Here is a 440,002-nt window from a genome sequence, read left to right as displayed (position 1 = left end):
CGCGGGCTCGGGGTCGACTACCGGGCCCTCTACGCCTCGCGCGGCCCCGCCGCGGCGGCGAACTTCGCGGCCGGCATGGCCCGCCTGATCGCCGAGATCGGCCGTGAGCCCGAAGAGGACGAGCTGGAGCCGCTCACCTGGGCCTCCCTCAAGGCCGGCCGGCGCCAGACCGGCGCGGACGTCATGTGGTCCCTGCAGGAAACCCGCATCCTGAACCGCGCCACCCTCGGCGCCTTCGAGGATATCGACGTTTATCTCTGCCCGGTGATGGGCGAGCCGCCGCCGAAGATCGGCTTCATCGACCCCGTGGGCCTCGAGCCCAAGGAGGTGAACCGCCGCCAGGGCCGCGTCTTCCCGTTCACGCCGCCCTTCAACTTCTCCGGCCAGCCTTCCATGTCGCTGCCGCTGGCCATGTCGGCGTCCGGCCTGCCGATCGGGATGATGTTCACGGCCAAGTATGCGGACGAGGCCACCCTCTTCCGCCTCGCGGGCCAGCTCGAGAAGGAAGCACCCTGGAAATCCCGGCGGCCGCAGGTCTGGGGCTGATCGACGTGTGGACCCGCCGCAACTGGATGACGCTCGCCGCGCTCGCCGGCTTCCTCTCCGTGGCCGTCGGCGCCTTCGCCGCGCATGGCGTCAGCAATCCGGCCGCCCGGGAGCTGCTCAAGACCGGCTCGCAGTACGCCTTCATGCACGCCATGGCCACCATCGCCTGCGCCGTCTTCATGCAGCTGGGCGCCCGGCGCGCCCGCCTCGCACCGGCGTTCTTCCTCGTCGGAATCGTGCTGTTCGCCGGCTCGCTCTACGCCCTGGCCGCCGGCGCGCCGCGCTGGGTCGGCGCGATCACGCCCTTCGGCGGCCTGAGCTTCCTCGCCGGCTGGGCGGTGCTGGCCTGGGCCGCCCGCGCCGTCGATCCGGCTGAGCAGCGAAGCTAGACGCCGCGGCTCACCACGCCGGCCGCAGGGACGAGATCGACTCGCTCATGCCGAACATCCGCGTGTCCGGCGTGCTGCGGTCGATGGTGACGCACCGGCCGCCGTAGTTGGCCTCCGTGCAGACCAGCCAGGGGCCGGAGCGCCGCTCGATGCGGATGGAGCGCACCCGGTCGTTCAGCCCGCTGCGATGCAGGTCCTGGATCGGGCCATAGAGCCGAAGAGGGCGGCCGCGGTAACCGGTCCCCTCATAGACCGTCGCCATCGCCCGGCCATTGGGGCGCTCGCCATAGCCGTAACGGCCATCGTTACCGTAGCGCCCGTCATAGCCCCGGTCGTACGGAGCCTCGCGCGGATAGTCGCGCGGCGCGCCATTCGGCATGGCGGGCGGCGCGCCGCCGCCCGGGCCGGTGCAGATCAGGCCGCCGGACGGATCGACCATGATCGGCGTGCTGCAGCTCTCAATGTTGATGCTGGACTCGCCCGAGCCCCGGGTCCCGCGGCACCAGGCCTTCAGGAACTGGCCCTCGACGCGGATGTTCGAGCACTGGCTCTGGTAGGGCCCCGGCGGCAGGGGGAAGGACCGGTCGTATCGCGGCTGCGACGCCGCCGGCACGGCGAGCGAGAGCGCCAGGGCAGAAAGGGCAGAAAGGCCAAGGATCATGCGCATGGTCTGCTCCTCGTGGGACGGTAAGCCTGACCTCAAACGCCTGAGCTGCGCGGCAGGGCTCAGCCGCCCTTAATCCTGCGGCGAAGCGCGCGGTTTGATGTGGCGCAAGCCGCCGGCTCCGGGAACAGGGCAAACAGGCGGCCATGTCCTCTGAATCCCATTTCCAGCAGCTCATCCGCGCCGCCGCCACCCAGGCCGAGCCGCACCAATTGCTGTTCGTCTTCGCCGCCGCCGAGCTTCCGGGTGAGGCCTCGGCCGCCCAGGCCCGTCGATATGCGGAAGGCCGTGGCGGCGCCCTCTCGCCCCTGATGTGCGTCGACAAAGCTCCGGCCGACCTCGACGGCTTCGAGACCCTGGCCGAGGAATCCAGCCGGGCGGGCCCGCCCTGGCAGGTGGTGTTCGCCGCCGCGCTCTCAGGCGAGGGCGGCCGGCCACCGGCCCACGACCGCATCCAGGCGGCGCTGCAGTCGATGGTCGAGGCGGTGCGCGCCGGCGGAGTCGGCCGGTTCGCCGCCTACGACGCCGAGGGCGAGCCGCTCCTGTTCCGCTAGGCGCTCGCCGATGGCGCAGGGCCGGGTCGCGTCCTAGATGCGTTCAAGGGGTGGTAAGAGGAGCCGGCCATGCGCGTCCTGATCGTCTACGGCACCACCGAAGGGCACACCCGCGATCTGGCCCACTTCGCCGCCGAGCGCCTGCGCGCGACTGGTCACCAGGCGACAGTGGAGGAAGCCGGCCCCGACGAGCGCCATCCCGATCCTGCGGCCTATGACGTCGCCATCCTCATGGCCTCGCTGCACGTCGGCCGCTACCAGGCGGCCCTCACCCATTTCGCCCATGCCCGGCATGAGGCGCTGAACGCCATGCCGAGCGCCTTCGTCTCGGTCTCGCTGTCGGCGGCCGGGGTCGATCCCCACGACTGGGAGGGCGTGGGCCAGTGCGACGCCCGCTTCCAGCAGGAGACCGCCTGGACGCCGAAGGCGATCCACCATGCGGCGGGGGCGATCCGCTACAGCCAGTACGACTTCTTCAAGCGGCTGGCCCTGAAGTTCATCGCCGCCCAGCGCGGCCAGAAGACCGTCACCTCGCGGGATTACGACCTCACCGACTACGAGGCGCTCGCCCGCTTCGTGCTGGAGTTCGCGCCGCCCGCGAAAGGATGACCGTCAAGCTGTCCGCCGGCAGCCGGATCTCGCCCCCGGCCGCCTCCCAATGGGCCGGCGGCAGATCCAGGCTCGGCCTGCCGTTCACCCCGTCGGGCCGCCAGCGGTACTGGTCCGGACCGTACTGCCACACGTCCAAACGGCCCGCTGCCCACGGCTTGACCGTGAAGGCCTGGGTGGCGCTTCGGTTCAACACCATGGTCGCCAGGCGCCCATCGGGGCGCGCCACCGCATAGGCCACCACCGCGCCGGCCGGCGCCTCGCCGTCCAGGTGCGTGGCATAGAGCCTGTGCAGGCCGTGGCCCGGCTGCAGCCAGGTCTGCGAGATCAGGCGCGAGGCGAAGAACTGCGGCAGGCGCTCGGCCGCCTGACCGTTCGCATCCGCCAGGAAGGGGGTCATGTTGCCGTAGCCGGCGCAGGCCAGGTGCTGGTTGATCGGCGTGTTGGGGCCGTAACCGAACATGTAGGCCGCATCGCCGCCCTCGCTCAGGAAGTGACCCAGGAGGTCGGCCTGCAACAGGGCGCTCGGCAGTTCGACCATGGCCTGACCGGAAAAGGCCGAGAAGCCGTACTCAGCGATCACCTTGGGCGTGGTGCGCGGCACGCCCTCGGCCTCGAGGCGCTTCAACATGCCATCGAGCAGCGCGTCTTCAGCGATCAGCTTGGCGTGGATGTCGCCGCAGATATCGTCGAACGGATAGTGCTCGAAGGAGAAGAACTGCAGGTCCGACAGGCGGCCGCGGCTCTTCAGATAGGCGATGAAGCCGCGGTTCCAGGAGCGCGCCGGCCCATGCACCAGGGGCAGATCCGTCGCCGCGCTCTGCATGGACGGGCCGCCATACTCCAGGCGAGGGGCGATCGCGCGCAGGCGGTCGAGGGTGGCCAGGTAGAGGGCGCCGTAGTCGGCCGGCTCGCCGTACTGTCCGTCCGGCTCCTCGCCCAGTTCGATGCGCCTCAGCGGATAGCCCCGGCGGGTCAGATAGCGGATCAGCGCCTCGGCGTTCTCCGGCGTGTCGAAGAGCACGCCCACCGGCATCATGATCGGCAGGCCGTTGCCGAGCCCGCTCTGGAAGATGCGATCCACCCCTACCTGTTCGAGGTTCGGGTCACGGTCGGCGGCGCGATGCCACGGGTCGGTGGACGAGACGTGCGTGAAGGTCTGGTCGTCGTGCGAGGCGGCGTGGCGCACCGCGTCGTGGAAGACGCCATCGGCGCCGGTGACGCCGAACGAAACCTCCCGCACAGCGTAACCCAAGCGGTCTCGCACGTCGGCCGAACCGGGCGGGGCCGTGCCGGAGGGCGTCTTCAGGAGGATCCGCAGGAACCGCGCCGTCACCGGCCGCTGGGCGATGCGCCGGGTCTCTGCGCCGCCGCGCGCCTGGGCGACCCGCCCCATGGGAAAGGTCACCCAGTCGCGCTCGGAATCGTAGTCGTCGGGGCCGTCCCAGTACTGGACCTCGTAGGCGCTGGCGTAGGGGTCGGCCCAGTCGATGCGCACCGTATCGATGGGGGTCGGGGCGTCGAGGCGAACCTGGATCCACTGCGGCCGGCCCGCCGCCTCGTGGGTGTAGCGAACGTCCAGATAGGGGTTCGACTTCCAGAAGGTGGCGAGGTCCCCGTCGGTCAGCCGCGAGAAGTCGAGGTTGTTGGCGTTGTCCTGGGTGTCGCCGCGCCGCGGCAGACGGTAGCCCCACGACAGGGTCACGGGCTGCTTTGGCCGGTCGCTGGAGGTCCAGTAGCCCTGGGCATGGGCCGGATCGCTCCAGCGCCCCTCCTCCGTCCAGTGCCAGGCCTCGATGCCGAGCTCGGTGCGGAGGCGATAGGTCAGGGAGCGCAGGCCGAGGCTGCGCATGGCCGCGATGTTGTGGGGCGTGAACAGCCGATCGATCTCGCCGCGCGTGGAGCCGTCCACGCCGCCGCCGAGTGCGGTGTCCGGCCGGAAAGCAGCCTTCAGGCCGGCCGGTGACCGGTCGACCCGCAGGTTGAGCGGCGCCGCATTCGAGGCTCCCGCGACGAGCGCCAGACCCAGCGGGAGCCAGCGCACGCCGGCTCTCATCAGACCAGGGCCGGGCGCCGGGGCAGAGCCAGGCGATGGAGGGCCAGGGCAGAGCCCGCGAGCGCCGCCAGCATGATCAGGGCCATCGGCCGCGGCGTGCCGTCGTGCAGGGTCCCGGCGAAGGTCGAGGCGAGCGCGCCCGTGCCGAACGACAGTCCGCCGAGCAGGGCCGAGATCGACCCGGCGCGCCTGGGATCGACGTTCAGGGCCCCGGCCATGGTGTTGCCCTGCATGAAGCCGTAGCTCGCCAGGACGCAGAACAGCAGCGGCAGGACGCTCCAGCGCCCGCCGATCCCGCTGACGGCCGCGAGCGCCAGCAGCAGGGTGAAGCCGAGCGAGGCGATGCTCGCGCGGGCCAGCACCTCGTCGGGCGTGGCGCGGCGCAGGATGATGCGGTTCACCTGGTTGGCCGCGATGAGCCCCGCGGCGTTGGCGCCGAACACCCAGCCGAACGCCTGCGGGCTGATGCCATAGGTCTGGATGAGCAGCTCGGGCGAGGCAGAGATGTAGGTGAAGAGCGTGGCCCCGTTGAGGGCGCCGGCCAGGGCGTAGCCCATCAGCCGCGGCTCTCGGGCCAGGGCCAGATAGGTCTGGAAGGGATGCTCGGCGCGCGCATGGGCGGCGGTCTCCTCCGAGCGGCTCTCGCGCATGCGCAGGAGGGCCGCGAGCCCGATCGCCACGCCGAAGGCGGTCATGAACCAGAAGTTCAGCCGCCAGCCGCCGAACGCCAGCAGCGCGCCGCCCAGCAGGGGCGCGAGGATCGGCGCGAGCCCCATGATCAGCATCATCAGCGACAGCATGCGCGCCGTCTCGACGTGGCTGAACCGGTCGCGCACCACGGCCCGCGAGACCACGCCGCCCGCGCAGGCGCCCAGCGCCTGGACGAAGCGTCCGACGATCAGCTGCGGCGCGGTCTGGGCGAAGCCGCAGCCGATGGACGCCAGGATGAAGATGCCGACCCCGATCAGGATCGGCGGCTTGCGGCCGATGCGGTCGGAGGCGGGGCCGTAGACGAACTGGCCGATCGCCATCCCGGCCAGGAAGGCGGCCACCGTGCCCTGCGTCTCGCCGGAGGAGGCCTTCAGCGCCGCGCCGATCGCCGGCAGGCTCGGCAGGTACATGTCGATGGCGATCGGCCCCATGGCGGTCAGGGACCCGAGTAGGATCACGAGCCCCCAGGGCGTACCCTCGCCCGCGGAATGGCGGCTGCTGTCGATCTCGCTCATCGGGCCTTCATAGCCGTTTCGCCGTTCCTGCCGAGCCGCTTTTACGGCAAAGCTTGATCATAAAGAGGGGGAGTCCAGAAGATGTCCGACGCCATGATGCCGCCCGTCCAGAAGGCCAAGGTCAACGGGATCGAGCTGGCCTATTACGAGGCAGGTCCTAAGACCGGCGTGCCGATCGTCCTCTGCCATGGCTTTCCGGAGCTCGCCTTCTCCTGGCGTCACCAGATCAAGGCGCTCGCCGACGCGGGCCGCTGGGTGATCGCGCCGGACCAGCGCGGCTACGGCCTCTCCTCGCGGCCCGAGGCGATCACCGACTACGACATCGAGCACCTGACCGGCGACCTTGTCGGCCTGCTGGACCATCTGGGCGTCGAGAAGGCGATCTTCGTCGGCCACGACTGGGGCGGGATCGTGGTCTGGCAGATGCCGCTGCTGCACCCCACTCGCGTCGCGGGGGTGATCGGACTGAACACACCCTTCATGCCGCGGGCGCCGGCCGACCCGATCCTCATCATGCGCAACCGCTTCGGACCGGACATGTACATCGTCTGGTTCCAGACGCCCGGCGAGCCCGAAAAGGTGCTCGGCGAGGACGCGGGGAAGACCATGCGCTTCTTCATGCGCAAGCCGCGCATGATGCAGGAGGCGGCCCAGCCGCCGGAGGGCGGCTCCACCTTCGCCTTCAAGGACCTCCTGCGCCAGTGGGACGGCAACTATGCCCCCGACGCCTTCCTGACGGAGGAGGAGCTCGCCTTCTTCGTCGACACCTTCAAGCGCACCGGCTTCACGGGCGGCATCAACTGGTACCGCAACTTCACCCGGAACTGGGAGCGGGCCGAGCGCCTTCCCACCAGGATCGACGGCATCCCCTGCCTGATGATCACCGCCGAGAAGGACGCCGTGCTCTCGCCCGAGATGGCCGAGCCCATGCCGGCCTTCATCGGCGACCTCGAGACGCACATGGTCAAGGACAGCGGCCACTGGACGCAGCAGGAGAAGCCGGAGGATGTGAACCGGCTGATGCTGGACTGGCTGAACAGGCGCTTCCCGACTTAGACTGGAGCCCATGGAACGCACCACGCCCGCGCCCGTCGTCTCCGCCCAAGGCGCGAGGCGCGGCCTCTTCCCCGAGAACGAGCCCTTCGCCTCCGGCTGGCTGGCCACCGAGGGCGCTCACGAGATCTACTACGAGGAGTGCGGGCGGGCGGACGGCAAGCCGTGCGTCATCCTGCACGGCGGTCCGGGCGGGGCGATCAACCCGACCATGCGGCGCTTCTTCGACCCGTCGCGCTGGCGGATGGCGCTGTTCGACCAGCGCGGCTGCGGCAAGAGCCGGCCCAACGCCTCGCTGCAGGACAACACCACCTGGGCGCTGATCGAGGACATCGAGCGCCTGCGCGAGCACCTGGGCGTCGAGAAGTGGACCGTATTCGGCGGCTCCTGGGGCTCCACCCTCGCCCTCGCCTACGCGATCACCCACCCCGAGCGGGTCGAGGGCCTCATCCTGCGCGGCGTCTTCCTGCTCACCGAGCGCGAGCTGAAGTGGTTCTACCAGGACGGCGCCTCGATGCTGTTCCCGGACGCCTGGGCCCGCTTCTGCGCGCCGATCCCCGAGGCCGAGCGCGGCGACATGATGGCCGCCTACCACAAGCGCCTGACCCACCCCGACCGTCGCGTCCAGGCCGAGGCGGCGGCCGCCTGGAGCCAGTGGGAGGGCGACACCATTTCGATCCGCGGGCCGGAGGCCCGGCCCTCGAAGTTCAACGAGATCGACTTCGCCATCGCCTTCGCCCGGATCGAGTGCCACTTCTTCGTCAACCGCGGCTTCTTCCCCGAGGGGTGGATCGTCGACAATGCGGACAAGATCCGGAACATCCCCGGCTGGATCGTCCAGGGCCGCTTCGACGTGGTGACGCCGATGGACGCCGCCTGGCGGCTGAAGTCCGCCTGGCCCAAGGCCCGCTTCGAGGTGGTCTGGGACGCCGGTCACGCCTCCACCGAACCCGGCATCGTCGACGCCCTGGTGCGCGCGACCGATCAGGCCCTGATGCTCTGATCTCTCCCGCCGAGGCGGGGGGCGCGATCACATCAGCGCGCCCTTGCCGCTGGTGACTTCCGAATAGCGGTGCACGCGCACGGCCTGCACGAGGCCGAAGCCGACCATCACCGTCAGCATCACTGTGCCGCCGTAGGAGAGCAGGGGCATCGGCACCCCGACCACCGGCGCCAGCCCCATCACCATCGAGCCGTTGATCAGCACGTAGAGGGCGAAGGTGACGGTCACGCCGGCCGCGGCCAGGCGGCCGAAGTGGCTATGGCTGATGTAGGCGGTGCGCAGGGCCATGAAGATCACCGCCGCATAGAGCAGCAGCACCGAGACGCAGCCCACGAAGCCGAACTCCTCGGCCAAGGTCGCGAAGATGAAGTCGGTCTGCTTCTCGGGCAGGAAGTTGAGCTGGCTCTGCGAGCCCAGGCCGTAGCCCTTGCCCAGCAGACCGCCCGACCCCAGCGCGATCTTGGACTGCAGGATGTGGTAGCCGGAACCGGACGGGTCGCCTTCCGGGTCGAGGAAGGTGAGGATCCGCTTCCGCTGGTAGTCGTGCAGGCCGAACATGATCGCCGGCGGCACCAGCAACACCGCGCCGAGGACGCCGGACGCGATCAGCCGCCAGGACAGGCCGGCGAGGATCATCACCACCCCGCCGGTCATCAGGATCAGCATGGCCGTGCCGAGGTCCGGCTGTTTGGCCACCAGGCCCACGGGAGCGAGGATCAGGCCGCCGGGGATCAACAGCCACCAGGAGAGCTGGGCGTTCTTGCCCGAGAGCCCGTGGTAGAAGCGGGCCAACGCCAGGACGAGGCCGATCTTCATGATCTCCGACGGCTGGATGCCCACCGGTCCCAGCTGCAGCCAGCGCTGGGCGCCCAGCGAGGTGCGCCCGACGAGGTCCACGGCGATCAGCAGCAGGAAGGCGATGCCGTAGATCGGATAGGCGAGCGCGAACCAGACCCGCAGGTCGACCAGCGACAGCACGATCATGATGCCGAAGAAGACGAAGTAGCGGGCCAGGTGCGGCGCCGCCCAAGGCATCCAGGACGAGCCGGCGATCGAGAACAGCATGGTTCCGCCGGCGCCGGCGATCAGCGTCAGGGTCAGGCAGAAGATCCAGTCGATTTCGCCGAGCTTGACGATCAGGCGGTCCCGCTCGCCGGGACGGGTCAGGGCGGAGACGGTCATGCGGTCGGGGTTCCTGCCGGCAGGCCCGGTTGCGAATTGGGATCGAGCGGCTGATCCGGCAGATCGGGCACGATGTCGCCGCTCTCCGGACCCGTCGGGGCGGCCGGCAGCGGCAGCGGCTTCTCGATGCGGGCGCGCAGCTCGGGGTCCTTCAGCAGCGCGACCCGCATGATCTCACGCGCCCGCGGCGCCGCGGCCTGGGCGCCGAAGCCGCCATGCTCCACGAGCACGCTGATGGCGTAGCGTGGCTCCTCGATGGGTGCGTAGGCGATGAACCAGGCGTGGTCGCGCAGCTTCCACTGGCCGACGGCGCCGTGAGCGCCGCGACCGCCGCCATAGCTGTAGGCCTGGGCGGTGCCGGTCTTGCCGGCCATCTTGATGTTCGGCCCAAGGCCGAGGTCGGCCACCGCGGCGGCCGTGCCCACCGTCGTCACCGCGGCCATCGCCTCGCGGACGAAGGCCAGGTGCTGCTTGTCGACGGGCAGGTCGCCCCAGGCCGCGCCGGACTTCTGCTCCACCCCGCCGATCGAGCGGATCAGACGTGGGTGCAGCGCCTTCTGGCCGTTGGCGATCCGCGCCGCCTGCACGCAGAGCTGCAGCGGATTGAGGTGGGTGTAGCCCTGGCCGATGGCCATAGAGGGCGTTTCGCCCGGATGCCAGACGGGGTCCTTCTTGAAGGTTCGGCGCTTATAGGCCGTGTCCGGCACGAGGCCCGACTTCTGGCCCGGAATGCCGATGTCGAAGATCTCGCCCAGGCCGAACTTGCGCGCCGTCTCGGCGATCTTGTCCGGCCCCAGGAACAGGCCGACCTGGTAGAAATAGATGTCGCAGGAGGTGGCGATCGCGCCCTTCAGGTCCTGCGCGCCATGCGCCTCGTCGCAGTGCCAGACCCGGCCGCCCCAGGGCCACGCCTTGTTGCAGACATGCACCGTATGCGGGTCGTAGCCGTGTTCGAGCGCAGAAAGGGCCACCAGCGTCTTGAAGGTCGAGCCCGGCGGATAGGTGGCGGTCAGGGCCTTGTTGAACAGCGGCTTGCGCTCATACTCCGCGAGCGCCCGGTACTCGGGGCCCGTCAGCCCGCGCACGAACCGGTTCGCATCGAAGCTCGGCCCGGAGAACATGCACAGGATGTCGCCGGTGCGGCAGTCCATCATCACCGCCGCGCCGCTCTCCTCCCCGAACACCTGCTCGGCCCGCAGCTGGACGTCGGCGTCGATGGTGAGCTTGATCTCCTTGCCGGGGACGGCGGGGATGTCGCCTTCCGGATCGGCCCGGACCTCGCGGCCGTTGGCGTCGACCTCCACCTTTCGGGCGCCGGGCTTGCCGCGCAGATCGAGGTCGAAGGCCTTCTCCACCCCCTGCTTGCCGATCCGGAAGCCGGGGTTGAGCATGATCGGCTCGGAGTTGGGGCCGGTTTCGGTGATGTCCGTCTTGTTGACCTTGGCCACGTAGCCGACCACGTGGGCGAAGGCGCCGCCGTGCGGATAGACCCGCACCTCGCCCATGTCCGCCGTGACGCCCGGCAGCTCCGGATTGCGCAGGTTGATCGCGCTGAACTGCTCCCAGGTCATGTCTTCCATGACCTCGACCGGGGCCCGCTTGGGCGCCGAGTTGATGTCCCGGGTCAGCCGCGCCTGGCGCGCGTCGTCCAGGGGCACGAAGTTGGCCAGCGTCTTCAACGTGCCGGGCACGTCGATGCCCTTGTCGCGCGCCACCAGGAGCCGGAAGTTCGGCCGGTTCGAGGCCAGCACCACGCCGTTGCGGTCGACAATCAGGCCGCGTGGCGGCGGCATCAGCTTGAAATTGAACTGGTTCGAGGCGGACAGCTTCTCGTAGCGCTGGGTCTCCACGAGCTGCAGCTGGGCGAGCCGCCCGCCGAGCGCGACGAGGCCCAGGCCGGCGAAGCCGCCCAGCACGAAGGCCCGGCGGTGGAACACGCCCTGCCGCTCGTTGACCTCCTCGAAGAAGATTGAGGGTTCGGCCATAGCCCCTACCGGAACCTCACGTCGGCGTCCTCGAACATGTCGATCAGCCGGTGGGCGAAGGGATAGAGGACGATTGTGGCGAGGTATTGCCAACCCGTGGCGATGAGGCTCGGCATGGCGTGGTCGCGCACGCTCACCACCAGGAATCCGACGCCCATCGAGACCGCAGTGACCACGCCGTACCACACCCAAAGGGCGCCGCGGCTCTGGCCCGCCGTCATGCTGCGCCCGCCCAGCACCAGGCCGTAGGCGATCAGCAGGATCAGCGCCCAAAGTCCGAACGCGCCGCCCCAGACGATATCCAGGAACAGCCCCATCAGCACTGTGGCGAATGGCGCGAGCACGGAGGGCCGGATCACCGCCCAGGCGAAGACGACCGCCATCGGGAACACCGGCTCAGGAAGCTGAAGCCCCCACAGTCGCAGGGGTATGGCGAAGAGGATGGTCACCGCCAGCGCCTGGACCATCGGGATGCCCAGCCAGCGCCACGGCTCCAGCGAGCGGACCGCGCTCAATGGGGCGGCTCCGCGTCCGCGCCACTCACGGCGGCTGGCTTGGAGGCGGCTGGCTTGGAGGCGGGCGGCTTGGGCGCTGCCGACCTGGTCGCCGCGGGCTTCGCAGCGGCAGGCTTCGGAGCGGTCGGCTTGGTCGAGGTCGACTTCGTGGTCGTGGCGGCGGCTTCACCCTTCGTGGGCTGGGCGCCCGACGCCTTCGCTGTGGGCTTCGCGGGCGAACTCGCCGCAGCTTTCGGTGCGGCTGCGCCCGGCGCCGGCTTGGCCGAGACGGTCGTCTTGGCGTCGGCCGGCTTCTTGACCTCCGCGGGCTTCGGTCCGGCCGCGGCGGGCGCGATCGCCGGCGACGCAGCCGGCTTGGGCGAAGCGGGCGCGGTCGTCGAAGGAGCAGGCGTCGCGCTCGCCGGCGCGACGCCCACGGTCTGGGCGCCGGCGGTCGGCGGCGGCACATGCTTTTCGGCCAGTTGCTTCTGGTTCACCAGCTGGGTGAAGTCCTCGAAGAACAGGATCCGCACGAAATCGATGGGCGCCTTGTCGGACGCCAGCACCACGCGCCAGCGGCCGTCGAGCCCCTTCACCGCCGTGCCCACCGGCAGGCCGCGCGGCATGACCCCACCGTCGCCGGAGGTCATCACGCGGTCGCCTTCCTTCACAGGATCCTGGCCGCGCAGGTACTCGAGCTTGGGATTGGGCCCGCCGTCGCCGGTCAGGATGGCGCGGGCGTTGGTGCGGTCGATCATCACCGGCACCTTCGAGGCGGTGTCGGTGAGCAGCAGCACGCGGCTGGCGCCGGTGGTCACGCCCATGATCCGGCCGACGAGGCCGTTCTCGCTCATCACCGGGTTGCCGACCTTCACCCCCTTCTCGATGCCGGCGTTGGCCAGCCGCGTGTTGGCGAAGGGCCCACGGCTGTCCAGCACCACGCGCGCGGCGACCATCGGGATCGGGGGATCGGTCTTCAGACCCAGGAGGGTCCGGTAGCGGGCGTTCTCGTTGCGCAGCGCCAGGGCCACGTCACGCCACTGGCGCATCTCCTTGAGCTCGGCCTTGAGCCGGTGGTTTTCGGAGACGGCGAAGAAATAGCCCTTCACGGCGTCCACCCCGGCGCCGGTCCAGCGGCCAGGAGCCGAGAGGGCGTCTCCAACCGGCGTCATCACCCGGTCGGCGACGCCGCGCGTCGCGCCGTAGGCCTCGGCCCGGAAGGTCTCCCGGCGATCGGAGACGAGCACCGCGATCACGGCGACGGCCGCCACGACCACGGCGATCCCCGCCGTCCAGGTCAGCGGGACCTTGAGTTCACCGAGCGGAGACTCCCTTAGGGACACCTTGTGGCCTCGTCGTCAGCAGTCGCGGCAGCCCCCCGCCGCTCCACCACCGGAGCGTGAGTCGCGAGGTCCCTAGGCTAGCGTGGATTCGAGCACGCCCTTCATCCATTTCGGATGTTCGAGCACCTTGCCGCACCCCAGCGCGACGCAGGACAGCGGATCGTCGGCGACCGTCACGGGCAGGCCGGTGTGGTCGCGGATCTCGGCGTCCAGGCCGCGCAGCAGGGCGCCGCCGCCGGTGAGCATGATGCCCTTGTCAGCGATGTCGGAGGCGAGCTCCGGCGGGGTCGCTTCCAGCGCCATCTTCACCGCGTCGACGATCTGGCCGACCGGCTCGGAAAGCGCGTCCGAGGCCTGCTTCTCCGAGATGCGCACCTCGCGCGGCACGCCCTGCATCAGGTCGCGGCCCTTGACCTCGATGGACAGCCCCTCGCCGTCGGCCGGCGCCCGGGCCGTGCCGATCTCCTTCTTGATCCGCTCGGCGGTGGTTTCGCCGATCAGGAGGTTATGGTTGCGGCGCATGTAGCTGATGATCGCCTCGTCCATCTTGTCGCCGCCGACGCGGACCGAACGCGAATAGACGATGCCGGAGAGCGACAGCACGGCCACCTCGGTGGTGCCGCCGCCGATGTCGACGACCATCGAGCCGGTCGGCTCGTGGATCGGCAGGCCGGCGCCGATCGCCGCGGCCATGGGCTCGTCGATCAGGCCCACGCGGCGGCCGCCGGCGTTGAGGCAGCTGTCGTTGATGGCCCGGCGCTCCACGGCAGTGGCGCCGGACGGCACGCAGACGATCACCTTCGGGTTCACGAAGCCCTTCCGGTTGTGAACCTTGCGGATGAAGTACTTGATCATCTCCTCGGCGACTTCGAAGTCGGCGATGACGCCGTCGCGCATGGGGCGGATAGCCTCCATGTGCCCGGGCGTGCGGCCGAGCATCTGCTTGGCTTCGATACCCACCGCGTGGACCACCTTGCGGCCCCCCACGTTGCGCAGAGCCACCACGGAGGGCTCGTTGAGCACGATGCCCTTGCCCTTCATGTAGATGAGGGTGTTGGCGGTGCCGAGGTCGATGGCGATATCGTTGGAGATCGCGCCGAAGAGGGAAGAGATCATGCAGGGCCCTGACGACTAGGGGCTGGGGTCCGATTCCGCCGGGTTTTCGCAACGAGCCCGACGACGCCAATCACTGTGCGTCGAGTCGCTGTTTTGTCCGGCAGGCTTGTCGTCCCTGTGCCCTGCCCCATGGTCGAATTCAAGGCTTAAAGAGCGGTGTGCGCCCTCCCGTCGCGCGCGAGTTTTTTGACAGAGGTTCGCCTCTTAATCGCCATGATCCGGCGTTTCGGCAATTTCGCCGAGCAAAAGCTCCCGCGCCAGAGGCTGGGAGAGCAGTTCCGAGGCGCGCCCCGTCAACTTGAGCGATCCCTGGTCCAGTAAGGCGATGCGGTCGGCGAGCCGGGTCACCTCGTCGATGTCGTGACTGACCAGCAGCATGGGAATCGACAGGCCGTTGCGAAGCTCGGCGATCTCGGCGTGCAGGCGGGTCCGGGTGCGGCGATCCACCGCCGAGAACGGCTCGTCGAGCAGCAGGACCTTGGGATCGCGCGCCAGGGCGCGGGCGATCGCCACCCGCTGGCGCTGGCCGCCGGACAGTTCGGCCGGACGCCGATTCTCCAGGCCGTCGAGGTGCATGCGGCGAAGAAGCTCGGCGGCGCGCGGCTGCCGCTCCGTCGCGGGACAATGGCCGAGCGCCACCGCCACGTTGCCGAGCGCGGTCAGGTGCGGGAACAGGGCGTGTTCCTGGAAGACCAGCCCCACCGCCCGGCGGTGCGCCGGCAGGTCGATCCCCCCCGCGCTGTCGAACCAGGTCTCGCCGTCGACTGCGATGCGGCCGCCCCTCACCTTGGTCACGCCGGCGATGGCGCGCAGCAGGGTCGTCTTGCCGGCGCCGGACGGCCCCACGACCCCCAGGACCTCGCCGGGCGCGCAGGCCAGTTCGACCTCCAGCGGGATCGGCTGGGCCTGAGACAAATGGACGTGAAGACCCGGCTCAGCCACGGCGTGCGCCCACCCGGCTGGAGACGCCATGCACCACGGCGATGGCCAGGATCGAGAAGGCCAGCAGGGCGGCGCTCATCGCGCCCGCCGCGCCGAAGTCGAAGGCCTGCACACGATCGTAGATCGACAACGCCAGGGTCCGCGTCTGGCCCGGGATCGAGCCGCCGACCATCAGCACCACGCCGAACTCGCCCATAGTGTGGGCGAAGGTCAGGGCCAGGGCCGAGAGCACGCCCGGCCAGGCGAGCGGCAGTTCGATCCGCCAGAAGGTGGCCCAGGGCGAAAGTCCGCTGACCCAGGCGGCCTCCCGCACGTCGCTCGGCAGGGCTTCGAAGGCCCTCTGCATGGGCTGCACCGCAAAGGGCAGGTTGAAGATCAGGCTGGCGGCCAGCAGGCCGGCGAAACTGAAGGCCAGCGGGTGGCCGAAGGCCGCGCTCCAGGCGTTTCCGAGCCAGGAGCCGCCGCCGAACGCGGCCAGCAGATAGAAGCCGAGCACGGTGGGCGGCAGGACCAGCGGCGCGGCCACCGCCGCCTCGACCACGGGCCGGCCGGGAACGCGGCGGAAGGCCAGGGCGCGCGCCAGCACCAGCCCCAGCGGCACGAGCAGGACCACCGTCCAGGCGGCGAGCCTGAGAGAGACCCCGAAGGCGTCCCAGTCCATGCCCCCTGCCCCCATGCCAGCCGCAGTCACTTGGGGACGCTGAAGCCGTAGCGGGCGAGGATCGCCCGACCCTGCGGCCCCTGCAGGTATGCGTAGAAGGCCCTGGCCGTCGGCCCGGCGCCCTTGATCAGCGCCGCCCGCTGGCGAAGCGGGGCGTGCCACTCGGCCGGCAACAGCACGAAGCGGCCCTTGGCCTTCACCGCCGGCGTCAGCGCCAGCGACAGCGGAATGACGCCGCCCTCGGCCGCGCCGGAGGCGGCGAATTGCGTCGCCTGGGCCACGTTCTCGCCGAGGACGAGCTTGCCCTCGACGGCGCTCCACGCGCCGGCGTGCTGCAGCGCCTGGACCGCGGCGCGCCCATAGGGCGCGTGCTCCGGATTGGCGATGGCGAACTTCCGAAGTCGCCCGTCTGCGCTCGCCGCGATCAGGTCCTTCAGGGACCCGTCCGCCTTCAGCCGAGAGCCATAGGGGACAAAGAGCCCGATCCGCCCCACCGCATAGAGGGCGCCCGGGTCCTCGGTCCGGCCGGCCTGGGCGAGCCTCGCCACATAGGCCTCGTCGGCTGACAGGAACAACTGGAAGGGCGCCCCCGCCAGGATCTGCTGGGTGAAGGCGCCGGAGGAGCCGAACACCAGCTTCACGGGGCGATGGCTCTGGCGCTCGAACGCCGCCGCGACCTGCGGCAAGGCGCCGGAGAGGTCCGCCGCGGCGGCCACCACTGGCGCCGGCTCGGCGGCTCTGGCCGGAGCGCGGCCCGCGAGCTCGAGCGCCAGCGCCGCCAGCAGCATGGCGAAGGTCTTCATGGCCGCGAAGCTAGGGTCAGCGCCTTGGCGGCGCAATCGCGCTCAGCGCCTCGAAGTCCTCGTCCGAGAGGCGGATCGCGGCGGCGGCGACATTGTCCGTCAGGTGCGCCGGGTCGCGGGTGCCGGGAATGGGCAGCATCACGGGGCTGCGCCGCAGCAGCCAGGCGAGCGCCAACTGGGCCGGGGTCGCACCGTAGTTCGGCGCGATCCGGTGCAGGGTCTCGTTGGTCATCACGCTGCCCTGCCCCAGCGGATACCAGGGCATGAAGCCCACCCCATGCGCCTCGCACCAGTCGAGCACCGCTTCGGAGTGGCGGTTGGCCAGGTTGTAGAGGTTCTGCACGGTGGCCACCGGGAAATAGGCCTGGGCGGCCTCGATCTCCTCGATGCCCACTTCCGACAGCCCCACGTGACGGATCACCCCCTCGGCGCGGAGCCGGGCGATGGCGTCGAACTGGTCATGGATCGGCGTCTTCGGGTCGATCCGGTGAAGTTGCCACAGGTCGATGGTCTCGACGCCGAGGCGGCTGGCCGATTGCTTGGCGGAGGCGATCAGGTATTCCGGCCGACCGAGCGGGATCCAGGCATTGGGCCGCGGCCGGGCGTAGCCGCCCTTGGTGGCGATCACCAGGTCCTTCGGATAGGGCCGAAGGGCCTCGCGGATGGTCAGTTCGGAGACGTGCGGGCCGTAGGAGTCGGCGGTGTCGATGAGGTTCACGCCGAGGTCGGGCAGGCGCCGCAGGAGCTCGACCGCGCCGCGAGGCGCTTCGCCCCAGCCCTCGTCGCCGCACATCCAGTAGGCCCCAAATCCCAGCCGGTTGACGGTGAGATCGCCGCCGATGGTGAAATGGCCGCCCGCCGCCGCGTGAGGTTGCGCCATGGGATGAGCCTCCTTGTCGCCAGGGTTAGCAGCGTTCCCGACGCTGCTGCTACCCCAGAGCGGTGAGCGCCACCCCGCCCGCCGCCAGGGCGCCGCCGAGGAGCTGGCGAAGGCTGAGCTTCTCCTTGAAGAGCCGCCGCCCGGCCGCCGCGGCGATCGGCGCCTCGATGACGCCGACGGCGCGCACCGGCCCTGCCGGCGCCATGGCGAGCGCGCCGAACCAGCAGGCCGAGGCCGCCGCGCCGAAGAAGCCCGCTCCGAGCGACTGACGCCACGACTGGACCACGGCCCGCAGCGCGCCGGGCCGCCAGACGGCGAGCGCAGCCACCAGGATCAGCGACTGGATCGTCTGGGCCACGCACACCGCGGCGGTCGCCGAATAGAGCGGATGCGCCGGTTCCAGCGCCCGGCCAGCCTCACGGTATGCGTTGAGCGCCACGGCGAAGGCGGCGCCGGAGGCCAGGCCCATCAGCACGCCGAACCCTGCTCCCTCCATCTGCTCGCGGCGCGGCCAGGAGAGGATGGTCAGGCCCGCGCTGGTGACGGCGATGCCGATCCACGCGTGGGCGTCGAGCGCGTCGCCCAGCAGCAGCCAGCCGCCGATCGCCGCGAGCGGCAACGACGCCTGCTGCATCACAGTGGCGACGGCGAAGCCGGAGCGGCGCATGGCCACCAGCAGGGCGGCCGTGGCGCTCATCTGCGCCACCGCGCCGAGGGAGACGCTCAGCAGGAAGCGCGGCGAGATGCTCGGGGCCACGCGCCCCGCGAGCGTCGCGGCGATGGCGAAGATCGCCAACGAGAACGGCAGGCCGAACAGGAAGCGCACCAGCGTCGCGCCCCAGGGGCCGGCGTCGCCGACGAGGCCGCGCTGCAGCGCGTTGCGCGCCACCTGCAGCGGCGCGGCCGCTGCGGTCATGAAGATCCAGAGCATGTCCGTAAGCTCCGCCCCGCTTGCGCGGAGCGAGGGCTCAGAACCCGCTGGCGACCTTGCCGGGCGCGCTCTTCTCCTTGCGCGCCTGGAGGTTGTTGAGCGCGTTGACGTAGGCCTTGGCCGAGGCGGTTAGCGTATCGGTGTCGGCCGCTTGGCCCGTGGCGATGCGGCCGTCCTCCTCGAGACGGACGGAGACCTGCGCCTGGGCGTCGGTGCCCTCGGTCACCGCGTGCACCTGGAAGAGGCGCAGGATGGCCTCGTGCGGAACGGCGGCGCCGATGGCGTTGAACACCGCGTCGACCGGACCGTCGCCGGTCGCGTTGGCCGACTTCTCCTCGCCATCGATGGTCACCGTCAGGAAGGCCTCCTGCGGGCCCTCGGTGCCGGCGATCACGCGCAGGTGTTTCACCTGGATGCGGTCGGCGCCGGACGCCAGCGCGTCGTCCACCAGGGCGACGATGTCGTCGTCGAAGACGTGCTTCTTCTTGTCCGCCAGGTCCTTGAAGCGCTGGAAGGCCTCGTTCAGGGCGTTCTGACCCAGCTCGTAGCCCAGCTCCTTCAGCTTCTCGCGGAAGGCGTGGCGGCCGGAGTGCTTGCCCATCACGAGATTGCTCTCGATCTGGCCGACGTCCTCCGGCTTCATGATCTCGTAGGTCTCGGCGTTCTTCAGCATCCCGTCCTGGTGGATGCCGCTCTCGTGGGCGAAGGCGTTCTTGCCGACGATCGCCTTGTTGAACTGCACCGGGAAGCCGGTGATGGCCGAGACGTAGCGGCTGGCGCGGGTGATGTGCTGAGTGTCGACGCCGGTCTCGAAGGGCAGCTTGTCGCCGCGTACCTTGAGCGCCATGACGATCTCTTCCAGCGCCGCATTGCCCGCGCGCTCGCCGATGCCGTTGACCGCGCACTCGATCTGACGCGCCCCGCCCTGGACGCCGGCGATGGAGTTGGCGACCGCCAGGCCGAGGTCGTTGTGGCAGTGGGTGGAGAAGATCACCCCGTCGGCGCCCGGCACGTTGGCGATCACGTCGCGGAACAGGTCCGCGTATTCGCTGGGATAGCTGTAGCCGACGGTGTCGGGCAGGTTGATGGTCGTGGCGCCGGCCTTGATGGCGGCCTCCACGCAGCGCAGCAGGAAGTCGCGCTCGGTGCGGGTGGCGTCCTCGGCCGACCACTCCACGTCGTCGGTCCAGTTGCGCGCGTGGCTCACCGACCGGGTGACCATCTCCAGCACCTGCTCCGGCTCCATCTGCAGCTTCCACTTCATGTGGACGGGGCTGGTCGAGATGAAGGTGTGGATGCGGCCGCGCTTGGCCTTCTTGATGGCCTCGCCGCAGCGCTCGATGTCCGCCTGGCCGGCGCGCGCCAAGCCGCAGACGACGCTCTCGGTGACGATCTCGGAGATCTGCCGCACGGCCTCGAAGTCGCCGTTCGAGGCGATCGGGAAGCCGGCCTCGATGACGTCGACCTTCATCTCCTCGAGGATCTTCGCCAGCTCCAGCTTCTCTTCCAGCGACATGGAGGCGCCGGGCGACTGCTCGCCGTCGCGCATGGTGGTGTCGAAGATGATGACGCGGTCGCGCTTTTCAGCGGCGGAATCGGTGACGGACATGGATTTCAAATCTCTTCGCGGGGTTCAGGACAGTCGGGCGGGGGTGAAATCCCCTGAGCGCCCGGCCGCGAAGACGCGCAGCCTGTTAAGGCGCCCAGGGGCTGCTAAGCCCCAGCTCGAGAAGAAGCAGGCTGTCCAAGCGCGTGCGCATAGTTGTCCGTGTAACCAAATGGGCCCTGCCCCGCAAGCTTATTGCGCGGCGCGCGGCAAATCGCGCGTTCCGCGCAACAATCAACCACCGATAGCGACTTCGCCGAAGGGCGCGGCGGCCTCTTCGGCCAGCACCTTGGCGACGGCGGGACGGGCGCGGACCCGCTCGCGGTGGTCGAAGACCTTGGGGAATCGGCGGGGATCCACCCCGTCGTCCTCCAGCCAGTCGGCGATCGTGAAGAGATAGGCGTCGCAGATCGAATAGGCCTCGCCGAGCACCCACGGCCCGCGCAGGAACTCGTCCTCGATGAGCTGGAAGCAGGCGCCGACCGTCTCCGGGACCTTGCGGCGCATGTCGGCGAAGGAGCTCTCCTCGTCGGCCCAGCGGTAGCCGCGGTGGCGGTGAGCGTGGGCCACGTGGACGGTGGAGCAGAGATAGCTGTTGAACGACTGCGCCTGGGCGAAGGCCCAGGGGTCGGTCGGGGCGAGCGCCGCCTGCGGGAAGGCCTGGGCGATCCAGGCGAGGATGGCCGGCGTCTCAGTCAGCACGCCGCGCTCGGTCACCAGGGCCGGCACCCGGGCCTTCGGGTTGATCGCGAGGTATTCCGGCCGCCCCTGCACCCCGCTGCGGGTGTCGATGCGGATCGCCTCGTAGTCGGCGCCGGCCTCTTCGAGGGCGATGTGCGAGGCCAGGCTGCAGGCGCCGAGGTTGTAGAACAGCTTGATCATGGTTCGACCCCCTCGCGCCGCTTCAGCCAGATCCGCGCGAACCAGCCGATGCCCAGCCAGATGGCCACCACCGCGCCCAGCGCCAAGAGGTGGCCGGCGTCACCCTCGCCGCGCATCACCCGCGCCAGCGAGTTTCCGGCGAAGCAGGTCAGGGCGATCTTCGGCACGATGCCGATGCCGGTCCCGAAGGTGAAATCCAGCACTCGCATGGGCGTCACGCCCGCCGCCATATTGACGACGATGAACGGCGCGGAGGGCACCAGGCGGACGATCAGGCTGGCGAAGAAGCCGTTGCGTCCGACCAGCTCCATGAACTGCTTCAGTCCCTCGCCCGAGAAGGTGGACAGCGTCCGGGCGCCGGCGAGGCGGCCGAGGTAGAAGCCGACCAGCGAGGAGACCATGGTGCCGATCCAGCTGTAGGCGAAGCCGGTCAGCGGCCCGAAGGCCACCACCGCCGCGGCGATCAGCATGAACTGCGGCACACCGACGAAGGCGAGGATGGCGAAGGCCGCCACGGCCACCGGCAGCGCCCAGGGGCCACTCGCCGCGCCCAGCCAATGCTCGACGGTCGCCTCGCCGTTGAAGCCCAGCACCTGGGCCCCGAACAGGAAGACCAGTCCAACCCCGCCGAACAGCACGAAGGAGACGAGCAGCGCCCGCCACGCCTTGGCGTCCATGTTCGAGAGGAAGGCGAAGAGCCGGCGCATGGGCGCTGAGGTCGCCTGTTCGGGGGGACGGGTCAAGCTGAGCCCGGATATTGCGTCTTTTTAAGTTGCGTAATTATGAAACGTCCCCATATCGCCGGTCTCAGAGGGACGTTCAGGACCGCGGGGGACTCAAGAGTGACCGCCTACAGCTTCGAGACCATCACCGCCGACGAGGCGCTCAATATCCAGACGGGGGACTATCTGACCCTCCACAGCGGGCCGGCGGCCCGGGCCGTGGTCAGGTATCTGGCCGCGACGCCCGACCTGCCCGCCCGTATCGAGCTCAGCGTCGGAGAGCGGACGGTCGTGTTCGGGCAGAACCTGGCGGGCCTTTCCCTGCGCGGAGCCCTGGACGTGACAGACGGCTCGCGGCTCGTCATCGGCGATGCGGATCGCCAGTCGACCGGCGGCACCTTGGGGCACGACGCCCTCTATGGCGGCGAGGGCCACGACATCGTCCACGGCCTTGCCGGCGACGACCGGGTGCAGGGCAACGCCGGCAACGACACCCTCTACGGCGACGGCGGGGCCGACACGATCTCCGGCGGCCAGGGCGACGACCGCATCGAGCTCGGCGCCACGGGCGACCTCCACGGCGGCTGGGCCCACGGCAACAAGGGCGATGACCAGCTCTACGGCGGCGCGGGGAACGACACCCTGCTCGGCGGCCAGGGCGATGACGCCATCACCGGCCGCGAGGGCGACGACTACATCAGCGGCGACCTCGGCAACGACGTGCTGTTCGGGGGCGCCGGGAACGACACGATCCACGGCGGCGACGGCGACGACGAGATCAAGACCAGCGGTGGCGACGACGTGGTCGACGCCGGCCGCGGCGACGACATCGTCACCATCACCGGCTCGGGGACCACCTATGTCGACGGCGGCGACGGCGTCGACCGCATCGTCATCGCCGGCGACGGCAAGGACGTCGTCCTCGGCGGCGCCTGGGCCGACATCTTCGAGATTCACGCCAGCGTCCCGCCGCCCAGCGATCCCACCCACTGGGACGAGATCCGCGACTGGAGCGCCGACGAGCACCTGCTCTTCGCCCAGGTCCACGCCGTCGCCGACATCCTGCCGCGCAGCTACTCCGAGTTCGTCGCGGCCGACTTCCCCGAGGCCTATCGCATCGCCAACGAGCACATCGCCGCGACGGGCGCGATCTATGTGGCGGCCCAGGTCGGCGGGAACGTCTTTGTGTTCGCCGACACCGACGGCAATGCCGCCAACGGCGCCGACGCCGGGGTGATGCTGGCGGGCCGCACCCTGTTCGACATCGCCCTCTCCAACTTCCTCTGAGGCGACGAGGGTTTGCCCGGGGGGAGCCTTAGGGCTAAATCCCCGGCCATCCGAAAACCCAGCAGGGAGTTCTCCCCGTCATGTCGCTGCAGTCCGCCGCTCTTTCGCGCGTCAAGCCGTCCGCCACCCTGGCGGCGGATCAGAAAGCGCGCGAGCTGAAAGCGCAGGGCCGCGACGTGATTTCGCTGGCCGCGGGCGAGCCCGACTTCGACACGCCGGACAACATCAAGGAAGCCGCCATCAAGGCGATCCGCGACGGCAAGACGAAGTACACCAACGTCGACGGCATTCCGGAGCTGAAGGAAGCCATCTGCGCCAAGTTCCAGCGCGAGAACGGCCTCAGCTACAAGCCGAGCCAGGTGAACGTCTCGCCGGGCGGCAAGCCGGTGATCTGGAACGCCATGCTGGCGACCCTGAACCCCGGCGACGAGGTCATCGTGCCCACCCCCTACTGGGTGAGCTACTGGGACATCGTGCTGCTAGCCGGCGGCGAGCCGAAGGCCGTGGTGACCTCGGCCGAGACCGGCTTCAAGGTCGGCCCGGCCGAGCTCGAGGCGGCGATCACGCCCAAGACCCGCTGGATCATCCTGAACTCGCCGTCGAACCCGTCGGGCGCGGCCTACACCAAGGCCGAGATGCGGGCGTTGGCCGACGTGCTGCTGCGCCACCCGCACGTGTGGATCCTCACCGACGACATGTACGAGCACCTGGTGTTCGACGACTTCGAATACTGGACCATCGCCCAGGTGGAGCCGGCGCTCTACGACCGCACCCTGACCATGAACGGGGTCTCCAAGGCCTACGCCATGACCGGCTGGCGGATCGGCTATGCGGCTGGGCCCGAGCCGCTGATCAAGCTGATGGCCAAGGTCATGAGCCAGACGACGTCCAACCCCTCCTCCATCTCGCAGTGGGCGGCGGTCGAGGCCCTGAACGGGCCGCAGGACTTCATCAAGCCGAACCAGAAGCTGTTCCAGGAGCGCCGCGACCTGGTGGTCTCGATGCTCAACCAAGCGAGCGGCATCCAGTGCCCGACGCCGGAAGGCGCCTTCTACGTCTACCCGTCCGTTAAGGGGCTGCTCGGCAAGACCGCCCCGTCGGGCAAGGTCATCCAGTCGGACGAGGACTTCGCCGTCGAGCTGCTGGAGACCGAGGGCGTCTCGGTGGTGTTCGGCGCGGCCTTCGGCCTCTCGCCACACTTCCGGATCAGCTACGCCACGGCGAACTCGGTCCTCGAGGACGCCTGCACGCGCATCCAGCGCTTCTGCGGCCAGTTGAAGTAGGTCCTTGCAATGTCCCTCCCCCTTCCCGGGGGAGGGAAACTAGCCTCAGTGCTTTTCGCGCCAGGCGTCCTTGGCGGCGTCCTTGGTCATGTTCAGGCAGACCTTGTCGCCGTCGATACGGTCGATCCAGCTCATCGGGATCATGTGGTGCTTGAAGCCGGCGGCGAGGTCCATCTTGGACAGCTCGATCTCGTCGCCCATGACATGGTCGACGCGGCCCACGTGGCCACCGTCCGAGCCAACCACTTCCATGTGCTCGCGGATTTGCGAAGATTGAATCATGCTTCGTCTCCTTGGATGCTGAGCCCGAACAACCCGCCGCGCTGGGCCCAGGTTTCGCCCGCGAAGAGGTCGCCATGGTCGAACTGATCAACCTGAACAAGGCGCGCAAGGCGAAGGCGGCAGCCGAGGCCAGGACCAAGGCCGCCGAGAACCGGGTGAAGTTCGGCCGCAGCAAGCTAGAGAAGCAGGTGTCAAAGCTCGAGGCCGAGCGCGCGCGCCGGGCGCATGACCAGGCGAAGCGGGACGACTGACCTTTGCCGGGCCTTCGCAAACGATCGGTCCTGCTCTCGGGCCACGCGACCTCCATCGCCCTCGAGCCGGAGTTCTGGGCGGTGCTCGACGAGATGGCCGCCGCCGAGGGCGCGAGCCTGGCGGGGCTGATCGGGCGCATCGACGACGCCCGCGGGGACAGCGGCCTGGCCTCGGCCTGCCGGCTGGCGGCCCTCGCCTTCCTGCGCAGCCGCTGACCCTCGCAAGCTGAAGCTTGCGCCCCCATCTTGGTCGGCAGAGGGCTTCTTGGGGGGAGCACGCCGATGGACGTCGTCAGCCTGCCGCAGACCGGCGGATGCTACTGCGGAGCGATCCGCTATTCGCTGAACGCGGCCCCGCTGCTGGCCTACGCCTGCCACTGCCATGACTGCCAGACCCGCTCGGGCTCGGCGTTCGGGCTGACGGTGGTGGTGCGCTCCGCCGACGTGACGGTGAGCGGCGAGCCCGAGGTGGTGCGACTGGCCAATCCGTCCGGCCTGGCGATCGACCACAACATGTGCCCGCACTGCCGGCTGCGGGTGTTCGCGGTCAATCCCAAGACGGCCGACTACATGAGCCTGCGCGCCGGCACGCTGGACGACGCGAGCTGGGTGCGGCCCGTCGCCCAGACCTGGGTCGAGAGCGCCATCCCCTGGGCGGTGATCCCCGGCGTGCGCGCGGTCGCGCCCGAGGATTTCGACTTCGTCCGCCTGGGCCGCGAATGGGCCGCGACCGCCCCGCGGTTCGAGCCGGCCTAGGCGAGCGCCCGCTTCAGCATCTCCATGGCCGCGGCCGCGAAGGCGCGCATGTTGCCGGCCCGGTCGGTCTCGCCGGTCTCGATGGTGATCGCCGCCTCGACGGGACCCGAGATGGCGACGCAGGTGTGCCCGGCCGCGTCGCCGTAGGGGTTGCCGGTCGGTCCGGCCGCGCCGGTCTCGCTGATCCCCCAAGTGGCGCCGAACCGCTCGCGCGCCGTGCGCGCCAGGAGCAGGGCGTAGGGCTCGCTGGCCGAGCGCATGCCCTCCACCGCCTCGCGCGGCAGGTCCATCAGCAGCACACGGGCCTTGGCCGTGTACACCACCGCACCGCCCAGGAAATATTTCGATGCGCCCGGCACGCTGAGCAGCGCCGCCGAGATCAGGCCGCCGGACGAGCTCTCCGCCACGGAAATCGTCTCGCCGCGATCCTTCAGGCGCTCACCGATCTCCGCCGCCAGCGCTTCCAGTTCCTCCACGCGTCCCCTCCGTTCGGTATTGGCTTCAGCGCCCTTCGGCGCCCATGATGACGGCCAATTACAGCGAATGTCATTTTCAGGGAGGATATTTCATGGACGCCCAGTCGCAGTGGACGGGCCTGGACGCGAAGCGCCTGGAGCGCATCGGCGACCATCTCGAGCGGAACTACATCCAGAAGGGCAAGATCGCCGGCTGTCAGGTGAGCGTCGCCCGCCACGGCCATCTCGCCTATTTCAAGAACTTCGGGATGATGGACCTGGAGCGGGCCAAGCCCACCCAGGACGACACCATCTACCGCATCTATTCGATGACCAAGCCGATCACCTCGGTCGCGCTGATGACCCTCTACGAGCAGGGCTATTTCCAGCTGAACGACCCGGTGAGCCGCTTCGTGCCCTCGTGGAAGGAGCATCGGGTCTGGAGCTCCGGCGAAGGCGACATGATGCAGACCGAGCCGGCGCACCGGCCCGTGAGCTTCCGCGACGTGCTCTCGCACATGGCTGGCCTGACCTACGGCGGCGGGCTGCCGGGCGTGGGCATCCAGCACCCCATCGACCGTATCTACCGCGAGCTGAAGGTCCGCTCGGTGGGCGGGGCCGACACCATGCAGCAGTTCATGGACAAGCTCGGCCAGGTGCCGCTGCGCTACCAGCCGGGTACGGCCTGGATGTACTCGCTGGCGACCGACGTCTGCGGCGCCCTCGTCGAGATCATCTCGGGCAAGCCGTTCGCCCAGTACCTGCAGGAGACCATCTTCGAGCCGCTCGGCATGACCGACACCGCCTTCCAGGTCGCACCGGAGAAGGTCGAGCGCTTCGCCGCCAACTATCAGCGCGGCCCGGACAAGAAGCTCAAGCTGATCGACGATCCGCAGACCAGCGACTTCACCAAGGAGCCCGGCTTCAAGTCCGGCGGCGGCGGCCTCACCGGCACGAGCGCCGACTACATGCGCTTCTGCGAGATGCTGCGCCGGGGCGGCGAGCTCGACGGCCACCGGGTGCTGGGCCCGCGGACCATCGAGCTGATGCACATGAACCACCTGCCGGACGACAAGGACCTGACGCAGACCGCGCTCGGCTCCTTCTCCGAGACGGCCAACGAGGGCGTCGGTTTCGGCCTGGGCTTCGCCTCGACCAAGGGCCAGGTGCAGACCGGGACCCTCGGCGCCGGCGACTACTACTGGGGCGGCGCCGCCTCGACCATCTTCTGGGTCGATCCCAAGGAAGACCTGTCGGTGGTGTTCATGACCCAGCTGATGCCGTCGGGGACCTTCAACTTCCGCGGCCAGCTGAAGAGCATCGTCTACTCCAGCATCATCGACTGACAGCGTGTGGCCCTGCTGACACGCGCTGTCAGCAGGGCTCCGCTACATAGGGCGCATGAACGCCCACCTCCTCTCCCTGGCCACCCTGTTCCTGGTCACCGTCGCCACCTGCGCGATCCCCGGACCGAACAACTTCATGCTGATGCGGCTCGGCATGCGGCGCGGCCGCGCCGTGGCCATGGCGGCCGGCCTGGGGACCACCCTCTCCTGCATCGTCTGGTGCGCCGCCGCGGCGCTTGGCCTGGCGGCCCTGCTCGCGGCCGCGCCCTGGCTCTACAAGTTCCTGCGCATCGGCGGCGGGCTCTACCTGCTCTGGTTCGCGATCGCCATCTGGCGCGCCCGGCCGGAAGGGCCAGGCGTCGAGAGCGAGGCGGTGGGCGGCACGCGCTTCGGGCCGGCCTTCTGGCAGGGCTTCGCGATCAACATGACCAACCCGAAGTCGGTGCTCTACTTCGCCTCGATCTTCTCGGCCTATGTGGGGCCGAACACCCCGCTCTGGGTCCACGCCGCGGCGGTGGTCATCGTGGTCGTCACCTGCCAGCTCTGGCAGGTGGCCATGGCCTTCCTGTTCTCGGCGCGCCGCGCGGCGGCCGCCTACGCCCGCGCCCAGCGCCCGCTCGACCGCGCCGCGGCGGTGCTGATGGGCGGCTTTGGCCTCGGCCTCTTGTTCGCCGGGGAATGACGGGCGTATAGCGCCCCCATGCCCATGCCCATCGAAGCCCTGGAAGCCGCCCTCCGCGAAGGCTTCCCCGACGCCCAGATCGAGGTCCAGGACCTCGCCGGCGACGGCGACCACTACAAGGCCCGCATCGTCTCGCCCGCGTTCAAGGGCCTGCCGCGGGTGAAACAGCACCAGCTTGTCTATGCCGCCCTCAAGGGACGCGTCGGCGGAGAGCTGCACGCCCTCGCGCTGGAGACCTCCGCCCCCGCCTGAGCCCACACGCCCGTCCACGCGCGTCCAGATGGCGCGCTTGACCCAGGGGGCGCCGCTCCCTAGCTCTTGGCCTGAAAGTTCCCGCCGAAAGGGCGACCCATGACCGACGCTGCGACCGCCAACCCCGTCCACGACTTCATCCGCCAGGCCGTGACCGAGAACCCCGTCGTCCTGTTCATGAAGGGCGAGCCGGACCAGCCGCGCTGCGGCTTTTCGGGCGTGGTGGTGCAGATCCTCGACCATCTCGGCGTCGAGTACGTCGGCGTCGACGTGCTGCAGTCCGAGGCGATCCGCGAGGGGATCAAGAGCTATTCCGACTGGCCGACCATCCCGCAGCTCTATGTGAAGGGCGAGTTCGTCGGCGGCGCCGACATCGTCCGCGAGATGTTCTCGACCGGCGAACTCAAGCCGTTCCTGGAAGAGCAAGGCGTGCTGGCGGCTTGAGCCGTCTTCTAGAGCCGCCGGAGGGGCGTCAGGTCTTCGAGACGACCTTCACGCCCAAGCCTGCCGACATCGACGAGAATGGTCATGTGAACAACGTGGTCTATCTCGACTGGGCCCAGCAGCTGGCAATCGCCCACTGGCGCTCGCGCGCGCTGGCGCAAGACCAGGCGGACTTCGCGTGGGTGGCGCTGCGCCACGAGGTCGATTACCGCCGCCCGCTGCTGCCGGCCGAGACCGCCCAGGCGCGGACCTGGGTCTCCGACAACACCGAGGGCCCGCGCTTCGACCGCTTCGTGCGCATCGACGGGCCGGACGGCGCCATGTGCGCCCAGGTGCGCACAGTCTGGTGCCTGGTCGAGAAGGCCACGGGGCGTCCCAAGCGCGTGCCGCGCCACATGGTCGAGATGTTCATCTGACCTCCGAGGCGTGAACCAAGAGGGCAGGCGGGTGGTTTGAGCTGCAGCTTCCACCAAAACTGCTGATTGTGACCCTCCAAGACCTCATCAACGGCCTCCAGGCGCACCTTGCCTGGGCGCCGCCCTGGACTCTCAGCGTCGCCGTCGCGGCCGTCGCGCTGGGCCTGGTCCAGCTCGTCTATGGCGGCATCGTGCGCGCAGTGCGCCGCACCGTCGGCGAGAAGAACATCTTCTGGCGCTCGCTCCTGGTGCGCACCCGGGGCCCGGGACGCCTCGCGCTGATCATCTTCGCCCTGAGCTGGTCGGTGCACGCCGCGCCCTTCCCGCCCAGCCAGGGCGCCACCATCCAGCACGGCCTGCTGATCGCTTTCATCGTGCTGGTGGGCTGGGTGGTGCTGACCGCCCTTGACATCGGCGCGGCGATCTACATGCGGCGCTACCGCGTCGACGAGACCGACAACCTCTTGGCCCGCAAGCACCTGACGCAGATCCGCATCCTGCGCCGGGCGCTCGCGACCCTGGTGGTGGTGCTGACCGCCGCCATGGCCCTGATGACCATCCCGGCCGTGCGCCAGGTGGGCGTCAGCCTGCTGGCGGCCGGCGGGGCGGCCGGCATCATCGTCGGTCTCGCCCTGCAGCCGGTGCTGTCCAACCTCATCGCCGGGGTGCAGATCGCCCTCACCCAGCCGATCCGCATCGACGACGGCGTCTTCATCCAGAACGAGTACGGCCGGGTCGAGGAGATCAACGCCACCTATGTGGTGATCCGCCTCTGGGACGACCGGCGGATGATCGTGCCGCTGAAGTACTTCCTCGATCAACCGTTCCAGAACTGGACGCGGGAGTCGGCGGACCGGCAGGGCGGCGTGACCTTCCTGCTCGACTACCGTCTGCCGATCGGGCCGGTGCGCGAACGGTTCGAGGAGGTGGTGAAGGCCTCCCCCCTCTGGGACGGCAATGTGGCCAGGCTGCAGGTCACCGACGCCCGCGAGAACGTCGTCGAGGTCCGTGGCCTTGTCAGCGCCGCCACGCCCGACCAGCTGTTCGACCTGCGCTGCGAGGTGCGCGAGAAGGTGCTCGACTGGATCCGTCTGGAGTTTCCCGAGGCCGTCCACCGCGTCGGCGTGGAGTTCAGCCCCGAGCAGGCCGAGGCGATCCGCTCACGCTCCGGGCCCGGTCCAGGGGACCAGCGGGTTCAATAGGAAGACCGGCGTCCGCGGCTTCAGGCCAAGCTCGGCCCAGCTGAAGGTGAGCTCCTGCCGGCCCATGGCGAACGACTTGCAGGTGTCGATCCGCTTGCGGCCGAAGGCGAGGGTCACGGCCTCACCCCTCGGCTCCACGTAGAAGGCGAAGTCCTCCTTGGCCGTGCAGCCGTTGGAGGAGACCTGGATGGTCAGGGCGTCGCGGCCGGCGAGGGCGAGGTAGAGCGGCTCGAGTTCCTGCAGCGCCGAACCGGGCGGAGCCTGGATCTTCGGCGGCGGCAGGGAGGCGCAGCCGGCCAGGGCGAGCGCCGCGATCAGGAAGACACGCCGGTTCATCGTCCCACTCCGCCACAGGGCGCGGGCCGGGGAAAGGCCCCGGCGCGGGCCGGGGCGATTTTTCACCGCCCGCACGCCATGCGCGAGGCGCGCGGCCGGCGCGCCCACAATGAGTAGGCGGACGGGCGATCTGGCCGAACTGAGGGATGGCGCGGTTGCGCGAGATCAAACCCGACGCCGGCGATCGCCCGAGCCTGTGGCGCGTGAGGCCGACTTCATGGGGGGCAGGCGGTCTCCGCCAACCTTGACAGGAGACCATTCAATGGCCCGCCCGATACCCACGATCAACGGCACCATCGACGACGACCTCATCTACGGCGACGACGCCAAGGGGCGCCCCGGCGCCCAGATCATCAACGGCCTGGCCGGCAACGACACGATCTATGGCGACACCGACATCCTCGCCAGGAAGAGCGCCGGGGGCGCGGATCAGATCTATGGCGGTGACGGCGACGACACCATCTTCGGCGACGCGAACACCCTGTCGGGCAGCGCGCACGGCGGCGCCGACCTGATCCACGGCGACGCCGGCACGGACGTCCTCTACGGCGACGCCAACCAGCTGCACGACAGCGCCGTCGGGGGCGGCGACACCCTCTCGGGCGGGGCCGGCCAGGAAAGCGATCTCTACGGCGATGCCGACTGGATGGACGGCGTCAGCCGCGGCGGCGCCGACCTGCTCCTCAGCGATGACGGCGGTTCGGAGCAGGCGTGCTTCCTCGTGGGCGACGCCTACGATCTCTGGGACACCGCGCAGGGCGGCAGCGACACCCTCACCGCCACCACCACCGGCACATACAGCTACGTCTATCTCGTGGGGGACGCCGAGTACCTCTACGGGCGCGGGGGCGACGACGTCCTGACCGCCCAGCTCACCGACCCGACATCGCACGCCGAAATGGTCGGTGACGGCGACTACATGCTGAGCGGCGGCGACGACACCCTGCCAGGGACCGGCGGCAACGATACGCTCACGGCCACCGGAAGCGGATCGACCAACATGTATGGCGACGCCTTCCAGATGGATGGACATGGGGGAAATGACATCCTCAACGGCGGCGACGGCCAGGACAACCTCTATGGCGACGGCTGGCTCATGTATGGCGACGTCACCGGCGGCTCCGACACGCTGAACGGCGGAGGCGGCGCGGACGATCTCTATGGCGGACCCGGCGACGACCGGTTCGTCTACGGGACGGGCGGCGGCGTCGACTCGATCTGGGACTTCAACATGGGCAACTCGGGGGTCGGGAGCAGCACGGCCGAACACGACGTCATCGACCTCACCGCCTTTGCGACCAGCTGGAGCGGCCTCGCCGGCAAGGTCTTCGCCTACGACGCCGACTCCAACGGCTCGCAGGAGAGCACCGTCGTCCTGTTGGGCGACACAGACTACATCGTCGTCCACAACGTCACGAGCCTGACCGCCAGCGACTTCGTCTTCTAGGCGGGCACAAGAAAAAGGCCCCGGATCGCTCCGGGGCCTTTGATCTTCTGGAGTTCGGCGCCGGTTAGGACGCGTAGAACTCGACCACCAGGTTCGGCTCCATCTTCACCGGATACGGCACTTCGGCCAGTTCCGGCGCGCGGACGAAGGTGGCCGCCATGCTCTTGGCGTCGACGGTGATGTAGTCGGGGTGGTCACGCTCCACCGACTGCAGGGCCTCGAGCACCAGGGCCATGTTGCGCGAACGCTCGCGCACCTGGACCACGTCACCCGGCTTCACACGGTAGGACGGGATGTTGACGCGCTTGCCGTTCACCAGCACGTGGCCGTGGTTGACGAACTGGCGGGCGGCGAAGGGGGTCGGCACGAACTTGGCGCGGTAGACCACCGCGTCCAGGCGGCTCTCGAGCAGGGCGATCAGGTTCTCGGAGGTGTTGCCCTTGCGGCGCGCGGCCTCTTCGTAGATCCGGCTGAACTGCTTCTCGGTCAGGTTGCCGTAGTAGCCCTTCAGCTTCTGCTTGGCGCGCAGCTGCAGGCCGAAGTCGGAGACCTTGGACTTGCGGCGCTGGCCATGCTGGCCGGGGCCGTAGGCGCGCTTGTTGATCGGGGACTTCGGGCGACCCCAGATGTTTTCGCCCATCCGGCGGTCGAGCTTGTACTTGGCGCTATGGCGCTTGGACATCAGTCACTCTCTATCCGACACGAGCCGGCGCTTCCGAGATGGAGGCGCGATTTCAACGGCGGCTTCGCATCACCCGTCATAGCTTCCTGACCGCACGGGCAGGCCCGGCGGCTGGAAGGCGGGGTGTATGCCCACCGCGATCCGAGGAGTCAAGTTCAGGGCAGGCTTCAGGCGGTCGGCAGCGAGCCGTGGAACAGCCGCCACAACCACTTGCCGCCGTGCAGTTCGAGCACGCCGGTCAGGCAGTAGGGCTGGCGGGTGTCGCCGTCCGCGCCGTGCAGCACGGCCTCGCCCTCGGCGTGGAGCCAGGCCACCGGTCCATGGACCGAGACCTCGACCTCGCGCCAGGCGAAGCTGAGCGTGTCGGGGCGGGCGAAGAACTCGCGGAAATGGACCTCCAGCTGGGCCCGGCCGCGGGCGCGGTCCTTGGCCACCGGCGCCACGAGCACCGTGTCCTCGTTGCCTGTGAACTCGTCGAGGATCGCCATGTCGCGCTTCGACAAGAGCTCGTTCAGCCGGATCAGCGCCCGGCGCACGCCGCGCTCGGCGGTGCGCTGCGGCGGCGCGGCCAGCATCGGCGCCAGGCTTCCCACCAGGAGCAGGGCCGCACCGGCGGCGAGGGATCGGTTCGAAACGCCCATCAGTCCTCCAAACTAGGCCACCTGAAATTAGGCGACCCCGGTGCGATCCGCCAGCAACCGCGCGGCTTCCCTGGCTTCGCGCCACCAGCGGCGGACCATCTCTTCCGCGCCGCCCGGACGCGCAAGCTTCACGCCCTGGCCGGCCCACAGCGCCATCGCCTCCGCATCGCCCGCCTTGGCGGCGGCGGCGCGCAGCGGCTGGGTCAGCCGGTTCTGCACCGGATAGGCCGGCACATCCCGCTCCATCGAACGCATATCGCGCATGAATCGGTTCTCGATGCCGCGTGCGTAGCGGCCCGAGAAGGCGCGAGTGAGGCGGGTCGGATCGTCGGGCGCCGCCTCGATGGCGGCGCGCCAGAGCGGATGGCTGGTGGCCTCCTCGCTGAGCAGGAAGGCCGTGCCCATCTGTGCGGCCTTGGCGCCGAGCGCGAGGACGGCCGCCAGGCCCCGCCCGTCCATGATCCCGCCCGCGGCGATCACCGGCAGCTCTACGGCGGCGATGATGGCGGCGGTCAGCGGCAGGGCGCCCACCAGGCTCTCCTCGATGTCGGCGAGGAAGTTGCCCCGGTGCCCGCCGGCATCCATGCCCTGGGCGACGATCCCGTCGGCCCCGACCTGCGCCCACGCCCGCGCCTCCGCGACGGTGTTGGCGGTCCCGAGCACGTAGGTCCCGCCGTCATGCAGGGCCTCGACCTGGGCCCGGCTCAGGGCTCCGAAGGTGAAGGAGGCGATGGGCGGCGCGGCGCGGGTGAGGGCTGCGAGCTGGCCCTCGAAATCGGGCGCGAAGCTGTTGGGATGCTCCGGCAGGGGCGCGCCCACCTTGTCATACCAGGGCCGGAGCCGCGCCAGGGCGGCGTCGAGCGTCTCCGCCGATGCGCTCGCACGCTCGGGCAGGACGAACAGATTGACGGCGAAGGGCGCATCCCCGGCCTGGGCGCGGAGAGCCTCGATCGCCGGCTCGATGTCCTCCGGCGCGTGGGAGGAGACCGGGAAGGAGCCGAGCGCCCCGGCGCGGCAGGCGGCCAGGGCCAGGCGCTCGTCGTGCGCCCCAAGCATCGGGGCCTGGATGATCGGAATCGGCAGATCGTCGAGCAGCTTGGCGAGGCTCATTCGCCCTCCTTGCCGGCTTTGCGGGCGAGCTTTTCCAGGACCTTGCCGCGGCCCCGCGACAGGGCGGTGACCACGCCGCGCAGGGTGCGCACCTCCTGATCGGTGAAATGGGCCCGCGACAGGGCCGAGCGGAGGTTGTGGATCATGGCCGGGGTCTTCTCCGGCGGATGGAAGAAGCCGGCCGTCTCCAGCTCGCGCTCCAGGTGTTCGAAGAGGCCCATCATCGCCGCGCGGTCGGCCGGTGGATCGCCCTCCCGGAAGTTCGCCGGCGGCGCGTCGAGCACCGTCAGCCGCCACTCGTAGGCGTTGATGGCGACCGCCTGGGCGAGGTTCAGCGAGCGGAACAGCGGATCGATCGGCACCGTCACCACCGCCTGGCAGAGCGCGATGTCGGAGGTCTCCAGCCCCGCCCGCTCGCCGCCGAACACGAGGCCGACGCCCTGCCCTTCCCGCGACGCCTGCGAGAGGTGCGCGGCCGCCTCGCGGGGCGTGTGCACCGGCAGCCGCAGCTCCCGCGGCCGGGCCGTGGTGGCGTAGACCAGCTTCAGGTCGGCGATGGCGTCCGCCACGCTGTCGAACACCCGCGCCGCGTTCAGCGGCCAGTCGGCGCCGGACGCCGAGGCCCAGGCCCGCTCCTGCGGCCAGCCTCTCTGCGGGTTCACCAGGCGCAGGTCGGAGAGCCCGAAGTTGGCCATCACGCGGGCCGCCGCGCCGATGTTCTCCGGCATCTGCGACGCCACGAGGATGATGGCCGGAGCCTTTGGGGAAGCTTGGGGCGAAACCTTGGAAGACGCGTCTGACATGCCCGCTTTTGACCGTTCTGGACCCCCGAAGGCAACGACTTGCTTCCGCCGCGGCGCCTGAGATGCGTTCAATTCCAGAAACCCCGCGCGTTAGCCTTTGCGCGCGCGTCACTGACCGCTATACGGCCCGCAACCCACAAGTTCGCGCTAGGAGCGTTGCGCCTCTCATGGCCAAGATCAAAGTCGCCAACCCCGTCGTGGATCTCGACGGGGACGAGATGACCCGGATCATCTGGAAGCTCATCAAGGACAAGCTGATCTTCCCGTTCCTTGATCTCCAGACGGAATACTACGATCTGGGCATGGAGCACCGCGACGCCACCGACGACAAGGTGACGGTCGAGGCCGCCGAGGCGATCAAGAAGTACGGCGTCGGCATCAAGTGCGCCACCATCACCCCCGACGAGGCGCGGGTGAAGGAGTTCGATCTGAAGGAGATGTGGAAGTCCCCGAACGGGACGATCCGCAACATCCTCGGCGGCGTGGTCTTCCGCGAGCCGATCATCTGCAAGAACGTGCCGCGCCTGATCCCCGGCTGGACCCAGCCGATCATCATCGGCCGCCATGCCTTCGGCGACCAGTACCGCGCCACCGACTTCAAGGTCCCCGGCCCCGGCAAGCTGACCATCAAGTGGGAAGGCGCCGACGGCCAGACGATCGAGCGCGATGTGTTCGACTACAAGGGCTCTGGCGTCGCCATGGCCATGTACAACGTCGACGAGTCGATCCGCGACTTCGCCCGCGCCAGCTTCGCCTACGCGCTGAACCGCGGCTATCCGCTGTACCTGTCGACCAAGAACACCATCCTCAAGGCCTATGACGGCCGCTTCAAGGACATCTTCGCCGAGATCTACGAGGCCGAGTACGCCGAGAAGTACAAGGAAGCCGGCATCGTCTACGAGCACCGCCTGATCGACGACATGGTCGCCTCGGCCCTGAAGTGGTCCGGCGGCTTCGTCTGGGCGTGTAAGAACTACGACGGCGACGTGCAGTCCGACCAGGTGGCTCAGGGCTTCGGCTCGCTCGGCCTGATGACCTCGGTGCTGATGACGCCGGACGGCAAGGTCATGGAGGCGGAGGCCGCCCACGGCACCGTCACCCGCCACTTCCGCCAGCACCAGCGCGGCGAGTCGACCTCGACCAACTCGATCGCCTCGATCTTCGCCTGGACCCGGGGCCTGGAGCACCGCGCCAAGCTCGACGGCAACGCCGAGCTCGACCGCTTCGCCAAAACCCTGGAGCAGGTCTGCGTCTCCACCGTCGAGAGCGGCTCGATGACCAAGGACCTGGCGCTGCTCGTCGGCGACACCCAGGGCTGGCTGACCACCGAGGGCTTCATCGACAAGGTCGCGGTGAACCTCGAGAAGGCCCTGGCCTCGGCCTAAAGCCTCGAAATGTCGGAATTGACGCCCGCCGCGGGAGACCGCGGCGGGCGTTTTCCTTAGGCGCCCAGCGCCGCCTTCACGGCCGCCAGGCCCTCGACCGCCTTGGCCCCGTCCGGAGCGCCGCCCTGGGCGAAATCGGGCCGCCCGCCCGCACCCTGGCCGCCCATGGCCTGCACCGCCGCCTTGGCGAGCTCGACCGCGTTGAAGCGGCCCTGCGCCGCGCCGGTGACGGCGACGGTCACCGCCGCCTTGCCCTCGGCCGAGCCGACCAGGGCGATGACGCCGTCGGGCAGCTGCTTCTTGAACTCCTCGGCGATCGGCCGCAGGTCCTTGCCGCCGACGCCCTCCATGACGCGGGCGAGCACCTGGACACCGCCGATCTCCTCCGGCCCGGCCGCGGCCCCGCCGCCGCCGCCCATGGCGAGCTGGCGCTTGGCTTCGGCGAGGTCCTTCTCGAGCTTGCGGGCCTGGACCTGGAGGGCCTCGACCCGGGCCGGGACCTCGGCCACGGGAACCTTGAACTGCTCGGCCAGGCCCTTGGCGACGCCGGCCTGCTCCAGCAGCCAGCGCCGCGCGCTCTCGCCGGTGAGCGCCTCGATCCGGCGCACGCCGGCCGCGACGCCCTGCTCGGAGACGATCTTGAAGAGGGCGATGTCGCCGGTGCGGGCCACATGGGTGCCACCGCAGAGTTCGACGGAATAGGCGCCCTCGCCCTCCAGCGCCTTGCCGAGGGTGAGCACGCGGACCACTTCGCCGTACTTCTCGCCGAACAGGGCCATGGCGCCGGCTTCGATCGCCTGCTGCGGGGCCATCAGCTCGGTGGCGGCGGGCAGGTTCTGGCGAACCACCGCGTTCACCTCGGCCTCGATGCGGTCGATCTCGTCGAGGCTCAGCGGCTGGCCGTGGCTGAAGTCGAAGCGGATGCGCTCACCGTCGACCATCTGGCCCTTCTGGGCGACGTGCGGCCCGAGCACATGGCGCAGGGCGGCGTGCAGCAGGTGGGTCGCCGAGTGGTTGGCGCGCGTCGCGGCGCGGCGCGCGGCGTCGACCGCCAGGCGCACCCGGGCGCCGGGCGAAAGCTCGCCTTCGAGGACGTCGATGTCGTGGACGTGGAGGTCGCCGGCCTGCTTTTGCACGTCGGTGACGCGGCCGCGGCCGCCCTGCCACTCCACCTCGCCCTGGTCGCCGGCCTGGCCGCCGCTCTCGGCGTAGAAGGGAGTGCGGTCGAACAGCGCCTGGACCTTGTCGCCGGCCTTGGCCTTGTCGATCTCCTGGCCGTCGCGGACGAGGACCAGGAGCTCGGCCGTGGCCTCGACGTTGTCGTAGCCGGCGAACTCGGTCGGGCCGAGCCGGTCGCGCACGGAGAACCATTCGGCCGCCGCGGCGACCTGGCCGGAGCCCGACCAGTTTTCCCGCGCCATCTCACGCTGCTTGGCCATGGCCGCGTCGAAGCCCTCGAGGTCGACGGTCAGGCCCTTGGCGCGCACCGCGTCCTGGGTGAGGTCGAGCGGAAAGCCGTAGGTGTCGTAGAGCTTGAAGGCGGTCTCGCCGGAGAGGACGCCGCCGGTGGCAAGCCCGCCGGTCGCTTCCTCCAGAAGCGCCATGCCGCGGCCGAGGGTGCGCCGGAACCGCTCCTCCTCCTCGCGCAGGGTGTGCTCGATGGACGCCTGGGCCCGCTTCAGCTCCGGATAGGCCTCGCCCATCTCGGCGATCAGGGTCGGCGCCAGGCGGTGCAGCAGCGGCTCCGAGGCCCCCAGGATGTGGGCGTGGCGCATGGCGCGGCGCATGATCCGGCGCAGCACGTAGCCGCGGCCCTCGTTCGACGGGCTGACGCCGTCGGCGATCAGGAAACTCGACGAGCGCAGGTGGTCGGCGATCACCCGGTGCGACGGCGCAGCCTCGCCCTCCGCCTTCACGCCGGTCGCCTCGACGCTGGCCGCGATCAGGGTCCTGAAGAGGTCGGTGTCGTAGTTGGAGCGGACGCCCTGCAGGATGGCGGTGATCCGCTCCAGCCCCATGCCCGTGTCGATGGACGGCTTGGGCAGGCGTTCGCGGCGGCCGTCGGCGAACTGCTCGTACTGCATGAAGACGAGGTTCCAGAACTCCAGGAACCGGTCGCCGTCCTCGTCGGGGCTGCCGGGCGGGCCGCCGGCGAGTTCGGGGCCCTGGTCGATGAAGATCTCCGAGCAGGGGCCGCAGGGACCGGTGTCGCCCATCGACCAGAAATTGTCCGAGGTGCCGATGCGGATGATCTTGTCGTCGGAGAAGCCGGCGATCTTCTTCCACAGGCCCGCGGCCTCGTCGTCGTCGGCATAGACGGTGACGAGCAGCTTGTCGGTCGGCAGGCCGAATTCTTTGGTGATCAGGGTCCAGGCCGCCTCGATCGCCTGGTCCTTGAAATAGTCGCCGAAGGAGAAGTTCCCCAGCATCTCGAAGAAGGTGTGGTGGCGGGCGGTGTAGCCGACGTTGTCGAGATCGTTGTGCTTGCCGCCGGCGCGCACGCACTTCTGCGACGATGCCGCGCGCGGGAACGGCGGGGTCTCGGCGCCGGTGAAGTAATTCTTGAACGGCACCATGCCGGCGTTGACGAACAGCAGGGTCGGGTCGTTCTGCGGCACCAGCGGAGCCGAGGCGACGACGGCGTGATCCTTCTTCCGGAAGTAGTCGAGGAAGTGGCTGCGGATCTGGTTCAGGCTCGTCATCGGACTGGCTTCAACGCTGCTTTGCTCAAGGCTGACAGGGAGGACTCCCGGCCAGCAAATGTAGGGTCGGGCGCCCCTTTACGAAACTTGGCCGCCGACCGGAAGGAATTTGGCCCTCAAAGGAAAAGGACGCCCGGGATCGCTCCCGAGCGTCCTGTCCGGACGGAGGCTTGCGCCCCGCGGGCTCTAAGGCCCTTTGGGGAGGTTGGCGGCGGGGTCCCCGCGGGCGGCGCGGCGCCAGCCCCGTCGGGATCCTTACAGGCTGCCGTCGCCCCCGGCGTCGTCTTCGCCCTCGGAGGGGCCGACCAGCAACTCCTCCTCGATGGCGGCCTTGGCGCCCCGGACCGCCTTCTCGATGTCGGCGGCCACGTCGGGATTGGTCTTCAGGAACTCGCGCACGTTCTCGCGGCCCTGGCCGATGCGGGTGGAGTTGTAGGAGAACCAGGAGCCCGACTTCTCGATGATCCCGGCCTTGACGCCGAGGTCGATGATCTCGCCGAGCTTGGAGATCCCCTCGCCGTACATGATGTCGAACTCGACCTCGCGGAACGGCGGGGCGACCTTGTTCTTGACCACCTTCACCCGGACGTTGTTGCCGACGATCTCGTCGCGCATCTTCACCGAGCCGGTGCGGCGGATGTCGAGGCGCACCGAGGCATAGAACTTCAGGGCGTTGCCGCCGGTCGTGGTCTCCGGGCTGCCGTACATCACCCCGATCTTCATGCGGATCTGGTTGATGAAGATGACCAGGGTCTTGGCCTTGGAGATCGAGGCGGTGAGCTTGCGCAGCGCCTGGCTCATCAGGCGGGCCTGAAGGCCGGGCAGGCTGTCGCCCATCTCGCCCTCGATCTCGGCCCGCGGCGTCAGGGCCGCCACCGAGTCGACGACGATCACATCCACCGCGCCGGAGCGCACCAGGGTGTCGGTGATCTCCAGCGCCTGCTCGCCGGTGTCCGGCTGCGAGACCAGGAGGTCGTCGAGGTTGACGCCCAGCTTGTGGGCGTAGGACGGATCGAGCGCGTGCTCGGCGTCGACGAAGGCGGCGGTCCCGCCGCTCTTCTGGACCTCGGCCACCACGTGCAGCGCCAGCGTCGTCTTGCCCGACGATTCCGGCCCGTAGATCTCGACGATCCGCCCCTTGGGCAGGCCGCCGATGCCGAGCGCCAGGTCGAGGCCGAGCGACCCCGTGGAGAAGGACTCGATCTCGACGATCTTGCCCTTCTCGCCCAGCTTCATCACCGAGCCCTTGCCGAAGGCCCGATCGATTTGCGCCAGCGCCGCTTCCAGAGCGCGCTGCTTATCCCCGTCTTCGCGTCCCACGAGCCTCAGTGCCGATTGAGTCATTTCCGATAGCCCCTTCTACCGTAGATTCCCGCCAACCCGGCCCCGGAAACGCCCGTTTCGGCCGAGGACTCAGGCGTACCGCGTTTGTTCTCTGTTCGCAAGATGTTCCTGATCTCGCGGTTTGCAGAGAGCGTCCGCCGCCCGTCGTCCCGAGAAGAGGTATCGAGGCTCTACGACAAAATCGGTCGCAGGTCTCCGGCGGCCGGATTGGGGCGGAACTCCACGTCGCGCGCCCCCAGCGGCGCGTGACATTCGGAGCAGGTCGTCACCGGGGCGAAGTCGCAGCCGCAGGCCTTGTGGCGGTGGATCAGCGGCGGCCCTTCCGGCCCGGCGTAATAGCTGTCGCCCCAGTGGACGATGGCCAGGACCACCGGATGCAGGGCCAGCCCCTTGTCGGTGAGGCGGTACTCGTGGCGGACCGGCCGCTGCTGATAGGGCTCGCGCTGTAGGACGCCCTCGTCGACCAGGCGCTTGAGCCGGTCGGCCACGATGCTGCGCGAGATGCCGAGCCGGCGCTCGAAGTCCTCGAACCGGCGGACGCCCAGGAAGCAGTCGCGCAGGATCATCAGGGTCCAGCGGTCGCCGATCACGGCGACGGTGCGGGCCACCGAGCAGGGCTCGTTGGGAAGCTCGTTCCACTTCATGGCGCGATGCTCCCATTGACTGCGTTCGAATTCAATACGAACCTAAGTTCGGAAACAGAACGGAGTGGTGGCGATGGCTGAGCGGAAGGGCGCCTGCCTGGTGGTGGGCGTCGGCGACGGACTGGGCTCGGCCCTGGCGCGCGCCTTCGCGGAGGAAGGCCTCGCCGTCTGCATGACCCGGCGGGCGCGCCACCTGGACGACCTCGAGGCCCTCGCTCGGGAGATCCGCGCGGACGGCGGCGCGGCGCACGCCTTCGGCGTCGACGCCCGCTCAGAGGAGGAGATGGTCGAGCTCTTCGCGCGCATCGAGCGCGACGTCGGTCCGCTGGAAGTGGTGATCTTCAACATCGGCGCGAACGTGCGCTTCCCGATCGCCGAGACCACCACGCGGGTCTTCCACAAGGTCTGGGAGATGGCCTGTTTCGCCGGCTTCCTGACCGGACGCGAAGCGGCCCGGGCGATGGCGCCGCGCGGCCGCGGGACGATCCTCTTCACCGGCGCGACCGCCAGCGTCCGCGGCCGCGACGGCTTCGCCGCCTTCGCCGCCGCCAAGCACGGCCTGCGCGCCATCGCCCAGAGCATGGCCCGCGAGCTCGGCCCACAGGGCGTCCATGTGGCCCATGTGGTGATCGACGGGGCGGTGGACGGCGTCTTCATCCGCTCCAACCGCGAGGACGTCGACGATCTCCTCGCCCGCGACGAGGTGCTGAAGCCCGCGGACATCGCCCAGGCCTATGTCGCCCTGCATCGCCAGCCGCGCTCGGCCTGGACCCACGAACTCGACCTCCGCCCCTGGCGCGAGACCTGGTGAGAGACGCCCCATGACCAAGCCCGTGACCATAGACTTCATCTTCGATTTCGGGAGCCCGAACGCCTACCTCGCCTGGCAGGTGCTACCGGCCATCGCCGCCCGCACCGGCGCGGCGGTGAACCTGATCCCCTGCCTGCTCGGCGGCATCTTCAAGGCGGCCAACAACCGATCGCCCGTGGAGGCCTTCGGCGAGGTCAAGGGCAAGCTCGCCTACGAGCAGCTGGAGACCCGCCGCTTCGTGAAGAAGCACGGCCTCGACCGCTTCAGGATGAACCCGAACTTCCCCGTGAACACCCTGATGATCATGCGCGGCCTGATCGCGGCGCGGCGGCTGGGCGTCGGCGACCGCTATCTGGGGGCCGTGCTGGCCGCCATGTGGGAGGCGGGCGAGAAGATGGACGATCCGGCCGTCATCGCCCGGGTGCTGAGCGCCGCCGGCCTCGACGCCAAGGCGATCCTCGAGGCCACCCAGGACCCCGGCGTGAAGGCCGAACTGGTGGCCAACACCGAAGCCGCGGTTGCGCGGGGCGTCTTCGGTATTCCGACCTTCTTCGTCGGCGAGGAGATGTTCTTCGGCAAGGACCGTCTGGGCCAGGTCGAGGAGGCGGTCGGCGAGGCCCAGGCCGTCTAGGCCGTCTAGGCCGTCACGCGAGCTTGGCGAGCACCTCGGTTGCGGCGCGCTCGCCCGACTGCAGGGCGCCGTCCATATAGCCCATCCACTCGGTGGCCGTTTCCGTGCCGGCCCAGTGGATGCGGCCGCACGGCTCGCGCAGGGCCGGGCCGAAGCGGGTGAGCACGCCGGGGCCCATGGTCCCGACGTAGCAGCCGCGGCTCCACTCCTCCGCCGTCCAGTCCTGGTCGTCGTAGCCGATCGGCTGGGCCGCGTCCGGCCCGAAGTAGTCGACCAGCGAGGCGATCACCGCCTGGCGGCGGCTGTTGTGACCGGCGCTGGACAGGGCCACCGCGTGGTCGCCGTCGATGAAGCCCACCAGCATGCCGCAGCGCTCGTCCTCCGGCGTTTGGTCGAAGACGATGTTGAAGGCGTGGGCGTCGCTGGCCACCTGGCCGGAGAGTCCGGCCTTGCGCCAGAACGGCGTCTCGTAGGCGACGTGCACCTTGATCACCGAGCCCATGGGCATGCGCTGGGTGAGGCCATCGCGGCTGGACGGCAGCGGGGCGTTGTAGGCGATCCGCTGGGCGAGCGCCGGCGGCACGGCGACGATGGCCTGGCGGGCGGCGATCTCGCCGCGGTCGGTGGCCACCCTGACGCCGTCTTCGTCCTGAGCGATGGCGCGGACCGGCGCGTTCAGCTCCACAGTCTCCGCCAGCGGCGCGGCCATGCGGCGGGCGATCTGGAAAGCGCCGCCGCGGAACTTGGCCGCCTGGGCGCCGCCCTCGACGCCGATCAGGGTCTCCAGGCTGACCCCGGAGCGCAGGTATTCGAGGAAGAACAGGTAGGAGAGCTGCGCCGGCTCGACGCAGAGGACCGCCCGGGTCACCAGTTCGGCGAAGAGGCGCGCGCCGCCGGTCTTCACATGCCGGCGGATCCAGCTCTCCAGCGTCTGGCCGTCCCATTCGACGGCCTTGGCGGCGGTCCATGGCGCCTCGGCCGGCAGGGTCTGGGCTTCGCGGTTCCAGCGCTTCACCACCCCGTCGAGCTCTAGGAGGGCGTGGAGCGGCAGGCTCGGCGTGTCGCCGGCGTAGGTAGAGCGGCGGCCCTTGCGCATCAGCACCTGGCGGCCCTGGTCATACTGGTCGTAGGTCTCGACGCCGAGCGCCGCCGCCTCGGCCAGCAGCCGCTTCTGCTGCGGCCCGACCCACTGGCCGCCGCGATCGATGGCCACACCGGCCAGTTCCCCGCCCAGGGTGCGGCCGCCGACCCGATCGCGCGCCTCCAGCACCGCCACGCTGCGGCCAGCGGCCTTCAGCACCGCCGCCGCTTTGAGCCCGGCAATACCTGCGCCGACCACGACCACGTCCACGCTGCGCTGCATGGTCCCCTCCCCCACTTTCCGCTTCCCGTGAATTCTGATCTGCTATTTACGTGAACGCGTTCAATTTATTCAAGGGCGAAGTCTGATGAGCGAGACGACCCCACGACGGCGGGGGCGGCCGGCCCGTGGTGCGGCCGCGGCCGAGGACGCCAGGGCCCGCATCGTCCGCGCCGCGCGGGAGCTGTTCGTGCAGCTCGGCTACCAGGGCGTCTCCATGCGCGCGGTGGCCGAGCGGGCCGGCTGCTCGGCGGGGGCGCTGTACACCGCCTTCCCGAACAAGCGCGCCCTCCTGCGGCACATCTGGGAGCTGGCCTTCGCCGAGCTGCTGGAGCGTCTGAAGGCGGAGGCCGGCCACGCCGCCGACCCGCTGGACCGGCTTCGGGCCCTGCTGCTCGCCCAGGTGTCGTTCTGGCGGGCCAATCCGGACCACTTCCGGGCGATCTTCCTGATCGAGGACGAGGTGAGCGCGCCGGAGGAGACCTACTTCGTCGAAAGCTCGGCGGCGGCGGACCAGATCATGGCCCTGATCCTGGAAGCCATCGGATCTGCCCAGTCGGCAGGCGCCTTGCGGCCCGGCCCGCCGGCCGAGCTGCTGGAGGTGTTCTTCGCCGGCCTCCATGGGGTGGCCTCGCTGCTGATCACCGTGCCGGAATTCCCGTGGAGCGACGGCGAATCCCTGCCCGCGCGGACCATCGACATCCTGCTGCGCGGCGCGGCGGCCTAGCGGCTCTGCAGGAAGGCCAGGAAGTCGCTCCACGGATCGGAGCGGGCGGCAGGCGTGCGCCAGAAGTCGGGGGCCTGGGCCGCGGCTTCGGCGGCGTCAAACAGGCGGCGCATGGCGGCGGTGTCGAAATTGAGCATCGCGCCGTTGTCGGTCGCGCCGGGCGCCTCGGCGATCGAGGCGACGCTGAGCGAAAGATTGTGGGCCACGCAGAAGGTGACCGCCACGTTCAGCGCCTGGCGGTAGGACACCCGCAGCATGGTGTCGAAACTGCGCACCAGCACCGACGGCAGGCTGATGGCGGTGGTGCGCGGCGCCGGATCGAGCACGGTGTTGATCAGGACGTGCACGCGGCCACGGCGCATGCGCCGGCCGAGCTGGCGCCAGTGGAGCAGGGCCTCGGGCATGATGAACAGCGGCGCGGCCACCCCGCCGTCGGCGTGCAGCTCCTCGAACTCGGCGCCGTCCTGTTCGACCGTGAATCGCCGAGGCGGGAACAGGCCCGGCAGGCTGGCCGAGGCGATCAGCACGTCGCGGAACATCCGCACCGCCTCTGGACCGCCGCGGGCGGCGATCTCGCCCATGTCCCAGATGCAGGGCTTCTGGCGGTCGAGGTCGGTGGTCGCGACGAGCAGCCGCCGGCCCAGCCGGTGCTGGGCGGCGACGGCCTCGATCAGGCGCTCGTCCACGAAGGGGCCGACCAGGCCTTCCAGGGCGTCCGGCTTGAAGAGGCCGCCGTCCAGCAGGGGCGAGACGCCCATCAGCCCGAACGCCTGGGCCGCATGGCCGCCGCAGTAGGCGTCGCGCAGCCTGTCGTCCCACTCTGGCCCGAGGAAGGCGAAGGGCGCGATCAGCGCGCCTGTGGAGACGCCGGTGACGATGGCGAAGGTCGGCCGGCGACCAGCGCGGGTCAGCCCCGCCAGCGCCCCTGCCGAGAAGGCGCCGCCTGCCGCCCCCCCGGAGATCGCCAGGATGTCGAAGTCGGCCCCGCCCCAGCTCGAGGCCGGCAGGGCCAGGCGGTCGGCCGCCGCGGCCAGTGAGGCGTCAGCCTGTTCGAACGAGAGCCGCACCCCGGCGAAGCCCTTCGGCTGGGCGCCGTCGGCCGGCGCCGGCAGCCGCGCCCGGCGCGGCTTGGGGAACCCCGGCCAACCTGTCTCCGACGACGCCACGCCGACCACCCTGCTCCGCTTCGCTCCCAGTTTAGCCAACCGCCGCCTTGCGCCGCTAGCGTCGCCCGGCCGAACGCCGTTAGGGTCGCGCCCAAACCGGCCGGGGGACAGCCATGGGATGGAAGGACGCGGCCGCACGCGCGGCCCTGATCGCCGCATTCGTCGGCGGAGCGAGCTATATGGCGGCCTGGCCGCTGCACCTGGATCACCCGGTGATGACCGCCTGGAAGGGCTCGGGGGTCGCGTTGCTGGCGGTCTACGCCGCCTTGCGGGCGAGGAGCCTCGACGGCTGGCTGATCGCCCTGGTGATGGCGCTCGGCGCAGCGGGCGACGTGCTGCTGGAGGTGATTGGCCTGACCCGCGGCGCCCTCGCCTTCCTGGCCGGACACCTGGTGGCGATCGGGCTCTACGTGAAGAACCGCCGGCCCGGGCTCGGCCCCACGGACTGGCTGGTGGCGGCGGCGCTGGTCGTGGCGACCGTGGCCACCGCCTGGGCCCTGCCGGCCGACCGCGCCATGGCCCCGGGCATCGCGCTCTACGCCACGGGCCTGTCGTGCATGGCCGCTAGCGCCTGGCTGTCGCGCTTTCCGCGGGGGTGGGTCGCCCTCGGCGCGGTGATGTTCCTCGTCTCCGACCTGCTGATCTTCGCCCGCAGCGGCCCGCTTGCCGGCCAGGCGTGGGTCGGGATCGGGGTCTGGACCCTCTACTTCGGCGGCCAGGCGATGATCGCCCTCGGCGTCACCCGCGCCCTCAGCGAGCCCCGACCGGCGTAGCGGCAGGGGCCGGGACGGCCGGCGGCGGCAGCGCGTTCGGATCGATGGGCGGCGGCGGAGGCGGCGGCGGCGGACCGACCGGGATCTGCAGCCGCGGCACCCGCTTCAGCGCCTTGACCATGTAGGTCTTCCACGCCTCGGCCGGCGCGAGGCCCCCGGTGACCTTGCGCATGGAGCTGTTGTCGTCGCGGCCCATCCAGACCACCGTCGCAAAGCCGCCCGTGAACCCGCAGAACCAGGCGTCCTTGTAGTCCGATGTGGTGCCGGTCTTGCCGGCCAGGTCGTAGCCCGGGACGGCGGCGCGCACGCCGGTGCCCTCGGTGAGCACCGTGCGCATCATGCCGGTGAGCTCGGAGAACGCCGGGTTGGCCGCGACGAGCTGCAGCGGCGGGTTGCGGTGCTGGTAGAGCACCTGGCCGCCGGCGCGGATCCGCTCGACGCCATAGGCCTGCACCCGGTAACCGCCGTTGGCCAGCACGGCATAGGCCTGGGCCATTTCCAGCGGCGTCACCAGGCTGGTGCCGAGCGCCATGGCCGGGTCGGTGTTGATCGTCGAGACGATGCCGAGCCGCCGGGCTGTGGCGGCGACGTTCTGGCGGCCGACCTCGTCCGCGACGCGGGCCGCGACGGTGTTGACCGATTCCGCCAGCGCCTTCTGCATCGTGATCGGGCCGAGGAAGCCCTCCTCGTAGTTCTTGGGCGACCAGCCGGCGATGGTCACCGGCTCGTCGACCACCGGCGTCTCCGGCGTGCGGCCCTGCTCCAGGGCGGTCAGGTAGACGAAGGGCTTCCAGGCCGATCCGGCCTGGCGGTGCGCTTCGACGGCGCGGTTGTAGGGGGCGGTGGCGAAGTCCGTTCCACCCACCATCGTCCACACCCGACCGAAGCCGTCGACGCTGACCACGGCGGCCTGCTCGACGCCCTGGGCCTTGTAGCGGGCGGTGGTGGCGCGGATGGAGTCCGCCGCGGCGTCCTCCAGCGTCAGGTCGAGGGTGGTCTCGACCACGAGGTCCTGTTTCGGACGGCCGACGATCTTCAGGGTCTGGTCGTCGATCCAGTCGAGGAAATACTGAGCCGGCGCCTGGGCGGCGCTCTTCCAGACCTTGGGCGTCGCGGCGAGCGCCTGGGCGCGCTGGGCCGAGGTGATGGCGCCGGTCTGGACCATGGCGTCGAGGACGAGCCGGGCGCGCTGGGCGTTGGCCTCGGGCTGGGTCACCGGGTCGTAGTTGGTCGGCGACTTCATCAGCGAGGCCAGCATGGCCGCCTCGCGGATCGTCAGGCGCGCGGCCGGCTTGTTGAAATAGCGCTGGGCAGCGGCCTCGAGGCCGTAGGCGCCCTCGCCGAAATAGGCCCGCGACAGGTATAGGCCGAGGATCTGCTTCTTCGAATAGGACTGCTCGAGCTGGATTGCGTAGACGAGCTCGGTCGCTTTGCGCTCCACCGACTTCTCCGAGGAGAGGAAGAGCAGCTTGGCCGTCTGCTGGGTGATGGTCGAGGCGCCCTGGGCCGCCCGGCCCTTCAGGGCGTCAACGGCCAGCGCCTTGGCCATGCGCAGCGGATCGAACCCCGAGTGCTCCCAGAAGTGCTGGTCCTCGATCGAGACAAAGGCCGCGGGCACATAGGCCGGCAGGCGGTCGACGTTGACCGGCGGGGCGTAGCGGCCGCCGCGCACGCCCAGCACCTGGCCGTTGCGGTCGACATAGGTAATCTGGGGATCGCGCCGGATGGGCGGCAGGGCGGGCAGTTCGGGCGTTTGGCCCAGGATGGACACCGCGGCGACTAGGCCGATCACGGTCAGCTCCTCTCGACGCCCCCCGGCGTCCCTTCGGGCCTCCTTCTGGCGACTCGAACGGTTAAGAGAAAGCTAATTTCCTGTAATGCGGCGATCGGCGCGGCGGCTGGAGGGAATCGATGCCGGGAAGAGACGACGACCTCCTCTCCAAGGTCCCGCGGGTCACCCTCGCCTTCTGGGCCATCAAGATTCTCGCCACGACCCTCGGCGAGACGGGTGGCGATGCGCTCTCCATGCAGCTCGGCCTCGGCTACGCGGTGAGCACCCTCATCTTCCTGGCCTTCTTCGCGGTGACCGCGACCGCGCAGGTGGCGGGCCGCCGGTTCCACCCGCTCGCCTACTGGGCCTGCGTGGTGGCCACGACCACGGTCGGCACCACCGCATCGGACTATTTCGACCGCACGCTCGGCCTCGGCTACGTCGCCTCCTCGGCGATCCTCCTTTGCGGGGTGATCGCCGTGCTGTTCGCCTGGCGGCGGACGACGGGGTCCATCGCGGTGGACAGGATCACGAGCCGCACGAACGAGACCTTCTACTGGCTGACCATCCTGGTCTCGAACACGCTCGGCACTGCGCTCGGCGACTTCACCGCCGACGACCTCGGCGCAGGCTTCGAGGGGGGAGCCTTGATCTTCGCCGGCCTGATCGCCCTCGTGGCCGCGCTCAACGCCTTCACCCGGATTCCCAAGCCGCTGCTGTTCTGGGCGGCCTATGTGCTCACCCGCCCGCTGGGCGCGACGCTCGGCGACACCCTGACGAAGCCGCTCGACCATGGCGGCCTCGCCCTCGACCGGATCGCCGCCTCCCTGGCCATCCTGGCGGCGATGGCGGCGGGGGTCTGGCTCAGCGAACGCCGCCAGGCCCGAGAAGCTCTGGCTAGAAGCTGACCCTCAGGCCGATCTCGTAGGTGCGCGGCGGGGCCGGCGTCAGGCTGCGGGGGTTCGCCGCGCCGGGGGCTTCACTCAAGGCCACGGACGAGGTCTGGGCGAAGGTCCCGAAGGTGGCGTAGCGGCGGTCCGCCAGGTTCTCGACCGAGCCGAACAGCTCGACCTTTTGGCCCAGGCGGATCGCGCCCGAGAGGTTGGCGACCACGTAGCCCGGAACCTGGGGCGTCAGGTTGGCCTCGTCCCCCGCCAGCGGCCGTCCCGAGGAAGCGACGGCGTCGACGCCGACCCGCCAGCCCGGCGCCTGGTAGGTGACGCTCGCCTTCAGGCGCTGGCGCGCGACGCCGGGCATGCGGTCGCCGGGCCGGACATGGATCAGGCCAGCGGCGTCGGCGGCGGGGTTGTCGGGGCTGGTCAGGGTCAGGGGTGTCTGGAAGGTCGCGTCGGTGAAGGCGTAGGTGACGAAGGCGCCCCAGCGGCCGGCAGCGAGCTGGCCCTGCGCCTCCATGCCCTGGCGCCGCGTGCGGCCGACGTTCTCGAAGTAGCCGCGGCCCCGGACGTCGCTGGCGACACGGGCGATGTCGTCCGCAGTGTCGGCGCGGAACAGGCCGAGGCTCCAGGTGAGAGTGTAGCCGTCGGTCCGGCGACGGCCGCGCAGCCCCGCCTCCCAGGTGCGCGCGGTAACCAGCTTCAGTGGCGGATCGGCGAGGAAGAAGTCGGTCAGGCTGCAGGGCGCCGCGGGGCTGGCGCAGGAGAGTTCCGCCGGGGTCGGGGTCCGGCTCGCCTCGGCGTAGCCAGCATAGGCGGTGACCCCGCCGCCGAACGCATAGGTGAGGCCCGCCGACGGATTGAACCGATCGAAGGGGTGATCGCCGTCGAGCGCCGTGCCGATGCGGTCCCGCAGCTTCACATGCGCCCGGTCGAAGCGGCCCGACAGCGTCAGCGCCAGAGCCGGCGTCGCATGCCAGGTGTCGGTGGCGTAGAGGCCCGCGTAGCTGGTCCGCGCCGTCAGGGCGACCGGCGCAATCGGGCCGCCCGCCTGGTCGACCAGGACACCCGGGCCCGCGAAGCCGCGATCGGCGGTGAGGGTCCCGATGAGGGTCGAGGCGGCGAAGCGGGTGCGGCCGAGATCCAGGCTGGCCCCGGCGGTGAAGGTGTTGGGCCGCCCGGCGAGCGGCGCGGTGGAGACGAGCTGGACGGCGCCGCCAGCCCGGTCGGTGCGCGTCCGGCCCTGGTTGAGCACAGCGTAGGGGCCTTCCCCGTCGAACGCGGGGATCGCCACGCCCGAGCCGTCGGTCAGCACTGGACCGTCGTCCTCCAAGCACAGGATCGCGTCGTCGGCCGCGCAGGGCGCCGCGTCGGTGGCGTCGCCGTTGACCGTGCGCTGGCTGAGGCGGCCGGCATAGGCCTGGGCCTGCAGCGACATGGCGTCGGAGGCGCGGTAGTTCGCGGCCAGCCGCGCCTGGCCGAAGCGGTCGCCGGTGCGGTCCGGATGGGTGAACACGGCGCGGCGGTCGGCCGCCGTCAGCTCGACGGGCGCTGGGCCGTTTCCCGTGAGCCGGTTGTCGGCCGCGGTCAGGCCGAGGTCGAGGCTCCACGGACCCTCCCTCCAGCCCAGGCCCGCGTAGGCCTGGCGCAGGGTCGTGGGCGAGAAGCGCCGCCAGCCGTCGTCGTGCAGGGCCGAGGCGGCGACGAAGACGCCCAGGCGGTCGGAGGCGGCGCCGTATTGCAGCTCGCCGTGGCGGCGGCCGAAGGAGCCGGCAGAGACCTCGGCCTCGCCGCCGGAGTCGGAGAAGCCGGTCTTGAGCCGGACCGACAGGGAGCCGCCCAGCGCATTGAGCCCGAACGTGGGGTCGGAGCCCTGCAAGGTGACGCCGGCGATCGCCGCCTCGGGCACGAGGTCCCAGTTCACTGTCTCGCCGAACGGGGAATTGAGCCGCACCCCGTCCACATAGACCGCCAAGCCCTGAGGCACGCCCTGCAGGGGGGAGGCTTCGAAGCCGCGATAGACGAGGCTCGACTGATAGGCCTCGCCCTGGGCGTTGGTCAGGCTGACGCCGGGCGCCTGACGCTCCAGAGCCTGGAGGAGGATCGAGCCGGCCCCCGGGCGAAGATCGTCGGAGCCGAGAGTGGTGACCGCGCCGATGGCGTCTTCCGCCGCCGTCTCGGCGCCCGACAGCGGGGCGCGGCCGACCACCGTCACCCCACCCACCTCGGCGGGCTTGGACGCAGCGAGCGCGCAGGACGGCAGGGCCGCGGCGGCGGCGAGGATCAGGAGGCGGCGACGCATGGGGGCGGGACCCTAGTGGCGCCCGCCGCACGTCGCAAACCCGCGGAATCTCCCCGCGACTTCTCAGGGGAGGCGTCAGGCCTGGGCGTAGAAGCCCTGCTCGCCGTGGATGCGCACCTGACAGGGCCGGCCGCCGTCCTGGGCGACGCGGGCGCGGCGGTGGGCGGCCGCCTTGGCGACCTCCTTCTCCGGCGAATGTCCGAAGTATTCGCCTTCGTGTTCGACGGCCCACTGACCGTCGTGGCGCATGATGGTGAAGACCGCCCGGTCGGGAATGTCGCGCATGGAAGGCTCCTTGACCTGGAGAACCAGGGCCGAGGCGACTGGATCCGATTTCGTGCAGCGTCTAGCACGAAAAGCGGGCTCTCCGGTGAGAATTATCCGAATAAAACTTGCAACTTCGGAAGCTTGACTCCATTATAGCGCCCATCGAATATCGTTCAGGATCGGCGACTTCCGGACTGGATCCAGAATCCAAGCTCCACTTCCGCCTCAGACCCTCTCCGAAAATTTGATCTCCACGCCCAGGTTGGGCTTGCGAGCAACGATGTCCGGAAAGGGACAGGCACTATGACGACCGGTACTGTGAAGTGGTTCAACGGAACCAAGGGCTTCGGCTTCATTCAACCCGACGAGGGTGGCGCGGACGTGTTCGTGCACATCTCGGCGGTGGAGCGCGCGGGCATGGCCTCGCTGCACGAAGGCCAGAAGGTGAGCTTCGAGCTGCAGCGCGACGCCCGCAGCGGCAAGATGGCCGCCGCCGACCTGCGCGCCGCCTGAGGCGAGACGCCACGGGATTTCGGAAGGGGTCGGCGTCCGCGCCGGCCCCTTCTTCGCACCTGCGACATCCAAGAGACAGCCCGCGGCCGAATGGTCGCCGCGACTTGACTTCACCGTGCCGAGCCACGATGTGAGCCCCGCGTCCGGGCTCATCCGGCACGCTTTCGGCGCTCCAGCCGCGTGGGACCGCATCCGGTCCAGCCTGTCGAGCGCCGTCGGAAGACCATCCGATCGCCCATCACGCGGGGCGCTCTCCATAGACCCCGCGCTTTCCGCGACCCCGGCCCTTTGGCTGGCGGCCGCGCATCGCGCATACGCGAAAGATCCAACAGTTTTGACCCAATTCACCGACCTCGGCCTCGCGAAGCCGCTCCTCAAGGCTTTGGCGGACGAGGGCTACACCCAGCCGACGCCGATCCAGGCGCAGGCCATTCCCGGCGTCATGGCCGGCCGCGACCTGCTGGGCATCGCCCAGACCGGGACCGGCAAGACCGCCGCCTTCGCCCTTCCGATCCTGCACCGGCTGGCGGAAGACCGCCGCCCGGCCCCGCGCCGCTCGGCCCGGGTGCTGGTGCTGTCCCCGACCCGTGAACTCGCGACCCAGATCGGCGAGAGCTTCAAGGCCTACGGCCGCCACCTCGGCATCAGCGTCGCGGTGGTGTTCGGCGGCGTGAAGTACGGCGGACAGATGCGCGCCCTGGCGGGCGGCGTCGACGTGCTGGTGGCCACCCCCGGCCGCCTGCTCGACCACCTGCAGGAGAAGTCGATGACCCTCGAGGGCGTCGAGACCTTCGTCCTCGACGAGGCCGACCAGATGCTCGACATGGGCTTCATCGTGCCGATCCGCCGGATCGTGAAGTTCCTGCCCAAGCGCCGCCAGAACCTGTTCTTCTCGGCGACCATGCCGGCGGAGATCGAGGCCCTGACCGGCGAGATCCTCAATCCCAACCCGCTGAAGGTGTCGGTGACGCCGCAGGCGACCACCGTCGAGCGGATCAACCAGAAGGTCCTGTTCGTCGAGCAGCAGCGCAAGCGCGCCCTGCTCGCCGAGCTGTTCGACGATGCGAGCTTCAAGCGCGTGATCGTGTTCACCCGCACCAAGCGCGGCGCCGACCGCGTGGCCCGCGGGCTGGAGCAGGTGGGCATCGACGCCGCCGCCATCCACGGCGACAAGAGCCAGGGCCAGCGCGAGCGCGCCCTGGCCGCCTTCAAGGCCGGCGACGTGCGCGCCCTGGTGGCCACAGACATCGCCGCTCGCGGCATCGACATCGACGCGGTCAGCCATGTGGTCCAGTTCGAGCTGCCGAACGTGCCGGAAGCCTATGTGCACCGCATCGGCCGGACGGCCCGGGCCGGCGCCGACGGCTCGGCCGTCGCGTTCTGCGCCGACGACGAGCGCGGCCTGCTGAAGGACATCGAGAAGGTCACCCGCCAGCGGATCCCCTCCTTCGACCGGCGCAATGATCGCCACCTCGGCGCGGCGACCGCCGCCATGCCGGAGCCGACGCGGGCCGAGCGTCCCGAGCGGACCCAAGGCGGTCGACCTCAGGGCGGTCGTGCGCAGGGGAGCCGCGGCCAGGGCCAGGCCCAGCCGCACCGCGGCGAGCACAAGCCCAAGCCCAACCGCAACCACAGCGCCCCCAAGCCCGGCCATCGCCACGAGGGCGGCCCGGCGCGGGCGGCCGAAGGCCAGAAGGCCGACGGCTACCGCGGTCCCCGGCGCCGCCGGCGTCGCGGCGCGGGCGGCGGCCAGGGCGCCAGCGCCTAGGCCGAAGCCGGCCGGATCCTGGCCGCCTCCTCGCGGATCATCCGCGGGAGCGCGGCCGCGATCTGGCGCAGGTCACCCTGCAGGGCGGCGAGCGACGGGGGAGCCTCGCCCTCCAGCACCGGCTCGAGCGCGTACATCGTGTCTGGATTGTCGTACTCGGAGTGGGTGACGAACACCCGCCATGGGCGCGACAGCCTCCCCTCGATCGCTAGCGCCGAGAGGCCGCCGGCGAGCAGCCGCAGGTGCGCCTGCGAGCGGGCGTAGAACCACAGGGACGGTGTCTTCCAGAGACGCCCGTCCGGGGCGTCATGGCCCTCGCACGACCAGCAGGTTTCGAACACGCCGAGCCGCTTCATCTCGAACACCAGCGGCGTCATGGCCGGCTCGATCGGATAGAGCTCCGGATCGACCGACAGCGCCGCCGACGCCTGCGGGCACTCGGGGGTGCAGGCGCATTCGCACATCGTCGAGCCGCAGATCGCGCAGCGGACCGCGCACCCCGGATCGCACACCCGGCCCGAGACGCGCGCGCCGCGCGCGGCCTCGCCGAGTTCGGCGTCCAGCCGGCGCAGCTCTTCCGATGACCAGGACCGACGTCTGGTTCGCATGCCGCCCTCCGGCGAGGCGGCGCCCTCCCCCGAACGCCGCTTCCGCCCCGAGCCCGCCGCAGAACAGCGGTCTCCCGACTCAAGCAGGCTAACGAGTCGGTCCGTGCAGCGCCACGACCGCGCGTTGCATCCGGCCGGCCGTCGCTGCGAGCCCATAAGAAAACCTATCGGCTGACTGGGAATAACTCGCGCGCCAAAATTCGTGTAAGGTGGCACCTAGGCTCGGCCATCTTCTCGGAGGGAAGCCATGTTCCTGCGTGCGCCCGAAGCCCACTCCCGGTCCTTTGTGAAGGCCGTCAGCTGGCGCGTGCTCGGCAGCATCGACACCTTCGTCATCAGCTATTTCATCACGGGCAAGCTGGTGTTCGCGGCCTCCATCGCCTCGGTTGAGACCTTCACCAAGATCATGCTGTTCTATTTCCACGAGCAGGCCTGGGCGCGGGTGCGCTGGGGCCGCAGCGATCAGGTGCTGGCCGCGGAAGACGCCAAGAGCGAAACCGCGCATGCGCCGGCGGCCACCCCCGCCGCATCCGCCGAGCAAGCCGGCGCCCTGGTCGTCGAGCCCGCCTGAGCGGCCACGCCCTCTCCCAGCGGAAGCTTCGCTACGCGGATTGCGCGGCGGACATCGATCTGCCCGCCGAGGCCCGCTAGGCTGGCGCCCGACCAATCAGCGAGGGCGCGATGACCCAGGTTTCCATTCAGGCCGAACCGATCCTCGATCCGGACCTGCCGATCGTCGATCCGCACCACCACCTCTGGGTCCGGCCGGCGCCGGCCGTCGCCGAGGCCCCGCCTCCGTCGCACGCCTTCGAGCGCGTGGTCCGCGGGGTGCCGCGCTACCTGCTGGACGAGCTGATCGCCGACACTCGCGGCGCCGGCCACAACGTGATCGCCACGGTCTTCGTCGAATGCGGCGCCATGTACCGCAGCTACGGCCCCGAGGAGTTCCGCGGCGTCGGCGAGACCGAGTTCGTCAACGGCGTGGCGGCCATGTCGGCCAGCGGACTGTTCGGCCCGATCCGCGCCTGCGCCGGCATCGTCAGTCGCGCCGACCTCACCCTCGGCGATCGGGTCGCGGAGGTGCTGGAGGCCCACATCGCCGCCGGCAACGGCCGCTTCCGCGGCATCCGCAACTCCGCCTCCTTCGACGAAGACGCCAAGGTGCTGGGGCCGCTGGCGCGCTATCCGGCCGGACTCTATCGCGACAGCCGCTTCCGCGAGGGCTTCAGGCATCTCGCGCGCCTGGGTCTTTCGTTCGACGCCTGGCTGCTGGAGCCGCAGCTGCCGGAAGTGATCGATCTCGCCCGGGCCTTCCCCGACACCACCATCGTCCTCGACCACGTGGGCACGCCGCTCGGCATCGCCAGCTACGAGGGCCGGCGCGAGGAGCGCTTCGACATCTGGCGCGACAACATCCGCGCGCTCGCCAAGTCGGAGAACGTGAACGTCAAGCTGGGCGGCCTGGCGATGCCGTTCTGCAACTTCCCCTCCTTCCTTAGCGACCCGCCGGCCTCCTCCGAGCAGCTGGCAGGCGAATGGCGGCCCTACATCGAGACCTGCATCGAGGCCTTCGGGCCGCAGCGCTGCATGTTCGAGAGCAACTTCCCGGTCGACATCGGCAGCTGCGACTACGCCACCCTGTGGAACGCCATGAAGCGGATCGCCGCCGGGGCCTCGGCCGAGGAGAAGACGGCGCTGTTCTCCGGCACGGCGACGCGAGTCTATCGGCTGGAGCTCTGATGAGCGGGGCGGACCAGGACGAGGGGGGCGCGATCCGCGAGCTCACCATTCACCTCGGCGACCGCTCGGTGGTGATGGCCTACCGCGACGGGACCAAGGACCGCTACACGCTCGAGGAGACCTGGACCAAGCACCCCTACCGGCTGAGCCGGCATCCGGTGGCCCGCCGCGAGGCGATCGACGCGACCTACGGCCGGCTGGTCGCGGCCGGCAAGACGCCCCTGATCCTCGATGCGGGGGCCAACATCGGCGCGAGCGCCGTGTTCTTCGCCTGGCGCTACCCCGAGGCGCGCATCGTCGCGGTGGAGCCGGAGCCGGGCAACTTCGCGCTGCTCGAGCGCAACGTGCGACCCTATCCGCAGGTGCGCTGCGTCCAGGCCGCGGTGGCGGCGACGGACGGGGAGGTCCAGCTTTTCGATCCGGGCCGCTCCACCGACGCCTATCGGGCGGTGAGCGCCGACCCGGGCGGCGAGCACGGCGCCGCACTCGGCGCGGTGCGGGCCTGCTCGGTGTCCACCCTGCTCCGCGAGCATGGGGAAGGAGCCGCGCCGCTGCTCGCCAAGATCGACATCGAGGGCGCCGAGACCGAGCTGTTCGCCGGCGACACCGCCTGGGTGGATCTGTTCCCGGCGATCGCCATCGAGCTGCACGACTGGATGCTGCCCGGGAAGGCGAGTTCGGCGGCGTTCCTGAAGTGCGTCGCCGAGCGTGGCCGGGACTTCCTCAACCCGGCCGCCACCGACATCGTGTTTTCCCTCCGCAACCCCGACTGAGTGGGGCTCAGGAGGCCTCGGCCAGCAGCTTGGCGGGGCGCGCTGCGCCGACGCTCTGCGCCACCCGGTCCTGGAACCAGGCGATCGACTGCTCGTGCTTCGGCGACAGCACCCCGCCGGTGTAGATCCCGGCGCAGAGGTTGCGGTGCACTTCCTCGCAGATCTGCTTGTCCTGTCCGGTGACGCGGTCGGAGACCACGAACATGTCCGCCAGCTCCTGGCTGCGGGCGGGATCGAAGAAGTAGAAGTAGTCGAGACGGGTCTCGTCGTGGCCGACGGCGGTCATCCGCTCGACCATGAACCCGTGACGGTACGTGTTGATCGCCAGGTTCGGCCACAGCCAAGCCCAGAAGCCGGCGTTGACCGACCCGTCGCGGGCCGGCGCCGAGTGGAAGATCACCTCCCCCTCGATGTCGATCCGGTAGTCGGCGACGACGATGTCCTGGTCGAACTCGGGGTGCACCATCGGCAGGTGGTATCCCTCGAGGTAGTTCTCGACATAAGTCTTCCAGTTGCACCGGATGTGGTGGGTGCGGCGCTCGACCAGCGGGAAGTCCGGCAGGGCGTGCTTGTCGAGCGGCGCGACGAGGTCCGCCAGCGGGGCGGCGCCCAGGTCGAGGTTGACGAAGACGAGCCCGCGCCAGGTCTCGACCCGGATCGGGAAGAGGCCGTAGTCGCGCGGGTCAAATCCCGGCGCCTTGCCGAAATCGACCGCGTTCCGCAGCCGCCCGTCGAAGGCGTACTTCCAGCCGTGGTAGCGGCAGGTGAACGCCCCCTCGCAATGTCCGGAGCCGTCGGCGACCAGGGCGCCCGCCCGATGGCGGCAGACGTTGTGGAAGCCCGCCAGGGCCCGGCCCTCCTGGCGCACCACGACCACCGGCGCGCCGCCGATGACGTCGGCGAGATAGTTGCCCGCCTGCGGCATCTGGCTCTCGTGGCCGAGGAACTGCCAGGTGCGGCGCAGGATGTTGGTGCGGTCGACGAGCATGGCGGCGTCGCCGAGATAGTGTTCGATGGCCAGCATGGCGCAGTTCTACGACCGCCGGCGGCGCAGCGGAAGATAGAGCGCCGCGCCCGCCACCACCGGGGCGAGGCTCCAGAGCAGATCCTCGCGCGGCGCGGTGACGACCAGCAGCGCGCTGGCGCCCATGCCGGCCAGCGCCAGGATCACCGGCAGCGGACGCGGCGCGAGCCGGATCAGGGACGCGCCGGCCAGGACGTAACAGTAGAGGCTGAGCAGCACGGCGACATTGGCCAGCCGGCCGAACTGGTCGCCGAGCTCCGGCGTCACGGTGGCCGCAGCCACGGCGCTCATCAGCAGCCCCGCCGCGAGCAGGTTGCGCAGGGAACTCCGTTCCCCCGGACGGGTGCGGAAGACCTCGGGAAAGGCGCCCTGGTCGGCGGCCGAGCGGGTGGTCTCGCTGACCACCAGGGTCCAGCCGGTGAGGCAGCCCGCGGCCCGAGCGAGCGCGCAGAGGGCGATGACGGCGGCGCCCCCGAAGCCCATCAGCACCCGGGCGGCGTCGGCGAAGGGGGCGGACGAGCGGGCCAGCTGGATCGCCGGCATCAGTCCCATCAGGGCCGTGCAGGCGGCGATGTAGATCACCGCCGCGAGGAGCACGCCGGCCAGGGTGGCGCGGGCCACATTGCGGGCGGGATCGCGCACCACGCCGGCCACGGCGGCGGCGGATTCCACGCCCAGGAAGGCCCAGAAGGCGACCAGGGCCGAGCCGCGCAGGGCGGCGCCGACGCCCAGGCCCTGCGGGTTCCAGGAGGCCTGGAAGACGTGCGGGTCGAAGGCGAGCCAGCCGAGGGTGGCGGCCAGGACCACCGGCGCCAGACCGACCAGCAGGGTCAGGCCCTCGATCCGCGCCACAAGCCTTGGGCCGACCCAGCAGGCGAGGATCGAGATCCAGATGGCCGCCAGGGTGACGGCGAGCCTTGGCCCTGCAGACGCGAGCGGCGGTGCGAAGAAGGCGGCATAGCCGGCGACGGCCAGGGCGATGGCCACGTTCCCGAACCAGCAGAGGCTCCAGTACATGACGGTGGTCAGCACGCCGGCGAACCGGCCGAGCCCCGCCTGGACGTAGCCGGCCATGCCCCGCGCCTCGGGCGCGGCGGCCCCGAGGCTCGCGAACATGCCGCCGATCGCCAGGGCCGCCGCCGTCGCCGCGCCCCAGCCGAGGATCGAGATCGAGCCCAGCGGCCCGAAGGTGGCGGGCAGCAGATAGACCCCGGAGCCGATCATCGAACCGGCGACCACGGCCGTGGCGCCGAGCACGCCCATGGGCGCATGTCCGGCCGGCTGCTCCGGCGCGTCGATAGCTGTCGTCATGCGGCGTCCCCCAGACTCGCACGCTAGACCAGGCGGCGAGGCGACGGAACGCAGGGTTTAACGACGTTCGTTGGGGGCCGATTCACCGCGACCTGGGATTGTTTCCGCCTCTTGCACCAACCGGGGGCCGTCATGTCCCAGATCTACGCCCAGCTCGACCCCACGGTCCGCTTCGAGACGTCCTACCAGGCCCAGAGGGGCGTCGGCGCGAGCCAGATGGCGGCGGCGGCCCTGGTCGTCATCTGGGGGGTGGCGGCCCTCGCCTTCGCACGGCAGGGGCTCGGCTCGCCGATGCTCCGCCTCAGCGCGGCCGCTACGGCGGTCTCCCTGATCGCCTTTGCCCTGACGCGGCGGACGAGCGCGGTCTGGACCTGCCTGTTGGTGCTCGACCTCGCCGTCCTCACAGGGCTCGCGGCCCTGCCCTCGCTGCCCCGCCATCCGGCGATCGCCCTGGCGCCGGTCTTCGCCCTGCTGACCGCGGTGCGCGGCTTCCGCGCCTCCCTGGCCCTCCAGCGCCTGGCGCGGGCGGACTAGTAGCGCTGCTCGACCTTGGCCACGCCCCACTTGGGCGGCGGCGGGACATAGGCGCGGAACCGCTCGATCACGGCCTCGGTGGTGGGTTCGTAGATCAGCATGTCGCCGTACTGCTGGGCGACGAAGCCCTTGTCGACCATCTGCTGGACGGTCTGGCGCCAGAGGTCCCAGTAGCCGTTCACGTTGGCGAATCCGCACGGCTTGGAGTGGAAGCCCAGCAGGGCCCAGGTCCACTGCTCGATGAACTCCTCGAAGGTGCCGGGCCCCCCGGGGAGCGAGAGGAAGGCGTCGCCGAGCTCGGCCATCTTCCACTTGCGCTCGTGCATCGAGTTGACGACCACCAGCTCGGTCAGGCCGGTGTGGCCGATCTCCTGGTTGACAAGGTCGGCGGGCATCACCCCGACCACCTTGCCGCCCGCCGCGAGGGCCGCGTCGGCCACCTCGCCCATCAGCCCGACACGGCCGCCGCCATAGACGAGGGTCAGTCCCTGCTCGGCGATCGCACGTCCCGCACGCTTTGCTTCCTCGACGAAAGCAGGGTCGTTACCGGGGGAAGAACCGCAATAAACACAGATGCTTTTCACGAATCCGCAGTCCTTCCCCGACGGAATGAGAGCCGACGCTGATAGGCCGATTGCGTTCTTCTGTCACGGCGCGGCTGGCCTGATGCGTCATCCGCGGTTACAACGCATGAACGGCTCGACACGTTGTCGGCCGGGGCGGCGCATACGACGCTACGCGGCGCAGGACTTCTATCTCGGTTAGGCACACGAATGGCGAGCGGCACGGTCAAGTGGTTCAATACCGCTAAGGGCTTTGGTTTTATTCAACCGGACGACGGCGGCGCAGACGTCTTTGTCCACGTCTCGGCGGTCGAACAGGCGGGCCTGCGCGGCCTGAATGAAGGCGACACGGTCGAGTTCGATCTGGAACAGGATCGGCGCAGCGGCAAGCTGGCGGCCGGCAATCTGGTGGTCACCGGCCATGGCCCGGCGCCCTCCGGCGGCGGCGGCTCGCGGCCCCCGCGTTCGGGCGGCTTCGGCGGCGGCGGCGGCGGCTTCGACCGCGGTCCGCGCGGCGGCGGCGGTTTCGACCGGCCCCGCGGCGAAGTGGCGGGTTCGGGCAGCGGCACCGTCAAGTGGTTCAACCCGACCAAGGGCTTCGGCTTCATCCAGCCCGAAGGCGGCGGCCAGGACGTGTTCGTGCACATCTCGGCCGTCGAGCAGGCGGGCCTGCGCGGTCTGAACGAGGGTCAGGCGGTCGCCTACGACCTCGAGCAGGATCGCCGGTCGGGCAAGACCTCGGCCACGAACCTCCGGGTTCAGGACTAGGGCTTTCGAAGGGCGCTTCTCCGAAAGGGAAGCGCCCTTTCTCTTCACGGCTGAACGGACGCCGCGCGCCATGGCCCAGGAGCAGCTGGCTGGGCGCGTGCGGTGAAGGTCGCGGGTTCCGCGGCCTTTTTTTGCGTCTCAGAACAAACCGGCCAGGAGGTTGATCGTCAGGGCCACGATCACCGTGTTGAAGACGAAGGCCACGAGGCTGTGCACAGTGCCGATCCGCCGCATCCCCTTGGAGGTGAAGGCGATGTCGGCGGTCTGGGCCGCGACGCCGACCACGATCGAGAAGTGGATGAAATCCCAGTAATCGGGCGTCTCGCCGCCGGGGAAGGCCAGGCCCTTGGTGTCATGGCCTTCGCAGGCCTCGTTCTCGTCGTAGTACTCGTGGGCGTAGTGCAGGGCGAAGACGAGCTGCACCATCAGCCATGACAGGGCGACCGTGCCCACCACCAGGGTCACGTCGGCGGCCTTGAGCACGCCATGGGCGGTCTTCGCCAGGCCGAGCTCGGCGCCGATCGCCGCGACGCTGGCCGCGGCGGCCACCAGCACCAGGCCCAGGATAAGTCCCCGTCCCTCGTCCTCCCGCTCGGCGCGGGCGCGGATGTCGTCCGGGCTGTGGTCGATCATCGCCCCGGTGACCGAGAGCATGAAGGCCAGGCACATCAAGTCCCAGCCGACCACGAAGTCGGTGACGGCGGGCAGGGCTGGCTGGAACTTGGCGAGCGCCAGTCCCGTCACCGCGCCGATCATCGCCGCGCCGAACAGGCGAGGCCGGCTGGCGAAGATCCGCCAGACGCCGCGCGTCCGATGCGCCTGGGCCTCGGCCATGCCGTGCTCCCCCGAGCCTCGATGAGGACGAACCATCGGCCGAGTCCCGCCCCGCCGCCACCGTCGCCGGCCTGAACTGCTCCCTGAACTTGGGGAGAGCCCGCACGTTCAAGACCCTCCAAGGGCCGCCGAGGAGTGATTTGATGCGCAGGTTCCTGATCCTGGCTGCGACCGCCGCATGGGCGGCCGGGCCCGCCGCCTGGGCGCAGGAGGTCCCCGCGGCGCCCGAGACGCCGACGTCCGCAACCGAGACGACCGAGCCGCCCCTGATTGTCCCGCCTGCGGCGGCCGAGCCGGGCGCGCCCGCCGGTCCCCGGCCGGGCGACCCCGCCCCGCCGCCGGCGCCGGCCGGGACGCAAGCGACGCCAGCCCAGCCTGCGCCCAAGAAGCCAGGGTTGGCGGAGACCGCAGGCTCCACCGTCGGCGGCGTGCTCGCCTCCGCGGCCGGCACAGCGGCCGGCGGACCGCTCGGCGGCGCGGCCGCAGGATTGGTGGGCAACAGGCTCGGCGGCGGACTGGTGCGCAGGCTCAAGAAGATCTTCGGCGGCGGCAAGACGAAGGACGAGGCGCCCGTCCAACAGGCCGCGGCCCCGCCGCCGCCGCCAGCGCCTCCGGCGGCGGCGTCCGACGCCGCCCAGCCGGCCGCGGCGACCGCCGCCGATCCGAACTAGGGCCCGCTAGGCCGCACCGGATCGGGCCGGGCGATGCCGCCACCCGGCAGGTGGACCTCGTAGGTTCCGAAGCGTGGATCGGGCTGCATGTAGTCGGTGGAGACGTACTGCGCGCCGGAGGCGAAGGCCGCCGCGCGGCGGCCGCTGTCGCCCGTCCGCGCCTCGACCGTGTCGGCGTCGGCCCGCGTCCGGACGATCAGCCCGCGCCTCACTGCCCTGGCGATGCGATCGCTAAGCTCGATGGGTTCGTTGAGGGTGATGTAGCCGGCAGCCGGCGAGGCCTCGTCGGTGTTGATGAAACAGACCCGTCCCTCGAGAGACCTTCGGCTTCCACGGTAGAGCGCGACCACCTCCGGCGCTTCGTCGAGGGCGAACATGATCTTGCCGCGGGCGGCCTTGAGCCGCGGCCAGCCGCCGGCCGCCACGGCCTCCCGCAGGCTTGTATGGCGGCCCTGCACCCGGTCGGGTGTGATCAGCTCGGCCTCGGAGAAGACCGAACGGATCTCGGCGTCGATGGCGTCCATGGCCCTGGCGTCGAACGGCAGGAGCGAGACCGCGCCGGGGATCTTCAGCTGGTCTTGCTTGAGGTTGAAGATGATCAGGATCGGCACGTGCCGGGGATGGGCCCTGGACCAGGCGCGCACCTCCCTGAGACAGTCCACCAGCAGCGGACAGACGGAGCGGTAGTCGAGGTCCGGCACGTGCATGACCTTCATGCCCGGCCGTGCGAGCGGCGTCAGGTCGTAAGGCGTGGTGTCCGGCGCCATCCTGCGGCCCAGCGGCGTCAGGTAGCGGCCGCCCTGCGGATCGTAGACGAAGTCCAGTTCGAGCTGGCGCGCACCGGCCTCGAGCTGCTGCGTCAGGGGAATGTGGCCGTAGTCGAGGGTGTCGGCGGCCTTGGGGTTGGCCCGCCGGATGTTGGCCATCTCCTTGGGCGCGGTGGCGATCTTGTAGCTGTTGTGGGTGCCGACCGTCTGGATGCGGTTCATCGGCAAGGCGTCCACGGCGGCGCGCGTGCAGCCCGGCCGGCCGGACGGATGCTCCAGATCGCAGGATGCCGAGACCGCCAGGGCGGCGGCGAACAGTGCGGCGATCATGGCGCCCTCCCGTCTTGTCTGCCCGGATCGTGACCGCGATTTGTGACGCTTACCAGGGGATCCACCGCGGCTCGGCCGGGTCAGCCTGGATCTCGTCGAGAAGGTCCGCCAGGCCCGGCGGGAAGACGTGGTCGGCGGTGGTCTTCAGCTCGGCCGGCGTCCACCAGCGGATCTCGTCGATGAGGTGATGCTCGTCGGGCTGCCAGCCGTGGCGGACGGGATCGCCGCCGGCGCAGCGGGCCAGGATGTAGTGCTCGTCCATCCAGACCGTCTCCGCACCGAGCGGCAGCGCCCCCTCGCGGCGCCAGACCACCGGCCCGAGTTCGAAGTCCTCGAAGCCGGTCTCCTCGCGGATCTCGCGCGCCGCGGTCTCCAGCACGCTCTCGCCCGGGTCCGCGCCGCCGCCGACCGTGAACCAGGCGCCGGGCGCCGCCGGGTCGCTGGCCAGCCGGCCCTTCATCAGAAGCAGCCGCCCCTGCGGATCGAACAGCAGGACGCGGGCGGTCAGACGGCGGCGCACGGCGACTTCACGATGACTCCCACCACGACTCCCCAGGGGTCATTTTTACCGCCCAGGGGGCCTCCGATATGGAAAGCCTTAAGGACTGAGCGGCATGGTTGCACGAATTGTAAGCGTAACCGAGGGTCGGCCATGCCCGACGAAATCCGTACCAGCAAGCACGACCTGATCGCCCGCGTGGCGACGCTCGAGCTGCTCGTCGCCGACCTGATCGACCTGCTCTGGCGGATCGATCCGTCGGCCATGGACCGGCTGGCCAAGGAAGCCGACAACGACCTCACCATACAGAACAGCCGCATCGCCCTGCCCGCGGGCGAGCATCAGCGGATGCGCCTGTTCAGCGTCCTGCAGGACCGCCGGCGAAAGCTTCAGCACCGCCGCGGAAAGCAGGGCGAAGCCGCCTGACGCCCTTGGGGGCGCCGCTCAACTGCGGGTTAAGCTTCTACATTTTAAACTTAACCTCGGCGAGAAACTGGAACGGGGGGCAACCTGGTGAACATCGGGTCCCATCGGCTGCTGGGGTTCGCGTTTGCCAACGCCGACCTGCTGCTCGAAATCGCCCCTGACGGGGGGATCGCCTTCGCCGTGGGCGCCGCCGAGGCCCTGTCCGGCGCCTCGGACGCCGACCTGGTGGGCCGCGGCTGGCGCGACTTCGTCGAGGCCGGCGACCGGCCGATGATCGAGGCCCTGTTCGATGGCCTGGAGGCCGGTCAGCGCGGCGGTCCGGTGATCGTGCGCCTGGCCAGCGACGACGGGGTTCCGCGCGCCGCCGCCTTCTCCGCCTTCCGCCTGCCGCAGAACAAGGGCGCGATCTCCTGCGCCCTGGCCCGCGCGGCGCCCGAGGCGGCGCCTCCCGCCGGCGCCCTGCACGACCGCGAGACCTTCGAGCAGCTGGCCAGCACCCTCCTCAACACCGCCCGTTCCACCGGGGCCGAGCTGGAGCTGGCCATGGTCGAGCTGGCCGGCATCGGCGCGGCCCGCGACAAGGCCGCCCCCGACAAGCGCAAGGACCTCGAGACGCGGCTCTCCGGCGTGCTGCGCGCCCAAGCGCACGGCGGCCAGGCCGCCACCGAGCTCGGCGACGACCGCTTCGCCCTGGTCCGCAGCCGCGGCGAGGCGGCCGAGGCCCTGGTCCGCCGCATGGCGAAGCTGCTCGACGCCGGCCTCGAAGAGAAGATCACCGCCGCGGCCAACGTCATTCCGATGAAGGGCGAGGCGGACTCCAAGCGGGCCATGCGGGCGCTGCGCTATTCCCTGGACTCCTTCCTGCGCGAGGGCCTGGCCGGCGAGGCGGCCGAGAACCTCTCGGAGGTGCTGAGCCGGGCCGTGCACCGCACGATCGGCGAGGTGGGCGCCCTCGGCGAGGCGATCCGCGAGCGCAACTTCCGCCTGGCGTTCCAGCCGGTCGTGTCGCTGAAGGACGGTGGGCTGCACCACTACGAGGCCCTGGTCCGCTTCGGCGAGGACGAGAGCCCCTTCCCGCACATCCGCATGGCCGAGGAGATGGACCTCATCGAGCCGCTGGACCTGGCGGTCCTCGAACAGGCGGTCACCACCATGGCCCGCGACCCGGCGCTCAGCCTCGCGGTCAACGTCTCCGGGCGCACGATCATGAGCCCGGCCTATGTGAAGGCCGCCTGCCGCCTGATCGGCGCCCACGCCGACGTCCGCGGCCGCCTGCTCTTCGAACTGACCGAGAGCGCGGCGATCGAGGACCTGCGCACGGCCGACCGCCATCTCCAGGCGCTGCGGGGCGAGGGCTGCCACATCTGTCTCGACGATTTCGGCGCCGGCGCGGCGTCCCTGGCCTATCTGCAGCAGCTCGGCCTCGACGTGGTGAAGATCGACGGCCGCTACATCCGCGACCTGCAGCGCGGCGGGCGCGAGGCCACCTTCGTCAAGCACCTGGTCAAGATGTGCGGCGAACTCGGCATCCGCACCCTCGCCGAAATGGTCGAGACCCAGGAGACCGAGGCGGCCGTCCGCGCGGCCGGCGTCGACCTCGCCCAGGGCTTCCGATACGGCGCCGCCTCCGAGATCCCCGCGCCGCCGATCAAGGCCAAGCCCGGCCGCAACCAGGTTCGCCCGGCCCTCAGGGCCTAGGCCGCCAATCGCGAAGTCGTGAAACCCGGCCCGCCGATCCGGGCATAGGGTTCATCCATCTGGGCGGTTGCGCGCAGAGTTGGTTGGTCACGCGACCGCTCTTCATCGCGCCATGGATGCGTTCGATCCCGAGACCTTCGGGGGCGTCTGTGGCGCCTGAGGTGATGGGAGAACGACCATGCCTATCCAATCTGCGGGGTCCGTCCGGGCGCTTGCGCTGGCGGGCCCCACGAGCTCCGGAAAAACCACCCTCATGGAGGCCCTGCTGCAGGTCACGGGTGCGGTGGCGCGCACCGGCGGCGAGATGGTCGGCGACGCCAGCCCCGAGGCCCGCGCCCGCGGTCACTCCGTCGAGCTGAACCTGGCGGGTTTCGACTTCATGGGCGACCACTACCAGGTCGTCGACTGCCCCGGATCGCTGGAGTTCTGCGCCGACGTCGACCGCGCCATGCCGGCCGTCGACCTCGCCGTGGTCGTGGCCGAGCCCGACCCCGCCAAGGCCGCGCTCTTGCAGCCGACGCTGCGCGAGCTGGAGCGGCTGAACATTCCCCGCGCGCTGTTCATCAACAAGATGGACCAGGCGAGAGGCTCTCTTCAGGGGCTGCTGGAGGCGCTGGGCGCGGTGAGCGCCGCGCCGCTCGTCGCCCGCCAGATCCCCACCTTCGACGGCGAGAAGGCCACCGGCTTCATCGACCTCGCGCTCGAGCGCTGCTTCGTCTATCGGCCCGGCGAGCCCTCGCAGCAGATCGACATCCCCGAGGACCTGGCGAGCCAGGAGGCCGAGGCGCGGTTCCACATGATGGAGCAGATCGCCGACTTCGACGACGAACTGCTGGAGCAGCTGCTCTCCGACGTGACGCCGAGCCGCGACGCGGTGTTCGCCGACCTGGTGAAGGAGATGAACGAGGGGCTGATCGTGCCGGTGTTCTTCGGCTCGGCGGCCAACGGTTTCGGCGTCCGCCGTCTGCTCAAGGCCCTGCGCCACGAGACGCCGCCGCCGGCCCGCGCGGCCGAGCGGCTCGGGCTGGAGGGCCCTGGCGCCTATGTGCTGAAGACCGCCTACGCCGGCCAGTCCGGCAAGCTGACCTACGCCCGGGTGTTCGGCCAGGCCCTGGCCGACGGCGCCGAGCTGACGCTGCCCGGCGGCGACAGGGCGCGGGCCGCCGGCCTGTTCGCGGTCCAAGGCGGGGCCTCCCGCAAGATCGCCAGCGCGCCTGAGGGCGACATCTGCGCCATCGGCAAGGTGGAGCAGGCCCACGCCGGCGAGATCCTGTCGCTGACCGGCAAGCCGCAGAGCGGGCGCGCCGCGGCACACGCGCGGCGACCGCTTTTCGCCGTGGCGCTCTCGGCCAAGAACCACAAGGACGACGTGCGGCTCTCCTCCGCCCTCGGCAAGCTCGTCGAGGAAGACCCCGGCCTGCTGCTGACCCACGATGCCGAAAACAAGCAGGTGCTGCTGGCCGGCCAGGGCGAGGGCCACGTCCGCCTGGCCCTCGAGCGCCTGAGACGTCGGTTCGGCGTCGAGATCGACACCGAGCAGCCGCGGACCGCCTACCGCGAAACGATCCAGCGAGGCGTCACCCAGCGCTCGCGGCACAAGAAGCAGTCCGGCGGCCACGGCCAGTTCGCCGACGTGACCATCGAGGTGAAGCCCCTGCCCCGCGGCTCCGGCTTCCAGTTCACCTCGCGCGTGGTCGGCGGGGCGGTGCCCCGGCAGTGGATCCCGGCGGTGGAGGACGGCGTGCGCGACGGACTTGCGAAGGGGCCGCTCGGCTTTCCGGTCACCGATCTCGAGGTGACGCTGACCGACGGCCAGACCCACTCGGTCGACAGCTCGGAAATGGCCTTCCGCACGGTCGGTCGCCTGGCCATCGAGGAGGCGCTGGCGGCGGCGGGCACAATCCTTCTGGAGCCTATCGAGAAGCTGGTGGTCTATTCGCCGAGCCCAGCGGCTTCCAATGTCACCTCGGCCCTGACCGCCCGGCGCGGCCAGATCCTCGGCCTGGGACCGCGTGAGGACTGGCGCGGCTGGGAGCGGATCGAGGCCTTCCTGCCGCAGAGCGAACGTCAGGACCTGATCGCCGAGATCCGCGGCCTGACCCAGGGCCTGGGCGCCTTCGAGGCGGACTTCGACCACATGGCCGAGCTGCACGGGCGATTGGCCGAGCTGGCCGCCCAGGCCAGCAAGGCGCCGGCGCCCGCCCACTAGTCTGAACCCGGACCCCTCCCTGCGTCGCGTGGGGAGGGGCCAGTCCGCCAGGCCCTTTCCCCGACGCGCCGGCGAAGCTACCGTCCGTTCAAATTCGTGCGGGCGCGAACCTGCCGACCGTTCGGGGAGAGACCAGGATGACCGCGGCCGCTGCAGCGCCGAAGACCAGCATCGCGCGCGTCGCCATGACCTCGCTCGCGGCCTCCAGCATCGAATGGTACGACTTCTTCATCTACGGGACCGCCGCGGCCCTCGTCTTCCCCAAGCTGTTCTTCGCAGCCTCCCTGCCCCCGTTCGTCGCCCAGCTCGCCGCCTTCTCCACCTTCGCGGTGGGTTTCATCGCCCGGCCGGTCGGCGGGGTGCTGTTCGGCCACTTCGGCGACCTCGTCGGCCGCAAGAAGGCGCTGGTCACCGCCCTGATGCTGATGGGCCTCGCCACCACGGCGGTGGGCCTGCTGCCCTCCTACGCCACGGCAGGCTGGATATCGCCCATGCTGCTCATCCTGCTGCGCTTCGCCCAGGGCCTGGCGGTCGGCGGCCAGTGGGGCGGGGCGGTGCTGATCGCGACCGAGAACGCGCCGCCCGGCAAGCGCGGCTTCTATGGCTCCTTCGCCCAGATGGGCGTGCCGGCCGGCGTCGCCACCGCCAACCTGATCTTCCTCCTGATGACCGCCAACCTGGCCCCCGAAGCGTTCCAGGCCTGGGGCTGGCGCATTCCCTTCCTGCTGTCGGTGCTGCTGGTCGGGCTCGGGCTCTACGTCCACCTGATGCTGGAAGACACCGCCGAGTTCAGGGCGCTGGAGCAGGCCGAGGACAAGGCCGAGCGGCGCCGCTCGCCGATCCTGCAGGCCCTGGTGAAGCACCCGAAGGAGATCCTGCTCGGCGCCGGCGCCTTCGTGGCCGCCAACGGCACCTTCTACGTGATGATCACCTATGCGGTGGCCTACGCCACGACGACCCTGCATGTCCCGCGCACGAGCGTGCTCTGGGCGGTAATGCTGGGGAGCCTGATCTCCGCGCCCTTCCTGCCGCTGATGGCGGCGCTCTCCGACCGCATGGGCCGGCGCGGGGTGTTCATGGCCGGCGCCCTGCTCTGCGGCGCCTGGTCCGTGCCGTTCTTCCTGCTGCTGAACAGCGGCGCCTTCCCGCTGATCCTGGTCGCCATGGCGGTCGGCCTGACGCTGAACAACTTCATGTACGGCCCGCAGGCCGCCTTGATGACCGAGCTGTTCTCCACCGAGCTGCGCTATTCCGGAGCCTCGCTCGGCTACCAGCTCGGCGCGATCTTCGGCGGCGCCTTCGCCCCGATCATCTCCACCGCGCTTTACGAGCACTACCGTTCGGCCATGGCGATCTCCGCCTACTGGGCCGTGCTCTGCGGCGTCGCCTTCCTCTCGGTCTTCCTGCTCTCGGAGACGAACCGACGGGCCGGCGCCGGCGCCAAGGCGGCTGCGAAGACCGCCCAGGCTTGACCGCGCGCCCGCCGATGGGCGATGTGGCCGCATGAGCGCCGCCGTGGCCAACACCGCCAAAAAACCGTCCCGTCTTCCGGGGCACGGCTGGTCTGTGCGCGCCCTCTAGCGCGCCACACCCGTTCAGGACCCCGCCGGCGCGACGGGGTCGAGGCGCTCCGTCTCCGGACCCCAACAGGAGACGACATGACAAGCCCCCTCCCCCGCTACGCCGGCGTCTGGCTGCCGCTGGTGACGCCGTTCAAGGACGGCGACCTCGACGAGACCTCGCTGCGCCGGCTGGTCCGGTCCTTCGCGCCGCGGGTCGACGGCCTCGTCCTCTGCGCCACCACCGGCGAGGCGCCGGCGCTCTCGGCCGAGGAGACCCAGCGGGTGGTCGAGACCGCCAGGGACGAGCTGGCGGCGGTCGGCGCGGCGAGCCGCATCCTCGTCGGCCTGGCCGGCGCCTCGACGGCCGGCGTCGTGCGGGCGCTGAAGGCCGCCGAGCGCTGGGGCGGCGACGGCTTCCTGGCCACCTGCCCCTACTACGTTCGCCCCGCGCAGGAGGGGCTGAGGCTGCACTTCGAGGCGATCGCCGAGACGAGCCCTGCCGACATTCTGATCTACAACATTCCCTATCGGACCGGCGTGAACCTTGCGAACGACACCCTGCTGCGCATCGCCGAGCGGACCAACGTGGTGGGCCTGAAGGACTGCTGCGCCGATCGCGAACAGTCGCGGGACATCATCCGCAGAAAGCCGGCCGGGTTCGCCGTGCTGATGGGCGACGACGCCGGCTTCGCCGCGGCGCTGGAAGACGGCGCGGACGGCGGCGTCACCGCTTCGGCTCACATCGACCCGGAGGGATTTCGAGCGGTCCACGCGCATGCTCGGGCCGGGCGCACAGGCGAGGCGGCGGCGGCCTGGGCCGCGATCGCCGCGATCCCGGATCTGCTGTTCGCGGAACCCAGCCCCGCCGCGCTCAAGCATTGCCTGTGGCGCACCGGCCTGATCGACAGCCCGGAGCTGCGACTGCCGATGACGCCTGTCAGCGAGAGCCTCGCCGCGCGCCTGGACGCGGCGATCGCCCGCGGCTGGACCCCGACCTGACGCCCTAGCGCGCGGCGGTCTGGGTGCTGCGCCAGTCCGCGGCGGTGGCGGTATAGAGCTGGACGAGGTCGGCCAGGCGCTGGCCCTCGGCCTGAGCGCTGGCGCGGCGCGCGCGGCTCAAGGTCCGCTGGGCGTCGATCACCTGCATCAGGGTCCCGCCGCCCAGGCGATAGGCGGTCTGGGCGTCTCGGGCGCTGGCGGCCGAGGAGGTCTCGGCGCGCTTGAGGGCCGCGATCTGCTGCTGGTCGGCGGCCAGGGCGGCCAGCACGTCGGAGACCTGGACGAAGGCGCGGATCACCGTCGCCTGGTAGCGGGCGAGCGCGGCCCGGGCTTCGGCCTCGGCCCCCTTGCGCTGCGCCTTCAGCGTGCCGCCGTGGAAGATCGGCGCGGTGACGCCCGACAGGAGCTGCCAGCCCGAGGCCTTGTAGTTGAACAGGTTCTCCGGCTTCAGCGAGCTCTGGGTGAGGTTCGCCGAGAGGCGCACGTCCGGATACTGGTTGGCGACGGCGACGCCGATGTCGGCGGTCGCGGCGTGAAGCTGGGCCTCGGCGGCCAGGATGTCCGGCCGCTTGCGGACCAGCTCCGAGGGCAGGCTGACCGGCACGTCGGCCGGGGCCGTGAAGCGGGCGATGTCGAAGTCGGGCGCGGCCCACTCGGCCGGCGACTTGCCGACCAGCAGCGCGAGCTGGTGGCGCGCGGAGTCGAGGTCGCGCTGCAGCGGCGGCAGCAGCGCCTCGTCCTCGGCGAGCTGGGCCTCGCCGCCGGAGGTCGCCGAGGGCGCCTCGGCGCCGGCCTTCTGGGCGGCGCGGATCATGTCGAGCACCCGGCGGTCCTCCGCGATCACCTGCTGGGCGGCGGCGATCTGCGAGCGCAGGGACGCGACGCGCACGGCCTGGATGGCGACGTTGCCCGAGAGGGTCAGATAGGCGGCGTCGGCCTGCCGGGCGGCCGCATCGGCGCGCGCGCCGGCGGCCTCCGAGGCGCGGCGGCGGCCGCCGAAGAGGTCAAGGTCGTAGCCCACCGCGCCGCCTACCGAATAGAGATTGATGGTCGGGTTGGAGAGGCTCATCCCCGGGAAGCCGGAGAAGCCGAAGGCCTGCAGGTTGATGTGCTCGCGCTGGGCGGAGCCGTTCAGGTCCACCTGCGGCAGCTGGGCGCCGCGAACGGCGGCGGCCTGCTGCTGGGCGCGCTGCAGAGTGGCGTCGGCCTCGGCGAGCGTCGGGCTGCCGGCCAAGGCCTCGGCCATGACCTGATCGAGCTCGGGCGAGCCGAAGGCCTGCCACCACGGGCCGGCGGCGCGGGCATCGGGGCTGAGGCGCACGCCGGGCGCGGCCGCATCGCCCTTCATGGCGTATCCGGAGGCGGCCGGGCCCTTCGGGCCTTCGGGCGCCTTGAAGTTCGGCCCCACGGCGGCGCAGGCGCTGAGCGCCAGGGCCGAAGCGGAGACGGCGAGGAAGCGGAGCGGGCTATTCGACAGCGACATGGGCAGGTTCTCCGCCGGCCTGGCGCTTCGGCGCTCGCATCAGGAGCAGCATCGGCATGCAGGCCAGCGTCACGAGGAACATCAGGCGGAAGGCGTCAACATAGGCGACCATCGAGGCCTGGCGGGTGATCTCGTTGTTGAGGGTCACGGCGCCGGCCACGGTGGACGGGTTCATCATCGCCGGCAGGCCCGCGCGGACGGTCGGGTTGGCCGGGTCGAGGTGGGCGGTGAGAGACGAGTGCACGACCTGGGTGTTCGAGACCACCAGGGCCTGCATGATCGAGATGCCGATCGCCGAGCCCATGTTGCGGACGAGGGTGTAGAGCGACGACCCCTCGGGCCGCAGCACCGGCGGGATGGTGGCGAAGGCGAGGGTCGACAGCGGCACGAACAGGAAGCCGATCCCGAAGCCCTGGATGATGCCCGAGATGATCACGACACGCGCGCTCATCGACAGGTCGAAGTGCATCATCTGGTAGAGGGCGACCGCGTTCAGCGACAGGCCGAACAGCAGGATCGCGCGGGTGTCGACCCGGCCGATCAGCCGGCCGACGAAGAACATGGCCAGGAACGAGCCGACGCCGCGCGGCATGGTGACCAGGCCCGAGGTCAGCACCGGATAGCCCATCAGCACCTGCAGCATCGGCGGCAGCAGGGCCATGGTCGAGAACAGCAGCACCCCGACGAAGAAGCCGAAGATCGAGGCGGTGACGAAGTTGCGGTCGCGCGCGAGGGCCCGGTCGAAGAACGGATGGGTGGCCGTCAGGGTGTGGGAGACGAAGACCCACAGGGCGATGGCCGCCAGGATGGCGTAGGTCGTGATCTCGGCGGACGAGAACCAGTCCTGGCTCGGCCCGCGGTCGAGCATCAGCTGCACGGAGCCGACGAACAGGGTCAGCATGCCGAAGCCCAGGAAATCGAAGGGCTTGGCGCGCGCCTGGCGGTCGCCGGAGATGAACAGCCACACGCCCGCAAGCGCCAGGATGCCGACCGGCAGGTTGATGTAGAAGCACCACCGCCAGGAGAAGTTGTCGGTGAGGTAGCCGCCGAGCGCCGGCCCGAGGATCGGCCCGAGCAGGGCGCCGGCGCCCCAGATGGCCATGGCCTGGCCGTGCTGCTCACGCGGATAGATGTCGAGCAGCACCGCCTGGGAGAGCGGGATCAGGGCCGCGCCCGCCACCCCCTGCAGCAGGCGGAAGATGACGATCTCCGGAAGGGTCGTGGCGATGCCGCACAGCATCGAGGCCGCAGTGAAGCCGGCGATCGAGATCAGGAACAGCTTCTTGCGGCCGAGCCGGTCGGCCAGCCAGCCCGACAGCGGCGTCATGATCGCGGCCGAGACGATGTAGGAGGTCAGGACCCAGGTGATCTGGTCCGAGCTCGCCGAGACGCTGCCCTGGATGTGCGGCAGGGCGACGTTGGCGATGGTGGTGTCGAGCGAGTTCATCACCGTCGCCAGCATGATGGAGACGGTGATCGGCCAGCGGTTGGCCGTGTCCTGAGCCGCAGCCATGGCGGACGGCCTCAGCCGGCCCGGCCGGCGGCTCGGACGTCGACCTTCACCTTGGCGGAGAGACCCGCGCGCGCGGCCATGCCGGGCGGCGGCGAGTTGAAGTCGATCCGCACCGGCAGGCGCTGGACCACCTTCACCCAGTTGCCCGTCGCGTTCTGGGCGGGCAGCGGCGAGAAGGCCTGGCCGGTGCCGGGCGCGAAGCTCGCCACGTGACCCTTGAGATGGGCGTCGGGATAGGCGTCCACGTGCAGTTCGACCGGCTGGCCGACCTTCATGTGGGCGAGCTGGTCTTCCTTGAAGTTGGCCTCCACCCAGGGCTGGCCGGAGAGCAGCCAGAAGGCGGTCTGCGACGGGTTCAGATAGCTGCCGACGGGCAGCTGCTCGACGCGGGTGACGATGCCGTCGGAGGGCGCCACGACCTCGGTGTAGGAGACGTTCAGCCGGGCCCGCTGGAGGTTGGCCTGCGCCTGCAGCACCGCCGGGTGCGCGCCCTCGGAGATGTTCGGGTCGCCACCGAGCGTGGCGAGCGCCTGGGCAGCCTGCTGCTGGGCGGCGGCGAGCTGGTCGCGGGCCTGCTGGGCGGCGTGCACCGCCTGGTCCACCTGCTGCTGGGACGCCACGCCGGCGGCGGCGAGCTGGCGCTGGCGGGTGGCTTCGCGGGCCGCGTAGCTGACCGCTTCCTGGGCCACGCGCACATTGGCCTGCTGCTGCTCGTAGGCGGCGCGCTGCGCCTTCAGCTGCAGCTGGGCGCTGGCGAGCTGGGCGGCGGCGGCGGCGGCGTTGGCCTGGAAGTCGCGGGCGTCGAGGCGGAAGAGGACCTGGCCCTTGCGGACAAACTGGTTCTCCTTGACGTAGATGTCGGTCACCCGCCCGCCGATCGAGGCGGCCACCGGCACCTTGGCGATCTGGACATAGGCGTCGTCGGTGGACTGGAAGCGCCCGCCGGTGACGATGAAATAGGCGACGACGGCGAGGATCAGGATCGGCCCGCCGACCATCAGCGGCCAGCGCCAGCGGCGCAGGAAACTGTCGCGGCCGGCGTTGGGATCGACTTCGGCGTTGCCTTGGGCGGGAATGGCCTCGGCATCGCTCACGTCACGCATGGAAATCCCCAACTCACAAATGCAGCAAAGCAGGATCGGGCGCCCGCGATCCTTGCGGCGCCGTTCTCCCGTCGGTTTTCAGATAGTGCGCGTCCCTTGATGATCAAAATGATATGTCGTCACGGTATGAATGAAGGCTTTGCATGCCGACGCCTGACCTGAACCTGCTCCGCGTGTTCGACGTCCTCCTGGAGGAGCGCAATGTCACCCGGGCGGGGGCGCGGCTGGGTCTGACCCAGTCCGCGGTGAGCCATGCCTTGAACCGCCTCAGATATTCGCTCAGCGACGAGCTGTTCGTCCGAGGTCCCTCGGGCATGCAGCCGACGCCGCGCGCCCTGGAGATGGGGCCTCAGGTCCATGCGGCGCTCAACCAGCTGCAGGCCGCCCTCGCCTTCCCCGACTTCGACCCCGCCACCAGCGAGCGGCGGTTCACGATCATGGCCGGCCCCTACGCCTCGGGCGTGCTGGCGCCGCCGGTGGTCAGCCGCCTCTCGCAGGACGCCCCTCTGGCCGAGCTCGCCATCATCGGCCAATCGCCGGACGTGCTGGAGCAGCTCGACGCCCGTCGCGTAGACTTCGCCGTCGCGGGCATCGTGACCGCGCCCGAGCGCTTCTCCCGCGAGCCGATCCTGGTGGAGACCCTGGCCTGGGTGGTTCGCCCCGGCCATCCGCTCACCGAGGGTGAGGTCGATCTGGAACGGTTGGTGTCGGTGCCGCACGCGGTGATCTCCCCCGCGCCGGCCGGCCCCGGCGACGAGCGGTCCCAGCGCCGGGGCTTCGTCACCCAGGCGAGCTGGGAGGACGCCGGTGCGTTCGAGACCGCCCTGGCCCAGAGCGGCCTCGTGCGGCGGGTCGGCGTGCGGGTCCCCGACACCTATTCCGCCCTCGCCGTGGCGAGCCGCACGGACATGCCGGCCCTGATCCCGCGCCGCCTCGCCCTGCTGTCCGTGCAGAGCGGGCGGCTGGTGCTGATCGAGCCGCCCTATCCCTCGCCCGCCGTCGAGGTGACGCTCACCTATCTGAAGGAGCGCCTGAGCGAGCCGGCCATCGCCTGGATGCGCGACCTGATCCGCAGCGTGGCGGCGGCGCTCTGAGGCCTCGGCCGTCGAAGCCTACGCCGGCTGCGGCTGCTGGGCCTGGGCCGCGGCGATGAGAGCGTCGTCGATCTCGCGCGCCCGCACGGCGGCGGGCCGCGCCTGCAGGCGGGCGGCATAGGCCTCGAAGACCGGCCGCCGCTCGAGCACGCCCCATTGCAGGTAGAAGCCGATCGCCGAACCGAAATAGACGTCGGCCGTGCTGAAGGTGTCGCCGAGGATGTAGTCGCCGGCCTTGAGCGCCTGCTCGGCGCCGTTGATGGCGTCCTCGAAACAGCCGTAGCCGACCATCGCCTTCCGCTCGGCCGGGACTTCGACCCCGAGGTTCTTGTTCGTGATCGCCGCCTCGAGCGGGCCGGCGGCGAAGAACATCCAGCGGAAGTAGGGGCCGCGTCGCTTGTCGCCGAGCGGCGGCGCGAGGCCGGCCTCCGGGAAGGCGTCGGCGAGATAGGCGCAGATCGCCCCGGCCTCGGTCACCACCGTGTCGCCGTGCTTGATCGCCGGCACCTTGCCCATCGGGTTCACCGCCAGATAGGCCGGCGCCTTCATGCTGTCGGCGTACTGCAGGATCTCGGTGCGGTAGGGCCGGCCGATCTCCTCCAGCATCCACCGGACGATGCGGCCGCGCGACTGGGGGTTGGTGTAGAAGACGAGATCGTCGGACATGGGGTGACCTCTTGGGTTCGGGTTCCGAAAGCCGCCGGGGCCACCCTACGCCGGCCTGCTGACAGCCTCGTGTCAACAGGCTGCGATCCGCCGCCTCAGGCGGACCTCGCCGATGCGATGTAGTTGTCCACGGCCGTCTCCAGGACGGTCAGCGGCATGGCGCCGGCGAGCAGCACCGCGTCGTGGAACTTGCGGATGTCGAAGGCGGGCCCCAGCGCGGTCCTCGCCTTGTCCCGCAGGCGCAGGATGGTGACCTTGCCGACCATGTAGCTGCAGGCCTGACCCGGCCAGACCGCGTAGCGCTCGATCTCCTGGTTGGCGAGGGTGATCGGATCCCCCTCGATGGAGGACAGGGTCTGCGCCGCCTTCTCGCGGCTCCAGCGCATGGCGTGGATGCCGGTGTCGGTGACCAGCCGCCCCGAGCGCAGCAGGGCGTCGTGGATGTAGCCGAGCTCGCCGGCCGGATCGTCGGCATAGACGCCCATCTCCTGCGCGAGTTGCTCGGCGTAGAGCGCCCAGCCCTCCTGGTAGGCCCCGAAGCCCGACACCCGCCGCAGCATCGGCAGGTCGGCCTGCAGCGCCAGGGTGAGCTGCAGGTGATGGCCCGGGATGCCCTCGTGGTAGGTGGTGGTGATCAGGTCCCAGTAGGGCGCCTCGGCGGTGTCGCGCAGGTTCAGCCAGTAGATGCCCGGCCGCGTGCCATCGAGGCTGCCCGAGTTGTAGTGGGTCGAGGCTCCCTGCTCGGTCTCCTTCGGAATCCGGCGGATCTCCAGCGGCGCCTTGGGCAGGGCGCCGAAGTACTGCGGCAGGCGGGCCTGCATGTCCTGGACGACCTTGTTGAGGTCAGCGACCAGCTTGGCCTTCCCGGCGTCGGTGTTGGGGTAGATGTACTTCTTCGACTTGAAGAGCGCCTTGTAGCGCTCGCCGACCGTGCCCTTGGTCATGCCGATCTTCTTGAACAGCACGTCGGCCCGGGCGGAGAGCTCCTTGCCGACCTCGAGGCCGAGCTGGTGCACCTCGGCGGGGGTCATGGTGGTGGTGGTCTGGCTCGCGAGGGCCGCGGCATAGTAGGCCTCGCCGTCGGGCAGGCGCCAGACGCCGGCGTCGTGGGTCGATTTCGGCAGCAGGTCCGCCAGCAGGGCGGCCTGGCGGTCCATGGCCGGGCCGACCCGCTCGGAATAGGCCCGCGACGCCTTGGCCTGCCAGTCCCCGGCGATCCCCTTGGCGCGGGCGCGGTCGACCAGCGAGGTGACGAGGACGCTCTTCTCCGGCCCGGTGTTGATGGTCTTCATCGAGGTGATCGCGCCCTTCAGGGCGAAGTCCGGCGGGATCACGCCGAGGCCGGCGTCATGGCGGCAGCGCTCGCTCTCCTCGTCGATCAGCCGGCCGAGCTCGGACAGGCGCGCCACATAGGCCTCGCAGTCGGCGGCGGTCTCGATGGTGTGCTGGGTCGCCAGGAAGTCGGGCGCGTCCTGGTAGGAGCCGGTGATCTGGCTCAGCACATAGGGGCTGCCCGCGCCCTGGCCGCCGTAGTTGTAGCGCCGGTTGGCCGCGTCGGTGACCCGCAGGTCCTCGTGCACGGAGGCGTAGTTCACCGCCGCCATGCCGGAAAGCTTGGCCGCGTCTATGCCGTTGAGGCGCGCGAGCTGGGCGGCCGTGCGGGCCTTGTCCTGCTGCAGCGCCTCGAGCGAGCCCCGGTGCAGCTTCGACTTCAGGTCCGCATGCGCGCCGGTGTCGAGGCCGAGCGAGGACGCGAGCTCGGGGAAGTTCTGCAGATACTCGTTGAAGAAGTCGTCGAGGGCGGCGTTCAGCTGCTGTTCGGCGGTGGGCGGCGGCGCAGGGGGCGGAGCCGGCGGCGGCGGGGCGGCGGGCGCGGCCGGCGGCTTGGCCGTGGCGCAGCCGGCCAGCGCGGCGCTGGCGCCGGCGACGAGCAGCATGTGGCGGCGGCTGAGCATGGGACGTCTCCCCGAAGGATCTATCGACGGCGCAAAGGCTTAAGGCGCCGCCGGCGAACGGCAACCCGCTGAACGCCCGCCCGCGAATTAAATCGTCGTAACAGCCCGGCCGGACAGGTTGGACATGCCCCCGAACCGCCCGTTGCGAGAACGCCGCTCCCTCAGCGCGCCCACGCTGGATCGGCCGCCGGAAAGCTGAGAGGCTGGCGACCATGAGCGAGACCCTCACCCGCCTGCCGCCCCTGCCGATCCAGCCCGCCGGCGTCCCCTGGCCCACCGTCGACTGGCCCGTCGGCGACGCCCCTGCCGCCCTGAAGAAGACGCGGTTCGCCGAGCTCATGCAGGACGCCTTCGCCGCCAGGTCGACGCCGCGGCTCGGCGAGACCCACGCCCTCGTGATCGTCCAGGGCGGCCGGATCGTCCACGAGCAGTACGGCGAAGGCTTCGGGCCGGAGCAGACCTATCCCTCTTGGTCCAAGGCCAAGAGCATCACCCACGCGCTGGTCGGCATCGCGACGGGCGACGGGCGGCTCGACGTCATGGCTCCGGCCGTTGCGCCGGAGTGGCGCGGCGCCGGCGATCCGCGCGGCGCGATCACCCTCGACCAGCTCCTGCGCATGTCGAGCGGCCTTGCCTGGGTCGAGGAGTACCTGCCCGACCGCCCTTCGGACGTGATCGCCATGCTGTTCGGGGACGGCAAGGCCGACGTGGCGGGCTTCGCGGCGAGCGCGCCTCTGGCCCAGCCGCCCGGCGCGCAGTGGTACTATTCGAGCGGGACCACCAACATCGTCTCCCGCGCCCTCGCGCGGGCGATCGGCGCCAAGGGCGCGGCCTTCGAGGCCTTCATGCGCGAGCGCCTGTTCGCCCCGATCGGCATGGCGAGCCCGGTCCCGAAGTTCGACGACGCCGGGACCTTCATCGGCTCATCCTTCTGCTTCGCCACCGCCCGCGATTTCGCCCGCTTCGGCACGCTCTACCTCCGCGGCGGGGTTTGGGACGGGCGGCGCATCCTGCCCGAGGGCTGGGTGGACTACGCCCGCACGCCCACCTTCCAGCAGGCCGGCGCGGCGGAGACCGAAGGCCGATACGGCGCCCACTGGTGGCTGGACCTCGGCGGCCCCGGCTCGTTCTCGGCCAACGGCTACGACGGTCAGTACACCGTCTGCGTTCCGGACCTCGACATGGTCCTCGTCCGCCATGGCGCGACGCCCCTCGACAAGAAGGACGACCTCAAGCGCTGGATCGGCGAGGTGGTGGACTGTTTCCGGGCGATCTAGGCCGCCGCTCCCACGGCGCGGACCTCCGGCTGCGGATCGACGGTGACGCGCCGCATATGGCGGCGCTGGCCGGGGTAGTCGTTGAGGGCGAAGTGCCAGACCGAGCGGTTGTCCCAGAAGGCCATCGACCCCTTCCGCCATGAAAACCGGCAGGTGAAGGCCTCATAGCGGGAGTGCTCGAACAGGTAGTCGAGCAGGGCCTTGGATTCCCGCTTCGACCAGCCCTCGATGCGGATCGTGAAGGCGGGGTTCACATAGAGCGCCTTGCGGCCGCTCTCCGGATGGGTGAGCACCAGCGGGTGGACGTACTCCCCGGCCATGCCCTCGGCTTCCGCCACGGCCATCGACGAGCGCTTCTGGGCCGATTGGCCCGCGGCCGAGTATTCGCGGTTGGCGGAGTGGACGCCGTTCAGCCCTTCCAGCGTCTTCTTCAGGCCCGGCGACAGGGCGTCGTAGGCCGCCGCCTGGCTGGCGAACAGGGTGTCGCCGCCGAACTCGGGGATCTCCACGCCGTAGAGGATCGAGCCGATCGCGGGCCGCTCCAGGAAGCTCATGTCGGAGTGCCAGCCGCCGCCGAAATTGATCCGGTCCGTCGGCTCCTTGATGATCTCCATCACCTCCGGATGGTCGGCCATGCCCTTGACGTAGGGATGGACGTTCAGCGGCCCGAAGCGGCGGCCGAAGGCGACCTGCTGGGCCGGCGTCAGTTCCTGGTCGCGGAAGAAGATCACCTGGTGCTCGACCAGGGCGGCGCGGATCGCGGCGATGGTGTCGTCGGACAGGTCCCCGGAAAGGTCGAGGCCGGAGATCTCGGCCCCGAGGGCGCCGGCGACGCGACGGATCTGGAGTGTGGAAGCGGCCAATGTGGACTCCTCGCGGACAGGTTCGACTGAGGCCCTTCTCGCCATGATACAGTGTTGGCGGGAGGCTGGAACCATGGACACAGCGTCAGTCGGTTTCGACACCGAGCTCCACGAGGCGCGCATGCGCGAGGCGGGCTACACGGTCATCGACGGCTTCCTCGACTCCGGGGCGCTCGAGACCTTCCGCGAGGCGCTGGCGCCCTATCGCGGCACGCACCGCGGCCGCAATGACTTCGAAGGCTTCAACACCGAGCGGATCTATACCCTCGTGGCCCGCGGCCGGATCTTCGAGACCATCGCCACCGACCCGCGGCTCATGGCCCTGATCGGCCGCTTCCTGCAGCCCAACTTCCTGCTCTCCGCCAGCCACGCCATCTCGCTCAACCCCGGCGAAACGGCGCAGGATATCCATTCGGACGACGGCTTCTATCGCCAGCGCCGGCCGCGGCCGCCGATCGGCATCAGCGTCATCGGCGCCATTGATGATTTCACGCGCGCCAACGGCGCCACCGAGATCGTGCCGGGCAGCCATCTGTGGGGCGAGCCCGGCGACCCCGGCCGGCCCAACGACCTGGCTGAGATGGAGGCCATGCTGGTTCCCATGGAGATCCCCGCCGGGGCGGCGCTGGTCTTCTGTGGCACCCTGCTGCACCGCGGCGGCGCGAACGTCACCGATCGCCCGCGGCTGGCCTTCACCAACCAGTACTGCGAGCCCTGGGCGCGGCCGCAGGAGAACTTCTGGCTGGCGGTCCCGCGCGAGCAGGTGCGCGAGATGTCGCCCTGCGCCCAGTCGCTGCTCGGCTACGAGATCGCGCCGCCGTTCCTCGGCATGGTCAGCGCCTCCCATCCCGCCAAGACCCTGGAGCCCGGCTGGATGCCGCCGGTGGTGGCGCAGCGGCCCTAGATCAGGTTGCGCCGGAACAGGGCGAACAGCCGCTCCCAGTGCCGCTCGGCCGCCGGCTTGTCGTAGGCGGCGCGCTGCGGGAAGGCGAAGCCGTGGTGGACGCCTGGATAGAGCTCCACCTCGGCGTTGAGGTTGCGGGTCTTGATCGACTGGTCCAGCGCCTCGACCATCTCCAGCGGCGCGTAGGCGTCGTGCTCGGCGCAGGCGAAATAGAGCTCGCCCGCCGCCTTGGCCGCCGCCAGGTGCGGGCTGTCGGATTCGTCGGTGACCAGCCGCACGCCGTAGATCGAGGCCGCCGCCCCGACCCGCTCGGGCCATCGGGCGGCGAAGTTGATCGCGTACTGGCCGCTCATGCAGTAGCCGACCACGCCCACAGGGCCGGCGCCGGCGGCCGGATCGCGGTCGGCGAAGTCGAGCAGGGCGTCGGCATCGTCCATCACCAGCGGGATGCTGAGCGAGTTCATCAGCTCGAACATCCGGTCCCGCGCCTCCGCCTCGGCAAGCGGCGGCAGGTCGCCCAGCTCCATGACGCCCTTCCGATAGTAGAGGTTGGGCAGCATCACGTAGTAGCCGGCCGTGGCGATCCGCCGGGCCATGTCGCGCAGCTCTTCGCGGATCGCCGGCGCGTCCATGAAGAAGATGACGACCGGGTGCGGCCCGTCGCGCTCCGGATGGACGATGAAGGTGGTGGTCGCCCCGTCCTTGGTGGGGATGTCGACGCTCTGCTCGATCATGCTCAGACCAGCTCGGCAGGTTGCACCGCGAGCTCCTTCAGGAACGGCTCGGCGTATTCGATCTTGCCGGTGAGCGTCTTCGGATCGCCCGAGGCCAGGCGGTAGACCGCCTCGGCGATGAACTCGATCGGCTGCACGCGGTCCCTGGTCTGCTCGTTGATCAGGCCGTGCACCGCCACCCCGGGCGTGTCCACGAGCCCTGGCGAGACGACGTTCACCGCGACGTTGTCGTCATAGACCTCCGACGCCAGGCCCGTGGTGAAGCGCTCCAGCGCCGCCTTGCACATGCCGTAGACCGTGCCCCCCGAGCGGCGGGCGTAGGGCATGCGCGGATGCAGGCCGGCCGGCGAGGAGATGTTGACGATCCAGCCCTGCTTGCGCTCGCGCATCGAGGGCAGGACGAGCTGGGAGAGGTGGAAGGGCGCCCAGACCTGCACCTCCATCATCAGGTCGAAGCGCTTCTTGGGGAAGGTCTCGACGGGGATGAAGAAGGTCACGGCGGCGTTGTTGATCAGGATGTCGACCGGGCCATAGGCCTCCACGGCCTGCTCGATCAGCCGCTCTCGGTCCTCGGCGACGGAGAGGTCGGCCTTGATGAAGGTCGCCTCGCCGCCCGCGCGGCGGATCCGGTCGACCGTGTCGTGGAGCGTGCCCGGCAGCTTGCTGTCGCCGCTCTCAGCGGTGCGTGCCGAGCAGACCACCCGCGCACCTTCCATGGCGAGCCTGGCGGCGATCGCCTCGCCGATCCCACGGCTGGCGCCGGTGACGACGGCGGTGCGGCCCTTCAGCGGGCCGTTCGGATTAATGCTGGCCATTGGAAACCTCCCAAGAATTGCTTTTGTCGTTAATCTCGCAACGGAAGCGCGGGACCGACGCGAGCGCAAGGGCCGTTTCAGACCGCGTCTAGGCGGGCGGGTCTTCACCTGGGCCGGCGATGCGGCGGACGATCAGCTCGTCCACTTCCAGCCGCCCGACCTTCAGACGGCCCACCGCCATGCGACCGATCGCCAGGCGGCCGATGCTGATCGCACCGATGGCGAGCGCGCCCAGCGCCGCCGCGCCGAGCGCCATCGCCAGGCGGGACGTGGCCGGCAGGGGTCGCTTGAAGGGCAGCGGTTCGCTCATGTCCGGCCTCTCGCCTCAAGTTCGCCGCGCACCTCGGACAGCACGCTCGCCCAGTCGCCCGGCCGCGGCTGCCGGAGCAGGCGCATCGACGGATACCAGGGGCTGTCGCTCCGCCCGCGCAGCCAGCGCCAGTCGCCGGGCTCGGGCAGCAGCAGCCAGGTGGGCTTGCCCATGGCGCCAGCCAGGTGCGCCACCGCGGTGTCGACGGCGATCACGAGGTCGAGGCCGGCGACGATCCGGCGGGTGTCTTCCATGTCCTGCGCGCCGGTGTCCTGCGGCAGCAGGCTGCGCACGCCGGGCCAGGACAGCACCTCGGCGCACAGCTCCGGCGGCAGGGAACGGTTCTTGTCGTTGACGTGGGTGGGATTGCCGACGCCGACGAAGCCGACCCCGGCCCCGCCCCGCTGGCTCGGAAGATAGGGCTGATGGGGCACGCTCTCCGGCGTGATCCCGAGCTTGCCGGGGATGGAGCCCGGCAGGGTCCAGGCCTCGTGCGGCGGCAGGTCCACCGTGCCCTCTGCCGGCACGACCGTGACGCCCAGGGCGCCGAACAGACGGAGCAGGACCGGCGTGCAGAAGAGGGTGATCTCGACGCCCCGCGCCTTCAGCAGCGGCACGAAGCGCGCGAACTGGATCTGGTCGCCCAGGCCCTGCTCGGGCAGGACCAGCAGGGAGCGCACCTCGCCGCCGTTCCATTCGGGGATGTTGAGCGCCGCGGCGTTGGCGTAGGCGCGGCGGGCCGGGCGGCTCTCGTAATAGGGCCAGCCCTCGGCGTAGCGCCCCTCGCCCAGGAGCAGGAAGGCGTACTGCCAGCGCAGGTGCGCATCGTCGGGCGTCGCGGCCAGTCCCTCGCGGTAGACTGCCTCGGCCTCGTCGATCCGGCCCTCCTGGTGCAGCAGGTGGCCGAGGTTGCCGCTGGCCGGCGCCCCCGGCCGGGCCTGGACCAGCACGCGATAGAGCCGCTCGGCCTCGGCGGCGCGCCCCTCGGCCGCGGCCTGGAAGGCGCGCTCGAACACCTCCTGATAGGTGAGCTTGCGAGGTTCGGCGGCGGGCGCGTCAGCCACGATGAATCCCAGGATGTCGAACGGGGCGCGATCTTCGGGGCCGCCGGCCTCGAATACAAGCGCCGCCGCGAGCCTGGGCTCAGGCGGCCTTCTGCAGCTCCAGCTTCACCCGCTCGGCCAGGGTCTTGATGTCGATCGGCTTGGGCAGGAAGGAGACGTTGGTCTCGCCCTCGAGGAGGTCGGAGAACTCGCTCTCCGCGTAGCCGGAGATGAACATTACCGGCGCCGCGCCGAGGTACTGCCGGGCCTGTTTGAGCAGGTCCGGGCCCTGCATCCCGGGCATGACCACGTCGGAGATCATCAGGTCGATCTCGCCCGCATGGCTCTCCGCCAGCTCCAGGGCCTCCTCGCCGCTGGCCGCCTCGATAACCTCGTAACCCCGGGCCCGGAGCAGCTTGGCCGCGACGCCGCGCACCGCGTCCTCGTCCTCCACGAAGAGAATGCGGCCGGCGCCGGAGAGGTCCCGCGCCGCCGGGCGCTTGGGCGCGATCGGCTGGGGCGCGGCCTGGATGACCGCTTCCTGATGGTGCACCGGCAGGAAGATGCGGAACGCCGCGCCCTCGCCCGGCCTGGAGTCCACCGAGATCCAGCCGTCCGACTGCTTGACGATGCCGTAGACGGTCGCCAGGCCCAGACCGGTGCCTTCGCCCACGGGCTTGGTGGTGAAGAACGGCTCGAAGATCTTCTCCATGACGTCGGTCGGGATGCCGGGACCATCGTCCGACACCTCGATCAGCGCCTGGTCGCCCTGGGCCAGCGGATAGCCGAGCTCGCGGGCCTGCTCCTGGGTCAGGCGGGCCGTGCGGATCTTGACCGTGCCGCCGCCATGGGCGCGCACGGCGTCGCGGGCGTTGACCGCCAGGTTCATCACCGCGGTCTCGAGCTGGCCGCGGTCGACCCGCACCTGCGGCAGGTTGCGGCCGTATTCGGTGGCCAGCTTGACGTCCTCGTAGAGCACCCGTCGCAGCAGCACCTCGGACTCGCTGATGAGCTCGCCGAGATCGAGGATCTCGCGCTGCACCGTCTGCTTGCGCGAGAAGGCCAGGAGCTTGCGCACCAGGTCGGCCGCGCGGGTCGAGATCTGGCGGATCTCGTTGAGGCCCTCGAACGAGGGATCGCCCACCGGGTGGCGGGCGGCCAGCACGTCGAGCTGCATGAAGACGGCGGTCAGCAGGTTGTTGAAGTCGTGCGCCACGCCGCCGGCGAGCTGGCCGATGGCCTGCATCTTCTGGCTCTGCGACAGCTGCAGCTCGATCTGCTTCTGCTCGGAGACGTCGACCAGGTAGGCGACCCAGCGCCCCTCGGTCTTGGTCAGGTAGAGGTGGGCGATGCGCGCGGGATCGTGCGCCAGGCGCACCTCCAGCGGCGCGCCGGCGTTGGCGGCGGCGCCGGCGGCGAGCCGCTCGGCGGCGTCGGCCCGGCTGGCCGGCTCGATCAGCTCGCCGAAGAGCTGGCCCACCTCGCCGCCGCCGGCCACGGCCTTGAGCGCCGGGTTGGCCTCGACGATGCCCGCCGCGAACGGGTCCTCGCCCTCCAGCAGGGCGGCGCCGAACGGCGAGGCGGCGGCGAAGGCGTCGAGCACCTGAGGCGGCGGCGGACCGGCCGTGGCGACGGCGTTGATCACCTCGAGGGCCGCGGCCGGCAGGGCCAGGGTCGCCGCGCCCGCCCCGGTCAGGCGGATCAGGAAGCGCTTGGGCGCGAGCGGGGCGACCAGCGCCTGGTGCTCGGCGCCGCCGGCCTTGATGGCGGCGCGCGCGGTCTCCCCCTTGCGGGCGGCGGTGAGGGCGGCGAACAGGCTGGTCGCCGAGGTCCCGCCCTTCGGCAGGCGCGGGCTGGCGCCCACGGCCTCGCGCCAGGCGGCGTTGGCGGTGACGATGCGGCCGTCGGGCCCGGCCACCGCAGCCGGCTCGCCGAGCGCGGTGATGAACTTTTCGGCCGCGGGCTCGGGCTCCGCGTGCGGCTCCACGCCGGCCCGCAGGACGAACAGGCCGAGGAAGGCGACCCCCGCGAGCCCGATCAGGAGCAGCAGTCCGGCGAGCGTCGAGGGCCTGGCGTTGAGCATCGGCGCGCCGGCGAAGACGACGGCGATCAGGAAGAACACCACCGCCAGCGACGTCAGCACGTCGACGCGGCGCCGTGAGATTTTGTCCGTGGCCGGCTGGGTCATGGCGCGGGCGTCCGCCTCCGGTTCCGCCGAATCAGTCTTACGCATTGTCTCACAAGGCTTTCGCGGCCGCACGGCGGCCGGTTCCAAGGATGAAGCCGATGATCTTGGCCACGGCCTCGTAGTGGGCGGTCGGGATCATGTCGTCGACCTCGACGGCGGCGTAGAGGGCGCGGGCGAGCGGCGGATCCTCGATGACCGCCACACCCGCCTCCTCGGCGATGGCGCGGATCTTCAGCGCCAGGCTGTCCAGGCCCTTGGCGACGCAGACGGGGGCCTCGTCCTCCCCCTGCTCATACTTCAGCGCCACCGCGTAGTGGGTCGGGTTCATGATCACCACGGTGGCGTTGGGCACGTTCTGCATCATCCGCCGGCGCGACACCTCGGCCCGCTTCTGCTTCTGCTTGGCCTTCACGTGCGGGTCGCCTTCGGACTGCTTGTAGTCCTCCTTGACCTCCTCCTTGGTCATCCGCATCCGCGACATGAAGCGCTGGCGCTGCCAGAACCAGTCGAAGCCGGCCACGACCAGCAGCAGGCCGAGCACGGCGAAGACCAGCCGGCGCAGGATATCCAGGATGAACGGCAGCATGGCGATCGGCTCGAGCCCGGCCAGGTTCGTCAGCTGGTTGACGTGGGGCTTGAGGACATACCAGGCGATGGCGCCGGTCGCCGCCACCTTGGCCAGCGACTTCACGAAGTGCATCAGCCCGTCGAGGCTGAAGATCCGCTTGAACCCCGCCATCGGCGAGACCTTGGAGAAGTCCGGCCGCAGCTTCGAGGGCGTCAAGATGAAGCCGGTCTGGACGAGGTTGCCGGCCGTCCCGGCCAGGGCGGCGGCGAACAGCACCGCCGCCAGCGCCGGCGCGGCGGCAAGGATGGCGTGGCGCGCCACGTCCACCGCCCCGCCGTGCTCCAGCGCCATGGCGTCGGGATGGGCCAGGAACGGCGTGAGCTCGTTGGCCAGGTTGCGCGAGAGCATGCCGCCCATGCCGACGATCACGCCCGCCACCGCCGCCAGTGAGGCGAGCTGGGCGAGGTCCGGCGTCTTGGCGACGTCGCCCTGTTCCCGCGCCCGTTCGAGTTTTCGCGGTGTCGGCTCTTCTGTGCGGGCGGCTGCTTCCTCGGCCATGCGTCACCCGCCGAACGGAATCAGCAGCTCGCGGTAGCGATCGACCCAGACCATGCCGACCGCGCCGAGGCTGAGCGCGAAGACCGACAGCCCGAGCAGGACCTGCAGGGGCGCGGCCACGAAGAACACCTGGAACTGCGGCATCACCCGGCCGATCAGGCCGGCCGCGATGGTGAAGACGATGGAGAAGACCATCACCGGCGCCGACAGCTGCAGGCCAAGCGCGAAGGAGCGGCTCATGGTCTGGATGGCGAGCTGGCCGGCGTCGTTGACCGGCACCGCGCGGGTGAAGGGGAACACCGAATAGGACTTCACCACCGCCCCGATGAACAGGTGATGCAGGTCGGTGGTCATCACCAGCAACACGCCCAGCAGGCCGAGGAAGGTGCCGAGGCTGGTGGTCGGCTGGGCCTGGGTCGGGTTGGCGGTCTGGGCGAACGACAGCGTCGTCTGGATCGACACCAGCTCGCCGGCGGTGGCCAGGGAGCTCATGAACATCCGTAGGATCGCGCCCATCATGAGGCCGATGAACACTTCCTTGATGATCGCCCCGCCGACACCGCTGACCGCCGCCGGGACGGCGGGCGCGCTGGCGCCGACGATCGGGAACAGCAGCAGGGCGAAGACGAAGGCGAAAGCCATGCGTACGCGGGCCGGCACGAAGTTCTCGCCGATGCCCGGGATCAGCATGACGAAGGCGCCGAGCCGGGCGAAGATCAGCCCCGCGGCGTAAACCTGCTGCGCTGTGGCGTAGTGCTCCAAGCGCCCTACATCTGCGCGATGCGAGCGGCGATGTGGCGCATGAAGCCGCTCATCAGGGCGCCCATCAGCGGCAGGAAGATCAGCAGGCTGACGAAGATCGCCACGATCTTCGGCGCATAGACGAGGGTCTGCTCCTGGATCTGCGTCAGGGCCTGCAGGAGGCCGATGCCGACGCCTACGATCAGCCCGACGATGAGGATCGGCGCGGACAGCTGGATGGTCAGCCAGATGGCGTCGCGCCCGACGTCCAGAACCTCGGCGCCGTTCATGGGATCCCCCGAAATCGCACTGGAATCGCGCGCTCCCGCACGCATGGGCAACTTCTGCCGGGTATGGTTAACGAAGCGCTACCGGACCGCCTCCGGGCGCGGCGCCGTTAACACTTTTCCGAGATCGCACGGGACCCAAGGCCGCGCTCCTCCGTTCAGCCCGCCGGAGAGTGATCAACAAGGCTGAACCCGATGCTGAAGACATTCGCGTCCGCCGCGGCCCTGGCCCTCCTGGCCAGCCCCGCCCTCGCCGAGACCTGGCATGTGATGGGCGCGACGCCCGCCGAGCTCTTGATGATGGAGACGGACAGCCGCTACGCCCAGCCGAACGGCGACGTCAGCGTCTGGACCTCCTCGGTCAAGGTCGGCGAGCAGGAGGAGCCGGTGGTCAAGGCCCTGTGGCAGGTGTCCTGCAAGGGCGAGCCCCGCATCCGGCCGCAGATGGTGGTCTGGTACGACGGCGCCCTGAACAGCAAGGAGAGCTGGACGGCGACCCGCAAGGACGGCTTCCAGCCGGTGGTGCCCGGCTCGCGCGGCGACCTCACCTGGCAATACGCGTGCGGCAAGAAGGCCTGGCCGATCTCCATTTCCGGCAGCTTCGGCGAAGTGACCGGCGCCTACGCCAACGCCCTCGCCAAGCTCGTCGACGCCACCTCCGAAGTGGCCGCCCGCTAGAGCCCGAGCCTGGCGCGCAGGGCGCGGGCCGCCTCGGCCGGCGTCGCCTTGGCGGCGTCGCGATCGACGCTGAGGTTGGCCTCGCGCATGGCCGCCACCGGAACCTTGCCGATCAGCGGCTTCAGGGCCGCGAGCAGCCGCCGGTCATGCGCCCGCTTCGGCGAGATCAGCACCACGGCGTCGTAGGGCGGGATCGCTCCCTTGGGATCGCTCAGCACCACCAGCCGGTCGGCCGCGATCCGCCCGTCGGAGGAGAAGGCCGAGATCACGTCGGCCTCGCCGCCCGCGAGCGCCCGGTACATGAAGGTCGGCTGGTAGGAGCGGCTCGCCCTGAAGTTCAGCCCGTAAGCCCCCTGGACCGCCTTCCATTCCGGCCGCGACAGGAACTCGAGGTCCGAGCCCAGCGTCAGGCCGGGCGCCTCGCGGGCCAGGTCGGCGATGGAGGCGACGCGCAGCGCCTGCGCGCGGTCCGGCCGCATGACGAAGGCGTAGGCGTTCTCGAAGCCGAGCGAGCCCAGGACGGTCACTCCGTCGCGCCGCTTCAGCTCGGCCGTGAGCGCGTCGAGCACCGCCTGCCGGCCGGGATTGTCGGTGCGCTTCAGCACGTTGGTCCAGAGGGTTCCGGAATAGTCGACATAGGCGTCGAGCTCGCCGGCGGCCAGGGCGCGATAGGCGACGGCCGAGCCGAGGTCCTCCTTGCGGGTGACCCGCGCCCCCTCGCCTTCCAGCCGCTGGGCCATGACATCGGCAAGGATGTACTGCTCAGAGAAGTTCTTGGCGCCGATCACATAGGGCCGCTCCTCGCCCGTCCGCGCGAGCGGCAGAAGCGCCAGGATCACGCCGAGCGCCAGGCCCGCGAACCCCACGAGCGCCAGCGGCCGACTGCGCCGCCGGGTCGCCGCCTCGACGAGGCCGAGAAGCTGGTCGGCGACAAGCGCCAGCCCGGCCGAGGCCGCGCAGCCGAACAGGACGAACACCCAGTTCTCGGTCTGCAGGCCGGCGAAGATGTAGTTGCCGAGGCTGGTCTGGCCGACGGGCGTGGACAGCGTCGCGGCGCCGATGGTCCAGACGGCCGCGGTGCGCACGCCGGCCATGATCACGGGCGCGGCGAGGGGCAGCTCCACCTGGAAGAGGCGCTGCGAGGGCGTCATGCCAACCCCGTCGGCCGCTTCCTTCACCGCCGCCTCGACGCCAAGGATCCCGGCCGCGCCGTTCCGCAGGATCGGCAGCATCGAATAGAGCGTCAGCGCCAGGAGCGAGGGCAGGAAGCCGAGCGCCGGGAACCCGTGACCAAGCACGGCCGTGGCCAGGGCCGAGAGCGCCAGCAGCACGGGATAGAACAGCGCCAGCAGCGCCAGGCTGGGAATGGTCTGGATCAGGCTCGCCGCCGCCAGCACCGGCCAGCGGATGCGCGCCGAGCGGCTGGCCGCCACGGCCAGGGGCAGGCTGATGGCGACGCCGAGCGCCAGGGCGCTGGCCGATAGCAGCACGTGCCAGGCGAGATAGCCGGGCAAGAGGGCCCAGGCGGCGGCCAGGCGCTCGCTCATGCGCCCTCTCCCGCGAGCCGCGCGCGCAGCCGCTCGGCCTGGCGCTTCGGCGCCTCGAGCAGGGCCCGGACCTGCGGATCGGCGGCGTTCGCCAGGAGCTCGGCGGGCGCGCCGTCAGCGAGGACCCGTCCGGCCGACAACACCACGATCCGGTCGGCCAGGAGCACCGCCTCGGCCATGTCGTGGGTGACCATGACGGTCGTCAGGCCGAGCCGCTCGTGCAGGGCGCGGTAGTCGGTCCCGAGCTGGTCGCGCGTCAGCGGATCGAGGGCGCCGAAGGGCTCGTCCATCAGAACGATCTTCGGCTCGGCGGCGAGGGCCCGGGCGACGCCGACCCGCTGGCGCTGGCCGCCCGACAGTTCGGACGGCGCGCGCGAGGCGAGGGCGCGCGGCAGGGCGACGAGGTCGAGCAGGGTCTCCACACGCACGGCGACGCGGGCCGCGTCCCAGCCGAGCAGCTTGGGCGTGATCGCGATGTTCTCGGCCACGCTCAGGTGGGGGAAGAGGCCCACCTCCTGGAACACATACCCGATCCTGCGCCGCAGCAGGTGGGCGGGACCGCCGCCGACGCGCTCGCCGTCCACCCGCGCCTCGCCGGCGTCGGGGGCGACCAGGCCGTTGATGGTTTTGAGCAGGGTGGTCTTGCCCGAGCCCGAGCCGCCCACGAGGGCGGTGAACTCGCCGGCCCGGATGCTGAGGTCGACGCCGGACAGCGCGGCCTGCGCGCCGTAGCGCTTTTCGATCCCGCGAAGCTCGATCACCCCCGCCATGATGGAAGGGGTAGCACGCTTCGCCGTCAGATCGGCATCCGCATGATCTCCTGGTAGGCATTGATCACCTGGTCGCGGATCGCCATCACCGTTTCCAGGCTGGCCTCGGCGGAGGAGACCGCCGTCACCACGTCCACCAGGTCGGCCTTGCCCTGGATCTGGGCGGCCATCTGGGTCTCGGCATGCTTCGACGCCTTCATGGCGTCGGTCATGGCGTTCTTCAGGATCTCGCCGAAGCCGGGGCCGGCGGCGGCTTTCTCGGCGCCGGCGGAGGCGAGGTCGGCGCCCAGGGTCTTCTGGGTCGCGGCATAGGCCTTGGCGGCGGCGAGCGGGGTCATCATGGCTTAAGGCCCCTACTTCTTGAGGAGGTCGAGGGTGCGCATCTCCATGGTGCGCGCCGTGTCGATCACATTGAGGTTGGCCTCGTAGGCGCGCTGCGCGCTGCGCATGTCGAGCGCCTCGATCAGCGGATCGACGTTGGGCAGTTTCACGTAGCCGGTCGCGTCCGCCGCCGGATTGCCGGGGTCGTACTGCAGCTTGAAGGCCGCCGAGTCCGGCTGGACGCGGGCCATCTTCACCCCCGTGCCCCCGGCGACCGGCGTCGGCTCGAACACCGGCTCCTGGCGGCGGTACGGATCGCCGCCTTTCGTCTTGGAGGTCGAATTCGCGTTGGCCAGGTTCTCCGCGATGATCCGCATGCGGCCCTGCTGGGCCCGCAGCGCGGAGGCGGCGATCGCCTGTGCGGTGGCGGCGGTGTTGCGGACGTCGGCCATGGGTCAGTCCTTGCCTAGCCGTGGCCCGGCGCGCGAACGGCCAGGCGGATGAGGTTGAGGGACTTCTGGTAGAAGCCGATGGCGGCGTCGTAATCCATGCGCGCCTGGCCCATCTTCAGCATCTCCTCCTCGAGCACGACCGAGTTGCCGTCGAGCGTGGTCTCGGAGTCCTTCGTCGGCACCGGCTTGGCCGCCCCGGCCTTGTGGGCGTGCGGCGGCAGCATGTGTCCGGGGCTGGTCACCGCCATGGACGATCCGCCGCCGGCCGCGGTCATGCCCAGCCCTTGAGAGGCGCCTTGCGCCTGCATCTGAGCCTGGAAGCTGAACGGCTTGAGGTCGCGCGGCGCATAGCCGGGCGTATCGGCGTTGGCGACGTTCTCGGCGATGACCTTCTGACGGTCCGACAGATAGCTCAGCCGGCCGCGCAGCATCGAGAAGAGCGGGATGTCGCTGAGATCCATGGCCCGAATGGTGAATAAACAGGGTTAATCGCGAATTAAGAGACTCGGGCCGACATGGCGAGAACAACCCTTGCCGCTGGCCTCCATGGATTTCGCCGAGTTCCTCCGCGCCGTTTTCGCGCTTCTCCTGACGCTGGGCCTGGTGGGCCTCGGCGCGGTGGCCCTGCGCCGCTATGGCCCCGACGTGATCTCCCGCTTCGGGCGGCCGCTGAAGACGGAGCGGCGCCTCAACGTAGTCGAGACCCTCGTGCTCGACCCGACCCGCCGCCTGGTGCTGGTCGCCTGCGACGGCGAGGAGAAGCTGATCCTCCTCGGCGAAGGCCAGGTGATCCCCGCCGGGGCCAAGCCGAAGGGCCGCGCCTGATGCGCGAACTGATCTGCGCGATCCGCGCCCTGCCCGCCTCCGAGTGGCGCCGCGCGGCGGGCCTGGCGGCGCTCACCACCTTCATGACCCTGGTGTTCCCGGCCATGGCCGCGGCCCAGGCGGTGAACATCAACCTCGGCACCGGCGCTGGCCTGACCGACCGCGTGGTCCAGCTGATCGGCCTCCTGACGGTCCTGTCGCTGGCGCCTTCGATCGTAATCATGACCACCTCGTTCGTGCGGATCGTGGTGGTCCTGTCGCTGCTCCGGACGGCGCTCGGTCTCCAGCAGAGCCCGCCCAACTCGGTGATCATCTCGCTGTCGCTGTTCCTGACCGCGATCGTCATGGGCCCTACCTTCGACAAGTCCTACCAGGAGGGCATCAAGCCCCTCCTCGACCATCAGATCGAGTTGCCCCAGGCGTTCGACGCCGCCAGCGGCCCGGTGAAGGGCTTCATGCTGAGCCAGGTGGACCGCGGCGACCTCGACCTGTTCATGCGCCTTTCCAAGACGCCCCGGCCGCAGACCATGGACCAGACGCCCCTGCGCGTCGTCACCCCGGCCTTCATGATCAGCGAGCTGAAGCGCGCCTTCGAGATCGGCTTCCTGCTGTTCGTGCCCTTCCTGGTCATCGACCTCGTGGTCGCCAGCGTACTGATGAGCATGGGCATGATGATGCTGCCGCCGGTGGTGGTCTCCCTGCCCTTTAAGCTGATCTTCTTCGTCCTGGTGGACGGCTGGCGCCTCGTCGCCGGAAGTCTCGTGCAGAGCTTTCAGCACGGCGCGGGCGGCTAGTCGGGCGATCTACCCCTTGGCCGCCGTCGGGCCCTCGGCGCGCTTGGCAGGCGCCGCAGCCGGCTTGGGCGGCGCGGACTTGTCCGGTCCGGCCGTCTTGCTGGCCACCAGCGGGGCGCGCGGCTCGCGGAACCTGACCTTCATCTTGTCGACCCAGCCGGCGAAGATCTGGTTGTCCGCCGAGACGCGGCCGAAGTCGGCGACGCTGAGCCGTCCGGTCGAGACGCCGGCCAGCGCGATCCGCAGGGCTTCGGGATTGTGCGAGCCGTCGATGAAGGCCTGGTACTGGGTGCGCAGCCGGGTCAGGGCTGCGTCGTCTCCCGACAGGCTGTAGGCCACCCCCGCGCGCAACAGCTTGCCTTCGTCCTCGGCGGCGAGCGGGGTCTGGGTCTTCCAGCGGTCGCCGAGCGAGCGCTCATAGAGCGGGCCGGCCTTGTCCCAGGCCTTCTCCTTCCAGGTGATCTCGGCGCGCAGATCCTCGGCGTCCCTGGACTTGTCCTTCTCCAGGATCTCCAGCGCGGAGTCGTAGTGGCCGACGCCGGCCCAGGCGCGCGCCTCGATCAGCCGCCGCTCGGCGTTGAGCGCCGCCGGCAGGATGGTGGTGCGCGAGGCGTTGATCGCCTGGATCGCCTGCTCCGGCTTCTTGTCCATCAGGTAGATGAGCGCGAGGTCCGTGGCGACCTGGGCCTTGGGCACACCGTCGAGGCGGTTGTCGGCCTGGTACTTCAGGAGGTCGGCGGCCTGGTCGAGGAGGTCCACGTCCACCAGCCGGCGGACCAGCTTGCGGACCATGGCGTCGCCGTCGGCCCCGATCGGCGTCAGCTCCTTGAAGTCGTAGAACAGGGCGAGCGCCTGCACCGGCTCCAGCCCGTCAGCGTAGCCGTCGAGGAACAGGCTGCGGAACGCCGCCGTCAGGTCGGCCTGGAGCTGCAGGGCCTCGGGCAGGTCGGGCAGCCGCTTGCCGGCCGAGCGCAGCGCCTCCAGCGCCTCGCGGAAGCGACCCTGGCTCAGGTAGAGCTGGCCGAGGGCGCGGATCGTCTCGAGCTCGGTGGCGTCACCCCGCCAGCGGTAGCGCAGGCCGTCGAAGACGTTGACCGCCTGCAGGGGCGTGATCTTGCCACTCTCGAGCTGGATCTGGGTGGCGCGCAGGACGGCCGGCGCCGACAGATACTCGGCCGGAGCGGTGGCGATCGCCTGATAGACGCGCAGCGCCCGGTCCTTGTGGCCCTGCAGCTCGATCACGCGGGCCTGCACGAGCCGGGTGGCAAGCTCCTCGTACGGATCGGTCTTCTCCTGCAGCGCCAGGCGCACGCGGGCCTCGGCGCCCACCAGGTCGCCCTGGGCGAGCGCGGCCTGGGCGTCGGCGCGGGCGAAGCGCGCCTTCCAGACCGGTGGGAACAGGGCGTACGCCTCCGCGCCCTTGGCGAACTGGGCGCGAGCCTCGCTCCACTGCGCGAGCTGGGAGGCCACATAGGCGCGCCATAGGGCGCTCGACGGATCCTCCGCCAGCACCGGCGAGGAGAAGTCCGCGTCGGCTTCCTTGTAGCGGCGGGCCATGACCCGGGCGACGCCGCGCAGGCCGCGGAACTCGGCGTCGTCGAGCAGCTTGGGCTGGGCCTTGGCCGCCTCGTTCAGCACCCCGATGGCCTCGAACGACAGCTCCGAGCCGACCAGGAAGCGGGCCAGCGCCATACGCGCGGCGGTTGGGACGTTCTCGCCGGTCTTGGCCTCCTCCTCCGCCGCCGCGCCCAGGAGGGCGTTGTAGCGGGCGAGGAAGCCGCCGGCGCCGGTTTTCGGCCAGCTGTCGTAGTCGACCAGCGAGGGCATGGCGGCCGGCTGCGGCGCGCCGAGCTGGGCGAGCTCGCGATCCTTGATCGCCCACTTGGGCGACAGCGCCAGGCCGCCGGTCCCGCGGGTGATGTGGACGATGTCGGCGCTGCGGTCGACGGCGAGGTCGTCGATGTAGCTCTCGATGGCCAGGCCCTGGATCGAGGGCAGCAGGGCGAGCTGGACGTAGTCGCGTCGCGACGGCAGCCCCTTGGCCGGCCCCAGCGCCGTGACCACGGTCATCACGTCGCCGACTACCGGATCGGGCAGCTTGATGATCCGGGTGGCGCCGGCCACCGGCGCCTTGAGGATCGGCGGGCCCTGGGCGTCGTCGCGCGTGATGTTGATCTGGGTCGGCTGCGGCTGGTCGCCGGGGCCGACCGCGACGGTCCAGGTGGCGCCCTGGCTGACGGCGAACACCGGGACGTCGTGCGCCGCATCGATGCGCAGGGCCGCGTAGTCGCCGCCGCGGAACGCCTGGATGTTGGAAAACTGCCGCAGACCCTTGGGCGTCTTGGAGATGTCGAGCGCCGCCGAGGCGTCGAACACCACCCACACCACATCGCCCCGGCGGAACACCGCCAGGCCGGCCGGATTGGCCCAGGCGAAGGTCAGGATCGCCTGCTGGTTGACCACCTTGGCGTCCATGTGGACGACCCCGCCCGGCGGGACCGGGTTGGGGCGCGGCGGCTCGGGCGAGGGCTGCGGAGCGGGCGCCGCATAGTCGGCCGCCGGGGCGGGCGGCGGCTTGGCGAAGGCGTTCACATAGGCCGCGCCGTCGGCCACCCCGACCTTGGCGTCGGCGTCGTCGGCGAGCTGGATGGCGAGCTCGAGATGGCCGCCCACGTGGCGCTTCTCGGCGCCCTTCACCCAGCGCGGCGGATCGGTGTGCAGGCGCGCGATGTCCGGATCGGCGTCGCGCGGGAAGACGATCGTGACGGTCTGGCCCTCGCGCCGGGACTTGATGGCGCCGGCGCCGTGGATCTCGATCCGCGAGAACTCCGGCCCCTGGGCGACGTGGACGTCCAGTCCGGCCGGCCCGCGCGCCGTGGCCCACGCGCCATAGGGCGCGGCGACGGACGCGATCGCGACCGCCGCCACTCCCGAACGCAGGGCCTGACGCAGGCTCATCGGTCTAGCCGGCCTTGGCCGGATCCGGCGCGGCGCCTTCAGCGGCCGGGGCCTTGGCCTCCTTCGAGGCCGGCGCCTTCTTGCGCGGCGGCGACTTCCGGGCCTGCTTCGTGGGCTGAGCCTTGGCCTTGCCGTCCGCCGCCTGGGCCGGGTCGGCCTTGGCCGGATCGGCCTGGGCGATGCCGTTCTGCGCCAGGGTCTGGGCCGCGGCGAAGCGCTTCGCCAGGGCCTCGGTGACCTTCTTGGCCTCGGCGGGCGGCATCTGGGCCAGGACGGCCGAGAGCGCGCGCTCCTTCATCTTGGCGGCGATAGGGATGCGGACGCTGTCGTCGAGCAGCACCATCCGCGGCGCGGCGTCCTTGGGCTTCATGCCCTCGAACACCTTGACCAGCCGGTCGACCTCGGCGGCCTCGCGGCCGTCGGCCTGGGTGAGCAGGCCCTGCACGTCGGCCTTGAGGCCCGCCAGGGCCTTGGCCTTGGCGTCCAGCTTGGCCTCGGCCGCGGCCAGCAGGGCGAGCTGGGTCGACAGGTCGTTCTCGCGCTGGTCCAGTTCGCCGCGGCGGGCGCCCAGGTTCTGTAGCACCTGCAGCTCGGCCGGCGACAGGCCGGCCTCCTTGGCCAGTTCGGCGGCGGTCGGCGCGCAGACCGCCTGCGGCTTGATGGTCGGCGGCGGCAGCGGCGAGGTCAGGGAAGAAGCGTCCGCGGCCTGGCCCGTGGCGGCGGCCTCACCCGCGCCCTTGGCGTCCTTGGACTTGTCGGCCTTGTCGGCCTTCTTGCCCTTGGCGGCTTCCTCGGCGAAGGCCTTGGCGTTGGACAGCAGGCCCGGCAGGTCGCGCGCGCCGGCGAGCGCATTGATGGCGAGGACGCCGCCGATGGCGACGCCCACGAGCGGCAGGATGCGCGGCATGGATTTCATCGGCGGCCTCCTTGATGAAGCGTCAGCGGCGGGTCGTCGAAGAGATCGTCTTCGGGATTGCGGGGGCGCGCCGGCGGCGGCGTGCGTTCGGCGCGATCCTCGCGGCCGGCGCGTTCGCCGCGCTCCGGACGGCGGGCGTCGCGGGCGGCGGCGAGCAGGGCGCCGAGGCGCTTGTCGTGGCTGTCGTCGCGGGCGGCCGGAGCCTCGCGGGTCTCGCGCGGCGCCTCGGCGGTGAGGCGCTCCAGCTTGCCGGCCAGGGCGCGGCCCTTCTCGATACGGTCGGCCAGGATGTCGACGGCCTCGTCGGTCGCGGCCCGCAGGTCCGCGAGCCCCTGCTCGGCCCGCTCGGCCGCGGCGTTGAGCTCGCGTACGGCGACGGCGAAGCCCTCATGGCTGTCGCGCAGGGCCTTCAGCCGCTTGTTGAGGCGCAGCCCCAGGACGAGAGCGGCGGTCAGCAGCCCGGCCAGCAGCAGGTTCATCGAGACCGAGATCAGGCTCATTGATGGCCCCTCGTGACGGCCTTACGGGCATGGGGCGACAGAGGCGCCTCGACCCGCACGGCGATGTGGGCGTTGCGCCGGCCCATGCGGCCGCGCGTCAGGGGAATCGACCCGGCGCGCAGCTCGATAAGGCTGTCGGGCGTCGCGTTGAGCATCAAGGTGTCGCCGACCTTCAGCCCGAGCACCTGCTGGAGCGGCACCTGCTGCTCGTCGAGCACGGCGCGGACGTCCATGTTGGTGGTCCAAAGCTCGGTGGCGAGGTGGCTTTCCCAGATGTTGTCGCGGCCGAACTTCTCGCCCATGAACTGCTGCAGCAGCATCTTCCGGATGGGTTCGAGGGTGGCGTAGGGCAGCAACAGCTCGATCCGCCCGCCGCGGTCTTCCATGTCGACGCGCAGCTTCACCAGGATGGCGGCGTTGGCCGGCCGGGCGATGGCCGCGAAGCGCGGATTGGTCTCGAGGCGGTCGAGGGCGAAGGAGACCGGCGTCAGCGGCTCGAAGGCGAGCTTGGCGTCGGCCAGCACCACCTGCACCATCTGCTGCACCAGCACCCGCTCGATGGTCGTGTAGGGCCGGCCCTCGATGCGCATGGCCGCGGTGCCGCGGCGCCCGCCCAGCAGCACGTCGACGATCGAGTAGATGAGGTTCGAGTCGACCGTCAGCAGGCCGTAGTTGTCGAGCTCCTCGGCCCGGAACACCGCCAGGATCGCCGGCAGCGGGATCGAGTTCAGATAGTCGCCGAAGCGGATCGAGGAGATGTTGTCGAGGCTGACCTCGACGTTGTCCGAGGTGAAGTTCCGCAGGCTCGTCGTCATGTACCGGACCAGCCGGTCGAAGACGATTTCGAGCATGGGCAGGCGCTCGTACGAGACGAGCGCGGAATTGATGATCGCGCGGATGCCTGTCCGCTCCGACATCTCCTCCTCGGAGAGGTCGAAGCCCAGGAGGCTGTCGATCTCTTCCTGGTTGAGGATCCGCTCGGAGCCGATCGGCCCCTCGCCGCTGGGCTGCGGGGCGGGGATCGACTCGCTCCAGCCGGCGGCTTCGGATTCGGCGTTGGTGTCGTTGTCTTCGGCCATGCGCTTACGCTGTTCGACTGTCCGACCCGAAGGGCGGCTAGTTGATGAGCATCTCCTCGATCAGGACGGCGTTGGCCTTGGAGGGCGCGAGCACCAGGTTCACCCGGCGCAGCAGCTCCATGCGCAGCTGGTAGGAGCCCTGGCTGCCGGAGAGGTCCTCCGGGCGCAGCTCGCGCAGGAAGGTCTGGAACATGTCCTGCAGGCGCGGCGTGTTCGGCTCCATCGCGTCCACGGCCTCCTGGTCGGGCAGCTCCAGGGTGAGCTTCAGCTTCAGGAAGGTCGGCCGGCCGTCGGCGGTCTGCATGTTCACGACGATGTCGGGCAGGGTGTAGAACATCACCCCATCGGGGCCTTCGCGGACTTGGGCGCCGCCGCCCTTGCCCTCCTTGCCTTCCTTGCCGCCCTTCTCGTCCTTCTTCTTTTCCTTGGCCTTGTGGCCCTTCTCGGCCGCCGCGTCGGGCTTCGGCTTGAGCAGGAAGAAGGCCGCCGTCCCGCCGCCGCCGAGGACGAGCAGGGCCGCGGCGCCGATGATGATCAGCAGCTTCAGCGACAGCTTTTTCTTCGCCGGCTGGCCCTCGCCGTCCTCGCCTTCGGCGGCTTCGGCGTCGGGGGCCTCTTTGACAGCGGCTTCGGCCACGCGCGCGTTCCTTAGAATCCTAGTCGCTCACGTGTGCGGGGCGTTTGGTTAAGAAGCCGTTTTTAACGGACCTTAACGGCGACAAACCCTGCCCGGCATTTTTCGCCGCCCGGCGCGCGTTAACCATTTTAACTGCTGAATTTTCTTAGGTTTTCAACTGGCCCGAAGCTTGCAGCGGACCATGCGAATTCGTTCGCGGTCGGAAGGCCAAGGATTAATGGACAACAGTCTTTACGTCGGTCTGTCGAAGCAGATGGTGCTGCAGCGCCAGCTCGACATCATCGCCAACAACATCGCCAATGCCGACACCTCGGGCTTCAAGGTCGAGGCGCTTGCGGTCGCCGAGGACCCGCAGGCGCCGGCCTTCACGCTCGGCGGTCCGGCCCCGGTGAAGTTCGTGATGCCGAACGGGGTGATTCGCGACTTCGGCCAGGGTTCGCTGCGCAAGACCGACGCGGCCCTGGACGTGGCCATCGAGGGCCAGGGCTTCTTCAAGGTCCAGACGCCCGCCGGCGAGCGCTACACCCGCGACGGCCGCTTCCGCACCGACGAGGCCGGCCGCCTGGTCACCCAGGGCGGCTCGCCGGTGCTCGACGACGGCGGCGGCGAGATCAGCCTCAGCGCCGAGAAGGGCCAGGTGACCATCTCCACCGACGGCACGATCAGCCAGGGCGCCGAGCGCATCGGCAAGCTCGGCGTCTACACCTTCGCCAATCTCTCCACCCTCGAGAAGACCGGCGACAACCTGCTGCAGAACACCTCCAACCAGCCGGCGACGGCGGCCACCGACGCCAAGCTGCGCCAGGGCATGCTGGAGGGCTCGAACGTCAATCCGATCCTGGAGATCACCCGCATGATCGAGGTCTCCAGGGCGTACGAACAGATGGCCAAGATGATGGACAGCCAGGGCGATCTCTCGACCCAGGCCATCCAGCAGCTCGGCAAGGCCGCTTAAGGAGAAGCGCGATGATGGCTCTGCGCACCGCTGCGACCGGCATGGCCGCCCAGCAGCTGAACGTCGAGGTGATCTCGAACAACATCGCCAACATGAACACGGTGGCGTTCAAGAAGCAGCGCGCCGAGTTCCAGGACCTGCTCTACCAGACCATGGAGCAGCCCGGCGCCCAGTCCTCGGACCAGGGCAACATCGTGCCCACCGGCGTCCAGGTCGGCGCGGGCGTTAAGGCCGGAACGGTCTACCGGATCGGCACCCAGGGCTCTCTGACCCGCACCGACAACAAGTACGACCTCGCCATCAACGGCCAGGGGTGGTTCCAGGTGCTGCTGCCCTCGGGCGAGAACGCCTACACCCGGGCCGGCAACTTCGCGGTCAACGACCAGGGCCAGCTCGTCACCCAGGACGGCTACCTGATCCAGCCGGCGATCACGATCCCGTCCGGCGCCACCGACGTCACCATCTCCCAGGCGGGCCAGGTGCAGGTCACCTCGGCGGGCTCTCCGACGCCGACCACGGTCGGCAACCTCGAGCTCTCGACCTTCATGAACGAGGCCGGCCTCTCGGCCCAGGGCTCCAACCTCTTCAAGGAGACCGCGGCCTCCGGCCCGCCGACCACCGGCACGCCGGGCAACAACGGCCTCGGCACCCTGGTGCAGGGTTACACCGAAGCCTCGAACGTCGATCCGGTGTCCGAGATCACCGCCCTGATCGTCGCCCAGCGGGCCTACGAGATGAACTCCAAGGTCATCTCCACCGCCGACTCCATGCTGGGCGTCGCCAATCAGGTGAAGTCGTAGGATGCGCGCCCTCCTCTTCGCCCTCGCCCTGACCACCGCCTCGGCCGCGCCCTCGCTGGCCCTCGCCGGCCAGGCCGTGCGGCTCAAGGCCAACACCTTCGACGCCGACGGCGTCGTCACCCTGTCGGACCTCTTCGACGGCGCCGGGGCGGCGGGCCGGGTGGCCGTGGCGACACGCACCGGCGCCAGCGTCGTGCTCAACGCCCGCGTCGTGCAGCAGGTCGCCGCCCGCGCCGGCCTCGACTGGGACAACGCCGAGGGGCTGAAGACCATCGTCGTCGCCGGCGGCGCCGTGCAGCCGGCCGGCTCCGTCGCTGCCGCCGCCGCGCGGGCCGGCAACGTCGACGTGCTGACCTATGCGCGCAACATCGCCGCCGGCGAGATCGTCGCGCCCGAGGACCTCGTCTGGGGCAGGGCCGCCGCCGCGCCCTCCGACAGCCCGCGCGATCCGGACGCCATCATCGGCCAGGCCGCCCGCCGGCCGCTGCGCGCCGGGGCCGCGGCCCTGGCCCATGACGTTTCCGCGCCGCAGATCATCAAGGCCGGCGAGATCATCACGGTCAGCTTCCAGGCCGACGGAATCTCTCTCTCCCTGCAGGGCAAGGCGCTGGCCGGCGGCGGCCTCGGCGAGACCCTCAACGTCGAGAACACCGCCTCCAAGAAGGTCATCCAGGCCGTGGTCAGCGGACCCGGCCAGGCCGTCGTCGGCCCCGCCGCCGACGAGATGAAGTCCGCCCGCTCCACCCGCTTCGCCTCGCGTTGAAGGAAGTCCTCATGCGTCTGCGCGTCCTCGCCCTCGCCGCCCTGGTCCCGCTCTGCGGCTCGCTGGGGGCCTGCTCGACCGTCGCCGAGGCCGTGAAGGGCCCCGAGCTCGCCCCCGTCGGCTACCCCGCCGCCCTGGTGCCGCGCGAACAGCCGGTGATGCCGCTCGCCTCCGCGCGCGAGCCTTCGCCGGGTCCGGCCAGCGCCAATTCCCTGTGGCGGACCGGCGCGCGCGCCTTCTTCGCAGACCAGCGGGCCGGCCGGGTGGGCGACATCCTGACGGTGATGATCGACATCGACGACAGCGCCAAGACCGTGAACTCGACCACCAGCTCGCGCAGCTCGGGCATGACCGCAGGCGTGCCGCACCTGCTCGGCCTGGAATCCAGCCTCGGGAAAATCCTGCCGGGCGGCTACGACCCGGCCAACGCCATCGAGACCGCCTCCAAGACCGCCAACACCGGCGCGGGCGCGGTGAACCGCGCCGAGAAGATCAGCCTGACCATCGCCGCGGTGGTCACCGCCGTCCTGCCGAACGGCAACCTGGTGATCCAGGGCACCCAGGAGGTGAAGACCAACACCGATGTCCGCTCCCTGACCGTGGCCGGCATCGTGCGGCCGGAGGACATCTCCTCGGCCAACACCATCAAGCACACCCAGATCGCCGAGGCGCGGATCTCCTACGGCGGCCGCGGCGACATCAGCCGCGTGCAGAAGACCCCAGCGGGCCAGTCGCTGATGGAGCGCTTCTCGCCCTTCTGATGCGGATCAAGGCAACGGCGGCCGACGCGTGGCGTTCTCCTTTGCGATGAAGGGGTTGTCATGCGCTGCGCCGTTCCGCTGAGCCTCGTTGCGGCCCTGGTGCTCTGCGCCTGCGCCACCCCGGATCCGGCGGCGGCGCCGCCCAGCGACGGCATGGCCTGGCGCCTCACGCCGGCGGCCGACGGCGACGAGGCCAAGCTCGCCTACGGCGTGCCCGACACCGACGACGTCGTCCTGATGCTCGCCTGCCGCCCCGGCTCGGGCGCGGTGCAGGTCACGACGACCGCGCCGACGGCGCCCGCCCGCCTCACGCTGCGCTCGGGATCCGCGGTGTCCAGCCTGCCCATCCAAAGCGAACCCGCGGAGATCCAGTCCGGGGTGCTGGTCGAAGCGGCCACCACCGTCGCCGATCCCGCCCTGGCGGCGTTCGCCCGCACCGGCGCGCTCAGTTTCGATCTCGGCGGCCGCGCCACGGCCCTCGCCGCCGCGCCGGACCAGGCGAGGCGCTTCGTCGCAACCTGCGCCGGCTAGGCCACCCGCGACACTCCGGTCAGTTCCCGTTCATGTGCCCTCGGGCCTAGTCTGAGCCTCGAGGGGTGCTGAGGGGTTTTCGCCGTGATCAGGTACATCGCGCCGGGCGTCCTGGCCGCCGCCGTGATGGCGAGCGCGGGCATCGCCGCGCCGACGCCGGCCCAGACACAACCGCAGGGCTACGCCTGGATCGTCTCGCCCGACGAGGACAGCTGCCACACCGAGATCGAGCTGACCGGCAAGTCCGGCGCGACCGCCCAGGTCGAGCTCGCCTCCGATGGCCAGTTGGTCCAGCTCAAGTTCGCCAAGGACGAGATGCCCAAGCGCGCCTTCCTGGCCATCGACATCGACAGGAAGCCCTACTCCAACCTGCTGCTCCGCCTGGAGAATCCCAAGGTCGGGGCGATGACCCTCAGCGACGAGACGCTGAACGCGCTCAGGAAGGGCGGGACCCTGCTGATCGCTTGGTTGGCTGACGAGCCGATGAGCGCGCGCCTGGCGGGCTCCGAGCAGGCGATCAACGACCTTCGGACCTGCGGCGCCCAGGTGGCGGCCCAGTACCGCGCCAACCTCGCGGCGAGGCAGGAGGCCGAGGCCCGCGCCGCCGCCGACGCCCGCGCCCAGAAGCTTGCCGACGAGCAGCTCGCCCTGGTGAAGGCCCAGAAGGAGGCGGCCGAGGCTCAGGCCCAGCACGTCGCCGCCGAGACCAAGCGCCGCGAGGAAGAGGCTGAGGCCCAGCGCGAAGCCCAACGCCAGCAGGCGCTCGCCGAGCAACGCGAGCAGCAGCTGGCCGATCAGCGCCGCGCCGCCGAGGATCAGCGCCAGGAATACCTGCGCCGCTACTATCCGCAGTATGGCGGCCAGTACGCCCCGCCGCCCGGCTATGGCCGCTATCCGAACGAGGACGACGGCTACTGAGACGAGGCGGCTAGAGCGTCTCGGCGATGATCCGGCCGATTTCGGCGATGGCCGCGCTGCGGGCCGCGGCGGGCTTGGCCGACCCCACGGTATAGACCGCCGCCATGATCGGCGCGCGACCCGGCGGCCAGAGCACGGCGATGTCGTTGACGCCGCCGCCATCCGGACCGGTGCCGGTCTTGTCGCCCACCTTCCAGGCTTTCGGAACGCCGGCCCGCAGGCGGTCGTCGCCGGTGGTGTTGGCCACCAGCCAGCCGACCAGCTTGTCGCGCGAGGCGGGCGCCAGCGCCTTGCCCAGCGCCACCTTGGCCAGGGTCGCCTGCATGGCGGCGGGGCTGGTGGTGTCGCGCGGATCGCCGGGCGGCACGCGGTTCAGCTCCAGCTCCCAGCGATCGAGCCGGGTCACCTTGTCGCCGAGCGAGCGGACATAGCCTGTGAGGCCCGCCGGCCCGCCCAGCGCGCCGAGCAAGAGGTTGCCGGCCCCGTTGTCGCTGTAGCAGACCGCGGCGGCGCAAAGCGCCTCCAGCGTCATGTCCTGGCCGACGTGCGTCTCGGTCACCGGCGACCAACCCTTCGGGTCGCTCTTGCGGATCAGGATGCGGCGGTCGAGCGCGTCGCAGTCAGTGTCCACCCGGTGCAGGATCGCCGCCGCCGCCAGGGCCTTGAAGGTGCTGCACATCGGGAACCGCTCGCCGGCCCGGTAGCCGAGCCGCCGGCCCGATCCGGTGTCGACCGCGGAGACGCCGATCCGGCCGCCGAGGTCGGTCTCGAGCTTGCGGATCCGCGCCGTCGCGTCGGGGGTGGCGGCGAACGCCGGCTCAAAGGCAGGGGCGGCGATCCCGGCGGCGAGCAGGGTCAGGGCGCTCCGCCGCGTGGTCACGAGGTCAGGCCCGCCGGCCCGCGACCGAGGCGTTGTCGACGCCCAGCGCGCTCAGCGCCCCGCGCACGATGCCCTCGGCGTCGAGGCCGGCCTGGGCGTACATGGCCTCGGGCTTGTCCTGGTCCTGGAACAGGTCCGGCAGGGTCAGGGTGCGCACCTTCAGTCCGCGGTCGAGAGCGCCGTGGCGGGCGAGCTCCTGCAGGACGAAGGCGCCGAAGCCGCCCATGGCGCCTTCTTCGACCGTGATCAGGGCCTCGTGTTCGCGGGCGAGCCGCAGGATGAGGTCGATGTCGAGCGGCTTGGCGAAGCGGGCGTCGGCGACGGTCGCCGAAAGGCCCCGCGCCGCCAGCATGTCGGCGGCCTTGAGGCTCTCGGCCAGGCGCGTGCCGAACGACAGGATGGCCACCGCCGTCCCCTCGCGCACGATGCGGCCCTTGCCGATCTCAAGCGGGTTGGCCAGCGCCGGGATCTCCACCCCGACGCCCTCGCCGCGCGGATAGCGGAAGGCGCTGGGCCGGTCGTCGATGGCGACGGCCGTGGCCACCATGGCCGCCAGCTCCGCCTCGTCCGCGGCGGCCATCACCACCATGTCCGGCAGGGCGCCCATGAAGCCGATGTCGAAGGAGCCGGCGTGGGTCGCCCCGTCGGCGCCGACCAGGCCCGCCCGGTCGATTGCGAAGCGCACCGGCAGTTTCTGGATCGCCACGTCGTGGACCACCTGGTCGTAGCCGCGCTGCAGGAAGGTCGAATAGATCGCCGAGAACGGCTTCATCCCATCCGCCGCCAGGCCCGCCGCGAAGGTCACCGCGTGCTGTTCGGCGATGCCGACGTCGAAGGTGCGGTCGGGGAAGCGCTGCCCGAACAGGTCGAGCCCGGTGCCGGAGGGCATGGCGGCCGTGATCGCCACGATCTTCGGGTCGATCTCGGCGTGCTTGATCAGCTCCTGGGCGAACACCTTGGTGTACTGCGGGGCGGTCGCCTGGGCGGGCTTGGCCTGCTTGCCGGTGACCACGTCGAACTTGACCACGCCGTGGTACTTGTCGGCCGCGTTCTCGGCCGGGGCGTAGCCCTTGCCCTTCTGGGTGACCACGTGGACCAGCACCGGCCGGTCGTCGATCTCGCGGACGTTCTGCAGCACGTGGACCAAGGCGTCCATGTCGTGGCCGTCGATCGGACCCACGTAGTAGAAGCCCAGCTCCTCGAAGAAGGTGCCGCCGGTGACCATGCCCCGGGCGAACTCCTCGGCCTTGCGGGCGGCGTCCTGCAGCGGGCGCGGGAAGACCTTGGTCACCGCCTTGCCGAGGTTGCGGATCGAGCGGTAACCGCCGCCCGAGACCATGCGCGCGAGATAGGCGCTCATTCCGCCGACGGGCGGGGCGATCGACATGTCGTTGTCGTTGAGGATGACGGTCAGCTGCTTGGTGGTCTCGCAGGCGTTGTTCATCGCCTCGTAGGCCATGCCGGCGCTCATCGAGCCGTCGCCGATCACCGCCACCACCTTGTTGTCGCGGCCCTCCTGGTCGCGGGCGGCGCAGAAGCCGAGCGCGGCGGAGATCGAGGTCGAGGCGTGGGCGGCGCCGAACGGGTCGTATTCGCTTTCGGTGCGCTTGGTGAAGCCGGAGAGCCCACCGGCCTGGCGCAGGGTGCGGATCCGGTCGCGCCGGCCGGTGACGATCTTGTGCGGGTAGGCCTGGTGGCCGACGTCCCAGATCAGGATGTCGCGCGGCGTGTCGTAGACATAGTGCAGCGCCACGGTCAGCTCGACGACGCCCAGACCCGCCCCCAGGTGACCGCCGGTCTGCGACACCGCGTCGATGGTTTCCAGGCGAACCTCGTCGGCCAGCTGCTTGAGCTGGCTCTCGGCCAATCTGCGCACGTCGGCGGGCGACTTGACCGTATCGAGAAGCGGCGTTGCGGGAGGCATGGCGGGACTGAAACGAACTCGCGACTTAACTTCGGCGCTCTAGCACGAAATCGACACTGGCCCTCAGAAATTCGGCCTTTTCGCCGAACGGCTCGAGGTGGCTCTTGGTCTGCTCGGCGAGCACGCCGAGGCGCTCGCGCGCCGCCTCGACGCCGAGCAGGGTGACGAAATTGGCCTTGCCCTTGCCGGCGTCCTTGCCGACCGCCTTGCCCAGCTCCTCGGCGTCGCCCTCGGCGTCCAGCAGGTCGTCGACGATCTGGTAGGCGAGGCCCAGGTCGTGCGCGAAGGCCAGCAGGGCGTGGCGCTCGCCGTCCTTGGCCCGCGCCATGGCCAGCGGCAGCTCGAAGGCGCAGGCGATCAGGGCGCCGGTCTTCAGCCGCTGCATGCGCGCCACCCCGCCAAGGTCGTCACGCACGCCGAGGATGTCGATCATCTGGCCGCCGGCCATCCCCCGAGCGCCCGAGGCCTGGGCGAGCCTGGCCACCAGCTCAGCCCGGATGGCGCCGTCGGCGTGGGTGTCGGGGTGGGCGAGGATCTCGAAGGCGGCGGTCTGCAGGGCGTCGCCCGCCAGCACCGCGGTCGCCTCGTCATAGGCCTTGTGCACGGTCGGGCGGCCCCGGCGGACATCGTCGTCGTCCATGCACGGCAGGTCGTCGTGCACCAGGCTGTAGGCGTGGATGCACTCCAGCGCGCAGGCCGCGCGCAGCACCGAGCGGTCGTCCAGCTCGAACATGCGGCCGGTCTCGAGGGCGAAATAGGTGCGCAGCCGCTTGCCGGGCCCGAGCGCCGCATAGCGCATCGCTTCTGTCAGCCGCGCCTCCGGGCCCTCCCCGCGGGGGAGAAGCTCGTCGAGGGCCACCGTCACGAGGTCGGCGGCCTCGGCCACGCGTTGCGCCAGCCCCGCCATCAGCCGAACTCGGCGGGCTCGACTCCCGGCTGGCCGCCGGCTCCGACCACGATCTTCTCGACGCGCAGCCTCGCCGCCTCGAGCCGCTGCTCGCAGTGCGCCTTCAGGGCCGCGCCGCGCTCGTAGAGCCGGATGGAGTCATCAAGCGGCGCCTGGCCCGATTCCAGCCGCGCCACGATCTGTTCGAGTTCGGCCAGCGCCTGCTCGAAGCTCAAGCTCGCGATGTCGGCGGGCTCGGACATGGGGACCTCCGGATTCGAACCCTAACTAGGCGCGCTCGAAGCGGCGCGTCGACCAGTATTTGTAGCCTTCGCTCGACGTCAGTTTCCAGCCGCGCCGGCGCAGCGCCCGGCCGATCATGAAATTGAAGAAGCCGTGCGCCAGGACCACCACGTCCTCGCCCCGCTCGGCGTAGCCGATCAGCAGATCGGCGGCGTCCCCGGCCCGGGTCTCGGCGTCGATCCGGGTCTCCTGGCCATCATGATGGTCGAAGAACCACCACCAGAACCGCGCCAGGAATCCCCAGACGCTCGGCGACAGCCTGATCCAGTCCGGCCAGGGCGGGGGCGGGAGGGGCGCCTCGATCAGCACCTCGTGCTGGATCACCTGGCGCTCGCCTGCCAGGGCCGCGGCGCTCTCGATGGAGCGCAGGCGGGTGGAGGAGACCAGGGTTCCGGCCCGGGCCACGAAGCGGGCGAGCTTCTCCGGCGGGGTCTGCCCCGGCAGGATACCCAGCACCTCGTACCTGGCCCAGAAGTCGCGGTACTGGCGGGCGTTGAGCTTCACCTTGCGGGACAGCGCCGGCTCGCCGTGGCGGGCAAGGATGATCGCGCCGGGACGGCGTGTGCTCGGACGGTCTGGAATCTCGGCGGTCAATGCGCTGGCCATTCCGTCCGGGCGGCGCGGGCATGACGCGCCCAGGCCGGTCCCAACCCTCACCCCTCGGAAAGGGCCCTCACGTGCGCGACCGCCGAAGAGCCCAGTGCCTCAAGGTCGTAACCGCCCTCAAGCGAGGACACAACCCGACCTTTGGCGTATTGCCGCGCGACCTCGAGGATTGCGCGAGTGGCCCAGGCGAAGTCGTGGGCCTCCAGCGCCTGGCCGGCCTCGCCGATCGGGTCGCGGACGTGGGCGTCGAAGCCGGCGGAGATGATGATCAGGTCCGGCCGGAACAGCTCCAGCTTCGGCATCAGGGTCTCGAAGCTCTTGCGCCATTCGGCAGACGGCGCGCCGGGCGAGACCACGGCGTTGGCGATGTTCGAGGCGGTCGGATGCTCCGGATGGCCGCTGCCCGGCCACATCGGCCACTGCTGGATCGAGGCCAGGAACAGGCCAGGCTCGCCCTCGAAGGCCGCCTGGGTGCCGTTGCCATGGTGGATGTCGAAGTCGACCACGGCCACGCGCTGCAGGCCCGCCGCCTGGGCCGCCTTGGCCGCCACCGCGACATTGGAGAACAAGCAGAATCCCATGGGCTTGGCGGGCTCGGCGTGGTGGCCCGGCGGACGCACGGCGCAGAAGGCGCGCTCCGCCTTGCCGGCGGCCACGTCGCGCACCGCCTGCACCACCCCGCCGGCCGCCCGCCGCGCCGCGTTCAGGCTGCCCGCCGACATGAAGGTGTCCGGATCGAGCTGCCGCACGCCCTCGGTCGGTGCGGCGCGGGTGATGGCGTCCACATAGGCTTGCGGGTGCACCCGGGCGAGGTCGGCCGCCTCGACCAGCGGCGCGTCGCGCACCATGAGGTCGAGGTCCGAGGCGTCCTGCAGGGCGTCGATCACCGCGCGCAGCCGCTCGGGCCGCTCCGGGTGCCATTCGCCCGGGCGGTGGTCGAGCATGTCGGAATGCGTGTAGAGCGCGACGGTCATAAGTTATCCTAACGCAGAAACGCCTCTCACCCGATGTCTGAACCCACCCTCCGCCGCGCAACCACCTGCGACGCCGAAGCTTTGGCGGCGATCGGGGCGCGCACCTTCGCCGACACCTTCGCGCACCTTTATCCGCCGGAGGATCTCGAGGTGTTCCTGGCCGAAGCCTATGATGTGGATCACACCCGCGAGGACCTGGCCGACCCGCGACGGGCGGCCTGGCTGGTGGAGGCGGACGGGGACGTCATCGGCTACGCCCAGGTCGGCCCCTGCGGCCTGCCCCATCCCGAGGTCACCGACACCTGCGGCGAGCTGAAGCGCTTCTACTTCCTCAAGGACTGGCAGAACCGGGGCCTCGGCGGGAAGCTGTTCGGCGCGGCCATGGACTGGCTGGAGCGCCACTACCGCGATCTCTGGATCGGCGTCTGGAGCGAGAACCACGGCGCCCAGCGGTTCTACCTGCGCCACGGTTTCGAGAAGGTCGGCGAATACGGGTTCAAGGTCGGCCGCACGATCGACCACGAATTCATCCTGCGCCGCCGCGCTGCGGACGTTTTCCCCGCCGGGAAGGAAAAGACGCGCGCCGAACACAATCCCGCCAAGGTGTAGATCGCTCGCTGTTGAACATTGCGGCGAATTAACGCGCCGGGCTCTTGGCCGCGCGCGTCGCATTTGGGACCTTCGCCGGAACGGCGACGAGGAGCGGGCTCGCGATGCTGAGGATCGGTTACGTTCGACTGAGCGATACGGATCACAGCGACGCCGCGGCCGCCCTGCGGGACATGGGCTGCCAGGTGGTGCGCGTCGAGGAGGACGCCGCCCCCGAGGCCCGGCCGACCCTGACCTCCATCCTCGATTTCATCGGCCAGGGCGACGAGCTGGTCGCCCTGCGCCTGCAGCATCTCGGCCGCTCGCCTCGCGCCATCCTCGAGGTGGTCGAGCGGCTCGACGCGCGCGGCGCGGCGCTGATCACCGCCGAGCCGCCGGTCACCACCTGCGGCGAACGGGGCGAGACCCTGCGCGCCGTGCTGGCCGCCCTCGCCGCCCTCGAGCCGCCCGAGCCGGCGCGCCGGCGGCCGCGCGCGCCGGCCCAGCAGATCCTGGCCCTGCAGCGGGCCGGCGTCGGCCCCGTGGAGATCGCCCGCCGGCTCGGCGTCTCGCGCATGACGGTCTGGCGCAAGCTGCGCGCCCTGGAGACCTGCGACAGCGACAGCTAGGCCGCAGGGCCTCTCCCGCTCTGGACTTCCTGAACCCGCGGCCCCATCCTCTGCGTTCAAACGATTGTTCGCCGAGAGGCAAGCCCGCGATGTTCATGCGCTTCTTCACCGAGCTGCGCGAGGCCAAGGTGCCCGTGACGCTGAAAGAGTACCTCATGCTGATGGAGGGACTCGACAAGGCGGTGATCGACCGTTCGGTGGACGACTTCTACTACCTGTCCCGCGCCGCCCTGGTGAAGGACGAGAAGAACATCGACAAGTTCGACCAGGTCTTCGGCCACGTGTTCAAGGGGCTGGAGCGGATGGAGGAGGGCCTCGCCGCCGACATCCCGGCCGAGTGGCTGCGCAAGATCTCCGAGAAGTTCCTCACCGAGGAGGAGAAGGCCCAGATCGAGGCGATGGGCGGCTTCGACAAGCTCATGGAGGCGCTCGCCGAGCGCATCAAGGAGCAGAAGGAGCGCCACGAGGGCGGCAACAAGATGATCGGTACGGGCGGCACCTCGCCGTTCGGCGCCAACGGCTATCATCCCGAGGGCGTGCGCATCGGCCAGGACAAGGGCCGCCACGGCAAGGCCATCAAGGTCTGGGATAAGCGCGAGTACAAGAACCTCGACGACCAGGTCGAGCTCGGCACCCGGAACATCAAGGTCGCCCTGCGTCGCCTGCGCAAGTGGGTCCGCGAGGGCAGCGCCGAAGAGCTCGACATGCCGGCCACCATCAAGGGCACGGCCGAGAAGGGCTATCTCGACATCAACCTGCGGCCGGAGCGGCGCAACAAGATCTCCGTCCTGCTGTTCCTCGACATCGGCGGCTCGATGGATAGCCACATCAAGGTCTGCGAGGAGCTGTTCAGCGCCGCGCGGTCCGAGTTCAAGAACATGGAGTTCTACTACTTCCACAACTGCCTCTACGAGGCCGTGTGGAAGGACAACCGCCGCCGTCACGCCGAGAAGATCAACACCTGGGACGTGCTCCACAAGTTCCCGCACGACTACAAGGTTATCTTCGTGGGCGACGCGACCATGAGCCCCTACGAGATCACCTATCCGGGCGGCTCGGTGGAGCATTGGAACGAGGAAGCCGGCGCGGTCTGGATGGACCGCGTGGCGCAGATCTACGAGCACATGGTCTGGCTGAACCCCACCGCCGAACGGCACTGGGACTACACCCCGTCCATCGGGGTGATGAAGCAGCTGGTCAACGACCGGATGTTCCCGCTCACCCTGGAAGGCCTGGAGAAGGCGATGCGCGAGCTGGCGCGCTGAGGGGAATGCCTGACCGGGCGACGCGTAGTTTGCGGGTGAAAACAGGCCGCCTATGCTCGCCTGGGTTCGCTAAGGGATTCGCATGACCGATCCCCTCATCAACGAGGGCGCCGAGACCGAGGAGGCGCAGGCCGCCACCAAGGCGGCGGTGTTCAACGCCGCCGAGCGGCTCTTCGCGCTCAACGGCTTCCAGAACGTCTCGGTCCGCGACATCACCGCCGAGGCCGGCGTCAACCTGGCCAGCGTGAACTACCACTTCGGCTCCAAGGACGCCCTGCTCTTCGAGATCTTCAGGAAGCGCACGGCCGAGCTGAACCGCGAGCGCGCGCGGATGCTGCACGAGGCCAACGAGCGCCACGCCGGCAAGCCGCCGGTGCGCGAGATCCTCGAGGCCTATTTCACTCCGCCGCTCAAGTGGTCGGACCCGGCCAACGACCGGCGCATCTCGATCCAGTTCATCATCCGCGCCCGCTCGGAAGGCACCGCGGAGATGCGTGAGGCGATCCAGAACGACGTCAGCCACCTGGCCCGCTTCGCCGACGCCCTGATCGCCGCCCGGCCCGACCTGCCGCGCGAGACGGTCTACTGGCGGCTGCACTTCGTGCTCGGCATGGTCCACAACAACCGCTTCGCCGAGTTCGACCGCCTGCACCACCTGTCCGGTGGCATCACCCGCGAGGGCGACGTCCAGGCGCTCCTGAAGCGGATGCTCGACTTCGCCGAGGCGGGGTTCCTGGCGGCCGGCTGAGGCCGCGCCCTAGAAGCCTTCCTGCACCACCACCGCGGTGACCGGCCCCTTCCGCAGCATCACGCCGCGATAGAGCGTCGCCTCGTTCTCGGCGACGCAGCCCGACAGCTTCAGGAACTCGTCCCAGCTGTCCTCCGGCACCAGCAGCACCAGGTCGTGCAGGTCGCGCGCATAGACCTCGATCTCGCGATCGACCTCCTCGCGGATGTCCCGCACGTCCGCCTTGGCCGGGTCGCGCTGGTCCAGATGGCTCGGATGGGGCGTGGTCATGCCAAGGCCAACCGACGAGGACGCCGCCGGTTCCGGCCCGCTCCCTCAGGCGGCGAGATGCCAGGCGAACTTCAGGTCCTCGACGAACATGGCGTAGGCCTTCGCCTTGGCCTCCGCGTCCGGCACGCGCAGCAGGTAGGACGGGTGATAGGTGACCACGCCCTGCACCTGGTCAGGCAGCTGGATCGCCTGCTGGCGGAACTTGCCGATGGGCGTCGCCTTGCCGAACACCGACAGCGCCGCCGTCGCGCCGAGGGCGACGATCACCCGCGGGCGCACGATCCGCCGCTCGGCGTCGAGCCACCAGCGGCAGGCGGAGACCTCGCCGGCGCCGGGCGTCTTGTGCAGCCGCCGCTTGCCGCGCAGCTCGTGCTTGAAGTGCTTCACCGCATTGGTGACGAAGGTCTCGGCCCGCGGCACGCCCGCCGCCGCCAGCGCCTTGTCCAGCACCCCGCCCGCCGGTCCGACGAACGGCTGGCCCGCCAGGTCCTCCTGGTCGCCGGGCTGTTCGCCGACCAGCATCAGCCGCGCCTTGCCGGGTCCCTCGCCGGGGACGCCCTGGGTGGCGTCGCGCCACAGCTCGCAGCGGCGGCAGGCCTCGATCCCGGCGGCGACCTCCTCGAGCGTCGTCGGCGCCTGGCCGTCGTAGGGCGCGTCCCGGCTCAGCCGCCGGGCGGCGCGCTGCGCCCGGCGGGACGGCTCTGAGGGCTGCTGGCGGACCATGTTCCTCGTGCGCTCCTCGGCGCCGGCGATCAGCTCGGGAATGAGCGCGGCTTCCGGCAGGTTCCGCCAGTAGCGGACCGGCATCTCCTTCTTCATCGCCGCAACCTTGATCCGCGCCGGGTTGAAGATCGAGGCGTAGTAGGTACGCCAGTAGTCCTCCAGGGCGTCGGCGGCCGGCGCGGCGGACGCTTCGACCCCGGCCGTGAAGGCGAGCGTCGAGCGGTCCCAGTGGGCGCAGGCGTCCGGCGTCAGGATCGACCAGCGCATGTTGGCGAAGCGCTTCACGAAGAACGGCGCTGCGGCCTCGGTGACCCGGTGCGCCGGCTCGAACCAGGCCACGAACGCCTCGCCGTCCGCGGCCTCGACTTCGCGGAAGCGGACGAAGGCGTGCATCTTGTGGATCGCCGTCCGCACCTGCCGCTGGAACGCGAGCGCCTGGGCGACATCGGCGTCGGTGGAGATCTCCAGCAGCCGCGGCTGCGCCTCCAGCCGCCAGAGCAGCCGATAGAGCAGGCCGAGCCGCTCGGGCGCGCGATGCAGGATGACCTCGCGAGCCAGGTCCACGAAGGCGCGCGGCACGCTGAAGCCTTGAGCGCCGGCCGCCGGGACGTCGGCTTCGAACAGGCCAGCGCCCTCGCCCACGGTCCACATCACTTCTTCGGGCGACGCGTGGCGCGACCGCAGGGATCGGGCGGCGGCGCGCCAGCCGTCGAAATCCGTCTCGCTCGAAAGGGCCGCCACCGGCATCAGAAGAGGCTCATCTGCCTCGGCGGCGCCTTCAGGCGGTCGGCGAGGTCCGCCTGGTCGGCCAGGGCGCCCGGCCGCCAGTCGTCGGTGACGATGAAGGGCTTCAGCTTGGCGATGCCCCGGGAGAGCCGCTTGACGTCCTCCAGCCGCACCCGCTTCAGCCGGCGGACCTCCAGCAGCCGGTCGACCGAGCGCACGCCCAGCCCCGGCACCCGCAGCAGCCGCTCGCGGTCCGCGGTGTTGAGATCGACGGGGAAATCGCCCCGGTGTTTCAGCGCCCAGGCCAGCTTGGGATCCATGTCCAGCGCCAGGTCCTCGCCCTCGCCGACGATCTCGGCCCGCTCGAAGCCGTAGAAGCGCATCAGCCAGTCGGCCTGGTAGAGCCTGTGCTCGCGCACCAGCGGCGGCCGGGCGAGCGGCAGGCGGGCGGTGGAATCCGGGATCGGCGAGAAGGCCGAATAATAGACCCGCCGCAGGCTGTAGGCGCCGTAGAGGGTCTCGCTGCGCTTGAGGATCTCGCCGTCCGAAGCCCCGTCCGCGCCGACGATCATCTGGGTGGACTGGCCGGCCGGCGCGAAGCGCGGCGGTGGGGCCGTGCGCGCCGGTTCCTTGGCCGCCTCGGCCGCCAGGCGCACCGAGCCCATGGCCTTCTTGATGACCCGCAGGTCCTTCTCCGGCGCCAGGGCGGCCAGGCTGTCGTCCTTCGGCAGCTCGATATTGATCGACACCCGATCGGCGTAGAGCCCGGCCTCGTTGACCAGCTCGGGCGACGCCTCGGGGATGAGCTTCAGGTGGATGTAGCCGCGGAAATCGTGGTCGAGGCGAAGGCTCTTCGCCACCGCCACCAGCTGCTCCATCGTGTAGTCGCCGGACCGGATGATCCCCGACGAGAGGAACAGCCCCTCGATGTAGTTGCGCTTGTAAAAGCCGAGGGTGAGGTCGACGACCTCCTGCACCGTGAACCGCGCCCGCGCCACGTTCGAGGACACCCGGTTCACGCAGTAGGCGCAGTCATAGATGCAGAAGTTGGTCAGCAGGATCTTGAGCAGGCTGATGCAGCGCCCGTCGGGCGCATAGGCATGGCAGATGCCCATGCCGCCATCGGTGGAGCCCACGCCCCTGCCGCCGCGGCTGTCGCGCTTTTGGCCTCCGGAGGAGGCGCAGGACGCATCGTACTTGGCCGCATCGGAGAGGATGGCGAGCTTGCGCTTGAGGTCGAGGACCGCCATGGCCGCGACCCTACCGTTCCTTCTTTGTTCTGTCACGACGGACTTTTTGGCGCAGACTGCAAAAGTCGGGGAGCCTTCGGACTTCCGCCGCCCGCGAGGACTCTGCTACGACGATCCCATTGTCTTGATTTCGTTATGAGGGCGTCGCGCCCGGCATATTTCCGAACACGCGCGGCGGATTGATTTTGAGCGCCACGGTCGAACCCGCCGCCGTCGAGCCCGACGGCGATCTTGCCGCCCGCGAGGCCGCCTATGAGAAGTTCGTCTGGGACAACCTGAAACGGAACTACCTGGGCAACTACCTGCACGGCATGCTCGGCATGACCGGCTTCAGGCTGGTCAACGCGCCGACCTTCCTGCCGGCCTATCTGCACCAGGTCTCCGGCTCGAACGCGATCGTCGGCCTGGGCCTGGCGCTGCAGCAGGTCGGCGGGGTGATCTCGCCGATCTTCGGCGCCACCAAGATCGAGCACCGCACCAAGGTCATGCCCGCCGCCATCTGGATGGGCAGCCTGGCGCGCCTCGCCGTGCTCGGCATGGCCATCGCCGGCTGGCTGCTGAAGGGTTCCCAGCTCGCCACCGCCCTGCTCGTCATGATGCTGATGTTCGGCATCTTCATGGGCGCCCAGCGGGTGGTCTTTTCGCTGCTGGTCGCCAAGGTGATCCCGATCAGCCGGCGCGGCCGCCTTCAGGCCTGGCGCAACATGACCGGCAGCGCCATCGCCGCGGTGCTCTCCTACTTCGCAGGCAAGTACTTCATCGGCCAGAACCTGTTCGGCAACGGCTACTCGACGACCTTCGTCTTCGCCTTCGTCCTGACCACGCTCGGCCTCTGGGCCCTGCAGTTCCTGGTCAATGAGCCCGAGCCGCCGACGACCCGGCCGCAGACCGGCTTTCGCGACCGCTTCAAGGAGCTGCCGCGGCTGATCAGCCAGGACCGCTCCTACGCCTTCTTCCTGCTGGTCCAGATGCTCGCCACCTCGGCCCGCATCGCGACACCCTTCTACATCCTCTACGTGACCCAGAAGCTGCACCTTCACGGCGCGGCCCAGATGGGCGCCACGCTCGGCCTGCTCTCCACCGCCTTCATGCTGGGCGACACGCTCTCGAACATCGGCTGGGGCTCGCTCGGCGACAGGACCGGCTTCCGCCTCGTGCTGCTGCTGTCCCTCGTCGCCTGGGTGGCCGCCACGGTGCTCCTGATGAACGTCGCGGTGAGCGCTCTCATCGCGGTGGCCTTCTTCGGCCTCGGCGCGGCCCAGGCCGGCTACATGATGGCCGCCCAGACCATGATCCTGGAGTTCGGCTCGCGCGACGAGCTGCCCATGCGCATCGCCGTCTCCGCCACCGCTGAGAGCATCACCGCCACCCTCGGCCCGCTGGTCGGCGGGGGCCTCGCCGACCTCCTCGGCTACGACACGGTGTTCGGCATTTCGCTGGGCTTCCTCGCGGCCGGCCTCCTGATCCTGGTCATCGCCGTCAAGGAGCCGCGCACGGCGAGGCTCGCCGCGATCTGAAATTTGCGGTAGAAGCCCGGCCATGGCTCGCTTCGCGCCCCTGCCGTCCGGTCTCGGTTGCAACGCCACCCTCGCGGGGCGTGAGACCGGCTGCGCGCGCATCGCGTAGCCATTCTCGCACAGCCCCGCCGACATGGCCGGGGCTTCGATCTTCCTGACAAGAGACGCCAGCGCCCGGCCTCCGGCTCACCTCGGAGACCTAACCCATGACGTTCGAAACACCCCTGCCCCCGACGCCCACCCTGACGACCGAGCGGCTGATCCTTCGGCCGATGCGCGAGGCGGACATCCCCGCCATCCAGCGCGAGTTCCCGCACTGGGAGGTCGTGCGCCACTTGCTCGCCAAGGTGCCCTGGCCCTACCCGGAGGACGGCGCGGCGACCAACGTCCGCGAGAGCCTGGAGAAGCGCGCCCGCGGCGAGCAGTTCTACTGGGCCATCACCCTGAAGGGCGGCGACGACGCGCTGATCGGCCGGGTCGACCTGCGGCCGGATGCCGGCGACCGCGAGATGCGGGGCTTCTGGCTGGCGCGCGAGTACTGGGGCCGGGGCCTGATGACCGAGGCGGCGGACGCCGTCACCGCCTATGCGTTCGAAGACCTCGCCTGGCCCTACATCTATGTCACCAACGCGGCGCCGAACGCCGGCTCGCACCGGATCAAGGAGAAGCAGGGCTTCGAACTCATCGAGGTGATCGATGGCGAGTTCGTCGAAGGCCGACTGCCCCGCGAAGTCTGGATCTTGACCCGCGAGGCCTGGCTGGGGCGGCGGGGCTAAGCCGCCGCCTTCTTCTCGGCGGCGATGGTGATGCGGGCCTGCGCGATCTCGTTCGCGACTTCGTTGGTGGGACGGTTCTCGGCCTTTGCGCGGTCGAGGACCTCCTCCAGCGTCAGCATCAGGCGGTCGAGCTTGGCGTCGACCCAGGCCGGGTCGAAGGCGCCGCCGGCCTCCAGGGCGCGGATCTCGGCCGCGACGTTGATGATGCCGCCGCCGTTGATCACATAGTCCGGCGCGTAGAGCATGCCGCGCTGGAAGACCGCCCGTCCGGCCTCGGCGTCGGCGAGCTGATTGTTGGCGGCGCCGGCGATCACCTTCGCCTTGATCCGCGGCAGGGTGCTCTCGTTGATCGCCCCGCCCAGGGCGCACGGCGCGAAGACGTCGCATTCCGCATCGAAGATGGCCCCCGGCGCCACCACCTCGGCGCCGGTCCGCTCCGCCACGGCGTGCAGCTGCTCAGCGTTGACGTCGGTGACGATCAGCTTGGCGCCCGCCGCGGTGAGCTTGTCGGCCAGGTAGCCGCCCACATGGCCGACCCCCTGCAGGGCCACGGTGACCCCGTCGAGCTCGCGGCCGAGCGCCCGGCGCACGCAGAGCTGCACGCCCCGGAATACGCCCTCGGCCGTCACCGGCGAGGGATCGCCCGATGCCGCCGCATGGCCCTCCAGCCCGGCCACGTAGCGGGTCCGCTTGCGCGCGTGCATGAGGTCGGTCGGCGAGACGCCGACGTCCTCGGCGGTCCAGTAACGGCCGCCGAGCTGCTCGACGCAGGCCCCGAAGGCCTCGAACAGGCCCGGCGTCTTCTGGGTGCGGGAATCGCCGATGATCACCGCCTTGCCGCCGCCGAGGTCGAGGTCGGCCATGGCGTTCTTGAAGCTCATCGCCCGCGACAGGCGCAGCGCGTCGGTCAGGGCCGCCTCGGAGTCGGCGTAGGGCCACATCCGGCAGCCGCCGGCGGCGGGGCCCCTGGCGGTCGAATGGATCGCGACGATCGCCCTAAGGCCGGTTTTTTCGTCGGAGAACTCGTGGACGCCTTCATGTCCCTCGAAGGCCGGGGAATCGAACAAGGTCATGCCTGGGTAAGCGCCGCTCAGTGGAAGACGGTTGCGCGGCTTCCCTACTCCCGACGGACCGATCTCACAACCCCGAGGCGCTCGCCGCCGTCTGCGTCCTGGCGCCCCGGGCCGGCGAGCCCGGGATCGGCGGCGCGCCCGACGGCAGGTCCGCCTTCGGATCCTTGAGGAAGGCGGCCACGTCGGCCCAGACCGCCGGGCCCTCGAGGTCGCGCATCAGCAGGTGATAGCCGTGGGCGTACTCGGCCGAGCGGTCGCTGGCCTTCAGTTCGGCCGCGGCGCGGCGGGCGGCCTTCTTCGGGATGATCTCGTCGTGGATCCCGTGCAGGTAGAAGGTCGGGGCCTGAATGCGGCCCACGTCGTCCGCCGCATACCCCATCAGCGACACCAGCCCATAGAGGGTGTCCGAGCGCGCGCCCCAGATCATCAGCGGGTCGCGGCCCATGGCGATCAGCTCGGCCCGGTTGTCGGTCGGCTTGATCTTCGAGGTCAGCCAGCGCGGCGGCTCATAGACCTTGCCGGCGGTGAAGTTGGCGGCCAGCCATAGGAGCGTCTTGTTGGGCAGCGGCTGCTCGCGCCAGCCCCAGACCGCCGGGGAGAGCAGGATCAGGCGGTCGGCGGCCGGCGGGTCCGAACTGGCGAACGCCTCGATGGCGACCGCCCCGCCCATGCTCTCGCCGGCCACGGCGATGAGGGCGTGCGGGAAGCGCTGGCGCACGAGGCTGGTCACGGTGCGCAGGTCCTGCACCATCAGCTCCTCGCCGGCCCAGATGCCCCGCCCCGGAGAGCGCCCGAAACCGCGCTGGTCGTAGGCGTAGGTCGCGATCCCCTGCTCCGCCCACCAGGGCGCGGCCATGTGGAAGGCGTTGGAATAGTCGTTCATGCCGTGCACGCCGACGATCACCGCCCACGGCTCGCCCGCCGTGTCCCAGTGCTTCAGCCCCAGGCGCGCGCCGTCGAAGCTGACGACGGCGTCCTCCTCCAGCCGCGGCCCGGCGAAGGCGGTGGGCGGACTGAGCGGCTGCTGCACGACGAGCGGCGTGCAGGCCGAGACCATCAGGGCGAAGGCGAGGACGAGAAGGCGCTTCATCGGTCGGCGGTCAGGATCTCTTGCACCCGCTCCTGCAGATAGGGCGTAACCTCGGCCTCGAACCAGGGGTTTCGCTTCAGCCAGGCGGTATTGCGCCACGAGGGATGCGGCAGCACCAAGGCCTCAGGCAGGTAGGCGCGCCAGTCGCGCACCGTCTCCCCGAGCGGGCGGCGGGTCTTCAGCGCCCAGGCCTGGGCGTAGGAGCCGACCAGCAGGGTCAGCTCGACGTTCGGCAGCTCGGCCATCAGCCGTTCGCGCCAGAGCTCGGCGCAGCGCCGCGGCGGCGGATAGTCGCCGCCCGTGGGGTTGGTGCCCGGGAAGCAGAAGGCCATGGCCGCCACGCCGACGCGGTCGTCGCCGTAGAAAGTCGCGCGGTCGAGGCCCATCCAGCCGCGCAACCGGTCGCCGGACGGGTCGTCGAACGGCAGGCCGCTCTCGTGCACCCGCCGCCCCGGCGCCTGGCCGGCGATCAGGATCCTGGTTTCAGGCGAGACCCGCACCACCGGGCGCGGCGCATGGGGGAAGTCCCCGGCGCAGGCCCGGCAGGCGGCGATCTCGTCGAGAAGTCGGGCGAGGGCCAAGCCGAACCTTAGGCCGGCTCCCGTTTGGCCATGGCGGCCAGGGCCTGCTTCTCGGCGGCGATGATCTTGGCGAACGACGGCCGGGCGAGGATCCCCGCCAGATAGGCCGCGGCCTTCGGGTGGGTCTTGGCGTCGATGGCGCAGCCGGCGTGCTCGAGGTTGGCGAAGGGGCTCGCCACGGCCAGGTCCGCCAGGGTGATCCGGTCCTCCACCAGGTAGCCCGAGGCGGGGACGACGCTCTCCAGGTAATCGGCGAGCTTGGGGAACTCGACGGCCTGGGCCTCGTCGGCCGCGGCCAGGTCGCCGGGGCGGCCCATGAAGCGGGGCGCGACGATGCGGTTGAAGAACACCTTGCCCACGCAGGCGCCGACGATGGTGTCCGCGAACTCCTCGTACCAGATCGCCTTCGCCCGGGCCTTGGGCTCGGTCGGGATCAGGTTCGGCTCGGGCTTCAGGGCGTCGAAATAGGTGATGATCGCGGTGGAGTCGGCGAGGGTGAAGTCGCCGTCCTTCAAGGCCGGGATCTTGCCGAACGGGCTCGCCGCCTTGAACTCGGGGGGGCCGTTCGGACCGAACGCCTGGACCAGTTCGAACTCGATCCCCTTCTCGATGGCGAAGACCATGGTCTTGCGCACGAACGGCGACATCGAGCTGCCATAGATGATCATCTTGCAGACCCCTCCCTGGGTTCGGGCCTTGAGTTCAGGCCCTCGTTCAGGCTTCCGGCAGACGCATCCGCCAGACACCTTTGAAATCGTCCGGATCCGCCGGCTTGTTGTGACGCAGGATGACCAGCCGTCCCTCGCGGGCCAGGGCCACCGCCGTGCCGCGGACATGGGAGAGTTGGCGACGCCACGCCTCAGGTTCAACCGCCCGGGCGACCTCTTCCGGCGAAATCGACTTGCCAGGCCCCGCCTTGCCGAGAAGTTCGAGGATCGCGGTCTCGATCCTGGCGTTGACCGGTGTCTTGTCTTCCGGCGCCTCGCTCATCAGCCGCCCCGCTTCAGGGTTTCGCGGGCGATGACCACCTGCTGGACCTGGCTGGTGCCCTCGTAGATGCGGAAGATCCGCACGTCGCGGTAGAAGCGCTCGATGCCGTGGTCGGCCACATAGCCGGCGCCGCCGAAGATCTGCACCGCGCGGTCGGCGACCCGGCCGACCATCTCGGAGGCAAAGTACTTGGCCGCGGCGGCCTCGAGGGTCACGCTCTGGCCGGCGTCGCGCTTGCGGGCGCTCTCCAGGGTGAGGGCCTTGGCCGCCATGGCCTCGGTCTTGGAGTCGGCGATCATCCCCTGGATGAGCTGGAAGCTCGAAATCGGCTGGCCGAACTGCTTGCGCTCCGAGGCGTAGGCGACGCTGTCGGCGATCAGCCGCTCCGCCACCCCGATGCACACCGCCGAGATGTGCAGGCGGCCGCGGTCGAGCACCTGCATGGCCACCTTGAAGCCCTCCCCTTCACGGCCGAGGCGGTTTTCCACCGGCACGCGGACGTTGTCGAAGAACACCTCGCAGATGTGGGCGCCCTGCTGGCCCATCTTCTTCTCGGGTCGGCCGACGGTCAGGCCCTTCAGGTCGCGCTCCACCAGGAAGGCCGAGACGCCACCGGCGCCGGGCTTGGACGGATCCGTCCGCGCCATCACCGTGAAGAGGTGGGCCTTGTTGGCGTTGGTGATGAACCGCTTGGAGCCGTTCAGGACATAGTGGTCGCCGTCCAGGATGGCGCGGGTCTGCACGTTGGCGCTGTCGGACCCCGCCTCCGGCTCGGTGAGCGCGAAGGAGGTGATGATCTCGCCGGAGGCGATGCCCGGCAGGTACTTCCGCTTCTGCTCGGGCGTGCCGAACATGACGAGGCCCTGGCTGCCAATGCCGACGTTGGTGCCGAAGGTCGAGCGGAACGCCGGGCTCGTGCGGCCGAGCTCGAAGCCGACCAGGCATTCCTCTTCCATCGACAGGTCCAGGCCGCCGAATTCGGCCGGGATCGAGAGCCCGAAGAGGCCGAGCGCCTTCATCTCCTCGACCACGTCGTCCGGCACCGCGTCGTGCTCGGCGACCTGCGCCTCAAGCGGGCGCAGGCGCTCGGTGACGAACCGGCGGACGGTCTCGATCAGCTGTTCGCGGGTCTCGGCGTCGAGCGCCATGGCTACTTCCCCTTCTTGCAGGCCGGCTGGGCCAGCGCGGCCTTGGTGGCCGCCTTAAAGCGTGACAGGCCGACGGCGACAATCGGCGCCGGCCAGCTCTCGATGCGCGTGGCGCCCGGCGCGACCGGGCAGGTCGGCACGGCCACGGGCCGCAGCGTCTCGCCGTGCAGCACCAGGACGACGGCGCGGTACTGGACCGGACGGCCGGTCCCGTTCCAGACCTTGATGGAGCTCGCCTTCTTCTCGGCCGAGCCGTCGAGCGCGACGCCCATCGCCCCGAACGCCGGCGGCTTGAAGGTCTCACTGACGGCGCCGGCCGGATGGGCGACGGCGAGTTGCCCCTTCTCGACGCTCTCCAGCACGGGATTGCCGCTGTCGTCGAGGCGGAACAGGGCCCGCTCGCCGAGGATCACCTGCAGCACCGGCCCGTCCACATAGGTCTTCGGGGTGAAGCCCATGGTCTTCGGCGCGGCGGGCGCCGGTTCGGCCGCCAGGGCCGGCGCGGCGGCGAGGCCAAGCGCGGCGGCGACGGCGATGGCGCGCGCAGGGACGGTCCGGCCTTGCATGAAGGGTCCTCGATGGGGCTTAAGAGCGGCCGGCAAACTAGTGTTTGAACCTGAGTGGGGCAATGGACGGCGGCGACGAGGACGTGAACTACACCTCCCGGCTGAAGGAGGTGACCGAGGGCGAGTGGGCCGGGTGGTCCTTCTATCCGGGCGGCGACCCCTTCGAGGACCTCGCCGGGCCGTTCTACTGGCGCCGTGACGAGGAAGGGACGCTGCGCTGCGCCTTCCGCGCCGAGAAGAAGCACATGAACGGCGGCATGTTCATGCACGGCGGCTGCGTGATGACCTTCGCCGATTTCTGCCTGTTCGTGATCGCCCGCGAGGAGCTGAAGGACAGCCACGCCGTCACCGCCACCTTCAACGGCGAGTTCGTCGGCACGGCCAACATCGGCGACCTCGTGGAATGCACCGGCGAGGTGGTGAAGGGCGGCCGCAGCATGGTCTTCGTGCGCGGCATCATCGCCAACGCCTCGAAGGGCGGCGAGCCGATGATGAGCTTCTCGGCCGTGCTCAAGAAGCGCGGCCCGCGCAGCTAGGCCGGTTCAGCGCCGCGCCGTGATCAGGTGCGCGCGCAGGGCTCCGTCGATCGGGCCTGTCCCGAAGCGCTCGCGCAGGCGCACGGCGACCGCTTCGGTGGCGCGCTCCAGGGCCTCGGCGCCGCCGCGGGCCTCCAGCTCGCCGCGCAGCGGCGTGCCTTGGCAGATGCCGGTGGCCGCGGCCTCGGCGGACTCGGCGTAGCCGACAAGATCCAGCGTCTCGATGGTGGGCGCCGCGAAGCCCGCCGCCTCGACCTCGCGGCGGATCACCGCCACGTCCCCATGCCCGTGCGGGGTGCGCGCCATGAACATCGGCGGATTGTCCGCGAAGGTTTGTGCCAGCGCCTCCTGGGCGACGCGGGTGATCGCGTTGCCGGTGAGGTCGTCCCAGATCGTCGCCAGGTAGGTCCCGCCCGGCCGCAGCACCCGCCGCGCCTCCCGGTAGCCTCCCATGCGGTCGGGGAAGAACATCATGCCGAACTGGCAGACCACCGCATCGAAGCGCCCGTCCGCGAAGGGCAGGTCCTGGCCGTTGGCCTGGCGGAAGGACACCCGCTCCGACGCACCCTGGGCCTGTGCGTGGCGCAGCATCGGCTCGTTAAGGTCGGTGGCGGTGATCCTTGCGTCCCGCGGCAGGGCGCGGTCGAGCGTGCGGGTGACCACGCCGGTGCCGGCCGCCACCTCGAGGAGCTCGCCGGCGAAGCCCTGCAGCCGCGCGGCGATGGCGTCCGCGTAGGGCTGGAAGAACATCCGCGCCAGATAGCGGTCGTAGAGCTCCGGGATGGAGCCGGTGAAAGCGGTGTCGACGTGCGTCATGCCAGCCTCCTCGTCCCGCCCCGGCCGCAGCATGGCTACGCCGCGGGCCGGAGCGCAACGTTCACGTGCAGCTCTGGACAAAAGCCCGCGGCTCGGGTCCTCCTAGGCCGATGATCGAAGCCAGCTGCCACTGCGGCGCCGTCCGGCTGACCGCCAAGGCTCCGCCCGCCGAGGTGACCGAGTGCAACTGCTCGATCTGCAGCCGCCTCGGCGCCCGCTGGGCCTACTACTCCCCGGCCGAGGTCGAGTTGCCCCGCGCGGGCGCCACTCAGCCCTATGTGTGGGGCGACCGCATGCTGGCCTTCCACCGCTGCCGCGCCTGCGGGATCGTCACCCACTGGCAAAGCCTCGACGGCGCCCAGAAGCGCATGGCGATCAACGCACGCGCCATGCCCGGGCTCGACTGGAACGGTATCCGGGTGCGCCATTTCGACGGCGCCAAGACCTGGGAGTATCTGGACTAGGGCCGCTCCGCGCCCCCATATCGCTGGCGCATGGTCTCCCTTTCCGTCCTCGACCTCTCCCCCGTCTCGCCTAACGGCACCCAGGCCCAGGCCGTGCGCGACACCCTCGAGGTGGCCCGGGCCGCCGAGCGGCTCGGCTACGAGCGCTTCTGGGTGGCCGAGCATCACAACATCCAGGGCCTGGGCTCGCCCAATCCCGAGATCCTGATCGCCGCCCTCACCCAGGCGACGAGCCGCATCCGCCTCGGCTCGGGCGGGGTGATGCTGGTCAACTATTCGCCGCTGAAGGTGGCCGAGACCTTCATGGAGCTGGAGGCCCTGGCGCCGGGCCGCATCGACCTCGGCCTCGGCCGCGCGCTGGGCGCCGACATGCGCACCGGCGGCGCCCTGCGCTCGGTCGGGTCGGAGGCGTTCCCGCAGTACCTATCGCTGCTCTCCACCTGGCTCCTGGACGCGGCCGGCAAGGCGCCGATCGGCGACGCCCATCCGCTGCACGACATCCACGCCAACCCGTCCGGCCCCTCGCACCCGGACCTTTTCATGCTCTGCTCCTCGGCCGAGAGCGCGGCCTTCGCCGGCCAGGCGGGGCTGGGCATGGTGTTCGCCGAGTTCATCGCCCGCGCCGACGCCGACGCGGCTATCGAGTCCTATCGCAAGGCCTTCGAACCCTCTGAGTTTCGCCAGACGCCCTGGGCCGGCGCCGCCCTGATCGCCTTCGCCGCCGAGACCGCGGACGAGGCCTGGCGGCTGGACGCGCCGCGGCGGGCGGGCAGCGTCGCCATGATGGAGGGCCGCCGTCAGCGCTTCCCCGACTTGGCCGAAGCCGAGGCCTACCTCGCCGAGCGCAAGGGAACCCCGCTCCTGCAGATGGTCGAGGCGCGCACCATCGCCGCCGACGCCGCCACCGTCCGCGCCCGGCTCGAGGCCAAGGCGCGGTCGACCGGCGCGGACGAGCTGTTCGTCATGGCCACCGGCCCGACCCTCGCCGACCGCATCCGGTCGCTGGAGCTGATCAAGCCGTCCTAGGCCCTCCGGCTGGGGGCGCTCAGGCGGGCGCCTGGGCGGGCATGCCGGCGGCGGCGGCCGGGCGGGCGCGCATGACGTCGGCCCAGCGGCAGACGTTCTTCAGCTCGGGCGGCGGCGCCAGCTTGATCAACCGGCCGAAGTCGAGGCCGATGAAGGCGACGATGTCGGCGATGGTGATGCGCTCGCCGGCCAGCCACTCGCTCTCGCCGAGCCGGCGGTCGAGCAGCTTGAGGGCCCTAAGGCCCGCCTCCTTGTTGTAGTCGCCGATGACCGGATTCTGCTGCTCGAGGGCGGCGAGCGCCGGATGGGTGTGGCGCACGCCCATCATCAGCGGGGTCGCGACCATCATCTCGGCCCGGCGCATCCACATCTCGATCACCGCCGTCTCCTCCGGCGTGCGGCCGAACAGGTTCGGCTCCGGATACTTGCTCTCGAGGTAGCGGCAGATGGCGATGGACTCGGTGATCGTCGTCCCGTCGTCCAGTTCCAGCGCCGGCACGTTGGGCAGGCCGGCCCGCTCCAGGTAGTCCGGCGTCTTGTGCTCGCCCTTGATCAGGTTGAGCGAGACGATCTCGATGTCGGTGATGCCCTTCTCGGCCATGAACCAGCGCACCCGGCGCGGATTGGGGGCGAGCGGCGTGTCGTAGAGCTTCATGGGCGATCTCCCTTGTCGCGCCCAGAAAAGAGCACGATCGGTCACCCGTCAAGCATCACCCCGGGTGAGCCTCAGCCGCCGAACAGGGCCGGCGGCATGGCGCCGACCACCGAGGCCGTCAGGCAGGTGGCGAGGAAGCCGGCCATCATCGCCTTCCAGACCATGCCGACCACCTCGTTGCGCCGCTCGGGCACCAGCACCGAATAGCCGGCGAGGTTGATGCCCACCGAGGCGACGTTGGCGAAGCCGCAAAGGGCGTAGGTCATGATCACCCGGCTGCGCTCGGCCATCTGGTCGACCGGGATCGCGCCCAGCTTGATGAAGGCCGTGAACTCGGTGAGCACCAGCTTCACGCCCAGCAGCGAGCCCGCCGTCGGGGCGTCGTGCCAGGGAATGCCCAGCGTCCAGGCGAGCGGCGCGAACAGCACGCCGAGCCCCCTCTCGACCGACAGCGGCGCGCCGGCCACCGACGGGAGGAGGCCGAGGATGCCGTTCAGCATGGCCACCAGCGCGACGAAGACGATCAGGGTCGCGCCGACGTTCAGCACGATCGTCAGGCCGTCGGAGGTGCCGCGGATCAGGGCGTCGACGGTGGAGTCGTAGACCTTGTCGCTCTCCGGCTCGAGGGCCTGGGGCTTCTCGGTCTCGGGGTCGCGCGGCACCAGGATGCGGGCGAGCAGCACCCCGGCCGGCGCCGAGATGATGGAGGCGGTCAGCACATGGGCCGCCGCGTTCGGCAGCACGCCTTTCAGGATCGTCGCATAGGCCACCATGGTCGAACCCGACACGCAGGCCATGCCGACCGAGATCAGCATGAAGAGCTCCGAGCGGGACAGGGTCGTCAGATAGCTGCGGATGAAGATCGGCCCCTCCACCTGGCCCATGAAGATGGTCGCCGCGGTGGCCAGCGCCGGCGCGCCGCGCAGGCCCATGGTCTTCTCGAACAAGACCCCGAACGCCTGGGTCACCCACTTCAGGATCCGCCAGTGCCAGAGCAGCGCGGCCAGGGCGCAGACCACCAGGATCACCGGCAGCACGCGGAAGGCGAAGACGAACATCGAGCCCGGGTTGGTGAGGGCGTAGGGCTGGTCGGGGCCGCCGGCCAGGAAGCCGAACACGAAGCTGACGCCGGCCTGGGTGCTCGAGGCCAGCCCGTCCACCGCCTGGCCTGCGCCGGACAGCGCCACTCGCAGGGCCGGCAGGCCGAACAGCGCCGCCACCAGCACCGCCTGCAGGGCGATCGCGCCCAGCGCCAGCTTCCAGGGGAAACGGCCCCGGTTCTCCGACAGCGCCCAGCACAGGCCGATGACCAGCAACAGGCCCAGCAGGCTCTGGGCGTTCTCAGGACCGAACATGTGTTCCCCAACCACGGCCGCCAACCCGACAGGACTCAGATGCGGCTCCCCGCGGGTGATAGAGGATGAGAACCTCACCTTAGGCAAGCGAGGCGGGGCCAAAAGCCACACGCAGGGGCCGAGCCGCCCCCGGATTACAAAGGTTTAATTGCAGCGCCCGCATCCGCCCGCGCACCTCGACGCCTCCTAGGAAGCGAGCGCCTCATGCGGGCGAGGTAACAGCCGGACAACGCCGCGTTACGGCGATTTAACTGGCTCCGCCGCCGCCCTCCGCAGAGTTCTTTGGCGCTCGTTTAAGGCAGGGGCGCCGACCGCGATGTCACTGGCATTGTCCACCTTGTTCTACGAATGGCGCCGCTACACGGCGGCCGTCGTCGCGCTCGCCTTCTCGGGCCTCCTGATCCTGGCCCAGGTGGGCATGTTCACCGGCATCGTCAGCGGCATCACCGCCACGATCGACCGCAGCCGCGCCGACGTCATCGTCATGGGCCCCAAGGTCGAGGCCATGGTCGATTCCGGGCCCGGCGCCGGCGTGCCGGGCCGCGTCCTGCCGCTGATCTACCTGAACCCCAACGTCACCGAGGTGCAGGACCTGCAGGGCAACGGCTCGATGTGGATGAACAACCCGCCGCCGGGCCAGAAGCGCAAGACCGACTTCGTGCAGATCTGGACCGTCGACACCCGGCCCGGCGCCGTCACCCTGCCCACCGACTACACCGAGGCGACCCGCGTGGCCCTGCTCGAGCCGCTGTCGGTGGCCATCGACCGCACCAGCCTCGCCCGCCTCGGCGTCAAGCTGAACGACAGCGCGGTGATCAACGGCCGCACGGTCCGCGTCCGCGCCGTGCTCGACGGCTACCCCAGCATCAACCAGGCCACCGTCGTCATGTCCCGCGACAGCTACCGCATGCTGGGCATGAAGCGCGATCCCACGCGCCTCGGCCCGCTGATGGTGCGCATCAAGGACCCGGCCAAGGCGCCGGAGGTCCGCGATCAGCTCAACAAGGCGTCCGGCGGCCTCTACCGCGCCTGGACGCGCAGCGAGCTCTCCAAGGCCAACGAAGGCTCGTTGATGAAGGAACAGATCATCGGCGTCTTTCTCGGCTTCTCGGTGTTCCTGGGCTTCCTGATCGGCGTCGGCATCACCTCCCAGACCCTGCGCGGGGCGGTGCTCGCCAACATCAAGGAACTGGCCAGCCTGCGGGCGCTCGGCGTCTCCATGGGCTCGCTGCGCAAGCTCGTCCTGGAACTGTCGATCTGGGTCGGGGTGGTCGGCCTCGCCTTCACCTTCCTCTTCACCTGGCTCATCTCGCTGCTGGCCCAGAACGCCGGCGTGCCGATGGGCTTCCCCATGACCTGGATCGTCTCCGTCTCGATCCTGCTCCTCGTCATCTCGGTGGTCTCGGGCGCCCTGTCGCTCGGCGTCCTCAAGAAGAGCCAGCCTGCGGATCTCCTGCGATGAGCCATCAAACCGCGATCGCCGCCACCGGCCTCACCAAGCGCTTCAAGACCGGCCGCACCCACATCGAGGTGCTCAAGAACGTCGACTTCGACGCCCGCCACGGCGACGTCACCATGGTCATGGGCCCCTCGGGCTCGGGCAAGTCGACCCTGGTCGCCTGCCTCTCGGGCCTGTTGAAGCCCGACCAGGGCGGCGTCACCGCCATGGGCCACGACCTCTGGAGCTATCGCCCGGGCAAGATCGACCGCTTCCGGCTCGACCACTGCGGCTTCATCTTCCAGGGCTTCAACCTGTTCTCCTCGCTCAACGCCCTCGACCAGGTGGCGCTGATCCTGAAGTACAAGGGCCTGTCGCGCGCCGAGGCCCGCCGCCGGGCCGAGATCGCCCTCGACGAGGTCGGCCTCACCCACCGCCTGCGCCAGCGCCCCTCGGAGATGTCCGGCGGTGAGAAGCAGCGCGTGGCCATCGCCCGCGCCCTCGCCAAGGAGCCGCAGCTGCTGTTCGCCGACGAGCCGACCAGCGCGCTCGACGGCGAGACCGGCCAGGTGATCGTCAAGCTCCTGCAGCGCGCCGCCAAGCAGCACGGCGCCGCCGTCATCTGCGTCACCCACGACCCGCGGCTCGAAGCCTACGCCGACCGCGTCATCCACATCGAGGACGGCCGGATCCTCAGCGACGCGCGCACCGCGCACGCCGCGCCCGTCGGCTCCGCGAACCCCGTCCCCGCCCAACCCGCGCTCATCGAGGCCTGAAGCAAATGCCCGCGCTCCTGAAGAACCGCATCGTCTGGATCCTCGTCGCCGTGCTGGTGCTCGGCGGCGGCGGCTTCGTGTTCATGTCGTCCAAGGCCAACGCCAAGAAGGCGGAAGCCGCCAAGGTCGCGGCGGCGGCCGCGCCCAAGAGCCCCTACGTCGCCGTGTCCAACGGCAAGGCCGACGTGGAAGGCGGCATCATCCAGGTGGCCGCCCGCACCTCCGGCGTAGTCCGCGAGGTGCTCGTCCAGGAGGGCCAGGACGTCGCCAGGGGCCAGGTGCTCGCCCGCCTGGAGGACGACGAGCCGCGCCTCGCCGCCCAGAGCGCCGCCGCCGAGCTCAACCAGGCCCGCGCCCAGGTCGAGCTGCTGAAGGTCCAGCTCGCCACCGCCCAGCGCGAGGAGGCTCGCCTGCAGCGTCTGGTCTCTTCCAACTTCGTCGCCGGCCAGAAGCTCGACGCCGCCCACGACGCCGTGCGCCAGGCCCAGGCGAATCTCGACGCCCAGGCGGCCCTGATCGGCACGGCCCAGGCCAAGCTCGCCCAGGCCCGCTACAACCAGGAGCTCACGGTCATCCGCGCGCCGGTCGACGGCAAAATCGTCCGCCGCTACGCCAACCCCGGCGCCGGCGCCTCGACCCTCAACGTCTCCAACATGTTCGACCTCGAGCCCCGCGCCGCCCGCATCGTCCGCGCCGAGATCTCCGAAGGCGCCTTGCCCAATGTCGCCGTCGGCCAGACCGTGCAGATGTCGCCGGAAGCCGACCCTGGCCGGACCTACGCCGGCAAGGTGATCCGCCAGGCGCCGGTGTTCGGCGCCCGCAAGCTGCAGTCGGACGATCCCACCGAGCGGTCGGACGAGCGGGTGGTCGAGGTGGTGGTGTCCGCCGACGGCGCGCCGTTCCTGATCGGCCAGCGCGTGCTCGTGAAGTTCATGCGCGGCCAGCAGCAGGCGGCGGCGACGGCCGTTCCCCAGGGCTGAACCAGGCGAGATCCCGGCGCCGGCGGAAGGGCCAAGCCTTCCGTCGGGTCCGCTTGACGGGGCCTTTGCCGCGCCGCACAACGCGCGCCGCATCCGAACACCCGATCAAGACAAGGGGATCCTCATGGCGGACATCCGCTTCGACGGCAAAGTGGCCATCGTCACCGGCGCGGGCGGCGGCCTGGGCCGTCAGCACGCACTCGAACTCGCCCGCCGCGGCGCGAAGGTCGTGGTCAACGACCTCGGCGGCTCGGTCGACGGCTCGGGCGGCGGCTCGGACGCCGCCAACAAGGTGGTCGACGAGATCAAGGCGCTCGGCGGCGAAGCCATCGCCAACGGTTCGTCGGTGACCGACGACGCCGGCGTCGCCCGCATGGTCAAGGACGCCATGGACGCCTGGGGCCGGATCGACATCCTGGTCGCCAACGCCGGCGTGCTCCGCGACAAGACCTTCTCCAAGATGGAGATCCCCGACTTCGCGTTCGTGGTCGACGTCCACCTGATGGGCACGGTGAAGCCGGCCAAGGCGGTCTGGGAGATCATGCGCAACCAGAACTACGGGCGCATCGTGGTCACCACCTCCTCGACGGGCCTCTACGGCAACTTCGGCCAGTCGAACTACGGCGCGGCCAAGCTCGGCCTCGTGGGCTTCATGAACTCCCTGAAGCTCGAAGGTCAGAAGAACAACATCCACGTCAACGCCATCAGCCCGGTGGCCGCGACCCGGATGACCGAGAACCTGATGCCGCCGGAGATCCTCGAGCGCCTGAAGCCCGAGTTCGTCACGCCGGGCGTCGTCTTCCTGTGCTCGGAAGAGGCTCCGACCGGCGTGGTGCTCACCGCCGGCGCCGGCGCCTTCGCCTGCGCGCGCATCGTCGAGACCGAGGGCGTCTACCTGGGCGCCGGCGGCCTGTCGGTGGAAGAGGTCCGCGACAGCTGGTCCAAGATCGTCGATCCGGAAGGCCAGAAGGCCTACAACGCCGGCGGCGAGCAGACCCAGAAGTTCTTCCGCAAGATGCAGGGCGGCTGAGCCGCTCAACCAGAGGTGAATTGCGAAGGGGCGGCCGATGGCCGCCCCTTTGTTTTTGCATGACCGCGGTGCGCGAAATCCACTTGCCTCGGAATAAGTGATCGCGCGTAAGTTGGACCCCGACCGGGTCCGCCAGAGGCCCGGCGAGTTGCAGGAGACGCGCCCTTGTCGAAGGCTAAAACCCCCCAGACGTCCGACTCGCTCGGCCTGGCCTCCGTCCTGGCCTTCGCCAGCGCGAGCATTCCCATCGCCGCCCTGCAGCTGGCGCTCTCGGTCCACCTGCCCCGCTATTTCGCGAGCCACATCGGGCTGTCCCTGGCCACCGTCGGCACAGCCTTCGCCCTCGTCCGCCTGGTCGACATTCCGCTCGACGCCGTGCTCGGCGTCGTCATGGACAAGACCAAGACCCGGTTCGGCCGCTACCGCTTCTGGATGGCGCTCGGCGCGCCGGTCCTGATGCTCGCCCTCTACATGCTGATGCAGTCGCCGGAGGGCGTCGGCCTCGGCTACCTCTTCACCTGGCTGCTGGCCATGTACATGGGCTACTCCGGCATGTACCTCAGCCACCTGGCCTGGGGCGGCACCCTCAGCCGCACCTATCACGAGCGGTCGCGCATCTTCGGCGCCATCGGCGGCCTGGGTGTCGCCGGCGCGGTGGCGGTGCTGCTGATCCCGGTGGTCATGACCTCCCTGAAGTTCAGCGACGCGCAGGGCGTCCAGGCGATGATCTGGTTCATCATCGGCGGCGTGCCGCTGGCCGCCGCCCTGGTGCTCGGCAGCACCAAGGAGCGGATCCGCAAGGAGCATCCGCTCAGCTTCAAGATCTCCGACTACCTGGGCCTGCTGACGCGCCCGAACGTGCTGCGCCTGCTGCTCGCCGACCTCTGCGTGACCCTCGGCCCCGGGTGGATGGCCGCGCTCTACCTGTTCTATTTCCGCGACAGCCGCGGCTTCGGCACCGGTCCGGCCAACCTGCTGCTGGCCATCTACATCGCCGCCGGCTTCGTCGGCGCGCCGTTCACCGCCTTCATCGCCAACCGCATCGGCAAGCACCGCGCCCTGATGCTCAACACGACGGTCTACTCCCTGGGCCTGATCCTGGTGCCGTTCCTGCCGGCCGGGAACTTCGCCGCCTTCGCGCCGGGCATGTTCGTGGTCGGCGCCATGCAGGCGGGCTTCACCGTGATGATCCGCGCCCTGGCCGGCGACATCGCCGACGAGCTGCGCCTGGAGAGCGGCCGCGAGTGGATGGGGCTGGTCTACGCCCTGACCAACGGCACCAGCAAACTGGCCCAGGCCGGCGCCATCATCCTGACCTTCAACTTTGCGCTCACCGCGGTCGGCTACAACGCCAAGGAAGGCGCCCACAACACGGCCGACGCTATCCACGGCCTGGAGCTCGCCTACATCATCGGACCGATCGTCTTCGTGATGATCGCCGGCGCCTGCTTCATTGGATACCGCCTCACCTCCGAGCGCCACGCCGAGATCCGCAAGGCGCTCGAGGAGCGCGACGCCCTCTACGCCGAGCCGCCCTTCGGCCCGCCCGCCACCGACCCGGTGGAGATCAAGGCCACCGCCTCCTGAGCCGCCAAGCGGCCACACCCGCGGCCACGGGCGATTTGACCTGACGGAAAGCTCTTGCGCGGCGCGGCAGGCCGCGCTTCCCTCTCGGTATTAGCGCCCCATCAGAGGGCGCCCGATTGATACTTTGAGGAGACGTCCGTGACTCATTCCAGCGCCGCGCCCCGCGGCCGGCTGCCGCTTCCACGACTTTTGGCCTTCTCGCTCGGCAGCGTGCCGGCCGCCCTGATGGCGACCATGATGGGCGTCTACCTGCCGCCGTTCTACGCCGGCAAGCTGGGCACCACCCTCACCGCCGTCGGCGCCACCATCGGCATGGTCCGCCTTACCGACCTCGGGGTCGACCTTCTCCTCGGCTGGGTGATGGACAAGACCCGGACGCCCGCCGGACGCTACCGGCCCTGGTTCCTGGCGGCCCTCCCGGTCCTCTGGATCTCGCTCTACCAGGTGTTCAACCCGCCGGCGGACGCCGATCTCGGCTATCTCTTCACCTGGTACATCCTGCTCTACGTCGCCTACTCCATGCTGGTGCTGGCGCACTCGGCGTGGGCGGCGGCGCTCAGCGGCGACTACCACGAGCGTTCTCGGATGTTCGGCTGGATGCTGGGCGTCGGCGTGCTCGCCTCCTCCATGTTGCAGGCCACGCCGATCCTGACCCACGGCGCGATCAAGCCGGCCGACCCGGGCAGCATGTCGGTGCTCGGGTGGGTGATGATCCTGGTCAGCACGGTCACCGTCCTGGCCGCGGTGGTCTCCACGCCCGAGCGCCTGGCCCCTCTGGCGCATAAGCAGCGGACCAGCCTCAAGGACTACCTCGCCATCGTCTCCAACAAGTCGATGCTGCGGCTCATCGGCGCCGACCTGTTCCTGGCCCTCGGCCCGGGCGCCAGCGCACCGATCTATCTCTTCTTCTTCCATGAATCGAAGGGCTTCAGCCTGGCGGCGGTCAGCCTGCTGCTGATCCCCTACACCGGCGCCGGCATGATCGGCGCGCCGCTGTGGGGCCGCGTCGCCCAGCGGCTCGGCAAGCACCGCACGGTTCAGCTCGCGGCTGTCGGCTACGCCATCACCCAGACGATCCTGATGCTGGTCCCGGCCGGGCTTTTCTGGCCCACCTTCCTGAGCATGTTCTCGGTCGGCTTCTGCGGCTCGGCCTTCGTCGTGCTGGTCCGCGCCATGGTCGCCGACGTGGCCGACGAGCTGCGGCTGAACACCGGCCAGGAACGCGCCGGCGTTCTCTACGCCCTGGTGACCATGACCCAGAAGTTCGGCTCCTCGGTCGCCGTGGCCATCATTTATCCGATCCTCGACCTGGTCGGCTTCGATCCCAAGCCCGGAGCGGCCAACACACCCGAGGCGATCCGCGGGCTGGAGATGTGCTACGTCTTCGCGCCCATCCTCCTGGTGGTCATCGGGGCCGTCTGCCTGATCGGCTACAAGCTGGACGCCCAGCGGCAAAGCGAGATCCGCGCCGCCCTCGACGAGATGGAATCCCGCGACTTCGACTCGGCCCAGGAGGGGCTGGTCGGGGCCGGCGAGAACGTTGCTCCCGCCGCCGAGTAGATCAGGCGAGCTTCCGCGCCATCTCGAGGAAGGCTTTCGCGGCGGCGCTCTCGGGCGCCGTCGCAGCCAGCGGCCGGCCCTGGTCGCAGGCCTCGCGGAGCGCGACCTCGATCGGGATCTCCGCCAGCAGCGGCACGCCCAGGGCCGCGGCCTCCCTCGCCGCCCCGCCCTCGCCGAAGATCGGGATCTTCGCGCCGGTGGCGTCCGCATAGAACGCCATGTTCTCGACCACGCCGAGGATCGGCGCGCCCGTCTTCTTGAACATGGTCGCCGCCCGGCGCGCGTCCACCAGCGCGATCTCCTGCGGCGTCGAGACGATCACCACCCCGTCGAGCTTCATGCGCTGGACGAGGGTCAGCTGGATATCCCCGGTGCCCGGCGGCAGGTCGACCACCAGCACGTCCAGCGGCTCGGCCGCCGTGCCCCAGACGCTGTTCATCATCGTCCGCAGGGCCGAGGTGGCCATCGGCCCGCGCCAGATGGCGGCGTCGCCCTCCTCGACGATGAAGCCGATCGACATGACCTTCACCCCGAAGGCCTCGAGCGGGATCAGCCGCTTCTCGGCGTCGAAGGTCGGCTCGTCGGTGATCCCCATCATCGTCGGGGCCGAGGGGCCATAGACGTCGGCGTCTAGCAGGCCGGCCTTCAGGCCCAGCTTGGCGAAGGCCGCGGCGAGGTTCACCGCCACCGTGGACTTGCCGACCCCGCCCTTGCCGCTGGCCACCGCGATGACCTTCCGCACGTGATCCGGCCGCGTCGCCTCGGGCATGTTGCCGAGCCGCGCCTGCGGGTCCTCGGCCACCCGGGCGCGCCGGGCGGCGGGGCTGGGCGAGGTGCGGAGCGGCGGCGCGGGCGGCCCTTCGGCGGTCAGCACCACCTGGGCGGTCGCCACATCGGCCACCGACGCCAGGGCCCGCTCGGCGGCCTCGCGCACCGGCCGGTAGAGCTCCACGTCGGCGGGGGGGACTTCCAGCATGAAGGCCACGCGGCCGGCCCGCAGGACGAGCCCGCGCACCAGTCCGGCCGAGCTCAGGCCCTGGCCCGATTTCGGATCCTTCACCTCGTCGAGGGCCGCCAGGACGGCGGCGCGGTCGGGAACGGCCGGTTCGCTCATGTCGCCTTTGGCTTGCGTTGCCGAAAAAGGGGTCTCATATCCGGCTGGTTGCGCCGGTTTACAAGTCCCCTGTCCGGGCGCGCCGGGAGTTCTGCTTGACCAAGTCGCGCCTCGCCTGATGCCCTGGAACGACAACGCCAATCCCGGCCCCTGGGGTTCGCCTCCGCCGGACGACGATCGCCGCGACCGGCCCCAGCGCCCGCAAGGCGGCCCGCAAGGCCCGCGGAATGGCGGCGGCCCCGAGTTCGACGACGCCTTCGAGCGCCTGCGCCGCCGGGTCGGTGGCGTGTTCGGCGGCGGCCCGGGCCGTGGCCTGCGGCCCGGCGCGGCGGTGGCCATCGCCGGCGGCGTCCTCGCCCTCTGGGCGCTCAGCGGCCTCTATGTGGTCCAGCCCAACGAGCAGGCGGTGGTCACCACCTTCGGCGCCTATTCGCGCTCCGAAGGACCGGGCCTGCGCTATCATCTCCCCGCCCCCATCGAGCGGGTCGAGAAGGTTCCGGTCACGACCCTCAACCGGATCGACGTCGGCGGCGCCGGCGGGAATGCGGACACGCCGGAGGAGAGCCTGATGCTCACCGGCGACGAGAACATCGTGAACCTGAACTTCAGCGTCACCTGGCGGATCAACGACGCGGCCCGCTACGTCTTCTCCACCCGCAATCCGGAAGAGGCCGTGAAGGCCGTCGCCGAGAGCGCCATGCGCGAGGTGGTCGGCAAGACGCCCCTGCAGCCGATCCTCACCACGGGTCGCGGCCAGGTGCAGCAGCAGGCGGCCGAGCTGATGCAGCGCACCCTCGATTCCTGGGGCGCCGGCGTCTCCATCGTCGAGGTGCAGATCCGCTCGTCCAACCCCCCGCCGGACGTGGTCGCCGCCTTCCGGGACGTGAGCAACGCCCAGCAGGACGCCGACAGCGCGGTCAACGAGGCCAACACCTACCGCAACCGGGTGGTCAACGAGGCCAAGGGCGACGCGGCCAAGATCGTCCAGTCGGCCCAGGGCTACCGCGAGCAGAGCGTCCGCGACGCCTACGGCGAGGCCTCCCGCTTCAGCCAGATCCTCGGCGAGTACCGCCGGGCGCCGGGCGTCACCCGCGAGCGGCTCTACCTGGAGACCATGGAGCGCGTGCTCGCCCACTCGAACAAGGTGGTCGTCTCCGGCAAGGGGACCACCGCCCCGATCATCCTGCCGCCGGACGTATTCCAGCCGCGCAACGCCCCGGCGCCCGCGCCGGCCCCTGCGCCGCCCGCCGCCGCGCCCGAGCCGGCCCAACCGCAAGCCCAAGCCGCGAGGCCGAACCCATGAGCCGCCGCAACTGGGCCTGGGCCGTCGTCGCGCTCGGCCTGCTGATCCTCGTCTTCAACACCTTCTACGTGGTCGACCAGCGCGAGCAGGCGATCGTCGTGCGGTTTGGCGAGCCGGTGCGCGTGGTCAACGCCCCGCATCGCCCGGAGGCCGGCCTGCACGTCAAGCAGCCCTTCGTCGAGGACGTGGTTAAGTTCGACCGCCGCAACCTCGGCCAGGAGGCCGACCAGGAGGAGATCATCGCCGCCGACCAGCAGCGGCTGGTGGTCGACGCCTTCATCCGCTACCGCATCTCCGACCCGCTGCAGTACTACCGGACCCTGCGCGACGACCGGATCGCCGCCGACCGGATCGAGCGGCTGCTGAATTCCTCGCTGCGCCAGGTGCTGGGCTCGGCCAGCTCCAGCGACATCATCTCCGGCAAGCGCGACGAGCTGATGCGCCAGGCCCGCGCCGACGTGGCCAAGCGCGCCACCGACAGCCGCCTCGGCATCCAGGTGATCGACCTGAGGATCAAGCGCGCCGACCTGCCGGCCGCCAACCAGGCGGCCGTCTATCGCCGCATGCAGACCTCGCGCCAGCAGCAGGCCGCCCAGATCCGCGCGGTCGGCGAGCAGCAGAAGCGCGAGATCCTCGCCGCCGCCGACAAGGAAGTGGCCATCACCCTCGCCGCCGCGCGCGAGGAGGCCGGCGTCACCCGGGGCCAGGGCGACGCCCAGCGAACCCGCATCTTCGCCCAGGCCTACGGCAAGGACCCGTCCTTCGCCGCCTTCTACCGCTCGATGCAGGCCTACGACCAGGCGCTGGCGCAGGGCGACACGACCCTCGTGCTCTCCCCCGACAGCGACTTCTTCAAATATTTCCAGCGCGGGCCGGGGCGCTAAGCCCCAGCTCTAGAGGCGCTGCCGCTCCACCAGCTCGCGGACCTCGTGCAGGTCGGCGGCGATGCGTACGCACAGCGACTGCATCTCCTCGGTCGGATCGAGCATGTCCGGCACCATGATCGTCATCATGCCGGCGGCCGAGGCCGAGCGGACGCCGTTGTGGCTGTCCTCCAGCGCCAGGCAGTCCTCTGGCGCGACGCCGAGCGCCTGGGCGGCGATCAGGAACGGATCGGGGTGCGGCTTGTGGCGGGTCTGCAGCTCGCGGCTGATGATCGCATGGAAGCGCTCGATCAGGCCGTGCTGGCCCAGGCTGTGCTCCACCGCATGCCGCGTGGAGGAGGTCGCCACCGCCCGGGGCAGGCCGTGCGCGTCGAGCGCGTCGAGCAGCTCCAGGACCCCGGTCTTGAGGGCGATCCCGGCCGCGGCGATGTCGTCGAAGTGGCGCGACACCTCTCGCCGCCAGACCTCCAGGTCGAAGCCCTTCCCGAAGTGCTCGACGACGATCGCGTCGCTGGCGTGGCCCGGCAGGCCGATCATCCGCTTGAAGAGTTCGAACGGCATCTCGCGCCCGGCGCCGGAGGCCGCCTGCTGCATGGCGTCGAACACCACCTGCTCGGTGGCGACGAGCAGGCCATCCATGTCGAAGACGACGGCTTTGACGGGTCTGGGGAGGGCCATGGGCCGACTTAGCCGACTCGCGGCCTCAGGCCCAAATCACGGACCGCTTCAGTCCGTGACGAACTCGGCGGCCCGGTAGCCCTGGTAGTAGAGCAGCGCCGTCAGGTCGGCGTGGTCCACCTTGGCGTCGGCCTGGGCCGCCACTATGGGCTTGGCGCGGTAGGCGACGCCCAGCCCCGCCACCTCGATCATGGCCAGGTCGTTGGCCCCGTCGCCCACCGCCAGGGTCTCCGAGAGCGGCAGCTTCAGGTCCTCGGCCTCGCCGAGCAGCGACCTCAGCTTGGCCTCGCGCCCGAGGATCGGCTCGCCCACCTCGCCGGTCAGCTTGCCGGATTCCTCATGCAGGGTGTTGGCGCGGTTGAGGTGGAAGCCGGCCGCCTCGGCCACCCGACTCGTGAAGAAGGTGAAGCCGCCGGAGACCAGGGCGCAGCGCGCGCCGTTGGCCGCCATGGTCCGCACCAGCGTCCGGGCGCCAGGGTTCAGCCGCACGCGCTCGTCATAGGTCTGCTGCAGGGCGCCGGTGGAGAGGCCGCGCAGCAGCGCCACCCGCTCTCTCAGCGCCGTCTCGAACTCCAGCTCGCCGCGCATGGCCCGCTCGGTGATGGCGGCGATGTGCGCCTTCAGCCCCGCGAAGTCGGCCAGCTCGTCCAGGCACTCGACGTTGATGATGGTCGAATCCATGTCGGCGACGAGCAGCTTCTTCCTGCGCCCGTTCCACGGCTGGACGCAGACGTCGACCGCGCGCCCTTCGAGCGCCCCCTCGGCGGCCTCGCGCACCGCGCTCGCATCCTCGGCCTCCAGGGCGACGTCGACCGCGCCGGGCCCGAGCGGCCGGGGCTCCTTGACGCGGGCCCGCGCGCCTGCGAGCGCTGAGGCGAGATGAGCAAGGGCGTCTTCGGCGGCGCCCGGCTCCGGGCTGACCAGGGTGAGAGCAAGCTGCATGGAGCCCCGCATCTGGCTGATCGCCGGGCCCACGGCAAGCGGCAAGTCGGCGCTGGCCCTGCGCCTGGCCAAGGCGACCGGGGCGCAGATCGTCAACGCCGACTCCATGCAGCTCTACCGCGACCTGCACGTCCTGACCGCCCGCCCGAGCCCCGAGGAGGAGGCCGAGGCGCCGCACCGGCTGTTCGGAACGGTCGATGCGGCCGAGGGCTGGTCGGTCGGCCGCTGGCTGCGCGCCGCGAGCGAGATCATGGAGAGCGAATCCGCCCCGCTGGTCTTCGTCGGCGGCACCGGGCTCTACTTCCGCGCCCTCACCCAAGGCCTCGCCGAAGTGCCGGCCATCCCCGCCGAAGCGCGCGCCGCGGCCGAGGCCGACTATGAGCGCCTGGGGGAAGCGGCGTTCCGCGCCCGCCTCGCCGAACGCGATCCGCCCGCCGCCGCCCGCATCGCCGCCAACGACCGCCAGCGCCTGGTCCGCGCGTGGGAGGTCGCCGAGGCCACCGGGACCGCGCTGTCCGACTGGCAGGCCTCCGGCCAGCCGGCGCTCGCGCCGGGCGCCTATGTCCCGCTCGCCCTGGAGCCCCCGCGCGAGGCGCTCTACGCCCGCTGCGACGCGCGCCTGGAGGCCATGGTCAGCCAAGGCGCCATCGACGAGGTCGCCGCCCTGATCGCGCGCGACCTCGACCCCGACCTGCCGGCGATGAAGGCGGTGGGAGTGCGGGAATTCGCCGCCTACGTCCACGGCCAGGCCACGCGGGCCGAGGCCCTTGCCGCCGCCCAGCGCGAGACCCGCCGCTACGCCAAGCGCCAGCTCACCTGGATGCGCGGCCAGATGGCCGACTGGCCCAGGTTGACCGACGAGGGGCACGACAACCAGTGGAGGCAGTTTATTGCCCTCGACCCGCGCTTGACGGCCGGTTAGCGGCATGCGAAACGCGTGATCCTTCTCTTTCGAGGAACGCACGTGCGCGGAATTCTTGTACTCGTAGGGCGGCCGCAACCGGTCTGACGATCCGCGTCAGATCCGAACGGTCGCTTGCACCCAGGCCCCCCGCGGGCCTTTTTTATTGCCCCCACGCCAAGGTCCCACCCGATGACCGCCCACCAGACCATCGAAGCCCAACAAGACGTCATCTCCGGCGCGGAGATCGTCGTTCGCGCCCTCATCGACCAGGGCGTCGAGGTGCTGTTCGGCTATCCGGGCGGGGCGGTGCTGCCGATCTACGACGCGCTCTTCGCCGAGCCGCGGCTGCAGCACGTGCTGGTCCGCCACGAGCAGGGCGCGACCCATGCCGCCGAGGGCTACGCCCGCTCCACCGGCAAGCCCGGCGTCGTCCTCGTCACCTCGGGCCCCGGCGCGACCAACGCCATCACCGGCATCGTCGACGCCCTGATGGACTCCATCCCTCTGATCGTCATCACCGGCCAGGTGGCGACGCACCTGATCGGCACCGACGCTTTCCAGGAATGCGACACCATCGGCATCACCCGGCCGTGCACCAAGCACAACTACCTGGTGAAGTCGGTCGAGGAGCTGCCGCGCATCCTGCACGAGGCCTTCCACATCGCCACCTCCGGCCGCCCTGGCCCGGTGGTCATCGACATCCCCAAGGACGTGCAGTTCGCCAAGGCCCCTTACAAGGGCCCGGCCGAGGTCACCCACTCGCACAACTACCAGCCGCGCACCAAGGGCGACCCGGCCCGCATCGCCGAGGCGGCCGCCCTGATCGCCGGCGCGCGCCGGCCGATCCTCTACACGGGCGGCGGCGTCATCAACGCCGGCCCGCGCGCAGCCGAGCTGCTGCGCGAACTGGCCGAGATCACCGGCGCGCCGGTCACCTCCACCCTGATGGGTCTCGGCGCCTTCCCGGCCGCGGACAAGAAGTGGCTGGGCATGGTCGGCATGCATGGCTCGTTCGAGGCCAACAACGCCATGCACGACTGCGACGTGATGGTCGCCATCGGCGCGCGGTTCGACGACCGGGTGACCGGCCGCCTCGACGCCTTCGCGCCGACCTCGCGGAAGATCCACATCGACATCGACGCCTCCTCGATCGGCAAGAACGTCCGCGCCGACGTCGGCATCGTCGGCGATGCGGCGAGCGTGCTGGAGGATCTGATCGCCGCCTGGAAGAGCCGCGGCTACAAGACCGACAAGGCCGCGCTCGGCGACTGGTGGCGCGAGATCGAGGCCTGGCGCGCCCGGGACTCCTTCCGCTACCGGCAGGACGACAAGCTCATCAAGCCGCAGTACGCGATTCAGCGCCTCTACGAGCTGACCAGGGACCGCGACACCTTCATCACCACCGAGGTCGGCCAGCACCAGATGTGGGCCGCCCAGTTCTACCACTTCAACGAACCGAACCGCTGGATGACCTCCGGCGGCCTCGGCACCATGGGCTACGGCCTGCCGGCCGCCGTCGGCGTCCAGATGGCCCATCCCAAGAGCCTGGTGATCGACATCGCCGGTGACGCCAGCGTGCAGATGACCATGCAGGAGATGTCGACCGCGGTTCAGTACGAGCTGCCGATCAAGATCTTCATCCTCAACAACGAGTGGATGGGCATGGTGCGCCAGTGGCAGCAGCTGCTGCACGGCGAGCGCTACTCCCACTCCTATTCGGCCAGCCTGCCGGACTTCGTGAAGATGGCCGAGGCCTATGGCGCGGTCGGCATCCGGGCCGAGCATCCGGACGAGCTCGATGACGCCATTCGCCAGATGATCTCGGTGGACAAGCCGGTGATCTTCGACTGCCGGGTCACCAAGGAAGAGAACTGCTTCCCGATGATCCCGTCCGGCAAGGCGCACAACGAGATGATCATGGCCGAGGAATCCCGCGACCTCGGCTCGATCATCGACGACGCCGGCAAGCGGCTGGTTTGAGTAGGGCGACCCCGGCGACCGCGGCGCTCGACAAGGCGGGCGTCGCCTACAGCGTGACGACCTACGCCTACGATCCCGACGCCGACCGAATTGGGCTGCAGGCCGCCGAGGCGCTCGGCGCGCCCCCCTCCGAGGTGCTGAAGACCCTGATCGTCGTCGCCGACGGCAAGCCCGCCTGTGTGGTGCTGGCTTCGGACCGCGAGGTCTCGATGAAGCGCCTGGCCGCCGCGCTCGGCGCCAAGTCGGCCGAGATGGCGCCCGTTCCGCTCGCCGAGCGCACCACCGGCTACCGGGTCGGCGGGGTCAGTCCCTTCGGCCAGAAGAAGCGCCTGCCGACGGTCATCGACGCCGCGGCCGCAGAGCTCACCGAAGCCTACGTCAACGGCGGCCAGCGCGGCCTGCAGGTCCGCCTCGCCCCGGCCGATCTCGTGAAGGTCCTGGACGCCAGGGTCGCCGCGGTGGCGAGCTGACTATTCCGCGGGCTGCAGCGCCGCTTCCACCGGGGCGGTGAGGATCGCCCGCAGGCCCGGCCGGTTGTCCGCCTGCAGGATCTCGCCGGACAGCTGCTTGACCATTGCCGACATCATCCGGCTGCCGAATCCGCCGCCCGTTTCGCTGCGCTGCTTGCCCCGCCCTCGATCGGCGACGATGACCCGCAGCTTCGCTCCCGCCGCCTCCAGCGACACCTCGATCGGTCCCGGCGCGCCGCCGTAGGCGTACTTGTTGGCGTTGATCACCAGCTCGGTGACCACCAGGCCGATGGTCACGGCGCGGTCGGTGGGCACGAGCACAGGATCGGTGGCCAGGCTGATCTTGCCCGCCCACTCCTCGCCCATGGCGTGGCTCATCTCGCCGATCAGGTCCTCGAGGTAGCGACCGAGGTCCACGGTCTCGATCTGGTCGGCGCGATAGAGCCGCCGGTGCACCAGGGCCACGGCGCTCAGCCGGCTGCGCGCCTCTTCGAAGGCGGCGTGCAGGATCGGATCGCCCGTCGCCCGCGACTGCAGGCCAAGGAAGCTCGAGACCAGCTGCAGGCTGTTCTGGATGCGGTGGTTGACCTCCTTCAGCAGCATCTCCTTCTGCTGCAGCAGGCCGTCCTTCTCGCTGAGCGTCACGGTGAGCTGCTGGTTCATGTCGCGCAGCCGGCGCTGGGCGCGCTGATCGAGCAGCAGGTCGCGCAGCCGAACCGCCGCGTCGAGTTCGGCCAGCGTCCAGCGCCGCGAACGGCCGCGAACGGTCTCGCGCCAGGCCTCGAAGGAAGCTCGCGGCGTCAACGCCTCGCCCGGTCCGAGCGACACCGCCTTGTGCGGATTGCCCGCCCAGTTGACCAGCTCCACGGCCTCGGCCCGGAACCAGAGGACGACGAACGGCTCCTCGGGATTGACCACCGTGGCCAGCAGTCCGCTCGCCTCGGCCTGGTGCTCCGCCATATGAGGCAGCACCTGGGAGAGTTCGCTGGTGGCGAACGGCGGCTCCGCCCCGCGCGCCAGCACCCAGGCCGCCAGGTCCCGGATGGCATGCGCCGGCGGCCGGACGCCGTCGGCGTAGAGCGCAGCGCCGCGCAGCACCGCCACGCCATCGGCGTCCATCACCCGGCGCAGCTCCGCGACGCCCGTCTCGAGGTTGGCTTCCAGCCCGCCGAGCCGCGCGAAGCGGGAGGCGACCTCGTCCTCCATGCCGCGCAGGCGCAGTCGCTCACGATAGGCCTCCGCCTCCTCCTTGGCGCGAACCTGGCGGGCCAGGGCGCCGGCGAGCGCGCGGCTCGCCGCCCGCACGTCGTAGGGCATCAGCTTGGGGCTTTGGTGGTGGCAGGCGACCAGGCCCCACAGCATCCCGTCCTTGACGATCGAGATGGACGCCGAGGCGCCGACCCCCATGTTGCGCAGGTACTGCATGTGCACCGGCGCGACGCTGCGCAGCACGCTGTCGCTCATGTCGAGCGGATCTGACCCGTCCCACGCGGGCCGAAGCGGCGCCGGCTCGTAGGCGACGTCCGGGATCACGCGCACGAGGTTGCGCACATAGAGGGCGCGGGCCTGGGCCGGGATGTCCGAGCCTGGGAAGTGATGGTTGAGGAAGGAGGACATTCCCTCCGCGACGCTCTCCGCCAGCACCGCGCCGGCCTCGTCATCCAGGAAGCGGTAGATCATTACCCGGTCGAAGCCGGTGAGTCGGCGGAACTCGATCGCCGCCCGCTCGCACAGCGCCTTCAGGTTCGACGCACGCTCGAAGGCCGCGCCCGCGGCCTCGAGCTGGGCCAGCAAAACGGCCGCCGGCATGGCGGGGCTGAGCGCCGGCTCGATCTCGACCACCAGCACCTCGCCAGAGACGTTCGGCGACACGTGAGCCGAGACGTCCAGCGCCCGCCCCTCGCGCTCCAGCCGGCCCGCGTAGCCGGCGACGGCGCTGGAATGGGTCACCTGCGCCACCCGAGCCGCGAAATCGTCGCCCAGCACCTCCCCGAGGCTGGCGCCGATCCGGGCCTCCGCCCCCAACAGGCGCGCCACATCGCCGGCCAGGCAGCGGATCTCCTGGCTCGACGGATCGATGACCAGCATCACCCCGTGCGGCTGGATCGCGCCGGGGATGTGGATCGGCTCGCGGGCGCAGTCGTCGAGATCGAACGCCGGCGGGACGAGGGCCAGGAGGTCAGACATGGGAAGGCTCTTCACAGAGACGGGCCTCGGCGTGACGGAAGCCCGTCAGAGCGCCGCACACGGCGGCCGCGATGGCCGGCCCTTCGCCCGCCTCCACGGCCAGCACGGAAAGGAAGGCGCGCCAGCGGTCGCCCGCCGCATCGCCATAGGGATCGAGGAAGCCCAGGCCGGTGAAGTCGCCGCCGCCGGCGGCCACCTGCCGGCGGATCATGCGCCCGCCAAGCGTCGAGCCTTCCAGCACGTAGAGCAGGCCCAGCGCCTCGGCCCGGCTTGAGGCGGTCGGCGACGCCATCTCCGCCTCTGCCGGCGGCTCGCCCCCCAGCGCCGCGAGCTCGCGAGCGATCAGGGCGCTGCGCCGGCGAGCGGCGAAGTCGAGACCGGCCAGCGCCTCCAGCCAGGGCGCAGCGGCGGCTTCGACCTCGGCATGCAGCCGCCAGTAGCCCCGCGCCAGGCGGCGGCGGCCGGAGAGGTCTGCGATGCGCCGATGGATGTCGATCCGCTCCTCAAGTTGCGCATGCGCAGCCTGCGTCGCCTCGCGGAGGAGGCGGTGAGCGTCACTGATCATCAGGACCCAACGCGGGGACGGCGGGACAAGACCGGGGCGAGGGATCTGTGACGATACATCCCCAGGCTTGTGGGGGCGAACGGTGCCAGCAACAAGCGTGGCAATTGAGAAAAGCGCTGGGCGCCGGTTAAGCGGGCAGACCGGCGCCTAACGCGCGCCCATCCGGTTCAGCACTTCCTTCGGGATGCCGTACTGGGCGACCACCGCCGCCCGGTCGCGCAGACCCATGGCTTCGCGCTGGACCAGGAAGCCCCACACTGCATCGGCCGCCGCCTTGAGCAGCGGGCCGCGCGCCTCGGCTCGGCCGCCCGCGTCGTCGTGCGCCTTCAGAGCCGCCAGCGCGGCCTCCACCTTCTTGCCGGAGCGGCCGAGCGCATGAGCCTGCTCCTCCATCAGCTCGTACTGGAGCACGGCCTCGCCGGTCTGGATCCGGAGGCGCTTGGTCAGGCTCGGCAGGCGAAGGGACACGGGAGCGATGTTGGCCGATGTCGTTGGCCGCGCAAGCGGCGCAATTCTCACGAGTCCGGCCACCCATCTGCCGCAACGGCCGGATGACACTCCCCGGCCGGCGCGCTAAGGGTCCACGCCATGACCGACGCCCAGCCCGCCTCCGTCTACGACCTCGCCCACACCGAGGAAGCCGAGAGCCTCGCCACCTTCGCCTGCCTGGTGGACAACGAGCCGGGCGTGCTGCACCGGGTCGTCGGCCTGTTCGCGGCGCGCGGCTACAACATCGAGAGCCTGACGGTCGCCGAGACCGACCGCAACGCGCACACCAGCCGCATCACCATCGTCACCCGCGGCACGCCCCAGGTGCTCACCCAGATCGAGGCCCAGCTCCAGAAGATGGTCTCAATGCGCCACGTCCAGAACGTGAGCCGCGACCCCAACGGCCTGGAACGCGAGCTCGCCCTGGTGAAGGTGCGCGGCACGGGCGCCGAGCGGGTCGAGGCCCTGCGCGTCTCCGACATCTTCCGCGCCAAGGTCATCGACACCACCCACGAGAGCTTCGTTTTCGAGCTCACCGGCGCGCCGTCCAAGATCGACAGCTTCATCGAGCTGATGCGCCCCCTCGGCCTCGTCGAGGTCTCCCGCACCGGCGTCCTCTCGATCCAGCGCGGCGTCGAGGCGCTCTAGCGAAACCGCGCTCCGGCTCGCGCGCTGAATAGGCGTGCGCCGGATCCTTCTCACCAGCCTGATGATCGCCGCCTGCGCAGGGGCCAGCCACGCGCAGCTGCTCCGCCGTGCGCCGGCGGGCCAGGTCCCCGTCGCCGCCCCGCCGGCCGATCTGCCGCCCGCCGAAGCCGACATCTGGCCCTATCCGCCCCCGGACCCGAAGAGCTGGTGGGAGGACAAGCGGCCCAAGCCCGCCGAGGCCGCCGATCCGCTCGCCGGCCGGCGCATCCCGCGCGGCCAGCGGCTGGCGGCGATCGACAACGGCGTCGACGCCTCCACCTACCGCCTCTGGGGCCTGATGCCGCTGCAGTGGCAGGTGCTGCATCAGGGCGAGATGATCCTCGAGGTGTGGGTGCGGCCGGCCAACAGCGTGCGGCAGGCGGTGTCCCGCGTCATCGTCCGCCGCGACGGCCAGGCCTTCGTCCAGGGCCGCGCGGGCCTTGCCTGCTGTGAGGCCCAGATCACCCGCCGGATCGGCTTCGACGCCGAGCTGCCGGCCGGCTCGGCCCAGGCCTTCCTGGCCCTGCGCAGCCATCCCATGTGGCAGGCGCCGCGGCTGGTCAGCGTCGACGAGGGCGGCGGCGCGTCCGAGGGCGTCTGCATCGACGGCGTCTCCTACGACGTGACCCTCGTGGTCCCGGGCCGCTCGCGCTCGCTGCACCGCGCCTGCGACGAGGCCGAGTACGGCCAGGTGGCCGATGCGCTCGAGCCCACCCTGCGCGCCGCCCTCGGCCAGGACGGGCGGTTTGACGTGCTGTTCCCCGCCGGCGTCAACTTCGCCAAGGCGCGGCAGGCCTACCAGGCGCTGCTCGCGCGCGGCGGCGCCCTGCGTCCCGACCCGAACGGCCGCGCCCAGCCGGCCGCCGCCCCGATCGGCGCCGAGCCCGCGCCGCAGGCGGAAGCCGCTACGCCGCCTGCAGTTCCGCAGCCTGCAGTCCCGCCGCCTGGGCCGCGTTGATCCGCCCGCGGATCACGATGCGCATGCTGACGTACTGCACGAGGAACAGCGCCAGCTTCGAGGCCGCCGGCGCGATGGCCATGAACGCCGGCCATTGCGGCGCGAACCACACCGCCACGATCAGGTTGGCCGCCGCGGTCGCCCCCATCAGCGCCGACCAGGCATAACCCCACCCGACGGCGAGGTCCTCGGCGTGGCCCTGGGCGATGGCGGGGATGTAGCGGAGCATCCAGCCGCGCTTCAGCATCACGGCGGCGATGGCGAGGTAGATGAGGCTCGGCTTGGCCATGATGAACCGCGGGTCGTGAGTCGCCAGGCTCAGCCCGCCGAACACCAGGGTGAGGCCAAGGCCGGCCCACTGCAGCAACTCGATCCGCCCGCCCCTCAGTCGCACCGCCGCCAGCTGGACGAGGCCCGTGCCGATCGCCAGGGCGGTGGCCGCGCGGGCGTCCACGTGCAGGGCGACGAGGGTGGCGAACACGAGGGTGGACAGGAAGTCCCAGGCCAGCGGGCGCAGGGCGCGGACGAGGTTGGACATCGGAAGTCTCCGGCGTTGAGGATCGCCCGCAAGGCTAGCGAGACGCCGGCCGCGCTCAGAATCCGCTCGCGAAGAATAGGTGGCTGCTCACGGAAAGGGCGCGTCGATCCGCGCTTCGCGAGCGGCGCCAAGGCGCTTGCAAGGGGGGGCCGGTATGGGTTTTACAGCCGCCCCATGTCCTTGACGTCCGCCCCGACGCTGCGCGAGCGCCTGACCACGCCGGTCCTGCTGGCCGTGCTGCTCGGCTTCCTCGCGCTCAGCCTCGGCACCTTGAACCTGCTCAAGCTTCAGCCGGCGGGCGTCGACTTCGCCGGCTTGTGGGCGGGCGGTAAGGCGGCGCTCACCGACATCGGCAAGCTCTACGACTTCCACTATGTGTCGGAGCTGCAGGGCTGGCCGCTCGGGCCCGGCAAGCTTCGCCCCTACGCCTATCCGCCCTCGGCGCTCCTGCTCCTGACGCCCTTCGCCCTGGCGCCGTGGAACCTCAGCTATATCGTCTGGACGCTGGCCACCGGCGCCTTCTTCGTCTGGGCCGGCGTCAAGGCTGGGGCGCCCAAGTGGTTCCCGCTGATTCCCTGGGTGGCCTTCGCCGCCTTCTGCGGCCAGGCGACCTTCCTGCTGGGCGGCCTGGTCATGGCGGGCCTGGCGCTGACCTCCAGCCCGATCATCGCCGGCGTCCTCTTCGGCTGCGCCGCGGCGATGAAGCCGCAGCTCCTGATGCTTCTTCCCCTGGCGCTGATCGCCGAGCGTCGCTGGACGACGATCGTCGCCACCGGCGTCACCGGCCTCGTGCTGTGCGCCGTCTCCGCCGCCGTCTTCGGCCTGCAGCCCTGGTTCGAGTGGCTGGGCGCCCTGTCGCGCTTCGAATACCTCGTCTCCCATGCCCGCCTTTTGGTGGCCAACGCGATCACTCCCTATGCGGCGCTCACCTACTGGCGCCAGGAGGGCTCCTGGGCCCTGCTGCTCGCGCCGGGCGCGGCGCTGTGGGTGTGGCTGACGTTCCGGCGCGGCGCCGACCTTTCCGACAAGATCATCGCCCTCTTCGGCGGGGCCTTCCTGATCTCGCCCTACGCCATGAACTACGAACTGGCCCTCTTCGCGCCGGCCACCGCCGCCTACCTGGCGCGCACCCGCGACCCGCGCTGGCCCGCCTACGCCGCAGCCGCCGTGCTGCAGGCGATCGTGCTGCATCCGGCCTTCTTCTCGCTGGCCGCGACGCTCAGCCTGCCGCTGCTCAAGGCCCTGCCCCTGCCGCCGTTCCTCGGCCGCGAGCCCGAGGCGTCTTTAATTCGGAACGGTTGATCCCTATATTCATGGGCGTCGGGCTTGCCCGACTATGGGGATAAACGCGCGCGTAATAAGCGGACTGGACCCGGGTGCGATTCCCGGCGGCTCCACCAAATCTTCCCCCGGGTATCGCCGGGCAAGTGCGGGGCCGATCAGGATCGACAGACGTGTAAAGGCGTAGCTTTCTCCCGGCCTGACCCACCGTTTCGGGTCTTTTGATAGATGCGAACGATAACTTCGCTTCTGAAGTTCGGCTCGCCGCGTAAGCGCGCGCTGACTTCAACCTAAAGCCCTTGCGGTTAGCACCGTAAGGCGGGGCTCGGAGGGGGCCTGGCAACAGAACCCCTCCACCGAATTGCAGGGGCGATGCAGCCCATGAGGGGGCCTGGCGACAGAACCCCTCCACCGATTTAGGGGGCGGTCCGCAGGGCCGCCCCTGTTCGTTTCGCACTCGCGAATGCCGCCTTGCGCGCGTACGTTCAGGCGTTACCCTTTGAGGGTAGCGTTCCGTTGGGAGATTCAAGTGGCTCAGGACCCGCCGGCTCAGGACCTGATGCACTATGACGCCATGGCCCAGGAGGCCTTGCGCGGGGTGGTGAAGTCCGCCCTCAAGCGCGCGGCGTCCGAGGGCCTTCCCGGCGCGCACCACTTCTACATCACCTTCAAGACCGACGCGCCCGGCGTCTCGGGCCCGAGCGACCTGCTCGCCAAGTACCCGGACGAGATGACCATCGTCCTGCAGCACCAGTACTGGGACCTCGCCCCGGGCGAGACCTTCTTCTCGGTGACCCTGCAGTTCTCCGGCCAGCCGAAGCGGCTCTCGGTGCCCTACTCGGCCGTGACCCGCTTCTACGACCCCTCGGTGCAATTCCTGCTGCAGTTCGAGGCGCCGCCCGCCACGCCGGCCGAGGCCAAGCCCGCCGAGACGCCCGAGACCTCGCCCGAGCCGCCCACCGGCGAGGACGGGTCCAAGATCGTTTCCCTCGACCAGTTCCGGAAGAAATAATGACCGACGTCGCGAGCCCCGAGCCTGAGGCCCTGACCGACGAGGCCATCCTTGCCCGGTTCCTGCGCAGCAAGAACCAGCCCACCGGCTCCCAGACCCTCGGCTTCCGCATGGTCGCGGTGAGCCAGGCCGAGAAGTCGGTCGAGGTGGAGTTCGACGCCCGCGCCGAACTGCTGCTCAACCCGATGAAGCAGATCCAGGGTGGCTATCTCTGCGCCATGCTCGACGAATGCATGAGCGTCGCCTGCATGGTCGCCTCGGGCATGACCCACGTCGCGCCGACCGCCGAGATGAAGACCACCTTCTTCCGCCCCGCCCAGCCGGGGAAGATCCGCGGGATCGGCAAGGTGGTCCGCTGGGGCAGCCGGGTCGCCTTCACCGAGGGCGAGCTCTATGATCCGGAGGGCCGGCTCCTCGCCAAGGGCACCGGGACGGCGATCCCCACGCCATTCGCCAGCTACAAGGGCAAGTGACATGCGGTGGGTCGCGCTGGTCTGGGGTCTTCTCCTCGGTCTTGCGCAGCCCGCCGCCGCTGCATCGCCCGGCCAGCCGGGCGCCTTCCAGCCCAGCGCCTTTAAGGATTGGGCCGCGGTCGTCGTCGCCGGCGACTGGCACGCCCACTCCGGCGGTCCCTCGGAGGCCTTCGACAACGCCCGCCGCGATGTCGCCCGCGCCCTCGAGCAGGCCGGCTTCCAGCCGGCCAACCTGCGCCAATACTCCGTGCGCCCGGAGCGCTACCACGACACCCGCCCAGCCAAGTCCGACCTCAACGGGATCTACGAGGATCTCGGCGACCTGACTTCAAAGACGTCCGCGGGTTGCATGTTCTACCTGAGCTCCCACGGCTCGCCGGCCGGCGCGATCGTCGACGACCACGTCCTCGCGCCCGGCGTGCTCGACACCATGCTGGACCGGACCTGCGGCAAGCGGCCGACCGTGGTGGTGATCTCCGCCTGCTTCTCCGGCGTTTTCGTGCCCACCCTTGCGCGCGCCAACCGCATGGTGCTCACCGCCGCGCGCCCTGATCGCTCGTCCTTCGGCTGCGGCGAGGCCGACAAGTACCCCTACTTCGACGACTGCTTCCTGCAGTCGATGAAGGGGGCCCGCGATTTCACCGGGCTCGGGCGCGCCGTGCAGGCCTGCGTTGCGGCGAAGGAAGCCGAGACGGGCGCCGGTCCGCCGTCAGAGCCGCAGCTCTTCGTCGGCGGCAACCTGCGGCCCATCCTGCCGCTGCTGACCTTCACGAGCGCCGCGACGCACTGACTTCGCTTTGAGGGACTCAGGGCGGCATCTACAACCTCTACGACAAGTCACTTCAGGCGCGGGGGCAGCCAGGCGTGGTGATGCGGTCCATTCTTCCGGCCACCGTCGCGGCGCTCGCCGTGCTGCTCGGCGCGCCGCGCGCCGGCGCCCAGGACGAGGCGCCGCCGCTGCCGTCCCATCCCATTCCCTACAGCCAGCTGAAGCCCAAGGCCGCCAAGCCAAAGCCTAAGCCCGCGACTGCTTCCCCGGCGGCGAGCACGACGCCGGCCGCCATTGCGCCGTCCGGGCCGGCCGCCCTGCCGCCGACGCCGCCTCAAGCTCCGGCTGCCGCCCCGCCGCAAGCCGAGGCCGGCGCGCGTCTGGCGCCCGGGCAGCCGCTGCCGGTCGGCGAACTCGACGGGTTCGTTGACGGCTACGTACGCGCCGCCATGGCCCAGGCGCACATCGCCGGCGTCACCGTCAGCGTCGTCCAGAACGGGCAGGTGGTGATGAAGCGCGGCTACGGTTTCGCCAGCCTGTCGCCCGCGCGGCGCGTCGATCCTGACCGGACGCTGTTCCGCATCGGCTCCATCTCCAAGACCTTCACCTGGCTCGAGGTGCTGAAACAGGCCGAGGCCGGGCGGCTGCGCCTCGACCAGCCGGTCAACGCCTACCTGCCCGAGCCGCTGCGGGTGAAGGACCAGGGCTTCGACCGACCAGTCCGCATCCTCGACCTGATGGACCATGCGCCCGGCTTCGAGGACCGCTCGCTCGGCCACCTGTTCGAGGACCGCTTCGAACGGGTCCGGCCGCTGGACCTCTACCTGCGCCAGGAACGGCCAAAGCGGGTGCGTCCGCCGGGCCAGCTTTCCAGCTACTCCAACTATGGCGCGGCCCTGGCCGGCGAAGCGGCCGCCAACGTCGCCCGAAAGCCCTACGAACAGCTCGTCGAGGACGACATCCTCGGTCCGGCGGGCATGGCCCACACCACCTTCCGCGAGCCGCATGCGGCCAAGGCGGGCCTGCCAGCCCCCATGCCGGCCGGCCTCGCCGCCGACGTCTCGCAGGGGTTCCGCTGGACGGGCGGCGGGCTGAAGGCGCGGCCCTACGAGTTCATCGAACAGGTGGCGCCCGCCGGCGCCGCCTCCTCCACCGCCGGCGACATGGCCCGCTACATGCTCCTGCTGCTCGGCGATGGCGCGCTGGACGGCGCCACCATCTATGGCCCCGCCACGGCGCACGCGATCCGCGCGCCCATCCAGGCGACGGCGAGCGGCGTCAACGGCTGGGCGCACGGCTTCGTCGTCTACAGCCTGCCGGGCGGCCAGACCGGCTACGGCCACGACGGCGGCACGCTCTCCTTCTTCTCCAACATGGTCGTCGTGCCGAGCCTGAACCTCGGCGTCTTCGTCTCCACGAACACCGAGGGCGGCGCCCAGCTCGCCAGCCGCCTCGCGCCGGCCATCGTGCGCCACTTCTACGCCCCGCCCGAGACCGCACCGCGCGCCGGCTCGCCCGAGCTCGCGGGAGAGGCCGCGACCTTCACCGGCCACTATGTCAGCACCCGCCGCGCCTACTCCGGCCTGGAAGGGCTGGTGATGCGGCTAGGGCCGGGCGGGGTCGACGTCAGGGTGACGCCCGACGGCCGGCTGCTGCTCTCGTCCTTCGGCCAGTCCACGGCCTGGGTTCCGGACGGCGCCCCTTCCGGCGGCCGCTTCGTCAGCCTCGACGGTGAACGCCGCCTCGACGTGCGTATGAAGGACGGTCGCGCCGTGGCCATCGTTCCGGACGCCAACGCGGCGGCCTACGAACGCGAACCCGGCTGGAAGAGCCCCGGGACGCTGGCGCTCATGGCCGCGCTGACCGGCCTCGCCGCGCTGCTTACCCTGATCGGACTTGCGTTCCGCAATCGCCGCGACCTGCGCGAGAACCTGACCCAGAGCCGCGCCAGCATCGTCCAGAACATCCAGGCCGGCCTGTGGCTGCTGGCCATGGTCCTGTTCGGCGCCTTCTTCAGCCACGCCGCCGGCGACCTCGCCTGGCTCATGTACGGCTGGCCCAATCCCTCGCTGATCCTGGGCTCGGCCTGCGCCCTGGTGGCGGCGGTCCTCACCCTCGTGACCATCGCCGCCCTGCCCGCCGTCTGGAGCGGCGGCCGGCGCGTGGATTCCTGGAGCTACGGACGCAAGGCGGCCTTCACCCTGACGGTGATCGTCTATGCCGCCTTCTCGATCCTGCTCGCCACCTGGGGCGCGCTCAGCCCCTGGAGCGGCTGAGCCGCAAGCTGAACCTTAAGGCCGCGTTTACCATCCACTGGGTAATTCCTGCCTAGCGGGGGGTGGGGAATGCCTGCGCCTGCCCGCTGTTCGGGAAGGGACGCCCTTAAGTGAATCAGTTCCTGGCGGCGCTTCAGAGGTTCGGCATCGGACGCCTGGTCGCCATCCTTGGCCTCGGGGCCGGCGTCGCGGCGGCGCTGTTCGCCATGAGCCTCAACCTGGGCCAGCCCAAGGCGCTGCTCTATTCCAACCTGGACCTCAAGGAAGCCGGCTCTATCACCCAGGCGCTCGACCAGGGCGGCATCAAGTACGAGGTGAAGGGTGACGGCTCGACCATCCTGGTGCCGCGCGACCAGGTCGCCTCCACCCGCCTGATGCTGTCGTCGAAGGGCCTGCCGACCTCGGGCTCGGTGGGCTACGAGATCTTCGACCAGGGCAACGCCCTCGGCCAGACCGACTTCGTCCAGCAGCTCAACCGCCAGCGCGCCCTCGAGGGCGAGCTCGCCCGCACCATCCGCAGCCTGGACGGCATCACTTCGGCCCGCGTCCACCTGGTCATTCCCAAGCGCCAGCTCTTCGAGGAGGAGGCCGAGCAGCCCTCCGCGGCGGTGACGATCGGCGTCGGCGGCCGCGAGCCCAACGCCGACAACGTTCGGGCCATCCAGAACCTGGTGTCCGGGGCGGTGCCGGGCCTGAAGCCCGACAAGGTCACCGTCGTCGACCAGCACGCCAAGACCCTCTCCGGCGGCGACACCGGCATGGCCGCCGAGGCCGACGGCCGCAAGACCGAGGTCGAGCAGCGCATCGCCAAGCAGGTGAAGGCGATGGTCGAAGGCATCGTCGGCGCCGGCAAGGCGCGGGTGAACGTCTCGGCCGACGTCGACATGGCCCAGGTCACCACCCAGCAGGAGACCTTCGACCCGGACGGCCAGGTGGTCCGCTCGGAATCGACGACCGACGAGAACTCCAAGGAGAATCAGCCCGAGAACTCCGGCCAGGTGTCGGCCGCCGCCAACGTCCCCGGCGGCGCGGTGGGCGCGGGTTCGAACAACAACTCCTCGGCCAGCGGCCGCCAGGAGAGCACCACCAACTACGAGATCTCCAAGACCACCCGAACCGAGGTCCAGGCCCCCGGCGCGATCAAGCGGCTCTCGGTCGCGGTCGCGGTCGACGGCGTCACCGCGGTCGGCAAGGACGGCAAGCCGGGCCCCTACACCCCCCGCTCGCAGCAGGAGATGCAGCAGATCGACCAGCTGGTCCGCTCGGCCGTCGGCTTCAATCAGCAGCGCGGCGACCAGGTGACGGTGGTCAACGTGCGCTTCCCCACCACCGCCGACCCGGAGGGCGTCACCGCCGCCAACCCGCTGATGGGCTTCGACAAGAACGACATCATGCGCGCGGCCGAGCTGGGCGTGCTGGGCATCGTCGCCCTGCTGATGATGTTCTTCATCGTGCGGCCGCTGGTGAAGGGGGCGACCGGCGCCACCCCTGCCCCGATGATGCTGTCGAGCGGCCAGGGCGTGACCCACATCACCACCACCGCCGACGGCCAGCCGCTGCAGGTCACCGTCGACCCCGCCACCGGCCAGCAGCTCGCCCTGCCGGGGCCCGTCGCCGGCGACCTCGACGCGAAGATCGACATCGCCCGCATCGAGGGTCAGGTGAAGGCCAGCTCCGTCAAGCGCGTCGCCGAGTTCGTCGAGAAGCATCCGGAGGAGTCGGTCTCGATCCTCCGCAACTGGCTGCATGAGAGCGCCTGATGGCGAAGGGCAAATCCGTCGTCGATCCGTCCCGCCTCACCGGCCCCGAGAAGGCCGCGGTGATCCTGCTCGCGCTGGGCGAAGAGCACGCCAGCGTCTGGCAGCAGCTCGACGAGGACGAGATCAAGGAAGTCTCCCAGGCAATGGCCAGCCTGGGCACGGTCACCTCCAGCGTGGTCGAGGACCTGATGGTCGAGTTCGTCTCCGGCATGTCCGGCGGCGGCGCGATCATGGGCTCCTTCGAACAGACCCAGAAGCTGCTCGCGGCGATGATGCCCGAGGACCGGGTCAACCAGCTCATGGAGGAGATCCGCGGCCCGGCGGGTCGCACCATGTGGGACAAGCTCGGCAACGTGAACGAGGCCGTGCTCGCCAACTATCTGAAGAACGAATACCCGCAGACGGTCGCGGTGGTGCTGTCGAAGATCAAGTCCGAGCACGCCGCCCGGGTGCTGGCCGCCCTGCCCGAGGACTTCGCCCTCGAGTGCGTCATGCGGATGCTGCGCATGGAGCCCGTCCAGCGCGAGATCCTCGACAAGATCGAACAGACCCTGCGCACCGAGTTCATGTCGAACCTGGCGCGCACCTCCAAGCGCGACAGCCATGAGATGATGGCGGAGATCTTCAACGCCTTCGACCGCCAGACCGAGGCCCGCTTCATCACCGCCCTCGAGGAGCGCAACCGCGAGGCGGCCGAGCGCATCCGCGCCCTGATGTTCGTCTTCGAGGACCTCTCCAAACTCGATCCGGGCGGCATCCAGACCCTGCTCCGCGCGGTCGAGAAGGACCAGCTCGGCCTGGCCCTCAAGGGCGCCTCCGACAGCCTGCGCGAGCAGTTCTTCTCCAACATGTCCGAGCGCGCCGCCAAGATCATGCGCGAGGACATGGAGAGCATGGGCCCGGTCCGCCTGCGCGACGTCGACCAGGCCCAGATGGCCATGGTGCAGGTTGCCAAGGACCTCGCCAACAAGGGCGAGATCATGCTGGCCGGGGCCGGCGGCGACGACGAGCTCGTCTACTAATGGCCGAACTCCAGAAATTCAGCTTCGACACGGTGTTCGACGCCGACGGCGGCATCGCCTTTCAGGCGCCGCGGCCCAAGCGCACCTTCTCCGCCGAGGAGGTCGAGCAGATCCGCCGCAAGGCCTTCGCCGAAGGCGAGCAGGCGGCCCACGCCTCGATCGCGGCCCAGCAACAGCTGGCGCTCGCCGGCGTCGCGGCCGCCTGCCACCAGGCCTTGCCGAAGCTCGCTGAGGTCGCCCACGAGCACCGTGTCACCTCCGCGCGGCTGTCGCTGGCCTGCGCCCGGGCCATCGCCGGCGCGGCCCTCGACCGGTTCCCCGAGGCGCCGCTCCAGGCGGCGCTGGCGAGCCTCTCCCAGGAGATCGAGGCCGCGCCGAGGCTCGTCGTCACCGCCGCGCCCGACCTCGCCGAGCGGATCCAGGGCGTGCTCTCCGAACTCGCCGGCGCGGCGGGCTACGCCGGCGCCATCCAGGTGAAGCCGGACGCCGGCCTGCCGACCCACGCCTTCGGCCTCGATTTCGGCGACGGTCAGGCCGCGTTCGATCCCGAGGCCGCTGCCGCCCGCGTCACCGCGGCCCTCGAAGAGGCGCTCGCCGCCGAGGGCCTGCACGCCGAACCCCTGATCCCTGGCGCTCAAACCGAGCCGGAAGGCTGACCATGTCCGAGAGCGATATCGACAACCAAGCCCCGCCGCCGAGCGAAATGAAGCTCGACGAGTTCTCGCCGGAGGAAGGCGCGCTGCCGGAATCGATCGCCGAGGACAAGACGGCGGCCGAACTGCAGCCGGTGTTCGAGGTGCCGGTGAGCATCTCGGCGGTGCTCGGCCGGGCCAGCGTCTCGGTCGCCCAGCTCCTGCAGCTCGGGCAGGGCAGCATCCTCGAGCTCGACCGCAAGGTCGGCGAGGCGATCGACATCTACGTCAACAACCGCCTGGTGGCCCGCGGCGAGGTCGTCATCGTCGACGAGCGCCTGGGCGTGACCATGACGGAAATCATCAAGGACGGCGACGCCGCGGCCTGATGGCCCTGGCGCAGTAGGTAAGGAGACTTCCGATGCGGCTTCTGGTCGTCGGACAACTGAACGGACAGCTCGCCTCCGCCGTGAAGATGGCGATGAGCGCAGGCGCCAAGGTGGCCCATGTGGAGACCATCTCCGCGGCCACCCACGCGCTCCGCGCCGGCCAGGGCGCCGACCTCCTGATGGTCGACTACGAGCTCGACATCGCCGCCCTGATCGCGGCGAACGAGGCCGAGCGGATCCGCGCTCCGGTCGTGGCCTGCGGCGTCGGGGCTGACCCGCGCAGGGCCGCCGACGCGATCCGCGCCGGCGCCAAGGAGTTCATCCCCCTGCCGCCGGACGCCGAGCTGATCGCGGCCGTCCTGGCCGCCGTCGCCGACGACAACCGTCCCATGGTGGTGCGCGACCCGGCCATGCAGCAGGTCATGACCCTCGCCGACCAGGTGGCGGGCTCCGACGCCTCGATCCTGATCACCGGCGAAAGCGGCGTCGGCAAAGAGGTCGTCGCCCGCTACGTCCACCAGAAGTCCCGCCGGGTCGCCAGGCCGTTCATCTCGGTGAACTGCGCCGCGATCCCCGAGAACCTCCTGGAGAGCGAACTCTTCGGCCACGAGAAGGGCGCCTTCACCGGCGCCGTGGCCCGCCGCATCGGCAAGTTCGAGGAGGCCAACGGCGGCACCCTGCTGCTCGACGAGATCTCCGAGATGGACGCCCGCCTTCAGGCCAAGCTGCTGCGCGCCATCCAGGAGCGCGAGATCGACCGCGTCGGCGGGAGCAAGCCCGTGAAGGTCGACATCCGCATCCTCGCCACCTCGAATCGCGACCTCGCCCAGGCGGTCCGCGACGGGACCTTCCGCGAGGACCTGCTCTACCGCCTGAACGTCGTGAACCTGCGCCTGCCGCCGCTGCGGGAGCGCCCGGGCGACATCGTCGCGCTGGCCGAGTTCTTCGTGAAGAAGTACGCCGCGGCCAACGGCGTCGCCGATCGCCCGCTCTCGGCGGAGGCCAAGCGCCGCCTCGCCCTGCACCGCTGGCCCGGCAACGTCCGCGAGCTGGAGAACGCCATGCACCGCGCGGTGCTGCTCTCCACCGGTCACGAGATCGACGAGGCGGCCATCCGCCTGCCCGACGGCCAGCCGCTGTCGGCGGTCGATCCCCAGGCCCGCACCGCCCAGGCCGCCTCGCTGGCGGCCGAGACGGCCACCCGCGCCTTCGTCGGCCAGACCGTGGCGGAGATGGAGCAGCAGCTCATCATCGACACCCTCAGCCATTGCCTGGGCAATCGGACGCACGCCGCCAACATCCTCGGCATCTCGATCCGCACACTGCGCAACAAGCTCAAAGAGTACGCCGACGCCGGCGTCGCCGTCCCGCCGCCGCAGAGCGCGGCGAGCGCCGCCTGAACCGAGCCGATCTGACCGGGCTGACCTGACCCATGGCCGACATCTCCACCCTGCTGTCCGAGCGCCCCTCCCCGAAGGAGATGTGGAGCTGGGTGGCGCGTGGCGACGTCGCCCTGGCGATCGGCATCATCGGGATCATCATCCTGCTGATCCTGCCGATCCCGGCCTTCATGCTGGACGCCCTGCTCAGCATGTCGATCACCTCCGCCGTGCTGATCCTGATGACGTCCCTGCTCATCAAGCGGCCGCTGGAGTTCACCGCCTTTCCGTCGGTGCTGCTGGTCACGACCCTCTACCGCCTGGGGCTCAACATCGCCTCGACGCGCCTGATCCTCGGCCACGGCCACGAGGGCGTCCACGGGGCGGGCCACATCATCGAGGCCTTCGGCAAGCTGATGATGGGCGGCTCGTTCGTCATCGGCATCATCGTCTTCGCCATCCTGGTGGTGGTGAACTTCGTGGTCATCACCAAGGGCTCGGGCCGCATCGCCGAAGTGGCGGCGCGCTTCACCCTCGACTCCATGCCCGGCAAGCAGATGGCCATCGACGCCGATCTGTCCTCGGGCCTCATCGACCAGGAAGAGGCCAAGAAGCGCCGCAAGGAGCTGGAGCAGGAATCGACCTTCTTCGGCGCCATGGACGGCGCCTCGAAGTTCGTCCGCGGCGACGCCATCGCGGGCCTGGTGATCCTCGCCATCAATGTCATAGGCGGCATCATCATCGGCGTCGTGCAGCACCACGTGCCGATCGGCCAGGCGTTCTCGACCTACACGATCATGTCGATCGGCGACGGCCTGGTCAGCCAGATCCCCGCGCTGGTCATCTCGATCGCCGCCGGCCTGCTGGTCTCCAAGTCCGGCGTCGAGGGCTCGGCCGACAAGGCCCTGGTCACCCAGCTGGCCATGAACCCGATCAGCCTCGGCATGGTCTCGGCCGCGGCGGGCGTCATCGCCTTCATCCCGGGCATGCCGATCCTGCCGTTCGCGGTCATCTCCATCGGGGCCGGCTCGCTGGCCTGGCGCCGGGCTCAGAAGGGTCCCGAGCTGCCGGCCGTGGAGATCGCGCCCGACGCCCAGCAGGAAGACGAGCCGATCTCCCAGACTCTCGCCATCGACGAGATCAAGATCGAGCTCGGCTACGGCCTCCTGGGCCTGATCAACGACCTCGAGGGCCGCCGCCTCACCGACCAGATCAAGGCTCTGCGCAAGACGCTGGCCGCGGACTTCGGCTTCGTCATGCCGAGCGTGCGGATCCTCGACAACATGCGCCTGCCCTCGCAGGGCTACTGCATCCGCATCAAGGAGATGGAGGCCGGCTCGGGCGAGGTCCGCCTCGGCCAGCTGATGGCCATGGACCCGCGCGGCGGCCAGGTGGAGCTGCCTGGCGAGCACCTGCGCGAACCCGCCTTCGGCCTGCCCGCCACCTGGATCGACGAGAGCCTGCGCGAGGAAGCCACCTTCCACGGCTACACCATCGTCGACCCGGCCACGGTGCTGACCACGCACCTCACCGAAATCCTCAAGGAGAACATGCCGGACCTGCTCTCCTACGCCGAGGTGCAGAAGCTGCTGAACGAGCTGCCGGCCGAGCAGAAGAAGCTGGTCTCCGACCTGATCCCCAACGTGGTCTCGGTGACCACGGTGCAGCGCGTCCTGCAGTCGCTGCTGCGCGAACGGGTCTCGATCCGCGACCTGCCGGCCATCCTCGAAGGCATCGGCGAGGCCGCCCCCCACACCAGCTCGATCACCAACCTCGTCGAACAGGTCCGCGGCCGCCTCTCGCGCCAGCTCTGCTTCGCCTACCGCGGCGACGACGGCGCCCTGCCGATCGTCACCATGAGCGCGGAGTGGGAAGGCGCCTTCGCCGAAGCCCTGGTCGGCCAGGGCGAGGACAAGCAGCTCGCCCTGGCGCCCTCGCGCCTGCAGGACTTCATCCGCGCGATCCGGGAGACCTTCGAGCGCGCCGCCCTCTCGGGCGAGACGCCGGTGCTGCTGACCAGCCCGATGATCCGGCCCTACGTCCGCTCCATCGTCGAGCGTTTCCGCGGCCAGACCCCGGTGATGAGTCAGAACGAGATCCACCCGCGCGCGCGGCTGAAGACCGTCGGCGCGATCTGAGGCCATCCTCGTGAACCCCACAGCCTTCCTGATCGCCTTCGGCGTCGGCCTCGCCTTCCAGGGCGGCATGGTGTGGGCCGGGCGGCGCAACGAGTTCGTCCGCGTCGGCCTGCTGCCGGTGGGCGGCGTGACCCTGTCCCTCGCGGCGGGACTGATCTACGGGCGGCTGTGCGGCCTGTCGGTCATTCCCGCCCTGCTGGGCGGGGCGGCGGCGGGCGCGCTCGGCGCGCTGGTCGCCTTCGCCGTGTCCGTGCGTTTCAAGGATGTCTCGGCGCTCGTGCTCGGGATCGTCGTGGCGGCCTCGCTGGCCACCGGCGCGCTCGGCGCAGCGGTGGGGCGGGTGTTCGCCTGAGGTGAAGTCGCCGCACGGTCTGCCCCGTTGCAGGGCAGGCTTGCGGCTGGTAGCGGTTCGGCAGGGGTCCTCCTCGGACCCGTCAGTCTTGGGATTCGGATGCGGCGAGCTTTCAATCGGCCCGAGGGCACGGGGTGGGCGCTTCTTTGGGACCTGCTCACCTTCGAGCGGCTGATGACCAACGCGGTCATCCACCTGGTCTACTGGGCGGGCCTCGGCGTCATCCTGCTGGTGGCCTTCGGCAGCCTCGGCGCGGCCGTCGGCGTGGCGATCCGCGACCCCCTGCCCTGGGGCATCCTGCTGGCGATCCCGGTGCTGATCGCCGGCCTCCTGGTCACCGCCGTGCTGGTGCTGCTCTGGCGCTCGTTCTGCGAGTTCTATGTGACGATCTTCAAGATCAGCGAGGATCTCACCGCCCTGCGCCAGGAAGCCGACGCCGAACGCGCCCGCCACCCGCGCGGCTGATCATCCCGCCCATTCAGCCTTCGTCGCAGGCCACCGTGCAGTTGTGGCCGGCGTCGCACTGCGGCCCCCCCATGCCCTCGTACCACGCCTGAGGCGCGAGCGGCCGGCACTTGGCCGAAACGGTGTCGAGTTCGAAGGTGGTGTAGGCCATGCGGCCGGGATCGGCGTAGAGGCAGGTCAGCGTCCCGTCCCACATCACCGACCGCTGCAGGTTCACGTTCCGGCCCGGCGGCCTGAAGACGGCCGGCGCATGCGGATCTAGGGTGAGAACGCCCGGGCAAGTGACCGGGATGGTGATCGGGGGCTTGAAACCCGGCTTCGGCTGAGCCGACGCGCCCGAAGCCGATAGCGCCAGCGCCGCCACGATCGCCCAGATCCGTCCCATGACCGTTCCCCCCCAGATGGACATTGGGACCTTCCTAAAGGGCCGCTATCTCCCCGTAAACGGCACGATCGGCAGCTCGACCGCGCTCGCCGCGGCGCCGCCGGTGAACACCCGCTGGGTGGCCTTGCGATAGTCCGCGGGCCTGGCCTGGAAGATGTTCGGAACGAAGCTCTGCGGATTGCGGTCATAGAGCGGGAACCAGCTCGACTGCACCTGCACCATGATCCGGTGGCCGGGCAGGAACACATGGTTCGCATTGGGCAGGACGAACCGGTAGTTCAGCGCCTTGCCGGGAGCGATGCCCTTCGGATGCTCGAAGCTCTCGCGGTAGCGGCCGCGGAAGATGTCCATGGCGATCGGCAGCTCGTAGCCGCCCATCTCGGCCTGTGACGGGACCTCGCCCGGATAGACGTCGATCAGCTTCACCACCCAGTCTGCGTCCGAGCCCGTGGTCGAGGCGAACAGGTTGACCACCGGCGGGCCGGAGATCTGCACCGGCGCCTTCAGCGGCTCGGTCTCGTAGGTCAGCACGTCGGGCCGGCCGTCGACGAAGCGCTGGTCGGCGACCAGCCAGGTGGTCCACTGCGTCCGGTCGTCCGGCTTCACCGGGCGGGCCACGAACGGCACGGGCTTCATCGGATCGGAGACGTAGTCGTCCGAAGCCGCCTTGGCGGGCGACGCGAAGCTGAGGCCGCCGCCGGGGGCAAGGTAGAGCGGCGTCAGCTTGGTCGGACAGGCGCTTTCGCAGGCCAGCGGCCAGCGCTGCAGGCGATCCCAGCGGTCGAGGCCGGTGCGGTAGATGAACACCGGCGGGGTGTCGGCCTTGGGCGCCCCATCCTTCAGGTACTGGTCGAAGAACGGCTTCAGCACGTCGCGGCGGAACTGCAGGGCGGTGTCGCCCTCGAACTTCAGGGCGCCCAGGCTGCGCCCTTCGTAGTTCACCCCCGAGTGCCGCCAGGGGCCGAGCACCAGGTAGTTCTTGTCGTTGGCCGTGTCCTTGGGCTCCGCCGCCGCATAGGCGTGGACCGCGCCCCACATGTCCTCTTGGTCCCACAGGCCCTGCAGCCACATGGTCGGCACGGTCAGCGGCTGGCGGGCCATCTCCTTGTCGAGCGCCTGGTTCTGCCAGAAGGCGTCGTAGGCGGGGTGCTCCAGCACCTTGCGCCACCAGGGCAGTTGTTCCAGCCCGCCCGCGCGGGCGAAGTCGCCGGCCGATCCGGCTCGCAGGAAGTTGGTGTAGTCGTCGAGATCCTGGCGCGGGATGGAGTCCCCCTCGCCGTGCTTGCTGGTCTGTTCGGTGAAGTAGTCGAGGTTCACCTGCCGGAACGCGCCGTAGTGGAACCAGTCGTCGCCCATCCAGCCGTCGACCATCGGGCTTTCCGGCGCGGCGACCTTCAGGGCCGGGTGCGGATGGACCAGCGCCATCACCACCGTGAAGCCCTCGTAGGAGGAGCCGATCATGCCGACCTTGCCGTTGGTCTCGGGCACGTTCTTCACCAGCCAGTCGATGGTGTCGTAGGCGTCGGTGGAGTGGTCGACCTTGGTGTCGTTCAGCGGCCCGATCAGGGGCCGGGTCATGACGTAGTCGCCTTCCGAACCGTACTTGCCGCGCACGTCCTGGAAGACGCGGATGTAGTCGTGGTCCTGCATGAAGGGCTCGTCGCCCTGCGGCATCTCCCCGAGGATGGTGGTCGACAGCGACCGCTCGGCGCGCTTGTCGGCGTTGTACGGCGTGCGGGTCAAAAGGATCGGCAGGTGCGTCCCGCCCTTGGGCACGACGATGACGGTGTGCAGCTTCACCCCGTCGCGCATGGGGATCATCACCTCGCGCTTCACGTAGTCGAACGTGGCGGTCGGGGCGACGAAGGTCCCGGTGATGTCCGGCGTCATGGGCGGGGTCGGCGCCGCCTTGGTCTGCGCAACGGCGGCCGCGCCCCAGGCGGTCAGGACTGCGGCCGAGGCCGCGGCGAGTAGGATGCTGCGCAAGATGTTGCCTCTCGGGAGAAATCGAGCGGCAGACTTAGCCTCAAGACTTCCGCACCTGGAAGGTCTGTTCGCAAAGGAACGGCGTTCGTCGGCGAAACCTGCCCGGGCGCTTAGCGCGCGAGCTTGCGCAGACCGAGCTCGTCCAGCGCCGCGGTCTCGCGTTTGGCCTGGTTGCGGGCCTCCAGGACGCGGGCCTGTTCGGCGACCTGCTCGTACTTCTTCTGCTCTTCGAAGGCCTGGGTCAGGGCATCGCGCGCGCCCTGCTCTTCGATGGCGATGACCTCGATCTCGGCCCGCGCCTGCGCCTTGCGGTCGCGCAGGGCGGCCATGAAGTGGGCGCGGTAGAGTCCGTCCATCGGGTCGGCGTCCGGGCGGGTCATCTCCGCCTCGCCCTCGGCCTCCAGCACGGCGAGCTTCAGCTCCGCCGCCTCTCGCCGGTCGCGCACCTCGGCGAGCCGCTTCTGCAGCGTCTCGACCTCGTAGGTCGCCAGCTTGATCAGTGACTGGGCCCAGCTCATGCCGCGTTGACCCCGAGGATGTCAGCGAGGCCCGCGAACGAGGCGTCCAGCGTCGAGGAATCCTCCTTGTCCTGCGACAGGAACGCCTCCAGCGCCGGATGCAGCTCGATGGCGCGGTCGATCTGCGGGTCGGAGCCCGCCCGGTAGGCGCCGATGCGGATCAGCTCCTCCATGTTCGAATAGGCCGACATCGCCTGGCGCGCCGCCTTGACCAGCTCGCGCTCCATCGGCTCCTGGCAACCGGGCATGGTCCGGCTGATCGACTTCAGGACGTTGATCGCCGGGAAGCGGCCACGCTCGGCGATAGCCCGCTCCATGACGATGTGTCCGTCGAGGATGCCGCGCACGGCGTCGGCGATCGGCTCGTTGTGGTCGTCGCCGTCCACCAGAACGGTGAAGAGCCCGGTGATCGGGCCGGCGCGGGTGCCGTCCGGGCGGATGGGCCCCGGCCCGGCGCGCTCCAGGAGCTTCGGCAATTCGGTGAAGACGGTCGGCGTATAGCCCTTGGTGGTCGGCGGCTCGCCGGCGGCCAGGCCGATCTCGCGCTGGGCCATGGCGAACCGGGTGACGCTGTCCATCATGCACAGGACCTCGAGATCCTGGTCGCGCAGGAACTCGGCGATGGCGAGGGTCATATAGGCTGCCTGGCGCCGCTTCAGCGCCGGCTCGTCGGAGGTGGCGACCACCACGATGGCGCGCTTCAGCCCTTCCTCGCCGAGCGTCTCCTCGATGAACTCGCGAACCTCACGGCCCCGCTCGCCGATCAGCCCGACCACGACCGCATCGCACTCGGCGTTCTTGGCCAGCATCGAGAGCAGCACCGACTTGCCGACGCCGGAGCCGGCGAAGACGCCCAGGCGCTGGCCGCGGCAGCAGGTGGTGAAGACGTTCATGGCCCGGACGCCCAGGTCCAGCCGCTCGCCCACGCGGTCACGGGCGTGGGCCGGCGGCGGCGCGGCGCGCAGCGAATAGGGCACGATGCCCTGGGGCAGCGGCCCCTTGCCGTCGATCGGCTCGCCGAAGGCGTCGACGATGCGGCCCAGCCAGGCCTTGTGGGGACGCACCGCCCCGCCCTGGGGTTCGATCTTGATCGCCGCGCCGGGGGCGACGCCCTCGACCGGGCCGTAGGGCATCAGCAGGGCGCGGGTCTCGCGGAAGCCGACCACCTCGGCCGGCAGGGGCTTTTCGCCATAGCGCTCGATCTCGGCGCGCGCCCCGACGGCGAGGCGGCTCAAGCCGCCGCGGGCCTCGATGAGGAGACCCTGCACGGCGGCCACGCGCCCCGAAACCGTCAGTGGATCCAGCCGCTCGACCGCGGCCACCAGACTCTGCACGAACGCCCCTCGAAACTGCGCCGTTAAGAGTCGGGTGTTCGGTGTTAAGCGGTGGTGAAGATCGGCAGGTTTTGCCGGGTGGCCCAGGGCCACTCGCCGGGCCGCTCGCAGGCCGCTCGCAGGCCGCTCGCGCGCTCGGAAAACAGCGTGACGGGGAACCCCTGCTTCGCCGGTTCCGTCCAATCACAAAAGATTCAACGCGACCGCGAGTCGCGCGGACTCAAGCCCCGCTTGAACACGATTCTCAAATCGGATTAACGATTCGGCTCAGAGGGACACCACTCGTTAACCAGTCTTAAATTAACTCGGCGGCAAGTTATCCGGCGAGGATCGGGGCGGATTCACAGAATTCGCGGGCATGTGCGGGAATAGGGTAGGAGAGCCTGATGCGCGTACTGTTGATCGAGGACGACAGCGCTACCGCGCAGAGCATCGAGCTGATGCTTAAGTCCGAAGGTTTCAACGTCTATACCACCGACCTGGGTGAGGAGGGCGTGGACCTCGGGAAGATCTACGACTACGACCTGATCCTGCTCGATCTGAACCTTCCCGACATGAGCGGCATGGACGTGCTGCGCACCCTGCGGGTCGGCAAGATCAACACCCCGATCATGATCCTGTCCGGCACGGCCGAGATCGAGACGAAGGTGAAGACCTTCTCCGGCGGCGCCGACGACTACATGACCAAGCCGTTCCACAAGGACGAGCTGGTCGCCCGCATCCACGCCGTGGTCCGCCGCTCCAAGGGCCACGCCCAGTCGGTGATCAAGACCGGCGACATCGTGGTCAATCTCGACGCCAAGACGGTCGAAGTGAACGGCATCCGCGTCCACCTCACCGGAAAAGAATACCAGATGCTGGAGCTGCTTTCGCTCCGGAAGGGCACCACCCTGACCAAGGAGATGTTCCTGAACCATCTCTATGGCGGCATGGACGAGCCCGAGTTGAAGATCATCGACGTGTTCATCTGCAAGCTGCGCAAGAAGCTGGCGGCCGCCGCCAACGGCAAACACCACATCGAGACCGTCTGGGGCCGCGGCTACGTGCTGCGCGACCCGATGGAAGGCGCCGTCGCCGCCTGACCGGTTTAGTTCGAGGAGAGTACGGAACGCCCGCCTCCAAAGGCGGGCGTTTTCGTTTGCGCCGCCTGCGGCTAGGGTCTCGCTCCACGTCTTCTGGGGAGGGACGACATGGGACGCCTGCTCGCGCTGGTCGCGGCCTTGATCGGGGCGGCGCTGATCGCCTGGACGGTCCAGCAGCCGCCCAAGCCCCGCCCGCTCTCGACGCCGGCCGACCAGTTCAGCGCGGAGCGTGCGATGGCGGACGTCCGCGCCATGGCGCCCGTCCCGCATCCGGTCGGCTCGGAGGCCAACCACGCCGTCCGTGACCGGCTCGTCGCGCGCATGGCCGCGCTCGGTCTCTCGCCGCAGGTGCGGGCCGGCGTCGGCGCCGCCAAGAACGATCGGGTGGCCGGCCTCGTCCTCGGCGGCCAGGTGGAGAACATCGTCGGCGTCCTGCCCGGCCGTGACCGCGCCGCGCCGGCCGTGGCGCTCATGGCCCACTACGACAGCGTGCCGGGCTCCCCCGGCGCGGCCGACGACGCCGCGGGCGTCGCCTCGGCGCTCGAGATCGTTCGCGCCCTGAAGGCCCAGGGAACGCCGGCCCGCGACGTCCTCGTCCTGCTCACCGATGGCGAGGAGGCGGGCCTCCTCGGGGCCAACGCCTTCTTCCGGGCCGACCCGCTCGCCCACCACGTCGGCTTCGTCATCAACATGGAGGCGCGCGGCAGCGCCGGCCGCGTCCAGATGTTCCAGACGGGGGCCGACAACGGCCCGACCATCGCGCTCCTGCGCAAGGCGGCCGTGCGCCCGCAGTCGGCCTCCCTGGCGGTGTTCATCTACGAGCACATGCCCAACGACACCGATTTCACGGAGGCCAAGAAAGCCGGGCTCGCAGGCCTCAACTTCGCCTTCGCCGGCCGCCAGTTCGACTACCATTCGCCGTCCTCGACGCCCGCCACCCTCGATCCCGGCACGCTGCAGGACATGGGTCAGCAAGGGCTGGCCGCCGCCCGCGCCGCGGCCTTTGCGCCGGATCTGCCGGGCCGCGCGCCGAACGTCGTCTACAGCCAGGTGTTCGGAAACCTGATCATCGCCTACGCCCCGGCGATCGGCTGGGTGGTCCTGGCCCTCAGCGCCGTCTTGATCATCCTGGCCACGGTGCGGGCCCGCCGCCGGGAAGGGTTCGCGCGCACGGACATCCTGCGCGGCATGGGCGCCGCCCTCTTCGCGGTGCTCGGCGCGGTGACCCTGCTGCACTTCGCCCGGCGCGCCACCGGCGCGGGGTTCGGCTTCATGGAGCAGCGCTTCCTCCTGGCCCAGGTCACGCGCTGGGAGAGCGCTCTTATCCTGCTCGGCCTGGGCTTCCTGCTGGCGGCCATCGCCGAGATCGCCCGCGGCCGCCGGCTGATGGCCCTCGTCCCGCTGCTTGCCGGGCTCGCCGCCTCCGCCTTTGGCGGCTTCGACCCGGTCGGCCTTGGCCTCGGCGTCGCCGCCGCCCTGGTCGCCGTGGCCGCCTATGGCCGGCCCGTCAGTCGCGCCGGCGCCTGGTCGGGGGCGCTCCTCTTCGGCCTCCTGCTCGCGGTGGCGGCCCAGGCGCTGGCCGCACCGGTCGCCTTCATCGTCGCCTGGCCCCTGGCGCTCGCCGCCCTGGCTGCGGCGCTCACCGACATGTCCAGCCGCCGCGGCGTCGCCAGCCTGGTGCTCATCGGCCTCGCCGCCGCCGTCGGGCTCGGCTGGCTGGCCGGCTACGCCCACGCGGCCTTCATCAGCCTCGACCTCGTCGAGCTCATGGCCATCAGCCTCCTCGGCGCAGCCCTGCTCGTCTGGCCCCTCGCCCAACCGACAGAGGGCGCGCCGCCCGAGCGGCTCGTCGGACCCGCCCTGGTGATCCTCGGCCTCGCCCTCACCGTCGCCGTCCGGGTCAACCAGCCCTACGACGCCCGCTTCCCCCAGGCCTCCTACGTCGCCTACCAGCTCGACCAGGACGCCCGCCGCGGCTGGCTGGTCAGCGACACCCCCGAGCGCAGCGCCTGGGCCGACGCCGTCCTGAAATCCGCCGGTGGCAAGCTCACCAAGCTCAGCCACTGGGTCTGGCGCAGACCCGTGGACGCCGCGCCCGCGCCTTACCTCGCCGCCCCGGCCCCCGAGATGACGCTCTCGCGCCGGCCGGACGGCGCCCTGTCGCTGCGCGTCCTCCCGCCGGCCGGCTCGCGCCAGATCGCCCTCGCCCTGACGCCCGACACGCCCGCCACCCTGGTGAGCATCCAGGGCGCGCCGATCGGGATGCCGCTCGCGCCCGGCGCCGTCTCGCGCGTCCGCTGGGACGCGGCGAAGGATGGGCTGGAGCTGATCCTGAAGCCCGCGGGGCCCGGAACCCTGACCGTGAAGTACGCGGCCAGGCTGCCGCGCTGGCCCGACGGCGCACCGCCCCTGCCGAGCCGCCCGGCGCAAGTCATGCCCTTCAATGACTCGGATTCGACCCTGGTCACCGGCGCGCGCCGGCTGGCTTGGTGATCGCCGCCGGATTGGGTAACCAGAGCCCCATGAGCGACGTCACCATCTACCACAACCCGAACTGCGGCACCTCGCGCAACACCCTCGAGCTGCTCCGCGAAAAGGGTCTCAAGCCCAAGGTCGTGGAGTACCTCAAGACCGGCTGGACCGAGCCGCTGCTGAAGGACCTGCTGGCCCGCATGGGCGGCGCCTCACCGCGCGACATCCTGCGGGTCCGCGGCACCGACGCCGAGGAACGCGGCCTCACCGCGCCCGACGTCTCCGACGCCGCCATCCTGAAGGCCATGACCGAGAACCCGATCCTGGTGGAGCGCCCGATCGTCTCGACGCCCAAGGGCGCCGTGCTCTGCCGTCCCAAGGAGCGGGTGCTCGAGGTCCTCTGAGGACCTTCCCGCCTGAGACAAATCGACCGGGAGCCGCACGCCCCGTTTGCGGTCATCTTCCTGTCGCCTTCGCGCGGCATCAGCGCGGGCCAAGAACAACAAGCTTCGCCGGCCGGCCCCAAGGCGATGGGCCGGACCAGTTCGCCAGTATGAGTTCGGGGGCGTGATGGAAGACTACGAGCCGCGGCGCCTGTCGCTCCGCCTTGCGCCGCGCGTGATGGCCCTCGCCGCCGTGCTGCTGGCCGTGTTCGTCGCCTGGAAGGTCATCGACCTGCGCGCCGCGCCCAAAGCGGCTCCTCGCCCCGCCGTCGCGGCCCAGGCCGCCGCTCCGCCCCAGCCGGCGTTCGCCCCACCCGAGGCGGTGCTGATCAAGGTCGCTCGGGGGGAGACCCTCGAAGCCGCCATCCTGCGCCTCGGCATCCCCGCCGTGGAGGCGCGCCAGGTGGTCGACGTCCTCGGCCAGGCCATGGACACCGTGCACATCGAGGCCGGCCTCGCGCTCGAGGCCGCGGTGGCCCGGCCCCGCGCGCCGCAGGGCTCGGTGCGGCTCGTCGGCCTGTCTCTGCGCACCGGACCCGCCAGCGCCCTGACGCTGTCGCGCACCTTCGACGGCGCCCTGAGCCTGCGCCAGCTCGACGAGAAGATCCGTGACGACACCGTCGCCGCCGACGGAGCCATCGAGGGCTCGCTCTACGAAACAGCCGAGAAGCTCGGCGCGACGCCGGCCATCACCGCCCAGGTGATGAAGCTCTTCTCCCACAAGCTCGATTTCCAGCGCGACATCCAGCCGGGCGACCGGTTCAAGCTGGTATTCGACCGCAAGGTCACCGAGAGCGGCCGCACCATCTCCGCGGGCGACCTCGAGTACGCCGAGCTGCACGGTGTGAAATTCTACCGCTTCGAACGCGGCCGAAACGTCGAGTACTTCGACGAGACCGGCAAGAACATCAAAGGCTTCCTGCTCAAAACCCCCGTCGACGGCGCGCGCATCACCTCCCTGTTCGGCCTGCGCCGCCATCCCGTGCTGGGCTACACCCGGGCCCACGAGGGCATCGACTTCGGAGCCGGGGTCGGCACGCCGATCCTGGCGGCGGGCGACGGCGTGGTGCTGGAGGCGCGGCGCTGGGGCGGCTACGGCAACTGGCTGCGGATCCGCCACACCGCCGGCTGGGACACCGGCTATGGCCACATCTCCCGCTACGCTCCCGGCATCCGGCCCGGCGTCCACGTCCGCCAGGGCCAGGTCGTGGCCTATGTCGGCGCCACGGGGCTCGCCACGGGCCCGCACCTGCACTACGAGATCTGGCGGAACGGCGCGCGGGTGAACCCGCTCTCCACCCGGGTCCCGCAGGGCTCGGTGCTGGCGGGCGCGGAGCTCGCCCGGTTCCGGGCGGCGAAGGCGCGGATCGACGGCCTTCTGGCCGCTCCCCGCACCACCGCCGTGGCCGACAGCGGCGGCGGCCCGATCCGCCGCTGAGCAGCCGGAGAGACCCCGACCGCATGTCCCTCGACCTTCAGGCCTACAACTACCTGAAAGAGACCGTCGGCGGCTGGACCGCGCCGCCGCCGCTCGCGCACCTCAACGGCGTGCTCCGCGTGCTCACCCGCTGGCGCCAGCTGCGCCTGGTCCAGACCTACCAGCAGCGGCACGGGACGATCATCTGGGCCGGTCCGTTCAAGGGCATGGACTACATCGGCAACTCCGCCGAAGGCGCGCTCATGCCGCGCCTCCTGGGCAGCTACGAGTCCGAGCTTCACCCGCACCTGCGCGCCCTGGCCGACGAGGGGCTCGACTGCGTCGTCGATGTGGGCTGCGCCGAAGGCTACTACGCCGTGGGCCTCGCCCGCATGCTGCCGACGATCACGGTCCACGCGCACGACATCGACGCCAAGGCGCAGGCCGCCTGCCGGGCGCTGGCGGCCAAGAACGGCGTGGCCGACCGGGTGATGGTCGGGGGCGAGTTCAAGCCGGAGGACTTCAACGCCTTCGCCGGCCGCCGCGCCCTGGTCATCGTCGACGCCGAGGGCGCCGAGATGGACATCCTGCGGCCGGACCTCGGGCCCGGCCTCGCCCAGCTCAAGATCCTGGTGGAGACGCACGACATCAGCCGCCCCGGTGCGCTCGCCGCCATGGTCGAGCGGTTCTCGCCGACCCACGACATCATCCGCGTCGACCAGCAGTACCTGCCCTTCGAGCCGCCGCCCTGGTTCCAGGGTCTGCCGCACCTCGACCGGCTGATCGCCCTCTGGGAGTGGCGCGTCACGGCGACCCCCTGGCTGGTCATGCGGCCGAAGGCGGGCTGGCCCGCAAGGGCCTGATCGGCGACCATTCATCCGCGTCGTCGATTGATCCGCGTCAAGGCGGCCTCGCCGCCGCGCGCGCCAACTGGCGCCATGCGCAGCTTCGTCCTCGCCGCTCCGATCGCCGCCCTCGCCCTCCTCGCCGTGGCGCCCTCCGCGTTCGCCGCGGATCGCGCCGACCTTCATCGCGGCGAACAGTTGGTCGAGCGGTACTGCGCCGGCTGCCACGCGGTGCGCCAGAGCGGGGCCAGCCCCAACGCCGCCGCCCCGCCGTTCCGCGACCTGCACACCCGCTACCAGATCGACGACCTGGCCGAAGGCCTCGCCGAGGGGCTGCTCACCGGCCACCCGGCCATGCCGGAATTCGAATTCAGCCCGAGCGACGTCCAAGCGATCATCGCCTATCTGAAGTCGATCCAGACCCACCAGGACGCCGCCCTGCCGCGCGCCTCAGGCCGCTAGGCTCAACCGAACGGGCGCAATGAAAAAGGGGCCGCCGAAGCAGCCCCTTCATCGTCTCGGATCGGATCCCCGCGCTTAGGCGTCGAACACGATCACAGAACGGGCCACCGCGCCGGTCTTCATCTCGGTGAAGGCCTCGTTGACCTGGTCGAGCTTGATGCGGCGCGAGATCATGTCGTCCAGCTTCAGCTTGCCGGACATGTAGAAGTCGACCAGTCGCGGCATGTCGATCGGGAAGCGGTTGGAGCCCATCAGCGAGCCCTGGATGCGCTTCTCGCCCAGGAAGGCCGCGCCCATCAGGTTCACCGTCTGGCCGACCGGGATCATGCCGATGATGTTGGCCGTGCCGCCGCGGCGCAGCATGTTGAACGACTGCTCGGCGGTCTTGGCCAGGCCGATGGCCTCGAACGAGTGGTGCACCCCGCCCTTGGTCATCTCGATCACTTCCTTCACCACGTCCTTGTCCTTGGCGCAGATGAAGTCCGTGGCCCCGAAGGCCTTGGCCATGTTCTCCTTACCCTCGGCCATGTCGATGGCGATGATCCGGCTGGCGCCGGCGATCGCCGCGCCGTTGACCGCCGCCAGGCCCACGCCGCCCAGGCCGATGACCGCCACGGTCTCGCCCGGCTGGACCTTGGAGGTGTGGAACACCGCGCCGACGCCAGTCATCACCCCGCAGCCGATCAGGGCGGCGCGGTCGAGCGGCATGTCGGGGCGGATCGCCACGCAGGCGTGCTCGTGTATCAGCATCTGCTCGGCGAAGGACGACAGGTTCAGGTACTGGTTCATCGGGCCGGTCGCGGCCGTGATCCGCGGCTCCTCGCCGGCTTCGCGCTTGGTCTCCGGCGACACGCACAGGCTCATCCGGCCGCCCAGGCAGAACTCGCAGTGGCCGCAGAAGGCGGACAGGCAGGTGATCACGTGGTCGCCCGGCTTAACCGTTCGCACTTCCGAGCCCACCGCCTCGACGACGCCGGCGCTCTCGTGGCCCAGCACCGCCGGCAGCGGGTGCGGATAGGAGCCCTCGATGAAGTGCAGGTCGGAGTGGCAGACGCCGGCGGCGGCGGTGCGGATCAGCACCTCGTGCGGACCCGGCTTGTTGATCTGGACGTCTTCGATCTGAAGCGGCTTGCCGACTTCGCGCAGGACTGCGGCCTTCATGGCGTTCCTTCCCCACTGAATTTCGAACGATTGTTCGTCGTCGAAAGCCTTATCGCCGTTCAGTCGCCACGGCCAAGGGGGTTTCGAGCGCGACCTTACGTAATTTCAAGTCGACGTGACCGGCGGTTCGCCGCAAGAGAAGGCCCATGACCGCCGTCGAGCCGAGTGACGCCGCCGGACCGCCAGGGACGCCACGGGGCGCTTTCGAGGTCTTCCTCGCCTTCCTGCGGCAGGGTCTGACCGCGTTCGGCGGGCCGGTGGCCCACATCGGCTACTTCCGGCGCGAATTCGTCGAGAAGCGGGGCTGGGTCTCCGAAGCCGCCTTCGCCGACCTGCTGGCGCTCGCCCAGTTCCTGCCCGGCCCCGCGTCGAGCCAGCTCGGCATGGCCATCGGCCTGCGCCGCGCCGGCTACGCGGGCCTGCTGGCCGCGTGGCTCGGCTTCACCCTGCCCGCCGCCCTGGCGATGATCCTCCTGGCGTACCTGGCGCCTGCCCTCTCCACCACCTGGGGCGAGGGCTGGCTGCACGGGCTCAAGATCGCCGCCGCCGCCGTGGTTATCCAGGCGCTGTTCGCCATGGCCCGCCAGCTCGCCACCGGGCCGATCAAGGCCGGCATGGCCATCGGCGCCGGCCTTGGCGTGCTGATCGCCCACGGGACCGGCGCGACGCCGCAGATCTTCGCCCTCGTGGCCGGCGGCCTCTTCGGCCTCGCCTGGCTCCGCGACGACGGCGCGGCCGCGCCCGAGGACGATCCGGTCACCCACGCCGTGCCGCCGTCGGTCTCGGCCGGCGCGCTCACCGCCTTCGCCGTGCTGCTCGTGGTGCTGCCCTTCGCCGCCACCCTGCTGCAGCAGCCGTTGCTGGGCCTGGCCAGCGTCTTCTACCGCACCGGCGCCCTGGTGTTCGGCGGCGGCCATGTGGTGCTGCCGCTGCTCGAGCGCGACGTGGTCGGCCGCGGCTGGCTGGACCAGGACGTCTTCCTCGCCGGCTACGGCGCCGTCCAGGCGCTGCCGGGCCCGCTGTTCTCCTTCGCCGGCTTCGTCGGCGCCGCCCAGGCCTATGCGCCGGCCGGCTGGCTGGGCGGCCTCACCGCCGTCGTGGCGATCTTCCTGCCTAGCCTCCTGCTGGTCGTCGGGGTCCTGCCGTTCTGGGACCGCCTCAAGGTCTACCCGCAGGCGCGCGGCGCGCTCGCCGGAGTCAACGCCGTGGTGGTCGGCCTACTGGCCGCCGCACTCTGGCAGCCCGTGCTCACCTCGACTGTGCAGCGGCCCGCGGACTGGGCGCTGGTGGCGGCGGCCTGGGTGTTCCTGGCGATCGCCCGTCTGCCGCCGTGGCTGGTGGTGCTGGGCTTCGCCGCGGCCACGGGCGTCGTGACCCGCACCCTCGTCTAGCCGCCGCTAGATCCGCGCTTCGATCCTGCCGGCGGCCGGGGTGAAGAAGTTGGCGGCTCGCGGCAGGGCGAGCTTCGGCATCTGCGGCCAGCGGAAGGTCCAGGCCTTGCGGGTCGGCAGACAGTCTTCCAGCGCCGCGATCAGCTCGTTGGCCGGACCGTCGTTCAGGAAGTGGTTGGCGCCGTCAACGCGCGCGAAGCGGATCGGACGGCGGGTCACCGTCTCCTCGGCCAGCCGCTCGGCCACCTCGATGGGCGCGAAGTCGTCCTTGTCGCCGTGCAGCATGTGGATCGGGATGTTCAGCCGCGCCAGCGCCCGCTTGGCGTGGACGAGCTGCTCCTTCTGGCCGGTCGCCTCGATCACCGCATGGCGCAGGTCGCGCGGGATCACCTTCAGCGCCTTGGAGCCCACGTCCATCAGCCACTTGGCGGTGGGGCCAGGCTCCCCGAAGAAGCCGGAGAGCAGCACGAGGCCCGCGACCTTCCCGGGGTTCAGCTCGGCCATCAGGGTGGCGATCGCCGCGCCGTAGGACTGGCCGACCAGCAGCACCTTCTGGCCGCGCTCCGCCTTCAGCACCGGCGACAGGGCCTGGGCCTGGACGCGGATGTCGGTCACCGGATGCAGCGGCTCGGACGCGCCATAGCCGGGCCGGTCGACGACGATCATCTCCCGGTCGGGGGGCAGCTCGGCCAGGGTCTCGGCCCAGTACTCGGCCCAGGACGGCGCGCCGGTGATGACCACGATCTTCCAGGGCGCCGGCTCGGGCCGTGGGGTTTCCAGCGCCGAGATGCGCCAGCCATGGCCGCCGCCGGCCGTGAAGGCGGTCCGGCGCACCACGTCTTCGGGATAGTCTTGGGCGAGCGGCTTGTGCTCGGTGCGTCCGCTGGCGGCCGCTTCGATGCAGGCCCAGCCCATCGCGAGCACACCCTTCGGCCGTTTACGCGGCACGTCAGCAACTCCTCAGGTTCACGTCATGTCACCTGAGGTCGCAAACGCGCTTTTCAAGCCCTGGTTCGACGGGGTTCGACCTATTCGGCCGGAACCGCCGGCGCTGTGGTCAGCTGGTCACGAAGTTCACGCTTCAGCACCTTGCCCGTGGGTCCGATCGGCAGGGCGTCGACGATGCGCACCTCGTCCGGCGTCCACCACTTGGCGACGCGCGCGGCCACGTGCGCCTTGAGCTCCTCCGGGTCGGCGGTCTGGCCGGCCTTCAGCGTCACCAGCAGCAGCGGCCGCTCATCCCACTTCGGATGCGGCATGCCGACGGCGGCGGCCATGGCGACCGCCGGGTGCGAACAGACCGCGTCCTCCAGGTCCAGGGTCGAGATCCATTCGCCGCCGGACTTGATGACGTCCTTCGCCCGGTCGGTCAGGCGCAGATAGCCCTCCTCGTCGATGGTCGCGATGTCGCCGGTGTCGAACCAGCCGTCGTCGGTGAAGGAGGCCTGCCCGTCGTGCTTGAAATAGGCGGCCGCGACCCAGGGCCCCTTGACCTGCAGCCGGCCCGGGCTCTTGCCGTCGCGCGGCAGGAGATGGCCCGTCTCGTCGACGATCCGCAGCTCCACCCCATAGAGGCCGCGTCCCTGCTTGATCTTGCGCGCGGCGCCGACCTCGGCCGGCTCGCCCGCGTGCTGCGGCAGGGGCTTGTTGATGACGCCCAGCGGGCTCGTCTCGGTCATGCCCCAGATCTGGTGCACCTTGCCGCCCAGCCGCCCCTCTATCCGCTCGATCAGGGCCGCGGTCGGAGCCGAGCCGCCGATGGCGATGGTCTTCACGCAGTCCAGCGCCTTGCCCGCCTGCTCCAGGTGCTCGGCCACGCCCACCCAGATGGTCGGCACGCCCAGCACGAAGGTGATCTTCTCAGACTCGATCAGCTCGGCCACCGAGGCGCCGTCCAGCGCCCGGCCAGGCAGCACCAGCTTGGCCCCCACCAGCGGCGCGGCGTAGGGCGTGCCCCAGGCGTTGGCGTGGTACATCTGGGCGCAGGGCAGGATCACGTCCGCCGCCGAGAAGTTGAAGTTGTCCGGCAGGCCGAGCGCCATGGCGTGCAGCACGGTCGAGCGGTGCGAATAGAGCACGCCCTTCGGATTGCCCGTTGTGCCGGAGGTGTAGCAGAGGCCGCAGGCCGTCTTCTCGTCGAGCTCCGGCCAGGCGGGGATCGGCGCCGTCGACGCCACCAGCTCCTCGTAGACCAGCGTCCCGTCCGGCGCGTTGGCCGGGAAGTGCGCCCGGTCGGTGAGCGCCACGAAGCTCTTCACCGTCGCCATCCTGTCGTGGGTCTCGGCCACAAGGTCGGCGAAGCTGATGTCGTAGAGGAGGATCGTGTCCTCGGCGTGGTTGGCGACCCACGCCACCTGGTCCGGATGCAGGCGCGGATTGATGGTGTGCAGCACCGCCCCGATGCCGGTGGCGGCGAAGTAGAGCTCGAAGTGGCGGTGGGTCGACCAGGCCAGGGTCGCCACCCGATCGCCCGGCTTCACGCCGAGGTCGATGAGCGCCTGGGCGATACGCTTGGTCCGCTCCAGGGCCTCGGCGTAGCCGTAGCGGTGGATCGGCCCTTCGACGGTGCGCGCCACGACCTGCTGGTTCGGGTGGTAGAGCGCCGCATGCTCCAGGATCGAAGGCAGCGTCAGCGGCCAGTCCATCATCAGCCCTTGCATGGGCGCCTCCTCCGCAGACCTCGTTCGTTGCCGCGCACCTAAGCCCCGGCCGCGCTGCGGCGCAACATCGCCGAACGCCGCGGCTTGGCTCCGGCTAGCCCGCGGGCTTGGCCGCCCGCCTGCGCGGCGGCTTAGGCTTGGCGGGCGCTTCCCAGACGCCCTCGCGCACCACGGTCATCATGTAGTTCACGTCGACGTCGTGGCTCTGGCGCCAGCGGCCGGTCAGGGGCTCGAAGGCGACGCCGAACGGGCCGTCGACCACCACCGGCTCGCCGGCCAGGAAGTCGCGGATCTCGTCGGGCTTGAGGAACTTGTTCCAGGTGTGGGTGCCGGCCGGCAGCCAGCGCAGCACGTATTCGGCGCCCACCTTGGCGAGGGCGAAGGCCTTCAGCGTCCGGTTCAGCGTCGCCACGATCATCAGCCCGCCGGGCTTGAGCATCCGCGCGCAGGTGCGCACGAACTCGGCCGGGTCGGCCACGTGCTCGATCACCTCCATGTTGAGGATCACGTCGAAGGCCGGCTCGCCGGAGGCCAGGAGATCCTCGGCGGTCGAGCAGCGATAGTCGATCTCGAGGCCCTGCTCGGCCGCATGGGTGGAGGCCGTGCCGATGTTGCGGGCCGAGGCGTCGACGCCGACCACCTGGAAGCCCAGCCTCGCCATGGGCTCGGAGAGCAGGCCGCCGCCGCAGCCGATGTCGAGCAGCCGCAGGCCCTCGAACGGCCGGCGGGCCTGCGGATCGCGGCCGAAACGATAGAGCGCCTGGTCGCGGATGAAGCTCAGCCGGACAGGGTTGAATTTGTGCAGGGGCGCGAACTTGCCGCGCGGGTCCCACCACTCGGCCGCGATCTTCGAGAACCGCTCGACTTCGGCAGGATCGATGCTGGATCGGGCTTCGGCTGGGGAGGTCATGCCCGCTAGATAGCGCCGGCCGCGCCAACGCGAAACGTCCTACCCGTTGCAGCCCTGCCGACGCGCCGCTAGAAGGCTCCGCCCTTCGCGGGCGCACAACTCTTTAAGAACGCAGGCCAGAACCAAAGCCTCATGTCCCGGCTGGTGATGAAATTCGGCGGCACGTCGGTGGCCGACCTGGAGCGCATCCGGCGCGTCGCCCGGCTGGTCAACGCCGAGGTGGAAGCGGGTCACAAGGTGGCCGTGGTGGTCTCGGCCATGGCCGGCAAGACCAACGAGCTGGTCGCCTGGACGGACGGCGCCGGCGCGGCGGCCGAGGGCATCGAGCCCTCCGACGACGAATACGACGTGGTGGTGGCCTCCGGCGAACAGGTGACCGCCGGCCTGCTCTCCATGACGCTGCGCAACATGGGGGTGCGGGCCAAGTCCTGGCTCGGCTGGCAGATCCCGATCATCGCCGACGACGCGCACGGCAAGGCGCGCATCGACGGCATCCCGCCCGAGAAGCTCGGGGCGGCGATGGACGGCGGCGAGGTGGCGGTGATCGCCGGCTTCCAGGGCGTCACCCGCGACGGCCGCATCGCCACCCTGGGCCGCGGCGGCTCGGACACCTCGGCCGTGGCCGTGGCGGCCGCCCTCAAGGCCGAGCGCTGCGACATCTACACCGACGTGGACGGGGTCTACACCACCGACCCGCGCATCGAGTCCAAGGCCCGCAAGCTCGAGAAGATCTCCTACGAGGAGATGCTCGAGATGGCCTCGCTCGGGGCCAAGGTCCTGCAGACCCGCTCCGTCGAGCTCGCCATGGCCTATCATGTGCCGGTGCGGGTCCTTTCCAGTTTTGTCGAGCCGGGCGAAGCCCCTGGCCAGGGCACCATCGTCTGCGACGAGGAGGAGATCGTGGAAAAGCGGATCGTGAGCGGCGTCGCCTACAGCCGCGACGAGGCGAAGATCAGCCTCTTCGGCCTGCCCGACCATCCGGGCGTCTCGTCCGAGATCTTCGGCGCCCTCGCCGACGCCAACGTGAACGTCGACATGATCGTCCAGAGCCATGCGCGCTCGGCCGACACGGCCAACATGGAGTTCACCGTTGGCAAGCGCGACGCGGCCCGCGCCATGGAGATCGTCGACAAGGTCAAGGCCAAGATCGGCTTTGAGGGCGCCACCTGCGACGAGGACGTCGCCAAGGTGTCGGTCATCGGCGTCGGCATGCGCAGCCACGCGGGCGTCGCCCAGTCGATGTTCAAGGCGCTGGCGGACAAGGGCGTCAACATCCAGGTGATCTCCACCTCGGAGATCAAGATCAGCGTGCTGATCGACGCGGCCTACACCGAGCTGGCGGTGCGCGCCCTGCACGCCGCCTACGGCCTGGACAAGCTCTGATCGCCTAGCCGCGCGGCCCGTAGGCCCGCAGGAAGGTCTTCACCGCCGCCGCCACCTCGGCCTCGATCTCCGCATCGGAGAGCTCGGGCACGTAGTTGCACAGCCGCGCCTTCATGTAGCGGTTCTGGCACAGGCCGGTGAAGTGGAACGCCGCCATCTGCGGGTCGTCGACCTCGAGCAGGCCGGCTTTCACCCAGGCGCGGATCTCGTCCGCCAGGCGCTCCGAGCCGCGTCCCGGCCCGGCCTCGTAGAAGGCCTTGCCGATCTCGGGATAGCGCTCGGCCTCGGCGATGATCAGCCGGAAGTGGCGGAGGTTCTCGTCCGACAGCACGCGGCGCAGATAGGCCCGTCCTATCCGCGTCAGGGTCTCCGCGACGCCTTCGCCGCCCCCCGGCAGGGCGTAGATGCCGTCCATGTTGAGGATGCAGCGCCGAAGCACATAGGCCTCGAACAGCTCCTCCTTGCTCTTGAAGTAGTTGTAGAGCGTGCCCTTCGAGCCGCCGAGCCGGGCGGCGATCTCCGACATCGAGGCCGCGGCGAAGCCCTCGGACACGAAGACATCTTCGGCCACGTCCAGTATGGCTTCGCGCCGTGCGTCCCTGTCGAGTTTCGGGCGACCTTGCATTATTTTTCTGACCGTACCGTACGGTTGCCTTGACTGTGACAAACCGTCCCTTATATGGCCGAAATATGACCGTACAGTACGGTTGGCAAGGAGGCCCCGACGATGACCGCCCCCCCTCCTGACGCGAACCGCACCCGCTCGGCCAAGGTCGCGCTCGTCGCCGGCCTCTCGGGCCTGGCGCTCGCCGCCTGCGCGACCCTGCCGCCAGCCGCCCCGGCCCGCATCGCCAAGCCGGCGGAGAGCTACGCCGCGTCCCAGAGCCTCGCCGCCCCGGCCGCCGACTGGCCCATCGACGCCTGGTGGACCGGATACCACGACGCCCAGCTGAGCCAGCTCATCGACGAGGCCCTGAAGGGCTCCCCCACCCTCGCCGCCACCAACGCCCGGGTGCGCCGCGCCGAGGCGCTCGCCGCCCAGGCCCGGGGAGCCGAGCTGCCCACCGTCTCCGCCGAAGCCTCCGCCAAGGAGATGAAGCAGAGCTACAACATCGGCATTCCCGCCGAGTTCGTGCCGCAGGGCTACAACGACTACGGCAAGCTCGCCCTCGACTTCTCCTGGGAGCTCGACTTCTGGGGCAAGAACCGCGCGGCGGTCGCCGCCGCCACCTCCGAGGCCCGCGCCGCCGAGGCCGAGGCCGCCGAGGCCCGGCTGATGCTGGCCAGCAACATCGCCCTCGCCTACGCCGAGTTCGGCCGGCTCTACACCGACCGGGACGTGGTCGCCCGCGCCATCGACCTGCAGAACGAGACCAGCCAGCTGGTCCGCAACCGGGTCGCCAACGGGCTCGACACCCGTGGCACGCAGCGCCAGGCGGAAGCCGAGCCCCTGGCCTCTCAGGCCGAGCTCGCCGCCATCGACGAGCAGATCCTCCTGACCCGCCACAGGCTGGCGGCCCTGCTCGGCGCCGGCCCCGACCGCGGACTCGCCATCCCCCGGCCGACCGAGCCGCCGCCGGTGACCCTGGGCCTGCCCGCCTCGCTTGCGGCCGAGCTCGTCGGCCGCCGGCCGGACGTGACCGCCGCCCGCTGGCGCGCCGAGGCCGCCGCCAGCCGCATCCGCGAGGCCAAGGCGGCGTTCTATCCGAACGTCAACCTGGTCGGCTTCGTCGGCTACCAGTCGCTGAAGCTGAACGAGTTCTTCAAGTCGGGCTCGGACGTCGGCTCCATCGGCCCGGCCCTGACCCTGCCGGTCTTCGAAGGCGGCCGGCTGCGCGCCGGCCTGCGCGGCGCCGAGGCCGATCGCGACGCGGCCGTGGCCAACTACGACGCCGCGGTCGCCGAGGCCTTCCACCAGGTGGCCGACGCCCTGGCCTCCAAGCGCTCCGTGGCCGCCCAGATCGACACCAGCCGCGCCGCCCTGGCCGCCAGCGAGGACGCCTACAAGGTCGCCCGCCTGCGCTATCAGGGCGGGCTCAGCCCCTACTCTTCGGTCCTGCTCGCCGAGCAGGGCGTGCTCTCCCGCCGGCGCGCCGTCGCCCGGCTGCAGGGCCGCGCCTTCGCCGCCGACGTCGCCCTCGTGCGCGCGCTCGGCGGCGGCTATCGCGCCGCTCCGTGACCCCCGACACTCCCATCAAGACCTCAGCCGCCGAGGCTTCCATGTCCGACACCGCCACCGCCGCTCCGCCCGTCCGCTCCTCGATCGCGCGCCGCCGCCAGCTCCTCACCTGGCTCGTCGTCGCGGTCGCCGTGGGCGCGGTCCTCTGGATCGCCTACGCCCTCCTCTTCGCCGGGCGCACGGTGAAGACCGACAACGCCTATGTCGGCGCCGAGGTGGCCCAGGTGACGCCGCTCATCCCCGGCCCCGTCGCCAAGGTCCTGGTCCGCGAGACCGAGACCGTAAAGGCCGGCCAGCCACTGGTGGTGCTCGACGACGCCGACGCCCGCATCGCCGTCGCCCAGGCCGAGGCCGCGCTCGGCCAGGCGGAGCGGAAGGTGAAGGGCTACGCCGCCAACGACACCGCCCTCGGCGGCCAGGTCGGCGCCCGCCAGGCCGATCTCATGCGCGCCCAGGCCAACCTGACCATGGCCAGGACCGACCTCGCCCGACGCCAGAACCTCGCCGGCTCCGGCGCGGTCTCGGGCGAGGAGCTGACCACGGCCAAGAACGCCTTCGCCGCCGCCGAGGCCCAGGTCGCCCAGGCAGAGGCCAATCTGCGCGCCGCCCAGGGCGCCCGTGAGGCCAACCAGGTGCTGATCGCCGGCGCGCCGCTGGAGCAGAACCCGGAGGTGGCCGCCGCGCGCGCCAGGCTCGACGCCGCCCGGCTGGCGCTCGCCCGCACCGTGATCCGCGCCCCGCTCGACGGCGTGGTCTCCAAGAAATCCGTCCAGGTCGGCCAGGAGGTCCAGGCCGGGACCCCGTTGATGGCCGTGGTTCCGGTCTACGCCGCCTACGTCGACGCCAACTTCAAGGAAGTGCAGCTCGAGAAGGTGCGCGTCGGCCAGCCGGTGACGCTCACCTCCGACCTCTACGGCCGCGGCGTGAAGTTCCATGGCCGGGTCACCGGCCTCTCCGGCGGCACCGGCTCGGCCTTCTCGCTGATCCCGGCCCAGAACGCCTCGGGCAACTGGATCAAGGTCGTCCAGCGCCTGCCCGTGCGGATCACCCTCGACCCGAAGGAGCTGGCCGAACACCCGCTGCGCGTCGGCCTCTCCATGAAGGCCGCCATCGACGTCTCCGGCGCCCGCTGACGCATCGCCCCCAGGAGCCTCCCATGGCCAAGGATACAGCGGGCGGTGGCGGCGGGCCCGCCCCGATGACGGGGATGACCCTCGCCATCACCTCCATCGCCCTCGCGCTCGGCACCTTCATGCAGGTGCTCGACACCACCATCGCCAACGTCTCGCTGCCGACCATCGCCGGCAACCTCGGCGTCAGTTCCGACCAGGGCACCTGGGTGGTCACCGCCTTCGCCGTGGCCAACGGCGCCTCGGTGCCGCTGACCGGCTGGCTGATGGGCCGCTACGGCGTGGTGAAGACCTTCGTCGGCTCGGTGGTGATGTTCACCATCGCCTCGTTCCTCTGCGGGGTGTCCTGGAACCTGCCCTCGCTGATCGTCTTCCGGATCCTCCAGGGAGCGGTCTCCGGGCCGATGATCCCCGGCTCCCAGGCCCTACTGATCATGATTTTCCCGCCGCAGAAGCGGGGGACCGCGCTCGCCATCTGGTCGCTGACCACCCTGGTCGCGCCGATCTGCGGGCCGATCCTCGGCGGCTACATCTCGGACAACATCTCCTGGCCGTGGATCTTCCTCATCAACCTGCCGGTGGGCGTGATCTGCGCGGTGGTCTGCTGGCTCAACATGCGCAGCCGCGAGACCCCGACCCGCAAGAACCCCATCGACCGCACCGGCTTCCTGCTGCTGCTGGTCTGGGTCGGCGCGCTTCAGGTCATGCTCGACACCGGCAAGGACGCCGATTGGTTCAACTCGCCCGTCATCGTCGGCGAGGCGATCATCGCCGCCATCGGCTTCGCCGCGTGGCTGATCTGGGAGCTCAACGAGGAGCACCCGATCGTCGACCTGTCGCTGCTCAAGTCGCGCAACTTCGTCCTGGCGACGACGGTCTCGTGCCTCGCCTTCGCGATCTTCTTCGGCACCAACCTCCTGCAGCCGCTCTGGCTGCAGACGCGGATGGGCTACATCGCCACCTGGGCCGGCCTGGTCGCCGCGCCGTCCGGCGTGGTGGCGGTGGTGCTGACGCCGCTGGCCGCGCCGATCATGAACCGCATCGACGCGCGCTTCACCGCCAGCTTGTCGCTCGCCGCCTTCGCCCTCTCCTACTACCTGCGTTCCAGGTTCACGAGCGACGTGGACTTCTACGCCCTGGTCATCCCCATGCTCGTGCAGGGCGTCGCCATGGCCACCTTCTTCGTCTCGATGATCACCATGGCGCTGAACGGCATCCCGGCCCCCCAGGTGCCGGCCGCCTCGGGCCTCTACAACTTCGCCCGGATCATCGCCGGCAGCTTCGCGGCCTCGATCGTCACCACCGCCTGGGACCGCTCCGCGGCCCTCCACCAGACCCGGCTCGCCGAGGTCATCGGCGCACAGTCGCCGACCTTCGCCATCACGCTGCAGAAGCTCCAGGCCGCCGGGATGAGCGCCCAGCAGGCGCTCGCCGCCGTCACCCAGCAGGCTGTCGGCCAGGCCTATCTGCTGGCCACCATCGACATATTCCGGGTGGCTTCGATCCTGATCTTCCTGCTGATCCCCGGCATCTGGTTCACCCGCAAGGCGCTCAGCCAGGGCGGGACCCACGCGGCGGCCGACTAGCCCCTCGGGGCGGCCGCCGCGATGCCGGTCAGCCGGAACGCCGCCCAGACGCCGGCGAGCCCCAGCGGGATGACCGCCAGGTAGATCCAGACGCCGGTCGCCCGGGCGGTGGCGTCGGTGAGCCCCTCGGAGAAGCCGGCCAGGTTCGCCGCCGCCCCGGAGATCGCCGCGCCCACCGCCGCGCCGGTCTGGCGCACGGCCGTGATCGCCGAGGAGCCGATCGCCCGGTCCTCGTCGGAAAGCGCCGCCATCACCCGCCGGCCCATGAAGCTCCACGACCAGCCGAAGGCCGCGCCCAGCAAGGCGCCGCCGAGGACGATCCAGACCATCGCCACCTGCGGCGTCGCCCAGGCCAGGATGACGAGGCTCGTCGGCACGCTCAGCGCGCCGATGCGGACCCAGCGCGCGTCCCAGGCGCCGGTCTGGTGGGCGACCATGAAGGCCGCGGCCGTCCAGGCCAGGGACTCCGCGCCGATCACATAGCCGGCCCACAGCGGCGACATGCCCGCCAGGGTCTGGAGGATCGGCGGGGCGTAGATCGCAAAACCCATGGAGGCGGCGGTCAGGGCGAACATCGCCGCATAGCCGGCGCCGCAGGTCGTCGCGAGGTCGCCGGCCCGATGGGGCAGCAGCCGCACCCGGGCGCGGCCGTCGATCCGGAGCACCGCCGCGAGCAGCACGAGACCGACCGCCACGAGGCCAAGCGAGGCCGCCGCGCCGCGGGTGATGTCGGCCACGGCGATGGCCCCGACGCCCGCCGCCAGGACGAGGAGCTGGATCCACGGAATGCCGGGCCCCCTCGGGCCGCGCTGCTCGCCCTTGAGCAGGAAGGGCGCGGCAAGGCTGAAGGCCAGCGAGTGGGCGGCGAACACCCAGAAGCACTCGCGCCAGTGGCCGCCCACCGCGAACACGCCGCCGATCAGCGGCCCGATCAGGGTCGCCACGCCCCAGACGCCGGAGACGCTGGCGAACACCCGCGCCAGGTGCCGCTCGGGGAACAAGAGGGCGATCGCCACCATGGCGAACCCCGAGATCCAGCCTGAGCCGAGCCCCTGGATCACGCGGCCGGTGAGGAACAGGCCGACCTCCGGCGCCAGCGCGCTCATCACGCACCCGCCCACCATCACCAGGCCGGCGAGCGCGGTCGCCCGGCGAAGGCCGAACAGCTCCGAGAGCCGGCCGGCGCTGGCGCCGGCGAGGATCGCGCCCACCAGATAGCCCGCGGTCGCCCAGCTGAAGTAGCCGTAGCCGCCGAGCTCCTTGCCGACGCTCGGCATGATGGTCGCGGTGACCAGGCTGTCGGCCGCGTTCAGCCACACGCCCAGGCAGATCAGCGCGAAGCGCGGCAGGCGGCCGTCGGACAGGAGGTCGGCCCAGCTCGCGGGTCTCCGGTCCTCTGAAACCTCAGCTTGCACGTCGGCCCCCGCTCGCGGTTGGAGCGGCTCAGATAGGCGCAGCCAGGCGCGCGGCCAAGGCTCAGCGGCTGCGCGCGGCGGCCGGCGGCTGGACCTTGAACCCGGGATACCAGTGGGTCGCCGTGCCCGCCGTCACGTACCAGGCCAGCAGGCCTGCGCAGATCAGCGCCCCGGGCACGTAAGAACTGGTGCGCCGGTAGGTGAGTGCGGCGATCGCCCCGACGCTCGCCAGCAGCGGCACGAACTGGATCGCCACGATGGTGTTGAGCGGCTCGGTCGGGGTGGCCAGCAGCCCGGTGGAGAACAGCGTCGCATACTCGTAAGCGAGCAGCACCGCGAACCCCAGGCTGAGCGCGATCTTCCAGGCGCCTACCTGCAGGAGGAAGCCTTCGCCCTTCACCGCCAGGTTCGCCGAGAGCGCCCGCAGGGCGATGAGGAAATAGACCGCCCAGAGCACGAAATAGGGGGCCGCCATCGCCGTGTGCCGGCCGTCCAGCGGCTTGAGGCCCAGCACCCAGAACCGGAAGTCCACGTGCCAGAGGCGGTCGACCAGGACGAGCGAGAGATAGCCCACCGCCAGGGTGGCCGCGGCGATCCCGACGGCGCCCGCCCAGCGGTTGCTGAACACCGGCCGCCCGCCGCGCAGGACGAGGCTCAGCAGAAGCGTGAGAAGCCCGTTCAGCAGCGCCCACACCAGGAGCTGGTTTTGCACGTACTGCGGAAAGAGGCGCATGGGGATGAAGGCCTGCCCCCAGCCCATGAAGGGGTAGTAGGTCAGGGCCGGGACCGCCGCCGTCAGCAGGAACGCCAGCCACCAGCGACCGCCGCGCCGCTCGGCGACGGGCTCCATCGGTCGGCGCAGGGCCGCGAAGGCCGGCAGGGTCAGCAGCAGCTCGAAGGTCCCCATCAGGAGCACGATCAGGCCGACGAACGACAGGCCCGTGCCGACCTCCTTCCAGATCCAGATCTGGTCGCCCGGCGGCAGCGGGTGGGCCGCGCCCGCGAGGGTCATCTGGAACCAGTCGACCGCGCCCGCCACCCCGGCGCGGGAGAAGTGCTCCCAGGGATGGGTCACCGGCGGGTTCAGCAGCCGTCGGGCCGTGCCGTCGGCCGTCGCGCCGTAGGTGTGGCCGACGATCACCGGCCCGGGGACGCCGAAGGTCGCGGCCATCTTTGGCGTCGCCGCGACGAGCGAGCCCTTGGGCGCGCCCCACATCAGCGGGGCGAACTCGTCGTACTGGCCGAAGACGACTTCGAGATTGTGGAACGCCGGCGGGCTCGGCGCGCCCAGGAAGCCGGGCGTCGAGCCCTCGAAGACGATCGCGCGGTAGCCGTCCGGCTCGGCCGCGGCGGCCGCCCCGATCGGGATGCCGCCCATCGAATGGCCTTCCAGCCCGACGTTCGCCTTGTCCACAAAGGGCAGGCTCCGGAGATAGGCCAGCGCCGCCGGCCCGCCCGCGTCCCGTGGATTGAACACCGCGCCTTGCGAATAGCCGTGGCCGGCCATGTCGATGGCCAGCACCACGAAGCCGCGCCGCGCCAGCTCGATGGCGAAGGGGGACTGCATCTCGCGGGTGTTGATGTAGCCGTGGCTGACCAGCACGGCCGGCGCCGGATGGGCCGGAGTGGCCGACGGCGGGGTGTAGAGCAGCGCGCTCTGCTCGATCCCGTCGCCCTTGAAGCGCACGTCCGCCACCCGCACGCCGCCCGCCGTCTGGATCCTGTGCGCCAGCAAGGCGCCCGCCAGGATCAGCGCCCAGCCGAGCGCGAAAAGCCCCCATTTCCGCATCGCGGCGTCCCCCCGATCGCCTTGCCCTTGGCCCGACGATGAGCCGGAAGCGGCGAAAGCTCAACCGGCGAGAGGGCGCCTCTATTTCAGGCGCCGCAGCCGCAAGCGGCGCCGTGGCGAGGGATTTCTCCGCCGCGGTCTTTAGAAAGCCTTGGTCTCGCCTACCTAAGCTGTGCGCGCAGCTGCGGCCGTGCGCACGGCGAGGCAGGTTGCGCAGATCGCCGCAACCGGGCTCTTTCCGTCTCGGTTCGGACACGCGATGCTGATAGGGGACCGCCCCCGGCCGGGCCGCGGGCGAAGGAACAGGGAGGCTGACGCCGAGATCATGGCGGCGCCGGGCGTGGCAATTCGAGGTCAGCGGAGTCTGCTCAAGCAGATCCGCGAGGCGCTCGCCTCGGGCGGTCCGGCCCAGGCGCGCCTCGACATGGTCGTGCGGATCATCGCGCGCTCCATGGTGGCCGAGGTGTGCTCGCTCTACATGCGCCGCGCCGCCGCCGGCGATCTCGAGCTGTTCGCCACCGAAGGCCTCGATCCCAAGGCCGTCCACGTCACCCGCCTGAAGCCGGGCGAGGGCCTGGTGGGCGAGATCATGCGCCAGGGCCGGCCGCTGAACCTGGCCGACGCCCCTGAGCACCCAGCCTTCTCCTATCGCCCGGAAACCGGCGAAGACCCCTATCACGCCTTCCTCGGCGTGCCGCTGCTGCGCGGCGGCCGCGCCATCGGCGTGCTCGTCGTCCAGAACCGCACCGCCCGCGTCTACACCGAGGACGAGGTCGAGGACCTGCAGATCGTCGCCATGGTCCTGGCCGAGATGGTGGCCTCGGGCGAGCTGATCAGCCAGGACGAGCTCAAGGGCGTCGAGCTCGCGCCCCGCCGGCCCGAGCGGCTCAAGGGCTCGCGCTTCGCCGACGGCCTCGCTTATGGCGTCGCGGTCCTGCACGAGCCGCCGGTCGCGCCCTCGCAACTGCTCTCCGATGACGTGGCCGCCGAGGAGGCGCGCCTCAAGACCGCCGTGGCCGGCCTGCAGACCCAGATCGACCAGATGCTCGAGGGCCAGGCGGGCCTGATCGAGGCCTCCTTCGAGGTGCTCGAGACCTATCGCATGTTCGCCCACGACCGGGGCTGGAACCGCAGCCTCGAGGACGCGGTGCGCAACGGCCTGACCGCCGAGGCCGCCGTCGAGCGCGTCCGCTCCGAGCACCGCGCCCGCCTCGGCCAGGCGCGCGACCCCTACCTGCGCGAACGGCTGCACGACCTCGAGGACCTCAACGACCGGCTGCTGCGCCACCTGGCCGGCGATGGCCACATGGCCCGCGAGCTGCCCGAGAACGCGGTGCTGATCGCCCGTAACCTCGGCCCGGCCGACCTGCTGGAATACGACCGCACCAAGCTACGCGGCCTGCTGCTCGAGGAAGGCTCGGCGGCCAGCCACGCGGCGATCGTCGCCCGCGCCCTCGACATCCCCTGCGTCGGCCGCCTGCCGGGCCTGCGCGACCTCGTCTCCGAAGGCGACCCGGTGATCGTCGACGCAGAGACCGCCGAGGCCTACCTGCGCCCGCGGCCCGACGTGGTGAAGGCGATCCAGGCGCGGATCGACGTGCGCGCCCAGCGGCGGGCCGAGTTCGCCAAGCTGCGCGACACCCCGGCCTTCACGCGCGACGGGGCCAAGGTCAGCCTCCTGATGAACGCCGGCCTCGACGTCGACCTCGACATCCTGGGCGAGACCGGCGCCGAAGGCATCGGCCTCTTCCGCACCGAGTTCCAGTTCATGGTCGCCGAGGAGATGCCCCGGCTCGACGCCCAGGCCACGCTCTACGGCAGGGTGATGGACGCCGCCGGCGACATGCCGGTGACCTTCCGCACCCTGGATCTCGGCGGCGACAAGGTGCTGCCGTACCTGGAGGCCGAGCGGGAGGACAATCCGGCGCTCGGCTGGCGGGCGATCCGCATGGGCCTCGACCGCCCGGCCCTGCTGCGCGTGCAGATCCGCGCCCTGATCACCGCCGCCAAGGGCCGGCCGCTGCGCATCATGTTCCCGCTGGTCGCCAGCGTGGAGGAGTTCCGCACCGCCCGCGCCCTGGTCGACCACGAGGTCGCCTGGGCCCAGCGCCGCGGCCGCCCGGCCCCCTCGCGCCTCGACGTCGGGGCGATGATCGAGGCCCCGTCGGTGATCTGGCACCTCGACGCCCTCCTGCCGATGACCGACTTCGTCTCGGTCGGCACCAACGACCTGATGCAGTACCTGTTCGCCGCCGACCGCGGGAATCCCAGGGTCTCCGACCGCTACGACCCGCTCTCGCCACCGGCGCTGCGCGCGCTCGAGCAGATCCAGCGCGCCTGCGCCGAGACCGGCACGCCGGTCAGCGTCTGTGGCGAGATGGCCGGCCGCCCGCTGGAGGCCTTCACCCTCGTGGCCCTCGGCTTCGAGGCGCTCTCCATGCCGCCGGCCGGCGTCGGCCCGGTGAAGCGCATGGTGCTGTCCTGCGACCGCGAGGCCGCGCGCCGCGGCGTCTCGGCCCTGCTCAAGAGCGGCGCTGGCTCGGTGCGCAACGAAATCGAAACCCTCGCGCGCAAGATTTACCTGGCCGTCTGAGGAGCCGGGGCAGTGACGGATCACCGCATTGAGGACCCCAGGCGCGCGTGTTACGCGAACTGCAACTCAAGGCTTCATTTGAGTCGTGAAGATCTGCGCCCGGCCCAGGCCGCGCGGCGCGATCGCGGGCGTCTTCGGGGGTGTCCATGCCGCTCGACACTGGCGGGCTGAGCGAGGTGGAGACCTCGGCGGCCGACGGCCCCACCCTGCAGTCCGGAGCCGATGTCGGCCAGGCGCTGAAGGCCATGCGTGAGGCGCGCGGCCTGACGCTCGACCAACTCGCCGAAGCCACCCGCGTCCGCGCCAGCTACCTCGAGGCGCTGGAGGAGATGCAGCTCGAGAAGCTGCCCTCGCGTCCCTTCGTCGTCGGCTACATCCGCGCCTACGCCCAGGCCCTGGGCGCCGACGCCGACGAGGCGGTCCATCGCTTCAAGGCCGAAGAGCCGGTGCTCGACGAGCCGCTGCCCGAGCCGGTCGGCGTGCGCGACGAACGCGATCCGCGCCTCGCCGCCATCGTCGCCGGCGCGGTGGTGATCATCGGCGCGATCGTCGCCTGGAACGTCGTCCAGCGGATCATGACCGAGACCGCGCCGGCCCCGCCGACGGCCTCCGAGACCGTGGCCCAGAAGGCGCTGGCCAACACCACCGCCGGCCCCGTCTCGCTCGGCGCGCCCCTGCCCGCGCCCGTGGAGTCGACCACCCCGCCGCCCTATGTGACGCCGGGCCTCGACAAGGCGGTCAACGCCGAGGGCCAGCCGCTAGTCCCGCCCCAGGCCGCCCAGCCGGCGCCGGAGATGAACCTCGCCGGCACCTTCACCCCGAAGGGTCAGATCTACGGCGCGCCCGCCGCCCAGGGCGCGGTGATCCTGCAGGCGCTCAAGCCGGCCTTCCTGGTCATCAAGGGCGCCGACGGCTCCGTCTATTTCGCCCGCCAGCTCGCCGAGGGCGAAGCCTACCGCGCGGCCAATCTCGCCGGCCTCACCGTCGACGTCTCAGAGCCCGAGGCCTTCCAGGTGTTCTCCGGCGGCCAGTCGCGCGGCGTCCTGCCCCAGCCGCTCACCCCGGTGGCCAAGCTGGTCGCCCCGGCTCCGACTCCGGCGCCGCCGCCGGCCGCCGCCCCGAAGCCCGCCGCACCTGCGACGGCGAGCGCCCAGCCGGCGCCGGCCGCGGCCAAGCCGCAAGCGCCCGCCGCCAAGCCGGCGCCGAAACCGCCGCAGTGACGCTTGGGGGCGGGATCAAAACCGCCTATTTTCCGGCTCCATGACCGCCCAAGACGCCGCCCACCACCGCCCCTGGCGCGCCATCGAGCGCCGCAAGAGCCGCAAGATCCGCGTGGGCGACGTGGAGGTGGGCGGCGATGCGCCGATCACCGTCCAGTCGATGACCAACACGCTCACCGCCGACGCGGGGGCGACCATCGACCAGATCCGCCGGCTGGAGGAAGCCGGCGCCGACATCGTCCGCGTCTCCTGCCCGGACGAGGCCTCGACCGCGGCGTTCTCGACCATCGCCAAGGCGGCCAAGGTCCCGCTCGTCGCCGACATCCACTTCCACTACCGCCGCGCCATCGAGGCGGCCCAGGCCGGCGCGGCCTGCCTGCGCATCAACCCCGGCAACATCGGCTCGCCCGACCGCGTCCGCGAGGTGATCCAGGCCGCCCGCGACCACGGCTGCTCGATCCGCATCGGGGTCAACGCCGGCTCCCTGGAGCGCGACCTCCTCGAGAAGTACGGCGAGCCCTGTCCCGACGCCATGGTCGAGAGCGCGCTCAGCCACGCCCGCATCCTGCAGGATCACGACTTCCACGAATTCAAGATCAGCGTGAAGGCGTCCGACGTCTTCATGACGGTCGCCGCCTACCAGGCCCTGGCCGAGGCGATCGACTGCCCACTGCACCTGGGCATCACCGAAGCCGGCGCCACCCGGACCGGGACGGTGAAGTCCTCCATCGGCCTCGGCAACCTGCTCTGGGCGGGGATCGGCGACACCATCCGGGTCAGCCTCGCCGCCGACCCGGTGGAGGAGATCAAGGTCGGCTTCGACATCCTGAAGTCCCTCGGCCTGCGCCACCGCGGGGTGAACATCATCGCCTGCCCGTCCTGCGCGCGGCAGGGCTTCAACGTCATCGCCACCGTCGAGGCGCTGGAGCAGCGGCTGGCGCACATCTCCACGCCGATGAGCCTGTCGATCATCGGCTGCGTGGTGAACGGCCCGGGAGAGGCGCTGATGACCGACGTCGGCTTCACCGGCGGCGGCAAGGGCGCGGGCATGGTCTATCTGGCCGGCAAGCCGGACCACAAGATGGACAACGACCGGATGGTCGACCACATCGTCGAGCTCGTCGAGGCCAAGGCCGCCGAGCTCGCCGCCGCCAGCTCTCCCAAGCCGCTCGCCGCGGCCGAGTAGGCGCCTACTTCTTTGTCGTCGCCGTCGAGGTCGTCGACTTCTTGGACTTCATGGTGGTCGAGGTCGCGGCCATCGGCATGCGCTCGGCGTTCGGCGCGTCGCACTTGGCGAACTTCTTGGTGGTCTTGTCGCGGCACGGGCCAGCGGTCGCCGCCGCCGGGCACTTGGTGAACTTGCCGGCCGCATCGCGGCAGGTCTTGGCCGAGGCCTCGGTGGCGGCGAAGGTCAGCACGAGGGCGGCCGCGGCGATCAGGCGGATCATGGATTTCCTCCCAGGATTGGCCCGGCTGCAACCGGCGTCCTGCGCGCATTGTTCCGCTTGGAAACTGAAGGCCCACCGCTGGAGTCCGCCCCCGCCGACCCGCCATTCCTTTCCTTCTAAGATGACGCTGGCGTCACCCTTGTGCGCCTTCGCCGATTGCGGTTAGGTGAGCGCCCCAAAACCGGGAGGGACCGATGTCCGCGGACGGCAACTGGAAGATCACGATCAACACCCCGATGGGCGCGCAGACTGTGAATGCGTCCATCACGACCAGCGGTGACACCTTCACCGGCAAGACCGAGGGCCAGATGGGCTCGCAGGAAGTGAGCGGCAAGGTGGACGGCAATACCCTCACCTGGAGCGCCAACATCACCAGCCCGATGCCGATGACCCTCGAGTTCACCGCGACGGTCGACGGCGACAAGATGACCGGCAACGTCAAGCTCGGCATGTTCGGCAATGCGCCGCTGACCGGCGAGCGCGTCTAAGCCTTTCGCGCAACCGCGCAGCAGAAGGCCCGCTCCGGCGACGGAGCGGGCCTTTTTGTTATTCGTCGTCCGAGACGGACGGCGCCGGCTACTTGCCCGGGGTCGCCGCGTCGGAAGCGCTGTCGGCCGCCTTGCTCGCGGCGCTGCCGACATTGTCGGCCGCGTGGCTGACGCTCGAGGCCGCGCCGGTCACCGCGTCAGTTCGCAGGTTGTCGTTGCGGTTCTGGGTGATCAGGAAGAAGGCGACGATCGCCACCAGCGCCAGCACGGCGATGCCGATGATGACCCCGCCGACGCCGGAGCCACCGCGATCCACATAGGTCGTGCCGCTGTCGCGCTCGACCACGCGGTCGGTCGAGCCGTCCGGATGTTCGGTAATTCGTTCGGTAGCCATAGGTTAGTCTCCAGGTGTCACCTGCGCCGTAACACCCGGACAAAGAACGGCGTTCCCACAGCCGAGCTTCCGAGCCCAGCCTTCACTCGGCTTCACCTCCTGCGCGGCGGGACGACGTCGGCGAAGATCTCGAAGCTCTTCCACTTGGGCTCCACCGGCTGGGTCCCCGCCTGCGGCAGGTACGGCGAGGCCGTCTGGCCTTCGAGGTTCGGGATATAGCGCGGGCAGTTCGGGAAGATGTCCCTCGGCGTCACCTTCACCAGGAGCTGGGCGCCGGGAATGTCGGCGATCAGGGGATCGTCGGCGACCACCTCGGCCCGCCCGTTCACCCGCAGCCGGCGCGGCGCCTCGCTCATGGTCATGAACAGCAGCCCCACCTGCGGATTGGCGGCGATGTTGCCCAGGCTCTTGAACATGCCGTTGCCGTCGTAGTCGGGAAACACCAGCAGGTCCGGCGCCAGCACCCGCACGAACCCCGCCGGGCCGCCCTTGAACGAGCAGTCCGGCCGCCCCTCGGCGTCGGCCGTCGCCAGGAAGAAGAAGCCGAGCGAGGCGACGAAGGCCGCATCGTCGTCGTTGAACCGCTCGCGCCGCAGCTTCTCCTCGAGCCGGTCGGCGAGCGCGCGGCTGCCGAAGGCGTCCTGCAGCGCCCGGTTGCCCTCGTGGAACATCGGCGGCCTCCTCCCTATCTGCCTCGAAGCTGACCACCTTCCCCGCCGCGCGCAAAGGGCCTGTTTGAAGCCTATGCCCAGTGACGGTAGAGAAGCGGTCCCTTCTCTCCGAGGTTCGATTTGCGACTTCCCCAGGCCAGGCTCGACCAGGTTCTCGACCGCTTCCGCGAGGTCGAGGCGCGCATGGGCGCGGCCTCCGACGGCGCCGAGATCGTCCGCCTGTCCAAGGAGCACGCCGAGCTGAAGCCGGTGGCCGAGGCCGTGCAGACCCTGGAGCGCGCCCGCGCCGAGCTGCCCGAACTCGAGGAGATGGTCTCCTCCGGCGACAAGGAGATGGCCGAACTCGCCGAAGGCGAGCTGATCGTCCTGAAGGACCGGCTCCCCGAGCTCGAGCGCCAGGTCGCCCTGCTGCTCGCCCCCAAGGACAAGGACGAGAACGCCTCGGCCATCCTCGAGGTGCGCGCCGGCACCGGCGGCGACGAGGCGGCCCTGTTCGCCGGCGATCTCTTCCGCATGTACCAGCGCTACGCCCAGAACCACGGCTGGCGCGTGGAGGTGGAAAGCGCCTCCGAGGGCGAGATGGGCGGCTACAAGGAGATCATCGCCTCGATCACCGGAGACGGCGTGTTCGGCCGGCTGAAGTTCGAGAGCGGGGTCCACCGGGTCCAGCGCGTGCCCGCCACCGAGGCGCAGGGACGCATCCACACCTCGGCCGCCACGGTCGCCGTGCTGCCCGAGCCGGAGGACATCGACATCGAGATCCGCGACCAGGACATCCGGATCGACACCTACCGCTCCTCCGGCGCCGGCGGCCAGCACGTCAACAAGACCGACTCCGCGGTGCGCATCACCCACCTGCCCACCGGCATCGTGGTGACCTCCTCGGAGAAGTCGCAGCACCAGAACCGGGCCCGCGCCATGAAGGCCCTGCAGGTCAAGCTCTACGACCAGCAGCGCGAGGCCGCCCACACCGCCCGGGCCGAGAGCCGCAAGGCCCAGGTGGGCTCGGGCGACCGCTCCGAGCGCATCCGCACCTACAACTTCCCGCAGGGGCGGGTCACAGACCACCGCATCAACCTGACGCTCTACAACCTGCCCAAGATCATCGAGGGCGAGGCGCTGGACGACGTCATCGAGCCCCTGATCGCCGAGGACCAGGCCGCGCGCCTGGCCGCGCTCGAGGAAGAGCTCGCGTGAGCGGCCTCGTCGCCGGCCTCTTTCGCCACCCGGTGAAGGGCTTCACGCCCGAGCCGCTGCAGGCGGTCGACCTGGCGCCCGGCCAGGGCTTCCCGGGCGACCGCATCTACGCCGTCGAGAACGGCCCCTCGGGCTTCGACCCCGACGCGCCGGCCTTCGTGCCGAAGCAGAAGTTCACCGTCCTCGCCGCCCTGCCCAAGGTCGGCCTCGTCCGCACCCGCTACCATGACGCCTCGGGCGAGATGGAGGCCAGCGCCCCCGGCGCGGCGCCCTTCTTCGGCAAGCTCGCCGAGGAGGCCGGCCGCGCCGCCTTCGCCGCCTGGCTGACTGCCTTCCTGGGCGAGGAGGCCACCGGTCCGCTGAAGGTGGTGGCCGCGCCCGATCCCTGGCGCTTCACCGACCATCCGCTCGGCCAGGTCTCGATCATCAACCTCGCCAGCGTCGCCGACCTGTCGCGCCGCATGGGCGTCGAGCTCGATCCCCTGCGCTTCCGCGCCAACCTCTATGTCGAGGGCTGGCCCGCCTGGGCGGAGAACGACTGGACCGGCCGGCGGCTGATGCTCGGCTGGGGCGAGGCCGAAGTCTTCAAGCCCATCGTCCGCTGCGCCGCCACCGAGGTGAACCCGGCCACCGCCGAGCGCGACGCCCAGATCCCCAAGGCCTTGTTCGACGCCTTCGGCCACATGAACTGCGGGATCTACGTGCGCATGACCAAGGCGGGCCGCCTCGGCCTCGGCGACGCCGTCACCATCCCGCAGGCGGAAGGCGCCGCGCAGGAGGCGTTGGCGTGACCTCCCTCCTCCAGGCCTGGCAGGGCGCCAAGCAGCGCCTCGAGAAGGCCGGCCTCGCCGGGCCGGTGATCGACGCGCGCCTGCTCGTCGAGGCTGCCGCCGACTGCACCCGCCTCGATATCGTCACCGATCCCTACCGCCAGCTCACGGCCGAGCAGGAAGCCACGCTCGCCGACTACCTGGCCCGCCGCGAGCACCGCGAGCCCGTCAGCCACATCCTCGGCCGCAAGGGCTTCTGGAAGATCATGCTGCAGGTGAACCACAACGTGCTCACCCCGCGGCCGGACACCGAGACCGTGGTCGAGCTGGTGCTCCGCGACTTCCCCGAGCGCGCGCCCTGGTCGGTGCTCGACCTCGGCGTTGGTTCCGGCGCCATCCTGCTGGCGATCCTCGCCGAGCGGCCCGCCGCCAAGGGGCTGGGCGTCGACATCTCGGAGGAGGCCCTGGCGGTCGCCCGCGACAACGCCGCCCACCTCGGCCTCGCCGGCCGCACCGCCCTCCTGCGCGGCGACTGGACCGAGGGCCTGGCGTCCGAGAACTTCGATCTCGTGGTGGCCAATCCGCCCTACATCGCCAGCGAGGTGATCGAGACCCTGGAGCCGGAAGTGCGCCAGTGGGAGCCCCGGCTCGCCCTCGACGGCGGACCGGACGGCCTAGCCGCCTACCGCGACCTCGCCCCTGAGATCCTGCGCGTGCTGAAGCCCGGCGGCCGCTTCGCGGTGGAGATCGGTTACGACCAGAAGGAGGCCGTCGAAGAGCTCTTCCGGGCGGCCGGCGCGCTGGACGTGAAGACCTTCCGCGACCTCGGCGATCGGGACCGGGTTGTCGCGGGTGCGAAAAAGCCCTTGGAAACGAAGGCCTGACTCGCTACTTAAGTCCTGTCTCCACCCAATCGCCGGCTTCAGGTTGACGCGTCCGCCCCGGACGTCGAAGGCCACCCCGGCAGGCGCGACGCCCCGAACAGGGCCTTTCGCCGAACAGCTTCCGGGCGGAAGACGGGGAACACTTCGCGACTTCAACAAGCCACGGGCCGCCGCCCGATCCCGCAAAGGCCAGGCCGACCTCCTGTGAGGTCGCTCGGGGAAGAGCCAGACGAACGGTCACAAGATAAATGAGAGATTTCAAGGGTATGAAGCGCCAGCGTGGGCGCAATCGCGGCGGTGGCGGCAAGCCTCAGCAGAACGCGAACCGGGCGTTCGATTCCAACGGTCCCGAGGGGATCAAGGTCCGCGGCAACGCCCAGCACGTCTTCGAAAAGTATCAGCAGCTCGCCCGTGACGCCGCCTCCGCCGGCGACCGCGTGCTCGCCGAGAACTACCTGCAGCACGCCGAGCACTATTTCCGCCTGCTGCGCGCCATCCAGCCCCAGCGCCCGGCCAGCGAGATTCTCGGCCGCGACCAGTTCGCCTCCGGCTTCGACATCGATTTCGAGGACGAGAGCGGCGCCCAGGCCCAGCCCGAGGTTCCCGACGAGGCCGAGGCCGGCGAAGAGGGCCAGGAGGCCCGCGACCGCGGCGGCTGGCAGGACCGTCCCCGCGAGGAGCGCCGCGACCGCGACGACCGTCCGCGTGAAGGCCGCGACCGCGATCGGGGCCGCGACCGCTGGCGCGAACGCGACGAGCGCCGGGATCGCGATCGCGATGACCGCCCGCGCGGCGACCGCGACGAACGCCGTGACCGTGACGACCGCCCCCGCGACGACCGTTCCCGTGACGATCGCCAGCGCGATGACCGGCCCCGGGATGAGCGTCCCCGCGATGATCGACCCCGCGACGATCGCCCGCGTGACGATCGCCCGCGTGACGAGCGTCCCCGCGATCGTGACCGGGACCGCGACGAACGTCGCGACCGCTACGAGCGCCAGGACCGCGACCCGCTGGCGGTGGTCGAGCCGCAGGCCCAGCCGCTGGTCGAGGATCGTCCCGCCGCCGTGCTGCGCGACGCCGAGGGCGGCGAGAGCCACGCCCCCGCCTTCCTGCAGCAGTCCGCCAGCCGCCCCGAAGCGGGCGCCGAGGACGAGGCTCCGGCCCGCCGCCCCCGCCGCCGCCGCGCCCCGCGCACCTTCGAAGGCGACGGCGCGCCGAGCAGCGAGTCCGAGGAAGCCTAAGAGAACCTTCTCCCCTTGCGGGAGAAGGTGTCGGCCGCAGGCTGACGGATGAGGGGTCGCGCCGCGGCCCCTTTTTCGTTGTTCAGCGCTCGTCCTTGTTCAGAACGTCTTGCTGACGCCGACGAACACTCCGCGGCGCGGACCCCACTGGGGCGCCCCGACGCCGACGCCCGAGCCGTCGCGGATCTGGTACTTCTCGTCGAAGGCGTTGATCAGGTCACAGCGCACCGTCAGCGGCCCGCCCTTCAGCTCGATGTCGTGGCTCACCGCCAGATTCACCTGGGTGTAAGCCGGCAGGTGGCCGGAGTTCGGCGCCGCGCCGGCCGGCGTCGCCCGCAGGCCCGAGCCGTAGATCACATCCCCCGACAGCCGCGTCTCGCCCAGGCGATAGGCCGCTCCGGCCGAGGCGGTGATCGTCTGGTCGTGGTCGAGGTGGATCCAGTGGCCCTGGATATAGGCGAGTTCGTCCGGATCGAAGTTGAACTGGCTGGAGACGATGCCGCGGCCCTCGGCCTGGGAGAGCGCCAGGTTGCCATAGGCCGACAGCGGCCCGCGCGTGTAGTTGGCGCTCAGCTCGACGCCCTTGGCGTAGCCTTCCCTGTAGTTGAACGGGGTCAGGATGATCGGCGCCCCGAACTGGCCCTCGTCCAGCAGGTTGCGGCTCTTCTTGTAGTAGGCGTCGGCGCCGAGGGTGAGGCCGCCGAGCTTCTGCTCCACGCCGAGGTCGAAATAGTGCGAGCGCTCGGCGCGCGGCGCATCGTTCAGGGTCCCCGGCGGCTCGGCGGTGGTGCCGGCGAACCGGGCGATGGTCTGGCTCGCCACCAGCTCGAAGGCCGGCGGCGTGAAGTAGCGCGCATAGCCCAGGTGCACGCTGGTCCCTTCGGCGGGGGTCCAGACGAGGTTCACCCGCGGCGAAAGCTGGCTCTCGGTGCGGAACGCCTCGACCTCGTCGAAGCGCAGCCCGTAGTTCAGCGTCAGGGCGTCGGCGATCTTCCACTCGTCCTGCAGGAAGACCGAATAGGTTGTGGCCGTGCGGCGCCCGTTGTCGACGATGGTCAGCGGCTGGTCGGAGGTCTGCACGCCGGCGGCGTCCACCGGCAGCACCTGCGCATTCGTCTTGCTGGTCGTGCGGTCGTGCTGGAGCACGAGGCCGCCACGCACCGTGTGCGCATCGTTCAGATTGTAGACGCCCTCGAGCTGCAGCCCGAGCGCCAGGTCGGTCTTGCGGGCCGCCTGTGCGATGCCGTTGTAGAGCAGCTCGCCCTGCCAGTCGGGCGAGTAGCGCAGCGCCGAATAGCGGGTGAAGACCGAGGCCTGGCCGGTGAACCTCTCGGTCGAGCGCTGGTAGGTCCCGATGGCGTAGGTCGTCCCCTCCCGCTGGCGCTCGTTTAGCCGGGCGCTCGGGAACGCGGTCTGGCCGCGCACCGTCAGGCCGAGGTCCGGCTGCAGGCCGGGGGTGTTGGGGATCTCGAACGACTGCTGGGAGGTGCCGACGATGGCCGAGACCCGGCTCTCGTCGTTCAGGATGTGGTCGAAGTAGCCGAAGCCCTGCAGCTGGTCGGAGTGGTCGTGGACCGGCCGGGCGCTGCCGTCGGGGCTCTCGATGCCGACGTCGGTGCCGGTGTAGCTCAGCGAGCCGAAGGCGCTCGAGCGGCCGAACGAGCCGCCATACTCGGCGCTCGGCGTGATCACGCCCGCGCCGCCGCCGTAGAGCGAGGCCTCGCCCTCGGTCTTGAAGCCGCTCTTGGTGGTGATGTTGATGATGCCGGCGGTGCGCAGGCCGTACTGCGCCGGCAGTGCGCCGGTGACGAGCTGGATCGACTGGGCCAGGCGCGGCGACAGCGTCTGGCCGAACACCTGCAGGCCCTCGGGCAGGATGACGTTGTTCAGCCGGTACTGGATGTTGCCGTGGTCGCCGCGCACGTGCAGCTGGCCAAAGCTGTCCTGCGCCACGCCCGGCGCCTGCAGGACCACCTGGTTGAGCTGGGTGTTGGCGCCGCCCGGCAGGTTGGTGATGAACGCCTTGGGCAGGACGTAGCTCGTGGCCCCCAGCGACGGCTCGATGGCCGAGCGCGCCGCGTCGAGCCGCTGGGCCGTGACCACCACCTCCGAGACCTGGCCCGTGTCGCTGACGGCCTGCGCGTGGGCGGCCGATGCGGCGAGCGAGACCGTGCTCGCGGCCGCCAGGAGGAGGAGCTTCGGCGACATGAATGACCTCGGGATACGCAGGCGGAAACGCAGGAAGTGTCCGGGGAGGAACTTGCGGTTGTGGTGTTATGAAATAACATAACGCGTCGTCAAGCCTGTTGCCGCTTGGCGTATCGCGGGTTAGCTGGAAAGCCATGCACACGGCCACGTGCCAGCACGACGACCACGTCCATCCGGGGCTGAAGGGCCACGCCCTGCGCCATGCCCTGGTCGAGGCCGAGCGCCGTTGCGGCGAGATCCAGGAGCGCCTGACCTCGCCCCGCCGGCGTGTGCTGGAGCTGCTGCTGGAGGCCGACGCCCCGTTGAAGGCCTACGACCTGATCGCCGCCTTCGGGGCCAGCGGCGAGCCCGCCAAGCCGCCCACCGTCTATCGCGCCCTGGAGTTCCTCGAGCGCCTCGGCTTCGCGCACCGTATCGAGAGCCTCAACGCCTACGTCCCCTGCCGGCGCGAGGGCGAGGGCCACCAGGCCGCCTTCCTGATCTGCGACTGCTGCGGGGCGGCCGAGGAGTTCGAGCCGGACTTCTCCGCCCAGCGCGCCGCGGCCGAGGCGGCCGGCTACGAGGTCACCACCATCACCCTGGAAGCGCGCGGCCTCTGCCCGGCGTGCCGGCGCGCGTGAGCGCGGCTGAACCGGCCCTCGCCGGCGCGCGTTGACCCGACCCATGCGCAGACAGATCTTCCTCGATTGCGACGGGGTCTTGGCCGATTTCGACAAGGGCGCCGAAGCCATCCTCGGCCTGCCGCCCGCCCAGTTCGAGAAGCGCTACGGTTCGGGCGAATTCTGGAAGCGGCTGGCGCGCACCGCCGACTTCTTCGGCTCCCTGCCGCTGATGCCCGACGCCATGGAGCTCTACGAGGCGGTCCGCCACCGGAACCCCGTGATCCTCACCGGCATGCCGCGCGGAAACTGGGCCGAGCCGCAGAAGCGCCGCTGGGCCGCCCGCCACTTCCCGGACGTGCCGGTGATCACCACCATGGCGGCCCTGAAGCACGAGCACCGGCATCCTGGCGACGTGCTGGTCGACGACCGCGACAAGCACCGCCACCTCTGGGAAAACGAGGGCGGGATCTTCATCCACCACAAGGACGCGAAGCGCTCGATCGAGCAGCTCCACGCCCTCGGGTATCTCTAGCCGCTACCAGAAAAGGCCGCGGACCACCTGCACGACACGGCCGGTGAAGTCGTCCACCAGCAGGGCGTCGTCGCCCACCCGCACCCAGTCGTAGCCGTAGGGCGGGGCCGGCAGATCGTAGGCCCACCAGTCCCACAGCACATACTCCGGCCCGTACCAGGTCGGCGGCAGGATGTCGCCGAAGCTCCAGACGTGCACGTAGAAGTGCGGCGGACGGCGATAGGCCGGCGCGCGGAAGCGGCGATGGCTCTCGTAGGCGTGAGGCCAGACGCCGGGGCGCCATTGCGGGCGATCGCGGTGGTCGCGGTCACGGGCGTGCTCGCGATCCCAGCGGCCGCCGTCGCGCGGGTCTCCACGCCGGTCGCCCTGGCGGTCCCTCTGCCAGTCGCCCTGCCTGTTCTGGTCGCGGTCGCGATCGCGGTCCCACACCCCGCCGGGCGCGCCGTCGTGGGTGCGGCGGTCGGACTCGCGGACATGCTCGTTGGGCCGCCGCGGCTCGGGCCGGCGCTGATCCTCGACGCCCGGCGTGCGGCCGCCGTTGTAGCGGCGCCAGTCGCGCAGCTCCTGCCGATCCTCCTGGTCCGCCCGGTCCGGCCCGGAAAGGCCCTGGCTGGTGTCGTCGCCCTCGGTGTCCCTCCAGCGGCCGGGATGGCGCGCCGCGCCGCCGTCGTTCTGCGGCCGGCGCGGCCCTTCTGTGCGGACGCCGGGACCGAAGCTGCGCGGCTCGCGCGCCTGGGGCGCGGCCTGGGGCTGCGGCGGCGCGGGCGGCTGGGCCGGCGCCTGGACCTGAGGCTGCGGCCGGAAGCCCTGGGGCTGCTGCTGCTGCTGCTGCTGCTGCGGCCGCACGTGCTCCTGGCCGTGCGGACGGAAGGGCCGGTCGCCGCGGTCCTCGCGGCCGGTCTGCTCCTGAGCCAGGGCCGCGGTGGCGCTGCCCGCCAGCAGCAGGGCGGCCAGGGATGCGATCTTGGCGGCCGCGATCTTGGTCTTCATCTCTCTTCGAACCTCGTGAGGCCGGTTCTCGGGCTCACAAAAACGTCCTCTCGGCCACCAGACCTGCGCCAGTTCGGCTGAACCGGGCTTGAACGAGCCTGCGACTGCACCAACTGTGCCGTCCAGCCTGACCGGAGCCGCCCGTGACCGCCACGCCCAACGACATCCTGCACTTCTGGCGCGAAGCGGGCCCCAAGCAGTGGTTCAAGAAGTCGGCGAAATTCGACGCCGCGATCCGCCTGAAGTTCGAGCCCGTCCACCACGCCGCCGCCCGCGGCGAGTACGACGCCTGGGCCGGCGCCGCCGAGGGCGCGCTCGCCCTGCTCATCCTCCTCGACCAGTTCCCCCGCAACCTCTACCGCGGCTCGGCCCATTCCTACGCCACCGACCCCAAGGCCCGTGCGATCGCCCGCGCCGCCGTCGGGCAGGGCTTCCACAAGGAGGTCGAGGCCGAGCTCGTCCCCTTCTTCTTCCTGCCGTTCGAGCATTCGGAGGATCCGAAGGACCAGGCCGAGTCGGTGCGCCTGTGCGCCGCCCATGCCGACGCCGACACGCTGAAGTGGGCCGAGATCCACCGCGACATCATCGACCGCTTCGGCCGCTTCCCGCACCGCAACGCCGCCCTCGGCCGCGTCACGACGCCCGACGAGCAGGCCTTCCTCGACGACGGCGGCTTCGCGGGCTGAAGCTGGGGACGATTGGCCGGAGGCTGTGGAGCGCGACCCTGCGCCCTCTGTTCGCGAATCACTTGCTGGGCGACCCTCATCGCCAATGAACGCCCACGTCGCCATCGCCGAGCGCCCCGAGGCCGCCCAGGATCATCCCGAGCGGCAGTACCTCGACCTCCTGGCCGACATCCTGGCCAACGGCGTCCAGCGCGGCGACCGCACGGGCACCGGCACGCTCGGCGTCTTCGGCCGCCAGATGCGGTTCGACCTTGCCAAGGGCTTCCCGCTCCTCACCACCAAGAAGCTGCACCGCAAGTCGATAATCCTGGAGCTGCTGTGGTTCCTGCGCGGCGACACCAATGTCCGCTGGCTGCAGGAGCGCGGCGTCAGCATCTGGGACGAATGGGCGGATGAGCAGGGCGAGCTCGGCCCGGTCTACGGCAAGCAGTGGCGCTCCTGGACCGCGCCCGACGGCCGCGTCATCGACCAGATCGCCGGCGTCGTCGAAAGCCTCAAGACCAACCCGAATTCGCGCCGCCACATCGTCTCGGCCTGGAACCCGGCCGACGTCGACGACATGGCCCTGCCGCCCTGCCACTGCCTGTTCCAGTTCTTCGTCGCCCCAAGCGAAACAGGAGGCGGCAAGCTCTCCTGCCAGCTCTACCAGCGCTCGGCCGACGTCTTCCTCGGTGTGCCGTTCAACATCGCCAGCTACGCCCTGCTCACCCTGATGATGGCCAAGGTGACGGGCTACGAGCCGGGCGAGTTCGTCCACACCCTCGGCGACGCGCACCTCTACCTGAATCACCTCGACCAGGCGCGCGAGCAGCTCGGCCGCGAGCCCCTGCCCCTGCCGACTTTGCGGGTCGCCGACAAGCGCGACCTCTTCGCCTTCGAGTACGAGGACTTCCAGCTCGAGGGCTACAAGGCCCACCCGAGCATCTCGGCCCCCATCGCGGTTTGATGGCCTCCGAGCACAATTCCCGCTACGGTTGATCCCGCCGCGCCACGCGGCCATGGGGGGAATTGAATGAAACGCTTCGCTATCGCGGCCATTGCCGCCGCCGTGCTCGCCCCTGCCGTGGCGTGGGCCGGCCCCTATTCGGACGATTTCGGGAAGTGCCTGGTCGCCTCCGCGTCGCCGAAGGATCAGACCACCCTCGTGCAATGGCTCTTCGCGGCTGCCTCAGCCAATCCTGACTTGAAGGCGCTGTCCACGGTCACCGAAGCCCAGCGTGACGCCTACAACAAATCCGTCGTCGAGCTCTTCGAGCGCCTCATTCTGAAGGACTGCCGCACGCAAACCATCGCCGCGATGAAGTACGAAGGCCCCGCCGCCTTCGACTACGGATTCCAGCTTCTCGGTCAGGTCGCAGGGCGCAACATGCTCTCCGAGCCGCACGCGCTCGCCCAGATGAACAAGCTCGGCGCCATGTTCGACAAGTCGCAGTTGGAAGCGATCTTGCGCGAAGCTGGGGTGCCGACCGGCAAGTGACCGACGCCTAGCCGAGGTCGCGGTTCAGCACCTTGGCCAGCCGCAGCGAGGCCTTGACCAGCCGCTCGCGCACGATCGGGGCCGCGCCCTTCAGATAGCTTTCCGGCAGCGCCTGCTTGCCAGCCACCTTGCCGCAGGCCGGCGGCGCGGGAAGCTGGCCGTAGGCATAGGTCCTGGCCAGGTCGAAGCTCTCGCTCACCCAGTCCTCGACCTCGCCGCCGGACCAGGCCTTGGCCTTCGCCCTCATCAGCGGCCGGAGCTGGTCGTCGGCCTTGGCCGGATCGGCGCCCAGCGCCGAGCGCACCACGTCGTCGTCCCAGACGAGGTGCAGGTTCTTGCTGAGGGCCTGACCTTCCACCTTGCCTTCGACGGCGACGAACCACCCGCCGTCGTCGACATGGTCGGCGGTGTGCAGCGGCTGGTGCAGGTCGGCGATGAAGTGCACCAGCTCCTCGAGCGCCAGCAGCCGCTCGGTCGCGGGCCGCGCCTTGTCCTTCAGCACCGTCTCGGCGCGGGGGACCTCGGCGGTGACGCACTTGCCGTCGGCGCAGGTCAGCTTCGGGTCCGGCTTCTCGCACAGCGCCCGGTGCTCGTAGTGGAACGGGGCCAGGTAATCGAACCGCTCCTTCAGCGGCCGCACGCAGTCGGCCCAGACGCCGACGTCCTCGGGCGTCGCCGCCGGACAGGAGGGCGTCGCCTGCCCGGGCGCGGCCTTCATCAGGGCGTCGTAGGCGGCCTTCGCCTTGGGCGTCAGCTGCTCGTAGGCGAGGCGGGCGACGATCTGGTGCCCCTCGTTGGTCCAGGCGAGCGCGGGCGCCGGCAGGAGCAGAAGGGCGAGGGCGGCGGTGAGGGCGATGCGGCGCATGCCCTTTCTATAGCGGCCGCCCGGTGACGCTGCCACGCCGTCCGGCTAGAACCGGCCCATGGCTCACGTGATCCTCACCGCCGGCCCGATCGCCCGCGACCGCAACGGCGTCATCGGCAAGGACGGCGCCCTGCCCTGGCGGCTGAAGTCCGACATGGCGCTCTTCAAGGCGCTCACGATGGGCAAGCCGGTGATCATGGGCCGCAAGACCTGGGAGAGCCTGCCGAAGAAGCCCCTGCCCGGCCGCACCAACATCGTCCTGACCCGCGACCAGAGCTACGAAGCGGCGGGCGCGGTGGTCGTCGAGGACTTCTCCGAGGCCGTACAGATCGCCCGCGAGCAGGCCGCCGAGGACGGCGCCGAGGAGGTCTGCGTGATCGGCGGCGCCTCTCTCTTCGAACTGGCGCTCGCCAAGGCCCAGCGCCTCTACCTCACCGAGGTCGACGCCGACGCCGAGGGCGACGTCACCCTTTCGCCGATCGACGAGAGCCGCTGGCGCGAGGTGCGCCGCGAGCACCACCCGGCCTCCGAGACCGATCAGTACGCCTTCACCTTCCGGGTGCTGGAACGGCGCTGAAGCCTCTTCCCATTCCGCCACGTCGCACGGCTATAGTCGCGCCCAACCGATCAACGATAACGAACCGGGAGAGAGACCGCCGCCATGGATATCCAGCTCGTCACCGAAGGCCTCGAATTCCCCGAGGGCCCGATCGCCATGGCCGATGGCTCGGTGATCCTCACCGAGATCAAGGGCCAGCGCCTGACCCGCGTCTATCCGGACGGGCGCAAGGAGAAGGTCTGCGACGTCCCCGGCGGCCCGAACGGGGCGGCCATCGGCCCGGACGGCGCGATCTGGATTACCAACAACGGCGGCTCCTTCGAATGGCTGGACAACCAGGGCCTGGTGATCCCCGGCCCGACGCCGCCCTCGCACACCGGCGGCTCGCTGCAGCGCTATGACTTCAAGACCGGCAAGCTCGAGACCGTCTACGATTCCTGCGAGGGCAAGCGCCTGATCGGGCCCAACGACCTCGTCTTCGACAAGCAGGGCGGCGTCTGGTTCACCGACCACGGCTGCTCCACGCCGGAGGGCAAGAAGTACGGCGGCCTCTACTACGCCAAGACCGACGGCAGCATGATCAGCCGCCAGCGCGACCACCTGATCTCGCCCAACGGCGTCGGTCTCTCGCCGGACGAGAAGGTGGTCTATGTGGCCGACACCAACCTCGGCCGGCTCTGGGGCTTCGACATCGCCCAGCCGGGCGTTCTGACGCCGCCGCCGGGCTTCGCCCCGGGCCGGGTGATCTGCAACCTGCCGGACTACCAGCTCCTCGACAGCCTCGCCGTCGAGGCCTCGGGCAAGGTCTGCGTCGCCACCATCATCAACGGCGGCATCACCGCCTTCGACCCGAACGGGACGACCGAGCACTTCCCGTTCCCGGACCTGATCTGCACCAACATCTGCTTCGGCGGCGACTACATGATGGACGCCTGGATTACCGCCTCCTCCACCGGCAAGCTCTACAAGTGCCGCTGGCCGCGTCCGGGCCTGAAGCTCAACTTCAACGCCTAGACGTCGCCCAGGGCCGCCCGCCGCCGTTCCAGGCTCTCGGGCGGCCATTCTCGCCGCATGTCGTAATAGACCTCGAAGACCCGCGCCCCCTCCGCCAGCCGCACCCACGGCAGCTTGGAGCGGGTGAAGATGTGAACGTCCGGCTCCAGCGCGCCGCGGTCGTCGAGCGTCGTCGCCCGCACGAAGCGGATCGCCGGCCGCCGGCCGTAGTCCGACCACAGGGCCGTGCCGCAGGCCTCGCAGCGGTGGATGTCGTGCGGCCACCCGGAGTCCGTCGGCATCGGATAGGCGCTCGTCCTGCCCTGTTCGATCACGATGCGGTCGGTCTCGATCAGGGCGTTGGCGGCGAACGCCGAGCCGGCCTGCCGCTGGCAGTCCTGGCAGTGGCAGCAATGGACGAACATCGGGCCCGACGTCAGCCGGTACCGAACCGCGCCGCAGGCGCACCCTCCGGTGAATTCGCTCATGGGGTTCAACCTAGGCCCGTCCTGCTGCCAGCATGATGTCCGCAAGGGTCCGCTTTCACAAACTTGACGCCCACGTCATTTTCTTGACTCCCCGCCTCAGGCAGATCATCGTTCGGGTTTCACGGAAGGCTGGCTCCCCCTTACGCCCGGCCTCGGAGGAGGAAGACCATGGACGACGGCTCCATCGACATCCAACGCGCCGCGCGCGAGGCGGCCTATTCCATGCCGATCGAGGAGATCGACCCCTCCAATCCGGAGCTCTTCCGGACGGACACCTGGCACCCCTACTTCGAGCGCCTGCGCAAGGAGAACCCGGTGCACTGGGCGACCTCGCCCGAGGAGCAGGTCGGCGGCTATTGGTCGATCACCAAGTACAACGACATCATGGCGGTGGACACCAACCACCAGGTCTTCTCGTCGATCCCGACCATCGTCCTGCCGGATCCGGACGAAGACTTCACCCTGCCCATGTTCATCGCCATGGACCCGCCCAAGCACGATGAGCAGCGCAAGACGGTCAGCCCGATCGTCGCCCCGCCGAACCTCGCGCGCCTTGAGCCGGTCATCCGCGAGCGCGCCGCCAAGATCCTCGACGACCTGCCCATCGGCGAGGAGATCGACTGGGTCGACAAGGTGTCCATCGAGCTCACCACCATGACGCTCGCCACCCTCTTCGACTTCCCCTGGGAAGACCGCCGCAAGCTGACCTTCTGGTCGGACGTGGCCACCGCGGCGCCGGAGAGCGGCATCCTCGGCACCACCGACCCGGAGGAGTTCGAGCAGAAGCGCCGCATGGCGCTGTTTGAGTGCGTCGACTACTTCCAGCGCCTCTGGGACGAGCGCTCCAAGGCCGCCCCGGGTCCGGACCTGATCTCGATGCTGGCCCATGGCGAGTCCACCAAGAACATGGACCGCATGGAGTACCTCGGGAACCTCATCCTGCTGATCGTCGGCGGCAACGACACGACCCGGAACACCATCTCCGGCTCGATCTACGCCCTCAACCAGAACCCCGAGCAGGACCGCATCCTGCGCGCCAACCCGTCGATGATCCCGAATATGGTCTCCGAGACCATCCGCTGGCAGACGCCCCTGGCCTACATGCGTCGCCGCGCCCTGCAGGACATCGAGATCGGCGGCAAGAAGATCAAGGAAGGCGACAAGGTCGCCATGTGGTACATCTCGGGCAACCGCGATGAGGAAGTGATCGAGCGTCCGAACGACTACTGGATCGAGCGCCCGAACCCCCGCCGCCACATCTCCTTCGGCTTCGGCATCCACCGCTGCGTGGGCAACCGCCTGGCCGAGCTGCAGCTCAAGATCATCTGGGAAGAGATCCTCAAGCGCTTCCCGCGCATCGAGGTCGTCGGCCAGCCGAAGCGGATCTACTCCTCGTTCGTGCACGGCTACGAGCACCTGCCGGTCGTCATCCCGACCCGGAACTGAGCCGCCAAGCGGACTGGTCCCCGCGCAGGCCGGGATCCATCTCGAACGTCGGCCTCCGCGCTCAGCGGAGGCCGCTTTTCGTTTCAGCCCACCACCACCCACTGGCCGTCGGCGTTCAGGCACGCCGTGCCCTCGACGCTGCGGCGATAGCCGTCGCGGAAGGTCACCGTGTCGTTGAACCGGCGGCAGGAGCGGCCGTCGCGGTCGCGGTAGGCGTCGGCCATGGGCGCGACCCGGCCGGAGGCGTTGTCGCCCTGCCAGGCGTAGGGCTGGCCCGAGCGATGGGACCACATGGCCTCCTGGGCGGCCTGGTCGTGACGGGCCATGTCGCGCTCGTCCATGGCGTGGCCGATTCGGTTGCCCACATAGGCGCCGAGCGCCACGCCGAGGCCGGTCATCATCGCCCGGTCGGTGTGGCGGCCGCCGAACTGCGAGCCGACGACGCCGCCGAGCGCGCCGCCGACAATCGTGCCGGTCATCTCCCGGTCGCTCATGTCGCCGAGCGTCTCGCAGCCGGCGAGCGCTCCGGACAGGGTCAGGGCGCAGAGCCCCGCGGCGAGGGTCTTGAGGGCGGTCATGGTCGGATGCTCCTGCCAAAGATGGCGGCACGCTGCACGCGTCGGTAAAGCTTCGCCTTGAGCTGGCGCAAAGCCGCGCCATTGACGGGCCGCGCGCCGAAGGCTCCAATCGCCGTCCCAGGTCGGGGGACCAGGGAGGATACAATCATGACGACCAGGGTCGTTCTTCTGGCCGCGCTCGCATCCGGCCTCGCCGCCCCGACCGCCCTCGCCAAGCCCGCCCACGAGACCGGCGGCCGGCCGCTGATGGCCAGCCTCAACGGCGCCAACGAGAAGCCGACGCCCGGCGACGCCAAGGCGACCGGCATGGCCCACGTCACGGTGAACCTGGGCCAGAACCAGGTCTGCTGGGACCTGATGGTGGAGAACCTCGCCCAGCCCACCATGGCCCACATCCACAAGGGCGGCACGGCCGAGGCCGGTCCCGTGGCCCTGGCGCTCACCCCGCCGGACGCCACCGGCCACAGCAAGGGCTGCGCGAGCGCCGACGCCGCCCTGGCCAAGGACCTGATCCAGAACCCCGGCGCCTACTACGTCAACGTCCACTCCGACGCCTTCAAGGCGGGCGCGATCCGCGGACAGCTCTCCAAATAGTTGCGACATGACAGCCCGCCGGCCCTCCGGGGCTGGCGGTCCTGCGGATTAGAGGCCTAGGCTTTGCCACGGCTGGCGAGGGAATTTGGGGTGAGCCCAACAAGCCTGATTTCTGTCGAGGGCGCGGCCGAGGGCCTGCTGGCGGCGATGTTCAACGCCGCCGACGTGTTTGCCGGCGTCTTCGAGCTGCTGGACGACGACTATCGCTACCTGGCGCTCAATCGGAACACCGCCGCCTTCTACGGCATGGCGCCGGCCGAAATGATCGGCCGTACGGGCCGCGAGCTGCAGGTCACGCGCGAGCAGATCGACCGGCGCATGACCACGCTAAGCCACGTCTGGGAACACCAGAAGACGGTGACGCTCGAATACGCCTTCGAGCATGCGGGCCGGACGGGCTGGTATCTCGGCACCTTCTCGCCCCTGCCCGGAAGGCTGCCGCGCGTCGGCTTCGTCCTCGTCGACATCAGCGCCCGCAAGTCCGCCGAGATCCAGGCGGCGGAGGAGCGCCAGCGCCTGAAGGTCGCCATGGAGGCCACCCATCTGGGCCTTTGGGAATATCGGATCGCCGAGGACCGCGTGATCTGGGACCGGCGCATGCGCGACCTCTACGGCGTGCCGGCCGAGGGGGCGATCGACTTCGCCCTCTACAGCTCGCGCCTGCACCCGGAGGACGCCGAGGCCGCCCACGCCGCCTACCGCGCCGCCCTCGCGGGCCACAACGGCGGCGCCTACACCACCGTGCACCGCACCCGCGAGGGACGCTCTCTGCGCAGTTCCGGCCAGGTGCTCTTCGACGACTGCGGCCGCGCGGTGCGCGTGCTCGGCACCACCCTCGACATCACCGCCGAGGTCCAGGCGCGCGAGCAGGAGCGCCTGCTGCTCGCCGAGCTGAACCACCGGGTGAAGAACAACCTCGCCACCGTGCAGTCGATCGCCGTGCAGACCGGCCGGGTGTCGCCCGACCTGCCGACTTTCCTCGACACCTTCGAGGGCCGCCTGGTGTCGCTCGCCCGCACCCACGACGTGCTGACCGCCCGCGCCTGGTCGAGCGCCGGGCTCGCCGAGATCGTCGGTCGCGAACTGCAGGGCTTCGGGGGTCGGGTGAGCCTCTCTGGCCCCGACGTCGCCCTGCCGTCCGGCGCGGCCCTGGCCATGGGTCTGGTGCTGCACGAGTTGGCGACCAATGCGGCCAAGCACGGCGCGCTCTCCGCGGACGGCGCCATCGCCGTCGACTGGCGGGTCGAGGGTCGCGAGGTCTGCCTCGCGTGGACCGAACGCGGCGGGCCTCCGGCGCGTCAGCCCACGCGCACGGGTTTCGGGACGCGTCTCATCAGCAAGCTCGCCCGCGGCGATCTGAAGGGTCGGGCGGCCTTCGACTATGCCGCCGAAGGCCTCCGCTTCACCCTGGTGTTCCCGCGGCCGGACCAGCCGGCCGCGGAGGAGCCGGTCAGAGTCCCAGCACCATCTTGGCCATGATGTTGTGCTGGATCTCGTTGGATCCGGCGTAGATCGAGGTCTTGCGGTAGTTGAAGTACATCGGCGCGACCGTGGCGGCGTAGTCGGGGCCGGCGCGCGGGGCGTTGGTCCGCCCCTCGATCTCGGCCCAGGTGTCCTGCACGAAGGGCGCGGCGTAGATCCCCGCCGCCTCGAGCGCCAGTTCGGTCATCGTCTGCTGCATCTGGCTGCCCTCCAGCTTCAGCATGGAGGACACCGCCCCCATCGCCTCGCCGTTGGCGCGCCCGGCGAAGACCCGAAGCTCGGTGGCGTTGAGCGCCTCGGTCTTGATCTCGGCCTCGGAGAGCTTCTTGCGGAAGTCCGGGTCGTCGATCATCCGGCCGCCGCGGTCGTCGCGCTCCAGCTTGGCGATCTTCTTGACCTTGTTCAGCATCTCGGTGAGGCCCGGCGCATAGGCCGAGCCGCGCTCGAACTGCAGCAGGTACTTGGCGTAGGTCCAGCCCTGGCCTTCCTCGCCGATCCGGTTGGCGACCGGCACCCGCACGTTGTCGAAGAAGACCTGGTTGATCTCCTGGTCGCCCTCGCGCGGCCCGTCGAGGGTCGGCAGGGGGACGATCTCGATCCCCGGGGTCTTCATGTCGAGCAGCAGGAAGGAGATGCCCATCTGCTTGATGGACTCCTGGCTGGTCCGCACGAGGCAGAACATCCAGTCCGCCCACTGGGCGTAGGTCGTCCAGATCTTCGAGCCCGACAGCACATAGTGGTCGCCGTCGCGCTCGGCCTTCAGCGCCAGGGAGGCGAGGTCGGAGCCCGCGCCCGGTTCCGAATAGCCCTGGCACCACCAGACGTCGGTGGAGAAGATCTTCGGCAGGTGCTGCTTCTTCTGCGCGTCGGTGCCGAACGCCATGATCACCGGCGCGCACATCTTCAGGCCCATGTTGGACGTCGAAGGTGCGCCCGCCAGGGCCATCTCCATCTCGAAGATGTACTTCTGGGTCAGGCTCCAGCCGGTGCCGCCGTACTCGACGGGCCAGTCGGGCGCGATCCAACCCCTGTCGTTCAGGCGCTTCAGCCAGCGGACCTGGCCAGCCTTGTTGAGGTGGTGGTTCTTCGACTGGGCCATGTGGGCCCGCATGTCGTCGCCGTACGCCTCGGAGATGAAGGCCCGCACCTCGTCGCGGAACTTCAGGTCCTCAGGGCTGAAATCCAGGTCCATGGCCATCGGCTTCAGCCCACGCCGTCGAGGTACTCGATCTCAGGACGACCGCCGAGCACCGCGCCGAACTTGGCGCCGGCCGCCTTGAAGTAGTCCGTGCCGCCGTGGTGGGTCAGGGCGTCCTGATCCTTATAGAGCTCGAGCACCTTGTAGGTGTTGGGCTCGGTGCGGCTCTTGGTGAGCTGGTAGGCGAGGTTGCCCGGCTCATTGGCGCGCACCTGCTTGGCGAGCTCGGTGAAGAACGCCTCGAACTCGGGGCCCTTGCCGTCCTGGATCTTGAGCGTCGCGATCACGCCGATGGTCATGCCTTACCTCCCAACGAATGTTTGAATGGGGACGGTAGAGCCCGGCGCGCGGACTCTCAAGCGTGACGCTGAGGGAAGGCCGTTAAGAGCGCTCGTTCCAGCCGTAGGCCACCCAGTGGTGGCCGCCGAGGTGGCGGGCTTCGATGACGCCGTCGTCGCGCCGGGCGGTGCGGCGGGCGCGCAGGGCCAGGCCGGCGAGCGCCAGCAGGGCGCTGGACATGATCGCGATCACCGCGACCGTGGCGGCGAACACCACCGCCAGGACCGCGCCGACGACCACAGCCGCCGCGGCGGCGAGCGTCGCCCCGATGGCGGCCAGGCTGCGCAGGGCGGATCCGTGACGGGCGGCGAATTGCTTCACCATGGCGGCTTTTCCTTGGGCCCGGAGGCGTGGGCCATAACGAGATATGTCTGCCTCAGGGTTCCACACGTCAACCTAGGACAAACGCGGATGTTACCCATGGCGCGGCTTGGTGGCCTTTATGCGGCGCCGGCGAGCGCCATCGCCCGCCTTTCGCGCATGGCCGCGTCGAAGGCGGCGTTGATGGCCGCCGCCTTGGCTTCCGCCACCTCGATGAACTCGGTGGGCAGGCCGCGGGCGCGGGCGCGGTCGGGATGGGCCTCGGCGAGCTGCGCCTTCCAGGCCGCCCGCAGCTGCTCGTCCGTGGCGTCGTGCCGCACGCCGAGCACGGTGTAGGGATCGTCGTTGTCGGCCCCGAGGTGCGTCGCCTTCAGCCGGCGGAACACCAGCGGCGAGAAGCCGAACAGCTCGCCCACCCGCTCCAGGTACGTCAGCTCCTCGTGGGTCACCGCCCCGTCGGCGCCGGCGATGTAAAACAGGCCGTCGAGCACGTCCTCCAGGAGCTGCGGGCAATGGCGGTAGCGCTTGGCCAGCCGTCGGGCATAGCTCTCGAACCCGCGGGTCGTCTGCCGGGCGAGCTGGTAGAGGCGCCGGACATTGCCCTCCGAGCCCGGGTCGGGCTGGAACACTTCGGAGAAAGCATCGTATTCGCTGGCCTGGGCCTTGCCGTCGGCCTTGGCGAGCTTGGCCCCAAGCGCCGTCACCGCCGTCGAGAAGGCAGGATCCTCCCCGGGCAGACCGGCCGGACAGTCCGGACATTCGGCCTCGTCCAGGTTCTTCACCGCGAGGCCAGCGATTTTGCGCCAGAAGCTCATGTTGACTAAGGGGCAGGCTTAAGCCCGATGGCGGGCGAACACAATTCTGTGGGACGTTAAGTTTTGGACAGGCGCTGGAGTTTCTGGATCGACAGGGGCGGCACGTTCACCGACGTGATCGGCCACGCCTCCGACGGCGCCGAGACCTCGCTGAAACTGCTCTCCGCCTCGCCGGCCTACGAGGACGCCGCGGTGGAGGCCATGCGCCGCATCCTCGGCGCCGCGCCCGGCGCGCCCTTTCCCGCTGCCCGGGTCGAGGCGATCAAGATGGGCACTACGGTCGCCACCAACGCCCTGCTCGAGCGCGACGGCGCCAAGACCCTCCTCGTCACCACCGAAGGCTTCGCCGACGCCCTGGCCATCGGCGACCAGGCCCGGCCGGACCTCTTCGCCCTGCACGTCCATCGCCCCGCCGCGCTGTACGCGGGCGTCGTCGAGGCCCGCGAGCGCCTCGACGCCGACGGCCAGGTGGTCACCGCGCTCGACCGCCAGCGCCTGGAGGCCGACCTCGCCGCCGCGGTGGCCCAAGGCTTCACCTCCGCCGCCATCGCCTTCCTGCATTCCGACCTCTGCGGCGACCACGAGCGCCTGGCGGGCGAGATCGCCCGCGCTGCGGGTCTCCAGTTCGTCGCCCTGAGCCACGAGGTCTCCCCCCTGCCGCGGTTCATCCCGCGCGCCGAGACAACGGTCGCCGACGCCTATCTCACGCCGGTGCTGCAGGCCTACGTGCAGCGGGTGGCCCGCGCGGTGGCCGGCGCGCCGCTCTATTTCATGACCTCGGCCGGCGGCCTGGTGCGCGCCGAGAGCTTCCGCGGCCGCGACGCCGTGGTCTCCGGGCCCGCCGGCGGCGTGGTCGGCGTCGCCCGCACCGCCGTCCAGGCCAGGGCCCCGGCCGCGCTCGGCTTCGACATGGGCGGCACCTCCACCGACGTCTGCCGCTACGCCGGCCAGCTCGAGCGCCGCGACCAGGCCCGCGTCGCCGGGGTGAAGCTGCGCGCCCCCATGCTCGACGTCGAGACCGTGGCCGCCGGCGGCGGCTCGATCCTCACCTTCGACGGCGACCGCGCCCGCGCCGGCCCGATGAGCGCCGGCGCCGATCCGGGCCCGGCCTGCTACGGCCGCGGCGGACCCGCCGCCGTCACCGACGCCAACCTCGTCCTCGGCCGCCTCGACCCGCGCTTCTTCCCCGAGATCTTCGGCCCGCGGGGCGACGCGCCCCTCGATCCCGCCGCCGCCCGCGCCCGTCTCTCCGAGCTGGCGCAAGCCATGGCCGCGCCGGACGTCGAGACCGCCGCTGAAGGCTTCCTCGCCGTCGCCGTCGAGCAGATGGCCCAGGCCGTGCGCCGCATCTCCACCGAGCGCGGCTTCGACCCGCGCCAGCACGCCCTCGTCGCCTTCGGCGGCGCCGCCGGCCAGGTGGCCTGCCAGACCGCCGAGGCGCTCGGCGTGGCCGAGGTCCTCTGCCCGCGCTACGGCAGCGTCCTCTCCGCCTGGGGCATCGGCCAGGCCGAGGTCAGCGCCCTGCGCCAGGCGGGCCTCGAGGCTCCCCTCGATGAAGGAGGCCTCGTCCGCGCCGAGGCCCAGCTCGCCGCCGTCGAGGCCGAGGCCCGCGCCGCCCTCGCCGAACAGGGCGCCACAGCGGGCGAAGTCCGCCGCACCCTTCGCCTGCGCTACGACGGGGCCGACGCCGAGCTGCCGGTCCCCGCCTCGGCCCTCACGCCCGCGAAGCTCGCCTTCGAAGAGGCCCACCAGCGCCTGTTCGGCTTCATCGAGCGGGACCGGCAGATCCTTATCGCCGCCGTCGAGGTCGAGGCCTTGGCGCCCTCCAACCTGTCGGCCGCGGGCCTTCCGGGCGGACCTTCGGCCGCCGCAGCTGGCGACACGACCCGGCTCTACGCTGGCGGCCAGTGGCGCACCGCCCCCGTGATCTCCGCCGAGACCCTGACCACCACCGAGGGACCGGCCCTCATCGTCCGGCCCGACACCCAGATCGCCCTGCTGCCCGGCTGGCGCGCGGCGGCCGAGGGCGATGGCCTGATCCGCCTGACCCGCACGGGCGCGGCCGCCCAGGCCGCCATCGCCCTCGACAAGCCAGACCCGGTCACCCTGGAGCTCTTCAACCGCCGCTTCATGGGCGTCGCAGAGGCCATGGGCGCGGCGCTCGAGCGGACCGCCCACTCGGTGAACATCAAGGAGCGGCTCGACTTCTCCTGCGCCCTGTTCGACGCCGACGGCGGCCTCGTGGCCAACGCCCCGCACATGCCGGTGCACCTCGGCTCCATGGGCGCCTCGGTCCGCGCCGTGCGCGACCGCCACCCGACCCTCAAGTCCGGCGACGCCTTCGCCCTCAACAACCCCTACGCCGGCGGCACTCACCTGCCCGACATCACCGTCGTCATGCCGGTGTTCATGGCGGCTGACGCAGCCGAACCGGCCTTCTACGTTGCCGCCCGCGGTCATCACGCCGACGTCGGCGGCGTCCAGCCTGGCTCCATGCCGCCCTTCTCCAAGACCATCGAGGAGGAGGGGGTGTTGCTCGACGCCCTGCCGATCATGCGGGCCGGGCGCTTCCTCGAGGCCGAGACCCGCGCGGCCCTGGCCGCCGGCCGCTATCCGGCCCGCGCCCCGGCGCGCAACCTCGCCGACCTCAAGGCCCAGATCGCCGCTTGCCAGGCGGGCGGCGCGGCGGTCGCGGCGATGATCGAGGCCTTCGGCGCCGAGGCCGTCGCCCGCTACATGACCTTCGTCCAGGAGAACGCCGCCAATGCGGTCCGCCGCGCCCTCGGCCGGCTCTCCGACGGCGAGGCCCGCGTGCCCATGGACGGCGGCGGCGAGATCGTCGTGCGCACCACCGTCGACGCCCTCCGCGGCGAGGCGGTCCTCGACTTCACCGCCTCGGCCGACCAGCTCGGCTCCAACTTCAACGCCCCCTCGGCCATCGTCGACGCCGCGGCGCTCTACGTCTTCCGCACCCTGGTGGACGACGACATCCCGCTGAACGCCGGCTGCCTCAAGCCGCTGAAGATCCTCACCCGCGAGGGCTCGATGCTGGCGCCGCGCCCGCCCGCCGCCGTGGTCGCCGGCAACGTCGAGACCAGCCAGCACGTCGTGGACGCCCTCTACGCGGCCCTCGGCGTCATGGCCAACAGCCAGGGTTCGATGAACAACTTCACCTTCGGCGACGAGGACCGGCAGTACTACGAGACCATCTGCGGCGGGGTCGGCGCGACGGCGAGCGAGGGTGGGGCCAGCGCCGTCCACAGCCACATGACCAACTCGCGCCTCACCGACCCCGAGATCCTCGAGCGGCGCTTCCCGGTGCGAATCGAGGCCTTCGGCGTGCGCCCCGGCTCCGGCGGCGCGGGCGCAAGGGCCGGCGGCGACGGCGTGGTCCGCCGCGTCCGCTTCCTCGCCCCGATGGATGCGGCCCTGCTCTCCTCGCGCCGCGAGCACGCGCCGCAGGGCCTCGCCGGCGGCGGGCCGGGCGCGCCGGGCGCTCAGCGTTTGATCGCCGCGAACGGCGCGGCTACACAACTTGCAGGCTGCTTCTCCGTCCGGGTGGCGGCCGGCGACGTCATCGAGATCGAAACCCCTGGGGGCGGCGGGTTCGGTCCGGGGGCGACGCCAAGCCAGTGAAACCAGCTCAAGGAGCCTTGATGCCCGCCCTCGCCTTCGCGCTTGCCCTGCTGCTCGCCGACACGCCCGCCGCGGCCGACGCCGCGCAACCCGCGCCGGCGCCCGCCGCGGACTCTGTGGACGCCCCCTGGCCAGCCGGCGCCCCGCGCGGCGACTACGAGCTGGTGGCCTGGTGTTACGGCGCCCTGCGCGGCTACGTCGACCTGCACGACGAGGTGATGCCCGAGGTCACGCGCATCGAATCCGAGTTCCGCAAGCCCGGGACCAAGCTCGCCGACGACCTCAAGGTCTACGCCGACCAGCAGAAGCAGGCGAAGGCCGACCTCAAGCGCTTCCAGGTCGCCCTCACCGCCGCCGAGAAGGCCAGCGCCCGGCCGATCAACACCGTCGGCGCCGAGGCGGTGAAGAAGGGCCACGCCATCTGGACCGTGACGCCCAGCACGCCCAAGGCGCGCGTCGCCCAGGAATGGATGAGCTGGACCCTGCCGTCCCGCTGCAGCGCCACCGCCGACAGCCTCCACAAGCGCGCCGTCCTCATGGGCCCGGCGTTCCGGGGCAATGGCGACGAGACCCCCGCCGAGGCTCCTGCCGAAGCGCCCGCCACCGCGGCGGCGGCGGCGCCCGACGCGCCCAGCGCCGACGCCAAGCCGAACTAGTTCGCCCCGACCGACCTCAGGCCTTGAGGAACCCCGCCAGGCGCCGCAGGCCCTCGGCGTTCTTCTCCGGCCGCTGGGCGAAGCACCACCTCAGCCAGCCCTCGCCCTCGTCGCCGAACGCCGCGCCGGGGGCGAGGCCCAGGCCCGCCTGGTCGATCAGCGCCGTCGCCAGGGCCACCGAGTCCGCGCAGCCGGCGATGCGGAAGAAGGCGTACATGCCGCCCGCCGGCTCCGGCGCCTCGACGCCGGGCATCGCCCGGAGCGCGCCCAGCACCTGGTCGCGCGCGGCCGTCAGCTCGCCGCGCAACTCGGCGACGTGCGGCTCGCCCTCGGCCAGCGCCTTGACCGCGGCGGCCTGCACGAAATCGGGCGCACAGGAGGTGTTGTATTCGAGGAGCACGCCGACCGCCTCGGTGAGCGCCGGCGGCAGGGTCAGCCAGCCGAGCCGCCAGCCGGTCATCCGCCAGCCCTTGGAGAAGGAGTTGGCCCCGATCACCCGATCGCCGTCCTCGGCCACGGCCAGGAACGAGGGCGCGCAGCCGCCCCCGTCGAACACCAGCCGCTCGTAGACGTCGTCCGCCACCAGCCAGATCCCGTACGCGCGGCAGCGCTCGAGGATCGCCGCCCGGTCCTCCGCCGGCAGGGTCCAGCCCGTCGGATTGTTCGGCGAATTCAGGAACAGCGCCCGCGTGTCCGGCGTCAGCGCGGCCATCAGCCGGTCGAGATCGAGTCGCCATCGGCCCTGCGCCGGCTCCAGCGACACCGTCGTCAGCTTGGCCGACAGGATGCGCGGGATCTCCGCCACATTGGGCCAGACGGGCGTGACCACCACCACCCGGTCGCCGGGCGAGACCACCGCCTGGGCCGCGATCATCAGGGCGTTGACGCCCGAGTTGGTGACCGCCAGCCGCTCCATGCCGATCGGGCGGTCGTGCAGGCCGGTGAGATAGTCGGCCAGCGCCTGGCGCAGCTCCGCCGTGCCGAGGTTGGGCGTGTAGTAGGTCCGCCCCGCGGTCAGGGCCTCGGCCGCCGCCGCCCGGATGAACTCCGGTGTCGGGCGGTCGCTCTCGCCGAACCAGAAGGGCAGCACCCCCTCCCGGCCCCAGGCGGCGTTCGCCACCTCGCGGATCTTCGACGAACGGAGGGCCAGCACCTCGGGGCGCGCGACAGGCGGGAACATGGCCCTTGGCTAGCGCAGGTCGCGAACCGCCTCCAGGGCCTGCGCGATCACCGGGCCCCATGCTCCAAAGGCGGGTTGTCGCAGGAGCCGCGCGCTCGGATACCAGGCGCTCGAGGGCCCTTCGGCGCGCCAGCGGAAATCCGGCGAGAACGGCAGCAGGATCAGGAGCGGCCTGCCGAGCGCGCCGGCCAGGTGCGCCACCGAGGTGTCGACGCTGATCACCAGGTCCAGCGCCTCGATCAGCCCGGCGGTGTCGCTGAAGCTGGCCAGCTCGCCCGACACGTCGCGGATGCGCGGCTCGGCCGCGAGCACCGCACGGTCCGCGTCGCGGTATTCCGTCTGCAGGGAGATGAAGTCCGCGTCCGCCGCCAGCAGCGGCGCCAGGGCCGCCAGGCTCAGCGAGCGGTTGGCGTCGTTGCCGTGGTTCGCCCGGCCCGACCACACCAGGCCGACGCGCGGCCGCGTCCGCGGGCCCAGCCGGTCGGCCCAGGCCTGCCGCTTGTCCGCGGGGGCGGCCATGTACGGCGTCCCGTAGGGCGGCGCCCCGAAGGCGTGCGGCAGCGACATCATCGGGATCCAGGCGTCGTAGGTGATCGGCTCGCCGCCGGTCAGCACCCGGTCGATGCCCGCCACGCTCGCCGCCAGCTCGGAGAGCGGCGGCTGGACGATGGCCAGCACCTCGTCCGCCCGCTCCGCGGCCACGCGCGCGTAGCGCAGCATCTGGATGGTGTCGCCGAACCCCTGCTCGCAGACGATCAGCAGCCGCTTGCCGTCGAGCGGCGTCTCGCCGAGCCAGCGCGGCCCCTCCGGCGGGACCGTGCCGACGAAGGACGGCTGTCGCCAGCGCCACTCGTACTGCCGCCAGCCCGCCGCCTCGTCGCCCGCGAGCAGCAGCAGCAGGGCCTTGTTCCAGTTGGCGTTGGCGTGGTCCGGGTCGAGCGCCAGCGCCCGCTCGCAGGACGCCATGGCCTCGTCCAGCCGCTTCAGGGCCTGCAGGGGCGCCGCGCGATTGGCCCAGACCTCCGCGCTCGCCGGATTGAGCGCCGCGGCCCGGTCATACGCGGCCACCGCCTCGGCCGGGCGGTTGGTCGCGCGCAGGGCGTTGCCGCGGTTGAAGTGCAGCTCCCAGGCCTGCGGCGCGAGCTCCAGCGCCCGATCGTAGATCCCCGCCGCGGCCTCCGCCTGGCCCAGCGCCTCGAGGGTGTTGGCGAGCCCGTTCAGGGCGTCGAGGAAGGTGGGCTGCAGGGCGATCGCCCGCTCGTAGGCGGCCTGCGCCTCGCTCAGCCGCCCGAGGTCGCGCAGCACGCCAGCCTGGTTGGCGTGCGCCTCCACATTGCCGGCGTCCAGCTCGATGGCGCGGGTGAAGCCGGCCAGCGCCTCGTCCAGGCGGCCGAGCGTCATCAGCGCATTGGCCCGGTTGTTGATCGCGTTGGACTGGTCCGGCCGGATCTTCAGCGAGGCCTCGATCAGGGCCACGCCCTCGTCCAGTCGCCCCTGTTGCAGGGCGACCGTGCCGAGGTTGGTCAGGGCGTTGGGCTCCTCCGGCGCCTGAGTCAGCACCGCGCGGTAGAGCGCCGCCGCCTCGTCCAGACGCCCCGCCCGGTGCGCCGCCACCGCCCGGTCCAAGAGCTCCCGCGGGGTCGGCTCCTCGGTCATGCGGGGATCAGGTGCTCCGCTTCTGCGCCAGGGCGCAGCAGCTCGCCATGCCGATCGGCCCGTCGACGTCGTAGAGCCGGGTTTCGCCGAAGGCGACGCCGTGGCTGTCCCCATGGTCGGTGACCTCGAAGCCCACCCACTCGCTGACCGGCTCGCGGTGCAGATAGATGGTGACGTCGGAGTTGATGTACTTCAGGCCCTTGTCCCCGGCGTTGGCCGCGGGGCTGGCGAAATCGGCCGCGACCGCCACACGCTGGAACGGCGTCAGGGGGCGGCCTTCCACCAGCTCGCGCACCTCGGCCATCCACATCCGTCGGCGCTCGCCGGTCATGAAGCCGCCGGTGATCAGCCGGCTCGACCACATGCCGCCCATGGGCGTGGTGCGCGGCTCGGGCGGCGGGATGTCCTCGGGACGCGGCACGTCCCAGGAGGGCGGCTTCCAGACCTCGCCCTCCGGGCGCTCGGTCTTGCGCAGCAGCTGGCAGGTGGCGCGGCCGGCGGAGACGCCGCCGGAGATGAACTCGGCGTCGATCACCTTGATGCGGTAGCCCTCCCGGACCACCCGGGTGACGATCTCGACGGGCGACATGTCCGGCAGGCGGTACATGTCGACGGTCAGCCGGGCGGGCAGGAACTCCGGCGCGCCGTGCAGCCGCTCGATCTCGTGGCCCAGCAGCCCGATGATCACCCGCCCATGCAGCGAGTTTGCGTTCCACGGCCCCTTGCCGGCTTCGGTGGGGAGGTAATGGTCCCCTTTGACGGTGAAGAATGGAGTGTTGGCCATAATGGCCGGCAGCTATGCCGATTCACCCCAGCTTCGCCTAGCCTCTAAGCCGCCAGCCCACTCATGCCACCAGGCCTTCCGCCGCCGCGGCGTCGGCCACGTGCTCGCCATCCATCGCGCCCAGTGCCGCTTCGGCGTCCCGCGCCTCCAGCGCCGCCCGGATCTCGGCGTGCCGCTCGGCCGTGAGCTTCCAGCCGACCATGCACACTGCCCCGAGGATCACGCAGCCGATCGGCCCGGCGACGAACATGATCCCCAGGCCCCGGATGGCTTCCGGCGAGTTGCCGAGGCCCAGCGCCGGCACGAAGCCCAGCCGCCCTAGCATCGGGAAGGTGATGATGATGGCCAGCGCCGCCGCCAGCTTCGCCGCCGCGGTGTTCAGCGCATAGATCAGCGAGAGCCGGTCGCGGCCGTCCTTCAGCCGCACCTCGTCGGCGACGTCGGCCAGCATCGAGCGGATGGTCATCTCGAAGCCGGCGCCGGCGAAACCGCACCACAGGTTCACCGGGATCGAGTTCAGGAGCACGCCCTTCGGCGGCAGCAGCACGGTGAGGAGGCCCACCGAATAGGCCACGGCCACGGCCATGATCGCTCGGTGCTTGCCGATGCGGTTGGCGAGCCAGGCCGTCGTCGGCGCCCCGGCCAGGCCCGCGAGCACATAGAAGAGCAGCAGCACCGAGGCCTGGGCGCTGGTGAAGCCCATGTAGTCCTTGGCGAAGAACAGGTAGAGCGAGCTCATCCAGCCTGGCCCCAGGCCCATGGCCAGCTGCGCCGCATAGAGCCGCAGCAGGTTCGGCGTCTTCAGCACCGTCCAGACATCGCCGAGGGCGAAGCTGTGGCCGTGGCCCCGCGGGGTCTGCCGTTCGGGCGTGAGCCAGGCGGCGAGCCCGATGGCGATCGGCGTCAGGATCAGCAGGAACCAGCCCATGGCGTGCACCGCGCCGCTGTCGCCGCGTTTGGCGACGATCACCGGGATGCTCAGCACCGCCAGCAGGGCGACGATGCCGACCGCGGCCATCACCCCGAAGATCCGCGACCGGTCGTGGTAGCTGCGCGCCAGGGTGGCGGCCCACGCCGGATGCGACAGGCCGAGGATCGACAGCGCCGCATAGAGCACCAGGAGCCCGCCGATCAGGTAGAACTTGCCGATCCCGACCGGGGCGAAGAACAGCAGGGCGATGCCCAGCATCAGCAGCGGGGCGCCGGCCAGCATCCAGGGCCGGTAGCGGCCGATCGGGGTGCGGGTGCGGTCCATCAGCATGCCGAGGATCGGGTCGAAGCCGATGTCGATCAGGCGCACGCTGGCCCACACCCCGCCGACCACCACCAGCGGCACGCCGAGCTGGGTCGCCAGGTGCGGCGGCAGATAGATCAGCAGCGCCGCGGCCAGGGCCCCGATCGGCAGGCCGGCGCCGCCGAAGACGATGGTCCGCCACAAGGGAAGGGATTCATCGGGAAGGCGCTCATGCGCCAGGCCGCCGCCGGCCGTCGATCCGCCCGCCACCGTGGTCTCCTCCTCGAAACTTCTTTTTTCTTTCGATGAGGCGCGCCTGCGCGGCGATGTTCAAGTCTTCCCTGGCGTAAAGGACGGCGCGGGCGGCGAAGCCGTGGCTCAGTCCACGGGCTCGGCCAGCATGAGCGAGGCGCCCCGCTGGATGGCCTCGTAGCACTCGCAGGCGCAGCGGGTCAGGGCCGGCCGGTCCATCACCCGGATCTTGCCGCGGGTATAGGCGATCACCCCTCGCTCCTGCAGTTGCGAGGCCGCCGCCGTCACCGTCGTGCGCTGCACGCCAAGCATGATGGCGAGGTGCTCCTGGGTGAGCGGCAGGGTCTCGGAGGCCAGCCGGTCCTCGGTCAGCAGCAGCCAGCGGCAGAGCCGTTGCTCCACCCGGTGCAGGGTGTTGCAGGCCGTCGACTGGGCGGCCTGCAGCAGGGAGGCCTGGGCGTGGCGCACGATCGCCTCGCGCACCGCCGAGCTCTCCTCGGCCGCCTGGCGCAGGCTGGCCAGCGGCGCGCGCCAGGCGCGGCCGGCCACCTGGGCGAGGGTCCGCTCGTAGCTGATCGGCGCGCCGAGGGCCTGCAGCAGGCCATAGCCGCTCTCGCGCCCGATGGTGCGGCTCTCCACCTGGGCGCCGTCCTTCATCACCGTCAGCACCGACAGGATGCAGTCCACCGGCAGGTAAACATGCGCCATCGGCCGCCCGGCCTCGTCGAGCAGCTGGTTGCGGGCGAGGTCCGTCAGCACCAGGTCGGGCCTGAGCCGCTCCGCATCGGCCGCATCGAGGGCGTCGAGGAAATGGTTCTCCCAGGGCATCGCCGGGACAACGCGGAACGCGGGTCTTGGCTTCGCAATCGCATCATTTGACGCTGCGCCGCTATGTCGGGTCTCGGGCAGACCGACCTCCCCCGGGCGCCTAGGGTCGGCGCTCACGGGGGACGCGCCTTGGATCTGTTGCTGTACGGGCTGAACGAGGCCGGTGAGCCTGCGTTCGCCGAGCGTCTCCCGCCGAGCGAACGGGCGCGCATGCGCGAGATCGCCCATTCCCACCTGCAGCGCTTCCACGCCGTCGAGGTCTGGGAAGGCCCCACCTGCGTCCTGCGCCTGCGTCGCCGTCCGGACTAGCGCGACGGTCCGGTCGCTCGTCCGGCGCGGGATCGAACCTGCGCCTCGGCCGTTATGGGAGGACAGCTTCCAAACCAAAAAAAGGAAATCGGATGGCGCGCATCCGGAAACAGCTTCCCGCCAACCTGGGCGCCGGCGAGCTCAAGTGCCGCGGCTATCGTGGTCAGGTGGACTACCAGATCCAGGGCGAGCCCACGACGCTCCGTCCCGGCCCCTCGCGCCTGAGAGGCTCGCTGACGTCCACCCCCGAGGTCGCCGAACAGGTCTTCCGCGACGGCGACGGCGAGCTCACCCTCGAGAGCGGCGCCACTTACCGGATCACCATGCTGGGCCACTCTTCCGGCAGCGGCGTGGCCTATTTCGAAATGCGGGCCTGAACGACCCTACGACGGCCCTACCCGCGCGCCTGATAGCGGACGCGCAGAGACACGGCGTCCTGGCCCGGTTCGGCCTCGCGCAAGCGACCGGCCACGTGGTCCAGGGCGGCGGTCTGGTCGCCGAAGCGGGCGAGTTCGACCCCTTCGGATTCCACGATCCACTCGCCGCTGTTCTCGATGACTTCGTACTTCATGCCGCCCTGCGCCGCGTGAGGAAGCGCTGCACTAGGTGAATGCGGTTAACACAACAAGGGCGCGTGTTTTCGCAGGCCCGCTACCTGATGTCGCAGCACCGCCAAATGATCGGCGGCCCGCGCCACTCATTCCGATCCGGAAACAATCTCCTCCGCCGCGACGCCTTTGTTTCGCGTTTCGCCGCCCTATCTTGGCTGGCGAGGAGACCTTCCATGATCGAAAGACGACCCTTCGACGGCCTCGGCGGCGCCGACCACGGCTGGCTCAAGGCCAAGCACCACTTCTCGTTCGCCAACTACTACGATCCCAAGCGCATGAGCTGGGGATCCCTGCGCGTCTGGAACGACGACGAGATCGCCTCGCGCAGCGGCTTCCCGCCCCATCCGCACGCCGACATGGAGATCATCACCTATGTCCGGCAGGGGGCGATCACCCATCAGGACAGCCTCGGCAACCAGGGCCGCACCGCCGCCGGCGACGTGCAGGTGATGAGCGCCGGCTCCGGCATCCGCCACGCCGAGTACAACCTCGAGCCCGAGACCACCCGGATCTTCCAGATCTGGATCGAGCCCACCGCCCGCGGCGGCGCGCCGACCTGGGGGGCCAAGCCGTTCCCCAAGGATGACCGCGCCGGCCGGTTCGTGACGCTCGCCTCCGGCATGGCCGGCGACGAGGACGCCCTGCCGATCCGCACCGACGCCCGCGTGCTCGGCGCGACCATCCGGGCCGGCGAGAGCGCCACCTACGCCCTCGCGTCCGACCGCCACGCCTATCTGGTGCCGGCCGTCGGTGCGGTGGAGGTCAACGGCGTGCGGCTCGACGCTCGTGACGGGGCGGCGATCACCGGCGAGACGGGGCTGACCGTCACCGCCCTCGAAGACGCCGAGGTGGTGCTGGTCGACGCCGCCTAGCCGCCGACGACCTCGAACACCCCGACCTTCTCCTCGCGTTCGGTGAGCGCCTCGCAGCGGGCGTCCAGCTCGGCGTAGGCCTCGCCGAACGCGGCCTTGAAGGCCTCGAAACTCTCCGGCCCATCCCAGTAATCGAGGGTGGCGAAGCCGCCGTCCGCGCCGCGCAGCAGCTCGGTGCGCACATAGCCCGGGGCGCGGCCGAACAGTCGCGCCCAGTCGCCCTTCGGGCCGTAGACTTCGGCGAAGCGGGCCTCGGCCCCCGGCGCCGCGGCGTATCTCCACAAGATCGCGATCATCGCGCCACCAGAGGCGCAGCCGCGGGTGTGGTCAATCCAGTGTCAGTGCAGCGGCGCCGGCTCCACCAGCTCTTCGTCCCAGTCGCCGCCCGGATCCTGGATCAACACGTGGCGCGGCTCCTGGTCGACCCGGGCGTGGTCGCCAGCCGCCTTCAGCGCCTCGGCCTGGCTGGCGTAGGCGCCGAGCTCGGCGTCGTCCTCGTCGTCCACGAGCATCCAGAGCCCGTGGCGCGCCACGACGGTGAAATCGGTCATTCGGTTCGTCCCAACCCGTTCTGGACGAACGGCGCTCGTCCAAGTGGTGTTCTGTCACCGTCGGACCGGTCAAGCCGCTATGTCGGCGCGTCGCACCCTCTGCGGCGCAAGCGCGCAGGCGAACCCGCCTACTCCGCCTCGCCGTTTCGGAAATAGGGCTCCACCGGACCCTGCAGTTTCAGCGTCAGCGGCTGGCCCCGGCGGTCCTTGGCGTTGCCGGCCACCACCCGCACCCAGCCTTCCGAGACACAGTATTCGTCGACATTGGTCTTCTCCTGGCCCTTGAAGCGCACGCCCACGCCGCGCGCCAGGGCGTCGGCGTCATAGTAGGGGCTGCTGGGATCGACGGAGAGGCGGTCGGGCGGGGTGTCGGTCATGGGATGCGCCCCTACCGCCGCCCGCGCCCGCTTTCAAGCGTGCTCAGCGGCAACCCTCGATCACCCGCTCCAGCAGGGCGAGCCGCTTGGCGCGCAGGATCCGGCCCGCGGCGATCAGCTGGTAGCGGTCGGCGGCCCCGCCGGCGGCCCGCAGGGCGGCAGGCGTGTCGGGGTATTTCGGCGGCGGCGGCAGGTTGCGCGGCACGCAGGCCGATCGCACCGGCGTCGGAACCCTGACGATCACCTCCCGCGGCGCGGCCGGCGGCGGAAGCGGCGGCGGCGGCGCGGCGGCCAGCAACGGCGGCGGCCGCGCCACGGCGGCGCAGCCGGCGAGCGCCAGCCCCGCCATCGCCGCCGCCGGGATCGTTCGCCGTCTCATCGATTGCCCAGGCTCGCCAGCACCGCGGCGTCGGCCGCCTCCATCCGGGCGCAGACGTCGATTCCGGCGGGCCCCTGGCTCGCGAGCCGTGTGGCCATGTCCTCGCCGGGCTGGATGACGCGGGTGATCGCGCCTTCGGCCGGCGACCGCCGCGCCGCCTCGGTGTGGCAGCCGGCGAGCTCGGCGCGCCAGGTCTGGCTGGCGCGGGCGCTGGCCTCGGTCAGGCTGGCGAGCTGGCCGCGCAGTTCGGCCTCGCGGCGTGCGTCCCGCGCGCTGACCACCGCCAGGGCGACAGCCAGCGCCACAGCCACGCCGGTGGCGGCCTGTCCGACAAGGGGAGAGGTGAAGGCCTTCGAGAGCGACGCGGTCATGGCGGCCGTCCGGGCGAGATTTGAGGACGCCGGCCCGCTTCCCCAAAGAGCGAGCTCGACCATGGTTCAACGCGAAGCTTGGCGCTTTGATCCAGGCGCCTAGCGGCGCGACGCGCCCAGGTGCAGATAGCTGGGGTCGAATTCGCCGGCCGCCTGCAAGCCCGCCCAGTTAAGGACCGCCAGTTCGCCGCCGCGGAAGGCGATCAGCCCCTCGCCGCGCAGCTCCTGCAGGACACGGTTGGTGTGCACCACCGAGAGACCCAGGGCGTCGCTGAGGTGGGTCTGGGTGACCGGGAACCGGCAGCGGTTCTTTTCCACCAGGCCGGCCATGCGCATGCGGGTGAACACCTCGCAGAACAGGTGCGCGATGCGCGCCTTGGCTGTGCGCCGGCCCATGCCCAGCATCCACTCGCGGAAGATCGCCCCATCGATCAGGCTCGCCCGCCACAGCGCGCGCATCACGTTCGGATGCGCCTCCAGCAAGGTCTCGAGGGCGACGTGCGGCACGAAGGCCACCTCGCAGGGCGACAGGGCGGTCACCGTATGGTCCATGCTGAGCAGCAGGCCCTCGATGTCGCAGATCTCGCCCTGGGCGTGGAACGACATGATCTGTCGCCGCCCGTCGGGCAGGGTCCGGTGGCGGAACGCCTGGCCGGAGATCAGCACCCGGCACTGCGCCGGCGCGTCACCTTCGATGACGATGTCTTCGCCGGCCGGGAAGCGTCGCATCGCCGCCGGCAGGGCCCCGACCGCTCGCCGATCCTCCTCGGTCAAGGCGCCGTAGAGACTCAGGTTCTCGGCAAGTCGGATCAGCATTCGACCCTCGAAAACCACGGGTCGCGCTGTTGACGAATAAACTAGGTTAAGTCTTGCCCCCCATTTCATGCAGCCGCCGCCTAAGCGCTGCCATCGAGCCGCTCGGCGATCCACCGCTCAGCGACCTGCACGTCAGGAAAAACCGGAGGCTGCGGCCCATCGAGAACGCCGAAGCCCTTCTCCAGGAACCAGTGTCCAGCCTGATCGCCGTGGATCTCCGAGAGCTGGACGAGCACGGCGACCAGCCATCCGTTCCTGAAGGCGAGAAGGCCCTGCCCCTCCTCGCCGGTCTGAACCAGCACAGGCTGCAGAGTCAGTCTCATGCACTCATGTCCGTGGCCCACCGCCCTAACGCGCGAGGCCCGAAAGTGAGTATGGCGCCTATAACATGGTTTAAGATGCGCCCCGATGAGTGAGATCCGGGTGCGCAATCCTGTCATCGCCAAGCTTCAGCACGCCACCGCGCTGAGGGCCGAAGACCGCGCCGTGCTCGAGGCCCTAACCGCGCAAGCCATCGAGCTCCCAGCCCACGCCGAGCTGGTGCGCGAGGGCGACTGCCCGCCCCATGTCCACGTGGTGCTTTCCGGCTTCGCCTGCCGCTACAAGACCCTGCCGGACGGCGGCCGCCAGATCATGGCCTGGCTGACCCCCGGCGACTTCTGCGACCTCCACGTCGCCGTCCTCGGGGCCATGGACCACGCGGTCGCGACCCTCAGCCCCTCGCGCCTGGCGCTCCTGCCGCGCAACGGCATGGAAGAGATCACCGACCGCCACCCGGCCCTGGCCCGCGCCTTCTGGTGGGCCACCCTGGTGGACGCGGCGATCCTGCGCGAGTGGCTGGTCAACCTCGGCCGCCGCCCGGGCGAGCAGCGGATAGCGCACCTGTTCTGCGAACTCCTCGCTCGCCTTCGCGCCACGGGCCTCGCCGAGGACGGCGAAATGGACTTCCCCCTGACCCAGGCCGACCTCGCCGACACCGTCGGCCTTTCCGCCGTCCACGTGAACCGCATCGTCCAGGACCTGCGCGAGGCGGGCCTCATCAAATGGCGGTCCGGGCGCCTCCGCATCCTCGACGTCGCAGGCCTCGAGTCGCTCGCCGGCTTCAACCCCAGCTACCTCCACCTCCTGCGCTGAGCGCTTCGAACCCGGACGAAGGTCACCTCGCCGTTAACCCCGCTCGTTCGGGGACGGTGAAGACTTGTCGACGATACTCGTCCTTCGAGGGACGGATCTCCCGCTTCTGGAGACCCGCATGATCAGACTGTCAGCCATTCTTTCGGGCGCGGGCGACTTTGCCGCGACCCACCCGTTCGTGAGCGCCTGGCTGGCGCTGACGACCGCCTACACCCTGTTCACCGTCGCCCACCGCGACGCCTGAAGCGGGCGCCTCAAGCCGGCAGGTCGGACAACCTCGCCGCGCAGTGTATTCGTTGATCCTCCTCAAGGCGGGCAGAGCGACGCCCCGCCATGAAGACCGGTATGCACCGGGTGTACGAGCTCCAGCTCGAAAACAAGGAGGGTCAGAAGCGCGTTCACGTCTACGCCTGCGACTCCACCGAGGAGGCGATGCAGAAGGCGCGGGAATTGCTCGATCGCGAGGACCTCGTGTCGGTCGAGGTGCGCGTCGACGGGACCTCTCTCTTTAGTGTGACGCGCTAGGCCTGAACCGGCGGGCGGCTGCGCTCGTTTCGCCTGCATGGTCTCCGACGCTTCCGATCCGCGAGATCCCCGCTTCGACGAGGTCCGGCGCTGCCTGGCCGAGGCCGACCGCGCCTTCGCCCGGGCCGGCGCGGTGACCGACGAGGACGAGCGCACCCGGCTGATCGAGGAGGCGGAGGCCTGGCTGATCCGCGCCGAGCGCCGCCTGACCCGGCTCGTCGACAAGCCCATGTCCCTCGCCCATCCCGACGTGGTCAGCGGCGAGCACCGCTCGTTCAGCGACACCCGCAAATCCTCGCGCTCGCTCGTCTGGCGCCGCCAGCCCAAGGCGTGAGGCACGCCTCTTCCGCGCCTCTTCCGCGCCTCTTCCCCGCCTCTTGCCCGCCTCTTCTCTGGCCACCGACGCCGCGGAACGGTACAGCCCAGCCATGCTCTTCCTGCTCTTCGGCGTCGCCGTCTGGGCCGGCGCCCAGAACGCCCTGGCCGGCGGCGGCTCCTTCGTGACCCTGCCGGCGCTGATCCTCTCCGGGCTCGACGCGCGGGCCGCCAACATCGCCTCGACCCTCGCCCTGTTCCCGGGCCAGGTCACCACCGGCTGGGTCGGCCGCAAGCTGGTCAGCGGCGTGGCGGGCCTGTCGTTCAAGGCGTTGGTGGCGATCAGCCTGGCGGGCGGGGCGGTGGGCGCTGTGCTGCTGCTGCTGACGCCCTCGTCCTTCTTCGCGCACTTGGTGCCCTGGCTCGTTCTCTTCGCCACCGGGCTCTTCGCCTACGGGAGCTTCTTCCGCAAACCCACCGAGCACGGCCCGCGGCTCAGCCGCGCCTCGGCCGGCGTCATCCAGTTCATGATCTCGGTCTACGGCGGCTACTTCGGCGGCGGCATCGGTTTCCTGATGCTGGCGGCGCTCACCGCGGCGGGACTGGCCGTGCGCCAGGCCGGCTCGACCAAGAACGTCCTGGCCTCGATCATGAACGCCGCGGCGGTGGCCATCTTCCTGTTCACCCCCGGCATCCCGTGGCTGCGGGTGGGTGTCGTCGCCGCCGGGGCGATGGCCGGCGGCTACCTCGGCGCGCTCGCCCTCAAACGGGTCGACGAGCGGATCATCCGCGGCTTCGTTGTGCTTCTCGGGATCGCCCTTACCATCGGCCTCTTCCTGCGCCAGAGAGGCTAGGGTGCGGGGCTAGAGTTCGGAGAGCGCCAGCCCATGACCGTCGTCGCGGCCTACGTCTACAAGGACGGCGAGCGCGTCCGCGAGGCCCAGCTCAGCGAGCAGGGCCTGGCGCTCGGGCCCGGCGAGTTCGTCTGGATCGGGCTCTGCGACCCGGACATGGAGGAGCTTCGTCTCCTCGCGACCCACTTCCACCTCCATCCGCTGGCGGTGGAGGACGCGCTCAACGCCCACCAGCTGCCCAAGGTCGAGGTCTATGGCGACGAGCTGTTCGTTGTCGCCCGCACCGCCGAGCTCGACGGCGACCACATCCACTATGGCGAGACGCACGTCTTCATGGGCGTCGCCTACATCGTCACCGTGCGCCACGGCTCGGCCCGCGCCCACACCGCCCTGCGCGCGCAGATGGAGGCCGCGCCGGCCCTGCTCCGCCACGGCCCCGACTATGTGCTCCACGCCGTGCTCGACTTCATCGTCGATGGCTACCAGCCCATCGTCCAGGAGATCGAGGAGGAGGTGCTGCAGATGGAGGCGCGCACCCTCGACGCCTTCCTCGCCCGGGCCGACATCCGCCGCATCTTCATGCTGCGCCGCCAGCTCGTCCGCTTCCGCCGCATCCTGGCGCCCATGGAGGAGATGGCGAGCCGGCTCGAGCATCTGGAGCTGCCGGCCATCGATCCCGAGGTGCGGCCTTACTTCCGCGACGTGGCCGACCACGTGCGCCGCACCTCCAGCCTGGTGGACGGCCTGCGCGACGTCCTCTCGCAGGTGTTCGAGGTCTCCAACCTCCTGGAGCAGCAGCGCCAGGGCGTCATCACCCGCAAGCTCGCGGCCTGGGCCGCGATCCTCGCCGTGCCCACCGCCATCGCTGGCATCTACGGCATGAACTTCGAGTTCATGCCCGAGCTCCACTGGCGCCTCGGCTACGCCTACGTGCTCGGCCTGATCGTCGTCCTCTGCGCCGTCCTCTTCTGGCGCTTCAGGAAATCCGACTGGCTGTAGGCGTCCGATGCTCCCCTTCAGGGGGAGCTGTCGCGAAGCGACTGAGGGGGTCGAAGCCCACGAGCGTCGCACGCCCTGCCTCCCGACCTCCTCCGGCCTGCAGCCACCTCCCCCTGTGGAAGAGGATCGTCTCTAAGGCTTGCGGAACTTCATCGCGAACTGGTCCGTCTTCCCGCGGATCGAGGGGTCGAAGACGTTGGCGGTGTGCGGATCGTCCTTGGCGCGCAGCAGGTCGGTCTCGCCGACGAATTTGAAGCCGGCCGCCTCGACCTCCTTCTTCACCTGCGCCGGGTCGATGCGGTGCAGCTTGTCGGGCGTGCCCTCCTCGGCCGGGCCGACATGGTCGACCACCACATAGGTCCCGCCGGGCTTCAGGGCGCGGAAGATCTCGGCGTTCAGCTTGGCCGCGTTGTCGGCGGGGAACGGCTTGAGGTGCAGGTCGTGGTAGTTCTGCACCGTCAGCACCAGGTCCACCCCGTCGGGCAGCTTCAGCTCGCCGAACGGCGCGGTGATCGGCGTCACGTTCGCATAGGCCCCCGCGACGGTCTTCTGCTCCTCGCCATAGGCGGCGCGGAACTTGATGAACTCGCTCGGCTGATAGGCCCAGACATGCCCCTTGGGCCCCACCGCCGCCGACAGGATGCGGGTGAAGTAGCCGCCGCCCATGATGAAATCGACGGCCTTGTCGCCGCTCTTCACCCCGGCCCAGGCCAGCAGTTCGCCGGGATGGCGCGCGGCGTCGCGCTTCACATCGGCCTCCGGCCGCGCCTTGTCGGCCAGGGCGGCCGTGATATTGGCCGGGACCTTCGGCGCGGCGGCGATCGCGCCGGCGCCGCCCAAGCCCAGTCCGCCGGTCGTCGCACCGATGGTCATCGCGGCGAGCGCCGCCGTCAGGTGTCTGCGGGTCATGGAAAGCCTCCCTCTTCGTCCTCTTGGAGGGAAGCCTAGCACCGCCTCGCGCCGCCTGCCGAGAGCCTCAGGCGCCCTCCAGGATCTCCCGCTTCCGCTGGTCGGTGAAAGCCCGCAGCTTTGCCATGTAGGCGAAGCGGCCGTAGTCGCGGCCCTGGGCGCTCATCTTGTCGAACCAGTCGTCCTCGCCGAGCATCTCGCCGAGCCGGGGCGCATTCCGGTGCAGCATCTGCACGTCGGTCTTCTTCGGCTCCAGGCTGCGCAGGATGCCGCGGTTGAAGTGGGCGTGCAGGGTCACCCGGTCGCTGGGCTCGGTGCGGTCGCCCTGCCAGTGCCAGACGCCGTGGGTGAAGAACACCACCGAGCCCTTGGGCATCTCGATGGGAACGCCGCCGTTGTGGCCCTCACCCTTCTTCGGCGCGCGCCGCAGCTTGTGGGTCCCAGGCACGATCCAGGTCGGGGCCGGACGCCACCGTCCAGTCCTCCAGCGCCCAGACCCCGACGCCGGTCAGGGCGAACTCCGGATAGGGCTCGGGCACGTGGGCGTAGTCGGTGTGGATCGGGATCGTCCCGGGCCCCGGCCCCCGCTTGATCGAGGAGAACGAGGCGATCACCGCCCCGCGCCCCAGCGAGGCGTCGACCAGGGTCATCAGCAGCGGGTTCTGGATCAGCTGCTCGAACTCGCGCCCGTGATAGAGCATCCAGTTGAGACCGCCGGTCTGGTGCGGCAGCAGCGCCCGCAGCGTCGCCTCGCGGACCTCGTCGGCGAACTCGGGCGAGATCGCCCGCTCCAGCACCGTGTAGCTCTCCTCCTCCATCTCGCGGATCTTGCTGGCGATGCCCAGGCGCCGGGCGCGGTGCGCCAGGTCGGGGTTCTCCACCGTGCGCCGGCCCATGTGGTCGTGCAGCAGGTCCAACATCTCGCCGACCGCCGGGTTGTCCAGCCGGCCCTTGGCCTTCACCGCGTCCTTGCCGAACAGCGCCTTCAGCTCGCGCAGCATGTGCTCGCGGCCGCCCGGCGCCAGCACGCCGACGTACTGGGCCGCGCTCAGCGCCGCCTGGTACTCGCCCTCCATGCGCAGGTCCGCGTCGGCCTTGAAGCCGCGGCCGACCGTCAGCCTCTCGCCGTCCCAGATCATGTGCCAGGCGGCGCGGTTGTCCGGCAGCCCAAGGTGCGGCGGGGCCTCGTCGAAGCCCTCGCTCAACGAGAACGGCCGCCCGGCCAGGGCGTCCTTGCGCCGCGCGACCTCGGCCTCGAGGAAGCGCCGCGCCTCGTCGATCCAGGCGTCGGACAGGTACTCGCAGTGATGCGGCAGCGTGATCATGGACGATCCTCCCGCCTCCACGCTCGCGATCTGCCGCGCGGGTCGCCGGAGGCTGTCAGGGTGGAAGTCTCCGCCCTTGACCCAAGGTCAAGCAACGCGCGCCGGCGGAATCCGAGCCCGCCGCCTCACCGGCCCGTCAGTTGGTGGACAGCCACTTGGTCACATAGGCGTGCGCCTGGCGCGCCAGGGTCGGCGGGCCGGAGAAATAGAATTCCGAGCCGAACAGGCGCTTCTTCTCGCGCCAGGTCAGTTCGCCCATGTCCTCGGTCTGCAGAACCGTGCGCAGCTTGGCGCGCTGGCGCTTCGATACGAACGCCACGTAGGTCGCTTCGGGCACGTCGCCCCCCCAATCCGGATGTCTAGCCTAAGGTGTGTGCCGCCCTCGGGCGCACAAAGCCAGAGCCGTTCGGAGCGGCGCAGATGACGGGATGACGCAGGCCCCACGCGGCTGTGGAAAAGCGGCTCCCCGACACCATGTTCCCCACTTTGGGTCTTGGAGGCGGGAATGCGCTGGATCAATCCGCCACGCCGTCAGATGTGCCAAGTACGCCTCATCCAAGAGCGTCGTTCGCACGTAGGGTGGTCAATCCATCATGGTGAATGGTAGCGCTTGAAGCCCCTGGGCGTTGCGGGAGACGACGTGGCCGACACCCTGACCCCACCCGACCGCATGGTGGAGCTCCGCGAGCGGGCGCTCATCCCGCTCAGCGGCGCCTTCATGCTGGATCAGGCGCGGACCGGGATCGCCGGCATGGACACCCGCGATTCGCTGCTGGTGCTGGCCATCAACCAGGCCAACATCGCCCCTCTGACGCGCGACCCGGAGGCGCGCCAGCGCTACGGCGGACTGGAATCGCCCGCCCCCGACGAGGAGCGGCGTCCGGTGTCGCTGAGCGCCATCGCCGCCAGCCTGAACCTGCCCTACGAAACGGTCCGCCGCCGCACCCGGCGCCTGGAGGAGCTGGGTGTTTGCGCCCTGACGCCCCAGGGCCCGATCGTGCCGGAGAGCTTCCTCGCCTCCCCCGCCTATCTGCAGTCCGTGGTCGTCGCCCACCTGCGGCTCCACCGCTTTTACCAGGACGTGCGCGCCGCCGGGCTGATGGAGCCGCTGCCGCCGTCGCGCTACCCGCCGGAGCCGACGGTGCCGATCCGCGCCTCGCTGCGGCTGATCTCCGACTACCTCCTGCGCACCACCGAGCTCCTGATGGGGCTCACCGGCGACGTGATCTCGGGCCTCGCCCTGTTCGGCCTGCTCAGCGCGGGCGACACCCTGCCGCCCCCGGTCAGCCTCACCGCCGTGCTGGCGCGCCGGATCGGCATGCCGCACGAGACCGTTCGCCGACATCTGGCCGAGCTCGCCAACCTCGGCTGGTGCGTGCGCGCCGGCCGCGGCTTCACCGTCAGCGAGGAGATCCTCGCCCGGCCCGAGATGAGGGCCCTGTTCCGCGACAACGCCATCAATCTCCAGCGCCTGTTCACCGCCCTCGCCGAGCGCGGCCTTATCGAAGCCTGGGAGCGGCTCGGCCTGCCCGGCCAGCCGTCGCCGGGCTGATGGACCGGAACCCGGAGCCGCCGCCATGTCCATGGATGGCCTGAAGGTATTCGGATCCAAGGCGTCCGTGGCCGACGCCCGGATCGTCAACCGCCTGGCGGTCCGCTACGTGCTCGACGTCATCGGCGTCGCGCGCGACGGCCGGCATCTGCTCGACACCCTGCTGATGGCCACCATCGTCCAGGCCAACGTCTCCTCGATCAGCCGCCGGGCCGACCTGCAGGTGGCGTTCGGCGCGGCCGACGAGGCGCCGCCGGACGAGTTGCGCCGCCCGGTCAGCATCAACGCCATCGCCAGCTCGCTCAACATGCCCTTCGAAACCGCCCGCCGGCGCATCAAGGGGCTGGTGGATCAGGGCCTGTGCCAGATCGTCGAGGGCGGGGTCATCGTCCCCACCGAGATCCTGGTCTCGCAGGAGTACCTGCAGAACGCCTTCAAGGCCTACGAGCGGCTGCGCGTCTTCTACTACGAGCTGCGCGACCTCGACCTCTTGACCCAGCTCCCCGGCCCCACCGTCGGCCTCGCCGCCGCCCAGGCGCCGGTCCGCGCCACCGCGCGCCTCGCCTCCGACTACGTGCTGCGGGTGATCGAGGCGCTGCTGCAGTCGATCGGCGACCTCGCCGAAGGCTTCGTCGTGCTGGCCATCTTCTGCGCCAACGTCGAGGGACTGTCCGACGACGTTCGCGGCGCCGACGGCGTCCAGGCGCGCGACTTCGTGGACGACGGCCTGCGCCGGCCGATCCGCATCAACGCCCTGGCCGAGCGCGTCGGCCTGCCGCCCGAGACCACGCGCCGCCACGTCATGAGCCTGGTGAACCGCGGCTTCGTGCGCCGCCTGCCCTCCGGCTTCGTCGTGCCGGCCGACGCCCTGGCCGGCGGCCAGCTCATCCAGTTCATGGTCGACAACCTGACCAACCTGCACCGTATGTTCGCCGGGCTCGCCCAGCTCGGGGTGCTGGAGGTCTGGGACCAGCTCAATCCGAGAACAGAGGCGGCCAGGCGAATTCCCCAAAATGGGTAATCGACGGAACGTCTTGCGAACATCTGCGAACCTGGAACATTAGGTACGCCCGCCCTGGGTGCATTCGACCTCGGCGCCCGCGGCAGTCCGTGGTCCGGCGCGGGCCGCGACCATAGCATTCGCAGGTGATCGCCGATCACCGATGAGGTCCTCAACGGCGCGACGCGCGCGCTTTTCGCGTATAGGGCGAAATAAATATGCGCCCAAAACGCCGGCGCCGCCCCGATTTGAGACGTTTTCTCCTCGAATCCCCTTGCAGAGAACGGCGTTTCGAACGATTGGGACGGCGGCTGGCCAATCTCCTTTTAGGCGAACTTTTTCACCCATGCGTTTCAAGATCTCGGGGTACGGCGCGGCGCTGCGCGAGCCGCTGGTGCTCTACCTCGTCGCCGGTTCGATCGAGGCGGCCTGCCTTGGCGGGCTGAACATGCTGGCGCAGATGCCGGAGTGCGAGCGGATCCAGATCACCGGGCCCGGGCATGTGGTGGAGATCGCCGCCCGCGTCCCGGCGCGGGCGACCCTGCCCGCCTGACGCAGGGGATTCTTCGCCCGGCTCCTCGATTTGAGTAGGGAACGCGGTTCCGCCGCTCCGCCCCCACCTCTACTCTCGATTGTTACGGCGCTCGCTTTCGCTCGCTGGGCGCCGCGCGGGGGGCTGCGACATGGCGGATGGAGAGGACGGCGAGGCGCACGCTGTGGACCGTCACGTGGGTCTGCAGATCCGGCTGCGGCGCAAGGCGCTTCAGGTCAGCCAGGAGCGCCTGGCGGAGGCGATCGGCGTCACCTTCCAGCAGGTCCAGAAATACGAGCGCGGGGCCAACCGGGTCAGCGCCTCGATGCTCTGGGACATCGCCCGGGTCCTGAAGACGCATCCGGCCGCCTTCTTCCCGGGCGAGCACGATGCGGAGCCCGCCGCCGCCGACCAGGTGCTGACCTCGGCCCGCGCCTTCCTGCTGACGCCCGAGGGCATCGATCTCGCCGACTGCTTCCCGCGCGTGCGGCGGCCGGGCGCGCGCCGGGCCGTGCTCGACCTCGTCCGCGCCTGCGTCCGCGACGGCGGTTAGGGCTTCAGCCCCGCCATGATCACGCCGATCAGCCGGCGGGCGCTCGCCTCCCAGCCCGGCTGGTCGTAGCCGAACGCCACCCCCATCAGCATCCGGTAGAGGTCCTGCGGCGAGATTTCGGGGCGGATGTCGCCGGCCGCCCGCGCCGCCTGCACCAGCCGCTCCATCGCCCCCGACAGCGCCGGCCCCGCCGAGGCATAGGCCTGCGCGCCCTCCTCGCCGCCGGCCTGCAGGGCCGGGGCGATCACCCGCTTGGTGGCCATGTAGTCGACCAGCAGGTGCAGCCAGGCCTCCAGCGCCGCCCCAGCTCCGCCCTTCGCCGACCGCTCGGCCAGCAGCCGCTCGGCCGAGGCCGAGAGCTGCTCCACTTCGCGCCGGTAGACCGCCGCCATCAGCGCGTCGCGCGTCGGGAAATGCCGGTAGAGCGTGCCGATGCCGACGCCGGCCCGCCGCGCGATCTCCTCCAGGGCCACGTCAGCGCCGTCCGCGCCGAACGCCGCCTTGGCCGCCTCCAGAAGCTGCTCGCGGTTGCGCAGGCTGTCCGCCCGCGGCTTGCGCGCCCTTTCGCTCACGTCACGACCCTGCACTTGCAAAACGGAGGCGACCTCCGTATTTATCCGGAGGCAACCTCCACTTCTTATAGCCGCAACCCCGGAGCCTGTCATGAGCGAGACCACCGCCGCGCCGCTTGGCGCCAAGTCGACCACCGACGACGTCCTCGCCGGCCGCGACCTCGCCGGCACGCGCATCCTCATCACCGGCGTCTCCGCCGGCCTCGGCGTCGAGACCGCCCGCGCCCTCGCCGCGCATGGGGCCGAGATCGTCGGCGCCGCCCGCGACCTCGACAAGGCCCGCGCCGCCACCGAAGCCGTCCGGCGCGATGCGAGGAACGGCGGGTCGCTGGAGCTGATCGCCCTCGACCTCGCCGACCTGACGAGCGTCCGCGCCTGCGCCGACGCCCTGCTGGCCGACGGCCGGCCGTTCGACGTCGTCATCTGCAACGCCGGCGTCATGGCCACGCCGTTCGGCAAGACCGCCGACGGCTTCGAGACCCAGTTCGGCACCAATCACCTCGGCCACTTCGTGTTCGTCAACCGCATCGCCCCGCTGATCCGCGCGGGGGGGCGCGTCGTCAGCCTGGCCTCCGCCGGGCACCGCTTCTCAGACGTCAACCTCGAGGATCCGGGCTTCGAGCGCACCCCTTACGAGCCCTTCGCCGCCTACGGCCGGGCCAAGACCGCCAATGTCCTCTTCGCCGTCGAATTCGACCGCCGCCACAAGGGCCACGGCGTGCGCGCCACGGCCATCCACCCGGGCGGCATCCAGACCGAGCTCGGCCGCCACATGACCGACGAGCTGCGCGCGCAGATGCTGGCCAACGTCACCGCCGCCCAGGCCGCCAGCGGCGGCGCCTTCGAGTGGAAGACCGTGCCCCAGGGCGCGGCGACCTCGGTCTGGGCCGCCGTCGTGGCCCCGGCCGACGTCGTCGGCGGCCACTACTGCGAGGACTGCCACGTGGCGGAGGTGGTCGACAATGTCTCGGCCGGCCGCGACGGCGTGCGCGCCTATGCCGTCGATCCGGACCGCGCCAAGGCCCTCTGGGCGCTCAGCGAAAAGATGGTCGGCGAGACCTTCTAGCGGCCAAACCGCCCGCCCCTACACGCCCGCCTTCGCCAGGTTGGGCTTCGGGATGGACGCCGTGAACGGGCCCTTGTCCTTCGCCCGCTCGCGGCCGAACTCGGCCCAGGCCGCGGCGAAGGCTAAAGGCGTCCCGGGGGGCGTTCCGGGTGCTGCGGCCGCCTGCACGATCTTGACCTCACGCGCTGCGAGGGCCGTCGAGAGCGCCGCCCACAGGTCGAGGTTGTCGGCCGGCGCCTCGCCGCCCGCCTGCGCCGCCGCCATGCGCGCCGGAAACCCGGCGACAATCGCGTCGCTGGTCGTCAGCACGACCGACCGCCCCGCCGGCAGGTCCTTGAGCGCCGCCAGCAGCGCCAGCAGCGCGCCGCGCTCGGCGTCCAGCCGCCGCTCGCCGCCTGCGAAGCCGCTCACCCCGGCCTCGTCGGCCCGCACCACGGCCCAGCCCGCGACGCGGAACGCCGCATGGTGCGAAACCCCCAGCCAGATGCGGACCGGCTCGGCCACGGGATCCTCCTGGGCCACCCCTATTCCGGCACCTGCGGCCGCCGCTCCCGGTACCAGACGAGTTGCTCGCTGGTCGCCAGCAGCTTGCCGTCGCGCCGCCAGTAGCTGGAGCGCTCGTCCGAGGCGCCGCCGCCGCCCACCCGGCCCTCGCACTCGATGAGGATGTAGTCGTCGCCGGCCGCCGCGATCTCGGCCGCCGTGGCGTGCAGATAGACCGTCAGCGACAGGGTCGTGGTCATCACGCCGGAGCCCAGGGCGTAGAACGCCCGCGGCGGCGAATTGTCGGTCACCATGCCGATCAGCGCCTTGTCCCAGGGCGCGATCCGCGGCCGCACCCAGGCCAGGGAGAACGAATCCCCGCCCGGCGGGATCGGGAAGCTCTCCGTCGTCCGCCGCTCGAAGGCCTGGGCGCCGAAGTGGCGCCGCCCACCAGGGCTCTCCGGCGCCGGCAGGGTCTCCGGGTCGGCCAGAAGCGGCATCTCGGCGAAGGCGAAGTCCGGCGTCGGCGGGCGCCGCGCCAGGGTGGCCACCGCATGCACGCTCACCTCGTCCGAGCCGGCCGGGCCGATGTCCACCTGCCACACGCCCACCGAGCCGCCCTGCCGCATGCGCCGCGTGCGCACCGAAAGCTCGCCCACCGGCAGCCGGTCCACATAGGTCAGGGTCAGGCACACCGGCTCGCCCACCGCCTCGGCTTCGGCCTCCAGCACCCGCACCGTCAGCCCGATCGGATAGCCGCCCCAAAGGCCCCCGCCCGGGTTCTCCCACTCCGGCCCGGCCGTGGTGATCCAGCGCCCCGGCCCCTCGGCCCGAAGCGGCATCGCATGCGAAATCGTCGTCTCCATGCGGCGCTCTCTAGCCGCTCGCCGCAAGGTAACGGAAGAGGCGCTCGACAGCCCAGCTTGCCGCAGGCACTGTCGCCGGATGCAACCCCTGCGCACATCAGCCGCGACGCTCGCGCTCATGCTCGTCGCCGGCCAAGCCCATGCGGGGGACCTGCGCACCGCCATCAACGTCCAACTCGTCGGCGTGCCCGCCAGTCGCGAAGAGACACCCAAGCCCGGCACGGCCGCCGCTCTCTACCCCGAAGCGGCCCGCAGGGCCGGCGTCGAAGGCTCGGCCGTCGTCCGCTGCGACGCCCTGCAGAGCGGCGATTTCGCCAACTGCGATCTCGTGGAAGAGAGCCCCGCCGGCCAGGGATTCGGCGCGGCGGCCCTCGCCCTGACGCCCCGCCTCGCCCAGGCCCCGCTCGGCAAGGACGCGGCCAAAGACGCCGTGATCCCGTTCGTCTTCAGCCTCAAGGAGACTGACGCCGGCCGCCTGCGCCCGAAGCAGGATGACTGGGCCTACCGCGCTGTCGGCACGCGGCTCAGCGACCACTATCCCGCGGCCGCCGCCAACGCGCCGCTGGAAGGCTATGTGGTGGCCGACTGCGACGTCGCGGCCAACGGCGCCCTGACCGGCTGCCGCAGCATCGTCAGCACGCCCTACGGCTGGGGCTTCAGGGAAAGCGCCCTCGCGGTGATCTCCAGCTGGCGGCTGAAGCCGGTGCTGAGCGATGGCCGCCCGATCCCGGCCGGCGCCCGCATCCGCATTCCGTTCCACTTCCGCATTGCGTGGCGCTAGGCGCCTCACTTGGCCGCTGCAGGTTCCTTGCCCTTGGCAGTCCTGTTCGCCGGGCCCGGTACCGAGCGCCGTCAAGCGCGGGGGCCGCCCCCTCCCGCCCCGGTTGCGCCGCTCGCCCGAGCGGTTACCTTCGGCCGGTTCGGGGGAGCATCCATGAGCAAAGCCATGTTCCAGCGCATCGCCTATGCGCTGCGAAACCTGACCCGCTTCGCGGGCCGCGATTCACGCGAGACGTTCTGGGTCTACGCCGTCTTCATTCTGCTCGTGACTTTCATCGCCACCTTCGCCCTGGCGGCGCCGGTGATCGCGGACTCATTCGAGCGGATGCAGCAGTTCGCCCTCGCGCACCCGGACCAGGCCACCATCACCCGGACCCCCACCAGCTATTCGATCCAGATCCATGGCCAACACCCCGAGCTGATGCCGGACTTTCCCCGGCTTCTCCACCTGATGGCCCTTCCGGTCGGGTTGGCGGTGCTGCTGCTGTCAGCCGCGGTCACGCGACGGCTGCACGATCGCGGCCGCAGCGGGATCTGGGCCCTCCCGCCGCTCGCCTTCCTCGTCATCGGCATGAGCATCACGCCCAGCGTTTTCGCGACCATGGCTGCGAGCCCGGGCGCGCCGCCGAAAGGCTTCGTCCTGCTCTTCGGCGCCAACCTGCTCTATATAGTCAGCCTGGGACTGCTGGTCCTCCAGCTCATCGGCGCCACCGCCCCAAACCCGAACCGGTTCGGCGGCCCACCCGCGGAGTGAGACGGCGCGTGACACGCTGACGAAGCGAGGGTGGACCTCGCCCGATGCAACTGACAGCCTGCCGGCGGTCCCCGCAGAGCGCCGAAAGGAAGCAGCATGTCCGAAACCACAACGACGCCCATCGCGCAGAGCGCGGCGCCGTCCGCGACCTTCGCCTTCACCAAGCTGATCGTCGCCGACCTCGACGCGGCCGTGGACTTCTACGCCCGCGTCCTGGGCCTCGTCGTCGCCCAGACGGTGGAGACCGCCGACATGGTCGAGAAGATCCTCGGCAAGGCCGGCCAGCAGGGCGGCGCCAACCTCATCCTCTACCACCACAAGGACGGCCGCCGGCTGACGCTCGGCCACGCCCACGGCCCGGTCGGCTTCTACGTCCGCGACGTCGACGCCGCCTTCGCCCATGCGGTCCAGGAAGGCGCCAGGGCCCACCGCGAGCCGTTCGACGCCGGCGCGCTCCGTGTCGCCTTCATCCTCGATCCCGACGGCCACGAGATCGAGCTGGTCAGCGTCAAGCGCTGAGCCTCGGCCCGGCGACGCCGCACGTCACCCACCTAAGCCCTGGCAGAGGTGAGGACAGTCCGGCGTCTCCTCTGAGTCAGCCTTGCCTCAATACGCCAGGATCGGCGCCAGCCAGCGCTCCGCCTCTTCCACGCTCCAACCCTTGCGCCGGGCGTAGTCCTCCACCTGATCCCTATCGATCTTGCCGACCCCGAAGTAGTGCGCCTCGGGATGGGCGAAGTAGAGGCCGCTGACCGACGAGGGCGGGGTCATGGCGAGGCTCTCGGTGAGCTCGATTCCCGTCGCCGGCGTGGCGTCCAGCAGGCGGAACAGGGTCCGCTTCTCGGTGTGGTCCGGCTGGGCCGGATAGCCGGGCGCCGGGCGGATGCCGCGATACTTTTCGCCGATCAGGATGTCGAGGTCGAAGGCCTCGTCCGGCGCATAGCCCCAGAGTTCCGTGCGCACCTTGCGGTGCAGGGCTTCGGCGAAGGCTTCGGCCAGGCGGTCGGCGACAGCCTGGGAGAGGATCGCCGAATAGTCGTCGCCCTTGGCCCGGTATTCGGCGGCGAGCGCGCTCTCGCCGTGGCCGCTGGTCACCGCGAAGCCGCCCACCCAGTCGGGCTTGGTCCCCACTGGCGCGACGAAGTCCGCGAGCGCGGTGTTGGCGCCCTCCTTGACCATCTGCTGGCGCAGGGTGTGCAGCCGGGCGAGCTCGGTCGTGCGGCGCTCGTCGGTGTAGAGCACGATGTCGTCGCCCTCGGCGTTGGCCGGCCAGAAGCCGACCACCCCGCGCGCCTCCAGGAGGTTCTCCTGGATCATCCGGCCGAGCATGTTCTCCGCGTCGCGGAAGAGGTCGCGCGCGGCCTGGCCGACCACCTCGTCCTCGAGGATCGCCGGATAGCGGCCGACCAGCTCCCAGCTCGCGAAGAACGGCGTCCAGTCGATGTGGCGCGCGATCTCGTTGAGGTCGTAGGGCGCGAAGGCGCGCGTGCCGAGGAAGCTGGGCTTCGGCGGATCGTAGGCCGCCCAGTCCACCGCGAAGGCCTTGTCCCGCGCCTCCTGGAGACTCGCCCGCGCCCGCGTGCCCTGGCCGCGCGCGAACTGCTCGCGGACCTTCTGGTAGTCGGCCGCGGTGTCGGCCAGGAACCTGGTCTTCTCGGTCGGCGAGAGGAGGTTGGAGACCACGCCCACCGCCCGGCTGGCGTCGAGCACATAGACGGTGGGGCCGGCCTTGTACTGCGGGGCGATCTTCACCGCCGTGTGGGTCTTGGAGGTCGTGGCCCCGCCGATCATCAGCGGCATGGAGAAGCCCCGCCGCTCCATCTCGCCGGCCACGAAGGCCATCTCGTCGAGCGAGGGGGTGATCAGGCCCGAGAGGCCGACGATGTCGACCTTGTTCTTCTCGGCCTCGTCGAGGATGCGGTCGGCCGGGACCATGACGCCGAGGTCGATGACCTCGTAGTTGTTGCACTGCAGGACCACGCCGACGATGTTCTTGCCGATGTCGTGGACGTCGCCCTTGACGGTCGCCATCAGGATCTTGCCGGCGCTCTCGCGCGGCTTGCCTTCCTTCTCGGCCTCCATGAACGGCAGCAGGTAGTTCACCGCCTGCTTCATCACCCGGGCCGACTTGACCACCTGCGGCAGGAACATCTTGCCCGCGCCGAACAGGTCGCCGACCACGTTCATGCCGTCCATCAGCGGGCCTTCGATGACGTGCAGCGGCCGCTCGGCCTTGGCCCGCGCCTCCTCGGTGTCGGCCTCGATGTACTCGGTGATGCCGTTGACCAGGGCGTGGGTCAGCCGCTTCTCCACCGGCTGCTCGCGCCAGGTCAGGTCCGGCCCCTTGGTCTCGCCCTTGCCGCCCTTGTACTTGGGCGCCAGCTCCAGCAGCCGCTCTGTGGGGGAGACGCCGTCCCGGCCGGGCCGGTTCAGCACCACGTCCTCGACCGCCTCGCGCAGCTCCTCGGGGATGTCGTCATAGACCGGCAGATCCCCGGCGTTGACGATGCCCATGTCCATGCCGGCGTTGATCGCGTGGTAGAGGAACACCGAGTGGATCGCCCGCCGCACCGGCTCGTTGCCGCGGAACGAGAAGCTGACGTTCGACACCCCGCCCGAGACCCGCGCGTGCGGCAGCTCGGCCTTGACGGCCCGCGTCGCCTCGATGAAGTCGACGGCGTAGTTGTCGTGCTCCTCAATGCCGGTGGCGATGGCGAAGATGTTGGGATCGAAGATGATGTCCTCGGGCGGGAAGCCGACCCGCTCGACCAGGATCTGGTAGGCGCGCCGGCAGATCTCGACCTTGCGCCTGGCGGTGTCGGCCTGGCCCTGCTCGTCGAAGGCCATGACCACCACGGCCGCGCCATAGCGCAGGCAGGCCCTGGCCTGCTCGACGAACTTGGCCTCGCCTTCCTTCAGGCTGATCGAATTGACGATCGCCTTGCCCTGCACGCACTTCAGGCCGGCCTCGATCACCTCCCACTTGGATGAGTCGACCATCACCGGCACGCGGGCGATATCGGGCTCGGCGGCCAGCAGGTTCAGGAAGGTCCGCATGGCGGCCACCGAATCCAGCAGGCCCTCGTCCATGTTGACGTCGATGACCTGGGCGCCGGCGTCCACCTGCTGGCGCGCTACGCTGAGCGCCTCGGTGTAGTTCCCTTCGGCGATCAGCTTGCGGAATTTGGCCGAGCCCGTGACGTTCGTCCGCTCGCCGATGTTCACGAAGATGGGGCGCATTCAGCTCTACTACTTGATGTCATCCCGGTTTCGCGGAACGCGAAGACCGGGACCCTTGTCGCCAGATGGAAGTCGTCGGGCCGCAGCCCTCCCCGCGCGATCAGGCGCCGGGGGTCCCGGTCTTGGGCTGGCGCCCAGACCGGGATGACAGGGGTGTTTAGGACGCCAGCTCGAACGGCTCCAGGCCGGCGAGGCGCAGCGCCGTCGGCCGCTCGGGCACGGGCCGCGGCTTGACGCCCTTCACCTCGTCGGCGACGTGCCGGATGTGGTCGGGGGTGGTGCCGCAGCAACCGCCGAGGATGTTGACGATGCCGTCCTTGGCCCAGTCGTGCAGCGCGTGGCCGGTCTGGTCCGGCGTCTCGTCGTACTCGCCCATGGCGTTCGGCAGGCCGGCGTTGGGATAGGCCGAAACCAAGGTGTCGGCGATGCGCGACAGCTCGGCGATGTGCGGCCGCATCAGCTCCGCGCCCAGGGCGCAGTTGAGGCCGACCGCGAACGGCTTGGCGTGCTTGATCGAGTTCCAGAAGGCCTCGACCGTCTGGCCCGACAGGGTGCGGCCCGAGCGGTCGGTGATGGTGCCGCTGATCCAGATCGGCAGCGGCTCGTAGCCCTCGTCCTCGAGGTCCATGATCGCCTTGATCGCCGCCTTGCAGTTGAGGGTGTCGGTGATCGTCTCCACCAGGAACAGGTCGACCCCGCCCTCGTGCAGCGCCTTCACCTGCTCCTTGTAGGCGTCATAGACCTGGTCGAACGTCACCTTGCGCGCGCCCGGGTCGTTCACGTCCGAGCTCATCGACAGCATCACCGGCAGCGGGCCGATGGAGCCGGCCACGAAGCGCGGCTTGTGGGGCTCCTTGGCCGTCCAACGGTCGGCGACCTCGCGGGCGATCTTGGCGCCCTCGAAGTTGATGTCGCGCACCGCGCCCTGGGCCTCGTACTCGCCCTGGCCGATCGAGGTGGCCGAGAAGGTGTTGGTCTCGCTGATGTCCGCCCCGGCCGCGTAGTAGGCGTCGTGCAGCTCGGCGATGATGTCGGGCCGCGTCAGGCACAGGATGTCGTTGTCGCCCTTCAGCTGGACCGGGTGGTCCTTGAAGCGCTGGCCGCGGTAGTCGGCCTCGTCCAGGCCCTTCTTCTGGATCATCACCCCCCACGAGCCGTCGAGGATCAGGATCCGCTCCTTGGCCGCCTGCTTCAGGGCGGCGATGCGTTCGGCTCGGCTGGTCATGCCGCGGCCTCCTTCGGCCCGCCCGATCCGCGATCGGGCTTCGTTTGAGAGGAATCTGGGGTGGGGGCTTCGCGCACGCCGAGGACCCGGCAGATCGCATAGGTCAGGTCGGCGCGGTTGAGGGTGTAGAAGTGGAAGTCGGAGAAGCCTTCCTCGGCCAGGCGGGCGCAGGTCTCGCTCGCCACCGAGGCCGCGATCAGCCGCCGGGTCTCCGGATCTTTCTCCAGTCCTTCGAACAGGTTAGCCAGCCACTGCGGCAACTGGATACCGATGGGGCCCGCCATCTTCTTGAGGCCGTTGTAGTTGGTCACCGGCATGATCCCCGGCGAGATCGGGATGGTCACTCCGGCCTTGCGGACCCTGTCCATGAACCGCAGGAACGCGTCGAGGTCGAAGAAGAATTGGGTGATCGCCCGCGTCGCCCCCGCATCCACCTTGGCCTTCAGCACGTCGATGTCGTGGTCGACGCCGCTGCTCTCCGGGTGGACCTGCGGATAGAGCCCGACGCTCACCTCGAAGGGCGCGATGCGCCGGATCGCCGCCGTCAGCTCGGTGGCGTTGTTGTAGCCGTCGGCCCGCGGCGTATAGCGCCCGCCGATCTGCCCCGGCGGGTCGCCGCGCAGGGCCACGATGTGCCGGATGCCCGCCGCCCAGTAGTCGCGGATCACCTCGTCCACCTCCTCGCGGGAGGCCTCGACGCAGGTCAGGTGCGCGGCCGGCTTGAGCGTCGTCTCGTTGACCATGCGCAGCACCGTCCGGTGCGTGCGGTCGCGGGTCGAGCCGCCGGCGCCGTAGGTCACCGAGACGAACGACGGGTTGAGGGGCTCGAGCCGGCGGATCGCCTCCCACAGGCTCGCCTCCGCCTCGGGCGTCTTGGGCGGCGAGAACTCGAAGGAGACGTTGGGGCGCGGCGTGCCGCCGACGCCCGCGCGGGCGACGGGGCCTAAGGCTGTGTCTACCGGTGTCATGCGGCGGTCCTCTGCCGGGCGGCGGCCCGCTCGGCGGTCCAGATCTTCACGGTCAGGCCCGCCTCGCGGGCTGGCGGCAGGGTCTCGACGGCGGTGTACGCGAAGCCGCTCTCCGCCAGCCATCGGCGCATCTCCTGGTCGGAGAAGCCGAGCCGGCGGTGCTGGTGCTGCTCGCGCAGGAACTCGAGCTTGTGCGGCGCGAAGTCGACGATCAGCAGCTTGCCGCCCGGCGCGGTGATGCGCGCCGCCTCCTTCACCGCCGCGGCCGGATCGGCGAGATAGTGGAGCACCTGGTGGACCACCACGAGGTCGGCCTCGCCGTCGGGCAGGCGCGTGCTGAAGATGTCGCCGTGGCGCAGCTCGCAGGCCTTCAATCCGGCCTCGGCCACGTGGCCGCGGGCGATGTTGAGCATCTGCTGCGAAAGGTCGAGGCCAAGCGCCACCTGCGCCTTCGGCCCCAGGAGGGTCAGCATCCGGCCGGTGCCGGAGCCGAGGTCCACCAGCCGCCTGAACGGCCCCGGCCCCGCGGCCTTCAGGATCGCCGCCTCCACGTCGCCCTCGGCGACATAGAGCGAGCGGATCTCGTCCCAACGGGCGGCGTTGCGGGCGAAGTAGTCGGACGCCACCTGGGCCCGCTCGGCGAACACGGCCGTCAGCCGCTCGGCGTCGCGGACGAGCTGCGGATCGTTCGCGTCGAGCCGCGCCAGCACCTCGCGGACGAGCTCGCCGGCTTGCCCGCCGGCCGTGAGGCGGTAGAACACCCACGCGCCATCCGGGAAACGCTCGACGAGGCCGGCTTCGGCCAGCAGCTTCAGGTGGCGGGAGACGCGCGGCTGGCTCTGGTCGAGCACGCCGCAGAGTTCGAGGACGGCCAGCTCCTCACGCGCGAGGAGCGCCAGGATGCGCAGGCGCGTCGGCTCGCCTGCCGCGCGCAGCACCTCCACCGCCTGTGCCGCCGAGAGCTTCATGGCGGCACATAAAGATATCTTTATGTCTTTATGTCAAGTCGGCGAGCGCCTTCCATTTCAGCTCAGGCCGGCCCTCGGCCCAGGCGAGAAGCGCTTCGAGGAACGCCCAGGCGTCTTCGTCGTGATCCAGGTGATGGCTGAGGAGGCCGATCGGCGCATCCCACAGCCCCGCCCGCCGCCGCGCCCGCAGCGCGACGCGCAGCGCCGACCACATCCGCCGCCGCCCACGGAACCGCGCCCCCTTCTTCCAGCGCATCAGGTCGATGTGGGCGTCGATCCGGGGCCCGGCCTCGGCGATCTCGCCCCAGGCGGACAGGCCCGTGTAGCCGCAGGCCAGCAGCGCCTGGGGGAGCGCCGGATGGACGTCGTTCCAGGGCGGCGTGAACATCCGCAGCGCCCCCGGCAAGCGCTCGACCTGACGCCAGCCGATGTTCAGTCGTTCGGCGAGCTGCGCCTCGCTCCACTCGTGCGGGAACTCCCCGGCCGCGGCCCCGTCGCGGCGATTGAGGTGGTCGACCCCGTGCTGGACGACGGACACCCAGGGCCGGCCGCCAAGCAGGGCCGCCAGCTCGCGCAGTCGCCCATCCGGGATGACGGCCAGCGTCAGCGGCGTCCGGTGCGCATCGGACAGCACGAGCAGTCGGCGCAGCGCCGGGGTGGCGGCCCGCGCGTCGTCATCGCGCCACCAGAGCGTCGCGCAACGCCCGGCGCGCCGCCAGCGGCCGAGTTCGGCCGCGAGCCTCAATCTGGCGATCAACACCTCGGCGGTCAGCCCACGCCCTGCAGGACCGTTTCCGCCGCGGGCCGCTCGCCGGCCTGCGCGGCCTGGCCGCGCCGCGCCTCCAGGATCTCCTTGGCGCGCAGGTGTGAGATCACCGGATAGAGCCCGGCCATCAGGGCGATGGTGAAGCCGAGGTCGCCCTCGGTGCGCCCCTTGCGGCCCACGTAGCACTTCCAGAACCTGCGGAAGCCGCGGAAGACGTTGTCCCAAAGACGCCCGGGATCGCCCTTGTCGGCCAGGTCGGCGGCGCGCAGGGCGGTGTAGCGGTTCAGCCGGTCGACCATGTCGCCGATGTCCTCGTCCACCAGATGGCGGATCGGCGTCGCCAGCTCGCCGGCGAAAGCGCCGTCGAACACCACGCCGGGATGGACCCGCTCCGGCTTCCAGTGCTTCACGCCCCGGCGATAGAGCCTGGCCACCGAGGTGGTGCCGAAGCTGCCGCCCCAGCCGCGGCGCACGAGCTTGTGGCCCACGTAGTTGTCCACCGGAACCCGGAACCAGTCGCCCGAGGCCTTGGCCACGGCGGCGCGGACCTCACGGACCAGGGTGTCGTCGGCGTGTTCGTCGGCGTCGAGCTCGAACACCCAGTCGCCCGAGCAGGCGCCGAGACCGGCTTCCTTGCGCTGGCTTTCGAGCGGGAAGATCCCTTCCACCACCACCGCGCCGAACCGGCGGGCGATCTCGGCGGTCCTATCCGTGCAGCGGTCGGCGACCACGACCACCTCGTCGAAGGCCGCCAGCCCCCTCAGGCATTCGGCCAGGCGCGCTTCCTCGTTGCGCGCGCAGACGAGCGCAGAAATCCTCATCGATGTTCCCCCCGGCCTCCCGTCCGAGGCCGTCCGGAGAGATAGACGCCACAGCCAGGCTTCCCCCCTCACTGTTTCAGAATGGACACAATGTCGCAGGGTAACGCCGGTGTGCGGTTCGACGGCGTTGCGGGGGCTCAGCCGCCGCGCACCACCGTCTCGACGAGGGCGTAGAAATCCCGGGCGAAGGCCGCCGTGTCGCCGAGCGGGCTGCGCCGTATCCGCTCCCGCAGGCCGCTCCGCAATGCCGCCCGTCCCTGCCCATCCGCGGCCAGCTGCAATGCGACGGCGCGATAGCCGCCCAGATCGTCGGCGATCATCTCCGCAAGGCCCGCGTTGCTCAGGATCGAGGCGCTGAGCCGCTCGTACAGGGCCGGCCCCCGCAGGCTCACCACCGGCACGCCCATCCAGAGCGCCTCGACCGTGGTCGTGCCGCCGGTCAGCGGGAAGGTGTCCAGCGAGATGTCGATCTCGTTGTAGATCGGCATGTGCTCGTGCCGGACGGGGTGGAAGTCGATCCGGTCCGCGGAGACCCCGCCAGCCGCGAACGCCCGGATGATGTGCTCGCGGAACACCGCCGAGGCCGCCTCGGGACGCACGATGGCGAAGCGCGACCCCGGCGTGGCGGCCACGATCGAGGCCCAGGTCGCCAGGACCTCCGGCGTGTACTTGTAGGGATTGTTGGCCGTCCCGAACGTGAGACACCCCTTGCGGACCTCCGGCGGCGTCGGGTCGATGACGAAGGCGTCGGAGAATGTGGAGCCGAGCGCGATCCAGCTCCTCGGCATCCGCCACGCGGCTTCCGCCAGCAAGGTGGCATCGGCCGGCGCGACGAAGGGATCGCAGATCAAACCGTCGATCGTCGGCAGGCCCTCGGAATGCGGATAGCCGAGCCAGCTCGCCTGGCGCGGCGCGGGACGCCAGGCCAGGACCTCGAGCTTGTTCATATGGGTCGAGCCGCCCAGCTCGATCAGCAGGTCGAGATCGTCGTCGGCAATGACCTGGGCCGCTTCGCGCGCCGTGGCGTCGGGCATCCGGCGGAAGGTGGAGCGGGCGGCGAAAGCGCTCTGCATCGCGTCCGCCGGTCCCGGATCGAAGGCGTAGCAGAAGAGCTCGAAGCGGCTGGGGTCGAGGTGCTGGAACACCGGCTCGGCGAAGTAGCCGACGGGATGGCGCCGCAGGTCCGACGACAGGAAGCCCAGCCGGATCTTCTCCCCTGGCGGCCGCGGCGCCGGGCGCCGGATCGGCCGCCGCTCCGCCCTGGCCACCATGGCCCGGCCGCAGATCCGATGTTCCTCGAGCAGCTCGCGCCGGTCCGCGTCGGTGCGCACCCGGCTGAGTTGGCGGAACAGGGCCGTGTGCAGGCCCGCCTGCGCCCAGGCGCGCCCGAGCGTGCGGAAGTCGCCCAGCCGCTCGGCCGCCTCGAAGTCGCAAACCTGGGCGAAGACGTCGCGCAGAACCTTGGCTTGCTGCGGCGTGAGTGCGCCGAGGCCCAGCGCCGCGCGGGCCAGGCGATGGGCTTCGTCGAGGGCGTTGCCGGCCTCCGGCCCCTTGGTCCGCGCCAGGTGCTGCACGAGCCCGACGAGGGCGTCGAGGCTGGCCGGCTCGAGCGCGCGCGCCCGCCGCAGGTGAGCCTCGGCCGCCGCATCGCCGCGCTCCGACAGCACATCGCCGAGCTGGAGCTGGGCCCAGCCGATCTCGGGTCGCCTGGCGACCAGCGCGGCCAGGAAGGCTTCGGCGCGGTCGCGCGCGCCGGCCGCCCGCAGCACCGCCGCCTTGGCCTCCAGCAGCGCCAGGTTCTCGGGGTCGAGGCCCAGGGCCTCGTCCAGCACCGCCTCGGCGGCGGCCGGGCCCTCGGCCTCGTTCCGCGCCTTGGCGAGATCCAGGAACGCCCCGCCGCGGTTGGCGCGCGCGGCGCCGTGGGCGGGATCCAGTCTCAGCGCCTCGCCGAACGCGGCCAGCGCCGCCTGCGGCTCGCCGGTCATGCGCAGCATGGCCCCATGGACGTTCCAGAGATCGGCGGATCGGGGATGGGCGGCGATGGCGGCGGTGGTGAACGCACCGCCCGCAGCGAACGTGCCCGCGCGGTAGAGTTCGCGGGCGCGGGCCAGGGCGGCGTCAGCACTCTGCGGGATCGCCTCGCTCGCCATCGACCTCCCCCGCACCCGACGCCTCGCGCATCTCCTAAGCCGCCGCGCGAGCGAAATACAATCGCCGGAGGGAAACACACGGCGTCGCTTGTTCGTTAACGCGTTTGCGCCCGCCTGAGGCGCGAACGTCTCGAGGGAGATGCACCCATGAAAACCTTCCTGCTGGCGGCCGGCGCGGCCGCCCTTGCCCTGTCCGCTTCCGCGGCCGACGCCAAGGCCAAGCACCACCGCAAGCACCACGCGAGCCACGGCATGGCCAGCGCCGCGGGCCCGGCGCAGCCGATCCCCTACGCCATGCTCGACTCCTACCTGAAGGCCTCGCCCAGGCAGCGGGCGACGCGCGACTGGTGGTCCGGCTCGGCGACGACCGGCACGAGCGCCAACGCCTCGACGACCGCGCCCACCGCGACCGCCGGCGGCGCGACCGGCGACACGAGCTCGGGCAGCGCCACGACCTCGGGGTCAACTGAGGTCAATCCGAGCCCGTCGACCAGCCCCGCGCCGACCCCGCCGTCGAGCACCACGCCGGACGCGTCCTCGACCACCCCGTCGACGACCACGCCGCCGCCGTCGGGCTCGCCGCAGCAATAGGATCGAAGGCCGGGCTCCCCTTCCGGGGGGAGCCCGCGCCCGCGACTCAGCCGTGCCGCCCCTCGGCGAACTCCTCGATCATCTTGGCGCAGAAGGCCGGCAGGTCGCCGGGATTGCGCGAGGTGACGAGGCCGTCGTCGACGACCACCTCCTGGTCGACCCATTCCGCGCCGGCGTTCCTCAGGTCCGTCTGCAGCGAGGGCCATGAAGTCATCCGCTTGCCCTCCACCGCCTCGGCGTTGATCAGCGTCCAGGGCCCGTGACAGATCGCGGCGATCGGCTTCTTCGCCTGGGCGAACGAGCGGACGAAATCGATGGCCTTGGGCTCCAGCCGGAGCTGGTCGGGATTGATGACGCCCCCCGGCAGGACGATGGCGTCGTACTGGTCGGGACTGGCCTGGCCGAGCTCGCGATCCACCGGCACCATCCGGCCCTTGTCGTGATGGTTGAAGCCCTGGATCTGGCCGCCGTGCGGCGCGACCACCTCGACCTCTGCGCCCGCCTGGCGCAACGCCTCGACCGGCTTCTCCAGCTCCACCTGTTCGAAGCCGTCGGTGGCCAGCACCGCCACCTTGCACCCTTGCAGCCGTTCCTCGGCCATGGGGGACCTCCTGCTCTCTGGTTGGGGATGCAGCCCAACCGCAGGGCGACCGGAGGGGTTCCGCCTAGCCGCCGACGATCCAGCCGGCCGGCAGGGTCGCGGGGATGACGCCCGGGAGCGTCGCCAATGGCTTGGCCGGCCTCGCCCTACCGCCCGAATTTCTGGAACTTGATCCGGTGGGGGATGAGGCTGTCGACGCCGAGGCGGCGCTTCTTGTCCTCTTCGTAGGCTTCGAAGTTGCCCTCGAACCATTCCACGTGGCTGTCGCCCTCGAAGGCGAGGATGTGGGTCGCCAGGCGGTCCAGGAACCAGCGGTCGTGGCTGATCACCACGGCGCAGCCGGGGAAGTCCTCGAGCGCGCTTTCCAGCGCCTGCAGGGTCTCCACGTCCAGGTCGTTGGTCGGTTCGTCGAGCAGGATGACGTTGCCGCCGGTCGCCAGGGTCTTGGCCAGGTGCACGCGGTTGCGCTCACCGCCCGAGAGCAGGCCGACCTTCTTCTGCTGGTCGCCGCCCTTGAAGTTGAACGAGCCCACATAGGCCCGGCTCGGGATCTCGGTGGCGCCGACCTTCATGATGTCGAGCCCGCCGGAGATCTCGGCCCAGACGTTGTTGTTCGGGTCCAGGCTGTCGCGGCTCTGGTCGACGTAGGCGAGCTTCACCGTCTCGCCGAGGCGGATGGAGCCGGAGTCGGGCTGCTCCTGGCCGGTGATGATCTTGAACAGGGTGGACTTGCCCGCGCCGTTCGGCCCGATCACCCCGACGATGCCGCCCGGCGGCAGCTTGAAGGTGAGGTCCTTGAACAGGCACTTGTCGCCGTAGTGCTTCTCCAGGCCCTCGACCTCGATCACCACGTTGCCGAGACGCGGCCCCGGCGGGATCTGGATCTGGGCGAAGGTCTGCTTCTGGCGCTCGGCCTGGTTCACCAGCTCGTCGAAGGCCGCGAGGCGCGCCTTGGACTTCGAGCGGCGGGCCGACGGGGAGCTGCGCACCCACTCCAGCTCGCGCTCGATGGTCCGCTTGCGGCCGGCCTCCTCGCGCTCTTCCTGCGCCGTGCGCTTGGCCTTCTGCTCGAGCCAGGCCGAGTAGTTGCCCTCGTAGGGCAGGCCCTTGCCGCGGTCGAGCTCCAGCGTCCACTTGGTCACCTGGTCCAGGAAGTAGCGGTCGTGGGTGACCAGGATCACGCAGCCCGGGAACTGCTCCAGGTGGTGCTGCAGCCAGGCGACGCTCTCCGCGTCCAGGTGGTTGGTCGGCTCGTCGAGCAGCAGCATGTCGGGCTTGGAGAGCAGCAGGCGGGCCAGCGCCACGCGGCGGCGCTCGCCGCCCGACAGGTTGTCGACCTTCCAGTCGTTGGGCGGGCAGCGCAGGGCGTCCATCGCCATCTCGATGCGGCTGTCGATGTCCCACAGGTCGCCGGCGTCCAGCTGCTCCTGCAGCTTGGTCATCTCCTCCATCAGCTCGTCGGAGTAGTCCTCCCCGAGCTTGGCGGCGACCTCGTTGTACTTGTCGAAGATCCGCTTCTCTTCGCACCAGGCGATGACGTTGCCCCAGACGTCGAGCGCGTCGTCGAGCTGCGGCTCCTGCTCCAGATAGCCGCGCTTGGTGCCGTCGGCGGCGAAGGCCTCGCCGGAGAACTCCTTGTCGAGCCCGGCCATGATCTTCAGCAGGGTCGACTTACCCGAGCCGTTGACGCCCACCACGCCGATCTTGGCGTCCGGGTAGAACGACAGCCAGATGTTCTCGAACACCTTCTTGCCGCCCGGGAAGGCCTTGGTCAGACCCTGCATCTGGAAAATGTATTGCTGCGCCATCGGGCGTCCGCGTGCTCGCTATGTGAGGAGGTCGGGCGAGCAGATAGCGGCGGCGAGCCCGCGGCGCAACGCCCCCCGCTGTGAGGGGCGCGCCCCGCCGGGCCGCCTCAGCGTAGAGAGACGGGCGTCTCCGTGGCGTAGCGGTTGCAGCGCCGCAGCTGGTCGGGCGTCAGCTCGACGCCGCGGCTGCGATAGCTGCTGACCGGCCCGATCGCCTCCACCACCTTCTGGCATTCGCGCAGCAGCGCGCCCGGGCTCGGCCTGGGCCGCACGTCGCCGACGCAGCGTTCGCCCATGCACTCCCACGCCACCGGCTGGACCGTGGCGCGCGCCTCGCCGCCCTGAGGCGCCGCCCACGCGGCCCCCGCCGCCATCGCCGCACCCGCGGCCATGGCGCCCAACATCCTCAGACTATGCATCTCGTGATCCTTCGGCTAGAAAAGAGCACGACCGGTCGCCATCTGAAAAAGGGAACGATCGGTCACTTTGTCAAGCTCTGGAGCCGCAGCTTTTGCGCAAAGGCGACGCCACCCGCGCCCGGATCCTCGAGACCGCCGCCCGCGAGGCGGCGCAGAAAGGGCTGGGCGCCGTCAGCCTGGGCGAGCTGGCGGGGGCCGTCGGTCTGTCGAAGAGCGGCCTCTTCAAGCACTTCGAGTCCAAGGAGGCGATGCAGCAGGCCGTGGTCGAGCAGATCACCGCCCGCTTCGCCGACTTCGTCTGGGCGCCGGCCATCGACCTCGCGCCCGGCCGGGCGCGGCTCGAGAAGGTCTTCCGCCGCTGGCTCGACTGGGCCGAGCTGGAATGGCCCGCCTCGGGCTGTCCGATGGTCACCTTCAGCATCGAGCTGGACGACCAGCCGGGCCCCTTGCGCGACTATCTGCAGGGCCAGTTGCGCCGCTGGCGTCGGACACTGATGCGCGAGTTCGCCGCCATCCGCACCCCGCCCCTCGACGAGGACCAGGCCGAGCTCTGCTATTTCGAGATGAAGAGCCTCGTCCTCGGGCACACCGAGGCGCGTCGGATGATGGGCGACATGGACGCCCGCGGCCTCGCCGAGCGCGCCTTCGCCGGACTGCTGAAGCGGGCGGAGATCGGGGCCGTCTAGCGGTCCCTTGGCAAGCTTGGCCCTCGGAACCCGCGCTTAGCTTTTGCGTAAGCCTTCCGACCGGCGCGGACTTCGCGCCGCGAAGTGACACGCGAAAGAGGACACTGACGCCATGCACAAGGACGAGATGAAGGGCGCCGCCAAGGACATGAAGGGCTCCGTGAAGGAGACCGCCGGCAAGGCCATGGGCGACCGTGACATGCAGGCCGAAGGCGCCGCCGAGAAGACGATGGGCAAGGTGCAGAAGGGCGTGGGCAACCTGAAGGACGCCGCCCGCAACGCGCTCAAGCACTAGAGCCTGACCCATTCCGTTGGGGACAAGGGCCGTGGCGCGACGCCGCGGCCCTTTCCGCATGCGGGTCCCGCCGTCTAAGCTCGCGGCTCGGTAGCAGGGGGACGGCGCATGCGTGAATTTGTGCTGGGTGTGGTGGCGAGCGCGTGGCTCGCCGGTGCGGCGTGGGCCCAGCCCCTTGCTCCAAATCCGCCCGTTCCGCTCAGCCCCTACGCCTCCGCGACCGAGGCCCAGGCCGCCATGCGCGAGGGCCGGCTGACCTCCGAGGCCCTGGTCCGCGCCGACCTCGACCGCATCGCCGCGCTCAACCACGCCGGCCCGCGGCTCAACGCGGTCATCGCCGTCAATCCCCACGCCCTGGCCGACGCCCGCGCGCTCGACGCCGAACGCCGCCGCGGCCACGTGCGCGGCCCCCTGCACGGCGTGCCGATCCTCCTCAAGGACAACGTCGAGTCCGCCGACGGCACGGCCACCACGGCCGGCTCCCTGGCGCTCGCCGCCAACGTCACCGGCCGCGACGCCCCGATCGTCAGGCGGCTGACCGACGCCGGCGCCGTCATCCTCGGCAAGACCAACCTCTCCGAATGGGCCAACTACCGCTCGACCGAATCCATCTCCGGCTGGAGCGCCGTCGGCGGCCTCGTCCGCAATCCGCACGTCCTTGATCGCTCGGCCTGCGGCTCCAGTTCGGGGTCGGGCGCGGCGGTGGCCGCCGGCCTCGCTTCCGCCGCCATCGGCACCGAGACCGACGGCTCGATCACCTGCCCGGCCGCCGCCAACGGCGTCGTCGGCCTCAAGCCGACCGTGGGCCTCGTCTCGCGCCGCTTCATCGTGCCGATCTCGCCCGAGCAGGACACCGCCGGGCCGATGACCCGCACGGTCGCCGACGCCGCGGCGGTGCTCTTCGCCATCGCCGGCTCCGATCCTGAGGATCCGGCCACCAAGGCCGCCGACGCCCATCGTACCGACTACCTCGCCGCCCTCGCCCCCGAGGCGCTCAAGGGCGCGCGGATCGGCGTGGTCCGCGGCGTCGTCCACGGCTCGCCGCAGACGGACGCGGTCTTCGACGCCGCCCTGGAGGCGCTGACGCGCGCCGGCGCCGTGCTCGTGGAGGTGAAACCGCCCGAGGCCGCGGTGATGAAGGAGATCGGCGAGGGCGAGGACGCGGCCCTGCACACCGAGTTCAAGGCCGCTATCGACGCCTACCTGGCCGCGACCCCGCCGGCCGTGAAGAGCCGCACCCTCGCCGACCTCATCGCCTTCGACCGGGCCGAGCCGCGCGAGACGCCGCTGTTCGGTCAGGAGATCTTCGAGGCCGCCGCGCGCAGCCCCGCTCCCAGCGACCCGGCCCACCAGGCCCGCCGGGCCCGGATCCGCAAGCTCGCCGCCGACGCGCTCGACAAGATGATGGCCGACGCCAAGGTCGAGGCCCTGGTCTCGCCCACCGGCGGCCCGGCCTGGCAGGTCGATCCGGTCAGCGACGGCAAGTTCTTCGGTTCGCCCACCACCCTGCCAGCGGTCTCCGGCTATCCGCACCTGACTGTGCCCATGGGCGAGGTTCTCGGCCTGCCGGTCGGCCTTTCCTTCGTCGGTCCCGCCTGGTCGGAGGCGAGGCTTCTGGCCCTCGGCTACGCGTTCGAGCAGGCCACCCACGCCCGACGCGATCCGCCGTTCCTGCGCACCCTCGCCGACCGCCCCGCCGTCGCCGCGGCCTACGATCCACGCTGAGGCTCTTGCCGAACCGGGGCGCCGCGACGATCTGAATTCCGTCGCAAAACCGACGCGGGTGATGACGATCCCGGCGTAAGGCTGCTACCACCATCCCGGTTCGCGCGGCGCGCCCCTAGTCAACAAGGACGAAAGCCCTGGCCAGACTCTGGAAGAGATCCGCCGGCACGGCCAAGCGGAAGCGCCGCTTCGGCAAGGCCGAGGGCGACCAGCGCGAGCGCACCGCCGCCCTCTTCCTGGCCGCCTCCTCCAGCGTCGAGAAGCGCAAGGTGCGCCGCGCCAAGGGCAAGGGCGCGCCGGGCTCGGCCCGGCTCGTGCGCTTCGATCCGGCGGCCCTGACCGCCTTCGGCGGCGACGACCACACCAGCTTCCACCTGATCGACACCACCATGATGTACGCACCCCGCTCCGGCGGGGTGAAGCGCTACCTCTCGGCCAAGCGCTCCTGGCTCGATAAGAAGCGGCCGGACATTCGCCACACCCTCGTCGTCCCCGGCGCCAAGACCCACGTGGAGGGCCCAGGCCTGGTCACCGTCAAGTCGACCCGGCTGCCGTTCGGCGACGGCTACCGGATGCCGGCCAGCGTGACCAAGTGGGAGACGGTGCTCACCGCCCTGCGGCCCGACATCATCGAGGCCGGCGACGTCTTCGTGCCCGGCCACGCCGCCCTCGAGGCGGGCGAGGCCCTGGGCGTGCCGGTGGTCGGCTTCTGCCACACCGACGCGGCGGCGCTCGCCGCCCTGCACCTGGGCGACTGGGCCGAGGCCCCGACCTTCAACTTCTGGAGCCAGGCCTACCAGCGGTTCGACCACGTGGTCGCGCCGTCCTGGCACACCGCCTCGCGCCTTGCCGAGGCCGGTGTCGAGCGGGTCAGCGTCCATCCGCTGGGCGTCGACACCGACCTCTTCCACCCGAGCCGCGGCGACCGCGCCCGCCTCTTGCGCCGCACCGGCCTGCCGGCCGACAGCCGGCTGCTGGTGTTCGCCGGCCGTCCCGCCCGGGAGAAGAACGTCGACGGCATGATCGAGGCGGTGGAGAAGCTCGGCGATCCCTACCGGCTGGTGCTGATCGGCGCCGGCCAGGGCGCGCGCTATTCGCGCCAGGTCGTCAGCCTCGACTTCGAGAAGGAGCCCGAGCGGCTCGCCGCCGTCGTCGCCTCCTGCGACGCCTTCCTGCACGCTAACGAGAACGAGATCTTCGGCCTCGTGGTCATCGAGGCCATGGCCGCCGGCCTGCCGGTGATCGGCCCCAACAAGGGCGGAGTGGGCGAGCTGATCGACGACGCCGTGGGACAGCACGCCGCCACCTCCGACCCCTCGGACCTCGCCGAGGCCATCGAGGCCCTGTTCGCCCGCGACGTCGCCGCGATCCGCCTGGCGGCCCGCAAGCGCGCTGTCGCCCGCCACAGCTGGGACGCCACCTTCGACGGCCTGACCAAGCTCTACGCCGAGCTCATCGACGCCTCGGCCGCCCGCCGCCAGCCGCTGGCCCTGACGGCCTAGCGCGCCAATCCTCCCGTTCAGGGGGAGGTGGCCTGAAAGGCCGGAAGGGGCCGAAGCCCACGGGCATCAGACGCCCTGGTCTCCAACCCCCTCGGTCGCTTCGCGACAGCTCCCTCTGAGGGGAGCCTCTTTCACTACCGCCCGGTCGGCATGTCCTTGAACGGCACGTCCTTGTCGACGCGGATGTCGCCGGGCAGGCCGAGGACGCGCTCAGCGATGATGTTCTTGAGGATCTCGTCCGTGCCGCCGGCGATCCGCAGGCCGGGCGCGCTCAACAGCGACATGTGGAACGCCGCCGAGAGCGGGCTCAGCGCCGGGTCGTTGATGACCCCGTACTGATCCAGCATCTCCACGGCGGTGTTGGCCAGCTCCTGCATGTTGAGCGCCGAGACCACCTTGCCGATGGAGCTCTCCGGGCCGGGCGTCTCGCCGCGCGACAGGGCGGTCAGCGTCCGGTTGCGGGTGTGCTTGAGGCCTTCGGTCGCCACGTACCAGTCGGCGATCTTGTCGCGCAGCGACTGGTCCTTGATGGCCGGCGCGCCGTCGAGGCCGGTGATGTCGCGGGCCGCCTCCATGAACTGCTCCCAGCTCGCGCCCGAAGGGCCGCCGACCGCTAGGCGCTCGTTCATCAGGGTGACCAGGCTGACCTTCCAGCCCTCGTTGACCGCGCCGAGCCGCTGGCTGTCCTTCACCCGCACGTTGGTGAAGAACACCTCGTTGAAGCCCGAGCCGCCGGACATCTGGTGGATCGGCCGCACCTCGACGCCCGGATCCTTCATGTCGAGCCAGAACATCGTCATGCCCTTGTGCTTGGGCTGGTTGACGTCCGTCCGGCAGATGACGATCCCGAAGTCGGAGAACTGGGCCCCCGTCGTCCACACTTTTTGGCCCGAGATCAGCCAGTCGCCGGAACCGTCGGAGGCCTTCTCGGCGCGGGTCCGCGCCGCGGCCACGTCCGAGCCGCCGGAGGGCTCGGAGAACAGCTGGCACCAGATCTCCTCGCCGCGCAGGGCGGGGCCGACGAAGCGCTTCTTGGTCTCCTCATCGGCGAACGCCATCACCGTCGGCACGCACATGCCGAGGCCGATCTGGAACACGTTCGGCGGGACCGGGTACTTGGCCTCTTCCTGGCTGAAGATGACCTGCTGGATCGGCGTGCCGCCCGGCCCGCCCCACTCCTTGGGCCAGGTGATCTGGGCGTAGCCGGCGGCGGCCTTCTTGGCCTGCCAGGCCTTGGAGGCGGCCATGGTGTCGCCGCCCCCTTCGGGGTCTCCGCCCACGGCCTTCTTCGGCGCATTGGCGGCGAGCCACTCGCGGACCTTGGCGCGGTAGGCGGCTTCTTCGGGGCTGTCGTTGAAGTCCATCGTCCTGATCTCCCGCTTAGGCCGCGTTCTTGCGCTCGAGGTGGCTGACGAGCCGCTCCTTCCAGGCGCGCGGCGCGCCGGCGACCAGACCGAGCTGGCGCGAGCGCTTGTAGTAGAGGTGGCAGTCCATCTCCCAGGTGAAGCCGATGCCGCCGTGGGTCTGGATGTTCTCCTTGGCCCCGAACCAGTAGGCCTCCGAGGCCGAGATGCGCGCCGCACTCGCCGCGATTGGCAGCTCCGGCGCATTGGTGTTGAGCGCCCAGGCTCCGTAGTAGGCGTTGGACCGCGCCAGCTGGTTCTTCACGTACATGTCGGCCAGCTTGTGCTTGATGGCCTGGTAGGAGGCGATGACCCGGCCGAAGGCGTAGCGCTCGAGGGCGTAGGCCTTGGCCATCTCCAGGCACTTGTCGGCGCCGCCGCACTGTTCGAAGGCGATCAGCACCGCCGCGCGGTCGAACACCTGCTCCACCAGGGCGAAGCCCTCGCCCGCGCCGCCCAGCCGCTGGGCCGGCGCGTCCTTGAAGGTGAGCTTGGCCGCGTCACGGGTGGAATCCAGCGTCTTCAGCGCCTCTCGCGTCACGCCCGGCCCGTTCAGGTCGACGAGGTAGAGACCGGCCTGGCCGCCCTCCTTGGCGAGCACCACACAGAGGTCGGCGATGTCGCCGTCGGTCACCGGGATCTTCACGCCCGAGAGCTTGCCGCCCGCCACCGTGGCCTGCAGCCCGCTCGGCGTCAGCGTGCCAGGGCCTTCCGAGGTCGCCATGGCGCCGATGATCTCGCCCGCCGCGACTTTCGGCAGGATCTCGGCCTTCTGGGCGTCGGAGCCCGCCAGCATCACGGCTTCAGCCAGGAAGTAGACGGTGGAGGCGAAGGGGATCGGCGCGACCGAGCGGCCCAGCTCCTCGGCGATCACGCAGAGCTCGAGGTGGCCCAGGCCAAGCCCGCCGTGCGCCTCGGGGATCGCCGCGCCCAGCCAGCCCTGCCCGGCCACGGCCTTCCAGAGCTTCTCGTCATAGGGCTTGGCCTCGTCGTCCAGCACCTTGCGCACCTGGGCGGCCGAGGAATTGGCCTCCAGGAACTTCCGGGCCTCCGACTGGAGGAACTTCTGGTCGTCTGAGAAATCGAAATTCATCGTTTCCGCCCATCGCCGGCAGCCCGGCATTCGTCTGTTGGGCGGGAGCATACGCGGGCCGTCCGCGCTGAAAAGCGTGACCTCGCGTCAGTATGCCCTAGGGGAGCCGGCGGGCGGGAACCGGGCGAGGCGTCGCCGCCCCGCCCAGCCCAAGAGTCAGATCCGACGGGTCAGAACTTGTAGCCGAAGCCGGCGGAGACCACCCACGGGTCCAGGTTCACCTTGGATTTCAGACCGCTGGTCGTGTCCGTGGCCTTGGTGTTGAAGAACACCTTCTTGACGTCGAGGTTGACGCTCCAGGGACCGGAGGTGGCGATGTCGGCGCCCGCCTGCAGGGCCGTGCCGAAGCCGTTCTTCACCTTCAGATGGAAGCCGTTCTTGTCGGAGCCGTTGTAGAACAGCATGTAGTTCACGCCCGCGCCGAGATAGGGGCTGAACTTGGCCTTCGGCATGAAGTGGTACTGCAGCGAGACCACCGGCGGCAGCACCCAGGTGTCCTTCACCTTCAGGTCCGTGCCCGGCCCGGTCGCCTTGATGGTGTGGTGCGTGGTGGTCGCGATGGCCTCGACCGCCCAGTTGTCGGTGAGGAAGTAGGTCAGGCCGACGCTGGGCACGACCTCGTCGCTGACGTCCGCCTTCAGGCCGGTGTCCGCGCCCGTGGCGATCAGCTTGATCGGGTCGCCCGCGTCGGGCGCCACGTCGGTGATGCGCACGTTCAGCATGATGTCGCCGGCCGCCTTCGGACGAAAATCCTGCGCCTGGGCGGCGCCCACGGCCGCGACGGCGGTCAGCGCTGCGCCGGCGGCGAGCGCGTAACGAAGAACACTCATAGGTTATCCCCTTGATTGGCGGCATGAGAGGGCCGCACGGCCAGGGTGTCGCCGGGACCAAGCGCAGCTTTGAGCTAAATCAAGCGTTCGAAGATCCGGCATGGACAAATTGTCCAGGGGCCGTGCGGGGTGGCGATCCGCGCGGCTGGCGGCTACATCCTTCGGATGCGCACAGAGACCCCCCAGCCGATCCGGCTCTCGGACTATCGCCCCCCCGCATTCCTGATCGACGAGGTCGCCCTCGCCTTCGATCTCGCCCCCAACACCACCCGCGTGAAGGCGCGGCTGAGCGTCCGGCGCAACGGCGCGCACGCCGACCCGCTCAAGCTGAACGGTGAGCGGCTGAAGCTCATCTCCGTGGCCGTGGACGGCCGCGCGCTGGCCGAGGCAGAGCGCGAGGTGGACGCCGAGTTCCTGACCGTGCCGGGCGTCCCCGACGCCTTCGTGCTGGAGACCGAGGTCGAGATCGACCCGGAGAACAACAAGGCCCTCGAGGGGCTCTACATGTCCGGCGGCCGCTTCTGCACCCAGTGCGAGGCCGAGGGCTTCCGCAAGATCACCTACTGGCCCGACCGGCCGGACGTGCTGTCGCGCTTCACCGTCCGCATCGAGGCGGACAAGGCCTTCCCGCACCTGCTCTCCAACGGCAACCTGATCGAGAAGGGCGAGCTTTCGGGCGGGCGTCACTACGCGGTATGGAACGACCCCTTCCCCAAGCCCTGCTACCTGTTCGCCCTGGTCGCCGGCGCCCTCGACGTGCTCGAGGACAAGCTCGTCACCATGAGCGGCCGCACGGTCGACCTGCGCATCTATGTCGATCCTGGCATGGCGCCGCGCGCGGCCTACGCCATGGACGCCCTCAAGCGCTCGATGAAGTGGGACGAGGAAGCCTTCGGCCGCGAGTACGACCTCGACCTGTTCATGATCGTCGCCGTCCGCGACTTCAACTTCGGGGCCATGGAGAATAAGGGGCTGAACATCTTCAACTCCTCGCTCCTGCTGGCCGACCCGGCGACCGCCACCGACATGGACTACGAGCGCATCGAAAGCGTCGTCGCCCACGAATACTTCCACAACTGGACCGGCGACCGGATCACCTGCCGGGACTGGTTCCAGCTCTGCCTCAAGGAGGGCCTGACGGTCTTCCGCGATCAGAGCTTCTCGGCCGACATGCGCGGCCACGCGGTCCAGCGGATCAAGGACGTCAAGGCGCTGCGCGCGCGCCAGTTCGCCGAGGACCAGGGCCCGCTCGCCCACCCGGTGCGGCCGTCCAGCTACCTGAAGATCGACAACTTCTACACAGCGACGATCTACGAGAAGGGCTCCGAGGTCATCCGGATGCTCAAGACCCTGATCGGGCCGGAGGCGTTCCGGGCCGGCATGGACCTCTATTTCGAGCGCTGGGACGGCCACGCCACCACGGTCGAGGAATTCATCAAGTGCTTCGCCGAGGCCTCGGGCCGCGACCTGTCCGACTTCTTCGGCTGGTACGAGCAGGCGGGCACGCCGCGCCTGAGCCTCTCCAGCGCCTATGACGTGGCCCGGCGCACGCTCGAGGTCGAGATCGCGCAAGAGACGCCGCCGACGCCCGGCCAGCCCACCAAGACCGCCCTGCCGATCCCGGTGCGCCTTGGCCTCCTCGACCAGGACGGCCGCACCCAGGCTTTCCTGCGCGACGGCGAGGCCCTCGACGAGACTGTCGTCGTGCTCAGCGAGGCGAAGACCACGGTCCGCCTCGAGGGCGTCGACCGCCCGCCCGTAGTGTCCGCCCTGCGCGGCTTCTCGGCCCCGGTCGTGATGACCACCGACGCCCAGCCCAAGGACCGCTACGTCCTCCTGGCCGGCGATCCGGACCTCTTCAACCGCTGGGAAGCCGGCCAGGAACTGGCCCGCGAGCTGATCCTGGCGCGCGCCGCCGGCCAGCCCGACGAAGTCGGCGAAGAGCGTTTCGCCGAGGCCATGGGCCGCGCGCTCTCCGACCAGGCCGCCGATCCGGCGTTCAAGGCCCTGCTGCTCGCCATGCCGTCCGAGCCGGACCTCGCCCTCGCCCGCCAGCCCGCCGATCCCGCGGCGCTGCACGAGGCGCGGGAGGCGCTTCGCCTTCGCCTCGCCGTGCACCTCGCCGAGGACCTGAAGCGGCTGCACTCGGGCCTCCAGGAGTCCGGCGAGTTCTCGCCCGACGCGGCCAGCGCCGGCCGGCGCGCCCTGCGCAACGCCGCCCTCGAACTGCTCGCCGCCAATCCCAAGGCCGAGACGGCGGAACTGGCGCTGGGCCACTATCGGGCCGCCGGCAACATGACCGACGCCATGGGGGGCCTGGCGGCCCTCATGCTCATCGGCGGGCCCGAGTACGAAGCCGCGCTCGAGGACTTCTACGCGAAGTGGAAGGCCGAGCCGCTGGTGGTCGACAAGTGGTTCGCCGTCCAGGCGCGCGATCCGGACGAGACCGCGCTCGGCCGCGTCATGGGGCTCACCGCCCATCCGGCCTTCGATCCGAAGAACCCGAACCGCCTGCGGGCGCTGGTCTCGACCTTCGCTAACTTCAATCCGGTGCGCTTCCACGATCCGTCCGGCGCGGGCTACCGCTTCCTCGCCGATCAGATTCTCGCCGTCGACCGCTACAACCCGATGACCGCGGCGCGGCTCGTCGATCCGCTCGGCGGCTGGCGGCGCTACGCGCCCGCCCTCGGTCAGCTCATGAAGGCCGAGCTGGAGCGCATCCTGGCCAGCGAGGGCCTCTCCAAGAACGTCTTCGAGCTGGTCACCCGCGCGCTCGGCCGCGACGGGGCGGACTGACGCCGGCCGACTGATACGGGCCGACTGGCGGCCGCGGACTGGCGGCGGCGCGTCCACAGGACGCGCCGCCAAGCAGTCATACCAAAAATACGAAACAACACCTCACCTATACATTAGAGTGAAGCTTTCCCCGTAGCTCTACGGTGTGACAATCCGACTTATTACGGCGCAGGCATGTGTCGGATACTCGTCACTCGCCGAATAAGAGCAGCCAAGCTTATCGAGAACCGGAAGTACCTACCGACATAGCCGCGCCGGCTGACGCCTGGCCGCGGACGGGAGACCTTTGCCGGTCTCCAGCCGGACGCCAGCGTCCCGGCGCGGTGGCGTTCGTCCTCGTCTCTCGCAAGCCGCCATCCCGCTCGACGGCCTGGAGAGAGACAGAGCACACATGCCGGCGACCCTGACGTTCAGCGACGACTTCAATTCCCTGAGCCTTTGGAACGGCTCGACCGGGACTTGGGACACCACCTTCGCCTTCCGCCCGTGGAACGGGAACGGCGGCTCGCTGCCGAGCAACGGCGAGCAGGAGTGGTACATCAACGCCAACTACGCCCCGACCGCCTCGGTCACCCCCTGGACCGTCAACAACGGGATCCTCACCCTCACGGCGGCTAAGGTGGATCCGGCGATCGCGCCGCTGTTGGGCTACACCGACCCCGGCCTGCCGGCGCTCGGCAGCTACCAGTACACCTCGGGCATGATCGAGACGAACCACTCGTTCAGCCAGACCTACGGCTACTTCGAGATGAAGGCTGAGCTGCCGGCCGGCCAGGGCTTCTGGCCCGCCTTCTGGCTGATGCCCAAGGACGGCTCCTGGCCGCCGGAGCTCGACATCATGGAGGTTCTCGGCAAGGACCCGAGCACCCTCTACACGACCGTCCACACCAACGAGACCGGCTCGCACACCTCCAGCGGCGTGGGCAGCGTCGTGGCCGACATGTCGAACGGCTACCACACCTTCGCCGTGGACTGGGAGCCGGACCACATCACCTGGTACTTCGACAACAAGCCGGTCTACCAGGTCGTCACCCCGGCGGACCTGAACAAGCCGATGTACATGATCGCCAACCTGGCGCTGGGCGGCGGCTGGGGCGGCAACGTCGACGCCACCACGCCTTTCCCCGGCCAGATGCTGATCGACTACATCAAGGCCTGGGACTCCAACCCCTACACCTACACCCCCGAGACCTCGACGGGCGCGGGCCAGACCTTCACCGCCACCGGCGGCGCCACCCTCGTCGGCACCGGCGGGGATGATCTCTTCACCGCCAGCCTGCAGGGCGGCGAGACCATGACCGGCGGCACGGGGCACGACACGTACGTCTTCGGCAAGCTGCCGTGGAGCGGCGACCGCATCACCGACTTCCAGGTCGGCAGCGACAAGCTCGACCTGCACGCCCTCTACCCGACCTACACCGGCTCGGACCCGATCGCGGCCGGCTACGTGGTCCTCGCGGCCGACGGCCACGGCGGCTACAACGTCCTCGTCAATCCCGACGGCCACGCGACCACCGCCAACCCCTATGCGACCTTCGTGGTCGACCTGCAGGGCGTCACCGACGTCGGCCTGACCTCGGCCAACCTGCTGGTCAACACCGCGGCCGGCCAGACGGCCGCCAGCACCTTCTCCACCGCCAACACCTTCCAGGTCGCCGCGGACGGCTATGTGGCGGTCTCGCCGCCGCCCACCACGACCTCGCCGCCCCCGCCGACCACGACCTCTCCGCCGCCGCCCACCACCTCCACCGGCTTCACCGGCACGAGCGGCGCAGACACCCTGACCGCCAGCACCGGCGGCGGCGAGACCATGACTGGCGGCGCCGGCGCCGACGTCTTCGCCTTCAAGAGCGTGCCGTGGGTGGGCGACCACATCGCCGACTTCACGGTCGGCGAGGACCGCCTCGACTTCTCGGCCCTGTTCGGCGCCAGCGGCTACGCCGGCGCGGACCCGATCGCCGACCACTATGTGAAGCTCTATGACGACGGCTCCGGGACCTGGGTGATCTACGACACCGACGGGTCCGGCTCGGCCGACGCCTGGGGCTCTAGCGTGGTCCACCTCGACGGCGTCAGCGCCGCCGGCCTGACCTCGGCGGACCTGTTCGGCGGGGCGGTCAGCCCGCCGCCGCCGGCCTCACCGCCTCCGCCGCCGCCTCCCCCGCCGCCGCCGCCGGCGCCCGCGATCGTCAATGTCGAGCCCTTCACCCTGCCGCTCAGCGGCGCCTGGACGACCACCATCTCGACCGGCAAGCGCGGCATCCTGACCGGCACCTCCGGCAACGACCTGCTGGACGGCCACGGCCAGTACCACTCGATGAGCGGCGGGGCCGGCGACGACACCTATGCGATCTACGTCTCGACAGACACGGTGACGGAAAAGACTGGCGCCGGCGTCGACACCGTCTGGTCCTACGACACCAGCTACACGCTGACCTCGAACGTCGAGAACGGCGTCCAGAAAGGATCGGGCGCCCAGAGCCTCACCGGCAATGGCCTCAACAACGACCTGCGGGCCAACGACGCGGCCTCCTCGCTCGACGGCGGGGCCGGCAACGACATCCTGCATGCGGGCCTCGGGGCGGACACGCTCACCGGCGGCACGGGGCGCGACGTGTTCGAGTTCTCGCGCCTGCCGACCGCGGCCGGCCACGTCACCGACTTCACGGCCGGAACCGACGTGCTCGACCTGCGCGGCGTCTTCGCCGCGGCGGGCTACGCCGGGAACAACCCCCTGGCGGACGGGCACATCCTCTTCCAGGACGACGGCGCCGGCGACACGCGGGTGCTGTTCGACGCGGACGGGTCTGGTCCCGGCTCCGCGGTCCTGGTGACGACCCTCGACCATGTGGTCGCCTCGAGCCTGACGCCGGGATCGGACTGGGTGTTCGCCTGATCGCCCTTCGCCGCGAGGGAGCGCCTCGATCTTAATGACGAGGTGACTCCCGCCGCGTAGACTCCTGGGTGCTTCGGCTGATTTGGGGGCTGGGCGGGCGTGGAAGGGCTTCTCACGTGGTGAGCCGGCGCGGCAGCAACGATGCCGCTGCGCCCGCGCGCGCGCCTACCCGCCGGTTCGTGCGCGTCGCCATCGGCGCGACCTTGGCGATCCTCGGCGCCTACACCGCCGCGGCCATCCGCCGACTGCAGTCTCCGCCGCCCGCCTTCCCCGAGCAGGTCGCCTGGCTCCTCGCCCCGCTACTGGTGGCCACGGGCCTTGGCCTCGTGCTGGTGCTCGAGAGCCGGCGCATGGAGCGGGCCCATGCCGCTTCGACCGATTCCGAGCAGCGCTTCCGCCTCGCCGTGGAAGCCGCGCGCTGCGGCATCTGGGAATGGGACCTGATCAACGACCGCTTCTTCATGAGCGACGTGACCGCCGCCCTGTTCGGCTGGCGCGGCGGCGAGGTCGATGGCCAGCAGGTGCTCGACCGGGTCTCGCCGGGCCACCGCGACGGCCTGCGCGACGCCCTCGCCACGGCCGCCATCTACGGCGGCTTCGACGTCTCCTTCCGGGTGCCCAGCCTGATCGGCGGCCGGCCGGTGTGGATCGACGCCCGCGGCCAGGGCTTCGGCCAGGCGCCGGAGGGCGGCTACGCCCGGATCATCGGCGTCGCTCTCGACGTCACCGAGGAGCGCCTCGCCCAGGCCCGCGCCCAGTCGGCCGAGACCCGCCTGCGCGACGCCATCGAGAGCGTCTCCGAGGCCTTCGTCCTCTGGGACAAGCACGGCCGTCTGCTGATGTGCAACCGGAACTACCGCGAGTATTTCCGCCTCGATCCGCAGGTGCTCAAGCCCGGAGCGGCGCGGGAGCAGGTGGAACACCTCGCCGGCCAAGCCATCCGCCAGGCCTTCCCCGAGCCCGGCGCCCGGGCCGACGTGCGCGAGGCCGAGCTGGTCGACGGCCGCTGGGTGCAGATCTCCGAACGGCGCACCGCCGAGGGCGGCCTTGTGGTCACGGCCGCCGACATCACCGCCCTCAAGGCGCAGGAGGAAGCGCTCAAGGCCTCCGAGCAGGAGCTCCGCCGCGCCGTGGTCAACCTCGAGCGCAGCCAGGAGCAGCTCTCCGAGCTCGCCCGCAAGTACGAGGCCGAGAAGGTCCGCGCCGAGGCCGCCAACCGCGCCAAGAGCGAGTTCCTGGCCAACATGAGCCACGAGCTGCGCACGCCGCTGAACGCCATCAACGGCTTCTCCGAGATCATGGTCGGCGAGATGTACGGCGCGCTCGGCGACAAGCGTTACCGCGACTACGCCCGCGACATCCTCAACTCCGGCCAGCACCTGCTCGCCCTCATCAACGACATCCTCGACATGTCGAAGATCGAGGCCGGCAAGATGAACCTGCGCTTCGACCCGCTGAGCCTCGAGGAGGTGACCGAGGACGCCGTCCGCCTGATGCGTAACCGCGCCGACACCGCGGGCCTGTCCCTGACCATCGAGTTCGCCGACCTGCCGGAGGTCGAGGCCGACTACCGGGCGGTGAAGCAGGTGCTGCTCAACCTGCTCTCCAACGCCGTGAAGTTCACGCCGCGCGGCGGCCGCATCACCCTGAAGGCCGATGTGCGCGACGATCCGCGCGGCCAGCGCGTCCGCGTCACCGTCCAGGACACCGGCATCGGCATTTCGGCCGCCGACCTTGAGCGCCTGGCGCGGCCTTTCGAGCAGATCGAGAACCAGCAGGCCAAGACCCAGCAGGGCACCGGGCTCGGCCTCGCCCTCTCCAAGGCCCTCGTCGAACTGCACGGCGGGGTGCTCGACCTGAAGAGCGCGCCCGGCCAGGGCACCGCCGCCAGCTTCTCCCTGCCGGTGCGCCAACGGGTCCACAGCCCCGCCCGCAGCGGGATCCCGACCTTCGCCTGAGCGGCCTTAAGGCTGCGGCGGCGGCGCGGGCGGTCGCTCGCGCGGGTCCCCATGGCCGCCATGGCGCATCGGCTGCGCCAGCGCCTGGCCCAGCCGCGCACGGTCGGCGGCCGGCAGGTGCTCGGCGAACTCCAGGATCGCATGGTCGACGTCGCCGCGCGCTCCGGTCTCAAGCGCCCGCGCGTGATCCAGGTCCGCGGCGATGCCCTTGGCGTCCAGCGGGTCGGCGCCGAGCCGGCCCCAGGCCTCGCGGCGGATCTTGTGCGACTCCCGCAGCTTCGGGCCGACCGCGCCGGCCTGCGCGCGCAGCGCCTTGCGATAGGCCTCGCGCTCCTCGTCGGGCAGCGCCTGGGCCGCAACCAGCATCGCCGGCCCGCCGCGCGGCTCCATGGTCCGGCGGTGCATCCGCTCGCCGAGCACGAAGGCGCCGGTCGCCGCCCCGATCACGAACAGGTTCAGCGCCAGGGAGACGAACAGCAGGATGATGAGGGTCCGGCGGCTCACGCGCCTTCCTCCAGGTCGAAGGTCGAGGACACCGCCGTCAGGGTGTTGGTCACGGCCACCTCCTGCGCGTCGCTGGAATTCTGCTGCACCTGCACGCCGACCACGACGCCGGCCGCGCACGCCGCCGCCAAGCCCGCGCCCAGCGCCGCCGGCGACAGCCAGGCGAGCCAGCGGGGCCCGCGCCGCCGGGGCGCCGAGGCCAGGATCGCCGCCAGGGTGGTCTCGCTCGCCGTCGCCGGCCGCCAGGCGTCGAGCGCCGCGTCGAGCGCGCCCGCCTTGGCCAGCACCTCGCCGGTCCAGGCCGCGTCGGCCGCCATCAGCATGGCCGCGCCGTCGCGCTCCGCCAGCGGCCAGCGCGCCACCTCGCCGCCAAAGGCCTCGGCGAGCGCCGCGAACCGCTCGCGGGTCATGCCGGGATCGTTCACCGAGCCCATTTCACCGCTCCACCATGTCGGCCAGCGACGCCCTCAGCGCCCGCCGTCCGCGTCCCAGAAGGCTCTCCAGCGCCTCGACGCTGACGCCCATCACGGCCGCCGCCTCGATGTTGCCGAGCTCCTGGTAGTGACAAAGCACGATTGCCTCGCGCTGCCGCTCGGGCAGTTTCGCCATCGCCGCCGCGACCTGGGCGGCGGTGTCCTGCGCCTCCAGCCCCCGTTCGGCCGAGGGCGCGGGATCCGCCGTCTCGGGCGGCGCATCGGTCACCACCTCGCGCCGCTTGCGCAGCCGGTCGTAGCAGAGGTTCAGCGCCACCCGGTGCAGCCAGGTGTCGAACCTGGCCTGCCCGGGCTTCCACCTCGGCGCCTGCTTCCAGACGCGAAGGAACGCCTCCTGCGCCATGTCCTCGGCCTCCGCCGCTTCGCCCAGCATCCGCTGGCCAAGCGACATCAGCCTCGGCAGCTTGCGGCCCACGAGCGCGCGCACGGCCGCCGGGTCGCCATCGGCCACCCGCGCCAGCAGCTCCTCGTCGGGATCCGCCTCGGCCAAGCCTGATCTCGCCTATCCTGAACGGGTCAGGGACGCGTCCTTGCCTACTGACCCGGACCACGCGCCCTCTGCCGCATCATGATCAGCTCGCCCTTCGAGAGCCAGCCGTCGTGGTTGGTGTCGGCGGCCTGGAAGCGCCGCTCCACGGCCTTCTCCATCTCCGCCTTGGTCACGGCGCCGTCGCCATTGGCGTCGTTCATCCGGAAGAAGATGTCGGCGCGGCCCGGCGCGCCGCCGCCGCCGCCCATGGCCGCCATCCGCTGCAGGCCGGCGTCGAGCTCGGCCCGGGTGATCTTGCCGTCGTGGTTGGCGTCGAGGCGGGCGAACATCCGCTCGATCCGCCGGGCCTCGCCCTTCCTGAACTCCGCCAGGGTGACCTTGCCGTCGTGGTCGAGGTCGAAGTTCGGCGGCTGGCGCATGCCGAAGCCGCCGCCCATCGGGCCGGCTGCGGGCGGGCCGTCCTGCGCCTGGGCGGCGCCCGCCATAAGGAGAACCGCGGCCGAGGCGGCGAGCAGGGTCGTCTTCATTGTCGGCATCCTGAATCCGTTCGCGTCATCTCGCCGTCCGAGAGCTTCCACGGGCGAGGCCGCCAGTTCCGTCGATCAGGGTTGCACGACGATGTCGTAGGCTTTCCGCGCCGCCACGCGGGCTGCGCCCAGCGCCTTCACCAGCGCCCTGAAGTCCCGTGCGCCGCCGGCCCGGGCCAGCAGCTTCTTGAACGCCGCCGGCTCGTCGGTGGGATCGGCGCCCTCGGCGAGGGCGACCTTGAGCAGTTGGGTCAGGTCCTGCTGCAGCCGCCAGGCGGCCTCCAGGTCGGCGAGCGGCGCGGCGGGCGCGAGGCCGCTCTCGCGCATCGCGGCCAGCGCCCGGGCGGTGTTCGGATCGAGCGGCCCGTCCGCCGCCGCATGGGCCAGCTGCAGGAACTGGGCGGCGAACTCGATGTCCACCAGCCCGCCGGGCGAAAGCTTCAGGTCCCAGTCCCCCTTCGGCGGCCGCTCGCGCTCCAGCAGCTCGCGCATATCGCGCACGTCCACCGCCGTCCGCCCCCGGTCGCGCGGCCGGCGCAGGGCGGTCGTGATCGCGGCCTGCGCCTCGGCGGCGAAGGCCTCGGAGGTCGCCCACACCACCCGCGCCCGCGTCAGGGCCAGCAGCTCCCAGGTCTCCGCCTCCTGGGCATAGTAGGACTCGAAGGCCGTGAAGCTCACCGCCACCGGTCCCTTGGTGCCGGACGGGCGCAGCTGCATGTCGACTTCGTAGAGGCCGCCCTCGGCCGTCTGGCTCGACAGGGCCGCGATCAGTCGCTGGGTGAAGCGGCCGTAGAAGGTCGCCGCGTCCCAGCCCTTCACCGCCGAGGCCGCGGCCGGGTCGGCGCCGCGATAGAAGGTCATCAGGTCGAGGTCGGACCCGGCGCTCATCTCGCGCGAGCCGCACTTGCCCAGCGCCACCACCGCCACATGCCCTTCGAAGGCCCCGCCCAGCCGCTCGGCCTCCGCCAGCGCCGCCGGCCCCAGGGCCTCGATGCAGACGTCGGCAAGGTCGGCGAAGGCCTGGCCGGCCACCTCGGCGCTGGCCGTGCCGCTCATCACCTGTACGCCGACCCGGAACGCCTGCTCGCGGTGCACCCGGCGCACCACGTCCATCGCCGCCTCGAAGCCGTCGGCGCGGGACAGGGCCAGCGCCATGGCGGCGCGGTCCTCGGCGATGTCGATCGGCTCGAAGAAGGCCGGGTCCAGCATGGCGTCGATCGCCGCCGGCCGCCGCGCCAGCGTGTTCGCCAGCCGCGGGGCGAAGGCCATCACCTCGACGATCAGCTCGAACAGCCGGGGCTGGGCCAGGAACAGCGACTGCAGCTGCACCCCGGTCGAAAGCTGCGAGAAGAAATCGACGAAGCGGTTGAAGGCCGCGTCCGGCGCGCCGGTGGCCTGCGCCGCCTCGAGAAGCTTCGGCGCCAGGCGCGTGAACAGCTCCCGGCCACGCTCGGTGCGGGTCGCCGGGATATGGCCGTGATGCCAGCTGCGGATCGTCCGCGAGACCTGCGGCGGATTGGAAAAGCCCATCCGCGCCAGGGTGGCGAGGGTCTCCGGGTCGTCGTCGACGCCGGTGAACACCAGGCTGCCGAAGCGCGACGACAGCGGCTCCTCCTCGGGGAAGAGTTCGCCGTAGCGCGCGTTGACGCCCTTCAGCAGGCGGGTCACGCCGGCGTCGAAGCTGCGCAGGTTGTCCGAGCCCATCAGCGCCGCCACTCGCCGGCGGTCGGAGTCCGCCTCCGGCAGCTTGTGGGTCTGGTCGTCGGCCAGCATCTGGATGCGGTGCTCCATGGCCCGCAGGGTCTTGTAGGCCTCGGTCAGCTCCGTCGCCGTCGCCGGCTCCACGTGGCCGGCCGTGGCCAGGGCCGCCAGGGCGTCCAGGGTCCGCGAGCTGCGCAGCTCCGGATGCCGGCCGCCGAGGATCAGCTGCTGAGTCTGGACGTAGAACTCGATCTCGCGAATGCCGCCGCGCCCGAGCTTGAGGTCCACGCCCTTGGCCGAGACCCGCTCGTCGACCTTGTGGGCATGGATCTGGCGCTTGATCGAATGGATGTCGGCGATGGCCGCGAAATCGAGGTTCCGTCGCCAGACGAAGGCCTTCAGCTCGTCCAGGAACGCCGTCGCCGAGGCCATGTCGCCGGCGCAGGGACGGGCCTTGATGAAGGCCGCCCGCTCCCAGTTCTGGCCGACGCTCTCGTAGTACTCCAGGGCCGCCGGGGTGGGCACCGCCGGCGGGGTCGAGGAGGGGTCCGGCCGCAGCCGCAGGTCGATGCGAAAGACGTAGCCCTCGGCGGTCCGCGCCTGCATCAGGTCGGCCAGGCGGTGGGTCAGGCGCACCGCGAAGGCCTGGTCCTCGACGCCCTCGGCCAGCGGCAGCCGCTCGGGGTCGTAGAAGACCGAGACGTCGATGTCGGAGGAGTAGTTCAGCTCATAGGCGCCCTGCTTGCCCATGGCGATGCAGAACCAGCCCGGGACCGGCCCCTCCTCGCCCGCGCCGATGCGCGTCAGCCGACCCGCGTCGAGCTCGGCCTGCGCCGACACCCGCAGCGCCGCGGCCACCGAGGCGTCGGCGAACCTGGTGAGGGCGCCGGTCACTTGGTCGAGGTCCCAGACCCCGCCGAGGTCGGCCAGGGCGGTCATCAGGTGCAACTCGGCCTTCAGCCGGCGGAGCTCGGCGCTGGCGGCCTCAGTGTCGAGCCCCGCAGCCGCCGCGGTCCGCGTCAGGATGTCCGTGAGCCGTGCGTCCGGATCGATCTCCAGCAGGGCGGCGAGGCGCCTGGGGTCGCGCCGGGCAAGGCTCGCCAGATAGGGCGAGGCCCCGAACACCGGCTCGAGCGCGGGCCACGCCGCCTCGATCGCCGGCGTCCAGCAGGTCTCGGCGATGATCTCCTTCGCCCGCGCCGCGGCCTTGGCGTCCACCACGGGACCACAGGGACGGATCGTCTGGCCGAGCAAGGGCATGGCCCTTCACTGCCAGGGGTTTGCGCCGTTCGCCAGCCTTACCCGGCGCGAGGCAGGATCAGCGCGACCCTGAGGCCCGGCCCGGACTCGCCCACCTTGCCGGGCCCCTCGTCCAGCTCGATGCGCCCGCCGTGCGCCTCGGCCACCGCCGCCACCAGCGACAGGCCAAGCCCGGCGCCGGGCTGATTGCGCGAATTCTCCAGCCGTACGAAGCGCTCGACCACGCGCGCCCGATCCTCCTCGGGGACGCCGGGCCCGGTGTCGGTGACGGAGAACTCCACCTCGCCCGACGAGCGCCGCCGCACGCGCAGCATGATCGCTCCACCCGCGGGGGTGTACTTGACCGCATTGTCGAGCAGGTTGGCCAGCGCCTGGGCCATGAACTCCCGGTTGGCGCGGACCTGCAGCCCCTTGGTCAGCTCGGCGGCGAAGTCGATGCCCTTGTCCTCGCAGAGCGGCTCGTAGAGTTCGGAGATGTCGGCCGCCAGCTCCGCCGGGTCGAACAGCACCGGGTCCGGCGCCGAGCCCGCCGCCTGCAGGCGCGCGATGGCCAGCACCGCGTTGAAGGTCTTCAGCACCCCGTCGGTGTCTTCCAGCGCCTGCTCGATGGCCTGGGTCGGATCGGCCTTGCCGGCCTCGACGTCGAGATAGGCGGCCTCGAGCCGGGCCCGAAGCCGGGTCAGTGGAGAGCGCAGGTCGTGGGCGATGGCGTCGCCGGCGTGCTTGTGGCCGGCCATCGAACGCTCGAGCCGGTCGAGCATCTCGTTGAGGCCCTGCGCCAGCTCGTCGAACTCGTCGCGGGTGTTGCGCACCGGCGCACGGGCGCCGAGGTCGCCGTTGTTCACCGCCTCCAGCACCCCGGCCAGCCCCGCCATGCTGCGGCTGACGTTGCGGCTCACCAGCACCCCGCAGCAGAGCCCGAGGATCAGCACCAGCCCGCCAGCGCCCCACAGCGCGCGGACCACCTTGACCAGATAGGCCTCGTCCTCGCCCACGTCCGCGCCCACGAACAGGATCTCGCCGCCCTTCAGCCGCTCCTGCAGGCCGCGGGCCGGGTGCTTCAAGGTCCGCCCATGAGCGTCCTGGTCGGTGACCGAGAACGTCGTCCAGCTGGCGTCGCCGCGGAACGATTCCACCGGCGAGGCCTCGATCGACCCCGAGATCCGTTTCCCGTCCGGCCCCATCAGCAGGTAGAGGAACGGCCGCTCGCTGGCCGCCCGCTCGATCAGCGACTGGTTCACCGCGTCGAGCCCGGCGCGGTCGTAGGCCCCGGTGAGCGAGCGCATCTCCTGGACGATCTCGCGATCGGTGCGGCGCGTCGCCTCGCTCGCCGTCGCCACGTAGATGTAGGCCAGGAACGCCAGCGACGCCGAGGCGAACAGCGCCAGGATCAGCAGCGTCAGCCGGAACGCGGTGGTCCGGAAGATGCGGGGGAGGCGCATGGCTCAGGCGCCGGCCGGCTCAGGCGTCGAGCCGATAGCCCGCGCCGCGCACGGTCTGCAGCATCGGCCGGTCGAAGCCTTTGTCGATCTTCGAACGCAGGCGCGAGATGTGCACGTCGATGACGTTGGTCTGGGGATCGAAGTGGTACTCCCAGACCTTCTCCAGCAGCATGGTGCGGGTCACCGACTGGCCGGCGTGGCGCATCATGAATTCCAGGAGCTGGAACTCGCGCGGCTGCAGGTCGATCTCCTTGCCCTGACGGTGCACGGTGCGGCCGATCAGGTCCATCTCGAGGTCGCCGACCTTGAGCACCGTCGCCACCGAGCCGGTCTCGCGCCGGCGGGCGAGCGCCTCGACCCGCGCGATGAGCTCGGCGAAGGCGTAGGGTTTGACCAGGTAGTCGTCGCCGCCGGCCTGCAGGCCGGTGACCCGGTCGCCCACCTCGCCGAGGGCGGAGAGGAACAGCACCGGCGTGCCGTCGCCCTCGCGGCGCAGGGTCTGGATCAGGGTCACCCCGTCCATCTTGGGCATCATCCGGTCGACGATCATCACGTCGAACTGGCCGGCGTGGGCGGCGCCGAGGCCCTCCTCGCCGTCCGCCGCCTTGACGCACTCGTGGCCGGCTTCGGTGAGGCCGCGCGCCATGGCGTCGGCCGCCTCGAGATCATCCTCGACGATCAGGATCTTCATGCCCGCCCCCCGGCCGATTCCTTGCGGAACGATCCTACTTGGAAATCTTCAGCGGCAGGAACAGGGTCCGGCCGCCGCGATAGACGCCCACCAGCACGCTCGGACGGCCGGCCTTCTTGGCCTGGTCGACCACCGCAGCCACGTCGGCGGCGCTGGTCACCGCCCGGTCGCCGGCGCGCACGATGACGTCGCCGCGCTTGAGGCCCTTCTCGCCGGCGTCGGAGCTCTCGTCCACCGACAGCACCGCGGCCCCGCGCACCTCGGCCGGCAAGCCGAGCTGGCGGCGGGTCGCATCGTCCAGCGGCGCGAGCTTGAGGCCCAGCACCGCCGGCGCGGCCGGCGCCTGCGGGGTCGCCCCGCCGCCGCCCTGGCCCCGCTGGCCGTTGTCGTTGGCGGCGAGCTCGGCCTCGGACGGCCGCACGCCAGAGTGCACCTCGACCGTGCGGTGGCGGCCGTCGCGGATCACGTCCAGGCGCAGCACGTCGCCCGGCCGGCCCTTGGCCACTTCGCGGGTCAGCTCCGAGGAGCTCTTCACGCTACGGCCGTTGACCGACACCACCACGTCGCCCGGCAGCAGGCCGGCCTTCGCCGAGGGGCCGTTCGGCACCAGGTCGGAGACGATCGCCCCCTTCTGGTCACCCAGGCCCTGGGCCTCGGCCATTTCGCTGGTGAAGTTCTGGATGGTCGCGCCGATGTAGCCGCGCTGGATCTTGCCGCCGCGGATCAGCTGCTGGGTGACCTGCTCGGCGACGTCCGCCGGAATGGCGAAGCCGATGCCCACCGAGCCGCCGGTGGGCGAGAAGATCGCCGTGTTGACCCCGATCACCCGGCCGTAGATGTCGAAGGTCGGCCCGCCGGAGTTGCCGCGGTTGATGGGCGCGTCGATCTGGATGTAGTCGACGAAGGTCTCGCCGATGTCGCGTCCGTAGGCGGAGACGATGCCGGCCGTGGCCGTCCCGCCCAGGCCGAACGGGTTGCCGACCGCGATCACCCAGTCGCCCACCCGCGGGCGCGCCGAGTTCTCGAAGTTCACGAACGGGAACGGCCCGCCGGTCACCTTGATGACCGCCAGGTCCGTGGCCTCGTCGCGGCCGACCACCTTGGCGTCGAGCTCGCGCTCGTCCTTCAGCACGACCTTGATGGTCTCGGCGTTCTCGACCACGTGGTTGTTGGTGACGATGTAGCCGTCCGGTGAAATGAAGAAGCCGGAGCCGGAGGACTGCTGGGTCGGCAGCTTCGGCTGGCCCTTCTCGGTGCGGCCGCCCTTGGGCGGGGTCGCCCCGCCCTCGTCGTCGTCGCCGCCCTGGCCGCCCTTCGGCACGATGTCGAACGGCAGGCCTTCCAGGCCCGGGATGCGGCGCAGGAGGCTCGGGTCGACGCGGCTGGTCACATTGATCGACACCACCGCGGGCGACACCTTCTCGAAGATGTCGGCGAAGGACATCGGCGCGCCGGGCGGCGGGGCGAAGATCGGTGCGGTCGAGGCCTTGATCACCTGGCCGTCGCCGGGGTGCGCGGCCGGCAGGCGGATTCCCGCGCCCGCCACCGCGGCCGCCATGACGCCGGCGCCCGCGATGGCGCCAAACAGGTAACCGGTCTTCTTGGAGGTCATAAGCCTTTTTCCCTGCGCGCCCCGAACATCCGGTCCGAACATCCGGTCCGGCGCACACTGACAACCTAGGTTCGATGCACGAGAGCGCAACTACTCACAAGTTACGTTTAGGACAGCCTCCGTTCGGCATTCGGACCGATCTGCGGCGCAATGATGTCAGGCCGGCCCGTCCTCCGAAAGCTTGGCCAGCCTTTCTTCCTCTGCCTGCGAAAGCTCCGCATCGGCCTGACGGTTCCGCAGGCGCCCGATGAGCAGCAGAAGGCCAAAGCCGACCACGACGAACGGCGCGATCCACAGCACCAGGTTGGCCGGGTCGAAAGCGGGCCTGAGCAGCACGAACTGGCCATAGCGGTCGGTCAGGAACTGCTTGATCTCATCGTCGCTCTTCCCGGCCGCCACCTGCTCGCGCACGATCTTGCGCAGGTCCTTGGCGAGCTCGGCCTCGGAATCGTCGATCGACTCGTTCTGGCAGACCAGGCAGCGCACGTCCTGCATCAGCGCCCGGGCCCGCGCCTCCTGCGCCGGGTCCGGCAGCCGCTCGGCCGGATCGGAGGCCGCCGCCAGCAGGAAGACCCCGGCCAGGGCCGCCAAGGCGGTGCGCCAGCTCACGCCGCCTGCTCCCGCCGCTTGGGCACGCCGATCCGCAGCCTGCGGTCGGAGAGCGAGATCAGCCCGCCCAGCGCCATGATCACCGGCCCGGCGAAGATCAGCATCGCCAGCGGGTTCCAGTAGGCGCGCACCAGCCAGACCGGCTTGCCGCCCGCGTCGCGCTGCTCGCCGAGCACGATGTAGAGGTGGCTCGCGCCCCGGTCGCAGATCGCGACTTCGGACGTCGTCTGGCCGTTGGCCAGGTAGAGCCGCCGTTCCGGCTCGGCGCGGCAGACGAAGGCTCCGTTCCTGGTGGCGGTGATCACGCCGCGGTCGGCGTCGTAGTTGGGCCCCTCCACCGGGCTGACCTTTTCGAGCACCAGGTGATAGGCGCCGACGTCGAGCGTGCCGCCGAGCGGCAGGGTCTCGGCCGCCTCGGCCTTCCAGCCGGTCTCGAAACAGGCCCCGATGACGAACACGCCGAGCCCAAGGTGGGCCAGGGTCATGCCCCAGGCGCCGCGCGGCAGGCCGGTGAGGCGCCGCCAGCTCTCCGCCGCCGGGACGCGGAAGGCCCGGGTCCGCTCGGCGAGTTCGGCCAGCGCCCCGGCGATCAGCCAGGCGCCCAGCGCCAGGCCGAGCGCCCCGAACGCCTTCCGGGGGCTGACGAGGGCGTAGGTACCGAGGCCCGCCAGCACCGCCAGGGCCGCGGCCGCCCACAGCCGCTGCGCCACGCCGTGCGCGTCGCCGCGTTTCCAGGCGAGCAGCGGCCCGGCCGGGAGGATCAGGATCAGCGCCGCCATCAGCGGCGTGAAGGTCAGGTTGAAATAGGGCGGGCCGACCGAGATCGGCTCGCCGGTCACCGCCTCGCGGATCAGCGGGAACAGGGTGCCCAGGAGCACCGTCGCCGTCGCCGCGGCCAGCAGGATGTTGTTGAGCACCAGGGCGCTCTCGCGGCTCACCGGCGCGAACACCCCGCCCTGGTTCAGGCTCGGCGCCCGCCAGGCGAACAGCGAAAAGGCGCTGCCCGCCATGACGCCGAGGATGATCAGCAGCAGCACGCCGCGCTTGGGATCCACGGCGAAGGCGTGGACCGAGGTCAGCACGCCGGAGCGCACCAGGAACGCGCCCAGCATCGAGAACGAGAACGCCGCCAGGCCGAGGAACACCGTCCAGCCGGCCAGCGCCCCGCGCTTCTCGGTGACGATCGCCGAATGCAGCAGGGCCGCGGCCACCAGCCAGGGCATGAAGGAGGCGTTCTCCACCGGATCCCAGAACCACCAGCCGCCCCAGCCGAGCTCGTAGTAGGCCCAGAAGGCGCCCAGGGTGATGCCGACGGTCAGCAGGCTCCAGGCGGCCAGCGCCCAGGGCCGCACCCAGCGCGCCCAGGCGGCGTCCACCCGGCCTTCGATGAGGGCGGCGACGGCCAGGGAGAAGACCACGCTCATGCCGACGTAGCCGGCGTAGAGGAACGGCGGGTGGACGGCGAGCGCCGGGTCCTGCAGCAGCGGATTGAGCGAGCGGCCCTCCACCGGCGGCCGCGCCAGCCGGATAAGCGGGTTCGAGGCGAACACCGTGTAGGCCAGGAACACCACGCCCAGCAGGCCCTGGGTCGCCACCGCCGAGGACTTCAGGCCGCGGGGCAGGCTGCGCCCGAAGACGGCCATGGCCGCGCCATAGCCGGTCAGCGCCAGGTCCCAGAGCAGCATCGAGCCCTCGTGGCTGCCCCAGGTTCCGGCCACGCGATAGAGCAGCGGCTTCTCGGTATGCGAATTGGCCGCCACGTTGGCGACCGAGAAGTCCGACGTCACGAAGGCGTGCATCAGCACCGCGAAGGCGATCGCCACCCCGGCGAAGGAGGCCAGCGCCGCGCCCTCCCCGGCCGCCGCCAGGACGCTCGAGCGGCGCACGCGGCCGGCGGCCGAGAGCACGAACTGGGCGATGGCGAAGGCCAGGCCCAGCATCAGGGCGAAGGCGCCGAACTCCGCGATCATGGACGCTCGGCCTTCTCGTAGTCGGGCATCGCCCCGCCGCCGCGCCACTCGCCCTGCTTCTTCAGCTGGTCGGCGACCTCCCGCGGCATGTAGCGCTCGTCGTGCTTGGCCAGCACGTTCTTGGCCTCGAACACCCCGTCGTCGCGGAACGCGCCCACCGCCACCACACCTTGCCCCTCTCGGAACAGGTCCGGCAGGTCGCCCTGGAACACCACCTTGTCGGCGGCGTGCTGGTCGGCGACCGTGAACTCCACCCGCCCGTCGGGATGCTTGATCACCGAGCCCTTCTCGACCAGCCCGCCGAGCTGCACCGAGCGGCCGGGCGGCGGCTTGGCGGCCGCGGCCTGGGTCGGGGTGTAGAAGAACGAGATGGAGCCGCGCAGGCCCCAAAGGGTCAGCCCCACGGCGATCGCCAGCACCGGGGCGATGGCCAGGACCAGCATCAGGCGGCGGCGCGCCTTGGGTGACTTCGGCAACAGGCTCATTTCATCGGCTCCGCTTTCGCGGCGGCGTCCAACTGCTGGAGGATATCAGGCTGCGAGGCGTAGCGCGCGCGGGCGGCCTTCAGCGCGGCGTCGCGTTGCGCCGTCTCGCCGAGCACGGAATAGGCGCGCACCAGCCGCACCCAGCCCTGCGGGTCGTCCGGATTGGTCTTCAGCCGCTGGGCAAGGCCAGAGACCATGCCGCGGATCATCTGCATCTGGCCGCCGCTGAACGCCGGCGGCGGCGCGGCCTGGCCTTCCTTCTCGGCGATCGCCTGGACCAGGGCCTCGTGGCGGGGATCGTCGGCGGGCAGCTCGCCGAGCAGGCTCTTCCATTCGGCGAGGCCGCCGGCCTTGTCCCCCGCCTCGATGCGGGCCCGGGCGAGGTGGAAGCGGGCCACCACCGCCTTGGGATTGCGCTTCACGGTCTCACGGAAGGCCATTAACGCCTCGTCCGAGAGCTTGCCCTGGTCCTCGACCACCAGCGCCTCGCCGAGCGCCTCCCAGAGTTCGGCGCGATCGGGCGCGAGCTTCACCGCCCGGCGGGCGGCGCGCACCGCCTCGGCCGGGTTCTGCGCCGCGCCCTCGGCCAGCGTCAGGTAGCGGAAGCCCTCGGCGTCGTTCGGCCGCTCGGCGGTGAGCTTCTTCAGGACCGCCGCCAGCTCGCTGGCCGACAGCTCGGCCGGATTGGTCTTCTGCCAGGCCTTCATCCGGGCGGCGAACGGCTGGTCGGCCATGCCGGGCGCGCCCAGCGCCAGATAGATCCCGAGCGCCAGGGCCGGCGCGGCGATCACCGCCGCCAGCACGCCGATGCGCGCCTTCGGCTCCACGCGCCAGGGGCTCTTCTCGGCCTCGGCGGCGGCCAGCAGGCGGCGGCCGGCTTCGGCATGGGCGCTCTTGCGCTCCGCCTCGCCCATCAGGCCGCGCTCGGCCAGCTCGTCGATCTCGGCCAGCTGGCGGCGATAGAGAACGGGCGTGGGATCCGGGTCCTCCGACACGGAGGCGGCCCGGGCGGCGCGGCTCAGGATGAGGCCAGCCGCGGCGGCCGAGAGCACGCCGGCTGCGACCCAGAACAAGATCATGCCGGGCCGTGTAGCCGAAACCGCCTAGGCGCGCGAGTGCGTCATGGCGCGTCGAACTCGTCGAAGCCGTCGAAGCGGCTGCTGCGCACCGGATCGCCCGGTTCGTCGCCGCGATACTCGTAGGGCTCGGACTGCTGGCGCACCGCGGCGGTGCGCCGACGCACCAGCTCGGCGGCCCGTTCGTCGCGCACCAGGTGGCTGATCTCGGCGGCCACCTCCATGAAGGCGTAGCCGACGCCCTCGTCCTCGGCGTCTCCGGTGCGCAGGAGGTCGAGCAGCTCCTCGACATAGTTGTCGAGCATCTCGCCCAGGCCCTCGAGCAGCTTGCCGCGCGCCGCGGCGAAACCGCCGTAGTTGGCGCTGGCGCGCACCTCGTGGGAGAAGGTGAGCAGGGTGATCGCCCGCTTCACCGCCACCGGATCGGGCATCAGGTTCAGCTTCGGCATCTGCCGGCGGATGCGCCGCAGCTTGGGCGGCTGCGTCGGCAGGGCCGCGCGCGCGAACTTGTCGGCGCTGCGCAGGTGCGACTCGACCACCGCCGCCAGGCTCTTGCGGTGCTTGGTGATCTCGTGGCCCCAGCCGTGCTCCTTGGAGAGCTCGACGCAGGTCTCGATCTCGCTGACCAGAAAGGTGATCAGCTCCACCTGCTTGGCCGCCACGCGGCCGGCCTCGGGACCGGCGAGGGGGTCGAGCTTGGAGACCGCCTTCAGCGTGTCCTCGATCTCCTGCATCACCCGCTGGCCGAAGCCCGACATCTCGGAATCGGCGAGGTAGCGTTCGGTCGGCTTGGTCATCACCGCGGAGATGATCCGCAGCACCATCCAGGGATGGGCGAGCTGGGCCGACAGCATGTCGAAGAAGCGCGGCCCCGCGTCGTCCGCGATCGCCACGGCGTCCTTGTAGGCGAGCTTGGCGGCGGCCGTGGTGTCCTTGCCGAAGTGGGCGATCCATTCCGGCAGCTTGGGCAGGGCGCGGCGAACCACCGGCGACAGGTCCAGGCACAGGGCGAACAGCTCCGCCCCACCGGGGCGCGCCGCCTCGCAGACATCGGCGGCGATCTCGAAATCCCGGCTGGCGCGGTTGCGCAGGGCGTTGGCCGCCAGCCGCACCAGATGGTCGAACGGCTCGTTGGGGCTCTCGCCGGGGCGGTAGTCGATCATCGCCACGGCGGCGTCCGACACCGCCTCCGGCGCGGTCTCCTTCAGACCCCGCCAGACCGCCGCCAGGGCGCGGGCGGGAAAGGTCAGCCGCGCGGGGTCCTTGCCGTCGCCCACGCACATCGGGGCGATGGGCTGCAGCACGCCGTTGCGCAGGCGCCGGTCGCGCGCCTCGGCGTCCACGAGCCGGCGAACGCCCGCCAGGGCGGAGTCCTCGGAGGTCTCCGACAGCGCCGCTTCCAGCCCGCCGACCACCCGGTCGGGAGCGGATTCGACGATCTGTCGAACGATCTCGATCTTGCGCTCCGAAAGAGCGGCCATGAAGGACTCCGAGCCGCGGAGGGGCTCCGCGAACTCGAACCTTGCCGTTGTTCGGGTTAAGCTTTTCCGAAGTTAAGGAAACCGCGTTACCCAACGCGGGGTAAGTCGACCTCCAGGCGCAGGCCGCCGAGCGTGGAGTCGCTCAAGCTCAGGCTGCCGCGATAGGCCCTCGCCAGCTCGTCGATGATCGAAAGGCCGAGCCCCGAGCCCGGCGCGCTCTCGTCCAGCCGCTGGCCGCGCATCAGCGCCGCCTCGCGCTGCTCGGGCCGCAGCCCCGGGCCGTTGTCCTCCACCGTCAGGCCGAACCGCTCGGGCCCCTTGGCCGCGGCGCGCACGCGGACCTTGCCCTTGCACCACTTGCAGGCGTTCTCCATGGCGTTGCCGGCGATCTCCATCAGGTCCTGCCGCTCGCCGAGGAAATAGAGGTCCTCGTCGCAGTCCCAGTCGATCTCGACGCCCTTGTCGGTGAAGATCCGCGTCAGGGTGCGGGCCAGCTCGTCCAGCACCTCGGCCACCTCGGTGCGTTCGCCCTGGCCCTGGGTCCGCGCCGCAGCCCGCGCCCGGCGCAGGTGGTGGTCGACGTGCTGCTGCATCACCTGGGCCTGGCGCGAGACCACCTCGGCCAGCGCCCCCGGCTGCTGGCCGGCCTCGGCGATCATCACCGAGATCGGCGTCTTCAGGGCGTGCGCCAGGTTGCCGACGTGGGTCCGCTGGCGCTCCACGACCTCCTGGTTGTGGGCCATCAGGGCGTTCAGCTCCTCGGCCAGCGGGGTCAGTTCGATGGGGAACTCGCCCTCGATGCGCTCGGCCTTGCCGCGGCGCACCGCCGCCACTTCGCGCCGCAGCGCCCAGAGTGGCCGCAGGCCGACGCGCACCTGCACGATCACCGCGGCGATCAGCCCGGCGCCCAGCAGCAGGAAGGCGCCGGCCGTCCAGGCGACGAACGCCCGCACGTCGCGGTCGATGGGGGAACGGTCCTCCGCGGCGAAGAAGATCACCGGCGTCGCCCGGCCCGGATAGCTCGCCTGGCGGGCCATGGCGCGCAGCGGCTCGCCGAGCGGTCCCGGCGTCGAGAAGGTCACCGGCTGGCCGGGGTTGGCCCCGACCCGCTGGGCGAGGTCGGCGGGCGGATGCAGCTCGGAGTCCCATAGCGAACGGGAGCGGACGAGGGCGCGGATCCTGCCGTCGGGCGCCCGCTCGGCGATCTCCCAGTAGCGGCCGGAATAGGCGCGCAGCGCCCGCTCGTCGGTCAGCACCGGCGCATAGACCTGGCCCTGGTCCACCGTCGCCCCGGCGGTCAGGTTGTCGATCAGGTCCGAAAGCCCGAGGTCGAAGCGGCGCAGGGCCGCCTGCTGGAAGAGCAGGGCCAGCACCAGCGCCGAGACCACCAGCGCCGCCAGGCTCCAGCCCAGCGCCAGCAGCACCAGTCGCCGCGCGAGCGAGGGGCGGCGGAGCGCCTCGAAGGCCATGCCCTTGGCCCGCCCTAGGACGTCACGCGCCGGCCGAGCCGCCGGCCTGCTCGCCGACTTCGTTGGCCGGGCAGGTCAGGCGGTAGCCGAGCCCGCGGACCGTCTCGATCCGCTCGGCCCCGATCTTCTTGCGCACGCGGCCGATGAACACCTCGATGGTGTTGGAGTCGCGGTCGAAGTCCTGGTCGTAGAGGTGCTCGACCAGTTCGGTGCGGCTGATCACCCGGCCCTGGTGCATCATCAGATAGTGCAGCAGCCGGTACTCCAGCGAGGTGAGCCGCAGCGGCTCGCCGTTGACGCTGGCCCGCGCCGCCCGCGGATCGAGCCGCAGCCCGCCGCACGACAGGTGCGGCGCGGCATGGCCGGCCGAGCGCCGCAGCAGCGCCCGCAGGCGCGCCAGCAGCTCCTCGGTGTGGAACGGCTTGGTCAGGTAGTCGTCGGCCCCGGCGTCGAAGCCCGCGACCTTCTCGCTCCACGCGCCGCGGGCGGTGAGGATCAGCACCGGCGTCGTCATGTTCTCGCGCCGCCAGCGCTCCAGCACCGACACCCCGTCCACCTTCGGCAGGCCGAGGTCGAGGATGATCGCGTCATAGGGCTCGGTCTCGCCGAGGTACTGGGCCTCTTCCCCATCGGGGGCATGGTCCACCGCATAGCCGGCGTCGCTCAGCGCGAGCTTGAGCTGGCGCGACAGATCCGGATCGTCTTCCACAAGCAGGATGCGCAAGGTTTCCGCGTCCCTTTCGAAATTCTGGCCTAGCCGCCCTGCTGGCCGATCATCGCGCCGCTCTCGGCGTCGACCACGAAGACCACCACGCGCCCGTCTGGCTTTTGCCATTGGACGAAATAGGCGGGGCGGCCGCCCTGATCGCCCACGGTCGCGTTGAGCATCCGGCCCGGCGTCCGCGCGGCGATCATCTGGATAACGCGCGCGAGCGGGATCTGGCGTCCGGCGCGGACCGCCGCCCGCGCCTGGTCCTGATCGCCCCGACCGGCGCCGAGGGACGGGAGTCCTTCCTGCGCCCAGGCCGCGCCCGGAACCGCCAGGCCCGCCGACAGCGGAGCCGCCGTGGCGATGAGGAGCGCAGCGATGGCCATACGACACTTCATGGAGCGCACCCTTGCCCACCCGGACTGAACCCAGCCTGAATGGCTGGTTATGCCACGCTTAGGCTTTGTCTACACACGCCGCCGCGGCTGATAGGGCCGCTTCTTCTTCCATTCCTCGGCGAAGTCTTCCAGCTCCGGCCCCGGCGTATCGGGCAGGGTCACCACCAGCCGGGCGAACAGGTCGCCGCGCCGCCCGCCGGTGTCGGAGAGCCCGCGGCCCTTCAGGCGCAGTTTGGCGCCGGTGTTGGCGCCCTTCGGGATGGTCAGGGTCACCGGGCCGTCGGGCGTCGGCGCCTCGACCTTGCCGCCCAGCACTGCGTCATAGACGGTCACCGGCACGTCCATGACCAGCACCTCGCCCTCCCGGCGGTAGATCGGGTGCGGGGCGATGACCAGCTCGATGAACGCGTCGCCAGGGCCGGCGCGGCCGGGGGCGCCCTGGCCCTTCAGCCGAAGCGTCTGGCCTTCCTGGGCGCCCTTGGGAATGGTTACGTCGATGGTGCGGCCGTCGGAGAAGGCGATGCGCTTCTTCGCGCCGCGGATGGAATCCTCGATGTCGATCTCGAGCTTGGCGCGCACGTCCGAGCCGCGCTGGGAGAACGGGCCGAAGCCGCCGCCTCGGCCGCCGCCGCCGCCGCGCCCGGCCGCGCCACCGCCGCCGAACATCTCGCCGAGGATGTCGCCGAGGTCGACGCCCTCGAAGCTCTCGCGATAGCCGCCGCCGCGGCCGAAGCCGCCTGTGTCGTAGTTGCCCGCCGGCCGGGAGCCCCAGGGGCCCTGCCCGCCGCCGAAGCCGCGGAAGGTCTCGCGCCCGTCGGCGTCGATCTCGCCGGCGTCGAATTTCTTCTTCTTCTCGGCGTCGCCGATGATGTCGAAGGCCGCGCTCACCCGCTTGAACCGCTCCTCGGCTTCCTTGTCGCCGGGGTTGGTGTCGGGATGGTTCGCCTTCGCCAGCTTGCGGAAGGCCTTGCGGATCTCGTCGGCGCTCGCGGTGCGGGAGACGCCCAGCTCCTGATAGGGGTCGCGCGCCAAGCGATGGACCTCGTCTAAAAGCGCTAGAAGAACTTGGCCTTTTAGATTGGTCCGTTCGCCCTTGCACGCAAGAGCGTCTGTGGCAATTTTGCCACATACTTCAGGGGCGGCGAGCGACGCAGTTCCGATAGCTGATCAGGACCACGTTCTTGCCACCGACCTGAACCATCGCCCAGCAGCCATTGGGAGCCAAATGTTGCGGTCGGGTGATGCTGGTGACCAGGCCCTGGAAGCCAGGGACGGGTTGGCCAAGCCGGATGATCGCTTCCTTGGGGGCCGGGCAATCAGCAGGCTGTACACTCTGGCCTGTACCGAGCAGGCAATTCGAAAGCTGAGACACCTCGGCGGCAGGCATCGTCTCGCCGCCGGAAACGGCGGCCGCGCCCGCTGCGAGCGCCATCGCTACGCCGATCATCGATCTTCCCCCCTCGTGACGGACCGGAGAGCTCGCGGAGAGACCCCACCTCGTCCATGACGGTCCTAGGCCACGCGGCCGTCACGGCCAAGCTTGATCAGCCGCGCTCGTCGAGCAGATCCGCGGCGGCGAAGTCGAGAGCGTCCTCCGGATCCGCCAGCACGTCCTCGTTGATCGTCTGGCCCCGCACCGAGACGCCGGCCCGATGGACGCTCTCCGGATCGCCTGAGATCAGCGGGTGCCAGTCGGCCAGGTCGCGGCCCTCGTGCAGGCGGCGGTAGGCGCAGCTCTTGGGCATCCACTCCAGCGCCTCGATGTTGTGCGGCGTCAGCTTGATGCAGTCCGGCACGTGGCGCTTGCGGTTCGCATAGTCGGTGCAGACGCAGGCCTGCGGGTCGAAGAGCTTGCAGTGGACCCGCGTCGGGATGACCTCGCCGGTCTCCTCGTCCTCGAAGCGCACCAGGCAGCACAGGCCGCAACCGTCGCAGAGGCTCTCCCACTCCGCGGCGGTCATCTGTTCCAGGGTCTTGCGTCGCCAGAAGGGTTGGCCGGCCATGGCGGTCATCTAGTCGGGTTGCGCCGAACTCCCAAGCGGCGCCTGGCTTTCTTTTCAGTCTGGCTTTTCACTCTGGCCAACCCGCCCGCCGCCGCGCGATGCTCAAAAGAAAACGGGAGGGAAGGATGAGTCAGGGCCTCGAGGCGATCGCGCCCGCAGCCGAAGACAGCCCCGACGACATGGTCGCCGAGGTCGCCGGCGCGCCGTTCACCCCTCTCGAGACCGCCGCCGCCATCTCCCTCGGCGTCCTTGCCCTCGTCGGCGCCGGCGTGCTCGGCATGCTGCTCGCCGCCCTCGCCGACGAGCACCGCCTGACCGCCGCCGGCATCGGCCGCACCGCCATGCTGGAGGCGCTCAGCATGGGCCTGGCCACCGGCCTCGCCGGCATCCTCCTCAAGCCCCGCCGCCTTCGCCTGGTGGGCGTGGTCGCCAGCCTGCTCCTCGTGCTCGTCAATCTCGCCACCTTCCGGGCCAGCGGCGATCAGGTGCTGATCATCCGTCTCCTGGCCGGCGTGCCGGAAGGCGTGCTGCTGTGGATCGCCGTCGGCCTGATCTCGCGCACCGCCACGCCCGAGCGGTGGGCGGGCTTCATGTTCACCGGCATGGGCCTCACCCAGCTCGCCGCGGCCATGACGCTGACGGCCTACGTCCTGCCGCACTTCGGGGCCAACGGCGGCTATGCCCTGCTGGCCGCCACCGGCGTCCTCTGCGCCCTCGTCGCTCTCGTCGGGCCAAGCGAGTACGGCGCGGTCCCGGGGACCGAACAGGAGAGTTCCGGCGCGCCGCCGCTGAAGGGCTGGATCGCCCTCCTCGCCACCCTCGGCTTCTCCGGCTCGATCGCCGCCGTCGGCGTCTACCTGATCCCGCTGGCCCACGAAGCCGGACTTGCCAACGGCGCCGGCCGCACCGCAGCCTCGGCGGGCGTCGGGGCCCAGATCCTCGGCGGAATTCTCGCCACCGCCCTGGCTGGCCGGGTCCGCTACATCTGGGTCTTCGCCGGCTGTGCCGCCGCCCTGGCCCTCGCCTGGATCACCTTCGCGGTCTCGGCCCCGGCCTGGTGGTTCATCCTGGTCACCGGCCTCGCCGGCATGGCGGGCGGGACGATCGGGCCGTTCCTGGTGCCCATGACCATCGAGGCCGACCCCACGCGGCGCGCCGCCGTGCAGAGCGGCGCCACCCAGGTCCTGGCCGGCGCGCTCGGCCCCTTCCTCGCCTCCCTGGCGGTCCGCGAGGGCCACGCGCACGGCGTGCTGGTCCTCGGCGCCGTTCTCCTGGCGCTCGGCCTCGCGGTGGCGGCGGCCCTGCACGCGACGACCCATCCGGAGCCCGCCGCCGCGGCCTGATCGCGCGCGGCCTTGCGCCTTCGCCGGAAGGCTCTATCTCAGCCGGCCCATGAGACCCGCCGCCAGAGCCCCCATCCTCGCCCTGAAGGACGTCCGGCTCGCCGACGGCCCGGTCATGCTGTTCGACGGCGTCGATCTCGCGCTCGAGGCGGGCGTCCGGGCCTGCCTCGTCGGGCGCAATGGCGCTGGCAAGTCGACCCTGCTGCGCATCCTCGCCGGCCACGCCGCCCCCGACGCGGGCGAGCGCACGCTCGGCCCCGCCACCCGCATCTCCTTCGTGCCCCAGGAGCCGGCGATCGAGGGCGCCACCCTGCTCGACCACGCCACCGCCGGCGGCGCCGCGGCCCATCGCGCCGAGGCGACCCTCACCGACTTCGGCCTTGACCCGGCCAAGTCCACCCAGGGCCTTTCCGGCGGCGAGATCCGCCGCGCCGCCCTGGCCCGCGCCTTCGCCGAGGACCCCGACGTCCTCCTGCTGGACGAGCCGACCAACCACCTCGACATCCTCGCCATCGAGATCCTCGAGGCCGAGCTCGCCGACTGCCGCGCCGCGGCCCTCATCGTCAGCCACGACCGCGCCTTCCTGGAGCGGGTGACCCGCCGCTGCTTCTGGCTCGAGCAGCGCGCCGTGCGCCGCCTCGACAAGGGCTTCGGCGCCTTCGACGACTGGGCGGAGAAGATCCAGGCCCAGGCCGCCGAGGAGGCCCGCCGCCTCGACAAGGCCATCGAGCGCGAGCAGCACTGGCTCGCCCGCGGCGTCACCGCTCGGCGCGCGCGCAACGAGGGCCGCCGCCGCAAGCTGATGGCCATGCGCGACGAGCGCGCCGAGCGCCTGCGCGAGGTGCGGGGCGCGCTCTCCATGGGCGTCGCCTCCTCCGGCATGTCGGGCCAGCGGGTGATCGAGGCCAAGGCGATCACCAAGGCGTTCGGCGAGAAGACGGTGCTCAAGGCCTTCTCGACCCGCATCCTGCGCGGTGACCGGGTGGCCGTGGTCGGGCCCAACGGCGCCGGCAAGACGACCCTGGTGAAGCTGCTCCTGGGCGAACTGGCTCCCGACGCCGGCGAGGTGAAGCTCGGGACCAACCTGACGGTCGCCTACATCGACCAGTCGCGCAGCGTGCTCTCGCCCGAAATGACCTTGAAGGACGTGCTGACGCCCCAGGGCGGCGACCAGGTGCTGGTCCGCGGCCAGCCCAAGCACGTGGCGGCCTACGCCAAGGAGTTCCTGTTCACCGACGCCCAGGTGCGCCAGCCGGTGAAGAGCCTCTCCGGCGGCGAGCGCAATCGCCTGCTGCTGGCCCGCGCCCTGGCCCAGCCGTCGAACGTCATGGTCCTCGACGAGCCGACCAACGACCTCGACATGGAGACCCTCGACGTCCTCGAGGACCTGCTGGCCGACTACGACGGCACCCTGATCCTGGTCAGCCACGACCGCGACTTCATCGATCGCCTGGCCACCTCGACCATCGGCCTCGACGGCACGGGCCGGGCGGTGGAGACGCCGGGCGGCTGGCAGGACTTCATGCGCCAGAACCCTGGCTTCTTCGGCCGTCCGGCCCTCGCGTCGCCGCCGGCGAAGGCCGCCGCGCCGAAGCCAGCCGCCCCGCCGGCCGCGGCGACCAAGCTCTCCAACAAGGAGCAGCGGCGCCTCGCCGAGCTCGACGGCCTGATCCACGACCTGCCGGGCAAGATCGCCACCCTCGAAAAGGCGCTCGCCGACCCCGAGCTCTACAGCCGCGATCCGGCCGCCTTCGACCGTTTCAGCCGGGCGCTGGACGTGGCTCAGGGACAGCTCGCGGCCGCCGAGGAGGAATGGCTCGAACTGGAAGCCCGGCGCGAGGCGCTGGAGGCCGGGCGCTGAGCGGCGCGGCTTTCCTGTGGATAAATCGAGCGCTTTGAATTTTCAGGAGAAACAGCCCGCCATCCGCCAATCGTTAACAGTTCATTCACACTGTTTTGACGGCTTCCCCACACCGGGGCGAGGTCGGGCGCTTGCCTCATAACGGGTTCGGTGGGAACGTCAAGTCGCCGAGAGGAACTGCGGCGCAGGGCGGAGCGGGAAACCGATCCAAACAAGCGAGCGGAGGTTTCTTCGAAGGGTGCAGAACCGGGGCGACCCGGAACTCGCCTGGAAGGGAAACCCGGATGCGACTGAAAACCAGCGGGGCGACCCGCGAACCGAAATCGCACCTGGCCTATCGACGCAGATCCCCCAACGGATCTGTATGAGAGGGCGACGCAGCGGGAAACCGATGCGCCGCCCTCTTGCTATTTGGGCGCTCTTCCAAGCGCCGCCGGACCGCCCTACCCTCCGCCGCTTCGACGTCGTGGGGGATCTCGTCCATGAAAGCTCTGCGCCCGGCCCTGCTGGCCGCCATCGGCCTGCTCGCCGCCTGTTCGCCGCAGAAGAAGGAGGCCGCGCCGGGCCCCGGCCAGCGCACCGCTATCCGCTTCGCCACCGACTGGCGGGCCGAGGCCGAGCACGGCGGGTTCTACGAGGCGCTCGCCGAGGGCGAATACGCCAAGCGCGGGCTCGACGTGACCCTGATCCAGGGCGGCCCCGGCGTGAACGTCTCCCAGCTCGTCGCCTCCGGCGCGGTGGAGATGGGCGACGGCTCCAACTCCTTCCTGGTGATGAACCTCGCCCGCCAGAAGGTCCCGGTGAAGGCGGTCGCCGCCTTCATGCAGAAGGACCCGCAGGTCCTCATCGTCCACCCCGACCAGGGCATCAATTCGATCGCCGACCTCAGGGGCCACCCGATCCTGCTCTCGGACGCCGCCATCGGCGACTTCTGGGTCTGGCTGAAGGCGAAGTTCGGCTTCAAGGACGAGCAGGTGCGCAAGTACACCTTCAATTCCGCGCCGTTCCTGGCCGACAAGCGCGTCGCCCAGCAGGGCTACCTGACGTCCGAACCCTACACCATCGAGAAGCAGTCGGGCCTCAGGCCCAAGGTCTTCCTGCTGGCCGACGAGGGCTATCCCGGCTACGCGGCCATGGTGCTCGCCTCCGACAAGCTGATCGCCTCCAACCCCGCCGCGGTGAAGGCCTTCGTCGAGGCTTCGGCCAAGGGCTGGCGCGACTACCTCTACGGTGATCCCAAGCCCGCCGACGCCCTGATCATGAAGGACAATCCGGAGATGACGGCCGACGTGCTGGCCCAGGCGCGCGAGAAGATGAAGGCCTATGGCATCGTCGACGGGGCCGAGGCCAAGACGCTCGGCGTCGGGGCGATGACCGACGCCCGCTGGAAAAGCTTCTTCGACATGGCGTCCGGCGCCGGCGTCTATCCCAAGGACATGGGCTACAAGGCCGCCTACACCCTGCAGTTCCTGCCCGCGCCGACCGCCGCCAAATGACCGTCGCCGCCCTCGCCGAGGTGGAGGTGGACTATGCGCGCGGCCGCGCGCTGGGTCCGTTCACCCTCAACATCCGCGAGAGCGAGATCGTGGCGCTCGTCGGCCCCTCGGGCTGTGGCAAGTCGACGGCGCTGCGCCTGCTCGCGGGGCTCGAACAGCCGACCTGCGGCACGGTCCGCCGCTCGCCGGAGCGCGGCGAGACGGCGGTGGTCTTCCAGGCGCCGACCCTGGCGCCCTGGCTCAGCGCCCGGGCCAACGTCTCCCTGCCGCTCGAGCTCGGCGGAGTGCGGCCCGAGGAGGCCCGTCGCCGCGCCGCCGACGCGCTCGCCCGCGTCGGCCTCGCCGGCGCCGAGACGGCCCGTCCGGCCCAGCTCTCCGGCGGCATGGCCATGCGCGTCTCCCTGGCGCGCGCCCTCGTCACCGAGCCGCGCCTGCTGCTCCTGGACGAGCCCTTCGCCGCCCTCGACGAGATCACCCGCCGGGCGCTCGCCGACGACATCCAGAAGCTCTGGCAGGGCCTGCAGCCGGCGATCGTCTTCGTCACCCACAACGTCGAGGAGGCCGTCTACATGGCCTCCCGCGTCATCGTCATGAGCAACGGCCCCGGGCGCATCGTGGCCGAGGTCGGGGTGGAGGGCCCCCTCCCGCGTCCGGCCGGCTTCCGCACCACCGTCGGCTTCCGCCGCACCGTCGAGGCGGTCTCCAAGGCCCTCGCCGAAGGCATGGCGGCATGAGGCGCATCGCCGAGGCCATCGCCCCCTGGGCGCTGATCGCCCTGCTGCTCGGGGGCTGGGAAGTCGCCTGCCGAGCCCTGCAGGTCCCGCCCTACTTCCTGCCGGCGCCGTCCCAGGTGGCCGAGGCCCTGGCCGCCAACCTGCCGACCCTGGCCGCCGCCTCCTGGCGGACCCTGTCCGTCGCCCTGATCGCGCTCGTCGTCGCCAGCCTGATCGCCCAGGCGCTCGCCGTCCTCGTCGCCCTGAGCCCGATCCTCGACCGGGCCATCCGCCCGCTCGCCTCGGTGATCCAGGTGACGCCGGTGGTCGCCATCGCCCCGCTGTTCCTCATCTGGGCGGGGCTCGACCATCCGGGGCGCGCGCTCGTCGCCCTGGCCGTCGTCGTCGCCTTCTTCCCGATCTTCTCCGGGGCGGTGGCGGGCCTGCGCTCGGCGGATCCCGACCTCGAGCGGCTCTTCGAGCTCTATGGCGCCAGCCGCTGGCAGCGGGTCACCCGCCTGCGTCTGCCGTCCGCGGTGCCCTTCCTGCTGGAGGGCCACAAGGTCGGCGCGGGGCTGGCGATCATCGGCGCCGTGGTGGCCGAGTTCGGCGCCGGGTCCGGCGGCGTGCGCGGCCTCGCCTGGCAGATCCTCGACGCCGGCAACAAGCTGCAGACCGACCGGATGATCGCCGCCCTGGTGGTGCTCGGCTTGATGGGCGTGGTGCTGCACACGCTCCTCGAAGCGCTTCAGCGGGCCGGCCTCAGGTGGTGGCGCGGCCGATAGCCCCGCTCAGGGCTTCACCGGCGTCAGCTCATAGCGCACCGGCACCCGGACCTTCGCGCCCACCAGCGGCACGCCGCTGGCCGACAGCAGCCCGACCCTGATCTTGGGCGCGAGCGCCAGCGCCCCGGCCCCGTAACCCTGGCCGGCCGGCGTCTCGCTCTCCACGCCGCAGCCGCTCAGCGCGCCGCCGTCGGCCACGTCGCAGAGCAGCACCACCTTGACCTGGTTCACCCCGTTCTCCGCCTTCGGGAACGTCGCCTGGAAGTCGGCCGCGCTCGGCGTCGCCATCCACACCGGATCGGGCGCCACATAGGGCGCATGGCCGGCCAGCTGGGCCGGGAAGGCGATGTCGACCTCCACCTCGGCGTTCGACGCGACGCCCGCCCCGCGCGCCACCTTCAGGCGCGTCGCCAGGTCCCGCGCCGCCTGTCCGAGCCGGTAGCCCGCCGGGCTTTCGTTGAGGATCTCGCAATTGCGCAGGGCGCGGCTGTAGGAGACCGTGCAGGTCAGCTTCGCCCCGCCCGCCACACCCGCGGCCTTCGCCTTGGCCGGATAGACCACAGCCGCCTCGGCATAGGTCGGGGCGTCGCTCCAGGCGGTCACGCCCTGCGCGGCCGCGGCTCCCGCCGTCGCCGCCAAGATCATTCCGGCCAATACAACGAATGGTCGAACGCGCATCCGACATCCCCTCCAGCTGGAGGGAGCTTGGCAGATGGGCGCGGCTCCGAGAAGTGGGCCGCGGACGCCCTCTGCTCAGTGCGGGGTGCGCGAGGTCGTGGTCACGCCCGCCATCCGCTCAAGGGCGTCGGCCGCCAGGCGGCTGAGCGAGGCCAGCCCCTGCTCGGCGAAGACGTCGAGGGCGGCGTCGAGCGCCATCACCGCCGCGGCGCGTCGGCCGCGGTCCTCGCCGGTGATGTCCATCCGCGCCTCGTAGATCCTGGCCAGGTGCAGCTGGGCCAGCGCCCAGCCGACCGGATCCTTGCGCGCCTGCATGCCCGTGAGCTCGGTCTTCATCGCCGCCTCGGCGACGTCGAGCACGGCGAGATCGCCGGTGATCTCCGCCTGGCGGGCGAGGCACACGGCCCGGGCGCCGGCGGCCAGGCCGCGCAGCGGACTGCCGGACAGCTCCTTCAGCACCAGGCTCGCCCGGTCGTAGCAGGTCACCGCCTGCTCGTAGGCGCGCGGCTCGGCGCTGGCCTCGCCCAGGCCCTGCAGCGCCTGGCCGAGCGCCACCTGGGCGCGCGCCCAGTCCAGCGGGCTGTGGTCGCGGGAAATCTGGTCGAGGGCGGCGGCGAGCGCGGTCGCGCCGCCGGCGACCATGTCCACGTCGCCGAGCATCTCGCCCCACAAGGTCAGCACCTGGCCGCGAAGCAGCTCGGCGCGCGCCCAGGTCAGGGGCTCGTAGGCCGGGTCGAGCCGCGAGGCGGCGAGCGCGGCGTCGTCCAGGGCGGCGCGGAACAGGCTCTCGTCCTTCAGCCGCGCGGCCCAGCCGCAGATCAGGTCGGCGCGGCCGATGCGCGCCTCGGCGGCCATGACGCGGGCCGAGGGCAGCCGGCGGCTCAGCGCCTCGAGGGCGGCGATCGGGGCGGCGAACTGGGCGGCGGCGGCGCGCGCGGCCCCGGCGTCGCCGCGCGAGACCTCGCGGCGGGCTTCGATCAGCGCCAGGCCGATGTCGGCGAGCGGCTGGACCAGGGCGCCGCGCGCCGCGCCGCGGGCTTCGCGGAAGGCCACCTCGGCGGCCGCGTCGAGCCCGGTGTCTCCGAACAGGTCCGAGCCCAGCAGGGCGCAGGCCGCCTGCTCGGCGCGGGCGCGGGCCCAGCCCTCGTGGCGGCGGGCGGCCTGGAAGGCGGCGGCCGCGGATTCGGCCGACTGCGCGGCCTTGCGCAGGGTGGCGGCGTCGCCGGTGCGCCGGGCGACCTCGCGCCAGACCACCGCCGCTTCGAGGCGCTTCTGGGCGCGGTCCTTGGCGCTGATCCGGCCGGCGGCCACGTCGGCCGCCTTGCCTTCCTGGCGCAGCAGGTTGAGGTCGAGGAGTTCGAGGAGGGTGGCGTCGCCGCCGGTCAGGCCGTCCTGGCCCGGCTTCAGCCGCTCGGGGCTCAGCCGCCGCAAGATCTCACGCCCCAACTCGAACATCGCGCCGCTCCGACTGGGCGTCCGTCCCGGGATGAGACGGTCCGCCAGCGTCCTGAACGACCTCAGCAAAGCCGGAGCCGACGGCCTTAACAAGTCCTTAACGTGCCTCTTATGGTTAACCCGTCCTTAATTCCTAAAGGCGCGGGGCGAGGCTCCGTTCCGAGGCGCCCGGGTCAGGCGCGTTCCTTGGACCGCTCGAAGCGCACCTTCGGGAAGCGCTCGGACACGTAGCCGATCTCCCAGGACGACTTGGCGAGGAACACCGGCTGCTCGTCGATGTCGGTCGCCATGGCCGCGCGGTGCTTGCCCATGAAGTCCTCGAGATCGGCCTTCTCCCCGCCGAGCCAGCGGGCCTCCGCATAGGGGCTCGGCTCGAAGATCACCTCGAGCTGGTATTCGTTGGCCAGGCGGTCGGCCATGACCTCGAACTGCAGCTGGCCCACCGCGCCGACGATGAAGTCGGCCCCGATGCTCGGCCGGAAGAGCTGGGTCACGCCCTCTTCGGCGAGGCCCTCCAGCGCCTTCTTCAGGTGCTTGGCCTTGAGCGGATCCTTGACCCGCACGCGCTGCAGGATTTCGGGCGCGAAGTTGGGCAGGCCGGCGAAGCGCAGGGTCCCGGTCTCCGACAGGCTGTCGCCGACCCGCAGCACGCCGTGGTTGGGGATGCCGATCACATCGCCCGCGTAGGCCTCCTCGGCCAGCTCCCGGTCGGAGGCGAAGAACATCACCGGCGCGTTGACGCTGAGCTGGCGGCCGGTGTTCTGCACCTTCAGCTTCATGCCGCGGCTGAACTTGCCCGAGGTCAGGCGCAGGAAGGCGATGCGGTCCCGGTGGTTGGGATCCATGTTCGCCTGGATCTTGAAGATGAAGCCGGAGACCTCCTTGTCGCCCGGCTGCACATCGACCGACTCCCCGTTCTTGGTCGCGGAGACCGCCTTGGGCGGCGGCGCATAGGCCCCCAGGCCCTCCAGCAGCTGGTCGACGCCGAAATGGCGCAGGGCCGAGCCGAAGAACACCGGCGTCATGTGCCCTTCCAGGAAGGACTGCACGTCGAACGGCTTGGAGGCCTCCTGCACCAGCATGGCGCCCTCTTCCACCTCGGCCTGCTCGGCCTCGTCGAGGAAGCCAGCCAGCGAATTGCCCTTCAGTGACACCGCCTCCGGATGGCCCTCCTCGTCGTCCGATCCCCTCTTGCGGAACGGCACGAACATCTCCCGGCGCAGGTCGATCATGCCCTTAAAGCGGCCGCCCGACCCGGCCGGCCAGTAGAGCGGCGCCGGGTCGAGCGCCAGCTTGGAGCCGATCTCGTCGAGCAGGGCGAAGGGATCCTGCGCCTCGCGGTCCATCTTGTTGATGAAGGTCAGGATCGGGATGTCGCGCAGGCGGCAGACCTCGAACAGCTTCAGAGTCTGCGGCTCGATGCCCTTGGCGGCGTCCAGCACCATCACCGCGGCGTCGGCCGCCGTCAGCGTCCGGTAGGTGTCTTCCGAGAAGTCCTCGTGGCCCGGCGTGTCCAGGAGGTTGAACATCTTGCCATCGTGGTCGAACGTCATCACCGAGGCGGAGACGGAGATCCCCCGCTCGCGCTCGATCTTCATCCAGTCCGACCGGGTGCGGCGGTTCTCGCCGCGGGCGCGCACGGCGCCGGCGGCCCGGATCGCCCCGCCGGCCAGCAGCAGGTTCTCGGTCAGGGTCGTCTTGCCGGCGTCCGGGTGCGAGATGATCGCGAAGGTGCGCCGCCGCGCCGCCTGATCGGCGAGTCCGAGGCGAGGGTTGGCGATGTCGGCGGGCGGGGAAGAGCTCATGGGCGCGGCACGTAGCGTGCGCGCCCGGGTTTCGCAAACCCGTGCGGCGATCAGCCCGCCGGAAGATTGAGCTGCCAGGAGACTCCGAACCGGTCGCTCACCCAGCCGAACTTCTTCGAGAAGCCGTAGTCGCCGAGCGGCATCATCGCCCCGCCGCCCTCCACCAGCGCCGCATACAGCCGATCGATCTCGGCCTCGTCCCGGCAGTCGACGAACAGAGAGAAGGATGGCGTGAAGGTGAAGGCGTGGACCGGCGGGCTGTCGAAGGCGCGGAACTCGCGGCCCGCCAGGGTGAAGGTCGCCTGCTGGACCTGGCCTTCCGGCGCCTGGCCGCCCGGTCCCCAGCGGGTCAGGCTGGTGATGGCCGCGTCCGGCAGCAGCGAGACATAGAAGGTCAGCGCCTGCTCACAGGCGCCCTGGAACATCAGGAAGGGCGTCACGGTGGTCATGGGCGCAGGAAAACACGCTTAGCGTGTCATCGCCAGGATGCGTTGTGGGGCCGCCTCGGCCCGCAGTTGGGCGAGGGTGCATTGCCGCGGCGCCTTGTCCGGGCGGAAGCGGATCAGCTTGGTCCCGTGCCGGAAGCGGTCGCCGGTCACGTGGTCGTAGCGCACCTCGACCACCAGCTCCGGCTTCAGGGGCGTCCATTCGGTGGATCGGCCGTTCGACCAGCGGCTCGGCCCGCCCGGCTTGTCGCCGGTGAACCCCTCGCCGCCGGCCAGGGCCTCCAGCCGCTTGGTCAGGGCGGGGCGCTCGGCGTCTGAGATGGTCGAGGTGAAGCCCACGTGGTCGAGCCGCCCCTCCTCGTCGTAGAGGCCGAGCAGCAGGGAGCCGACCTCCCGGCTTCCCTGCTCATAGCGGAACCCGCCGACCACGCACTCGGCGGTGCGCATGCGCTTGATCTTCAGCATCGCGCGCTCGCCCGGCGCGTAGGGGCCGTCCAGCCGCTTGGCGACGACCCCATCCAGCGCCGAGCCCACCTCGCGCAGCCACTGGCGCGCCTGCTCCGTATCCTCGGTCACCGGCGACAGGCTGAGCCGCTCCGGCCTCTCGAACCGCGCGAACAGCGCCTCCAGTTCGCTGCGCCGGCGGCGGAGCGGCTCGGCCACCAGGGAGCGGCCCTCGGCATCCAGCAGGCAGTCGAACAGCACCAGCGAGGCCGGGGTCTCGGCCGCCAGCTTCCTCACCCGGCTCTCGGCCGGATGCAGCCGCAGCTGGAGGGCGTCGAACGACAGCTTGCCGTTGACGGCGATGGTCAGCTCGCCGTCGACGACGAAACGCGCCACCGGCAGCGACTTCAGCAGCGCCACCACGTCCGGGAAATAGCGGCCGAGCGGCTTGCCGGACTTGGCCTTCAGCTCCACCTCGTCGCCGGCCCGGAACGCCAGGCAGCGGAAGCCGTCCCACTTGGGCTCGTAGCGCCAGCCGGCCTCCGTCGGGATCTCCTCGACGAGCTTGGCCTCCATAGGCGCCAGGTCCAGCGGCACGGCGAGGTCGGCCAGATGGCGATGCGAAGCACGCATGGCCCCGAAGCGCCTTTCGCCTCAGCTGCGTTCCACCGGCTCGGTCAGGAAATGGCGGCCCTGCTTGTCCTCCACCTCCACCACCCAGATGTCCGGGTCGATCTTCACCGACCGCTCGATATAGCGGTCGAGGTCCGGCTCCTCCGTGGAGGGCTGCGGCTGCATCCACACCCGCTCGCCGTCCATCCGCGTCGCCTCGGAATAGAGCCGCGCCGTGCCGTCGGTCCGGTTGAGCACCTTGACCAGAACCGAGCCGGCGCGCGCGTCGCCCTTGCGCGCGACCACGGCGAAGGCTCCGCCCAACTCGGCCCGGCGGATCAGGGCGGCGACCCAGATGTCGGTGGAAAGCAGCATCGCGGCGGAACATGCGCAGAGCCGGCCGGCCCTGTCATCCGGCCCCTCGTCATCCGGCCTCTCGCCGTCGCTAACCCTCCGGAAACCCGCAGCCGTTACTGATGGCTCCAAGGCCCAGGAATTCAATTGGGTCGGATCTGAACGACGACGGTGATGGACTAGGACGCATGAAGAGCACGCGCATCAATGCGCGGCCGGCGTCTCGGTGGATGGGGTTGTTGGGTGTGGCGCTGGCCGCCGCGCCCGGGCTCGCGCACGCGCGGCCGCTGGACCTGTTCTACGAGCGTACGGTCATGACCGCCGCGGGCAGCCGATGCGGCCTGTTCACGCCCGACCTCGCCCGCGCCCTCGCCGCCGCGGCGGCCCAGGCCCGTGGCGCGGCCCTGCGCGCCGGCGCGAGCGCCGAGGAGATCGCCCAGACCGAGCGCATCGCCCGGGGCCGCGCCGCCGGGGCCGACTGCCGCTCGAAGGACGTCACCGTCGCCGCCGACCGCGTGCGCCAGGCCTTCGCCGGCTTCTCCCGCGTCAACCGCATCGCCTATCCGGGGGACGTCGCCGGCTGGCAGGCGGACCGCTACGTCAGCGCCGCCAATCCCTGGCGGCTGAAGCAGGACACCGCCTTCGGCGCCGATCGCATGAGCTTCGGCCTGGCCGGGCGCGAGGATGCGCCGGCCCTGCTCGCCGTGGGCCGCTTCGCCGACGGCGCCCAGCCCTACGCCGCGCGCTTGGTCATGCGCGACGAGGGCCGCAGCGCGGGTCCCTATCTGCAGCGCGTCTCCCTCGGCGCCACCACCGGCCTGCCGCTGGCCCGGCGCATGCCGCCGCCGGCCGCCCTCACCAGCGTCATGGCCGAGGCCCGCCAGCCGGCCGGCCGCGACCTGCTGCCGAAGGACCAGGCGGGCAAGGCGCCGGCCTGGGCTTTCCGCTTCCCCGCCCCGGCCGCCCGCGCGCTCGCCGCCCTCGACCCTCGCGAGGCGATCGCCGTCGACTTCCTGTTCCCCGGCGACCGCGTGCGGCGCGCCTACGTGGAGGTGGGCGACTTCGCGGCCGGCCGCGCCTTCGTCCAGATGACCGCCCGCTAGCCGCCGCACGTTGCGCCGATGCGGGCGCGCGGCGATGATCCGGCCGTGTCGAATCCCCCGCCCCCCAACGCCCGTCCGCTCACCAGCAAGGAAGTCTTCGACCGCGCCGTCGCAGCCGCCGACGCCGGTCGCCACGAGGAGGCGGAGCGCCTCCTGCGCATGGCCTTCAAGGCGGCCGGCGGACCCCAGATCCAGGTCACCCTCGGCATCACCCTCGACCTGATGGGGCGCTACGAGGAAGCCCGGGCGATCCTGCGCGGCGTCGCCGCCACCGCGGCGGACGAGCCCCGGCTGGGCCTGCCGCTCGCCCTCAACCTGCTGCGCTCGGGCGACTACGCGGAGGGCTGGCGATTCTACGAGGGCCGCGACATCCAGATGACCCGCCACGTCAGCGGCAAGCCCAAGCTGAGCTTCCCCGAGTGGCAGGGCGAGCCGGTCCGCTCGCTGGTCGTGCTGCCCGAACAGGGCTTCGGCGACGAGATCATGTTCAATCGCTACGTCCCGCTGCTGAAGGCCCGCGGGATCGAGGTGACCCTGCTCTGCCGGCCGAACATGCCCCGCCTCTTCGCCCTCCTCGGCGTGCGCCTCGTGCCGCTGGGCCCGAGCGTCGAGGTGCCGCGCGCCGACGCCTGGGTGCTGGCCGCCTCCCTGCCGCACCGGCTCGGAACCGAGCCCGACACCGTGCCCGACGCCGTCTACCTGCCGGGCGGGGCGCCGCGCGCCGGCCTCGGCGTGATGGCCGTGGGCAGCGCCGCGCCCGACCCGCGCCGGGTCCTGCCGCCGCAGCTCGCCGAGCGCCTGCTCGCCCTCCCCGGGGCGGTGAACCTCGATCCGCAGGTCACGGGGGCGCAGGACTTCGAAGACACGCGCCAGCTCATCGAGCCGCTGGCCCTGGTGATCAGCGTCGACACCGCCATCGCCCACCTGGCCGGCGCCATGGGCAAGCCCTGCTGGACGCTCCTGCCCTTCGTGCCGGACTGGCGCTGGGGCCTCGGCGAGCGCTCGCCCTGGTATCCGCAGATGCGGCTCTTCCGGCAGCGCGATGCGGATGACTGGAGCGAGGTGGTGGCCCGCGTCGAGCAGGCCTTCGCCGCCGCCTAGCGCGCCGAGGCCTCGGCCGGCGCGACCACCGGCTCGGGGCAGACCACCGGCATGCGCACGGTCACCGTCGTGCCCTCGCCCACCGTGCTCTCCAGGCCCATTTCCCCGCCGTGCAGCCGTGCGAACGCACGGACGAGCGACAGGCCAAGGCCCGAGCCCGCGGCCCGCTGGGTGGCGTCGCCGGCCTGCTCGAACGGATTGCCGAGCCGCTCCAGGTCGTCCGGCGGAATGCCGACGCCGGTGTCGGAGACGATGATCTCGAGCGTGTCGTCCACCGCCTGCACGGTCAGGGTCACCGAACCGCCGCGGGGAGTGAACTTCAGGGCGTTGGACACCAGGTTGAGGGCGATCTGCTTGATCGCCCGGCGGTCGGCCTCGACGTCCAGGGGCTCCGACGGCAGCACCCCGCGCAGCTGCACGCCCGCGCGCTCGGCCTGGCCGCGCATCAGGCGGATCACCGCGCTCACCGCCTCGCGGGCGTCGAACTCCTCGCGCGCCAGCTCGAAGCGCTCCGCCTCGATCTTCGACATGTCGAGCACGTCATTGATCAGCTCCAGGAGGTGCGCCCCGGCGTCGTGGATCAGGTCGGCGTACTCGGCGTAGCGGTCGCTCATCGGGCCGAACAGCCGCTGCCGCATGATGTCGGAGAAGCCCATGATGGCGTTGAGCGGCGTGCGCAGCTCGTGGCTCATGTTGGCCAGGAAGCGGCTCTTGCCGGCGTTCTGCGCCTCGGCCGAGGTCCTGGCCTGCTCCAGCTCGGTCTCGCGGGCCTTCTGGGCGCGCGCATCGCGCATCGCCGCCGCCAGCCGGATCGAGCTCATCCGGCGCAGCGTCAGCACGCTCCAGCCGTTGGGGTCGTAGATCGGGGTGAAGGCGATCTCCGCCGAGCCCTCGGCCGTCGCCCGCTGCAGCGCGTCCTCCACCTGCGGCCGCTCGTCGGGGGCCACCAGGTCACTGAAATTGCGGTCGAGCAGGTCCTGCACCCCGACGCCCAGCGGCGCCTGGCCATAGGCCTCCAGGATCCGGCCGCCGGGATAGAGGGTCATCAGCAGCTGCGGCTGGTGGGCGAGCACCTCGCGCAGGCCGAGCTCGATGTCGTCTCGTTCGCGCTCGCGCCGGCGCACCGCCGCGTGCAGGGCCACCAGCCCGGCGCCGAGGCCGAGCACGGCGGTGGCGATTCCCGTGACCCCCAGCCAGGGCGCGAGGGCGGGGCTCGCCACGGGCAGCGGCAGCAGCAGGCTGCCGAGCGCCGAGACGCCGGCGGCGGCCACCGCCGCGGCGGCGCCGAGCGGCAGCAGGGCGGGTCGGCGGAAGGCGGCCGTCGCGGCCAGCGGCGCCAGGCACCAGACCGCCAGTGGCCCGCTGGCGCCGCCGGTCATCTGGCAGGCCGCCGCCCCGGCCAGGGCCCAGAGCACGATCGCCACGCCCAGGGCGCCGGTCGAGCCGGTCGCGGCCAGGATCGCTCCGAACACCGCCGCGGCCCAGCCCATAGCCAGCGCCGCCAGCTCTACGCCGGGCGCGAGGCCGCCGAGGGTCAAGAGGGCCGCCGCCGCGCCGGAGACCACCAGCGCCCAGGCGAGATGCCACACGACCGCGAACCGGCGCTCGCGCGCCCGCGCCCGTCTGGCTCCCCTCGAACGTCGGCTGGATCCGGCCAGGATCACACCTCCCACTCCGTCCGCAGCGGTTGCGAACGGCTTGAGCTTAGCGGTCCGCGCGAGTCCGGTTAAGGCGGCTCGCCTCCGGCGCGACCTGCGCATCACCTTGCCCGCCTCAGCGGAAACAAATTCGTAAGCGCGTCGCGGAAAGATGCGTCCGTTCGAACGTAGAGGCCCGCGCCCTTCAAGATGCGCCCAGCGGCTGATCCGACTCCCGCTCCGCGCGCGTCCAAGGACGCGGTGGAAGCGCAGAAACGCTCCTTCCTGCGGATGGTGAGCCACGAACTGCGCACGCCGCTCAACTCCATCCTGGGCTTCTCCGAGATCCTGGCCGGCGAACTCTACGGGCCTCTGGGCGCCCCCCAGTACAAGGAATACGCCGAAATCATCCGCGAGAGCGGGCACAAGCTGTTGAAACTTGTGAATCAGGTGTTGGAGATCGCTCGTCTGGAGGGGAACGCGGTCGAATGGGACCTGCGGCCCGAACCTGTGGGCGCCGCCGTCGAGGAAGCCCTGACGGGCCTCTCCCGCGAAGTCGACGAACACGGGACGAAGGTGGTGCTCGCCGGCGGCGAGACCGCCCTGCCGCAGGTGGTGGCCGACGCCCGCGGGCTGCGCAACGCGCTCTCCGCCCTGATCCACAATGCGATCGTCTTTTCCCCGCAGGGGTCGGAGGTGCGCATCGCCGCGCGCCAGGCCGGCCGATGGGTGGACATCGAGATCGCCAACCCTTTCCCCAACGCCGATCCGGACGACCTCGCCCGCCTCCTCAAGCCCTTCGAGCAGGGGGAGAGCGCCCTGACCCGCGCCGCCGAGGGGGCCGGGCTCGGCCTGCCGATCTGCGCCCTCACCTGCCAGGCCATGGGCGGCCGGCTGACCCTCGCGGCCGAGCGCGGCCAGAGGATCACCGCCACGGTCCGCCTGCCGGCGGCGTGACCCCAACGGCCGCCATGCGGCTTGCGCCGGCGCGACGCGGTCCTTAAGTCGCCGCCGATGAGCGCGATCGACAGCGAGCTGGCGGACATCGCCGAAGAATTCGACCTCCTGGGCGACTGGGAGGAGCGCTATCGCTACGTGATCGAGCTCGGCAAGGAGCTGGCCCCGCTTTCCGACGCCGAGCGCTCGGACCTCAACAAGGTGCGCGGCTGCGCCAGCCAGGTCTGGCTCGTCACCGAGCCGCAGGGGGACGGCGGCCTGCGGTTCCGCGGCGATTCCGACGCCCATATCGTGCGCGGCCTGATCGCCCTCGTCCTGCGCCTCTACTCGGGCCGCCACCCGGCCGACATCCTGGCCTTCGACGCCAAGGCGGCCTTCGAGCGCCTCGGCCTCACCGGCGCGCTCTCCTCCCAGCGGTCGAATGGACTGGCCTCGATGGTCGCCCGCATCCGCCGGGACGCGGAGTTGGCGGCGGCGGCCTAGGCGGCGCGGACGCCCGTCGTCACCTGGCCGAGGCCGATGACGGCGTCATAGCCGAGGATCATGTCGACATCGGTCCCGTTCGAGGCGAGCGGCAGCCGCAGCCACAGGATCGACAGGTGCGAGGCGCCGCGCCAGGCGAGGTTGTGCACGCCCACGGAAGGCTTGCCCTCGGCGACCTGCGAAAGCTCGGAGCGCCAGTAATCGGCCGCCGAGCTGTTGTAGATCTCCGCAAGGCGCCGGCCGGTGATCTCGCGGCCATAGACGTCGTAGAGGGCGGTGCCCGCCAGGCGGACGCGGAAGTCGAGCGGCTCGCGCAGCACGTCGATGAGGCTGACGGTGGGCAGCAGGCGCTTGATGTCGCCGGGAGACAGGTCGCGACGGCCGGGCAGCATCGCGCCCTTCCGGCGCGAGGCCCAATAGGCGAACAGCTCCTCGTGCGCACGCGCCGCCGCCGCCGGGGCGCCGATCTGCGCCGCCATCTCCAAAGTCCCCCACAACTGCTTGGATTCGCAGCGAATCAACTATCGCCTGATGCGCGAATCGGCGGCAAGCGAAATTGGGTTAACGCCGGCGGAATTCCGTCCTTGCGGCGGGCCGGCGCAAACGAAAACGCCCGCCTTTCGGCGGGCGTGCTCAGTCTAGAATGTCGGCCGGTTCAGCGCTTCTTGCGCGCCGCCTGGCGGCCGCCTTGGCCCAGGCCCATCTGCTTGGCCAGGTCCGAACGCGCCTTGGCGTAGTTCGGGGCGACCATCGGATAGTCCTTCGGCAGGCTCCACTTCGCCCGGTACTCCTCAGGGCTCATGTTGTACTTGGTGCGCAGGTGCCGCTTCAGCGACTTGAACTTGCGGCCGTCCTCGAGGCAGACGAGGTAATCGGGGGTGATCGAGCGGCGGATCGGCACGGCCGGCTCCTTCGGAGCGGCCTCGGCGGTCTCGGAGCCGGACGAGATGCCGGCGAGCGCGCGATGGACGCTCTGGATCAGGCTCGGCAGGTCGGCCGCCGCAACGGTATTGTTTCCCACGTAGGCGGAAACAATGTCCGCGGTCATCTCGATGACTTCCGACTTCTCGTCCATTCTTGTCATTCCACAGGCGACGCGCCGAATGAGGCCGCTGAATCGATCAATCTGATCAGTAGCGGCGTCCTTATCTGGTCGTGATGGCAAGCACAAGCGCTGGTTTAAACAAAATGCCGGTCTCCCGGCCGGGCTAAACCAATTGAACCGGGTTTTTGAAATCGTACCGGTGCTTTGAGACGAGTAAGCGTGCGAGACTCTACCTACAGGCAATTGATGCTCGCACGCTCGTCCGCGGCGTCAGCCCCCGCTCACGAGGGCTCTCGACCTAGCTGAAGGTCGGCGCTTTCCAATGCGGCCAGATGTCCGGCAGGTCCTTGGAGACCGTGTCCGGATAGTTCGGCGGCCGCTTTTCGAGGAACGAGGTCACGCCCTCGCGCGCGTCGCCGGATTTGCCGCGCGCCTGGATGCCGCGGCTGTCGGCCTGGTGGGCCTCCATCGGATGGGACGCGCCGGCCATGCGCCAGATCAGCTGGCGGGTGATGGCCACCGACACCGGGGCGGTGTTGTCGGCGATCTCGCGGGCGATCGCCTTGGCCGCCGGCAGCAGGTCGTCGGGCTCGTGGATCGAGCGGACGAGGCCGCGCTCGTGCGCCTCCTGGGCCGGGAAGATGCGGCCCGTGTAGCACCACTCGAGCGCCGTCTGGACGCCGACCAGGTGCGGCAGGAACCAGGACGAGGCCGCTTCCGGATTGAGGCCGCGGCGGGCGAACACGAAGCCGTAGCGCGCCTGGGTCGAGGCCAGCCGGATGTCCATGGCGAGCTGCATGGTGACGCCGACGCCGACGGCCGGGCCGTTGCAGGCGCTGATGATCGGCTTGAGGCTGTCGAAGATGCGCAGGGTCAGCAGGCCGCCGCCGTCGCGCTGCACCCCGTCGCGCACCCGCGCCTCGCGATCCTCTTCGCTGCGCTTGTCGTAGTCGAACGTCGAGCCGCCGGCCGACAGGTCCGCGCCGGCGCAGAAGGCGCGCCCGGCGCCGGTGACGATCACGCAGCGCACCTTGTCGTCGGCGTCGGTCTCGTCCAGCACCGCGATCAGGTCCTTCATCATCTGGGTGTTGAAGGCGTTCAGCTTGTCGGGCCGGTTCAGGGTGACGGTGGCGATGCCGTCCTCCACCGAATACAGGATGGTCTCGAAGTCGCGCGCCATGATTTCGTCTCGCTGTCGATGATGAAGATGGCGCATTCCGGTCGCCTTGACGGACGGTAGGTCAAGGCCCGCAATAGCGCTGAACAAAGATAAGTTACGCCGCGTCCGCCCGGACGCCGCCAGGGAGTTGACCACATGCATCCGGCGACCCACGCCAGGACCCATCCGGACCGCGCCGCCTACATCATGGCCGGCACGGGCGAGACCGTGACCTATGCCGACCTCGAGGCCCGCTCGAACCAGGGCGCGCACCTGTTCCGCTCGCTCGGCCTGAAGGCCGGCGACGTCATCGCCATCCTGCTCGACAACCATCCGCGCTACTTCGAGGTCGCCTGGGCGGCCCAGCGCGCCGGGCTCTACTACACCTGCATCTCATCCAAGCTTCAGGCGGCCGAGATCGAGTACATCATGGGCGACTGCGAGGCGAAGGTGCTGATCACCTCGACCGGCGTCGGCGCCGTGGTCGACGAACTGCCCGCCCTGCTCAAGGGCATCAAGCTCTACATGGTCGGCGAGACCCGCGCGCCCTACGAGAGCTTCGAGGCGGCCCGCGCGGCCTTCCCCACCACCCCGATCGCCGACGAGACCGCCGGCTCAGACATGCTCTATTCCTCCGGCACCACCGGCCGCCCCAAGGGCATCAAGCCGGCGCTCACCGGCGGGGCCATCGACGAGCCGAACGCGCTGTCGATGCTGGCCAACCAGGTGTTCGGCTTCAAGCCGGACTGCATCTACCTGTCGCCGGCGCCGCTCTATCACGCCGCGCCGCTGCGCTGGTGCATGGGCGTCCACCGCCTCGGCGGCACCGTCGTGGTGATGGAGAAGTTCGACCCGGAGACCGCGCTCGGCCTGATCGAGAAGTACAAGATCGACTGCGGCCAGTTCGTGCCCACCCACTTCGTGCGCATGCTGAAGCTGCCGGAAGAGGTGCGGGCGAAGTACGACGTCTCGTCGATGAAGTCGGCGGTCCACGCCGCCGCCCCCTGCCCGATCCCGGTCAAGGAGCAGATGATCGCCTGGTGGGGCCCGGTGATCCACGAATACTACGCCGGCTCCGAGGGCAACGGCTTCTGCTACATCTCCAGCCAGGAGTGGCTGAACCACAAGGGCTCGGTCGGCCGCGGCCTGACCGCCGAGGTGAAGATCTGCGGCGAGGACGGCGAGCCCCTGCCGCCGCGCAGCGAGGGCCTCGTCTACTTCTCCGGCGGCGCGCCGCTCGCCTACCACAACGATCCCGGCAAGGTCGCCGAGAACACCAACAAGTACGGCTGGACGACGCTGGGCGACGTGGGCTGGGTCGACGAGGAGGGCTACCTCTACCTCACCGACCGCAAGAGCTTCATGATCATCTCGGGCGGCGTGAACATCTATCCGCAGGAGATCGAGAACCTGCTCGTCACCCATCCGAAGGTGGCCGACGCCGCCGTCGTCGGCGCCCCCGACGAGGAGATGGGCGAGAAGGTCGTGGCCGTCATCCAGCCGATGGACTGGAACGCCGACCACGACTCCCTGCGCACCGAGCTGATGGGCTACATCCGCGCCAACCTCAGCCACGTGAAGACGCCGCGCATGATGGACTTCATGCAGGAGCTGCCGCGCCATCCGACCGGCAAGCTCTACAAGCGCCTGATCCGCGACGCCTACTGGGGCAAGGAAGGCTCGCGCATCGTCTGAGCCTCACCTTGCGGGCGGCTTCGCCCGTGTTAGAGGTCTCGCCTCGAAATTGGGAACGCTAAGGGAGCGATCGATGAACCCCGTGGAATTCAAGGACCTGCCCGGTCTCGTGGGCCAGGAAGTCGGCGTGTCCGACTGGCTGCTGATCGACCAGGACCGCGTGAACAAGTTCGCCGACGCCACCGGTGACCACCAGTGGATCCACGTCGACGTCGAGCGCGCGACGAAGGAAATGGGCGGCCCGATCGCCCACGGCTACCTGACCCTGTCGCTGATCCCCTTCCTCGGGGCCGGCATGCTGCCGATCAAGGGCGTGACCCGCGGCATCAACTACGGCTCGGACAAGGTGCGCTTCATCAACATGGTCCGCGTCGGCAAGCGCGTGCGCATGCGCCAGAAGCTGATCGGCGCGGAGCCCAAGGCCGGGGGCATGCAGCTGCGCAACGAGTGCACCATCGAGATCGAGGGCGAGGCCAAGCCCGCCTGCATCGCCGAGACCATCTCCGTCGTCTACGGCGGCTGATCCCCGCAGGACTGAAGACCAGAGAGCCCCGTCGGCGCGCCGACGGGGCTTTCGTTTGCCCACTCGCCTGATTAGTCCCCGCGGGCGGCCTCTTCGGCGCTGGCCGCCTTGGCCCCGACCACCGGCGCCTCGGCCACCACCGTCACCGGCGCCTTGGGATCGTCGAGCCTGTCCAGCGTCTCGCGGATGAACTTGGCGTGGGTGACGATGCCGATCTCCAGCCGCTCGTTGTTCAGCTCCACCTGCTGCGTCAGCAGCCCCGCGATGAACTCCGGCTCCTGGCTCTGGTTGGCCGTGCTCGAGCGCCGGTCCTGCTCGGTCATGAACACCGGCCCGCCCGAGTTGCCGGGGAACACCGAGAAGTCGAGCAGGAAGGTCGGGAAGATCTTGGCCGGCGCCACCGGATAGGAGGCCACCCGGCCCGAGCGCAGGATCGGGAAGCCCGCCTGGTTGGCCGCCAGCCCGCGCGGGAAGCCCAGGGCCATCATCTCGTCGCCGGCCTCCACCTTGTACTGGGTGAAGGTGTCGTCGGCCGCCAGATAGTTCTTCGGGATCGCCGCGCGGGCGAACTCCGGCGGCGCGGTGATAGTGATCGCCGCCACGTCGCGCGAGGGATGGTGGGTCCAAAGCTCGTGGCCGCCGGCGTCGCGGATCTTCAACGGCTGGGGCGAATAGCTCCAGCTGCCGTCGGCATTGGCGATGCGGTAGCCGATCCGCGCCGTGCCGCCCGGCATGCCGGCCAGCACGTGGTTGGCGGTGACCAGCACCGTCCGCGGCTTGCCGTCCGGACCCGGATCGGAAATCAGGAACCCCGTGCCCACGGTGCGCGTGCCGTCGCCGAGCGGCTGCTCGAGCTGGACGGTGGCGTGCATCAGGTCGACGGCGAGATCGATCGCCATGCTCTTCCCCGATCAGGTGCGCCCGTCCGACTCTTCTGCGTCTTGATCCGGGCGCGGTCTCGATGTGGGAGGATTTGGCCAGAGTCCCCGGTGCGCGCCAAGGTGACAGCATGTCGTGCGCCCGAATGACGCGTACAAACCTCTTGGGGAGCTTGAGCGGGCCTGGCCGGCGGCGCATTTAGCCGGGATGAGCCGTCCCCAACCGCCCCGCGCCGCCAAGATTCCTCACCGCGTCGAACAGCTCGGCCGCAGCCGGACCGACGACTACGCCTGGATGAAGGACGACAACTGGCAGCAGGTGCTGCGCGACCCCAAGGCCCTGCGCCCCGACGTCCGCGCGCACCTCGAAGCGGAGAACGCCTACACCGCCGCCATGCTCGCCTCGACCGAGGCGCTGCAGGCGAGGATGTTCGAGGAGATGAAGGCCCGTATCAGGGAGGACGACGCCTCCGTCCCGGTCCCGGACGGCCCGTGGGAATACTATTCCCGCTACGAGAAGGGCGCACAGCAGCCGATCCATGCGCGTCGTCCGCGCGGTCGCGACGACGGCGAGGAGGTGCTGCTCGACGAGGAGGCCCTGGCCAGGGGCAAGGCCTATTTCCACGTCGGCGCCGCCAGCCACAGCCCCGACCACGCGCTCTACGCCTTCGCGGCGGACGAGCAGGGCTCGGAGTACTACACGATCCGGGTCATGGACCTCGCGACCGGGGCGGAGATCGGCAGCCCGATCGAGAGCGCCTACGGCGACTTCGTCTTCTCGCCCAACAGCCAGTGGATCTTCTGGATCTGGCGGGACGAGAACGCCCGCCCGGCCAAGGTCTTCCGCCGCCCGTCCCGCGGCGGCGAGGACGAACTGGTCTACGAGGAGCACGACGACGGCATGTTCCTCGGCGTCGCGGTCGCCTCCGACGACAGCCACATCCTGATCCACGTGGGCAACCAGGAGACCACCGAGCTGTGGCTGATCCCCGGCGGCCATCCCACCGCCGTGCCGGTGGTGGCCGAGCCGCGCCGGGTCGGGGTGAAGTACGAGCTCGACCATTGGGGCGACCGCTGGGTGATCCGCACCAACGACGACGGCGCGGTCGACTTCAAGCTCTGCGTCTCAGACGTCGCGGTCCCGTCGAAGACGACCTGGCGCGACTGGATCGCCCACCAGCCCGGCCGCTACATCACCGGCTTCGCCCCCTACGCCCAGCATCTGGTCCGGGCCGAGCGCGTCGACGCCCTCGACCGGCTGGTGGTCACCACCCGCGGCGGCGAGGAGCACGTCATCGCCTTCGACGAGGAGGCCTACGCCCTCTCCCTCGAGCACGGCTACGAGTACGTCACCACGACGACGCGCTTCGTCTACCAGTCGCCTACCACGCCCCGGCAGTGGTTCGACTACGACATGGCCAGCCGCGCGCGGACCCTGCGCAAGACCCAGGAGATCCCCTCCGGCCATGATCCCGCACGCTACGTGGCGCGCAGGATCGCGGCCCGCGCCGCCGACGGCGAGACCGTGCCGATCACCCTCTTGATGCTGAAGGACGCCCCGCGCGACGGCTCCGCACCGGTCATGCTGTACGGCTACGGCTCCTACGGCCACGCCATGGAGCCCAGCTTCTCGATCCGCAACCTATCCCTCGTGGACCGCGGCTGGATCTGGGCCGTCGCCCACATACGCGGCGGCTCGGACAAGGGCTGGGGCTGGTTCCTCGACGGCCGCAAGGACAAGAAGCCCAACACCTTCACGGACTTCATCGCCTGCGCCGAACACCTGATCGCCGAGGGCTACGCCAGCAAGGGCAGGATCGCGGCCTACGGCGGCTCGGCGGGCGGCATGCTGATGGGCGCGGTCGCCAACCTCAGGCCCGACCTCTGGGGCGCGATCATCGCCGCCGTGCCCTTCGTCGACGTGCTCAACACCATGAGCGACACCTCCCTGCCGCTCACCCCGCCGGAATGGCCGGAGTGGGGCAATCCGCTGGAGGACGCCGCCGCCTACGACCGCATCGCCGGCTACAGCCCCTACGACTGCGTCAGCGCCCAGGCCTATCCGCCGGTGCTGGCCACCGGCGGCCTCTCCGATCCGCGCGTCACCTACTGGGAGCCGGCCAAGTGGGTGGCCAAACTGCGCGATTTCACGACGGGCGAAGCCCCGATCCTGCTCAAGATCAACATGGAGGCCGGCCACGGGGGGGCGTCCGGGCGGTTCGACTTCCTCAAGGAGATCGCCCTCGACTACGCTTTCGCGGTCTGGGCTTTGGACGGAGGCTGGCGCGCATGATCGTTCGGGGGGCGACACTGGCCGACGCGGAGGCCTTGGCGGGCATCTACGGCCACCACGTGCTGCACGGCTTCGGCACCTTCGAGGAGGAGCCGCCCTCTGCCGACGAGATGGGCCGGCGCATCTCCGCCGTGCTCGAGCGGGGCCTGCCCTACCTGGTCGCGGAGGACGAGGGCCGGGTGCTGGGCTTCGCCTACGCCAGCGCCTTCCGCCCGCGCGCCGCCTACCGCTACACCGTGGAGGACAGCGTCTACATCGCCCCCGACGCCATGGGCCGGGGAGTCGGCCGCCTGGTGCTCTCCAAGGTGCTCGAAGCCTGCGAAAGCCTGGGCGTGCGACAGGTGGTGGCGGTGATCGGCGACAGCGGCAACGCCGGCTCGATTGGCCTGCACACCGCGCTTGGCTTCACCCACTCCGGGGTCGGCAGGAGCCTGGGCTTCAAGCACGGCCGCTGGGTCGACATCGTCTGGATGCAGAAGGCGCTCAACGGCGGTGACGCCTCGGCGCCCACGGGCCCCGGCATCCGCCTCTGATCTGCGCAACGCGCCACGCCCGCCTGGGGCGCATCGCCAGCGCGGCTATACCGGGGGTTTCTCGGTTTTCGTAGCTGGGGTATCCAGCCTCCACGTACTCATTGGGGGTAACAGTCAAAATGTTTGGTATCGTTCTCGCCGCCGCGGTGCTGTTCGCCGACGTCACGCCGACCGCCGCCGAGGCTCCTGCTGCGGCGGCTCCGGCCGCGCCTCCGGCCGCGCCCGCCAAGGCCGCCGGCATGACCGTCGACAAGAAGAGCAACGACTACATCTGCCACAGCGAAGAAGTGCTCGGCACGCACTTCAAGCAGAAGGTCTGCCGCAGCCGCAGCCAGGCCGAGGACGACAAGTCCGAGAGCCGTCAGGCGCTGCAGCGCATCCAGGGTCTGTCGCAGATTCCGCGCGGCAACTGATCCGGCGCCCTGCCGGCGGAGCGACGTCGGCAGGGCCGCCTGGAGCCCCGTCCAGTCAGCACACCTCGACGAGCGTCACGGGCCCACGTCATGGGCGCACGTCATGGGCGCATGCGGCGGAGGATAATACCGCAGGTTCTCTTTTGGCGAATTGCGGGTATTCAATAAGCCACACAGCTAACCGGGGTATCAGAGATGATCGCCATCGCTCTCGCCGCCACCGTGATGTTCGCCGACGCGCCCGCCACGGCGCCGGCCCCCACCGTCCAGCCCGTCTCGGCGCCCGCTTCCACCGGCACGGGCATGCTCGTCGACAAGAAGAGCAACGACTTCGTCTGCAAGAACGAGCCGGTGCTCGGCTCGCGCTTGACCAAGAAGGTCTGCCGCAGCCGCTCCCAGGCCGAGGACGAGAAGTCCGAGAGCCGCGAGACGCTCAGCCAGATCCAACGCCTGTCGAGCGTGCCGAAGGCCTACTGAGCCGGCGTCCCGCTCAGGCGATGCCGTTCTCGAGCTGCGCGCGATAGGCGTCGCGGGCGGCCTTGAACGTCTCGAACGGGAACTTGATCGGCACGCCCTCCAGGGCGGCGGCCAGCATCTCCAGATGCGCCTCCCAGCCGGCGCAGGCCCGGCCCGGGTCCTCGGTCTCCGGCACGCGCAGGGTCAGGGTCAGCTCGGTGCCGCCCTCCACCGGCTCGAGGCTCCAGCGGATGGGCCGTTGCGGCTCGCCCGGACCGCTCCAGGAATACTCCAGCACCCGGCCCGGTTCGTAGGCGGTCACCCGGCTGTCGATGACCGTGCCGGAGTCCACGAAGTCCAGCCGCGCTGCGCCGCCGACCTGCGGCTCGATCTCGCCCGGCGCCAGCCATTGCGGCAGCCGCGCCGTCTCGGTGAGCAGGGCCCAGACCGTGGCCGGCGGGTGATCGAGGCTGCGCGCCATCACCGCCTGGATCTCACCGCCCTGGCGCGAGAAGATCGCACCCTCGTCCGCCGTTCCGCTCATCGCCCGCTCCTGAATCTCCAACGGGCCGCAGAATGCGGCCGCCGGGGCCGCTCGCCGTTGATCCGCGTCAATGCCGCCCGGTCGCAGCGCCCCGCTCAGAGAGTCTGGCCGTCGTCGATCGTGATCAGGCTGCCGGTGATGAACCGCGCCGAGGGGCCCGCCAGCATCATCAGGGCCTCGTCGAGGGCGTCCTCTTCCATCAGCCGCCGCCGCGGGAAGCCGGCGATCTGCTTGGCCCCGCCCTCGGTGCCGAACCAGTCGGCGTTGATCTCGGTCTCGATGTACCCCGGGCAGATGGCGTTGACGGCGATCTGGCGCCTCGCCCACTCGCGCGCCAGGCTCTTGGTCAGGGCCGCCACCGCCGCCTTGGAGGCGCAGTAGGTCGAGAGCCCCGGCAGGACTTCGAACGCCGCGATCGAGGCGATGTTGATGATCCGCGCCCGGCCCTCGGCCGCCACGCCGGAATCGATCATCCGCCGCGCCGCCTCGCGCGCCCCGAAATAGACCGCCCGCACATTGACGTTGAAGGTCTGGTCCCAGACCTCGACCGGCAGGTCCAGCGCCATGCCGTCGCCGCCGACGCCGGCGTTGCTCACCAGGATCGAGATGGGACCGAGCGCCGCCTGCGCCGCGTCCAGGGCCGGGCCGATGGCGTCCACGTCGGCCACGTCCAGGGCGAAGGCCTGAGCCTTGCCGCCCTTAGCGCGGATCGCCGCGACCTCCGCCTCCAGCCGGTCGGTGCGCCGGGCCATCAGCGCCACCGCCGCGCCCGCGTCGGAGAGGATGTGCGCGAAGCGCCGCCCAAGGCCGCTCGATGCGCCCGTCACCACCGCCACCTGGCCCTCAAGCGTCCTGGTCATGCTGTCCCCGCACATTGAATCCGCGCCCCAAACGCAGACCTCACCCAGCGCGAGTCAACGGCTCCTCGCCGTGCGGCCGCGGCCGGCGCGTCAGGCGCACGCCCTTGAGCCAGAGCCTCAGCGCCTCCCAGTGGATGGCGGCGACGACCTTCAGGGTGAGCAGTGGCATCGACAGCGCCGCCCTGGCCAGGGCGGCGTCGCTGAGTGGCCGGCGCTCGCCGCGCATGTGGGCGTGGATCAGCACGCCCTCGCCGTCGAGCCCGTCGATGCTGAGCGCCATGCGCTCGCCCGGGGCCTGGCCGCGGAACAGGTACTCCATGTCCATGCCCATGAACGGCGACACGTAGAGCGTCTTGGCCGCCCGCTGGCGCACCTGGCCCGCCGCCTGGTCCTGCGGCGCCACCGGGATCACATAGGCCCGCCGCTCGCGGAAGGTGCTGGTGACCTCGTAGATCATCGCCGCCAGGGCCCCGTCGGGCCGGTGGCAGAAGTAGAGGCTGATCGGGTTGAACACATAGCCCAGCACGCGCGGCATGGTCAGGAGCCGGATCGGGCCGCCGCCGATCTGGATGCCGGACGTCGCCAGATGCGCCTCGGCCTGGGCGCGCAGCGGCGCGCCGCTGCCGTCGCCATGGTCGCGGTCGTGCAGCGAGATCAGGTTGAAGCGGTTGTGGGAGAACAGCCGCCGGCGGGCGGCAAGGCCGTCCACCTCGTCGAGGTCCAGCAGCAGCCAGAAGACGCGATAGCGCAGCCGGTGCTCGCGCGGCCGCAGCCGGCGGTGGCCGACCTCGCCGAGATAGAGCGCCGAGCCGCTCACGACACCAGGTCCTGCGCCGCCCGCAGGGGCTCGGCCAGGCCGATGCGTCCGTTCTCGTCGGCGACCCGCCAGGGACGACGCACGCCGCCGAGCTGCTCGGCGACCGCCAGGCCCGCCTGCAGGCCGTCCTCGTGGAACCCGGCGCCGAAATGGGCGCCGCAGAACCACACCCCGCCCTGCCCCTGCAGGCTCCACAGCCGTTGCTGGGCCTTCAGCGCCGCCGGGTCATAGATCGGATGCTCGTAGACCTCGCTCCGCAGCAGCGTCCCGGCCGCCGGCGGCCTCGGCGGATTGAGGGTGACGAAGAGATCGCGGCCCGCCAGGCCCTGCAGCCGGTTCATCCAGTAGGTCACGCACAGGCCGTCCTCGACGCCCATGTAGTTCCAGCTCGCCCAGGCGCGCCGCCGCCGCGGCATCAGCCCGGCGTCGGTGTGCAGCACCGCCAGGTTCCGGCTGTAGCGGAAGGCGCCCAGCACCTCCCGCTCCGCGGCGCTCGGCTGGGCCAGCATGGCGAGCGCCTGGTCGGCGTGGGTCCCGATCACCACCTGGTCGAAGCGGCGCTCGCCGCCCTGCCCGTCGTGCACGATGACCCCGCCCGGCCCGCGGCCCACCGCCGTGACCGGACAATCCAGCCGCACCTCGGCCGTCAGGGCGCGGGCCAGCGCCTCCACATAGGCGCGGCTGCCGCCCTGGACCGTGCGCCAGACCGGCCGCCCGCTCAGGCGCAGGAGCCCGTGGTTGTGGCAGAAGCGGATGAAGGCCTGCGCCGGGAAATCCGCCAGGGTCTGGGCCGGCGACGACCAGATCGCCGCCGCCAGCGGCAGCAGGTGGTCCTCGCTGAGGGCCGCCCCGAACTTCCCGCGCGCCAGATAGTCGGCCAGCGTCATCTCCGGGTCGCCCAGCGCCTGCAGGTCGCCCGGCGCCTGGCGATAGAAGCGCAGGATCTCGGCCAGCATCCGCCAGAACCGCGGACGCAGGAGGTTGCGTTTCTGGGCGAACAGGCCCGGCGCGGCGTACTCGAAGCGGCCCTCGTCGCGCGACACGGCGAACGACATGTCGGTGGCCCGGCTCTCCACGCCCAGGTGGTCGAACAGGGCGACAAGGTTCGGGTAGGTCACGTCGTTGAAGACGATGAAGCCGGTGTCGACCGCCACCTCGCCGGCTTCGCCGCGCACGCTCACCGTATTGGCGTGCCCGCCCAGGCGCGGCTCACTCTCGTAGAGCGTCACGACGTGGCGCTTCGACAGCAGCCAGGCGCAGGCCAGCGCGCTGATCCCCGAGCCCACCACCGCGACCTCGAGCGGGCGGGCGGACGCGGACGGGTCTGCGAAGGGATTCATGGGAACCTCGGGGCGGGCCCGCCGGCATGGCGAGCTCCCCCAATACGTGGCCAGCGGCGCGGCGGATGAGATCGATCCGAATTTGCCGCCGCGCCGTAGTAGGGTGGATGAATGTGCAAACGCCGCCCGCGCCGTCTGCCGACTCGCGCCCGAAACCGCGTTCGGACTCGCGCGCCTCGTCCATGAGCCAGGACGCGCTGTACGATCGCCTCATCGAAGCCGTCGCCCAGCACCGCGACCGGCAGGCCTTCGCGCAGCTCTTCGCCCACTTCGCGCCCCGCCTGAAGACCTGGCTGATGAAGTCCGGCGCCTCGGCCCAGGCGGCCGAGGACTTCGCCCAGGACGCCATGCTCACGGTCTGGCGCAAGGCCGACCTGTTCGACGCCAGCCGGGCGGGGGCGGCGGCCTGGATCTTCGCCATCGCCCGCAACCGCCGCCTCGACCTGCTGCGGCGCGAGGCGCGCACCCCGCCCTTGCCCGAGCTCGACCCCTGCGCGCCCGAGAGCGAGCAGCCGGACGCCCTGCTGGCCAGCGCCCAGGCCGCCGCCCGCCTGCGCGGCGCGCTCGGTCGCCTGCAGCCGGATCAGGCCGAGGTCCTGCGCCTCGCCTTCATGCTCGAGCACCCGCACAGCGAGGTCGCCCGACGGCTGGGCCTGCCGCTCGGGACCGTGAAGTCCCGGATCCGCACCGGCCTCCTGCGCCTTCGCCAGATGCTGGAAGCCGCGCCTGAAGCGAGCCCTGACGCGACCCCAGAAGCCGATCATGACGGAGGCGCCTCATGACCCCTGTCCAGACGAGCCTCGCCCCCACCCTCGCCGGCCACGGCCCGTCGGCCGAGCGCCTCTTGGCCTACGCCACCGGAACCCTCAGCCCGCCGGAGGCGGTGGTGGTCGCCACACACCTGGCCCTTCGCCCGCAGGCCGACGGCCTCGTCCGCGGCCTGATGAGCGTCGGCGGCGAGGTGCTGGAGAGCCTGGCGCCCACCGCCATGGCCGCCGACGCGCTCGACGTCGCCCTGGCCCGGGTCGAGGCCGACAGCGGCGAGGCCGCCGCCCCGCCGCCGCTCAACGACATGCCCGAGCTGCCCGGGCCTCTGCGCCGTTACCCGCTCGGCCGCTGGCGCTGGATGGGGCCAGGGGTGCGGGTGCGCGACGTCGGCGCGCCGCGCGACGGCGCCTGCCGGGTGATCCTGCTGAAGATCGATCCGGGCCGCTCGACCCCGCTGCACACCCACGGCGGCGTCGAGCTGACCTGTGTCCTCTCCGGCGCCTACGCCACCGAGACCGCCCGCTTCGACGTCGGCGATCTCGAGGAGGCCGACGGCGAGGTGCTGCACCAGCCGCGCGTCGTCTCCCACGAGCCCTGCCTGTGCGTCGCCGCGCTCGACGGCCAGCTCCTCCTGCCCGGCGTCCTCGGACGCCTGATGCAGCCGTTCATCCGCCTTTGACCGCCCTGCTGCCGGCCTGGCTCGGCGCCGCGTTCTGGATGGCCGCGGTGATGGCGCTCGCCTGGGCGATCCAGCGCCGCACCGGCCAGGGCGGCTGGGCCGACGCCCTGTGGACCTTCGGCCTCGGCGCAGCCGGCGTCGGCGTCGCGCTCCTGCCACCCCACGCGGCGCCCACCGCCCGCCAGGTCCTCGTCGGCGCCCTCATCGGCCTCTGGAGCCTTCGCCTGGGCGCGCACCTCGCCGTCCGCGCCGCCCGCGGCGGCGCCGACGCCCGCTACGAGCACCTGCGGGCAACCTGGGGCGACCAGGCGGACGCGCGCATGTTCGGGTTCCTGATGCTCCAGGCCGCGGCCGGCGCCGTCCTCGCCCTCAGCATCCTGCTGGCCGCCCGCCGTCCAGCGCCGGGGCTCGATCTTCAGGACGCGCTGGCCGCCCTCCTGCTGGCCGGATCCCTGGCCGGCGAGGCGGTCGCCGACCGGCAGCTCGCCGCGTTCAAAGCCGATCCCGGCCACGGGCCGATCTGCCAGCGCGGCCTCTGGGCCTGGTCGCGGCATCCCAACTATTTCTTCGAGTGGCTGGGCTGGTGCGCCTGGCCGCTGTTCGCCATCGAACTGTCGGGCGGCTGGCCCTGGGGCTGGCTGGCCCTCAGCGGTCCGGCCTACATGCTCTGGCTGCTGACCCGGGTGTCGGGCGTGCCGCCGCTCGAGGACCACATGCGCCGCACCCGGCCCGCGGCGTTCGCGCGCTATGCGGCGCGCACCAGCGTCTTCATCCCCCGGCCCCCGCGGCGGGGCTCAGCCGACTAGCCGGATCACCTTCGAGGCGGCCAGGGTGGCGAGGCTCGCGCTCGCCGCGCTCACCACGACGCCCCAGGCCATGTCGACGATGGTCAGGGTCAGGCTCCAGGTCCGCAGGGTGGCGTAGTTGGTCAGGTCGTAGGTGGCGTAGGCGAAGAAGCCGAAGAGGCCGCCCCACACCAGGGCCGTCCGCCAGCCCTCGCCCAGGCCGGGACGCACGGCGAACAGCGCCAGGCCCGCGGCGTAGACCACGTAGAAGACGATCGCCGGCGCGGCCCGGAACCGCTCGGCCAGCACTCCGCCGATCAGCGGCCGGTAGAGGCGCTCGCCCATGGCCCCCAGCCAGAGGGTGTCGATGACGGCGAAGATGACCAGGGTCAGTCCGTAGGCGATGGCGAGGGGCATGCGGATCTCCTTCGCCCCTCCTACGACGCAGCCGCCGCGGCGGATCACGCGCCCGCCGCGAGTGGTCCGGGCGAATGTCAGAAAGCTGGACTGGCGCGGCCGAATCCCAGCTACCTGCCAAAGGGGGGGACATCGCATGAAGACATCGTTCCGCAGCCTCGCCGCCTCGGCCGCCGTGCTGCTCGCCCTGGCCCCCACCGGACCCGCTTTGGCGCAAGCGCAGGTAACCGCGCAAGCGCCCCAACGATTCGAGCTGCCGTGCTACGACACGTCCGGCAGGCCGATCGAGGCTCTGGTCATCGATTTCGCCGCCGGCGTCGGGTTTCCCACACCGACGGGTTCTGCCCAGTTCGCGCAACCGATCAGGGGGACAGCATTGGAGATCGTGATCCCGGTGCGCACCCCTCAGGCGAACTACGATCTGGTCCTCTACCGGCTCCAGGGCGCGCTCAGCCGGTGGACCCCGAGCGGCGAACCAGTCGCCGGCCTCGGCAATTGTGCGATGACCGAGCCGTTCGTGTGGGCCTGGAAGAACGCGGTGCGGCGCGGAAGAGGCGAATCGTTCCCCTGAGCAGCGGCGCGCCGAGCCGGCGCAGAGCCCAGGCTCCCGGCGATCAGTTCTGAGGGAAGGTCCCGGCGTCCTTTGACGCCCGGGAGGGCCGTGGCTGGGGAACTAGGACTCGAACCTAGAATAACGGTACCAAAAACCGCTGTGTTACCATTACACCATTCCCCAGCAGGAACGGCGACGAAGGCGGCGAACCGGCCTCCGCGGAGGCGCCGATGTAGCGCAGGCAATACGCCGATGCAACGGGCGCTTTTGGCGCGCTTGCAGCGATGAAAACCGTCCCCTATAAGGCGCCCTCCCAAGTCGGAGTGTAGCTCAGTCTGGTAGAGCACCGTGTTCGGGACGCGGGGGTCGCAGGTTCAAATCCTGCCACTCCGACCATCTTCCCCGCGACGATCCAAAAGCCCGTTCCCCGCCGGGGGCGACGACCCACCTTCCCGCGCAACTCAGAGTGTGCGAGAGGCGATTGCGTGAGCGCACGATTCCTCCGGGCGCGGACGGACGCCGGATTCAACGGATGAAGCAGTTCCTGATCACGGCCGCGGGCGTCTTCGCGGGCCTCATGATCTTCGTGATCGGTGTCCCCTTCGTGCTGATCGCCATGGCCGCCAACGCCGCCGGTCCCGGCCCTCTGCCGGCCCGGGCGGTGATCGAGCTCGACCTGCGCGATCCGCTCACCGACCAGTCGCCCCAGAGCCCCTTCGCCGGCATCGGCCGCCGCTCGCAGTCGGTGATGTCCATCGTCGAGGGCCTGCGCCGCGCCGAGACCGAGGACCATGTGAAGGGCCTCCTGGTGCGCCTGCCGGAGGACGGGCTCGAGCCCGGCATGGCCGACGAGCTGCGCCAGGCGATTCGACACTTCCGCGCCTCCGGCAAGCCGGTGATCGCCTTCAGCCAGGGCCTCTATCCGGCCGGAGCCGTGATCTCGACCTACGAGGTGGGCGCCGCCTCGGGCGATTTCTGGATGCAGCCCGGCGCCTCGTTCCAGGTCACCGGCCTTTCCAACGAGGACCTGTTCTTCAAGCGCCTGTTCGACAAGTACGCGGTCCACGCCGACTACGAGCAGCGCTACGAGTACAAGAACGCGGTCAACGGCTACCTCTATTCCGACTACACCCCCGCCCACCGCGAGGCGGAGCTCTCCTGGCTCGGCTCGGTCTACGCCACCAGCCTCTCGGCCGCCGCCGCCGACCGCAAGCTCGACCCGGCGGCGCTGCGCCGCTCCATCGAGGCGGGCCCCTATCTCGCCGAGGACGCCCAGCGCCTGGGCCTCATCGATCACCTCGGCCAGGAGCGCGAGGCCGAGCAGAACCTCCTGAAGCGCGCCGGCTCGGGCGCGGAGATGGTGGACTTCGACGACTTCGCGCGCGGCCGTCACGGCCACAGCCGCGGCGCCGGCGGCTCGATCGCGGTGATCGAGGCCGAGGGCCCGATCGTCACCGGCCGCGACGGGACCACCAATCCCCTGAGCCGCGGCTCGACCATCTATTCCGACGACGTGGCCGACGCCTTCTACCAGGCGGCCAAGGCCAAGGACGTGAAGGCGATCGTCTTCCGCCTCAACTCGCCGGGCGGCTCCGACACCGCCTCCGAGCAGATCCTCGACGGCGTGCGCGCGGCCAAGGCGGCCGGCAAGCCGGTGGTGGTCTCCATGGGCACCTACGGCGCCTCCGGCGGCTACTGGGTGGCCTCCGAGGCCTCGGCCATCGTCGCCCAGCCCTCCACCCTCACCGGCTCGATCGGCGTGTTCGGCGGCAAGTTCGCGGTCGGCGACGCCCTCGGCCGCTTCGGCGTCGACGTGCGCCAGCTCGGCGTCGGCGGGCCGTTCACCGGCGCCTTCGGCATGGGCCAGGAGTTCACCCCCCAGCAGCGCCAGGCGATCTCCACCTGGATGGACCGCATCTACGACAACTTCGTCGCGCGCGTCGCCAAGGGCCGCAAGCTGACGCCCGACCGCGTGCGCCAGATCGCCAAGGGCCACGTGTGGACCGGCGCCCAGGCCAAGGACCTCGGCCTCGTGGACGAGCTCGGCGGCTTCTACGACGCGGTCGCCAAGGCCCAGAGCCTGGCCGGCCTCTCCGGCGAACCGCGCATCAAGCGCATGACCCCGCAGGCCTCGCCGTTCGAAGCCTTCGAGAAGCTGTTCGGCGTCTCCGCCGCCTCGGCCCGCACCATGGCGGCCGCCGCCTGGGTGTTCGGCGATCCGCGCAGCCAGGCGATCCTCGACAACATGGCCGACGCGCGGCTGCGCGAGCGGGGCGCCGGCATGGTGCTCGCCCCCGACCGCCTGCGCTGATCCCGGCGAGGCGGCGATGGCGCAGCCGACCGATCCGCCCCCGGGATGGACCGCCGACCAGCTGCGGACCTCGCCCGAGCTCTTCCCGATCGAGGTCGACCTCGCGAACAACCGCGCCGCGTTCGTCCGCCTCTCGCGGGTGGACTACGAGCGGGCGAGCTTCCTCGACGGCCGCCTCCAGCTCCAGCCGGTCGCCACGCCCAGCCTCGACGCGCTGGCCAAGGCCGCCGAGGGCGCGCCCATCGCCTGCGACTGGATATTCCACATCGGCCACGTGGGCTCGACGCTGATCTCGCGCGTGCTCGGCACGCACCCGCAGGTCTTCTCCCTGCGCGAGCCGCAGGCGCTGCGCACCTTCGCCCAGAGTCCGGACACCGACGCCCGGCGCGCCGCCTTGCCGGTGTTCGCCGCCCTCTATTCGCGCACCTGGCTCGCGCCCCAGCGCGCCGTGATCAAGGCGACGAGCATTGTCAGCGACATCGCCGCCGAGCTGCTCGCCCTGTCGCCGGACAGCCGCGCGATCCTGCTGACCGTCGCGCCGGAGGTCTACATCCCGACCATCCTCGGCGGGCCCAATTCGGTGCTCGAGATGCGCGCCCAAGCGCCCGCGCGCCTTGCCCGCCTGCACGCCCACATCGGCGCCTCGCCCTGGCGGCTGGAAGAGCTCTCGGACGGCGAGATCGCCGCCATGAGCTGGAACTGCGAGATGGCCGGCCTCGTCCGCGCCGCCAGGGCCGCGCCGGACCGCACCGTCTGGCTCAACTTCGACCGCTTCCTGGCCGACCGCACGGCCGGGCTCGCGAGGGTCCTGCAGGCGCTGGACCGGGAGGCCGGCCCCGAGACGCTCGCCGCGCTCGCCGGCTCGGCCTACTTCGACCGCTATTCCAAGGCCCCCGAATACGCCTACGGCGCCCGGGTCCGGGACGAGGTGCTGGCCGAGGCCCGCCGCGCGGCCGGCGCAGAGATCGCCCGGGGCCTGGCCTGGCTGGAACGGGCCGCCGCCGACTGGCCGGCCGTGGCGCGCCTGCTGGCGGCCTGAGCCGCCGCCGCCCCGCCTACTTCGTCGCGCTCCACATGCGCCGCAGGTTGGTGCGCACGTGCTGCAGCCGGGTTCGGTTCTCCGGCGACATGTTGAACCCCTCCAGCGCCGCCACCTCGTCGAGGTCGTAGAGCAGCTCGCGCAGGGTGGAATCGACGATCTGGCTCTCGATGAAGGTGATCCCCACCAGCCGCTCGCCCCGGGTCACCGGCGTCACCTCGTGCAAGGTCGTCGACGGATAGACCACCGCATCGCCCGGCTTCAGCTTGAACTCGATCACCCGCGAGCCGAGGTGCACGGCCAGGGCGCCACCCTCGTAGGCCTCGGGCTCGTTCAGGAAAATGGTGCAGGACAGGTCCGAGCGGAGCTGCCGCTGGCCCACCGTCATCACCGCCGAGTCGGAGTGGACGCCGTACTTCATGCCCGGCTCGTAGCGGGCGAGCAGCGGCGGCGCCATCAGCGCCGGGAAGGCGTAGTTGCGGAACGCTTCGTTGCGCTGCAGGGCCGTGGCCATCATCCGGGAGGAGACCTGATAGCCCTCGTCGGCGTGGTCGACCTGCAGGTTGTCCTTCACCGTCGAGTGGGGCGAGGAGATCCGCCCGTCGACGAACTTGGCGCTCTGCGCGATGGACTTCAGCTGCGCCACCTCCTCGGCGGTGAGCACGTCCGGAATCTCTAGAAACATCTGACGCCGTTCCCTTGCGGCGCCAGGGGTAGCATCCGCCGTGGGACCCCACAACGCGCAGGCGACAAGGCCAGCGGCGCCATGCGACAGTCCCGCTCCGCGCGAGTCACTCGCGCGCGCCCTCTGCGTCCACCGGAGCCGACATGCGCCTCGCCCAGCACCCCGCCCCGCTCGCCGCCGCCGCCGCCTTCGCCGTGCTCGCCCTGCCGGGGCTGGCGCTCGCCAAGGACAGCGCCGCCAGCCAGCACGCGGCCGTCGTCCAGGCGGTGCTGAACTGCCGGGCCATGACCGACTCGGCGGCGCGGCTCGCCTGCTACGACGCCGCCGCCGCCAAGATGGGCGACGCCGAGGCCAAGGGCGACATCGTGGTGATCGACCGCGCCCAGGCCCAGCAGGCGCACCGCGAGGCCTTCGGCCTGCGGGTGCCGAGCCTTGCCTTCGTCACCCGCGCCCTGGCGCCGGAGGAGGTCGACCAGGTGACCGGCGTGGTGAAGTCCGCCCGCGCCGACGCCATGGGCAAGTGGACCTTCGTCCTCGAGGACGGCGCCATCTGGCGCCAGATCGACGGCGACCTGTTCCGCGACCCAAAGGGCGGCGACAAGGTGGTGGTCAAACGCGCGGCGCTCGGCAGCTTCAAGATGAGCGTCGACGGCCAGCCGACCATCCGCGTCCACCGCGACAACTGAGCCGGCGTCTGAGATCGGGCCTACAGGTCTGAGCTGGGGGCGGTCTCGGTGTAGACGTCCATGGCGTCCATCACCCGGGTGATGATCTCCCGGTCGACCTCGCTCAGGAACGGGCTCCACAGGTCGCAGATCAGGATCGTCCGCCGCTCGTCGGACTCGTTCCAGGCCTCGTGCTGGACGGTGTCGTCGAACACCCAGGCCTCGCCTTCCGTCCACGGCCGCGTCTCGCCGCCGACCCGGAAGCCGCAGCCCTCGGGCACGATCAGCGGCAGGTGGACGAGCAGGCGGGTGTTGGCGACGCCGGTGTGCGGCGGGATGCGCGTGCGCGGCTGCAGCACCGAAAACATCGCCGCCGGCGAGCGCCGCGGCACCTGCGGCTGCGGGATCAGGCTGATCGCCTCCATGGTCCTGGGCGTGCGGCGGCAGTTCTCCTCCACCCGCTCGCCGTAGAGGTAGAGGTGATAGGCGCTCCACTGCTTCGAGCGGTTGAGCTCGGCCCACTGGTCCAGGGGCACGCTGTCCGGATAATCGATGTAGGGGACGAGGCTCTGCGCATCCTCCTCGAAGACCGCGATCAGCTCCTTGCGGATGTCCGCCGTCGCCGCCTCCAGCTCGGCCAGCCACGGGAACAGCTCGCGGTCGTAGAACTCGATGGCCGGCAGGCCCGGATAGAAGAACTCCACCGGCTCCTGGCGATAGTTGGTCCGCTTGCGCAGGGTCAGGTCGATGAAGTGGCTGGCGCGCCGGGCGGCCGAAGGTCCCGGGTCGCCGATGGCGGCCGCCAGGCTGTCGCGGATGAAGCCTTCCAGCTCGTCCACGTGGCGGGCGTGGACGGCGCGGGCGTGAGCGACCGCGCGGCGGCTGTTCGGATCGAGCCGGTCGTCCGGCGGGACCTGGGTCAGGGCCACCCCATAGGCGTGCGCCGCGGCCTTGGCCTGGCCCATCCGCTCCAGCAGCGTCGCGCGGCCCAGGAGGGCGAAGAAGTTGCGCGGGTCGAGCTTGAGGGCGCCTTCGAGCGCGCCGAGCGCGGCGTCGTAGTCGTTCATCGCCCGCGCTGCGGCGGCGAGGTTCAGCCAGGCCGGCAGGTTCCTGGGGTCCTTCGCCAGGACGCGCTGCAGGGTCTGGCGGGCCGCGCCGGCGTCCCCGGCGGCGAGCGCCTTGGCGGCGGCGCCCATCTGCTCCACAACATCGTCCGGGGCGTGGATGGCCTGCACGTGCGATTCCCCCAAGACGCGTCCCCAGACGCGCTTGTCGGCGGATCCGCGATTGGCGAACACCGACACCGAACCTGTCTATCCGAACGACGGAATCCGGCAAAGGCTTGAGAGAACTGAATTTGTCGTCGCCACCCGCCCCAGGCCCAGGTCCAAATGCCGCAGCCTCCCTGGCCGCCGCCCGCGGTCACGCCCAGGCCGGCCAGCTTGAGCCGGCGCTCGAGGCGGCGCGCGAGGCCGCCGGCCTCGACCCCCGGCTCGGCGAGGCCTTCGCCATCTGGGGCGTGGCGGCCGCCGAGCTCGGCCGTTTCGGCGACGCGGTCGAGCCGCTGCGGATCGCCGCCCAGCGCACCCCGCCGGGCTCGATCGGCTGGGCCAACCTGACGAGCCAGCTCGCCCGCTGCCTGTCGAACACAGGGTTCTGGGCCGAGGCCCTGGAGTGCGCCGAGGCGGTCGAGCGCGCCGAGATCCCGGACCCCCTGGTGCGCCAGCGTATCGGCGCCGCCTTCGCGCGGATGAACCGCAACGACCGCGGCCTGCCGCATCTGGAGTGGGCGCGCGAGCGTCGTCCCGACTGGCCCGACCTGCTCGGCGAGCTCGGCCTCGCCTACATGTCGGAGGGCCGGCTGGACGAGGCCGAGGTGGTGTTCGAGCAGGCGATCGCCCTCTCGCCCGCCATGGTCCAGCCGCACGCCACGCTCGCCCAGCTCCGCCGCTGGACGCCCGAGCGAAACCACGTCTCGCGCCTTGCCGCCCTGCGCGCCGACCCGGCCACGCCGCCCCTCGACCGGGGCAGCCTGGGGTTCGCCCTGTTCAAGGAGCTCGACGACCTCGGCCGCACGGACGAGGCCTGGGCGGTCCTGGAGGACGCCAACGCCGCCTGCTGGGCCAAGTCCACCGTCGACTGGTCGGCCGAGGGCGAGGAGGCCCTGACCGACGCGCTGATCGAAACCTTCCCCGCCGCGCCGGCCGCGCAAGACCTCGCGTCGGAGGGCCCGACCCCGATCTTCATCCTCGGCCTGCCGCGCTCGGGCACGACGCTCCTGGAGCGCATGCTCGCCGCCCACAGCCAGGTCGAGGCGCTGGGCGAGCTGCCGACCTTCCCGATCTTGTTCCGCGCCGCGGCCGCGCTCGCCGACCGCCGCGCCATCACGCCCGAGCTCGTCCGCGCCACGGCCGGCGCCGACTGGCGCGACATCGGCGAGCTCTACGCCGCCGCCGTCCGGCCGCTCGGCCAGGGGACGCCGTTCTTCATCGACAAGCTTCCGGCCAACAGCCTGCTGGTCGGGGCCATCCGCTGCGCCCTGCCCCAGGCCCGGATCATCCTTTTGCGCCGCGCGCCGATGGACTCGCTGTTCGGCGCCTACAAGATCCGCTTCGCGAGCTGGTACGGCTGGTCCTATCGCCAGGAAGACCTCGCCGCGCACTACCTCACCCACGAGCGGCTGATGGCCCATTGGGCGGAGACGCTGGGCGATGCCCTGATCGAGGTCTCCTACGAGACCCTGGTGGCCAACCCGGAGGCGGAGATCCGCCGCATCCTCGCCGCCTGCGGCCTCGCCTTCGAGCCCGCCTGCCTGGAGCCGCACAAGACGCCGGGCGCGGTGCGCACCGCCAGCATCACCCAGGTGCGGGAACCGATCAGCGCCGCGCGGGTGGGCGGCTGGCGCCGCTACGAAGCCCAGCTTGAACCGCTCCGCCGGGCCCTCGCCGCCGCGGGCGTCGAAGTCGGCTAGGCCGGCGCCAGATCGAAGGCGATCGTCAGGCGCGGTTCCTCCCCGCCGAACGGCACGGTGCCGTGCCACATGTAGGACGGGAACAGCGCCAGCAGTCCCGGCTCCGGCTTCACGAAGTGCTCCGGCTCCAGCACCGGACGCGTCGGGATCCCCGGCTCCCCGAATTTCAGCCAGCCCTCGCGGCCGGCGCCTTCCACCGCCTTCGGCAGGGCGACGTAGCAGGCCGACGACAGCCAGCCCTGCGGATGGACGTGGTTGGCGTGGAAGCCGTTGGGCCGTAGCCGCACCGACCAGGCGCCCTGGAAGGCCCAGCGGCCGGTGTTGCGCGACCGCACCGGATCGGGCCCTTGGCCGAGCCTCTGAAGATGCCGCGCGACCGCCGGCCCCAGCGCCGCCGGGAAGGCGCGGATCGCCGGATGTTCCTCATTGAGGATGTCCGGCGCCTGGCTGCCGCCGCGCAGCGACTGGTCGAACGGATGGGTCCAGAACGCATGGACCTCCAGCAGCGCCGAGGCGAGATCGGCGAGATAGGCCTCGAGGTCCGGCCAGCCGTCGGGCGTCGCCAGCCGCTCCTGGCCGACGAAGGCGTCGTAGTCGTAGAGGGCGCGGTAGCGGGGATCGTCCAGCATCCGCCAGGCGGTGGCCAGGAGGGCGATGACATGCTGGTCCTGGGGCGCTTGCCGTCGCAGGTCGATCAGCGCCGCGAGCGCCGCCTCCGGCCGTCCCGCCGCCAGGCAGGCCTGGGCGAAGGTGGTCTGGGTCAGCCGCTCGCCGGGCGCCAGGCGCAGCGCCCGGTCGGCATGGGCGAGGCCGACCTCCGCCTCGCCGATCCGCGCCGCCGCGTCGGCGGCCATGGCTTCCAGGACATAGTCGTCGCGCCCGGCCGCGGCCTCGCGCAGCACGCGGTAGGAGCCCGCCTCGTCGCCGGCGAACTCCAGCGCCTTGGCCTTCACCAGCCGCAACACCGGGTTCTGCGGCTCGCCGGCGATGGCCCGATCGAGCGCCCGCGTGGCGACGCCGATGTCGCCGGTGCGCATCCAGATCAGCTGCGCCAGCTCCCGATGGGCCTCGGCCATCGCTGGACGCCGGCGCAGGGCCTCCGCGAACGCGGCCTCGCTCTCGTCGAACCGCCGCTGGCCTTGCAGGGCGCGGGCCAGGACCATCCAGGTCTCCGGCGCATCGAGCCCCTTGGCGAAGGCCGCCCGGGCGCGCGCCTCGGCCTCGCCGTAGCGGGCCAGATCCCCGAGCGTGGCGGCCAGATTGTGCTCGGCCACGGCGCTGCGCGGATATTGCGCGGCGGCCCGGGCATAGGCCTGCGCCGCCTCGCCCAGCCGTCCCGCCGCCTTCAGGGCGTCCGCCTGATCGGTGAGGGATTGAAGGGATGCGCCGGCTGTGGTCATTCCAGCATCATGATCATTTCGCGGTTCGCGGGCCAGGGGCCGAGCGGGACCGCCGGCGCCGCTGGGGGCGGCCAGGAGACCTTCGCATAATGTCCACGTCCGGATCCCCTCTCACCGAGGACGAGATCGAGCTGTTCAACGAGACTCTCGCCGCCGCCCAGGCGGGCGATCTCACCAAGGCCTTCTTCCTGGCCGGCGCCGGCCTGCACCACGGCCTCAGCCATCCGCTGTTCTACAAGCTGCGCGGGCTGGAGCACGAGCAGTCGGGCCGCCCCGCTGAGGCCGAGGCCGACTTCCGCACCGCCCTCGAGGCTGCGCCGGGCGACTTCACCGTCCACGACATGCTGGGCCTCACCCTGTCCGAGCAGGGCCGGCTGGAGGAAGCCCTCGGCGCGCTCGACGAGGCCCTGCGCCTGCGCGGCGACTACGCCCCGGCCCTGGTCAACCGCGGATGGGTCCTCGAGAACCTCGGCGACATCGCCGGCGCCCGACGCGACTACCGCCGCGCCATCGAGGCCGACAAGGGCTCGGTCCGCGCCCACGCGGGGCTGGCCCTGCTCGCCGCCCGCGCCGGCCAGTGGGCCGACGCGCGCCAGGCGGCCGAGGCGACCCTCGCCATCGCCCGCGGCGATCCCGGCGGCCGACTGGCCCTGGCCATGGCGGCCCTCGGCGAGGGCGACCCCGCCGCGGCCATCGCCGAAGCCCAGGGCCTGCTCGCCGATCCGAGCCTGCATCCGCAGGAACAGGGCGTGGCCCACACCGTGATCGGCGACGCCCTCGATCGCCAGGACAAGCCGGCCGAAGCCTTCGCCGCCTACGAACAGGCCAACGCCACCCTGCGCACGCTCTACGCCCCGCGCTTCGAAGGGGCCGGCGGGCTGGCCGTGGTCGAGCGCCTGGGGCGCGCCTTCGCCGCCGCCAAGGGTGCGGACTGGAGCGCCAGGCCGGGGGCCTCTCCGGCCGCCGGCCACGCCTTCGTCCTCGGCTTCCCGCGCTCGGGCACCACGCTGGTCGGCCAGGTGCTGGACGCGCACCCGCAGGTGACCACCCTCGACGAGCTCGAGACCCTCGCCCAGCCCGGCGTCGAGTTCATGTCCGACGAGGACGGCCTTGCCCGGCTGGCGGCGGCCACGCCGGCGGAGCTCGACGGCTACCGGCAAGCCTACTGGCGCCGGGTCGCCGACTTCGGCGCCGAGGTCGAAGGCAAGACCTTCGTCGACAAGCTGCCGATGAACACCATCGGCCTGCCGCTGATCGCCAAGCTGTTCCCCGCCGCCAAGGTGCTGTTCGTGCGCCGCGACCCGCGCGACGTGGTGCTGAGCTGCTTCCGCCGCCAGTTCGTCGTCAACGGCGCGAGCTGGGAGTTCCTGACGCTCGAGGGGACGGCGCGGTTCTACGACGCCGTCATGCGCCTGGCCCGCGATTACCTCGCGACCCTGCCGCTCGACGTCCACGTCCTTCCCTACGAGCAGCTCGTCGCCGACGTCCCGACCGAGACCGGCCGGCTCGCGGCCTTCCTCGGCCTGCCGCAGGATGCGGCCATGAGCGCGTTCGCCGGCGCCGCCCGGGCCGCCGACATCGCCACCCCCAGCGCCGCCCAGGTGGCCGGCGGGATCTTCGGCGAGGGCGTCGGCCAATGGCGCCGCTACGAGGCCCAGCTCGCCCCGGTCATGCCGATCCTGGAGCCCTGGATCGAGGACTAGTCCCACCGCTACGGGCGGAAAAAGAAAGCGCCGGGTCCTCGCGGGCCCGGCGCTCTTCTTTTGCGCAAAAGAAAAGGGCGGCGGACCGAAGTCCGCCGCCCGATCCTTGTCAGCTACTCGCCGGCTTAGAACTCGGCGGTGATGCTCGCGAACGCGAAGCGGCCGAGAGCGTCGTACACCGTCGGATAGGTGTTGCCGTTGAAGTAGATCGAGTTGCCACCGATCACGGAACCCACGAGCGGCGGTTGCTTGTCGAACACGTTATTGACGCCGACACGGAAGGTGTAGTGGTCCTTCATGTGCCAGGTGCCGGCCAGGTCGAAGTACGACTGGGCCGCCAGCTTCTGATCGAACGAGTAGACCGTGCCCGACAGGAACGGGTTGCTCGACGTCTGCTTGGCCTTGACGCTGCCGATGTAGCGCCAGGCGCCCGAGATCTGCAGGCCGTCGACCGGCGTGTTCCACGTCACGCGCATGCGGTGACGCCACTGCGGACGGGGCTGGGCGCAGGTCGTGGCGCCGTAGAGGCCGGCGCAGTCATACGAAGAGTAGACCTTGCCCGAGGCGTCCGTGATCTTGATGAGCGGGTTGGTCACGCGCTCGTCGAGATAGGTGCCGTTGAAGTTGACGTTGACGCCACCCCAGTTGTCCAGGCCGAAGCGGCCCAGGTCGGTGCGGTAGGTCGCCTCGACGTCCACGCCCTTGGTCTGCAGGTAGCCCAGGTTCGTGTTGATGCCTTCGACGTAGCCGGCCTGGCCGAGCCACAGCGAACCGGTGCCCGGCGCGCGGTGCACGAGGGCGCAGTTGGTCGGGTCGCCCGTCTGCAGGCACGACGTCAGCACCAGGTTCGGGTCACGACCGTTGATGTAGTCGTTCACCTTGATGTCGAAGTAGTCGACCGAGAAGGTGAAGCCCGGCAGGAAGGTCGGGGTCAGCACCACGCCCACGGAGTAGGTGTCGGCTTCTTCCGGCTTCAGGTTGGTGTTGCCGCCGGCCAGCGAGTTGTACTGCTGGGCCGGGTTGGACGGGATGTGGCCGTACTGGGCGGCGGTCAGACCGGTGCGGAGGCACTGGGCTTGGGTCGCCTTCGGCGCGGAGCCGGCACACGGGTCGTTGCTGAGGCCCAGGCCAACGGCGGCCGGGGTGAACAGCTCGACCACGTTCGGCGCACGGACGGCGCGCTGGTAGCTGGCGCGGAAGCGGAGGTCGTCGATCGGCTTCCAGTCCGCGGAGATACCGTAGGTGTTCGTCGTGCCCGCCGAGCTCGAGTAGTCCGAGTAGCGGTAGGTCATGTCGAGGCTCAGGTCCTTCGCGAAGGGCATGTCCTGCGCGAGGGGGATCCGGGCTTCGCCGAACAGTTCGTACACGTCGAAGCTGCCGCCCACCGGCGGGGTCGGGCCGCCCTGGCCGGTGAGGTCACCGGACTGGAACTCGGCGTCGACCGACAGGTCGAGGGCTTCACGACGGTATTCCACACCGCCCGCGACACCGATCGGGTCGGTGGCGTAGGGGCTCTTCAGGGCCGGAATCTTGCCGGTCACCGAGGCGTTGACCACGGTCTCTTCCGTGGCGCCCTCTTGGAAGCCCGGAGTGGAGACGTAGCCCAGGGCCGCCGGCGTGACGCCGCCCACCTTGAAGATGTTGTAGGGCACGCAGCCCTCGGCGCGGGCCGAGGCGTCGGCGCAGATCATCGCGCCCGAAGCGTCGGTGGTGACGTTCAGGGCGTTGGTCAGGCGGCGCAGCGAGAAGTCGTTGAGGTAGTGCTCGTTGAGGATGGCGCGGCCGAACTGGCCATACGCGTCATAGCTCCAGTTGTCGCTCAGGTCGCCCTTGGCGCCGACCACGATGCGGTAGTCGGTGTGGCGCAGGTCGTCGATGCGGTTACCGCCTTCGGTGTTCCGCTTCAGGATGGCGAGCGAGGCCGAGTCGGCGGCGGTCAGGCCGGCGTTGGTGCAGAAGGTCTGCACTTCCTGGGCCGAGAGCAGCGGGCTCGAGCAGGAGATGTTGAAGGTCTGACCGAAGATGCCCGACGGCGCGATCTGCGCACGGGTGTGGTCATCCATGAACATGATCTGCGCATACGCATCCAGCTTGGAGCTGAACTCGTAGTGGGCGAAGGCGCCGGCCGTGTATTGCTCGTCCGGACGCTGGTAGTAGTTGAACGGCGCGAAGTTGAAGAGGTCGCTGCCGGCCTTCACCGTGTTGCCCGGGCCGGCCGTGTCCACCGTGAACTCGTACGGCAGGCTGGCGTTGGCCAGGTCGTTGGAGAAGAAGTGGGCCGCCGGGGTCGTGCCCGAGCCGCCGCAGCGGATGTTGGTCGGCGGAGCGCGCTCTTGCAGCGAGCAGAAGCTGTAGTCGCGGGCCGCTTGCAGGATCGCCTTCACCGAGCGGTAGCCGGCGTAGACGGTGGCGTTGCCCTTGCCGTCCGAGCTGTTGATGCCCATGACCGCCGTGAAGGTGGTCTGACGGCCGTCCCACACGCTGCCGTTAGGCGCGGTGTAGCCGCGGGTCTTGTTGACGCCCTGGATGAAGCTGTCGTCGTTGTTGTGCTGGTACTCGCCGACTTCCGCGTCGAGGCGGACGCCTTCGAAGTTCTTCATCATGATGAAGTTCACGACGCCCGAGACGGCGTCCGAACCGTACACGGCCGAGGCGCCGCCGGTCAGGACGTCGACGCGCTCGACGAGCGGCGACGGGATGAAGTTCAGGTCGGTGACGGGGTTACGCGGGTCGCCGGGGACGACGCGGCGGCCGTCGATCAGGACCAGGGTACGGGCCGGGCCGAGGCCGCGAAGGTCGACCGTCGCGATGCCCTGCGAGCCGTTCGACACGCCGGCGCCTTGGGCGGCGACGACCTGCGGCAGGCTGTTGATCAGGTCTTCCGTACGGGTCACGCCCTGGAGCTTGATGTCCTGGGCGCCGACGACCGTGACCGGGCTGGCGCTGGTCAGGTTCGGCTGCGGGATGCGCGAGCCGGTGACGACGATTTCGCTGACTTGGCTGCCGCCGCTGGCGGTCTGGGCCGCAGCTTGCGTCGCGGACACGCCCAGCAGGGCGACGCCGCAGATCATCGAAGACGCCAGCAGGCGCTCCCGAGTTGCCGTGATTTTCAAGGTCTAGATCCTCCAGCGATCCGCGGCCGGGATAGTACGGACGGCGGACGGCTCCCCAAATAAGTGCGGTCCCGGAGTCGGTATCGAGTCCGGTTACGCCGGAGTTACGGGGCTAAGCGAACCAGGGTCAACGCAGATTACGCCGCCGTCACATTGTCGGAGCCGACGTGTCGCATTCTGGTCACAGATTGTCGCACCGGCGCGTTTTGCGAAACTTTTTTGCCTGGGGAGGCCGGGGCGGCGGACGTTAATTCCCTAAAGAAGGGTAAATATGACAGTTGCGTGGATGATCTTGCCGCCACCCCAGGGTCGCAAACGGCCTCTTCCTCGCCACTATCGGTCCTTGGGATCGATCGCGTCCCTCAGGCCGTCGCCGATGAAGTTGAAACTCATCAGCGCCGCCACCATCAACCCTGACGGGAAAACCAGCAGCCAGGGCGCCAGCTCCATGTCCTCGGCCCCGGTGGCGATCAATGTGCCGAGGGACGCCATCGGCGGCTGCACCCCCAGGCCGAGGAAACTCAGGAAGCTCTCCGCCAGGATCACCGCCGGGATAGTCAGGGTCACATAGACCACCACCGGCCCCAGGAGGTTGGGCACGATGTGGCGCAGGACGATGCCGGCGGGCGTGAGGCCGGCCGCCCGCGCCGCCTCGACGAACTCGCGCTGCTTCAGCGAGAGGGTCTGGCCGCGCACGATGCGGCTCATGGTCAGCCACTCCACCGCTCCGATCGCCACGAAGATCAGGATCACGTTGGAGCCGAAGGTCACCATCAGGAGGATGACGAAGAAGATGAACGGCAGGGAATAGAGCACGTCGACCATCCGCATCATCGCCTCGTCCACGCGCCCGCCGGCGAAGCCCGCCACCGCACCCCAGGCGACGCCGATGACCAGCGACACCAGGGTCGCCACCAGCCCGATCGCCAGCGACACCCGAAGCCCCATCAGGAGCCGGGCCAGGAGGTCGCGTCCCAGGGCGTCGGCGCCGAGCAGGTGGCCGTGGGTCAGGGGCGGCGCCCAGACGTCGCCCTTGTTCACCGCGTCGTAGGCGAAGGGGCTGAGCGCCGGTCCGGCCAGGGCCGCGACCACCAGCACCGCCAGCAGCGCCGCGCCGGCCATGGCCGCGCGGTTCGCCAGCAGCCGCCGGCGCGCGTCGTCCCACAGGCTGCGCCCCTTCACCTCGCTCACGACAGTCGCACCCTGGGATCGAGCACGGCCTGCAGCACGTCGGCCGCGAGGTTCAGGACCAGGATCAGGCCCGCGTAGACGATCACCATCCCCATCACGACCGTGTAGTCGCGCTGCAGGGCGGAGATGACGAAGAACTTCCCGAGCCCCGGCAGGTTGAAGATCTTCTCGACCACCAGGGACCCGGTGAGCAGGCCCGCGCAGGCCGGCCCGAGGTAGCTCACCAGCGGCAGGATCGCAGCGCGCAGGGCGTGGCGCGTGACGATGCGGTGCGCCGGCAGGCCCTTGGCGCGCGCCGTGCGCACATAGTTGGAGCGCAGCGCCTCGATCATCCCGGCCCGGGTCAGGCGCGAGATGATCGCCATCTGCGGCAGGGCCAGCACCACCACCGGCAGCACCATGTTGGCCACGGCTCCGCCGTTCCAGCCCGCCACCGGCAGCCAGCCGAGCTTGGAGGCGAAGAGAAGGATCAGCAGCGGCGCGGTCACGAAGGTCGGCACGCAGACCCCGAGGATGGCCAGCGCCATCACCCCGTAGTCCGCCGCCCCGTTCTGCCGCAGGGCCGCGATCACCCCGAGGCTCATCCCGGCCGCCAGCGCCAGCACGATGGCCGACAGCCCGAGCCGCAGGCTCACCGGCGCGTTCTCCCTGAGGATCTGGCCGACCGACTTGTCCTTGTACTTCAGCGACGGGCCGAGGTCGCCGCGCGCCACCCCGGCCAGATAGTCGGCGTACTGCACGGCCAGCGGCCTGTTCATCCCGTACTTCTCGCGGACGTTCCGCTCGATGGCCGGGGCGAGCTTGCGGTCGGTGTCGAACGGCCCGCCGGGCGCGGCCCGCATCATGAAGAAGGCCAGCGTCACCACCGCGAACAGGGTCGGGATCGCCACCAGCAGGCGCCGGCCGATGAAGCGGAGCATCGCGCGCTGAGACCTCGCGGGTGAGAGCCGGGTGGGAGGGCCTGGTGAGAGAGCCCGGTGAGAGAGCCTGGTGAGCCGGGGCGATTGCGAAACTTCCATCGCCCCCTATTGATGTCAACGAAGGGGCCCGCCCGCCGAAGAACCCATCTGGAGAGCCGACACGCCATGACCGATTTCCGACGCGTCACCGACGACATTTCCGTCAGCCCCCAGATCGCCGTGGCCGACGTCGAGGCCGCCGCCGCGGCCGGCTTCAAGACGATCATCAACAACCGCCCCGACGGCGAGGACCCCTCGCAGCCGTCGGGCCACGAGATCGAGGCCGCCGCCCGCGCCGCGGGGCTCGCCTATTTCCACGTGCCGGTGCGCGGCGGGCCGACGCCCGAGCAGGTCGAGACCATGGGGCGGATCTTCGCCGAGGCGCAGCACCCGGTGCTGGCCTTCTGCCGCTCGGGGACGCGCTCCATCGTCACCTGGTCGCTCTCCCAGGCGCTCTCCGGCGGCCACAGCCGCGATGAGCTGATCGCCCTCGGCCACGGCGCCGGCTACGATCTCTCCGGCCCGCTCGGCGGCTGACGACCATGGGCATCCCCTACGTCCGCCAGCTCGACTTCGCCTATGGCCGCTGCGACCAGGTCTCGCCGCTGATCCGGCGGGTGATCTGCAACAACCCCGGCCCCTTCACCTTCCTCGGCACCGGCACCTACATCGTCGGTCGCGACGAGGTGGCGGTGATCGATCCCGGCCCCGACGACGCCGCCCATCTGGAGGCGATCCTCGCCGCCATCCCGGGCGAGCGGGTCAGCGCCATCGTCATCACCCACCACCATTCCGACCACTCGCCCCTGGCCGGCCCGCTGAAGGCCCGCACCGGCGCGCCGATCTACGGCTGCGCGGTCGCCCACGCCCAGGGCGACGACGCCGAGGTGAAGATGGAGGCCGGTCACGACCTCGACTTCGCGCCCGACGTCAGCCTCTGCCAGGGTGGCAAGGTGGAGGGACCCGGCTGGACGCTGGAGGCGATCCCGACGCCGGGCCACACCTCGAACCACCTGTGTTTCGCCCTGCCGGAAGAGAACGCCTGCTTCACCGGCGACCACATCATGGGCTGGTCGACCACGGTCATCACCCCGCCGGACGGGGACATGACCGACTATCTGGCGAGCCTCGCCCGCATCCGTGAGCGCGGCTTCTCGACCCTGTGGCCGACCCACGGCCCGCCGGTCACCGAGCCGGGCCCGTTCATCGACGCCTATATCGAGCACCGCCAGGAGCGGATCGACCAGGTGCTGGCGGCCCTGAAGGCCGGCCCCGCGACGATCGGCGACCTCGTCCCGCGGCTCTATGCCGACGTCGACGCCCGCCTGCACCCGGCGGCCGCCCGCTCCATGCTGGCGGCCATGATCCACCTCGTCCGCGAACGCCGCCTCGTCACCGACGGCGCGCCCGGACCGCTGTCGATCTACCGCCTGGTCTGATCCTCTTCGCCTGATCTCTTTGACTGACCTCCGGGAACCCCGGGCAAGCCTCGCGACAACCATCATCGAAGGGTCGGAAACATGAGCGCTTTCAAGGACAACCTGCTGGCCGGCAAGACGGCGTTCGTGGCCGGCGGCACCAGCGGCATCAACCTCGGCATCGCCAAGCGCTACGCCGAGCTCGGCGCCAAGGTCGCCGTCGCCGGCCGCAATCCGGAGAAGGCCGCCGCCGCGGCCGCCAGCATCGGCCCCGACGCCCTCGGCCTCTCCTGCGACGTGCGCGACTACGGCCAGATCCGCGCCGCCCTCGAGGAAGCCACCGGCAAGCTCGGCAAGCTCGACATCGTCGTCTCCGGCGCGGCCGGCAACTTCGTCGCCCCGGCGCTGGGCATGTCGGCCAACGGCTTCCGCACCGTGGTCGACATCGACCTCAACGGCACCTTCAACGTCTTCCGCGCCTGCTACGACCTGCTCAACATCCCCGGCGCCTCGCTGATCGCCATCACCGCCGGCCAGGCGGTGAACCCGGCGATGATGCAGGCCCACGTCTGCGCGGCGAAGGCGGGCATCAACCAGCTGATCCGCGTCCTCGCCATGGAATGGGGTCCGGCCGGCGTCCGGGTGAACGGCATCTCGCCGGGGCCGATCCGCGGCACCGAGGGCATGGCCCGCCTGTCGCCGACGCCGGAGGCCGACGCCGCGCTCAACGCCCGCATCCCGCTGCGCCGCATGGGCGAGGTGGAGGAAGTGGCCGAGAGCGCCGTCTTCCTGGTCTCGGAGTCGGCCAAGTACGTGACCGGCACGATCCTCGACTGCGACGGCGGCTCCCAGCTCGGCGACGCCCGCGACCGCACGGGCGCCCAGGGCCTGCAGGCCGGCTAATCCAAGGAAGTATCCAGGGGTGTGGGAGCCATCAGGCCCCCACCTTCTGCGCGGTCGGCAGGACGTAGTCCCTCATCCGGTCGCGGATCAGCTTCTTGTCGATCTTGCCGGTGGCGCCGAGCGGGATCTCCTCGACGAACACCACGTCGTCCGGCGTCCACCACTTGGCGATCTTGCCCTCGAGGAACTCGAGAAACTCCTGCTTGGTCGCCGTCTCGCCTTCCTTCAGCTTGACCAGCAGCACGGGCCGCTCGTCCCACTTGGGGTGGGCCGCGCCGATCACCGCGCAGATCGCCGCCTTCGGGTGGCCGACCGCGATGTTCTCGATCTCGATCGAGGAGATCCACTCCCCGCCCGACTTGATCACGTCCTTGGCGCGGTCGGTGATCTGCATGAAGCCGTGGCTGTCGATGGTCGCCACGTCGCCGGTGTCGAAGTAGCCGTCCTGGTCCAGGATCTCGCCGCCGTCGCCGCGGAAGTATTCGCCGACCACGAACGGCCCCTTCACCTTCAGCTTGCCGAAGGTCGACCCGTCGTGCGGCAGCACCTTGCCCGCATCGTCGGTCAGCTTCAGGTCGACGAGCAGCGGCGGGCGGCCCTGCTTGAGGGTGTAGCGCAGCCGCTCCTCCTCCGGCATCCGGGCGATCTCGGCGTCCGGAGTCGCCTGGGTGCCGAGCGGGCTCGTCTCGGTCATGCCCCAGGCGTGGGTCACCTCGACGCCGTATTCGTCCTTGAAGGCGCGCACGATGGCTTCCGGCACCGCCGAGCCGCCGATCACCACGCGCTTCATGGTCGGCACGCCGCCGTTGGTCTCGCGCAGGTGGGTCAGCAGCATCTGCCAGACGGTCGGCACCGCGGCCGAGAACGTCACGCCCTCGCTCTCGATCAGCTCGTGGATCGAGGCCCCGTCCAGCTTCTGGCCCGGCATCACCAGCTTCGCGCCGACCGCGGCGCAGGAGAAGGCCAGGCCCCAGGCGTTGGCGTGGAACATCGGCACCACCGGCAGCACCGTGTCCCGGGCCGACAGGTTCATCACGTCGGTGCTCATGGTCACCAGCGTGTGCAGGAAGTTCGAGCGGTGCGAATAGAGCACGCCCTTGGGATTGCCCGTCGTGCCCGAGGTGTAGCAGAGCCCCGCCGCGGTGTTCTCGTCGAAACCGCCCCAGGTGAACTCGGGCGAGGCCTCCTTGATCAGGGTCTCGAAGCACAGCGCCCCTTCCAGCGCCGCTGCCTCGCCCATGTGCGCCTCGTCGGTCATGACCACGAAGTGCTTCACCGTCGGCATCTTTGCGCGGTGCTCGGCCAGGATCGGCACGAAGGTCAGGTCGGTGAAGATGATCTGATCTTCGGCGTGGTTGATGATGTAGCAGAGCTGGTCGGCGAACAGCCGCGGGTTCAGGGTGTGGCAGACCGCGCCCATGCCCATGATGCCGTACCAGGCCTCTATGTGGCGGGCGGTGTTCCAGGCCAGGGTCGCCACCCGGTCGCCGGTCTTCACCCCCAGCTTGGCGAGCGCGTTGGACAGGCGCTTGGCCCGCTCGTGGATCTGCTTGTAGGTGGTGCGGACGATCGGGCCTTCCACCGAGCGGCTGACCACTTCCACGTCCGGGTGCCACTTGGCGGCGTGATCGAGGATCTTGTCGACCGTCAGAGGCCAGTTCTGCATCAGGCCGAGCATTGAAAATCCTCCCAGGTGAGCCCTTCGGGCTTCATCGAAAACTAGATTCCTGAACAGCGATAATCAAACCAGGCCCGCCTCGGCAAGCCAGGCCTGGGCCGCCGCTTCCGTGGGCCGGGTGGCGTCCGCCCGCGTCCAGCCAACCTCTGATTGCGAAAGCCGCGCGATCTGCCCGCGCAACACCTCCACCGTGGCGTCGGAGGCGTCGCCCGTCCGCCCCGCCACCCGCGCCTCCAGCACCTCGGCGGGCGCGTCCAGCCAGACGCCGTGGAACGGCGCGCCGCACTCGGCCGCCAGCCGCTCGGCCCGCGCCCGAAGCTCCGGATCGATGAAGGTCGCGTCGAGGATCACGCCCCGGCCCGCCTTCAGCGCCGCGCGGGCGTTGTCGATCATGGTGGCGTAGGTCCGCTCGTAGAACTCGGGCGCATAGGCCGACGCATCCACGCGCGTCGTCGGCTCGACGTTCATCAGCCGCTTGCGGATCTCGTCGGTGCGCAGGATCACCGCGCCGGGCGAGGGGCCGACAGCCGGGGCGATCGCCCGCGCGAAGGTGGTCTTGCCGGTGCCCGAAAGGCCGCCCACCGCCGCCAGCGCCGGCGGCCTCGGCGAGAGGTGCCGCAGGGCCTCGGCCACATAGGCGCGTCCGCCGGCCACGTCGCCCTGGTGCGACTGCACGTGCGCCCGCACCGCCGCCCGCACCGACAGCATCAGGGGCAGCGCCGCCAGCCCCTCCCACAGGCTCGGGGGGAAGCTCCGCGCCGCCTCGTCCAGATAGGCCGAGAGCACCCGCACCGCCGCGTCCCGCCGGCCGCGGAACTGAAGGTCCATGATCAGGAACGCCAGGTCGTACTGGACGTCGATCTCCACCAGCTCGTCGTTGAACTCGATGCAGTCGAAGAGGACCGGCTTGCCGTCCTCCACCAGGATGTTGCCGAGGTGCAGGTCCCCGTGGCAGCGGCGCGAGAAGCCTTCCGCCACGCGCCGGGCCAGCAGCGGCCCGAGCCGCGCATACTCCGCATTCGTGCGCGCGATCAGCTCGCGCACCGGCCCCTCGCCAAGATCCGGCGCCAGCTCTTCCAGGAGCCGCGCGTTCGACGGCACGGTGAAGCTCATGCCCGAGCGGTCCCGCCGCTCAGCCGCCGCGTGGAAGCGCGCGATGGTACGGCCCAGCGCCTCGGCCAGCTCTCCGTCCACCGTCTGCGGGCTCGCCGCCAGCACAGCCGCGTCCGCGAAGCGGCGCATCTCCAGCACGTGCTCGACCACCGCGCCGGGGCCGTCGAACTCCAGCCCGCCGCCGGCCTTGCGGGTGATCCGCCGCACGGCGCGATAGATGTCGGGCGCGCCCGGCTTGTTGAAGGCGAGCTCGCGCTCCAGCGCCCACAGCCGCTGCGCGGGCGTGGTGAAGTCCACATAGCCGAGGTTCACCGGCCGCTTCAGCTTGAAGGCCGCCTCCGGCGTCAGGAACACTCGCGCCAGCGCCGTCTCCACCACCCGCTCCGCCTGGCCGCCGAGCCAGGCGGCGACCTCGGCCGCCTCGCCTTCGCTCAAGGGAACAGCCGCCGGGTGGTCCAGCCGCCGGCGGCGCGGGTGAAGACGAGGCGCTCGTGCAGCCGGAACGGCCGGTCGCGCCAGAACTCCATCGCCTGCGGCGTGACGCGGAATCCCGACCAGTGCGGCGGCCGCGGCACCTTGCCGAGCCCGAACTTGAGGCCCACCTCGGCGATCCGCTTCTCCAGCGCCAGGCGGTCCGGCAGGGTCTGCGACTGCTCGGACGCCCAGCCGCCGATCTGCGAGGCCCTGGCCCGCGTCGCCCAGTAGGCGTCGGCCTCCTCGGGGCTCACCGCCGAGATCTGGCCGCGCACCCGCACCTGCCGGCGCAGCGACTTCCAGTGGAACAGCAGCGCCGCCTGCGGATTGGCCGCGAGCTGGCGGCCCTTGGCGCTGCCGAGGTTGGTGTAGAACACGAAGCCCGACGGATCGGCGTCCTTCAGCAGCACCATGCGCACGTCCGGCAGGCCGCTCTCGTCGGCGGTGGCCAGGGCCATGGCGTTGGCGTCGTTCGGCTCCTTGGCCAGGGCCTCGGTCAGCCACTCGTTGAACAGGGCGAAGGGATCCTCCTCGCTGAGCAGCGGCGGCGGCTCGGCGGCGGTCACCTGGCGCACATAGTCGTCTTCGCTCGGCGAGGGCGGGATCGGGGCCTTGTCGGTCATGGCCCGGATATAGCGCGCAAACCTGCGCCGCCGCGAGCCCAAGCCTTCGCCGCTTAACCCGGCATTGACCGCTGCGGCGCGAAGCTTGTGGCCATGGGGCGTCCTGCGACCGAGATTTCGCTTCCCGAAGCCCGCGCGCTGCTCGGCGTCGCGGCCAACGCGACCGCCGCCGAAATCCGCCGCGCCTACCTCGAAGCCGCCAAGACCGCCCATCCCGACCAGGGCGGCTCGCCCGAGGCCTTCCTGCGGGTGATGGCCGCCTACCGCCGCCTCGAGCAGGCCGCGCCCGCCAACGAGACTCCGGCCGAGACCGCCGCGCACCCCCGCGACGCGCGCGTGCTCGAGATCAGCCCCGTCCAGGCCTGGTCCGGCGGCCACGCCGACCACCGGCTGAAGGACGGCCGCATGCTGCGCATCAAGCTGCCGGTCGGCCTGCGCAACGGCGACCAGGTCCGCGCTGGCGACGAGATGCTCGACGTCGTCATCCGCAGCGAGGACGGCATGCTGGTCCGCGGCGACGACCTGTGGATCACCGTCGCGGTGCCACCGCGGCTGCTGGCGGAAGGCGGCCGGGTGCCGGTCGTCACGCCCATCGGCCGCCGCATCCTGTGGGTCACAAAGAAGGCCGGCGAGCGCCGCCTCCTGCGGGCGCCCGGCCTCGGCCTTCCCGCCCGCGGCCGCCACCCCCAGGGCCATCTCTTCGTGCGCCTGGCGCCCAGGACCGGCGCCCTCGACAGCGCCGCCCGCGTGCTCCTGCGCCGCTTCACCGCCGCCTGGGCCGCCTAGGTCAGCCTAGGTCTCCCGCGCGGGAACGCGCTTCGCGTCCGCCCGCGGTTCCGCTAGAAGCGCCTCGATGTCGCACAACACCTTTGGCCATCTCTTCCGCGTGACCACCTGGGGCGAAAGCCACGGGCCGGCGCTGGGCTGCGTCGTCGACGGCTGCCCGCCCGGCATCGCCCTGACCGAGGCCGACATCCAGGGCTTCCTCGACAAGCGCCGCCCCGGCCAGGGCAAGTTCGTCACCCAGCGCCAGGAGCCGGACGCGGTGCGCATCCTCTCCGGCGTCTTCGCCGACGAAAGGACCGCCCGGGAATTCGGTGGCCAGGTCACCACCGGCACGCCGATCTCGCTGATGATCGAGAACGTCGACCAGCGCTCGAAGGACTATTCCGAGATCGCCCAGGCCTTCCGGCCCGGCCACGCCGACTACCCCTATTTCGCCAAGTACGGCGTGCGCGACTATCGCGGCGGCGGCCGCTCCTCGGCGCGCGAGACCGCGGCCCGGGTCGCCGCCGGCGCCATCGCCCGCAAGGTGGTGCCGGGCGTCCGCATCCAGGCCGCCGTGGTCCAGATCGGCCCCCACGCCGTGGATCCGGCGCGGATCGACTGGGACGAGACCCTGAACAACCCCTTCTGGTGTCCGGACGCCGACATGGTTCCCGTCTGGGAAGAGCACCTCGAGAAGGTCCGCAAGGCCGGCTCCTCCACCGGCGCCGTGGTGGCCGTCGAGGCGGTCGGCGTGCCGGCCGGCTGGGGCGCGCCGCTCTACGGCAAGCTCGACGCCGAGCTCGCCGCGGCCCTGATGTCGATCAACGCCGCCAAGGGCGTCGAGATCGGCGCGGGCTTCGCCGCCGCCGCCCTCTCCGGCGAGGAGAACGCCGACGAGATGCGGATGGGCAACGAGGGCCCGCTGTTCTCGTCCAACAAGGCCGGCGGCGTGCTGGGCGGCATCTCCACCGGCCAGCCGGTGACCGCCCGCGTCGCCTTCAAGCCCACCTCCTCGATCCTGACGCCGCGCCAGACCCTCGACGAACAGGGCCGCGGGATCGAGCTGCGCACCAAGGGCCGCCACGACCCCTGCGTCGGCATCCGCGCCGTTCCGGTGGTCGAAGCGATGACCGCCTGCGTGCTCGCCGACGCCTTCCTGCGGCATCGCGCCCAGACCGGCGGCGGAGCCTTCGCGCCGGGGGCGAGCGCTCGGGCCTGACGCAACTTACGTCGGTTAAGTGACTCTAGTTAAGCTTGCAGGGTGATAATTCACTCGTGACAAGGGTTTAACTCCGCCGTCGCCGGACTTCTTTTCGGGTTGACCTGACTCCTTACCGACCCGTAATCAGCGCGGACTTCGCCTCTGGGGAACGGCGGACAGATTGCGTTACGACCTGCTTCGGATCCTGCTCGTCGACGACAACCACTACATGCGTGTGTTGTTGGCCGAGATTCTGCGCGCCATCGGCGTCAAGGAAATCCACGAGGCGAACGACGGCGCCGAGGGCCTCCAGGCCATGCGCAACTTCCCCGTCGACATCGTCATGACGGACCTGTCGATGCAGCCGCTGGACGGCATCGACTTCGTCCGCCTGCTGCGCAACTCGCCCGACAGCCCCAACCCGATGGTGCCGGTCATCATGATCACCGGCCACTCCACCATGCAGCGCGTGGCCGAGGCGCGGGACGCCGGCGTCAACGAGTTCCTGGCTAAGCCGCTCACCGCCCGCGGCGTCATCGAGCGCCTGTCCCAGGTGGTGGAATATCCGCGGCCCTTCGTGCGCACCGCCGACTACTTCGGTCCCGACCGCCGCCGCCGCGCCGACCCCAACTTCACCGGTCCGTGGCGCCGCTCGACCGACAAGAAGGACAAATAGCCGCCCTCATTCGGGCCGCTTCGTCTGGCATGGTCGCCCGCGAGTTCGGGGAAACCGCCATGCGTCTTCAGTCCATCGCCCTTCGCGCCGCCGTCTTGGCGGCCTGCGCCCTCGGCCTGTCCGGCTGCCTCGCCGCCAGCGTCGCCGGGGCGGCGGTCGGCGTCACCGCCAAGGCCGCCGCCACCACGGTCCACGTCGGCCACGTCGCCGTCGACGCGGTCACCCCGCTCGGCGACAAGAATGACGACTGAGATCCTCCCCGCGGGGGAGGACCTTCACCCGAGCACCAAAGCGCAGCTCTCGTTGATCGTCGGTCGCGAGACGACCACGCGCGACAGGCCCGGGAACGCCGGCTTCAGGCGCTCGGCGAAATAGAGACAGATGTGCTCGAGGGTCGGGCTCTCGAGCCCCGGCTTGTCGTTCAACAGCCCGTGGTCGAGCTCGAGCGCCACGGCGCGCAGCGCCCGGTCGAGTTCGCCCAGGTCCGCCACCCAGCCGACCGGCGGCACGGCCTCGCCGCGGACGGTGGCCTCCACCTTGAACGAGTGGCCGTGCAGGCGCGTGTAGGGGCTGCCCGACGGGCCGTCCGGCAGGTTGTGGGCCGCGTCGAAGGTCGCAGCCTTGGTGATCTCGAAGATGGCGGAGCTCATGAGGAGGATCTGTTGAGGGGCGGCCGAGCCGGCGGCTCAGGCGATGCCCAGGTATTTGTGGGTCTGGACGCTTAAACGCCAGCGGGGGTGGGCAAGGCAATAGGCGATGGCGGCACGGGTGTTGGCCTCGCGCTCGGGCCCGTCCATCGGCTGCAGCAGGAAACGCTCGAAAGCCAGGTGCTCGAACCGCTCGGGCGGCGCCTTGGCCTGCGGAAACACGAGCTTCAGCTCCTGGCCCGAGGTCTGGACGACCGGCGCATCGGCCTTGGGGCTGACGCAGATCCAGTCGATCCCCTTCGGCGCTTCCAGGGTCCCGTTGGTCTCCAGCGCGATGGAGAAGCCGCGCCCGTGCAGCGCCGCGATCAGGTCATCGTCCACCTGCAGCAGCGGCTCGCCGCCGGTCAGCACCACCAGCCGCTCGCTCGGCCCGCCGGCCCAGGCCCGTTCGATCGCCGCCGCCAGCTCCTCGGCCGAGGCGAAGCGGCCGCCACCCTCCCCGTCCATGCCGACGAAGTCGGTGTCGCAGAAGGTGCAGACCGCGCCGGCCCGGTCCTCCTCGCGCCCGCTCCACAGGTTACAGCCGGCGAAGCGGCAGAACACCGCCGGCCGGCCCGCCTGGCCGCCCTCGCCCTGCAGGGTGAGGAAGATCTCTTTCACCGCGTAGCTCATGAGGCGATCGCCGGACGGCCCTGCGCCAGCCATTCCTCCCAGCCCTTGGCCCGCAGCTCGCACGCCGGGCAGGTCCCGCAGCCATGGCCCCAGTCGTGCAGCGCGCCGCGCTCGCCGAGGTAGCAGGTGTGGCTCTCGGCTCGAACGATCTCCACCAGCGGATCGCCGCCCAGCCCCTTGGCGAGGCTCCAGGTGTCGGCCTTGGTCAGCCGCATCAGCGGCGTCTCGATCCGGAAATCCTGCGCCATGCCGAGGTTCAGCGCCGCCTCCATGGCGTCCAGCGTGTCGCGCCGGCAGTCCGGATAGCCCGAGAAGTCGGTCTCGCACATGCCGCCGACGAGCGCCTTCAGCCCCCGCCGGTCGGCGAGCGCCGCGGCATAGGTGAAGAACACCAGGTTGCGCCCCGGCACGAAGGTGTTGGGCAGGCCCTTCTCGCCGATCTCGATCGCGCGCTCGGTGGTCAGGGCCGACTGGCCGACCTGGCCGAAGCCGCGGATGTCCAGCATGTGGTCGGGCCCGAGCCGCGCCGCCCAGGCCGGGAAGCGCTCGGCGATGGCCGTGCGCACCGCGACGCGCGCCTCGAGCTCCACCGCATGCCGCTGGCCGTAGTCGAAGCCCACCGTCTCGACGCGCGCGTAGCGCTCGAGGGCCCAGGCCAGGCAGACGGTGGAGTCCTGTCCGCCGGAGAACAGGACGAGGGCGGCGTCGGTCATGGCGCCCATATGCGCGTTCCGCAGCGGAATCGGAAGCACCCGGCGGACTCCGAGTAAAAGGCCAGGTCCACTTCAAATAACGACGATTCTGCTCTTTGGATTTGCACCCGATCGTCAATTGTGACGCAGGAAGCCCAGGAATAACGCCGTTCATTTTTCGGCGTTCGCGACAAAAGCGATGTATTTCGGTCACAGATCGCCCGCGGCGCGGCCGTTTTCATACATGAACGCCGATAAGTTATCGCCGTCCAGTTGACCGCCCCGGGCCGGCCCACGAGGTTCCGCCGCCTCGGGCGCCTCCCCGCGCCCGGGTCCATCACACGCGCACTACGACTGGCCCGGCGGCTCCCCCCGCCCGGCCTTGGGAGGACTTTATGTCGTCGATTCAACCGCGCCTGCGGACGCTGCTCGCCATGGGCGCTTCCGCCGTCGCCCTTTCCGCCGTTTCCCACCCCGCCTTCGCGCAAGCCGCGGCGCCTGCGGCCGAGCCCGCGAACCAGGTGGAAGAGCTGGTGGTCACCGCCGAGAAGCGTGAGCAGTCGCTTCAGGACGTGCCCGTCGCCGTCACCGCCTTCACCTCCGCCAAGCGCGACGTGGTCGGCATCACCGGCATCCAGGACTTCGTGAACTTCACGCCGGGCATGAACTACTCCGGCACCGACCGCGTCAGCCTGCGCGGCGCCGGCCGCAACACCTTCTACGTCGGCAACGACCCGGGCGTGGCCTCCTACACCGACGCCTTCTACTCCGCCTCCTCGGCCGAGCTGTTCAAGACGCCGCTGTTCACCGAGCGCACCGAGATCCTGCGCGGTCCGCAGGGCACCCTCTACGGCCGCAACGCCATGGGCGGCGCGATCAACATCATCTCCAAGCGTCCGGCGAAGGAGTTCTCGGGCGAAGTCCGCGGCATCGTCGGCAACGACAGCCACTACCGCGCCGAAGGCGTGGTCTCGATCCCGCTGGCCGACAACCTGCGCATCAAGGTCGGCGGCACCCACGAGGAAGCCGACGGCTTCATCAAGAACATCGGCACGGCCAACGACGGCGGCTCGATCAAGCGCAACTACTTCGAGGCGCAGGCCGAGGGCGAGCTGGGCGACAAGACCACCTTCTGGGCGCGCTACAGCCGCACCGCCTGGGACGACACCACCGGCGTCGGCGACCGCTGGTCGAATCTGGTCACCCCCTACGACACGGCCCTGCCGTTCGGCCCGATCGGCCAGCTCACGACCAACCCGCAGTACGGCTACACCACCGCCAACCCCGGCGCGTCCGACCCGTACAAGATGAACACCAACCGCAACGGCTACGGCCAGCTGCGCGGCAACCACCTGGTGACCCTGCAGGTCACCCAGGACCTGGGCTTCGCCGACCTGAAGTACATCGGCGGCTTCCAGCAGTACATCTACCAGACCGGCGGCGACCTCGATAACACCAGCCGCACCGGCTCGATCACGGTCAATGGCACGCCGGGGATCTTCGTCGACTACACCACCGACTTCCTGGAGAAGAAGAAGTACTTCTCGAACGAGCTCAACCTGACCTCCAAGGGCGACGGCCCGCTCCAGTGGATCGTCGGTCTCTACCAGTACCACGAGGTCTACAACCAGCGGATCCAGTACGGCGACCCGCAGCAGGCCCAGGTGGCCTCGCCCTTCTACATCAGCCTGTCGCCGTTCTCGCTGACGCCGGCCCCGGCCAACCCCAGCCGCGACACCGTCGACATCCAGGCCCACCTGGTCTCCGACGCCTACGCGGTGTTCGGCCAGGCGACCTACAAGTTCAGCGACAGCTGGTCGCTGACCGGCGGCCTGCGCTACACGAAGGACAAGAAGGACGGCAACGAGTACGAGCGCCTGATCATGTTCTCGCCGTCCAGCCCCTACGGGCAGGCCTCGGCGCTGCTGCGTGGCCTGGCGATCGACGTCTCCTCCGACTTCGACCCGAGCAAGCCGGGCGTGCAGCCGAACCGGTCGATGAGCAACAGCTGGGACGCCGTCACCGGCACCCTGAACCTCGACTGGACGCCGGACCGCGACACCCTGGTCTACGGCAAGTACAGCCGTGGCTATAAGTCGGGCGGCTTCCTCCTCGGCACCCTCTCGCCGAAGGCCGAAGCCAAGCAGGAGGCGGTCAACGCCTTCGAACTCGGCGCCAAGAAGACCATCGCCCGCACCCTGATCCTGAACGGCGCGCTGTTCTACAACGACTACAAGGACCTGCAGCTCAACGTGCAGCAGCTGAACGAGGCCAAGACCTCGTCGGCCAACTACTTCGTGAACGTCGACGCCCGCGCCTACGGCCTCGAGCTGGAAGCCATCTGGCAGCCGATCCGCAACCTGCAGTTCAACGCGAGCTACGGCTACCTGAACACCAAGATCACCAAGGGCTGCTGCTTCTTCGACCCGGCGGACCCCTCCGCGCTTCTGGCGGGCGCCCGCCCGCAAGGCCAGACCGCCACGCTCAACGGTGTGCCGATCGTCTACCAGAACGTCGAGGGCTCGCCGCTCTACCAGTCGCCGAAGAACAAGTTCGCGCTGAACGGCAACTACACGATCGACTTCGATCCGGGCTCGCTGGTCCTCTCGGCCACCTACACCTGGACCGACAAGACCCTGTACCAGCCGTTCAAGAACGACCCGGCCTTCTCGGTGCCGTCCTACGGCACGGCCGACTTCCGCGCGATCTGGAAGGACGCCAAGGACCGCTACTCGGTCATCGGCTTCGTCAAGAACGCCTTCGACGAGAAGGGCTACACCTCGACCGGCTCCACCACCCCGACGGCCACCTTCGGCTTCGGCGCCGGCGGCATCTATCAGAACGGCGTGTCGATCACGCGCGGCCTGATCCAGCCGCGCACCTACGGCATGGAGCTGCAGTACCGCTTCTAAGCGGCGCTACCGAACAGGCGCTATTTTTCCTCCCAGCGCCTTCTTCGAGGGCGGCGACCCGAGGGTCGCCGCCCTTTTTTTCTGATTTCCCGGCCGTTTAACCTCTCCGCAAGCGCGTCTGGCCATAGTGCCGGCCCGAGGCGTTTCAGTCGGCCGACCATGTCCCTGCCGGATTACATCTTCGACCGCGTGACGGCCGACATCCGCCAGCAGATGGCCGGCATCCTGGCGCTCACCGAACAGCTCGCCCGCCAGCGCCTCACCCCCGACGCCCAGGCCTGCCTCGCCGGCGTCTCCGAAGCCGCCGACGCCGTGCGCCGCACCCTCGACGCCGCCCTCGACATCCACGCCGTCGCCAGCGATGGCCTCGCCCTCAATCCCGCGCCGCTCGTGCTGCGCGACCTGATGGACGACGTGGAGGCGCGCTGGCGCGCGGCGGCCGGCATGGCCGGGGTCACCCTGCTCGTCTCCTACGATGGCGCGCCGGAGGCCTGCGTCCACGCCGACCGCGCCCGCCTCACCCAGGTGTTCGACGCCTTCATCGCCGAGGCCGTCGGCGGCGCGCGCCGCGGCGCGGTGGAAGCCAGCCTGCGGGCCGAGGAAGGTCCCGCCGGCCTGCGGCTCACCGGCCGCATCCGCGGCGCCCGCGATCCGGCCCGCGACGGCCGCGGCCTTGAGGCCCGGGTGCGCGAGGTGGACTCCCAGTTCGGCCTGGAGGTGGCGCTCGGCGTGCTCCTGGCCCGACGCATCGTCCAGGAGCTCGGCGGCCGCATCGGCGAGGAGACCAACCCCGGCGCCGGCCAGACCGTCGCCTTCGAGCTCGACCTGCCCAAGGCCCGCGCCCTGCCCGAGCCGGAGCCGCGCTCGGCCGGCCGCTCGGCCCACGTCCTGGTGGTCGACGACAACGCCACCAACCGCATGGTCGCCCAGGCGCTGTGCGAGATGTTCGACTGCACCTCGGAGTCCGCCGTCGACGGCGTCGAGGCGCTGGAGGCGGCGCGCGCCGGCCGGTTCGACCTGATCCTGATGGACATCAAGATGCCCCGGATGGACGGGATCAGCGCCGCCCGCGCCATCCGCGACCTGCCCGGCGAGGCCGGCGAGGTGCCGATCGTCGCCCTCACCGCCAACGCCGATCCCGACGACGCCGCCGATTACCTCGCCGCCGGCATGGACGGGGTGGTCGAGAAGCCGATGAAGCCCGAGCACCTGCTGGCCGTCCTGCGTCAGGCCCTGGACGCCCAGGCCGCGGCCGCCTGAGAGACGGCCTCGAGGGGGCGGCCTGTCTGCGACCGCTTGACGACGGCGGCTATGGCTCTAAGCGACAGGACGAGTTCGCTGGAGTTCCCGATGACCGACGCCGTCGCCCCCGCCCTGCACGACACCCTTGGCCAGATCCGCGTCGTCGAGATGGCGAACGGCCGGGCGGCGATCGAGTACGAGGTGGGTCCCCAGATGTGCCACTCGGGCGGCGTCGCCCAGGGCGGCTTCGTCTGCGGCTGGATCGACGCGGCCATGGCCCACGCCTCCATGTCGCTCCTGCCCGACCTGACGCCCATGTCGCTGGAGCTGAAGGTCAGCTATTTCGCGCCCGCCCGCCCCGGTCGGGTGATCGCCGAGGGCTGGATCGAGCGCCGCGGCAAGGCCACCTGCTTCGCCGAGGGCCGCCTCCTCGACGCCGCCGGCAACGTTCTCGCCAAGGCCAGCTCCACCATCCGCCTGATCCCGCGCGAGGCGGTCGAGGCCGCGGCCAAGAAGGCGCTCGGCTAGAGGTTCGGCGGATTTGGCCCTCCCTGCCGTCCGGGAAGCGCGGCTAAGCTCGGCGCATCAAGGGAGGCGACATGTCCGAACAGACGATCCGTGAAGCGCTGGAGAAGGCTCTGGCCGAGAGCGGCCTGCCCGGCGCCGCCGCCGCCGCCGTGACGCCCACGGGCGAGACGATCAGCCTCGCCGTCGGCCACAAGGGCGTCGCCGATCCGGCGCCGCTGCTCCCCGACCAGATGTTCTGGATCGCCTCCATGACCAAGGCGATCACCTCCCTCGTCGCCCTGCAGCTCGTCGCCGAGGGCAAGCTCGACCTCGACGCGCCGGTCGGCCCGCTCGTCCCCGAACTGGCCGAGCCCCAGGTCCTCGAAGGCTTCGGCGAGGACGGCCAGCCGCGCCTGCGGCCCGCTCGCGAGCCGGTGACCCTGCGCCGCCTGCTGAGCCACACCTCCGGTCTCGGCTACGACTTCGCCAGCCCCGACCTGATCCGCTGGCTCGGCCACGCCGGCCAGACCACCATGGGCCCAACCCCGCCGGCCGGCCTGCCGCTGCTGTTCGAGCCGGGCGCTGACTGGGCCTATGGCTTCGGCATCGACTTCGCCGGCCGGATGATCGAGGCGGTGACGAAGCAGGACCTCGGGACCGTCTTCGCCGAGCGCGTCTTCAAGCCGCTCGGCATGGCCGACACCGGCTTCTCGCTCACCGACGCCCAGCGCGCGCGCCTCGCGCCCATGCACGCCCGCCTCCCGGACGGCGGCCTCGCGCCCTTCCCGTTCGGCATGCCCGAGCCGCCGTTCTTCCAGATGGGCGGCGGCGGCCTGCACTCCACCGCCCCCGACTACCTGAAGTTCCTGGAAGCCGTGATCGGCCGCGGCCCGCAGATCCTGCCGCCGGCGCAGATGAAGCTCTTCACCGAGAGCCAGCTCACCGAGCCGCGCCCCGGCGTCCTGAAGAGCGCCGCCAAGCACCTCTCCAACGACTTCGACGCCTTCCCCGGCCAGCCCACCGGCTGGAGCCTCGGCTTCCTGGTCAACCTCGAGCCCGGCCCCGCCGGCCGCGCCGCCGGCAGCCTCGCCTGGGCGGGCCTCTCGAACTGCTACTACTGGGCCGATCCGAAGTCCGGCGCCGCCGGCGTCCTGATGACCCAGCTCCTCCCCTTCGCCGACCCCGCCGCCCTCAAGCTCTTCGAGGCTTTCGAGCGGGCGGTGTACGCCGACTGAGCCGAATCTACTCCGCCGCCAACGCCGCCGGCGCCTCGGCCCGCGCCGGAACGGGCAGCGGGTTGCCCGCCGCCTTGGCCCGCTTGGCTCCGGCCTCGATCTCCTTCAGGAGGTCGTGGACATAGATCCCGAAGTCCACCTGGATCGTGTGCCGCGCGGCCTTGTAGTAGGGGCCGAGGTGCAGCGCCTCGTCCTTGGCGGTGACCGCCTTCATCTCGGCCGGGCTCGGCGGCTTGTACTGGCCGACCAGGTAGGCGCCGGCGAGCTTCGCCTGCTGCTCGGCGAAATTGACCAGCGTCGGCAGCGGCTGGGCCAGGCCCATGAAGAACAGGTTGGGGATCTCCGGCTTCATCATCCGTTTGAACAGCGGGAAGCGGTGCTCCGCGTCGGGCAGCAGCTCCGGGTCCTTGAAGAACGGGAAGCTGATCTTGTAGCCGGTGGCGTAGACGATGACGTCGACGTCCTCCACCGAGCCGTCCTCGAACTTCACCTTCCTGCCCATCAGCTCGGCGATGTTCGGCTTGAACTTCACGTCGCCGCAGCCGGCGCGGGTCAGGAACTCGCCCGACACCGAGGGGTGGGCCTCCAGCGGCTCGTGGTCCGGCTTGGGCAGGCCGTAGTCCTCCATCCGCCCGACCGCGCGCTTGATCTTGGCCCGCGCCAGGGCCAAGCCCAGCTTGCGCGGCATCCAGTGCGGCATGGACGCCTTGTCGGCCACCTTGCCGTCCATGTACTTCGGCAGCACCCAGACGCCCCGCCGCGCCGCCACCCACAGGTTCTTGGCGATCGGCCGCTGGGCCAGCTCCGAGGCCACGTCCATGGCCGAGTTGCCCATGCCGACGATCACCACGTTCTTGCCGCGCATGTCGACCGGCTCGAAGGGCGTGCGGTAGCTGTGCACGTGGAAGGCCGGGCCGTCGAACTTGCCCGGATATTCCGGGACCCGCGGGTCCCAGTGGTGGCCGTTGCAGACGAACAGCACGTCGTAGATCCGGCTCTCGCCGGAGCCGAGCGTCACCTTCCAGAGGCCGTCCGCGGTCCGCTCGGCCCGCTCCACGCGGGTGTTGAACGTGATCAGCGGGCGAAGGCCGAAGTGGTCCACGTAGTCGTGGAAGTACTGCAGCAGCTGGCGATGGTGCGGGAAGTCCGGCCAGTCGGCCGGCACGGGATAGTCCTCGAACGCCAGCCGCCACTTCGAGGTGTCGATGTGCAGGCTCTCGTAGCAGGCCGACATCCCGTTCGGGTTGTTGAAGTACCAGTTGCCGCCGATGTCGTCGCTCATCTCGAAGCAGTCGAACGGCACGCCGAGGTCCTTCAGCTTCTTGGCCGTCGTGAACCCCGAGCATCCCGCGCCGATGATGCACGCCTTCGGCAACCGCTCCGCCACTGTCCGATCCTCCGCAAATCCCTGTTTCGGCGCAGGATAAACCAGCTTTCGACTGACGTCGGGGCGCCCTGAGGGCTGTTCACCCGGCCCGCTTCGCGCGCACCACCGCAGCGTCGAGCGCCTGCAGGAACTTCGAGCGGTCGGCGGCGGCGAAGGGCCTGGGCCCCCCGGTGATCTCGCCCATGGAGCGCAGGTGCTCGCCGATCGCCCGTCCGGCAAGGGCCGAACCGATGTTGTCGTGGCTGAACACCTGGCCGTTGGACCGGATCGCCTGGGCGCCGGCCTTGAGCGCCCGCTGCGCCAGCGGAATGTCGGTGGTGACCACGATGTCGCCCACGCCGGCCCGCTCGGCGATCCAGTCGTCGGCGACGTCCGGCCCGGCGTCCACCACCACCAGCTCCACCCGCGGCAGGGCGGGCGTGCGGATCCAGCTGTTGGACACCACGAACACCGGCAGGGCGTAGCGCCCGGCCACCTTGTAGACCTCGTCCTTCACCGGGCAGGCGTCGGCGTCGATGTAGATGGTCGTCATCGGCCCGTTATGACACGGACCGCCTGTGGTAAGTCACGCCCATGACCGACCGTCCCGATGATCCGAACGAAACCCCGATGCAGCGGGCGCTGCGCCTGAAGAAGGCCGCGCAGGACGCCAAGTCCGCGCCGTCCGGCGCCAAGCTCTCGCCCACCCAGGCCAGGCGCCAGCCGGCCGGCGCCTCCAAGCCCTGGATGAAGCGCTGAACATGGGCGGCCCCACGCCCGAGGACGACGACTTCGACGGCGGCGGCTTCGACGTCGACGACTGGACCCGGCTCGTGCCCTTCGCCGGCGCCGTCGCCACGCTCGATGACGTCCAGGCCGGCCGCGCCGTGTTCGCGCTCGCCGACACCACGGGTCCGAAGCCCCTCGAGATGGAGCTGCCGCAGCCGGTGATCTGGTGGGACGACGACGGCGAGCAGGCCGCCGTCGCGGTCCAGGCCGAGGCGCACGGCGGCCCGGACGGCGAGGTGCTGGAGGTGCTCGGCCTGATCCTCCCCGACGGCGCCTCCGCCGTCGCCCTGATCGACGACGTCGACCTCGTCGACGACACCGACCCCACCTGGCGCGACCTCGTCGCCCGCGCGGTGGACGAGGCCTAGCTCATTACGATCCCTTGACTCATCCATAACCCAAGAGTTATCGATCCAACCGATAACCCGAGAGTTATGAGTTTCAGTGTCCGCCGCGCCCGACCTCCTGTTCCGCACCCTCGCCGACCCGACCCGGCGGGCCCTCTTCGAGCGCCTGTGCCGCGAGGGGGAGCAGACGGTCGGCGCGCTCACCGCCCAGGCCGGCGTCTCCCAGCCGGCGGTCTCCAAGCATCTCGCCGCCCTCAAGCACGCCGGCCTGGTCCGCGACCGCCACGAGGGGCGCCAGACCCACTACGCCGCCCAGCTCGGCGCCCTCGCGCCGCTGCTCGACTGGACGCGCCAGATGGCCGGCTTCTGGGAAGGTCGCTTCGATCGCCTCGAGGACCTCCTCGCCAGGATGGACCAATGACCGACCTCACCCCCGCCCGGCCCGCGGCCGGCCCGCTCTCCGTCGTCGTCGAGCGGGACATCGGCCATCCGCCGGAGCGGATCTGGCGCGCGCTCACCCAGCCGCACCTGATGGCCGAATGGCTGATGGCCAACGACTTCGTCCCTGAGCTCGGCGCGCGCTTCAACCTGCGCGGCGAATGGGGCGGGGTGCTGGACTGCGAGGTGCTCGAGATCGAGCCGCACCGCACCCTCGCCTACAGCTGGAACTTCGACCACCCGACCAATGGCCTGACGAGCGTCGTCACCTGGACCCTGACGCCGACTGCCGCCGGCACGCGCCTGCGCATGGAGCAGACTGGATTCCGCCGCGACCAGCCGCAGAACTTCGGCGGCGCCCAGATCGGCTGGCGCGCCAATTTCGACAGGCTCGAGGCCCTCCTGGCCGGCCCCATGATCGCGCCCTGAACTGGAGCAAGCCCCCATGACCTGGAACCTCTGGATCCGCCGCCTGCATCGCTGGCTCTCGATGGCGTTCACGATCCTTGCCGTCGCCAACATCGTCGCCCTGGCCGCCCAGGTTCAGGCGCCGTGGCTGGGCTTCCTCGCCCTCGTCCCGCTCATTCCCCTGCTGGCGACGGGGCTCTATCTCTTCGCCCTGCCCTATCTCGCCAAAGGCCCCGCCCGCGCATGAAGCGAAACCCGCCCCCGCCCGGCGTCACGCCGTCCCAGATGATCGACGGCCGCATCGCCGAGCTCGCCGGCTGGCGCGGCGAGACCCTGGCCCGCGTCCGCGACCTGATCCGCGCCGCCGATCCCGGCGTGGTCGAGGAGTGGAAGTGGAACGTGCCGGTCTGGTCCTCCTCGGGCATCCTCTGCACCGGCGAGGCCTACAAGGCCGCCGTCAAGCTGACCTTCGCCAAGGGCGCCTCGCTCCCCGATCCGAAGGGCCTCTTCAACTCCAGCCTCGAGGGCGCCACCCGGCGCGCCATCGACATCCGGGAAGGCGAGACCATCGACGGCAAGGCTCTGCAGGATCTGATCCGCGCCGCCATCGCGCTCAACCGCGCCAAGGCCTAGCCGGTCGGCCCCTTGGCCTCTGAGGTCGAGCCGGTGCTCCGCGCCCCGCGCGAGCGCCCCTTCACCACCCCGGCCTCGGCCTTCGCCGCAGCGCTGAGGCTGCTCAGCTCGGCCTCCTGCCGCGCCTGGTCCGGCGGGGTGAACTCGCGCTGCGTCACCGCCACCTGGTGCGGATAGGGGAAGCTGAGGCCGGCCGCCTGGAAACGCTGCTTCACCGCCTTGATGAGGTCGAACTGGGTGTCTCGGTAGCCGGCCGGCGAAGTCCAGGCCCGCAAGGTCACGGTCACCGAGGAGTCCTTCAGGGCCGTCACCTTGGCCCAGGGCGGCGGGTCGGCGACGATGCGCGGATCGGCCTTGGCGATCTCGATCAGTAGGGCCAGCGCCAGGTCCTCGTCGTCGTCGTAGTCGATGCCGAAGTCCATGTCGATGCGCCGCACCTCGAGCATCGAATAGTTCACCACCACCTCGCCCAGCGCCTTGGAGTTGGGGATGAACACCACCGAGTTCTGCAGGTCGTGGAGGCGCGTGACGAAGAGGTCGAGCCCGTGCACCCGCCCGACCACGTCGGCGATCTTCACCCGGTCGCCGATCCGATAGGGCCGCAGGAGCAGGATCATCACCCCCGCCGCCACGTTCGACAGCCCGCCCTGCAGCGCCAGGCCGATGGCGAGGGAGGCGGCGCCCAGCACCGCCAGGACCGAGGTCGTCTGCACCCCGATCTGCTGCAGCACTGCAATGCCGCCGATCACCACCACCGTGTAGCGCACCAGCGAGGCGAGGAAGCCGGCCAGCACCGCGTCCGGCGCCGAGCGCCCGTGCAGCCGCGCCAGGGCCTCCCGCGCCAGCCGCGAGGCCCATCGCGCCACCCACAGCGTGACGACCAGGATGCCTGCGCCGATCGCCAGGTTGATCAGCGCGTGGAGCAGCCCGGCCAGCAGCGGGGCCCAGGCCTGGGGCCCGCCGTTGACCAGCCGCTCGATCTGATCGCCGAGCGGCACGGTCGGGGACGCCGGCGCCGCGTGCGCCGGAGCCGGCGCGCCCGGAAGGTTGGGGAAAGGCAAGCCCATCCCCGCCAAACGCGGAGGCGCGGCTTTGGCGCCCGCCGAAGCTAGAGCACGAAGTCGGCCGCGGTCAGGCCCTTGCCGACACCCGTCAGGATGATCTCCATGTCCGCGGTCGTATCGCCGTTGACGTCAGCGAGGACCAGGGTGTTGCCGCCGGTCTCGGTCCACCAGATCGCATGCGCGGTGGGCGTCGCGCCGGCGAAGGCGAAGGCCTGATTGCCGGCAAGGCCCGTGTCGGCGTCGATGGCCGACAGGTCGATGCGGTCCACCCCGTGCGTGAAGTCGCTGATCACGTCCGTGCTGGTGTTGCGCCCAGGGACCTGGCTCTCCCCGGTCGCGCCATAGACGAAGAGGTCCGCGCCGCTGCCGCCGTTGAGGGTGTCGGCGCCTGTCCCGCCGTTCAGGGTGTCGCTTCCGGAGTTGCCCGCCAGATTGTCGTCGCCCGAGTTGCCGAGCAGGACGTCGCCCGCCGGAACCACCGTGCTGCCGGTTTCGGCGTCGTTCCCCTGGTTCGCGTCGATGTAGGAGAAGTCGTAGGTCTGGGCGTGCAGGTCGACCGTATCCGCGCCGCCGGTGATCTTGGTGTCGGTGGTGGTCAGGGTGACGTGGCCGGTGGTCGTCGTGTGCCCGTCGCTCAGGGTGTAATCGAGGGTCGCCGTCGTGCTGTTCGTGCCGGGCGAATTCACGGTGAAGCCGGTGACCACTCCGCCCGAGGTGACCGGGCTGATGGTCCAGCCGTTGGCGGCGGTGACGTTGGCCGCGGTGACTGCCAGCGTGTCGGCGTCGGCGTCCGTGTCGTTGGCCAGCAGCCAGCCGACCGGCATGGTGAAGCCGGTGTTGGTCGAGACGATGATGGCGTCGTTGTTCGCCACCGGCGCGTGGTTGCCGCTCAGCACCGTCAGGGCGACGGTGTCGCTGTCGCTCTGGGCGCCGCCGGTCCCGAAATGGCCGAGGTCGCTGGTCGTCACGGACAGGGTGTCGGCGCCGGCATAAGCGCTGTTCGCCGTGTAGCTCAGGCTCGCCAGGGCGGCGTTCACCTGGGCGAGCGTGCCGGTGATCGCCAGCTGCCCGTCCGAGCCGTCCGTGTCGCCGGTCAGGCCGGTGGTCGTGGACAGGTTCAGCGCGCCGTGGCCAACCGCCAGGCTGACCTGCACCGTCTCGTCGCCGGCGATCGCGTTGTCCGCGTCGTCGACGTCGGCGACCGACAGTCCCGAGATAGCGGCGGCCGAGCCGGCGGTGACCGTCTGGGCCGAGGGCACGGTGTTCACCGGGGCGTCGTTCACCGGTGTCACGTTGAAGGTGAAGGTGTTCGCCGTGGGATCGAGGTCGACGCCGCCGTTGGCCGTGCCGCCGTCGTCCTGCACTTGGAAGGTCAGGTTCGCATAGCCGGTCCCGTTGGCGTTGGCCGCCGGCGTGAACGTCAGGTTGCCGATGTCAGCCGCCTGGATCGTCTGGCCCGCGGTCACGGCGACGCCGTTGAGCTGCAGCGAGCCCGCGCCCGGCAGGGTGGTGATCTTCACCGCCATCAGGCTGTTGGCCGGGGAGTCGTTCGGATCGGTGAAGCCGAAGTCGCTCGCCGCGAAGGTGTAGGTCCCGTCCTCCAGCACCGTGCCCGAGCCGTTGGTCCCCGCCGGGGCGTCGTTCACCGGTGTCACGTTGAAGGTGAAGGTGTTCGCCGTGGGGTCGAGGTCGACGCCGCCGTTGGCCGTGCCGCCGTCGTCCTGCACCTGGAAGGTCAGGCTCGCATAGCCGGTCCCGTTGGCATTGGCCGCGGGCGTGAAGGTGAGATGGCTAATGTCGGCCGCCTGGATCGTCTGGCCGGCGGTCACCGCGACGCCGTTGAGCTGCAGCGAGCCCGCGCCCGGCAGGGTGGTGATCTTCACCGCCATCAGGCTGTTGGCCGGGGAATCGTTCGGATCGGTGAAGCCGAAGTCTGACGCGGCGAAGGTGTAGGTCCCGTCCTCCAGCACCGTGCCCGAGCCGTTGGTCCCGGCCGGGGCGTCGTTCACCGGTGTGACGTTGAAGGTGAAGGTGTTCGCCGTGGGATCGAGGTCGACGCCGCCGTTGGCCGTGCCGCCGTCGTCCTGCACTTGGAAGGTCAGGTTCGCATAGCCGGTCCCGTTGGCGTTGGCCGCCGGCGTGAACGTCAGGTTGCCGATGTCAGCCGCCTGGATCGTCTGGCCCGCGGTCACGGCGACGCCGTTGAGCTGCAGCGAGCCCGCGCCCGGCAGGGTGGTGATCTTCACCGCCATCAGGCTGTTGGCAGGGGAGTCGTTCGGATCGGTGAAGCCGAAGTCGCTCGCCGCGAAGGTGTAGGTCCCGTCCTCCAGCACCGTGCCGGAGCCATTGGTCCCGGCCGGGGCCTCGTTCACGTTCTGCACATTGACGGTCAGCTTCTGGACATCGGTGAGCAATCCGTCCGAGGCCTGCACCCACACCGAATAGGCGTTGCCGCCGCCGCTCGCCGTCGGATGTTCGAAGTCCGGGGCGGAGACGAACGCCAGCGCGCCCGTCGTCGCGTTGATGCTGAACTTGGCCGCGTCGGCGCCGCCGACGATCGAGTAGCTCAGCACGCTGACCGCGTCCGGATCGCTCGCCTGGACGGTCCCCACCGCCGTGCTGTTCTCGAAGACGCTGGCGGTCCCGGTGTCCTGGCCGCCGTTCGAGGTGATCACCGGCGCCTGGTCGAGGGCCGCCACCTGCACGTTGCCGACGAACACCTGCAGGGTCTCGATCTTCGAGGCCTGCAGGTTCCAGCCCGACTGGCTGAAGGTGAAGATCGCGTTGGTCGCTTCCTGGGTGTGGACGTTGGTGTTCGCGTTCAGGAAGGCGAGGAAGGCCGAGAGGTCCGCCTGCACCGAGCCGCTGATCCACTGGTTGTAGGTCAGGACGAGCTTCAGGCTGTCGATGCCCGAGCCGCCGTCGACGACGTCCGCCCCCGCGCCGGCGCCCGGCGCGATGGTGCTCAGGCCCGAAGCGCTGGCGTCGTAGACCATGACGTCATCGCCGGAATTGCCGCTCAGGGTGTCGGCCCCGAGGCCGCCGTCGAGGGTGTCCCTGCCGGCGCCCCCGTTGAGCTTGTCGGCGCCGTCGCCGCCCTGGATCAGGTTGTCGCCGGACAGCCCGTTCAGGGTGTCAGCGCCGTTCGTGCCAAGAATGGTTGGCATGGGATGCCCCCTCGATTTTGACCAGTACCGAGCCCGTAATCGGGGGTTGCCGCGAAATGTTCGGCCCTGGAGCCGCGCACGCGACGGTAGTTCTGGATCGAAGGGTCGCGCGCGAGGCCATGGCCCCACGCGTGGGAAGGTTCGCGTCTAGCGGACCGTTTCTTTCTGCTTGGGCGCCGAAACGCGTCGCGTCTTCGCCTGCGCCTTGGGCTTCGGGAGAAGCCGGAAACGCGTCTGGCACCAGGCGAAATCGACGCCGACGTCGAGCAGGGCGTCTGAGCGGCCGCAGGGGCAGGCGAATTCCATCACGCCAAGCACCCGGTAGGTCTCGCCCGCCCTGAGGGGCACCGGCCTGCCCGTCACATGGTTCGGGGCGGCGTTGACGCATAGAACCAGATCGCCAGGGCCGACAGCGTCGCTCATAGCTTTCACCCACTGCGCTCGGAGAGGATAGACCCTGCCCCGCCAGGGGCAAAGGCCCTCCGGGCGCCGAAAACCAATCAGGCCGCTCAGTCCCCCGCGCATCCGGCATTGATCCATGATAGGCCTCGTACCGGGCCACCCGCCCCAGGAGACGTCATGAACACCGTCGAGAGCTCGCGTGAGCTCGCCTGGATCCGCGAACGGCTCGCCCGTCCCCTGCCGCTGGCGGAGGACACCGCCGTCATCGCCACAACCCTCCAGGGACAGGTCGCCGTCTGGAACCGGGCAGCCGAGCGCCTTTATGGTTGGTCGGAAGCCGAGGCCCTGGGGCGCGACATCCTCGAGCTGACGCCGGCCAAGTACACGCGCGAGCAGTCGGCCGAGATCATGCAGGCGCTGCAGGCGGGTGAGACCTGGGAAGGCGAGATCCTGTTGCGGCGTCGCAGCGGCGACCCCGTCGTCGCCTTCGTCCTCGACGTGCCGGTGGGCGACGTGGCCGGCGGCCAGGGCGCCATCGTCGGGGTCTCGAGCCCGGCGGAGACCGGCGCGGCGATCCGCGAGCAGGCAGCCGAGATCAGCGCGACGGTCAGGCGCTGGTTCGAACACCCCTAGCCGCGAGCTCGTGAAGGGGGCGCGAGACATCAGGCCGGTCGGCGACGGCGCGCAGCCGTGGCTGATCGCCGGCCTGTTCGCCTCGTTGCTGGTGTGCGGGGGCCTGCTCGTCTACGGCTCCGGACGCGGCTTCGATCTCACCGACGAGGCCTTCTACCTGATCCGCACCCGCGAGCCCGACGGCTACGCGCTCAGCTATCAGCCGTTCGGCTATCTGCTACACCCCCTCTTCAGCCTGGCGGCCGAAAACCTGCAGAGCTTCCGCGCCCTGGGCTTCGCGATCGCGGCCTGCGCGGGCGCCCTCCTCGGCGCGGCCCTGCCCTCAGGGAGACCGCGGCGGCTGTTCGGCCTCTATGGCGCGCTCGCATCCCTGACCATCTTCTTCCCGTGGATCGTCACCCCCAGCTACAACTCGGCGGCCAACATCGGCGCCCTCCTGGTCCTCGCCGGCGTCTTCAGCGCGCTGCGGGCATCGCCCGGCGCGCCGCTCGCCGCCGCCCTGCCGTCCTCCCTGCCGTCCGCCCTGTCGTCCTCCCTGCAGATCGCGGCCGGTCTTTGCCTCGCCGCCTTCGGCAAGCCGCCGCTGTTCGCCATCGCGGCCCTGGCCGTCGCGCTCGTCGCCCTGGCCGCGCCCCGCGGCCGGACGGCCCTGGTCGGCGGGCTCGTGATCGGCGCGGCGCTGATCTGCCTCGTCCTGCCGCCGGGCCAGATCGCCGTCCTCGTCGCGCGCATGAGCCTCAGCCAGCACGTGCTGGGCATGCCCAACACCCCGCTCGCCCTGCCCGCCAAGATCGTCCGCGACTGGCTGGCCGTGCCGCCGCTCCTCACCGCCGCCGCCCTCGCCGCGGCCTTCGGCCTGGCGTTCCGCCGACATCGCCCGGCGACGTGGCTGGGCGCCGCGGCCGTCACCTTCAGCCTCGCCTATGTCGCCACCATCGTCCCCGACGCCATCGACGGTGAGATCCCCGACTTCCTGGGCCTCGCCCTCGTGCTGCTGGCGGCGGGCTACGCGGCGATCGTTCGGCCGCGGCCCTGGCCCAGCCGCCTCGCCGTCCTCGTCCTCCTGGCCACGCCGGCGGCGGTGGCGCTCGGCACCTTCAACAACCAGTGGTTCCAGCTCAATTTCAGCATGGCTTTCGGCTTCCTGGCGCTGTTCGCCCTGGCCGCGGCCGACGCCCTTCCCTGGCGCCGCGCGGCCGCCCAGGCGCTGGCGCTCGCCGGACCGGCCGCGGCCATGCTGCTCGCGGCCTGCCATCCCTACAGCCTGCCGGCCTCGATCTTCGACCAGCAGGTCCCGATCACCACGCCCCTCGCCCGCGGCCCCGTCCTGGTGGACCCGCAGACCGCCGCCTTCGCCCGCGCGGCCGACGGCCTGGCCTCCGGCAGGCTCGTCATCGACCTTTCCGGAACGGGGCCCGGCGTCGCCGTGCTGATGGGCGGCCGCGCCCCGGTGCTCCCCTGGCTGAACCCGGCGACGCCCACCTGGCCGGACGTGGTCTGGTCGCGGCTGACGCCGCAGGCGCGGGAGGCCGCCGTGTTCGTCGGCCCGGTCTGGCCCGCCTTCGCGGCCTCCCAGCCGGCCCGGTGGTTCGAGGCCCATCGCGCCGCCTACTGCCGCGCCCTGCTGCCGCCGATGACCTTCTGGGGCGAGGCGCGCAGCCTCGAGGTCTGGCGACCGTGCGCCCAGCCCGCCCAGCCCAGCGCGCGCTAGGCGGCCGCGGCGATTCCGAGGCTCGCCCGGGCCACCGCTTCGGCGACCTTGATGCCGTCCACCGCCGCCGACAGGATGCCGCCGGCATAGCCCGCGCCCTCGCCAGCCGGAAACAGGCCACGCACGTTCAGGCTCTGGAAGTCGGCGCCGCGGGTGATCCGGATCGGCGAGGAGGTGCGCGTCTCGACGCCGGTGAGCAGCGCGTCGGGATCGTCGTAGCGCGGGATCTTGCGGCCGAACACCGGCAGGGCCTCGCGCATCGCCTCGGTCACATAGGCCGGCATGATGGCGGCCAGGTCGGTGGGCCGCACGCCCGGCCGGTAGCTCGGGACCACCTCGCCCAGGGCCGTCGAGGCGCGGCCCGCCAGGAAGTCGCCGACCCGCTGCGCCGGCGCGAAATAGTCGCCGCCGCCCGCCGCGAAGGCGCGGCTCTCCAGCTCCCGTTGCAGGGCGATCCCGGCCAGCGGATGGTCGCTCGGATAGTCGGCGGGCGTGATCCCGACCACGAAGCCGGAGTTGGCGTTCCGCTCGTTGCGCGAATACTGGCTCATGCCGTTGGTCACCACCCGGCCGGGCTCGGAGGTCGCCGCCACCACCGTGCCGCCCGGGCACATGCAGAAGCTGTAGACCGTCCGGCCGTTGGCGCAGTGGTGCGACAGGGAATAGGCGGCCGCGCCGAGGTCGGGGTGGCCGGCGCACGGCCCGAACAGCGCCCGGTCGATCCACGACTGCGGGTGCTCGATCCGGAAGCCGATGGAGAACGGCTTGGCCTCGATGTGGACGCCGCGGTCGTGCAGCATCTCGAAGGTGTCGCGCGAGGAATGGCCGACCGCCATCACCACCTGGTCGGCCTCGACGAACTCGCCGGTGTGCAGGTGAACGCCTCTCAGCCGCCGGCCGCCGTCGGCCCCGCGCTCGAGCTCGAGATCGACCACCCGCTGCTGGAAGCGGTACTCGCCGCCCAGCGCCTCGATCTTGGCGCGCAGCCGCTCGACCATGCTCACCAGGCGGAAGGTGCCGATGTGCGGGTGCGCCTCGGTGAGGATCTCCTCGGGCGCCCCGGCGGCCACGAACTCGGTCAGCACCTTGCGGCCGAGGAACCGCGGATCCTTGATCTGGCTGTAGAGCTTGCCGTCCGAGAAGGTGCCGGCCCCGCCCTCGCCGAACTGGACGTTGGACTCCGGGTTCAGCTCGCTTCGCCGCCAGAGGCCCCAGGTGTCCTTGGTCCGCTCGCGCACCACCTTGCCGCGGTCGAGGATGATCGGGCGAAAGCCCATCTCCGCCAGGATCAGTCCGGCGAACAGGCCGCAGGGCCCGGTCCCGATCACCACCGGCCGCAGCCCCGCCGCCGGCGGCGCGCTGGCCACCGGCCGGTAGCGGGTGTCCGGCGTCGGCCGCACGTGCGGATCCTTTGCCAGCCGGGCCAGCACGGCGGCCTCGTCCGTCACCTCCACGTCGACGATGTAGACCTTGAGGATCGCCGACTTGCGGCGCGCGTCGTGCGCCCGCTTCCACACCGACCAGCGAAGGATGTCGCCCGCGCCGACGCCGAGGCGCTCGGCGATCGCGTCCGGCAGCGCCTGCGGCGCGTGGTCGAGCGGCAGCTTGAGTTCGGAAATCCGCAGCATGGCCCCTATGTAGACGCTGAGCGCCGCCGCGCCGAGACCCTCGGCCGCCCTGGCGCGCCCCTCGTTGCAGCCGCAACAATCTTGCGGCCATCGGGCCTATTGCGCCGCTCGTCGCAATGACCTAGCACCCGGGCCTGCCTTTCGAGGGAGATTATGGCCGAGGCCAAGCCCACCCCCGCCGCCGCACCGCTGCCCTCGCTGGACGAGGTGCGCGCGCGGATCGACCAGATCGACGCCGAGCTGCTCAAGCTCGTCGACGAGCGGGCCGGGCTGGCGAGCGCGGTGGCCGCGGCCAAGAAGGCGGCCGGCGACGGCGACAAGTTCGGCCTGCGCCCCGGCCGCGAGACCCATCTCCTGAAGAAGCTCCTCGCCCGGCCGCGCGGCTCGGCCTCACCGACCCTCGTGGTGCGCATCTGGCGCGAGCTGATCGGCGCCAGCCTGGCGGCCCAGGGCCCGTTCCACATCGAGGTCTGGGGCGGCAAGGATCCGGCCCGCACCGTCGAGCTGGCCCGCGCCCGCTTCGGCGCCTCGCCGCCCCTGCGCATGCTGGCCAGGCCCGAGGAAGCCCTCGCCGCCGCCAAGACCCAGGGCGGCGTCGCCGTCCTGCCGCTCACCGCCGACAGCGCCTGGTGGGCCCGCCTGCTGGCCGAGCCGAAGCTTCGGGTGTTCGCCGCCCTGCCCTGCCTGGCCGCCTGGGGGCCGCTCACCGCCCTGGCGGTCGGCGACGTCGAGGTCGAGCCGACGGGCGACGACCGCACCTACTGGGTCACCGACGCCCCGCAGAGCGGGCCGGCCATCGAGGAGGCCCTCTCCCGCGATGGCGTCGCCGCCACCCTGCTGGTCGCGGCCGGCGGGCTGAAGCTGTTCATGCTGTCCGGCTTCTACCAGGCCCACGACGCGCGCCTCGCCCGGGCGCCGGGCAAGCTTTCGGGCGTCATCGGGGCTGCGCCGGCGCCGCTGGACGTGTAAACAGCGGCGCGTGACTCAAGACAGCGCCACCCTCCCCGCCCGCACCGCCCGTCCCGCCACCGGCCGCCCCGAGCCGAAGGCCGGTATCCTCGACATCACGCCCTACAAGCCGGGCAAGTCGAGCGTCGAGGGCGTCGCCCATCCGGTGAAGCTCTCCTCCAACGAGAACATCCTCGGCGCCAGCCCCAAGGCCCGCGAGGCCTTCGTCGCCGCCGGCGACCGGCTCGCCGTCTACCCCGATGGCCGCGCCAACGCCCTGCGCGCCGCGGTCGCCGCCCACTTCGGCCTGGAGCCCGAGCGGCTGGCCTTCGGCGACGGCACCGACGAGGTGCTGCACCTCCTCAACCAGGTGTTCCTCGAGCCCGGCGACAACATCGTCATGGGCCAGTACGGCTTCTCGGCCTATTCGATCGGCGCCCGCGCCTGCCAGGGCCAGGTGCGCCACGCCGCCGAGCCCAACTACCGCCTCGAGGTCGGCGAGGTGATGAAGCTGGTCGACGATCGCACGCGCATCGTCTTCGCCACCCAGCCGGGCAACCCGACCGGCACCTACCTCTCCAAGGGCGACCTCGCCGCACTGCACGCCGCCCTGCCGCCCGAGGTGGTGCTGGTGCTCGACGAGGCCTACGCCGAGTTCGCCGACGCCGAGGACTTCGCCTCCGGCCTCGAGCTGGCGCGCGCCTCCCAGAACGTCGTCGTCACCCGCACCTTCTCGAAGATCCACGGCCTCGCCTCGCTGCGCGTCGGCTGGGCCTACTGCCCCGAGCACATCGCCGACGCCCTCGACCGCATCCGCGCGCCGTTCAACACCTCGATCTGCGGCCAGGAGGCGGCCATCGCCGCGCTCGCCGACACCGGCTTCCAGGAGCGCTCGGCCCGTCTCGTCCAGGAGGGCCGCAAGCTGCTCGCCGACAGCCTGCGCCAGAAGGGTCTGGAGGTCGTGCCGTCACAGGCCAACTTCGTCCTCGTCGGCTTCCCCAGCACGGCCGGCAAGACCGCCGCCGAGGCCGAGGCCTATCTCGCGAAGAACGGCTACATCGTCCGCGGCGTCGCCAACTACGGCCTGCCGGACCACCTGCGCATCACCATCGGCCTGCCCGAGCACACCCGCGCCGTGGTCGAGCTCCTCGGCCTGTTCATGGAAGCCTAGGGAGCTCCTTAGGCCGTCTTCCCCGACGCCACCTGCTCCAGCAGCGACTGGGCCTGGGCGACGAACGCCTTGGCCACCTCGGGCGCATAGGGGTTCTGGGTCTGGATGGCGGCGAACAGCTCGAAGGTGTCGTTGCGGATCAGGCCGCACAGCTCCAGCAGGTGCTGGTAGGACGGCGTCGCCAGTTCCTCGTCCGGGATCCCGAGGTTGACGAGGCTGCGCCCGATCAGGTGCGTCAGCGCCTGGACGTAGGCCATCTCGCGGTCGTGCTCCTCGGCCGTGGTCACCGTCACCGCCAGCCCGAGCGAACGGCCGAACGCCGCCACCTTCTCGAACCGCTCGCCCCTCACCGGGCAGACCACGAACCGCAGCCCCGGCAGCCCGTCGCGCGCCACGCTCTGCGGCCCGAACAGCGGGTGGGTGGCGACGATCTCCACGTGCGCCGGCAGCAGCTCTTGCATCCAGGTCACCGGCAGCACCTTCACCGAGCCGACGTCGATCACCAGCGCGCCTGGCTTCACCAGGGGCGCGATCTGGCCGAACACCTCGCGCATGACGGCCACCGGCACGGCGACCACCACGATCTCGCAGCCCGCCACCTCTTCCAGGCTGGCATAGGCCACGCCCGCCGCGCTCGCCCGCGCCGGCGCGTCGGGCGCGGCGTCGGTGGCCACCACGTCGAAATGGTCCTTCAGGGTGCGGGCGGCGAGCTGCCCGAACTGCCCCAGCCCCACGAGCCCCAGGCGTTTCATCCGCGCTCGCTAGCCCGCCCGCGCGGGCGGCGCAAGCAACCGCGCCGCCTCGCCGCTCTCGACAACCCGCCGATCTCGTGACGCACTGGCCCCATGGCCCAGATCTCCGTCAGCCACCGCTACGCCCAAACTCCTGAGCGCGTCTTCGACGCCTGGCTGGATCCTCGGATCGCCCGCCGCTTCCTGTTCGCCACCCCGGCCGGCGAGATGGTGGTCTGCGAGATCGACGCCCGGGTCGGCGGCCGCTTCGACCTCACCGAGCGCCGCCCCGACATGGGCGAGGTGAAGCACGTCGGCGAATACCTCGAGGTCGACCGCCCGCGCCGGCTCGTCTTCACCTTCGCGGTCCCGCAGTTCGACCCCACCGCCACCCGCGTCGCCATCGACATCGTCCCGGAGACCATCGCCGGCGGCGAAGGCTGCGTCCTCACCCTCACCCACACCGACGTAGGCGACGACTGGGCCGAAGGGACCAGGGACGGCTGGACGAAGATCCTCGCCAGCCTCGAACCCGCCCTCGACGGCAAGCAGGCCGCCGGGTGGATTTAGCCCCCTTCTCCCCTTGCGGGAGAAGGTGTCAGCCGGAGGCTGACGGATGAGGGGTTGAAGACCAGATCAACCCCGAAATGCAACTGGGGGGCTCGCGGGACCCCTCATCCGACCTCCTTCGGAGGCCACCTTCTCCCGCAAGGGGAGAAGGTTCACGGCAGGAACCCCGCCACTTCCTCGATCGCCTCCACGAGGCTGACGCGCTTCAGCTCCACGCCCTCGGGCAAGCTCGAGAACAGGCGGCTCGGCGAGCTCGCGTCCAGCATCACGAACACGCCCTTGTCGTCCGCCCGCCGGATCAGCCGCCCGAAGGCCTGGGCGATCCGCGCCCGCGCTACCGCGTCGTCGTAGCTCTTGTTGCCGAACCGCGCCCGCCGGGCCTTGTGCAACAGGTCGGGCCTCGGCCACGGCACCCGGTCGAACACCAGCAGGCGCAGCGAGCGGCCGGGCACGTCGACGCCGTCGCGCACCGCATCGGTGCCCAGCAGGCAGGCGTCTTCCTCGGCCCGGAAGATGTCGACCAGCGCCCCCACCTCCAGCGGGTCCACGTGCTGGGCGTAGAGCGCCAGCCCCTTGTCGGCGAGCGGGGCGGCGATCCGCTCGTGCACGGCCTTCAGCCGCCGGATCGCGGTGAACAGGCCAAGCCCGCCGCCGCCCGCCGCCAGGAACAGCTCGCGCATCGCCGCCGCCACCTGGCGCGGGTCGTCGCGGCCGACGTCCGTCACCACCAGCGCCCGGGCGTTGGCCGCGTAGTCGAAGGGGGAGGCGAGCTTCATCGTCTTCGGCCGCTCCGGCAGCCGCGCCGCCCCGGTGCGCATCTCGGCCAGCGCGAACGGGTCGTCCAGCGTCGGGTCGGTCAGGGTCGCGCTGGTCACCAGGACCCCGTGGGCCGGGGCGATGACCGCGTTGGTCAGGGGCTCGGTCGGGTCCACCCAGTGGCGGCGGCAGGCGGCGTCCACCACCCGCCCGTAGAGGAAGGTGGCGTCGAACCAGTCCACGAAGTCCGGGTCGTCCTCGGCGTCCTCGTCGATGGCCCGCAGCATCGATCGCCAGGCCGGCAGGGTCATGCGCGCCCGCTTGTCGAGGCCGCGCAGCGCCCCCTCGATCCGCGCCTTCTCCGAGGGCCCCAGGGTCGCGGCCTCGGCGTCCAGCAGGTCCTCCAGGCGCCGCGCCAGGGCCAGCAAGGGCGCCTCGACGCCGGCCAGGGCGGCGGATGCCTCCCGCGCGGTCTGGCGGACGAGGTCGAGGGCCGGGCGGGCGGCGCACTCCATCCCCACCTCGCTCGGCGCCGAGCGCGCGCGAAGCTGCTCCAGCACCGCCACCAGGAAGTGCTCGATCGGTCCGATCGGGTTCACCTCGCCGTTGGGCGGGGCGATCCGCCCGCTCCAGCCTTCGCCCGGCAGGGCCGCGGCGGCGCGGCTGGCGTCCATCAGCGCCCCCTTGGCCTCCTCCGAACCGCCGAGCACGTCCATCAGCCGCGCCTCGAGCCCGCGGCCGCGCCGGCCGCGCCCTTCCGGCCCGCGAATCCAGCGCCGCATCTCCGCCGCCTCGGCCCCCGACAGCGCCGCCGAGAAGGCGCTGTCCGCCGCGTCGAACAGGTGGTGGCCCTCGTCGAAGACGATCCGCTTCAGCAGGCTCGTCTCGGTGTCCGCCTTGGATCCGCGCGCCGCCCGCGCCCCGTCGAACGCCGCCTGGGTCATGACCAGCGCATGGTTGGCGATGACGATGTCGGCCCGGCGCGAGCCGCGGATCGCCTTTTCCACGAAACAGGCCCGGTAGTGGGCGCAGCCGGCGTGGATGCACTCGCCCCGCCGGTCCACGAGGTTGGCCGCCGAGGCGGCCGCCGCCGGCGACACCGCGAACAGCGTCGGCAGCCAGGCCGGGAAGTCGCCGCCGGTCATGTCCCCGTCGCGGCTCGCCCGCGCCCAGCGGGCCGTCAGGCCCATGCCCACCAAGTCCCCGGCCCCGAGCTGGGCGGCGTTCACCTGCTCCTGGAAATTCAGCAGGCACAGGTAGTTCTCGCGCCCCTTGCGGACGACCGCCTTCTTGGCCCGCGTCTTCTCGTCCGGGAACAGCGAGCGGCTCTCCCGCTCGATCTGCCGCTGCAGCGCGCGGGTGTAGGTCGAGACCCACACCGCCCCGGCATTGGCCTCCGCCCACAGCGAGGCCGGCGCCAGGTACGCCAGGGTCTTGCCGACCCCCGTCCCCGCCTCGGCCAGGGTGAACCGCGGCTCGCCCTCCCGCTCGCGGGGCTGGAACGACCAGGCCGCCTCGGCGGCGTATTCCGCCTGACTGGGCCGCGGCTCCACGAGCCCCGAGCGCGCCAAGAGCTCGGCCAGCCGCTCGGCCGCCTTGGCCGGCTCCAGCGGCTTCGACCCCGCCTCGCCGGGTGGCGCCTCGGCCTCCCACTCGGAGATGCGCGTCCACACATCCAGGCCCGACGAGCGGAACGCGTTGCCGACCGGGGCGGAGCGCAGCGCCCCGACCACCGCCGAGCCCCAGGCCCAGCCGCCGCGCTGCAGGGTCTCGGCCACCGCCAGCGCCTCTTCGCGCGACGGCTCCGGCGTCGCCGCCAGCTCCGCCAGCAGGGCGACGCACACCGTTCTCAGGGCCGCCGCCTGCGCCTCCGCGCCCTTCGGCTCGGCCATGCCCATGGCCAGCGCGAGCCCCGCCGCCGAGGGCGCGGCGAACCGCGCCGGCCGCACGAAGGCGAACAGCTCCAGGGCGTCGAAGATCCGCGGCGAGCGCGGCGGCGCATGCAGCCCGAGCCGCCGCGCCGTCATCGCCGCGTGGGCCAGCAGCACCGGCTGCGTCTCGAATAGATCCCGCGCATCGGGCGCGCGCAGCGCCTGCGCGCCGGCCGCATCCGCCACGGCCGCCCGCGGTCCAGGCAGCACCACGAGCGCAGGCGCGAAATCGGTCACGGCAGGGGAGAGAGTCACCCGTTCAGACTAGGCGCAGAGCCCCCCGAACGAAAGAGGAACCGCACAACGTGACAACTCGCCTCTCCCGCGCCAGCGGGAGAGGGTAGGGTGAGGGCCGGCTCGTGCAGAAGGTTCTGCGCCGGATGACATGCCAAGGGCCCTCGACCCGACATCCGGAGCCGGCCCAGCCGGCCCTCACCCTCCCCTCTCCCAAGCTGCCGCTCGGGAGAGGCGGCGCTTGCATCGACTTCATGTTCCCGTATTGTTCCCTTCATGGGCGTGATCCGAGACCGCGAGGCCCGTCGCCGCCAGCGCCGCGCGCAAGCCCTGCGCCGGGCCGACACCGACGCCGAAGCCCGCCTCTGGACCTCGCTCCGCGACCGCAAGCTCGGCGGCTGGAAGTGGCGACGCCAGGTTCCCGTCGGCCCCTACGTCGTCGACTTCCTCTGCGTCGAGGCGCGGCTGGCGGTCGAACTCGACGGCGGCCAGCACGCCGAACAGGTCGCCTACGACCAGCGCCGAACGGCCTTTCTCGAGCGACAGGGCCTCAAGGTCCTCCGCTTCTGGAACGTCCAGGTCCTGGCCGACCGAAACGCCGTCTGCCTCACGATCCTCCACGCCTGCGGCGGCGACCGCCCAAACTCGCCTCTCCCGCGCCAGCGGGAGAGGATAGGGTGAGGGCCGGCTCGTGCAGAAGGTTCTGCGCCGGATGACATGCCAAGGGCCCTCGACCCGACATCCGGAGCCGGCCCAGCCGGCCCTCACCCTACCCTCTCCCAAGCTGCCGCTCGGGAGAGGATGTTTGTTCCCTATTTGTTCTTGACACTCCCCGGCAGTTATATACTTTACAAAGCAGGGCGGATTTGGCATAACAGCGGAGTCAGAACGGACCCGCCGCCATGAACCTCACGAACCCCATCTTCCAAGACGCCGAGAAGGCCCGCGAGCACCTCGAAAAGACGCGCTGGCCTCAGGGTCCGATCTGCCCGCACTGCGGCGTGCTCAATGAGGCGACGCTGGTTGGCGGCAAGGCCGCTCGCGCGGGCTGCTACCAGTGCAACGCCTGCCGTGGTCAGTTCTCGGTGACGGTCGGGACCGTGTTCGAGTCGTCCAAGGTGCCGCTGAACAAGTGGCTGCTCGCCACCTACCTCATGTCGGCCAGCAAGAAGGGCGTCTCCGCCCACCAGCTGCACCGCACGCTCGGCGTCACCTACAAAACGGCGTGGTTCATGGCGCATCGCATCCGCGAGGCCATGAACCCCACCTCACCGGGTCCTCTCGGCGGTCATGGCAAGGTTGTTGAAGCCGACGAGACCTACGTGGGTGGCAAGGAGGCCAACAAGCACCGCAACAAGCGCGCGGCGAAGATGGACGTGTTCGGCCGCAAGGAGGCCGTCCTGTCGCTGGTCGAGCGTGGCGGCGCGGTGCGCTCGTTCCACGTCCCCAACGTCACGGCGAAGACCCTGCGCCCCATCATTGTGAAGACCGCGCATCGCGCGTCTCACCTCATGACGGACGGGGCTCAGTTCTACAAAAAGACCGGCAAGGAGTTCGCCTGGCACTCGTCCGTTGACCACGCGGCCGGTGAGTACGTCCGCATGGGCTTCCACCACTCGAACACGGTCGAGAACTACTTCTCGATCCTCAAGCGCGGGATCACCGGGACCTTCCATCACGTCTCGGAAGCGCACCTCGCGCGCTACCTTGCCGAGTTCGATTTCCGCTACTCGCACCGCTCCGGCCTCGGTGTGAACGATGGCCAGCGCGCCGAGCTGATCCTCCAGAACATCGAAGGTAAGCGCCTCACCTATCGGCGGTCTGACGAAGCCGCGCACGCGTAAGCAGAAAGCGCGTAAGCTACTCGCCAAACGTCGTCGGGGGGCGAACGGTGCCTAAGCACAAAGAAGACTGGTTCAGGGAGTTCGACGAACAGGGCGAGGCAGAGGTGCGAAAGCGCTTCAACCTAGGCCACATGCGCGGACTGGAAGAAACCTTCGCTCGTCAGTGGCTAGCTCAGCGGGACACCGAAAACAGCGAGGCTTCCCACTCCGAGCAAATGGACTTGAGCCGCCGCGCTGCCAAGGCGGCAGAGGACGCGGCGAGCGCAGCCCGCAGCGCAAACGCCCAAGCAAGGACCGCCAACAAGATCGCTATGGCGGCGCTCGTGGCGGCGATTGTTGCGATCATCGTGTCAGCCCTCAAACCTTAGGCTTACGCTTCGGCGTCGCCTTGGGCTCATTGTGCGGCTTGTGGGGCGTGCTCAGCAGGTTGCTGACCGCCTCGTTGAAGCGGCGCTCCGCTTCCTTATCGTCTTCAAGTTCGGGGGGCTTGTCGGTCATGACGGAGAACATTTTCGCTCAGGCGCTAGAGGAACCCTACCACGACTACTGGCACCAGCTCGGCAAGTTCGTTGACCGTTTCGCGTCGATCGAGCGATCCATGCAGTCCATCCTTCGCCGACTTGCGGGGGTCTCCGATCCAATCGGAGCAGCCGTGTTCAGCGGCGTGAAGGTTGATGCCGCCTCCAGCATTATCAACCGTATCTGCGACGCGACCGGGCAGGATGAGCTGAAAGCGCGCCTGAAACCTGCGCTCGACCAACTCGGCGTGATCAACAATGTGCGGAACAATATCCTTCACTGGGGCGCCAGCCGCGACTCCAACTCCGGCGAGTTCATCGTCTCCAACGCGTACTGGGCCGCCTCTGCTGACCGGCTGAGGGAATATCGGGTCACTCCGATAGATCTGCAGGCCATGATCGTAGACCTGCACCGGATCGGCCTCCTGCTCGCGAGGGAGGAGTTCACCGAGGAGGAACTCCTCAAGAGTCGGATCGCGCAGAGGGTCTTCGCGGAAGTTCAAGCTGGCGCATGGCATTATAAATCGCCTCAGCAACAGCCTCCGAAGACTGCGCGCCAGCCGCAAGCTCCAAAGCGACAGCGCCAGCGCGACGCATCTCAGCGGTCACACTGACGCCCTCACACGCCTGGAACGCAGGCGAATCATAGTCTCCGACGGGCTGCTTTGTCATGTATATAACTGCCCACTCCCCCTCGCCCGTGACACCCTGCTGGCTCGCGCATCTGCGCCAGGACCCGCGACCGCCCCAGGCGGCGCGGCTGGCCGGCGCCCGCGCCCTGCCAATCAACCGCCCCAGGGAACACCGAGGCATGTCCTTCGAGGTGACGCCGGAGTCTGCCGGCCTGTCGCGCTACACCCCCGAGCAGGGCCGCGCGCTCTGCGCCCGCGTGGCGGCCGGCGAGAGCCTGCGCCGGATCGGCGCCGAGGCGGGCTGGCCTTCGCCCCAGACCGCCTGGAAGTGGGCCGTCGCCCATCCAGAATTCGGCGAGGCGCTCTCCGCCGCTCAGCGGGCGGCCCGCATCGGCGCGCGCCTGGCCGACCGGGACCGGCAGCTCTCCCGCGCCGCGCGGCGCGAGCCCTGGCGACGGGGTCGGCCTCCGATGTACGGGCCGGCCCTCGTGGAGGAGATCTGCATGCGCCTGTCCGAGGGCGAGAGCCTGATCGCGATCACCCGCGACCCCGACATGCCGTGCTATCGCACCGTCCTGAAGTGGGCGCGGGACAAGCCGGAGTTCGCCGACGCCTACACCGAGGCCCGCCGCCTGCAGGCGGACCACCTGGCCGACGAGGCGCACGAGATCGTCATGGCCTCGACCCACGCCACCGTCTGGTCCGATCGGCTGCGCTTCGCCTTCATCCGCTGGCGCGCCGCCAACCTCGCGCCCAAGAAGTACGCCGAGCGGGTCGTCGTCGCAGAGACCCTGAGGCCGCCCGAGACCGCTCAGGGCCTCACGGTCATCGTCAAGCGCTACTCGGAGATCACGCCCGAGGAATACGCCCGGGCGGAGGAAGGGGAGCCCTGAGCTTGCGCTTCAGAGCCCCCCTCGCCGGTCGCCCCCATCAAGCCCCGAAGATCCAGCCCTGCGGCAGGTCGGCGAGGTTCACGCCGACCAGCGTCGTCGTCGCGCCGCCGCCCAGGGTGATCACCACGTCGGCGCCGACCTGGGCCGTCGTGTAGGCGGTCCCCGGATCGAGCTGGATGCGGTCGCCTTCGGCGGCGTGGAAGTCGGTGATCCGGTCGAGGCCGCCGCCGGAGAAGGCGCGGAAGGTGTCGGCCCCGGGCCCGCCGGTCAGGGTGTCGTTGCCGAGGTCGCCGGTGATCCAGTCGTTGCCGTCGTCGCCATAGAGCACGTCGTCGTTCTGGCCGCCGCGGACCACGTCGTCCCCCGCCCCGCCATAGCCGGTGTCGTTGCCGACATTGCCGTTGACGATGTCCTTGCCGGCGTCGCCGTAGAGCACGTCGCTGTCCTTGCCGCCGGTCACCCAGTCGTCGCCGGCGTTGCCGTGCACGGTGTCGTTGCCGACGTTGCCGTTGGTGCGGTCGAAGTCGGCGCCGCCGTTGATGGAATCGTTGCCGTCGCCGCCCTGCAGGAAGTTCTGGCCGTCCTCGTCGGTGAGCGTGTCGTTGCCGGCGTCGCCGGTCATGGTGTCGGCGCCCGAACCGGAGCTCGCCACGCCATCGGCGCCTCCGTCCATGACGTCGTTGCCGCCGCCGCCGGACATCACGTCGTCGCCGGCGAAGCCGCCGATGGTGTCGGCGCCGATCGAGCCGGTGAAGGTGTCCGCCCCGCCCAGCACACCCTTCATGGCGCCGACGGTGTCGCCGGTGTTGGCCCAATACTCCCAGGTCGTCACCGGGATCGACATGCCGGTGACCTGATAGATCAGCTGCCCCGCCTGGCTCACCTGAAGGCCGGTCACCAGGCCGCCGGTGGGATAGCCGAAGCTGTCGTAGGTGAAGCCCGTGCCGGCGAAGCTGATCGTCTGGCCGTAGTAGTCCTCGACGTACTGGGTCGGGGTCTCCAGCGTCACCGTGCCGTCGAGCAGGACGCTCACGTCCAGGCCGTTCATGTCGACGCCCGCCGGGCCGGTGATCAGAGTGGGCATGGCGGCCCTCCGCAAGCTTTACCTATGTGAAGGTCTAGCACCGCACAGCGAGATCTCCGCAAGTCGTTCTCGCCTAAGTCGAGTTGCCGACAGACGGCGACGGCGCGCCGTTTTCCAGCCGGCGCCCTCCCGTTCCTCTCGATTGTCGAAATCCGGACGTGGAGGTGTCGCCGCGAATCCGCGCCCTACTCGAAATGAGCAGCCAGCAGTTGAGAATGACAGTGAATATCGTTCACACAACCTAGGCTTGGTGGCGCTGGGTCAGACTCCGGTTTCAGTTGTACACCTCATGCGCGAGCTGAATTGGCCCAAGTCGATCGCCTGGCCCCAAGTGGAGATCCGCGTCCTCGGCGCGGCCCTCGCCGCCCCGATTGTGCTGTTCTTCTCCGGCGATCCCGCCGGGCTCATCGAGGGCGTGAGAAACCTGTTGCGCGAGGTTCCCGAAGGCGACCGGATCGAGGTGCTGCTCGGCGCCCAGCTCCTGGCGATCCTCGAACGGGCCCCCGTCGCGCTTCACTGACGCCCCGCTTTCCCTCGGGTCACACTTGAGGCCGGACTGAACGGCGTTAAGTTTGGCGGGCCCAGGGAGGCCCGCCATGGACCAGACGTCGGACAAGCCCCTTCCCTCGATCCTCGAGCTGACGCCGCTCAACGAAGCCTACCGCGCCGATCCCTATTCCCTGCTCGCCGACCTCCGGCGCCGCTGTCCCGCCCACAAGGACGAGATGTCCGGCGCGGTGATCCTCTCGCGCTATGCCGACGTGCGCGGGGTGGTGAACGACCGCGACCTGTGGCGCGACCCGCTGCGGGGCAACGACAGCCTCATGCGCCGCCGGTTCGGCGGCGAGGTCGACCTCTCCCTGCCGCGCAGCTCGACCACCTCGATCCTGCAGCTCGACGATCCCGACCACGCCCGCGTGCGCCAGCCGCTGTCCCAGGCGCTCTACGCCAGGGTGGCCAGGTTCAAGCCGCAGGTGGAGCGCATCGTCGAGGAGACCCTCGATCGCCTGCCCGCCGACGGAACGACCTTCGACCTGATGGCCGGCTACTGCGTGCCGATCCCGATCGACGTCATCGCCTCCATCCTCGGCGTCGACCATGCGCGCCTCGCTGAGTTCCGGGAATGGTCCGAGGGCGTGATCCAGGGGCTGAACCCCTTCCGCACGGCCGAGCAGACGGCCCAGATGGAGGCCGCCGGCGCCTCGCTCAACGCCTACTTCACCGAGCAGCTCGCCGACCGCCGCAAGAACCCGCGCGACGACCTGCTGTCCGACATGGTCCAGCTCCAGGCGGCGGGCGCCCAGCTCTCCGACGACGAGCTGCGCATCAACCTCCAGGCCCTGCTGGTGGGCGGCAACCTGACCACCACCGACCTGATCGGCAACGGCGTGCGCCTGCTGCTGCTCCACCCAGCCGAGCTCGCCAAGCTCAAGGCCGACTTCGGCATCGTCAGCGCCGTGGTCGAGGAGGTGCTGCGCTATGAGCCGCCGGTGGACATGACCGGCCGCATCGCCTCGGCCGAGATGGAGGTGGGCGGCTGCCCGGTGGCGCAGGGCCAGGCGCTGAACCCGCACCTGCGCGCAGCCAACCGCGACCCCGAGGTGTTCGAGGATCCCGACCGCTTCGACGTCTCCCGCAAGCACAGGCCGCACGTGGCCTTCGGCGGCGGGGCCCACATCTGCATCGGCGCGCCGCTCGCCCGGCTCGAGGCCCAGGTGGCGCTGGTCAAGCTGTTCCAGCGCTTCCCGGACCTGCGGCTCGCCGACCCTGCCGCGGCGCCGGAGTGGCGACGCCTGCCGTTCTTCCGCGGCCTCGAGCGGCTCGAGGTGGCGGCCCGCTAGGCTCAGCCGCCGAGCTTCCAGCCCACTTCCTGGATCAGCCGCTCGAAGAAGGCCGGCTCGTAGGCGTTCTCCGGGTCGGCGCGGACCAGCTCGTCCATGCGGTGGGCGTCGGCGCCGACGAGGATCCGCCAGCGCTCGGCCTTGACCCCGTCGAGGATGATCTTGGCCGCCTCGGCCGCCGTCGTCGGGGCTTCTTCCAGGAACCGGCGATGCTGCTCGGCGGCGAGGGCGCGGATGGCGTCGTCGGTGAGCTGGGCGGTGTCGAGGCCCATCCGCCCGATGCGGGCGCGGGCGCGCTCGATGTCCTCGCCGGACAGCTCGTCGGCGTCCGTGCCGGTCATCACCTTGCGCGAGTTGGCGACGATCGAGGTGCCGATGTGGCCGGGCATGACGACGCTCGCCTTGATGTGCGGCGCGGTCAGCCGCAGGTCGGTGACCAGAGCCTCGGTGAACCCCTTCACCGCGAACTTCGCCGCCGCGTAGGCGGTGTGGCTGACCTGCGGCCCGAGGGAGGCCCAGAAGCCGTTCACCGACGACGTATTCACGATGTGCCCCTCGTCCGCGTTCAGCATCAGCGGCAGGAAGGTGCGGCAACCGAGGTAGACGCCGCCCCAGCAGACGTTGAACGTCCGCTCCCACTCCTCCCGCGGATCGTTGACGAAGCTGCCGCCGCCGCCGATCCCGGCGTTGTTGAACAGCAGGTGCAGCTTGTCCGTCTGCTGCTGCTCCTCGAACTCCTTGCGGAACCGCTGCAGCTGGCTCTCGTCCGAGACGTCGGCGATGTGGGTGGTGACGCGCGTGCCCTGCGGCGGCCGGTCTTCCTCGATCAGGGCCACCGTCTCGGCCATGTTCTTCTGGCTGACGTCGCACATGGCCACGTTGCAGCCCTCTGCCGCGAGCTGGCGCGCGAGCTCGCGCCCCATCCCCGTGCCGCCGCCGGTCACCACCGCGAACCTGCCGGTGAACTCCTTCATGGCCTTCCTCCCTATGTCTTTGCCCGGACGACACTGCGGCTGACCACGCGGAAGTCAAAGCGCCGCAGCGCGGGCTTAACCGGCGCATGCTAGCCAGCGCTCGGGACGGGTGACGAAGTTGGGGGTCATCCATGCGCAGGCTGTGCGCCGCTTCCGCCGCCCTCGCCGCGCTTTCCATCGTGTCCGCCGCCGCGCCGGCCAGCGCGGGCGGCGTCGAATCCGCGGTGCTGGCGGAGGTGAACTTCGCCCGCACTCACCCAGCCGAATACGCCCGCCAGCTCCGCAAGGACGCCTATGTGGGCGGCGTCGTCGGCTACTCCGAGATCGGCAATGAGGACGTGGATGCGCTCTCCGAAGCGATCGAGTTCCTGATGCGCCAGTCGCCGCTGCCGCCGCTGTCGGCCAGCGAGGCGCTGGCGGCGGCCGCCCAGGCCCACGCCTCGGCCCAGGGCCGCGCCGGCCAGGTCGGCCACGTCAGTCCGACGGGCGCCACCCTCTCCGAGCGGCTCCACGCCCACGGCGTCTGGGCGGGCCTCGCAGCCGAGAACATCTCCTACGGCTACGAGGACCCGCGCGAGGTGGTGCGACAGCTGATCATCGATTCCGGCGTGCCGGGCCGCGGCCACCGCCAGAACATCTTCGGCGCTCACTACCAGTCGGCCGGCGTCTCCTGCGCGCCGCACCGCGCCTATGGCGCCATGTGCGTCATCGATTTCGCCGGCGCCCTCGTCAGGCGCTAGGGAAGCGTCAGGCCGGCTGCGGCTCGGGCGCGAACTCCAGGATCTGGCGAATCTCCACCGTGCCGTCGCCGGCGACCTTCAGGAAGGCCTTGCAGGCCTCGACCACCGCGGCCTTGGACGGCGCCTCAAGGAAGGCGAAGCCGCCGGCCCGGACGATCTCCGGCTCGACCGTGAACTCGCCGCCGACGAGGGTGAGGCGCGCGCACGCCTCGCGCGGCGTGAGCGGCTCGGTGGAGATCAGAATCCCCTTGGCGGTCCACTCCTCGATCAGAGCGCCCATGGCGGCCATGTGCTCGGGGGTGGGGGAGCCGCCCTCTTCGCTGGAGGTCGGGTGGTAGATGGTCAGGAAACGCATGGGGGTCCTCACGTGGCTGTCTGAGCCAAGGACGACCGGGGGTGCGCCATCCCGACATGCAGGTTAGGACCGGGTCATGACCCAGACTCATGTGCTCGTCACCGGCTCCACGCGCGGCATCGGGGCCGCAGTGGCCGAACGGCTGACCCGCAAGGACGCCCGCGTGGTCGGTCACGGCCGCACCGCCTCGGACGGCGTCATCGCCGCCGATCTCTCCGATCCTGCCGCCGCCGACCGCCTGTGGAGCGAGGCGCTGGCCCGGCTCGACGGCCGCATCGACGTGCTGGTCAACAACGCCGGGGTGTTCGAGCCGGTGAGCCTCGACGCTTCGCTGGACGAATGGCAGGCCGGCTGGGCCCGGACGATGCAGATCAACCTGCAGGCCTCCGCCGACCTCTGCCGCGCGGCGATCCGGCATTTCCGCGAGCGGGGCGGCGGCGGACGGATCGTCAACGTGGCGAGCCGGGCCGCCTATCGCGGCGACAGCCCCAGCCACTGGCACTACGCGGCCTCCAAGGCGGGCATGGTGGGCATGACCAAGTCGATCGCCCGCGGCTATGCCGCCGAAGGCGTCCTGGCCTTCGCCGTCTGCCCCGGGTTCGTGATGACTGGCATGGCCGAGGACTATCTGGCGAGCCGCGGCGGCGACAAGCTGCTGGCCGACATCCCGTTGGGCCGGGTGGCCGAGCCGCAGGAGGTGGCCAGCACGGTCGCCTATCTGGCGTTGGAGGCGCCCGCATCGATGACCGGCGCGGTGATCGACATCAACGGCGCGAGCTTCGTGCGCTGACAGTCCAGCTGGACGCAGCTCAGGTTTCGGAGAGTAGAGCGCATCGGCTCTCGAAGATGAACAGAACATAACGAGGCGTTCACGGAGCCATTCAAGGCGCCGGGTGTTTAATGCGCTCCATGGGCCGCAGCGAGTGTGTTGTCGGCCAGCAACTGAGGATTGGAGCGATCCATGAGAACCGCCGCTGTTACCGGCGCCGTGATCGCCGCTCTGGCGGCCGGCGCCATCGCCACCCCTTCGTTCGCGCAGGATCCCTGTCACCGTAGCTCGAGCGGCACGACCGGCGCCGTGATCGGCGGCCTGGCCGGCGCGGCCATCGGCTCGAACGTGGCGGCCCACGGCCGCCGCACCGAAGGTTCCATCGTCGGCGGCCTCGCCGGCGCCCTGGTTGGCAACGCCATCGGCCGCTCGTCCGCCAAGACGCGGTGCGACTACGGCTACAACGGCCGCTACTACAATAACGGCTATTACAATAATGGCTATTACGGCAGCAGCTACTACGACAACAGCTACGCCAACCGCGGCTACTACGATCGCTACGGCTATTACCGTCAGCCGAGCTACAACACCTACAACAACGGCTATTACAACGGGTACTACAACGGCTACTCGTACCCCTACTAATCAGACTTAGGGCCGCGTCCCGACACACACACGAGGCCCTTTGAACGAGGCGGCCGCATCCCAGCCGGGGTGCGGCCGCCGTCTTTTTGGGGCTCAGGCTTGTGGGTCGAGCAGGCGGCGCTGCGCGCGGACTTCGCGGGCCAAGGCCTCGACGAACGGGCGCACGAGGTCGGAGCGGCGCTGGCTCTCGTGGTACAGCAGCCAGAGTTCGGACCGCAGCTCCGGCGGCGGAGGAAGGCAGCGCAGGAGCTCCTCGGACGTCTCGCCGATCACGCAGGGCAGGACCGAGACGCCGACGCCGGCCGCCACGAGCGCCGCAAGGTTCGGGATGGTGTTGCACCGGCAGACCACCTCAGCGGCCGACGCCTGGGCCTCCAGCCAGGTCAAAGGCGCGATCGCCGCGAGCGGCCCCTCACCGGCGACCAACAGGTGATCCGCGAGGCTTTCCGGCGTGCCGGGGCGGCCATAGGCGGCGGCGTAGGCGCGGCTGCAATAGAGGCTCCAGCAGCTGTCGGGCAGCCGCTGGCCAATGAGCGAGGGCTCCGTCGGCGTGGAGCCGACCCTCAGCGCCACGTCCGCCTCGGCATGGACGAGGTCGAGCCGCCGGTCGTCGACGACGATCTCCACCTTCAGACCCGGGTGGTCGCGGCGCAGGCGGAAGACAACGGGACCGAGAAGATGGGCCACCATGGTCTCGGTGGCGGTGACGCGGACGCGACCCTCGAGCCGGCGCCGACGACCGACGGCGAAGGCCTGGAAGGCGTCCATCTCCGCCTCCACCCGCTCAGCACGGGCCATGAGGTCCTCGCGCCCCTCCACCAGGTGGAATCCGTCCGGCCGACGCTCGAAGAGCGGCTGCCCGAGCGCCCCCTCGAGAGCCGTGATGCGGCGCGAGACGGTGGTCGCGTCGACGCCGAGCTCGCGCGCGGCGGCGGCCGCGGAGCCGGTGCGCCCCACGGCGAGGGCGACGCGGAGGTCGTTCCAGTCGAGCATCTTGACCTGCAATCTTGCAGGATAGTCCTGCACACATGTGCATAGCGCGCCTGCGCGGGCGCGCCTAGCTCATCGGCGACATCAGCAAGGAGCGGCGCGATGAGTGCGGAGGCCCGGAAGGCCGTGGTGGCCAGCTATGTGGAGGCGTTCAACGCCGGCGATTGGCCTACGCTGCGGCGTCTGTTCGCGTCCAACGCGACGATCCGCGGGGTGCTGGGCTGGGGGAACATCGACGAGGTCGCCATGCCGGTCTGGAAGGAGCTTCACGACGGGCTGCAGATGAAGCTCGCCATCGACGGGCTCGTGGCCGACGGCGAGGCGGTGGCCGCCCGCTTCACCGAGACCGGCGCCTTCGTCGGGCCGTTCCGCGGGCTGGCCGGTCTCGAGCCCACCGGCAAGAGTTACGAGCTCGTCGCCATGGAATGGTTCGAGTTCGAGGACGGTCTGATCGCGCGCCGCTGGGGCGCGCGGGATTCCGCGGCCCAGCGACGGATGGTGACGGAGGGCTGAGGCCCTATTCCGAGCGCTTGAGCAGGGCGGCCAGTTCGTCCTGCCACAGCGCGGCCCAGGTGTGGGTCCCGTGGCCATGGGTCTTGGGACTCGTGGGGATGAGGACGAAGCGGCCATTCGTGAGGCGGGGCGCCATCTTCTCCGCGACGCCGAGCTCCGGCGGGTTGATGAAGTCGTCGGCCGAGTTCACCCAGGTGATCGGCGCAGTGATCTTCTCGAGGTCCTTGGAGGGATCGTAGGTCCGCGAGGCGGCGATGGCGTAGAGAAGGTCATTGGCGTCCAGGCCATTCAGGCGCGCCGGCAGCTGGGCCTCGTACCAGGCCTTCACCTTCTCGCCGGTGGGCAGCTCGAGCTGCAGGGGCAGCGGCGTCGCCCCGGCGATGATCAGCAGATTCTCCGCGCCGCGCAGGCCCTGCGCCGGCTCTTGGCTGTAGTCGCCGCCCGCCCAGGCCGGATCGGCGGTGATCGAGTCCATAGCCATCTGCCGCCAGAGCCGATTGCGGCCGGCGATCTCGATGGGCAGGCAGGCGAGCGGCATCAGCGCCCTCGCCGCCTCGGGCCAGGCCTCCCCCCACATGAAGCTGTGCATGCAACCCATCGAGGTGCCCATCACCAGCCGCAGGCGGTTCACGCCGAGGCCCTCCGTGACGAGCGCATGCTCGGCTTCGACCATGTCGCCGTAGTCGTACTTGGGGAACCTCATGCGCAGGCCGTCGGACGGCTTGGACGAGCCGCCATGGCCGATGTCGTCGGGCATGATCAGGAAGTACTTCGCCGGGTCCAGCACGCCGCCCGGGACCATCAGCACGTCAGCGAACTGCGGGGCGGTGAACTGGCGGCCCGTACCCCCAGTGCCGTGCAGGATGAGCACGGCGTTGTCGATCTGGCCGTGCGCATCGCGATGCGGGGTCCCCACCGTCCAGTAGTGGATCTTCAGCTCCGCCAGGTTCTCGCCCGAGCGGAAGTGGAAATCCTTGATCAGGAACTCGTGCGGCTGGAATTCCGGCGCAGCCTCGGCCGCGCCGGCGAGCGTGACAACGAGAGCCGCCGCCAGGGCTGAGATCCACCTCATCGCGTCGCCTCGTCGATCATCCGCGCGACGTCCGCGCGCATGGCGCGGAAGGCGTCCGGGTTCAGATAGACCATGTGTCCCGACGGATAGTAGGCGAACCGCACGTTGCCGCGCAGCGACGGCTCCAGCCACATGTGGGAAAGGTCGTATTCCGTCCCGAAGAACGGCGTCGCCATGTCGTAGACCCCGTTCAGCGAATAGACGTGCAGGTGCGGGTTCTGGCGGATCGCCGCGCCAAGGTCCTGGGCGGTGTCGGCGACGCTGGAGGCGAAGCGGGCGCCGGGCGCCTTGTGCTTCCAGTTCCAGCCCATGTTGATGCCCTGCCCCGACGGGCGATAGGTCATGTTGGTCTGGTAGCCCAGGTCACGCTCCAAATAGTCGTGGACCGCGCCGATGAAGGCGCCGGAGACCGCCACGTCGGACGGATCGTACTCGGGCCCCTCACCGGCCGCGTCGGCGTCGAAGCCGGTGTAGCGGCTATCATAGCGCCCCAGCGTCCGCCGCTGGTCGCGCAGCAGCTCCTTTCTGAACCGCGACAGATCCAGGCGCAGGTTCACCCGCTTCAGGTAGTCGACGGAGATGCCGGTGTAGGCGCTCATCTGCCGCGCCGTGGCGTCGAGCTCAGCGTCGGAGATGTCATGGCCCTTGGCGAGCGCCGCCTGATAGGGCCCTCGCGCCCAGGCGCGGACCTCCTGCAGGAAGCCGTCGAGGTTGGCCGGCTGCGGGATCTTGTGGTGGTAGGCCGCCGTCGCCGCGTAGCTCGGCAGGTAGGTGACGTAGATCTGGTCGAAGCCGGCGTCGCGGATCCCGTAGTTTAGGATCGAGGACAGCAGGAAGACGCCGTTGAACTGCATCCCCTGCTGCTGCAGCGCATAGACCAGGCCCGCCGAGCGGGTCGTGCCGTAGCTCTCGCCGAACAGGAACTTGGGGCTGTTCCAGCGGTGGTTGACGGTGACGTAGCGCGTGATGCCGCGGGCGAAGGCGTCGATGTCCTCGTCCACGCCCCAGAACTTCTCGCCCTTGGTGTCGCCAAGCGGGCGCGAGTAGCCGGCGCCGATGGCGTCGAGGAAGACCATGTCGGTCTTGTCGATTAGGCTATCGGGATTGGGGCCGAGCGGGAACGGCGCCGGGCCCACGTACTGGGCGTTGGGCGTCTTCACCCGCACCGGCGCGAAGGAGCCCATGTGCAGCCACATGGACGCCGATCCAGGACCGCCGTTGTAGAAGAAGGTCACCGGCCGCGGGGCCGCGCCCTTCATCCCATCGGCGGTGTAGGCGACGTAGAACATCGAGGCGATCGGCTTGCCGTCGTCGTCACGGATGGTGAGCGTGCCGGCGGTGGCGGTGTAGGCGACGGACTTGCCGCCGACGCTCACCGAATGGCGCGTGACGCGGGCGACTTCGGCGACCGGCGCGGTGGCGACGTCCGTGTCGGCGATGCGGCGCTCGGACGCCTCGGCGCCGCGGCTGGAGCGACGCTCCACCACCGGGCCGGACTGCTGCAGCGGCTCGTCCGGCTGGTCGCGGCGGCTGACGGCGGCGCTCGCGGGGCGCTCCTGCGTCATCGGCCGATCCGCCGTGCTCTGGGCGGCGGCGATGCCGGCGAGCGCAAGAAAAGAAATTCCCGTCAGAACAGCGATACGCGAACGGCTCATGCGATCATCCCCCCAGTGAAGGCGCCGCCAGCCCGGACGCCGCGAAGGCGCGATAGAACCCGACCCCTGACGCCGGCGCAACGGCCATGCTCAGACCAACGCTATGCGACAATCCGAGGGGCGAAGCTGACGGGGCCGTTCAGCGAGGGTTCAGCCCGGCGGTGTTCCCATGGCCGCACGATCCGGCGCAGGCGCCGGAACGAGTGGAGTCGAGATCGATGCGCAAAGCTCTGGCCGCCGGGATGGCGGCGCTCACCTTCGGCGGCGCGGTGGCCGCGGCCGCCCTGCCCACCACCGCCAGCGCGCGAGAATGGCGTGGCGGCTACGGCTATGACGGCGGCTGGAATCGCGGCCGCGACTGGAACCGCGACTGGGATCGTCACCACAACCGCGGCAACGACGCGGCGGCGGCCGCCCTGGTCGCCGGCATCGCCGGCCTCGCCATCGGCGCCGCCCTGTCCGACAACCATTCCCGCAGCTATTCGTCGGGCTACTACGACCGGGGCTACTACGACTACGGCTATTACCCGCGGGTCTGCGAGAGCCGCCGGTGGGTGTGGGACCCTTACATCGGCCGCCGGGTGATGGTGACTAGCCATTACGAGTGCTGAGCCTGAGAAGGCCGAGCTCCTAGTCGGGCGCGAGCTCGATCCACGTCGGGGCGTGGTCGCTGGTCTTCTCCCAGCTGCGCACCTGCCGGTCGACGCCGGCGGCGCGTAGCCGCGGAGCCAGTCCTGGGCTGAGCAACAGGTGATCGATGCGCAGCCCGGCATCGCGGCCGAATGCGTTCCGGAAGTAATCCCAGAAGGTGTAGATCCGCTCCCCCGGATGGAGGGCGCGCAGGGCGTCGGTCCAGCCCTGCGCCACCAGGTCGGCATAGGCGTTGCGCACCTCCGGGCGGAACAAGGCGTCGTCCAGCCAGCGCTCCGGCTTATAGACGTCGAGGTCGGTGGGCATGACGTTGTAGTCCCCTGCGAGGACGACCGGCGCGCCGTGGTCGAGAAGGCTCCGCGCGTGTCTGGACAGCCGCTCGAACCAGCGCAGCTTGTAGTCCAACTTGGGCCCAGGCGCGGGATTGCCGTTGGGCAGATAGAGGCAGCCCACCACCAGCCCGCCGACCGCCGCCTCGATGTAGCGGCTGTGGCTGTCGTCGGCTTCGCCCGGCAGCCCGCGGCGGGTCTCCACCGGCTGGGCGCCGCGGGCCAGGATGGCGACGCCGTTCCAGCTCTTCTGGCCGTGCCAGATGGCGCCGTAGCCGGCCCGTTCGATGGCGGCCTGCGGGAACTTCTCGTCCGGAGCCTTCAACTCCTGCAGGCAGGCCACGTCGGGAGCGGCCTCCTTCAGCCAGCGCAGCAGGACAGGCAGGCGCCCATTGACCCCGTTCACATTGTAGGTGGCGATCTTCATGGCGGCTGAAACGCCCAACACGCGCATGAGCGCCCGGCCGCGTTGAGCCAGCGCAAGGCGCCCGTTCGATCTCCGCCTAACCTGCCTCGTCGAAACGGAGGTCGCCCATGTCCGAAAGTATGAAAGGCGAGATCGCGGAAATCCTGCGGGCAGGAAACGATCTGACCATCGCCACCCTTCGCGCCGACGGCGCGCCGCAGGCGACGACCGTGAGCTACGTGAGCGACGGGCTCGACATCTTCTTCGGCTGCGCGGCGGACTCACCGAAGGCCCAGAACCTGGCGCGTGACCCCCGCGTGTCGCTGACTGTGAACCTGCCCTACGAAGACTGGGGCCAGATCCGCGGCGTCTCCCTGTTCGGACGGGCGCGGCGCATCACCGACGTCGACGAGCTCGCGCGGGTCGGCGCGCTGTTCGTCGCCAAGTTTCCCCAGATCGGGGACGCCCTGCCGAGCGACCCGAACGTGATGGCGCTGTTCTGCATCACGCCCGAGGTCGTCTCGGTCCTCGATTACCGCAAGGGTTTCGGCCACACCGAGTTGGTGACCCTCTAGCCCTGGGCTAGCTTTCGACGGTGAAGGTGAAGCCGGCGTTCTGCTCCAGGCGCTTGACCAGCTTGTCCTGCATGGCCGCACCGGGCGTCCAGACGCCGCCCGGCGTCGTAGGGCAGTCCTCGATCAGGCAGAGGGCGCTCTCGGCGATCATCTTCGAGGTCGAGCCGTAGCCCGGGTCCTTGTCGCCCTTGACCGAGACCTTCACCTGGCGGCCATCGGCGCCGAGGCCGATGAAGACCACGTCGAAGAAGCCGGTCTCCCGCTCCTCCTTGGTCGGTCCTTCGCCGGGCTTCGGCCCGCCCTGGCCGAGCGCCGTGAACTCGGTCGGCTGACCGGGCACAACGATCGTCATCTCGTCGTAGACGAAGTCCTCGCCATAGGGATGGCCCATCAGGAAGTTCGAGCGGTGGACGTTCTTGGTGTTGATGGCCGCCATCATGAACGGCCCCACATCGGCTCCGACGTCCTCGTCATGCTGGACCTGGTTGCCGGCCGGTTGCTCCGGCCCCTGGAAACCCGGGGTCAGCGAGAACGGGTTCATCAGGATCGGTAGGACCGAGGGGTCCTTCTGGACGGCCGCCATGGTCGCCGCGCCGGAGGCGGCCGTACCGCCGGAAAGGCCGCCCTTGATCGCACGCACCCGGCCCTTCACGCGCGCGACCGGCGCGCCGAGCTTGGCCTTGGCGGTCTCCTCGCAGAAGTAGACGCCGATCTCGAAGGGGATGGAGTCGAAGCCGCAGGACAGGCAGATGCGCGCCCCGCTCTTCTTCGCCGTGGCGTCGTGGGCGGCGATGACCTTGGCCATCCAGTTCACCTCGCCGCAGAGGTCGAGGTAGTCGGTCCCGGCCGCGGCGCAGGCGGCGACCAGGGCGTCGCCATAGAGCTGATAGGGCCCGACCGTGGTGATCACCGCCTTGGCGCGGCGGACCATCGCCTCCAGCGAGGCGGTGTCGTCGGCGTCTGCCACCACGAGCGGGGTGTCCTTGGGCGCGCCGATCGCGTCGCGGACTTCGGCGAGCTTGGCCGCGCTGCGGCCGGCCATCGCCCACTTCACCGCCCCGCCGACGCCGTAGCGCTTGGCCAGGTGCTCGGCGACGAGGCGGCCGGTGTAGCCGCTGGCGCCATAGACGATGACGTCGAATTCCGCGTTGGGGTTCATGGCCGCCTGTTCCTGATTTCGAAGCGGCGCACCCTGCATCAATTTACGGAGTAAGCAAACTTGCAATCGACGAAACGGAACGGGAACATGCTATAGGCGGATGATGGCTGACGCGGGCGCCAACCTTCCCGATCTGTTGCCGCCCAGGTTCCAGGCCTGGTTCGAGGCGCGTGGCTGGAGCCCGCGCAGTCACCAGCTGGCGATGATCGAAAAGGGGCGCGAGGGGAAGGATGCTCTGCTGATCGCCCCCACCGGCGGGGGCAAGACCCTGGCCGGCTTCCTGCCCTCGCTGATCGAGCTCTCCGAACGTGCGCCGGCCAACACCGCGGGCGGCCTTCACACCATCTACATCTCGCCGCTGAAGGCGCTGGCGGTGGACGTGGAGCGCAACCTGATGGCGCCGATCCTCCAGATGTGCCTGCCCGTCACCGCCGAGAGCCGCACCGGCGACACTGGCGTTTCCCGCCGCCAGCGCCAACGGATCAAGCCGCCGGAGATCCTGCTGACCACGCCCGAGCAGCTGGCCCTGCTGTGCGCGTGGGAGGGCTCGCGCGGGCTGTTCGAGAGCCTGCGCTGCGTGATCCTCGACGAGATCCACACCCTGCATGCGTCCAAGCGCGGCGACCTGCTGGCGCTCGACCTGGCGCGGCTGTCGCAGCTCGCGCCGAACATGCGTCGGGTCGGCCTCTCGGCGACCGTGGACGATCCCGAGGTCATCAAGCGCTGGATGGCGGGGCCGAAGGGACCCGAGGCCATCGATCTCGTCGTCGGCCCCGCGGGGGCGCCGCCGATCGTCGACATGCTGCTGTCGGAGGGGCGGGTGCCCTGGGCCGGTCACACCGCCCAGCACGCCATGGAAGAGGTCTATGAGGCGATCAAGCGCTCGAAGACGGCGCTGGTGTTCGTCAACACCCGCTTCCAGGCGGAGTTCGCGTTCCAGGAGCTGTGGCGGCTGAACGAGGACGCCCTGCCGATCGCCCTACACCACGGCAGCCTGGCGGCCGAGCAGCGGCGCAAAGTCGAGGCGGCGATGGCCAGGGGCGAGCTGCGCGCCGTGGTCTGCACCTCGACCCTCGACCTCGGCATCGACTGGGGCGACGTGGACCTCGTGATCCAGCTGGCTTCGCCCAAGGGCGCAGCGCGCATGGTGCAGCGGATCGGCCGGGCGAACCATCGGCTGGACGAGCCCTCCCGCGCCCTGTTCGTGCCGGCGAACCGCTTCGAGATGCTGGAGTGCCAGGCCGCGCGCGAGGCGATCGCCCAGAACGTGCTCGACGGCGATCCGCCCCGCGAGGGGGCGCTGGACGTGCTGGCCCAGCACGTCATGGGCTGCGCCTGTTCCGAGCCCTTCGACATGCTGCAGCTCTATGACGAGGTGACGACCGCCGGCCCCTATCGCGACCTCGCCTGGGAAGACTTCGAGCAGGTGGTCGATTTCGTCTCCACGGGCGGCTACGCGCTCAAGACCTACGACCGCTTCCGCCGGATCGTGAAGACGCCCGAGGGGCTCTGGAAGGTGCGCAATCCCGAGACCGCCCAGCGCCACAGGCTCAACGTCGGAGCCATCGTCTCGCCGGCCATGCTCGCCGTGCGGATCGCCAGCCGTCGCGGACAGCCCGGCCGCAAGGTCGGCGAGATCGAAGAAGGCATGGTGGAGATGCTGGAGCCCGGCGACACCTTCGTTTTCGCCGGCCAGGTCTGGCGGCTCGCCGGGATCACCAATCTCGACGTCCTCGTGCAGCCGGCGGTCGACGCCGACGCCAAGATGCCCTCCTGGGGCGGTTCGAAGTTCGCGCTCTCCACCTTCCTGGCCAAGCGGGTGCGTCAGCTGATGACCGACCAGGAGCACTGGAAGGTGCTGCCCGCCGACGTGCGCGAGTGGCTGGAGGTCCAGCGCGACCGCTCGGTGATCCCGGGGGAGGACGAGATGCTGCTTGAGACCTTCCCGCGCGGGAAGCGTCACTTCATGGTCTGCTACCCCTTCGAGGGCCGGCTGGCGCACACCACCCTCGCCATGCTGCTGACCCGAAGGCTCGAGCGGGTGGGCGCGGCGCCGCTCGGCTTCGTGTGCAACGACTACGCCCTGGCGGTCTGGGCGCTCAATCCGCTGGACGGGCTCGATTTCGGCGAGCTGTTCGCCGAGGACATGCTGGGCGACGACCTCGAGGACTGGCTCGCCGAGAGCTTTATGATGAAGCGGGCCTTCAAGGGCTGCGCGATCATCGCCGGCCTCATCGAGCGCCGCTTCCCGGGGGACAAGCAGAAGACGGGCCGCCAGATCACCTTCTCCACCGACCTGATCTACGACGTGCTGCGCCGCCATCAGCCGGACCACCTGCTGCTGCGCTGCGCACGGGCGGATGCGGCGACCGGCCTCATCGACGTGGCGCGGCTGGCGCAGATGCTGGCGCGCATCCGCGGCCGGATCCGGCACGCTCGCCTCGATCACCTGTCGCCGTTCTCGGTGCCGATCCTGCTGGAGATCGGCAAGGAGCGGTCGCCGGGGCACGCCGGCGAGATCATGCTGGCCGAGGCGGAAGCCGACTTGATCGCCGAGGCCATCCAGTGAGCGAAGCCGCCTTCGTCTACGATTTCGCCGTCGCGCCCTGCGGCTCGCTGAAGGTGGCGGTCGGCGGGGCGGAAGCGACGCTGCGCGCTTCGGGGGCCATGTGGCTCGCGGTCGAGCAGACGCTGGTGGTCGCTGATCTGCACCTGGAGAAGGGGTCGTCCTACGCCGCCCGCGGCCAGATGCTGCCGCCCTACGACACCGCCGAGACCTTGGCGCGGCTCGGGGCCGAGGTGGCGGAGCTGGCGCCGGCCCGGGTGATCCTCCTGGGCGACACCTTCCACGACCGGCGCTCGGAGGACCGGCTTGCGGCCAGAGACGCCGCGAGTCTGACAGGCCTTGCCAAGGGACGAGAGCTGATCTGGGTGGTCGGTAACCACGACGCCGACGGACCTCAGGCGCTTCCCGGCCAGATCGTGGACGAGATCGTCGTCGCCGGCCTCACCCTTCGCCACGAGCCGGGAGAAGGACCGCAACGGGCCGAGGCGGCCGGCCACCTGCATCCAGCCGCCAAAGTGCGCGGTGCGCGCGGCTCCGTGCGGCGGCGCTGCTTCGTCACTGACGGTCAACGGGTCGTCCTGCCCGCCTTCGGCGCCTATGCCGGGGGGCTGAACGTGCGCGACGCGGCTTTCGCCGGCCTCTTCGCACGGCCGCCGATCGCCGGCGCCCTGGGCCGCGGGCGCGTGCACGCCATCGGCTGGAAGTCCCTAAGTCCCGACTAGACCAGAACCCCGCCCGTCGCAGGCACGCCGTGTCAGGCGGGCTCGCCGACCGGCGGGGCGCTGTAGGAGCCGGTCTGGGTGATGACTTCGTCGGGGGTCTGGAGGATCCGCTCATAGACCTCCTTCGGGTAGACCATGTGCGGCTTGGCGGGATCGTACGCCGGCTGCGGCACGGGCGAGGGACCGGCGTAGGCGGCCGGCGCCTTGTAGCGGGCGGCCTCATCGGCCGAGATGCCCGCCTTGGCCAGGGTCGTCGGGTCGATCCACATCTTCGGGTCCACCGCCTCCTGCGAGGTGGCGACCTCCAGCGTCATCTGGTCCGGGCCGGCGAAGTAGATCGACTTGCACATGCCGTGGTCGAGCGGCCCGATCACGTTGACGCCGTGGCTGCGGATCCGGTCGCGCATGGCGAGCAGCGCCGCTTCGCTCTCCACGCCGAACGCCAGGTGCTGCAGCGTGCCGGCGGCGCTGGGCAGGGCGCCGGAGCCGGAGTGGGTCTTGCCGATCTCGATCGGGATCTTGTCGACGTCCGGCAGCTGGACGATCGAGAAATAGGAGTGGTCGTTCAGCTTGAGAAAGGCGTGCAGGCCGCCGGGCACCCCATGCATGTCGAAGAGCGCCACGAGCGGGCAGCCCATGACCTGCGAGAAGAACTCGATGTGCTTCTTGATGTCGGCCGCCATGATGGCAAGGTGGTGGATGCCGTTCGGCTGTTGCTGGGTCATGACTGGGTCTCCAGGGCGGCTCTGCCCTTCTCGGTGAGGAAGCCTCCGAAGAGGGCGTCCAGAACCATTTCGTCGTGAGCGGCGCGGGCCGCGGCGGTCTCGGGATCGAGCCCGAAGCTGGTGCGCATCAGCGGGGCGAGGTTGATCACACCCACGGCCCCTGTGTGCAGGGTGATGACGAGCTGTTCGGGGGGATGGGCTTTGAGGTCGCCGGCGGCGATCGCCTCCCGGGCGACGGCGACGAGGCGGCGGTTGCGCGGGCCGATCAGGTGCTGATCAAGCCACTCCAGCCGCTCGCCGCCGGCCATGCCTTCGAGCATCACGATCCGCCCCAGCGCGGGGTGCTTCCAGCTGATCTGCAGGAACATGCGCATGGCCATGCGCAGCTGGACGATGGCCGGCGCATCGCGCGCGGCCGACATGGCCCGCTCTTCCTCGGCGATCACTGCGCCGAGCTCGAGCATGGCGCTGCGCCAGAGCGACGACTTATCCTGAAAGTGGTAGTGCAGCGTGGGCTGGGAGACCTTCGCCGCCTGAGCGATGCCGCCCATCGTGACCCGCTCGAAGCCGAGCCGGGAAAACTGGTCCAGCGCCACCTGACGGATCCGCGCGGCTGTGGCGCCACCCTTGGCGGTCGCGGCCGGAATGGCATGGATCGTCATCGAGATTGACTCTCCGATCAGATTTCCTGATTTCATAGTCAGAAATCGGGGGCGCGACAAGCCGCCGGCGGCACACGCGGAAAATCCAAGGGAGATCGGGATGGCGGTGGTTCGGGAGGCCTACGGCTTCGTCCACAAGGACACCAGCAAGCTGAAGGAGGTCTATGGCGGCCCGACCGGTCAGGTGTTCGTCGAGTGCATGCGCGTGCGCCCGGACACGGGCGAATCGAAGACCGTGATCCTGTTCAGCCATCCGGTGGGAGGTGGCGCGTTCCTGCCGCTGGTCACCGCCCTCGCACGCGCCGGGCGCCACGTCATCTACTGCAACCCCCGCTACCGCGGGAACGACACCGCCCTGATCATGGAGAAGTGCGTCCTCGACCTGGGCGCCTGCATCGCCGACCTGAAGCAGCGCTTCGGCTACGAGAAGGTGGTGCTCGGCGGCTGGTCCGGCGGCGGCTCGCTGTCGATGTTCTACCAGGACCAGGCGGAGCGCCCGACCATCACCCACACCCCGGCGGGAGATGAGGTCGACCTGGTCGGCGCGGGCCTGCAGCCGGCCGACGGCGTCCTGCTGCTGGCGGCCCATATCAGCCGCTCGGTGACCATGACCGAATGGATGGACCCCTCGATCCTCGACGAGAGCCGGCCCTTCGAGCGCGACCCCTCGCTCAACATCTACGACCCCGCCTGCCCCGACAAACCGCCCTATTCGGCCGAGTTCGTCGCCCGCTTCCGCGCCGGCCAGATCGCCCGCAACCGCCGGATCACCGCGTGGGCGAAGGATCAGCTGGCGCAGCTCAAGGCCCAGGGAGAGCCCGACGCGGAGCGCTGCTTCGTGGTCCAGGGCACCATGGCCGACGTCCGCTGGACCGATCCCAGCCAGGATCCGTCCGACCGCAAGCCCTACACCTGCTACCTGGGCGATCCGAAGATCGTGAACGACGGGCCGGTGGGCCTGGGCCGCTTCACCACCCTGCGCTCATGGCTCTCGCAGTGGAGCTACGACGAAAGCCGGGCGAACGGCGAGAAGAACGCCGCCCGCATCTCCTGCCCGGTGCTGGTGATCAACAACACCGCAGACCTCGCCTGCACGCCGAGCCACGCCCAGCGCCTGTTCGACGCCGTGGGCTCCAAGGACAAGTCGATCGTCCAGATCGAGGGCGCCGACCACTATTACGCAGACCGGCCGGACCTGCTGCCCAAGGCGACGACCGCGGTCGGCGACTGGCTCGACGCCCGGGGCTTCTAGCGCCCGTCATCGATGGCGCTTGCGGTGCGTCGTGGAGTGATGCGCCGTGGTCTTCTTGTGGCTCGTCGACCTGGCATGGCGGCTGGACGCGGCCTTGTGGCCGCGGCGCGAGGCGCGGCTCGCCTTGCCCTTGCGTGCATGGCTCTTCGAGGCCCGGCTCGAGGTGTGATGGACCGCCGGGCGGTAGCTCGAGGAATAGGAGCGCGCATACGCGTTGGGCGTATAGCCCGGGATCGCCGGCCGCTCGGCGCGGGCGTTGGCGAGATAGGGGTTGAGGCGGGCGGCGAGCTGCGGGTCCCCGCGCATGGCGTCGCCCATCTGGTTGTACTGTTCGACGCTCATGCCCGCGGCCTCGATGGCGCGGGCCTGGCCGGAGACGTCGCGCGGATCGACGAGCTGAAGATCGACGGTGGCGCGGGCGAAGGATCGCATCTGCGCCTCGCCGTAGGCCGGCGTGGGCGCGGCCGGGGCTGCGGCTGCGACGGGCGCCGCGGCAGGTTGGGAGGCCGGCGCAGGCTCCTGAGCGAGAACGGGCGTTGCGACCAGCATCGCGGCGGCCGCGACGAGCAGCCCCTTCTGAAGGCTCTTGGCGAGCGACATCTTCATGTTCCTCCGTGGCGCCCCAGCGCAGCCGGAGGCTAAGGCCGAGTCCCGGCCAAGGCCAACCACCGAGGCGCGGCCTTTCGTCTCCGGCCCTATGATCGGCTGTGGATTCGCCGGAGGAGGAACGGACGATGTGGCCCAAGGTCGGTGTCGGCGCGGCCATCCTGCGCGACGGCAAGCTGCTGCTGATCCGCCGGCTCAAGCCGCCGGAGGCCGGCTTCTGGAGCCTGCCCGGGGGCAAGGTCGATCCCTTCGAGACGGTGGAGGCCACGGCGCGGCGCGAGATCGCCGAGGAACTGGGCATCGAGCTGAAGGCGCTCAGTCTTCTTTGCGTGGTGGACCACATGGCCGACGACCAGCACTGGGTCGCCCCCACCTTCCTGGCTGAGGACTTCGACGGCGAGCCGAAGATCCTGGAGCCGGAGAAGCACGCCGAGTTCGGCTGGTTCGCCCTCGACGACCTGCCTTCGCCCGTCGCCCAGGCGGTGACGGCGACGAAGAAGGCCCTCGCCGGGCGCTAGGCGCGGAGCGCCTGGTCGAGGCAGACCGCCAGGGAGACGCAGGCCGCGGCGGTGATCGCGGTGGAGAGCTTGGGATAGCGCGCCGGCACGTCGGGCCCCTGATGGTCGAACAGCCACTGGAGCAGGAAGGCGGCGATGGCGCCGGTGAGGATCCAGGTGTCCGGGAACCGGTGACGCGCCAGCAGCAGCAGCCAGGCGGCGAGCGCCGATAGGACCGAGATCACCTGGCGATACCAGCGCGGCTGCGGCAGCAGGGTCTCCATGCCCCAGCGCACCCCGCCCAGGAACGACAGGACGACCGCCGTCCACGTCATGATCAGGGTAAGCGCCGGCCGGGCGATGTCTGGCGGGCCGTAGCCATAGGCGATGGCGGATGCTGGGAAAGGCGACAGCGCCAGGACCGCGATGGCCCAGAGCGCAAACGGCGGCGCCTCGTCGCGCGAGACGATGCGTGCCTCGTCCATCAGCATTCCGTCCCCCTGGGCCGCCCAACCGGCCGTCAGCGCGATGCGTGTCGCTGCCCAACGCATGGACCATGGCCGCGAAGGCCGTGGAGGTAAAGAGGCCGCAAAATCAGCGGGTGAAGACCGAGAGCTGCGAGACCGTGCTCGGGTCGAGCGCGCCAGTGGCCGGCAGGTCGTGGTCGCGCTGGAAGTTCTCGACCGCGACCTTGAACTCGCGCGACGGCGCCCCGGTGGCCGCGCCATGGTAGTAGCCGAGTTTGCCGAGGATGCGCTGGGCCATGGTCAGGGTCGCGCCGTGCGAAGCCTTGGCCTGGGGCGCGATCTCCGGCCTACGGGCGACGGGCTTGTAGGCGTCGGCCGCGCGCTCCGCGGCGGCGAGTTGGCTCGCCGGGAGCTTGGCCTCCAAATCCACCGCGTTGGCCCGGGCCTCGGCGTCGCCGCCATCGGCGGCGATGGCGAACCACTTGTAGGCTTCCGCCAGGTCGCGCTCGACGCCGGAGCCGGACTGGTAGAGCAGGCCGAGGTTGTACTGGCTGTCGACCACGCCCGCCTCGGCGGCCTTGCGGAACCAGCGGGCGGCGGCCGCCAGGTCCTGCGATCCGCCCTCCCCCCGGAAATAGTAGAGCGCCAGGTTGTGCATGGCCGACCGGTCACCGCCTTCGGCGGCCCGCTCGGTCCAGCGCCGCGCCTCAGCGGGGTTCTTCACCACCCCGGAGACGCCGGTCTCGTAGAGCTTGGCCAGATAGAACTGGGCCGGGGCGTAGCCGTCCTCGGCCACCGTCTTCAGCCGGGCGAGGCCGCCGGCCTGGCCGCTCTCGATGTCTCGCACGGCGGCGGCATAGTCCTGCGCCGGCTGCGGCCGGGCGGGCGTGAGTTCGGGAGCGACCTCGTCGCCGGTGGCCGGCGCCGTCGGCCCCAGCGGCTGGGGCGCCAAAGCCACGGCGGCCCGGGGGGCCGAGCCCGGCAGCGGGATCGAAGCGACCTGCGGCAGGGCGCCCGCGCCGGGGCCTTCCATCAGCACGACACCGGCCGCGCCGACGCTCAGGAAGGCCGCGCCGCCAGCCAGCATCAGGGCGGTCTGCCACGTGGAAGGGGGCCGCGCGCTGGTGCGGAAACCGAGTCCGCGGAACACGCGGCGCGCGCCGGGCCGGCCGGACGCGCGGCGGTCGCTGATGATCTGGGCCGCCTTAGGCGCCGCCGCTTCCGCCCGCGCGGCGATGCGCGCTTGCTCGATCACCTCGCGGGTCGAAAGCGGACGCCGCTCCTCACCGGCCGCCGCCCGGTCCTCGAAGTCCTCGTCGAGGTCGGCGTCGAGATCCTCGGGAAGCTCGGCGAGCGGTGCGAAATCGTCGGTCCCGACGCTGGCCAGGGCGTCGCCGGCGAAGGGCGCCGTGTCCTCGGCCATGTCGGGCGTGGCGGCTTCGGCGCGGGCGAAGAGCTCCGGCCCGAAGGGATGCACCGGCGGCGCGTCCTCGTCGGCGACCTCGGCCAGCCGCTCCCGGGCGCCGGCGAGCGAGGTCTCCAGATCCGACCTTGCGTCCTCCAGCCGCTCGCTGGCGCGTCTCTCGCTCTCGCGCAGGCGCTCGGCCAGGTCATTGGCCAGCCGCTCGTGGCGGTTCTCCATGCGCTCGGTGACGCGCGCCACCTGCTCGCCGACGTCGTCGATCGCCTGGGCGGTGCGGCGCTCCGACTGCACGATGCGATCGGTGAGCCGCTCGGTGACACGGCCGATCTCGGCGCCGAGCTTCTCCAGAGCGTCGGCCTGCGCCTGCTCGGTGCGCGAAAGGCGGTTCTCGACCACCGCCCCGATGCGAGCGATCTCGCCGCCCACCTGTTCGACGGCTGCGGCGCTGTTCTGCTCGGCGGCGTTGAGGCGGCGGTTGAGCGCCTCGGCCAGCGACAGGACCTCTTTGCCCATGCGCTCGATGGCCTGGGCGGAGCGCTGCTCGGCGGCGCGCACATGCTCGGCCATGTCGGCGAGGCGGAGTTCGACGCCGCCCGCGGACGTCGCCTGCAGACGCGCCACCGCTTCGGCGCGGGCGTCCTCCACCCGCTGGCCAAGCTCCGCGGCCAGGGCGTCGAGCCGGCGCTCGACGTCGAGACTGGCGCCGCCTTCAACCGAGCGAAGCCGATGGTCGAGGGCGGCAAGGGCGCCGCGCAGGCCCTCCAGGGCTTCGGTGGTGCGGCCCTCGGCCTCGGCGAGACGGTCCGACAGCCGCGCGACGACCTCTTCGGCGAGGCCCGCTTGGGACGGATAAGACTGCCCCGGCGCCTCGCCATAGACACCGAGGATGGCTTCGGCCGAACGCGGGCCGGCGACTTCGCGCAGACCTTGCTGGTCGATGCGCTCGGCCATGCCGTCGAGACGGCTGGAGACCGCCAGGCTCTCCCGCTCGGCGGCCTCGATGCGGGCGACGGCTTGGCGGACGGAATGCTCGATCCCGGCGATCGCCAAGCCCGTGCGCGTCTCCGAGGCTTCGATACGGTCGGTGAGCCGGTCGAGCGCGGTGGCGACGCGGGTGAGATCCGGGCCGGAGGAAATCGGCCCCGAGAGATCGCCCAGCTGGCCGCCGAGCGCCACGCTCGCGAAGCGCACGCGGGGCGCCTCCACTCGCGGGGCTTCGTAAGGACGGCGCGGCTGGTCCTGGATCTCGGCTTGGGAGGCGACCTCCTCGGGCACGTCGTCCTCGAGAATGATACGGTTAAGCCACTCGCCTAACGTCATTCCGGAACGGCGGGCAAGGTCCTTCGCGACCTCACGGGCCTTCGGGTCGATCCCTTTGACGCTCCAGGGCGCCCCCGCCGTCATCGAATCGTTCTCCAGGTCAGCTAGGACGCTAACCACCGATTCTTGGGGTGTAAACGCAACCGACACGCTAGATGTTGGGTCGGAGCGGCTTTTCTGTGGACGATGCCTGCAATCGGCGGTCGTGTTTTGCGGCCAGTGGCGCGGTGGGCTAGGGCTGCGCCATGAGCCTTTCTCTCACCCTCGCCCTCCTGGCCGGCTGCGTGGTCCTGGGCGCGTTCTGCGGCTGGCGGGGCGCCGCGCCGCCCAATCCGCACAAGGGACCCAGGCTGATCCCCTATCGCTTCCTGATGGCCCTATTTGGCGCCGTCGGGCTCTACCTTACCGCCCACGTGCTCAATCTGTTCGGCGTGATCACCGGGCGCTGAGGGCGTCTCCTCCGCCTTCTTCGGCCGTTTCGACAGCCCGGCGACGCCGCCGGACGAAAGCAGGCCCACGTCGGCCATCAAGAGGGGGATGGCCCACTTGTGCGCCGCGGCGATATAGCGCGGCTGCCAGACCGGGTCGTACTTGTCCTTGTACCGGCGCACGCCCTGGAAGTTGTAGATCTCCTCGCCGCGCTCGAAGAGCAGGTTGCCGACCCGCGACATGATGGGGGCGAGCGGCCGGTCCTCAAGGCCCGCCAGCGGCGCCATGCCGAACTCGAAAGCCGCGTAGCCCTGCTCCCGGCCCCAGGCGATCAGCTCGACGAAGAGGTAGTCCATGATGTTCTTTGGCGCGTCGTCGCCGTAGCGCATCAGGTCCATGGAGAAGGCCGACCGCGCCGCCGTGATCCAGATGTTGGCGAACGCCACCAGCCGTCCGTGGTCGCGCACCACCGCCACCGGGAACTCGGCGATGTACTCTGCGAAGAAGCCGCCCATGGAGAAGCCCTTCTCCCCGCCGGCGTGGTGCCCCAGCCATTCGTCCGAGATGCGCTGCAGCTCGGGCATCAGCGCCTGCAGGGCCTCGCCGGAGACCACCTCGAACGAGGCGCCCTCTTCCGCCGCCTTGCGCCAGGCGCGCCGCAGGTTGCCGCGCTTCCGACCCTCGATCGAGAAGGTCTCGAGCGGCACGGTGGCGCTCTCCCCCACCTTCTGAAGCGAGAAGCCGAGCTCGACCACGTCGGGCAGGTCGTCGGCCGCGAGGCCGTAGAAGCCCGGCCGGGCGGCATGGCTGTCGGCCAGCTCGCGGAACGACCAGAAGAGTTCGAGCCGCTCCTCGCGCCTGCCGACCGTCGAGCCCAGCGCGATCCAGCTGCGGCCCCGCACCCCGAACATCAGGAAGCTGTCGCCCGAGGCGGAGAACAGGAAGCGCTTATCGCCCAGCAGCGCCAGGTTGGACGACGGCTCGGCCGCCTCGGCGCGGGAGAGGATGTCGCGGACCTTCTCGTAGCCCGGATCGCGGGCGCCCGTGATCCTCGGCGTCGCGGCCGAGGCGAAGAGGCGCCACAGGCCGAAGGCGAACAGGGCCACCGCGGCCCCAGCCCAGGCGCGAACGGCTCGCTCGGCGTCGGCGTCGGCCATCACACGCCACCAGGGCATGTCCGCGTAGTCGGCGTGCTGGAACGACCAGAGGCCAAGGAGGCCCGCGCCGGCGACAGCGCAGGCCGCCGAAACCAGCCAGCCCGGGGTGATCTCCATCCGCGTCAGGCGCGCGCGCCGGGGAAAGGCGGCGCGGAACGGGAACAGCAGGACCGCCAGCGTGGCGAGCGCCGCCGTTTCCTCCCAGTTGAGTCCCTTCAGAAGCGAGAGCGGCGCGGCGACCAGCAGCACCACCATGGTCGCCGCCCAGGCGGCGTCCAGCCGGGCCCGCAGCCCGAAAGCCAGCAGCACCAGCCACAGGCCAAACAGGCTGGAGAGGAAGTGGCTGGCCTCGATGAGATAGACCGGGGCGACTTCCAGCAGGCGCATGAAGCGCACCGGCTCCGACGGCGTCGCGCCGGACGCCAGCAGCATGACCCCGGCGGCAAGGGTCAGCAAGGCTGCGCTCCAGGGCGCGGCGGCCAGGGCGGCGGGACGCAGATCCTTCAGATTGCGAAAGAGGTCCATCGATCCCCCTGGAACGCCCGGTCGAGGGCGACCCCATATAGCCCTGATTTGCGACGGCGCGCCTGCGACGTTGGGTAAATCCAAACAACTGTTTCGTTCCGCTTTTCTGGCGCAGACGGCGGCGCTAAGGTGGCGCGGATTTCCCATTGTCGATTGCGTGGAGGACGCCATGGCCGATTTCGGCGGCGCCGATCTTGAGGCTTTCCGCACGGAGGTGCGTGACTGGCTGGCGGCCAACTATCCGGCCGAACTCAAGGACCCCAACGCCAAGACGGACCCCGAAGCCGTCTGGGGCGGCCGCGCCTTCGACGGCGCGTCGGACCCGCAGGTCACCTGGATGCAGCGGATGGCCGAGAAAGGCTGGACCGCCCCGACCTGGCCCAAGGAGTACGGCGGCGGTGGCCTGAGCCCGGCCCAGGCCCGGGTGCTCGACCAGGAGCTGGCCGCCGGCCGCTATCGCCCGGCCCTGCTCTCGTTCGGCCTGTGGATGCTGGGTCCGGTGCTGCTCGAGTACGCCAACGAGGAGCAGAAGAAGGAGCACCTGCCCAGGATCATCCAGGGCAAAATCCGCTGGTGCCAGGGCTACTCCGAGCCGGGCGCCGGCTCCGACCTCGCCGGCCTGCAGACCAAGTGCGAGGACAAGGGCGACCACTGGCTGATCAACGGCTCGAAGATCTGGACCAGCTATGCCGACAAGGCCGACTGGTGCTTCTGTCTGGTGCGGACGGACCCGAGCAAGAAGCACGAGGGCATCTCCTTCGTGCTGATCGACATGAAGACGCCGGGCGTCGAGACGCGGCCGATCCGGCTGATCAGCGGCGAGAGCCCGTTCTGCGAGACCTTCTTCACCGACGTGAAGGTGCCGAAGGGCAACCTCGTGGGCCGGCTGAACGGCGGCTGGGAGATCGCCAAGCGCCTCCTTCAGTACGAGCGCCAGAACATCTCCGCCGGCTTCGGCGAGGGCGGCTCGGCGGGCGGCGCCTCGGGCGACCTGGCGCAGATCGCCAAGACCTACCTCGGCCTCGAGGGCGGGCGGCTGGCCGACATCGACCTGCGCCGGCGGATCACCGAGAACAAGATGAACTTCCAGGCCCTGCGGCAGACCATCGCCCGCTCGGCGGCGGAATCGAAGGCCGGCAACGGTCCCTCGGCGACCACCTCGATCATCAAGTACGCGGCCGCCGAGTTCGCCAAGGAGCGCTCCGAGCTGATGGTCGAGGCGCTGGGCAACCAGGGCCTCGGCTGGGAGGGCGAAGGCTTCGCCCCGCTGGAGCTCACCGCGGTGCGCGGCTGGCTGCGGACCAAGGCCAACTCCATCGAGGGCGGCACCTCGGAGATCAATCTGAACGTGATCTCCAAGCGGGTGCTGGGGCTTCCCGACCCGAAGTAGGACCACTCACCAAGGCGTCGCCCTCATTGCTCGGGCGACGCCTTTTTCACGAACGATTTCGACGAGAGAATTTCCCATGGCGGATTTCGGCGGCGCGGATCTGGAGACCTTCCGGTCGGAGGCGCGGGAGTGGCTGAAGGCCAACTTTCCCAAGGCCCTGGCCCACGACTACGACACCCAGCTCGCCAAGCTGCAGGCGCGCCCCGAAACGCCCGAGGCCAAGGCCTGGCGCGAGGCGCTCGGCAAGAAGGGCTGGGGCACGCCCACCTGGCCGAAAGAGTACGGCGGCGGCGGACTGTCCCGCGCCGAGGCCAAGGTGCTCGCCGAGGAGATGGCCGCCGTCGGCGCCCGCAGCCCGATCGGCGGCATGGGCGTGGCCTTCTTCGGCCCGACCCTGCTCGAATACGGCTCGGAAGAGCTGAAACGTGAGCACCTGCCGGGCATCATCATGGGCGAGGTGTGGTGGTGCCAGGGCTATTCCGAGCCCGGCTCCGGCTCGGACCTCGCCTCCCTGCAGACCTTCGCCGAGGACAAGGGCGACCACTTCCTCGTTAACGGGTCGAAGGTGTGGACGAGCGGCGCCCAGCACGCCGACCGGTGCTACTGCCTGGTGCGGACCGACAAGGCGAAGAAGCACGAGGGGATCAGCTTCCTGCTGATCGACATGAAGGCGCAGGGCGTCGAGGTGCGGCCGATCAAGCTGATCAACGGCACCTCGCCCTTCTGCGAGACCTTCTTCACCAATGTGAAGGTGCCGAAGGATCAGCTGTTCGGCCCGCTGAACGGCGGCTGGACGGTGGCCAAGCGGCTGATGCAGTTCGAGCGGGACTCGATCGCCGGCAGCCTCGGCGGCGGCAACATCGGCCAGACCGTGGCCATGCCGACCATCCCCGAAGCGGCCAAGGCCTACGTCGGCGTCGACGAGACCGGCCGCATCGCCGATGCGGACCTGCGCCGGCGGATCACCGAGCACCTGATGGACAACCGCGCCTTCCAGCTGACCATGAGGCGGGCGGCGGACGAGGCGAAGGGCTCGGGCGGCCCCTCGAACGCCGCGGCGATCATGAAGTACGCCGGCGCCAAGGTCGCCCAGGAGCGCAACGAGCTGATGCTCGAGGCCATGGGCAATCAGGGCCTCGGCTGGGAGGGCGAGGGCTTCACCGAGCAGGAGCTGGCCGCGGTGCGCACCATGCTGCGCTCGAAGGCCAACTCGATCGAAGGCGGCACCTCGGAGATCAACCTCAACATCGTCTCCAAGCGCGTCCTCGGCCTGCCCGACCCGAAATGATGCGGGCCCCGATCTGAAGTCAGTGTTGACTCCAGAGCGGGATGGCGCGGGACTAGGGGGATTGAAGCCCTCCGCCCGCGCCGGCGGGGACAAGAACATTTGAAAGATTAGGGAGAATTCCGATGGCCGATTTCGGCGGCTCCGATCTGGACGCCTTCCGGGCTGAAGCCCGCCAGTGGCTCGAGGCGAATTTCCCCAAGTCGCTCGCCTTCTCCGAGGCGGCGCTGATCCCCGGCGGTGAGAAGCCCACCGGCGACGCCCTGCTGTGGAAGCAGCGGATGGCCGAGAAGGGCTGGGGCACGCCGACCTGGCCGACCGAGTACGGCGGCGGCGGCCTCTCGGGCCCGCAGGGCCGCATCGTCCAGCAGGAGATGGAGCGCCTCGGCGCCTACAATCCGATGGCCGGCATGGGCATCTCGATGTTCGGCCCGACCCTGCTGGAATACGGCACCGAGGACCAGAAGGCCCGCCACATCCCGCCGATCGTGAAGGGCGAGCTGCGCTGGTGCCAGGGCTACTCCGAGCCGGGCGCCGGCTCCGACCTCGCCAGCCTGCAGACCAAGCTGGAAGATCGCGGCGACCACTGGGTGGTCAACGGTCAAAAAATTTGGACGAGCGGCGCGCAGTGGGCGGACTGGTGCTTCTGCCTGGTGCGCACGGACACCACCAAGAAGCACGAGGGCATCAGCTTCGTGCTGATCAACATGCGCCAGCCCGGCGTCGAAACCCGGCCGATCAAGCTGATCGCCGGCAACAGCCCGTTCTGCGAGACCTTCTTCACCGACGCCCGCGTCGAGAAGAACGACATGGTCGGCCCGCTGAACGGCGGCTGGACCATCGGCAAGCGCCTGCTGCAGCACGAGCGGTCCGGCCAGGGCGGCGCGCGGATGATGATGGGCCCGAACGTGGTCGACCTCGCCAAGCGCTACGTCGGCCTCGACGCCAGCGGCCGCCTCGCCGACCAGGACCTGCGCACCCGCATCGCCAAGCACCAGATCGACGCCAAGGCCCATACCCTGACGCTCAAGCGCGCCGCCGACGAGGCCAAGGGCAACCAGAACCCCTCGGCCACCACCTCGGTAATGAAGAACTCGGGCACCTGGATCGGCCAGGAGAAGGCCGAGCTGCTGCTCGAGATCATGGGGAGCCAGGGCCTCGGCTGGGAGGGCGACGAATACACCAAGGAAGAGCGCGACGCGGTGCGCTCCTGGCTCTCGGGCAAGGCGACGACGATCTTCGGCGGCAGCCAGGAGATCCAGTCGAACATCGTCTCCAAGCGCATCCTTGGCCTGCCCGACACGACCCAGAACGGGTGAGGCGCCGGGGGACTCCCACACCCGGCGCGACCAAGGTAAAGGCTGATTACTTAGACCCCGATTTAGACGGACCGGATTTTTCAGGAGCGATTTGAATGGCGGATTTTGGAGGCAGCGATCTCGACGCCTTCCGCGCCGAGGCGCGTGAATGGATCGAGGCGAACTTCCCGGCCTCGCTGAAGGGCAAGCCCAACCCGATGATGCGGGAGGAGCGCACCAAGCCCAGCGAGGACATGGAGAAGTGGCGCAAGGCCATGGGCGAGAAGGGCTGGGGCGTCCCCACCTGGCCGAAGGAATACGGCGCGGCGGGGCTGACCTCGGCGCATGCGCGGATCATCCAGCAGGAGCTGGCGCGCGCCGGCGCCTACAACCCGATCGGCGGCATGGGCGTGATGATGTTCGGCCCGACCCTGCTCGAGTACGGTAACGAGGCCCAGAAGCAGCAGCACATTCCGCCGATCGTCAAAGGTGATCTTCAGTGGTGCCAAGGTTTCAGTGAGCCGGGCGCCGGCTCGGATCTTGCCTCTCTTCAGACCAGAGCCGAGGACAAGGGCGACCATTTCCTCGTTAACGGCCAAAAGATCTGGACGAGCGGCGCTCAATACGCCGACTGGTGCTTCTGCCTGGTGCGCACCGACACCACCAAGAAGCACGAGGGCATCAGCTTCGTCCTGTTCCCGATGCACCAGCCGGGCGTCGAAGTCCGCCCGATCAAGCTGATCAGCGGCAACAGCCCGTTCTGCGAGACCTTCATCACCGACGTGAAGGTGCCGAAGGACCAGCTCGTGGGCCCGCTGAACGGCGGCTGGACCATCGCCAAGCGCCTGCTCCAGCACGAGCGCTCGGGCCTGGCCGGCGCCGGCGGCGGCTTCGGTCCGCAGAAGACCCTGGACCAGATCGCCAAGGACTATGTGGGCGTCGACGAGAAGGGCCGCATCGCCGACCCGGACCTGCGCACCCGCGTGATCATGAACAACATCGAGATCCGCGCCTTCCAGCAGACCGCGATGCGCGCCATGGCCGAGTCCAAGGGCAACCAGAACCCCTCGGCCGCCACCTCGATCATGAAGAACGCCGGCACCCGCGCCATGCAGGAGCGGGCCGAGCTGGTGCTCGAGATCATGGGCCACCAGGGCCTCGGCTGGGAGGGCGAGGGCTTCAAGCCCGACGAGCTCGCCGCCGTGCGCGGCTGGCTAGGCGGCAAGGCGACGACGATCTACGGCGGCAGCCAGGAGGTGCAGTCCAACATCATCTCCAAGCGCATCCTGGGCCTGCCGGACCTGACGCAGAGCAAGTGAGGACCTGAACCACGAAAGGCACGAAAGGCACGAAAGACACGAAAGGACCTTCGCGAGCGTCAGCGAGCGAGACCGTCCGCAGCACCGCCTGGATCGATCGCGCCTTCGGCGCCGCCCGCTCCGAGCTTTCGTGCTCTTCGTGACTTTCGTGGTTCCAAAAACCCCTTGATCGCCGTGGCGTCAGGGGGCGTGAATTGAACCCAAAGAGATTTGTCGAGGATAGAGAAATGGCCGTTCTGACCGAAGAACAGAGCATGCTGAAGGACGCGGCGAAGAGCTGGGTCCAGGAGAAGAGCCCCGTCACCGCCTTCCGCAAGGTGCGCGATAGCGGCGTGGAGCTGGGCTATGACGCCGCCGCCTGGAACGAGATGGCGGAGATGGGCTGGGCCGGGGTCATCATCCCGGAAGAATTCGGTGGCTCGAACTTCGGCTACCTGTCGCTGGGCCTGATCCTCGAAGAGCTCGGCCGCACCCTGACCGCCTCGCCGCTGCTGGCCTCGGGCCTGGCCGGCGCCTCGGCCCTGATCCTCGGCGGCTCGGACGCCCAGAAGTCGGAGTGGCTGCCGAAGATCGCCGACGGCACCGCGGTCGCCACCCTCGCCGTGGACGAGGGCCCGCACCACAACCCGGAGAAGGTCGAGACCAAGTTCGACGGCGGCAAGATCACCGGCAAGAAGACCTTCGTGCTGGAAGGCATGGCGGCCAACCTGTTCGTCGTCTCGGCCAAGGGTGCGAACGGCGTCGGCCTCTACCTGGTGAAGGGTGACGACGCGGGCGTGAAGCGCACCCGCCTGCACCTCGCCGACAGCCGCGGCGCGGCCAACGTCGAGTTCGCCGGCGCCGCCGCCGAGCCGCTGAACGGCGGCGCGGAGCTGGTGGAGAAGGTCCTCGACCGCGCCCGCGCCGGTGTCTGCGCCGAGATGCTGGGCGCCGCCGTCCAGGCCTTCGAGACCACCCTCGAGTACCTGAAGACCCGCGTCCAGTTCGGCCAGGTCATCGGCTCCTTCCAGGCCCTGCAGCACCGCGCGGCCAAGATGTTCACCGACCTCGAGCTCTCGCGCTCGGCGGTCGAGGCGGCCCTGACGGCGATCGACAACGACGCGCCGGACACCGCCGAGCTCGTCAGCCTGGCCAAGGCCAAGATGGGCGACACCTTCCACCTGGTGTCGAACGAGATGGTCCAGATGCATGGCGGCATCGGCATGACCGACGCCCACGACGCCGGCTTCTACCTCAAGCGCGCCCGCGCCTGCGAAGCCGCCTTCGGCAACCAGGCCTTCCATCGCGACCGCTACGCGCGGATCCAGGGCTACTGAGACAACTGGGCCCCGCCCGCCTGACATCAGGCGGCGGGGTTCGGGGTGTGTGGGGGAAAGCCCCTCCGGGTGGGAGCACCATCCGGAGGGGTTTTTCTATGGATTAGTAGGGACCGTCTATCTCAACGACACGCTCGATGTCGAACTCGCCCTGATCGCAAACAACGTGAAATCCAGCCTTGTGTTGTTTAGCGCACTGCTGCTTAGCCTTGGCCACAAACGTATCGAACCGGGGATATTTACTGCATATCACCAAGAACCCGAGTCTTCCCTCCAGCAGTGGCTTCACATTGGGATGCTTTGCAGACGCGAGTAGCTGCTCACATGCCTTCGCGACATCGGATCCCTTTAGCTCGACCAAGACGGAAGCTTTCCCGGCTTTGCTTACCAGGTAGTCCGTCCTAGGCCCCTCGGTGACAATGCAACCGTCGACCAGTGTACGGACGTAAGGTTCCTTCTCCGGATTTTTGAAAATCGCCTTCCGCCCGTTCTCTTCCACTTTAATCTTGGAATGACTCACCGCTTCCGAGCACTCCGCGGTCATGATTAAATCTCCGACTCGATCTTTAGGAGCGTAGAAAACTGTCGAGATATGTCTTCCGAGACCTGATCAAGATATGTACCGTCGATCAACCCATCACTATCCGTGAGATCACGCATAGTCCCGTTCTCAATAGCAAGGGCGGAAAGTCGGTTTTCGTCCAACCAACAATCCCTAGGTACTACATTATTTATATCTTGATTTCTCTTTTTTCTGCGAGATAGTTGACCAGCCTTCAAGAAAACATTCAGCTTGCCCATGATGTAAGGACTGTGGGTCGTAATCACCAAACTTCTCTGACTCCGCTCAGAGACAAGCGAACCAATGAGAAATTCCATCAATAAGCTCTGCGCCGATGGAAATAGGTGAGCCTCAGGCTCCTCGATGTACACAAGCTCACTAGCGCGCCTAACAGGACGACCCGGCCCTCGATATGTCAGCGCGTCTATCTCGCTAAAATAATCCATGAGCGACCACATCGGCAGGAGTTCTTGCTGCCCACTAGAAAGCGAAGTGAACGGAATCCGTCGGCCATCTTCGGCCTGGACAAATTCAGTTTCATTTTCGAAACGGATCTCCCCTCCGAACAACTGATTCATGATGTGCTTCCTCCGGGTGAGGAACTCATGACCGAGTCGCGAGGCGTACCCAGGGCGCCTTGAGGCGTTCCGATCGCGCAGATTTGCGAAGAGCCGCGCAAATTTTAAGGTAACTGGATCGAGGCTTCCAGCTTGCTCGAGGCCCGCCACGAGCCTTCCAATGCTTGTAAAAAAAGCTCGACCGGCAGGAATAAACGTTTGCTGTCCAATATACTGACGCTCTAGATCTCTCAGCGCGCGCCTCTGCATGACCTCTCTGACGCGCCACCCCCTATCTAGTTCGCTTATCGAGAGATTCGAGGTAGACTCGATGTCTTCGAAATCTTTTTGTCGCTCGAACTGATGCCGCGTCTCATTGTATATATCGGAAAACCATTCCGAAAAGGTGACCGATAGGTCCTCGGATAGTTTTCCTTGAGACTTTCGTCTAAGCAGGCGAACGGAAAAATCACCTGCAGTGTATCCGATATTGAACCGCCCCTGCCCCCAAGCAGACGGGGGAAACCAGATTTTAAATAGGCGGGCAACTTGCTTCTTATAATCCTCGATTGTATCCCCACGCTCCGCATATTGAAAATACGAAGTCTGTATATCCGTAAGAAAGTAGAATAATTTGGTCGTTACGCTCTTTCCGCTCCCCTGTGGACCGATGATGACGTTCACAGGTGCGAGTTGGAAGGTGGCTTCGTCGAGGCACGAGAACTCGGAGATGTTGAGAGTCGGCATATGGATGGCCTGCAAAACTGGTCCATCTCCTATCATTCGATTTCTACGATTTGTCACGGTCGCGGTTGCCCAGGCCGCCAACGCTTGCTGACGCGGCCCTGCCGCGCGGGACCGCCTGGAACCGCACCGGCACCTGCCGCCTGCCGGTTTTTATAGGGGCCTAGGTTGCCGCGGCTCATCATAGGTCGCCTCAGCTCGCCCCAACGTTAAAGCTGAACTCGTGATCTTCGCCGTTGAAGCTCACAACGACGCGGAGCGTTTGCGCTTCGCCCTTGCCAAAGTGGGGCTTGCCGACCACGACGGTGCCGCCGAACGCGCCGCCGGGCTCGACCGTGGTGGTTCGAAGGATCGAGTTGCCCAAGCTCGAGAGGGTCGCCTCGAGCGAGGCACTGATCTGCGACATCTCGCGATTGGTGTTCGCCTGATTGATCGAATTGGCGAGTGCGGCATTCGCCGGGTTGTAGACGGTCGTCTGGGCCGCGTAGGTGGCGTAGCCGCGATTGCCATAGGCAGAGCCATAGGTGTTCACCGTCGTTGGCTGCGAGGCCGCGTAGGCATTCGCGGCACCGGAAAGCGCAACGGCGAAGGCCGCCCACGCCGCCTTCTTCTTCGCTTCCCGCGCAAGCTGCTCGTAGGTGAAAACCGGGACCGTCAGGCCAGCGGCCGTATAGACGTGCACATTCTCCGGACCGAGATTCGCCGGCATCTGGCTGTCGTTGAATGCGACAACGGCCAGTCCCATGCGATCCTGGAATTCCGTCGAGCTCGGCGCGACGCGAACGGCGCCCTTGTCCTTCTTGGACATCAACAGCGCTGTGCCGTGGTCATAGGTGACTTGTTGATTTGCCGCGGCGACAGGCTGGACCGAGTACGTGGTCGCGCAGCCCGACAGGACGAGCGCCGCAGACGCGGCGCACAACAGCTTGTTCATATGCCTTCCCCCCAAGTGAGCGCGCACTAGCGCCCCTTAACCCAGGTTAAGCTTGCAGGATCATGGGCTTACCGCAAGTGGAAAGCGGGCCGGCCTTCGCGTGACGGTCAGTGGACTTCAACCCCCTCCGGCCCTCTGGGCCACCTCCCCCTCAGGGGGAGGATTGGCGATATTGTACTTCGCGTACCCACGAGGGTAGGCTCTGGCGCGCAGCAGGCCACGGGGGGCGCGCGTGTCGGAACTGGGTATCAATTACAACGTCGCTCAGGCGGGCCTCTTCGATAAGAGCTATCGTGACCTTCGGTCGACGCTAAAGCGCCCCGAACTGGCGTCCGTAGCTTGGGCGTTCATCAGCAACTGCGACCGTGCCTTCGAGTTGATGGCGACGCATGTAAATTTGGTTGTGTATTCCATTTGGTTCACGCGCGCGGACAGAGAAATAAGGTTCGCGCACGGCATAGGTTTGGATGCCGATATAGGATCACACCCGGAGTACGCGTCAGCGTTAGACGCGCGACTTCAGGGATTAATGGATGACAGGGCGAACAATCCCCACCATTGGGACGACCATTGGGCAGCCGGCGCTGGTGTAATAGAGCAATATCTGCAAACAAATATCTTCGGCCCAGAGGGATCAATAGCATTGCTCGCACTGATGTGTATTCAGGGCTGGATGTGCTTTGAGTCTCTGGCCGTAGATCTATGGAAAACGCTCGTTAATATACACCCATCGCCTCTCGCACGGAATGTTCTCAGCGGCCAGCCCCCACTGGGACAGGACATCCCGCGGCAAGATCAGAAGACCATCCCGCTCTCTGTTCTGGACCAATATCATTTCGACTTGTCGCACTCGATGGGCGACGTTCTCTCGCGTGCACGTCGTGTAAACTTGGATTCCCTGCGGGGAATTACTGACGCATATAAAGTAGCCTTCAAGTCGGACTTCGACCCCACGATTATAGATACCACGCACCTGAATAGGCTGGAAGCAATCCGTAATCTGCACGCCCACAGGGGAGGTCGCGTGGATGAGACTTTTATCCGGCGAATGCAGGGAGTGGACTTTATCCATCCCCTTGAAGTCGGCCAAGATTACGTGATCGCCGGAGATAACGTTCGCGACTACATGGACATAGTGATACGATCCGCAATGAACCTAATTCATTTTGCGGACGATTGGCTCGATGGAAAAGCTGGCGGAAGCGGGTCGCAAGCCGACCTTGGCCTTGATGGATCTGGAGCGGCGATGTGAGGCATGTAGCGGCCACGGCTTCGTGCGCGTTGCCGGACGCCCCCTTGACTGTGAGGTCTGCGAGGGTCGCGGCGCCATAGCCACGGAAGCGGGGCGCCGCGTGCTCGACTTCCTACGTCGGTACGCGCCCTAGGGCGTGCGCCGCTTCGTCGGAGCCGCCTTAGACAGTAGTTGGTCGAACGCGCTCGCGGCGTCGGTGGGGCTTAGGTCGCCAGCGGCTTCTAACTCTCTTGCGAGGTCGATGAACCTTTGGCTTTCCGCCTCGTCCTCGTCCTTCGGCGGGGGCTTCTTCGGTGCTTTTGCCATCAGGCTTGCCCACGAGCTGTTTGATAGGTGAGGCGCTTGCCCACGATACCCCGAAGGGCAATGTCGGCGCGAGCGGCATCGCCGATCCCGAGCGCGACGCGGTTGGAGTACCGGAAGTCGAACTCGGCGAGGTAGCGGTGCAGATGGCGCTTGGCGCAGTGCTGGTACACGCCGCGCATGCCGCGCTTGAAGATCGAGAAGTACCCTTCGACGGTGTTGGTGTGGACCAGCGGATTGAAGCGGGAGACGTACTCCCCGGCCGCGTGGTTGGTGTGGCCGTGGCCCGCGTAGTTCTCGCCGATCTTCACGTAGTGGCGGGCCTCGTCGGTCATCAGGATCGCTTCGCGGCTCAGGTTGGTGGCGACGATCTCGCCCACGGTCTTAGCGGTCACGTAGTCCAGCACGTGAGAACGGGCGCGGCCCGAGGCGCGATCCACGAGGCTGAGAACCTTCATCTTGTGATTGCCGCCCTTGGTGACGGGCTCGCCCGGCTCACGGCCGATGTAGGTCTCATCAACCTCGACGGGCGAGCCTTCGTGGCCGAAGGGCGCCAGATCGCCGTCACGCATGGCCTCGCGGATACGGTGCGCCATGAACCAGGCGGTCTTGAGGGTCACGCCGAGGGTGCGGTGAAGCTGGTTGGCGCTGATGCCCTTCTTGCTCGAAGCCATGAGGAACATCGCTTGCAGCCAGTAGCGCAGCGGGACGTGGCTGGACTCGAAGATGGTCCCGACCTTCACGGTGAAGGGCTTGCGGCAGTCGCCGCACTTGCGGACGCCGATCCGGGTGCTCTTGCCCTTCAGCTCGTAGATGCGTCCGAAGCAACCGCAGTGCGGGCAAACCGGCCCTTCCGGCCAGACCCGCGCCTCAATGTAGGCGTAGGCGGCTTTCTCGTTGTGGAAGTGGGGCGCTGAGAGTATCGACACGGCGGTAACTCCTTATGGGAATTACCTTATCAGTCGGTTTGGGTACGTCAAGTATAATAACGCCATGAAAAACGCCAGGTCCTTTACGGCGGCGGCGAAGGCAAGTGACGCCCTGGAGACGACCTCCAAGTCAGCGACCTGGCCCGGCTCTAGATCGAAATACAGACTAATCGGTGCAGTAGTCATAAGCCCCCCGGTTCATTCCCCGGTTGAGAGCTTGGCGCCTAACCCGGCCTGACGCAAACCCGATGGGTCACAGATGTATATAGGTCCCCCACAGCTTCATCGGGTTTGCAAAGTATATAATCGCCGGAGGATTGGAAGAACATAACGTGAACTTTTGCTTGCGGGATCGCGGAGGGCCGTGAGACGCTTGCGGTCATGAGCCAGCGCTACAGCCCCGAGAACCCCTGGGTCCCGCCGCGGGAGCGGGAGCCGCCGGCGATGGATCATGAGCCGGGGTGGAAGGAGAGCGCCTTCACTGAGGAGATGGGGCGGCTGATCCTGGAGCGGATCGCGGCCGGGGAGACGGTGAAGGCGATCACCGCCGATCCGCGGATGCCCTGCTACGCCACGGTCTATCGCTGGCGCGAGGTGATCCCGGAGTTCGGCGAGGCCTGGCGCGAGCTCAGGGCCCAGATGGCGGCCGACGCGGTGTGGGTGGACGCCGAGAAGGCCAAGGCGCGCGCCTGGATGCGGGCGCACCGGCGCAGGCTCGACGGCAAGCCGCCGCGCGACTGGAAGAGCGGGCGCAGGAGCACCTACACGCCGCAGATCGCCGAGGCGCTGTGCGAGGCGGTGATGTTCGGCGCGAGCCTCAGCGAGGCGGTGAAGACGCCGGGCATGCCCTCGGCCAAGGCGGTCTATCGCTGGCTGAGGAACGAGCCGGCGTTCCGGGCGGCCTACGCCAAGGCCTGCTGGCTGCGCGACGACGTGATCGCCGACCAGATCCACGACCTCTGCAACCGCTTCGGGATGGCGGCGCGGCCCGTCGCCGAGGCGATGAACGGCCGCCGCGGGCGGATCGCGCCGCGCAAGTACGCGACCGGGCTGTGAGCGCGCGGCGCGGGTGAACGCCTTTGCCGCCGCCGCGCGTTGATGGTTTGGTGGATGGACTGGAAGGAGGCGCGCCGATGACGAAGCTTTCCGACGACGACCTGGAGCGGCTGGCGATGCACAGCGCGTTCGGGCTGCTCTTGGTGACCAAGTGGATGGCCGGGCGGGACGACGTGGACCCGCAGATCCGCGAGCGGCTGCGCGGCCATGTGTCGGCCATCGAGGGCGTGCTGGTCGCCCGCGGCCACGACTGGATCAAGGACGAGCTGGAGGCCACGGAGGCCGCCCTGGGCCAATGACGCCTCGCTTGATGAGGCGGGTTGGAGGGGCGGCGGCGGCCGCCCTTCTCCTGGCGTTCGGCGCGACGGCGGCGGAGACGACGGCGGCGGAGGCGACGGCGGCGGAGGCGACCCCCGCGGCGAGCCCGGCCGCGCCCGTCGTGCTGCCCGGCATCCGCTACGAGGTGCTGGCCTCGGGCCCGGCGGGCGGGGTCCAGCCGACGCGGGCCGACGCGGTGACCATGCGCTATGTGGGCCGGCTGACCGACGGGGCGGTGTTCTCCACCTCGCCCGGCGGCGGCGCCGAGCCCTACGCCTTCAAGGTGCGCGAGGTGATCCCGGGGATGAGCGCGGCGCTGCAGCTCATGCGGCCGGGCGACAAATGGCGGATCACCATGCCGGCCTACCTCGCCTATGGCCGGCTGGGGCGCAAATGGGCGCCGGGCGAGCCGCTGCTGAAGCGCGACGTGCCGCCGGAGGCGACCCTGGTGTTCGACGTGGAGCTGGTCAGCGTGGCGAAGGCCGCGCCCTGAGCGCGGAAGGCGGCGGGAAGAAGCGGCGGGAACGGCGGCGTCAGGTCCCGTTGTGGCCCTCGCGCAGGATCGCCTCGACCAGCTCGTAGTTCTCGAGGGCCATCAGCTCGATGCGTTCGCGCACCGGGGCGAGGTCCTGGTAGCCGCGGGCGGTGAAGCTGAGGTTGTTGGCCTCGCGGTGGATCCAGCCGGCTTCGACCAGCTCGGTCACCTTGCGGCGCATGGTCTCCTTGGGCGCATGGAGGGAGTCGGCCACCGACTGGATGTTGACCCCGAGCGTCGGGAAGATCGGCACCTCGCCGGAGAGCAGCTGGTCCTGGGTGTAGCGGGCGAAGTCGCGGTGCTGGGTGGAGCGCAGGCCGATGACCAGCAGGATCAGGAGCTTGTCGAGATCGCCGCCGCAGGCCTCGCGGCTGAGGCTGAGGAGTTCGAGCAGGGGGCGCAGGAAACCGCTGGCGTGGGCCGGGTATCTCTCCCTGAGCAGGGCCAGGGGCGCGGGGGGCGGCGTCGGGCCAGGCGCCGACGGCGGGGGCGAACTCGTCACGGGCCGTTCCCAGTTCGAGCGACAGGAGTGTCGACGAGCCGACGCTACAACTATGAATAGGTTCCACAGCTTAGCACAAGTTAGGATCTCTACGTAGGCCTCCCCGATCCCGGCTAGGGGGCTCTCCTTAGGGGGTCGTCCTAAGTAGTTTCACGAGATGCGCGGCGCGGCGGGCCGGGCCATCTCGAGGGTCATGTACAAGACCTACGAGCTCTATCCGGAAGGCGAGGACCGCGGCTTCGAGCCGGTCACCTGCCGCAGCCACGAGGAGCTGATGGCGGCCGTGGAGCGGCTGATGGCCGACCGCGGCGCGAACGCGGTGGAGGTCCGCCACTTCGGCGCCCACCTGTTCACCGTCACCGCCTGAGCCGCCCCGTCCGGCGTCTCCGGGAGCTGACAGATTTCGTGGAGTTGACAGAGCGCCGGTCTGCGGCGCGCAGTGCGGCCCGCCCCATTCTGCAGACGGAGACGCCGCCATGGCGAAGTTCGCCAACATCCTCGAGACCGTCGGCCACACCCCGGTGGTGAAGATCAACCGGCTCGCGCCCAAGGGCGTGAACCTCTACGTCAAGGTGGAGGCGTTCAACCCGCTGGGCTCGGTGAAGGACCGCCTGGCGCTGGGCGTCATCGAGGCGGCGGAGAAGTCGGGCGCCCTGAAGCCCGGCCAGACGGTGATCGAGGCGACGAGCGGCAACACCGGCATCGGGCTCGCCATGGTCTGCGCGGCCAAGGGCTATCCGCTGGTCATCACCATGGCCGAGAGCTTCTCGGTGGAGCGCCGGCGGCTGATGCGCTTCCTGGGCGCCAAGGTGATCCTGACCCCCGCCGCGATGCGCGCGGTGGGCATGGTCAAGATGGCCGAGGACCTCGCCAAGCGGAACGGCTGGTTCTGGGCCCGCCAGTTCGAGAACGAGGCCAACCCGGACATGCACTCGCGCACCACCGCGCGGGAGATCCTCGCCGACTTCGAGGGCGAGGCGCTGGACTACTGGGTGACCGGCTACGGCACCGGCGGCACCCTGACCGGCGTCGGCCGGGTGCTGAGGAAGGAGCGGCCGCAGACCAGGATCGTGGTCTGCGAGCCCTCGGACGCGGCGCTGCTGGCCTCCGGCCAGGAGCAGGCGCGCAACGACGACGGCACCCCGGCCGTCGGCCACCCGGCCTGGAAGCCGCACCCCATGCAGGGCTGGACGCCGGACTTCATCCCGAAGATCACCGGCGCGGCGCAGAGCGAGAAGCTCTACGACGAGCTGCTGGCGATCCCGGGGCCGGAGGCGATCACCATGAGCCAGCGCCTGGCCAAGGAGGAGGGCATCTTCGTCGGCATCACCGCCGGCGCGACCTTCGCCGGCGCGCTGAAGGTGGCCGAGAAGGCCGGCCCCGGCTCCACCATCCTGGCCATGCTGCCCGACACCGGCGAGCGCTACCTCTCCACCCCGCTGTTCGCCGACGTGCCGGCCGACATGACCGAGGAGGAGCTGGCGATCGCCCAGTCGAGCCCGCTGTTCCAGCCGCAGCCGGCCTAGGGCGTCAGCGACCTTCCTGCCAGACGTCGAGCGGCTGGTGCGCTTCGTGGCGGACGAGGAGCGCCCAGCCGCCGGCGAAGACGATGGCCCCGACCACGAGGCCGCCGAGGAAGCCGGCGCCGGTGGCGAACCACAGGGTCAGGAACGAGAGCGACGCCGCCAGGAGCGTCATGCACCAGCGCAACAGGATGTTGAACGCCTTGTAGGTGCGCTCGTGGCTGACGAGCTCGGGATCGTTGGAATTGGGGTCGAACGCACTGCCAGTCGCCATCGTGTTCCTCCCAGAACATCGTTGAATGGGGACAACTCAGCTTCGTTGACCCAACGATAGGCCGGGCGTGCGGTTTCGCCTAGTGGATCAGCGGCGCCGTGGGCTCGGGCTTGTCGCGCAGCGGCTGCGGGTCGTGCAGGGCGGCGTCGATCTCGGCCGGCTCGTGGCCGATGGCGCCGCCGAGCCGAAGCAGCGGATCGTTCCACTGGTTGCGCAGGCGCACATAGGCGTCGCCGGCCCGGGCGAGGTCGCGGCGGACCGGGCAGCCGGCCTCGCGCAGCACGGCCAGGCCGCGGCCGAAGCGGCGGCGCCAGGCGGCGACCTCCTCCGGGGCAGGCTCCTCGGGCCCCTCGCCTTCGTCGCGCAGATAGACCCGGTGCAGGGTCTCGATGAGGACGAGGCCGCCGCGCTCCAGGTGCTCGAGGCCCGCCGAGCGCTGCAGCCAGCCGGCGGCGCGCGGCTCCAGCCCGGCGCGGATCAGGGCCACCGCGTCGAGCAGCACCAGGGTGAAGCGCGACAGCTCGTAGAGCGCCTGGGGAAAGCGGAAATAGAACAGCACCGGATAGAGGTGGTGGGCCTCCTTCACGCGGCTGAGCTCGGCGGCGATCTCGGCGAGGATGGCGTAGCCGGTCTCGAAGCGGCCGTCGGGGCCGAGCCCGGCGACGAGGCGCGCGGCGTCGCCGGTCTGGCCGGTCATCAGCTCGACCTTGAGCGCCAGCTCGTCCCGCGCCTGGAGGGCGGCGTAGAGCTGCATCAGATAGGTGATGGCGAGGGTCATCACCGAGATGCCGAGGAAGCTGTCGAAGGCGAAGAACAGGTTGTAGGCGGTGGTGTGCGGGCTGAGCCCGCCGGCGCCGGCCGAGGAGATCAGGCCGGCGGCCACATAGAGCGCGGTGGCGAAGCCGTGGCCGATGGGCTCGCCGAACGTCCGCAGCGCGGTCCCCAGCGCCGGCTGCAGCACCATGGCCGACCCGATGGTCAGGCCCGCCACCCACGTGAACAGCAAGGCGACGACGATGGCCGGGCCGCAGAAGCTGAGGATCCGCGGCCGGTGGGTCGGGAAGAGCCGGCCGACGCCGACGAAGACGGCGCGGACGCCGTGCGCCAGGGGCCGCGAGATGATGGCGATGCCGGCCCGCGCGTAGAGCACGTTGAGGAAGACGTCGGCCAGGACCGTGACGATCAGGGCGAGGCCGGCCAGCTGTTCGAGGCGCGCGAGCATGGTCGAGCCGGCCAACCCCTGTCGCCGAACAGAGTTCCAAGACCCGTTTGATCCCGGTCAAGGCGGGCGCGCCGCGCGGGACCTAGGTTCACAGCGTCGAGCAGCCCGGCGGTCCCCTCCCCTCATCCCCCGCCGGGCCATCTGGGAGGCGTCCGTGACCCCGATCCAGCCCCGCCGAATCTTCTTCCCCACCGGCGCGGCCTCCGTCACGGGCGCCTTCCTCCTCTCCCTGATGGTCGCCGTCTGCCTGTTCGCCGCCACCGGCCGGTGACGCCGCAGCCCGCGAATAAATGAACGAAACCCGCGCCTTGGCCGTTAGACGACCATGGCCGAGGACGACATCCTGACCGAGACCGTGATCGGCAAGGGCCGCCCCTCGCCCTGGGCGGTCGCGGGCTTTCTCGCCTCCTGCGCCTTCACGGGCGGGGCGCTGCTGCTGCTGATCCTGAGCTTGCGCTAGTGGACGAGTTCGCGCGCGGGGCCGCTCGGCGCCTCGGCCGCCACGACGCTCGCCGCCGGACCGTGGAAGCGGCCGAGGAAGCGGAAGCCCTCCCAGAGCTCGCAGCCGTTGGGAAACTCCCCGTCGATCGCCCGATGGATGGCGCGCACGTCGTTGTCGACGTCCACCTCGACGGCGTCGAGCAGCCGGCCTTCCGAGCTGAAGGGGAATAGCTGGTAGTGCCGCATGTCATCGGCCTCCACGTCCGGGACCGATGTTACGCCGCCGGCCCGGGCGGAGTCCCGGCGAGCCTGGCCACAGTTTCGTGAGCCCTCAGCCCAACGCCTGGATCGGCGCGGCCTCCCCTTCGGCCTCGGCCCGGGACTCGGCCTGAGCGACTGCGACCGCCTGCTGGGCCTCGCGCACGCTGGCGAGGTTGGCCTGGTGGGTCTTCTCGTCGATCCGGTAGAGCAGCCAGGTGCAGATCGACAGCACCGAGACCGAGGTGGTGGCGGGCAGATAGACCCAGGCCAGGTGGCGGACCACCTCCGGCGGCACGGCGGTCGCCTTGGCCGGGAAGTGGACGAACGACAGCATCACCCCGGGCAGCAGGGCCGAGAAGCCGCTCGTCACCTTCAGGATGAAGGCGTTGGAAGCCATGAGGAGGCCCTCGGCGCGCAGGCCGGTCTTGGCCTGGGCGTCCTCGGTGATGTCGGCGACCATCGAGGTGACGACGATGTAGGCGGCGTTGTTGAGGATCGCCCACACGAACCGGATGCCGATCAGGGTCGGCAGGAAGGCGGCCGTCCCATTGTCGGGGAAGGCGCCGAGGAGGCGCGCCAGGATCGGGCCCTGCAGCAGGACCATGCTGGTCATGAAGATGCCGATGCAGGTGGCCTTCTTGCCGAACCGCCGCGAGAGGGCCGTGGCCACGAAGGCGCCCGGGAAGACGGCGAGCAGGTTGGCGAGCTGGAGGAGGCCGACCCCGCTGGCGTTCAGGCCCCAGAAGAAGGTGTCGATATAGAGCGCCAGGCCCAGGTACATGCCGTAGCCGATGCCGCCGAGCAGGGAGGCGGTGAGGGCGACGCCGAGGTTCCAGTTCTTCAGCGTCGCCAGGACGTCGCGCATCATCTCGCCGAACGGCTGCTTGCGCTCGGGCGGGCGGTGCAGGCTCGGGATCCGGTCGTGGGTGCCGGCCGCCGAGACCAGGATCGAAACGAACATCATCGCCGTGGCGGTGAGCGTCATCGGCCCCCAGGCGGCGGGGTTGAGCTGGCCCTGCGGGTACTGCGCGGTCGGACGGAAGAAGATGAAGTAGCCCATCATCGTCGCCGCCGCCCCGCCGAGGGTGAAGAAGACCCAGCGGTAGCCGAGGAGGCCGGTGCGCTCGTGATAATCGGGCGAGAGCTCGGGGGCGAGCGCCTGGCTCGGCACCTCGTAAAGGCTGATGACCAGGCGGGCGGCGAGGCAGAAGACGAACAGCCAGGCGGTCTGGCCGATCTCGTCGAGGCCGGCGGGCGGTCGCCAGAGGCCGATCATGGTGAGGGCGACCGGCAGGGCCGACAGGTACATGAGCGGATGGCGCCGGCCCCAGGGCGTGCGCAGCCGGTCCGAGATCTGGCCGACGATGGGGTCCCAGGCGGCGTCGATCACCAGGGTGGCGGCGAGCGCCAGGCTGACGAGGTTCGCCGACAGCCCGACCACCTGGTTGTAGAAGAACAGCAGCAGCGACAGGACCGAGACGTGGACCCCGAAGGAGATGGAGCCGAAGCCGTAGAGGAACTTGGTGCGGAAGGTGAGGCGATCGGGTGGGCTGGCGTGTTGGGCGTGGGCTTGCGGGGCCTTGGCGTCCATACGGCGTTTCCTCGGGCTACTGTCGTGCGGTCCGGGCCCGCGGGCCCGGCCGTTCGTACCGTTCGTTCGGAGTCCATGACGGGCTCAAATAACCGCGGAGTCAAACTGCGACCGTCCGCTGGGCCTCGCGCCGCCACCGGAACGTCACAGTATGGTCTCACTCCGCCCCGAGGCTGTAGCTTCCCCGAACCCGTGACGTCCCCACCCGCAAGCCCCGGACCTCAGCGCCCGTGACCGAGCCCGACGAATCCAAGCCCGAGGACCGCGCCGCCGCGCCTCAGAACCCCCCTTCGGCCAACCCCTATGCGCGGCCCTCGGCCTATCCGCCGATGCAGGGCGCGCGGATGATGCTGGCCGGCGGGCGCTATCCGTCGCGCGCGCAGAGCGAGGCGGGCGCGCCCCGGCCCGCCGCCCTCACCCAGCCGGGCCCCAGCCCGGCGGCCTCCATCCTGTCCGGCTCCGCCCTGCCGATCGGCCGGCCGAGCGGGCCCCCCGCCGAGGCGGTCGAGCCTGCGCCGACACCGCCGCCGCAGCCGGCCGAGCCCACGCCCCACACGGTGGCTCCGCTCGAGATCCACGCCCCGCTCGGGGCCCAACTCGGCTCTCAGGGTGTGCTGGCGCGCACCAGCGCCTCCGGCGGTCGGAAGAGCTGGCTGCCCGCGGCCGCGGCGATCGTGGTCGCCGTCGCCGGTCTGGGCGTGCTGCTCTATGTGACGCGCCCGGCGCAGCGGCCGAGCCTGCCGCCCGCCGCTCCGGCCCTGACCGCGCCCCCGGCCCCGCAGGCCCAGGCGCCGGCTCCCGCGCCGACCGTGACGGAGCCGACACTCGCGCCGTCGCAAGCCGCCGCCTCGGCGCCCGCCCCGGCGGCGCGTCCCGCCGCGCCGGTGCGCCGTGCGGCCGTGACGCCGAAGCGTGCGCCTGCGACCGCCGCGGTCCAGCCTGCCGCCCCCGAGCCGGCGCCGATGCTCGCCGTGCCGCCGCCAGCCCCAACCCCGGCTCCGGCCGCCGCCGTCCCGGCCGGCCCGCCGCCGACGCCCGCCAAGCCGCCGCCGAGCGATCCCAACGCGCCGATCGGCAGCCACGCGCCGGACGCGAGCTAGGCTGTTCCCTCTCTGACTGAGCCGTTCAACCGAGGTTCAGGCCCACGCGTTAGGGTCGGATCCATCGGGGGTGGTTCAAGAGGAAGGAAGCCTATGAAACACCTGTTGTACGCGGCGTTGGCGGTCACCACGGCGGCCGCGCCCATGGCGGCGTCGGCCCAGCCCTACGGCGACCACGACCGCCGCGACGATCGGCGCGAGCTTCGCCAGGATCGCCGCGAGCTGCGCCACGACCGGCGCGAGATGCGCGAGGATCGCCGCGAGCTCCGCTATGACCGCGCCCACCGCGACACCTGGGAGCATCGTCCCGAGTGGCGCACCTACCGCGGCGCCCGGCAGGGCTACTGGTACGCCCCGGGCTACGGCTACTACCGGGTGAACCCCGGCTGGCATCGCGGCAACTACTGGCGCCGCGGGGCCTATGTGCCGCCGCCCTACCGCCATCTCTACGTTCAGGACTGGGGCTACTACGGCCTGCGGGCGCCGCCCCCCGGCTACCGTTGGGTCTATGCGGACGGCAATTTCGTGCTGATGGCCCTGGCCACCGGCCTGATCGCCGACGTGATCATCAACGGCTACTAACGGCCGCCTCGCGTCCCTTCCGGCGAGAGGACATGAAGAGGGGCGGCTCAGCAGAGCCGCCCCTTTTTGCTTTGGATGATGGCGCGCGTCAGATGATGCCGTGGCCGTCGAACAGGTGGGACTGCTTGAGCACCCACAGGTAGTCGTTGGAGCCGTTGACGCTCCACAGCGAGGTCGTTCCGCCCACCGCGCCGGAGGCGTTGTAGGCGACGCCGCCCAGCGGGTCGGTGACCAGCTGGTTCTGGTCGAAGGCCATGAGGGCGTTCTTGATCCCTTCGCCGTCCACGGTGATGACGCCGTGGTCGACCGTGGTCACCGGCACGTAGGCGCTGCTCCAGGCCGCGCCGCTCGAGGCGAGCTTGGTCCCCAGGAGGGTGATCATCTGCGAGCCCTTCACGGTGCTGATGGCGTACTCGCTGGAGTCGAGGACGCCGTTGGCCGTCACCCCGTCGACGTTGCCGCCGCCGGCCGTCAGCCACTTCACCGCCGTCTCCATCAGGCCCGCCGGCGCGGTCTCGCCGGCGTTGATGTTGAGCTGGGCGCCGATCGCCTGGCCGAGCAGGAGCTGGCGGGCGTCGTTGGCCGCGGTGGACGAGCTCAGCAGCAGGATGGCCGCCGCCTTGGGGATGAAGAGCGTCGCCGTACCGCCGGCGTTCAGCAGCACGCCGTCCTGGCCGCCGACCTTGTTCCAGACCGCCGCGGAGGTGTGGTTGGACCAGTAGCCGATGGACAGGCCTGCGCGGCCTTCGCTGAAGCCGTCGTAGTTGGCGCTGTCGCCGGCGCCCGCGGTCTGGGTGTCGTGGCCGTCGGTCATGGTCGCCGTGGCCGTGGCGACCTCGGTATGGACGCCGTGCAGGGCGGTGACGGTGATCACGTCGGAGGTCACCGAGGCGCCGGCGGCGAGGGTCGTGGAGGCCGCGCCGCCGAAGGTGAAGCCGGTCGCCGCGCCGCCGTCCAGGGCGCCATCCGCCGAGACGCTCTCCTCCGCATTGCCGGTATTGGTGAGCAGGATGCGGAATTGCACGGGCGAGCCGGTGTTCAGGAAGGTGTTGTCGGAGAGATTGCCGGCGCCGACATCCGCCCAATTCGCGCCGCCGTCGGTGGAGACCTGCAGGTCGGCGGTGAGGCCCGGCGCGATGCCGGTGTAGGCGGCGCCGGAGAGCACGTCGCCCGCAGCCGTGTCGCCGCCGGTGTCGGTGTAGCTGAAGTGGGCGTCGAAGCTGTCGGTGTGCAGGCCCGAAGCCCAGGTTTCTGTGGTCTTCACCACCTGCGAGGCGCCGGCGGCGATGTCGAAGGCGCCGGTGTCTGCGCCGAAGCTGTCGGTCACGGTGACGTGGGTCAGGTCGACGTTGCCGTCATTCTTCACCGTGTAGGCGAAGACCGGCGCGCCATGCGCGGCGAGGTCCGAGGGCGTGGTCGAGGGGTCATAGGCCTGGAAGGTCGTTCCGCCGTCGTAGGAGACCTCCACCTTGTCGAGCACCAGGTGCGGCTGGGCGCCGAAGTAGGCCGCAGCGGCGGTCACGTCGCCGCTGTCGCCGCCATAGGTCCAGTGGGCGTCGAAGGCGTCGGTGTTGAGGCCGGCGGCCCAGGACTCGGTCGTCTTGATGACCTGGGTCGCGCCGACGCCGATGTCGAAGGAGGCGGTGTCCGCGCCGAAGCTGTCGGTGACCGTCACGCCGGTCAGGGCCACGTCGCCGGTGTTCTTCACATAGTAGGCGAAGACCGGCGCGCCGTGATCGGCGAGGTCGCTGGGCGTCGTGGCCGGATCGTAGGCTTGGAAGTGCGTCCCGCCGTCATAGGAGACCTCGATGTGGTCGAGGGCGAGGGCCGGATGGACCGGCGGGACCGGCGGCGGGGGCGGCGGCGGCGGCGGCGACACCGGGGCCGTCGTGCTGATCGCCTTCAGCTCCTCGAACCCGCCCTGGGCGTTGGTGAAGGACATGTAGACCGTGAGGTTGCCCGCGCCCGACACGTCGGCGACGGGCACGTAGATGGCGTAGTCGTCGCCCCCCGAGCCGTTGGCCCAGGCGGTCAGGTTGACGCTCTGGCCGAGCGCGAAGTCGAGGGTGAAGCCGGTGGGCGTGCCGGTCGCGAAGTCGAGGCCGGCGCCGGCGTCGGGGCCGGAGAACAGGCGGAAGGCGTTGAGCGTGATGCCCGCCTCGGGGGTCGGCTCGTTGAGGTCGAGGCGGAAGACGTAATAGTCGCCCGCCGCCACGGTGAGCCCGCCGGCGGTGAGCTGACCGGCGCCCACGTGGACGAGCTGCAGCTGGCCGATCTGCAGCCCATTGGTCTTCGGGTCGCTGGTGTCGAGCCCCGTGTTGGTCGAGCCGTTGTAGCCGCTCTCCGTGCCGGTGTTGGAGCCGACGGCGAGCACGGGCGTGTAGATCCCGGTTCCGGAGACCACGCTCGAGGGCAGAAAATAGACGCCGTTGACGAGCTGGGCGGCGGGAGGCGTGTCGGACATGGGCGGCTCCGTGGCGCCGAGGGCGAACGGAGCCGTCGTGCGGGTGGAAGCCCGCAGCGCCGATCACAGACCCCCCGGCCGTGGTTGCTTTCGATACCCGCTCAACTATTGGCTGCCGCAGCCTTACTCAACGGCCGGGAGAGACAAAACGACGGTTAATTGAGTGTTGATCGGATGTTTATCACTCACTTTGGGGATTCGTTCGTCAGCATTCCGACTCAACTACATCTCCATCGCGCAGCTATACGAACCACGCGCATAGGTTACTGCTCAAAATGAGGATAAATCTCCATCCCCGGTGGCGTGGACCAGGACAACAACCTGACGGGGATCAGCGGGGACGGAGCGACATCTCCGAGGTCTGGGCCCAGCCCAGGCGTTCATAGAGCGGCCGCCCCATGGCGGTGGCGTGCAGAACCATCAGGTCGAGACCGCGGCGACGACCCTCCTCGGTCGCGCGGGCCATCAGGGCCTGGGCGACGCCCTGGCCGCGGTGCGCGGGCTCCACATAGACGTTGAGGATGTAGCCGCGGCGGTCCTGCGTGGGATGGGAGGGATGCGGCGGCCAGTCGATCTCCATCATGCCGAGCCCGCCGATCGGCGCGCCATCGGCCTCCGCGATCCAGCCGAAATAGGCGCCGGAGGCGAGCCGCGGGTGGAGCCAGGCGCGGAACGGCGCGTCCATCGGGGCCACCACCTCCTCGGCGCGCCCCGAGGCCATAAACATCTCGCGCCGGTGGCGGCAGATGAGGTCGAGGTCGGCGGCGCCGACCGGCCGCAGTCCGTGCATGAGGGGGCCCCTTCGCACCTCGAGATAGGAAGGCGCACGGAGCTTGGCCATGAGGCGGCGCGCCGGAGCGGCGGGGCCGCGAGCTTGACAACGGGCGAGTGCGCGACGATTGTATGAATGTATGCATACATCGCAGCAACTCCTCGCCACCCTGCACATCGAGGCCACCGGAGTCCCGATCTATGTGCAGCTGCGTGAGCAGGTGCTGGCGGCCATGGGCGCGGGCGTGCTGAAGCCGGGCGACCAGATGCCCACCATGCGCCAGGTGGCGGTGGCCCTGCGCATCGACCTGAACACCGTGCGCCACGCGTACGACGAGCTCGAGAAGCTCGGCGCCCTGCGGCTCGAGCGGGGGCGCGGCAGCTTCGTCGCCGAGCCGCCGGCGCCGGCCCATCACACCGTCCAGCACGAGGCGGCCGAACGGCTGGCCCGCCTGACGCTCGCCAAGGCCAAGGCGGCGGGCGTCGCGCCCGACCTCTTGCTGGAACGCATCGCGGCCCTGGCCGCACAGAAGGAGAGTTCGAGATGAACGGCTTCTACGGATCGGACTTCCGGCCGAGAGGCGTCAACGCGCCGGCCGCCCTGCTGGCCCTGGTGGCCTTCGTGCTGGGCGCCCTGGCGATGGCCGCGGGCGGCAGCGAGGACTCCTACGCCTGGATCGGCGTCGGGGCGGTGCTGATCCTCACCGGCGTGCTCACCCTGGCGTCGCTGAAGATGGCCAACCAGTGGGAGCGGGCGATCGTGCTCAGGCTCGGCAAGCTGCACAAGGTGGCGGGCCCTGGCCTGTTCGTCATCGTGCCGGTGATCGACCAGGTGTCGAGCTGGGTGGACCAGCGCATCCAGACCACCGAGTTCAACGCCGAACAGGCGCTCTCCAAGGACACGGTGCCGGTGGACGTCGACGCGGTGGTGTTCTGGCAGATCCACGACCCCGAGCGGGCGGCGCTGGAGATCACCGACTACCGCTCGGCGATCGAGCGGGTGGCCCAGACCAGCCTGCGCGAGATGGTCGGATCCTCGCTGCTCTCGACCCTGCTCTCCGACCGCAAGCATGGCGACGAGCTGCTGAAGGACGAGATCGGCCGCAAGACCGCCGAGTGGGGCGTCACCGCGATCAGCGTCGAGATCCGCGACATCAGCGTGCCGGCCGCCCTGCAGGACGCCATGAGCCGCGAGGCCCAGGCCCAGCGCGAGGCCGCCGCCCGGGTGCACCTGGGCCAGGCCGAGCAGGAGGTGGCGCAGAAGTTCGTGGCGGCGGCCGAGATCTATGCGCAGTCGCCGGCGGCCCTGCAGCTGCGGGCGATGAACATCATCTACGAGACGACCAAGGAGCGCGGCGCGACCATCCTGCTGCCGAGCGCCATGGTCGACAGCCTGGATCCCGGCGGGGTGATGGCCCTGGCCGGCCTGGGCGCGGCCAACGCGGCGCCGGCGGCGCAGGCGAAAGGCGCCGCCGCGCCGCCCAAAGGACAGGCGCCCGGCCGGCGCCAGGCCCGGCGCGCAGCCAAGGCCTGACGCCGCGGCCAAGTCGGTCTAGCTTCGGATCATGCGTCCGATTTTCGCCACCGCCGCCGCCCTCGCCCTTCTCGGCCCCGCTCTGATCGCCCCCGCTCTCGCCTCTGCCGCGAGCGCCGCCCCGAAGGCGCCGCCGGCGGCCGATCTGGTGATCTGGGGCGGGCCGATCTACACCGCCGACGACGCCCATCCGACGGCCCAGGCGGTGGCCGTCGTGAAGGGCCGGATCGCCTATCTGGGCGCAAGAGCCGGGGCGGCGGCGCGGGTCGGGCCGAAGACCCAGGTCGTCGACCTGAAAGGCGCGGCCCTGTTCCCCGGCTTCACCGACAGCCATGCCCACCTGCGCGGGATCGGCGAGCGGGAGCTGACGCTGAACCTCGAGGGCGCGGCCTCGGCCAAGGAGGCCTCGGAGCGACTGGCGCGGCACCTGGCCGAGCGCAAGCCGACGGGAACGGTGATCGGCCGCGGCTGGATCGAGACCGGTTGGCCCGAGCACCGCTTCCTGGAGAAGGGCGACCTGGACGCCGTCGCCCCCGACATCCCCGTGCTGATGGTGCGCGCCGACGGCCACGCCCTGACCGCCAACTCCGCGGCCCTGAAGGCGGCGGGCATCGACGCCGCCACGGTGGCGCCGCCCGGCGGCCAGATCCTGAAAGGACCCGACGGCCAGCCCACCGGCATGCTGGTGGACAACGCCATGGGCCTGGTCGCCAAGCTGCGCCATCCGCCGACGCCGGAGGAGAAGCTGGAGGCCTATCGCGCGGCCTTCCGGGTGGAGACCGCCTACGGCTGGACCGGCGTCCACAACATGAGCGTCGACTGGGCCGACGTGGGCCTGCTCGAAGACCTGGCGACGAAGGGCGAGGCGCCCCTGCGGGTCTACAATGCGGTCGATGCGATCCAGTCCGGTCCGCTGCTGGACGGCGGACCGCGCAGCGCCGCGGACGGGCGGATCACGACCCGCGACATCAAGCTCTACATGGACGGGGCGCTCGGCAGCCGCGGCGCGGCGCTCTTCGAGGACTACGCGGACAAGCCCGGCCTCAAAGGGACCTTCGTCACCCCGCCCGAGGTCATGCGGCCCTATCTCGCCAAGGCCTTCGCCAGGGGACTGCAGATCTCCACCCATGCGATCGGCGACCGCGGGAACGCGCAGGCCCTGGATCTCTACGAGGAGGCGTTCAAGGCGGATCCGGCGAAGGGCAGAAAGGCCCGTTGGCGCATCGAGCACGCCCAGATCCTGCGGCCAGCCGACATCCCGCGCTTCGCCCGCGACGGGGTCATCGCCTCGATGCAGCCGAGCCATGCGATCGGCGACCTGCACTTCGCCCCGGCGCGGCTGGGCGAGGCGCGGCTGGACGGCGCCTATGCCTGGAAGAGCCTGCTGAGGAGCGGGGCAGTGGTGGTCGGCGGCTCGGATGCGCCGGTGGAGCGCGGCTCGCCGTTCATCGAATTCTACGCCGCGGTGGCGCGAAAGGACCTGAAGGGGTTCTCCGCGCCTGACTGGCGCCCGCAGGAGCGGCTGAGCCGGATGCAGGCGCTGAAGCTCTTCACCTCGTCGGCGGCCTATGCGCGCTTTGCAGAGAAGGACCTGGGCACGATCGCGGTCGGCAAGCGCGCCGACCTCTCGGCCTTCTCCGTCGACCTCATGAAGGCGCCGGAGGCGGAGATCCCCAAGGGCCACGCCGTCCTGACCGTGGTCGACGGCCAGATCGTGTTCCGCGGGAAAAACTAGCTTCCCGCACGGAATGTCGCCGCCGGCGGGATGAATCCAGCTTGGCGGTTCGTTGGACGCCTCAAGGGACGCCCTTTCGGGGGGGAATCCTGAGGAGACGACGGTATGCGATTTTCTACCCTTGCGCTCGTGAGTGCGGTCAGCGGCCTGACCCTCGCCTCGGCGGCGGCGGCGGGCCCACTCGGACACGGCGGGGGCCTTGGGGGCGGTTTAGGCGTCGGCGGTGGTCTGGGCGGTGGTCTGGGCGGCGGCATCGGCGGCGGGGCCGGCGGCCTCGGCGGCCATGCGGGCGGCGGCGGTGGCGGCGGCGCGGGCTTCGGCGGCTCGATCGGGCCGACGATGGGCTCTGCGACCCGGATCGGCGGCGGCGCGCCCGGCCTCGGTGGTTCGGCGGTCGGCGGCGGCTCCATGTCGGGCGCGGTCGGTCCGGCCCTCGGCGGCTCCAGCCGCGTCGGCGGCGGCATCGCCGGCTCGGTGAGCCAGGGCTCGGTCCACGCCTCGACCACCGGCCAGAGCCACGCCAATAGCCACTCGGTGCTGGGCTCCGGCTCCGGCGACACCTCGACCAGCGCCAGCGTCTCGGCCAGCCGCGACGACGACGAGACCACCGACGACGACACCGACGGCACGAACAACCGCCGCGCCCACCGCATGGGCCCGGCGCGCGCCTCGGCCAGCGGCGTCGCCCACTCGAACCTGAAGGCCGGGCTGCGGACGGCGACCACGACGGCGACCTCCACGGCGAACCAGGCGGCCGACACCGCCGGCGCGGCGACGACGACGGCCAGCGACACCCTCCGCCGCGACACCGCCCGCGCCGGCCGGATGGCCACCAGCCGGGCCTCGGCCACGGGCGTGGCGCATTCCAACGCCAACGCCGGGCTTCGCGCCGCCTCCGGGTCGACCTCGGGGACGGTGAGCGCGCTCGCCGACCTGAAGACCGGCATGACGGTGCAGAACGCCAGCGGCGCGACCCTCGGCACGGTGAGCCGCGTCGAGCGCTCGGCCGACGGCGCGGTGCGCAGCGTGCAGGTGACCACGACCAACGGCGTCCACCGGGTGCTGCACCTGGCGCCGGGCTCGCTGTCGGTCTCCGGCGGCGTGGTGACCACGACGACCACCACGGTCGGCGCGGCCGGCTGATCGGCCGACCGTTCAAGAACGTCCCCTCGGCCGTCCCCGAGGGGCTTTGGAGACCCTGGCGCGAACCCCCCGTCCCTCAGCGCCGAGGTCTTCAACAGAGGCCCTCCCTCTTGCCATTAGGGGGGAGGGCCTCTTCCTATCCGGGCCGCCGCGCGCTAGCTCGGCCGCATGGCCCCGCCCAAGCGTGAGCACCCGATCGACGCGCGCCTGGCCGCGCAGCTGATCGCCGACCAGCATCCGGACCTCGCGCACCTGCCGCTGAGGCCGGCGGCGGAAGGCTGGGACAACGCCATGTACCGGCTGGGCGAGGACCTGGCCGTGCGCCTGCCCCGCCGCGCCCTGGGCGCCGAGCTGATCGGGATCGAGCAGCGCTGGCTGCCGCTGATCGCCCCTGCGCTGCCGCTGGCGACGCCCGCCCCGGTGCGCACCGGCCAGCCCGGCCGCGGATATCCCTGGCGCTGGAGCATCGTGCGCTGGATCCCGGGCGCGACCGCCGACCGTACGCCGCTGGCGGCGAGCGAGGGCGCGCGCTGGGGCGCGTTCCTCAAGGCGCTGCACCGGCCGGCGCCAACCGAGGCGCCATTCAACCCCTATCGCAGCGTACCGCTCGCCAAGCGGGCCGAAATCTCGGGACCGCAGCTCGCGCGGGTGGCGGCGGCGCGGCCGGACCTCGTCACCCCGGCGATCCTGACCGAATGGCGGGCGGCGCTCGTCGCCGAGGTCGACCGGCCGGCGGGCTGGATCCACGGCGACCTGCACGGGCGCAACGTGCTGGCGCAGGACGGGCGGCTGACCGGGGTCATCGACTGGGGCGACATGGCGAGCGGCGACCCGGCCATGGATCTCTACAGCGTGTGGATCCTGCTGCCCGACCGGGCGAGCCGCGAGGCGGCGCTGGCGG

General features: G+C 70.4%; 447 protein-coding genes, 2 tRNA genes, 1 other RNA gene and 3 pseudogenes (2 of these 453 running past the window's edge). 227 read left to right on the top strand and 226 right to left on the bottom strand.

Annotated features, from left to right (window positions below; genetic code table 11):
- Positions 1–546 carry the final stretch of an amidase gene (locus DJ017_RS09590; RefSeq protein WP_111528509.1) on the top strand. 879 nt of this gene lie to the left of the window's left edge, so 546 of the gene's 1,425 nt are visible here — the last part of the coding sequence; its start codon lies beyond the left edge, outside the window; the stop codon is at positions 544–546.
- A gap of 5 nt (positions 547–551) precedes the next feature.
- On the top strand, positions 552–935 hold the full coding sequence (locus DJ017_RS09585; protein ID WP_319417945.1) for a DUF423 domain-containing protein: 384 nt from the start codon (positions 552–554) through the stop codon (positions 933–935).
- 10 nt (positions 936–945) lie between these two features.
- Here DJ017_RS09585 and DJ017_RS09580 read toward each other — a convergent pair whose 3' ends face one another.
- A complete protein-coding gene (locus DJ017_RS09580) occupies positions 946–1,602 on the bottom strand; it encodes a beta/gamma crystallin-related protein (RefSeq protein WP_111528508.1) in 657 nt (218 codons plus the stop codon).
- A gap of 143 nt (positions 1,603–1,745) precedes the next feature.
- On the opposite strand from DJ017_RS09580, the gene DJ017_RS09575 reads away from it, so the two are divergent.
- Together DJ017_RS09575 and DJ017_RS09570 are read left to right on the top strand one after the other, a co-directional pair.
- On the top strand, positions 1,746–2,153 hold the full coding sequence (locus tag DJ017_RS09575; protein WP_111528507.1) for a ribonucleotide reductase subunit alpha: 408 nt from the start codon (positions 1,746–1,748) through the stop codon (positions 2,151–2,153).
- A 69-nt stretch (positions 2,154–2,222) separates the two neighbouring features.
- Complete coding sequence (locus tag DJ017_RS09570; RefSeq protein ID WP_111528506.1) at positions 2,223–2,762, top strand: flavodoxin domain-containing protein; 540 nt, start codon at positions 2,223–2,225, stop codon at positions 2,760–2,762.
- Here DJ017_RS09570 and DJ017_RS09565 read toward each other — a convergent pair.
- Both DJ017_RS09565 and DJ017_RS09560 read right to left on the bottom strand, forming a co-directional pair.
- Entirely contained in the window at positions 2,701–4,806 is a 2,106-nt protein-coding gene (locus tag DJ017_RS09565) for a discoidin domain-containing protein (RefSeq protein WP_165830584.1), read from the bottom strand. The genes DJ017_RS09570 and DJ017_RS09565 overlap by 62 nt on opposite strands.
- An 11-nt stretch (positions 4,807–4,817) precedes the next feature.
- Positions 4,818–6,044: a multidrug effflux MFS transporter gene (locus DJ017_RS09560; protein ID WP_111528504.1), complete on the bottom strand. Its 1,227-nt coding sequence runs from the start codon at positions 6,042–6,044 to the stop codon at positions 4,818–4,820.
- Between the two features lie 81 nt (positions 6,045–6,125).
- Between DJ017_RS09560 and DJ017_RS09555 the strand changes: the two genes are divergently transcribed.
- Both DJ017_RS09555 and pip read left to right on the top strand, forming a co-directional pair.
- The gene (locus DJ017_RS09555) at positions 6,126–7,100 is read left to right on the top strand and encodes an alpha/beta fold hydrolase (protein ID WP_227000087.1); all 975 of its coding nucleotides are present in this window, start codon (positions 6,126–6,128) and stop codon (positions 7,098–7,100) included.
- A gap of 10 nt (positions 7,101–7,110) precedes the next feature.
- On the top strand, positions 7,111–8,100 hold the full coding sequence (pip, locus tag DJ017_RS09550; protein WP_111528503.1) for a prolyl aminopeptidase: 990 nt from the start codon (positions 7,111–7,113) through the stop codon (positions 8,098–8,100).
- A gap of 27 nt (positions 8,101–8,127) precedes the next feature.
- On the opposite strand, the gene rodA is transcribed toward pip, so the two are convergent.
- From rodA to DJ017_RS09485, 13 genes and pseudogenes are all read right to left on the bottom strand, one after another.
- Positions 8,128–9,282 (bottom strand): rod shape-determining protein RodA, encoded by a 1,155-nt coding sequence (rodA, locus tag DJ017_RS09545; RefSeq protein WP_111528502.1) that lies wholly within the window; start codon positions 9,280–9,282, stop codon positions 8,128–8,130.
- Positions 9,279–11,267 carry a penicillin-binding protein 2 gene (mrdA, locus tag DJ017_RS09540; RefSeq protein ID WP_111528501.1) on the bottom strand — a complete coding sequence of 663 codons (1,989 nt, stop codon included), beginning with the start codon at positions 11,265–11,267 and terminating at the stop codon, positions 9,279–9,281. Before mrdA ends, rodA begins: the two co-directional genes overlap by 4 nt.
- A gap of 5 nt (positions 11,268–11,272) precedes the next feature.
- Entirely contained in the window at positions 11,273–11,782 is a 510-nt protein-coding gene (locus DJ017_RS09535; RefSeq protein ID WP_227000086.1) for a hypothetical protein, read from the bottom strand.
- Between the two features lie 305 nt (positions 11,783–12,087).
- Positions 12,088–13,104, bottom strand: a pseudogene (gene mreC / locus DJ017_RS09530) (rod shape-determining protein MreC); the annotation flags it as partial.
- A 72-nt stretch (positions 13,105–13,176) separates the two neighbouring features.
- Positions 13,177–14,220 carry a rod shape-determining protein gene (locus tag DJ017_RS09525; RefSeq protein WP_012522835.1) on the bottom strand — a complete coding sequence of 348 codons (1,044 nt, stop codon included), beginning with the start codon at positions 14,218–14,220 and terminating at the stop codon, positions 13,177–13,179.
- A 204-nt stretch (positions 14,221–14,424) separates the two neighbouring features.
- Positions 14,425–15,135: an ATP-binding cassette domain-containing protein gene (locus DJ017_RS09520; protein WP_227000085.1), complete on the bottom strand. Its 711-nt coding sequence runs from the start codon at positions 15,133–15,135 to the stop codon at positions 14,425–14,427.
- 19 nt (positions 15,136–15,154) lie between these two features.
- Complete coding sequence (modB, locus tag DJ017_RS09515) at positions 15,155–15,823, bottom strand: molybdate ABC transporter permease subunit (RefSeq protein ID WP_111528498.1); 669 nt, start codon at positions 15,821–15,823, stop codon at positions 15,155–15,157.
- A 26-nt stretch (positions 15,824–15,849) separates the two neighbouring features.
- Entirely contained in the window at positions 15,850–16,626 is a 777-nt protein-coding gene (gene modA, locus DJ017_RS09510) for a molybdate ABC transporter substrate-binding protein (protein ID WP_111528497.1), read from the bottom strand.
- 16 nt (positions 16,627–16,642) lie between these two features.
- Positions 16,643–17,506: an aldo/keto reductase gene (locus DJ017_RS09505; RefSeq protein ID WP_111528496.1), complete on the bottom strand. Its 864-nt coding sequence runs from the start codon at positions 17,504–17,506 to the stop codon at positions 16,643–16,645.
- Positions 17,507–17,555: 49 nt separating this feature from the next.
- The gene (locus DJ017_RS09500) at positions 17,556–18,437 is read right to left on the bottom strand and encodes a DMT family transporter (RefSeq protein WP_111528495.1); all 882 of its coding nucleotides are present in this window, start codon (positions 18,435–18,437) and stop codon (positions 17,556–17,558) included.
- A 37-nt stretch (positions 18,438–18,474) separates the two neighbouring features.
- Positions 18,475–20,046 carry a 2-isopropylmalate synthase gene (locus DJ017_RS09495; protein ID WP_111528494.1) on the bottom strand — a complete coding sequence of 524 codons (1,572 nt, stop codon included), beginning with the start codon at positions 20,044–20,046 and terminating at the stop codon, positions 18,475–18,477.
- A 231-nt stretch (positions 20,047–20,277) separates the two neighbouring features.
- Positions 20,278–20,925 (bottom strand): glutathione S-transferase family protein, encoded by a 648-nt coding sequence (locus DJ017_RS09490; RefSeq protein WP_111528493.1) that lies wholly within the window; start codon positions 20,923–20,925, stop codon positions 20,278–20,280.
- Complete coding sequence (locus DJ017_RS09485; protein ID WP_111528492.1) at positions 20,922–21,632, bottom strand: TVP38/TMEM64 family protein; 711 nt, start codon at positions 21,630–21,632, stop codon at positions 20,922–20,924. Before DJ017_RS09485 ends, DJ017_RS09490 begins: the two co-directional genes overlap by 4 nt.
- Positions 21,633–21,767: 135 nt before the next feature.
- Here DJ017_RS09485 and DJ017_RS09480 point away from each other — a divergent pair, with 135 nt between their 5' ends.
- Both DJ017_RS09480 and DJ017_RS09475 read left to right on the top strand, forming a co-directional pair.
- Positions 21,768–22,934 (top strand): calcium-binding protein, encoded by a 1,167-nt coding sequence (locus tag DJ017_RS09480; RefSeq protein ID WP_165830583.1) that lies wholly within the window; start codon positions 21,768–21,770, stop codon positions 22,932–22,934.
- An 80-nt stretch (positions 22,935–23,014) separates the two neighbouring features.
- Positions 23,015–24,217 (top strand): pyridoxal phosphate-dependent aminotransferase, encoded by a 1,203-nt coding sequence (locus DJ017_RS09475; protein ID WP_111528490.1) that lies wholly within the window; start codon positions 23,015–23,017, stop codon positions 24,215–24,217.
- A gap of 45 nt (positions 24,218–24,262) precedes the next feature.
- On the opposite strand, the gene DJ017_RS09470 is transcribed toward DJ017_RS09475, so the two are convergent.
- A complete protein-coding gene (locus tag DJ017_RS09470) occupies positions 24,263–24,499 on the bottom strand; it encodes a DUF2171 domain-containing protein (protein ID WP_111528489.1) in 237 nt (78 codons plus the stop codon).
- A gap of 74 nt (positions 24,500–24,573) precedes the next feature.
- On the opposite strand from DJ017_RS09470, the gene DJ017_RS09465 reads away from it, so the two are divergent.
- The 3 genes from DJ017_RS09465 to DJ017_RS09455 all read left to right on the top strand — a co-directional run bounded on the left by DJ017_RS09465 (position 24,574) and on the right by DJ017_RS09455 (position 25,506).
- Positions 24,574–24,750: a DUF4169 family protein gene (locus tag DJ017_RS09465; RefSeq protein ID WP_111528488.1), complete on the top strand. Its 177-nt coding sequence runs from the start codon at positions 24,574–24,576 to the stop codon at positions 24,748–24,750.
- Between the two features lie 3 nt (positions 24,751–24,753).
- Positions 24,754–24,966 (top strand): ribbon-helix-helix domain-containing protein, encoded by a 213-nt coding sequence (locus tag DJ017_RS09460; RefSeq protein WP_111528487.1) that lies wholly within the window; start codon positions 24,754–24,756, stop codon positions 24,964–24,966.
- 66 nt (positions 24,967–25,032) lie between these two features.
- Entirely contained in the window at positions 25,033–25,506 is a 474-nt protein-coding gene (locus DJ017_RS09455; RefSeq protein ID WP_111528486.1) for a GFA family protein, read from the top strand.
- On the opposite strand, the gene DJ017_RS09450 is transcribed toward DJ017_RS09455, so the two are convergent.
- Positions 25,503–25,982, bottom strand: a complete 480-nt coding sequence (locus tag DJ017_RS09450) for a CinA family protein (RefSeq protein WP_111528485.1) — start codon at positions 25,980–25,982, stop codon at positions 25,503–25,505. The genes DJ017_RS09455 and DJ017_RS09450 overlap by 4 nt on opposite strands.
- 92 nt (positions 25,983–26,074) lie before the next feature.
- Here DJ017_RS09450 and DJ017_RS09445 point away from each other — a divergent pair, with 92 nt between their 5' ends.
- The 6 genes from DJ017_RS09445 to DJ017_RS09420 all read left to right on the top strand — a co-directional run bounded on the left by DJ017_RS09445 (position 26,075) and on the right by DJ017_RS09420 (position 30,303).
- The gene (locus DJ017_RS09445) at positions 26,075–27,307 is read left to right on the top strand and encodes a serine hydrolase domain-containing protein (RefSeq protein WP_111528484.1); all 1,233 of its coding nucleotides are present in this window, start codon (positions 26,075–26,077) and stop codon (positions 27,305–27,307) included.
- Between the two features lie 55 nt (positions 27,308–27,362).
- Positions 27,363–27,989, top strand: a complete 627-nt coding sequence (locus DJ017_RS09440) for a LysE family translocator (protein ID WP_111528483.1) — start codon at positions 27,363–27,365, stop codon at positions 27,987–27,989.
- Between the two features lie 18 nt (positions 27,990–28,007).
- Positions 28,008–28,241 (top strand): BolA family protein, encoded by a 234-nt coding sequence (locus DJ017_RS09435; protein WP_111528482.1) that lies wholly within the window; start codon positions 28,008–28,010, stop codon positions 28,239–28,241.
- A 99-nt stretch (positions 28,242–28,340) separates the two neighbouring features.
- On the top strand, positions 28,341–28,685 hold the full coding sequence (gene grxD, locus DJ017_RS09430) for a Grx4 family monothiol glutaredoxin (protein WP_111528481.1): 345 nt from the start codon (positions 28,341–28,343) through the stop codon (positions 28,683–28,685).
- Entirely contained in the window at positions 28,682–29,101 is a 420-nt protein-coding gene (locus DJ017_RS09425) for an acyl-CoA thioesterase (RefSeq protein ID WP_111528480.1), read from the top strand. The genes grxD and DJ017_RS09425 overlap by 4 nt, the downstream gene beginning before the upstream one ends.
- A 68-nt stretch (positions 29,102–29,169) precedes the next feature.
- Positions 29,170–30,303, top strand: coding sequence for a mechanosensitive ion channel family protein (locus DJ017_RS09420; RefSeq protein WP_111528479.1), 1,134 nt, complete (start codon positions 29,170–29,172; stop codon positions 30,301–30,303).
- On the opposite strand, the gene DJ017_RS09415 is transcribed toward DJ017_RS09420, so the two are convergent.
- Positions 30,262–30,639, bottom strand: a complete 378-nt coding sequence (locus DJ017_RS09415; RefSeq protein ID WP_111528478.1) for a hypothetical protein — start codon at positions 30,637–30,639, stop codon at positions 30,262–30,264. The two genes, DJ017_RS09420 and DJ017_RS09415, sit on opposite strands and share 42 nt — an antisense overlap.
- A gap of 262 nt (positions 30,640–30,901) precedes the next feature.
- Here DJ017_RS09415 and DJ017_RS09410 point away from each other — a divergent pair, with 262 nt between their 5' ends.
- Positions 30,902–32,086 (top strand): calcium-binding protein, encoded by a 1,185-nt coding sequence (locus tag DJ017_RS09410; RefSeq protein ID WP_111528477.1) that lies wholly within the window; start codon positions 30,902–30,904, stop codon positions 32,084–32,086.
- A gap of 64 nt (positions 32,087–32,150) precedes the next feature.
- On the opposite strand, the gene rpsD is transcribed toward DJ017_RS09410, so the two are convergent.
- The 4 genes from rpsD to DJ017_RS09390 all read right to left on the bottom strand — a co-directional run bounded on the left by rpsD (position 32,151) and on the right by DJ017_RS09390 (position 35,322).
- Positions 32,151–32,768, bottom strand: a complete 618-nt coding sequence (rpsD, locus tag DJ017_RS09405; protein WP_111528476.1) for a 30S ribosomal protein S4 — start codon at positions 32,766–32,768, stop codon at positions 32,151–32,153.
- 167 nt (positions 32,769–32,935) lie between these two features.
- Positions 32,936–33,409, bottom strand: a complete 474-nt coding sequence (locus DJ017_RS09400) for a nuclear transport factor 2 family protein (RefSeq protein WP_111528475.1) — start codon at positions 33,407–33,409, stop codon at positions 32,936–32,938.
- Between the two features lie 27 nt (positions 33,410–33,436).
- The gene (locus DJ017_RS09395) at positions 33,437–34,519 is read right to left on the bottom strand and encodes an NAD(P)H-dependent flavin oxidoreductase (protein ID WP_111528474.1); all 1,083 of its coding nucleotides are present in this window, start codon (positions 34,517–34,519) and stop codon (positions 33,437–33,439) included.
- On the bottom strand, positions 34,516–35,322 hold the full coding sequence (locus DJ017_RS09390; protein ID WP_111528473.1) for an RNA methyltransferase: 807 nt from the start codon (positions 35,320–35,322) through the stop codon (positions 34,516–34,518). Before DJ017_RS09390 ends, DJ017_RS09395 begins: the two co-directional genes overlap by 4 nt.
- A gap of 167 nt (positions 35,323–35,489) precedes the next feature.
- On the opposite strand from DJ017_RS09390, the gene DJ017_RS09385 reads away from it, so the two are divergent.
- Positions 35,490–36,707, top strand: coding sequence for an NADP-dependent isocitrate dehydrogenase (locus DJ017_RS09385; RefSeq protein ID WP_111528472.1), 1,218 nt, complete (start codon positions 35,490–35,492; stop codon positions 36,705–36,707).
- A 56-nt stretch (positions 36,708–36,763) separates the two neighbouring features.
- Here the strand turns inward: DJ017_RS09385 and alaS are convergent, their stop codons facing one another.
- From alaS to DJ017_RS09370, 3 genes are all read right to left on the bottom strand, one after another.
- Complete coding sequence (gene alaS / locus DJ017_RS09380) at positions 36,764–39,409, bottom strand: alanine--tRNA ligase (RefSeq protein WP_111528471.1); 2,646 nt, start codon at positions 39,407–39,409, stop codon at positions 36,764–36,766.
- 255 nt (positions 39,410–39,664) lie between these two features.
- On the bottom strand, positions 39,665–40,753 hold the full coding sequence (gene recA / locus DJ017_RS09375) for a recombinase RecA (RefSeq protein ID WP_111528470.1): 1,089 nt from the start codon (positions 40,751–40,753) through the stop codon (positions 39,665–39,667).
- 170 nt (positions 40,754–40,923) lie between these two features.
- Positions 40,924–41,397 (bottom strand): winged helix-turn-helix transcriptional regulator, encoded by a 474-nt coding sequence (locus tag DJ017_RS09370; protein WP_111528469.1) that lies wholly within the window; start codon positions 41,395–41,397, stop codon positions 40,924–40,926.
- 73 nt (positions 41,398–41,470) lie between these two features.
- Here DJ017_RS09370 and DJ017_RS09365 point away from each other — a divergent pair, with 73 nt between their 5' ends.
- On the top strand, positions 41,471–42,208 hold the full coding sequence (locus DJ017_RS09365) for an SDR family oxidoreductase (RefSeq protein ID WP_111528468.1): 738 nt from the start codon (positions 41,471–41,473) through the stop codon (positions 42,206–42,208).
- A gap of 10 nt (positions 42,209–42,218) precedes the next feature.
- Positions 42,219–42,839 carry a 2-hydroxychromene-2-carboxylate isomerase gene (locus DJ017_RS09360; protein ID WP_111528467.1) on the top strand — a complete coding sequence of 207 codons (621 nt, stop codon included), beginning with the start codon at positions 42,219–42,221 and terminating at the stop codon, positions 42,837–42,839.
- A gap of 13 nt (positions 42,840–42,852) precedes the next feature.
- On the opposite strand, the gene DJ017_RS09355 is transcribed toward DJ017_RS09360, so the two are convergent.
- The gene (locus DJ017_RS09355) at positions 42,853–44,202 is read right to left on the bottom strand and encodes a flavin monoamine oxidase family protein (protein WP_111528466.1); all 1,350 of its coding nucleotides are present in this window, start codon (positions 44,200–44,202) and stop codon (positions 42,853–42,855) included.
- 85 nt (positions 44,203–44,287) lie between these two features.
- Here DJ017_RS09355 and DJ017_RS09350 point away from each other — a divergent pair, with 85 nt between their 5' ends.
- Positions 44,288–44,926 carry a TetR/AcrR family transcriptional regulator gene (locus DJ017_RS09350; RefSeq protein WP_111528465.1) on the top strand — a complete coding sequence of 213 codons (639 nt, stop codon included), beginning with the start codon at positions 44,288–44,290 and terminating at the stop codon, positions 44,924–44,926.
- On the opposite strand, the gene DJ017_RS09345 is transcribed toward DJ017_RS09350, so the two are convergent.
- Positions 44,923–46,092: a patatin-like phospholipase family protein gene (locus DJ017_RS09345; RefSeq protein ID WP_227000084.1), complete on the bottom strand. Its 1,170-nt coding sequence runs from the start codon at positions 46,090–46,092 to the stop codon at positions 44,923–44,925. The genes DJ017_RS09350 and DJ017_RS09345 overlap by 4 nt on opposite strands.
- Positions 46,093–46,205: 113 nt before the next feature.
- Here DJ017_RS09345 and DJ017_RS09340 point away from each other — a divergent pair, with 113 nt between their 5' ends.
- Complete coding sequence (locus DJ017_RS09340) at positions 46,206–46,865, top strand: lysoplasmalogenase (protein ID WP_111530034.1); 660 nt, start codon at positions 46,206–46,208, stop codon at positions 46,863–46,865.
- Here DJ017_RS09340 and DJ017_RS09335 read toward each other — a convergent pair.
- The gene (locus DJ017_RS09335) at positions 46,843–48,657 is read right to left on the bottom strand and encodes a transglycosylase domain-containing protein (protein ID WP_111528463.1); all 1,815 of its coding nucleotides are present in this window, start codon (positions 48,655–48,657) and stop codon (positions 46,843–46,845) included. The genes DJ017_RS09340 and DJ017_RS09335 overlap by 23 nt on opposite strands.
- A 119-nt stretch (positions 48,658–48,776) precedes the next feature.
- Here DJ017_RS09335 and DJ017_RS09330 point away from each other — a divergent pair, with 119 nt between their 5' ends.
- Positions 48,777–49,544, top strand: coding sequence for a COG4705 family protein (locus DJ017_RS09330; protein ID WP_111528462.1), 768 nt, complete (start codon positions 48,777–48,779; stop codon positions 49,542–49,544).
- Here DJ017_RS09330 and DJ017_RS09325 read toward each other — a convergent pair.
- Together DJ017_RS09325 and DJ017_RS09320 are read right to left on the bottom strand one after the other, a co-directional pair.
- Positions 49,534–51,831 (bottom strand): TonB-dependent receptor, encoded by a 2,298-nt coding sequence (locus DJ017_RS09325; protein ID WP_111528461.1) that lies wholly within the window; start codon positions 51,829–51,831, stop codon positions 49,534–49,536. The genes DJ017_RS09330 and DJ017_RS09325 overlap by 11 nt on opposite strands.
- Before the next feature lie 75 nt (positions 51,832–51,906).
- Entirely contained in the window at positions 51,907–52,116 is a 210-nt protein-coding gene (locus DJ017_RS09320) for a DUF2188 domain-containing protein (protein ID WP_111528460.1), read from the bottom strand.
- Positions 52,117–52,401: 285 nt separating this feature from the next.
- On the opposite strand from DJ017_RS09320, the gene DJ017_RS09315 reads away from it, so the two are divergent.
- Both DJ017_RS09315 and DJ017_RS09310 read left to right on the top strand, forming a co-directional pair.
- Complete coding sequence (locus DJ017_RS09315) at positions 52,402–52,611, top strand: cold-shock protein (protein ID WP_111528459.1); 210 nt, start codon at positions 52,402–52,404, stop codon at positions 52,609–52,611.
- 334 nt (positions 52,612–52,945) lie between these two features.
- The gene (locus tag DJ017_RS09310) at positions 52,946–54,379 is read left to right on the top strand and encodes a DEAD/DEAH box helicase (protein ID WP_111528458.1); all 1,434 of its coding nucleotides are present in this window, start codon (positions 52,946–52,948) and stop codon (positions 54,377–54,379) included.
- Here DJ017_RS09310 and DJ017_RS09305 read toward each other — a convergent pair.
- Positions 54,376–54,987 (bottom strand): hypothetical protein, encoded by a 612-nt coding sequence (locus DJ017_RS09305; RefSeq protein WP_111528457.1) that lies wholly within the window; start codon positions 54,985–54,987, stop codon positions 54,376–54,378. The genes DJ017_RS09310 and DJ017_RS09305 overlap by 4 nt on opposite strands.
- A 247-nt stretch (positions 54,988–55,234) precedes the next feature.
- On the opposite strand from DJ017_RS09305, the gene DJ017_RS09300 reads away from it, so the two are divergent.
- From DJ017_RS09300 to DJ017_RS09290, 3 genes are all read left to right on the top strand, one after another.
- Complete coding sequence (locus tag DJ017_RS09300) at positions 55,235–55,558, top strand: DUF2061 domain-containing protein (RefSeq protein ID WP_111528456.1); 324 nt, start codon at positions 55,235–55,237, stop codon at positions 55,556–55,558.
- 110 nt (positions 55,559–55,668) lie between these two features.
- Positions 55,669–56,727: an amidohydrolase family protein gene (locus DJ017_RS09295; RefSeq protein ID WP_111528455.1), complete on the top strand. Its 1,059-nt coding sequence runs from the start codon at positions 55,669–55,671 to the stop codon at positions 56,725–56,727.
- A complete protein-coding gene (locus DJ017_RS09290; RefSeq protein WP_111528454.1) occupies positions 56,727–57,500 on the top strand; it encodes an FkbM family methyltransferase in 774 nt (257 codons plus the stop codon). Before DJ017_RS09295 ends, DJ017_RS09290 begins: the two co-directional genes overlap by 1 nt.
- Before the next feature lie 7 nt (positions 57,501–57,507).
- On the opposite strand, the gene DJ017_RS09285 is transcribed toward DJ017_RS09290, so the two are convergent.
- Positions 57,508–58,524, bottom strand: coding sequence for an aromatic ring-hydroxylating oxygenase subunit alpha (locus DJ017_RS09285; protein ID WP_111528453.1), 1,017 nt, complete (start codon positions 58,522–58,524; stop codon positions 57,508–57,510).
- Between the two features lie 9 nt (positions 58,525–58,533).
- Positions 58,534–59,835 carry an amino acid permease gene (locus DJ017_RS09280; RefSeq protein ID WP_111528452.1) on the bottom strand — a complete coding sequence of 434 codons (1,302 nt, stop codon included), beginning with the start codon at positions 59,833–59,835 and terminating at the stop codon, positions 58,534–58,536.
- Between the two features lie 132 nt (positions 59,836–59,967).
- On the opposite strand from DJ017_RS09280, the gene DJ017_RS09275 reads away from it, so the two are divergent.
- Complete coding sequence (locus DJ017_RS09275) at positions 59,968–60,369, top strand: hypothetical protein (RefSeq protein ID WP_111528451.1); 402 nt, start codon at positions 59,968–59,970, stop codon at positions 60,367–60,369.
- Here the strand turns inward: DJ017_RS09275 and DJ017_RS09270 are convergent.
- Positions 60,366–60,953, bottom strand: a complete 588-nt coding sequence (locus tag DJ017_RS09270; RefSeq protein WP_111528450.1) for an LOG family protein — start codon at positions 60,951–60,953, stop codon at positions 60,366–60,368. The genes DJ017_RS09275 and DJ017_RS09270 overlap by 4 nt on opposite strands.
- Before the next feature lie 189 nt (positions 60,954–61,142).
- Between DJ017_RS09270 and DJ017_RS20795 the strand changes: the two are divergent.
- A pseudogene (locus tag DJ017_RS20795) lies at positions 61,143–61,349 on the top strand (cold-shock protein); the annotation flags it as partial.
- Positions 61,350–61,478: 129 nt separating this feature from the next.
- A complete protein-coding gene (locus DJ017_RS20790) occupies positions 61,479–61,700 on the top strand; it encodes a cold-shock protein (protein ID WP_227000213.1) in 222 nt (73 codons plus the stop codon).
- Positions 61,701–61,838: 138 nt separating this feature from the next.
- Here DJ017_RS20790 and DJ017_RS09260 read toward each other — a convergent pair whose 3' ends face one another.
- Positions 61,839–62,534: a DUF1345 domain-containing protein gene (locus DJ017_RS09260; RefSeq protein WP_165830582.1), complete on the bottom strand. Its 696-nt coding sequence runs from the start codon at positions 62,532–62,534 to the stop codon at positions 61,839–61,841.
- Positions 62,535–62,677: 143 nt separating this feature from the next.
- On the opposite strand from DJ017_RS09260, the gene DJ017_RS20075 reads away from it, so the two are divergent.
- A complete protein-coding gene (locus tag DJ017_RS20075) occupies positions 62,678–63,205 on the top strand; it encodes a hypothetical protein (protein WP_133255424.1) in 528 nt (175 codons plus the stop codon).
- Here the strand turns inward: DJ017_RS20075 and DJ017_RS09250 are convergent.
- A complete protein-coding gene (locus tag DJ017_RS09250) occupies positions 63,202–64,302 on the bottom strand; it encodes a phosphatidylinositol-specific phospholipase C1-like protein (RefSeq protein ID WP_111528446.1) in 1,101 nt (366 codons plus the stop codon). The two genes, DJ017_RS20075 and DJ017_RS09250, sit on opposite strands and share 4 nt — an antisense overlap.
- Positions 64,303–64,351: 49 nt before the next feature.
- Positions 64,352–64,822 carry an NUDIX hydrolase gene (locus tag DJ017_RS09245; protein WP_165830581.1) on the bottom strand — a complete coding sequence of 157 codons (471 nt, stop codon included), beginning with the start codon at positions 64,820–64,822 and terminating at the stop codon, positions 64,352–64,354.
- Positions 64,823–64,954: 132 nt separating this feature from the next.
- Between DJ017_RS09245 and DJ017_RS09240 the strand changes: the two genes are divergently transcribed.
- The 5 genes from DJ017_RS09240 (at position 64,955) to dapA (ending at position 71,695) form a co-directional block, all read left to right on the top strand.
- Positions 64,955–65,227, top strand: a complete 273-nt coding sequence (locus DJ017_RS09240) for a hypothetical protein (RefSeq protein ID WP_111528444.1) — start codon at positions 64,955–64,957, stop codon at positions 65,225–65,227.
- Between the two features lie 87 nt (positions 65,228–65,314).
- Complete coding sequence (locus DJ017_RS09235) at positions 65,315–66,925, top strand: EAL domain-containing protein (RefSeq protein WP_111528443.1); 1,611 nt, start codon at positions 65,315–65,317, stop codon at positions 66,923–66,925.
- Between the two features lie 178 nt (positions 66,926–67,103).
- Positions 67,104–69,134: an elongation factor G gene (locus DJ017_RS09230; RefSeq protein WP_111528442.1), complete on the top strand. Its 2,031-nt coding sequence runs from the start codon at positions 67,104–67,106 to the stop codon at positions 69,132–69,134.
- A gap of 137 nt (positions 69,135–69,271) precedes the next feature.
- Positions 69,272–70,606 carry an MFS transporter gene (locus DJ017_RS09225; protein ID WP_111528441.1) on the top strand — a complete coding sequence of 445 codons (1,335 nt, stop codon included), beginning with the start codon at positions 69,272–69,274 and terminating at the stop codon, positions 70,604–70,606.
- Between the two features lie 186 nt (positions 70,607–70,792).
- Complete coding sequence (gene dapA, locus DJ017_RS09220; RefSeq protein WP_111528440.1) at positions 70,793–71,695, top strand: 4-hydroxy-tetrahydrodipicolinate synthase; 903 nt, start codon at positions 70,793–70,795, stop codon at positions 71,693–71,695.
- A gap of 4 nt (positions 71,696–71,699) precedes the next feature.
- Here the strand turns inward: dapA and DJ017_RS09215 are convergent, their stop codons facing one another.
- The 3 genes from DJ017_RS09215 to DJ017_RS09205 are packed head-to-tail and all read right to left on the bottom strand — an operon-like array spanning position 71,700 to position 75,794.
- A complete protein-coding gene (locus tag DJ017_RS09215) occupies positions 71,700–73,178 on the bottom strand; it encodes an efflux transporter outer membrane subunit (protein ID WP_111528439.1) in 1,479 nt (492 codons plus the stop codon).
- Positions 73,162–74,691: a DHA2 family efflux MFS transporter permease subunit gene (locus DJ017_RS09210; RefSeq protein ID WP_111528438.1), complete on the bottom strand. Its 1,530-nt coding sequence runs from the start codon at positions 74,689–74,691 to the stop codon at positions 73,162–73,164. The genes DJ017_RS09215 and DJ017_RS09210 overlap by 17 nt, the downstream gene beginning before the upstream one ends.
- An 11-nt stretch (positions 74,692–74,702) precedes the next feature.
- On the bottom strand, positions 74,703–75,794 hold the full coding sequence (locus DJ017_RS09205; protein WP_111528437.1) for an HlyD family secretion protein: 1,092 nt from the start codon (positions 75,792–75,794) through the stop codon (positions 74,703–74,705).
- 143 nt (positions 75,795–75,937) lie between these two features.
- On the opposite strand from DJ017_RS09205, the gene DJ017_RS09200 reads away from it, so the two are divergent.
- On the top strand, positions 75,938–76,888 hold the full coding sequence (locus tag DJ017_RS09200) for a LysR family transcriptional regulator (RefSeq protein ID WP_111528436.1): 951 nt from the start codon (positions 75,938–75,940) through the stop codon (positions 76,886–76,888).
- 18 nt (positions 76,889–76,906) lie between these two features.
- On the opposite strand, the gene DJ017_RS09195 is transcribed toward DJ017_RS09200, so the two are convergent.
- Both DJ017_RS09195 and DJ017_RS09190 read right to left on the bottom strand, forming a co-directional pair.
- Positions 76,907–77,554 carry a glutathione S-transferase family protein gene (locus tag DJ017_RS09195; protein WP_111528435.1) on the bottom strand — a complete coding sequence of 216 codons (648 nt, stop codon included), beginning with the start codon at positions 77,552–77,554 and terminating at the stop codon, positions 76,907–76,909.
- A 95-nt stretch (positions 77,555–77,649) separates the two neighbouring features.
- A complete protein-coding gene (locus DJ017_RS09190; RefSeq protein WP_111528434.1) occupies positions 77,650–79,509 on the bottom strand; it encodes a DUF885 domain-containing protein in 1,860 nt (619 codons plus the stop codon).
- 212 nt (positions 79,510–79,721) lie between these two features.
- Between DJ017_RS09190 and DJ017_RS09185 the strand changes: the two genes are divergently transcribed.
- A complete protein-coding gene (locus DJ017_RS09185; RefSeq protein ID WP_111528433.1) occupies positions 79,722–80,786 on the top strand; it encodes a serine hydrolase domain-containing protein in 1,065 nt (354 codons plus the stop codon).
- On the opposite strand, the gene DJ017_RS09180 is transcribed toward DJ017_RS09185, so the two are convergent.
- Entirely contained in the window at positions 80,783–81,649 is an 867-nt protein-coding gene (locus DJ017_RS09180; RefSeq protein WP_227000083.1) for a TauD/TfdA dioxygenase family protein, read from the bottom strand. The genes DJ017_RS09185 and DJ017_RS09180 overlap by 4 nt on opposite strands.
- A gap of 73 nt (positions 81,650–81,722) precedes the next feature.
- Here DJ017_RS09180 and DJ017_RS09175 point away from each other — a divergent pair, with 73 nt between their 5' ends.
- Positions 81,723–82,553: a phytanoyl-CoA dioxygenase family protein gene (locus tag DJ017_RS09175; protein WP_165830580.1), complete on the top strand. Its 831-nt coding sequence runs from the start codon at positions 81,723–81,725 to the stop codon at positions 82,551–82,553.
- On the opposite strand, the gene DJ017_RS09170 is transcribed toward DJ017_RS09175, so the two are convergent.
- The 8 genes from DJ017_RS09170 to fliQ form a co-directional block, all read right to left on the bottom strand.
- Positions 82,550–83,287: a dienelactone hydrolase family protein gene (locus DJ017_RS09170; protein ID WP_111528430.1), complete on the bottom strand. Its 738-nt coding sequence runs from the start codon at positions 83,285–83,287 to the stop codon at positions 82,550–82,552. The genes DJ017_RS09175 and DJ017_RS09170 overlap by 4 nt on opposite strands.
- Before the next feature lie 2 nt (positions 83,288–83,289).
- Positions 83,290–84,102 carry an SDR family NAD(P)-dependent oxidoreductase gene (locus DJ017_RS09165; RefSeq protein ID WP_111528429.1) on the bottom strand — a complete coding sequence of 271 codons (813 nt, stop codon included), beginning with the start codon at positions 84,100–84,102 and terminating at the stop codon, positions 83,290–83,292.
- An 88-nt stretch (positions 84,103–84,190) separates the two neighbouring features.
- Positions 84,191–84,412, bottom strand: a complete 222-nt coding sequence (locus tag DJ017_RS09160; protein ID WP_111528428.1) for a hypothetical protein — start codon at positions 84,410–84,412, stop codon at positions 84,191–84,193.
- Positions 84,409–85,476, bottom strand: a complete 1,068-nt coding sequence (locus DJ017_RS09155) for a tetratricopeptide repeat protein (RefSeq protein WP_227000082.1) — start codon at positions 85,474–85,476, stop codon at positions 84,409–84,411. The genes DJ017_RS09160 and DJ017_RS09155 overlap by 4 nt, the downstream gene beginning before the upstream one ends.
- Before the next feature lie 79 nt (positions 85,477–85,555).
- Positions 85,556–87,643: a cell cycle histidine kinase CckA gene (cckA, locus tag DJ017_RS09150; RefSeq protein ID WP_227000212.1), complete on the bottom strand. Its 2,088-nt coding sequence runs from the start codon at positions 87,641–87,643 to the stop codon at positions 85,556–85,558.
- Between the two features lie 49 nt (positions 87,644–87,692).
- Positions 87,693–88,769 carry a flagellar biosynthesis protein FlhB gene (gene flhB / locus DJ017_RS09145; RefSeq protein WP_111528425.1) on the bottom strand — a complete coding sequence of 359 codons (1,077 nt, stop codon included), beginning with the start codon at positions 88,767–88,769 and terminating at the stop codon, positions 87,693–87,695.
- A 3-nt stretch (positions 88,770–88,772) separates the two neighbouring features.
- Complete coding sequence (gene fliR / locus DJ017_RS09140) at positions 88,773–89,531, bottom strand: flagellar biosynthetic protein FliR (protein ID WP_111528424.1); 759 nt, start codon at positions 89,529–89,531, stop codon at positions 88,773–88,775.
- 5 nt (positions 89,532–89,536) lie between these two features.
- Positions 89,537–89,800: a flagellar biosynthesis protein FliQ gene (gene fliQ, locus DJ017_RS09135; RefSeq protein ID WP_111528423.1), complete on the bottom strand. Its 264-nt coding sequence runs from the start codon at positions 89,798–89,800 to the stop codon at positions 89,537–89,539.
- Positions 89,801–89,992: 192 nt separating this feature from the next.
- On the opposite strand from fliQ, the gene DJ017_RS09130 reads away from it, so the two are divergent.
- On the top strand, positions 89,993–90,475 hold the full coding sequence (locus DJ017_RS09130) for a hypothetical protein (protein ID WP_111528422.1): 483 nt from the start codon (positions 89,993–89,995) through the stop codon (positions 90,473–90,475).
- On the opposite strand, the gene DJ017_RS09125 is transcribed toward DJ017_RS09130, so the two are convergent.
- The 5 genes from DJ017_RS09125 to flgB are packed head-to-tail and all read right to left on the bottom strand — an operon-like array spanning position 90,472 to position 94,026.
- Positions 90,472–92,022: an ABC transporter permease/substrate-binding protein gene (locus tag DJ017_RS09125; protein ID WP_111528421.1), complete on the bottom strand. Its 1,551-nt coding sequence runs from the start codon at positions 92,020–92,022 to the stop codon at positions 90,472–90,474. The genes DJ017_RS09130 and DJ017_RS09125 overlap by 4 nt on opposite strands.
- Positions 92,019–92,792: an ATP-binding cassette domain-containing protein gene (locus DJ017_RS09120; RefSeq protein ID WP_111528420.1), complete on the bottom strand. Its 774-nt coding sequence runs from the start codon at positions 92,790–92,792 to the stop codon at positions 92,019–92,021. The genes DJ017_RS09125 and DJ017_RS09120 overlap by 4 nt, the downstream gene beginning before the upstream one ends.
- Before the next feature lie 26 nt (positions 92,793–92,818).
- Complete coding sequence (gene fliE / locus DJ017_RS09115) at positions 92,819–93,133, bottom strand: flagellar hook-basal body complex protein FliE (protein WP_111528419.1); 315 nt, start codon at positions 93,131–93,133, stop codon at positions 92,819–92,821.
- Between the two features lie 12 nt (positions 93,134–93,145).
- Positions 93,146–93,565: a flagellar basal body rod protein FlgC gene (flgC, locus tag DJ017_RS09110; protein WP_111528418.1), complete on the bottom strand. Its 420-nt coding sequence runs from the start codon at positions 93,563–93,565 to the stop codon at positions 93,146–93,148.
- 14 nt (positions 93,566–93,579) lie between these two features.
- A complete protein-coding gene (flgB, locus tag DJ017_RS09105) occupies positions 93,580–94,026 on the bottom strand; it encodes a flagellar basal body rod protein FlgB (RefSeq protein ID WP_111528417.1) in 447 nt (148 codons plus the stop codon).
- Positions 94,027–94,111: 85 nt separating this feature from the next.
- On the opposite strand from flgB, the gene DJ017_RS09100 reads away from it, so the two are divergent.
- Positions 94,112–94,390, top strand: coding sequence for a flagellar biosynthetic protein FliO (locus DJ017_RS09100; RefSeq protein ID WP_111530033.1), 279 nt, complete (start codon positions 94,112–94,114; stop codon positions 94,388–94,390).
- Positions 94,390–95,184, top strand: coding sequence for a flagellar type III secretion system pore protein FliP (gene fliP / locus DJ017_RS09095; protein ID WP_377284599.1), 795 nt, complete (start codon positions 94,390–94,392; stop codon positions 95,182–95,184). Before DJ017_RS09100 ends, fliP begins: the two co-directional genes overlap by 1 nt.
- A gap of 9 nt (positions 95,185–95,193) precedes the next feature.
- Here fliP and DJ017_RS09090 read toward each other — a convergent pair whose 3' ends face one another.
- The 5 genes from DJ017_RS09090 to DJ017_RS09070 are packed head-to-tail and all read right to left on the bottom strand — an operon-like array spanning position 95,194 to position 101,274.
- Positions 95,194–98,142 (bottom strand): tetratricopeptide repeat protein, encoded by a 2,949-nt coding sequence (locus DJ017_RS09090; protein ID WP_111528416.1) that lies wholly within the window; start codon positions 98,140–98,142, stop codon positions 95,194–95,196.
- A 4-nt stretch (positions 98,143–98,146) separates the two neighbouring features.
- The gene (locus DJ017_RS09085) at positions 98,147–99,058 is read right to left on the bottom strand and encodes a MotE family protein (RefSeq protein ID WP_227000081.1); all 912 of its coding nucleotides are present in this window, start codon (positions 99,056–99,058) and stop codon (positions 98,147–98,149) included.
- Positions 99,055–99,558 carry a DUF6468 domain-containing protein gene (locus DJ017_RS20620; protein WP_193539995.1) on the bottom strand — a complete coding sequence of 168 codons (504 nt, stop codon included), beginning with the start codon at positions 99,556–99,558 and terminating at the stop codon, positions 99,055–99,057. Before DJ017_RS20620 ends, DJ017_RS09085 begins: the two co-directional genes overlap by 4 nt.
- Complete coding sequence (fliM, locus tag DJ017_RS09075) at positions 99,555–100,637, bottom strand: flagellar motor switch protein FliM (protein ID WP_111528415.1); 1,083 nt, start codon at positions 100,635–100,637, stop codon at positions 99,555–99,557. Before fliM ends, DJ017_RS20620 begins: the two co-directional genes overlap by 4 nt.
- Before the next feature lie 37 nt (positions 100,638–100,674).
- Complete coding sequence (locus DJ017_RS09070; protein ID WP_111528414.1) at positions 100,675–101,274, bottom strand: flagellar basal body-associated FliL family protein; 600 nt, start codon at positions 101,272–101,274, stop codon at positions 100,675–100,677.
- A 217-nt stretch (positions 101,275–101,491) separates the two neighbouring features.
- Between DJ017_RS09070 and flgF the strand changes: the two genes are divergently transcribed.
- The 6 genes from flgF (at position 101,492) to DJ017_RS09040 (ending at position 106,002) form a co-directional block, all read left to right on the top strand.
- Positions 101,492–102,229 carry a flagellar basal-body rod protein FlgF gene (flgF, locus tag DJ017_RS09065; RefSeq protein WP_111528413.1) on the top strand — a complete coding sequence of 246 codons (738 nt, stop codon included), beginning with the start codon at positions 101,492–101,494 and terminating at the stop codon, positions 102,227–102,229.
- Positions 102,230–102,240: 11 nt separating this feature from the next.
- Positions 102,241–103,029 (top strand): flagellar basal-body rod protein FlgG, encoded by a 789-nt coding sequence (gene flgG, locus DJ017_RS09060; RefSeq protein WP_111528412.1) that lies wholly within the window; start codon positions 102,241–102,243, stop codon positions 103,027–103,029.
- Between the two features lies 1 nt (position 103,030).
- Positions 103,031–103,792, top strand: a complete 762-nt coding sequence (flgA, locus tag DJ017_RS09055) for a flagellar basal body P-ring formation chaperone FlgA (RefSeq protein ID WP_111528411.1) — start codon at positions 103,031–103,033, stop codon at positions 103,790–103,792.
- Between the two features lie 11 nt (positions 103,793–103,803).
- Complete coding sequence (flgH, locus tag DJ017_RS09050; RefSeq protein WP_111528410.1) at positions 103,804–104,553, top strand: flagellar basal body L-ring protein FlgH; 750 nt, start codon at positions 103,804–103,806, stop codon at positions 104,551–104,553.
- A 60-nt stretch (positions 104,554–104,613) separates the two neighbouring features.
- Positions 104,614–105,084, top strand: coding sequence for a hypothetical protein (locus DJ017_RS09045; protein ID WP_111528409.1), 471 nt, complete (start codon positions 104,614–104,616; stop codon positions 105,082–105,084).
- Positions 105,085–105,168: 84 nt separating this feature from the next.
- Positions 105,169–106,002, top strand: coding sequence for a hypothetical protein (locus tag DJ017_RS09040; RefSeq protein WP_111528408.1), 834 nt, complete (start codon positions 105,169–105,171; stop codon positions 106,000–106,002).
- A 10-nt stretch (positions 106,003–106,012) separates the two neighbouring features.
- Here DJ017_RS09040 and bla read toward each other — a convergent pair whose 3' ends face one another.
- From bla to DJ017_RS09010, 6 genes are read right to left on the bottom strand one after another with little or no spacing between them, the layout of a single operon-like run.
- Positions 106,013–106,882, bottom strand: coding sequence for a class A beta-lactamase (bla, locus tag DJ017_RS09035; protein WP_111528407.1), 870 nt, complete (start codon positions 106,880–106,882; stop codon positions 106,013–106,015).
- 4 nt (positions 106,883–106,886) lie between these two features.
- Entirely contained in the window at positions 106,887–108,806 is a 1,920-nt protein-coding gene (gene dxs, locus DJ017_RS09030) for a 1-deoxy-D-xylulose-5-phosphate synthase (protein ID WP_111528406.1), read from the bottom strand.
- Positions 108,807–108,831: 25 nt separating this feature from the next.
- Positions 108,832–109,713 (bottom strand): polyprenyl synthetase family protein, encoded by an 882-nt coding sequence (locus DJ017_RS09025; protein WP_111528405.1) that lies wholly within the window; start codon positions 109,711–109,713, stop codon positions 108,832–108,834.
- The gene (locus tag DJ017_RS09020; protein WP_111528404.1) at positions 109,713–109,955 is read right to left on the bottom strand and encodes an exodeoxyribonuclease VII small subunit; all 243 of its coding nucleotides are present in this window, start codon (positions 109,953–109,955) and stop codon (positions 109,713–109,715) included. Before DJ017_RS09020 ends, DJ017_RS09025 begins: the two co-directional genes overlap by 1 nt.
- Positions 109,956–109,980: 25 nt before the next feature.
- Positions 109,981–110,601 carry a histidine phosphatase family protein gene (locus DJ017_RS09015; RefSeq protein WP_111528403.1) on the bottom strand — a complete coding sequence of 207 codons (621 nt, stop codon included), beginning with the start codon at positions 110,599–110,601 and terminating at the stop codon, positions 109,981–109,983.
- Between the two features lie 47 nt (positions 110,602–110,648).
- Complete coding sequence (locus DJ017_RS09010; RefSeq protein ID WP_111528402.1) at positions 110,649–111,575, bottom strand: histone deacetylase family protein; 927 nt, start codon at positions 111,573–111,575, stop codon at positions 110,649–110,651.
- Between the two features lie 33 nt (positions 111,576–111,608).
- Between DJ017_RS09010 and DJ017_RS09005 the strand changes: the two genes are divergently transcribed.
- The 4 genes from DJ017_RS09005 (at position 111,609) to DJ017_RS08990 (ending at position 114,805) form a co-directional block, all read left to right on the top strand.
- Positions 111,609–112,184: a GNAT family N-acetyltransferase gene (locus DJ017_RS09005; RefSeq protein ID WP_111528401.1), complete on the top strand. Its 576-nt coding sequence runs from the start codon at positions 111,609–111,611 to the stop codon at positions 112,182–112,184.
- A 104-nt stretch (positions 112,185–112,288) separates the two neighbouring features.
- A complete protein-coding gene (locus DJ017_RS09000; RefSeq protein WP_111528400.1) occupies positions 112,289–112,792 on the top strand; it encodes a recombinase family protein in 504 nt (167 codons plus the stop codon).
- A gap of 89 nt (positions 112,793–112,881) precedes the next feature.
- Positions 112,882–114,057 carry a vWA domain-containing protein gene (locus DJ017_RS08995; protein ID WP_111528399.1) on the top strand — a complete coding sequence of 392 codons (1,176 nt, stop codon included), beginning with the start codon at positions 112,882–112,884 and terminating at the stop codon, positions 114,055–114,057.
- Between the two features lie 82 nt (positions 114,058–114,139).
- Positions 114,140–114,805 carry a TetR/AcrR family transcriptional regulator gene (locus DJ017_RS08990; protein ID WP_111528398.1) on the top strand — a complete coding sequence of 222 codons (666 nt, stop codon included), beginning with the start codon at positions 114,140–114,142 and terminating at the stop codon, positions 114,803–114,805.
- Between the two features lie 9 nt (positions 114,806–114,814).
- Here DJ017_RS08990 and DJ017_RS08985 read toward each other — a convergent pair whose 3' ends face one another.
- From DJ017_RS08985 to DJ017_RS08975, 3 genes are read right to left on the bottom strand one after another with little or no spacing between them, the layout of a single operon-like run.
- Complete coding sequence (locus DJ017_RS08985; protein WP_111528397.1) at positions 114,815–115,075, bottom strand: hypothetical protein; 261 nt, start codon at positions 115,073–115,075, stop codon at positions 114,815–114,817.
- A gap of 45 nt (positions 115,076–115,120) precedes the next feature.
- Positions 115,121–116,545 (bottom strand): UdgX family uracil-DNA binding protein, encoded by a 1,425-nt coding sequence (locus DJ017_RS08980; RefSeq protein WP_111528396.1) that lies wholly within the window; start codon positions 116,543–116,545, stop codon positions 115,121–115,123.
- Complete coding sequence (locus tag DJ017_RS08975) at positions 116,545–117,774, bottom strand: putative DNA modification/repair radical SAM protein (RefSeq protein WP_111528395.1); 1,230 nt, start codon at positions 117,772–117,774, stop codon at positions 116,545–116,547. The genes DJ017_RS08980 and DJ017_RS08975 overlap by 1 nt, the downstream gene beginning before the upstream one ends.
- Before the next feature lie 185 nt (positions 117,775–117,959).
- On the opposite strand from DJ017_RS08975, the gene DJ017_RS08970 reads away from it, so the two are divergent.
- On the top strand, positions 117,960–119,291 hold the full coding sequence (locus DJ017_RS08970) for an MFS transporter (RefSeq protein ID WP_227000080.1): 1,332 nt from the start codon (positions 117,960–117,962) through the stop codon (positions 119,289–119,291).
- A 206-nt stretch (positions 119,292–119,497) separates the two neighbouring features.
- Complete coding sequence (locus DJ017_RS08965; RefSeq protein ID WP_227000079.1) at positions 119,498–120,067, top strand: GNAT family N-acetyltransferase; 570 nt, start codon at positions 119,498–119,500, stop codon at positions 120,065–120,067.
- Here the strand turns inward: DJ017_RS08965 and DJ017_RS08960 are convergent.
- The 7 genes from DJ017_RS08960 to DJ017_RS08930 form a co-directional block, all read right to left on the bottom strand.
- A complete protein-coding gene (locus DJ017_RS08960) occupies positions 120,064–121,140 on the bottom strand; it encodes a Glu/Leu/Phe/Val dehydrogenase dimerization domain-containing protein (protein WP_111528394.1) in 1,077 nt (358 codons plus the stop codon). The two genes, DJ017_RS08965 and DJ017_RS08960, sit on opposite strands and share 4 nt — an antisense overlap.
- A gap of 64 nt (positions 121,141–121,204) precedes the next feature.
- Complete coding sequence (locus tag DJ017_RS08955; RefSeq protein WP_111528393.1) at positions 121,205–122,230, bottom strand: alpha/beta fold hydrolase; 1,026 nt, start codon at positions 122,228–122,230, stop codon at positions 121,205–121,207.
- Positions 122,227–122,811, bottom strand: a complete 585-nt coding sequence (locus tag DJ017_RS08950) for a uracil-DNA glycosylase family protein (protein ID WP_111528392.1) — start codon at positions 122,809–122,811, stop codon at positions 122,227–122,229. Before DJ017_RS08950 ends, DJ017_RS08955 begins: the two co-directional genes overlap by 4 nt.
- 8 nt (positions 122,812–122,819) lie before the next feature.
- Positions 122,820–123,479 carry a glutathione S-transferase family protein gene (locus DJ017_RS08945; protein WP_111528391.1) on the bottom strand — a complete coding sequence of 220 codons (660 nt, stop codon included), beginning with the start codon at positions 123,477–123,479 and terminating at the stop codon, positions 122,820–122,822.
- 46 nt (positions 123,480–123,525) lie between these two features.
- The gene (locus DJ017_RS08940) at positions 123,526–123,801 is read right to left on the bottom strand and encodes a DUF3253 domain-containing protein (RefSeq protein WP_111528390.1); all 276 of its coding nucleotides are present in this window, start codon (positions 123,799–123,801) and stop codon (positions 123,526–123,528) included.
- A complete protein-coding gene (locus DJ017_RS08935; protein WP_111528389.1) occupies positions 123,801–124,949 on the bottom strand; it encodes an acyl-CoA dehydrogenase family protein in 1,149 nt (382 codons plus the stop codon). Before DJ017_RS08935 ends, DJ017_RS08940 begins: the two co-directional genes overlap by 1 nt.
- Before the next feature lie 2 nt (positions 124,950–124,951).
- Positions 124,952–125,515 (bottom strand): hypothetical protein, encoded by a 564-nt coding sequence (locus DJ017_RS08930; protein ID WP_111528388.1) that lies wholly within the window; start codon positions 125,513–125,515, stop codon positions 124,952–124,954.
- A 62-nt stretch (positions 125,516–125,577) separates the two neighbouring features.
- Between DJ017_RS08930 and DJ017_RS08925 the strand changes: the two genes are divergently transcribed.
- Complete coding sequence (locus DJ017_RS08925; protein ID WP_111528387.1) at positions 125,578–126,051, top strand: PaaI family thioesterase; 474 nt, start codon at positions 125,578–125,580, stop codon at positions 126,049–126,051.
- Between the two features lie 6 nt (positions 126,052–126,057).
- On the opposite strand, the gene DJ017_RS08920 is transcribed toward DJ017_RS08925, so the two are convergent.
- Positions 126,058–126,867, bottom strand: a complete 810-nt coding sequence (locus tag DJ017_RS08920) for a class I SAM-dependent methyltransferase (protein ID WP_111528386.1) — start codon at positions 126,865–126,867, stop codon at positions 126,058–126,060.
- Positions 126,868–126,977: 110 nt separating this feature from the next.
- Between DJ017_RS08920 and DJ017_RS08915 the strand changes: the two genes are divergently transcribed.
- Both DJ017_RS08915 and DJ017_RS08910 read left to right on the top strand, forming a co-directional pair.
- Positions 126,978–127,331, top strand: coding sequence for a GFA family protein (locus tag DJ017_RS08915; RefSeq protein WP_111528385.1), 354 nt, complete (start codon positions 126,978–126,980; stop codon positions 127,329–127,331).
- Positions 127,332–127,361: 30 nt separating this feature from the next.
- Positions 127,362–128,357 carry an MsnO8 family LLM class oxidoreductase gene (locus DJ017_RS08910; RefSeq protein WP_111528384.1) on the top strand — a complete coding sequence of 332 codons (996 nt, stop codon included), beginning with the start codon at positions 127,362–127,364 and terminating at the stop codon, positions 128,355–128,357.
- A 19-nt stretch (positions 128,358–128,376) separates the two neighbouring features.
- Here the strand turns inward: DJ017_RS08910 and DJ017_RS08905 are convergent, their stop codons facing one another.
- A complete protein-coding gene (locus DJ017_RS08905) occupies positions 128,377–129,012 on the bottom strand; it encodes a glutathione S-transferase family protein (RefSeq protein ID WP_111528383.1) in 636 nt (211 codons plus the stop codon).
- 71 nt (positions 129,013–129,083) lie between these two features.
- Positions 129,084–130,367, bottom strand: a complete 1,284-nt coding sequence (locus DJ017_RS08900; protein WP_111528382.1) for a NupC/NupG family nucleoside CNT transporter — start codon at positions 130,365–130,367, stop codon at positions 129,084–129,086.
- Between the two features lie 316 nt (positions 130,368–130,683).
- On the opposite strand from DJ017_RS08900, the gene DJ017_RS08895 reads away from it, so the two are divergent.
- From DJ017_RS08895 to DJ017_RS08870, 6 genes are all read left to right on the top strand, one after another.
- Positions 130,684–131,829: an ABC transporter permease gene (locus tag DJ017_RS08895; protein WP_111528381.1), complete on the top strand. Its 1,146-nt coding sequence runs from the start codon at positions 130,684–130,686 to the stop codon at positions 131,827–131,829.
- On the top strand, positions 131,826–132,581 hold the full coding sequence (locus tag DJ017_RS08890; RefSeq protein WP_111528380.1) for an ABC transporter ATP-binding protein: 756 nt from the start codon (positions 131,826–131,828) through the stop codon (positions 132,579–132,581). The genes DJ017_RS08895 and DJ017_RS08890 overlap by 4 nt, the downstream gene beginning before the upstream one ends.
- A gap of 5 nt (positions 132,582–132,586) precedes the next feature.
- A complete protein-coding gene (locus DJ017_RS08885) occupies positions 132,587–133,561 on the top strand; it encodes an HlyD family secretion protein (protein WP_111528379.1) in 975 nt (324 codons plus the stop codon).
- A 124-nt stretch (positions 133,562–133,685) separates the two neighbouring features.
- The gene (locus tag DJ017_RS08880) at positions 133,686–134,591 is read left to right on the top strand and encodes an SDR family NAD(P)-dependent oxidoreductase (protein WP_111528378.1); all 906 of its coding nucleotides are present in this window, start codon (positions 133,686–133,688) and stop codon (positions 134,589–134,591) included.
- Positions 134,592–134,756: 165 nt separating this feature from the next.
- On the top strand, positions 134,757–136,178 hold the full coding sequence (locus DJ017_RS08875) for an MFS transporter (protein ID WP_111528377.1): 1,422 nt from the start codon (positions 134,757–134,759) through the stop codon (positions 136,176–136,178).
- Positions 136,179–136,316: 138 nt separating this feature from the next.
- On the top strand, positions 136,317–137,738 hold the full coding sequence (locus DJ017_RS08870; protein WP_133255423.1) for an MFS transporter: 1,422 nt from the start codon (positions 136,317–136,319) through the stop codon (positions 137,736–137,738).
- 1 nt (position 137,739) lies between these two features.
- On the opposite strand, the gene DJ017_RS08865 is transcribed toward DJ017_RS08870, so the two are convergent.
- Positions 137,740–138,852, bottom strand: a complete 1,113-nt coding sequence (locus DJ017_RS08865; protein WP_111528375.1) for an Mrp/NBP35 family ATP-binding protein — start codon at positions 138,850–138,852, stop codon at positions 137,740–137,742.
- 118 nt (positions 138,853–138,970) lie between these two features.
- Here DJ017_RS08865 and hflK point away from each other — a divergent pair, with 118 nt between their 5' ends.
- Positions 138,971–140,155: an FtsH protease activity modulator HflK gene (gene hflK / locus DJ017_RS08860; protein WP_111528374.1), complete on the top strand. Its 1,185-nt coding sequence runs from the start codon at positions 138,971–138,973 to the stop codon at positions 140,153–140,155.
- Positions 140,152–141,039, top strand: coding sequence for a protease modulator HflC (gene hflC, locus DJ017_RS08855; protein WP_111528373.1), 888 nt, complete (start codon positions 140,152–140,154; stop codon positions 141,037–141,039). Before hflK ends, hflC begins: the two co-directional genes overlap by 4 nt.
- Positions 141,040–141,048: 9 nt before the next feature.
- Here hflC and DJ017_RS08850 read toward each other — a convergent pair whose 3' ends face one another.
- Together DJ017_RS08850 and serB are read right to left on the bottom strand one after the other, a co-directional pair.
- Positions 141,049–141,717, bottom strand: a complete 669-nt coding sequence (locus DJ017_RS08850) for an HAD family hydrolase (RefSeq protein WP_111528372.1) — start codon at positions 141,715–141,717, stop codon at positions 141,049–141,051.
- Positions 141,718–141,765: 48 nt separating this feature from the next.
- A complete protein-coding gene (gene serB, locus DJ017_RS08845) occupies positions 141,766–142,659 on the bottom strand; it encodes a phosphoserine phosphatase SerB (RefSeq protein WP_111530028.1) in 894 nt (297 codons plus the stop codon).
- Here serB and miaA point away from each other — a divergent pair.
- The 3 genes from miaA to ybaK all read left to right on the top strand — a co-directional run bounded on the left by miaA (position 142,658) and on the right by ybaK (position 146,013).
- The gene (gene miaA, locus DJ017_RS08840) at positions 142,658–143,581 is read left to right on the top strand and encodes a tRNA (adenosine(37)-N6)-dimethylallyltransferase MiaA (protein ID WP_111528371.1); all 924 of its coding nucleotides are present in this window, start codon (positions 142,658–142,660) and stop codon (positions 143,579–143,581) included. The genes serB and miaA overlap by 2 nt on opposite strands.
- Positions 143,582–143,752: 171 nt before the next feature.
- On the top strand, positions 143,753–145,543 hold the full coding sequence (locus DJ017_RS08835) for an acetolactate synthase 3 large subunit (protein WP_111528370.1): 1,791 nt from the start codon (positions 143,753–143,755) through the stop codon (positions 145,541–145,543).
- Complete coding sequence (gene ybaK / locus DJ017_RS08830) at positions 145,540–146,013, top strand: Cys-tRNA(Pro) deacylase (RefSeq protein WP_111528369.1); 474 nt, start codon at positions 145,540–145,542, stop codon at positions 146,011–146,013. Before DJ017_RS08835 ends, ybaK begins: the two co-directional genes overlap by 4 nt.
- Here ybaK and DJ017_RS08825 read toward each other — a convergent pair whose 3' ends face one another.
- From DJ017_RS08825 to DJ017_RS08815, 3 genes are all read right to left on the bottom strand, one after another.
- Positions 146,014–148,200 carry a histidine kinase dimerization/phosphoacceptor domain -containing protein gene (locus DJ017_RS08825; protein WP_111528368.1) on the bottom strand — a complete coding sequence of 729 codons (2,187 nt, stop codon included), beginning with the start codon at positions 148,198–148,200 and terminating at the stop codon, positions 146,014–146,016.
- Positions 148,193–148,765, bottom strand: coding sequence for a biliverdin-producing heme oxygenase (locus DJ017_RS08820; protein WP_111528367.1), 573 nt, complete (start codon positions 148,763–148,765; stop codon positions 148,193–148,195). The genes DJ017_RS08825 and DJ017_RS08820 overlap by 8 nt, the downstream gene beginning before the upstream one ends.
- Before the next feature lie 147 nt (positions 148,766–148,912).
- Positions 148,913–149,233, bottom strand: coding sequence for a DUF6665 family protein (locus tag DJ017_RS08815; RefSeq protein WP_111528366.1), 321 nt, complete (start codon positions 149,231–149,233; stop codon positions 148,913–148,915).
- Between the two features lie 120 nt (positions 149,234–149,353).
- Here DJ017_RS08815 and ilvN point away from each other — a divergent pair, with 120 nt between their 5' ends.
- Complete coding sequence (gene ilvN / locus DJ017_RS08810) at positions 149,354–149,902, top strand: acetolactate synthase small subunit (RefSeq protein WP_111528365.1); 549 nt, start codon at positions 149,354–149,356, stop codon at positions 149,900–149,902.
- Positions 149,903–149,936: 34 nt separating this feature from the next.
- A complete protein-coding gene (locus tag DJ017_RS08805) occupies positions 149,937–150,899 on the top strand; it encodes a hypothetical protein (RefSeq protein WP_193539994.1) in 963 nt (320 codons plus the stop codon).
- Here DJ017_RS08805 and DJ017_RS08800 read toward each other — a convergent pair.
- On the bottom strand, positions 150,847–151,437 hold the full coding sequence (locus tag DJ017_RS08800) for an inner membrane-spanning protein YciB (protein ID WP_111528364.1): 591 nt from the start codon (positions 151,435–151,437) through the stop codon (positions 150,847–150,849). The genes DJ017_RS08805 and DJ017_RS08800 overlap by 53 nt on opposite strands.
- A gap of 174 nt (positions 151,438–151,611) precedes the next feature.
- On the opposite strand from DJ017_RS08800, the gene DJ017_RS08795 reads away from it, so the two are divergent.
- From DJ017_RS08795 to DJ017_RS08730, 14 genes are all read left to right on the top strand, one after another.
- Positions 151,612–152,739, top strand: coding sequence for a glycosyltransferase family 87 protein (locus DJ017_RS08795; protein WP_165830578.1), 1,128 nt, complete (start codon positions 151,612–151,614; stop codon positions 152,737–152,739).
- Positions 152,717–153,076: a transfer-messenger RNA gene (ssrA, locus tag DJ017_RS08790) on the top strand. Before DJ017_RS08795 ends, ssrA begins: the two co-directional genes overlap by 23 nt.
- Before the next feature lie 201 nt (positions 153,077–153,277).
- Entirely contained in the window at positions 153,278–153,730 is a 453-nt protein-coding gene (locus DJ017_RS08785; RefSeq protein WP_377284611.1) for an SspB family protein, read from the top strand.
- Positions 153,730–154,203, top strand: coding sequence for a PaaI family thioesterase (locus DJ017_RS08780; RefSeq protein ID WP_111528362.1), 474 nt, complete (start codon positions 153,730–153,732; stop codon positions 154,201–154,203). Before DJ017_RS08785 ends, DJ017_RS08780 begins: the two co-directional genes overlap by 1 nt.
- Position 154,204: 1 nt before the next feature.
- Entirely contained in the window at positions 154,205–154,993 is a 789-nt protein-coding gene (locus DJ017_RS08775; protein WP_111528361.1) for a C13 family peptidase, read from the top strand.
- 80 nt (positions 154,994–155,073) lie between these two features.
- Complete coding sequence (locus DJ017_RS08770) at positions 155,074–157,248, top strand: serine hydrolase domain-containing protein (RefSeq protein ID WP_111528360.1); 2,175 nt, start codon at positions 155,074–155,076, stop codon at positions 157,246–157,248.
- A 110-nt stretch (positions 157,249–157,358) separates the two neighbouring features.
- Complete coding sequence (gene fliF / locus DJ017_RS08765) at positions 157,359–159,008, top strand: flagellar basal-body MS-ring/collar protein FliF (protein ID WP_111528359.1); 1,650 nt, start codon at positions 157,359–157,361, stop codon at positions 159,006–159,008.
- Positions 159,008–160,030: a flagellar motor switch protein FliG gene (gene fliG, locus DJ017_RS08760; protein WP_111528358.1), complete on the top strand. Its 1,023-nt coding sequence runs from the start codon at positions 159,008–159,010 to the stop codon at positions 160,028–160,030. The genes fliF and fliG overlap by 1 nt, the downstream gene beginning before the upstream one ends.
- Positions 160,030–160,686: a FliH/SctL family protein gene (locus tag DJ017_RS08755; RefSeq protein ID WP_111528357.1), complete on the top strand. Its 657-nt coding sequence runs from the start codon at positions 160,030–160,032 to the stop codon at positions 160,684–160,686. The genes fliG and DJ017_RS08755 overlap by 1 nt, the downstream gene beginning before the upstream one ends.
- 47 nt (positions 160,687–160,733) lie before the next feature.
- On the top strand, positions 160,734–161,051 hold the full coding sequence (gene fliN, locus DJ017_RS08750) for a flagellar motor switch protein FliN (RefSeq protein WP_111530027.1): 318 nt from the start codon (positions 160,734–160,736) through the stop codon (positions 161,049–161,051).
- 32 nt (positions 161,052–161,083) lie between these two features.
- On the top strand, positions 161,084–162,451 hold the full coding sequence (gene flbD / locus DJ017_RS08745; protein ID WP_111528356.1) for a sigma-54-dependent transcriptional regulator FlbD: 1,368 nt from the start codon (positions 161,084–161,086) through the stop codon (positions 162,449–162,451).
- A 32-nt stretch (positions 162,452–162,483) separates the two neighbouring features.
- A complete protein-coding gene (gene flhA / locus DJ017_RS08740; protein ID WP_111528355.1) occupies positions 162,484–164,568 on the top strand; it encodes a flagellar biosynthesis protein FlhA in 2,085 nt (694 codons plus the stop codon).
- A gap of 10 nt (positions 164,569–164,578) precedes the next feature.
- Positions 164,579–164,920 carry a hypothetical protein gene (locus DJ017_RS08735; protein WP_111528354.1) on the top strand — a complete coding sequence of 114 codons (342 nt, stop codon included), beginning with the start codon at positions 164,579–164,581 and terminating at the stop codon, positions 164,918–164,920.
- 99 nt (positions 164,921–165,019) lie between these two features.
- Entirely contained in the window at positions 165,020–165,385 is a 366-nt protein-coding gene (locus DJ017_RS08730) for a DUF4282 domain-containing protein (RefSeq protein ID WP_111528353.1), read from the top strand.
- A gap of 13 nt (positions 165,386–165,398) precedes the next feature.
- Here DJ017_RS08730 and DJ017_RS08725 read toward each other — a convergent pair whose 3' ends face one another.
- From DJ017_RS08725 to fliI, 4 genes are all read right to left on the bottom strand, one after another.
- Positions 165,399–165,794 (bottom strand): hypothetical protein, encoded by a 396-nt coding sequence (locus DJ017_RS08725; RefSeq protein ID WP_133255422.1) that lies wholly within the window; start codon positions 165,792–165,794, stop codon positions 165,399–165,401.
- A 21-nt stretch (positions 165,795–165,815) separates the two neighbouring features.
- The gene (locus DJ017_RS08720) at positions 165,816–167,759 is read right to left on the bottom strand and encodes a CocE/NonD family hydrolase (RefSeq protein WP_377284612.1); all 1,944 of its coding nucleotides are present in this window, start codon (positions 167,757–167,759) and stop codon (positions 165,816–165,818) included.
- 107 nt (positions 167,760–167,866) lie between these two features.
- The gene (locus tag DJ017_RS08715; RefSeq protein ID WP_111528351.1) at positions 167,867–168,274 is read right to left on the bottom strand and encodes a flagellar export protein FliJ; all 408 of its coding nucleotides are present in this window, start codon (positions 168,272–168,274) and stop codon (positions 167,867–167,869) included.
- On the bottom strand, positions 168,271–169,608 hold the full coding sequence (fliI, locus tag DJ017_RS08710) for a flagellar protein export ATPase FliI (protein ID WP_111528350.1): 1,338 nt from the start codon (positions 169,606–169,608) through the stop codon (positions 168,271–168,273). The genes DJ017_RS08715 and fliI overlap by 4 nt, the downstream gene beginning before the upstream one ends.
- Before the next feature lie 386 nt (positions 169,609–169,994).
- Here fliI and ctrA point away from each other — a divergent pair, with 386 nt between their 5' ends.
- The 6 genes from ctrA (at position 169,995) to DJ017_RS08680 (ending at position 176,329) form a co-directional block, all read left to right on the top strand.
- Positions 169,995–170,690, top strand: coding sequence for a response regulator transcription factor CtrA (gene ctrA / locus DJ017_RS08705; RefSeq protein WP_111528349.1), 696 nt, complete (start codon positions 169,995–169,997; stop codon positions 170,688–170,690).
- Between the two features lie 108 nt (positions 170,691–170,798).
- Entirely contained in the window at positions 170,799–173,183 is a 2,385-nt protein-coding gene (locus DJ017_RS08700; RefSeq protein WP_111528348.1) for a M20/M25/M40 family metallo-hydrolase, read from the top strand.
- Between the two features lie 29 nt (positions 173,184–173,212).
- On the top strand, positions 173,213–173,566 hold the full coding sequence (gene arsC, locus DJ017_RS08695) for an arsenate reductase (glutaredoxin) (RefSeq protein WP_111528347.1): 354 nt from the start codon (positions 173,213–173,215) through the stop codon (positions 173,564–173,566).
- A 166-nt stretch (positions 173,567–173,732) separates the two neighbouring features.
- On the top strand, positions 173,733–175,043 hold the full coding sequence (locus DJ017_RS08690; RefSeq protein WP_111528346.1) for a M23 family metallopeptidase: 1,311 nt from the start codon (positions 173,733–173,735) through the stop codon (positions 175,041–175,043).
- Between the two features lie 23 nt (positions 175,044–175,066).
- A complete protein-coding gene (locus tag DJ017_RS08685; protein WP_111528345.1) occupies positions 175,067–175,885 on the top strand; it encodes a class I SAM-dependent methyltransferase in 819 nt (272 codons plus the stop codon).
- A gap of 75 nt (positions 175,886–175,960) precedes the next feature.
- On the top strand, positions 175,961–176,329 hold the full coding sequence (locus tag DJ017_RS08680) for a c-type cytochrome (RefSeq protein WP_111530025.1): 369 nt from the start codon (positions 175,961–175,963) through the stop codon (positions 176,327–176,329).
- 75 nt (positions 176,330–176,404) lie between these two features.
- Here DJ017_RS08680 and DJ017_RS08675 read toward each other — a convergent pair whose 3' ends face one another.
- Positions 176,405–177,490 (bottom strand): Zn-dependent alcohol dehydrogenase, encoded by a 1,086-nt coding sequence (locus tag DJ017_RS08675; protein ID WP_111528344.1) that lies wholly within the window; start codon positions 177,488–177,490, stop codon positions 176,405–176,407.
- Positions 177,491–177,636: 146 nt separating this feature from the next.
- Here DJ017_RS08675 and chrA point away from each other — a divergent pair, with 146 nt between their 5' ends.
- Positions 177,637–178,881 (top strand): chromate efflux transporter, encoded by a 1,245-nt coding sequence (chrA, locus tag DJ017_RS08670; protein ID WP_111528343.1) that lies wholly within the window; start codon positions 177,637–177,639, stop codon positions 178,879–178,881.
- 6 nt (positions 178,882–178,887) lie between these two features.
- Here the strand turns inward: chrA and DJ017_RS08665 are convergent, their stop codons facing one another.
- From DJ017_RS08665 to ubiG, 3 genes are all read right to left on the bottom strand, one after another.
- The gene (locus tag DJ017_RS08665; protein ID WP_133255421.1) at positions 178,888–179,829 is read right to left on the bottom strand and encodes an alpha/beta fold hydrolase; all 942 of its coding nucleotides are present in this window, start codon (positions 179,827–179,829) and stop codon (positions 178,888–178,890) included.
- 80 nt (positions 179,830–179,909) lie between these two features.
- Positions 179,910–181,541 (bottom strand): long-chain fatty acid--CoA ligase, encoded by a 1,632-nt coding sequence (locus tag DJ017_RS08660; protein WP_111528341.1) that lies wholly within the window; start codon positions 181,539–181,541, stop codon positions 179,910–179,912.
- Positions 181,542–181,635: 94 nt separating this feature from the next.
- Entirely contained in the window at positions 181,636–182,451 is an 816-nt protein-coding gene (gene ubiG, locus DJ017_RS08655) for a bifunctional 2-polyprenyl-6-hydroxyphenol methylase/3-demethylubiquinol 3-O-methyltransferase UbiG (RefSeq protein WP_111528340.1), read from the bottom strand.
- 132 nt (positions 182,452–182,583) lie between these two features.
- Here ubiG and DJ017_RS08650 point away from each other — a divergent pair, with 132 nt between their 5' ends.
- The gene (locus DJ017_RS08650) at positions 182,584–183,834 is read left to right on the top strand and encodes an aspartate kinase (RefSeq protein ID WP_111528339.1); all 1,251 of its coding nucleotides are present in this window, start codon (positions 182,584–182,586) and stop codon (positions 183,832–183,834) included.
- A 4-nt stretch (positions 183,835–183,838) separates the two neighbouring features.
- Here the strand turns inward: DJ017_RS08650 and DJ017_RS08645 are convergent, their stop codons facing one another.
- Positions 183,839–184,405 carry a TetR/AcrR family transcriptional regulator gene (locus DJ017_RS08645; RefSeq protein WP_264371489.1) on the bottom strand — a complete coding sequence of 189 codons (567 nt, stop codon included), beginning with the start codon at positions 184,403–184,405 and terminating at the stop codon, positions 183,839–183,841.
- Between the two features lie 156 nt (positions 184,406–184,561).
- Here DJ017_RS08645 and DJ017_RS08640 point away from each other — a divergent pair, with 156 nt between their 5' ends.
- From DJ017_RS08640 to DJ017_RS08630, 3 genes are read left to right on the top strand one after another with little or no spacing between them, the layout of a single operon-like run.
- On the top strand, positions 184,562–186,013 hold the full coding sequence (locus DJ017_RS08640; protein ID WP_111528337.1) for an efflux transporter outer membrane subunit: 1,452 nt from the start codon (positions 184,562–184,564) through the stop codon (positions 186,011–186,013).
- 41 nt (positions 186,014–186,054) lie between these two features.
- Positions 186,055–187,146: an HlyD family secretion protein gene (locus DJ017_RS08635; protein ID WP_111528336.1), complete on the top strand. Its 1,092-nt coding sequence runs from the start codon at positions 186,055–186,057 to the stop codon at positions 187,144–187,146.
- 23 nt (positions 187,147–187,169) lie between these two features.
- The gene (locus DJ017_RS08630; RefSeq protein WP_227000077.1) at positions 187,170–188,729 is read left to right on the top strand and encodes a DHA2 family efflux MFS transporter permease subunit; all 1,560 of its coding nucleotides are present in this window, start codon (positions 187,170–187,172) and stop codon (positions 188,727–188,729) included.
- On the opposite strand, the gene DJ017_RS08625 is transcribed toward DJ017_RS08630, so the two are convergent.
- Positions 188,726–190,144 carry an MFS transporter gene (locus DJ017_RS08625; protein ID WP_111528334.1) on the bottom strand — a complete coding sequence of 473 codons (1,419 nt, stop codon included), beginning with the start codon at positions 190,142–190,144 and terminating at the stop codon, positions 188,726–188,728. The genes DJ017_RS08630 and DJ017_RS08625 overlap by 4 nt on opposite strands.
- A 61-nt stretch (positions 190,145–190,205) precedes the next feature.
- Positions 190,206–191,933, bottom strand: a complete 1,728-nt coding sequence (locus tag DJ017_RS08620; protein ID WP_111528333.1) for an alpha/beta hydrolase — start codon at positions 191,931–191,933, stop codon at positions 190,206–190,208.
- Between the two features lie 325 nt (positions 191,934–192,258).
- Here DJ017_RS08620 and ptsP point away from each other — a divergent pair, with 325 nt between their 5' ends.
- The 3 genes from ptsP to ispG all read left to right on the top strand — a co-directional run bounded on the left by ptsP (position 192,259) and on the right by ispG (position 196,932).
- Positions 192,259–194,526: a phosphoenolpyruvate--protein phosphotransferase gene (ptsP, locus tag DJ017_RS08615; protein WP_111528332.1), complete on the top strand. Its 2,268-nt coding sequence runs from the start codon at positions 192,259–192,261 to the stop codon at positions 194,524–194,526.
- Between the two features lie 146 nt (positions 194,527–194,672).
- Positions 194,673–195,746: a helix-turn-helix domain-containing protein gene (locus tag DJ017_RS08610; protein ID WP_111528331.1), complete on the top strand. Its 1,074-nt coding sequence runs from the start codon at positions 194,673–194,675 to the stop codon at positions 195,744–195,746.
- Between the two features lie 40 nt (positions 195,747–195,786).
- Positions 195,787–196,932, top strand: coding sequence for a flavodoxin-dependent (E)-4-hydroxy-3-methylbut-2-enyl-diphosphate synthase (ispG, locus tag DJ017_RS08605; protein WP_111528330.1), 1,146 nt, complete (start codon positions 195,787–195,789; stop codon positions 196,930–196,932).
- A gap of 4 nt (positions 196,933–196,936) precedes the next feature.
- Here the strand turns inward: ispG and DJ017_RS08600 are convergent, their stop codons facing one another.
- Positions 196,937–197,194, bottom strand: coding sequence for a hypothetical protein (locus DJ017_RS08600; protein ID WP_111528329.1), 258 nt, complete (start codon positions 197,192–197,194; stop codon positions 196,937–196,939).
- A gap of 194 nt (positions 197,195–197,388) precedes the next feature.
- Between DJ017_RS08600 and DJ017_RS08595 the strand changes: the two genes are divergently transcribed.
- A complete protein-coding gene (locus DJ017_RS08595; protein WP_111528328.1) occupies positions 197,389–197,682 on the top strand; it encodes a hypothetical protein in 294 nt (97 codons plus the stop codon).
- Between the two features lie 88 nt (positions 197,683–197,770).
- Here the strand turns inward: DJ017_RS08595 and DJ017_RS08590 are convergent, their stop codons facing one another.
- Together DJ017_RS08590 and DJ017_RS08585 are read right to left on the bottom strand one after the other, a co-directional pair.
- Positions 197,771–198,076, bottom strand: coding sequence for a hypothetical protein (locus DJ017_RS08590; protein WP_227000076.1), 306 nt, complete (start codon positions 198,074–198,076; stop codon positions 197,771–197,773).
- Positions 198,077–198,168: 92 nt separating this feature from the next.
- On the bottom strand, positions 198,169–198,747 hold the full coding sequence (locus DJ017_RS08585) for a pyridoxamine 5'-phosphate oxidase family protein (protein WP_111528327.1): 579 nt from the start codon (positions 198,745–198,747) through the stop codon (positions 198,169–198,171).
- A gap of 120 nt (positions 198,748–198,867) precedes the next feature.
- Between DJ017_RS08585 and prfA the strand changes: the two genes are divergently transcribed.
- The 4 genes from prfA to DJ017_RS08565 all read left to right on the top strand — a co-directional run bounded on the left by prfA (position 198,868) and on the right by DJ017_RS08565 (position 202,842).
- A complete protein-coding gene (gene prfA / locus DJ017_RS08580; protein ID WP_111528326.1) occupies positions 198,868–199,944 on the top strand; it encodes a peptide chain release factor 1 in 1,077 nt (358 codons plus the stop codon).
- Positions 199,941–200,735, top strand: coding sequence for an MOSC domain-containing protein (locus DJ017_RS08575; protein ID WP_111528325.1), 795 nt, complete (start codon positions 199,941–199,943; stop codon positions 200,733–200,735). Before prfA ends, DJ017_RS08575 begins: the two co-directional genes overlap by 4 nt.
- Entirely contained in the window at positions 200,732–201,598 is an 867-nt protein-coding gene (gene prmC / locus DJ017_RS08570) for a peptide chain release factor N(5)-glutamine methyltransferase (protein ID WP_111528324.1), read from the top strand. Before DJ017_RS08575 ends, prmC begins: the two co-directional genes overlap by 4 nt.
- Before the next feature lie 248 nt (positions 201,599–201,846).
- On the top strand, positions 201,847–202,842 hold the full coding sequence (locus DJ017_RS08565; RefSeq protein ID WP_111528323.1) for a DUF4167 domain-containing protein: 996 nt from the start codon (positions 201,847–201,849) through the stop codon (positions 202,840–202,842).
- Between the two features lie 99 nt (positions 202,843–202,941).
- On the opposite strand, the gene DJ017_RS08560 is transcribed toward DJ017_RS08565, so the two are convergent.
- Positions 202,942–205,050, bottom strand: coding sequence for a TonB-dependent receptor (locus DJ017_RS08560; RefSeq protein ID WP_111528322.1), 2,109 nt, complete (start codon positions 205,048–205,050; stop codon positions 202,942–202,944).
- A gap of 134 nt (positions 205,051–205,184) precedes the next feature.
- Here DJ017_RS08560 and DJ017_RS08555 point away from each other — a divergent pair, with 134 nt between their 5' ends.
- Positions 205,185–205,670, top strand: coding sequence for a Fur family transcriptional regulator (locus DJ017_RS08555; protein WP_111528321.1), 486 nt, complete (start codon positions 205,185–205,187; stop codon positions 205,668–205,670).
- A 43-nt stretch (positions 205,671–205,713) separates the two neighbouring features.
- Entirely contained in the window at positions 205,714–206,184 is a 471-nt protein-coding gene (locus DJ017_RS08550) for a 5' nucleotidase, NT5C type (protein WP_111528320.1), read from the top strand.
- Between the two features lie 3 nt (positions 206,185–206,187).
- Here DJ017_RS08550 and DJ017_RS08545 read toward each other — a convergent pair whose 3' ends face one another.
- Positions 206,188–207,174 (bottom strand): RcnB family protein, encoded by a 987-nt coding sequence (locus DJ017_RS08545; protein ID WP_111528319.1) that lies wholly within the window; start codon positions 207,172–207,174, stop codon positions 206,188–206,190.
- A 143-nt stretch (positions 207,175–207,317) separates the two neighbouring features.
- Here DJ017_RS08545 and DJ017_RS08540 point away from each other — a divergent pair, with 143 nt between their 5' ends.
- From DJ017_RS08540 to DJ017_RS08530, 3 genes are all read left to right on the top strand, one after another.
- On the top strand, positions 207,318–207,860 hold the full coding sequence (locus DJ017_RS08540; protein ID WP_111528318.1) for a DUF924 family protein: 543 nt from the start codon (positions 207,318–207,320) through the stop codon (positions 207,858–207,860).
- 85 nt (positions 207,861–207,945) lie between these two features.
- Complete coding sequence (locus DJ017_RS08535) at positions 207,946–208,806, top strand: thymidylate synthase (RefSeq protein WP_111528317.1); 861 nt, start codon at positions 207,946–207,948, stop codon at positions 208,804–208,806.
- Between the two features lie 66 nt (positions 208,807–208,872).
- Positions 208,873–209,337 carry a hypothetical protein gene (locus DJ017_RS08530; RefSeq protein WP_111528316.1) on the top strand — a complete coding sequence of 155 codons (465 nt, stop codon included), beginning with the start codon at positions 208,873–208,875 and terminating at the stop codon, positions 209,335–209,337.
- Positions 209,338–209,344: 7 nt separating this feature from the next.
- On the opposite strand, the gene DJ017_RS08525 is transcribed toward DJ017_RS08530, so the two are convergent.
- The gene (locus tag DJ017_RS08525) at positions 209,345–210,202 is read right to left on the bottom strand and encodes a S1/P1 nuclease (RefSeq protein WP_111528315.1); all 858 of its coding nucleotides are present in this window, start codon (positions 210,200–210,202) and stop codon (positions 209,345–209,347) included.
- A gap of 58 nt (positions 210,203–210,260) precedes the next feature.
- Here DJ017_RS08525 and DJ017_RS08520 point away from each other — a divergent pair, with 58 nt between their 5' ends.
- Entirely contained in the window at positions 210,261–210,779 is a 519-nt protein-coding gene (locus DJ017_RS08520) for a dihydrofolate reductase (RefSeq protein WP_111528314.1), read from the top strand.
- Between the two features lie 84 nt (positions 210,780–210,863).
- On the top strand, positions 210,864–211,775 hold the full coding sequence (locus DJ017_RS08515; RefSeq protein ID WP_111528313.1) for an SMP-30/gluconolactonase/LRE family protein: 912 nt from the start codon (positions 210,864–210,866) through the stop codon (positions 211,773–211,775).
- Here DJ017_RS08515 and DJ017_RS08510 read toward each other — a convergent pair.
- Positions 211,772–212,242 carry a GFA family protein gene (locus tag DJ017_RS08510; RefSeq protein WP_111528312.1) on the bottom strand — a complete coding sequence of 157 codons (471 nt, stop codon included), beginning with the start codon at positions 212,240–212,242 and terminating at the stop codon, positions 211,772–211,774. The two genes, DJ017_RS08515 and DJ017_RS08510, sit on opposite strands and share 4 nt — an antisense overlap.
- Positions 212,243–212,410: 168 nt before the next feature.
- Between DJ017_RS08510 and DJ017_RS08505 the strand changes: the two genes are divergently transcribed.
- A complete protein-coding gene (locus tag DJ017_RS08505) occupies positions 212,411–213,688 on the top strand; it encodes a cytochrome P450 (protein ID WP_111528311.1) in 1,278 nt (425 codons plus the stop codon).
- Between the two features lie 83 nt (positions 213,689–213,771).
- Here DJ017_RS08505 and DJ017_RS08500 read toward each other — a convergent pair whose 3' ends face one another.
- Positions 213,772–214,266, bottom strand: coding sequence for an RT0821/Lpp0805 family surface protein (locus DJ017_RS08500; protein ID WP_111528310.1), 495 nt, complete (start codon positions 214,264–214,266; stop codon positions 213,772–213,774).
- A 147-nt stretch (positions 214,267–214,413) separates the two neighbouring features.
- On the opposite strand from DJ017_RS08500, the gene DJ017_RS08495 reads away from it, so the two are divergent.
- The gene (locus DJ017_RS08495) at positions 214,414–214,860 is read left to right on the top strand and encodes a CHRD domain-containing protein (protein WP_111528309.1); all 447 of its coding nucleotides are present in this window, start codon (positions 214,414–214,416) and stop codon (positions 214,858–214,860) included.
- A gap of 90 nt (positions 214,861–214,950) precedes the next feature.
- The gene (locus DJ017_RS08490) at positions 214,951–216,339 is read left to right on the top strand and encodes a sensor histidine kinase (protein ID WP_133255420.1); all 1,389 of its coding nucleotides are present in this window, start codon (positions 214,951–214,953) and stop codon (positions 216,337–216,339) included.
- Here the strand turns inward: DJ017_RS08490 and DJ017_RS08485 are convergent.
- From DJ017_RS08485 to DJ017_RS08470, 4 genes are all read right to left on the bottom strand, one after another.
- Positions 216,311–217,534 (bottom strand): acyl-CoA dehydrogenase family protein, encoded by a 1,224-nt coding sequence (locus DJ017_RS08485; RefSeq protein ID WP_111530023.1) that lies wholly within the window; start codon positions 217,532–217,534, stop codon positions 216,311–216,313. The genes DJ017_RS08490 and DJ017_RS08485 overlap by 29 nt on opposite strands.
- Positions 217,535–217,545: 11 nt before the next feature.
- Positions 217,546–217,839 carry a putative quinol monooxygenase gene (locus DJ017_RS08480; protein WP_111528307.1) on the bottom strand — a complete coding sequence of 98 codons (294 nt, stop codon included), beginning with the start codon at positions 217,837–217,839 and terminating at the stop codon, positions 217,546–217,548.
- 82 nt (positions 217,840–217,921) lie between these two features.
- Positions 217,922–218,203 (bottom strand): hypothetical protein, encoded by a 282-nt coding sequence (locus tag DJ017_RS08475; RefSeq protein ID WP_111528306.1) that lies wholly within the window; start codon positions 218,201–218,203, stop codon positions 217,922–217,924.
- 116 nt (positions 218,204–218,319) lie between these two features.
- Positions 218,320–219,015: a molecular chaperone DjiA gene (locus DJ017_RS08470; RefSeq protein WP_111528305.1), complete on the bottom strand. Its 696-nt coding sequence runs from the start codon at positions 219,013–219,015 to the stop codon at positions 218,320–218,322.
- A 63-nt stretch (positions 219,016–219,078) separates the two neighbouring features.
- On the opposite strand from DJ017_RS08470, the gene DJ017_RS08465 reads away from it, so the two are divergent.
- Positions 219,079–222,651 carry a hydantoinase B/oxoprolinase family protein gene (locus DJ017_RS08465; RefSeq protein ID WP_111528304.1) on the top strand — a complete coding sequence of 1,191 codons (3,573 nt, stop codon included), beginning with the start codon at positions 219,079–219,081 and terminating at the stop codon, positions 222,649–222,651.
- A 20-nt stretch (positions 222,652–222,671) separates the two neighbouring features.
- Entirely contained in the window at positions 222,672–223,307 is a 636-nt protein-coding gene (locus DJ017_RS08460) for a hypothetical protein (protein ID WP_111528303.1), read from the top strand.
- 16 nt (positions 223,308–223,323) lie between these two features.
- Here the strand turns inward: DJ017_RS08460 and DJ017_RS08455 are convergent, their stop codons facing one another.
- The 5 genes from DJ017_RS08455 to DJ017_RS08435 form a co-directional block, all read right to left on the bottom strand.
- Positions 223,324–224,487: a pyridoxal phosphate-dependent aminotransferase gene (locus tag DJ017_RS08455; protein WP_111528302.1), complete on the bottom strand. Its 1,164-nt coding sequence runs from the start codon at positions 224,485–224,487 to the stop codon at positions 223,324–223,326.
- 9 nt (positions 224,488–224,496) lie between these two features.
- Entirely contained in the window at positions 224,497–226,143 is a 1,647-nt protein-coding gene (locus tag DJ017_RS08450; RefSeq protein WP_165830577.1) for a tetratricopeptide repeat protein, read from the bottom strand.
- 7 nt (positions 226,144–226,150) lie between these two features.
- Positions 226,151–226,927 carry a thioesterase family protein gene (locus tag DJ017_RS08445; protein WP_111528300.1) on the bottom strand — a complete coding sequence of 259 codons (777 nt, stop codon included), beginning with the start codon at positions 226,925–226,927 and terminating at the stop codon, positions 226,151–226,153.
- A 61-nt stretch (positions 226,928–226,988) separates the two neighbouring features.
- Positions 226,989–228,431: an MFS transporter gene (locus tag DJ017_RS08440; protein ID WP_111528299.1), complete on the bottom strand. Its 1,443-nt coding sequence runs from the start codon at positions 228,429–228,431 to the stop codon at positions 226,989–226,991.
- Positions 228,432–228,539: 108 nt separating this feature from the next.
- On the bottom strand, positions 228,540–229,241 hold the full coding sequence (locus DJ017_RS08435) for a Crp/Fnr family transcriptional regulator (RefSeq protein WP_165830576.1): 702 nt from the start codon (positions 229,239–229,241) through the stop codon (positions 228,540–228,542).
- 129 nt (positions 229,242–229,370) lie between these two features.
- Between DJ017_RS08435 and DJ017_RS20325 the strand changes: the two genes are divergently transcribed.
- Together DJ017_RS20325 and DJ017_RS08430 are read left to right on the top strand one after the other, a co-directional pair.
- On the top strand, positions 229,371–229,550 hold the full coding sequence (locus DJ017_RS20325) for a hypothetical protein (protein ID WP_165830575.1): 180 nt from the start codon (positions 229,371–229,373) through the stop codon (positions 229,548–229,550).
- Between the two features lie 92 nt (positions 229,551–229,642).
- Positions 229,643–229,927, top strand: coding sequence for a hypothetical protein (locus DJ017_RS08430; protein ID WP_111528297.1), 285 nt, complete (start codon positions 229,643–229,645; stop codon positions 229,925–229,927).
- 17 nt (positions 229,928–229,944) lie between these two features.
- Here DJ017_RS08430 and DJ017_RS20320 read toward each other — a convergent pair whose 3' ends face one another.
- Positions 229,945–230,121: a hypothetical protein gene (locus tag DJ017_RS20320; protein WP_165830574.1), complete on the bottom strand. Its 177-nt coding sequence runs from the start codon at positions 230,119–230,121 to the stop codon at positions 229,945–229,947.
- 213 nt (positions 230,122–230,334) lie between these two features.
- Here DJ017_RS20320 and DJ017_RS08425 point away from each other — a divergent pair, with 213 nt between their 5' ends.
- Entirely contained in the window at positions 230,335–231,033 is a 699-nt protein-coding gene (locus tag DJ017_RS08425; protein WP_111528296.1) for a pirin family protein, read from the top strand.
- Here the strand turns inward: DJ017_RS08425 and DJ017_RS08420 are convergent.
- The 7 genes from DJ017_RS08420 to DJ017_RS08390 form a co-directional block, all read right to left on the bottom strand.
- Positions 231,030–231,329 carry an antibiotic biosynthesis monooxygenase family protein gene (locus DJ017_RS08420; RefSeq protein WP_111528295.1) on the bottom strand — a complete coding sequence of 100 codons (300 nt, stop codon included), beginning with the start codon at positions 231,327–231,329 and terminating at the stop codon, positions 231,030–231,032. The genes DJ017_RS08425 and DJ017_RS08420 overlap by 4 nt on opposite strands.
- A gap of 42 nt (positions 231,330–231,371) precedes the next feature.
- A complete protein-coding gene (locus tag DJ017_RS08415; protein ID WP_111528294.1) occupies positions 231,372–231,584 on the bottom strand; it encodes a hypothetical protein in 213 nt (70 codons plus the stop codon).
- Positions 231,585–231,712: 128 nt separating this feature from the next.
- Entirely contained in the window at positions 231,713–231,961 is a 249-nt protein-coding gene (locus DJ017_RS08410) for a DUF3297 family protein (RefSeq protein WP_111528293.1), read from the bottom strand.
- A 43-nt stretch (positions 231,962–232,004) separates the two neighbouring features.
- Positions 232,005–232,340, bottom strand: a complete 336-nt coding sequence (locus DJ017_RS08405) for a hypothetical protein (protein WP_133255418.1) — start codon at positions 232,338–232,340, stop codon at positions 232,005–232,007.
- Positions 232,337–232,711, bottom strand: coding sequence for a hypothetical protein (locus DJ017_RS08400; RefSeq protein WP_111528291.1), 375 nt, complete (start codon positions 232,709–232,711; stop codon positions 232,337–232,339). Before DJ017_RS08400 ends, DJ017_RS08405 begins: the two co-directional genes overlap by 4 nt.
- A 99-nt stretch (positions 232,712–232,810) precedes the next feature.
- Positions 232,811–233,527, bottom strand: a complete 717-nt coding sequence (locus tag DJ017_RS08395; RefSeq protein ID WP_165830573.1) for a Crp/Fnr family transcriptional regulator — start codon at positions 233,525–233,527, stop codon at positions 232,811–232,813.
- Positions 233,528–233,607: 80 nt separating this feature from the next.
- Positions 233,608–233,850: a hypothetical protein gene (locus DJ017_RS08390; RefSeq protein ID WP_111528289.1), complete on the bottom strand. Its 243-nt coding sequence runs from the start codon at positions 233,848–233,850 to the stop codon at positions 233,608–233,610.
- An 85-nt stretch (positions 233,851–233,935) separates the two neighbouring features.
- On the opposite strand from DJ017_RS08390, the gene DJ017_RS08385 reads away from it, so the two are divergent.
- The 6 genes from DJ017_RS08385 to DJ017_RS08365 all read left to right on the top strand — a co-directional run bounded on the left by DJ017_RS08385 (position 233,936) and on the right by DJ017_RS08365 (position 237,354).
- Positions 233,936–234,661: a Crp/Fnr family transcriptional regulator gene (locus tag DJ017_RS08385; RefSeq protein ID WP_111528288.1), complete on the top strand. Its 726-nt coding sequence runs from the start codon at positions 233,936–233,938 to the stop codon at positions 234,659–234,661.
- 118 nt (positions 234,662–234,779) lie between these two features.
- Positions 234,780–234,905, top strand: a complete 126-nt coding sequence (locus tag DJ017_RS20950; RefSeq protein WP_264371487.1) for a hypothetical protein — start codon at positions 234,780–234,782, stop codon at positions 234,903–234,905.
- Positions 234,906–234,994: 89 nt separating this feature from the next.
- Positions 234,995–235,186 (top strand): hypothetical protein, encoded by a 192-nt coding sequence (locus DJ017_RS08380; protein ID WP_133255417.1) that lies wholly within the window; start codon positions 234,995–234,997, stop codon positions 235,184–235,186.
- A gap of 37 nt (positions 235,187–235,223) precedes the next feature.
- Complete coding sequence (locus DJ017_RS08375; RefSeq protein ID WP_111528286.1) at positions 235,224–235,520, top strand: hypothetical protein; 297 nt, start codon at positions 235,224–235,226, stop codon at positions 235,518–235,520.
- Positions 235,521–235,614: 94 nt separating this feature from the next.
- A complete protein-coding gene (locus DJ017_RS08370; RefSeq protein ID WP_111528285.1) occupies positions 235,615–236,355 on the top strand; it encodes a sulfite exporter TauE/SafE family protein in 741 nt (246 codons plus the stop codon).
- Positions 236,356–236,388: 33 nt separating this feature from the next.
- Positions 236,389–237,354, top strand: coding sequence for a magnesium and cobalt transport protein CorA (locus tag DJ017_RS08365; protein WP_111528284.1), 966 nt, complete (start codon positions 236,389–236,391; stop codon positions 237,352–237,354).
- Positions 237,355–237,486: 132 nt separating this feature from the next.
- Here DJ017_RS08365 and DJ017_RS08360 read toward each other — a convergent pair whose 3' ends face one another.
- From DJ017_RS08360 to DJ017_RS08345, 4 genes are all read right to left on the bottom strand, one after another.
- Positions 237,487–238,263 carry a class I SAM-dependent methyltransferase gene (locus DJ017_RS08360; protein WP_111528283.1) on the bottom strand — a complete coding sequence of 259 codons (777 nt, stop codon included), beginning with the start codon at positions 238,261–238,263 and terminating at the stop codon, positions 237,487–237,489.
- 67 nt (positions 238,264–238,330) lie between these two features.
- Positions 238,331–238,711, bottom strand: coding sequence for a phytanoyl-CoA dioxygenase family protein (locus DJ017_RS08355; protein ID WP_165830572.1), 381 nt, complete (start codon positions 238,709–238,711; stop codon positions 238,331–238,333).
- The gene (locus DJ017_RS08350; RefSeq protein ID WP_111528281.1) at positions 238,668–239,588 is read right to left on the bottom strand and encodes a hypothetical protein; all 921 of its coding nucleotides are present in this window, start codon (positions 239,586–239,588) and stop codon (positions 238,668–238,670) included. Before DJ017_RS08350 ends, DJ017_RS08355 begins: the two co-directional genes overlap by 44 nt.
- Before the next feature lie 136 nt (positions 239,589–239,724).
- A complete protein-coding gene (locus DJ017_RS08345) occupies positions 239,725–239,925 on the bottom strand; it encodes a hypothetical protein (protein WP_111528280.1) in 201 nt (66 codons plus the stop codon).
- 303 nt (positions 239,926–240,228) lie between these two features.
- Between DJ017_RS08345 and DJ017_RS08340 the strand changes: the two genes are divergently transcribed.
- The 4 genes from DJ017_RS08340 (at position 240,229) to DJ017_RS08325 (ending at position 243,225) form a co-directional block, all read left to right on the top strand.
- Positions 240,229–241,140, top strand: coding sequence for a helix-turn-helix domain-containing protein (locus tag DJ017_RS08340; RefSeq protein ID WP_111528279.1), 912 nt, complete (start codon positions 240,229–240,231; stop codon positions 241,138–241,140).
- A gap of 25 nt (positions 241,141–241,165) precedes the next feature.
- Positions 241,166–242,161 (top strand): helix-turn-helix domain-containing protein, encoded by a 996-nt coding sequence (locus DJ017_RS08335; RefSeq protein ID WP_111528278.1) that lies wholly within the window; start codon positions 241,166–241,168, stop codon positions 242,159–242,161.
- 325 nt (positions 242,162–242,486) lie between these two features.
- The gene (locus DJ017_RS08330; protein ID WP_111528277.1) at positions 242,487–242,693 is read left to right on the top strand and encodes a hypothetical protein; all 207 of its coding nucleotides are present in this window, start codon (positions 242,487–242,489) and stop codon (positions 242,691–242,693) included.
- Between the two features lie 130 nt (positions 242,694–242,823).
- Positions 242,824–243,225: a helix-turn-helix domain-containing protein gene (locus DJ017_RS08325; protein WP_111528276.1), complete on the top strand. Its 402-nt coding sequence runs from the start codon at positions 242,824–242,826 to the stop codon at positions 243,223–243,225.
- Here DJ017_RS08325 and DJ017_RS08320 read toward each other — a convergent pair.
- On the bottom strand, positions 243,222–243,797 hold the full coding sequence (locus DJ017_RS08320; protein ID WP_227000075.1) for a TetR/AcrR family transcriptional regulator: 576 nt from the start codon (positions 243,795–243,797) through the stop codon (positions 243,222–243,224). The two genes, DJ017_RS08325 and DJ017_RS08320, sit on opposite strands and share 4 nt — an antisense overlap.
- Positions 243,798–243,888: 91 nt before the next feature.
- Here DJ017_RS08320 and DJ017_RS08315 point away from each other — a divergent pair, with 91 nt between their 5' ends.
- Positions 243,889–244,863 (top strand): SDR family NAD(P)-dependent oxidoreductase, encoded by a 975-nt coding sequence (locus tag DJ017_RS08315; protein ID WP_111528274.1) that lies wholly within the window; start codon positions 243,889–243,891, stop codon positions 244,861–244,863.
- Between the two features lie 18 nt (positions 244,864–244,881).
- Here the strand turns inward: DJ017_RS08315 and DJ017_RS08310 are convergent, their stop codons facing one another.
- Both DJ017_RS08310 and DJ017_RS08305 read right to left on the bottom strand, forming a co-directional pair.
- The gene (locus DJ017_RS08310) at positions 244,882–245,367 is read right to left on the bottom strand and encodes a ribonuclease H (protein ID WP_133255416.1); all 486 of its coding nucleotides are present in this window, start codon (positions 245,365–245,367) and stop codon (positions 244,882–244,884) included.
- 20 nt (positions 245,368–245,387) lie between these two features.
- Positions 245,388–246,212: a thioesterase family protein gene (locus DJ017_RS08305; protein WP_165830571.1), complete on the bottom strand. Its 825-nt coding sequence runs from the start codon at positions 246,210–246,212 to the stop codon at positions 245,388–245,390.
- A gap of 79 nt (positions 246,213–246,291) precedes the next feature.
- Between DJ017_RS08305 and DJ017_RS20070 the strand changes: the two genes are divergently transcribed.
- From DJ017_RS20070 to DJ017_RS08290, 3 genes are all read left to right on the top strand, one after another.
- Complete coding sequence (locus DJ017_RS20070) at positions 246,292–246,993, top strand: energy transducer TonB (protein WP_227000074.1); 702 nt, start codon at positions 246,292–246,294, stop codon at positions 246,991–246,993.
- A 153-nt stretch (positions 246,994–247,146) separates the two neighbouring features.
- Positions 247,147–247,746 carry a DUF805 domain-containing protein gene (locus DJ017_RS08295; protein WP_227000073.1) on the top strand — a complete coding sequence of 200 codons (600 nt, stop codon included), beginning with the start codon at positions 247,147–247,149 and terminating at the stop codon, positions 247,744–247,746.
- A gap of 96 nt (positions 247,747–247,842) precedes the next feature.
- Positions 247,843–248,265, top strand: coding sequence for a VOC family protein (locus DJ017_RS08290; protein ID WP_111528271.1), 423 nt, complete (start codon positions 247,843–247,845; stop codon positions 248,263–248,265).
- An 87-nt stretch (positions 248,266–248,352) separates the two neighbouring features.
- On the opposite strand, the gene metH is transcribed toward DJ017_RS08290, so the two are convergent.
- The 7 genes from metH to DJ017_RS08255 form a co-directional block, all read right to left on the bottom strand.
- Positions 248,353–250,986, bottom strand: coding sequence for a methionine synthase (gene metH / locus DJ017_RS08285; protein WP_111528270.1), 2,634 nt, complete (start codon positions 250,984–250,986; stop codon positions 248,353–248,355).
- Positions 250,987–251,143: 157 nt separating this feature from the next.
- On the bottom strand, positions 251,144–252,211 hold the full coding sequence (locus DJ017_RS08280) for a homocysteine S-methyltransferase family protein (protein WP_111528269.1): 1,068 nt from the start codon (positions 252,209–252,211) through the stop codon (positions 251,144–251,146).
- Complete coding sequence (gene metF / locus DJ017_RS08275) at positions 252,208–253,179, bottom strand: methylenetetrahydrofolate reductase [NAD(P)H] (protein WP_111528268.1); 972 nt, start codon at positions 253,177–253,179, stop codon at positions 252,208–252,210. The genes DJ017_RS08280 and metF overlap by 4 nt, the downstream gene beginning before the upstream one ends.
- Positions 253,176–254,147: an ArsR/SmtB family transcription factor gene (locus DJ017_RS08270; RefSeq protein WP_111528267.1), complete on the bottom strand. Its 972-nt coding sequence runs from the start codon at positions 254,145–254,147 to the stop codon at positions 253,176–253,178. Before DJ017_RS08270 ends, metF begins: the two co-directional genes overlap by 4 nt.
- A gap of 28 nt (positions 254,148–254,175) precedes the next feature.
- Positions 254,176–254,892: a polysaccharide deacetylase family protein gene (locus DJ017_RS08265; protein ID WP_111528266.1), complete on the bottom strand. Its 717-nt coding sequence runs from the start codon at positions 254,890–254,892 to the stop codon at positions 254,176–254,178.
- A gap of 23 nt (positions 254,893–254,915) precedes the next feature.
- Complete coding sequence (locus tag DJ017_RS08260) at positions 254,916–255,734, bottom strand: glycosyltransferase family 2 protein (protein WP_111528265.1); 819 nt, start codon at positions 255,732–255,734, stop codon at positions 254,916–254,918.
- 137 nt (positions 255,735–255,871) lie between these two features.
- A complete protein-coding gene (locus DJ017_RS08255) occupies positions 255,872–257,884 on the bottom strand; it encodes an O-linked N-acetylglucosamine transferase, SPINDLY family protein (RefSeq protein WP_111528264.1) in 2,013 nt (670 codons plus the stop codon).
- Between the two features lie 147 nt (positions 257,885–258,031).
- On the opposite strand from DJ017_RS08255, the gene DJ017_RS08250 reads away from it, so the two are divergent.
- Entirely contained in the window at positions 258,032–258,475 is a 444-nt protein-coding gene (locus DJ017_RS08250; protein WP_111528263.1) for a hypothetical protein, read from the top strand.
- Between the two features lie 46 nt (positions 258,476–258,521).
- Here DJ017_RS08250 and DJ017_RS08245 read toward each other — a convergent pair whose 3' ends face one another.
- From DJ017_RS08245 to DJ017_RS08235, 3 genes are all read right to left on the bottom strand, one after another.
- Positions 258,522–259,076, bottom strand: coding sequence for a type 1 glutamine amidotransferase domain-containing protein (locus DJ017_RS08245; RefSeq protein WP_111528262.1), 555 nt, complete (start codon positions 259,074–259,076; stop codon positions 258,522–258,524).
- A gap of 146 nt (positions 259,077–259,222) precedes the next feature.
- Positions 259,223–260,884: an energy-dependent translational throttle protein EttA gene (gene ettA / locus DJ017_RS08240; RefSeq protein ID WP_111528261.1), complete on the bottom strand. Its 1,662-nt coding sequence runs from the start codon at positions 260,882–260,884 to the stop codon at positions 259,223–259,225.
- A gap of 107 nt (positions 260,885–260,991) precedes the next feature.
- On the bottom strand, positions 260,992–261,303 hold the full coding sequence (locus DJ017_RS08235; RefSeq protein WP_111528260.1) for a CC_3452 family protein: 312 nt from the start codon (positions 261,301–261,303) through the stop codon (positions 260,992–260,994).
- A gap of 92 nt (positions 261,304–261,395) precedes the next feature.
- On the opposite strand from DJ017_RS08235, the gene DJ017_RS08230 reads away from it, so the two are divergent.
- From DJ017_RS08230 to DJ017_RS08215, 4 genes are all read left to right on the top strand, one after another.
- A complete protein-coding gene (locus tag DJ017_RS08230) occupies positions 261,396–261,989 on the top strand; it encodes a TetR/AcrR family transcriptional regulator (protein WP_165830568.1) in 594 nt (197 codons plus the stop codon).
- A 112-nt stretch (positions 261,990–262,101) separates the two neighbouring features.
- Complete coding sequence (locus DJ017_RS08225) at positions 262,102–262,284, top strand: CsbD family protein (RefSeq protein WP_111528258.1); 183 nt, start codon at positions 262,102–262,104, stop codon at positions 262,282–262,284.
- 108 nt (positions 262,285–262,392) lie between these two features.
- Positions 262,393–264,009: an amidase gene (locus DJ017_RS08220; protein WP_111528257.1), complete on the top strand. Its 1,617-nt coding sequence runs from the start codon at positions 262,393–262,395 to the stop codon at positions 264,007–264,009.
- Between the two features lie 269 nt (positions 264,010–264,278).
- Positions 264,279–265,511, top strand: coding sequence for a glycosyltransferase (locus DJ017_RS08215; RefSeq protein WP_227000072.1), 1,233 nt, complete (start codon positions 264,279–264,281; stop codon positions 265,509–265,511).
- Positions 265,512–265,645: 134 nt separating this feature from the next.
- Here DJ017_RS08215 and DJ017_RS08210 read toward each other — a convergent pair whose 3' ends face one another.
- From DJ017_RS08210 to DJ017_RS08200, 3 genes are all read right to left on the bottom strand, one after another.
- Complete coding sequence (locus tag DJ017_RS08210) at positions 265,646–266,875, bottom strand: acyl-CoA dehydrogenase family protein (protein WP_111528256.1); 1,230 nt, start codon at positions 266,873–266,875, stop codon at positions 265,646–265,648.
- 16 nt (positions 266,876–266,891) lie between these two features.
- Positions 266,892–268,007, bottom strand: a complete 1,116-nt coding sequence (locus DJ017_RS08205; protein WP_111528255.1) for an acyl-CoA dehydrogenase family protein — start codon at positions 268,005–268,007, stop codon at positions 266,892–266,894.
- Positions 268,008–268,177: 170 nt separating this feature from the next.
- A complete protein-coding gene (locus DJ017_RS08200; protein ID WP_111528254.1) occupies positions 268,178–268,837 on the bottom strand; it encodes an OmpW/AlkL family protein in 660 nt (219 codons plus the stop codon).
- 165 nt (positions 268,838–269,002) lie between these two features.
- On the opposite strand from DJ017_RS08200, the gene pepN reads away from it, so the two are divergent.
- From pepN to DJ017_RS08185, 3 genes and pseudogenes are all read left to right on the top strand, one after another.
- Positions 269,003–271,633 carry an aminopeptidase N gene (pepN, locus tag DJ017_RS08195; RefSeq protein WP_111530020.1) on the top strand — a complete coding sequence of 877 codons (2,631 nt, stop codon included), beginning with the start codon at positions 269,003–269,005 and terminating at the stop codon, positions 271,631–271,633.
- Positions 271,634–272,024: 391 nt separating this feature from the next.
- Positions 272,025–274,529, top strand: coding sequence for a family 16 glycosylhydrolase (locus DJ017_RS08190; RefSeq protein WP_111528253.1), 2,505 nt, complete (start codon positions 272,025–272,027; stop codon positions 274,527–274,529).
- A 185-nt stretch (positions 274,530–274,714) separates the two neighbouring features.
- A pseudogene (locus DJ017_RS08185) lies at positions 274,715–276,487 on the top strand (PAS domain-containing sensor histidine kinase); the annotation flags it as partial.
- Between the two features lie 6 nt (positions 276,488–276,493).
- Here DJ017_RS08185 and DJ017_RS20315 read toward each other — a convergent pair.
- The 19 genes from DJ017_RS20315 to DJ017_RS08100 all read right to left on the bottom strand — a co-directional run bounded on the left by DJ017_RS20315 (position 276,494) and on the right by DJ017_RS08100 (position 295,408).
- Positions 276,494–276,991, bottom strand: coding sequence for a periplasmic heavy metal sensor (locus DJ017_RS20315; RefSeq protein WP_165830567.1), 498 nt, complete (start codon positions 276,989–276,991; stop codon positions 276,494–276,496).
- Positions 276,988–277,425 (bottom strand): hypothetical protein, encoded by a 438-nt coding sequence (locus DJ017_RS20310; protein ID WP_165830566.1) that lies wholly within the window; start codon positions 277,423–277,425, stop codon positions 276,988–276,990. The genes DJ017_RS20315 and DJ017_RS20310 overlap by 4 nt, the downstream gene beginning before the upstream one ends.
- A gap of 1 nt (position 277,426) precedes the next feature.
- The gene (locus DJ017_RS08175; protein WP_111528251.1) at positions 277,427–277,975 is read right to left on the bottom strand and encodes an RNA polymerase sigma factor; all 549 of its coding nucleotides are present in this window, start codon (positions 277,973–277,975) and stop codon (positions 277,427–277,429) included.
- Between the two features lie 44 nt (positions 277,976–278,019).
- The gene (locus DJ017_RS08170; RefSeq protein ID WP_227000071.1) at positions 278,020–278,502 is read right to left on the bottom strand and encodes an EF-hand domain-containing protein; all 483 of its coding nucleotides are present in this window, start codon (positions 278,500–278,502) and stop codon (positions 278,020–278,022) included.
- 75 nt (positions 278,503–278,577) lie between these two features.
- Positions 278,578–281,463 carry a bifunctional [glutamine synthetase] adenylyltransferase/[glutamine synthetase]-adenylyl-L-tyrosine phosphorylase gene (locus DJ017_RS08165; RefSeq protein ID WP_111528249.1) on the bottom strand — a complete coding sequence of 962 codons (2,886 nt, stop codon included), beginning with the start codon at positions 281,461–281,463 and terminating at the stop codon, positions 278,578–278,580.
- A 38-nt stretch (positions 281,464–281,501) separates the two neighbouring features.
- Positions 281,502–282,905 (bottom strand): sensor histidine kinase, encoded by a 1,404-nt coding sequence (locus DJ017_RS08160; RefSeq protein WP_111528248.1) that lies wholly within the window; start codon positions 282,903–282,905, stop codon positions 281,502–281,504.
- Positions 282,906–282,924: 19 nt separating this feature from the next.
- On the bottom strand, positions 282,925–283,596 hold the full coding sequence (locus DJ017_RS08155; protein WP_111528247.1) for a response regulator transcription factor: 672 nt from the start codon (positions 283,594–283,596) through the stop codon (positions 282,925–282,927).
- Between the two features lie 34 nt (positions 283,597–283,630).
- Complete coding sequence (locus tag DJ017_RS08150; RefSeq protein ID WP_111528246.1) at positions 283,631–285,208, bottom strand: Do family serine endopeptidase; 1,578 nt, start codon at positions 285,206–285,208, stop codon at positions 283,631–283,633.
- A 156-nt stretch (positions 285,209–285,364) separates the two neighbouring features.
- Positions 285,365–285,817, bottom strand: coding sequence for a cytochrome c-type biogenesis protein (locus DJ017_RS08145; RefSeq protein ID WP_111528245.1), 453 nt, complete (start codon positions 285,815–285,817; stop codon positions 285,365–285,367).
- Positions 285,814–287,787 (bottom strand): heme lyase CcmF/NrfE family subunit, encoded by a 1,974-nt coding sequence (locus DJ017_RS08140; RefSeq protein ID WP_111528244.1) that lies wholly within the window; start codon positions 287,785–287,787, stop codon positions 285,814–285,816. Before DJ017_RS08140 ends, DJ017_RS08145 begins: the two co-directional genes overlap by 4 nt.
- Complete coding sequence (gene ccmE, locus DJ017_RS08135) at positions 287,784–288,272, bottom strand: cytochrome c maturation protein CcmE (RefSeq protein ID WP_111528243.1); 489 nt, start codon at positions 288,270–288,272, stop codon at positions 287,784–287,786. Before ccmE ends, DJ017_RS08140 begins: the two co-directional genes overlap by 4 nt.
- On the bottom strand, positions 288,269–289,351 hold the full coding sequence (gene ccmI / locus DJ017_RS08130; RefSeq protein ID WP_111528242.1) for a c-type cytochrome biogenesis protein CcmI: 1,083 nt from the start codon (positions 289,349–289,351) through the stop codon (positions 288,269–288,271). The genes ccmE and ccmI overlap by 4 nt, the downstream gene beginning before the upstream one ends.
- 41 nt (positions 289,352–289,392) lie before the next feature.
- The gene (locus tag DJ017_RS08125; RefSeq protein ID WP_111528241.1) at positions 289,393–290,829 is read right to left on the bottom strand and encodes a hypothetical protein; all 1,437 of its coding nucleotides are present in this window, start codon (positions 290,827–290,829) and stop codon (positions 289,393–289,395) included.
- Between the two features lie 86 nt (positions 290,830–290,915).
- Positions 290,916–292,298, bottom strand: coding sequence for an ATP-binding protein (locus tag DJ017_RS08120; protein ID WP_111528240.1), 1,383 nt, complete (start codon positions 292,296–292,298; stop codon positions 290,916–290,918).
- A 22-nt stretch (positions 292,299–292,320) separates the two neighbouring features.
- Positions 292,321–293,022, bottom strand: coding sequence for a response regulator transcription factor (locus tag DJ017_RS08115; RefSeq protein ID WP_111528239.1), 702 nt, complete (start codon positions 293,020–293,022; stop codon positions 292,321–292,323).
- A gap of 29 nt (positions 293,023–293,051) precedes the next feature.
- Positions 293,052–293,405, bottom strand: a complete 354-nt coding sequence (locus DJ017_RS08110) for a PepSY domain-containing protein (protein ID WP_227000070.1) — start codon at positions 293,403–293,405, stop codon at positions 293,052–293,054.
- Positions 293,406–293,474: 69 nt separating this feature from the next.
- Entirely contained in the window at positions 293,475–294,437 is a 963-nt protein-coding gene (locus DJ017_RS08105; protein ID WP_111528237.1) for a DnaJ C-terminal domain-containing protein, read from the bottom strand.
- Between the two features lie 100 nt (positions 294,438–294,537).
- Positions 294,538–294,852: a hypothetical protein gene (locus DJ017_RS20065; RefSeq protein WP_133255413.1), complete on the bottom strand. Its 315-nt coding sequence runs from the start codon at positions 294,850–294,852 to the stop codon at positions 294,538–294,540.
- 97 nt (positions 294,853–294,949) lie between these two features.
- Positions 294,950–295,408 carry a YcgN family cysteine cluster protein gene (locus DJ017_RS08100; RefSeq protein WP_111530018.1) on the bottom strand — a complete coding sequence of 153 codons (459 nt, stop codon included), beginning with the start codon at positions 295,406–295,408 and terminating at the stop codon, positions 294,950–294,952.
- A 125-nt stretch (positions 295,409–295,533) separates the two neighbouring features.
- Between DJ017_RS08100 and DJ017_RS08095 the strand changes: the two genes are divergently transcribed.
- The 5 genes from DJ017_RS08095 (at position 295,534) to DJ017_RS08075 (ending at position 301,606) form a co-directional block, all read left to right on the top strand.
- Positions 295,534–296,751 carry an MFS transporter gene (locus DJ017_RS08095; protein WP_165830565.1) on the top strand — a complete coding sequence of 406 codons (1,218 nt, stop codon included), beginning with the start codon at positions 295,534–295,536 and terminating at the stop codon, positions 296,749–296,751.
- A 49-nt stretch (positions 296,752–296,800) separates the two neighbouring features.
- Positions 296,801–298,612 carry an ABC-F family ATP-binding cassette domain-containing protein gene (locus DJ017_RS08090; RefSeq protein WP_111528235.1) on the top strand — a complete coding sequence of 604 codons (1,812 nt, stop codon included), beginning with the start codon at positions 296,801–296,803 and terminating at the stop codon, positions 298,610–298,612.
- A 482-nt stretch (positions 298,613–299,094) separates the two neighbouring features.
- A complete protein-coding gene (locus tag DJ017_RS08085) occupies positions 299,095–300,108 on the top strand; it encodes an ABC transporter substrate-binding protein (protein ID WP_111528234.1) in 1,014 nt (337 codons plus the stop codon).
- Positions 300,105–300,842 carry an ABC transporter ATP-binding protein gene (locus DJ017_RS08080; RefSeq protein WP_111528233.1) on the top strand — a complete coding sequence of 246 codons (738 nt, stop codon included), beginning with the start codon at positions 300,105–300,107 and terminating at the stop codon, positions 300,840–300,842. The genes DJ017_RS08085 and DJ017_RS08080 overlap by 4 nt, the downstream gene beginning before the upstream one ends.
- Complete coding sequence (locus DJ017_RS08075) at positions 300,839–301,606, top strand: ABC transporter permease (RefSeq protein WP_111528232.1); 768 nt, start codon at positions 300,839–300,841, stop codon at positions 301,604–301,606. The genes DJ017_RS08080 and DJ017_RS08075 overlap by 4 nt, the downstream gene beginning before the upstream one ends.
- A gap of 6 nt (positions 301,607–301,612) precedes the next feature.
- On the opposite strand, the gene DJ017_RS08070 is transcribed toward DJ017_RS08075, so the two are convergent.
- The 6 genes from DJ017_RS08070 to DJ017_RS08045 all read right to left on the bottom strand — a co-directional run bounded on the left by DJ017_RS08070 (position 301,613) and on the right by DJ017_RS08045 (position 307,421).
- Positions 301,613–302,251 carry an energy transducer TonB gene (locus tag DJ017_RS08070; RefSeq protein WP_165830564.1) on the bottom strand — a complete coding sequence of 213 codons (639 nt, stop codon included), beginning with the start codon at positions 302,249–302,251 and terminating at the stop codon, positions 301,613–301,615.
- Positions 302,252–302,359: 108 nt separating this feature from the next.
- Complete coding sequence (locus tag DJ017_RS08065; RefSeq protein WP_111528230.1) at positions 302,360–303,739, bottom strand: hypothetical protein; 1,380 nt, start codon at positions 303,737–303,739, stop codon at positions 302,360–302,362.
- 173 nt (positions 303,740–303,912) lie between these two features.
- Positions 303,913–305,544 (bottom strand): peptide chain release factor 3, encoded by a 1,632-nt coding sequence (locus DJ017_RS08060; RefSeq protein ID WP_111528229.1) that lies wholly within the window; start codon positions 305,542–305,544, stop codon positions 303,913–303,915.
- 50 nt (positions 305,545–305,594) lie between these two features.
- A complete protein-coding gene (locus DJ017_RS08055; RefSeq protein WP_111528228.1) occupies positions 305,595–305,993 on the bottom strand; it encodes a VOC family protein in 399 nt (132 codons plus the stop codon).
- A gap of 18 nt (positions 305,994–306,011) precedes the next feature.
- Entirely contained in the window at positions 306,012–307,067 is a 1,056-nt protein-coding gene (locus DJ017_RS08050) for an ATP-dependent DNA ligase (RefSeq protein WP_111528227.1), read from the bottom strand.
- A gap of 21 nt (positions 307,068–307,088) precedes the next feature.
- Positions 307,089–307,421 (bottom strand): DUF1491 family protein, encoded by a 333-nt coding sequence (locus DJ017_RS08045; RefSeq protein ID WP_111528226.1) that lies wholly within the window; start codon positions 307,419–307,421, stop codon positions 307,089–307,091.
- 209 nt (positions 307,422–307,630) lie between these two features.
- Between DJ017_RS08045 and DJ017_RS08040 the strand changes: the two genes are divergently transcribed.
- Positions 307,631–308,503 (top strand): hypothetical protein, encoded by an 873-nt coding sequence (locus DJ017_RS08040; protein ID WP_227000069.1) that lies wholly within the window; start codon positions 307,631–307,633, stop codon positions 308,501–308,503.
- Between the two features lie 45 nt (positions 308,504–308,548).
- On the top strand, positions 308,549–309,604 hold the full coding sequence (locus DJ017_RS08035) for a tetratricopeptide repeat protein (protein WP_227000068.1): 1,056 nt from the start codon (positions 308,549–308,551) through the stop codon (positions 309,602–309,604).
- On the opposite strand, the gene DJ017_RS08030 is transcribed toward DJ017_RS08035, so the two are convergent.
- Positions 309,601–311,193 (bottom strand): sensor histidine kinase, encoded by a 1,593-nt coding sequence (locus tag DJ017_RS08030; protein ID WP_227000067.1) that lies wholly within the window; start codon positions 311,191–311,193, stop codon positions 309,601–309,603. The two genes, DJ017_RS08035 and DJ017_RS08030, sit on opposite strands and share 4 nt — an antisense overlap.
- Before the next feature lie 309 nt (positions 311,194–311,502).
- On the opposite strand from DJ017_RS08030, the gene DJ017_RS08025 reads away from it, so the two are divergent.
- Both DJ017_RS08025 and DJ017_RS08020 read left to right on the top strand, forming a co-directional pair.
- A complete protein-coding gene (locus DJ017_RS08025) occupies positions 311,503–312,198 on the top strand; it encodes a sensor histidine kinase (RefSeq protein WP_227000066.1) in 696 nt (231 codons plus the stop codon).
- Positions 312,199–312,255: 57 nt separating this feature from the next.
- The gene (locus tag DJ017_RS08020; RefSeq protein WP_111528222.1) at positions 312,256–312,681 is read left to right on the top strand and encodes a SufE family protein; all 426 of its coding nucleotides are present in this window, start codon (positions 312,256–312,258) and stop codon (positions 312,679–312,681) included.
- Here DJ017_RS08020 and mopJ read toward each other — a convergent pair.
- The 3 genes from mopJ to DJ017_RS08005 form a co-directional block, all read right to left on the bottom strand.
- The gene (gene mopJ, locus DJ017_RS08015; RefSeq protein ID WP_111528221.1) at positions 312,678–313,160 is read right to left on the bottom strand and encodes a motility/cell cycle regulatory protein MopJ; all 483 of its coding nucleotides are present in this window, start codon (positions 313,158–313,160) and stop codon (positions 312,678–312,680) included. The two genes, DJ017_RS08020 and mopJ, sit on opposite strands and share 4 nt — an antisense overlap.
- A 176-nt stretch (positions 313,161–313,336) precedes the next feature.
- Positions 313,337–313,756: a MucR family transcriptional regulator gene (locus tag DJ017_RS08010; protein ID WP_111528220.1), complete on the bottom strand. Its 420-nt coding sequence runs from the start codon at positions 313,754–313,756 to the stop codon at positions 313,337–313,339.
- A 268-nt stretch (positions 313,757–314,024) separates the two neighbouring features.
- Positions 314,025–314,906 (bottom strand): crotonase/enoyl-CoA hydratase family protein, encoded by an 882-nt coding sequence (locus DJ017_RS08005; protein ID WP_111528219.1) that lies wholly within the window; start codon positions 314,904–314,906, stop codon positions 314,025–314,027.
- Positions 314,907–315,041: 135 nt separating this feature from the next.
- On the opposite strand from DJ017_RS08005, the gene DJ017_RS08000 reads away from it, so the two are divergent.
- Both DJ017_RS08000 and DJ017_RS07995 read left to right on the top strand, forming a co-directional pair.
- A complete protein-coding gene (locus DJ017_RS08000; protein WP_111528218.1) occupies positions 315,042–316,580 on the top strand; it encodes an acyl-CoA synthetase in 1,539 nt (512 codons plus the stop codon).
- A gap of 73 nt (positions 316,581–316,653) precedes the next feature.
- A complete protein-coding gene (locus DJ017_RS07995; protein WP_111528217.1) occupies positions 316,654–317,103 on the top strand; it encodes a MaoC family dehydratase in 450 nt (149 codons plus the stop codon).
- Positions 317,104–317,174: 71 nt separating this feature from the next.
- Here DJ017_RS07995 and DJ017_RS07990 read toward each other — a convergent pair whose 3' ends face one another.
- On the bottom strand, positions 317,175–318,002 hold the full coding sequence (locus tag DJ017_RS07990) for a trypsin-like serine peptidase (protein ID WP_111528216.1): 828 nt from the start codon (positions 318,000–318,002) through the stop codon (positions 317,175–317,177).
- A 187-nt stretch (positions 318,003–318,189) separates the two neighbouring features.
- On the opposite strand from DJ017_RS07990, the gene DJ017_RS07985 reads away from it, so the two are divergent.
- The 4 genes from DJ017_RS07985 (at position 318,190) to DJ017_RS07970 (ending at position 321,697) form a co-directional block, all read left to right on the top strand.
- Entirely contained in the window at positions 318,190–320,274 is a 2,085-nt protein-coding gene (locus DJ017_RS07985) for a S9 family peptidase (RefSeq protein ID WP_111528215.1), read from the top strand.
- Positions 320,271–320,807 (top strand): GNAT family N-acetyltransferase, encoded by a 537-nt coding sequence (locus DJ017_RS07980; protein WP_111528214.1) that lies wholly within the window; start codon positions 320,271–320,273, stop codon positions 320,805–320,807. Before DJ017_RS07985 ends, DJ017_RS07980 begins: the two co-directional genes overlap by 4 nt.
- Before the next feature lie 119 nt (positions 320,808–320,926).
- Complete coding sequence (locus DJ017_RS20615; RefSeq protein WP_193539993.1) at positions 320,927–321,220, top strand: hypothetical protein; 294 nt, start codon at positions 320,927–320,929, stop codon at positions 321,218–321,220.
- Between the two features lie 195 nt (positions 321,221–321,415).
- Positions 321,416–321,697, top strand: coding sequence for a hypothetical protein (locus DJ017_RS07970; protein ID WP_111528213.1), 282 nt, complete (start codon positions 321,416–321,418; stop codon positions 321,695–321,697).
- A gap of 13 nt (positions 321,698–321,710) precedes the next feature.
- On the opposite strand, the gene DJ017_RS07965 is transcribed toward DJ017_RS07970, so the two are convergent.
- The 4 genes from DJ017_RS07965 to DJ017_RS07950 form a co-directional block, all read right to left on the bottom strand.
- Positions 321,711–322,220 (bottom strand): SRPBCC family protein, encoded by a 510-nt coding sequence (locus DJ017_RS07965; RefSeq protein WP_193539992.1) that lies wholly within the window; start codon positions 322,218–322,220, stop codon positions 321,711–321,713.
- Positions 322,221–322,315: 95 nt separating this feature from the next.
- On the bottom strand, positions 322,316–323,080 hold the full coding sequence (locus DJ017_RS07960) for an SDR family NAD(P)-dependent oxidoreductase (protein WP_111528212.1): 765 nt from the start codon (positions 323,078–323,080) through the stop codon (positions 322,316–322,318).
- Positions 323,081–323,120: 40 nt separating this feature from the next.
- Positions 323,121–323,897 carry a DUF1365 domain-containing protein gene (locus DJ017_RS07955; RefSeq protein ID WP_111528211.1) on the bottom strand — a complete coding sequence of 259 codons (777 nt, stop codon included), beginning with the start codon at positions 323,895–323,897 and terminating at the stop codon, positions 323,121–323,123.
- Complete coding sequence (locus DJ017_RS07950; protein WP_111528210.1) at positions 323,894–325,237, bottom strand: NAD(P)/FAD-dependent oxidoreductase; 1,344 nt, start codon at positions 325,235–325,237, stop codon at positions 323,894–323,896. The genes DJ017_RS07955 and DJ017_RS07950 overlap by 4 nt, the downstream gene beginning before the upstream one ends.
- Positions 325,238–325,419: 182 nt before the next feature.
- Between DJ017_RS07950 and DJ017_RS07945 the strand changes: the two genes are divergently transcribed.
- Genes DJ017_RS07945 through DJ017_RS07935 form a run of 3 tightly spaced genes read left to right on the top strand, consistent with a single transcriptional unit; the run spans position 325,420 to position 327,490 of the window.
- Positions 325,420–326,019 (top strand): sigma-70 family RNA polymerase sigma factor, encoded by a 600-nt coding sequence (locus DJ017_RS07945; protein WP_111528209.1) that lies wholly within the window; start codon positions 325,420–325,422, stop codon positions 326,017–326,019.
- The gene (gene chrR / locus DJ017_RS07940; RefSeq protein ID WP_111528208.1) at positions 326,016–326,684 is read left to right on the top strand and encodes a cadmium/peroxide/UV radiation responsive anti-sigma factor ChrR; all 669 of its coding nucleotides are present in this window, start codon (positions 326,016–326,018) and stop codon (positions 326,682–326,684) included. Before DJ017_RS07945 ends, chrR begins: the two co-directional genes overlap by 4 nt.
- Entirely contained in the window at positions 326,681–327,490 is an 810-nt protein-coding gene (locus tag DJ017_RS07935; RefSeq protein WP_227000065.1) for a DUF1295 domain-containing protein, read from the top strand. Before chrR ends, DJ017_RS07935 begins: the two co-directional genes overlap by 4 nt.
- On the opposite strand, the gene DJ017_RS07930 is transcribed toward DJ017_RS07935, so the two are convergent.
- A complete protein-coding gene (locus DJ017_RS07930) occupies positions 327,479–327,886 on the bottom strand; it encodes a DUF2177 family protein (RefSeq protein ID WP_111528207.1) in 408 nt (135 codons plus the stop codon). The two genes, DJ017_RS07935 and DJ017_RS07930, sit on opposite strands and share 12 nt — an antisense overlap.
- A 136-nt stretch (positions 327,887–328,022) precedes the next feature.
- Between DJ017_RS07930 and DJ017_RS07925 the strand changes: the two genes are divergently transcribed.
- Positions 328,023–328,457: a hypothetical protein gene (locus DJ017_RS07925; RefSeq protein WP_111528206.1), complete on the top strand. Its 435-nt coding sequence runs from the start codon at positions 328,023–328,025 to the stop codon at positions 328,455–328,457.
- Positions 328,458–328,548: 91 nt separating this feature from the next.
- On the opposite strand, the gene DJ017_RS07920 is transcribed toward DJ017_RS07925, so the two are convergent.
- Positions 328,549–328,622 (bottom strand) — tRNA-Gln (locus DJ017_RS07920).
- A gap of 136 nt (positions 328,623–328,758) precedes the next feature.
- Here DJ017_RS07920 and DJ017_RS07915 point away from each other — a divergent pair.
- From DJ017_RS07915 to DJ017_RS07905, 3 genes are all read left to right on the top strand, one after another.
- Positions 328,759–328,835, top strand: a tRNA-Pro gene (locus tag DJ017_RS07915).
- A gap of 136 nt (positions 328,836–328,971) precedes the next feature.
- A complete protein-coding gene (sppA, locus tag DJ017_RS07910) occupies positions 328,972–330,750 on the top strand; it encodes a signal peptide peptidase SppA (RefSeq protein WP_111528205.1) in 1,779 nt (592 codons plus the stop codon).
- Between the two features lie 16 nt (positions 330,751–330,766).
- Positions 330,767–331,789: a hypothetical protein gene (locus tag DJ017_RS07905; protein WP_111528204.1), complete on the top strand. Its 1,023-nt coding sequence runs from the start codon at positions 330,767–330,769 to the stop codon at positions 331,787–331,789.
- 16 nt (positions 331,790–331,805) lie between these two features.
- Here DJ017_RS07905 and DJ017_RS07900 read toward each other — a convergent pair whose 3' ends face one another.
- Positions 331,806–332,474 (bottom strand): Fe2+-dependent dioxygenase, encoded by a 669-nt coding sequence (locus DJ017_RS07900; protein ID WP_111528203.1) that lies wholly within the window; start codon positions 332,472–332,474, stop codon positions 331,806–331,808.
- Between the two features lie 143 nt (positions 332,475–332,617).
- Here DJ017_RS07900 and DJ017_RS07895 point away from each other — a divergent pair, with 143 nt between their 5' ends.
- Positions 332,618–333,160: a hypothetical protein gene (locus tag DJ017_RS07895; RefSeq protein ID WP_111528202.1), complete on the top strand. Its 543-nt coding sequence runs from the start codon at positions 332,618–332,620 to the stop codon at positions 333,158–333,160.
- Positions 333,161–333,180: 20 nt separating this feature from the next.
- Here DJ017_RS07895 and DJ017_RS07890 read toward each other — a convergent pair whose 3' ends face one another.
- Positions 333,181–334,389, bottom strand: coding sequence for an aspartyl/asparaginyl beta-hydroxylase domain-containing protein (locus DJ017_RS07890; RefSeq protein ID WP_133255412.1), 1,209 nt, complete (start codon positions 334,387–334,389; stop codon positions 333,181–333,183).
- A gap of 107 nt (positions 334,390–334,496) precedes the next feature.
- Here DJ017_RS07890 and DJ017_RS07885 point away from each other — a divergent pair, with 107 nt between their 5' ends.
- Positions 334,497–336,110 carry a tetratricopeptide repeat-containing sulfotransferase family protein gene (locus DJ017_RS07885; protein ID WP_111528200.1) on the top strand — a complete coding sequence of 538 codons (1,614 nt, stop codon included), beginning with the start codon at positions 334,497–334,499 and terminating at the stop codon, positions 336,108–336,110.
- Here DJ017_RS07885 and DJ017_RS07880 read toward each other — a convergent pair.
- Entirely contained in the window at positions 336,107–337,510 is a 1,404-nt protein-coding gene (locus tag DJ017_RS07880; RefSeq protein ID WP_111528199.1) for a 2OG-Fe(II) oxygenase family protein, read from the bottom strand. The genes DJ017_RS07885 and DJ017_RS07880 overlap by 4 nt on opposite strands.
- A gap of 89 nt (positions 337,511–337,599) precedes the next feature.
- On the opposite strand from DJ017_RS07880, the gene DJ017_RS07875 reads away from it, so the two are divergent.
- A complete protein-coding gene (locus DJ017_RS07875; protein WP_165830563.1) occupies positions 337,600–339,213 on the top strand; it encodes a tetratricopeptide repeat-containing sulfotransferase family protein in 1,614 nt (537 codons plus the stop codon).
- 125 nt (positions 339,214–339,338) lie between these two features.
- On the opposite strand, the gene DJ017_RS07870 is transcribed toward DJ017_RS07875, so the two are convergent.
- The 3 genes from DJ017_RS07870 to DJ017_RS07860 form a co-directional block, all read right to left on the bottom strand.
- Entirely contained in the window at positions 339,339–342,326 is a 2,988-nt protein-coding gene (locus DJ017_RS07870) for a TonB-dependent receptor domain-containing protein (RefSeq protein WP_227000064.1), read from the bottom strand.
- Between the two features lie 333 nt (positions 342,327–342,659).
- Positions 342,660–343,517: an ABC transporter permease subunit gene (locus tag DJ017_RS07865; protein WP_227000063.1), complete on the bottom strand. Its 858-nt coding sequence runs from the start codon at positions 343,515–343,517 to the stop codon at positions 342,660–342,662.
- Positions 343,514–344,437 carry an ABC transporter permease gene (locus DJ017_RS07860; protein ID WP_111528197.1) on the bottom strand — a complete coding sequence of 308 codons (924 nt, stop codon included), beginning with the start codon at positions 344,435–344,437 and terminating at the stop codon, positions 343,514–343,516. Before DJ017_RS07860 ends, DJ017_RS07865 begins: the two co-directional genes overlap by 4 nt.
- Positions 344,438–344,602: 165 nt before the next feature.
- Here DJ017_RS07860 and DJ017_RS07855 point away from each other — a divergent pair, with 165 nt between their 5' ends.
- From DJ017_RS07855 to DJ017_RS07845, 3 genes are all read left to right on the top strand, one after another.
- Positions 344,603–345,013 (top strand): TIGR01244 family sulfur transferase, encoded by a 411-nt coding sequence (locus tag DJ017_RS07855; RefSeq protein WP_111528196.1) that lies wholly within the window; start codon positions 344,603–344,605, stop codon positions 345,011–345,013.
- Positions 345,014–345,018: 5 nt separating this feature from the next.
- Positions 345,019–345,915: an MBL fold metallo-hydrolase gene (locus DJ017_RS07850; protein WP_111528195.1), complete on the top strand. Its 897-nt coding sequence runs from the start codon at positions 345,019–345,021 to the stop codon at positions 345,913–345,915.
- An 81-nt stretch (positions 345,916–345,996) separates the two neighbouring features.
- Positions 345,997–346,797, top strand: coding sequence for an SDR family oxidoreductase (locus tag DJ017_RS07845; protein WP_111528194.1), 801 nt, complete (start codon positions 345,997–345,999; stop codon positions 346,795–346,797).
- Between the two features lie 31 nt (positions 346,798–346,828).
- On the opposite strand, the gene DJ017_RS07840 is transcribed toward DJ017_RS07845, so the two are convergent.
- The 3 genes from DJ017_RS07840 to pdxH all read right to left on the bottom strand — a co-directional run bounded on the left by DJ017_RS07840 (position 346,829) and on the right by pdxH (position 350,685).
- Complete coding sequence (locus DJ017_RS07840; RefSeq protein ID WP_111528193.1) at positions 346,829–348,475, bottom strand: long-chain-fatty-acid--CoA ligase; 1,647 nt, start codon at positions 348,473–348,475, stop codon at positions 346,829–346,831.
- Between the two features lie 63 nt (positions 348,476–348,538).
- A complete protein-coding gene (locus tag DJ017_RS07835) occupies positions 348,539–350,023 on the bottom strand; it encodes a bifunctional aminoglycoside phosphotransferase/ATP-binding protein (RefSeq protein ID WP_111528192.1) in 1,485 nt (494 codons plus the stop codon).
- On the bottom strand, positions 350,020–350,685 hold the full coding sequence (pdxH, locus tag DJ017_RS07830) for a pyridoxamine 5'-phosphate oxidase (RefSeq protein ID WP_111528191.1): 666 nt from the start codon (positions 350,683–350,685) through the stop codon (positions 350,020–350,022). The genes DJ017_RS07835 and pdxH overlap by 4 nt, the downstream gene beginning before the upstream one ends.
- Before the next feature lie 93 nt (positions 350,686–350,778).
- On the opposite strand from pdxH, the gene DJ017_RS07825 reads away from it, so the two are divergent.
- The 4 genes from DJ017_RS07825 to DJ017_RS07810 all read left to right on the top strand — a co-directional run bounded on the left by DJ017_RS07825 (position 350,779) and on the right by DJ017_RS07810 (position 353,581).
- Entirely contained in the window at positions 350,779–351,471 is a 693-nt protein-coding gene (locus DJ017_RS07825; protein ID WP_111528190.1) for a DnaJ domain-containing protein, read from the top strand.
- Between the two features lie 67 nt (positions 351,472–351,538).
- Positions 351,539–352,672 (top strand): chorismate synthase, encoded by a 1,134-nt coding sequence (gene aroC / locus DJ017_RS07820; RefSeq protein WP_111528189.1) that lies wholly within the window; start codon positions 351,539–351,541, stop codon positions 352,670–352,672.
- A gap of 163 nt (positions 352,673–352,835) precedes the next feature.
- Positions 352,836–353,330, top strand: coding sequence for a response regulator (locus DJ017_RS07815; protein WP_111528188.1), 495 nt, complete (start codon positions 352,836–352,838; stop codon positions 353,328–353,330).
- 59 nt (positions 353,331–353,389) lie between these two features.
- Entirely contained in the window at positions 353,390–353,581 is a 192-nt protein-coding gene (locus tag DJ017_RS07810; protein ID WP_133255411.1) for a hypothetical protein, read from the top strand.
- Positions 353,582–353,605: 24 nt separating this feature from the next.
- On the opposite strand, the gene DJ017_RS07805 is transcribed toward DJ017_RS07810, so the two are convergent.
- Genes DJ017_RS07805 through queC form a run of 3 tightly spaced genes read right to left on the bottom strand, consistent with a single transcriptional unit; the run spans position 353,606 to position 355,371 of the window.
- A complete protein-coding gene (locus DJ017_RS07805; RefSeq protein WP_111528186.1) occupies positions 353,606–353,980 on the bottom strand; it encodes a 6-pyruvoyl trahydropterin synthase family protein in 375 nt (124 codons plus the stop codon).
- A 36-nt stretch (positions 353,981–354,016) separates the two neighbouring features.
- Positions 354,017–354,649: a 7-carboxy-7-deazaguanine synthase gene (gene queE, locus DJ017_RS07800; RefSeq protein WP_111528185.1), complete on the bottom strand. Its 633-nt coding sequence runs from the start codon at positions 354,647–354,649 to the stop codon at positions 354,017–354,019.
- Positions 354,646–355,371 carry a 7-cyano-7-deazaguanine synthase QueC gene (queC, locus tag DJ017_RS07795; RefSeq protein ID WP_111528184.1) on the bottom strand — a complete coding sequence of 242 codons (726 nt, stop codon included), beginning with the start codon at positions 355,369–355,371 and terminating at the stop codon, positions 354,646–354,648. The genes queE and queC overlap by 4 nt, the downstream gene beginning before the upstream one ends.
- 365 nt (positions 355,372–355,736) lie before the next feature.
- On the opposite strand from queC, the gene DJ017_RS07790 reads away from it, so the two are divergent.
- The 4 genes from DJ017_RS07790 (at position 355,737) to DJ017_RS07775 (ending at position 361,237) form a co-directional block, all read left to right on the top strand.
- The gene (locus tag DJ017_RS07790; RefSeq protein ID WP_111528183.1) at positions 355,737–358,253 is read left to right on the top strand and encodes a TonB-dependent receptor; all 2,517 of its coding nucleotides are present in this window, start codon (positions 355,737–355,739) and stop codon (positions 358,251–358,253) included.
- A gap of 159 nt (positions 358,254–358,412) precedes the next feature.
- Positions 358,413–359,513: a response regulator gene (locus DJ017_RS07785; protein WP_111528182.1), complete on the top strand. Its 1,101-nt coding sequence runs from the start codon at positions 358,413–358,415 to the stop codon at positions 359,511–359,513.
- Between the two features lie 90 nt (positions 359,514–359,603).
- A complete protein-coding gene (locus DJ017_RS07780; RefSeq protein ID WP_111528181.1) occupies positions 359,604–360,023 on the top strand; it encodes a PaaI family thioesterase in 420 nt (139 codons plus the stop codon).
- 71 nt (positions 360,024–360,094) lie between these two features.
- A complete protein-coding gene (locus DJ017_RS07775) occupies positions 360,095–361,237 on the top strand; it encodes a serine hydrolase domain-containing protein (protein ID WP_111528180.1) in 1,143 nt (380 codons plus the stop codon).
- A 7-nt stretch (positions 361,238–361,244) separates the two neighbouring features.
- On the opposite strand, the gene DJ017_RS07770 is transcribed toward DJ017_RS07775, so the two are convergent.
- A complete protein-coding gene (locus DJ017_RS07770) occupies positions 361,245–362,624 on the bottom strand; it encodes a flavin-containing monooxygenase (protein ID WP_111528179.1) in 1,380 nt (459 codons plus the stop codon).
- Positions 362,625–362,703: 79 nt separating this feature from the next.
- Entirely contained in the window at positions 362,704–363,156 is a 453-nt protein-coding gene (locus DJ017_RS07765; protein WP_111528178.1) for a YaiI/YqxD family protein, read from the bottom strand.
- Positions 363,157–363,197: 41 nt separating this feature from the next.
- Here DJ017_RS07765 and DJ017_RS20305 point away from each other — a divergent pair, with 41 nt between their 5' ends.
- The 6 genes from DJ017_RS20305 (at position 363,198) to DJ017_RS07740 (ending at position 365,218) form a co-directional block, all read left to right on the top strand.
- On the top strand, positions 363,198–363,362 hold the full coding sequence (locus DJ017_RS20305; protein ID WP_165830562.1) for a hypothetical protein: 165 nt from the start codon (positions 363,198–363,200) through the stop codon (positions 363,360–363,362).
- Between the two features lie 2 nt (positions 363,363–363,364).
- Positions 363,365–363,760: a hypothetical protein gene (locus DJ017_RS07760; protein WP_111528177.1), complete on the top strand. Its 396-nt coding sequence runs from the start codon at positions 363,365–363,367 to the stop codon at positions 363,758–363,760.
- A gap of 76 nt (positions 363,761–363,836) precedes the next feature.
- Positions 363,837–364,160 (top strand): ArsR/SmtB family transcription factor, encoded by a 324-nt coding sequence (locus tag DJ017_RS07755; RefSeq protein WP_111528176.1) that lies wholly within the window; start codon positions 363,837–363,839, stop codon positions 364,158–364,160.
- A complete protein-coding gene (locus DJ017_RS07750) occupies positions 364,157–364,606 on the top strand; it encodes an SRPBCC family protein (protein WP_111528175.1) in 450 nt (149 codons plus the stop codon). Before DJ017_RS07755 ends, DJ017_RS07750 begins: the two co-directional genes overlap by 4 nt.
- Before the next feature lie 16 nt (positions 364,607–364,622).
- Positions 364,623–364,832: a hypothetical protein gene (locus tag DJ017_RS07745; protein WP_111528174.1), complete on the top strand. Its 210-nt coding sequence runs from the start codon at positions 364,623–364,625 to the stop codon at positions 364,830–364,832.
- Positions 364,829–365,218, top strand: coding sequence for a DUF1801 domain-containing protein (locus DJ017_RS07740; RefSeq protein ID WP_111528173.1), 390 nt, complete (start codon positions 364,829–364,831; stop codon positions 365,216–365,218). The genes DJ017_RS07745 and DJ017_RS07740 overlap by 4 nt, the downstream gene beginning before the upstream one ends.
- On the opposite strand, the gene DJ017_RS07735 is transcribed toward DJ017_RS07740, so the two are convergent.
- The 3 genes from DJ017_RS07735 to DJ017_RS07725 all read right to left on the bottom strand — a co-directional run bounded on the left by DJ017_RS07735 (position 365,215) and on the right by DJ017_RS07725 (position 369,872).
- Positions 365,215–366,285, bottom strand: coding sequence for a mechanosensitive ion channel family protein (locus DJ017_RS07735; protein WP_111528172.1), 1,071 nt, complete (start codon positions 366,283–366,285; stop codon positions 365,215–365,217). The two genes, DJ017_RS07740 and DJ017_RS07735, sit on opposite strands and share 4 nt — an antisense overlap.
- Positions 366,286–366,326: 41 nt before the next feature.
- Positions 366,327–369,449, bottom strand: coding sequence for a beta strand repeat-containing protein (locus DJ017_RS07730; RefSeq protein ID WP_111528171.1), 3,123 nt, complete (start codon positions 369,447–369,449; stop codon positions 366,327–366,329).
- Between the two features lie 147 nt (positions 369,450–369,596).
- A complete protein-coding gene (locus tag DJ017_RS07725) occupies positions 369,597–369,872 on the bottom strand; it encodes a hypothetical protein (RefSeq protein ID WP_111528170.1) in 276 nt (91 codons plus the stop codon).
- A gap of 156 nt (positions 369,873–370,028) precedes the next feature.
- Between DJ017_RS07725 and DJ017_RS07720 the strand changes: the two genes are divergently transcribed.
- Complete coding sequence (locus DJ017_RS07720) at positions 370,029–370,484, top strand: PAS domain-containing protein (RefSeq protein ID WP_111528169.1); 456 nt, start codon at positions 370,029–370,031, stop codon at positions 370,482–370,484.
- A 10-nt stretch (positions 370,485–370,494) separates the two neighbouring features.
- The gene (locus DJ017_RS07715; protein WP_111528168.1) at positions 370,495–372,195 is read left to right on the top strand and encodes a hypothetical protein; all 1,701 of its coding nucleotides are present in this window, start codon (positions 370,495–370,497) and stop codon (positions 372,193–372,195) included.
- Here the strand turns inward: DJ017_RS07715 and DJ017_RS07710 are convergent.
- Entirely contained in the window at positions 372,192–373,823 is a 1,632-nt protein-coding gene (locus DJ017_RS07710; protein WP_111528167.1) for an NAD(P)/FAD-dependent oxidoreductase, read from the bottom strand. The genes DJ017_RS07715 and DJ017_RS07710 overlap by 4 nt on opposite strands.
- 153 nt (positions 373,824–373,976) lie before the next feature.
- On the opposite strand from DJ017_RS07710, the gene DJ017_RS07705 reads away from it, so the two are divergent.
- Both DJ017_RS07705 and hisC read left to right on the top strand, forming a co-directional pair.
- Positions 373,977–374,792 (top strand): chorismate mutase, encoded by an 816-nt coding sequence (locus DJ017_RS07705; protein ID WP_111528166.1) that lies wholly within the window; start codon positions 373,977–373,979, stop codon positions 374,790–374,792.
- Between the two features lie 10 nt (positions 374,793–374,802).
- Positions 374,803–375,942 (top strand): histidinol-phosphate transaminase, encoded by a 1,140-nt coding sequence (hisC, locus tag DJ017_RS07700; protein ID WP_111528165.1) that lies wholly within the window; start codon positions 374,803–374,805, stop codon positions 375,940–375,942.
- An 8-nt stretch (positions 375,943–375,950) separates the two neighbouring features.
- Here hisC and DJ017_RS07695 read toward each other — a convergent pair whose 3' ends face one another.
- Positions 375,951–376,694 carry a prephenate dehydrogenase/arogenate dehydrogenase family protein gene (locus tag DJ017_RS07695; protein ID WP_111528164.1) on the bottom strand — a complete coding sequence of 248 codons (744 nt, stop codon included), beginning with the start codon at positions 376,692–376,694 and terminating at the stop codon, positions 375,951–375,953.
- Between the two features lie 93 nt (positions 376,695–376,787).
- On the opposite strand from DJ017_RS07695, the gene DJ017_RS07690 reads away from it, so the two are divergent.
- Positions 376,788–377,243, top strand: a complete 456-nt coding sequence (locus DJ017_RS07690) for an SRPBCC family protein (RefSeq protein ID WP_111528163.1) — start codon at positions 376,788–376,790, stop codon at positions 377,241–377,243.
- Between the two features lie 152 nt (positions 377,244–377,395).
- Here DJ017_RS07690 and DJ017_RS07685 read toward each other — a convergent pair whose 3' ends face one another.
- Positions 377,396–380,185, bottom strand: a complete 2,790-nt coding sequence (locus tag DJ017_RS07685; RefSeq protein ID WP_111528162.1) for an ATP-dependent DNA helicase — start codon at positions 380,183–380,185, stop codon at positions 377,396–377,398.
- Positions 380,186–380,440: 255 nt separating this feature from the next.
- Between DJ017_RS07685 and DJ017_RS07680 the strand changes: the two genes are divergently transcribed.
- The 3 genes from DJ017_RS07680 (at position 380,441) to DJ017_RS20060 (ending at position 382,376) form a co-directional block, all read left to right on the top strand.
- On the top strand, positions 380,441–380,845 hold the full coding sequence (locus tag DJ017_RS07680) for an endonuclease domain-containing protein (protein WP_111528161.1): 405 nt from the start codon (positions 380,441–380,443) through the stop codon (positions 380,843–380,845).
- Between the two features lie 221 nt (positions 380,846–381,066).
- Positions 381,067–382,008 (top strand): IS1595 family transposase, encoded by a 942-nt coding sequence (locus DJ017_RS07675; protein WP_111528160.1) that lies wholly within the window; start codon positions 381,067–381,069, stop codon positions 382,006–382,008.
- Positions 382,009–382,055: 47 nt separating this feature from the next.
- Positions 382,056–382,376, top strand: coding sequence for a hypothetical protein (locus DJ017_RS20060; protein WP_133255410.1), 321 nt, complete (start codon positions 382,056–382,058; stop codon positions 382,374–382,376).
- On the opposite strand, the gene DJ017_RS20300 is transcribed toward DJ017_RS20060, so the two are convergent.
- Positions 382,366–382,506 (bottom strand): hypothetical protein, encoded by a 141-nt coding sequence (locus DJ017_RS20300; protein ID WP_165830561.1) that lies wholly within the window; start codon positions 382,504–382,506, stop codon positions 382,366–382,368. The genes DJ017_RS20060 and DJ017_RS20300 overlap by 11 nt on opposite strands.
- Here DJ017_RS20300 and DJ017_RS07670 point away from each other — a divergent pair.
- Both DJ017_RS07670 and DJ017_RS07665 read left to right on the top strand, forming a co-directional pair.
- Entirely contained in the window at positions 382,505–383,140 is a 636-nt protein-coding gene (locus DJ017_RS07670; protein WP_111528159.1) for a hypothetical protein, read from the top strand. The two genes, DJ017_RS20300 and DJ017_RS07670, sit on opposite strands and share 2 nt — an antisense overlap.
- A 197-nt stretch (positions 383,141–383,337) precedes the next feature.
- Complete coding sequence (locus DJ017_RS07665; RefSeq protein WP_111528158.1) at positions 383,338–384,051, top strand: terminase small subunit-like protein; 714 nt, start codon at positions 383,338–383,340, stop codon at positions 384,049–384,051.
- Positions 384,052–384,088: 37 nt separating this feature from the next.
- Here DJ017_RS07665 and DJ017_RS07660 read toward each other — a convergent pair whose 3' ends face one another.
- Positions 384,089–385,135: a calcium-binding protein gene (locus DJ017_RS07660; RefSeq protein WP_111528157.1), complete on the bottom strand. Its 1,047-nt coding sequence runs from the start codon at positions 385,133–385,135 to the stop codon at positions 384,089–384,091.
- A gap of 289 nt (positions 385,136–385,424) precedes the next feature.
- Here DJ017_RS07660 and DJ017_RS07655 point away from each other — a divergent pair, with 289 nt between their 5' ends.
- Both DJ017_RS07655 and DJ017_RS07650 read left to right on the top strand, forming a co-directional pair.
- Positions 385,425–385,655 carry a hypothetical protein gene (locus DJ017_RS07655; RefSeq protein WP_111528156.1) on the top strand — a complete coding sequence of 77 codons (231 nt, stop codon included), beginning with the start codon at positions 385,425–385,427 and terminating at the stop codon, positions 385,653–385,655.
- 76 nt (positions 385,656–385,731) lie between these two features.
- Complete coding sequence (locus DJ017_RS07650) at positions 385,732–386,976, top strand: cytochrome P450 (RefSeq protein ID WP_111528155.1); 1,245 nt, start codon at positions 385,732–385,734, stop codon at positions 386,974–386,976.
- A 2-nt stretch (positions 386,977–386,978) separates the two neighbouring features.
- Here DJ017_RS07650 and DJ017_RS07645 read toward each other — a convergent pair whose 3' ends face one another.
- The gene (locus tag DJ017_RS07645) at positions 386,979–387,950 is read right to left on the bottom strand and encodes an SDR family NAD(P)-dependent oxidoreductase (RefSeq protein ID WP_111528154.1); all 972 of its coding nucleotides are present in this window, start codon (positions 387,948–387,950) and stop codon (positions 386,979–386,981) included.
- A gap of 131 nt (positions 387,951–388,081) precedes the next feature.
- Between DJ017_RS07645 and DJ017_RS07640 the strand changes: the two genes are divergently transcribed.
- Positions 388,082–388,690, top strand: coding sequence for a CAP domain-containing protein (locus DJ017_RS07640; protein ID WP_111528153.1), 609 nt, complete (start codon positions 388,082–388,084; stop codon positions 388,688–388,690).
- A 7-nt stretch (positions 388,691–388,697) separates the two neighbouring features.
- On the opposite strand, the gene DJ017_RS07635 is transcribed toward DJ017_RS07640, so the two are convergent.
- Positions 388,698–389,045, bottom strand: coding sequence for a YciI family protein (locus DJ017_RS07635; RefSeq protein WP_111528152.1), 348 nt, complete (start codon positions 389,043–389,045; stop codon positions 388,698–388,700).
- Between the two features lie 76 nt (positions 389,046–389,121).
- Here DJ017_RS07635 and DJ017_RS07630 point away from each other — a divergent pair, with 76 nt between their 5' ends.
- Both DJ017_RS07630 and DJ017_RS07625 read left to right on the top strand, forming a co-directional pair.
- Positions 389,122–389,835 (top strand): SDR family NAD(P)-dependent oxidoreductase, encoded by a 714-nt coding sequence (locus tag DJ017_RS07630; protein ID WP_111528151.1) that lies wholly within the window; start codon positions 389,122–389,124, stop codon positions 389,833–389,835.
- Positions 389,836–390,006: 171 nt separating this feature from the next.
- Complete coding sequence (locus DJ017_RS07625) at positions 390,007–390,459, top strand: glycine zipper domain-containing protein (RefSeq protein WP_111528150.1); 453 nt, start codon at positions 390,007–390,009, stop codon at positions 390,457–390,459.
- 93 nt (positions 390,460–390,552) lie between these two features.
- Here the strand turns inward: DJ017_RS07625 and DJ017_RS07620 are convergent, their stop codons facing one another.
- Positions 390,553–391,464 carry a LysR family transcriptional regulator gene (locus DJ017_RS07620; RefSeq protein WP_111528149.1) on the bottom strand — a complete coding sequence of 304 codons (912 nt, stop codon included), beginning with the start codon at positions 391,462–391,464 and terminating at the stop codon, positions 390,553–390,555.
- 87 nt (positions 391,465–391,551) lie between these two features.
- Between DJ017_RS07620 and DJ017_RS07615 the strand changes: the two genes are divergently transcribed.
- Complete coding sequence (locus DJ017_RS07615) at positions 391,552–391,962, top strand: ester cyclase (protein ID WP_111528148.1); 411 nt, start codon at positions 391,552–391,554, stop codon at positions 391,960–391,962.
- Positions 391,963–391,966: 4 nt separating this feature from the next.
- Here the strand turns inward: DJ017_RS07615 and DJ017_RS07610 are convergent, their stop codons facing one another.
- Both DJ017_RS07610 and DJ017_RS07605 read right to left on the bottom strand, forming a co-directional pair.
- The gene (locus DJ017_RS07610; RefSeq protein ID WP_111528147.1) at positions 391,967–393,034 is read right to left on the bottom strand and encodes an alpha/beta fold hydrolase; all 1,068 of its coding nucleotides are present in this window, start codon (positions 393,032–393,034) and stop codon (positions 391,967–391,969) included.
- Positions 393,031–394,689: a S10 family peptidase gene (locus DJ017_RS07605; protein ID WP_227000062.1), complete on the bottom strand. Its 1,659-nt coding sequence runs from the start codon at positions 394,687–394,689 to the stop codon at positions 393,031–393,033. Before DJ017_RS07605 ends, DJ017_RS07610 begins: the two co-directional genes overlap by 4 nt.
- 218 nt (positions 394,690–394,907) lie before the next feature.
- On the opposite strand from DJ017_RS07605, the gene DJ017_RS07600 reads away from it, so the two are divergent.
- Complete coding sequence (locus DJ017_RS07600; RefSeq protein WP_111528145.1) at positions 394,908–395,300, top strand: hypothetical protein; 393 nt, start codon at positions 394,908–394,910, stop codon at positions 395,298–395,300.
- A gap of 19 nt (positions 395,301–395,319) precedes the next feature.
- Here the strand turns inward: DJ017_RS07600 and xth are convergent, their stop codons facing one another.
- On the bottom strand, positions 395,320–396,096 hold the full coding sequence (gene xth / locus DJ017_RS07595) for an exodeoxyribonuclease III (protein WP_111530013.1): 777 nt from the start codon (positions 396,094–396,096) through the stop codon (positions 395,320–395,322).
- Positions 396,097–396,203: 107 nt separating this feature from the next.
- Here xth and DJ017_RS07590 point away from each other — a divergent pair, with 107 nt between their 5' ends.
- Positions 396,204–396,650, top strand: a complete 447-nt coding sequence (locus tag DJ017_RS07590; protein ID WP_111528144.1) for a pyridoxamine 5'-phosphate oxidase family protein — start codon at positions 396,204–396,206, stop codon at positions 396,648–396,650.
- A 7-nt stretch (positions 396,651–396,657) separates the two neighbouring features.
- Here the strand turns inward: DJ017_RS07590 and DJ017_RS07585 are convergent, their stop codons facing one another.
- Positions 396,658–397,809, bottom strand: coding sequence for a saccharopine dehydrogenase family protein (locus DJ017_RS07585; protein ID WP_111528143.1), 1,152 nt, complete (start codon positions 397,807–397,809; stop codon positions 396,658–396,660).
- Positions 397,810–397,912: 103 nt separating this feature from the next.
- On the opposite strand from DJ017_RS07585, the gene DJ017_RS07580 reads away from it, so the two are divergent.
- Together DJ017_RS07580 and pdeM are read left to right on the top strand one after the other, a co-directional pair.
- Positions 397,913–400,378 (top strand): ligase-associated DNA damage response DEXH box helicase, encoded by a 2,466-nt coding sequence (locus DJ017_RS07580; protein ID WP_111530012.1) that lies wholly within the window; start codon positions 397,913–397,915, stop codon positions 400,376–400,378.
- Positions 400,375–401,097 (top strand): ligase-associated DNA damage response endonuclease PdeM, encoded by a 723-nt coding sequence (gene pdeM, locus DJ017_RS07575; RefSeq protein ID WP_227000061.1) that lies wholly within the window; start codon positions 400,375–400,377, stop codon positions 401,095–401,097. Before DJ017_RS07580 ends, pdeM begins: the two co-directional genes overlap by 4 nt.
- A gap of 32 nt (positions 401,098–401,129) precedes the next feature.
- On the opposite strand, the gene DJ017_RS07570 is transcribed toward pdeM, so the two are convergent.
- Together DJ017_RS07570 and DJ017_RS07565 are read right to left on the bottom strand one after the other, a co-directional pair.
- Positions 401,130–401,822: a VOC family protein gene (locus DJ017_RS07570; protein WP_111528142.1), complete on the bottom strand. Its 693-nt coding sequence runs from the start codon at positions 401,820–401,822 to the stop codon at positions 401,130–401,132.
- Positions 401,819–402,484, bottom strand: a complete 666-nt coding sequence (locus DJ017_RS07565) for a TetR/AcrR family transcriptional regulator (RefSeq protein ID WP_165830560.1) — start codon at positions 402,482–402,484, stop codon at positions 401,819–401,821. Before DJ017_RS07565 ends, DJ017_RS07570 begins: the two co-directional genes overlap by 4 nt.
- 100 nt (positions 402,485–402,584) lie before the next feature.
- Between DJ017_RS07565 and DJ017_RS07560 the strand changes: the two genes are divergently transcribed.
- Complete coding sequence (locus DJ017_RS07560) at positions 402,585–403,736, top strand: alpha/beta hydrolase family protein (protein ID WP_111528140.1); 1,152 nt, start codon at positions 402,585–402,587, stop codon at positions 403,734–403,736.
- A 6-nt stretch (positions 403,737–403,742) separates the two neighbouring features.
- On the opposite strand, the gene DJ017_RS07555 is transcribed toward DJ017_RS07560, so the two are convergent.
- Positions 403,743–404,336 (bottom strand): DUF4168 domain-containing protein, encoded by a 594-nt coding sequence (locus DJ017_RS07555; protein WP_227000060.1) that lies wholly within the window; start codon positions 404,334–404,336, stop codon positions 403,743–403,745.
- A 134-nt stretch (positions 404,337–404,470) separates the two neighbouring features.
- Here DJ017_RS07555 and DJ017_RS07550 point away from each other — a divergent pair, with 134 nt between their 5' ends.
- Entirely contained in the window at positions 404,471–404,860 is a 390-nt protein-coding gene (locus DJ017_RS07550) for an NUDIX domain-containing protein (RefSeq protein ID WP_111528138.1), read from the top strand.
- Here DJ017_RS07550 and DJ017_RS07545 read toward each other — a convergent pair.
- Positions 404,857–405,324, bottom strand: coding sequence for a DUF3429 domain-containing protein (locus DJ017_RS07545; RefSeq protein ID WP_165830559.1), 468 nt, complete (start codon positions 405,322–405,324; stop codon positions 404,857–404,859). The two genes, DJ017_RS07550 and DJ017_RS07545, sit on opposite strands and share 4 nt — an antisense overlap.
- 109 nt (positions 405,325–405,433) lie before the next feature.
- Positions 405,434–408,004 (bottom strand): peptidoglycan-binding protein, encoded by a 2,571-nt coding sequence (locus DJ017_RS07540; RefSeq protein WP_133255407.1) that lies wholly within the window; start codon positions 408,002–408,004, stop codon positions 405,434–405,436.
- A 290-nt stretch (positions 408,005–408,294) separates the two neighbouring features.
- On the opposite strand from DJ017_RS07540, the gene DJ017_RS07535 reads away from it, so the two are divergent.
- Complete coding sequence (locus DJ017_RS07535; protein WP_111528135.1) at positions 408,295–408,498, top strand: hypothetical protein; 204 nt, start codon at positions 408,295–408,297, stop codon at positions 408,496–408,498.
- Here the strand turns inward: DJ017_RS07535 and DJ017_RS07530 are convergent.
- Complete coding sequence (locus DJ017_RS07530) at positions 408,427–410,160, bottom strand: GNAT family N-acetyltransferase (protein ID WP_111528134.1); 1,734 nt, start codon at positions 410,158–410,160, stop codon at positions 408,427–408,429. The two genes, DJ017_RS07535 and DJ017_RS07530, sit on opposite strands and share 72 nt — an antisense overlap.
- 169 nt (positions 410,161–410,329) lie before the next feature.
- On the opposite strand from DJ017_RS07530, the gene DJ017_RS07525 reads away from it, so the two are divergent.
- The 5 genes from DJ017_RS07525 to DJ017_RS07505 all read left to right on the top strand — a co-directional run bounded on the left by DJ017_RS07525 (position 410,330) and on the right by DJ017_RS07505 (position 416,768).
- Positions 410,330–411,550 carry an acyl-CoA dehydrogenase family protein gene (locus DJ017_RS07525; protein WP_111528133.1) on the top strand — a complete coding sequence of 407 codons (1,221 nt, stop codon included), beginning with the start codon at positions 410,330–410,332 and terminating at the stop codon, positions 411,548–411,550.
- 76 nt (positions 411,551–411,626) lie between these two features.
- Entirely contained in the window at positions 411,627–412,838 is a 1,212-nt protein-coding gene (locus DJ017_RS07520) for an acyl-CoA dehydrogenase family protein (RefSeq protein ID WP_111528132.1), read from the top strand.
- A 122-nt stretch (positions 412,839–412,960) separates the two neighbouring features.
- Positions 412,961–414,154 (top strand): acyl-CoA dehydrogenase family protein, encoded by a 1,194-nt coding sequence (locus DJ017_RS07515; protein ID WP_111528131.1) that lies wholly within the window; start codon positions 412,961–412,963, stop codon positions 414,152–414,154.
- A 95-nt stretch (positions 414,155–414,249) separates the two neighbouring features.
- Complete coding sequence (locus tag DJ017_RS07510) at positions 414,250–415,452, top strand: acyl-CoA dehydrogenase family protein (RefSeq protein WP_111528130.1); 1,203 nt, start codon at positions 414,250–414,252, stop codon at positions 415,450–415,452.
- Positions 415,453–415,679: 227 nt separating this feature from the next.
- A complete protein-coding gene (locus DJ017_RS07505; protein WP_111528129.1) occupies positions 415,680–416,768 on the top strand; it encodes an acyl-CoA dehydrogenase family protein in 1,089 nt (362 codons plus the stop codon).
- A gap of 103 nt (positions 416,769–416,871) precedes the next feature.
- Here DJ017_RS07505 and DJ017_RS20055 read toward each other — a convergent pair whose 3' ends face one another.
- The 3 genes from DJ017_RS20055 to DJ017_RS07495 all read right to left on the bottom strand — a co-directional run bounded on the left by DJ017_RS20055 (position 416,872) and on the right by DJ017_RS07495 (position 419,565).
- Positions 416,872–417,312, bottom strand: coding sequence for a hypothetical protein (locus DJ017_RS20055; RefSeq protein ID WP_133255406.1), 441 nt, complete (start codon positions 417,310–417,312; stop codon positions 416,872–416,874).
- Positions 417,313–417,314: 2 nt separating this feature from the next.
- Positions 417,315–418,649, bottom strand: a complete 1,335-nt coding sequence (locus DJ017_RS07500; protein WP_165830558.1) for an AAA family ATPase — start codon at positions 418,647–418,649, stop codon at positions 417,315–417,317.
- 175 nt (positions 418,650–418,824) lie between these two features.
- Positions 418,825–419,565, bottom strand: coding sequence for a hypothetical protein (locus tag DJ017_RS07495; protein WP_133255405.1), 741 nt, complete (start codon positions 419,563–419,565; stop codon positions 418,825–418,827).
- A 232-nt stretch (positions 419,566–419,797) separates the two neighbouring features.
- Between DJ017_RS07495 and DJ017_RS20050 the strand changes: the two genes are divergently transcribed.
- Together DJ017_RS20050 and DJ017_RS21035 are read left to right on the top strand one after the other, a co-directional pair.
- Entirely contained in the window at positions 419,798–420,817 is a 1,020-nt protein-coding gene (locus DJ017_RS20050; RefSeq protein WP_133255404.1) for a hypothetical protein, read from the top strand.
- Complete coding sequence (locus DJ017_RS21035; protein ID WP_111528126.1) at positions 420,750–420,950, top strand: hypothetical protein; 201 nt, start codon at positions 420,750–420,752, stop codon at positions 420,948–420,950. Before DJ017_RS20050 ends, DJ017_RS21035 begins: the two co-directional genes overlap by 68 nt.
- Before the next feature lie 172 nt (positions 420,951–421,122).
- Here the strand turns inward: DJ017_RS21035 and DJ017_RS07485 are convergent, their stop codons facing one another.
- Positions 421,123–422,049: an IS1595 family transposase gene (locus DJ017_RS07485; RefSeq protein ID WP_111528125.1), complete on the bottom strand. Its 927-nt coding sequence runs from the start codon at positions 422,047–422,049 to the stop codon at positions 421,123–421,125.
- 381 nt (positions 422,050–422,430) lie between these two features.
- Here DJ017_RS07485 and DJ017_RS07480 point away from each other — a divergent pair, with 381 nt between their 5' ends.
- The 3 genes from DJ017_RS07480 (at position 422,431) to DJ017_RS07470 (ending at position 423,916) form a co-directional block, all read left to right on the top strand.
- On the top strand, positions 422,431–423,105 hold the full coding sequence (locus tag DJ017_RS07480) for a terminase small subunit-like protein (protein WP_111528124.1): 675 nt from the start codon (positions 422,431–422,433) through the stop codon (positions 423,103–423,105).
- Between the two features lie 77 nt (positions 423,106–423,182).
- Positions 423,183–423,404 carry a hypothetical protein gene (locus DJ017_RS07475; RefSeq protein WP_111528123.1) on the top strand — a complete coding sequence of 74 codons (222 nt, stop codon included), beginning with the start codon at positions 423,183–423,185 and terminating at the stop codon, positions 423,402–423,404.
- Between the two features lie 11 nt (positions 423,405–423,415).
- Entirely contained in the window at positions 423,416–423,916 is a 501-nt protein-coding gene (locus tag DJ017_RS07470; RefSeq protein ID WP_165830556.1) for an FKBP-type peptidyl-prolyl cis-trans isomerase, read from the top strand.
- Positions 423,917–423,956: 40 nt separating this feature from the next.
- Here the strand turns inward: DJ017_RS07470 and DJ017_RS07465 are convergent, their stop codons facing one another.
- Entirely contained in the window at positions 423,957–424,460 is a 504-nt protein-coding gene (locus tag DJ017_RS07465) for a hypothetical protein (protein ID WP_111528121.1), read from the bottom strand.
- Positions 424,461–424,617: 157 nt separating this feature from the next.
- On the opposite strand from DJ017_RS07465, the gene DJ017_RS20295 reads away from it, so the two are divergent.
- Together DJ017_RS20295 and cysK are read left to right on the top strand one after the other, a co-directional pair.
- Positions 424,618–424,827 (top strand): hypothetical protein, encoded by a 210-nt coding sequence (locus DJ017_RS20295; protein WP_165830555.1) that lies wholly within the window; start codon positions 424,618–424,620, stop codon positions 424,825–424,827.
- 109 nt (positions 424,828–424,936) lie between these two features.
- Positions 424,937–425,986: a cysteine synthase A gene (gene cysK / locus DJ017_RS07460; protein ID WP_111528120.1), complete on the top strand. Its 1,050-nt coding sequence runs from the start codon at positions 424,937–424,939 to the stop codon at positions 425,984–425,986.
- 4 nt (positions 425,987–425,990) lie between these two features.
- Here the strand turns inward: cysK and DJ017_RS07455 are convergent, their stop codons facing one another.
- Both DJ017_RS07455 and DJ017_RS07450 read right to left on the bottom strand, forming a co-directional pair.
- A complete protein-coding gene (locus DJ017_RS07455) occupies positions 425,991–426,257 on the bottom strand; it encodes a hypothetical protein (RefSeq protein WP_111528119.1) in 267 nt (88 codons plus the stop codon).
- 79 nt (positions 426,258–426,336) lie between these two features.
- Positions 426,337–427,479 carry a two pore domain potassium channel family protein gene (locus DJ017_RS07450; protein ID WP_133255403.1) on the bottom strand — a complete coding sequence of 381 codons (1,143 nt, stop codon included), beginning with the start codon at positions 427,477–427,479 and terminating at the stop codon, positions 426,337–426,339.
- A gap of 325 nt (positions 427,480–427,804) precedes the next feature.
- On the opposite strand from DJ017_RS07450, the gene DJ017_RS20945 reads away from it, so the two are divergent.
- A complete protein-coding gene (locus DJ017_RS20945; RefSeq protein ID WP_264371486.1) occupies positions 427,805–427,939 on the top strand; it encodes a hypothetical protein in 135 nt (44 codons plus the stop codon).
- Here DJ017_RS20945 and DJ017_RS07445 read toward each other — a convergent pair.
- Both DJ017_RS07445 and DJ017_RS07440 read right to left on the bottom strand, forming a co-directional pair.
- A complete protein-coding gene (locus DJ017_RS07445) occupies positions 427,936–428,166 on the bottom strand; it encodes a hypothetical protein (RefSeq protein WP_111528117.1) in 231 nt (76 codons plus the stop codon). The two genes, DJ017_RS20945 and DJ017_RS07445, sit on opposite strands and share 4 nt — an antisense overlap.
- An 85-nt stretch (positions 428,167–428,251) precedes the next feature.
- Positions 428,252–429,772 (bottom strand): MFS transporter, encoded by a 1,521-nt coding sequence (locus tag DJ017_RS07440; protein WP_111528116.1) that lies wholly within the window; start codon positions 429,770–429,772, stop codon positions 428,252–428,254.
- Between the two features lie 230 nt (positions 429,773–430,002).
- Between DJ017_RS07440 and DJ017_RS20290 the strand changes: the two genes are divergently transcribed.
- Complete coding sequence (locus tag DJ017_RS20290) at positions 430,003–430,872, top strand: hypothetical protein (RefSeq protein WP_111528115.1); 870 nt, start codon at positions 430,003–430,005, stop codon at positions 430,870–430,872.
- Positions 430,873–430,965: 93 nt separating this feature from the next.
- Positions 430,966–431,454 (top strand): RcnB family protein, encoded by a 489-nt coding sequence (locus tag DJ017_RS07430; protein ID WP_111528114.1) that lies wholly within the window; start codon positions 430,966–430,968, stop codon positions 431,452–431,454.
- Positions 431,455–431,542: 88 nt separating this feature from the next.
- Here DJ017_RS07430 and DJ017_RS07425 read toward each other — a convergent pair whose 3' ends face one another.
- Both DJ017_RS07425 and DJ017_RS07420 read right to left on the bottom strand, forming a co-directional pair.
- Entirely contained in the window at positions 431,543–433,918 is a 2,376-nt protein-coding gene (locus tag DJ017_RS07425; RefSeq protein WP_111528113.1) for a hypothetical protein, read from the bottom strand.
- A 331-nt stretch (positions 433,919–434,249) separates the two neighbouring features.
- Positions 434,250–434,708, bottom strand: coding sequence for a GNAT family N-acetyltransferase (locus tag DJ017_RS07420; protein WP_111528112.1), 459 nt, complete (start codon positions 434,706–434,708; stop codon positions 434,250–434,252).
- Between the two features lie 121 nt (positions 434,709–434,829).
- On the opposite strand from DJ017_RS07420, the gene DJ017_RS07415 reads away from it, so the two are divergent.
- From DJ017_RS07415 to DJ017_RS07395, 5 genes are all read left to right on the top strand, one after another.
- Entirely contained in the window at positions 434,830–435,237 is a 408-nt protein-coding gene (locus DJ017_RS07415; RefSeq protein ID WP_111528111.1) for a GntR family transcriptional regulator, read from the top strand.
- Positions 435,234–436,223, top strand: a complete 990-nt coding sequence (locus tag DJ017_RS07410; RefSeq protein WP_227000059.1) for an SPFH domain-containing protein — start codon at positions 435,234–435,236, stop codon at positions 436,221–436,223. The genes DJ017_RS07415 and DJ017_RS07410 overlap by 4 nt, the downstream gene beginning before the upstream one ends.
- Before the next feature lie 31 nt (positions 436,224–436,254).
- A complete protein-coding gene (locus tag DJ017_RS07405; RefSeq protein WP_111528110.1) occupies positions 436,255–437,958 on the top strand; it encodes an amidohydrolase in 1,704 nt (567 codons plus the stop codon).
- Between the two features lie 105 nt (positions 437,959–438,063).
- On the top strand, positions 438,064–439,101 hold the full coding sequence (locus DJ017_RS20285; RefSeq protein WP_264371485.1) for a hypothetical protein: 1,038 nt from the start codon (positions 438,064–438,066) through the stop codon (positions 439,099–439,101).
- 168 nt (positions 439,102–439,269) lie between these two features.
- Positions 439,270–440,002, top strand: partial view of an aminoglycoside phosphotransferase family protein gene (locus DJ017_RS07395; RefSeq protein ID WP_111528109.1) — the 5' portion only. It continues 152 nt past the right edge of the window; the window shows 733 of its 885 coding nt (coding positions 1–733); its start codon is at positions 439,270–439,272; its stop codon lies beyond the right edge, outside the window.

Source organism: Phenylobacterium soli (assembly GCF_003254475.1).
Classification (GTDB): Bacteria; Pseudomonadota; Alphaproteobacteria; order Caulobacterales; family Caulobacteraceae; genus Phenylobacterium; species Phenylobacterium soli.
Note: the sequence above shows the minus strand (reverse complement) of the source record. Positions and strands in the feature narration are given on the sequence as shown.

Excerpts from the sequence above, each read along its gene's own strand:
- DJ017_RS08250 (WP_111528263.1), top strand. The coding sequence starts at position 258,032 with ATGAAAACCTTCCTGCTGGCGGCCGGCGCGGCCGCCCTTGCCCTGTCC.
- serB (WP_111530028.1), bottom strand. The coding sequence starts at position 142,659 with ATGCAGCTTGCTCTCACCCTGGTCAGCCCGGAGCCGGGCGCCGCCGAA.
- DJ017_RS08095 (WP_165830565.1), top strand. The coding sequence starts at position 295,534 with ATGAGTCAGGGCCTCGAGGCGATCGCGCCCGCAGCCGAAGACAGCCCC.
- DJ017_RS09295 (WP_111528455.1), top strand. The coding sequence starts at position 55,669 with ATGACCCAGGTTTCCATTCAGGCCGAACCGATCCTCGATCCGGACCTG.
- flgC (WP_111528418.1), bottom strand. The coding sequence starts at position 93,565 with ATGGCCGACGTCCGCAACACCGCCGCCACCGCACAGGCGATCGCCGCC.
- ilvN (WP_111528365.1), top strand. The coding sequence starts at position 149,354 with ATGACCGACGCCCAGCCCGCCTCCGTCTACGACCTCGCCCACACCGAG.
- DJ017_RS07775 (WP_111528180.1), top strand. The coding sequence starts at position 360,095 with ATGTCCGAACAGACGATCCGTGAAGCGCTGGAGAAGGCTCTGGCCGAG.
- DJ017_RS09170 (WP_111528430.1), bottom strand. The coding sequence starts at position 83,287 with ATGATCGAGCAGAGCGTCGACATCCCCACCAAGGACGGGGCGACCACC.
- DJ017_RS08260 (WP_111528265.1), bottom strand. The coding sequence starts at position 255,734 with ATGAGGATTTCTGCGCTCGTCTGCGCGCGCAACGAGGAAGCGCGCCTG.
- DJ017_RS07425 (WP_111528113.1), bottom strand. The coding sequence starts at position 433,918 with ATGTCCGACACGCCTCCCGCCGCCCAGCTCGTCAACGGCGTCTATTTT.
- DJ017_RS07630 (WP_111528151.1), top strand. The coding sequence starts at position 389,122 with ATGACCCAGACTCATGTGCTCGTCACCGGCTCCACGCGCGGCATCGGG.
- DJ017_RS07450 (WP_133255403.1), bottom strand. The coding sequence starts at position 427,479 with ATGCTCGCGCGCCTCGAACAGCTGGCCGGCCTCGCCCTGATCGTCACG.
- DJ017_RS08980 (WP_111528396.1), bottom strand. The coding sequence starts at position 116,545 with ATGCCGGTGGCGGCCCTTTCGAGCGAGACGGATTTCGACGGCTGGCGC.
- DJ017_RS08040 (WP_227000069.1), top strand. The coding sequence starts at position 307,631 with ATGGGGTTGTTGGGTGTGGCGCTGGCCGCCGCGCCCGGGCTCGCGCAC.
- alaS (WP_111528471.1), bottom strand. The coding sequence starts at position 39,409 with ATGACGAGCCTGAACCAGATCCGCAGCCACTTCCTCGACTACTTCCGG.
- DJ017_RS08500 (WP_111528310.1), bottom strand. The coding sequence starts at position 214,266 with ATGACCGCCCTCAAGACCCTCGCCGCGGGGCTCTGCGCCCTGACCCTG.
- DJ017_RS08005 (WP_111528219.1), bottom strand. The coding sequence starts at position 314,906 with ATGGCGCGCGACTTCGAGACCATCCTGTATTCGGTGGAGGACGGCATC.
- DJ017_RS08520 (WP_111528314.1), top strand. The coding sequence starts at position 210,261 with ATGGCTCACGTGATCCTCACCGCCGGCCCGATCGCCCGCGACCGCAAC.
- DJ017_RS08120 (WP_111528240.1), bottom strand. The coding sequence starts at position 292,298 with ATGGCCTTCGAGGCGCTCCGCCGCCCCTCGCTCGCGCGGCGACTGGTG.
- DJ017_RS07480 (WP_111528124.1), top strand. The coding sequence starts at position 422,431 with ATGAGCCAGCGCTACAGCCCCGAGAACCCCTGGGTCCCGCCGCGGGAG.
- DJ017_RS09465 (WP_111528488.1), top strand. The coding sequence starts at position 24,574 with ATGGTCGAACTGATCAACCTGAACAAGGCGCGCAAGGCGAAGGCGGCA.
- DJ017_RS08690 (WP_111528346.1), top strand. The coding sequence starts at position 173,733 with ATGGAAGACTACGAGCCGCGGCGCCTGTCGCTCCGCCTTGCGCCGCGC.
- DJ017_RS08295 (WP_227000073.1), top strand. The coding sequence starts at position 247,147 with ATGAGCAAAGCCATGTTCCAGCGCATCGCCTATGCGCTGCGAAACCTG.
- DJ017_RS09370 (WP_111528469.1), bottom strand. The coding sequence starts at position 41,397 with ATGAAGTGGAACGAGCTTCCCAACGAGCCCTGCTCGGTGGCCCGCACC.
- ctrA (WP_111528349.1), top strand. The coding sequence starts at position 169,995 with ATGCGCGTACTGTTGATCGAGGACGACAGCGCTACCGCGCAGAGCATC.
- DJ017_RS07810 (WP_133255411.1), top strand. The coding sequence starts at position 353,390 with ATGCGTCTTCAGTCCATCGCCCTTCGCGCCGCCGTCTTGGCGGCCTGC.
- grxD (WP_111528481.1), top strand. The coding sequence starts at position 28,341 with ATGACCGACGCTGCGACCGCCAACCCCGTCCACGACTTCATCCGCCAG.
- DJ017_RS07725 (WP_111528170.1), bottom strand. The coding sequence starts at position 369,872 with ATGAGCGACGCTGTCGGCCCTGGCGATCTGGTTCTATGCGTCAACGCC.
- DJ017_RS08900 (WP_111528382.1), bottom strand. The coding sequence starts at position 130,367 with ATGTTCGGTCCTGAGAACGCCCAGAGCCTGCTGGGCCTGTTGCTGGTC.
- DJ017_RS07945 (WP_111528209.1), top strand. The coding sequence starts at position 325,420 with ATGAGCCAGGACGCGCTGTACGATCGCCTCATCGAAGCCGTCGCCCAG.
- DJ017_RS09325 (WP_111528461.1), bottom strand. The coding sequence starts at position 51,831 with ATGCGTCGCCGCCTCCTGATCCTCGCCGCCGCCGCGGCCCTGCCGTCC.
- DJ017_RS08560 (WP_111528322.1), bottom strand. The coding sequence starts at position 205,050 with ATGTCGCCGAAGCTCCTCCTCCTGGCGGCCGCGAGCACGGTCTCGCTC.
- DJ017_RS08055 (WP_111528228.1), bottom strand. The coding sequence starts at position 305,993 with ATGACCACCGTGACGCCCTTCCTGATGTTCCAGGGCGCCTGTGAGCAG.
- DJ017_RS20945 (WP_264371486.1), top strand. The coding sequence starts at position 427,805 with ATGGCCGAGGACGACATCCTGACCGAGACCGTGATCGGCAAGGGCCGC.
- DJ017_RS08535 (WP_111528317.1), top strand. The coding sequence starts at position 207,946 with ATGAACGCCCACGTCGCCATCGCCGAGCGCCCCGAGGCCGCCCAGGAT.
- DJ017_RS08990 (WP_111528398.1), top strand. The coding sequence starts at position 114,140 with ATGACCGATCCCCTCATCAACGAGGGCGCCGAGACCGAGGAGGCGCAG.
- DJ017_RS07515 (WP_111528131.1), top strand. The coding sequence starts at position 412,961 with ATGGCCGATTTCGGCGGCTCCGATCTGGACGCCTTCCGGGCTGAAGCC.
- DJ017_RS08000 (WP_111528218.1), top strand. The coding sequence starts at position 315,042 with ATGCATCCGGCGACCCACGCCAGGACCCATCCGGACCGCGCCGCCTAC.
- DJ017_RS09085 (WP_227000081.1), bottom strand. The coding sequence starts at position 99,058 with ATGAAATCCATGCCGCGCATCCTGCCGCTCGTGGGCGTCGCCATCGGC.
- DJ017_RS08725 (WP_133255422.1), bottom strand. The coding sequence starts at position 165,794 with ATGTCCATCTGGGGGGGAACGGTCATGGGACGGATCTGGGCGATCGTG.
- DJ017_RS07625 (WP_111528150.1), top strand. The coding sequence starts at position 390,007 with ATGAGAACCGCCGCTGTTACCGGCGCCGTGATCGCCGCTCTGGCGGCC.
- DJ017_RS09475 (WP_111528490.1), top strand. The coding sequence starts at position 23,015 with ATGTCGCTGCAGTCCGCCGCTCTTTCGCGCGTCAAGCCGTCCGCCACC.
- DJ017_RS09490 (WP_111528493.1), bottom strand. The coding sequence starts at position 20,925 with ATGATCAAGCTGTTCTACAACCTCGGCGCCTGCAGCCTGGCCTCGCAC.
- DJ017_RS09275 (WP_111528451.1), top strand. The coding sequence starts at position 59,968 with ATGTCCCAGATCTACGCCCAGCTCGACCCCACGGTCCGCTTCGAGACG.
- mopJ (WP_111528221.1), bottom strand. The coding sequence starts at position 313,160 with ATGGCGGCGCAGATCGGCGCCCCGGCGGCGGCGGCGCGTGCGCACGAG.
- DJ017_RS08910 (WP_111528384.1), top strand. The coding sequence starts at position 127,362 with ATGGTCTCCCTTTCCGTCCTCGACCTCTCCCCCGTCTCGCCTAACGGC.
- DJ017_RS20300 (WP_165830561.1), bottom strand. The coding sequence starts at position 382,506 with ATGACCGACAAGCCCCCCGAACTTGAAGACGATAAGGAAGCGGAGCGC.
- DJ017_RS08890 (WP_111528380.1), top strand. The coding sequence starts at position 131,826 with ATGAGCCATCAAACCGCGATCGCCGCCACCGGCCTCACCAAGCGCTTC.
- DJ017_RS08595 (WP_111528328.1), top strand. The coding sequence starts at position 197,389 with ATGTCCGCGGACGGCAACTGGAAGATCACGATCAACACCCCGATGGGC.
- DJ017_RS08945 (WP_111528391.1), bottom strand. The coding sequence starts at position 123,479 with ATGATCATCTATGGCAGCTCGATGTCGCCGTTCGTGCGCAAGACCATG.
- DJ017_RS08785 (WP_377284611.1), top strand. The coding sequence starts at position 153,278 with ATGCACTATGACGCCATGGCCCAGGAGGCCTTGCGCGGGGTGGTGAAG.
- DJ017_RS08435 (WP_165830576.1), bottom strand. The coding sequence starts at position 229,241 with ATGCCCTGGGAGAACCATTTCCTCGACGCCCTCGATGCGGCCGATGCG.
- DJ017_RS08835 (WP_111528370.1), top strand. The coding sequence starts at position 143,753 with ATGACCGCCCACCAGACCATCGAAGCCCAACAAGACGTCATCTCCGGC.
- DJ017_RS07790 (WP_111528183.1), top strand. The coding sequence starts at position 355,737 with ATGTCGTCGATTCAACCGCGCCTGCGGACGCTGCTCGCCATGGGCGCT.
- DJ017_RS20295 (WP_165830555.1), top strand. The coding sequence starts at position 424,618 with ATGCGCGGCGCGGCGGGCCGGGCCATCTCGAGGGTCATGTACAAGACC.
- DJ017_RS08650 (WP_111528339.1), top strand. The coding sequence starts at position 182,584 with ATGTCCCGGCTGGTGATGAAATTCGGCGGCACGTCGGTGGCCGACCTG.
- DJ017_RS07410 (WP_227000059.1), top strand. The coding sequence starts at position 435,234 with ATGAACGGCTTCTACGGATCGGACTTCCGGCCGAGAGGCGTCAACGCG.
- DJ017_RS07580 (WP_111530012.1), top strand. The coding sequence starts at position 397,913 with ATGGCTGACGCGGGCGCCAACCTTCCCGATCTGTTGCCGCCCAGGTTC.
- DJ017_RS07805 (WP_111528186.1), bottom strand. The coding sequence starts at position 353,980 with ATGAGCTCCGCCATCTTCGAGATCACCAAGGCTGCGACCTTCGACGCG.
- metH (WP_111528270.1), bottom strand. The coding sequence starts at position 250,986 with ATGCGCCCCATCTTCGTGAACATCGGCGAGCGGACGAACGTCACGGGC.
- DJ017_RS08780 (WP_111528362.1), top strand. The coding sequence starts at position 153,730 with ATGACCGACGTCGCGAGCCCCGAGCCTGAGGCCCTGACCGACGAGGCC.
- DJ017_RS09320 (WP_111528460.1), bottom strand. The coding sequence starts at position 52,116 with ATGCGCGACATTCCCGACCGGGCGGTCTTCACCATCATGCGCCACGAC.
- DJ017_RS07785 (WP_111528182.1), top strand. The coding sequence starts at position 358,413 with ATGTCCCTGCCGGATTACATCTTCGACCGCGTGACGGCCGACATCCGC.
- DJ017_RS09495 (WP_111528494.1), bottom strand. The coding sequence starts at position 20,046 with ATGTCCGTCACCGATTCCGCCGCTGAAAAGCGCGACCGCGTCATCATC.
- metF (WP_111528268.1), bottom strand. The coding sequence starts at position 253,179 with ATGACACCGGTAGACACAGCCTTAGGCCCCGTCGCCCGCGCGGGCGTC.
- DJ017_RS09290 (WP_111528454.1), top strand. The coding sequence starts at position 56,727 with ATGAGCGGGGCGGACCAGGACGAGGGGGGCGCGATCCGCGAGCTCACC.
- DJ017_RS09415 (WP_111528478.1), bottom strand. The coding sequence starts at position 30,639 with ATGAACCGGCGTGTCTTCCTGATCGCGGCGCTCGCCCTGGCCGGCTGC.
- DJ017_RS07600 (WP_111528145.1), top strand. The coding sequence starts at position 394,908 with ATGCGCAAAGCTCTGGCCGCCGGGATGGCGGCGCTCACCTTCGGCGGC.
- DJ017_RS07530 (WP_111528134.1), bottom strand. The coding sequence starts at position 410,160 with ATGGACCTCTTTCGCAATCTGAAGGATCTGCGTCCCGCCGCCCTGGCC.
- DJ017_RS08315 (WP_111528274.1), top strand. The coding sequence starts at position 243,889 with ATGAGCGAGACCACCGCCGCGCCGCTTGGCGCCAAGTCGACCACCGAC.
- DJ017_RS08150 (WP_111528246.1), bottom strand. The coding sequence starts at position 285,208 with ATGACCTCCAAGAAGACCGGTTACCTGTTTGGCGCCATCGCGGGCGCC.
- DJ017_RS07555 (WP_227000060.1), bottom strand. The coding sequence starts at position 404,336 with ATGTCGCTCGCCAAGAGCCTTCAGAAGGGGCTGCTCGTCGCGGCCGCC.
- DJ017_RS08555 (WP_111528321.1), top strand. The coding sequence starts at position 205,185 with ATGCACACGGCCACGTGCCAGCACGACGACCACGTCCATCCGGGGCTG.
- DJ017_RS08730 (WP_111528353.1), top strand. The coding sequence starts at position 165,020 with ATGCGGCGAGCTTTCAATCGGCCCGAGGGCACGGGGTGGGCGCTTCTT.
- DJ017_RS08430 (WP_111528297.1), top strand. The coding sequence starts at position 229,643 with ATGGCGCGCATCCGGAAACAGCTTCCCGCCAACCTGGGCGCCGGCGAG.
- DJ017_RS08450 (WP_165830577.1), bottom strand. The coding sequence starts at position 226,143 with ATGACCGAGGAGCCGACCCCGCGGGAGCTCTTGGACCGGGCGGTGGCG.
- DJ017_RS09575 (WP_111528507.1), top strand. The coding sequence starts at position 1,746 with ATGTCCTCTGAATCCCATTTCCAGCAGCTCATCCGCGCCGCCGCCACC.
- DJ017_RS09215 (WP_111528439.1), bottom strand. The coding sequence starts at position 73,178 with ATGTCGCTGTCGAATAGCCCGCTCCGCTTCCTCGCCGTCTCCGCTTCG.
- DJ017_RS09445 (WP_111528484.1), top strand. The coding sequence starts at position 26,075 with ATGGACGCCCAGTCGCAGTGGACGGGCCTGGACGCGAAGCGCCTGGAG.
- DJ017_RS08865 (WP_111528375.1), bottom strand. The coding sequence starts at position 138,852 with ATGAGCGAACCGGCCGTTCCCGACCGCGCCGCCGTCCTGGCGGCCCTC.
- DJ017_RS09045 (WP_111528409.1), top strand. The coding sequence starts at position 104,614 with ATGCGCTGCGCCGTTCCGCTGAGCCTCGTTGCGGCCCTGGTGCTCTGC.
- DJ017_RS09195 (WP_111528435.1), bottom strand. The coding sequence starts at position 77,554 with ATGTCCGACGATCTCGTCTTCTACACCAACCCCCAGTCGCGCGGCCGC.
- ettA (WP_111528261.1), bottom strand. The coding sequence starts at position 260,884 with ATGGCGCAGCAATACATTTTCCAGATGCAGGGTCTGACCAAGGCCTTC.
- DJ017_RS09555 (WP_227000087.1), top strand. The coding sequence starts at position 6,126 with ATGTCCGACGCCATGATGCCGCCCGTCCAGAAGGCCAAGGTCAACGGG.
- DJ017_RS07860 (WP_111528197.1), bottom strand. The coding sequence starts at position 344,437 with ATGCTCCGCTTCATCGGCCGGCGCCTGCTGGTGGCGATCCCGACCCTG.
- DJ017_RS09200 (WP_111528436.1), top strand. The coding sequence starts at position 75,938 with ATGCCGACGCCTGACCTGAACCTGCTCCGCGTGTTCGACGTCCTCCTG.
- DJ017_RS08370 (WP_111528285.1), top strand. The coding sequence starts at position 235,615 with ATGCTCTTCCTGCTCTTCGGCGTCGCCGTCTGGGCCGGCGCCCAGAAC.
- DJ017_RS09010 (WP_111528402.1), bottom strand. The coding sequence starts at position 111,575 with ATGACCGTCGCGCTCTACACGCATTCCGACATGCTCGACCACCGCCCG.
- dapA (WP_111528440.1), top strand. The coding sequence starts at position 70,793 with ATGACAAGCCCCCTCCCCCGCTACGCCGGCGTCTGGCTGCCGCTGGTG.
- miaA (WP_111528371.1), top strand. The coding sequence starts at position 142,658 with ATGGAGCCCCGCATCTGGCTGATCGCCGGGCCCACGGCAAGCGGCAAG.
- DJ017_RS07415 (WP_111528111.1), top strand. The coding sequence starts at position 434,830 with ATGCATACATCGCAGCAACTCCTCGCCACCCTGCACATCGAGGCCACC.
- DJ017_RS09360 (WP_111528467.1), top strand. The coding sequence starts at position 42,219 with ATGACCAAGCCCGTGACCATAGACTTCATCTTCGATTTCGGGAGCCCG.
- arsC (WP_111528347.1), top strand. The coding sequence starts at position 173,213 with ATGAGCGACGTCACCATCTACCACAACCCGAACTGCGGCACCTCGCGC.
- DJ017_RS07930 (WP_111528207.1), bottom strand. The coding sequence starts at position 327,886 with ATGCCCCTCGCCATCGCCTACGGACTGACCCTGGTCATCTTCGCCGTC.
- DJ017_RS07895 (WP_111528202.1), top strand. The coding sequence starts at position 332,618 with ATGCGCCTCGCCCAGCACCCCGCCCCGCTCGCCGCCGCCGCCGCCTTC.
- DJ017_RS07475 (WP_111528123.1), top strand. The coding sequence starts at position 423,183 with ATGACGAAGCTTTCCGACGACGACCTGGAGCGGCTGGCGATGCACAGC.
- fliG (WP_111528358.1), top strand. The coding sequence starts at position 159,008 with ATGGCGAAGGGCAAATCCGTCGTCGATCCGTCCCGCCTCACCGGCCCC.
- fliN (WP_111530027.1), top strand. The coding sequence starts at position 160,734 with ATGAAGCTCGACGAGTTCTCGCCGGAGGAAGGCGCGCTGCCGGAATCG.
- chrR (WP_111528208.1), top strand. The coding sequence starts at position 326,016 with ATGACCCCTGTCCAGACGAGCCTCGCCCCCACCCTCGCCGGCCACGGC.
- DJ017_RS08775 (WP_111528361.1), top strand. The coding sequence starts at position 154,205 with ATGCGGTGGGTCGCGCTGGTCTGGGGTCTTCTCCTCGGTCTTGCGCAG.
- DJ017_RS07845 (WP_111528194.1), top strand. The coding sequence starts at position 345,997 with ATGAGCGCTTTCAAGGACAACCTGCTGGCCGGCAAGACGGCGTTCGTG.
- DJ017_RS08715 (WP_111528351.1), bottom strand. The coding sequence starts at position 168,274 with ATGAGCTGGGCCCAGTCACTGATCAAGCTGGCGACCTACGAGGTCGAG.
- modA (WP_111528497.1), bottom strand. The coding sequence starts at position 16,626 with ATGAAGACCTTCGCCATGCTGCTGGCGGCGCTGGCGCTCGAGCTCGCG.
- pepN (WP_111530020.1), top strand. The coding sequence starts at position 269,003 with ATGCGCACAGAGACCCCCCAGCCGATCCGGCTCTCGGACTATCGCCCC.
- pip (WP_111528503.1), top strand. The coding sequence starts at position 7,111 with ATGGAACGCACCACGCCCGCGCCCGTCGTCTCCGCCCAAGGCGCGAGG.
- DJ017_RS09455 (WP_111528486.1), top strand. The coding sequence starts at position 25,033 with ATGGACGTCGTCAGCCTGCCGCAGACCGGCGGATGCTACTGCGGAGCG.
- DJ017_RS07545 (WP_165830559.1), bottom strand. The coding sequence starts at position 405,324 with ATGGACGAGGCACGCATCGTCTCGCGCGACGAGGCGCCGCCGTTTGCG.
- DJ017_RS07650 (WP_111528155.1), top strand. The coding sequence starts at position 385,732 with ATGGACCAGACGTCGGACAAGCCCCTTCCCTCGATCCTCGAGCTGACG.
- DJ017_RS08385 (WP_111528288.1), top strand. The coding sequence starts at position 233,936 with ATGAGTGAGATCCGGGTGCGCAATCCTGTCATCGCCAAGCTTCAGCAC.
- fliP (WP_377284599.1), top strand. The coding sequence starts at position 94,390 with ATGCGCGAACTGATCTGCGCGATCCGCGCCCTGCCCGCCTCCGAGTGG.
- DJ017_RS07495 (WP_133255405.1), bottom strand. The coding sequence starts at position 419,565 with ATGAACAAGCTGTTGTGCGCCGCGTCTGCGGCGCTCGTCCTGTCGGGC.
- DJ017_RS09120 (WP_111528420.1), bottom strand. The coding sequence starts at position 92,792 with ATGGCGGGGGTGATCGAGCTTCGCGGGATCGAAAAGCGCTACGGCGCG.
- DJ017_RS07745 (WP_111528174.1), top strand. The coding sequence starts at position 364,623 with ATGACCTGGAACCTCTGGATCCGCCGCCTGCATCGCTGGCTCTCGATG.
- DJ017_RS08085 (WP_111528234.1), top strand. The coding sequence starts at position 299,095 with ATGAAAGCTCTGCGCCCGGCCCTGCTGGCCGCCATCGGCCTGCTCGCC.
- DJ017_RS08660 (WP_111528341.1), bottom strand. The coding sequence starts at position 181,541 with ATGCAAGGGCTGATGATGGACTGGCCGCTGACGCTGCCTTCGATCCTG.
- DJ017_RS09410 (WP_111528477.1), top strand. The coding sequence starts at position 30,902 with ATGGCCCGCCCGATACCCACGATCAACGGCACCATCGACGACGACCTC.
- flgA (WP_111528411.1), top strand. The coding sequence starts at position 103,031 with ATGCGCGCCCTCCTCTTCGCCCTCGCCCTGACCACCGCCTCGGCCGCG.
- DJ017_RS08925 (WP_111528387.1), top strand. The coding sequence starts at position 125,578 with ATGGACGGCGGCGACGAGGACGTGAACTACACCTCCCGGCTGAAGGAG.
- fliE (WP_111528419.1), bottom strand. The coding sequence starts at position 93,133 with ATGATGACCCCGCTCGCCGCCGCCAAGGCCTATGCCGCGACCCAGAAG.
- DJ017_RS08480 (WP_111528307.1), bottom strand. The coding sequence starts at position 217,839 with ATGACCATCGGCGTGATCGCGACGCTCAAGATCCAGGACGGCAAGGGC.
- DJ017_RS08590 (WP_227000076.1), bottom strand. The coding sequence starts at position 198,076 with ATGGCTACCGAACGAATTACCGAACATCCGGACGGCTCGACCGACCGC.
- DJ017_RS08475 (WP_111528306.1), bottom strand. The coding sequence starts at position 218,203 with ATGGTGAAGCAATTCGCCGCCCGTCACGGATCCGCCCTGCGCAGCCTG.
- DJ017_RS09000 (WP_111528400.1), top strand. The coding sequence starts at position 112,289 with ATGCTGAGGATCGGTTACGTTCGACTGAGCGATACGGATCACAGCGAC.
- modB (WP_111528498.1), bottom strand. The coding sequence starts at position 15,823 with ATGGACTGGGACGCCTTCGGGGTCTCTCTCAGGCTCGCCGCCTGGACG.
- DJ017_RS08515 (WP_111528313.1), top strand. The coding sequence starts at position 210,864 with ATGGATATCCAGCTCGTCACCGAAGGCCTCGAATTCCCCGAGGGCCCG.
- DJ017_RS08885 (WP_111528379.1), top strand. The coding sequence starts at position 132,587 with ATGCCCGCGCTCCTGAAGAACCGCATCGTCTGGATCCTCGTCGCCGTG.
- DJ017_RS07960 (WP_111528212.1), bottom strand. The coding sequence starts at position 323,080 with ATGACCAGGACGCTTGAGGGCCAGGTGGCGGTGGTGACGGGCGCATCG.
- DJ017_RS08640 (WP_111528337.1), top strand. The coding sequence starts at position 184,562 with ATGACCGCCCCCCCTCCTGACGCGAACCGCACCCGCTCGGCCAAGGTC.
- DJ017_RS07670 (WP_111528159.1), top strand. The coding sequence starts at position 382,505 with ATGACGGAGAACATTTTCGCTCAGGCGCTAGAGGAACCCTACCACGAC.
- DJ017_RS07405 (WP_111528110.1), top strand. The coding sequence starts at position 436,255 with ATGCGTCCGATTTTCGCCACCGCCGCCGCCCTCGCCCTTCTCGGCCCC.
- DJ017_RS09025 (WP_111528405.1), bottom strand. The coding sequence starts at position 109,713 with ATGGCGGGGCTGGCGCAACGCGTGGCCGAGGCCGCCGACCTCGTGACG.
- DJ017_RS09385 (WP_111528472.1), top strand. The coding sequence starts at position 35,490 with ATGGCCAAGATCAAAGTCGCCAACCCCGTCGTGGATCTCGACGGGGAC.
- DJ017_RS08065 (WP_111528230.1), bottom strand. The coding sequence starts at position 303,739 with ATGTTCGAGTTGGGGCGTGAGATCTTGCGGCGGCTGAGCCCCGAGCGG.
- DJ017_RS20310 (WP_165830566.1), bottom strand. The coding sequence starts at position 277,425 with ATGGGCTCGGTGAACGATCCCGGCATGACCCGCGAGCGGTTCGCGGCG.
- rodA (WP_111528502.1), bottom strand. The coding sequence starts at position 9,282 with ATGACCGTCTCCGCCCTGACCCGTCCCGGCGAGCGGGACCGCCTGATC.
- DJ017_RS20305 (WP_165830562.1), top strand. The coding sequence starts at position 363,198 with ATGACCGACCGTCCCGATGATCCGAACGAAACCCCGATGCAGCGGGCG.
- DJ017_RS08415 (WP_111528294.1), bottom strand. The coding sequence starts at position 231,584 with ATGACCGATTTCACCGTCGTGGCGCGCCACGGGCTCTGGATGCTCGTG.
- DJ017_RS08795 (WP_165830578.1), top strand. The coding sequence starts at position 151,612 with ATGTCCTTGACGTCCGCCCCGACGCTGCGCGAGCGCCTGACCACGCCG.
- DJ017_RS08290 (WP_111528271.1), top strand. The coding sequence starts at position 247,843 with ATGTCCGAAACCACAACGACGCCCATCGCGCAGAGCGCGGCGCCGTCC.
- flgF (WP_111528413.1), top strand. The coding sequence starts at position 101,492 with ATGGACAACAGTCTTTACGTCGGTCTGTCGAAGCAGATGGTGCTGCAG.
- DJ017_RS07750 (WP_111528175.1), top strand. The coding sequence starts at position 364,157 with ATGACCGACCTCACCCCCGCCCGGCCCGCGGCCGGCCCGCTCTCCGTC.
- DJ017_RS08930 (WP_111528388.1), bottom strand. The coding sequence starts at position 125,515 with ATGCAAGGCCGGACCGTCCCTGCGCGCGCCATCGCCGTCGCCGCCGCG.
- DJ017_RS07605 (WP_227000062.1), bottom strand. The coding sequence starts at position 394,689 with ATGAGCCGTTCGCGTATCGCTGTTCTGACGGGAATTTCTTTTCTTGCG.
- DJ017_RS08325 (WP_111528276.1), top strand. The coding sequence starts at position 242,824 with ATGGCGGATGGAGAGGACGGCGAGGCGCACGCTGTGGACCGTCACGTG.
- DJ017_RS07570 (WP_111528142.1), bottom strand. The coding sequence starts at position 401,822 with ATGACCCAGCAACAGCCGAACGGCATCCACCACCTTGCCATCATGGCG.
- DJ017_RS07505 (WP_111528129.1), top strand. The coding sequence starts at position 415,680 with ATGGCCGTTCTGACCGAAGAACAGAGCATGCTGAAGGACGCGGCGAAG.
- DJ017_RS08155 (WP_111528247.1), bottom strand. The coding sequence starts at position 283,596 with ATGAAGATCCTGATCGTCGAGGATGATCTCGAGGCGGCCGACGCCATG.
- DJ017_RS09160 (WP_111528428.1), bottom strand. The coding sequence starts at position 84,412 with ATGAGCGAACCGCTGCCCTTCAAGCGACCCCTGCCGGCCACGTCCCGC.
- DJ017_RS08270 (WP_111528267.1), bottom strand. The coding sequence starts at position 254,147 with ATGAAGCTCTCGGCGGCACAGGCGGTGGAGGTGCTGCGCGCGGCAGGC.
- DJ017_RS08405 (WP_133255418.1), bottom strand. The coding sequence starts at position 232,340 with ATGAGACGGCGAACGATCCCGGCGGCGGCGATGGCGGGGCTGGCGCTC.
- DJ017_RS08330 (WP_111528277.1), top strand. The coding sequence starts at position 242,487 with ATGCGTTTCAAGATCTCGGGGTACGGCGCGGCGCTGCGCGAGCCGCTG.
- DJ017_RS09090 (WP_111528416.1), bottom strand. The coding sequence starts at position 98,142 with ATGAGCCTGCGTCAGGCCCTGCGTTCGGGAGTGGCGGCGGTCGCGATC.
- DJ017_RS07905 (WP_111528204.1), top strand. The coding sequence starts at position 330,767 with ATGGCGCAGCCGACCGATCCGCCCCCGGGATGGACCGCCGACCAGCTG.
- DJ017_RS09470 (WP_111528489.1), bottom strand. The coding sequence starts at position 24,499 with ATGATTCAATCTTCGCAAATCCGCGAGCACATGGAAGTGGTTGGCTCG.
- DJ017_RS09250 (WP_111528446.1), bottom strand. The coding sequence starts at position 64,302 with ATGATCGCCGCACTGTTCGCCGCCGCCCTGGCGGTCTCGGCATCCTGC.
- DJ017_RS09125 (WP_111528421.1), bottom strand. The coding sequence starts at position 92,022 with ATGAGCGAGCGCCTGGCCGCCGCCTGGGCCCTCTTGCCCGGCTATCTC.
- DJ017_RS08375 (WP_111528286.1), top strand. The coding sequence starts at position 235,224 with ATGGTCTCCGACGCTTCCGATCCGCGAGATCCCCGCTTCGACGAGGTC.
- DJ017_RS08255 (WP_111528264.1), bottom strand. The coding sequence starts at position 257,884 with ATGGCGAGCGAGGCGATCCCGCAGAGTGCTGACGCCGCCCTGGCCCGC.
- DJ017_RS09330 (WP_111528462.1), top strand. The coding sequence starts at position 48,777 with ATGCCGGGAAGAGACGACGACCTCCTCTCCAAGGTCCCGCGGGTCACC.
- DJ017_RS07665 (WP_111528158.1), top strand. The coding sequence starts at position 383,338 with ATGTCCTTCGAGGTGACGCCGGAGTCTGCCGGCCTGTCGCGCTACACC.
- hflC (WP_111528373.1), top strand. The coding sequence starts at position 140,152 with ATGAGCCGCCGCAACTGGGCCTGGGCCGTCGTCGCGCTCGGCCTGCTG.
- DJ017_RS07690 (WP_111528163.1), top strand. The coding sequence starts at position 376,788 with ATGGCCCAGATCTCCGTCAGCCACCGCTACGCCCAAACTCCTGAGCGC.
- DJ017_RS09300 (WP_111528456.1), top strand. The coding sequence starts at position 55,235 with ATGTTCCTGCGTGCGCCCGAAGCCCACTCCCGGTCCTTTGTGAAGGCC.
- DJ017_RS09175 (WP_165830580.1), top strand. The coding sequence starts at position 81,723 with ATGGACACAGCGTCAGTCGGTTTCGACACCGAGCTCCACGAGGCGCGC.
- DJ017_RS07510 (WP_111528130.1), top strand. The coding sequence starts at position 414,250 with ATGGCGGATTTTGGAGGCAGCGATCTCGACGCCTTCCGCGCCGAGGCG.
- DJ017_RS07875 (WP_165830563.1), top strand. The coding sequence starts at position 337,600 with ATGTCCACGTCCGGATCCCCTCTCACCGAGGACGAGATCGAGCTGTTC.
- DJ017_RS09525 (WP_012522835.1), bottom strand. The coding sequence starts at position 14,220 with ATGATCTCTTCCCTCTTCGGCGCGATCTCCAACGATATCGCCATCGAC.
- DJ017_RS07675 (WP_111528160.1), top strand. The coding sequence starts at position 381,067 with ATGAACCTCACGAACCCCATCTTCCAAGACGCCGAGAAGGCCCGCGAG.
- DJ017_RS07765 (WP_111528178.1), bottom strand. The coding sequence starts at position 363,156 with ATGACGACCATCTACATCGACGCCGACGCCTGCCCGGTGAAGGACGAG.
- DJ017_RS09280 (WP_111528452.1), bottom strand. The coding sequence starts at position 59,835 with ATGACGACAGCTATCGACGCGCCGGAGCAGCCGGCCGGACATGCGCCC.
- DJ017_RS09485 (WP_111528492.1), bottom strand. The coding sequence starts at position 21,632 with ATGCGCCGGCTCTTCGCCTTCCTCTCGAACATGGACGCCAAGGCGTGG.
- DJ017_RS09395 (WP_111528474.1), bottom strand. The coding sequence starts at position 34,519 with ATGAGCCTCGCCAAGCTGCTCGACGATCTGCCGATTCCGATCATCCAG.
- DJ017_RS08545 (WP_111528319.1), bottom strand. The coding sequence starts at position 207,174 with ATGAAGACCAAGATCGCGGCCGCCAAGATCGCATCCCTGGCCGCCCTG.
- DJ017_RS08160 (WP_111528248.1), bottom strand. The coding sequence starts at position 282,905 with ATGCGCCTCCCCCGCATCTTCCGGACCACCGCGTTCCGGCTGACGCTG.
- DJ017_RS07610 (WP_111528147.1), bottom strand. The coding sequence starts at position 393,034 with ATGAGGTGGATCTCAGCCCTGGCGGCGGCTCTCGTTGTCACGCTCGCC.
- DJ017_RS08905 (WP_111528383.1), bottom strand. The coding sequence starts at position 129,012 with ATGAAGCTCTACGACACGCCGCTCGCCCCCAATCCGCGCCGGGTGCGC.
- ccmE (WP_111528243.1), bottom strand. The coding sequence starts at position 288,272 with ATGAGCCTGTTGCCGAAGTCACCCAAGGCGCGCCGCCGCCTGATGCTG.
- DJ017_RS07850 (WP_111528195.1), top strand. The coding sequence starts at position 345,019 with ATGGGCATCCCCTACGTCCGCCAGCTCGACTTCGCCTATGGCCGCTGC.
- queE (WP_111528185.1), bottom strand. The coding sequence starts at position 354,649 with ATGAGCTACGCGGTGAAAGAGATCTTCCTCACCCTGCAGGGCGAGGGC.
- DJ017_RS08400 (WP_111528291.1), bottom strand. The coding sequence starts at position 232,711 with ATGACCGCGTCGCTCTCGAAGGCCTTCACCTCTCCCCTTGTCGGACAG.
- DJ017_RS07855 (WP_111528196.1), top strand. The coding sequence starts at position 344,603 with ATGACCGATTTCCGACGCGTCACCGACGACATTTCCGTCAGCCCCCAG.
- DJ017_RS08895 (WP_111528381.1), top strand. The coding sequence starts at position 130,684 with ATGTCACTGGCATTGTCCACCTTGTTCTACGAATGGCGCCGCTACACG.
- DJ017_RS08675 (WP_111528344.1), bottom strand. The coding sequence starts at position 177,490 with ATGAAGGCCGCAGTCCTGCGCGAAGTCGGCAAGCCGCTTCAGATCGAA.
- DJ017_RS08205 (WP_111528255.1), bottom strand. The coding sequence starts at position 268,007 with ATGAATTTCGATTTCTCAGACGACCAGAAGTTCCTCCAGTCGGAGGCC.
- DJ017_RS08080 (WP_111528233.1), top strand. The coding sequence starts at position 300,105 with ATGACCGTCGCCGCCCTCGCCGAGGTGGAGGTGGACTATGCGCGCGGC.
- DJ017_RS09560 (WP_111528504.1), bottom strand. The coding sequence starts at position 6,044 with ATGAGCGAGATCGACAGCAGCCGCCATTCCGCGGGCGAGGGTACGCCC.
- DJ017_RS08410 (WP_111528293.1), bottom strand. The coding sequence starts at position 231,961 with ATGACCGACACCCCGCCCGACCGCCTCTCCGTCGATCCCAGCAGCCCC.
- DJ017_RS07760 (WP_111528177.1), top strand. The coding sequence starts at position 363,365 with ATGGGCGGCCCCACGCCCGAGGACGACGACTTCGACGGCGGCGGCTTC.
- DJ017_RS07590 (WP_111528144.1), top strand. The coding sequence starts at position 396,204 with ATGTCCGAAAGTATGAAAGGCGAGATCGCGGAAATCCTGCGGGCAGGA.
- DJ017_RS07445 (WP_111528117.1), bottom strand. The coding sequence starts at position 428,166 with ATGCGGCACTACCAGCTATTCCCCTTCAGCTCGGAAGGCCGGCTGCTC.
- DJ017_RS07970 (WP_111528213.1), top strand. The coding sequence starts at position 321,416 with ATGATCGCCATCGCTCTCGCCGCCACCGTGATGTTCGCCGACGCGCCC.
- DJ017_RS08045 (WP_111528226.1), bottom strand. The coding sequence starts at position 307,421 with ATGCTGCTTTCCACCGACATCTGGGTCGCCGCCCTGATCCGCCGGGCC.
- DJ017_RS08190 (WP_111528253.1), top strand. The coding sequence starts at position 272,025 with ATGCCGGCGACCCTGACGTTCAGCGACGACTTCAATTCCCTGAGCCTT.
- DJ017_RS09350 (WP_111528465.1), top strand. The coding sequence starts at position 44,288 with ATGAGCGAGACGACCCCACGACGGCGGGGGCGGCCGGCCCGTGGTGCG.
- DJ017_RS07680 (WP_111528161.1), top strand. The coding sequence starts at position 380,441 with ATGGGCGTGATCCGAGACCGCGAGGCCCGTCGCCGCCAGCGCCGCGCG.
- DJ017_RS07560 (WP_111528140.1), top strand. The coding sequence starts at position 402,585 with ATGGCGGTGGTTCGGGAGGCCTACGGCTTCGTCCACAAGGACACCAGC.
- DJ017_RS20620 (WP_193539995.1), bottom strand. The coding sequence starts at position 99,558 with ATGAGCCTGATCTCGGTCTCGATGAACCTGCTGCTGGCCGGGCTGCTG.
- DJ017_RS08455 (WP_111528302.1), bottom strand. The coding sequence starts at position 224,487 with ATGTTCCCGCCTGTCGCGCGCCCCGAGGTGCTGGCCCTCCGTTCGTCG.
- DJ017_RS09240 (WP_111528444.1), top strand. The coding sequence starts at position 64,955 with ATGCCCGACGAAATCCGTACCAGCAAGCACGACCTGATCGCCCGCGTG.
- DJ017_RS09205 (WP_111528437.1), bottom strand. The coding sequence starts at position 75,794 with ATGCGTGACGTGAGCGATGCCGAGGCCATTCCCGCCCAAGGCAACGCC.
- DJ017_RS09570 (WP_111528506.1), top strand. The coding sequence starts at position 2,223 with ATGCGCGTCCTGATCGTCTACGGCACCACCGAAGGGCACACCCGCGAT.
- DJ017_RS08460 (WP_111528303.1), top strand. The coding sequence starts at position 222,672 with ATGCCCGCCCTCGCCTTCGCGCTTGCCCTGCTGCTCGCCGACACGCCC.
- xth (WP_111530013.1), bottom strand. The coding sequence starts at position 396,096 with ATGAAGATCGCCACCTACAATGTGAACGGGGTCAATGGGCGCCTGCCT.
- DJ017_RS09210 (WP_111528438.1), bottom strand. The coding sequence starts at position 74,691 with ATGGCTGCGGCTCAGGACACGGCCAACCGCTGGCCGATCACCGTCTCC.
- DJ017_RS08600 (WP_111528329.1), bottom strand. The coding sequence starts at position 197,194 with ATGATCCGCCTGATCGCCGCGGCCGCCCTCGTGCTGACCTTCGCCGCC.
- DJ017_RS07565 (WP_165830560.1), bottom strand. The coding sequence starts at position 402,484 with ATGACGATCCATGCCATTCCGGCCGCGACCGCCAAGGGTGGCGCCACA.
- DJ017_RS20070 (WP_227000074.1), top strand. The coding sequence starts at position 246,292 with ATGCAACCCCTGCGCACATCAGCCGCGACGCTCGCGCTCATGCTCGTC.
- DJ017_RS07645 (WP_111528154.1), bottom strand. The coding sequence starts at position 387,950 with ATGAAGGAGTTCACCGGCAGGTTCGCGGTGGTGACCGGCGGCGGCACG.
- DJ017_RS08050 (WP_111528227.1), bottom strand. The coding sequence starts at position 307,067 with ATGCGTGCTTCGCATCGCCATCTGGCCGACCTCGCCGTGCCGCTGGAC.
- DJ017_RS09505 (WP_111528496.1), bottom strand. The coding sequence starts at position 17,506 with ATGGCGCAACCTCACGCGGCGGCGGGCGGCCATTTCACCATCGGCGGC.
- DJ017_RS08495 (WP_111528309.1), top strand. The coding sequence starts at position 214,414 with ATGACGACCAGGGTCGTTCTTCTGGCCGCGCTCGCATCCGGCCTCGCC.
- DJ017_RS09340 (WP_111530034.1), top strand. The coding sequence starts at position 46,206 with ATGGGATGGAAGGACGCGGCCGCACGCGCGGCCCTGATCGCCGCATTC.
- DJ017_RS08360 (WP_111528283.1), bottom strand. The coding sequence starts at position 238,263 with ATGACCCGCAGACACCTGACGGCGGCGCTCGCCGCGATGACCATCGGT.
- DJ017_RS07880 (WP_111528199.1), bottom strand. The coding sequence starts at position 337,510 with ATGACCACAGCCGGCGCATCCCTTCAATCCCTCACCGATCAGGCGGAC.
- DJ017_RS07985 (WP_111528215.1), top strand. The coding sequence starts at position 318,190 with ATGAGCCGTCCCCAACCGCCCCGCGCCGCCAAGATTCCTCACCGCGTC.
- DJ017_RS08635 (WP_111528336.1), top strand. The coding sequence starts at position 186,055 with ATGTCCGACACCGCCACCGCCGCTCCGCCCGTCCGCTCCTCGATCGCG.
- DJ017_RS07420 (WP_111528112.1), bottom strand. The coding sequence starts at position 434,708 with ATGCACGGACTGCGGCCGGTCGGCGCCGCCGACCTCGACCTCATCTGC.
- DJ017_RS07735 (WP_111528172.1), bottom strand. The coding sequence starts at position 366,285 with ATGGGCTTGCCTTTCCCCAACCTTCCGGGCGCGCCGGCTCCGGCGCAC.
- DJ017_RS09315 (WP_111528459.1), top strand. The coding sequence starts at position 52,402 with ATGACGACCGGTACTGTGAAGTGGTTCAACGGAACCAAGGGCTTCGGC.
- DJ017_RS08630 (WP_227000077.1), top strand. The coding sequence starts at position 187,170 with ATGGCCAAGGATACAGCGGGCGGTGGCGGCGGGCCCGCCCCGATGACG.
- ispG (WP_111528330.1), top strand. The coding sequence starts at position 195,787 with ATGACCGCCCAAGACGCCGCCCACCACCGCCCCTGGCGCGCCATCGAG.
- DJ017_RS08335 (WP_111528278.1), top strand. The coding sequence starts at position 241,166 with ATGTCCATGGATGGCCTGAAGGTATTCGGATCCAAGGCGTCCGTGGCC.
- DJ017_RS08090 (WP_111528235.1), top strand. The coding sequence starts at position 296,801 with ATGAGACCCGCCGCCAGAGCCCCCATCCTCGCCCTGAAGGACGTCCGG.
- DJ017_RS08880 (WP_111528378.1), top strand. The coding sequence starts at position 133,686 with ATGGCGGACATCCGCTTCGACGGCAAAGTGGCCATCGTCACCGGCGCG.
- DJ017_RS07990 (WP_111528216.1), bottom strand. The coding sequence starts at position 318,002 with ATGGCGATCGATCTCGCCGTCGACCTGATGCACGCCACCGTCCAGCTC.
- DJ017_RS09020 (WP_111528404.1), bottom strand. The coding sequence starts at position 109,955 with ATGTCCGAGCCCGCCGACATCGCGAGCTTGAGCTTCGAGCAGGCGCTG.
- DJ017_RS08125 (WP_111528241.1), bottom strand. The coding sequence starts at position 290,829 with ATGGCCGCTCTTTCGGAGCGCAAGATCGAGATCGTTCGACAGATCGTC.
- DJ017_RS08525 (WP_111528315.1), bottom strand. The coding sequence starts at position 210,202 with ATGCGCCGCATCGCCCTCACCGCCGCCCTCGCCCTTCTGCTCCTGCCG.
- DJ017_RS08920 (WP_111528386.1), bottom strand. The coding sequence starts at position 126,867 with ATGACGCACGTCGACACCGCTTTCACCGGCTCCATCCCGGAGCTCTAC.
- DJ017_RS08220 (WP_111528257.1), top strand. The coding sequence starts at position 262,393 with ATGCGTGAATTTGTGCTGGGTGTGGTGGCGAGCGCGTGGCTCGCCGGT.
- aroC (WP_111528189.1), top strand. The coding sequence starts at position 351,539 with ATGTCGCACAACACCTTTGGCCATCTCTTCCGCGTGACCACCTGGGGC.
- DJ017_RS08680 (WP_111530025.1), top strand. The coding sequence starts at position 175,961 with ATGCGCAGCTTCGTCCTCGCCGCTCCGATCGCCGCCCTCGCCCTCCTC.
- DJ017_RS08210 (WP_111528256.1), bottom strand. The coding sequence starts at position 266,875 with ATGGACTTCAACGACAGCCCCGAAGAAGCCGCCTACCGCGCCAAGGTC.
- fliM (WP_111528415.1), bottom strand. The coding sequence starts at position 100,637 with ATGGCCGAAGACAACGACACCAACGCCGAATCCGAAGCCGCCGGCTGG.
- DJ017_RS08225 (WP_111528258.1), top strand. The coding sequence starts at position 262,102 with ATGCACAAGGACGAGATGAAGGGCGCCGCCAAGGACATGAAGGGCTCC.
- DJ017_RS08915 (WP_111528385.1), top strand. The coding sequence starts at position 126,978 with ATGATCGAAGCCAGCTGCCACTGCGGCGCCGTCCGGCTGACCGCCAAG.
- sppA (WP_111528205.1), top strand. The coding sequence starts at position 328,972 with ATGAAGCAGTTCCTGATCACGGCCGCGGGCGTCTTCGCGGGCCTCATG.
- DJ017_RS07660 (WP_111528157.1), bottom strand. The coding sequence starts at position 385,135 with ATGCCCACTCTGATCACCGGCCCGGCGGGCGTCGACATGAACGGCCTG.
- DJ017_RS07825 (WP_111528190.1), top strand. The coding sequence starts at position 350,779 with ATGGGGCGTCCTGCGACCGAGATTTCGCTTCCCGAAGCCCGCGCGCTG.
- DJ017_RS08610 (WP_111528331.1), top strand. The coding sequence starts at position 194,673 with ATGCCGCTCGACACTGGCGGGCTGAGCGAGGTGGAGACCTCGGCGGCC.
- DJ017_RS07720 (WP_111528169.1), top strand. The coding sequence starts at position 370,029 with ATGAACACCGTCGAGAGCTCGCGTGAGCTCGCCTGGATCCGCGAACGG.
- DJ017_RS20615 (WP_193539993.1), top strand. The coding sequence starts at position 320,927 with ATGTTTGGTATCGTTCTCGCCGCCGCGGTGCTGTTCGCCGACGTCACG.
- DJ017_RS08070 (WP_165830564.1), bottom strand. The coding sequence starts at position 302,251 with ATGATCTTGGCGGCGACGGCGGGAGCCGCGGCCGCGCAGGGCGTGACC.
- DJ017_RS09355 (WP_111528466.1), bottom strand. The coding sequence starts at position 44,202 with ATGCAGCGCAGCGTGGACGTGGTCGTGGTCGGCGCAGGTATTGCCGGG.
- DJ017_RS09500 (WP_111528495.1), bottom strand. The coding sequence starts at position 18,437 with ATGCTCTGGATCTTCATGACCGCAGCGGCCGCGCCGCTGCAGGTGGCG.
- DJ017_RS08020 (WP_111528222.1), top strand. The coding sequence starts at position 312,256 with ATGAGCGCGATCGACAGCGAGCTGGCGGACATCGCCGAAGAATTCGAC.
- DJ017_RS08550 (WP_111528320.1), top strand. The coding sequence starts at position 205,714 with ATGCGCAGACAGATCTTCCTCGATTGCGACGGGGTCTTGGCCGATTTC.
- DJ017_RS08510 (WP_111528312.1), bottom strand. The coding sequence starts at position 212,242 with ATGAGCGAATTCACCGGAGGGTGCGCCTGCGGCGCGGTTCGGTACCGG.
- DJ017_RS08390 (WP_111528289.1), bottom strand. The coding sequence starts at position 233,850 with ATGAGACTGACTCTGCAGCCTGTGCTGGTTCAGACCGGCGAGGAGGGG.
- flhB (WP_111528425.1), bottom strand. The coding sequence starts at position 88,769 with ATGGCCGAGGAAGCAGCCGCCCGCACAGAAGAGCCGACACCGCGAAAA.
- chrA (WP_111528343.1), top strand. The coding sequence starts at position 177,637 with ATGACCGCCGTCGAGCCGAGTGACGCCGCCGGACCGCCAGGGACGCCA.
- DJ017_RS09130 (WP_111528422.1), top strand. The coding sequence starts at position 89,993 with ATGCTGAAGACATTCGCGTCCGCCGCGGCCCTGGCCCTCCTGGCCAGC.
- DJ017_RS08530 (WP_111528316.1), top strand. The coding sequence starts at position 208,873 with ATGAAACGCTTCGCTATCGCGGCCATTGCCGCCGCCGTGCTCGCCCCT.
- DJ017_RS08505 (WP_111528311.1), top strand. The coding sequence starts at position 212,411 with ATGGACGACGGCTCCATCGACATCCAACGCGCCGCGCGCGAGGCGGCC.
- DJ017_RS08960 (WP_111528394.1), bottom strand. The coding sequence starts at position 121,140 with ATGACCTTGTTCGATTCCCCGGCCTTCGAGGGACATGAAGGCGTCCAC.
- DJ017_RS07615 (WP_111528148.1), top strand. The coding sequence starts at position 391,552 with ATGAGTGCGGAGGCCCGGAAGGCCGTGGTGGCCAGCTATGTGGAGGCG.
- DJ017_RS07655 (WP_111528156.1), top strand. The coding sequence starts at position 385,425 with ATGCGCGAGCTGAATTGGCCCAAGTCGATCGCCTGGCCCCAAGTGGAG.
- DJ017_RS08770 (WP_111528360.1), top strand. The coding sequence starts at position 155,074 with ATGCGGTCCATTCTTCCGGCCACCGTCGCGGCGCTCGCCGTGCTGCTC.
- DJ017_RS07995 (WP_111528217.1), top strand. The coding sequence starts at position 316,654 with ATGAACCCCGTGGAATTCAAGGACCTGCCCGGTCTCGTGGGCCAGGAA.
- DJ017_RS08350 (WP_111528281.1), bottom strand. The coding sequence starts at position 239,588 with ATGATCACGCTGCCGCATCACTGCGAGTACCTGTCCGACGCCTGGATC.
- DJ017_RS09230 (WP_111528442.1), top strand. The coding sequence starts at position 67,104 with ATGCCTATCCAATCTGCGGGGTCCGTCCGGGCGCTTGCGCTGGCGGGC.
- ccmI (WP_111528242.1), bottom strand. The coding sequence starts at position 289,351 with ATGATCTTGTTCTGGGTCGCAGCCGGCGTGCTCTCGGCCGCCGCGGCT.
- DJ017_RS08445 (WP_111528300.1), bottom strand. The coding sequence starts at position 226,927 with ATGGCCAACACTCCATTCTTCACCGTCAAAGGGGACCATTACCTCCCC.
- DJ017_RS08585 (WP_111528327.1), bottom strand. The coding sequence starts at position 198,747 with ATGTTCCACGAGGGCAACCGGGCGCTGCAGGACGCCTTCGGCAGCCGC.
- DJ017_RS07710 (WP_111528167.1), bottom strand. The coding sequence starts at position 373,823 with ATGCTGCGGATTTCCGAACTCAAGCTGCCGCTCGACCACGCGCCGCAG.
- flhA (WP_111528355.1), top strand. The coding sequence starts at position 162,484 with ATGGCCGACATCTCCACCCTGCTGTCCGAGCGCCCCTCCCCGAAGGAG.
- DJ017_RS20075 (WP_133255424.1), top strand. The coding sequence starts at position 62,678 with ATGCGCAGGTTCCTGATCCTGGCTGCGACCGCCGCATGGGCGGCCGGG.
- DJ017_RS08165 (WP_111528249.1), bottom strand. The coding sequence starts at position 281,463 with ATGCCCTTGCTCGGCCAGACGATCCGTCCCTGTGGTCCCGTGGTGGAC.
- DJ017_RS08820 (WP_111528367.1), bottom strand. The coding sequence starts at position 148,765 with ATGATCAGTGACGCTCACCGCCTCCTCCGCGAGGCGACGCAGGCTGCG.
- DJ017_RS09190 (WP_111528434.1), bottom strand. The coding sequence starts at position 79,509 with ATGCTCAGCCGCCGCCACATGCTGCTCGTCGCCGGCGCCAGCGCCGCG.
- DJ017_RS09440 (WP_111528483.1), top strand. The coding sequence starts at position 27,363 with ATGAACGCCCACCTCCTCTCCCTGGCCACCCTGTTCCTGGTCACCGTC.
- hflK (WP_111528374.1), top strand. The coding sequence starts at position 138,971 with ATGCCCTGGAACGACAACGCCAATCCCGGCCCCTGGGGTTCGCCTCCG.
- DJ017_RS09100 (WP_111530033.1), top strand. The coding sequence starts at position 94,112 with ATGGATTTCGCCGAGTTCCTCCGCGCCGTTTTCGCGCTTCTCCTGACG.
- DJ017_RS09015 (WP_111528403.1), bottom strand. The coding sequence starts at position 110,601 with ATGGCCAGCGCATTGACCGCCGAGATTCCAGACCGTCCGAGCACACGC.
- DJ017_RS07780 (WP_111528181.1), top strand. The coding sequence starts at position 359,604 with ATGACCGACGCCGTCGCCCCCGCCCTGCACGACACCCTTGGCCAGATC.
- DJ017_RS07535 (WP_111528135.1), top strand. The coding sequence starts at position 408,295 with ATGAGCCTTTCTCTCACCCTCGCCCTCCTGGCCGGCTGCGTGGTCCTG.
- DJ017_RS07470 (WP_165830556.1), top strand. The coding sequence starts at position 423,416 with ATGAGGCGGGTTGGAGGGGCGGCGGCGGCCGCCCTTCTCCTGGCGTTC.
- DJ017_RS07730 (WP_111528171.1), bottom strand. The coding sequence starts at position 369,449 with ATGCCAACCATTCTTGGCACGAACGGCGCTGACACCCTGAACGGGCTG.
- DJ017_RS07980 (WP_111528214.1), top strand. The coding sequence starts at position 320,271 with ATGATCGTTCGGGGGGCGACACTGGCCGACGCGGAGGCCTTGGCGGGC.
- DJ017_RS08110 (WP_227000070.1), bottom strand. The coding sequence starts at position 293,405 with ATGAAGTGTCGTATGGCCATCGCTGCGCTCCTCATCGCCACGGCGGCT.
- DJ017_RS07440 (WP_111528116.1), bottom strand. The coding sequence starts at position 429,772 with ATGGACGCCAAGGCCCCGCAAGCCCACGCCCAACACGCCAGCCCACCC.
- DJ017_RS09435 (WP_111528482.1), top strand. The coding sequence starts at position 28,008 with ATGCCCATGCCCATCGAAGCCCTGGAAGCCGCCCTCCGCGAAGGCTTC.
- DJ017_RS08800 (WP_111528364.1), bottom strand. The coding sequence starts at position 151,437 with ATGTCCAACCTCGTCCGCGCCCTGCGCCCGCTGGCCTGGGACTTCCTG.
- DJ017_RS20950 (WP_264371487.1), top strand. The coding sequence starts at position 234,780 with ATGATCAGACTGTCAGCCATTCTTTCGGGCGCGGGCGACTTTGCCGCG.
- flbD (WP_111528356.1), top strand. The coding sequence starts at position 161,084 with ATGCGGCTTCTGGTCGTCGGACAACTGAACGGACAGCTCGCCTCCGCC.
- DJ017_RS08380 (WP_133255417.1), top strand. The coding sequence starts at position 234,995 with ATGAAGACCGGTATGCACCGGGTGTACGAGCTCCAGCTCGAAAACAAG.
- DJ017_RS08995 (WP_111528399.1), top strand. The coding sequence starts at position 112,882 with ATGTTCATGCGCTTCTTCACCGAGCTGCGCGAGGCCAAGGTGCCCGTG.
- cysK (WP_111528120.1), top strand. The coding sequence starts at position 424,937 with ATGGCGAAGTTCGCCAACATCCTCGAGACCGTCGGCCACACCCCGGTG.
- DJ017_RS08940 (WP_111528390.1), bottom strand. The coding sequence starts at position 123,801 with ATGAGCGAGGCGCCGGAAGACAAGACACCGGTCAACGCCAGGATCGAG.
- DJ017_RS08305 (WP_165830571.1), bottom strand. The coding sequence starts at position 246,212 with ATGGAGACGACGATTTCGCATGCGATGCCGCTTCGGGCCGAGGGGCCG.
- queC (WP_111528184.1), bottom strand. The coding sequence starts at position 355,371 with ATGGGCGCCATGACCGACGCCGCCCTCGTCCTGTTCTCCGGCGGACAG.
- DJ017_RS08200 (WP_111528254.1), bottom strand. The coding sequence starts at position 268,837 with ATGAGTGTTCTTCGTTACGCGCTCGCCGCCGGCGCAGCGCTGACCGCC.
- DJ017_RS07925 (WP_111528206.1), top strand. The coding sequence starts at position 328,023 with ATGAAGACATCGTTCCGCAGCCTCGCCGCCTCGGCCGCCGTGCTGCTC.
- DJ017_RS21035 (WP_111528126.1), top strand. The coding sequence starts at position 420,750 with ATGGAAAAGCTGGCGGAAGCGGGTCGCAAGCCGACCTTGGCCTTGATG.
- DJ017_RS09260 (WP_165830582.1), bottom strand. The coding sequence starts at position 62,534 with ATGGCCGAGGCCCAGGCGCATCGGACGCGCGGCGTCTGGCGGATCTTC.
- DJ017_RS07950 (WP_111528210.1), bottom strand. The coding sequence starts at position 325,237 with ATGAATCCCTTCGCAGACCCGTCCGCGTCCGCCCGCCCGCTCGAGGTC.
- DJ017_RS09580 (WP_111528508.1), bottom strand. The coding sequence starts at position 1,602 with ATGCGCATGATCCTTGGCCTTTCTGCCCTTTCTGCCCTGGCGCTCTCG.
- DJ017_RS09305 (WP_111528457.1), bottom strand. The coding sequence starts at position 54,987 with ATGCGAACCAGACGTCGGTCCTGGTCATCGGAAGAGCTGCGCCGGCTG.
- DJ017_RS07900 (WP_111528203.1), bottom strand. The coding sequence starts at position 332,474 with ATGTTTCTAGAGATTCCGGACGTGCTCACCGCCGAGGAGGTGGCGCAG.
- DJ017_RS09185 (WP_111528433.1), top strand. The coding sequence starts at position 79,722 with ATGAGCGAGACCCTCACCCGCCTGCCGCCCCTGCCGATCCAGCCCGCC.
- cckA (WP_227000212.1), bottom strand. The coding sequence starts at position 87,643 with ATGACCCAGCCGGCCACGGACAAAATCTCACGGCGCCGCGTCGACGTG.
- DJ017_RS07550 (WP_111528138.1), top strand. The coding sequence starts at position 404,471 with ATGTGGCCCAAGGTCGGTGTCGGCGCGGCCATCCTGCGCGACGGCAAG.
- DJ017_RS09285 (WP_111528453.1), bottom strand. The coding sequence starts at position 58,524 with ATGCTGGCCATCGAACACTATCTCGGCGACGCCGCCATGCTCGTCGAC.
- DJ017_RS08565 (WP_111528323.1), top strand. The coding sequence starts at position 201,847 with ATGAGAGATTTCAAGGGTATGAAGCGCCAGCGTGGGCGCAATCGCGGC.
- DJ017_RS08955 (WP_111528393.1), bottom strand. The coding sequence starts at position 122,230 with ATGAAGCGCCTTCTCGTCCTCGCCTTCGCCCTGATGGTCTCGGCCTGC.
- flgG (WP_111528412.1), top strand. The coding sequence starts at position 102,241 with ATGATGGCTCTGCGCACCGCTGCGACCGGCATGGCCGCCCAGCAGCTG.
- DJ017_RS08425 (WP_111528296.1), top strand. The coding sequence starts at position 230,335 with ATGATCGAAAGACGACCCTTCGACGGCCTCGGCGGCGCCGACCACGGC.
- fliQ (WP_111528423.1), bottom strand. The coding sequence starts at position 89,800 with ATGAACGGCGCCGAGGTTCTGGACGTCGGGCGCGACGCCATCTGGCTG.
- DJ017_RS08280 (WP_111528269.1), bottom strand. The coding sequence starts at position 252,211 with ATGACCAGCCGAGCCGAACGCATCGCCGCCCTGAAGCAGGCGGCCAAG.
- DJ017_RS09225 (WP_111528441.1), top strand. The coding sequence starts at position 69,272 with ATGACCGCGGCCGCTGCAGCGCCGAAGACCAGCATCGCGCGCGTCGCC.
- DJ017_RS08010 (WP_111528220.1), bottom strand. The coding sequence starts at position 313,756 with ATGGACGAGAAGTCGGAAGTCATCGAGATGACCGCGGACATTGTTTCC.
- DJ017_RS08685 (WP_111528345.1), top strand. The coding sequence starts at position 175,067 with ATGTCCCTCGACCTTCAGGCCTACAACTACCTGAAAGAGACCGTCGGC.
- rpsD (WP_111528476.1), bottom strand. The coding sequence starts at position 32,768 with ATGTCCAAGCGCCATAGCGCCAAGTACAAGCTCGACCGCCGGATGGGC.
- DJ017_RS07640 (WP_111528153.1), top strand. The coding sequence starts at position 388,082 with ATGCGCAGGCTGTGCGCCGCTTCCGCCGCCCTCGCCGCGCTTTCCATC.
- DJ017_RS08395 (WP_165830573.1), bottom strand. The coding sequence starts at position 233,527 with ATGCTGATCCGACTTGCCGAGAACCTGAGTCTCTACGGCGCCTTGACC.
- DJ017_RS09165 (WP_111528429.1), bottom strand. The coding sequence starts at position 84,102 with ATGGCCAGCATTAATCCGAACGGCCCGCTGAAGGGCCGCACCGCCGTC.
- DJ017_RS09400 (WP_111528475.1), bottom strand. The coding sequence starts at position 33,409 with ATGGGCGTTTCGAACCGATCCCTCGCCGCCGGTGCGGCCCTGCTCCTG.
- DJ017_RS09365 (WP_111528468.1), top strand. The coding sequence starts at position 41,471 with ATGGCTGAGCGGAAGGGCGCCTGCCTGGTGGTGGGCGTCGGCGACGGA.
- DJ017_RS20285 (WP_264371485.1), top strand. The coding sequence starts at position 438,064 with ATGCGATTTTCTACCCTTGCGCTCGTGAGTGCGGTCAGCGGCCTGACC.
- DJ017_RS08420 (WP_111528295.1), bottom strand. The coding sequence starts at position 231,329 with ATGATCGCGATCTTGTGGAGATACGCCGCGGCGCCGGGGGCCGAGGCC.
- DJ017_RS08825 (WP_111528368.1), bottom strand. The coding sequence starts at position 148,200 with ATGTCTGACCTCCTGGCCCTCGTCCCGCCGGCGTTCGATCTCGACGAC.
- DJ017_RS20055 (WP_133255406.1), bottom strand. The coding sequence starts at position 417,312 with ATGACCGCGGAGTGCTCGGAAGCGGTGAGTCATTCCAAGATTAAAGTG.
- DJ017_RS07635 (WP_111528152.1), bottom strand. The coding sequence starts at position 389,045 with ATGCGTTTCCTGACCATCTACCACCCGACCTCCAGCGAAGAGGGCGGC.
- DJ017_RS07965 (WP_193539992.1), bottom strand. The coding sequence starts at position 322,220 with ATGAGCGGAACGGCGGACGAGGGTGCGATCTTCTCGCGCCAGGGCGGT.
- DJ017_RS08700 (WP_111528348.1), top strand. The coding sequence starts at position 170,799 with ATGGGACGCCTGCTCGCGCTGGTCGCGGCCTTGATCGGGGCGGCGCTG.
- DJ017_RS07520 (WP_111528132.1), top strand. The coding sequence starts at position 411,627 with ATGGCGGATTTCGGCGGCGCGGATCTGGAGACCTTCCGGTCGGAGGCG.
- DJ017_RS09005 (WP_111528401.1), top strand. The coding sequence starts at position 111,609 with ATGTCTGAACCCACCCTCCGCCGCGCAACCACCTGCGACGCCGAAGCT.
- DJ017_RS08470 (WP_111528305.1), bottom strand. The coding sequence starts at position 219,015 with ATGAGCTTCTGGCGCAAAATCGCTGGCCTCGCGGTGAAGAACCTGGAC.
- DJ017_RS08075 (WP_111528232.1), top strand. The coding sequence starts at position 300,839 with ATGAGGCGCATCGCCGAGGCCATCGCCCCCTGGGCGCTGATCGCCCTG.
- DJ017_RS08485 (WP_111530023.1), bottom strand. The coding sequence starts at position 217,534 with ATGGACCTGGATTTCAGCCCTGAGGACCTGAAGTTCCGCGACGAGGTG.
- DJ017_RS08245 (WP_111528262.1), bottom strand. The coding sequence starts at position 259,076 with ATGGCCGAGGAACGGCTGCAAGGGTGCAAGGTGGCGGTGCTGGCCACC.
- DJ017_RS08365 (WP_111528284.1), top strand. The coding sequence starts at position 236,389 with ATGACCGTCGTCGCGGCCTACGTCTACAAGGACGGCGAGCGCGTCCGC.
- recA (WP_111528470.1), bottom strand. The coding sequence starts at position 40,753 with ATGACTCAATCGGCACTGAGGCTCGTGGGACGCGAAGACGGGGATAAG.
- DJ017_RS08100 (WP_111530018.1), bottom strand. The coding sequence starts at position 295,408 with ATGGCCGGCCAACCCTTCTGGCGACGCAAGACCCTGGAACAGATGACC.
- DJ017_RS07840 (WP_111528193.1), bottom strand. The coding sequence starts at position 348,475 with ATGCTCGGCCTGATGCAGAACTGGCCTCTGACGGTCGACAAGATCCTC.
- DJ017_RS07695 (WP_111528164.1), bottom strand. The coding sequence starts at position 376,694 with ATGAAACGCCTGGGGCTCGTGGGGCTGGGGCAGTTCGGGCAGCTCGCC.
- DJ017_RS07585 (WP_111528143.1), bottom strand. The coding sequence starts at position 397,809 with ATGAACCCCAACGCGGAATTCGACGTCATCGTCTATGGCGCCAGCGGC.
- DJ017_RS08140 (WP_111528244.1), bottom strand. The coding sequence starts at position 287,787 with ATGATCGCGGAGTTCGGCGCCTTCGCCCTGATGCTGGGCCTGGCCTTC.
- DJ017_RS08620 (WP_111528333.1), bottom strand. The coding sequence starts at position 191,933 with ATGCGGAAATGGGGGCTTTTCGCGCTCGGCTGGGCGCTGATCCTGGCG.
- DJ017_RS07705 (WP_111528166.1), top strand. The coding sequence starts at position 373,977 with ATGGCCGAGGCCAAGCCCACCCCCGCCGCCGCACCGCTGCCCTCGCTG.
- DJ017_RS08235 (WP_111528260.1), bottom strand. The coding sequence starts at position 261,303 with ATGCATAGTCTGAGGATGTTGGGCGCCATGGCCGCGGGTGCGGCGATG.
- DJ017_RS08170 (WP_227000071.1), bottom strand. The coding sequence starts at position 278,502 with ATGAAGACGACCCTGCTCGCCGCCTCGGCCGCGGTTCTCCTTATGGCG.
- pdxH (WP_111528191.1), bottom strand. The coding sequence starts at position 350,685 with ATGACCGACAAGGCCCCGATCCCGCCCTCGCCGAGCGAAGACGACTAT.
- ptsP (WP_111528332.1), top strand. The coding sequence starts at position 192,259 with ATGGCGGCGCCGGGCGTGGCAATTCGAGGTCAGCGGAGTCTGCTCAAG.
- DJ017_RS08985 (WP_111528397.1), bottom strand. The coding sequence starts at position 115,075 with ATGACCACGCCCCATCCGAGCCATCTGGACCAGCGCGACCCGGCCAAG.
- DJ017_RS07430 (WP_111528114.1), top strand. The coding sequence starts at position 430,966 with ATGAAACACCTGTTGTACGCGGCGTTGGCGGTCACCACGGCGGCCGCG.
- DJ017_RS08935 (WP_111528389.1), bottom strand. The coding sequence starts at position 124,949 with ATGGCGCTCGACGCCGAGACCCGCGAACAGCTGATCGAGACCGTCCGC.
- flgB (WP_111528417.1), bottom strand. The coding sequence starts at position 94,026 with ATGGATCTCAGCGACATCCCGCTCTTCTCGATGCTGCGCGGCCGGCTG.
- mrdA (WP_111528501.1), bottom strand. The coding sequence starts at position 11,267 with ATGGCCGAACCCTCAATCTTCTTCGAGGAGGTCAACGAGCGGCAGGGC.
- dxs (WP_111528406.1), bottom strand. The coding sequence starts at position 108,806 with ATGCCTCCCGCAACGCCGCTTCTCGATACGGTCAAGTCGCCCGCCGAC.
- DJ017_RS08850 (WP_111528372.1), bottom strand. The coding sequence starts at position 141,717 with ATGGCCCTCCCCAGACCCGTCAAAGCCGTCGTCTTCGACATGGATGGC.
- DJ017_RS08975 (WP_111528395.1), bottom strand. The coding sequence starts at position 117,774 with ATGGCGGTCCTCGACCTCAAGCGCAAGCTCGCCATCCTCTCCGATGCG.
- DJ017_RS20320 (WP_165830574.1), bottom strand. The coding sequence starts at position 230,121 with ATGAAGTACGAAGTCATCGAGAACAGCGGCGAGTGGATCGTGGAATCC.
- flgH (WP_111528410.1), top strand. The coding sequence starts at position 103,804 with ATGCGTCTGCGCGTCCTCGCCCTCGCCGCCCTGGTCCCGCTCTGCGGC.
- ubiG (WP_111528340.1), bottom strand. The coding sequence starts at position 182,451 with ATGACCTCCCCAGCCGAAGCCCGATCCAGCATCGATCCTGCCGAAGTC.
- DJ017_RS08755 (WP_111528357.1), top strand. The coding sequence starts at position 160,030 with ATGGCCGAACTCCAGAAATTCAGCTTCGACACGGTGTTCGACGCCGAC.
- DJ017_RS08060 (WP_111528229.1), bottom strand. The coding sequence starts at position 305,544 with ATGAGCTCTTCCCCGCCCGCCGACATCGCCAACCCTCGCCTCGGACTC.
- DJ017_RS07740 (WP_111528173.1), top strand. The coding sequence starts at position 364,829 with ATGAAGCGAAACCCGCCCCCGCCCGGCGTCACGCCGTCCCAGATGATC.
- DJ017_RS09390 (WP_111528473.1), bottom strand. The coding sequence starts at position 35,322 with ATGTCAGACGCGTCTTCCAAGGTTTCGCCCCAAGCTTCCCCAAAGGCT.
- DJ017_RS07455 (WP_111528119.1), bottom strand. The coding sequence starts at position 426,257 with ATGGCGACTGGCAGTGCGTTCGACCCCAATTCCAACGATCCCGAGCTC.
- DJ017_RS20065 (WP_133255413.1), bottom strand. The coding sequence starts at position 294,852 with ATGATCGGCGTAGCGATGGCGCTCGCAGCGGGCGCGGCCGCCGTTTCC.
- DJ017_RS08965 (WP_227000079.1), top strand. The coding sequence starts at position 119,498 with ATGACGTTCGAAACACCCCTGCCCCCGACGCCCACCCTGACGACCGAG.
- DJ017_RS07525 (WP_111528133.1), top strand. The coding sequence starts at position 410,330 with ATGGCCGATTTCGGCGGCGCCGATCTTGAGGCTTTCCGCACGGAGGTG.